At 44.4% G+C, this 461,373-nt stretch carries 413 protein-coding genes, 8 tRNA genes, 1 other RNA gene, 2 riboswitches and 1 other annotated feature (2 of these 425 cut by a window edge); of the genes, 243 read left to right on the forward strand and 179 right to left on the reverse strand.

Features of this window, described 5'->3' with window-relative positions:
- Both gltX and H9L11_RS10885 read left to right on the forward strand, forming a co-directional pair.
- Window positions 1-649: the 3' end of a glutamate--tRNA ligase gene (gltX, locus tag H9L11_RS10880; RefSeq protein ID WP_005384075.1), read on the forward strand. Its footprint begins 779 nt before the window's first position; 649 of the gene's 1,428 nt are visible here — the last part of the coding sequence; its start codon lies off the left edge, out of view; the stop codon is at window positions 647-649.
- Window positions 650-1,290: 641 nt separating this feature from the next.
- Window positions 1,291-2,253: an OmpA family protein gene (locus H9L11_RS10885; RefSeq protein WP_005382010.1), complete on the forward strand. Its 963-nt coding sequence runs from the start codon at window positions 1,291-1,293 to the stop codon at window positions 2,251-2,253.
- 115 nt (window positions 2,254-2,368) lie between these two features.
- Here H9L11_RS10885 and H9L11_RS10890 read toward each other — a convergent pair whose 3' ends face one another.
- The gene (locus H9L11_RS10890; protein WP_005382011.1) at window positions 2,369-2,875 is read right to left on the reverse strand and encodes a hypothetical protein; all 507 of its coding nucleotides are present in this window, start codon (window positions 2,873-2,875) and stop codon (window positions 2,369-2,371) included.
- A gap of 531 nt (window positions 2,876-3,406) precedes the next feature.
- Window positions 3,407-4,540: a flagellar assembly protein FlgT gene (locus tag H9L11_RS10895; protein ID WP_005382012.1), complete on the reverse strand. Its 1,134-nt coding sequence runs from the start codon at window positions 4,538-4,540 to the stop codon at window positions 3,407-3,409.
- A 169-nt stretch (window positions 4,541-4,709) separates the two neighbouring features.
- On the opposite strand from H9L11_RS10895, the gene H9L11_RS10900 reads away from it, so the two are divergent.
- Both H9L11_RS10900 and flgP read left to right on the forward strand, forming a co-directional pair.
- Window positions 4,710-5,348: a FlgO family outer membrane protein gene (locus tag H9L11_RS10900; RefSeq protein ID WP_005382013.1), complete on the forward strand. Its 639-nt coding sequence runs from the start codon at window positions 4,710-4,712 to the stop codon at window positions 5,346-5,348.
- A 9-nt stretch (window positions 5,349-5,357) separates the two neighbouring features.
- Window positions 5,358-5,789, forward strand: a complete 432-nt coding sequence (gene flgP / locus H9L11_RS10905) for a flagellar assembly lipoprotein FlgP (RefSeq protein ID WP_005382014.1) — start codon at window positions 5,358-5,360, stop codon at window positions 5,787-5,789.
- Between the two features lie 103 nt (window positions 5,790-5,892).
- Here the strand turns inward: flgP and flgN are convergent, their stop codons facing one another.
- From flgN to flgA, 3 genes are all read right to left on the reverse strand, one after another.
- Window positions 5,893-6,318 (reverse strand): flagellar export chaperone FlgN, encoded by a 426-nt coding sequence (gene flgN, locus H9L11_RS10910; protein ID WP_005382015.1) that lies wholly within the window; start codon window positions 6,316-6,318, stop codon window positions 5,893-5,895.
- A gap of 27 nt (window positions 6,319-6,345) precedes the next feature.
- On the reverse strand, window positions 6,346-6,660 hold the full coding sequence (gene flgM / locus H9L11_RS10915; protein WP_017819976.1) for a flagellar biosynthesis anti-sigma factor FlgM: 315 nt from the start codon (window positions 6,658-6,660) through the stop codon (window positions 6,346-6,348).
- 116 nt (window positions 6,661-6,776) lie between these two features.
- Entirely contained in the window at window positions 6,777-7,523 is a 747-nt protein-coding gene (flgA, locus tag H9L11_RS10920) for a flagellar basal body P-ring formation chaperone FlgA (RefSeq protein WP_205390750.1), read from the reverse strand.
- 76 nt (window positions 7,524-7,599) lie between these two features.
- On the opposite strand from flgA, the gene H9L11_RS10925 reads away from it, so the two are divergent.
- From H9L11_RS10925 to H9L11_RS11000, 16 genes are all read left to right on the forward strand, one after another.
- Window positions 7,600-8,526: a chemotaxis protein CheV gene (locus H9L11_RS10925; RefSeq protein WP_005382022.1), complete on the forward strand. Its 927-nt coding sequence runs from the start codon at window positions 7,600-7,602 to the stop codon at window positions 8,524-8,526.
- 11 nt (window positions 8,527-8,537) lie between these two features.
- Entirely contained in the window at window positions 8,538-9,365 is an 828-nt protein-coding gene (locus H9L11_RS10930; protein WP_005382024.1) for a protein-glutamate O-methyltransferase, read from the forward strand.
- Window positions 9,366-9,668: 303 nt separating this feature from the next.
- The gene (gene flgB, locus H9L11_RS10935; RefSeq protein WP_005382026.1) at window positions 9,669-10,064 is read left to right on the forward strand and encodes a flagellar basal body rod protein FlgB; all 396 of its coding nucleotides are present in this window, start codon (window positions 9,669-9,671) and stop codon (window positions 10,062-10,064) included.
- Between the two features lie 5 nt (window positions 10,065-10,069).
- Window positions 10,070-10,483 (forward strand): flagellar basal body rod protein FlgC, encoded by a 414-nt coding sequence (gene flgC, locus H9L11_RS10940; protein WP_005393132.1) that lies wholly within the window; start codon window positions 10,070-10,072, stop codon window positions 10,481-10,483.
- A gap of 17 nt (window positions 10,484-10,500) precedes the next feature.
- Window positions 10,501-11,211, forward strand: coding sequence for a flagellar hook assembly protein FlgD (gene flgD / locus H9L11_RS10945; RefSeq protein ID WP_005382029.1), 711 nt, complete (start codon window positions 10,501-10,503; stop codon window positions 11,209-11,211).
- Between the two features lie 30 nt (window positions 11,212-11,241).
- Window positions 11,242-12,555 (forward strand): flagellar hook protein FlgE, encoded by a 1,314-nt coding sequence (gene flgE, locus H9L11_RS10950; protein ID WP_005382030.1) that lies wholly within the window; start codon window positions 11,242-11,244, stop codon window positions 12,553-12,555.
- Between the two features lie 330 nt (window positions 12,556-12,885).
- Entirely contained in the window at window positions 12,886-13,635 is a 750-nt protein-coding gene (flgF, locus tag H9L11_RS10955; RefSeq protein WP_005382031.1) for a flagellar basal-body rod protein FlgF, read from the forward strand.
- A gap of 18 nt (window positions 13,636-13,653) precedes the next feature.
- Window positions 13,654-14,442 carry a flagellar basal-body rod protein FlgG gene (gene flgG, locus H9L11_RS10960; RefSeq protein WP_005382032.1) on the forward strand — a complete coding sequence of 263 codons (789 nt, stop codon included), beginning with the start codon at window positions 13,654-13,656 and terminating at the stop codon, window positions 14,440-14,442.
- A gap of 30 nt (window positions 14,443-14,472) precedes the next feature.
- Window positions 14,473-15,252, forward strand: a complete 780-nt coding sequence (flgH, locus tag H9L11_RS10965) for a flagellar basal body L-ring protein FlgH (protein WP_005382033.1) — start codon at window positions 14,473-14,475, stop codon at window positions 15,250-15,252.
- A 43-nt stretch (window positions 15,253-15,295) separates the two neighbouring features.
- Window positions 15,296-16,387 (forward strand): flagellar basal body P-ring protein FlgI, encoded by a 1,092-nt coding sequence (locus H9L11_RS10970; protein WP_005393118.1) that lies wholly within the window; start codon window positions 15,296-15,298, stop codon window positions 16,385-16,387.
- Window positions 16,388-16,403: 16 nt separating this feature from the next.
- Complete coding sequence (gene flgJ / locus H9L11_RS10975; RefSeq protein WP_031779079.1) at window positions 16,404-17,330, forward strand: flagellar assembly peptidoglycan hydrolase FlgJ; 927 nt, start codon at window positions 16,404-16,406, stop codon at window positions 17,328-17,330.
- A 160-nt stretch (window positions 17,331-17,490) separates the two neighbouring features.
- Entirely contained in the window at window positions 17,491-19,431 is a 1,941-nt protein-coding gene (gene flgK, locus H9L11_RS10980; RefSeq protein ID WP_205390751.1) for a flagellar hook-associated protein FlgK, read from the forward strand.
- Between the two features lie 13 nt (window positions 19,432-19,444).
- Complete coding sequence (gene flgL / locus H9L11_RS10985; RefSeq protein ID WP_017634832.1) at window positions 19,445-20,638, forward strand: flagellar hook-associated protein FlgL; 1,194 nt, start codon at window positions 19,445-19,447, stop codon at window positions 20,636-20,638.
- 427 nt (window positions 20,639-21,065) lie between these two features.
- The gene (locus tag H9L11_RS10990) at window positions 21,066-22,220 is read left to right on the forward strand and encodes a flagellin (RefSeq protein ID WP_005382038.1); all 1,155 of its coding nucleotides are present in this window, start codon (window positions 21,066-21,068) and stop codon (window positions 22,218-22,220) included.
- A gap of 506 nt (window positions 22,221-22,726) precedes the next feature.
- Entirely contained in the window at window positions 22,727-23,860 is a 1,134-nt protein-coding gene (locus H9L11_RS10995; protein WP_005380447.1) for a flagellin, read from the forward strand.
- A gap of 116 nt (window positions 23,861-23,976) precedes the next feature.
- Window positions 23,977-25,101, forward strand: coding sequence for a flagellin (locus tag H9L11_RS11000; RefSeq protein ID WP_033906927.1), 1,125 nt, complete (start codon window positions 23,977-23,979; stop codon window positions 25,099-25,101).
- 96 nt (window positions 25,102-25,197) lie between these two features.
- On the opposite strand, the gene crr is transcribed toward H9L11_RS11000, so the two are convergent.
- From crr to cysZ, 5 genes are all read right to left on the reverse strand, one after another.
- The gene (gene crr, locus H9L11_RS11005; RefSeq protein ID WP_005382041.1) at window positions 25,198-25,707 is read right to left on the reverse strand and encodes a PTS glucose transporter subunit IIA; all 510 of its coding nucleotides are present in this window, start codon (window positions 25,705-25,707) and stop codon (window positions 25,198-25,200) included.
- 121 nt (window positions 25,708-25,828) lie between these two features.
- A complete protein-coding gene (ptsI, locus tag H9L11_RS11010) occupies window positions 25,829-27,553 on the reverse strand; it encodes a phosphoenolpyruvate-protein phosphotransferase PtsI (RefSeq protein WP_005389298.1) in 1,725 nt (574 codons plus the stop codon).
- Window positions 27,554-27,693: 140 nt separating this feature from the next.
- Complete coding sequence (locus H9L11_RS11015) at window positions 27,694-27,951, reverse strand: HPr family phosphocarrier protein (protein ID WP_005382043.1); 258 nt, start codon at window positions 27,949-27,951, stop codon at window positions 27,694-27,696.
- 300 nt (window positions 27,952-28,251) lie between these two features.
- Window positions 28,252-29,220 carry a cysteine synthase A gene (gene cysK / locus H9L11_RS11020; protein ID WP_005382045.1) on the reverse strand — a complete coding sequence of 323 codons (969 nt, stop codon included), beginning with the start codon at window positions 29,218-29,220 and terminating at the stop codon, window positions 28,252-28,254.
- A gap of 164 nt (window positions 29,221-29,384) precedes the next feature.
- A complete protein-coding gene (gene cysZ / locus H9L11_RS11025) occupies window positions 29,385-30,128 on the reverse strand; it encodes a sulfate transporter CysZ (RefSeq protein ID WP_025767003.1) in 744 nt (247 codons plus the stop codon).
- Between the two features lie 251 nt (window positions 30,129-30,379).
- Here cysZ and zipA point away from each other — a divergent pair, with 251 nt between their 5' ends.
- The 3 genes from zipA (at window position 30,380) to H9L11_RS11040 (ending at window position 35,359) form a co-directional block, all read left to right on the forward strand.
- Window positions 30,380-31,336 carry a cell division protein ZipA gene (gene zipA, locus H9L11_RS11030; RefSeq protein WP_205390752.1) on the forward strand — a complete coding sequence of 319 codons (957 nt, stop codon included), beginning with the start codon at window positions 30,380-30,382 and terminating at the stop codon, window positions 31,334-31,336.
- Window positions 31,337-31,426: 90 nt separating this feature from the next.
- Window positions 31,427-33,439 (forward strand): NAD-dependent DNA ligase LigA, encoded by a 2,013-nt coding sequence (gene ligA, locus H9L11_RS11035; protein ID WP_205390753.1) that lies wholly within the window; start codon window positions 31,427-31,429, stop codon window positions 33,437-33,439.
- Between the two features lie 510 nt (window positions 33,440-33,949).
- A complete protein-coding gene (locus H9L11_RS11040; RefSeq protein WP_005382055.1) occupies window positions 33,950-35,359 on the forward strand; it encodes a hypothetical protein in 1,410 nt (469 codons plus the stop codon).
- Window positions 35,360-35,399: 40 nt separating this feature from the next.
- On the opposite strand, the gene H9L11_RS11045 is transcribed toward H9L11_RS11040, so the two are convergent.
- The 6 genes from H9L11_RS11045 to H9L11_RS11070 all read right to left on the reverse strand — a co-directional run bounded on the left by H9L11_RS11045 (window position 35,400) and on the right by H9L11_RS11070 (window position 40,855).
- Complete coding sequence (locus H9L11_RS11045) at window positions 35,400-35,582, reverse strand: hypothetical protein (protein WP_021707681.1); 183 nt, start codon at window positions 35,580-35,582, stop codon at window positions 35,400-35,402.
- Window positions 35,583-36,199: 617 nt separating this feature from the next.
- Window positions 36,200-36,661 carry an NfeD family protein gene (locus tag H9L11_RS11050; protein WP_047102904.1) on the reverse strand — a complete coding sequence of 154 codons (462 nt, stop codon included), beginning with the start codon at window positions 36,659-36,661 and terminating at the stop codon, window positions 36,200-36,202.
- Window positions 36,662-36,664: 3 nt separating this feature from the next.
- Window positions 36,665-37,582 (reverse strand): SPFH domain-containing protein, encoded by a 918-nt coding sequence (locus H9L11_RS11055; RefSeq protein ID WP_047102903.1) that lies wholly within the window; start codon window positions 37,580-37,582, stop codon window positions 36,665-36,667.
- A 159-nt stretch (window positions 37,583-37,741) separates the two neighbouring features.
- The gene (locus H9L11_RS11060) at window positions 37,742-38,596 is read right to left on the reverse strand and encodes a co-chaperone YbbN (RefSeq protein WP_054578026.1); all 855 of its coding nucleotides are present in this window, start codon (window positions 38,594-38,596) and stop codon (window positions 37,742-37,744) included.
- 472 nt (window positions 38,597-39,068) lie between these two features.
- Window positions 39,069-39,896: an SDR family oxidoreductase gene (locus H9L11_RS11065; RefSeq protein ID WP_025766996.1), complete on the reverse strand. Its 828-nt coding sequence runs from the start codon at window positions 39,894-39,896 to the stop codon at window positions 39,069-39,071.
- 44 nt (window positions 39,897-39,940) lie between these two features.
- Window positions 39,941-40,855 carry a TIGR01777 family oxidoreductase gene (locus H9L11_RS11070; RefSeq protein WP_205390754.1) on the reverse strand — a complete coding sequence of 305 codons (915 nt, stop codon included), beginning with the start codon at window positions 40,853-40,855 and terminating at the stop codon, window positions 39,941-39,943.
- A 255-nt stretch (window positions 40,856-41,110) separates the two neighbouring features.
- Here H9L11_RS11070 and H9L11_RS11075 point away from each other — a divergent pair, with 255 nt between their 5' ends.
- The 6 genes from H9L11_RS11075 (at window position 41,111) to yfcE (ending at window position 44,357) form a co-directional block, all read left to right on the forward strand.
- Window positions 41,111-41,845: a DUF1538 domain-containing protein gene (locus H9L11_RS11075; RefSeq protein ID WP_005382077.1), complete on the forward strand. Its 735-nt coding sequence runs from the start codon at window positions 41,111-41,113 to the stop codon at window positions 41,843-41,845.
- Window positions 41,842-42,633 carry a DUF1538 domain-containing protein gene (locus tag H9L11_RS11080; RefSeq protein WP_205390755.1) on the forward strand — a complete coding sequence of 264 codons (792 nt, stop codon included), beginning with the start codon at window positions 41,842-41,844 and terminating at the stop codon, window positions 42,631-42,633. The genes H9L11_RS11075 and H9L11_RS11080 overlap by 4 nt, the downstream gene beginning before the upstream one ends.
- Window positions 42,623-42,973, forward strand: a complete 351-nt coding sequence (locus H9L11_RS11085) for a P-II family nitrogen regulator (RefSeq protein WP_005382084.1) — start codon at window positions 42,623-42,625, stop codon at window positions 42,971-42,973. The genes H9L11_RS11080 and H9L11_RS11085 overlap by 11 nt, the downstream gene beginning before the upstream one ends.
- Window positions 42,970-43,377 carry a CBS domain-containing protein gene (locus tag H9L11_RS11090; protein ID WP_031781352.1) on the forward strand — a complete coding sequence of 136 codons (408 nt, stop codon included), beginning with the start codon at window positions 42,970-42,972 and terminating at the stop codon, window positions 43,375-43,377. Before H9L11_RS11085 ends, H9L11_RS11090 begins: the two co-directional genes overlap by 4 nt.
- Window positions 43,378-43,526: 149 nt before the next feature.
- Window positions 43,527-43,736: a hypothetical protein gene (locus tag H9L11_RS11095; RefSeq protein ID WP_005382086.1), complete on the forward strand. Its 210-nt coding sequence runs from the start codon at window positions 43,527-43,529 to the stop codon at window positions 43,734-43,736.
- A 75-nt stretch (window positions 43,737-43,811) separates the two neighbouring features.
- Window positions 43,812-44,357 (forward strand): phosphodiesterase, encoded by a 546-nt coding sequence (gene yfcE, locus H9L11_RS11100; RefSeq protein WP_005389637.1) that lies wholly within the window; start codon window positions 43,812-43,814, stop codon window positions 44,355-44,357.
- Window positions 44,358-44,396: 39 nt separating this feature from the next.
- Here the strand turns inward: yfcE and H9L11_RS11105 are convergent, their stop codons facing one another.
- Genes H9L11_RS11105 through H9L11_RS11120 form a run of 4 tightly spaced genes read right to left on the reverse strand, consistent with a single transcriptional unit; the run spans window position 44,397 to window position 46,904 of the window.
- Window positions 44,397-44,675 (reverse strand): SelT/SelW/SelH family protein, encoded by a 279-nt coding sequence (locus H9L11_RS11105; protein ID WP_005382088.1) that lies wholly within the window; start codon window positions 44,673-44,675, stop codon window positions 44,397-44,399.
- 21 nt (window positions 44,676-44,696) lie between these two features.
- Window positions 44,697-45,452 (reverse strand): sulfite exporter TauE/SafE family protein, encoded by a 756-nt coding sequence (locus H9L11_RS11110; protein ID WP_017819959.1) that lies wholly within the window; start codon window positions 45,450-45,452, stop codon window positions 44,697-44,699.
- A gap of 46 nt (window positions 45,453-45,498) precedes the next feature.
- Window positions 45,499-46,014, reverse strand: coding sequence for a transmembrane regulator ToxS (toxS, locus tag H9L11_RS11115; RefSeq protein WP_005382091.1), 516 nt, complete (start codon window positions 46,012-46,014; stop codon window positions 45,499-45,501).
- A gap of 11 nt (window positions 46,015-46,025) precedes the next feature.
- Window positions 46,026-46,904 carry a transcriptional regulator gene (locus H9L11_RS11120; RefSeq protein ID WP_205390756.1) on the reverse strand — a complete coding sequence of 293 codons (879 nt, stop codon included), beginning with the start codon at window positions 46,902-46,904 and terminating at the stop codon, window positions 46,026-46,028.
- Window positions 46,905-47,175: 271 nt separating this feature from the next.
- Between H9L11_RS11120 and htpG the strand changes: the two genes are divergently transcribed.
- The 3 genes from htpG (at window position 47,176) to hemH (ending at window position 51,175) form a co-directional block, all read left to right on the forward strand.
- On the forward strand, window positions 47,176-49,080 hold the full coding sequence (gene htpG, locus H9L11_RS11125; protein WP_017819957.1) for a molecular chaperone HtpG: 1,905 nt from the start codon (window positions 47,176-47,178) through the stop codon (window positions 49,078-49,080).
- Window positions 49,081-49,400: 320 nt separating this feature from the next.
- Entirely contained in the window at window positions 49,401-50,045 is a 645-nt protein-coding gene (gene adk, locus H9L11_RS11130) for an adenylate kinase (RefSeq protein WP_005382094.1), read from the forward strand.
- 167 nt (window positions 50,046-50,212) lie between these two features.
- Window positions 50,213-51,175, forward strand: a complete 963-nt coding sequence (hemH, locus tag H9L11_RS11135) for a ferrochelatase (protein WP_053307522.1) — start codon at window positions 50,213-50,215, stop codon at window positions 51,173-51,175.
- Between the two features lie 49 nt (window positions 51,176-51,224).
- Here the strand turns inward: hemH and H9L11_RS11140 are convergent, their stop codons facing one another.
- Entirely contained in the window at window positions 51,225-52,613 is a 1,389-nt protein-coding gene (locus H9L11_RS11140) for a peptide MFS transporter (RefSeq protein ID WP_005382097.1), read from the reverse strand.
- 333 nt (window positions 52,614-52,946) lie between these two features.
- Between H9L11_RS11140 and rfaH the strand changes: the two genes are divergently transcribed.
- On the forward strand, window positions 52,947-53,447 hold the full coding sequence (gene rfaH, locus H9L11_RS11145; protein WP_005382098.1) for a transcription/translation regulatory transformer protein RfaH: 501 nt from the start codon (window positions 52,947-52,949) through the stop codon (window positions 53,445-53,447).
- A gap of 115 nt (window positions 53,448-53,562) precedes the next feature.
- Here rfaH and asnB read toward each other — a convergent pair whose 3' ends face one another.
- The 4 genes from asnB to nagA form a co-directional block, all read right to left on the reverse strand.
- A complete protein-coding gene (gene asnB / locus H9L11_RS11150) occupies window positions 53,563-55,227 on the reverse strand; it encodes an asparagine synthase B (protein ID WP_005382100.1) in 1,665 nt (554 codons plus the stop codon).
- A 230-nt stretch (window positions 55,228-55,457) separates the two neighbouring features.
- Window positions 55,458-57,047: a cation:proton antiporter family protein gene (locus tag H9L11_RS11155; RefSeq protein ID WP_053307521.1), complete on the reverse strand. Its 1,590-nt coding sequence runs from the start codon at window positions 57,045-57,047 to the stop codon at window positions 55,458-55,460.
- Between the two features lie 81 nt (window positions 57,048-57,128).
- Complete coding sequence (locus H9L11_RS11160; protein WP_053307520.1) at window positions 57,129-58,343, reverse strand: ROK family protein; 1,215 nt, start codon at window positions 58,341-58,343, stop codon at window positions 57,129-57,131.
- Window positions 58,344-58,345: 2 nt separating this feature from the next.
- Window positions 58,346-59,482, reverse strand: a complete 1,137-nt coding sequence (nagA, locus tag H9L11_RS11165) for an N-acetylglucosamine-6-phosphate deacetylase (RefSeq protein ID WP_005384983.1) — start codon at window positions 59,480-59,482, stop codon at window positions 58,346-58,348.
- 489 nt (window positions 59,483-59,971) lie between these two features.
- On the opposite strand from nagA, the gene nagE reads away from it, so the two are divergent.
- Entirely contained in the window at window positions 59,972-61,465 is a 1,494-nt protein-coding gene (nagE, locus tag H9L11_RS11170; protein ID WP_005384985.1) for an N-acetylglucosamine-specific PTS transporter subunit IIBC, read from the forward strand.
- 276 nt (window positions 61,466-61,741) lie between these two features.
- Window positions 61,742-63,412: a glutamine--tRNA ligase gene (gene glnS / locus H9L11_RS11175; RefSeq protein WP_005382124.1), complete on the forward strand. Its 1,671-nt coding sequence runs from the start codon at window positions 61,742-61,744 to the stop codon at window positions 63,410-63,412.
- Window positions 63,413-63,633: 221 nt separating this feature from the next.
- On the opposite strand, the gene fcrX is transcribed toward glnS, so the two are convergent.
- Complete coding sequence (fcrX, locus tag H9L11_RS11180; protein ID WP_005382141.1) at window positions 63,634-64,083, reverse strand: ferric iron uptake transcriptional regulator FcrX; 450 nt, start codon at window positions 64,081-64,083, stop codon at window positions 63,634-63,636.
- Between the two features lie 200 nt (window positions 64,084-64,283).
- Here fcrX and H9L11_RS11185 point away from each other — a divergent pair, with 200 nt between their 5' ends.
- Window positions 64,284-64,787 carry a DUF4442 domain-containing protein gene (locus H9L11_RS11185; RefSeq protein ID WP_205390757.1) on the forward strand — a complete coding sequence of 168 codons (504 nt, stop codon included), beginning with the start codon at window positions 64,284-64,286 and terminating at the stop codon, window positions 64,785-64,787.
- Between the two features lie 52 nt (window positions 64,788-64,839).
- On the opposite strand, the gene fldA is transcribed toward H9L11_RS11185, so the two are convergent.
- The 3 genes from fldA to H9L11_RS11200 all read right to left on the reverse strand — a co-directional run bounded on the left by fldA (window position 64,840) and on the right by H9L11_RS11200 (window position 66,523).
- On the reverse strand, window positions 64,840-65,373 hold the full coding sequence (fldA, locus tag H9L11_RS11190; RefSeq protein ID WP_005382146.1) for a flavodoxin FldA: 534 nt from the start codon (window positions 65,371-65,373) through the stop codon (window positions 64,840-64,842).
- Window positions 65,374-65,421: 48 nt separating this feature from the next.
- Window positions 65,422-65,643 (reverse strand): DUF2788 domain-containing protein, encoded by a 222-nt coding sequence (locus H9L11_RS11195; RefSeq protein ID WP_005393038.1) that lies wholly within the window; start codon window positions 65,641-65,643, stop codon window positions 65,422-65,424.
- A 112-nt stretch (window positions 65,644-65,755) separates the two neighbouring features.
- The gene (locus H9L11_RS11200; protein ID WP_017819953.1) at window positions 65,756-66,523 is read right to left on the reverse strand and encodes an alpha/beta fold hydrolase; all 768 of its coding nucleotides are present in this window, start codon (window positions 66,521-66,523) and stop codon (window positions 65,756-65,758) included.
- A 92-nt stretch (window positions 66,524-66,615) separates the two neighbouring features.
- On the opposite strand from H9L11_RS11200, the gene seqA reads away from it, so the two are divergent.
- Window positions 66,616-67,158 carry a replication initiation negative regulator SeqA gene (seqA, locus tag H9L11_RS11205; RefSeq protein ID WP_005382149.1) on the forward strand — a complete coding sequence of 181 codons (543 nt, stop codon included), beginning with the start codon at window positions 66,616-66,618 and terminating at the stop codon, window positions 67,156-67,158.
- 92 nt (window positions 67,159-67,250) lie between these two features.
- Window positions 67,251-68,897 (forward strand): phosphoglucomutase (alpha-D-glucose-1,6-bisphosphate-dependent), encoded by a 1,647-nt coding sequence (gene pgm / locus H9L11_RS11210; protein WP_033906916.1) that lies wholly within the window; start codon window positions 67,251-67,253, stop codon window positions 68,895-68,897.
- 61 nt (window positions 68,898-68,958) lie between these two features.
- Here pgm and H9L11_RS11215 read toward each other — a convergent pair whose 3' ends face one another.
- Window positions 68,959-69,732, reverse strand: a complete 774-nt coding sequence (locus H9L11_RS11215) for a DUF1853 family protein (protein ID WP_033906915.1) — start codon at window positions 69,730-69,732, stop codon at window positions 68,959-68,961.
- Window positions 69,733-69,963: 231 nt separating this feature from the next.
- Between H9L11_RS11215 and H9L11_RS11220 the strand changes: the two genes are divergently transcribed.
- Window positions 69,964-70,722 carry a Nif3-like dinuclear metal center hexameric protein gene (locus tag H9L11_RS11220; RefSeq protein WP_033906914.1) on the forward strand — a complete coding sequence of 253 codons (759 nt, stop codon included), beginning with the start codon at window positions 69,964-69,966 and terminating at the stop codon, window positions 70,720-70,722.
- 92 nt (window positions 70,723-70,814) lie between these two features.
- Here the strand turns inward: H9L11_RS11220 and H9L11_RS11225 are convergent, their stop codons facing one another.
- On the reverse strand, window positions 70,815-72,104 hold the full coding sequence (locus H9L11_RS11225) for a citrate synthase (protein ID WP_005382163.1): 1,290 nt from the start codon (window positions 72,102-72,104) through the stop codon (window positions 70,815-70,817).
- 396 nt (window positions 72,105-72,500) lie between these two features.
- On the opposite strand from H9L11_RS11225, the gene sdhC reads away from it, so the two are divergent.
- The 8 genes from sdhC to sucD all read left to right on the forward strand — a co-directional run bounded on the left by sdhC (window position 72,501) and on the right by sucD (window position 82,210).
- Window positions 72,501-72,893 (forward strand): succinate dehydrogenase cytochrome b556 subunit, encoded by a 393-nt coding sequence (gene sdhC / locus H9L11_RS11230; protein ID WP_017634811.1) that lies wholly within the window; start codon window positions 72,501-72,503, stop codon window positions 72,891-72,893.
- A complete protein-coding gene (gene sdhD / locus H9L11_RS11235) occupies window positions 72,887-73,231 on the forward strand; it encodes a succinate dehydrogenase, hydrophobic membrane anchor protein (RefSeq protein ID WP_005382169.1) in 345 nt (114 codons plus the stop codon). The genes sdhC and sdhD overlap by 7 nt, the downstream gene beginning before the upstream one ends.
- The gene (sdhA, locus tag H9L11_RS11240; RefSeq protein WP_005382172.1) at window positions 73,232-74,998 is read left to right on the forward strand and encodes a succinate dehydrogenase flavoprotein subunit; all 1,767 of its coding nucleotides are present in this window, start codon (window positions 73,232-73,234) and stop codon (window positions 74,996-74,998) included.
- 15 nt (window positions 74,999-75,013) lie between these two features.
- Window positions 75,014-75,724: a succinate dehydrogenase iron-sulfur subunit gene (locus tag H9L11_RS11245; RefSeq protein ID WP_005382174.1), complete on the forward strand. Its 711-nt coding sequence runs from the start codon at window positions 75,014-75,016 to the stop codon at window positions 75,722-75,724.
- A 171-nt stretch (window positions 75,725-75,895) separates the two neighbouring features.
- Window positions 75,896-78,721, forward strand: coding sequence for a 2-oxoglutarate dehydrogenase E1 component (gene sucA / locus H9L11_RS11250; protein ID WP_005382176.1), 2,826 nt, complete (start codon window positions 75,896-75,898; stop codon window positions 78,719-78,721).
- A gap of 28 nt (window positions 78,722-78,749) precedes the next feature.
- Entirely contained in the window at window positions 78,750-79,958 is a 1,209-nt protein-coding gene (gene odhB / locus H9L11_RS11255; RefSeq protein WP_005382177.1) for a 2-oxoglutarate dehydrogenase complex dihydrolipoyllysine-residue succinyltransferase, read from the forward strand.
- 213 nt (window positions 79,959-80,171) lie between these two features.
- Complete coding sequence (gene sucC, locus H9L11_RS11260) at window positions 80,172-81,338, forward strand: ADP-forming succinate--CoA ligase subunit beta (RefSeq protein WP_005382179.1); 1,167 nt, start codon at window positions 80,172-80,174, stop codon at window positions 81,336-81,338.
- The gene (gene sucD / locus H9L11_RS11265; protein ID WP_005382181.1) at window positions 81,338-82,210 is read left to right on the forward strand and encodes a succinate--CoA ligase subunit alpha; all 873 of its coding nucleotides are present in this window, start codon (window positions 81,338-81,340) and stop codon (window positions 82,208-82,210) included. Before sucC ends, sucD begins: the two co-directional genes overlap by 1 nt.
- A gap of 119 nt (window positions 82,211-82,329) precedes the next feature.
- On the opposite strand, the gene znuB is transcribed toward sucD, so the two are convergent.
- A complete protein-coding gene (gene znuB / locus H9L11_RS11270) occupies window positions 82,330-83,115 on the reverse strand; it encodes a zinc ABC transporter permease subunit ZnuB (RefSeq protein WP_005382183.1) in 786 nt (261 codons plus the stop codon).
- Complete coding sequence (znuC, locus tag H9L11_RS11275) at window positions 83,108-83,896, reverse strand: zinc ABC transporter ATP-binding protein ZnuC (RefSeq protein WP_017634809.1); 789 nt, start codon at window positions 83,894-83,896, stop codon at window positions 83,108-83,110. Before znuC ends, znuB begins: the two co-directional genes overlap by 8 nt.
- A 78-nt stretch (window positions 83,897-83,974) precedes the next feature.
- Between znuC and znuA the strand changes: the two genes are divergently transcribed.
- From znuA to H9L11_RS11300, 5 genes are all read left to right on the forward strand, one after another.
- Window positions 83,975-84,862: a zinc ABC transporter substrate-binding protein ZnuA gene (gene znuA / locus H9L11_RS11280; RefSeq protein WP_176310841.1), complete on the forward strand. Its 888-nt coding sequence runs from the start codon at window positions 83,975-83,977 to the stop codon at window positions 84,860-84,862.
- 202 nt (window positions 84,863-85,064) lie between these two features.
- Window positions 85,065-88,442, forward strand: a complete 3,378-nt coding sequence (locus H9L11_RS11285; protein WP_205390758.1) for an AraC family transcriptional regulator — start codon at window positions 85,065-85,067, stop codon at window positions 88,440-88,442.
- Between the two features lie 832 nt (window positions 88,443-89,274).
- Entirely contained in the window at window positions 89,275-89,502 is a 228-nt protein-coding gene (locus H9L11_RS11290; RefSeq protein ID WP_005382190.1) for a FeoA family protein, read from the forward strand.
- Window positions 89,502-91,778, forward strand: a complete 2,277-nt coding sequence (gene feoB / locus H9L11_RS11295) for a Fe(2+) transporter permease subunit FeoB (protein WP_205390759.1) — start codon at window positions 89,502-89,504, stop codon at window positions 91,776-91,778. Before H9L11_RS11290 ends, feoB begins: the two co-directional genes overlap by 1 nt.
- The gene (locus H9L11_RS11300; RefSeq protein ID WP_005382192.1) at window positions 91,775-92,005 is read left to right on the forward strand and encodes a FeoC-like transcriptional regulator; all 231 of its coding nucleotides are present in this window, start codon (window positions 91,775-91,777) and stop codon (window positions 92,003-92,005) included. The genes feoB and H9L11_RS11300 overlap by 4 nt, the downstream gene beginning before the upstream one ends.
- 108 nt (window positions 92,006-92,113) lie before the next feature.
- Here the strand turns inward: H9L11_RS11300 and H9L11_RS11305 are convergent, their stop codons facing one another.
- From H9L11_RS11305 to argS, 3 genes are all read right to left on the reverse strand, one after another.
- A complete protein-coding gene (locus tag H9L11_RS11305; protein ID WP_005382193.1) occupies window positions 92,114-92,635 on the reverse strand; it encodes a YqhA family protein in 522 nt (173 codons plus the stop codon).
- Window positions 92,636-92,785: 150 nt separating this feature from the next.
- Window positions 92,786-93,214, reverse strand: coding sequence for an HIT domain-containing protein (locus H9L11_RS11310; RefSeq protein WP_005382194.1), 429 nt, complete (start codon window positions 93,212-93,214; stop codon window positions 92,786-92,788).
- A 124-nt stretch (window positions 93,215-93,338) separates the two neighbouring features.
- Window positions 93,339-95,072, reverse strand: a complete 1,734-nt coding sequence (gene argS / locus H9L11_RS11315; RefSeq protein WP_025517318.1) for an arginine--tRNA ligase — start codon at window positions 95,070-95,072, stop codon at window positions 93,339-93,341.
- A gap of 220 nt (window positions 95,073-95,292) precedes the next feature.
- Between argS and H9L11_RS11320 the strand changes: the two genes are divergently transcribed.
- Window positions 95,293-95,892, forward strand: coding sequence for a VOC family protein (locus H9L11_RS11320; protein ID WP_017634806.1), 600 nt, complete (start codon window positions 95,293-95,295; stop codon window positions 95,890-95,892).
- A 74-nt stretch (window positions 95,893-95,966) separates the two neighbouring features.
- Here H9L11_RS11320 and purU read toward each other — a convergent pair whose 3' ends face one another.
- Entirely contained in the window at window positions 95,967-96,800 is an 834-nt protein-coding gene (gene purU, locus H9L11_RS11325; RefSeq protein WP_005382206.1) for a formyltetrahydrofolate deformylase, read from the reverse strand.
- Between the two features lie 218 nt (window positions 96,801-97,018).
- Between purU and H9L11_RS11330 the strand changes: the two genes are divergently transcribed.
- The 7 genes from H9L11_RS11330 (at window position 97,019) to rnd (ending at window position 104,512) form a co-directional block, all read left to right on the forward strand.
- Window positions 97,019-98,959: an ATP-dependent DNA helicase gene (locus H9L11_RS11330; protein ID WP_025766979.1), complete on the forward strand. Its 1,941-nt coding sequence runs from the start codon at window positions 97,019-97,021 to the stop codon at window positions 98,957-98,959.
- Between the two features lie 29 nt (window positions 98,960-98,988).
- A complete protein-coding gene (tsaB, locus tag H9L11_RS11335; protein ID WP_017819943.1) occupies window positions 98,989-99,690 on the forward strand; it encodes a tRNA (adenosine(37)-N6)-threonylcarbamoyltransferase complex dimerization subunit type 1 TsaB in 702 nt (233 codons plus the stop codon).
- Between the two features lie 60 nt (window positions 99,691-99,750).
- Entirely contained in the window at window positions 99,751-100,056 is a 306-nt protein-coding gene (locus H9L11_RS11340) for a hypothetical protein (RefSeq protein ID WP_017819942.1), read from the forward strand.
- Window positions 100,057-100,097: 41 nt separating this feature from the next.
- Window positions 100,098-100,655, forward strand: a complete 558-nt coding sequence (locus H9L11_RS11345; protein ID WP_054578017.1) for a Slp family lipoprotein — start codon at window positions 100,098-100,100, stop codon at window positions 100,653-100,655.
- A 6-nt stretch (window positions 100,656-100,661) separates the two neighbouring features.
- The gene (locus H9L11_RS11350; protein ID WP_005382215.1) at window positions 100,662-101,516 is read left to right on the forward strand and encodes an alpha/beta hydrolase; all 855 of its coding nucleotides are present in this window, start codon (window positions 100,662-100,664) and stop codon (window positions 101,514-101,516) included.
- Window positions 101,517-101,622: 106 nt separating this feature from the next.
- Entirely contained in the window at window positions 101,623-103,314 is a 1,692-nt protein-coding gene (gene fadD, locus H9L11_RS11355; RefSeq protein WP_005382216.1) for a long-chain-fatty-acid--CoA ligase FadD, read from the forward strand.
- Between the two features lie 79 nt (window positions 103,315-103,393).
- Window positions 103,394-104,512, forward strand: coding sequence for a ribonuclease D (gene rnd, locus H9L11_RS11360; protein WP_031777213.1), 1,119 nt, complete (start codon window positions 103,394-103,396; stop codon window positions 104,510-104,512).
- 77 nt (window positions 104,513-104,589) lie between these two features.
- On the opposite strand, the gene minE is transcribed toward rnd, so the two are convergent.
- Genes minE through minC form a run of 3 tightly spaced genes read right to left on the reverse strand, consistent with a single transcriptional unit; the run spans window position 104,590 to window position 106,348 of the window.
- Window positions 104,590-104,853, reverse strand: coding sequence for a cell division topological specificity factor MinE (gene minE, locus H9L11_RS11365; RefSeq protein WP_005388332.1), 264 nt, complete (start codon window positions 104,851-104,853; stop codon window positions 104,590-104,592).
- A 2-nt stretch (window positions 104,854-104,855) separates the two neighbouring features.
- Window positions 104,856-105,668: a septum site-determining protein MinD gene (gene minD, locus H9L11_RS11370; RefSeq protein ID WP_005388331.1), complete on the reverse strand. Its 813-nt coding sequence runs from the start codon at window positions 105,666-105,668 to the stop codon at window positions 104,856-104,858.
- Between the two features lie 17 nt (window positions 105,669-105,685).
- Window positions 105,686-106,348, reverse strand: a complete 663-nt coding sequence (minC, locus tag H9L11_RS11375; protein WP_005382304.1) for a septum site-determining protein MinC — start codon at window positions 106,346-106,348, stop codon at window positions 105,686-105,688.
- A gap of 197 nt (window positions 106,349-106,545) precedes the next feature.
- Between minC and H9L11_RS11380 the strand changes: the two genes are divergently transcribed.
- The 4 genes from H9L11_RS11380 to H9L11_RS11395 all read left to right on the forward strand — a co-directional run bounded on the left by H9L11_RS11380 (window position 106,546) and on the right by H9L11_RS11395 (window position 110,337).
- On the forward strand, window positions 106,546-106,827 hold the full coding sequence (locus tag H9L11_RS11380; RefSeq protein ID WP_005382303.1) for a YcgL domain-containing protein: 282 nt from the start codon (window positions 106,546-106,548) through the stop codon (window positions 106,825-106,827).
- A 48-nt stretch (window positions 106,828-106,875) separates the two neighbouring features.
- Complete coding sequence (locus tag H9L11_RS11385; protein ID WP_042523173.1) at window positions 106,876-107,847, forward strand: lytic murein transglycosylase; 972 nt, start codon at window positions 106,876-106,878, stop codon at window positions 107,845-107,847.
- 88 nt (window positions 107,848-107,935) lie between these two features.
- Window positions 107,936-108,880, forward strand: coding sequence for a LysR family transcriptional regulator (locus H9L11_RS11390; RefSeq protein ID WP_017634801.1), 945 nt, complete (start codon window positions 107,936-107,938; stop codon window positions 108,878-108,880).
- Between the two features lie 257 nt (window positions 108,881-109,137).
- Window positions 109,138-110,337, forward strand: coding sequence for a NupC/NupG family nucleoside CNT transporter (locus H9L11_RS11395; RefSeq protein ID WP_005382298.1), 1,200 nt, complete (start codon window positions 109,138-109,140; stop codon window positions 110,335-110,337).
- 68 nt (window positions 110,338-110,405) lie between these two features.
- On the opposite strand, the gene folD is transcribed toward H9L11_RS11395, so the two are convergent.
- Window positions 110,406-111,266 carry a bifunctional methylenetetrahydrofolate dehydrogenase/methenyltetrahydrofolate cyclohydrolase FolD gene (folD, locus tag H9L11_RS11400; RefSeq protein WP_005382297.1) on the reverse strand — a complete coding sequence of 287 codons (861 nt, stop codon included), beginning with the start codon at window positions 111,264-111,266 and terminating at the stop codon, window positions 110,406-110,408.
- Between the two features lie 203 nt (window positions 111,267-111,469).
- Between folD and H9L11_RS11405 the strand changes: the two genes are divergently transcribed.
- Window positions 111,470-111,546: transfer RNA gene (locus tag H9L11_RS11405), tRNA-Arg, on the forward strand.
- Between the two features lie 163 nt (window positions 111,547-111,709).
- A complete protein-coding gene (locus tag H9L11_RS11410) occupies window positions 111,710-113,401 on the forward strand; it encodes a class I SAM-dependent methyltransferase (RefSeq protein WP_005382296.1) in 1,692 nt (563 codons plus the stop codon).
- A gap of 94 nt (window positions 113,402-113,495) precedes the next feature.
- Here the strand turns inward: H9L11_RS11410 and H9L11_RS11415 are convergent, their stop codons facing one another.
- From H9L11_RS11415 to H9L11_RS11495, 17 genes are read right to left on the reverse strand one after another with little or no spacing between them, the layout of a single operon-like run.
- Entirely contained in the window at window positions 113,496-114,719 is a 1,224-nt protein-coding gene (locus tag H9L11_RS11415; protein ID WP_042523982.1) for a beta-ketoacyl-ACP synthase, read from the reverse strand.
- On the reverse strand, window positions 114,716-115,441 hold the full coding sequence (gene fabG / locus H9L11_RS11420; RefSeq protein ID WP_205390760.1) for a 3-oxoacyl-ACP reductase FabG: 726 nt from the start codon (window positions 115,439-115,441) through the stop codon (window positions 114,716-114,718). The genes H9L11_RS11415 and fabG overlap by 4 nt, the downstream gene beginning before the upstream one ends.
- A complete protein-coding gene (locus tag H9L11_RS11425) occupies window positions 115,438-115,902 on the reverse strand; it encodes a hotdog family protein (RefSeq protein ID WP_017634799.1) in 465 nt (154 codons plus the stop codon). The genes fabG and H9L11_RS11425 overlap by 4 nt, the downstream gene beginning before the upstream one ends.
- Entirely contained in the window at window positions 115,895-117,082 is a 1,188-nt protein-coding gene (locus H9L11_RS11430; RefSeq protein ID WP_042523984.1) for a beta-ketoacyl-[acyl-carrier-protein] synthase family protein, read from the reverse strand. The genes H9L11_RS11425 and H9L11_RS11430 overlap by 8 nt, the downstream gene beginning before the upstream one ends.
- Window positions 117,083-117,102: 20 nt before the next feature.
- Window positions 117,103-117,714: a DUF3261 domain-containing protein gene (locus H9L11_RS11435; protein ID WP_042523986.1), complete on the reverse strand. Its 612-nt coding sequence runs from the start codon at window positions 117,712-117,714 to the stop codon at window positions 117,103-117,105.
- Window positions 117,711-120,053, reverse strand: a complete 2,343-nt coding sequence (locus tag H9L11_RS11440; protein WP_205390761.1) for an MMPL family transporter — start codon at window positions 120,051-120,053, stop codon at window positions 117,711-117,713. The genes H9L11_RS11435 and H9L11_RS11440 overlap by 4 nt, the downstream gene beginning before the upstream one ends.
- Window positions 120,025-120,645: an outer membrane lipoprotein carrier protein LolA gene (locus H9L11_RS11445; protein ID WP_042523990.1), complete on the reverse strand. Its 621-nt coding sequence runs from the start codon at window positions 120,643-120,645 to the stop codon at window positions 120,025-120,027. Before H9L11_RS11445 ends, H9L11_RS11440 begins: the two co-directional genes overlap by 29 nt.
- Window positions 120,645-121,091 carry an acyl-CoA thioesterase gene (locus H9L11_RS11450; protein WP_042523992.1) on the reverse strand — a complete coding sequence of 149 codons (447 nt, stop codon included), beginning with the start codon at window positions 121,089-121,091 and terminating at the stop codon, window positions 120,645-120,647. Before H9L11_RS11450 ends, H9L11_RS11445 begins: the two co-directional genes overlap by 1 nt.
- Window positions 121,091-122,644, reverse strand: a complete 1,554-nt coding sequence (locus H9L11_RS11455; protein ID WP_017448720.1) for an aromatic amino acid ammonia-lyase — start codon at window positions 122,642-122,644, stop codon at window positions 121,091-121,093. Before H9L11_RS11455 ends, H9L11_RS11450 begins: the two co-directional genes overlap by 1 nt.
- The gene (locus H9L11_RS11460; RefSeq protein WP_205390762.1) at window positions 122,628-124,334 is read right to left on the reverse strand and encodes a glycosyltransferase family 2 protein; all 1,707 of its coding nucleotides are present in this window, start codon (window positions 124,332-124,334) and stop codon (window positions 122,628-122,630) included. Before H9L11_RS11460 ends, H9L11_RS11455 begins: the two co-directional genes overlap by 17 nt.
- Window positions 124,327-124,695, reverse strand: coding sequence for a hypothetical protein (locus H9L11_RS11465; protein WP_021449611.1), 369 nt, complete (start codon window positions 124,693-124,695; stop codon window positions 124,327-124,329). Before H9L11_RS11465 ends, H9L11_RS11460 begins: the two co-directional genes overlap by 8 nt.
- A 10-nt stretch (window positions 124,696-124,705) precedes the next feature.
- Entirely contained in the window at window positions 124,706-126,106 is a 1,401-nt protein-coding gene (locus H9L11_RS11470) for an AMP-binding protein (protein ID WP_205390763.1), read from the reverse strand.
- A 4-nt stretch (window positions 126,107-126,110) separates the two neighbouring features.
- Window positions 126,111-126,671 (reverse strand): hypothetical protein, encoded by a 561-nt coding sequence (locus H9L11_RS11475; RefSeq protein ID WP_132936505.1) that lies wholly within the window; start codon window positions 126,669-126,671, stop codon window positions 126,111-126,113.
- Window positions 126,671-126,928 carry an acyl carrier protein gene (locus H9L11_RS11480; protein WP_025766966.1) on the reverse strand — a complete coding sequence of 86 codons (258 nt, stop codon included), beginning with the start codon at window positions 126,926-126,928 and terminating at the stop codon, window positions 126,671-126,673. The genes H9L11_RS11475 and H9L11_RS11480 overlap by 1 nt, the downstream gene beginning before the upstream one ends.
- 15 nt (window positions 126,929-126,943) lie before the next feature.
- The gene (locus H9L11_RS11485) at window positions 126,944-127,204 is read right to left on the reverse strand and encodes a phosphopantetheine-binding protein (protein ID WP_005382278.1); all 261 of its coding nucleotides are present in this window, start codon (window positions 127,202-127,204) and stop codon (window positions 126,944-126,946) included.
- A gap of 13 nt (window positions 127,205-127,217) precedes the next feature.
- On the reverse strand, window positions 127,218-127,985 hold the full coding sequence (locus tag H9L11_RS11490; RefSeq protein ID WP_005388305.1) for a lysophospholipid acyltransferase family protein: 768 nt from the start codon (window positions 127,983-127,985) through the stop codon (window positions 127,218-127,220).
- On the reverse strand, window positions 127,982-128,710 hold the full coding sequence (locus tag H9L11_RS11495) for a beta-ketoacyl synthase chain length factor (protein WP_017819930.1): 729 nt from the start codon (window positions 128,708-128,710) through the stop codon (window positions 127,982-127,984). Before H9L11_RS11495 ends, H9L11_RS11490 begins: the two co-directional genes overlap by 4 nt.
- 76 nt (window positions 128,711-128,786) lie before the next feature.
- On the opposite strand from H9L11_RS11495, the gene H9L11_RS11500 reads away from it, so the two are divergent.
- The 13 genes from H9L11_RS11500 to H9L11_RS11560 all read left to right on the forward strand — a co-directional run bounded on the left by H9L11_RS11500 (window position 128,787) and on the right by H9L11_RS11560 (window position 145,364).
- A complete protein-coding gene (locus H9L11_RS11500) occupies window positions 128,787-129,185 on the forward strand; it encodes a hypothetical protein (RefSeq protein WP_205390764.1) in 399 nt (132 codons plus the stop codon).
- A gap of 27 nt (window positions 129,186-129,212) precedes the next feature.
- Complete coding sequence (locus H9L11_RS11505) at window positions 129,213-130,280, forward strand: class I SAM-dependent methyltransferase (protein WP_053307501.1); 1,068 nt, start codon at window positions 129,213-129,215, stop codon at window positions 130,278-130,280.
- Window positions 130,281-130,287: 7 nt separating this feature from the next.
- Window positions 130,288-131,532: an NAD(P)/FAD-dependent oxidoreductase gene (locus H9L11_RS11510; protein ID WP_205390765.1), complete on the forward strand. Its 1,245-nt coding sequence runs from the start codon at window positions 130,288-130,290 to the stop codon at window positions 131,530-131,532.
- Between the two features lie 210 nt (window positions 131,533-131,742).
- On the forward strand, window positions 131,743-132,483 hold the full coding sequence (locus tag H9L11_RS11515) for a transglycosylase SLT domain-containing protein (RefSeq protein ID WP_080276914.1): 741 nt from the start codon (window positions 131,743-131,745) through the stop codon (window positions 132,481-132,483).
- A 99-nt stretch (window positions 132,484-132,582) separates the two neighbouring features.
- Window positions 132,583-133,791, forward strand: a complete 1,209-nt coding sequence (locus H9L11_RS11520; protein ID WP_005382264.1) for a DEAD/DEAH box helicase — start codon at window positions 132,583-132,585, stop codon at window positions 133,789-133,791.
- Between the two features lie 250 nt (window positions 133,792-134,041).
- The gene (locus H9L11_RS11525; RefSeq protein ID WP_005388291.1) at window positions 134,042-134,704 is read left to right on the forward strand and encodes a TrkA family potassium uptake protein; all 663 of its coding nucleotides are present in this window, start codon (window positions 134,042-134,044) and stop codon (window positions 134,702-134,704) included.
- Window positions 134,701-136,068, forward strand: coding sequence for a TrkH family potassium uptake protein (locus H9L11_RS11530; RefSeq protein ID WP_149191952.1), 1,368 nt, complete (start codon window positions 134,701-134,703; stop codon window positions 136,066-136,068). Before H9L11_RS11525 ends, H9L11_RS11530 begins: the two co-directional genes overlap by 4 nt.
- Before the next feature lie 360 nt (window positions 136,069-136,428).
- Window positions 136,429-139,413 carry a M6 family metalloprotease domain-containing protein gene (locus tag H9L11_RS11535; protein ID WP_205390766.1) on the forward strand — a complete coding sequence of 995 codons (2,985 nt, stop codon included), beginning with the start codon at window positions 136,429-136,431 and terminating at the stop codon, window positions 139,411-139,413.
- A 171-nt stretch (window positions 139,414-139,584) separates the two neighbouring features.
- Complete coding sequence (locus H9L11_RS11540) at window positions 139,585-140,397, forward strand: hypothetical protein (RefSeq protein ID WP_033906890.1); 813 nt, start codon at window positions 139,585-139,587, stop codon at window positions 140,395-140,397.
- Between the two features lie 176 nt (window positions 140,398-140,573).
- On the forward strand, window positions 140,574-142,043 hold the full coding sequence (locus H9L11_RS11545; protein ID WP_205390767.1) for a protein adenylyltransferase SelO: 1,470 nt from the start codon (window positions 140,574-140,576) through the stop codon (window positions 142,041-142,043).
- Between the two features lie 212 nt (window positions 142,044-142,255).
- On the forward strand, window positions 142,256-143,254 hold the full coding sequence (locus H9L11_RS11550) for a TRAP transporter substrate-binding protein (protein ID WP_017634784.1): 999 nt from the start codon (window positions 142,256-142,258) through the stop codon (window positions 143,252-143,254).
- 70 nt (window positions 143,255-143,324) lie between these two features.
- Entirely contained in the window at window positions 143,325-143,999 is a 675-nt protein-coding gene (locus H9L11_RS11555) for a TRAP transporter small permease (protein WP_005384308.1), read from the forward strand.
- Window positions 144,000-144,002: 3 nt separating this feature from the next.
- A complete protein-coding gene (locus H9L11_RS11560) occupies window positions 144,003-145,364 on the forward strand; it encodes a TRAP transporter large permease (RefSeq protein WP_005382255.1) in 1,362 nt (453 codons plus the stop codon).
- A 33-nt stretch (window positions 145,365-145,397) separates the two neighbouring features.
- Here the strand turns inward: H9L11_RS11560 and H9L11_RS23535 are convergent, their stop codons facing one another.
- The 3 genes from H9L11_RS23535 to H9L11_RS11570 all read right to left on the reverse strand — a co-directional run bounded on the left by H9L11_RS23535 (window position 145,398) and on the right by H9L11_RS11570 (window position 148,806).
- A complete protein-coding gene (locus H9L11_RS23535) occupies window positions 145,398-145,580 on the reverse strand; it encodes a hypothetical protein (RefSeq protein WP_021034161.1) in 183 nt (60 codons plus the stop codon).
- A gap of 78 nt (window positions 145,581-145,658) precedes the next feature.
- Window positions 145,659-146,996 (reverse strand): sigma-54 dependent transcriptional regulator, encoded by a 1,338-nt coding sequence (locus H9L11_RS11565; protein ID WP_017819922.1) that lies wholly within the window; start codon window positions 146,994-146,996, stop codon window positions 145,659-145,661.
- A gap of 4 nt (window positions 146,997-147,000) precedes the next feature.
- Window positions 147,001-148,806, reverse strand: coding sequence for an ATP-binding protein (locus H9L11_RS11570; protein WP_017819921.1), 1,806 nt, complete (start codon window positions 148,804-148,806; stop codon window positions 147,001-147,003).
- Window positions 148,807-149,332: 526 nt separating this feature from the next.
- Between H9L11_RS11570 and tig the strand changes: the two genes are divergently transcribed.
- The 7 genes from tig (at window position 149,333) to H9L11_RS11605 (ending at window position 158,270) form a co-directional block, all read left to right on the forward strand.
- Complete coding sequence (gene tig / locus H9L11_RS11575) at window positions 149,333-150,640, forward strand: trigger factor (RefSeq protein WP_005382251.1); 1,308 nt, start codon at window positions 149,333-149,335, stop codon at window positions 150,638-150,640.
- Between the two features lie 105 nt (window positions 150,641-150,745).
- Window positions 150,746-151,372, forward strand: a complete 627-nt coding sequence (clpP, locus tag H9L11_RS11580; RefSeq protein WP_005382347.1) for an ATP-dependent Clp endopeptidase proteolytic subunit ClpP — start codon at window positions 150,746-150,748, stop codon at window positions 151,370-151,372.
- 70 nt (window positions 151,373-151,442) lie between these two features.
- Window positions 151,443-152,723, forward strand: coding sequence for an ATP-dependent protease ATP-binding subunit ClpX (gene clpX / locus H9L11_RS11585; protein ID WP_005382345.1), 1,281 nt, complete (start codon window positions 151,443-151,445; stop codon window positions 152,721-152,723).
- Window positions 152,724-152,853: 130 nt separating this feature from the next.
- The gene (gene lon, locus H9L11_RS11590) at window positions 152,854-155,205 is read left to right on the forward strand and encodes an endopeptidase La (RefSeq protein WP_005382343.1); all 2,352 of its coding nucleotides are present in this window, start codon (window positions 152,854-152,856) and stop codon (window positions 155,203-155,205) included.
- Between the two features lie 191 nt (window positions 155,206-155,396).
- Window positions 155,397-155,669: an HU family DNA-binding protein gene (locus H9L11_RS11595; protein WP_005382341.1), complete on the forward strand. Its 273-nt coding sequence runs from the start codon at window positions 155,397-155,399 to the stop codon at window positions 155,667-155,669.
- A gap of 201 nt (window positions 155,670-155,870) precedes the next feature.
- Entirely contained in the window at window positions 155,871-157,730 is a 1,860-nt protein-coding gene (gene ppiD / locus H9L11_RS11600) for a peptidylprolyl isomerase (RefSeq protein ID WP_005382334.1), read from the forward strand.
- A gap of 255 nt (window positions 157,731-157,985) precedes the next feature.
- Window positions 157,986-158,270, forward strand: coding sequence for a helix-hairpin-helix domain-containing protein (locus tag H9L11_RS11605; protein WP_031777211.1), 285 nt, complete (start codon window positions 157,986-157,988; stop codon window positions 158,268-158,270).
- 98 nt (window positions 158,271-158,368) lie between these two features.
- Here H9L11_RS11605 and rrtA read toward each other — a convergent pair whose 3' ends face one another.
- Window positions 158,369-158,920: a rhombosortase gene (rrtA, locus tag H9L11_RS11610; protein ID WP_005382331.1), complete on the reverse strand. Its 552-nt coding sequence runs from the start codon at window positions 158,918-158,920 to the stop codon at window positions 158,369-158,371.
- Window positions 158,921-158,923: 3 nt separating this feature from the next.
- On the opposite strand from rrtA, the gene H9L11_RS11615 reads away from it, so the two are divergent.
- A complete protein-coding gene (locus H9L11_RS11615; RefSeq protein ID WP_033906883.1) occupies window positions 158,924-159,538 on the forward strand; it encodes a DTW domain-containing protein in 615 nt (204 codons plus the stop codon).
- Window positions 159,539-159,544: 6 nt separating this feature from the next.
- Here H9L11_RS11615 and H9L11_RS11620 read toward each other — a convergent pair whose 3' ends face one another.
- The 3 genes from H9L11_RS11620 to H9L11_RS11630 form a co-directional block, all read right to left on the reverse strand.
- On the reverse strand, window positions 159,545-160,867 hold the full coding sequence (locus H9L11_RS11620; protein ID WP_033906882.1) for an anti-phage deoxyguanosine triphosphatase: 1,323 nt from the start codon (window positions 160,865-160,867) through the stop codon (window positions 159,545-159,547).
- A gap of 15 nt (window positions 160,868-160,882) precedes the next feature.
- Window positions 160,883-161,467, reverse strand: coding sequence for a 5'-deoxynucleotidase (gene yfbR / locus H9L11_RS11625; protein ID WP_017634778.1), 585 nt, complete (start codon window positions 161,465-161,467; stop codon window positions 160,883-160,885).
- Window positions 161,468-161,557: 90 nt separating this feature from the next.
- On the reverse strand, window positions 161,558-162,772 hold the full coding sequence (locus H9L11_RS11630) for a pyridoxal phosphate-dependent aminotransferase (protein WP_005382322.1): 1,215 nt from the start codon (window positions 162,770-162,772) through the stop codon (window positions 161,558-161,560).
- A gap of 217 nt (window positions 162,773-162,989) precedes the next feature.
- On the opposite strand from H9L11_RS11630, the gene H9L11_RS11635 reads away from it, so the two are divergent.
- The 7 genes from H9L11_RS11635 (at window position 162,990) to H9L11_RS11665 (ending at window position 170,501) form a co-directional block, all read left to right on the forward strand.
- Window positions 162,990-164,297 (forward strand): isochorismate synthase, encoded by a 1,308-nt coding sequence (locus H9L11_RS11635; RefSeq protein WP_005382321.1) that lies wholly within the window; start codon window positions 162,990-162,992, stop codon window positions 164,295-164,297.
- The gene (gene menD / locus H9L11_RS11640) at window positions 164,294-166,012 is read left to right on the forward strand and encodes a 2-succinyl-5-enolpyruvyl-6-hydroxy-3-cyclohexene-1-carboxylic-acid synthase (RefSeq protein WP_064376285.1); all 1,719 of its coding nucleotides are present in this window, start codon (window positions 164,294-164,296) and stop codon (window positions 166,010-166,012) included. Before H9L11_RS11635 ends, menD begins: the two co-directional genes overlap by 4 nt.
- The gene (menH, locus tag H9L11_RS11645; RefSeq protein WP_005382319.1) at window positions 165,999-166,826 is read left to right on the forward strand and encodes a 2-succinyl-6-hydroxy-2,4-cyclohexadiene-1-carboxylate synthase; all 828 of its coding nucleotides are present in this window, start codon (window positions 165,999-166,001) and stop codon (window positions 166,824-166,826) included. Before menD ends, menH begins: the two co-directional genes overlap by 14 nt.
- Window positions 166,819-167,685 carry a 1,4-dihydroxy-2-naphthoyl-CoA synthase gene (menB, locus tag H9L11_RS11650; protein ID WP_005382318.1) on the forward strand — a complete coding sequence of 289 codons (867 nt, stop codon included), beginning with the start codon at window positions 166,819-166,821 and terminating at the stop codon, window positions 167,683-167,685. The genes menH and menB overlap by 8 nt, the downstream gene beginning before the upstream one ends.
- 125 nt (window positions 167,686-167,810) lie before the next feature.
- The gene (menC, locus tag H9L11_RS11655) at window positions 167,811-168,800 is read left to right on the forward strand and encodes an o-succinylbenzoate synthase (protein WP_033906878.1); all 990 of its coding nucleotides are present in this window, start codon (window positions 167,811-167,813) and stop codon (window positions 168,798-168,800) included.
- The gene (menE, locus tag H9L11_RS11660; RefSeq protein ID WP_033906877.1) at window positions 168,785-170,212 is read left to right on the forward strand and encodes an o-succinylbenzoate--CoA ligase; all 1,428 of its coding nucleotides are present in this window, start codon (window positions 168,785-168,787) and stop codon (window positions 170,210-170,212) included. Before menC ends, menE begins: the two co-directional genes overlap by 16 nt.
- Window positions 170,213-170,312: 100 nt before the next feature.
- The gene (locus H9L11_RS11665) at window positions 170,313-170,501 is read left to right on the forward strand and encodes a hypothetical protein (protein ID WP_005382314.1); all 189 of its coding nucleotides are present in this window, start codon (window positions 170,313-170,315) and stop codon (window positions 170,499-170,501) included.
- Here the strand turns inward: H9L11_RS11665 and H9L11_RS11670 are convergent.
- The 3 genes from H9L11_RS11670 to H9L11_RS11680 form a co-directional block, all read right to left on the reverse strand.
- Window positions 170,498-171,427: a putative sulfate exporter family transporter gene (locus H9L11_RS11670; RefSeq protein ID WP_114139466.1), complete on the reverse strand. Its 930-nt coding sequence runs from the start codon at window positions 171,425-171,427 to the stop codon at window positions 170,498-170,500. The genes H9L11_RS11665 and H9L11_RS11670 overlap by 4 nt on opposite strands.
- Before the next feature lie 114 nt (window positions 171,428-171,541).
- Entirely contained in the window at window positions 171,542-173,416 is a 1,875-nt protein-coding gene (locus H9L11_RS11675; RefSeq protein WP_033906874.1) for an MFS transporter, read from the reverse strand.
- 13 nt (window positions 173,417-173,429) lie between these two features.
- Window positions 173,430-174,020, reverse strand: coding sequence for a TetR-like C-terminal domain-containing protein (locus H9L11_RS11680; protein WP_005382308.1), 591 nt, complete (start codon window positions 174,018-174,020; stop codon window positions 173,430-173,432).
- A 392-nt stretch (window positions 174,021-174,412) separates the two neighbouring features.
- Between H9L11_RS11680 and H9L11_RS11685 the strand changes: the two genes are divergently transcribed.
- Window positions 174,413-175,285, forward strand: coding sequence for a Tim44 domain-containing protein (locus tag H9L11_RS11685; protein WP_005384268.1), 873 nt, complete (start codon window positions 174,413-174,415; stop codon window positions 175,283-175,285).
- 589 nt (window positions 175,286-175,874) lie between these two features.
- Here the strand turns inward: H9L11_RS11685 and H9L11_RS11690 are convergent.
- The 6 genes from H9L11_RS11690 to H9L11_RS11715 all read right to left on the reverse strand — a co-directional run bounded on the left by H9L11_RS11690 (window position 175,875) and on the right by H9L11_RS11715 (window position 176,808).
- Window positions 175,875-175,959 (reverse strand) — tRNA-Tyr (locus tag H9L11_RS11690).
- Window positions 175,960-176,043: 84 nt separating this feature from the next.
- Window positions 176,044-176,128: transfer RNA gene (locus H9L11_RS11695), tRNA-Tyr, on the reverse strand.
- 84 nt (window positions 176,129-176,212) lie between these two features.
- Window positions 176,213-176,297 (reverse strand) — tRNA-Tyr (locus tag H9L11_RS11700).
- A gap of 85 nt (window positions 176,298-176,382) precedes the next feature.
- Window positions 176,383-176,467: transfer RNA gene (locus H9L11_RS11705), tRNA-Tyr, on the reverse strand.
- A gap of 85 nt (window positions 176,468-176,552) precedes the next feature.
- Window positions 176,553-176,637: transfer RNA gene (locus tag H9L11_RS11710), tRNA-Tyr, on the reverse strand.
- Between the two features lie 86 nt (window positions 176,638-176,723).
- Window positions 176,724-176,808 (reverse strand) — tRNA-Tyr (locus H9L11_RS11715).
- Window positions 176,809-177,092: 284 nt separating this feature from the next.
- Here H9L11_RS11715 and H9L11_RS11720 point away from each other — a divergent pair.
- The gene (locus H9L11_RS11720; protein WP_054576346.1) at window positions 177,093-178,187 is read left to right on the forward strand and encodes an efflux RND transporter periplasmic adaptor subunit; all 1,095 of its coding nucleotides are present in this window, start codon (window positions 177,093-177,095) and stop codon (window positions 178,185-178,187) included.
- Window positions 178,187-181,300 (forward strand): multidrug efflux RND transporter permease subunit VmeF, encoded by a 3,114-nt coding sequence (gene vmeF / locus H9L11_RS11725; protein WP_205390768.1) that lies wholly within the window; start codon window positions 178,187-178,189, stop codon window positions 181,298-181,300. The genes H9L11_RS11720 and vmeF overlap by 1 nt, the downstream gene beginning before the upstream one ends.
- Before the next feature lie 80 nt (window positions 181,301-181,380).
- Here vmeF and H9L11_RS11730 read toward each other — a convergent pair whose 3' ends face one another.
- A complete protein-coding gene (locus tag H9L11_RS11730) occupies window positions 181,381-181,956 on the reverse strand; it encodes a porin family protein (RefSeq protein ID WP_137281816.1) in 576 nt (191 codons plus the stop codon).
- A gap of 214 nt (window positions 181,957-182,170) precedes the next feature.
- On the opposite strand from H9L11_RS11730, the gene H9L11_RS11735 reads away from it, so the two are divergent.
- Window positions 182,171-182,488, forward strand: a complete 318-nt coding sequence (locus H9L11_RS11735) for a DUF1244 domain-containing protein (RefSeq protein WP_005378586.1) — start codon at window positions 182,171-182,173, stop codon at window positions 182,486-182,488.
- Window positions 182,489-182,549: 61 nt separating this feature from the next.
- Here H9L11_RS11735 and H9L11_RS11740 read toward each other — a convergent pair whose 3' ends face one another.
- A complete protein-coding gene (locus tag H9L11_RS11740) occupies window positions 182,550-183,644 on the reverse strand; it encodes a PLP-dependent cysteine synthase family protein (RefSeq protein ID WP_005389952.1) in 1,095 nt (364 codons plus the stop codon).
- 140 nt (window positions 183,645-183,784) lie between these two features.
- On the opposite strand from H9L11_RS11740, the gene H9L11_RS11745 reads away from it, so the two are divergent.
- Together H9L11_RS11745 and H9L11_RS11750 are read left to right on the forward strand one after the other, a co-directional pair.
- On the forward strand, window positions 183,785-184,249 hold the full coding sequence (locus H9L11_RS11745; protein WP_025998626.1) for an Lrp/AsnC family transcriptional regulator: 465 nt from the start codon (window positions 183,785-183,787) through the stop codon (window positions 184,247-184,249).
- Between the two features lie 456 nt (window positions 184,250-184,705).
- Complete coding sequence (locus H9L11_RS11750; RefSeq protein ID WP_171345286.1) at window positions 184,706-187,747, forward strand: cadherin repeat domain-containing protein; 3,042 nt, start codon at window positions 184,706-184,708, stop codon at window positions 187,745-187,747.
- A 68-nt stretch (window positions 187,748-187,815) separates the two neighbouring features.
- Here the strand turns inward: H9L11_RS11750 and tesB are convergent, their stop codons facing one another.
- A complete protein-coding gene (gene tesB / locus H9L11_RS11755; protein WP_033905035.1) occupies window positions 187,816-188,676 on the reverse strand; it encodes an acyl-CoA thioesterase II in 861 nt (286 codons plus the stop codon).
- A gap of 240 nt (window positions 188,677-188,916) precedes the next feature.
- Between tesB and H9L11_RS11760 the strand changes: the two genes are divergently transcribed.
- Window positions 188,917-189,351: a YbaY family lipoprotein gene (locus tag H9L11_RS11760; protein ID WP_005378572.1), complete on the forward strand. Its 435-nt coding sequence runs from the start codon at window positions 188,917-188,919 to the stop codon at window positions 189,349-189,351.
- A gap of 30 nt (window positions 189,352-189,381) precedes the next feature.
- Here H9L11_RS11760 and H9L11_RS11765 read toward each other — a convergent pair whose 3' ends face one another.
- Window positions 189,382-189,684 carry a DNA base-flipping protein gene (locus H9L11_RS11765; protein ID WP_033905036.1) on the reverse strand — a complete coding sequence of 101 codons (303 nt, stop codon included), beginning with the start codon at window positions 189,682-189,684 and terminating at the stop codon, window positions 189,382-189,384.
- Window positions 189,685-189,941: 257 nt separating this feature from the next.
- On the opposite strand from H9L11_RS11765, the gene H9L11_RS11770 reads away from it, so the two are divergent.
- The 7 genes from H9L11_RS11770 to udp all read left to right on the forward strand — a co-directional run bounded on the left by H9L11_RS11770 (window position 189,942) and on the right by udp (window position 198,241).
- On the forward strand, window positions 189,942-190,685 hold the full coding sequence (locus H9L11_RS11770; RefSeq protein WP_205390769.1) for a hypothetical protein: 744 nt from the start codon (window positions 189,942-189,944) through the stop codon (window positions 190,683-190,685).
- 152 nt (window positions 190,686-190,837) lie between these two features.
- The gene (locus H9L11_RS11775) at window positions 190,838-192,841 is read left to right on the forward strand and encodes a GGDEF domain-containing protein (protein ID WP_017634751.1); all 2,004 of its coding nucleotides are present in this window, start codon (window positions 190,838-190,840) and stop codon (window positions 192,839-192,841) included.
- A 137-nt stretch (window positions 192,842-192,978) separates the two neighbouring features.
- Window positions 192,979-193,075, forward strand: an RNA gene (gene ffs, locus H9L11_RS11780) — signal recognition particle sRNA small type.
- Window positions 193,076-193,287: 212 nt separating this feature from the next.
- Complete coding sequence (locus tag H9L11_RS11785; protein ID WP_005378485.1) at window positions 193,288-194,022, forward strand: RNA methyltransferase; 735 nt, start codon at window positions 193,288-193,290, stop codon at window positions 194,020-194,022.
- Between the two features lie 247 nt (window positions 194,023-194,269).
- Window positions 194,270-194,689 carry a CBS domain-containing protein gene (locus tag H9L11_RS11790; RefSeq protein WP_005378483.1) on the forward strand — a complete coding sequence of 140 codons (420 nt, stop codon included), beginning with the start codon at window positions 194,270-194,272 and terminating at the stop codon, window positions 194,687-194,689.
- Between the two features lie 172 nt (window positions 194,690-194,861).
- Entirely contained in the window at window positions 194,862-197,168 is a 2,307-nt protein-coding gene (locus tag H9L11_RS11795) for a zinc/cadmium/mercury/lead-transporting ATPase (protein WP_186584403.1), read from the forward strand.
- 314 nt (window positions 197,169-197,482) lie between these two features.
- A complete protein-coding gene (udp, locus tag H9L11_RS11800; RefSeq protein WP_017820007.1) occupies window positions 197,483-198,241 on the forward strand; it encodes a uridine phosphorylase in 759 nt (252 codons plus the stop codon).
- A 157-nt stretch (window positions 198,242-198,398) separates the two neighbouring features.
- Here the strand turns inward: udp and H9L11_RS11805 are convergent, their stop codons facing one another.
- The gene (locus tag H9L11_RS11805; RefSeq protein ID WP_005378476.1) at window positions 198,399-199,559 is read right to left on the reverse strand and encodes a DUF1887 family protein; all 1,161 of its coding nucleotides are present in this window, start codon (window positions 199,557-199,559) and stop codon (window positions 198,399-198,401) included.
- 163 nt (window positions 199,560-199,722) lie between these two features.
- On the reverse strand, window positions 199,723-201,714 hold the full coding sequence (locus H9L11_RS11810; RefSeq protein ID WP_205390770.1) for a methyl-accepting chemotaxis protein: 1,992 nt from the start codon (window positions 201,712-201,714) through the stop codon (window positions 199,723-199,725).
- 269 nt (window positions 201,715-201,983) lie between these two features.
- Between H9L11_RS11810 and hinT the strand changes: the two genes are divergently transcribed.
- The 7 genes from hinT to H9L11_RS11845 all read left to right on the forward strand — a co-directional run bounded on the left by hinT (window position 201,984) and on the right by H9L11_RS11845 (window position 208,197).
- Entirely contained in the window at window positions 201,984-202,334 is a 351-nt protein-coding gene (gene hinT, locus H9L11_RS11815) for a purine nucleoside phosphoramidase (RefSeq protein WP_005378473.1), read from the forward strand.
- Between the two features lie 69 nt (window positions 202,335-202,403).
- On the forward strand, window positions 202,404-203,801 hold the full coding sequence (locus tag H9L11_RS11820; protein WP_025766940.1) for a hypothetical protein: 1,398 nt from the start codon (window positions 202,404-202,406) through the stop codon (window positions 203,799-203,801).
- The gene (locus H9L11_RS11825; protein ID WP_064353738.1) at window positions 203,801-204,193 is read left to right on the forward strand and encodes a YcfL family protein; all 393 of its coding nucleotides are present in this window, start codon (window positions 203,801-203,803) and stop codon (window positions 204,191-204,193) included. The genes H9L11_RS11820 and H9L11_RS11825 overlap by 1 nt, the downstream gene beginning before the upstream one ends.
- A gap of 66 nt (window positions 204,194-204,259) precedes the next feature.
- Entirely contained in the window at window positions 204,260-204,850 is a 591-nt protein-coding gene (gene lpoB / locus H9L11_RS11830) for a penicillin-binding protein activator LpoB (RefSeq protein ID WP_005378467.1), read from the forward strand.
- Window positions 204,851-204,874: 24 nt separating this feature from the next.
- On the forward strand, window positions 204,875-205,756 hold the full coding sequence (gene thiK / locus H9L11_RS11835; RefSeq protein WP_017634746.1) for a thiamine kinase: 882 nt from the start codon (window positions 204,875-204,877) through the stop codon (window positions 205,754-205,756).
- Window positions 205,757-205,831: 75 nt separating this feature from the next.
- Window positions 205,832-206,374, forward strand: a complete 543-nt coding sequence (ycfP, locus tag H9L11_RS11840; protein ID WP_005378464.1) for an alpha/beta hydrolase YcfP — start codon at window positions 205,832-205,834, stop codon at window positions 206,372-206,374.
- A gap of 533 nt (window positions 206,375-206,907) precedes the next feature.
- Window positions 206,908-208,197: an NAD(P)/FAD-dependent oxidoreductase gene (locus H9L11_RS11845; protein WP_025766937.1), complete on the forward strand. Its 1,290-nt coding sequence runs from the start codon at window positions 206,908-206,910 to the stop codon at window positions 208,195-208,197.
- 76 nt (window positions 208,198-208,273) lie between these two features.
- Here the strand turns inward: H9L11_RS11845 and H9L11_RS11850 are convergent, their stop codons facing one another.
- The 4 genes from H9L11_RS11850 to H9L11_RS11865 all read right to left on the reverse strand — a co-directional run bounded on the left by H9L11_RS11850 (window position 208,274) and on the right by H9L11_RS11865 (window position 213,794).
- Window positions 208,274-208,822: a GNAT family protein gene (locus tag H9L11_RS11850; protein ID WP_025766936.1), complete on the reverse strand. Its 549-nt coding sequence runs from the start codon at window positions 208,820-208,822 to the stop codon at window positions 208,274-208,276.
- A gap of 160 nt (window positions 208,823-208,982) precedes the next feature.
- Window positions 208,983-209,750, reverse strand: a complete 768-nt coding sequence (locus H9L11_RS11855; RefSeq protein ID WP_021707672.1) for a peptidoglycan binding protein CsiV — start codon at window positions 209,748-209,750, stop codon at window positions 208,983-208,985.
- 7 nt (window positions 209,751-209,757) lie between these two features.
- Window positions 209,758-213,219: a transcription-repair coupling factor gene (gene mfd, locus H9L11_RS11860; RefSeq protein ID WP_205390771.1), complete on the reverse strand. Its 3,462-nt coding sequence runs from the start codon at window positions 213,217-213,219 to the stop codon at window positions 209,758-209,760.
- A 5-nt stretch (window positions 213,220-213,224) separates the two neighbouring features.
- Window positions 213,225-213,794 carry a hypothetical protein gene (locus tag H9L11_RS11865; protein ID WP_017634743.1) on the reverse strand — a complete coding sequence of 190 codons (570 nt, stop codon included), beginning with the start codon at window positions 213,792-213,794 and terminating at the stop codon, window positions 213,225-213,227.
- A 249-nt stretch (window positions 213,795-214,043) separates the two neighbouring features.
- Here H9L11_RS11865 and lolC point away from each other — a divergent pair, with 249 nt between their 5' ends.
- The 3 genes from lolC to lolE are packed head-to-tail and all read left to right on the forward strand — an operon-like array spanning window position 214,044 to window position 217,199.
- Window positions 214,044-215,252, forward strand: a complete 1,209-nt coding sequence (gene lolC, locus H9L11_RS11870) for a lipoprotein-releasing ABC transporter permease subunit LolC (protein WP_031778997.1) — start codon at window positions 214,044-214,046, stop codon at window positions 215,250-215,252.
- On the forward strand, window positions 215,245-215,952 hold the full coding sequence (lolD, locus tag H9L11_RS11875) for a lipoprotein-releasing ABC transporter ATP-binding protein LolD (protein ID WP_005378457.1): 708 nt from the start codon (window positions 215,245-215,247) through the stop codon (window positions 215,950-215,952). The genes lolC and lolD overlap by 8 nt, the downstream gene beginning before the upstream one ends.
- A 2-nt stretch (window positions 215,953-215,954) precedes the next feature.
- Window positions 215,955-217,199 carry a lipoprotein-releasing ABC transporter permease subunit LolE gene (gene lolE / locus H9L11_RS11880; RefSeq protein WP_025766930.1) on the forward strand — a complete coding sequence of 415 codons (1,245 nt, stop codon included), beginning with the start codon at window positions 215,955-215,957 and terminating at the stop codon, window positions 217,197-217,199.
- Between the two features lie 147 nt (window positions 217,200-217,346).
- Here lolE and H9L11_RS11885 read toward each other — a convergent pair whose 3' ends face one another.
- Window positions 217,347-217,856, reverse strand: a complete 510-nt coding sequence (locus H9L11_RS11885; RefSeq protein WP_005387834.1) for a DUF2062 domain-containing protein — start codon at window positions 217,854-217,856, stop codon at window positions 217,347-217,349.
- A gap of 8 nt (window positions 217,857-217,864) precedes the next feature.
- Here H9L11_RS11885 and H9L11_RS11890 point away from each other — a divergent pair, with 8 nt between their 5' ends.
- The gene (locus tag H9L11_RS11890; protein WP_205390772.1) at window positions 217,865-220,150 is read left to right on the forward strand and encodes a DNA internalization-related competence protein ComEC/Rec2; all 2,286 of its coding nucleotides are present in this window, start codon (window positions 217,865-217,867) and stop codon (window positions 220,148-220,150) included.
- A 3-nt stretch (window positions 220,151-220,153) separates the two neighbouring features.
- Here the strand turns inward: H9L11_RS11890 and H9L11_RS11895 are convergent, their stop codons facing one another.
- Window positions 220,154-220,978 (reverse strand): glycosyltransferase, encoded by an 825-nt coding sequence (locus H9L11_RS11895; protein WP_205391101.1) that lies wholly within the window; start codon window positions 220,976-220,978, stop codon window positions 220,154-220,156.
- A 511-nt stretch (window positions 220,979-221,489) separates the two neighbouring features.
- On the opposite strand from H9L11_RS11895, the gene msbA reads away from it, so the two are divergent.
- From msbA to kdsB, 4 genes are read left to right on the forward strand one after another with little or no spacing between them, the layout of a single operon-like run.
- Window positions 221,490-223,238, forward strand: a complete 1,749-nt coding sequence (msbA, locus tag H9L11_RS11905; protein WP_033905044.1) for a lipid A ABC transporter ATP-binding protein/permease MsbA — start codon at window positions 221,490-221,492, stop codon at window positions 223,236-223,238.
- Between the two features lie 5 nt (window positions 223,239-223,243).
- A complete protein-coding gene (gene lpxK, locus H9L11_RS11910) occupies window positions 223,244-224,251 on the forward strand; it encodes a tetraacyldisaccharide 4'-kinase (RefSeq protein WP_017634739.1) in 1,008 nt (335 codons plus the stop codon).
- Entirely contained in the window at window positions 224,232-224,411 is a 180-nt protein-coding gene (locus tag H9L11_RS11915) for a Trm112 family protein (RefSeq protein WP_009707122.1), read from the forward strand. Before lpxK ends, H9L11_RS11915 begins: the two co-directional genes overlap by 20 nt.
- Entirely contained in the window at window positions 224,411-225,166 is a 756-nt protein-coding gene (kdsB, locus tag H9L11_RS11920; RefSeq protein ID WP_017634738.1) for a 3-deoxy-manno-octulosonate cytidylyltransferase, read from the forward strand. The genes H9L11_RS11915 and kdsB overlap by 1 nt, the downstream gene beginning before the upstream one ends.
- Before the next feature lie 80 nt (window positions 225,167-225,246).
- On the opposite strand, the gene H9L11_RS11925 is transcribed toward kdsB, so the two are convergent.
- The 9 genes from H9L11_RS11925 to H9L11_RS11965 form a co-directional block, all read right to left on the reverse strand.
- On the reverse strand, window positions 225,247-226,806 hold the full coding sequence (locus H9L11_RS11925) for a SpoVR family protein (protein WP_005378449.1): 1,560 nt from the start codon (window positions 226,804-226,806) through the stop codon (window positions 225,247-225,249).
- An 11-nt stretch (window positions 226,807-226,817) separates the two neighbouring features.
- Entirely contained in the window at window positions 226,818-228,089 is a 1,272-nt protein-coding gene (locus H9L11_RS11930; RefSeq protein WP_005378448.1) for a YeaH/YhbH family protein, read from the reverse strand.
- A gap of 47 nt (window positions 228,090-228,136) precedes the next feature.
- Window positions 228,137-230,071, reverse strand: a complete 1,935-nt coding sequence (locus H9L11_RS11935) for a PrkA family serine protein kinase (protein WP_005378447.1) — start codon at window positions 230,069-230,071, stop codon at window positions 228,137-228,139.
- 493 nt (window positions 230,072-230,564) lie between these two features.
- Window positions 230,565-231,065, reverse strand: coding sequence for a YfbU family protein (locus H9L11_RS11940; protein WP_005378446.1), 501 nt, complete (start codon window positions 231,063-231,065; stop codon window positions 230,565-230,567).
- Window positions 231,066-231,201: 136 nt separating this feature from the next.
- Window positions 231,202-231,867: an energy-coupling factor ABC transporter permease gene (locus tag H9L11_RS11945; RefSeq protein ID WP_005378445.1), complete on the reverse strand. Its 666-nt coding sequence runs from the start codon at window positions 231,865-231,867 to the stop codon at window positions 231,202-231,204.
- A gap of 154 nt (window positions 231,868-232,021) precedes the next feature.
- Window positions 232,022-232,762: a pyruvate formate lyase 1-activating protein gene (pflA, locus tag H9L11_RS11950; RefSeq protein ID WP_005378444.1), complete on the reverse strand. Its 741-nt coding sequence runs from the start codon at window positions 232,760-232,762 to the stop codon at window positions 232,022-232,024.
- Window positions 232,763-232,973: 211 nt separating this feature from the next.
- Window positions 232,974-233,951, reverse strand: a complete 978-nt coding sequence (locus H9L11_RS11955) for a lipid A deacylase LpxR family protein (protein ID WP_205390775.1) — start codon at window positions 233,949-233,951, stop codon at window positions 232,974-232,976.
- Window positions 233,952-234,104: 153 nt separating this feature from the next.
- On the reverse strand, window positions 234,105-236,381 hold the full coding sequence (gene pflB / locus H9L11_RS11960; RefSeq protein WP_005378442.1) for a formate C-acetyltransferase: 2,277 nt from the start codon (window positions 236,379-236,381) through the stop codon (window positions 234,105-234,107).
- A gap of 303 nt (window positions 236,382-236,684) precedes the next feature.
- Complete coding sequence (locus H9L11_RS11965; RefSeq protein ID WP_005378441.1) at window positions 236,685-238,232, reverse strand: DUF3360 family protein; 1,548 nt, start codon at window positions 238,230-238,232, stop codon at window positions 236,685-236,687.
- A gap of 453 nt (window positions 238,233-238,685) precedes the next feature.
- On the opposite strand from H9L11_RS11965, the gene H9L11_RS11970 reads away from it, so the two are divergent.
- From H9L11_RS11970 to H9L11_RS11995, 6 genes are all read left to right on the forward strand, one after another.
- The gene (locus H9L11_RS11970) at window positions 238,686-240,161 is read left to right on the forward strand and encodes a 54K polar flagellar sheath protein A (RefSeq protein ID WP_205390776.1); all 1,476 of its coding nucleotides are present in this window, start codon (window positions 238,686-238,688) and stop codon (window positions 240,159-240,161) included.
- Between the two features lie 264 nt (window positions 240,162-240,425).
- Entirely contained in the window at window positions 240,426-241,196 is a 771-nt protein-coding gene (locus tag H9L11_RS11975) for an ABC transporter ATP-binding protein (RefSeq protein WP_054729268.1), read from the forward strand.
- Window positions 241,197-241,279: 83 nt separating this feature from the next.
- A complete protein-coding gene (locus tag H9L11_RS11980; protein WP_005378437.1) occupies window positions 241,280-242,050 on the forward strand; it encodes an ABC transporter substrate-binding protein in 771 nt (256 codons plus the stop codon).
- Between the two features lie 81 nt (window positions 242,051-242,131).
- A complete protein-coding gene (locus tag H9L11_RS11985; protein WP_005378436.1) occupies window positions 242,132-242,872 on the forward strand; it encodes an ABC transporter permease in 741 nt (246 codons plus the stop codon).
- 3 nt (window positions 242,873-242,875) lie between these two features.
- Window positions 242,876-243,553, forward strand: coding sequence for an ABC transporter permease (locus H9L11_RS11990; RefSeq protein WP_053349436.1), 678 nt, complete (start codon window positions 242,876-242,878; stop codon window positions 243,551-243,553).
- A 154-nt stretch (window positions 243,554-243,707) separates the two neighbouring features.
- Window positions 243,708-246,431 (forward strand): ImpA family metalloprotease, encoded by a 2,724-nt coding sequence (locus H9L11_RS11995; protein WP_205390778.1) that lies wholly within the window; start codon window positions 243,708-243,710, stop codon window positions 246,429-246,431.
- Window positions 246,432-246,523: 92 nt separating this feature from the next.
- Here the strand turns inward: H9L11_RS11995 and xthA are convergent, their stop codons facing one another.
- The 5 genes from xthA to dinG form a co-directional block, all read right to left on the reverse strand.
- Window positions 246,524-247,330, reverse strand: coding sequence for an exodeoxyribonuclease III (gene xthA, locus H9L11_RS12000; RefSeq protein ID WP_005378433.1), 807 nt, complete (start codon window positions 247,328-247,330; stop codon window positions 246,524-246,526).
- A 95-nt stretch (window positions 247,331-247,425) separates the two neighbouring features.
- A complete protein-coding gene (gene rsmS / locus H9L11_RS12005) occupies window positions 247,426-247,590 on the reverse strand; it encodes a pleiotropic regulatory protein RsmS (RefSeq protein WP_005378432.1) in 165 nt (54 codons plus the stop codon).
- Window positions 247,590-248,135: a primosomal replication protein gene (locus tag H9L11_RS12010; RefSeq protein ID WP_033905048.1), complete on the reverse strand. Its 546-nt coding sequence runs from the start codon at window positions 248,133-248,135 to the stop codon at window positions 247,590-247,592. The genes rsmS and H9L11_RS12010 overlap by 1 nt, the downstream gene beginning before the upstream one ends.
- On the reverse strand, window positions 248,132-248,917 hold the full coding sequence (locus H9L11_RS12015; protein WP_005387866.1) for a TSUP family transporter: 786 nt from the start codon (window positions 248,915-248,917) through the stop codon (window positions 248,132-248,134). Before H9L11_RS12015 ends, H9L11_RS12010 begins: the two co-directional genes overlap by 4 nt.
- 14 nt (window positions 248,918-248,931) lie before the next feature.
- Window positions 248,932-251,007 (reverse strand): ATP-dependent DNA helicase DinG, encoded by a 2,076-nt coding sequence (gene dinG, locus H9L11_RS12020; protein ID WP_136976023.1) that lies wholly within the window; start codon window positions 251,005-251,007, stop codon window positions 248,932-248,934.
- 515 nt (window positions 251,008-251,522) lie between these two features.
- Between dinG and H9L11_RS12025 the strand changes: the two genes are divergently transcribed.
- Together H9L11_RS12025 and H9L11_RS12030 are read left to right on the forward strand one after the other, a co-directional pair.
- Window positions 251,523-252,602 (forward strand): porin, encoded by a 1,080-nt coding sequence (locus H9L11_RS12025; protein WP_005378424.1) that lies wholly within the window; start codon window positions 251,523-251,525, stop codon window positions 252,600-252,602.
- A 76-nt stretch (window positions 252,603-252,678) separates the two neighbouring features.
- A complete protein-coding gene (locus H9L11_RS12030; RefSeq protein WP_017634732.1) occupies window positions 252,679-253,356 on the forward strand; it encodes a DUF2057 family protein in 678 nt (225 codons plus the stop codon).
- 85 nt (window positions 253,357-253,441) lie between these two features.
- Here H9L11_RS12030 and H9L11_RS12035 read toward each other — a convergent pair whose 3' ends face one another.
- Window positions 253,442-254,143, reverse strand: coding sequence for a pseudouridine synthase (locus H9L11_RS12035; RefSeq protein WP_005387874.1), 702 nt, complete (start codon window positions 254,141-254,143; stop codon window positions 253,442-253,444).
- A 311-nt stretch (window positions 254,144-254,454) separates the two neighbouring features.
- Here H9L11_RS12035 and H9L11_RS12040 point away from each other — a divergent pair, with 311 nt between their 5' ends.
- Window positions 254,455-256,680, forward strand: coding sequence for an NADP-dependent isocitrate dehydrogenase (locus H9L11_RS12040; RefSeq protein WP_205390779.1), 2,226 nt, complete (start codon window positions 254,455-254,457; stop codon window positions 256,678-256,680).
- Between the two features lie 183 nt (window positions 256,681-256,863).
- On the opposite strand, the gene cspD is transcribed toward H9L11_RS12040, so the two are convergent.
- Window positions 256,864-257,082 carry a cold shock domain-containing protein CspD gene (gene cspD, locus H9L11_RS12045; RefSeq protein ID WP_005378407.1) on the reverse strand — a complete coding sequence of 73 codons (219 nt, stop codon included), beginning with the start codon at window positions 257,080-257,082 and terminating at the stop codon, window positions 256,864-256,866.
- A gap of 704 nt (window positions 257,083-257,786) precedes the next feature.
- On the opposite strand from cspD, the gene clpS reads away from it, so the two are divergent.
- On the forward strand, window positions 257,787-258,107 hold the full coding sequence (clpS, locus tag H9L11_RS12050) for an ATP-dependent Clp protease adapter ClpS (RefSeq protein WP_005378419.1): 321 nt from the start codon (window positions 257,787-257,789) through the stop codon (window positions 258,105-258,107).
- Between the two features lie 50 nt (window positions 258,108-258,157).
- On the forward strand, window positions 258,158-260,425 hold the full coding sequence (gene clpA, locus H9L11_RS12055; protein ID WP_005387879.1) for an ATP-dependent Clp protease ATP-binding subunit ClpA: 2,268 nt from the start codon (window positions 258,158-258,160) through the stop codon (window positions 260,423-260,425).
- Between the two features lie 133 nt (window positions 260,426-260,558).
- Here clpA and infA read toward each other — a convergent pair whose 3' ends face one another.
- From infA to aat, 3 genes are all read right to left on the reverse strand, one after another.
- Window positions 260,559-260,777, reverse strand: coding sequence for a translation initiation factor IF-1 (infA, locus tag H9L11_RS12060; protein ID WP_001040192.1), 219 nt, complete (start codon window positions 260,775-260,777; stop codon window positions 260,559-260,561).
- Between the two features lie 81 nt (window positions 260,778-260,858).
- The gene (locus H9L11_RS12065) at window positions 260,859-261,560 is read right to left on the reverse strand and encodes an arginyltransferase (protein WP_005378346.1); all 702 of its coding nucleotides are present in this window, start codon (window positions 261,558-261,560) and stop codon (window positions 260,859-260,861) included.
- Complete coding sequence (gene aat, locus H9L11_RS12070; protein WP_005387881.1) at window positions 261,557-262,264, reverse strand: leucyl/phenylalanyl-tRNA--protein transferase; 708 nt, start codon at window positions 262,262-262,264, stop codon at window positions 261,557-261,559. Before aat ends, H9L11_RS12065 begins: the two co-directional genes overlap by 4 nt.
- Window positions 262,265-262,303: 39 nt before the next feature.
- Between aat and H9L11_RS12075 the strand changes: the two genes are divergently transcribed.
- A complete protein-coding gene (locus H9L11_RS12075) occupies window positions 262,304-262,780 on the forward strand; it encodes a glycine zipper 2TM domain-containing protein (protein WP_005378348.1) in 477 nt (158 codons plus the stop codon).
- A gap of 289 nt (window positions 262,781-263,069) precedes the next feature.
- Window positions 263,070-264,350, forward strand: coding sequence for a 3-phosphoshikimate 1-carboxyvinyltransferase (aroA, locus tag H9L11_RS12080; protein ID WP_005387883.1), 1,281 nt, complete (start codon window positions 263,070-263,072; stop codon window positions 264,348-264,350).
- 63 nt (window positions 264,351-264,413) lie between these two features.
- On the opposite strand, the gene H9L11_RS12085 is transcribed toward aroA, so the two are convergent.
- Entirely contained in the window at window positions 264,414-264,662 is a 249-nt protein-coding gene (locus tag H9L11_RS12085; RefSeq protein ID WP_005387884.1) for a YciN family protein, read from the reverse strand.
- A gap of 434 nt (window positions 264,663-265,096) precedes the next feature.
- Between H9L11_RS12085 and topA the strand changes: the two genes are divergently transcribed.
- The 4 genes from topA to H9L11_RS12105 all read left to right on the forward strand — a co-directional run bounded on the left by topA (window position 265,097) and on the right by H9L11_RS12105 (window position 271,913).
- The gene (topA, locus tag H9L11_RS12090; RefSeq protein ID WP_005378351.1) at window positions 265,097-267,727 is read left to right on the forward strand and encodes a type I DNA topoisomerase; all 2,631 of its coding nucleotides are present in this window, start codon (window positions 265,097-265,099) and stop codon (window positions 267,725-267,727) included.
- Between the two features lie 608 nt (window positions 267,728-268,335).
- Entirely contained in the window at window positions 268,336-269,553 is a 1,218-nt protein-coding gene (gene glgC, locus H9L11_RS12095) for a glucose-1-phosphate adenylyltransferase (RefSeq protein WP_017634726.1), read from the forward strand.
- A complete protein-coding gene (gene glgA, locus H9L11_RS12100) occupies window positions 269,543-271,000 on the forward strand; it encodes a glycogen synthase GlgA (protein WP_017820031.1) in 1,458 nt (485 codons plus the stop codon). Before glgC ends, glgA begins: the two co-directional genes overlap by 11 nt.
- A gap of 109 nt (window positions 271,001-271,109) precedes the next feature.
- On the forward strand, window positions 271,110-271,913 hold the full coding sequence (locus tag H9L11_RS12105) for an alpha/beta hydrolase (RefSeq protein ID WP_017820032.1): 804 nt from the start codon (window positions 271,110-271,112) through the stop codon (window positions 271,911-271,913).
- A 31-nt stretch (window positions 271,914-271,944) separates the two neighbouring features.
- Here H9L11_RS12105 and H9L11_RS12110 read toward each other — a convergent pair whose 3' ends face one another.
- The 5 genes from H9L11_RS12110 to torD form a co-directional block, all read right to left on the reverse strand.
- Window positions 271,945-272,265 carry a DUF2007 domain-containing protein gene (locus H9L11_RS12110; RefSeq protein ID WP_017820033.1) on the reverse strand — a complete coding sequence of 107 codons (321 nt, stop codon included), beginning with the start codon at window positions 272,263-272,265 and terminating at the stop codon, window positions 271,945-271,947.
- A 20-nt stretch (window positions 272,266-272,285) separates the two neighbouring features.
- The gene (locus H9L11_RS12115) at window positions 272,286-272,972 is read right to left on the reverse strand and encodes a TVP38/TMEM64 family protein (RefSeq protein ID WP_005378366.1); all 687 of its coding nucleotides are present in this window, start codon (window positions 272,970-272,972) and stop codon (window positions 272,286-272,288) included.
- Window positions 272,973-273,086: 114 nt separating this feature from the next.
- Window positions 273,087-273,677, reverse strand: coding sequence for a TfoX/Sxy family DNA transformation protein (locus tag H9L11_RS12120; protein WP_005378367.1), 591 nt, complete (start codon window positions 273,675-273,677; stop codon window positions 273,087-273,089).
- A 116-nt stretch (window positions 273,678-273,793) separates the two neighbouring features.
- A riboswitch (cyclic di-GMP riboswitch) is annotated at window positions 273,794-273,883 on the reverse strand.
- Between the two features lie 287 nt (window positions 273,884-274,170).
- A complete protein-coding gene (gene purR, locus H9L11_RS12125) occupies window positions 274,171-275,175 on the reverse strand; it encodes an HTH-type transcriptional repressor PurR (RefSeq protein WP_205390781.1) in 1,005 nt (334 codons plus the stop codon).
- Window positions 275,176-275,643: 468 nt separating this feature from the next.
- Window positions 275,644-276,291, reverse strand: a complete 648-nt coding sequence (gene torD / locus H9L11_RS12130) for a molecular chaperone TorD (RefSeq protein ID WP_005378369.1) — start codon at window positions 276,289-276,291, stop codon at window positions 275,644-275,646.
- Between the two features lie 266 nt (window positions 276,292-276,557).
- Here torD and torR point away from each other — a divergent pair, with 266 nt between their 5' ends.
- A complete protein-coding gene (torR, locus tag H9L11_RS12135) occupies window positions 276,558-277,268 on the forward strand; it encodes a two-component system response regulator TorR (RefSeq protein WP_005378370.1) in 711 nt (236 codons plus the stop codon).
- Between the two features lie 72 nt (window positions 277,269-277,340).
- Here torR and elyC read toward each other — a convergent pair whose 3' ends face one another.
- Window positions 277,341-278,126 (reverse strand): envelope biogenesis factor ElyC, encoded by a 786-nt coding sequence (gene elyC, locus H9L11_RS12140; RefSeq protein ID WP_005387893.1) that lies wholly within the window; start codon window positions 278,124-278,126, stop codon window positions 277,341-277,343.
- Window positions 278,127-278,240: 114 nt separating this feature from the next.
- On the opposite strand from elyC, the gene cmoM reads away from it, so the two are divergent.
- The 4 genes from cmoM to mukB are packed head-to-tail and all read left to right on the forward strand — an operon-like array spanning window position 278,241 to window position 285,544.
- Window positions 278,241-279,032, forward strand: coding sequence for a tRNA uridine 5-oxyacetic acid(34) methyltransferase CmoM (cmoM, locus tag H9L11_RS12145; protein ID WP_033905340.1), 792 nt, complete (start codon window positions 278,241-278,243; stop codon window positions 279,030-279,032).
- 2 nt (window positions 279,033-279,034) lie between these two features.
- Complete coding sequence (gene mukF, locus H9L11_RS12150; protein WP_009707095.1) at window positions 279,035-280,372, forward strand: chromosome partition protein MukF; 1,338 nt, start codon at window positions 279,035-279,037, stop codon at window positions 280,370-280,372.
- Window positions 280,353-281,078, forward strand: coding sequence for a chromosome partition protein MukE (gene mukE / locus H9L11_RS12155; RefSeq protein WP_005378379.1), 726 nt, complete (start codon window positions 280,353-280,355; stop codon window positions 281,076-281,078). Before mukF ends, mukE begins: the two co-directional genes overlap by 20 nt.
- A 2-nt stretch (window positions 281,079-281,080) precedes the next feature.
- Window positions 281,081-285,544 (forward strand): chromosome partition protein MukB, encoded by a 4,464-nt coding sequence (mukB, locus tag H9L11_RS12160; RefSeq protein WP_205391102.1) that lies wholly within the window; start codon window positions 281,081-281,083, stop codon window positions 285,542-285,544.
- A 143-nt stretch (window positions 285,545-285,687) separates the two neighbouring features.
- On the opposite strand, the gene H9L11_RS12165 is transcribed toward mukB, so the two are convergent.
- From H9L11_RS12165 to H9L11_RS12195, 7 genes are all read right to left on the reverse strand, one after another.
- Window positions 285,688-285,840 carry a hypothetical protein gene (locus H9L11_RS12165; RefSeq protein WP_005378381.1) on the reverse strand — a complete coding sequence of 51 codons (153 nt, stop codon included), beginning with the start codon at window positions 285,838-285,840 and terminating at the stop codon, window positions 285,688-285,690.
- Between the two features lie 227 nt (window positions 285,841-286,067).
- A complete protein-coding gene (locus H9L11_RS12170) occupies window positions 286,068-287,036 on the reverse strand; it encodes an alpha-L-glutamate ligase-like protein (RefSeq protein ID WP_005378387.1) in 969 nt (322 codons plus the stop codon).
- A 3-nt stretch (window positions 287,037-287,039) separates the two neighbouring features.
- Window positions 287,040-288,545: an inactive transglutaminase family protein gene (locus H9L11_RS12175; protein WP_005378389.1), complete on the reverse strand. Its 1,506-nt coding sequence runs from the start codon at window positions 288,543-288,545 to the stop codon at window positions 287,040-287,042.
- 11 nt (window positions 288,546-288,556) lie between these two features.
- Window positions 288,557-289,303: an ATP-dependent zinc protease gene (locus H9L11_RS12180; RefSeq protein WP_005378391.1), complete on the reverse strand. Its 747-nt coding sequence runs from the start codon at window positions 289,301-289,303 to the stop codon at window positions 288,557-288,559.
- Between the two features lie 276 nt (window positions 289,304-289,579).
- On the reverse strand, window positions 289,580-290,551 hold the full coding sequence (gene cmoB, locus H9L11_RS12185) for a tRNA 5-methoxyuridine(34)/uridine 5-oxyacetic acid(34) synthase CmoB (RefSeq protein ID WP_017820038.1): 972 nt from the start codon (window positions 290,549-290,551) through the stop codon (window positions 289,580-289,582).
- An 81-nt stretch (window positions 290,552-290,632) separates the two neighbouring features.
- Window positions 290,633-291,370 (reverse strand): carboxy-S-adenosyl-L-methionine synthase CmoA, encoded by a 738-nt coding sequence (gene cmoA, locus H9L11_RS12190; RefSeq protein WP_017635063.1) that lies wholly within the window; start codon window positions 291,368-291,370, stop codon window positions 290,633-290,635.
- A gap of 93 nt (window positions 291,371-291,463) precedes the next feature.
- Window positions 291,464-292,297, reverse strand: a complete 834-nt coding sequence (locus H9L11_RS12195; protein ID WP_225455363.1) for a DUF72 domain-containing protein — start codon at window positions 292,295-292,297, stop codon at window positions 291,464-291,466.
- 306 nt (window positions 292,298-292,603) lie between these two features.
- Here H9L11_RS12195 and aspS point away from each other — a divergent pair, with 306 nt between their 5' ends.
- The 21 genes from aspS to H9L11_RS12300 all read left to right on the forward strand — a co-directional run bounded on the left by aspS (window position 292,604) and on the right by H9L11_RS12300 (window position 311,613).
- Window positions 292,604-294,382, forward strand: coding sequence for an aspartate--tRNA ligase (aspS, locus tag H9L11_RS12200; RefSeq protein WP_064353747.1), 1,779 nt, complete (start codon window positions 292,604-292,606; stop codon window positions 294,380-294,382).
- A gap of 143 nt (window positions 294,383-294,525) precedes the next feature.
- A complete protein-coding gene (locus H9L11_RS12205) occupies window positions 294,526-295,272 on the forward strand; it encodes a YebC/PmpR family DNA-binding transcriptional regulator (RefSeq protein ID WP_017635061.1) in 747 nt (248 codons plus the stop codon).
- Window positions 295,273-295,364: 92 nt separating this feature from the next.
- Entirely contained in the window at window positions 295,365-295,886 is a 522-nt protein-coding gene (ruvC, locus tag H9L11_RS12210; protein WP_005387909.1) for a crossover junction endodeoxyribonuclease RuvC, read from the forward strand.
- Between the two features lie 67 nt (window positions 295,887-295,953).
- On the forward strand, window positions 295,954-296,565 hold the full coding sequence (ruvA, locus tag H9L11_RS12215; RefSeq protein ID WP_017820041.1) for a Holliday junction branch migration protein RuvA: 612 nt from the start codon (window positions 295,954-295,956) through the stop codon (window positions 296,563-296,565).
- Window positions 296,566-296,851: 286 nt separating this feature from the next.
- Window positions 296,852-297,856 carry a Holliday junction branch migration DNA helicase RuvB gene (ruvB, locus tag H9L11_RS12220; RefSeq protein WP_005378312.1) on the forward strand — a complete coding sequence of 335 codons (1,005 nt, stop codon included), beginning with the start codon at window positions 296,852-296,854 and terminating at the stop codon, window positions 297,854-297,856.
- 461 nt (window positions 297,857-298,317) lie between these two features.
- Entirely contained in the window at window positions 298,318-299,904 is a 1,587-nt protein-coding gene (gene cydA / locus H9L11_RS12225) for a cytochrome ubiquinol oxidase subunit I (protein WP_005378311.1), read from the forward strand.
- A gap of 17 nt (window positions 299,905-299,921) precedes the next feature.
- Window positions 299,922-301,058: a cytochrome d ubiquinol oxidase subunit II gene (gene cydB, locus H9L11_RS12230; protein ID WP_005387923.1), complete on the forward strand. Its 1,137-nt coding sequence runs from the start codon at window positions 299,922-299,924 to the stop codon at window positions 301,056-301,058.
- 12 nt (window positions 301,059-301,070) lie between these two features.
- A complete protein-coding gene (gene cydX, locus H9L11_RS12235) occupies window positions 301,071-301,178 on the forward strand; it encodes a cytochrome bd-I oxidase subunit CydX (protein WP_000270284.1) in 108 nt (35 codons plus the stop codon).
- The gene (ybgE, locus tag H9L11_RS12240) at window positions 301,171-301,473 is read left to right on the forward strand and encodes a cyd operon protein YbgE (RefSeq protein WP_005378304.1); all 303 of its coding nucleotides are present in this window, start codon (window positions 301,171-301,173) and stop codon (window positions 301,471-301,473) included. The genes cydX and ybgE overlap by 8 nt, the downstream gene beginning before the upstream one ends.
- A 172-nt stretch (window positions 301,474-301,645) precedes the next feature.
- Window positions 301,646-302,065: a tol-pal system-associated acyl-CoA thioesterase gene (gene ybgC, locus H9L11_RS12245; RefSeq protein ID WP_017820044.1), complete on the forward strand. Its 420-nt coding sequence runs from the start codon at window positions 301,646-301,648 to the stop codon at window positions 302,063-302,065.
- Entirely contained in the window at window positions 302,055-302,753 is a 699-nt protein-coding gene (tolQ, locus tag H9L11_RS12250) for a protein TolQ (RefSeq protein ID WP_005378301.1), read from the forward strand. The genes ybgC and tolQ overlap by 11 nt, the downstream gene beginning before the upstream one ends.
- Before the next feature lie 3 nt (window positions 302,754-302,756).
- A complete protein-coding gene (locus H9L11_RS12255; protein ID WP_005378298.1) occupies window positions 302,757-303,200 on the forward strand; it encodes an ExbD/TolR family protein in 444 nt (147 codons plus the stop codon).
- A 13-nt stretch (window positions 303,201-303,213) separates the two neighbouring features.
- Entirely contained in the window at window positions 303,214-304,281 is a 1,068-nt protein-coding gene (tolA, locus tag H9L11_RS12260) for a cell envelope integrity protein TolA (protein WP_205390784.1), read from the forward strand.
- 12 nt (window positions 304,282-304,293) lie between these two features.
- Window positions 304,294-305,646, forward strand: coding sequence for a Tol-Pal system beta propeller repeat protein TolB (gene tolB, locus H9L11_RS12265; protein WP_005387925.1), 1,353 nt, complete (start codon window positions 304,294-304,296; stop codon window positions 305,644-305,646).
- Window positions 305,647-305,676: 30 nt separating this feature from the next.
- A complete protein-coding gene (pal, locus tag H9L11_RS12270) occupies window positions 305,677-306,201 on the forward strand; it encodes a peptidoglycan-associated lipoprotein Pal (RefSeq protein WP_005378293.1) in 525 nt (174 codons plus the stop codon).
- Window positions 306,202-306,216: 15 nt separating this feature from the next.
- Window positions 306,217-306,969, forward strand: coding sequence for a tol-pal system protein YbgF (gene ybgF, locus H9L11_RS12275; RefSeq protein ID WP_005378285.1), 753 nt, complete (start codon window positions 306,217-306,219; stop codon window positions 306,967-306,969).
- A 251-nt stretch (window positions 306,970-307,220) separates the two neighbouring features.
- Entirely contained in the window at window positions 307,221-308,282 is a 1,062-nt protein-coding gene (gene nadA, locus H9L11_RS12280) for a quinolinate synthase NadA (protein ID WP_017635054.1), read from the forward strand.
- Between the two features lie 118 nt (window positions 308,283-308,400).
- Complete coding sequence (locus tag H9L11_RS12285; RefSeq protein WP_017635053.1) at window positions 308,401-309,444, forward strand: potassium channel family protein; 1,044 nt, start codon at window positions 308,401-308,403, stop codon at window positions 309,442-309,444.
- Window positions 309,444-309,860, forward strand: coding sequence for a DUF350 domain-containing protein (locus tag H9L11_RS12290; RefSeq protein ID WP_005378281.1), 417 nt, complete (start codon window positions 309,444-309,446; stop codon window positions 309,858-309,860). The genes H9L11_RS12285 and H9L11_RS12290 overlap by 1 nt, the downstream gene beginning before the upstream one ends.
- 8 nt (window positions 309,861-309,868) lie before the next feature.
- The gene (locus tag H9L11_RS12295) at window positions 309,869-310,438 is read left to right on the forward strand and encodes a DUF1190 domain-containing protein (RefSeq protein WP_017635052.1); all 570 of its coding nucleotides are present in this window, start codon (window positions 309,869-309,871) and stop codon (window positions 310,436-310,438) included.
- 8 nt (window positions 310,439-310,446) lie between these two features.
- Window positions 310,447-311,613: a glutathionylspermidine synthase family protein gene (locus tag H9L11_RS12300; RefSeq protein WP_053303229.1), complete on the forward strand. Its 1,167-nt coding sequence runs from the start codon at window positions 310,447-310,449 to the stop codon at window positions 311,611-311,613.
- A gap of 73 nt (window positions 311,614-311,686) precedes the next feature.
- Here H9L11_RS12300 and H9L11_RS12305 read toward each other — a convergent pair whose 3' ends face one another.
- The gene (locus tag H9L11_RS12305; protein WP_005378278.1) at window positions 311,687-312,298 is read right to left on the reverse strand and encodes a YecA family protein; all 612 of its coding nucleotides are present in this window, start codon (window positions 312,296-312,298) and stop codon (window positions 311,687-311,689) included.
- 51 nt (window positions 312,299-312,349) lie between these two features.
- Between H9L11_RS12305 and H9L11_RS12310 the strand changes: the two genes are divergently transcribed.
- The 4 genes from H9L11_RS12310 (at window position 312,350) to H9L11_RS12325 (ending at window position 317,751) form a co-directional block, all read left to right on the forward strand.
- Window positions 312,350-314,770, forward strand: a complete 2,421-nt coding sequence (locus H9L11_RS12310) for a hybrid sensor histidine kinase/response regulator (protein WP_205391103.1) — start codon at window positions 312,350-312,352, stop codon at window positions 314,768-314,770.
- Between the two features lie 502 nt (window positions 314,771-315,272).
- Window positions 315,273-315,722: an L-alanine exporter AlaE gene (locus H9L11_RS12315; protein ID WP_005378276.1), complete on the forward strand. Its 450-nt coding sequence runs from the start codon at window positions 315,273-315,275 to the stop codon at window positions 315,720-315,722.
- 144 nt (window positions 315,723-315,866) lie between these two features.
- Window positions 315,867-315,954 (forward strand) — tRNA-Ser (locus tag H9L11_RS12320).
- Between the two features lie 93 nt (window positions 315,955-316,047).
- Window positions 316,048-317,751, forward strand: a complete 1,704-nt coding sequence (locus tag H9L11_RS12325; RefSeq protein ID WP_069513720.1) for a site-specific integrase — start codon at window positions 316,048-316,050, stop codon at window positions 317,749-317,751.
- A 147-nt stretch (window positions 317,752-317,898) separates the two neighbouring features.
- On the opposite strand, the gene H9L11_RS12330 is transcribed toward H9L11_RS12325, so the two are convergent.
- The 5 genes from H9L11_RS12330 to H9L11_RS12350 form a co-directional block, all read right to left on the reverse strand.
- On the reverse strand, window positions 317,899-318,414 hold the full coding sequence (locus H9L11_RS12330) for a hypothetical protein (protein ID WP_240199928.1): 516 nt from the start codon (window positions 318,412-318,414) through the stop codon (window positions 317,899-317,901).
- Between the two features lie 88 nt (window positions 318,415-318,502).
- Entirely contained in the window at window positions 318,503-319,297 is a 795-nt protein-coding gene (gene istB / locus H9L11_RS12335; protein ID WP_205390738.1) for an IS21-like element helper ATPase IstB, read from the reverse strand.
- Complete coding sequence (istA, locus tag H9L11_RS12340) at window positions 319,294-320,313, reverse strand: IS21 family transposase (RefSeq protein WP_205390739.1); 1,020 nt, start codon at window positions 320,311-320,313, stop codon at window positions 319,294-319,296. The genes istB and istA overlap by 4 nt, the downstream gene beginning before the upstream one ends.
- 65 nt (window positions 320,314-320,378) lie before the next feature.
- Window positions 320,379-320,786, reverse strand: a complete 408-nt coding sequence (locus H9L11_RS12345) for a ParB N-terminal domain-containing protein (RefSeq protein WP_240199929.1) — start codon at window positions 320,784-320,786, stop codon at window positions 320,379-320,381.
- Between the two features lie 190 nt (window positions 320,787-320,976).
- Window positions 320,977-321,531 (reverse strand): recombinase family protein, encoded by a 555-nt coding sequence (locus H9L11_RS12350; protein WP_205390785.1) that lies wholly within the window; start codon window positions 321,529-321,531, stop codon window positions 320,977-320,979.
- Window positions 321,532-321,733: 202 nt separating this feature from the next.
- Between H9L11_RS12350 and H9L11_RS12355 the strand changes: the two genes are divergently transcribed.
- Entirely contained in the window at window positions 321,734-322,762 is a 1,029-nt protein-coding gene (locus H9L11_RS12355; protein WP_176310873.1) for an AAA family ATPase, read from the forward strand.
- 423 nt (window positions 322,763-323,185) lie between these two features.
- Here H9L11_RS12355 and H9L11_RS23645 read toward each other — a convergent pair whose 3' ends face one another.
- The 3 genes from H9L11_RS23645 to H9L11_RS12365 all read right to left on the reverse strand — a co-directional run bounded on the left by H9L11_RS23645 (window position 323,186) and on the right by H9L11_RS12365 (window position 325,990).
- Entirely contained in the window at window positions 323,186-323,314 is a 129-nt protein-coding gene (locus H9L11_RS23645) for a hypothetical protein (RefSeq protein WP_005378275.1), read from the reverse strand.
- 349 nt (window positions 323,315-323,663) lie between these two features.
- On the reverse strand, window positions 323,664-324,656 hold the full coding sequence (locus tag H9L11_RS12360) for a cytochrome d ubiquinol oxidase subunit II (RefSeq protein WP_205390786.1): 993 nt from the start codon (window positions 324,654-324,656) through the stop codon (window positions 323,664-323,666).
- A 2-nt stretch (window positions 324,657-324,658) separates the two neighbouring features.
- Window positions 324,659-325,990, reverse strand: a complete 1,332-nt coding sequence (locus H9L11_RS12365; RefSeq protein WP_005388402.1) for a cytochrome ubiquinol oxidase subunit I — start codon at window positions 325,988-325,990, stop codon at window positions 324,659-324,661.
- An 816-nt stretch (window positions 325,991-326,806) separates the two neighbouring features.
- Here H9L11_RS12365 and H9L11_RS12370 point away from each other — a divergent pair.
- Window positions 326,807-327,055 carry a hypothetical protein gene (locus H9L11_RS12370; protein ID WP_005378271.1) on the forward strand — a complete coding sequence of 83 codons (249 nt, stop codon included), beginning with the start codon at window positions 326,807-326,809 and terminating at the stop codon, window positions 327,053-327,055.
- Window positions 327,056-327,060: 5 nt separating this feature from the next.
- On the opposite strand, the gene H9L11_RS12375 is transcribed toward H9L11_RS12370, so the two are convergent.
- On the reverse strand, window positions 327,061-328,050 hold the full coding sequence (locus H9L11_RS12375) for a Solitary outer membrane autotransporter beta-barrel domain (RefSeq protein WP_017820055.1): 990 nt from the start codon (window positions 328,048-328,050) through the stop codon (window positions 327,061-327,063).
- A 774-nt stretch (window positions 328,051-328,824) separates the two neighbouring features.
- Here H9L11_RS12375 and H9L11_RS12380 point away from each other — a divergent pair.
- The 4 genes from H9L11_RS12380 (at window position 328,825) to H9L11_RS12395 (ending at window position 335,866) form a co-directional block, all read left to right on the forward strand.
- A complete protein-coding gene (locus H9L11_RS12380) occupies window positions 328,825-330,453 on the forward strand; it encodes a methyl-accepting chemotaxis protein (RefSeq protein WP_205390787.1) in 1,629 nt (542 codons plus the stop codon).
- A 466-nt stretch (window positions 330,454-330,919) separates the two neighbouring features.
- On the forward strand, window positions 330,920-332,059 hold the full coding sequence (locus H9L11_RS12385) for an efflux RND transporter periplasmic adaptor subunit (protein ID WP_064368016.1): 1,140 nt from the start codon (window positions 330,920-330,922) through the stop codon (window positions 332,057-332,059).
- A gap of 2 nt (window positions 332,060-332,061) precedes the next feature.
- On the forward strand, window positions 332,062-335,223 hold the full coding sequence (locus tag H9L11_RS12390) for an efflux RND transporter permease subunit (protein ID WP_005378264.1): 3,162 nt from the start codon (window positions 332,062-332,064) through the stop codon (window positions 335,221-335,223).
- A gap of 187 nt (window positions 335,224-335,410) precedes the next feature.
- The gene (locus tag H9L11_RS12395) at window positions 335,411-335,866 is read left to right on the forward strand and encodes a MarR family transcriptional regulator (protein ID WP_017635039.1); all 456 of its coding nucleotides are present in this window, start codon (window positions 335,411-335,413) and stop codon (window positions 335,864-335,866) included.
- A gap of 44 nt (window positions 335,867-335,910) precedes the next feature.
- Here H9L11_RS12395 and H9L11_RS12400 read toward each other — a convergent pair whose 3' ends face one another.
- Complete coding sequence (locus H9L11_RS12400; protein ID WP_025766898.1) at window positions 335,911-336,867, reverse strand: AEC family transporter; 957 nt, start codon at window positions 336,865-336,867, stop codon at window positions 335,911-335,913.
- A 601-nt stretch (window positions 336,868-337,468) separates the two neighbouring features.
- On the opposite strand from H9L11_RS12400, the gene trpS reads away from it, so the two are divergent.
- A complete protein-coding gene (trpS, locus tag H9L11_RS12405; RefSeq protein WP_205390788.1) occupies window positions 337,469-338,491 on the forward strand; it encodes a tryptophan--tRNA ligase in 1,023 nt (340 codons plus the stop codon).
- A gap of 84 nt (window positions 338,492-338,575) precedes the next feature.
- On the opposite strand, the gene H9L11_RS12410 is transcribed toward trpS, so the two are convergent.
- Window positions 338,576-339,532 carry a hypothetical protein gene (locus H9L11_RS12410; RefSeq protein WP_064368018.1) on the reverse strand — a complete coding sequence of 319 codons (957 nt, stop codon included), beginning with the start codon at window positions 339,530-339,532 and terminating at the stop codon, window positions 338,576-338,578.
- On the reverse strand, window positions 339,529-340,857 hold the full coding sequence (locus tag H9L11_RS12415) for a sphingomyelin phosphodiesterase (RefSeq protein ID WP_033905069.1): 1,329 nt from the start codon (window positions 340,855-340,857) through the stop codon (window positions 339,529-339,531). Before H9L11_RS12415 ends, H9L11_RS12410 begins: the two co-directional genes overlap by 4 nt.
- Before the next feature lie 291 nt (window positions 340,858-341,148).
- On the opposite strand from H9L11_RS12415, the gene H9L11_RS12420 reads away from it, so the two are divergent.
- Together H9L11_RS12420 and H9L11_RS12425 are read left to right on the forward strand one after the other, a co-directional pair.
- The gene (locus H9L11_RS12420; protein ID WP_033905070.1) at window positions 341,149-341,415 is read left to right on the forward strand and encodes a hypothetical protein; all 267 of its coding nucleotides are present in this window, start codon (window positions 341,149-341,151) and stop codon (window positions 341,413-341,415) included.
- Window positions 341,416-341,570: 155 nt separating this feature from the next.
- Window positions 341,571-343,199 carry a methyl-accepting chemotaxis protein gene (locus H9L11_RS12425; RefSeq protein WP_033905071.1) on the forward strand — a complete coding sequence of 543 codons (1,629 nt, stop codon included), beginning with the start codon at window positions 341,571-341,573 and terminating at the stop codon, window positions 343,197-343,199.
- A gap of 125 nt (window positions 343,200-343,324) precedes the next feature.
- On the opposite strand, the gene H9L11_RS12430 is transcribed toward H9L11_RS12425, so the two are convergent.
- Together H9L11_RS12430 and H9L11_RS12435 are read right to left on the reverse strand one after the other, a co-directional pair.
- A complete protein-coding gene (locus tag H9L11_RS12430; protein ID WP_033905072.1) occupies window positions 343,325-344,095 on the reverse strand; it encodes a tRNA isopentenyl-2-thiomethyl-A-37 hydroxylase MiaE in 771 nt (256 codons plus the stop codon).
- Between the two features lie 97 nt (window positions 344,096-344,192).
- Window positions 344,193-344,957, reverse strand: a complete 765-nt coding sequence (locus tag H9L11_RS12435) for a DNA repair protein (protein ID WP_205390789.1) — start codon at window positions 344,955-344,957, stop codon at window positions 344,193-344,195.
- A gap of 313 nt (window positions 344,958-345,270) precedes the next feature.
- Here H9L11_RS12435 and cysB point away from each other — a divergent pair, with 313 nt between their 5' ends.
- Window positions 345,271-346,245 carry an HTH-type transcriptional regulator CysB gene (gene cysB, locus H9L11_RS12440; protein WP_005388967.1) on the forward strand — a complete coding sequence of 325 codons (975 nt, stop codon included), beginning with the start codon at window positions 345,271-345,273 and terminating at the stop codon, window positions 346,243-346,245.
- A gap of 53 nt (window positions 346,246-346,298) precedes the next feature.
- Window positions 346,299-347,495, forward strand: a complete 1,197-nt coding sequence (locus H9L11_RS12445) for a methyltransferase (RefSeq protein ID WP_025766893.1) — start codon at window positions 346,299-346,301, stop codon at window positions 347,493-347,495.
- Between the two features lie 93 nt (window positions 347,496-347,588).
- On the opposite strand, the gene ald is transcribed toward H9L11_RS12445, so the two are convergent.
- Entirely contained in the window at window positions 347,589-348,713 is a 1,125-nt protein-coding gene (gene ald, locus H9L11_RS12450) for an alanine dehydrogenase (RefSeq protein WP_005378241.1), read from the reverse strand.
- A 156-nt stretch (window positions 348,714-348,869) separates the two neighbouring features.
- On the opposite strand from ald, the gene lrp reads away from it, so the two are divergent.
- From lrp to H9L11_RS12490, 8 genes are all read left to right on the forward strand, one after another.
- A complete protein-coding gene (gene lrp / locus H9L11_RS12455) occupies window positions 348,870-349,364 on the forward strand; it encodes a leucine-responsive transcriptional regulator Lrp (protein WP_005378234.1) in 495 nt (164 codons plus the stop codon).
- A gap of 152 nt (window positions 349,365-349,516) precedes the next feature.
- Window positions 349,517-352,564, forward strand: a complete 3,048-nt coding sequence (locus tag H9L11_RS12460; RefSeq protein WP_033905074.1) for a DNA translocase FtsK 4TM domain-containing protein — start codon at window positions 349,517-349,519, stop codon at window positions 352,562-352,564.
- A gap of 61 nt (window positions 352,565-352,625) precedes the next feature.
- Window positions 352,626-353,252 (forward strand): outer membrane lipoprotein chaperone LolA, encoded by a 627-nt coding sequence (gene lolA, locus H9L11_RS12465; RefSeq protein WP_033905075.1) that lies wholly within the window; start codon window positions 352,626-352,628, stop codon window positions 353,250-353,252.
- Window positions 353,253-354,608: a replication-associated recombination protein A gene (locus H9L11_RS12470; protein WP_020196990.1), complete on the forward strand. Its 1,356-nt coding sequence runs from the start codon at window positions 353,253-353,255 to the stop codon at window positions 354,606-354,608.
- 91 nt (window positions 354,609-354,699) lie between these two features.
- Window positions 354,700-356,007, forward strand: coding sequence for a serine--tRNA ligase (gene serS, locus H9L11_RS12475; protein WP_005378225.1), 1,308 nt, complete (start codon window positions 354,700-354,702; stop codon window positions 356,005-356,007).
- A 365-nt stretch (window positions 356,008-356,372) separates the two neighbouring features.
- Complete coding sequence (locus H9L11_RS12480; RefSeq protein WP_225455367.1) at window positions 356,373-356,945, forward strand: ATPase; 573 nt, start codon at window positions 356,373-356,375, stop codon at window positions 356,943-356,945.
- Complete coding sequence (locus tag H9L11_RS12485; protein ID WP_033905077.1) at window positions 356,939-357,379, forward strand: hypothetical protein; 441 nt, start codon at window positions 356,939-356,941, stop codon at window positions 357,377-357,379. The genes H9L11_RS12480 and H9L11_RS12485 overlap by 7 nt, the downstream gene beginning before the upstream one ends.
- Window positions 357,380-357,516: 137 nt before the next feature.
- Window positions 357,517-357,783: a DksA/TraR family C4-type zinc finger protein gene (locus tag H9L11_RS12490; protein WP_033905078.1), complete on the forward strand. Its 267-nt coding sequence runs from the start codon at window positions 357,517-357,519 to the stop codon at window positions 357,781-357,783.
- A 69-nt stretch (window positions 357,784-357,852) separates the two neighbouring features.
- Here H9L11_RS12490 and bioA read toward each other — a convergent pair whose 3' ends face one another.
- Window positions 357,853-359,133, reverse strand: coding sequence for an adenosylmethionine--8-amino-7-oxononanoate transaminase (gene bioA / locus H9L11_RS12495; RefSeq protein WP_033905079.1), 1,281 nt, complete (start codon window positions 359,131-359,133; stop codon window positions 357,853-357,855).
- Between the two features lie 130 nt (window positions 359,134-359,263).
- Here bioA and bioB point away from each other — a divergent pair, with 130 nt between their 5' ends.
- From bioB to bioD, 4 genes are read left to right on the forward strand one after another with little or no spacing between them, the layout of a single operon-like run.
- A complete protein-coding gene (gene bioB, locus H9L11_RS12500) occupies window positions 359,264-360,316 on the forward strand; it encodes a biotin synthase BioB (protein WP_005378222.1) in 1,053 nt (350 codons plus the stop codon).
- Window positions 360,303-361,454 (forward strand): 8-amino-7-oxononanoate synthase, encoded by a 1,152-nt coding sequence (gene bioF, locus H9L11_RS12505; RefSeq protein ID WP_205390790.1) that lies wholly within the window; start codon window positions 360,303-360,305, stop codon window positions 361,452-361,454. The genes bioB and bioF overlap by 14 nt, the downstream gene beginning before the upstream one ends.
- On the forward strand, window positions 361,454-362,275 hold the full coding sequence (gene bioC / locus H9L11_RS12510) for a malonyl-ACP O-methyltransferase BioC (protein WP_005388087.1): 822 nt from the start codon (window positions 361,454-361,456) through the stop codon (window positions 362,273-362,275). The genes bioF and bioC overlap by 1 nt, the downstream gene beginning before the upstream one ends.
- A complete protein-coding gene (bioD, locus tag H9L11_RS12515; protein ID WP_054577962.1) occupies window positions 362,272-362,958 on the forward strand; it encodes a dethiobiotin synthase in 687 nt (228 codons plus the stop codon). The genes bioC and bioD overlap by 4 nt, the downstream gene beginning before the upstream one ends.
- A gap of 81 nt (window positions 362,959-363,039) precedes the next feature.
- On the opposite strand, the gene H9L11_RS12520 is transcribed toward bioD, so the two are convergent.
- A complete protein-coding gene (locus tag H9L11_RS12520; RefSeq protein ID WP_005378215.1) occupies window positions 363,040-363,207 on the reverse strand; it encodes a hypothetical protein in 168 nt (55 codons plus the stop codon).
- Between the two features lie 509 nt (window positions 363,208-363,716).
- Here H9L11_RS12520 and htpX point away from each other — a divergent pair.
- The 9 genes from htpX (at window position 363,717) to H9L11_RS12565 (ending at window position 370,935) form a co-directional block, all read left to right on the forward strand.
- Entirely contained in the window at window positions 363,717-364,586 is an 870-nt protein-coding gene (gene htpX / locus H9L11_RS12525; protein WP_005388085.1) for a protease HtpX, read from the forward strand.
- A gap of 209 nt (window positions 364,587-364,795) precedes the next feature.
- On the forward strand, window positions 364,796-365,215 hold the full coding sequence (locus tag H9L11_RS12530) for a nuclear transport factor 2 family protein (protein WP_005378211.1): 420 nt from the start codon (window positions 364,796-364,798) through the stop codon (window positions 365,213-365,215).
- Window positions 365,212-365,937, forward strand: a complete 726-nt coding sequence (locus H9L11_RS12535) for an SDR family oxidoreductase (protein ID WP_054577961.1) — start codon at window positions 365,212-365,214, stop codon at window positions 365,935-365,937. Before H9L11_RS12530 ends, H9L11_RS12535 begins: the two co-directional genes overlap by 4 nt.
- 12 nt (window positions 365,938-365,949) lie before the next feature.
- On the forward strand, window positions 365,950-367,260 hold the full coding sequence (locus H9L11_RS12540) for an NAD(P)/FAD-dependent oxidoreductase (RefSeq protein ID WP_205390791.1): 1,311 nt from the start codon (window positions 365,950-365,952) through the stop codon (window positions 367,258-367,260).
- A 1-nt stretch (window position 367,261) separates the two neighbouring features.
- Window positions 367,262-368,080: a DUF1365 family protein gene (locus H9L11_RS12545; RefSeq protein WP_005378205.1), complete on the forward strand. Its 819-nt coding sequence runs from the start codon at window positions 367,262-367,264 to the stop codon at window positions 368,078-368,080.
- The gene (locus tag H9L11_RS12550) at window positions 368,074-369,330 is read left to right on the forward strand and encodes a cyclopropane-fatty-acyl-phospholipid synthase family protein (protein ID WP_205390792.1); all 1,257 of its coding nucleotides are present in this window, start codon (window positions 368,074-368,076) and stop codon (window positions 369,328-369,330) included. Before H9L11_RS12545 ends, H9L11_RS12550 begins: the two co-directional genes overlap by 7 nt.
- 6 nt (window positions 369,331-369,336) lie before the next feature.
- Window positions 369,337-369,849 carry a DUF2878 domain-containing protein gene (locus tag H9L11_RS12555; protein ID WP_042522066.1) on the forward strand — a complete coding sequence of 171 codons (513 nt, stop codon included), beginning with the start codon at window positions 369,337-369,339 and terminating at the stop codon, window positions 369,847-369,849.
- Complete coding sequence (locus H9L11_RS12560) at window positions 369,809-370,402, forward strand: chalcone isomerase family protein (RefSeq protein ID WP_017821712.1); 594 nt, start codon at window positions 369,809-369,811, stop codon at window positions 370,400-370,402. The genes H9L11_RS12555 and H9L11_RS12560 overlap by 41 nt, the downstream gene beginning before the upstream one ends.
- The gene (locus H9L11_RS12565) at window positions 370,402-370,935 is read left to right on the forward strand and encodes a DUF3833 domain-containing protein (protein WP_205390793.1); all 534 of its coding nucleotides are present in this window, start codon (window positions 370,402-370,404) and stop codon (window positions 370,933-370,935) included. The genes H9L11_RS12560 and H9L11_RS12565 overlap by 1 nt, the downstream gene beginning before the upstream one ends.
- Before the next feature lie 133 nt (window positions 370,936-371,068).
- Here the strand turns inward: H9L11_RS12565 and purB are convergent, their stop codons facing one another.
- The 3 genes from purB to mnmA all read right to left on the reverse strand — a co-directional run bounded on the left by purB (window position 371,069) and on the right by mnmA (window position 374,345).
- Complete coding sequence (purB, locus tag H9L11_RS12570) at window positions 371,069-372,439, reverse strand: adenylosuccinate lyase (protein ID WP_005378198.1); 1,371 nt, start codon at window positions 372,437-372,439, stop codon at window positions 371,069-371,071.
- Window positions 372,440-372,592: 153 nt separating this feature from the next.
- The gene (gene hflD / locus H9L11_RS12575) at window positions 372,593-373,210 is read right to left on the reverse strand and encodes a high frequency lysogenization protein HflD (RefSeq protein WP_005378194.1); all 618 of its coding nucleotides are present in this window, start codon (window positions 373,208-373,210) and stop codon (window positions 372,593-372,595) included.
- A gap of 10 nt (window positions 373,211-373,220) precedes the next feature.
- Window positions 373,221-374,345, reverse strand: a complete 1,125-nt coding sequence (gene mnmA, locus H9L11_RS12580; RefSeq protein WP_005378192.1) for a tRNA 2-thiouridine(34) synthase MnmA — start codon at window positions 374,343-374,345, stop codon at window positions 373,221-373,223.
- Between the two features lie 190 nt (window positions 374,346-374,535).
- Between mnmA and H9L11_RS12585 the strand changes: the two genes are divergently transcribed.
- Both H9L11_RS12585 and H9L11_RS12590 read left to right on the forward strand, forming a co-directional pair.
- Window positions 374,536-374,805: a hypothetical protein gene (locus H9L11_RS12585; protein ID WP_005437209.1), complete on the forward strand. Its 270-nt coding sequence runs from the start codon at window positions 374,536-374,538 to the stop codon at window positions 374,803-374,805.
- Between the two features lie 116 nt (window positions 374,806-374,921).
- The gene (locus tag H9L11_RS12590) at window positions 374,922-376,226 is read left to right on the forward strand and encodes an inosine/guanosine kinase (RefSeq protein WP_205390794.1); all 1,305 of its coding nucleotides are present in this window, start codon (window positions 374,922-374,924) and stop codon (window positions 376,224-376,226) included.
- Between the two features lie 127 nt (window positions 376,227-376,353).
- On the opposite strand, the gene H9L11_RS12595 is transcribed toward H9L11_RS12590, so the two are convergent.
- Window positions 376,354-376,761, reverse strand: coding sequence for an H-NS family nucleoid-associated regulatory protein (locus tag H9L11_RS12595; RefSeq protein ID WP_005378185.1), 408 nt, complete (start codon window positions 376,759-376,761; stop codon window positions 376,354-376,356).
- A 582-nt stretch (window positions 376,762-377,343) separates the two neighbouring features.
- Window positions 377,344-377,526: riboswitch (Lysine riboswitch) on the forward strand.
- Between the two features lie 109 nt (window positions 377,527-377,635).
- Here H9L11_RS12595 and tet(35) point away from each other — a divergent pair.
- The 9 genes from tet(35) to hisIE all read left to right on the forward strand — a co-directional run bounded on the left by tet(35) (window position 377,636) and on the right by hisIE (window position 386,783).
- Window positions 377,636-379,237, forward strand: a complete 1,602-nt coding sequence (gene tet(35) / locus H9L11_RS12600) for a tetracycline efflux Na+/H+ antiporter family transporter Tet(35) (RefSeq protein ID WP_205390795.1) — start codon at window positions 377,636-377,638, stop codon at window positions 379,235-379,237.
- 180 nt (window positions 379,238-379,417) lie between these two features.
- Window positions 379,418-379,555: a sequence feature (His leader region), on the forward strand.
- A 53-nt stretch (window positions 379,556-379,608) separates the two neighbouring features.
- Window positions 379,609-380,505: an ATP phosphoribosyltransferase gene (gene hisG, locus H9L11_RS12605; RefSeq protein ID WP_005378180.1), complete on the forward strand. Its 897-nt coding sequence runs from the start codon at window positions 379,609-379,611 to the stop codon at window positions 380,503-380,505.
- A gap of 5 nt (window positions 380,506-380,510) precedes the next feature.
- Window positions 380,511-381,809 (forward strand): histidinol dehydrogenase, encoded by a 1,299-nt coding sequence (gene hisD, locus H9L11_RS12610; protein WP_171342733.1) that lies wholly within the window; start codon window positions 380,511-380,513, stop codon window positions 381,807-381,809.
- A 12-nt stretch (window positions 381,810-381,821) separates the two neighbouring features.
- Window positions 381,822-382,862, forward strand: coding sequence for a histidinol-phosphate transaminase (gene hisC, locus H9L11_RS12615; protein WP_054575133.1), 1,041 nt, complete (start codon window positions 381,822-381,824; stop codon window positions 382,860-382,862).
- Between the two features lie 69 nt (window positions 382,863-382,931).
- Window positions 382,932-384,005, forward strand: coding sequence for a bifunctional histidinol-phosphatase/imidazoleglycerol-phosphate dehydratase HisB (gene hisB, locus H9L11_RS12620; protein WP_033905090.1), 1,074 nt, complete (start codon window positions 382,932-382,934; stop codon window positions 384,003-384,005).
- 26 nt (window positions 384,006-384,031) lie between these two features.
- A complete protein-coding gene (gene hisH / locus H9L11_RS12625) occupies window positions 384,032-384,646 on the forward strand; it encodes an imidazole glycerol phosphate synthase subunit HisH (RefSeq protein ID WP_033905091.1) in 615 nt (204 codons plus the stop codon).
- Between the two features lie 12 nt (window positions 384,647-384,658).
- Window positions 384,659-385,396 carry a 1-(5-phosphoribosyl)-5-[(5-phosphoribosylamino)methylideneamino]imidazole-4-carboxamide isomerase gene (gene hisA / locus H9L11_RS12630; protein WP_033905092.1) on the forward strand — a complete coding sequence of 246 codons (738 nt, stop codon included), beginning with the start codon at window positions 384,659-384,661 and terminating at the stop codon, window positions 385,394-385,396.
- Window positions 385,378-386,151 carry an imidazole glycerol phosphate synthase subunit HisF gene (gene hisF / locus H9L11_RS12635; RefSeq protein ID WP_004749837.1) on the forward strand — a complete coding sequence of 258 codons (774 nt, stop codon included), beginning with the start codon at window positions 385,378-385,380 and terminating at the stop codon, window positions 386,149-386,151. The genes hisA and hisF overlap by 19 nt, the downstream gene beginning before the upstream one ends.
- A complete protein-coding gene (gene hisIE / locus H9L11_RS12640; RefSeq protein ID WP_033905093.1) occupies window positions 386,148-386,783 on the forward strand; it encodes a bifunctional phosphoribosyl-AMP cyclohydrolase/phosphoribosyl-ATP diphosphatase HisIE in 636 nt (211 codons plus the stop codon). Before hisF ends, hisIE begins: the two co-directional genes overlap by 4 nt.
- Before the next feature lie 275 nt (window positions 386,784-387,058).
- Here hisIE and H9L11_RS12645 read toward each other — a convergent pair whose 3' ends face one another.
- From H9L11_RS12645 to H9L11_RS12660, 4 genes are all read right to left on the reverse strand, one after another.
- Window positions 387,059-387,574 (reverse strand): YchJ family protein, encoded by a 516-nt coding sequence (locus H9L11_RS12645; protein ID WP_005378159.1) that lies wholly within the window; start codon window positions 387,572-387,574, stop codon window positions 387,059-387,061.
- 87 nt (window positions 387,575-387,661) lie between these two features.
- Window positions 387,662-388,876, reverse strand: a complete 1,215-nt coding sequence (locus H9L11_RS12650) for an EAL domain-containing protein (RefSeq protein WP_205390796.1) — start codon at window positions 388,874-388,876, stop codon at window positions 387,662-387,664.
- Window positions 388,877-388,974: 98 nt separating this feature from the next.
- Window positions 388,975-389,712, reverse strand: coding sequence for a UDP-2,3-diacylglucosamine diphosphatase (gene lpxH, locus H9L11_RS12655; protein WP_005389817.1), 738 nt, complete (start codon window positions 389,710-389,712; stop codon window positions 388,975-388,977).
- A gap of 60 nt (window positions 389,713-389,772) precedes the next feature.
- Window positions 389,773-390,267, reverse strand: a complete 495-nt coding sequence (locus tag H9L11_RS12660) for a peptidylprolyl isomerase (protein WP_205390797.1) — start codon at window positions 390,265-390,267, stop codon at window positions 389,773-389,775.
- Between the two features lie 202 nt (window positions 390,268-390,469).
- Between H9L11_RS12660 and cysS the strand changes: the two genes are divergently transcribed.
- Window positions 390,470-391,852, forward strand: a complete 1,383-nt coding sequence (cysS, locus tag H9L11_RS12665; protein WP_205390798.1) for a cysteine--tRNA ligase — start codon at window positions 390,470-390,472, stop codon at window positions 391,850-391,852.
- Between the two features lie 87 nt (window positions 391,853-391,939).
- The gene (locus H9L11_RS12670) at window positions 391,940-392,518 is read left to right on the forward strand and encodes a thymidine kinase (protein WP_205390799.1); all 579 of its coding nucleotides are present in this window, start codon (window positions 391,940-391,942) and stop codon (window positions 392,516-392,518) included.
- A 60-nt stretch (window positions 392,519-392,578) separates the two neighbouring features.
- On the opposite strand, the gene H9L11_RS12675 is transcribed toward H9L11_RS12670, so the two are convergent.
- Genes H9L11_RS12675 through H9L11_RS12685 form a run of 3 tightly spaced genes read right to left on the reverse strand, consistent with a single transcriptional unit; the run spans window position 392,579 to window position 394,938 of the window.
- Window positions 392,579-393,217: a YdcF family protein gene (locus H9L11_RS12675; protein WP_205390800.1), complete on the reverse strand. Its 639-nt coding sequence runs from the start codon at window positions 393,215-393,217 to the stop codon at window positions 392,579-392,581.
- Window positions 393,214-394,041, reverse strand: coding sequence for an NAD-dependent epimerase/dehydratase family protein (locus tag H9L11_RS12680; protein WP_205390801.1), 828 nt, complete (start codon window positions 394,039-394,041; stop codon window positions 393,214-393,216). Before H9L11_RS12680 ends, H9L11_RS12675 begins: the two co-directional genes overlap by 4 nt.
- A gap of 18 nt (window positions 394,042-394,059) precedes the next feature.
- On the reverse strand, window positions 394,060-394,938 hold the full coding sequence (locus tag H9L11_RS12685; RefSeq protein WP_025766872.1) for a LysR family transcriptional regulator: 879 nt from the start codon (window positions 394,936-394,938) through the stop codon (window positions 394,060-394,062).
- Window positions 394,939-395,027: 89 nt separating this feature from the next.
- On the opposite strand from H9L11_RS12685, the gene H9L11_RS12690 reads away from it, so the two are divergent.
- On the forward strand, window positions 395,028-395,474 hold the full coding sequence (locus H9L11_RS12690) for a PACE efflux transporter (protein ID WP_005378150.1): 447 nt from the start codon (window positions 395,028-395,030) through the stop codon (window positions 395,472-395,474).
- A 43-nt stretch (window positions 395,475-395,517) separates the two neighbouring features.
- Here H9L11_RS12690 and H9L11_RS12695 read toward each other — a convergent pair whose 3' ends face one another.
- Window positions 395,518-395,751, reverse strand: coding sequence for a TIGR02647 family protein (locus H9L11_RS12695; protein WP_005378148.1), 234 nt, complete (start codon window positions 395,749-395,751; stop codon window positions 395,518-395,520).
- Between the two features lie 299 nt (window positions 395,752-396,050).
- Here H9L11_RS12695 and focA point away from each other — a divergent pair, with 299 nt between their 5' ends.
- On the forward strand, window positions 396,051-396,911 hold the full coding sequence (gene focA, locus H9L11_RS12700; RefSeq protein WP_205390802.1) for a formate transporter FocA: 861 nt from the start codon (window positions 396,051-396,053) through the stop codon (window positions 396,909-396,911).
- Window positions 396,912-396,996: 85 nt separating this feature from the next.
- Here the strand turns inward: focA and H9L11_RS12705 are convergent, their stop codons facing one another.
- Together H9L11_RS12705 and H9L11_RS12710 are read right to left on the reverse strand one after the other, a co-directional pair.
- Window positions 396,997-397,134 (reverse strand): hypothetical protein, encoded by a 138-nt coding sequence (locus tag H9L11_RS12705; protein WP_005378145.1) that lies wholly within the window; start codon window positions 397,132-397,134, stop codon window positions 396,997-396,999.
- Between the two features lie 354 nt (window positions 397,135-397,488).
- A complete protein-coding gene (locus H9L11_RS12710; RefSeq protein WP_033905097.1) occupies window positions 397,489-398,301 on the reverse strand; it encodes an ABC transporter permease in 813 nt (270 codons plus the stop codon).
- Between the two features lie 462 nt (window positions 398,302-398,763).
- Between H9L11_RS12710 and torE the strand changes: the two genes are divergently transcribed.
- The 4 genes from torE (at window position 398,764) to H9L11_RS12730 (ending at window position 404,605) form a co-directional block, all read left to right on the forward strand.
- Window positions 398,764-398,943 (forward strand): trimethylamine N-oxide reductase system protein TorE, encoded by a 180-nt coding sequence (torE, locus tag H9L11_RS12715; protein WP_005378141.1) that lies wholly within the window; start codon window positions 398,764-398,766, stop codon window positions 398,941-398,943.
- A 50-nt stretch (window positions 398,944-398,993) separates the two neighbouring features.
- Window positions 398,994-400,178: a pentaheme c-type cytochrome TorC gene (gene torC, locus H9L11_RS12720; RefSeq protein WP_005378139.1), complete on the forward strand. Its 1,185-nt coding sequence runs from the start codon at window positions 398,994-398,996 to the stop codon at window positions 400,176-400,178.
- A gap of 26 nt (window positions 400,179-400,204) precedes the next feature.
- Window positions 400,205-402,667 (forward strand): trimethylamine-N-oxide reductase TorA, encoded by a 2,463-nt coding sequence (gene torA, locus H9L11_RS12725; protein WP_205390803.1) that lies wholly within the window; start codon window positions 400,205-400,207, stop codon window positions 402,665-402,667.
- 198 nt (window positions 402,668-402,865) lie between these two features.
- Window positions 402,866-404,605, forward strand: a complete 1,740-nt coding sequence (locus H9L11_RS12730; protein ID WP_205390804.1) for an alpha-galactosidase — start codon at window positions 402,866-402,868, stop codon at window positions 404,603-404,605.
- A 76-nt stretch (window positions 404,606-404,681) separates the two neighbouring features.
- Here H9L11_RS12730 and H9L11_RS12735 read toward each other — a convergent pair whose 3' ends face one another.
- On the reverse strand, window positions 404,682-405,896 hold the full coding sequence (locus H9L11_RS12735; protein WP_017820871.1) for a putative manganese transporter: 1,215 nt from the start codon (window positions 405,894-405,896) through the stop codon (window positions 404,682-404,684).
- Window positions 405,897-406,082: 186 nt separating this feature from the next.
- Here H9L11_RS12735 and H9L11_RS12740 point away from each other — a divergent pair, with 186 nt between their 5' ends.
- Together H9L11_RS12740 and H9L11_RS12745 are read left to right on the forward strand one after the other, a co-directional pair.
- Window positions 406,083-406,988 carry a manganese-dependent inorganic pyrophosphatase gene (locus H9L11_RS12740; protein WP_017634678.1) on the forward strand — a complete coding sequence of 302 codons (906 nt, stop codon included), beginning with the start codon at window positions 406,083-406,085 and terminating at the stop codon, window positions 406,986-406,988.
- Window positions 406,989-407,056: 68 nt separating this feature from the next.
- A complete protein-coding gene (locus H9L11_RS12745; RefSeq protein ID WP_005378129.1) occupies window positions 407,057-407,446 on the forward strand; it encodes a DUF2750 domain-containing protein in 390 nt (129 codons plus the stop codon).
- An 82-nt stretch (window positions 407,447-407,528) separates the two neighbouring features.
- On the opposite strand, the gene H9L11_RS12750 is transcribed toward H9L11_RS12745, so the two are convergent.
- The 6 genes from H9L11_RS12750 to pspF form a co-directional block, all read right to left on the reverse strand.
- Window positions 407,529-408,320: an ATP-binding cassette domain-containing protein gene (locus H9L11_RS12750; RefSeq protein ID WP_205390805.1), complete on the reverse strand. Its 792-nt coding sequence runs from the start codon at window positions 408,318-408,320 to the stop codon at window positions 407,529-407,531.
- Window positions 408,317-409,312 (reverse strand): oligopeptide/dipeptide ABC transporter ATP-binding protein, encoded by a 996-nt coding sequence (locus tag H9L11_RS12755; protein WP_005378126.1) that lies wholly within the window; start codon window positions 409,310-409,312, stop codon window positions 408,317-408,319. Before H9L11_RS12755 ends, H9L11_RS12750 begins: the two co-directional genes overlap by 4 nt.
- Window positions 409,312-410,199, reverse strand: a complete 888-nt coding sequence (locus tag H9L11_RS12760; protein WP_005378123.1) for an ABC transporter permease subunit — start codon at window positions 410,197-410,199, stop codon at window positions 409,312-409,314. The genes H9L11_RS12755 and H9L11_RS12760 overlap by 1 nt, the downstream gene beginning before the upstream one ends.
- Window positions 410,186-411,148, reverse strand: a complete 963-nt coding sequence (locus H9L11_RS12765; RefSeq protein ID WP_005378122.1) for an ABC transporter permease subunit — start codon at window positions 411,146-411,148, stop codon at window positions 410,186-410,188. The genes H9L11_RS12760 and H9L11_RS12765 overlap by 14 nt, the downstream gene beginning before the upstream one ends.
- Entirely contained in the window at window positions 411,148-412,767 is a 1,620-nt protein-coding gene (sapA, locus tag H9L11_RS12770; protein WP_205390806.1) for an ABC transporter substrate-binding protein SapA, read from the reverse strand. Before sapA ends, H9L11_RS12765 begins: the two co-directional genes overlap by 1 nt.
- A gap of 205 nt (window positions 412,768-412,972) precedes the next feature.
- Window positions 412,973-413,980: a phage shock protein operon transcriptional activator gene (gene pspF / locus H9L11_RS12775; RefSeq protein ID WP_017820869.1), complete on the reverse strand. Its 1,008-nt coding sequence runs from the start codon at window positions 413,978-413,980 to the stop codon at window positions 412,973-412,975.
- A 232-nt stretch (window positions 413,981-414,212) separates the two neighbouring features.
- Between pspF and pspA the strand changes: the two genes are divergently transcribed.
- The 7 genes from pspA (at window position 414,213) to H9L11_RS12810 (ending at window position 421,552) form a co-directional block, all read left to right on the forward strand.
- The gene (gene pspA, locus H9L11_RS12780) at window positions 414,213-414,884 is read left to right on the forward strand and encodes a phage shock protein PspA (RefSeq protein ID WP_005378119.1); all 672 of its coding nucleotides are present in this window, start codon (window positions 414,213-414,215) and stop codon (window positions 414,882-414,884) included.
- A gap of 14 nt (window positions 414,885-414,898) precedes the next feature.
- Window positions 414,899-415,132 (forward strand): envelope stress response membrane protein PspB, encoded by a 234-nt coding sequence (pspB, locus tag H9L11_RS12785; RefSeq protein WP_005378117.1) that lies wholly within the window; start codon window positions 414,899-414,901, stop codon window positions 415,130-415,132.
- Entirely contained in the window at window positions 415,125-415,514 is a 390-nt protein-coding gene (pspC, locus tag H9L11_RS12790; protein ID WP_017634673.1) for an envelope stress response membrane protein PspC, read from the forward strand. Before pspB ends, pspC begins: the two co-directional genes overlap by 8 nt.
- Window positions 415,515-415,675: 161 nt before the next feature.
- Entirely contained in the window at window positions 415,676-416,707 is a 1,032-nt protein-coding gene (locus tag H9L11_RS12795) for an efflux RND transporter periplasmic adaptor subunit (RefSeq protein WP_005378114.1), read from the forward strand.
- Between the two features lies 1 nt (window position 416,708).
- Window positions 416,709-417,806 (forward strand): efflux RND transporter periplasmic adaptor subunit, encoded by a 1,098-nt coding sequence (locus H9L11_RS12800; RefSeq protein WP_005378112.1) that lies wholly within the window; start codon window positions 416,709-416,711, stop codon window positions 417,804-417,806.
- The gene (vmeI, locus tag H9L11_RS12805) at window positions 417,803-420,913 is read left to right on the forward strand and encodes an efflux RND transporter permease subunit VmeI (RefSeq protein WP_064376948.1); all 3,111 of its coding nucleotides are present in this window, start codon (window positions 417,803-417,805) and stop codon (window positions 420,911-420,913) included. The genes H9L11_RS12800 and vmeI overlap by 4 nt, the downstream gene beginning before the upstream one ends.
- A 72-nt stretch (window positions 420,914-420,985) precedes the next feature.
- Complete coding sequence (locus H9L11_RS12810) at window positions 420,986-421,552, forward strand: DNA-3-methyladenine glycosylase I (protein WP_005378109.1); 567 nt, start codon at window positions 420,986-420,988, stop codon at window positions 421,550-421,552.
- 24 nt (window positions 421,553-421,576) lie between these two features.
- Here H9L11_RS12810 and H9L11_RS12815 read toward each other — a convergent pair whose 3' ends face one another.
- The 4 genes from H9L11_RS12815 to cls form a co-directional block, all read right to left on the reverse strand.
- Window positions 421,577-422,437, reverse strand: a complete 861-nt coding sequence (locus H9L11_RS12815) for a lipase secretion chaperone (RefSeq protein WP_064376947.1) — start codon at window positions 422,435-422,437, stop codon at window positions 421,577-421,579.
- 12 nt (window positions 422,438-422,449) lie between these two features.
- Window positions 422,450-423,379, reverse strand: coding sequence for a triacylglycerol lipase (locus tag H9L11_RS12820; RefSeq protein WP_021033826.1), 930 nt, complete (start codon window positions 423,377-423,379; stop codon window positions 422,450-422,452).
- A 224-nt stretch (window positions 423,380-423,603) separates the two neighbouring features.
- Window positions 423,604-424,809, reverse strand: a complete 1,206-nt coding sequence (locus H9L11_RS12825) for a cystathionine beta-lyase (protein WP_205390807.1) — start codon at window positions 424,807-424,809, stop codon at window positions 423,604-423,606.
- A gap of 211 nt (window positions 424,810-425,020) precedes the next feature.
- Window positions 425,021-426,475, reverse strand: a complete 1,455-nt coding sequence (gene cls, locus H9L11_RS12830) for a cardiolipin synthase (RefSeq protein ID WP_005378105.1) — start codon at window positions 426,473-426,475, stop codon at window positions 425,021-425,023.
- 430 nt (window positions 426,476-426,905) lie between these two features.
- On the opposite strand from cls, the gene H9L11_RS12835 reads away from it, so the two are divergent.
- The 3 genes from H9L11_RS12835 to H9L11_RS12845 all read left to right on the forward strand — a co-directional run bounded on the left by H9L11_RS12835 (window position 426,906) and on the right by H9L11_RS12845 (window position 430,015).
- Window positions 426,906-428,276 (forward strand): sodium-dependent transporter, encoded by a 1,371-nt coding sequence (locus H9L11_RS12835; protein ID WP_042522154.1) that lies wholly within the window; start codon window positions 426,906-426,908, stop codon window positions 428,274-428,276.
- A gap of 82 nt (window positions 428,277-428,358) precedes the next feature.
- Entirely contained in the window at window positions 428,359-429,051 is a 693-nt protein-coding gene (locus H9L11_RS12840) for a TIGR01621 family pseudouridine synthase (RefSeq protein ID WP_104978990.1), read from the forward strand.
- Between the two features lie 31 nt (window positions 429,052-429,082).
- Complete coding sequence (locus H9L11_RS12845; RefSeq protein ID WP_005462366.1) at window positions 429,083-430,015, forward strand: class I SAM-dependent methyltransferase; 933 nt, start codon at window positions 429,083-429,085, stop codon at window positions 430,013-430,015.
- A gap of 90 nt (window positions 430,016-430,105) precedes the next feature.
- On the opposite strand, the gene H9L11_RS12850 is transcribed toward H9L11_RS12845, so the two are convergent.
- From H9L11_RS12850 to H9L11_RS12890, 9 genes are all read right to left on the reverse strand, one after another.
- Window positions 430,106-431,161 carry a hybrid-cluster NAD(P)-dependent oxidoreductase gene (locus H9L11_RS12850; RefSeq protein ID WP_005495659.1) on the reverse strand — a complete coding sequence of 352 codons (1,056 nt, stop codon included), beginning with the start codon at window positions 431,159-431,161 and terminating at the stop codon, window positions 430,106-430,108.
- Between the two features lie 81 nt (window positions 431,162-431,242).
- Window positions 431,243-432,904, reverse strand: a complete 1,662-nt coding sequence (hcp, locus tag H9L11_RS12855; RefSeq protein ID WP_054577937.1) for a hydroxylamine reductase — start codon at window positions 432,902-432,904, stop codon at window positions 431,243-431,245.
- 174 nt (window positions 432,905-433,078) lie between these two features.
- A complete protein-coding gene (gene norR / locus H9L11_RS12860) occupies window positions 433,079-434,608 on the reverse strand; it encodes a nitric oxide reductase transcriptional regulator NorR (RefSeq protein WP_205390809.1) in 1,530 nt (509 codons plus the stop codon).
- A 202-nt stretch (window positions 434,609-434,810) separates the two neighbouring features.
- Entirely contained in the window at window positions 434,811-435,290 is a 480-nt protein-coding gene (locus H9L11_RS12865; protein ID WP_005386695.1) for a glycine zipper 2TM domain-containing protein, read from the reverse strand.
- Between the two features lie 123 nt (window positions 435,291-435,413).
- Window positions 435,414-436,025 (reverse strand): CDP-alcohol phosphatidyltransferase family protein, encoded by a 612-nt coding sequence (locus H9L11_RS12870; protein ID WP_205390810.1) that lies wholly within the window; start codon window positions 436,023-436,025, stop codon window positions 435,414-435,416.
- Window positions 436,018-436,665: an ATP-binding cassette domain-containing protein gene (locus H9L11_RS12875; protein WP_042522013.1), complete on the reverse strand. Its 648-nt coding sequence runs from the start codon at window positions 436,663-436,665 to the stop codon at window positions 436,018-436,020. Before H9L11_RS12875 ends, H9L11_RS12870 begins: the two co-directional genes overlap by 8 nt.
- The gene (locus H9L11_RS12880) at window positions 436,631-438,340 is read right to left on the reverse strand and encodes a thiamine ABC transporter permease (protein WP_205390811.1); all 1,710 of its coding nucleotides are present in this window, start codon (window positions 438,338-438,340) and stop codon (window positions 436,631-436,633) included. Before H9L11_RS12880 ends, H9L11_RS12875 begins: the two co-directional genes overlap by 35 nt.
- A gap of 9 nt (window positions 438,341-438,349) precedes the next feature.
- Window positions 438,350-439,510: an ABC transporter substrate-binding protein gene (locus H9L11_RS12885; protein ID WP_205390812.1), complete on the reverse strand. Its 1,161-nt coding sequence runs from the start codon at window positions 439,508-439,510 to the stop codon at window positions 438,350-438,352.
- A gap of 435 nt (window positions 439,511-439,945) precedes the next feature.
- Window positions 439,946-440,392, reverse strand: a complete 447-nt coding sequence (locus tag H9L11_RS12890) for an META domain-containing protein (RefSeq protein ID WP_042522007.1) — start codon at window positions 440,390-440,392, stop codon at window positions 439,946-439,948.
- A gap of 184 nt (window positions 440,393-440,576) precedes the next feature.
- On the opposite strand from H9L11_RS12890, the gene H9L11_RS12895 reads away from it, so the two are divergent.
- Window positions 440,577-440,825 carry a DUF1289 domain-containing protein gene (locus H9L11_RS12895; protein WP_005378062.1) on the forward strand — a complete coding sequence of 83 codons (249 nt, stop codon included), beginning with the start codon at window positions 440,577-440,579 and terminating at the stop codon, window positions 440,823-440,825.
- A gap of 135 nt (window positions 440,826-440,960) precedes the next feature.
- On the opposite strand, the gene H9L11_RS12900 is transcribed toward H9L11_RS12895, so the two are convergent.
- Together H9L11_RS12900 and ushA are read right to left on the reverse strand one after the other, a co-directional pair.
- Window positions 440,961-441,182 (reverse strand): hypothetical protein, encoded by a 222-nt coding sequence (locus tag H9L11_RS12900; protein WP_005386686.1) that lies wholly within the window; start codon window positions 441,180-441,182, stop codon window positions 440,961-440,963.
- 415 nt (window positions 441,183-441,597) lie between these two features.
- Window positions 441,598-443,286, reverse strand: coding sequence for a bifunctional UDP-sugar hydrolase/5'-nucleotidase UshA (gene ushA, locus H9L11_RS12905; RefSeq protein ID WP_149191904.1), 1,689 nt, complete (start codon window positions 443,284-443,286; stop codon window positions 441,598-441,600).
- Window positions 443,287-444,038: 752 nt separating this feature from the next.
- Between ushA and H9L11_RS12910 the strand changes: the two genes are divergently transcribed.
- Complete coding sequence (locus H9L11_RS12910) at window positions 444,039-444,554, forward strand: GNAT family N-acetyltransferase (RefSeq protein ID WP_205390813.1); 516 nt, start codon at window positions 444,039-444,041, stop codon at window positions 444,552-444,554.
- A gap of 147 nt (window positions 444,555-444,701) precedes the next feature.
- Here the strand turns inward: H9L11_RS12910 and rplY are convergent, their stop codons facing one another.
- From rplY to H9L11_RS12935, 5 genes are all read right to left on the reverse strand, one after another.
- On the reverse strand, window positions 444,702-444,980 hold the full coding sequence (rplY, locus tag H9L11_RS12915; RefSeq protein ID WP_005378066.1) for a 50S ribosomal protein L25: 279 nt from the start codon (window positions 444,978-444,980) through the stop codon (window positions 444,702-444,704).
- A gap of 284 nt (window positions 444,981-445,264) precedes the next feature.
- Window positions 445,265-446,614 carry an ATP-binding protein gene (locus H9L11_RS12920; protein WP_005378071.1) on the reverse strand — a complete coding sequence of 450 codons (1,350 nt, stop codon included), beginning with the start codon at window positions 446,612-446,614 and terminating at the stop codon, window positions 445,265-445,267.
- Window positions 446,604-447,263 carry a response regulator transcription factor gene (locus H9L11_RS12925; RefSeq protein WP_005378073.1) on the reverse strand — a complete coding sequence of 220 codons (660 nt, stop codon included), beginning with the start codon at window positions 447,261-447,263 and terminating at the stop codon, window positions 446,604-446,606. Before H9L11_RS12925 ends, H9L11_RS12920 begins: the two co-directional genes overlap by 11 nt.
- A 76-nt stretch (window positions 447,264-447,339) precedes the next feature.
- Window positions 447,340-447,765, reverse strand: coding sequence for a PepSY domain-containing protein (locus H9L11_RS12930; RefSeq protein ID WP_005378075.1), 426 nt, complete (start codon window positions 447,763-447,765; stop codon window positions 447,340-447,342).
- A gap of 95 nt (window positions 447,766-447,860) precedes the next feature.
- On the reverse strand, window positions 447,861-449,612 hold the full coding sequence (locus H9L11_RS12935) for a DEAD/DEAH box helicase (RefSeq protein ID WP_054729964.1): 1,752 nt from the start codon (window positions 449,610-449,612) through the stop codon (window positions 447,861-447,863).
- A 121-nt stretch (window positions 449,613-449,733) separates the two neighbouring features.
- On the opposite strand from H9L11_RS12935, the gene rsuA reads away from it, so the two are divergent.
- The 3 genes from rsuA to H9L11_RS12950 all read left to right on the forward strand — a co-directional run bounded on the left by rsuA (window position 449,734) and on the right by H9L11_RS12950 (window position 452,736).
- Window positions 449,734-450,435, forward strand: a complete 702-nt coding sequence (gene rsuA, locus H9L11_RS12940) for a 16S rRNA pseudouridine(516) synthase RsuA (protein ID WP_064368069.1) — start codon at window positions 449,734-449,736, stop codon at window positions 450,433-450,435.
- Window positions 450,436-450,871: 436 nt separating this feature from the next.
- Window positions 450,872-452,074: a Bcr/CflA family multidrug efflux MFS transporter gene (locus tag H9L11_RS12945; protein WP_017820848.1), complete on the forward strand. Its 1,203-nt coding sequence runs from the start codon at window positions 450,872-450,874 to the stop codon at window positions 452,072-452,074.
- A complete protein-coding gene (locus H9L11_RS12950; RefSeq protein WP_064368072.1) occupies window positions 452,074-452,736 on the forward strand; it encodes a DUF2913 family protein in 663 nt (220 codons plus the stop codon). The genes H9L11_RS12945 and H9L11_RS12950 overlap by 1 nt, the downstream gene beginning before the upstream one ends.
- A 30-nt stretch (window positions 452,737-452,766) precedes the next feature.
- Here H9L11_RS12950 and H9L11_RS12955 read toward each other — a convergent pair whose 3' ends face one another.
- On the reverse strand, window positions 452,767-454,218 hold the full coding sequence (locus H9L11_RS12955) for a DUF2867 domain-containing protein (protein ID WP_064368073.1): 1,452 nt from the start codon (window positions 454,216-454,218) through the stop codon (window positions 452,767-452,769).
- Window positions 454,219-454,312: 94 nt separating this feature from the next.
- On the opposite strand from H9L11_RS12955, the gene H9L11_RS12960 reads away from it, so the two are divergent.
- The 5 genes from H9L11_RS12960 to nhaA form a co-directional block, all read left to right on the forward strand.
- A complete protein-coding gene (locus H9L11_RS12960; RefSeq protein ID WP_005378048.1) occupies window positions 454,313-455,689 on the forward strand; it encodes an MATE family efflux transporter in 1,377 nt (458 codons plus the stop codon).
- Window positions 455,690-455,876: 187 nt separating this feature from the next.
- On the forward strand, window positions 455,877-456,548 hold the full coding sequence (locus tag H9L11_RS12965) for an ABC transporter ATP-binding protein (RefSeq protein ID WP_005378040.1): 672 nt from the start codon (window positions 455,877-455,879) through the stop codon (window positions 456,546-456,548).
- Window positions 456,529-458,982 carry an ABC transporter permease gene (locus H9L11_RS12970; protein WP_205390814.1) on the forward strand — a complete coding sequence of 818 codons (2,454 nt, stop codon included), beginning with the start codon at window positions 456,529-456,531 and terminating at the stop codon, window positions 458,980-458,982. Before H9L11_RS12965 ends, H9L11_RS12970 begins: the two co-directional genes overlap by 20 nt.
- Window positions 458,982-460,106: a lipocalin-like domain-containing protein gene (locus H9L11_RS12975; RefSeq protein WP_205390815.1), complete on the forward strand. Its 1,125-nt coding sequence runs from the start codon at window positions 458,982-458,984 to the stop codon at window positions 460,104-460,106. The genes H9L11_RS12970 and H9L11_RS12975 overlap by 1 nt, the downstream gene beginning before the upstream one ends.
- Window positions 460,107-460,436: 330 nt before the next feature.
- Window positions 460,437-461,373: the 5' portion of a Na+/H+ antiporter NhaA gene (nhaA, locus tag H9L11_RS12980; RefSeq protein WP_005378034.1), read on the forward strand. 215 nt of this gene lie beyond the right edge of the window; the window shows 937 of its 1,152 coding nt (coding positions 1-937); it begins with the start codon at window positions 460,437-460,439; its stop codon lies off the right edge, out of view.

Here is a 461,373-nt window from a genome sequence, read left to right on the forward strand (position 1 = left end):
TGCGGCACTAAACAACTACCTAGTGCGCCTTGGTTGGTCTCATGGTGACCAAGAAATCTTCTCTCAAGAAGAGATGATCAATCTATTTAGCCTAAACGCAGTATCTAAGTCAGCGTCTGCTTTTAACACTGATAAACTGCAATGGTTGAACAACCACTACATCAAGAACTCAGACCCTGCGTACGTTGCTGAGCATCTACAATGGCATCTAGATCAACAAAAACTAGACGTAACGAATGGTCCTGCTATCACTGACGTGATCAAGCTAGTGGGTGAGCGTTGCAACACGCTAGTTGAGCTAGCTGAGCAAATCCGTTACTTCTATGAAGATTTCTCTGAGTTTGAAGCGGGCGCAGCGAAGAAACATCTACGTGGCGTGGCTAAAGAGCCTCTAGAACTTGCATTAGCGAAAGTGGAAGCACTAACTGAGTGGACGACAGCTAACATCAAAGATGGCGTTATCGCAGCAGTATGTGAAGAGTTGGAAATCGGCATGGGCAAAATCGGTATGCCATTACGTGTTGCTGTAACAGGAGGCGGTCAGTCTCCTTCTGTCGATGCAGTCATGGAGCTGGTTGGAAAAGAGCGTTGTATTGCTCGCATTAAGATGGCGCTTGAGTTCATTGCTGAGCGTGAAGCAAACGCATAATTGCTTTGAACTGAACGTTCTTTTGAATAAATAGTCACAAAGCCGCGGTGAGCAACCGCGGCTTTTTTGTATCTTCAATTTAGATAACGAGAAACTTTCTCTCATATTGGTGAATGAAGAGATGGTTTCACCTGTAATTTACCTCAATATGGATAAGATTTTTTAATCCAAATATCGTTGGCATGAATAAAAAACGAGCGATTATATATCAAATATCTGATTGATTTTTATCCATGTTCCTTAAAGTTCCATTTTGTTTGTCTCATTTTTAAGAAAAAACCTTTGCTTTAGCTATGTTGTTTCAAAAAATAAAGCAAACGTTTGCGTTGTGATTGCGTGGGGATTTTTTTGCTTAAGATCACATGTTGTCGAGATTTTTGATGACAATAAATTGACAGAATTGGGATTTTTCTCGCGATTTCTTAGCGTTATAGTTCATCCCGTCAGCGATACCGAGATGGCGATATGTATCACTGAACAGGAAATGTACGTAAGTTGCTTCCATAAAAAAAATGCATGTGCATAAAAAGAAGCTGACTAAGTATCTCACTCAAGGAATGAATAAAAAGAATTGAAATACAACGTCAGTCAGACGGCGCATTTCGGCATCTAACAAAAGAACTTCTTTAGAGGAATCAATAATGAAAAAATTAGCAGCGGTAATTTCAGCGTCTCTACTTATGGCTTCAGCAGCACAAGCAGAAGTATACGTTGGTGGTAAGATGGGTAAGTCATGGATGGAAGACGCGTGTGTAGCGGGCCAGGCTTGTGACAAAGACGATTCTACTCTTGGCGCTTTTGTTGGTTACGAAATGAATAAATACTTCGCAGTAGAAGCGGGTTTCGACAACATCGGTGATTTTAACCAAACTTCTTTCGGTGGCCACGTAGAAGCAATCACTCTTGCTCCTAAATTTAGCCTACCAATCACTGAAGACATCGCACTTTACGGTAAAGTGGGTGGCGCTTACGTAATGTTTGATGGCAAAGATGATTACTCTTACCTAGGCGCAGCTGGTCTTGAATTCAACCTAAGCCAAAACGTAACAGCTCGTGCGGAATACCAAACACTGACTGACATCAGCAACGATGTAACTCGTGCGACAGGTAACACTGCAACACTAGGTGTTTCTTTCAAATTCGGCGGCAACGATGAGCCAGTAATCGTAGAAGAGCCAGTTGTTGTTGAAGAAGTGGTTGTAGAAGAAGTGGTAGAAGAGCCAGTTGTAGTTACGAAAACATTCGAAACTCAAACAATTGGCACAGGTAGCTTCGATCTAAACAGCACAACTCTAAAACCAGAGAGCGCTGCAAAACTTGATAACCTAGTTGCTTTCCTAAACGAGCACCCACAAGCGAACGTTGAAGTTGTAGGTTACACAGATACGTCTGGTCCAGCAGCTTACAACCTAAAAGTTTCTGAAAAACGTGCTGAGTCTGTTGCTAACGCACTCGTTGAAAAAGGTATTGATTCATCACGTATCCAAGCTCGTGGCGAAGGTGAAAACAACCCAATCGCTTCAAACGACACTCGTGAAGGTCGTCAACAAAACCGTCGCGTAGAAGTCGTTGTTCCAGAATTTGAATACCAAGTTCAGCAATAAGCTCCTATTCGACCGTAGTATAGAAGACTGAAGCTGAAAGCCCCAAAGAGTTCGCTCTTTGGGGCTTTTTATTTCTCTTCAAAAAACTGACTGAAATGTTCAAAGTGGCCAGGTATTACTTAAGATCAATGCTGTTTAAACGCCCCATAAATGTCAGGATCTCCAAGTTATCTTTATGTGCTTCTAACAACGCTTTTTTGGTTTGCATGTAGGCGGCAAGTTTGCCGTACTTACTAATAGAGCGAACCACCGTTTTATATTTATACTCACCGTCATCATTGAACTCTCGCCACTTGGCGATGTAACACGTATCTCGGTTGTCAGGGTTTTCAAGAGTAGGGTTAGGCTTGTGAACGATTTTAGGCTCAACGCTATGTGGAAGCCTAGTCATTAGGTAAGGGTCTTTCAAAAGACGTCGCCAGAATTTGCCCCACATTTGCCGGCCTAACTCGTTTCTCAGCTTAATGGCTTTTTGTAAGCCTTTCTTTTCTCCAATACGAACAAATCCTACCGAGCGGTGTAGTACCGTATCCTCGGGGGTATGGATATGTATCTTAAAGGCTGTCTTGCCTTTAGAAATAAAGCGGTGTCCAGTGTTAGTTATTAAATTGCTCTTAGACATAGTGCTAACTAATAATTTTATTAATAGCTAAAAGGGTAAGCAAAACTCATAGATAATTAAAGTAATAAAATACAAAACTGTAAATAGGGCTTGTTGAAATGATTTCAAGGGGAAGAAGTCAGATCAGTAGAAGGGTTTATCCCGTAACCGAAACACCCGATCCGATCATATTGATTACTGGGAAGATTATCTAACACGGTGTACTAGGGGGAGCAGTGCGAGGCTTGAAATTGAAGATACAAAAAAGCCTTAGCTCAAGTGGGAGCTAAGGCTATGATATGGCTCCCCCAGTAGGATTCGAACCTACGACCTGTCCCTTAGGAGGGGACTGCGCTATCCAGCTGTGCCATGGGGGCGTAATACCAATAGTTGCAGTTCATTGCACTGTTTTACTGAGTTCAAATCTAGCAATCTACCAGATCTGTATCAGCATCACGTTGAACGATTCGCTACGGTCATTGGTATAATCAAATAAGATGCGCTGCCTATGATATTCAAAAGTGAGCATATCTCAAGACTTAATGTTTGCTTTTATAGGATCTTGTTCATTACGTCGCCAATTTGAACGCTAGATGCTAAATTTGGCTGATCAATCGTCAGTTCCGCTTCGTGTTCGTATATGCGTGATACCGTTAATGTAATTTCGCTTTGCGAGACTTTGTTTCTTGGCAATCCATTTTGGTCGATAAACGACGCGGTGTGCCAAAGCTGCAATTTGTCTCCCTCTTTTACGCCGTGCATACGGCCGAGATCCATCGTTACGGTATTACCGAAGACTGCCACAACCTCTGGCAGTGTAATTTTGCAAGATAGCTCCGACTCCAGATCCAACATAATATTGCGACTAACGCGAAGCATCATCTCGCCATAGGTCGATGCCCAAAAACGTGCACTACGAGTGTCCACTTGACTCGTCTTAGCAAATGGCCAACGCGCGACCTCACGGTAGGCTTTGTTGAAGATTTCATGGCCAGTTTTACCATCAAATACTTTCATTTCTAACGCAAACTGACGATTGATGATGTCATCTTGCAATAGTTGAGATTCGACCGTTGCAGTGAGATCGGTAATGACCCCTCCAATGATGTATTGTGCGCCATTGTCTTGCGCGATCATTTGAGTGCGAGCAGGATAGTTGCTGCTTATTGAGTAGTCCGTTGTACCAACAGACACAAAGCTGCGTGAGGTTTGATCAAGTTGACGGTTCACTACGTGGCTAAAATCGTCACCAACTTGATAAATTTGTCCCATCACTGCTTGTTGTGGTGATGCGACCTCAATATTGCCGACCAGCATTGTCTTTTTGTATTGATCGGTGTGGCAACCCGTTGCCGATGGATAAATATCAACGCGGATTTTTACCTCGACTTTACCGCGACGTTTGCGTTCAGACTCGACCAAAATGTAACGGACTTCATGATTGGTAAACTGGTATTCGTTGCGGCTTTCTTCTAACAGCGGCATCAAGTTGCTAATACTGCCAATATCTGCGCCCGAAAAATTGACGGCTTTGAACAGCGCGTCTTCCAACGCATGGAGCCTTGCCGTCTCTTCTGAAGAAACGATGGTGGCAACGCCTGTGACTTCATACCAAGATGCCATTACCTTAAAAGGCACAAGCATCACTAAAGTGATTGAAAACAGACTGTTTAATATTTTTTTCATTGGTTACAACCGTTCGGGTATAAATATTGCTTTAACAAATTCAGTGAAGTTTGGTGGGTTTTTCTTCGTTAGGCAAACAAAGAAAAGCAAAGACTGTTCCAATATTCACTTTCTTGGAAAGGAATTAATAAAGAACGGTATCACCTAAGATTATCTGGAGAATCAAACCATGAAAAAGTGGCTTGTCGCCGCATCGATGATGACGCTTCTGACATCGTGCGCGTACTCACCGATTTACAATGGTAAAGAACCGTACTCGGGAAGCCAGTTCATGCTGATGGATAGTCCGCGTCATACGATGGACTTTTTCATTGAGAGCATGACAGAAGACCTGATGGTTTCTAATGTGGCAGTATCAGCGCGGACACCGATTGCGATTACCTCGTTTGTTGATCTACAAAATATGGATGCAACAAACTGGTTAGGTAACTCGGTCTCTGAAGGTTTTATCCATCAGTTTCAGCGCCGAGGGTTTAAAGTGGTTGATTTCAAAACTACGGGCTCTATTCAAGTGACGCAGCAGGGCGATTTTGCTTTAAGTCGTGATTGGCAAGATTTAGCTCAAGAGCAGCAAATTCAGTATGTACTGACCGGAACAATGCTGCGCCAAGAGGGCGGAGTGCTTGTCAATGCACGCGTGGTTGGCATGCAAAGCCGTGTAGTTGTAGCGACAGCGCAAGGTTTCCTTCCGGCTGACCGTATTGGGCGTGACTTAGATACGTTAAATAGCATCCGCACACAAGATGGTGTGTTGATTCGTTCTGACCCTACTATTCGTCAGCCGTACACTGTGATTCTCCGTCCATAGGATAGAAGCATGAAGAAGTTATTATTTATTGTTGCCACACTGATATTGGTTGGGTGTCAGCCATTACAACAGATGCGTCAAGATGAAATCTTAGTGGCGGTGGGCTACGCCAGCGTCAGTGAGCAAACAGGCCGCACAGTAGAAGAAAAGCGTGTACGAGCAATGCGCGCATCAAAAATTGATGCTTATCGTGAGCTAGCAGAGCAAGTTTATGGCATGCGTGTTAGTGGACGTGCAGAGCTGCAAGACCAGCGTTTGGGTATTGAAAGCACCACTGGTGCCGTCGATGGTGTAATTCGTGGTGCAGAAGTTGTGCGTAGTTATCTTGTTGAAGACAGTTATGTGACTGAGCTGCGTCTGGATATCCGTAAGATGGATAAGCTACGTGATTATGGAGAAGTTCAGCAAGTGCCTGAGAAGCGTCAGCAAACTTTGTTTTAAACCATTTCACTAGACAGATAATCTTTTTGAGCGGCTGATTGGTAACAATGAGTCGCTTTTTTTATATCTACGTGAGCGCGGGAATTGAGGGTAGGAGTGACGTTTAAGCTTTTATATTGGTGCCAAGCGTCGAGATGGTGTGGGTTTTTCCGCCCGCATTGTAGGTCATGCCAACTTTGCCATGAGTTCGCTGAAGCATGTTGTTGAGTTTATTGAAGCTCAGCTGTGCGCGACTAAGCGATTCGCCATTTACTTGGTTAACTTGTTGACAGTCGAGGACGATCGATTGGATTTGAGCAACAACCTGACTTAGGTGCTCATCTTCAGTAAGTTGATTGACGTGCGGGTGAGAGGCGATTCGCTGATCAGTTGTTCTGAGCTGATCAATGAGCGTCATCTTCTGTTTGGCAATGTTCTCAATCTCGGTAGAGACACGCGCCGTTATTGCTTGTGTTTCTTGGCGTAAAACAGCGGAAAGTGCCTTAGCATTTTCTAGCTGGAAATTAACGAGATCGACTAATGCTGCCATAAAATACTTACCTTCGGCCTAAGCCAGTTAGCTTTTGCCTTGCAATTCGTTTTCAAACTTAATCATGTTGTCAGCCAATTTTTCAGGATCGACTTTGTATGAACCGTTTGTGATAGCTTCTTTGATTGCTGCAACTTTGGCGCTGTCATATGCCGGAGAAGCTGCCATATCCTTCTGGAGTTTACTGACGGCTTTACTTTGCTGGCTGAGTGATACTGCGTCTTGTTGCGCTGGCGCCTTTTTTGATTCTGTCGTGCTGGTAGCATTGGAATCGTTACGTGTAGGAGCACGACTTGTTGTCGTCATCATTTGCCCTGAACGTATATTATCTATACCTGCCATGTTTAACCTTTGCCTTGTATCGTAATACTGGTATCCAGACTATCGACCAGCGCAAAAATAACTTTAGTCATTTTTTGCATTTTTATTGATCAGTTTAAACACGCTACCAGTGGGTATTAAAAATTAACAGTGATTTCCGCAATGTCAGTCACTATGCCTTCTATTATACGTTGTGACTTATCATTTTTCACTCTTACTTGATCGCCAGCTGAACCATCCTGCAATGCTGTGCCTTGCGTTGTGATCGTCATGCCAGAATTCACCGCTTTGATAATGACCTTTTCATTTCGGCATACCACACAAACATCATTTCTCTCTACGACATCGCCTAAGCGAACATTACGCTTTAGCTTTGCCCCAACCACTTGATCGTAGCTAGAAAATCCATCTTTACGAAAGCGCTGTAGCTCGATCATGGAAGTGGTAACATCCGATGCGCTGACGGTTTCTCCTCTCCCTAGTGTTCGTGTCGCGACGATCATTGGTACTGATACCGAGATCCTCACAGGGACATAGACTTTCCAGTCATCCGGTTGGCATTCCACTAACACATTGATGTTACTTCTCGTGCTGCTGGTGGAAGAGGCAGATGTATCTAACGGAACAGGGCAATCCGTTGCTTTTATTCTCGAGTCGATCTCTGCCGCATTAACAGATAGCTCGCCACCATCAGGCTGATCAACCGTAGCAAGAATATGTTGTTCTGCTGCTGTTTTTATTTGCTCGATCTGATTATCTGAAGCTGAATGAACAAAAAAGCTAAACATACTGAGCAAAATGCCGATAGACTTAGCGTACTTTGTAATTAGCGCTCTACATATTGTCATAGTCAATGGTGTCGAAGTGAAAGTGAAATACGCCATACTGTCTCCCTGGTATCGTGCTTGCCAGTGGTAGAGTATCATTTAAAAACAAAAAGTTTGAGATGGAGATGAGCATATGACGGGGATTCTTGACTCGGTGAATCAGCGTACGCAACTCGTCGGTCAGAACCGATTGGAATTATTGACCTTTCGACTGATGGGCCGACAGCGCTACGGCATTAACGTATTCAAAGTGAAAGAAGTACTACAGTGCCCTAAGCTGACTTCAATGCCAAATCTACACCCTCTGGTTAAAGGTATCGCTCATATCCGCGGCCATACCGTGTCCGTTATTGATTTGAGCCTGGCAATTGGTGGCCGCCCAACCACTGATTTAGATAAATGTTTTGTTGTTATTGCAGAATTTAACCGTACGATCCAAGCATTTTTGGTATCATCGGTTGAGCGTATTATCAATATGCATTGGGAAGCGATTTTGCCACCGCCAGACGGCGCAGGTAAAGCGCACTATTTGACTGCCGTGACAAACATTGACAATGAGCTGGTTGAAATCCTTGACGTTGAAAAAATCCTGGCAGAAATTGCGCCAGTTGATGAAACGATGGATTCCGCTATTGGCGAAGAAATCGCACAAGCAGAGCAAGAAAAGCCTATTGTACGCCGCATACTGATTGCTGATGACTCGACGGTCGCGCGTAAACAGGTAGAGCGTGCGATTACATCCATCGGTTTTGAGGTCGTATCTGTCAAAGACGGCAAAGAAGCGTACAATAAGTTGATTGAAATGGCTCAAGAAGGCAATATCTACGATCAAATTTCGTTGGTTATTTCCGATATTGAAATGCCAGAAATGGACGGCTATACCTTAACGGCTGAAATTCGCAGACATGCCGATTTGAAAGACCTTTATGTTATCCTCCATTCTTCATTAAGTGGTGTATTCAACCAAGCTATGGTTGAGCGTGTAGGTGCCAACACCTTCATTGCGAAATTTAACCCAGATGAGTTGGGTAACGCGGTTAAATCTGCATTAACACAATAAAAGAGACATTAATGACTGCTATTACAATCAGTGATCAAGAGTATCGTGACTTTAGCCGTTTTCTAGAATCGCAATGTGGCATCGTGTTAGGTGATAGCAAGCAATACCTCGTGCGTAGCCGACTGAGTCCTTTAGTGACGAAGTTTAAGCTCGCATCGTTATCAGATTTGCTACGTGATGTTGTTACAGGGCGTAATCGAGAATTACGAGTCGCCGCTGTGGATGCGATGACGACTAACGAAACCTTGTGGTTTCGAGATACTTATCCGTTCACGGTTTTAGCTGACAAATTATTGCCAGAAGTAGCGGCAAGTAAGCGCCCAATTAAGATCTGGTCTGCTGCCAGTTCATCGGGCCAAGAACCGTATTCTATTGCAATGACGATCCTGGAAACGCAACAGCGCAAGCCGGGCTTGTTACCAAACGTGTCCATTACAGCCACAGATATTTCGGCAAGTATGCTCGAGATGTGTCGTGCAGGGGTGTACGACAACTTGGCTTTGGGTCGCGGGCTTTCACCAGAACGTCGTCGCACCTTCTTTGAAAATGCGGACGGTGGTCGCATGAAAGTCAAAGATAACGTCAAGCGTTTGGTGAACTTTCGTCCACAAAACCTGATGGACAGTTACGCACTGATGGGTAAGTTCGACATCATTTTCTGTCGTAACGTATTGATTTACTTTTCTCCAGAAATGAAATCTAAAGTGCTTAACCAAATGGCGAGCAGTTTAAACCCTGGTGGTTACTTGCTGTTAGGGGCATCAGAGTCGCTAACTGGTCTGACTGATAAATTTGAAATGGTGCGCTGTAATCCGGGCATCATTTACAAGCTTAAATAGCGGTATCTCTTCATTGATAGAAAAGCCTGACTTCGTGTCAGGCTTTTTTGTTTGTTACCTTTCTGCGCCGAGCGCTTCATGTATCACTCAATTAGTTGAAGCGCGTTTTTGCCTTGTGCCCTCAACACGGTGTATCTTTATTAAGTGAGCAAAGTGATACGACATGACATTCCAGTTACTTTGGCTCACTTATTGCTATTTCAATTCACGGTAACCACTAGGTTGGTGTAATGCTTTAGGTTTTGGCATGCTAATTGCTTTTTGGTTATCAATCACGGTCAGTTCTTAATTGTAGAGGCAAACATGGCTATATCTTTTGACAATGCACTAGGCATCCACCAGCACACGGTGGGCGTACGTGAGCGCAATGCAGAGGTGATTTCCACCAACATCGCACAAGCAAACACGCCTGGTTACAAAGCAAGAGGTTTAGACTTTGCGAAGGAATTGCAAGCGGCAACATCTGGGGCAAGCATTGGTCTTAGTCGCACAGATGGTCGGCATATTCCTGCCACTACAACGTTGGTTGGGGACAAGTTATATCGTCTTCCTACGCAACCAGATACGGGAGATGGCAACACGGTAGACTTGGATTTAGAGCGTAACTTGTTTATGCAAAACCAAATCAGACACCAAGCATCACTCGACTTTCTAGGCAGCAAATTCAAGAACTTAACCAAAGCAATCAAAGGGGAATAATTTAGATGAGCTTATTTAACGTTTTCAATGTGACAGGTTCCGCAATGAGCGCTGAATCCGTTCGTCTGAATACTACCTCAAGCAACTTGGCGAACGCCGACAGTGTCAGCAGCTCTGCGAAAGACACTTACAAAGCGCGTCATGCCGTGTTTGGTGCAGAGTTAAGTAACGCCATGCGTGGCGGTGATACGGTGCCAGTGAAAGTGATGGGTATTGTAGAAAGTGATAAACCGCTGAGTGCGGAGTACAACCCAGACCATCCCCTTGCAAACGAAGAAGGCTACATTTACAAGCCTAACGTCAATGTAATGGAAGAAATGGCAAACATGATTTCAGCTTCTCGTGCATACCAAACTAATGTACAGGTCGCTGATTCTAGTAAACAAATGCTGCTGCGTACGCTGCAGATGGGTCAATAAGGATAAGGGGGTAGCGTATGGCCGGAATTAACAACGTTGGTCAAAGCGGCTTGTCCTATATCGACCAGCTTAAAAGTCTACAAGAGAGTAACAAGAAAGCGGAAGAGAGCACGGGTAAGCAGGACCTAAAACAGGAAGACTTCTTATCATTGCTCACGAAGCAACTGTCTCAGCAAGACCCTTTTAAGCCGGTAAGTAATGACCAGATGATTGCGCAAATGGCTTCATTTGCGACCGTTGATGGCATTGGCAAGATGAACACTCAGTTTGAGAGTTTGAATTCGTCAATGACATCAAATCAAGCGTTACAAGCTTCCTCTTTGGTAGGGCGTGACGTATTGGTCCCAGGAGCAGCAGGGGTGAAGCAGGACGACGCACCAATGGCGGCAATGGTTAAGCTTTCACAATCTATCGATAATCTGTTTGTTCGTGTAGAGGATGAAGCTGGCCAACTGGTTCGTACCTTTGAGGTAGGGGCGAAACCAGCCGGCGACACGCGTGTGCTTTGGGACGGTAAAGATGAAAGCGGAAATCCACTGCCAGCTGGCAAATACAAAGTGAAAGCGTCTGGCTTAGTTGAGGGGGAGTCGCAAGAGTTCCCAGTATCGACGTATGCCAACGTAAACAGCGTATTGCTTGGCAAAGGTGACGGAAACGTATTACTCAATCTGGCTGGTTTTGAATCGCCAGTTCGACTTGCAGAAGTATTGGAAGTCGGCAAAGCGTAGTCATAGCTCGCTAGATTAGGAGATTTTGGAATGTCATATGTATCTTTAAGCGGTTTGTCCGCCGCCCAACTGGATTTGAACACCACCAGTAACAACATTGCGAACGCCAACACTTACGGCTTTAAAGAGTCCCGTGCTGAGTTTGCTGATGTCTACTCTAACTCTTTATTTACTAACGCAAAAACCACACCGGGTGGTGGTGCACAAGCAAGCCAAGTGGCACAGCAGTTCCATGAAGGCTCTAGCATTTACACCAACAACCCAATGGATTTGCGTGTTTCGGGGACAGGTTTTTTCGCTGTAGCGAAAGAGCGTCTAACTCCACAACAGAATGAACTGACACGTAATGGTGCATTTCACTTAAATAAAGAAAACTACATGGTGACCGCGAACGACGAGTTCTTATTAGGTTACCAAGTGGACCCAAGCTCTGGTGAGGTTTCTTCATACGAGCCACAACCCATCAATATTCCTGCTGAATTTGGTAAGCCAAAACAAACAGCAAACATTGAAGTGGGTGTGAACTTGCCAGCGAACGGCGATTTGAAAGATCCAACGCAGTTTGATTTTTCAGACCCAGATACATACAACCGTTCAACCTCTTCGACAATTTATGACTCGATGGGTCAGTCTTACAAGCTAACGACGTATTACTTGAAAGATCAGACTCAGCCAAATACATGGAACACTTACTACACCGTGACAGATAAAGAAGGTGAAAAGCCTTTAAATGTTGCGGCTGGTGATGCGCAAACGCCAACAGGTCATGTGGGGCATACCATGAAGTTCAACAACGATGGTACGTTGGCGAGCTTGAACAATGGTCAGCCAATCACTTCTGTGGCTCTGGGCGATCCGGCGACGAACACGACACCAGTCGATATGAATGGTGCCGATCCTGCGCAGACGCTTAACTTCGGCTTAGGCTCAGCAACACAGTTTGCGGCTCCGTTCGAACTGACTAAGTTTGACGAAGACGGTGCAACGACGGGCTTCCTAACCAAAGTTGACTTCGATGAAAACGGCAGCGTATTGGGAACTTACTCAAACGGTGAAAACGTTACATTGGGTCGTGTTGCTCTCGTACGTGTTCCAAACGAGCAAGGTCTGGATAAGAAAGGCGGCACTCAATGGGATTCAACGCAGTTCTCTGGTGACAAGATCTGGGGTGAATCAAATAAAGGCTCTTTCGGCACCATCAATAACGGTATGCTGGAACAGTCAAACATTGATATGACGCAGGAGTTGGTGGACCTGATCTCTGCTCAGCGTAACTTCCAAGCAAACTCACGTTCGCTCGAAGTACACAACCAACTACAACAGAATATCTTACAGATCCGCTAGAGCACTAGCTGGGTCATTCGATACTCTGCTTGAGTAAGCAATGGCGTGTGATTGCTTCTTAGTAATTACCGCTTTGTTCATTTTCATCATGACATTCATCTGATGCTTAGCCTTAATACACCTCACTCAGGCTAAGCATGCTTTGATCTACGATTTGCCGCTGTTGCCGCCGTATGGATCAAAACCTTGCCTCTCGTTACAGTTTTCTGCCCCTATTGACCTCTTTTAATTGTTGATTGTTAATTCAAAGTATTGATTGATAAGCCTATTTTTGTTTTGGCATAACTATTGCTTTTACTCCGTGTACAGAGAGATTTTTTGGAGTAATTTATGGATCGCGCACTGTTTCTCGCAATGAGTGGCGCCAAGCAAAATATGCAGGCACTACAATTGCGCGCTAATAACTTGGCTAACGTAAGCACGACCGGATTTCGGGCTGATTTAGCACAGGCTCGCTCAATGCAGGCTTATGGTGAAGGCCATCCTTCACGTGTGTTCAGCATGACAGAGCGTCCAGGGCATAACTTTGCTCAAGGTAGCGTGATTACAACAGGGCGTGATCTGGATGTGACGATTGAAGGCAGCGGTTGGATATCGGTACTCGATCACACAGGGAAAGAAGGGTTGACCCGTAACGGCAACCTAAAAGTCGATCAAAATGGCATGCTTACGAACGCAAGTGGTCATTTGGTGCTGGGTGAAAACGACGCGCCAATTACTTTGCCTATTCCTCTCTCCAAAATTGAAATCGGTCGGGATGGCACCATCTCTGTGCTTCCTCAAGGTGCCCCGGCAGAAGAATTCCAAGCGGTCGATCGCATTAAGCTTGTTAAGCCTAATGATCAAAGCTTGTTTAAAGACACCAATGGCTTATTTCGCCATAAAACTCCAAACCAACCTTACGAAGCAGACGCGACTGTTAGTCTCCAGACGGGAGCGATAGAAGGCAGTAACGTGAATGCCGTAGGTGAAATGACCGCATTGATTGACTTACAACGTCAGTTTGAAATGCAAGTCAAGATGATGAGCACAGCTGAAGAAATGGATAAATCTTCAGATTCACTGCTTCGTATGAGTTAACAGAGTTAGAGGTTCACTATGCATCCAGCACTATGGGTAAGTAAAACAGGTCTAGACGCCCAACAAACCAACATTGCCACGATTTCGAACAACTTGGCGAACGCCTCTACTGTCGGCTACAAAAAGAGCCGTGCAGTATTCGAAGATTTGTTCTATCAGAACATCAACCAGCCTGGCGGCCAGTCATCTCAGAACACGGAACTGCCAAGTGGCTTGATGCTAGGTGCGGGTTCTAAAGTGGTTGCGACGCAAAAAGTGCACACGCACGGTAATGCACAGACAACGACCAACGCACTGGACATGATGGTGGAAGGCGACGGTTTTTTCCAAGTGACATTGCCGGACGGCAACATCGGTTATACCCGTAACGGTCAGTTCACGCTCAATGGTGAAGGCACGTTAGTCACGTCGGGTTCTGGCTACCCTGTAGAGCCTGAAATTGTGATTCCAGAAGATGCGATTTCTATTACTGTCGGTACGGATGGTGAAGTGTCGGTTCGCGTCCGAGGTCAGCAAGACAACCAAGTCGTTGGTCAGCTAACCATTACAGACTTTGTTAACCCGGGTGGCCTAGAGCCAATTGGTCAGAACCTTTACTTACCAACGGGTGCCAGTGGCGATCCACAAGAGGGTGTTCCTGGTTTGGACGGTTTGGGTGAAATTCGTCAATCCATGCTGGAAGCGTCCAACGTGAATGTAACGGAAGAGTTGGTCAACATGATCGAAGCCCAGCGCGTTTACGAAATGAACTCAAAAGTGATCTCGTCAGTCGATAAGATGATGAGCTTCGTTAACCAGCAATTGTAACGATTAAGAGCAAGATTTGAGGAGCTCACGATGAAACGTATTTGCCTACTCGCTTTGATTGCTACGATGTCGGGCTGTGCCATGTTGGAACCGATTGAAACGGATGAAGTGACACAAGCAACCACTGTGGTCGACGCAGTAGAAGGCGATAAATCGAAAGAAGAGAGCAGCGGTATTGTAGATACTTTACGTGGTAGAAGTGATCCGGTGGCTGGCGACCCTGCTTGGGCTCCAATTCATCCGAAAAACAAACCTGAGCATTACGCTGCTGCAACAGGTTCGTTGTTTAGCGCCGAGCATATTACCGATCTCTACGACGATTCTAAACCACGTGGTATTGGCGATATTATTACCGTAACACTGGATGAGACAACCAGTGCGACGAAAAGCGCAAATGCCGATTTATCGAAAACCAATGAAGCGCAAATGGACCCGCTTCAAGTGGGCGGAGAAGAGCTGCAAATTGGCGGAAAATATAATTTCTCTTATGACTTAAACAACTCCAACTCATTTGCAGGTGACTCTTCTGCAAAGCAGAGCAACAGCATCAGTGGTTACATCACTGTTGAGGTGATTGAAGTACTGGCAAACGGCAACCTCGTGATCCGCGGTGAGAAGTGGATGACGCTAAATACAGGTGATGAGTACATACGTTTAAGTGGCACTATTCGTCCGGATGATATTAATTTCGACAACACCATTGCATCAAATCGAGTTTCTAACGCAAGAATTCAGTACTCTGGCACTGGTTTGCAACAAGATATGCAAGAGCCAGGCTTCTTGGCACGATTCTTTAATGTAGCGCTATAACACGCCCTGCTGACGGCAATTTGACTGCAAGAGATAAGTAAGCATGAAAAAACTCCTTTTAGTACTGATGAGCGTTGCTCTGTTTTCTACCGTAGCCCAAGCCGCACGTATCAAAGACGTCGCGCAAGTGGCAGGTGTACGAAGCAACCAACTCGTGGGTTATGGTTTGGTTTCAGGCTTACCTGGTACGGGTGAAGCGAACCCGTTTACAGAGCAAAGTTTCGCCGCCATGCTGCAAAACTTCGGCATTCAGATGCCGCCGGGCACAAAGCCAAAAATTAAAAACGTTGCCGCAGTCATGGTTACGGCAGAATTGCCGCCTTTCTCTAAACCGGGTCAGCAAGTGGACGTGACTGTCTCTTCCATCGGAAGTGCTAAAAGTTTGCGTGGTGGTACGCTACTACAAACGTTCCTCAAAGGTCTCGACGGTCAAGTTTACGCGGTTGCTCAAGGTAACTTAGTAGTGAGCGGCTTCAGTGCTGAAGGCGCTGACGGTTCTAAAATCGTAGGTAACAATCCAACCGTTGGTCTTATCTCTAGTGGTGCGACAGTAGAGCGAGAAATTCCAAACCCATTTGGTCGTGGTGATTACATCACGTTCAACTTGCTTGAGTCAGACTTCACAACGGCTCAACGTATGGCGGATGCTGTAAACAACTTCCTTGGCCCACAAATGGCGAGCGCTGTTGACGCGACATCAGTGCGCGTGCGTGCTCCTCGTGACGTCAGCCAGCGTGTTGCGTTCTTATCGGCAATCGAAAACCTAGAGTTCGACCCAGCAGATGGTGCAGCCAAAATCATCGTTAACTCACGAACGGGCACCATCGTAGTTGGTAAGCATGTACGTCTTAAACCTGCAGCAGTAACGCATGGCGGCATGACGGTTGCGATCAAAGAAAACCTGAATGTTAGCCAACCTAACGGCTTTTCTGGTGGGCAAACCGTTGTCGTACCAGACTCGGATATCGAAGTCAGCGAAGAACAAGGCAAAATGTTTAAGTTCGAACCAGGCTTAACGTTGGATGATTTGGTCCGTGCCGTGAACCAAGTCGGAGCTGCGCCTTCGGACTTGATGGCAATTCTACAAGCATTGAAACAAGCTGGTGCCATTGAAGGCCAGTTGATCATCATTTAATGGTTAGGAGGTAGGTATAATGAACAATCCTAACGACATTGGTTTTATCCATGACATCAGTTCTCTGGATACTCTGCGTCAAAAAGCAGTGAAAGAGGGAAAAGATGGCGAGCAAGAAGCATTGCATGCGGCTGCTCGTCAGTTCGAATCGATCTTCACCTCGATGATGTTGAAATCCATGCGTGAAGCCAATGAGGGCTTTGAGTCCAACATGATGAACAGCCAAAACGAGAAGTTCTACCGACAAATGTTGGATGAACAGATGGCGAGTGAATTGAGTTCGTCTGGTTCAATGGGACTGGCCGATATGATTGTTAAGCAATTAACGGCTGGGCAAGGGAACGACAAAAAAGAAACGGCTATGCGTGATGCGGCAAACAATGCTGCGGAATATCGTCGTGTTGACCCGAAAAAAGCGCGCGAGATTGAACAGCGCTTGATTGAATCTGGTCAGCTATCTCGACCAAGCAATGAACCCACTCGATTCGATTCACCAGAATCCTTTGTTAACTCGATGAAGCCATACGCGGAGAAAGCTGCGAAAGCCTTAGGTGTCGAGCCATCTCTGCTACTTGCGCAAGCCGCTTTGGAAACGGGGTGGGGACAAAAGGTCGTGAAGAACGCGCGTGGCAGCAGCAACAACTTATTTAATATCAAAGCAGATCGAAGCTGGCAGGGTGACAAAGTGACGACTCAAACTTTAGAGTTCCACGATAACACGCCAGTGAAAGAGACGGCAGCGTTTCGCTCCTACTCAAGTTACGAAGACAGCTTTAATGACTTTGTACGATTTTTGAATGACAACCCACGTTACGAGACAGCATTACAGCAACGCGGGAATTCAGAGTCGTTTATTCGCGGTATCCACAGTGCGGGTTACGCGACCGATCCGAATTACGCAGATAAAGTCCTGCAGGTGAAGGATAAAATCGAAAGTATGTAATGTTTCTGCGACAATTTATGACGTTCTCGAAGGCTTGCCATAGTGCAAGCCTTCACTTTATCTGAACATCTACGCCTTTCTATCACTTGGCACATCTTTTGCTTTTAATGTGTCTAGGTGATCGGTTTTGCCGATTTATATTTCGTTTTCGGGGGCATGTATGGCGTCAGATCTTCTGAATGTAGGTACTCAAAGTGTGCTTACTGCTCAGAGACAATTAAACACCACTGGTCATAACATTTCTAATGTTAATACAGAGGGTTATAGCCGTCAGTCTGTTATCCAAGGCACGAATGATCCGCGCATGTTTGGTGGTTCTACCTACGGCATGGGTGTGCATGTGGAAAATGTTCGCCGCTCGTGGGATCAGTTTGCCGTGAATGAACTGAACCTGTCGTCGACCAACAATGCCAACAAAACGGATACCCAAGATAATCTTGATATGCTTTCTAGCATGTTGAGCTCTGTGGCATCGAAGAAAATTCCCGAGAACCTGAATGAGTGGTTCGATGCGGTAAAAACCATGGCAGATACCCCGAACGATTTAGGGGCACGAAAAGTGGTATTGGAAAAGGCAAAAATCTTCTCTGATACATTAAATGATTTCCACGAAACCGTGCGACTGCAATCTGATGTCACCAATAAAAAATTGGATATGGGCATTGAGCGCGTTAATCAACTTGCTTTGGAAATTCGCGATATTCATCGACTGATGATGCGTACTCCCGGTCCACATAATGACCTGATGGATCAGCATGAAAAGCTGGTTACTGAGCTGTCAGAATACACCAAAGTTACCGTAACCCCACGCAAAAATGCGGAAGGGTTTAATGTTCATATCGGCAATGGACACACTCTTGTTTCTGGCACGGAAGCAAGCCAGCTCAAAATGATCGATGGCTATCCGGATGTTCATCAAAGACGATTAGCAATGGTGGAAGGGAATGGCATTAAAGCGATCAAGTCTGATGATATGGATGGCAAAATCGGCGCTTTACTTGAAATGCGCGACAAACACATCCCACAACTGCAAGATGAAATGGGCCGTTTAGCGACGGGTTTCTCCTACAAAATTAATCAGCTGCAATCTCAAGGTCTGGATCTCAACGGTAAGATAGGTAAAGACGTATTTACCGACGTAAACTCTGAGCTGGTGGCAAAATCTCGAGTTTTTTCTGCGCCTGACTCACAAGCTGATGTTGCGGTTTACATCGAGGACATTTCCGCGATCAAAGGTGGTGAATATTCGCTGCGTTTTGATGGCGACCAATATAGCGTGACAACACCGAAAGGTGAGCAAATGTCGTTGAACATCGACCGTTCGGATTCGTCGTTTGTTCTGGATGGTATGAAAGTGCAAATTGGTGAAGGCCTTGCCGCCGGTGAGCGCGTATTGCTACGCCCAACGAGAAGTGGTGCAGCCATCATAAAGATGGAAACCAATGACGCAAAAGCTATTGCCGCACAAAGTTATGAAGCCTCAACCACTTTTGCCCAAGGTAACGCCAAGTTCAAAATTCGTGAGGCGGGGGATGTTAAAGAGTTTGAGGTTACCGTACAACCAGCCGACGAGAAGCATGATAAGCCGTGGTTAAAGATCACGGATAAAAAGGGTAATTTACTATCGGACAAATACTCATACCCGTTAGATAAAGATAACTCGATGATTGAAATCTCAGTGCCGAAAAGCCATCCGCTGTATAAAAACGGCGATGCAACCGTGTTTGAGTTGAGCGAAGGCGCGCTGATGAATGATAAATTCACCGCAAACTTGGTGCCTTCTGAAGGTGGTAACGGCAACTTGAGAAAAATGCAGAAGATCCAAACAGACAAGATGATGGATGGAAAATCCAGTACCTTGATCGATGTTTATCATAACCTCAATACCGAAGTTGGACTGAAGTCTTCTACAGCAAACCGTTTAGCCTCCGTCGCTCGTTTAGAGCATGAAGCGGCGCAAGAGCGCGTTGCTTCTATTTCTGGTGTTAACCTCGATGAAGAAGCGGCCAACATGATGAAGTTTCAACAAGCGTATATGGCTTCATCACGTGTGATGCAAGCGGCGAATGATACCTTCAATACCATTTTACAACTGAGGTAAGGAGAAGAGATAAGTGCTAACCCGAATTTCTAGTTTCCATAACTATCAGTCCGTACAAAATGATCTGCGTCGTCAAGAGAATAAGGTTCACCACAACCAAGAGCAGCTTGCTTCAGGGAAAAAGTTACTGAAACCTAGTGACGACCCCCTCGCTGCGCATTACATCCAAAACATTAGTCAGCAACAAGAACAGCTACAACAATATCTTAGCTCGATAGTGTTGGTGCGTAATCGTCTAGAAAACCACGAAGTTAATATCGCCAATGCGGAGAATTTTGCCGACGAGTCGAAGCGCTTAACGATGGAGATGATTAACGGTGCGTTTTCTGCGGAAGACCGACAAGCAAAGAAGCGTGAGCTAGAAGAGATTGCGAACAACTTCCTTAACTTGGTGAACTCGCAAGATGAATCTGGTAACTACGTGTTTGCTGGCACTAAGCCAAAAAGCCAACCATTTTATCGCGATAAAGACGGTAGCGTGCAATACGCTGGGGACGATTATCAGCGCAAAATGAAAGTCTCCAGCATGCTTGAGATGCCAATGAACGATCCTGGCAGCAAGCTGTTTATGGAGATACCAAACCCATTTGGCGACTATCAGCCGAATTACGATCTACAAAACGGCTCTGAGCTGTTGCTAAACAAAGCCACTAACGTTGATACGAAGGATGATGCGGCGTATCGCGTGACATTTGTCGATATGAATAACGGCAAATTTGGTTACCAATTAGAGCGTAACGGCAAAGTAGTGGATGCCGATGAGTTTTCTCCAGAGAAAGGGATTGAATACAAAGGCCTGAAAGTGCACGTAAAAGGCCAAATTACGCCTGGTGACAGCATTGAGATCGAAAAGCGGGCAGAGTTCAGCATTTTCGATACCTTCAAGGATGCAATGGCATGGTCAGACAAATCGGTTTCGGATACGTCGGCGACTGCTAAATTGCACCAAATGACAGAAGAATTCCACGCTGCTTTTATCCACTTGAATAAAGCGCGTACAGATGCCGGTGCTCGATTGAGTACGCTGGATATCCAAGAGCAAAATCATGAAGACTTTAATTTGTCTCTGGCAAAAGCGAAGAGCAACTTTGAGGACTTGGATTACTCTAAAGCCGTGATCGAGTTCAGTGAAAACTCGCGAGCGTTACAGGCATCGCAACAAGCATTCGGTAAGACCAAAGATCTAACGTTGTTTAACTACATCTAGTATGACACTCATACACATTGTCTGATTTTGATGCCTTATGTGCAAAGCCTTAAGCGCGATAAGTCGGCGTAACCTGAGAGTCTGAGATGTCATGCGGCACGATTTTACCCAAAGCGGCAATGATGCGGGAGGCAAGTCGGGCGGCAACAGGGCAGCGTTCAATACCCTTGGGCTAAGATGAGTCTGACAAACCTGAAATAGCTTAATGATAAAGCTAACTTATTGTTTATCTGATTCTTTTAAAATTAGTTAAATAATTTACGCAAGTTGGCACACAAATTGTATTGAAAATATCAGAACAGATTTAGAGATTCTAAACCCTGCGTTTAAGGCAGATTTAGCAAGTAACTTTTACGGTCAGTGCTTATCCAAATGAGAGTAAAGCTGGCCGCTTCGCAAAAGCTTGCGAACTCAACAGGAGAGCAAAATGGCTGTAACAGTTAGTACTAACGTCTCCGCGATGACCGCGCAGCGTTACCTAAACAAAGCGACTGATGAATTAAACACGTCGATGGAGCGCTTATCTTCAGGACATAAGATTAACAGTGCAAAAGATGATGCGGCAGGTCTACAGATCTCTAACCGCTTAACTGCACAGTCTCGTGGCCTAGATGTCGCAATGCGTAACGCGAACGATGGTATCTCGATTGCACAAACCGCTGAAGGTGCGATGAATGAGGCAACCTCTGTCATGCAACGAATGCGTGACCTTGCGATTCAATCATCGAACGGTACTAACTCTCCGGCTGAGCGTCAGGCGATCAACGAAGAGTCAATGGCATTGATTGACGAGCTAAACCGTATTGCAGAAACCACTTCATTTGGTGGTCGTCGTCTATTGAACGGCTCATTCGGTGAAGCAGCATTCCAGATTGGTGCGAGCTCAGGTGAAGCCATGATCATGGGACTTACCAGCATTCGTGCGGACGATACGCGCATGGGCGGTGTGACCTTCTTATCTGAGAACGGTAAAGATAAAAACTGGAGCGTTGACCCAGCTAAATCTGACTTGAAGATTACGCTACCAGGTATGGGTGAAGACGAAGACGGCAATGTTGATGATCTAGAAATCAACATTAATGCCAAAGCGGGCGACGACATCGAAGAGCTTGCCACTTACATTAATGGTCAGTCTGATATGATTAATGCGTCTGTAAGTGAAGATGGCAAGTTGCAAGTTTTTGTCGCGCATCCAAACGTTCAGGGTGAGATTTCTATTTCTGGTGGATTAGCATCTGAGCTTGGCCTGAGTGACGAACCTATCAGAACGTCAGTACAAGATATTGATATGACCACGGTACAAGGTTCTCAAAACGCGATTTCTGTGCTGGATTCGGCACTGAAATACGTAGACTCGCAACGTGCAGACTTAGGTGCGAAGCAAAACCGTTTGAGTCACAGCATCAACAACTTGGCGAATATCCAAGAAAACGTTGACGCATCGAACAGCCGAATTAAAGATACAGATTTTGCGAAAGAAACCACGCAAATGACCAAAGCACAAATTTTGCAACAAGCAGGTACATCGATTCTTGCTCAAGCGAAACAGTTGCCAAACTCTGCAATGTCACTATTGCAGTAGTTTACTTAGCCTGTACTCAATACATTCAGACGTGGATGGGAATGCAGGCTTTTGGCAAGCAACTTTACAATAGAATGAGCGGCTCTCTCATCTCTCACCTGCCAATCATTTTCAATGTAAAGTTGCACTCGGTATGCCGGAAATGTGTTCATTTCTCTTGATCTCCACATAGGCTCTGGCGACCAACCTAGCCCCAGTTCTCTCAAAGGAAAAGGGGCTTTTTCTTTTCTAATTCTTACGTCTATCGTCTGCGAACTTATCTTCAATTGTTTCCTTTTGCTGGTTTTCTATACAATCTGGCCCTCTCGGCTCGATTTGTGGAAACTTGAGCACTTTTTCTTACTTTTCTTCAATTTTATTAGCTAAATCTCGCAATGTTATTTTTTTAAACTTTTTTCTAAAGCTTCTGAATTTGGTGTCGTTAATAGAGGTAACTTTGAGAGAACTACTTGGTTTTCCGAGACGTCGGAAACCGCTACACCGGAAAATCAATTGGAGAAATCACCATGGCAGTGAATGTAAACACTAACGTATCAGCGATGACCGCTCAGCGTTACCTAAACAACGCAAACTCAGCTCAACAAACTTCTATGGAGCGTTTGTCTTCAGGTTTCAAAATCAACAGCGCAAAAGATGACGCTGCGGGTCTACAAATCTCGAACCGTTTGAACGTACAAAGCCGTGGTTTGGATGTAGCGGTTCGCAACGCGAACGACGGTATCTCGATTGCACAAACTGCTGAAGGTGCAATGAATGAGACCACTAACATTCTTCAACGTATGCGTGATTTGTCTCTACAATCAGCAAACGGTTCAAACTCGAAAGCAGAACGTGTGGCGATTCAAGAAGAAGTGACCGCGCTAAACGACGAACTAAACCGTATCGCAGAAACCACTTCTTTCGGTGGTAACAAGCTGCTAAACGGTACCCACGGTGCGAAATCGTTCCAAATCGGTGCAGATAACGGTGAAGCAGTGATGCTTGAGCTAAAAGACATGCGTTCAGACAACAAAATGATGGGCGGTGTGAGCTACCAAGCTGAAAGTGGTAAAGGTAAAGACTGGAACGTTGCTGAAGGTAAGAACGACCTAAAAATCAACCTAACGGACAGCTACGGCCAAGAGCAAGAAATCAACATCAGCGCAAAAGCGGGTGACGATATCGAAGAGCTTGCGACTTACATTAACGGTCAAACTGACCTAGTGAAAGCGTCAGTAGACCAAGACGGTAAACTGCAAATCTTCGCTGGCAACAACAAAGTTGAGGGCGAGGTCGAGTTTTCAGGTGGTCTATCTGGTGAACTAGGTTTGGGCGAAGGCAAAAAGGTAACGGTAGATACTATCGACGTAACCTCAGTTGGTGGCGCACAAGAATCTGTTGCTATCATCGATGCGGCACTGAAATACGTAGACAGCCACCGCGCAGAGCTGGGTGCATTCCAGAACCGTTTCAACCACGCAATCAGCAACTTGGACAACATTAACGAGAACGTGAATGCGTCGAAGAGCCGTATCAAAGATACTGACTTCGCGAAAGAAACAACGGCAATGACCAAATCACAAATTCTATCGCAAGCGTCAAGCTCAATCCTTGCGCAAGCGAAACAAGCGCCTAACTCAGCGCTAAGTCTGCTAGGTTAATCTATTTAACAAAGCAAGAAACCAAAGCCAGGCTCATCCCTGGCTTTTTGCTTATTGGCTATAACGATTCAGATGTGTCCTGACATTATGTTCGATAAGGCATTCATATCGATTAGATGATCTCTTTAAATTCCAATGTTTCTGCGATGGTGGCGCAGAGACACCTGAGTCAAGCAGCTGCGCAAAATGTTGAGTCACAACGCAACCTAACTTCGGGGTTTCGAATCAACTCGGCGAGCGATGATGCGGCAGGTTTACAGATATCGAATACTCTCCATGTACAAACGAGAGGGCTTGATGTCGCCTTAAGAAATGCACACGACGCTTTTTCTGTTGCTCAAACAGCGGAGGGAGCATTGCACGAAAGCAGTGACATATTGCAACGCTTACGCTCTCTGGGGCTTCAAGCAGCAAACGGCAGTTATGACTCAAGTGATCGGCAAAGTATTCAATATGAGGTCGTAGCGCTGCAAGATGAGCTTGATCGTGTCGCGATCACGACAACATTTGCGGATAAAAACCTGTTTGATGGATCTTACGGTTCACAAAGTTTCCATATTGGCGCGAACGCTAATTCAATCTCTTTGACGTTACGTAACATGCGTAGCCATATCCCAGAGATGGGAGGGCAGCATTATGTTGGTGATGCGATCGATAAAGATTGGCGAGTCACTAAAGATAACCAAACCCTAAAAGTCGAATACCAAGACAGTAAAGGGCAAACCCAAACGGAATCCATTGGACTCAAATTGGGTGACCGTATAGAACAGGTCGCCACTTACATCAATGCTCAACAATCGATAGTGAATGCTTCAGTAACGGAAAACAACGAACTGCAATTCTTCGCTTCTACGATGAAGGCGCCAGAGGGTGTGGTTCTCGATGGGAGTTTAGCGGATGAGCTTGATGTGAGCGCTGGTCAATTAGTCACAATGGATGACATTGATATGTCGACGGCAGGTAAGGCTCAGCTTTCAGTCGGGGTGATTGATGCAGCAATTAAGTACGTTGATTCGCACCGAAGTGAAATTGGCAGCTTTCAGAACCGTGTAAACGGCTCGATGGATAACTTAAATACTGTGAATCGGAGTGTTACAGAATCCAAGAGTCGAATAAGAGATACAGACTTCGCAAGAGAATCTACGGAAATGGTGCGTTCTCAAGTGCTCCAAGATGCGACAACAGCGTTATTGGCTCAGGCAAAGCAAAGGCCGAGTTCGGCACTTGGATTACTTAGCTGAGCGGATTTCATTGATGTAAGTCGATTAGAAACAAAATTTCAGGTAATAAAAAACGCTGCCAATGGCAGCGTTTTTTCGTGTTCGATTAAGTAAAAATTACTTAGTTACACGTAGAACTGGAGTTTCACCAACAGTTACAGAACCAGAAAGCTTGTTTAGCTCTTTGATTTCGTCCATGTTAGAGATAACAACTGGAGTTAGCGTTGACTTCGCTTTCTCTTCTAGAAGAGCTAGATCGAATTCAATTACAGTGTCGCCAGCTTTAACAGTTTGACCTTCTTCAGCGATACGCGTGAAGCCTTCGCCTTTTAGTTCAACTGTGTCGATACCGAAGTGAACGAAAAGCTCAACACCGTCGTCAGACTCGATAGAGAACGCGTGATTAGTTTCGAAGATCTTACCGATAGTACCGTTTACAGGAGCTACCATTTTGTTGCCTGCTGGCTTGATAGCAATACCGTCACCAACGATTTTCTCAGCGAAAACAACATCTGGCACGTCTTCGATGTTTACAATCTCACCAGAAAGTGGCGCGATGATTTCGATAGCACCAGCGTCAGCGCTGTCATCAGATACAAGCTTCTTAAGTTTGTCAAACAGACCCATTGTGTCATGCTCCTAAGGTTTGGTTTTATTCTGTCGAATTATAGTATACCAATATAGCTCATTAGACGACTTTTTTCGCCGTCTAATGGCCATTAAGTATTGAATTACTTGGTACTACCGATTACTGAGCTTTCTCAGCAATAAACTTTTCTACCACGGCTTCGATTTCTTCTGCTGTCGGTAGAGAAAGGGCTTCTTCAGCCATTGCTTTCACTTCTGCGAAGTTAGAGTTACGAACAACTTTCTTCACTTTAGGGATTGAAATGCCGCTCATTGAGAACTCGTCCAGACCCATACCTAGAAGTAGAAGTGTTGCACGCTCGTCACCTGCAAGTTCACCACACATACCAGTCCATTTACCTTCTGCGTGAGAAGCGTCGATAACTTGCTTGATCACTGTAAGTACAGCTGGTGATAGTGGGTTGTATAGGTGAGAAATCATCTCGTTACCACGGTCAACCGCTAGCGTGTACTGAGTTAGGTCGTTTGTACCGATAGAGAAGAAAGACACTTCCTTCGCTAAGTGGTGTGCGATCGCAGCAGCAGCAGGAGTTTCAACCATAACACCGATTTCGATGTTTTCGTCGAACGCGTGGCCTTCAGCGCGTAGCTCTTCTTTGTACTCTTCGATCGCTTTCTTAAGCTCACGGATTTCTTCGACAGAGATGATCATTGGGAACATGATACGCAGTTTGCCGTGTGCAGAAGCACGTAGGATGCCACGTAGCTGATCACGAAGGATTTCACGACGATCTAGACTGATACGTACAGCACGCCAACCTAGGAATGGGTTCATCTCTTTTGGAAGATCCATGTATGGGAGATCTTTATCGCCGCCGATATCCATAGTACGGATGATCACAGCTTGACCGTTCATTGCTTCCGCAACTTCTTTGTACGCTTGGTACTGTTCTTCTTCAGTTGGTAGCGCAGTACGGTCCATAAATAGGAATTCAGTACGGTACAGACCAACACCTTCACCGCCGTTACGAAGGATACCGTCACAGTCTTTCACTGTACCGATGTTACCGCAAACTTCTACACGGTGACCGTCAGTCGTTTCTGCGTGTAGGTCTTTCAGTTTCGCTAGCTCTTCTTTTTCAGCTAGGAATGCTGCTTTAACCGCTTTCGCTTCTTCTAGCTCAGCTTCTGATGGGTTAACAACAATCTTGTTGTTCATTGCGTCAAGAATCAGCATGTCGCCATTCTTAACTTTCTTCGTGATGTCGTTAGTACCAACGATAGCTGGAAGCTCAAGTGAGCGAGCCATGATTGAAGTGTGAGATGTACGACCGCCGATATCACAAGCAAAACCAAGCACGTAGTCTAGGTTGATTTGTGCAGTTTCAGATGGCGTTAGGTCGTAAGCAACAAGAATTACTTCTTCGTTGATATCGCTAAGCGAAACAATGTTGATGCCTAGTGCGTTCTTAACAAAACGAGAACCGATATCGCGGATGTCAGTTGCACGCTCTTTTAAGTATTCGTCGTCTAGAGACTCAAGAGCACATGCTTGCTCTTCGATCACTGAGTGGATAGCGTGATCAGCAGTCATCTTGTCGTTTTTGATAAGTGCTAGGATTTCCTCTTCTAGCTCTTCGTCTTCAAGAAGCATGATGTGACCTTCAAAGATCGCTTCTTTTTCTTCGCCAAACGTTTCAAGCGCTTTTTGCTTGATAGTTTCTAGCTGAGCTGCAGATTTGTTACGAGCGTCAAAGAAACGCTGAACTTCAGCTTCTACTTGATCGTCAGAAATAGTGTTTGTGTTTAGGACAATTTCATCTTCTTGAAGTAGTAGTGCTTTACCGATTGCAATACCAGGAGATGCTAGGATGCCTGAAATCATAGCCTTACCTTAAGTTTGGTCAACTTTATAAAACGGGAGAATAATGGGTGCGCTAACGAATAGTTTTAGCTTAGTTTTGAGCCTATTTCCAACGAAGCCATTTTGCTTTCACAAAATGGCTTCTGGAGTAGGAGACCGGATTAGTGTAGTTGGTCCATTAGAGCAACTAGGTGGTCAACTGCTTGCTGAGCTTGTGGGCCTTCAGCAGAAATAGTAACTTGAGTACCTTTTACTAGGCCTAGTGTTTGTAGTTTGAACAGGCTCTTAGCGCTAGCGCTTTTACCGTTAGAAGTCACAGTGATGTCTGCGTCGAATGCTTTTGCTTCTTTAACAAACTGTGCAGCTGGACGAGTGTGAAGGCCGTTTTCTGCTGTGATTTCTACTTGCTTCTCGTACATGTGATATACCCCAATAAATGTATTTTTTTGTTAGTTTGTGACCAGATTTTAGCTTAACTGCTTTACATCTTGTGCGCTAGCACGGGAAGAGTTCAAAGCGCGTCAGTTCTGATACTAGTCAAAAGTTTGGTAACTACGCAACTGTTTGCGTGCGTAATCACTTTGAAACCTTTTTGTGTTCTGCTTCTTTATTTTGAAGCTAGAAATAAAACACCCTGATATTACCAAAGGTAGGGCAGGGATCAACAAAAAAGCCCCTAAACGGGGCTTTTTTAAACTAAAAATTGATTTGAACACATATTATTGTTGGTTCTCTTTTTCGGTAAAGATACCTGCAAAGAGTGCTGTACTTAGGTAACGCTCACCGGAACTTGGCAAGACAGTTACAATTGTTTTTCCTTCAAATTCAGGTAGTTCTGCAAGTCGGTTCGCTGCAACAACCGCTGCGCCAGATGAGATACCAGCTAGGATACCTTCCTCTTCCATTAGGCGACGAGCCATCTCAATCGCTTCTTCTGAGGTAACTTGCTCAACACGGTCAATAATGTCTAAATCGAGGTTACCAGGGATGAAACCAGCACCGATACCTTGAATTTTGTGTGGGGCAGGTTGGATTTCTTCGCCAGCAAGTGCTTGTGCAATAACCGGAGACTCTGCTGGCTCAACTGCAACAGAAGTGATGGCTTTGCCTTTTTCACCTTTGATGTAACGGCTAGTACCTGTGATAGTACCGCCCGTACCAACACCAGCAACGAATACGTCGATTTCACCGTCTGTCGCTTCCCAAATCTCAGGGCCCGTAGTCTTTTCGTGGATTTCTGGGTTCGCTGGGTTGTCAAATTGTTGAAGAAGTAGGTACTTCTCAGGGTTGCTTGCTACGATTTCTTCTGCTTTAGCAATCGCCCCTTTCATGCCTTTCGCCGCTTCAGTCAGCTCAAGGTTCGCGCCTAGTGCTTTTAGTAGCTTACGGCGTTCTAGGCTCATTGATTCAGGCATGGTCAATGTTAGCTTGTAACCGCGAGCAGCCGCTACGAATGCTAGAGCAACACCAGTGTTACCACTGGTAGGTTCTACAAGCTCTACACCTGGCTTAAGAAGGCCCGCTTTCTCTGCTTCCCAAATCATGTTTGCACCGATACGGCACTTAACACTGAAGCTAGGGTTACGCGCTTCAATTTTTGCGAGAACTTTGCCTTTACTTACTTTGTTTAGACGAACGAGAGGTGTATTACCAATAGTAAGAGAGTTATCTTCGTAGATTTTGCTCATAGTGATGTTCCTTCATTACACGTTGTGTGAATATGGATAGAAGAATATGCGGTATGAAAAAAAGGGAAAAGGATTAAAAAGTTATATCTTATTAGGTTGGCCCAGAACTTGATAAAAGAAAAGGGAAAAGCTGGCGCTGATCCCTTTCCTTAATCTCTAATCGACTATCGTTGGTGCTTAAACTCCGCGACCCACATAGCGGTTGCACCACATATTGCTACAGGCATGACAATGAGGTTCAAAATTGGGATCGTCGTAAACACAGACACCAATACCCCAAAGCCATAGGCCTTACCTTGCTTTTGTTTCAATTTGTAACGCATGTCGTTAAATGGGATTTTATGGTTATCAAACGGGTAGTCACAATATTGAATCGCGAGCATCCAGGCGGTAAAGATAAACCATAAAAATGGGCCTACTGTTTGTCCAAGGGCAGGGATGAGCAATAATAGGAATAGGCCTATTGCTTTAGGTAAAATGTAAAGGAGCTTTCTCCACTCACGAGCTAAAACGCGAGGAACATCTTTCAGGACGGCAGTGAAACCATCATCATTTACTTTTTGTCCCGTTAAGTACTCTTCCACTTTTTCAGCCAAGAGGCCATTGAATGGCGCGGCGATAAAGTTCGCGAGCGTGCTGAAAAAATAGGAGAAGGTAGCGAGTATCGTCAGAGCGAGTAAAGGCCAAAGAATGTAAGTTAACCAGGATAAAAACTCAGGCAGCTGCCCAATCCAGCCTTCTATCCATATATTAAGGTTTGAAAATAGATAGAAGATGGCACCACCTACAAGCAAGATATTTGCAAGTAGAGGTAAGATGACAAAGCGCCTGATTTTAGGGGCTAGTGCCAATTGTATCCCGTATAGAAAATAACCGAACCCGGTTCTCTGCTGATTGTTTTTCTTCATGTCTATTTTGGCTTCGTGTAAATGAAAACTCATTGTACCTGTGAGGACTTTTCTTTCAAAGCCCTGACAAATGACGTCTTGTTAAGTGGAATCGTGGCAAGAATCACAACAAAAAACGGAACTTCTTGCATTAAGTTGTTCTAAATCTACATATAGTTTTGGTAAAGTAAACGTATCATTCAGATTTATTGCACTTGGGTTGCTGCTCAAGGAACTGCGAGTAGTAAAAACAAGTATATTGAGAGTAAATAATGCAGGAATTGCGATTCGTACTCATTGTTGTTGGCGCATTAGCCATCGCGGCATTACTGTTTCATGGTTTATGGAGCAGTAAAAAAGAAGGCAAAGCAAAGTTTGGTAACAAGCCACTTGGTAAGCTGGATGTTGACCAAGAAGACAAAAATGATCTTGTTGAGAAAGAACGAGACTTCGCTCCCGCTCCTGAAGATGACTTTGAGATCATTCGCAAAGATCGCAAAGAACCAGATTTTGGGATGGCGAGCTCTTTCGACAACAAGTTTGAATCTGACCCGTTATTCGGTGGTCCATCTGAAGTCAAACAGACGCAGCAGGAGCCGGATGACATCCCTTCATTTGTTGCAGAAAAAAATAAAGAAGAGGACGTTGAGCCTGTTGTTCAAGCAACAGTAGCTGAAGAGCCATTCCAGCCTGCTGTGGAAGAAGACGTTATTCCCGCCGCGTTTGATATTACGGAGAAAGAACAGCAAGTCGAAACGGTTAGTGAGCCTGTCGTTGCAGAGCCTAAGGAAGAGCCAAAGCCAGAACCTGAAATGCAAGTGATTGTATTGAATGTGCACTGTGCTGGTGAAGAGCCATTTGTTGGTACTGCTTTATTTGAAAGTATGCAACAAAACGGTCTAATTTATGGCGAGATGGATATTTTCCATCGTCATGTTGACTTGTCCGGTAACGGCAAAGTGCTGTTTAGCGTCGCTAATATGATGCACCCTGGTACGTTTGAGCATGCTGATCCTGCTGAGTTTACAACGAAGGGTATTTCATTCTTCATGACATTGCCTTGTTATGGCGAGGCTGAACAGAACTTCAACTTAATGCTCCGAACTGCGCAGCAAATTGCTGATGACTTAGGTGGTAACGTACTTGATGACCAGCGCAACTTAATGACGCCAGATCGTTTAGCATCTTATCGACGTCAAATAGTTGAGTTTAATGCCGCTAACGCATAATCTTAACAGCAAATAATAATAGGGCTCCGGATGGAGCCCTTTTTCTTGGATTTCCCAACCTCACCGATTGAAAATACACGGGGCTTTACTATGTCTGAATCAGTACTTCAGCGACTAGAAGAACTAAAAGAGTCGTTGCATTACCACGCTGTGCGTTACTACGTGGAAGATAACCCAGAGATCCCTGATGCCGAGTACGACCGTTTAATGCGAGAGTTACTGGATATTGAAGCTGAGAACCCTGACTTAATAACCGTAGACTCGCCAAGCCAACGTGTCGGTGGGCAACCTCTCTCTGCGTTTAGCCAAGTGACACATGAAGTACCGATGCTTTCGCTTGATAACGCGTTTGATGATAGTGAACTCGATAGTTTCCACAAGCGCGCACAAGAGCGCGTGGGCAGCCAGAGTGTGAAAGAATACTGTTGTGAGCCTAAATTGGATGGACTCGCCGTAAGTTTGTTATATGAGAATGGCGTTTTAGTTCAGGCGGCCACTCGAGGCGATGGTACTACGGGTGAAAACATCACAGAGAATGTGCGTACGATTAAAGCTATTCCTTTAAAACTCAGAGGTAATGACTGGCCAAATCGTCTTGAAGTTCGTGGTGAAGTCTTTATGCCGAAAGCTGGGTTTGAAAAGCTCAATGAATTAGCAAGGAAGAAAGGCGAGAAAATCTTTGTTAATCCACGTAACGCTGCGGCAGGTAGCTTACGACAATTGGATTCACGTATTACGGCTTCTCGTCCGCTTAGCTTCTATGCATACAGTGTAGGCGTGGTGCAAGGTGCAGAATTGGCAGCAAGTCATTACGAACGCTTTTTGCAAATCAAATCTTGGGGACTGCCAATGTGTCCGGAAACTAAGCGAGTTGAAAGCTTGGCGGATGTAAAAGCTTACTACCAAGATATATTGCAGCGTCGTGATGCCCTCCCTTATGAGATCGATGGTGTCGTTATTAAAATTGACGATATTGCCGTGCAAGAGCGTCTGGGTTTTGTTGCTCGCGCTCCACGTTGGGCGATTGCCTACAAATTTCCAGCTCAGGAAGAAATGACGACACTGAATGAAGTGGAGTTCCAAGTCGGTCGCACTGGTGCGATTACACCTGTTGCTAAACTAGAGCCTGTATTTGTTGGTGGGGTAACGGTAAGTAATGCGACGCTTCATAACGCAGATGAGATAGAACGTCTGCAAGTCAAGATTGGTGATCACGTTGTGATCCGCCGTGCTGGCGATGTTATTCCGCAAGTCGTTTCTGTCATCAAAGAGCGCCGACCAGAAACAGCTCGAGATATTGTTTTCCCAACTCAGTGTCCTGTTTGTGGTTCGCATGTTGAGCGGATCGAAGGAGAAGCGGTAACACGTTGTATGGGGGGCTTAGTTTGCCAAGCCCAACGCAAACAAGCGCTAAAACACTTTGTTTCTCGTAAAGCGTTAGACGTTGACGGTTTAGGCGATAAAGTGATCGAGCAGCTTGTTGATCGTGAGATGGTGAAAACTCCTGCTGACTTATTTAAGTTATCAGCGGGGATTTTAACCGTACTAGATCGCATGGGGCCAAAGTCTGCGCAGAATATTGTGAATGCGTTAGAAAAATCCAAAGAAACAACTTTACCTCGGTTTTTGTATTCACTGGGGATCCGTGAAGTTGGCGAGGCAACCGCAGCAAACTTAGCAATGCACTTTAAAACGTTGGGAGCGATCCAAAATGCTACCGAAGAGCAGTTGATTGAAGTGCAAGACATCGGTGCTGTGGTTGCTCAACATATTACGACTTTCTTTAGTGAAGAACAGAACCAAGCGGTGGTTAAAGATTTGCTTGAACAAGGAATTCATTGGCCAGAGATTAATACTACTGAGCAGGTGGGGGAATTACCATTAGAAGGTAAAACAGTAGTATTAACGGGAACACTTTCTCAACTGGGGCGTACAGAAGCCAAAGAAGCCCTCCAAGCACTGGGGGCTAAAGTGACGGGTAGTGTTTCTAAGAAAACCGATATTTTGTTTGCTGGTGAAAATGTAGGTTCGAAGCTCGCAAAGGCACAAGAACTGGGTATCGAAATTAAAACAGAACAAGACTTACTCGAATTGATGAATTAAGTCTTCTCAAAAAAGCTAAAAAATAACTAAAAGCCCCGTATGGTAAGCATGCGGGGCTTTTTCTTGTTCATAATTAAGTGTTTTTTTATTGAGTAATTGATGCCTTTGTTCTTTTCAGTGATCAAGATCGAACCTTGGGTTATTGGTTTTTTTGGCTTTTTTAGTCTGCGAGTGACTTCAAGTTGATACTTTCAGGCTAAATTTAAATGTTTGATTTTAAATGATATTTTGTTGAGTTGTGTTGGTGTTGTTAAAAATAAGATCTGGATCAATAAGTTATATGGAACTTTGGAGTGGCTCATATTTTTTTAGAAAAAAAATAAGTTCCATTTGGATGTTTTTAGCTGCGAAGTTAGTCTTAATCACGTGGATACACGGTGTGTATGCAGGAACTAAAAAAAGCCAAATTAGAAATAATGAGGTTTGATCAGGAATTTACTTCTCTCCTTCGGCGGCCAACTAAAGGTGAGATAGAAAAATACAGCTATATCCATTTTTAGGAGTTTTTCCATGGACAAATTTTTTAAGGTTTCAGCGTTAACCGCAGCAATGTTTGGTGTTGTTGCTGTCGCTCCAGCTACAGCGTCTACTGAAAGTGCAGCAGGTGGCGAGTACGTAGAGAAAGTGAACGAATTTATGCAAGACTCAAGTCTGAATGCATTATTCATAGTTGATACTCGTTCACGAACTCGTACAACAGGTAAGCCCGGCGGTGAAAATGGTGACCGTTGGAGTCGTCTAAACTACTCTTCTTACAACGCAATTTTAGACTTCACTTCTGGCTACCACGATGGTTGGGTGGGCGCAGATGTTGCGGCTTACTACTCTGGCGATCTTTACAACGATAGTCTTTACAATTCAAACGAAGGCTACCTATGTAACGAAATCTCAACTTGTAACAACCTAGACTGGGGTGCAGGTGATGGTCAGCAGCTTAAAGTTTACAAAGCAGCGCTGAAATTCAAAGCAAACGAAAACTTTAATGCTCGTTTCGGTATGTTACAGGCTGGTGGTAACGGTACAATCGGTAACGTTTGGAGCTTTGTACCTGGTACTTACCGTGGTTTCGAACTAAACGCTAAACTTGGTGATTTCAACCTAAGCTACTTTGGCGCAGACCAATTTACAGCACCTTGGCTGCTTCACGAAGATGATTACGCACCAGCGCTTTGGTCTGACACTTCATGGAGCTACCTACACTCTCTAGGCCTAAACGGTAACCTAACTGACAGCTTGTTTATGCAACTTGGTTTGGGTCAAGCTACTGGCGTTCAATATGCAAATGGTGTTGACTGGGGTGCAGGTCAAGTAACTAGCTACCACAACGAAACTGACAACACTTCTTACAAGGCTTACTTGAAGTACACTGTTAGTGACCGTACAACTCTAGCATTTGATTTCTACGGTGTTGACGATGATGTGAAATACGATGGTCTAGGTTTCCACACTGGTCTATCTTTGAATCAATCTTTCGGCAAGCTAGCTTGGATGTCTGAGTTGCGCTACACAGACACAGATAACCGTGCGGACTTCGTTCCTCGTACTATTCATACATATGGTATGAACAATGGTACTTGGTCTCAGTGGTGGGACGCGCTGTCTGACTGGAACAAAGCGGGTGAGCTAGCATGGTACAACCGTCTATCTTACAACCAAGGTAACGGCTGGAACTACTACCTAGGCTTTGGTTACGGTACTGGCGCTGACTCTGCAGCAAGCGGAGCATCAGGTGACTGGGATTACGAAAGCGAATACGCAGTTAACGCAACAGTATCTTACTCACTACAAAGTGGCGCGCTTAAAGGTTCTACCATTCGTTTACACGGTACAATCCTAGAACGTGATGAGTACGCAGGTGCTGGCGATGCGGATGAAACAGACTTACGTCTACAAGTTCTTATCCCTTACAGCTTCCACTAATACTTAATTAGATAATAAAAGGAGCCGCTAGGCTCCTTTTCTATTTCACTTCTCGGCCGTCGTATATTTTGCAATATAACGGTGGCAACATATGTACATTACCGTTTGGCAACTCACACTTTATCTCTGGGCCTAACGTACGACCACCGGATGCACCATTAGCATGAGTGGTTAACGGAATTATGGCAAAAGATATTACTAATAGACCAGATAAAAATCTCATAATAATCACCTTAATATAAACTTTAAATATCTACGTGCTTGTATAAACCGTGACTACGCAGAAAGGCAAGGTTGAATAGGGCTCTTATATCAAACTAAGCTCTTACTTCTTTACTATTCCCATTCCCCACCTCTAAATCGACACATTTCACTTGGAATATTCGTAACGTCGCCACTTGGCATCTTACATTCGACTATAGGTCCCAAATTAGTTGTACCGCCGTTTCCGTTGTTGTAGGCAAAGGAAGAAAAAGAAAAAATACCGCACAACATTAAAAAGAGAAGCTTATTCATAGTACATCCTCTTACTTACCAAATAAAAAGCACTCAACTTAAATGCTTATGCGTTAAGTATGTATCCGAGGATAAAAAGATCAAAAAATAATTCAATAAAGTTTTATTTTTTAAAATAAATTTAGATCGATAATTTACCTAAATATATTTCTATCTTATTGATTGTCGTGTGTTGAATAATTAAATAATAGGAAATGGTAGGTAGGGTATTAATAATATTACTAATACTTATTTTTTTCTCGATTTTAATTAAGGTAATGAAATGAAAGCAGTTGTTTAGATTAAAGTAATGGAGCATGATTTGCCCCATTACTTTGGCATAAATTAATTAGAATCAGGCTCAATGATTAAAATAATACCTTCAACATCGGTGATTCTTACGCGGGTACCGGCTGGAAGTGCTTGATCCGATTGTGCGGACCATGTGGTATCGGCTACCTTGATGCGATTGAGCCCGACGGAAAAGTCTTCTTCAAGGATAAGAGTACGCCCAATTAACTGCTTGTACTTTTGGTTCAGATCTCTTTCTTGGTCTTCTTGCTTGTCTTTAGACCATTGTCGTCGCCACCAAAGCCAGGTGGTGATTAAGCTGAAGCTTGCAAAGCAAAGCCATTGTAATTGCCAGCTCATTGGCAAAACGGTCATGATTGCTCCAACGATAAGTGCAGACACCCCGAGCCAGAGAAAATACCCTGCGGTACCAAGTAGCTCAACTGCTAAAAGAGCAAAGCCAAACGCTAGCCAATGCCAGAAAGAGATACCTTCCAGCAAACTAAAAAAGTCCATAAATTATTCTTTACCTTGCTGTTTAAACATTTCTGCTATCCCTGCAACCGAGCCCATTAGTCCGGTTGCTTCTAATGGAAGCATAATGATTTTACCATTTTCGGCTTGACCAATGCTCTTGATCGCTTCGGTATAACCCTGTGCAATGAAGTAATTGACGGCTTGCATGTCACCTTTTGCAATGGCTTCGGAAACCATGTAAGTCGCTTTTGCTTCTGCTTGCGCGGCACGCTCACGTGCTTCTGCATGGAGAATAGCAGACTGCTTTTCGCCTTCAGCTTTTAATATCTCTGATTGTTTATGACCTTCGGCCTTTAATATCTCAGCTTGGCGAACTCCTTCTGCTTCAAGAATTTCCGCACGCTTATTACGCTCGGCTTTCATTTGCGCATTCATTGCAGCGGTCAGATCGGCTGGTGGCTGGACATCTTTAATCTCAATTCGTGTGACTTTTACGCCCCAAGGGTTTGTTGCTTGGTCAACAATCGCCAACAGCTTAGAGTTGATCATGTCGCGTTGGCTCAGCATTTCGTCCAGTTCCATTGAACCTAAAACGGTACGAATGTTGGTAAGGGTCAAGTTTCTAATAGCGTGTTCTAAGTCGTTGACTTCATAAGCCGCTTTGGCAGCATCGATCACTTGAACAAATCCGACAGCGTCAATAACCACGTTAGCGTTATCTTTTGAAATGACCTCTTGCGCAGGAATATCGAGAACGCGCTCCATCATATTTACTTTTTGACCAACTTTATCAACGAATGGAATGATCAAGTTTAAACCCGGCTTTAATGTGTGGGTGTAGCGTCCGAAGCGTTCAACTGTCCAGTTGTTTCCTTGCGGAACCGTTTTAATGGCTGAAGATAAGATAACGACAGCAAGAACGACGAAAATACCGATGGTGATCAGTGAATCAATTGGCATGAGTTATTCCCTTAAGTGCATAATATTCGATCCATTTTTACCTATTTATAGACAATAGACAATTGAAGTTCTGAGACCTTTGAGAGGTTATTGGTTTTTTATATGACAAAGGCCGGAAATCCCGGCCTTTGTTGTCTTCTTCCTAGAAGAATGCGACGCTTAGTACAAAATTGAGTAAAGCTGGCGACGATATTTGCTTGCTAATGCGTTACCTTGACCTAGCGCACTGAGAATATCCATAAAAGTCTTCTTCACTTCACCGTCTTGGGCGCCCAAGTCTTTTTTAAGAATATTCCACAGCAGTTCCAACGCTTCTTCATCCCGACCAACTTGGTTGTATTGTACCGCCAATTCACAAGCGAGTTCGAAGTTTGCCATGTCTGCTGCGTATGCTTGTTCTAGTCGCTGTAACTCAGGGCTATCTGCAGCCTGCAAATGCAGCTCGAGCTTGGCTATTAGGCTCTTGTAGTAGTTATCTTGATACTCGAGAGGGATAGCGTTCAGTAGTTCTTGGGCAATATCAAATTGTTTGGTTTCTAGCAAACAATCAGCCATCGCGAGTTTCACATCACCACGCTCTTGCAGCTCTGGCGGCAAAGTGTGGATGATGCTCAAAGCCTGAGCATGCTCACCTTGCTGAAGAAGTTCACTGACTTGTTTTAATAGTTGTTCATCTGGGCTTGGCAAATGCTTTTGTAGCATGGTAGCAATGGCATCAATTGGCTGGGGGCCTCCCAGACCATCGACGGCTTGACCATTTATAAACAGCGCGATAGTTGGCAATACTTGCACGCCAAATTGAGACGCTAAAGCGGGCTGATCTTCACAATTTAGTAGAGCAAGCGTAAATGCACCGTTGTACTGTTGAGCAAGAGATTGCAACTCAGGGAGTATCTGTGCGCTTTCTGGCTGAGCGTTGGCCCAAAAGTGGATCAAAACGGGCGTGTTCATTGATCCTTCAAGCGTTTCGCGAAAGTTCTGTTCTGTTATCTCAACGATAAATGGGGATTGCATCAGAGTATCCTTGCCTTGTGTCTTGTCGTTGATATTAGATATGGAGTTGATTTAGGTGAAATTCAAGCGACATTCACCATCAATAATGAATCATTCTATTTTGAGAAAACGTGAGGTAATAGAGTGAGGTTATTGCTGCTCAGGTGTTAGATAAAAAGAAAACGCTGCCGAAGCAGCGCAATTCTAATGCTATTTGTTAGTGCGGTATCAAAATAGGATGAACATGGTCAACACTACACCCACACTAAGCCAGTTAAGCTGATTTAATGTCATTGTTGCCTCGCAGTAGTATAAACATTGCTACAAAACGTAATGGGTGGCGATACCAAATCTAAGCAACTCAATCACTTTGGGCGAAAGAATCCCCGCTGAATTGCGTAGAAATTGATTCGTTTAGTTGAGGTTTTTTTAACCTACATGTTCATAATGACATCACATTGTTACGGTGAAATTACATTTCGACAAAACTTTTTTATGCAGCCTGTCGCAAAATTTTATCAAGTACACGGGTTGGTAATAGTCTTTTCAAGACTGCGAATAATTTAGTCGGTGTAGTAATTCGATAACGAATTTTCGGTGAAACGCTAGTTAATGCATGAAGAACTGGTGCGATGCACGACTCTGCAGGCAAAACAAATCGATTATTAGACTTGTCGTTGTTGAGTCGCTCTCTTTGTCCTTCATAAGCATGACGATGGGGGCTAGATTCAATATCAACCCACTTCTCAAAGGCTCGTAATGCATTGTTTCTAAATTGAGTTTCGATCGGTCCTGGTTCTATCAATGCCACTTTGATATTCGTATCCGCAAGCTCTAGCCTGAGCGTATCTGTCCAGCCTTCTAAGGCAAATTTTGATGCATTATAGGCACCACGGTATTTCATTGCGGCAAAACCAAGAACAGAGCTGTTTTGTATGATGCGTCCTTCGCCTTGCTGGCGCATATGAGGAAGCACCTCTCTGACCAACTGGTGCCAACCAAAAAAGTTGGTCTGAAATTGATCTTGAAGAGCCTCGGTGGGTAAGTCTTCCAGTGCTCCGGGCTGACCATAGGCACCATTATTGAACACTGCGTAAAGCTTACCTTCTGCTAACTCTAGCGCTTGCTTCACGCCCGAAGAAATGCTTTCTGGGCTATTTAGGTCTAGATTGATGCAGGTTAGCCCTTCATTAATTAGGCGCTGGACATCTTGTTCTTTCCTACAAGATGCAATGACATTAAATCCCTTGTTTTGTAGGGCGTGAGCGCACACGTAACCGATGCCGGTTGAACAACCCGTAATAAGAATCGACTTTTTCATAATTTAATTTAAGACTCAGAAACATTGATTGGAGCCATCATTCATCAGCTCCGGTCATGAAGCAAGTGCTTGAGTGCTGGCTCTATTCTGGAGTAGCTAAATTTAAAGCCCAGTTCGGTGAGTTTTTTGGGTTTGGCTCTCATGCTATCAAACAACAAGCAGGAAGATTCTCCCATTAGGAGTTCCATCGCCCATTTAGGCGTGAACAAGATATGCGGACGTTTTAGCGTTTTAGCTAGTGTGCCGCTGAATATACGATTAGTCACAGGATGGGGGGCGCACATATTGAATGCACCGTGGGCATGTGGTGTTTCAAGCAAGTACATGATAGCGCGGATCATATCTAGGATGTGAATCCAAGGCATGTACTGATTACCGTTCCCAAGTGGGCCGCCTACGCCAAGCTTGTAAGGTAATAGCATCTTTGCTAACGCACCACCATTAAGGCCGAGTACCACGCCAGTTCTCATTAGACAAACCCGAGTTTGCTCCGACTCTGCGCGCTTGGCTATTTGCTCCCACTTTGCACAAACCTCGTGAGGAAAGTCGTCGCGATTAACATGTAAGCACTCATCAAACGGATGGTCTTGTTGATCACCATAGTAGCCAACTGCCGAGCCACTAATAAAAACAGAGGGAGGTTCGGTGCTTGCGTGGATCAGCTCAACAATTTGCTCGGTAATTTTCCAACGACTTTTGCAGATTTTTTCTTTTTGCTCGCTGGTCCACCTTTTATCCGCAATAGGCTCACCTGCAAGATTAATGACGGCATCAACGTGATTGAGATCGGCGAACGACTCGAGCGAGTCAAGGTATTCGATATTACCCAGATCAGCATGCTGTAGGCGTTGTTTTGCTCGCTCTGGAGAGCGTGTAAGTAGCATAACCTGGTGAGTTGATAGCAGCTTGAGCAACTCCGAGCCAATAAACCCAGTGCCACCTGTGAGTAATATCTTCATGTTATCTCTTTGAATGTACACGTATTAGAACATTATAGTCGCTTTGTGCTTAGCTTGATCATCTCAACACCATTATTTCTGGGATAGTGACAAGCTGGCAGAGATACTATTAACTTCACATATTAGAAAATATGTAACTAAATGTTATAGATGGCGCTAGTGCATTCACGGTAGAAGAGTGAAATCTATGCCAGACTAGAAGTTATCGCTCATTGGAACGAGCGTAATCAGTTTGCACAATCAAGGAGGATAGGCATGGAAGCATTTGTTGCGCTTTTTCGAGCGCTCCTCAATAGTGCTCGTGACTTATTACCCATCATCATTGTTATCACTTTTTTCCAATTAGTCGTTTTGCAAGAGCCGCTGCCCAACCTGGTCTCCATTCTTTTTGGCTTGTTGCTTGTCGTTTTAGGATTAACCTTTTTTATCTTTGGCCTAGAACTTGGTCTTTTTCCTATCGGAGAGAGTATGGCTCAAGCCTTTGCAAAAAAAGGCAGTGTGTTTTGGTTATTAGTCTTTGCGTTTTGTTTGGGGTTTGGCACCACGATAGCTGAACCTGCATTGACCGCGGTAGCGGAAGAAGCCTCAGAAGTTGCGGCAGAGGGCGGAATGATCGCTAACTCAGAGCAGTCCATGCAGGATTACGGAGAAGGACTTCGAGTAACAGTAGCTCTCTCTGTGGGGATAGCCATCGTTATCGGCGTTTTGCGTATCTTAAAAGGGTGGCCGATTCATTACATGATCATTGGTGGCTATGTAGGCGTTGTAATACTGACGTGGTTTGCACCTGAAGCCATTATTGGCGTCGCTTACGATTCCGGAGGTGTAACCACGTCCACCATAACAGTACCTTTGGTCACTGCACTGGGCGTCGGTTTAGCGTCTTCTATTAAAGGGCGCAACCCTATGGTGGATGGCTTTGGTTTAATCGCTTTTGCCTCGCTGTTACCGATGATGTTTGTGATGGTTTACGGAATGGTCGTAACATGATTTCAATTGATCATTTCCTAGACACTTTATTATCGACCGTTCGAGACGTCGTTCCCATCGCCAGCATTATTTTTGGTTTTCAGTTAGCGGTGTTAAGGCGTCCTGTTAGCAACCTTAAGAAAGTTTTGCTTGGGTTCGTTTATGTGATTCTCGGGCTAGCTCTTTTTTTACTTGGATTAGAAATGGCATTGTTTCCACTTGGGGAGACGATGGCTGTGCAATTAACGGCGCCGGAGTTTTTACAAGAGTTCAAAGTATCGGTAGGGAAAGCCTTAATGTGGGTCGACTATTATTGGGTTTACACCTTCGCCTTTTTTATAGGCTTTAGTACCACGATTGCAGAGCCTTCTTTAATCGCTGTAGCGATAAAAGCAAACCAAGTCTCTGGAGGCAGTATCAGTATTAACGGCTTGCGCGTAGCCGTTGCGTTTGGGGTGGCAATTGGTATTGCATTAGGTAGTTACCGGATTGTCGTGGGCGATCCCATTCATTATTACATCATCGCGGGTTACATCGTCGTTGTGATTCAAACGTTTTACGCTCCTAAGCTTATTGTTCCACTCGCCTACGATTCTGGAGGCGTAACAACTTCTACCGTCACTGTCCCACTTGTAACTGCATTAGGGTTAGGGCTTGCTTCGACCGTCCCTGGAAGAAACCCAATGATTGATGGCTTTGGCTTGATCGCGTTTGCCAGTCTATTTCCTATGATCTCTGTGATGGGCTATGCGCAAATAACCCAGTGGCTGAATAAAAACGTCTCGGAGGAAGAAGAAAATGCGCTTTAAATTGATACTTGCGTTTGTTGAAGACAGCAAAACAGACAAGGTGTTGGACGCTGCACGCGATGCTGGTGCGACCGGTGCTACAGTGATTAACAATGCTCGCGGGCAAGGTTTAAATCAAAAGCGAACGTTTTTTGGTTTAACGCTAGAAGTGCAAAAAGATGTGCTGCTGTTTGTAGTCGAGGAACATCTTTCTCGACACATATTAGAGACCATTAATGAGGTTGGTGAATTCGACAGAGAGTCGGGGCAGGGCATTGCTATTCAGATCGATATTGAAGATGCAGTCGGTGTCGCGCATCAAGTAGAAACGTTGACCAAAGTGGTTGAGGATGAGTTATGAGCAGTCAAACGATAATTAGAGTTCGAGATGTAATGGCGGCTACTTATGTCATGGTTGATGGGCTAATGACAGTTTATGAAGGCATAACGCTAGCGAAAAAATACCAAGTCAAAGCACTGGTGGTGAAAAAGCGAGATGATAATGATGAATATGGCATCGTGTTGATGAATGATATCGCCAAAAAGGTGCTGGCGAATAATCGTTCTCCTCAGCGCACAAATATTTATGAAATCATGACCAAGCCCGCTTTGTGTGTCGAACCAGATATGAACGTAAAATATTGTGCACGTTTGTTTGAGCGATTTGGCATAAGCAGAGCGCCGGTCATTGAAAGTGGCGAGGTCATTGGGATGGTGAGTTATAACAATATTGTTATCAACGGTATGGTGCGAGAAGAAGTGTAATAGGTTGATATAAATGAAAAATCAACGAATTTTTTCTCAAGTCAGCGACTGTTACAAAGAACTAAAATATTTAATATATGTTAGGTTGCATATGTGTTAATTCACCATTATTCTTTGCGCCCTAAGCCTAATGTCGAGGAATCTGTATCATGCCTTTAGTCTCTTGCCCCGTGTGTGAGAAACAAATCTCAAAACGCGCTCATGCATGTCCAGGATGCGGAGAGCCCGATCCGCTGCACCATCTAGCCAAATCAAAATTTATGTCGATGGTGTTTTGGATACTGGTGTTGGTTGGAACAGCGTATGCAGCATGGTTCTATGTTTTGCCTATGGTCATTGAATCATTGCGCTATCAGTAGTATTCAAACCGTCGTAGGTTGAGCTGCTAAAAAAATGCCGTAGAATGACCTCATACTTTTTGAGGAGACGATGTCGTGAAACTATTTTTTGCCTCAGACCTGCATGGCTCTTTGCCAGCAACTAAAGAAACCATTGATCTATTTTTGGCCTCTGGTGCGCACCACCTGATTTTGCTAGGAGATACGCTAAACCATGGGCCGCGAAACCCTATTCCAGAAGGCTACAACCCTCCACAGGTAGCAGACTTATTGAACCAATACAGTGATCAAATTATTTCTGTACGTGGCAACTGTGATAGTGAAGTGGACCAAATGCTATTAAAGTTTCCAATGATGATGGATTACTCATGGGTGCTACTTGAATCTGGCAAGAGAATCTTTTTGACTCATGGTCACTTGTACAACTCTGAAAAACGGCCGCCACTGCGTGAAGGTGATATTATCGCCCACGGTCATACACATGTTCCCGTCGCAGAGATGCAAGACGGAGCCATTATATTCAACCCAGGCTCGATGACATTCCCACGTAATGGCTTACCGAGAAGCTTTGGTACTCTAGAAGACAATAAGCTAACGGTAAAAACGCCAGAAGGCGAAGTATTAGCACAAACCATGATTTAACGGTTTTACTAAGTAAAAAAATAGGGAGCGAATTGCTCCCTATTTTGTGTCTGAATGTCCTAAATCGCGTTCTGGGTCGATAATGTCTCTAACGCGCTGTTTTAGCACCTTGGCTTCAGGAAAGCCGCTGTCTTTTTTCCGTTCCCAAATTTGCTGGCCATTACAGAAAATTTCGAAGCGACCACCTGTGTCTGGGTGTAAGCTGATTGTTTCTATTTCTTCACTAAAAGTATGCAGTAATTCTTGCGATAGCCAAGTTGAACGCAACATCCAGTTGCACTGGCGGCAGTAATAAATATCAATGATTGCTTTATCCATGAAACTTTCCTTTTAATCTTTTTAAACCAGCAACTTGATGCCCACCGCAAACGTGAGAATTTCGAATGCAACTTTAATCACTCTGTTACTGTATCGAGTCGCGGCCCATGCGCCTAAACTGCCGCCTAGAAAAGAGCTTAACAATAAAACAGGTAACCAAGCCCAGTGAATAGGCGCCCCTGCCTGTACGACGGCAATGCCTCCAATGCCATTCCAAAACAGGCCGACACAAATCATGGTGTAAGCAACGGCTTGTTTGTAGTCGTAACCAAACCAGCGCACCAAAAATAGTGTCACGAGCAAACCAGAACCTGCGGTAAGAGATCCGTTAATGATGCCGATAAACAGTAAGCCAATTCCACCAATAACCCAACCAATAGGATGACGGTTGCGTATTACTTCAGCTTGGCCTAGCGATGTCTTAAGTCGCGAGTAGATACCCAGCGCTAGGATCATCGTGCCGAGCATCTTTTCCGCGATACCATCAGGGATCTGTACAATTAAGTTAGCCCCTAAAATCACGCCAATACTGCCGGACAAGATAAGGTAGAGCGCGACTTTCCATTTAATAGTGCCTGATCTTAAATGCGTGCTTGCTGCGCCTAAGCCTAAAGCGACCGAAGCCACCTTATGTGTGCCTAGCGCAACGGAGAACGGTAAGCCGAGAAAGATGAGTAAAGGGAATTGAAGCAAGCCTGCTCCGCCACCGGAAAGTGAAGCCAGCGTGTTGGCGATTAGTGAACCGAAAAAGAGAGTAGTGGTATCTAGCCAATCCATAAGCAAAACAAAGGGGGCGTCTTGCCCCCTTATCATCCAATCAAAATTAGTTTTTAAACAGTACCGAAGAACCGTGGTTCAAGCTAGTGAGCAATAGTGTTTTTTCGTTCACGACGTCAATACGACGACTTTGCTCTGCATCTAGCTTAAAAATTTGAGTAATTAAACGTAGCTGTGCTTCGGAAAAGTCTTTTGATTGAGAAGATGAAATATCTTTAAACTCCGAAGGCGAGACCAACAAATAGTTGTCACTTACTTCCCAGCGGCCTTTTTCCGAGATATTTATCGTTGATTCTGCGGTTGAACCTTGAGCGAATAGTTTTATATTTGCTACGCGAATATAGTCACCATTAGGGAGATATTTCACGTTTGATTCAACATTAACTCGGCGTAGTGGGCCGACAGTATCGTCAGGCAAGCTGTCTGTAATGACTGTCACCATGGTCGACTGCCATTCGTTTGCTGTGAGGAGCTGCTCCACTTTTAGGTCACTTCCCCAATACAACCAACTACTGAAAAGAACGGATACGGCCAAAACCGCAGATGCTAATTTAATCTTCATATTGGCCTCCTTTATTTGCAGATGTCTGTTGGATCGTTTTGACCTGCGAAAATACGCAGTGTTACGTTCTCGTAAGAGTGGTTACTGTCATGAATGTAGTTCAGAATCAGCTGGTTATTTTGTCCACCAGTGGCAATCACTTCTACTGGCAACGAGTCTTCTGCATGGTGCTTCACGTAGCGCTCAATGCATTGCTCTATTGAAGGCAACCAGTTGTTGATTTGAGGGTGATTTACAGGTGTCATCACTGGTACATTTTGATACTCACCAATTTGACGGAATTGGGATTCCGCAGGGTTCGTGAATAACAATACGCAAACAGGAAGCAGCAGAGACAAAAAGATAATGACACGCGGTAGCCAGTTAATCGTGTTAGATGCTGGCTTCGGCTGAGTTTTAGTCGGCTCTACTTGAGGCTCAATATCAGCAGTAGTATCGGTCACTACCTCTGTCGGTGGCATATCGCTCGCTTCTAACTCCACTGCTGGCGCTTCTTGTTCAGAAGCGGTTTCTTCAGCGTCAGTGTTAGAGTCAGTAGAAAATGGGCTCAAGCGTTCCACTGAACAAATGAGTTGGTAGCCACGTTTAGGTACCGTTTTAACAAACTCTGGAGATTTTGTTGAATCCTTCAACATCTTACGCAGAGTAGAAATCGCTTGAGTCAGGCTTGAGTCATCCACCTCAAAACCTTGCTCACGCCAAACAAACTCGTGAAGCTCGTTACGGGTTAAAACTTCGTTTGGTCTCTCTGCCAACATCAGAAGTATACGGCTTTCGTTGCTTCCTAATCGTACAACGTCGTTGCCGTTTTGTTGGTCAGCGAGCGAATTACTATTTGGATCAAAGGTGAACCTTTGAGCAAGTAGAAATTTGGTGCCAATGTTAGTCATTTAGTTCTTCTTAGATGGATGATGTTGTAATTATGGTGATTTATGTCACAAAATTACCGGGGCGCTTGGAGTGCGCACGACATTTTAGATGCTTTTAGACGGGTAGGATAATTAAAATTTTCTAAAAAAACACCGTTTTTAGCAATATTGACCTTGAATTTACATTTGTCAGCCACATGTTAAATGACATCTCGGTAAGGTGATTTCAAGGGGAAAGTCACAAACTTGTCCCTATGAAAAAGCCAATTAGTTTAGATGTTATGGAGCACACATGAGCGAAACCGTATCTCAAAATAAAGAAACTCGTGGTTTTCAATCAGAAGTAAAACAACTACTGCACTTAATGATCCATTCTCTTTATTCAAATAAAGAGATCTTTTTGCGCGAGCTGATCTCTAACGCATCAGATGCATCAGACAAACTGCGCTTTCAGGCGTTATCTAACCCAGATCTATACGAAGGTAATGCAGACCTTTGCGTGAAACTGTCGTTTGATGAAAGCGCAAATACCTTAACCATTTCTGATAACGGTATCGGTATGAGCCGTGATGATGTGATTGAGCACTTAGGAACAATCGCAAAATCTGGTACAGCTGAGTTTTTCTCAAAGCTATCTGAAGAGCAGAGCAAAGACTCTCAGCTTATTGGTCAGTTTGGTGTTGGTTTCTACTCGGCATTTATCGTAGCTGACGCCGTTACCGTGCGCACTCGCGCTGCGGGTCTAGCCGCTGATGAAGCGGTACAATGGCACTCAGCGGGTGAAGGTGAGTACACCATCGAAAACATTACCAAAGAGTCACGTGGTACCGACATCATTCTTCATATGCGTGAAGAGGGTAAAGAGTTTTTGAATGAGTGGCGTCTACGTGACGTTATCAGTAAGTACTCTGATCACATCGGCATTCCTGTTTCAATCCAAACTGTCGTTCGTGATGACGAAGGCAAGGAAACAGATGAGAAGAAGTGGGAGCAAATCAACAAAGCCCAAGCACTGTGGACGCGTAACAAATCTGATATTTCAGAAGAAGAGTATCAAGAGTTCTACAAACACGTATCACATGACTTTGCCGATCCCTTGGTCTGGAGTCATAACCGTGTAGAAGGTAAAAACGACTACACGAGCTTACTATACATCCCATCGAAAGCACCTTGGGATATGATGAACCGCGACCACAAATCAGGCTTGAAACTGTACGTACAGCGCGTATTCATTATGGACGATGCAGAGCAATTTATGCCGTCATACTTACGCTTCGTACGTGGTTTAATAGACTCAAACGATTTACCGCTAAACGTATCGCGTGAGATTTTACAAGACAATAAAGTGACTCAGTCTCTACGTAATGCTTGTACTAAGCGCGTGCTAACGATGCTCGAGCGTATGGCCAAGAATGACGAAGAGAAATACCAATCATTCTGGAAAGAGTTTGGTCTTGTGATGAAAGAGGGCCCTGCGGAGGACTTTGCAAACAAAGAGAAAGTTGCAGGTTTATTGCGCTTTGCTTCAACTGAAGTGGATTCTTCTGAGCAAACTGTGGGCTTGGCGTCTTACGTTGAGCGCATGAAAGAAGGTCAAGATAAGATCTACTACTTGACGGCAGACAGCTATGCAGCTGCGAAAAACAGCCCTCACTTAGAACAGTTCAAAGCGAAAGGCATTGAAGTTATCTTGATGTACGACCGCATTGATGAGTGGCTGATGAACTACTTAACTGAGTTTGATGGTAAACAGTTCCAGTCAATCACTAAGGCTGGGCTTGATCTAAGTCAGTTTGAAGATGAAGCAGAAAAAGAGAAGCAAAAAGAAACCGAAGAAGAGTTTAAGTCGGTTGTAGAGCGCACGAAGTCTTACCTAGGCGATCGTGTGAAAGAAGTTCGTACGACCTTCAAACTCGCATCCACGCCTGCTGTTGTGGTAACGGACGATTACGAAATGGGCACTCAAATGGCGAAGCTTCTTGCGGCAGCTGGTCAAGCTGTGCCGGAAGTGAAATACATCTTTGAGCTAAACCCTGAGCACGAATTGGTTAAGCGTATGGCTGACGAAGCCGATGAAGAAGCGTTTGGTCGCTGGGTTGAAGTTCTGCTTGGTCAGGCAATGCTAGCGGAGCGAGGCTCTATTGAGGATCCAACAGAGTTCTTAGGAGCCGTTAATCAACTTTTGACTAAGGTGTAATAACCTCTGCAAATCAAAAAGCTCGCATTTCGCGAGCTTTTTGTTTGTTGTCGCAAAATTTTGCATCTCAAGTGCTGAGTTAATAATCAATAGGGCGTGAAAGAGGGTACTGTTAACATTCTTTAGTCTTAATACACTCTTTGCTCAGAGAACCTGTGATAGAATCTGCGACTTGAATGTGAGTAATAAGGCGTGTATTTTTGCTCGCCTATATACGTTATACCGAAACTTATCGTTGCAGGTGCTTCTCAGGTTTGATGTCTAAGAGGTCAGCTATTGTGAGCTTCGGTATAAATCTTAAATATTAAAGAGGATAAATCATGCGCATCATTCTTCTAGGTGCTCCAGGTGCAGGTAAAGGCACACAAGCAAACTTCATCATGGAAAAATACGGTATTCCACAAATCTCTACTGGTGATATGCTTCGTGCTGCTATCAAAGCAGGTACAGAGCTTGGTAAACAAGCTAAAGCTGTTATTGACGCTGGTCAGCTAGTTTCTGATGAAATCATCCTTGGTCTTATCAAAGAGCGCATCGCTCAAGAAGACTGTGCAAACGGTTTCCTACTAGATGGTTTCCCACGTACTATCCCTCAAGCTGACGGCCTAAAAGAAATGGGCGTAGACGTAGACTACGTTATCGAATTTGACGTTGCAGACGATGTGATTGTTGAGCGTATGGCTGGTCGTCGTGCTCACCTTCCTTCTGGTCGTACTTACCACGTGGTTTACAACCCGCCTAAAGTGGAAGGTAAAGATGATGTAACTGGTGAAGATCTTGTTGTTCGTGATGACGACAAAGAAGAAACAGTACGTGCTCGTCTAGGTGTTTACCACGAGCAAACTGCACCGCTAATCAACTACTACGGCAAAGAAGCTGAAGCAGGAAAGACTAAGTACCTTAAGTTTGATGGTACTAAGCAAGTAGCTGAAGTTAGTGCGGATATCGAGAAAGCACTATCTTAATTTGCTGAAGTCAAAAATTTAATATTTTGATATATTGAAAGCGGCCCAAGTGGTCGCTTTTTTTAGTTTACTCGTAAACATATATCTAATTAACTTCAGCTCGGCTATTCGTTACTTCGAGGTTACTTAAATATATGAACCAAGCCGTTTACCATGAATAGGATGTTATGAAAGAGAATAATAAACAGGGTGTACTCCTAGTTAACCTGGGAACTCCTGACGCACCAACCGCTCCTGCCGTAAAGCGCTTTTTAAGTCAGTTTCTTCATGATCACCGAGTGGTAGACATGACTCGATGGCTTTGGTGTCCACTATTGCACGGCGTTATCCTTCCTATCCGAGCTCCTAAAGTTGCCAAACTCTATCAATCAGTATGGATGGAAGAGGGCTCGCCGTTGATGGTGTACTCTAAACGCCAAACGGAAAAGTTGGCACAAAAGCTTGATATACCTGTAGAGCTTGGTATGACGTATGGTAACCCAAGTTTGCAATCAGGCTTTGAAGCCCTATTGGCGCAAGGCGTTGATGAAGTCATTGTTTTACCTTTGTATCCGCAATACTCGGGCACAACAACGGCAGCGGTTTCTGACGGAATCACTAAAGCATTTAAGAACCTGCCTGTGATGCCAGGCTTTATCTTTATTCGTGATTATTACAATCACCCAAAATATATTGAAGCGTTAGCGCACTCAGTTCGTGAACATTGGCAAAAGAATGGTCAAGGAGATTACCTGCTGTGTTCTTATCATGGTATTCCAAAACGCTATGCTGACAATGGTGATGTTTACCCACAGCATTGTGAAGAGACGACTCGCTTGCTTGGGGAAGCGTTAGGTTTAAGCGAACAACAAATTGGCATGACGTATCAGTCCCGATTTGGGAGAGAAGAGTGGCTTCAACCTTATACCGATAAGACCCTAGAGGCACTTCCTGCAAAGGGTGTGAAAAATATTAATGTTGTGACCCCTGCATTTTCGTCAGATTGTTTAGAGACGTTGGAAGAGATCTCGGAAGAGTGTAAAGAGATTTTCCTTGAAGCAGGTGGTGAAAACTTTACCTACATCCCTTGTTTGAACGACAGTGCACTTCATATCGAGATGATGGTTGAGTTAGTTCAATCTAAACTTTAGATACAAAAAAGGGTCGCAATAGCGACCCTTTCTACGTTTAGTTGAGCGATCAAGCAACTTGTACTTGCTGCTCTTCTACTTGCTCTGCCGTGCTGTGCGTATTTTCAGCGCCATGCATCCAGCGAACGAGTGTATTAGAGAATAGGAGCAAAATTACGCCACTTACGGTTGCACTGACCGCAATACCACTAAAGATAGCCATAGCGCCTAACTCGCCTACGTGAGAGCCCACATAGCCCGCAACATAGTTAGCAATCGCATTACAGCCAAACCATGCACCCATCATAAGTGAAGCTAAGCGAAGCGGTGCTAATTTAGTCACCAATGAAAGACCAATTGGTGATAAACACAGCTCGCCTAATGTGTGGAAGAAGAAAGCGCCGACCAACCATAACATCGATGTTTTTACTGTTGTATCTCCACCTTGTTCTAGCACTGCGCCAACCATACAAAGGAAACCAATCGCCAAGAAAAATAGTGCCATCGCAAACTTCACTGGCGAAGTAGGTTCACGTTTACCCAATTTTACCCAAAGGACAGCCAGAACTGGCGCTAGAGTAATAATGAAAAATGGGTTTAGTGATTGGAACCACGCAGCAGGAACTTCGAAACCACCAATCATGCGATCAGTATATTGTTGAGTGTAGATGTTCATCAGACCACCAGCTTGTTCAAAGCCTGCCCAGAAGACAATAGTGAATAAGCTCATGACCAGAATTACTTTTAGTCGATTCACTTCTTCTTTGGTGAGTGGCTGCTTCGTGGTGGCGTTTTTGTTGTTTAGATCTCGTTTCGCCGCTGGTTCGCGACCAATATCACCAAGCCATGATTGAGCCAGTACCATTTGCATCACTAGGCTAACCAGCATACCCACACCAGCGGCAACAAAGCCTGCTTTCCAACCGTAAGAGGTTGTCACAGAGCCAGAAACGACGCCGGCAAGTAATGCACCTAAGTTGATACCCATATAAAAGATAGTGAATGCGCCGTCACGACGGTTGTCACCTTCTTGATAAAGGTCGCCAACCATGGTTGAGATATTTGGCTTAAAGAGACCGTTACCAGTGATAAGTAGGCCAAGACCTAAATAGAAACTGTGTAGCGAACCAATACCTAAAGCATCAGCAGGAAGTGCAAGAGTAAACTGGCCGATTGCCATTAACGCGCCACCAAGCAAAATTGAGCGACGTTGACCTAAATAGTTATCTGCTAGGTAACCACCAATAAGAGGCGTGATATACACAAGCCCTGTGTATATGCCGTATAGGTCTAATGCGTCTTTGGTTGACCAGCCAAGGCCGCCGTTCATTGTTGTATCGGTGAGGTAAAGCACGAGAATGGCACGCATTGCGTAGTAAGAAAAGCGTTCCCACAGTTCAGTACCGAACAATAAGAACAGGCCACGTGGATGACCAAAATATTGATGTTGGTTTGACATAAGCTCTTCTAATAATAGTTATTACATTTTTTAACGACTTCTACGTATACAATGCAATTCAACGAGTGACAAATAATAAAATTTTGCCATTCAACTATTTTTGTTTGTTAAGTGGCTGTTTTTGATTGGATTTGCAGATTATATGATGGTGTATTGGTTGTGTTACAAACTTAATTTCCATTTTTGCCTATGGACTTCTTTATCGTAAGTTGCTGAAAAATGTCGTTAATGCGAGCGATGTATAATCATACTTTTATAGATAAACTGAATATCAATGACTCAACTTTGGCTTAATGCTAGGATAAAAACAAAATAGAATTGGCTAGTAAAAAGATGAAACGTTGGTATCTACTTTATTGTAAACGTGGGGAGCAGGTTAGGGCGAAACAACACCTTGAAAATCAAGGTGTAGAGTGCTTTTATCCAACTGTAGAAGTTGAGAAGATTTTGCGCGGGAAAAGACAAAAAGTCGAGGAACCGCTGTTTCCTTGTTACGTATTCGCTTACTTTGATTATGAGCAAGGGCCAAACTTCACCTCAGTCCGCTCTACTCGAGGTGTTGTTGACTTTGTGCGTTTTGGTGCTCAACCGAAAGAAGTTCAAGGTGACTTGGTCTTCGAATTGATGCAGCTAGAAAAGTGTTGTAATGACAATACCGTTTCTGAATGCATGCCAAAACCAGGCGATCAAATTAGAGTTAAAAGCGGTCAATTTGCGGGCATAGATGCCATCTTCCAAGAACAAGATGGTGAGAAACGCTCAATTATGCTAGTTCAGATGATCACCAAGCGTGTGCCTGTCAGCATAGACAATAGTGATTTAGATTTAAAATAGCCTAATTCCATCAAACATAAAAAGAGGTGCAAAAGCACCTCTTTTTGATCGTATCTAATTTTTTGTCTGTTTTAAAAGGGTTGGACGAACCAACCCTTATCTTTATCGTAGAGAATTAGTATGAATCGTTGTGAACGGTCTGTACTGCACGACCTGATGGGTCAACACAGTTTTGGAACGATTCATCCCATTCAATCGCCTTCGCTGAAGAACACGCTACTGAAGGGCCTCCTGGTACACACTCTGCTGCTGATGGAAGTGGGAATAACTCTTCAAAGATTTCACGGTACACGTAGCCTTCTTTTGTCGTTGGCGTGTTGTATGGGAATCGATATTGAGCTGTTTCCATCTGCTGGTCTGTCACTTTCTGTTCCGCTACTTCTTTCAGCGTATCGATCCAGCTGTAGCCAACGCCATCAGAGAATTGCTCTTTTTGACGCCATGCGATCGATTCTGGCAGGTAGTGCTCGAAGCACTCACGAAGGATGTGTTTCTCCATTTTACCGTTGCCACACATCTTGTCTGCTGGGTTCAAGCGCATTGCTACATCTATGAACTCTTTATCTAGGAAAGGTACGCGTCCTTCAACTCCCCATGCTGCCAGCGACTTGTTAGCACGAGCACAGTCGAACATGTTCAGAGCAAGCAGTTTACGCACTGTCTCCTCGTGGAACTCTTTCGCGTTTGGCGCCTTGTGGAAGTAAAGGTAGCCACCAAAGATTTCGTCAGCGCCCTCACCAGACAATACCATCTTGATACCCATCGCTTTGATCTTACGACCCATTAAGAACATAGGTGTTGATGCGCGGATAGTCGTCACGTCATACGTTTCAATGTGGTAAATCACGTCACGAATCGCGTCCAAACCTTCTTGAATCGTGTACGTCATTTCGTGGTGAACGGTACCAATTTGGTCGGCAACTTCGCGAGCGGCTTTCAGGTCAGGCGCGCCTTCTAGGCCAACCGCAAAAGAGTGCAGTTGAGGCCACCAAGCTTCAGACTTTTCATCATCTTCAATACGCATCGCTGCAAAGCGTTTTGCTACCGCAGATGTAATAGAAGAATCTAGACCACCTGAAAGAAGCACACCGTAAGGCACGTCAGTCATTAGTTGGCGTTTAACAGCCGCTTCTAGCGCTTCCGTCAATTCTTCTTTGCTAGTGCTGTTACCTTGTACTGCTGCGTACTCGTTCCAGTCACGAACATAGTAACGTGTTGGCTGAGTATCTTTAGAGCTGTAGTAGCTACCAGGAGGGAATTCACTTACTGTTTTACATACTGGAACAAGAGCCTTCATCTCTGATGCCACATAGTAGTTACCATGCTCATCGTGACCTTGATAAAGAGGGATAATACCAATATGGTCACGGCCGACTAAATACTCATCTTTTTCTTCGTCGTAGAGCACAAAAGCGAAAATACCGTTTAGTTCTTCAAGGAGATCTGCACCCATATCTTGGTAAAGTGCAAGAATGACTTCACAGTCTGAATCGGTTTGAAATTCGTACTTTCCTTCGTAACGAGCACGAATTTCTTTATGGTTGTAGATTTCACCATTGACGGCAAGGATGAGCTTCTTATCAGGGCTGTATAGCGGCTGTGCACCACTATTTAGACCAACAATCGCCAAGCGCTCGTGCGCTAAAATAGCACGCTCTGAAGAGTAAATCCCAGACCAGTCTGGGCCACGGTGACGAAGTTTTTTCGACATCTCTAATGCGATAGGGCGCAATGCGGCTGCATCGCTTTTAATGTCTAAAATGCCAAATACTGAACACATACTACATCCTTACTAAACTAAACAATTTCTAATCGGTATGGTTTAAATTTGCCATTACTAATAAAAAAAGCAACGTTTTGTGATTAAAAAAATGATAAAAGGCCTTGTTGTATGGAAAATATTTAACTCAATCGTTGTTTTGGTGAATGAGATCAAGGTTTGGTATAAAAACTATACAAAAAAGGCTTTCTATCAATAGAAAGCCTTTCAAAAAATATCAGTGCTGTTGCTTATTTAATTGGTGTGAATTTAGGCTGAAGTTGTTTACAGACGTGTCGAGCAAAACCGCTACCAGCTTCACTATATATATTGAATGCTGCGTCAACGCCATTTTCAAGTAAGCCTTCCAATTGATCTGGGTATTCGGCGATAGCGGCAATTTGCCCCTTATATTTTCTGCGTTTAAGCTGCTCAAGTGCTGTTTGGTTACCTTGATGATGTGGCATTGCAAGCAGAACCAGTTTTACATGACCTGTATCTAAAATTCGCTCCCAGAAATCCGGGTCGGTGGCATCACCAGAAATCACATTTCTTCCTTCTGAACGATGATGATGTGCAGCGTCTTCACGAATTTCTATACCCAATGAAATTTTGCCATAGCGTGAGCGTAGCTCATCATAAGCGCCCGTTCCAATACGCCCCATACCTAAGATCAATACTTGGGCATGACCTGGGTTGATGAGTTGGTCGCGTTGATTGAGCTTTTCTACCGCTGTCTCTTGCAGCCACTTACCTGAATGTTGATAAATTTTATGGCTAAGGCGGTTAAGTGGCGCGGAAATTACAAAGGATACCGACACCGCAACCGCAATCGCAGCAAGCATATCACTTGGCATCCAGCCCATTTTATAGGCCAACCCTGCAACAATAAGACCAAACTCACTGTAGTTAAATAGTGATAAAGAGGCGAGCAAAGAGGTACGTACTCGAAACTTAAAATGATTAATAGTGACGAAGTACAAGAGTCCTTTGATTGGTAGCAGTAAGATAAATAGCAGGGCGAGAACGACGCCATTCACGCTCAATGAGGCGGATAAACCAATGTTTAAAAAGAAGCAGACTAAAAAGAGCTCCTTCATATTGAATAATGACTTGGATAGTTCTGAGGCTTTTGGGTGACCTGCGAGTAGCATGCCTAAAATTAGCGCGCCCAAGTCTGGTTTCATCCCGACCAACTCGAATAGCCCAGCACCGACAACAAGCGCGAAGAAAATACCGAATAGCACCAGCATTTCGCCGTGGCCAACTTTATCGAGCAGCTTATAAAATAGGGGACGAAGGAAAGGCAGTGCGAACAAACCGATGGCATACCATTCTGGGACTTTTCCGGTTGAAGCAGTCAGGAATACTACGGCAAAAATATCTTGCATAACCAAAATACCTATCGCGAGTGTGCCGTAGGTCGCGTTCATTTCGCCTTTTTCTTGCAATGCTTTTACGGCAAAAACGGTACTAGAGAACGATAGTGCAAAAGCTAAAAGCAGGATTTGGCTGCCGTCCATACTGGCTAGCGAAGTCAAGCCCAGTAGTTTTAAGCCGGATAACGCTAGGGTAAAAAAAGCGGTAGAGAGTATGTTGTGGGCGGTTGCCCCTCCCCATATTTCTTTGGACAGCAGGGTTTTTACATCGAGTTTGAGTCCAATAGTAAACAGAAGAAGAGTAACACCAAGATCTGCGAGAGTGACGATAACGTCATTGCTTTGGTAACCAAATGCATGCAAGCCAAATCCAGCTAGTAGAAAACCAACGAGGGGAGGGAGGCTGCATTTAAGCGCAATAAAACCAGCTAAAAAAGCGGCTGTAATTAGAATAATTTCCATACTGTTAAGCTGTATTCCTGATATACAAAAACGGGCTGTGAAAACACAGCCCGAGATTGTAACTCAATTGGTTGTATAAACTTAGTCTTCCAGTAACTTTTGTAACAAAACTCCGTTCAGCATAGCGCGTTTAATCATCGCAAATGCGCCCATCGTTGGCTGCTTATCAATGTGAGAAGCCACGATAGGGAGGTCGTTATGGAAAGTTTTAAGAGATTGATTCTCTACGTTGCGTTGAATTGCAGGGAAAAGAATATCTTGTGCTGCAGTAATATCGCCAGCAATTACAATTTTCTGTGGATTAAATAAGTTAACCGTAATCGCAATCGCTTTACCTAGCTGGTTGCCCACTCGCACTAAACTCTGTTTCGCAAGTTCATCACCATTCATTGCGTGCTGACATACCGCTTCAATTGTGATGTTTTCAAGGTCGGTTAAGCTTGATTCGTATCCTTGAGTAATCAGTTGCTTCACTCGTTGAATAATCGCTGGGTTTGCAGCTACGGTTTCTAAACAGCCAAAGTTTCCACATTGGCATTGCTCACCAAGCGGGTCAATTTGGATATGACCAATTTCACCGACGTTGCGGTTAAAACCAAGAAAAACCTGGCCGTTAACGATAATACCTGCGCCAGTACCGCGGTGGACGCTAACCAAAATAGAATCCTGGCAGTCTTGGCTTGCTCCAAAGTAGTGCTCAGCCAACGCCATGCCACGTACGTCGTTGCCAACAAAGCATGCTGTATTAAACTTCTCTCCAACAATTTCACCGAGAGCAAGATTATCGATATCGGTATTAGGCATGTATTCGACCACGCCAGTTGTTGGGTTAACAAGGCCCGGTAAAGTGATGCCGATAGCGATGAGTTGATCAATTTTGTCTTCGCAACGGCTTACGAAATCTTTTAATAAATCGATAAGCCCTGCGATTAAGTCTGCTTGGTTAGTGTAGTGCAATTCATGCTGATCTTCTGCCAGCGCGGTACCACCTAAATCGTATAAACTGAACTGTACGTAATCTCGACCTAAGCGAACGGCAATCGAATGAAAAGGTTTGACTTCAGTAGTCAAAGAGATCGCACGACGACCACCAGTTGAAGCTTGTTGGGCGACCTCCTTAATAAGGCCGCGCTCTAAAAGTTGGCGGGTTATTTTGGTAACACTAGCAGGCGCGAGCTGACTCACGTCCGCGACTTGAATACGGGAGATAGGACCTTGCTGATCAATCAGCCTATATACCGCAGCGCTGTTAAGCTGTTTTACTAAATCTACATTACCAATCTGTCCGCCATTCATGCTTAATTTTGCTCGTATTGTCCGTTAACAACCGTCGCTTTTACTTTAAAGTCACGATCGAAAATAGTCAGGTTTGCAACCATCCCTTTTCGAACTCGGCCAAGGCGATCCTCAACACCAATTGCTGTTGCTGGGTATAACGTGGCCATTCGTAGAGCTTCGTCTAAAGCGATCCCCGCGTGCTCAACTGAATTCTGAACTGCTTCAATCATTGTCAAAGCTGAGCCGCCTAGCGTGCCATTTTCATCAACACACTTACCATCTCGGTAATATACTTTCTTACCGACAAAAATAAAGTGATCAATGTTAGCACCTGCTGGAGCTGTGGCATCCGTCACCAAAACAAGCTTTTCACCTTTGATTTTATGAGCAATTCGGATGTTTGCGTAGTCGACGTGAAAACCATCAGCAATAATGCCAGCGTATACGTCAGGAGTATCGTAAATTGCACCAACAACTCCTGGTTCACGACCAACCATTGGTGTCATTGCATTAAAGAGGTGTGTGGCAAAAGTAATGCCTGCTTCAAAGCTTTTACGTGCTTCGGCGTAGGTTGCATTTGTGTGGCCAATTGAAACCACGATGCCAGCAGCCTTTAATCGCGCAATATGCTCTGGGTCGTTATGCTCAGGTGCTAGCGTTACTTTCGCTACGATATCGGCGTTTGCGCAGATAAGGTCGATCATGCTTTCGTCTGATGGGCGAATAAAATCGACGTTATGGATGCCTTTTTTCGCGACGTTAAGGTAAGGACCTTCGAGGTGTAAACCAAGCGATTGATTTTGATACTTGTTGTGGTACTCACGAGCTGCGGCAATTGCAGTTCGCATATCTTCATCAGATGACGTAATGAGTGTTGGCAGGAAGCTAGTACAGCCAGATTTGAGGTTTGCCTGGTGCATGATTTGCATGGTTTCAGGGGTAATTGCATCGTTTAGCATTACACCGCCACAACCGTTCAACTGCAGATCGATAAAGCCTGGACTTAGATTAGCGCCTGCAAGGTCTTTTACTTCGATGCTTTGAGGTAGCTCAGAAACCGGCACAATAGATTGAATAAGATCGTTTTCGATGATGACCGCATGATCGGTAAGAACATCACTACCGGTATAAATTTTACAGTTACTTAGCGCGTACATAGTCAGCTAGTCCTTATAGATGAGAATTCAATTTCTATATCGTTATCTAAGTAGAGACTGCTTCAGTCATATGGGTACTTAGTTTGTATCACTGAATTAGATAACGAGTCACATACAGCAAGTCGCGTTTTATCGATGTTATTGTCATAGTAACTAACTGAAAAGTAATAATTGTATGGTTTTTTATGATTCTTTTTCAGAGCAAAGTTACAGTGATTTACCCGCCTAGATACCAAAATAACACTGATTCTGCCTTGCATAAAGTGCGAGAATATTATCTTTAAAACGCCATTTTTTCGTATAATAAAATAAGTTTTATGATCTCGCTAGCAAAAACCTTCCGAAAGGGCAAATTGTGGTGATTATGATCACAAACGGTGAGCTTTTAATTTGCGGAGCAAAATTAATATCATAAACTTAGGATGACTAAATTGGACGGCTGAAATAAGTCATTCAACATAACATCTAATCCTATAGGGGGAACTTAAGGTGAACATTCTCGGATACTTCCAGAAGGTGGGTAAGGCGCTTATGGTGCCGGTTGCCACACTTCCTGCAGCAGCAATACTCATGGGTATTGGCTACTGGATCGACCCAAATGGCTGGGGCGCAAACAGTGCACTTGCTGCATTTCTTATTAAAGCTGGTGCAGCGATCATTGACAATATGTCAGTATTGTTCGCTGTTGGTGTTGCTTACGGAATGTCTAAAGACAAAGATGGCGCCGCTGCACTTTCAGGTTTCGTGGGCTTCTTAGTTGTCACAACGCTTTTGGCCCCTGGTGCAGTATCACAAATTCAAGGCATTGACCCAAGTGAAGTACCTGCTGCATTTGGTAAAATCAATAACCAGTTCGTCGGTATCTTGGTTGGTATTGTTTCTGCTGAGTTGTACAACCGTTTTTCTCACGTAGAGCTGCACAAAGCACTGGCGTTTTTCTCTGGCAAGCGTCTTGTACCGATCCTAACGTCTTTTGCTGGTATCGTTATTGCGTTCATCCTGATGTACGTTTGGCCATCAGTTTACGGCGGTCTGGTAAGTTTTGGTGAAAGCATTCAAGGTATGGGTGAAGCAGGTGCAGGTGTTTACGCATTCTTCAACCGTCTTCTAATTCCTGTTGGTCTGCACCATGCACTAAACTCAGTGTTCTGGTTTGATGTTGCTGGTATTAATGACATTCCAAACTTCCTTGGCGGTGCGAAATCATTAGCTGAAGGCACGGCAACGGTAGGTGTTACGGGGATGTACCAAGCGGGCTTCTTCCCAATCATGATGTTTGGTTTACCAGGCGCTGCTCTAGCGATGTACCATACTGCGAAATCAAAGAATAAAGAGAAAGTGGCATCTATCATGATTGCAGCTGCGTTTGCTTCATTCTTTACAGGTGTAACAGAACCACTTGAATTTGCATTCATGTTCCTTGCTCCAGGACTGTACGTTCTTCACGCAGCGCTGACTGGTCTATCAGTTTATATCGCGGCATCAATGCAGTGGATTGCAGGTTTCGGTTTCTCTGCTGGTTTAGTCGACTTAGTATTGTCGACTCGTAACCCGCTAGCGGTAAACTGGTACATGCTCATTGTACAAGGTCTTGGTTTCTTTGCGGTTTACTACTTCGTGTTCCGTACCGTGATTGTTAAGTTTGGCCTTAAAACACCGGGACGTGAAGATGATGAAGAAGCTTCATCTAACGTGGCTGGATCAAGCAATTCTTCAGAGCTTGCTCGTCAGTACTTGAAAGCACTTGGCGGTCATGACAACCTAAGTTCTATCGATGCCTGTATTACTCGTTTGCGCCTTTCTGTGAAAGATATGAGCGTTATCAATGAGAAAACTCTGAAAGATCTTGGAGCTATGGGAGTTGTGAAGCTAGGTACAAACAACCTACAAGTTATCCTTGGTCCACTAGCAGAGATTGTTGCTGGTGAGATGAAGAATGTATCTAAAGATGAAGACTTAAGTGGTGTTCAGCTACCAGCTTAACTGTTTAATAGTGGTGTGATTGTTTGTTATTGGTATTGCAAACAATTGATACTACAACATCGCAAAAGGCCTCCGCAGGAGGCCTTTTTTCGTTTAGGCCCTTTGAATCTGCTTTGCTTTCACGCTAACTCGATAAATATTGTCGTTTTAGAGCGAGTTCTTGTTGTCTAATTGCTTAGAATTGTGGATCATTAGGAACAATGTACTCTGTGAAACCATACTTGGATACAGGGTTCCGTTTTCTCTGACAATACTAATATTTTTGAGGTGCTATAGATGAGTGAAGCTGATGCTCGTCCATCAAACTTTATTCGCCAGATCATTGATAAAGATCTAGCGGATGGTAAACACACTAGCGTGCATACTCGATTCCCGCCGGAGCCAAATGGCTACCTGCATATCGGTCATGCTAAGTCTATCTGTTTGAACTTCGGTATTGCTCAGGACTACCAGGGTCAATGTAATCTGCGTTTCGACGATACAAACCCTGAAAAAGAAGACATCGAATACGTTGAGTCTATCAAGAAAGATGTAAACTGGTTGGGCTTTGAGTGGAGTGGTGAAGTATGTTACTCATCAAACTACTTCGATAAGCTTTACGAATATGCAATTGAATTGATTAACAAAGGCTTAGCGTACGTAGATGAGCTAAGTCCAGAGCAAATTCGTGAATACCGCGGCACACTAAAGGCGCCAGGTAAACCAAGTCCATACCGTGACCGTTCTGTTGAAGAGAACTTGGCGTTGTTTGAAAAAATGCGCGCTGGTGAATTTGAAGAAGGTAAAGCGTGTCTTCGTGCTAAAATCGACATGGGTTCTTCATTCATGGTCATGCGCGATCCAGTTTTATACCGTGTGCGTTTTGCTACGCACCACCAAACTGGTGATAAGTGGTGCATTTACCCAATGTACGACTTTACGCACTGTATTTCTGATGCATTAGAAGGCATTACGCACTCTATTTGTACGCTTGAATTCATGGATAACCGTCGTCTGTACGATTGGGTTCTAGACAACATCACGATCGAAAGCCGTCCACATCAATACGAGTTCAGTCGTTTAAACCTTGAATACACAGTGATGTCTAAGCGTAAGCTTAACCAGCTAGTTACTGAAAAACTGGTTAATGGTTGGGATGATCCACGTATGCCGACTGTCTCAGGTCTGCGTCGTCGTGGCTTCACACCTGCATCTATTCGTGAGTTTTGTAAGCGTATTGGTGTAACGAAGCAAGAAAATATGATCGAGTTTAGTTCATTAGAATCTTGTATTCGTGATGACCTAAACGAGAACGCTCCGCGTGCAATGGCTGTACTGGATCCTGTTAAAGTTGTTATCGAAAACTTTGAAGCAGGCGCAGTAGAAAACTTGACAGTTGCCAACCACCCAAATAAACCTGAAATGGGCGTGCGTGAAGTGCCATTCACGCGTGAATTGTGGATTGAGCGTGAAGACTTCCGTGAAGAAGCGAACAAAAAGTACAAGCGTTTAGTGCTAGGTAAAGAAGTTCGTTTACGTGGTGCTTACGTGATCAAAGCTGAGCGCGTTGAAAAAGATGCCGAAGGCAACATCACAACGATCTTCTGTTCTTACGATGCAGATACGCTAGGTAAAAACCCAGCAGATGGTCGTAAAGTGAAAGGCGTTATTCATTGGGTGTCAGCTGATAAAGCTCTTCCAGCGGAAATTCGTCTGTACGATCGTTTATTTACGGTGCCAAACCCAGGCGCAGCGGAAGATTTTGCTTCTACTATCAACCCTGAATCATTAGTTGTGATCAATGGCTTTGTCGAGCCTAGCCTAGCTTCTGCAGAAGCAGAAAAAGGTTACCAATTTGAACGTATGGGTTACTTCTGTGCAGACTCGAAAGACTCTTCAGCAGATAATCTAGTATTCAACCGCACGGTCGGTCTACGTGATACCTGGGCAAAAATTGAGAATCAATAATCTCGATTAATGCTGAGAATGATGAAAAAATGCCAGCAAACGCTGGCATTTTTTATACCTACTCCCACAGAGCGCTATATAGATGTGCAAGACTGTGGAGAAAAAGATGGGCGTTTAGTAGCTTTTGTTCTGTAACCAAAGTGCTGACGTCTAAGGTACTTACTTCTAGAAACAAAAAACGCCAGCATGTGCTGGCGTTTACTTTTTAAATTAACAAACCCTTATTTTTTCGGTTTGTGTGCATCTGGATTGTCTTTACAACCACCATCGCTACACTTGCCGTACAAGTATAAGCTGTGGTTTGTTAGTGTGACATTGTACTTAGCTGCAATCTCTTTTTGACGTTCTTCAATAAGATCGTCAGAAAATTCAATTACCTCACCACAGTCTAGGCACACTAGGTGGTCGTGGTGATGTTGAGTCGATAATTCGAAGACTGACTTTCCACCTTCAAAGTGGTGACGAGTTACAATACCAGCATCGTCGAACTGGTTTAGAACTCGGTAAACAGTTGCTAGGCCAATTTCTTCACCTAGATCAATCAACTTTTTGTACAAATCTTCAGCACTGATGTGCTGGCAGTCTGGCTGCTGAAGTACTTCTAGAATTTTTAGCCTCGGAAGGGTTACTTTTAAACCCGCATCCTTCAGCGCCTGATTATTATCTGACATATACTTTCCCGTTGGATCATCTGCAGCGATTTAACAGAATTCAATCTTCCTACCATTATAGGATAAGCGTTCGGAACATTAAACCACGAACTTCAAAGGGTTAATAGAATCTTTTTGTAAATTAGAAACAGGTCCATTATATTACAGCTCTGACCAGTTACAATTGTGTAACATTAAGCTTGGAGAGGGCAGGGATAGCGATGAATAGGCGACTAGCGAAGATATACAAACCAGGAATTGTAAAGTTCGCACTCAATATTTGGCCTCCTTTTTGGGGGGCGGGTATTAAAATCTTACATATTTCTCAAGACTTCCGTACTGTAAAGGTACGTTTAAAGCTTCGCTGGTGGAATAAAAATGCCAATCGCACCCAATATGGCGGCAGTATTTTCTCTTTAACTGATCCTATTTACTCGTTGATGCTGATGGGGATTCTACGAGAGGAATATTATGTGTGGGATAAAGAGGCAAACATTAACTTTATTAAGCCGGGGCAAAGTGATTTGTTTGCAGAATTTGAGGTCACTGAAGGGATGCTGGAAAACATTTATCAAATGACACGGAATGGAGAAAAGTGTTTTCCTGAGTTTATTACTCATGTAAAAGATAAACAGGGGAATGTGGTTTCAGAGGTTCAACGCAAGCTTTATGTAAGAAAGAAACCTCAGTATCGCGAAGAGGAAGTACTTACCGATGCTGTGTGACAATACATACAAAAAGACCTCCAAGTGGAGGTCTTTGCATCATTCAATTTGATTAGCCTTCTAGCTCAGCTAAACACATCTCTTCATAGATCTGTTTAACCCAGCTTTCAACACGCTCGTCAGTCAATTCTGGTTGGCGGTCTTCATCAATACATAGACCTACGAATTGGCTTTCGTCACCTTCAACAAGTGCTTTAGACGCTTCAAATTCGTAGCCTTCTGTCGAGGTATGGCCAAGAATTGTGCCGCCTTTAGATTCAACGATATCACGGACTGTGCCCATCGCGTCACAGAAGTATTCTGCGTAGTCTTCTTGGTCGCCACAGCCAAAGATAGCCACTAGCTTAGTAGAGAAGTCGATTTGCTCAAGCTCAGGGAAGAAGTCATCCCAATCACATTGTGCTTCGCCGTAGTACCAAGTTGGGATACCTAGAAGAAGAAGATCGAAGTTATCAATGTCTTCTTTGCTGCTTTTCGCGATGTCTTGAACGTGAACTAGATGTTTACCTAGTTGCTTTTGAATCATCTTTGCAACGGCTTCAGTATTACCTGTGTCGCTACCGAAGAAGATACCTACACTTGCCATAGAGTCTATACCTTTACATTGTTTGTTATTGGCGATGCTACTAAGGGTTTAACCTAACCCTGAGCCTTCCCAAGTTAGCTGAATTACACCTTTTGCAATAAAGCCAGCACAGCCTAGGAAAAGGACTAACCACACAATACGACGACCAAAAACAGGTACATTGCCTTGCTTTAGCACATCTTTTATCGCCATCCCGATGAAAAAAAAGATAGCAGCAAAAAGAAGATCGAGTCCAATAGACTCGAGCATATCCATATAGTCGTAAAGCATTTTAGCCCTTCATGCCGAAAAATCTTGGGCGCACTATACCACTGTTAAACGGTAAAGTTAATGCACTACAAGAAGGGTTATTTCAATAATCTAGTGTTGCTTTTCGAATTTGTTAACTCGAAATGTATTTTCGAATGACTCTCATTACTTCTGTCGGTTTCTCGGCGTGTAACCAGTGACCAGTGCCAGCGATAATGTGTGCTTTAGCATGGTTAAATTGTCGCTTCACTGCCGGCTGATGTTCTGGCATTAAGTAGTCAGAGTCGCCGCCTTTGATAAACAAAGTTGGGATATCTGTTGGTGTGATTTCTTGCCAGCCAATAATTTGGTCATAATTCTCAAAAAGGCTCGGTACGTTAAACCGCCAATCCATCTTATCGCCATTTTTGTACAGTGATTTAGAGAGAAATTGTCTTACACCATCGAGTTCAATATGTTGAGCTAGGATATCCATGGCTTGCTGTCGATTTGCTGGTTTTTCATTAATAACAGCATGTAAGCCGTTAAAAACATTATCGTGACGGTTCGTAGTGTAGGCAACAGGCGCCATGTCGAGAACGACTAACTGCTTGACTACATTTGGCGCAATGTCCACAAGAGCCATCGCGACTTTTCCGCCCATGGAGTGACCAATAACAATAGATGGCTCAACGTTTAAGTGCTGAAGGAGCTGAGCCACATCTTTTGCCATATCGGTATAGTTATGGACTTCGGAGTGGAAAGAGAGGCCGTGATTTCTCAGATCAATACTGATCACCGTGTGATCTTTAATAAGATCGCGGGCGAGTAGACCCAGATTACTTAAACTACCAAACAATCCGTGAATCAAAACAACTGTTTGGCCTTGGCCTTCCTGCTTATAGTTGAGTAATGCTGACATTTTATCTTATTCGTGATGGGTTTAACGTGGAGTATCCGCGTGGATCTCGTTATAATCCCCCAGAGTTTAAACATTGAGAATGTGAAAAGCGAATGAAAACAATTGAGGTTGATGAGGATCTATACCGTTATATAGCTAGTCAAACTAAGCATATCGGTGAAAGCGCCTCGGATATTTTGCGACGCCTTTTAAACCTTGATGGTCAGTTGCAGGAAGCTAAAGCCGCGCCTGTAGTAGAGAAGCCACAAGGGATTGTAGTAAGTAAAGATGCGGGTAAAACGGAATCTGTTGATGTAGTGAAAGAAATGCGTTCGCTGCTTATTTCTGATGAGTTTGCCGGTCTAAAAAAAGCGATTGATCGCTTTATGTTGGTATTATCGACCTTACATAAATTGAATCCAGAAGGTTTCGCCCAGGCTACGAATGTAAAAGGACGCAAACGCGTGTACTTTGCAGATAATGAAGAAACCTTGCTAGCAAACGGTAATACGACCAAGCCAAAAGCCATTCCTGGCACACCGTTTTGGGTTATCACGAATAACAATACAAGTCGTAAAAGACAGATGGTTGAACAAGTGATGGCACACATGGGGTTCCAACCTGACTTAATAGAAAAAGTAACAGGTTCAATCTAAGAAACCTGATAGAAGCCTCATAATGCGTCGCAGTGAGCGGATATTATGAGGCTTTTTTAATTTTATTTGTATTGAAAGAAAGGATGTCAAACATGGCTATGCACCCTCGTGCTGGGCAAAAAGCGCAGCAGGAAGATCTTCACAATATCCCAGCACTCGTTGCTAACTACTTCTTACTTCAACCAGACGCGGCAAACGCAGAACACAAAGTTCAATTTGGTACTTCTGGCCACCGCGGTACTGCAGACAAGCACACTTTTAACGAAAATCACATTTTAGCGATCGCTCAAGCGGTAGCAGAAGTTCGTTCTGAGCAAGGCACAATTGGCCCGTTGTTTGTGGGTAAAGACACGCATGCGCTATCTGAGCCTGCTTTCTCAAGTGTGATTGAAGTACTGATTGCAAATGGTGTGAAAGTGATTGTCCAACAAGACAACGGTTACACGCCAACACCGGGTATTTCACACGCGATTCTGACTTACAACATCAAACACGATGAAAAAGCAGACGGTATCGTTATTACTCCATCACATAACCCACCACAAGACGGCGGTATCAAATACAATCCGACACATGGTGGTCCTGCAGAAGCTGAGTTGACTCAAGCTATCGAAGATCGTGCGAACGAACTGATTGCTGAAGGTTTACAAGGTGTGAAACGCCTACCACTAGCAGAAGCAAAAGCATCGGATCTGTTTGTAGAGATGGACTTGGTGAAGCCATACATCGATGACCTGGTGAACGTTATCGATATGGAAGCAATCCAAAAGGCGAACCTGAAGATTGGTGTAGATCCATTGGGTGGCAGCGGTATCGATTACTGGCGTCAAATTGGTCAGGCATACAACCTAGACCTAACGCTAGTAAGTGAATCGATCGATCCTTCTTTCCAATTCATGTCGCTAGATAAAGACGGCGTTGTGCGTATGGACTGTTCTTCTCCTTACGCAATGGCGGGTCTATTGGCACTGAAAGACGAATACGATTTAGCATTTGGTAACGATCCTGACTACGACCGTCACGGTATCGTTACGCCAAAAGGTTTGATGAACCCGAACCACTTCTTAGCCGTTTGTATTGACTACTTGTACCGTCATCGTGACGCGTGGGGTAAAGACGTCGCTGTTGGTAAAACACTAGTTTCAAGTGCGCTGATTGACCGTGTTGTTGCGGATCTAGGTCGTGAGCTATGTGAAGTGCCTGTTGGTTTCAAATGGTTTGTAGACGGTCTGTACACTGGTAAGTTTGGTTTCGGCGGCGAAGAAAGTGCTGGTGCGTCTTTCCTTCGTAAAGATGGCACACCTTGGTCAACAGACAAAGATGGCATCTTGCTATGCCTTCTAGCAGCAGAGATCACTGCGGTAACGGGTAAGAACCCTCAAGATTACTATGAAGAGCTAGCGGCGAAGCACGGTGAGTCGAAGTACAACCGTATTCAAGCTGTAGCAAATGGCCCACAAAAAGACGTATTGAAGAAGTTGTCACCAGAAATGGTTGCGGCTGAAACTCTAGCAGGTGATGCGATCACTGCTCGTCTAACGCATGCACCAGGCAATGGTGCTGCGATTGGTGGCCTTAAAGTAACGACGGCTAACGGTTGGTTCGCTGCTCGTCCATCAGGCACAGAGGACATCTACAAGATTTACTGTGAAAGCTTCAAAGGTGAAGAACATCTGAAACAAATCGAAGCTGAAGCACAAGAGATCGTTAATCAAGTGTTTGCAGCCGCTGGTTTGTAAAACATCCAATGGTCAATGTATCTAGCAAAGGGTTGATGTGAAAACATCAACCCTTTCATGTTTAAGTGCCCCGAACCGCTTTATCTCCGGGCCATGAATCTGGTACCACAAACCAGAATTGACCGTCTTCCGTTTGTGCGTGTATGAATCGATCTAAAGGCTTTTCAATAGGTTGAGAGAAATCGTCTGTACCGGTCGCCCAGCATGGTTTATGTAAATGATAAAGGGGTTTACCAATTAAATCCCATTGACGTTGATAGCACCAGTAACCACTAATCTGACTTGGATTTAATTCATAACCCAAGCACTCCTTAGGAGTTGGCTCTGGAGTAAACGGATTAATATAGAGTCGTCCTTGCATCATTAGGCGCTCTTCTGGAGAGTCGTTTAAAGGAATTATTTTTTGAAATTCCGGGCGATCGCTCATTTTCAGCTGATGCGTGAGCATTCTATCCAATTTTACATGTAACTGGTCGTGAGCATTCGGGCCATACCAAATGCCGTTGTAAAGAAGATAAAACTTAATCGCCACTTCCCAATGTTCTATCTGATTTGATTCTGTATTCCTCAACACTAAATCGACAGCACCAATGGTCTTACCTTCCGCGTCGTTTAACTGAATTTCTTCGGCAATAATCTGATATCGTTCTGAATTAGAAAGAGCCGCAGTGCATAGGTGCTGATATAAAAAACCCAGTCTCGGATTACCATTGTATTGTTCTGAGCTATTCAAAGGTTTGACCGAGATATCTTCTAAGGTTGCAAACGGAGGGGTTAACTTGAAAAGCGGAGGTGAAGTGGCGATCCATTGGTAAAAGCGTTGCAGTTGGTTCATCCGTATCCCTAAATTTATGGTGAGGCGACAAGCTTTGTTATTGTAACTAAATTTGCTTTTGAGGGTAGGGTGGCTAGCATCGATATTAGGGTTCGAGATACACTTTAAAGACCTAAATGATATCAAGGTGCCAGATGTCAAAACGTTGTTGTATCAACTAGGTTGCATTCTTTCGTCTGATTCCATCAAGAGGTTATTTAGGTTTACATGCGCTAGAAATTGGAAGTAATAATGAATAACTTAAAGCTAGAACAGATTCTTAATGACAAACTGTCACCGCAGTTAATTAAAGATTACGCACCAAATGGGTTACAGGTAGAAGGGAAATCAGCGGTAAAGCGTGTTATCACTGGCGTAACCGCCTCTCAAGCCTTAATCGATAAAGCGATTGAGCTTAATGCAGACGCATTGCTTGTTCATCATGGCTATTTTTGGAAAGGTGAGCCTGAGCCAATTCGTGGCATGAAAGGTAAACGAATTCGTAGTCTGATCAAAAACGATATCAACTTATATGGTTATCACCTTCCTCTAGATATTCATCCAGAGCTAGGCAACAACGCTGAATTAGCTCGCTTACTTGAAATCGAAGTAGAAGGTGGGCTTGAAGGGCACCCTCAGTCAGTTGTTATGTTTGGGCGCTTGAAAAAGCCGATGTCTGGTGTTGAATTTGCGAGTAAGATCAACCAAGTTCTTGATAGAGAGCCTCTGCATATCGCTCCAGAGAATACCGATAAGATGATTGAGACAGTCGGCTGGTGCACTGGTGGAGGGCAGGATTTCATTGAACTTGCTGTACAGCACGGGCTGGATGCATTTATCTCTGGAGAAATTTCAGAGCGCACCACTTATACCGCTCGTGAAATGGACATTCATTACTTTGCTGCAGGTCATCATGCTACTGAGCGTTATGGTGTTCAGGCCTTAGGCAAATGGCTAGCGGATGAATATGGCCTACATGTGGAGTTTATCGATATTGATAATCCGGTTTAGCGTTCTCCATTAATAACGTTAAACGCAAAAAAGAAAAAAGGGTTGAGACGAAAATCTCAACCCTTTTGTTTGTCTATCTTCGTACTAAAAGATCATTCACGTTCGTGAAGTGGAGAAAACTCACGTTGTGTTTCGCCAGTGTATAGCTGACGAGGACGACCGATGCGGTTCAGTGGATCGCTGTGCATTTCGTTCCAGTGAGCAATCCAGCCGATGGTACGAGAAATCGCGAAGATAACCGTAAACATAGAAACTGGAATACCAATCGCTTTAAGAATGATACCTGAGTAGAAGTCTACGTTCGGGTACAGCTTCTTAGACACGAAGTACTCATCAGAAAGCGCAATGCGCTCAAGTTCCATTGCAACGTCTAGCAGAGGGTCTTGAATGTTTAGCTCTTTGAGAACTTCATGACACGTTTCGCGCATTACTGTCGCACGTGGGTCGTAGTTCTTGTAAACGCGGTGACCAAAGCCCATTAAGCGGAATGGGTCATCTTTGTCTTTCGCGCGGTCTACATATTCAGGGATGTTATCGACGCTGCCAATCTCTTCTAGCATTCTCAAGCAGGCTTCGTTTGCACCACCGTGAGCAGGTCCCCAAAGGGATGCAATACCAGCGGCAATACATGCAAATGGGTTCGCACCAGAAGAGCCAGCTAGGCGTACAGTTGATGTCGACGCATTCTGTTCGTGATCCGCGTGTAGAGTGAAAATCTTATCCATCGCACGGGCAACCACAGGATTTACTTCATACTCTTCGCAAGGGTTTGCGAACATCATATGCAAGAAGTTCTCAGCGTAGCTAAGGTCGTTACGAGGGTAAATAAATGGCTGACCGATAGAGTATTTGTAACACATCGCCGCCAGTGTTGGCATTTTTGACAGCAGACGGTACGCTGCAATTTCGCGGTGTTCGTCGTTGTTAATGTCAAGAGAGTCGTGATAGAAGGCTGCAAGTGCTCCAACTACACCACACATTACCGCCATTGGGTGAGCATCGCGTCTGAAGCCATGGAAAAAGCTTGCGATTTGCTCGTGTACCATTGTGTGACGAGTAACGGTCGTTTTGAATTGCTCGTATTGTTCTCGGGTAGGGGCTTCACCATAAAGAAGGATGTAACATACTTCTAAGTAATCTGCGTTATTGGCTAATTGATCAATCGGGAAACCGCGGTGCAAAAGAATACCTTTGCCGCCATCGATGTACGTGATTGATGATTCACAAGATGCAGTGGCAAGAAAACCTGGGTCAAAAGTAAAGTAACCATTGGCTCCCAGCTTACGAACGTCAATTACAGGTGTACCTAGCGTACCGTCCATAATTGGCAGTTCGATTGGCGCTTGACCTTCAACATGAAGGGTCGCTTTCTTATCCGCCATAACAATCTCCTTTGTTTATTATTTAATCCGTCCAGGATGTTTATGTGCCATTTTTGTACTGTTGTTAAAGCTTAAAGTCAATTTTTCTCCATCTTTGTGTGCACTTGTTATGATTTTTCTCATGAAAATCGTTAAAAATCTGTTCTATGTAGCATAATTTGTTACACCAATTGTATTAGAATGTTGCTCGCCGTATATTGGCAAAGAAAATTTTAGTTAAATCCTTATAAATTCGGGGCTAGAAACAAAGAGTGAGGTTTGTTGCTGGATTCCGTTTGTTAACAACTTGTTTACAATTATCTGAGTGGTTACTCGCGATATTTGTTAAATAGGTGTTAACTTTTGTACGTTTGGAAGCTGAAATTGGTTATAACAATAAATGCTCAATGGAGCTGAGTGAGCAAGCCCGTGAAAGAAAGAAAGTCAAGACCTGTTAATTTAGATTTACAGACCATCCACTTTCCTATCACAGCAATCGCATCCATCCTACACCGTGTGTCTGGGGTAATTACGTTTGTTGCGGTGGGTATATTACTGTGGTTACTATCCATTTCTCTGTCATCCCCAATGGGTTTTATGGAAGCCGCTGACATCGTCGATAGCTTCTTCGTAAAATTCATCCTGTGGGGAATTCTTACTGCACTTGCCTACCACATCGCAGGTGGTATCCGTCACTTATTGATGGATCTAGGTCACTTTGAAGAACTAGATTCAGGCACGATGAGCGCTAAAGTCGCGTTTGGTGCAACAGCAGTATTATCATTATTGGCGGGGATCTTGGTATGGTAAAACACGTATCTTCATTTGGTCGTAATGGTGTACACGATTTCCTACTAATTCGTGCAACTGCAATCATTATGACGCTATACACGATTTATCTGATTAGCTTCTGTGCATTTTCAGATATCTCTTACGCATCTTGGACCCAATTCTTTGGTGGTACCTTCACTAAAGTATTCACCATGTTGGCACTTGTCTCGATCCTGATTCACGCATGGGTTGGTTTGTGGCAGGTATTAACTGATTACATTAAGTGCGCGAAACTACGTGGCGCACTACAACTTGGTGTTATTGCCGTGCTATTCGGCTATGTCTTCTCTGGTCTATTTATTCTGTGGGGTGCGTAAGTGTCTATTCCAGTTCGTGAGTTTGATGCCGTAGTAATCGGCGCTGGTGGTGCAGGTATGCGCGCTGCACTACAAATTTCAGAACAAGGCCTATCATGTGCTTTGTTGTCAAAAGTATTTCCAACACGTTCTCATACTGTGTCTGCACAGGGTGGCATTACTGTTGCTCTGGGTAACTCGCACAAAGACGATTGGCAATGGCACATGTACGATACCGTTAAAGGTTCCGACTACATCGGTGACCAGAACGCGATTGAATACATGTGTAAAAATGGTCCTGAGTCAGTTATCGAGCTTGAAAAAATGGGTCTGCCATTCTCTCGTTTTGATAATGGTACCATCTACCAACGTCCATTCGGTGGTCAATCTAAAGAGTTTGGTGGTGAGCAGGCTGCTCGTACAGCCGCTGCAGCAGACCGTACTGGTCACGCACTTCTTCACACGCTTTACCAGCAAAACGTAAAACACAAAACAACCATCTTCTCGGAGTGGTACGCTTTGGATCTTGTGAAAAACCAAGACGGCGCAATCATGGGTTGTACTGCGATTTGTATGGAAACGGGTGAAATCTGTTACTTCAAATCAAAAGCAACCATTCTAGCTACAGGTGGTGCAGGTCGTATTTACGCATCGACCACTAACGCGCACATCAACACGGGTGATGGCGTTGGTATGGCACTTCGCGCAGGCGTTCCAATGCAAGACATGGAAATGTGGCAGTTCCACCCAACAGGTATTGCTGGCGCGGGTGTTCTAGTGACGGAAGGTTGTCGTGGTGAAGGTGGTTACCTTCTAAATAAAGATGGTGAACGCTTCATGGAGCGCTACGCACCAAACGCGAAAGACCTTGCTGGTCGTGACGTGGTTGCTCGTTCAATGATGATTGAAATCCGTGAAGGCCGCGGCTGTGATGGTCCTTGGGGTCCACATATCAAGTTGAAACTTGATCACCTTGGTAAAGAAGTACTTGAATCACGTCTACCAGGTATCTGTGAACTGTCTCGTACATTTGCACACGTTGACCCTGTGAAAGAGCCAATTCCAGTAATTCCAACTTGTCACTACATGATGGGTGGTGTACCTACTCAAGTCTCTGGCCAAGCAATTAAGCAGAAGGCCGACGGTAGCGAGATGGAAGTACAAGGCCTTTACGCATGTGGTGAGATTGCTTCTGTATCGGTACACGGTGCTAACCGTCTGGGCGGCAACTCATTACTAGACTTGGTCGTATTTGGTCGTGCTACTGGCTTGCACCTTGGCGAAACGCTAGCAGCGCAAGCAGAAGCTCGTCCTGCAACAGAATCTGATATTGAAGCGTCTCTAGCGCGTACTATGCGTTGGGAAAACAGCACTGGTGGTGAAGATCCAGTTCAGATTCGTAAAGACCTACAAGCATGCATGCAAAACAGCTTCTCGGTATTCCGTGAAGGCGATGCGATGGCAACCGGTCTAGAAGAGTTGAAAGTGATTCGCGAACGTTTGAAAGATGCGCATCTAGCGGACAAGTCTTCAGAGTTCAACACGCAGCGTATCGAGTGTCTAGAACTTGATAACCTGATGGAAACCGCGTTTTCAACTGCCGTTGCAGCGAACTACCGTACAGAGAGTCGTGGCGCACATGCTCGTTTCGATTTCCCTGAGCGTGATGATGAGAACTGGCTATGCCACTCTATCTACAATCCGGAAACAGAAGCGATGACTAAGCGTGATGTGAACATGACGCCAACGCATCGTGAAGCTTTCCCGCCGAAAGTACGTACATACTAAAGGGAGGATACGACTATGAAATTAAACTTCTCTTTATACCGTTACAATCCGGATGTGGATACCAAGCCTTACATGAAAGAGTATACCCTTGAGGTAGACGAAGGCTCAGACATGATGGTGCTTGATGCATTGATTCTGCTAAAAGAGCAAGATCCAAGCATCGCGTTCCGTCGCTCATGCCGTGAAGGGGTATGTGGTTCTGATGGTTTGAATATGAATGGTAAAAACGGCCTAGCGTGTATCACACCGTTATCTGCTCTACAAGGCGATAAGATAGTTATTCGTCCACTACCAGGGTTACCTGTCGTGCGCGATCTTATCGTTGACATGACGCAGTTCTATGATAACTATGCGAAAGTTAAACCATTCTTGATTGATGATGGTGCATTACCACCATCACGTGAGAACCTACAATCGCCTGATGATCGTGCGCATTTAGATGGATTGTACGAATGTATCATGTGTGCATGTTGTACAACGTCTTGCCCATCATTCTGGTGGAACCCTGATAAATTCATCGGCCCAGCTGGTCTTCTCGCAGCGTACCGTTGGCTAATTGATAGCCGCGATACGGCAACAGATGAACGTTTGTCTGATCTTGATGATGCATTTAGCGTTTTTCGTTGCCATGGCATCATGAATTGTGTAAGTGTTTGTCCTAAGGGATTAAATCCGACGAAAGCCATCGGTCACATTAAGTCGATGTTGGTTAATCGTTCGGTTTAATTTACTCGCTCTTAGGAATGTCGCAGTGTTGCGGATCACCCGATATGACCGCTTCACTGCTTCAGTAATATTCGAGTAAAGAATACAAAAATTGCCGACCGTATTTTTAGTCGGCTCTTATAGCTCGGCAAAGACCGAAGCAAACGTGAAAACTACTGGTTAAGGGAAAATATGCACAACGGCGTGATGAAGGCATGGCTCGAGTCTTCACACTTGGCTGGCGCCAATGCAACGTATGTAGAGGACCTCTACGAACTGTATCTAAGTGATCCCGATCTGGTAAGTGAGGAGTGGAAACGTGTTTTTGAAGGCTTGCCTAAGCCATCAGAAGAAGTGGCAGAACAACCACATTCACGTGTCCGTGACTACTTCCGACGACTCGCTAGAGAAACAAAGCATTACAATGTCCAAGTTAGTGACCCAGATGTCGATGCAAAACAAGTAAAAGTTCTACAGCTAATCAACGCATACCGTTTCCGCGGGCATGAAGCTGCAGAATTAGACCCACTAGGTCTATGGCAACGCCCAACAGTGGCGGAGTTAGACCCTGCTTTTCATAATCTTACCGAAGATGACTTCGAAGAAACTTTCAACGTAGGTTCTTTTGCTGTTGGGCAAGAAACCATGAAGTTGAAAGATATCTATGAAGCCCTCAACAAAACTTATTGCGGTTCCATCGGTGCTGAATACATGCACATGACTGACACAGAGCAAAAGCGTTGGATTCAGCAACGCCTTGAGTCTGTCGTAGGCCAGCCATCATTCAACAAAGATGAGAAGCGCACATTCCTAGAAGAGCTAACAGCCGCTGAAGGTTTGGAGCGTTACCTCGGGGCGAAATTCCCAGGTGCAAAACGTTTCTCTTTAGAAGGTGGTGATGCGCTGATTCCGATGACGAAAGAGTTGATCCGTCATGCGGGTACAAGTGGAATGCGTGAAGTGGTTATCGGTATGGCTCACCGCGGTCGTTTGAACATGCTGGTGAACGTACTTGGTAAGAAACCTCAAGACCTGTTTGATGAGTTCGCAGGTAAACACGACGAAACTTGGGGTACGGGTGATGTGAAATATCACCAAGGTTTCTCTGCTGATTTTGCGACTCCAGGCGGTGATGTTCACTTAGCACTTGCATTTAACCCATCGCACCTAGAAATCGTAAACCCGGTAGTCATGGGCTCAGTTCGAGCACGTCAAGACCGCTTGGGTGATAATCAAGGTAGCAAAGTGCTTCCTATCACCATCCACGGTGATTCAGCAATCGCTGGTCAGGGTGTGGTTGCCGAAACTTTCAACATGTCTCTTGCTCGTGGGTTCCAAGTTGGTGGTACGGTACGTATCGTCATCAACAACCAAGTAGGCTTTACGACGTCTAATCCTCGTGACACGCGTTCTACGATGTACTGTACCGACATCGCGAAGATGGTGCAGGCGCCAATTTTCCATGTAAATGCAGATGACCCTGAAGCAGTTGCTTTTGTTACTCGCATTGCATTGGATTACCGTAACGAGTTCAAGCGCGATGTCGTGATCGATCTTGTATGTTACCGTCGCCACGGTCACAATGAGGCGGATGAGCCAAATGCGACTCAGCCTTTGATGTACCAGAAAATCAAAAAGCATCCTACACCACGCAAATTGTATGCAGATGTTCTGATCGACAAAAATGAGTCAGATATCGAGACAGCGACTCAGTTAGTCAATGAGTATCGCGATGCATTGGATCGCGGTGAAGTGGTTGTTAAAGAATGGCGTCCAATGGCGTTGCACTCTGTAGACTGGTCCCCTTACTTAGGGCACGAATGGGATATGGAGTGGGATTCAAAATACGACAAGACACGCCTTATTGAGCTAGGCAATCGTCTGTGTCAGTACCCAGAAAGCCATAAACTGCAAAGCCGTGTTAATAAGCTATACAACGATCGTCTAGCAATGATGACCGGTGAAAAAGCTATTGACTGGGGTATGGCTGAAACATTGGCGTATGCTACATTGGTTGACGATGGCAAGCGTATTCGTCTTTCTGGTCAGGACTCGGGTCGTGGTACTTTCTTCCACCGTCACTCGGTTCTTCATAACCAAACCGATGCAAGCACTTACATTCCATTAGCGAATATTCATGACAACCAAGGGCCATTCCAAGTCTTTGACTCAGTATTGTCAGAAGAAGCTGTGTTGGCGTTTGAATACGGTTACGCAACAGCCGAACCAGGTGGTTTAACTATCTGGGAAGCACAGTTTGGTGATTTTGCCAACGGTGCACAAGTTGTTATCGACCAGTTTATCTCGTCAGGCGAGCAAAAGTGGGCGCGTTTGTGCGGTCTTACTATGCTTCTACCTCATGGTTATGAAGGTCAAGGTCCTGAGCACTCATCTGCACGTTTAGAGCGTTACCTTCAGCTTTGTGCTGAGCAAAATATGCAGGTTGTGGTTCCTTCAACACCGGCTCAGGTGTACCACATGATTCGTCGTCAGGTTGTACGCCCAATGCGTCGACCTCTCATTGTTATGTCGCCGAAATCTTTGCTGCGCCACCCTCTATGTACTTCAACGATTGAAGACTTGGCGGATGGTACATTCCAATCTGCAATTCCAGAAGTAGATGATTTAGAACCAAGCAAAGTGAAACGTGTCGTGTTCTGTGCTGGTAAGGTTTACTTTGACCTACTAGAGCAGCGCCGTAACAACGAGCAAGACGATGTTGCTATCGTGCGTATTGAACAGCTTTACCCATTCCCAATGGAAGAAGTACAAGCAGCAATTGCTCAATACACTAACGTTGAAGACTTCGTGTGGTGTCAGGAAGAACCTCAGAACCAAGGTGCTTGGTACTGTAGCCAACATAACTTCCGTGCCGCTATTCCTGCAGGTGCAAATCTTAAATACGCAGGTCGCCCAGCTTCTGCTTCGCCAGCAGTTGGCTACATGTCGGTGCACTTGAAACAACAAAAAGCGTTGGTTGAAGACGCTCTGAACGTGAACTCAAAAACTTCGAATTAAGAATTAGAAGTTAAAGGAAGAAACAGATATGACAATTGAAATTCTGGTTCCAGATTTACCTGAATCAGTTGCTGATGCAACCGTAGCGACATGGCACAAACAACCAGGCGACGCAGTAGAGCGTGACGAGGTTTTGGTTGACATCGAAACAGACAAAGTTGTGCTAGAAGTTCCTGCTCCGGAAGCTGGCGTTTTAGAAGCTATTGTTGAAGCAGAAGGTGCGACAGTACTTTCTAAACAAATCATTGCTAAATTGAAGCCAGGCGCAGTTGCAGGTGAACCAACTGCAGACAAAACAGAAGGTACTGAAGCATCTCCTGATAAGCGTCACAAAGCTGCGCTTAGCGAAGAAAGTAATGACGCACTAAGCCCAGCAGTGCGCCGTTTATTGGCTGAACATGGCTTAGAAGCAAGCCAAGTGAAAGGCACTGGTGTTGGTGGTCGTATTACGCGCGAAGATATTGAAGCGCATCTTGCGAACGCTAAATCTGCGTCAAAAGAAGACTCGCCAGCAGTGGTTGACGTGCCGGCAGCGGCTCGCAGTCAGAAACGTGTTCCAATGACTCGCCTTCGTAAGACAGTTGCTAACCGTCTGCTAGAAGCGAAGAACAACACGGCAATGCTAACGACGTTTAACGAAGTGAACATGAAACCAATCATGGACCTTCGTAAGCAGTACAAAGATCAGTTCGAAGAGCGTCACGGTATTCGTTTAGGCTTCATGTCTTTCTACGTGAAAGCAGTAACAGAAGCGCTTAAGCGTTACCCAGAAGTAAATGCTTCGATTGATGGCGATGACATTGTTTACCACAACTACTTCGACATTAGCATGGCGGTATCAACGCCACGTGGTCTAGTTACACCTGTCCTAAAAGACTGTGACAAGCTTGGTTTCGCTGATGTTGAAAAAGGCATCAAAGAGCTGGCTATCAAAGGTCGTGATGGCAAGCTAACGGTAGACGAGCTAATGGGCGGTAACTTCACTATCACAAACGGTGGTGTGTTTGGTTCACTTATGTCTACACCAATCATCAACCCACCTCAATCAGCGATTCTTGGTATGCATAAGATCCAAGAGCGTCCGATGGCAGTGGATGGCAAAGTTGAAATCTTGCCGATGATGTACCTAGCGTTATCTTACGATCACCGCCTAATTGACGGTCGTGAATCAGTTGGTTTCCTAGTAACGATTAAAGAGTTACTAGAGGACCCAGCACGTCTCCTATTAGACGTTTAATATCGCTAAAACGTCTAGTTATCGTAGGTAGCTAGACGTTAAAAATTTCAATGGCTAGACTAGCTCAACGTTTGGCCTTCATTTGAATCCTTCAGTATGAGAACTCATGATGAAGGATTTATTTGAGAAGACCCTACAGACGTACAAGCAGCCAAGACTGCAGCGTTATGGAAATAATAAATCCCTTAAGGGAAAAACAAACGGAATATCGAAATGAATTTGCATGAATACCAAGCCAAACAGCTGTTTGCAGAATTCGGTTTGCCTGTGCCAGAAGGCTACGCGTGTGATACACCACAAGAAGCTTTTGAAGCCGCAGGCCGTATTAGTACAGCCAAGAAAGTAGTTAAATGTCAGGTTCACGCTGGTGGCCGTGGTAAAGCGGGTGGCGTAGAGCTACACGATACAAAAGAAGGCGTTAAAGAGTTTGCACAGAAGTGGTTAGGTAAAAACCTAGTGACTTACCAAACTGACGCTAACGGTCAGCCAGTAACAAAAATCCTTGTTGAAGAAGCTTCAAATATTGCGAACGAACTATACCTAGGTGCGGTAGTTGACCGTGCTAGCCGTAAGATTGTTTTCATGGCTTCTACCGAAGGTGGTGTGGAAATTGAAAAAGTTGCGGAAGAAACGCCGGAACTCATCCACAAAGCAGCAATTGACCCACTAGTAGGTCCACAAGCTTACCAAGGTCGTGAGCTAGCGTTCAAACTTGGTCTTGAAGGCGACCAAATCAAACAATTCGTTAAGATCTTTATGGGTCTTGGCACTATGTTTTCTCAGTACGATCTTGCTCTGCTAGAGATCAACCCACTTGTGATTACTGGTGAAGGCAACTTGCTATGTCTTGACGGTAAGATCAACATCGACTCAAACGCACTATATCGTCAGCCTAAGCTTCGTGAAATGCACGATCCTTCACAAGAAGATGAGCGTGAAGCACACGCAGCTCAGTGGGAGCTGAACTACGTAGCACTAGACGGTAACGTTGGCTGTATGGTTAACGGTGCAGGCCTAGCAATGGGTACGATGGATATCGTAAACCTACACGGCGGCAAACCAGCTAACTTCTTAGATGTAGGTGGCGGCGCGACGAAAGAGCGTGTTGCTGAAGCATTCAAGATCATCCTATCTGATGACAATGTGAAAGCGGTACTTGTTAACATCTTCGGTGGTATTGTACGTTGTGACATGATCGCAGAAGGTATTATCGGTGCGGTTAAAGAGGTAGGCGTAAGCGTACCTGTTGTTGTTCGTCTTGAAGGCACTAACGCTGACCTAGGTCGCGAAGTTCTTGCTAATTCTGATGTTGATATCATTGCTGCTGAGTCGCTAACTGATGCTGCTCAGAAAGTTGTTGCTGCTGCGGAGGCTAAATAATGTCTGTATTAATTAACAAAGACACTAAAGTAATCTGTCAGGGGTTCACTGGTGGTCAAGGTACTTTCCACTCAGAGCAAGCTATCGCATACGGTACGCAAATGGTTGGCGGTGTGTCTCCAGGTAAAGGTGGCCAAACTCACCTAGGTCTTCCTGTATTCAACACAGTTCGTGAAGCAGTAGAAGCGACTGGCGCAACAGCGACAGTCATCTACGTACCAGCACCTTTCTGTAAAGATGCAATCCTAGAAGCGATTGACGCGGGTATCGAGCTAATCGTAACGATTACTGAAGGTATCCCTACTACAGATATGATCGACGTAAAAGTGAAGCTAGAAGAAACTGGCGTTCGCATGATTGGTCCTAACTGTCCGGGCGTTATCACTCCTGATGAGTGTAAGATCGGTATCATGCCTGGTCACATCCACAAGAAAGGCAAAGTAGGTATTGTATCTCGTAGCGGTACTCTAACTTACGAAGCAGTTAAACAAACCACTGACGAAGGTTTCGGCCAGTCTACTTGTGTTGGTATCGGTGGTGACCCAATCCCGGGTTCAAACTTCATTGATATCCTAAAACTGTTCCAAGAAGACCCTGAGACAGAAGCGATCGTTATGATCGGTGAGATCGGTGGTACTGCAGAAGAAGAAGCAGCAGCATACATTAAAGAAAATGTAACGAAGCCAGTGGTTTCTTACATTGCTGGTGTAACTGCACCTCCTGGTAAGCGTATGGGCCATGCTGGTGCGATTATCTCTGGTGGTAAAGGTACTGCTGAAGACAAATTTGCTGCACTAGAAGCGGCTGGCGTTAAAACTGTGAAATCTCTAGCAGAGATTGGCCAAGGTCTACGTGAAGTGACGGGTTGGTAATCGACCACACTACTTAATAAGTATTAAAAAGCCTGCGATTTCGCAGGCTTTTCTTTTTCCGTTTCCGTGGATTTATGTTTGTTGTTAGCAAGGTCTTTCGCGTTTAATACTCAATGCGATTATGCTTTGCTTTTAATCAGCTGGCTCAGCATAAATAAGGATGTTGCGCTGATCACTACGGAAGGGCCGGCCGGTGTATCGAAGTGCCATGATAGGCTAAGCCCCATCAGTACTGCCACTGAGCCAATAATAGATGCGAACAATGCCATTTGCTCTGGTGATGAAGAGACTTTACGTGCTGTTGCGGCTGGGATAATTAGGAGCGAAGTCATGATCAACGCGCCAACGAACTTCATACCTACTGCGATTACTACACCCACCATTAGCATTAACACCAATCTAACTAAGTCTGTATTCACGCCCTCAACAGCGGCAAGTTCTTCACTGACAGTGCTAGAAAGCAGTGGGCGCCAGAAGACGTACAAACACGCGCTTACCGCAACAACACCTGCGTAAATAAACATCAGATCTTGTGGAGAGACGGCAAGTAAGTCCCCAAATAGGTAGCTCATTAAATCGACGCGCACGTTTTCCAAAAAGCTAACCGATACTAAACCGATAGAGAGTGCACTGTGTGCCAAGATACCTAACAACGTGTCTGTAGCCACAAGTTGTTGCTTTTGCAGAGTGACAAGCAAAACGGCCAGAGCTAAACAGCAGACGAGTAGCGCAAGGTAGAGATTTACGTTGAGCAAGAAGCCCAGCGCTAGGCCCATTAACGATGCATGAGCTAGGGTATCTCCGAAGTAAGCCATTTTACGCCAAACGACAAATGACCCAAGTGGACCGGCAATGATCGCGATACCAATACCAGCAAGAATAGAAGGTAGGAGAAACTCAATCATGATGGTGATGTCCGTGTTTATGGTGGGAGCATGATATCGCATCACCGCTTACTGGCGTTCCGGATAAATCGTGATGATGGTGCTCATGGTCGTGATGATAAAACGCGAGAGACTCTCTCGCTGCATTGCCAAATAGTGCGATGTAAGAAGGGTGCTGAGTAATAGTGGCAGGTGAACCTGAGCAGCAAACATGGTGATGCAGACAAATAACATCGTCCGTTTTCGCCATCACTAAATGTAAGTCATGCGATACCATAAATACGCCACAATCAAAGCGGTGACGAATGCTCTCAATTAAGTCATAGAGATCGATTTGACCTTGGATATCCACCCCCTGAGCTGGTTCGTCTAATACCAACAGCTGAGGACGTTGAAGCAGAGCGCGAGCCAGTAACACTCGTTGGTTTTCACCACCGGATAAGCGATGCATATTACTATTAAGTAAATGTTCAGCGCCAACAAGCCGTAATGCATCAATGCACTCCTGCTTACTGTATTTTCCTGCTAAATTTAGAAAGCGGGTTACATTCAATGGAAGGGAGTCATTGAGCTTCAACTTTTGAGGAACGTAACCAATTTTCAGTTTTCTTTGTCGGTTCAACTTGCCGCTAGTTGGCTTTTGAAGACCTAAGATAACTTTGACTAACGTTGATTTTCCCGCTCCATTGGGACCAATTAGGGTAGTTATTTTGCCCTTTTCTAATTCCATACTAATGTTATCGAGAACTCTGCGGCCATCGAACTCGACGCATAACTGCTCAAGATGGACTAAGGAAGACATGAATGAAACTCATTTGCAAATCAATAATGTTATAATGTAACATTATCTCACTTTCCACGCCATATCCCAAGTAAAACTATGAAAAGAGCATTAATTCTTGCTGCCTCAGCAATGTTAACACTGCCAGCACAGGCGGTAACGGTACTGACGAGTATCAAACCTATTCAGTTGTTAGTAACAGAGCTTACTCAAGGAGTAACTTCACCAGACGTGCTATTGCAGTCTAACACATCACCCCATGACTATGCTTTGCGTCCATCGGATGTTAAAAAGGTCGCTTCGGCTGATTTGGTTATCTGGTACGGACATGATCTTGAACCGTTTCTAGAGAAAGTTGTTTCGGATAGATCGAATACTTTGACTATTAGTCAAATTCCAAATCTAGAATTGCGTGAATTTGATAGTGAGCACAACCATGACCATGATGGGCACGATCATGGCTCACATGATCCGCACTTTTGGCTAGGTGTAAGCCAAGCACAACAAGTGGCCAAGGCTGTTGTGAATCAACTTGTATCACTTGATCCGGAAAATGCAGCTCAATATCAAGCGAACCTCAAAAAGTTTGAACTCGAGCTAAAAGACACTGACCAACAGATAAAGCAGAAGCTGGCACCAGTAAAAAGCAAAGGTTACTTTGTATTCCATGATGCTTACGGTTATTTCGAAGATCGTTATGAACTAAATCAAATGGGGCATTTTACTGTGAGCCCAGAACGCAAGCCAGGAGCGAAGACCTTAATTCAAATTCGTCAAAAGCTAAGTGGTGGAGATGTGGCTTGTGTATTTTCTGAACCTCAGTTTACCCCGGCTGTCGTTCAGAGCGTAATGAGAGGCAGTGATGTCGCTAAAGGCGAGCTTGACCCGTTAGGGAGTACAATTGAAGCAAAACCTGGCAGTTACTTTACTTTTCTCAACAATATGGCGAATAGTTTTGAGCAATGCTTGAACAAAAAGTCAGATTAAGTGCTGTCGTAATGTAGGAGTAGTCTTTTTAACGTGATCCAGTAGTAAGAATTACAACCTTTGGTAAGGCGAGCCTTTTCTCAGAAAGTAATTGAGATATCATTACCAATAATTATCAGCTCAAAATAACCGTATAAATCCATGTTTTACAAACGATGAACGGTCACTTTCAGAGCACAAATTGATACAAAAGGTTTTCGTCTTGCTACGCCAATTAGCCCTTGCTCTGTTGGGCTTTATCTTATCCTACCAAGCATTTGCGCTTCATAATGCAAATGCAATCTTTTACCCTTTGCCAACTCAGGCAAAGGGTACTTTTATCGCGGCTAAAAAGTTGTTCTTGGGTGAAAAGGGCGGTTTGTGGATTCATGACGTACACGGGAGAGTCCTGTTTTACGATGGTCAAACTATATTGCCTAAATCAGGTAGCTTCCTACAAACGTCGGCCAAGCAGTTGGCTTATCATAAAGGTGCTTTTTGGACCTTTATTGAAAATGAGGTCTATCGAACTTATCCAAATCAGGAGCGACGTTTAGTCTTTAGTTTAAATCCAGGCTCACAAATAAGAAAAATAGGGTCTTCAAAGAACTATATTTGGGTGAGTGATGGCGCGCATTTCTATACCTACAATATCGACACTAGCGAGTTAAACTCTTTCTCTCTATTGCAGCTCTATCAACATAGTAATAATAGCTACGTTTACATTAATGATGCGGTGCTAGTTGAAACGAAGTGGGCACTAGCAACGACTTCCGGCTTCTATCTTTCTGAAGGTGATAAGTTTGACCATGTCGCTGCCTCAGGTCAAAACTACATTGAGAAAGTCTATTATTCACACACGCGAAGAGAAATTTTGATAGGTACATTGCGTGGCGCTTTAATTTTCAACATTTACCAGCCTGATAAAGAAGTGATTAGAATTGGCGGCTCACATGTTTTGACATTCGCAGAGACAAATCAAGAGTATTGGGTGGGGACAGAGCATGGCCTTTATTTGTACTCATTTTTTTCAGGTGAGGTCACCGAAGTCGCGCCTGCAAGCTTTCTTGAGTTAGAGTTAGATAACACGAAGATTTATTCGTTGTTGAGCGACAATATGGGAGGGATGTGGATTGCGACTAACCAAGGTATTCGTTATTACTCGCTATTTAGTAAAAAATTTGAACGAGTGACCTTTAGTAGTTATGACTCACACACCCTATCAGGACGAATTCGGCAAACTATCGAAGGTCCTGATGGTGCGCTTTGGTTTGCTGATGACCGAAAGATTTATCGTTCAGGAAAGAGTGGGATTAACCAAGTCTTAGAGTTGGAGTCGCAGATCAATGAATTTGCGTTTCAAAACGGCATGCTTTGGCTTGCAACCTCAAAAGGGCTGGAAATATTTGAGCTAAATGGTCTCAACAAGATTACATTTCCTTATTTACAGGTTATGGCTGGACATGCCGTAGAGCATGTGACCGTTGATGGTGATGACCGTCTTTGGGTATCAAGCGGATACCATCTTTACAATGTTGATACTGCTGCACAAAGCGTACGAAACTTTGGAAGTGAGTGGCTAGTAAGTCAGTATTTGCCTGCTAAGGTTACGCGCCTATATGATACTGAAGACGCCCTATTAATAGGCACCGATCATGGCGTATACCAATACAGTAATGACAACATCCAGTTTATCCGTTTTTCAGAAAAGTTTGGTGAATCATTAGACATGACCACGGCGGTTGATGGCAGCCAGTGGTTTGCTTCATCTTATGGTGTGTTTAAAACTGATACACGAAGCGATGAAAAACGTGTTGTTGAAATGAGTGAGCCCAACGCCAGACCTGCTTGCTTGATCAGAGACAGGCAAGGTGTATGGTTAGCTTCCTCTGTCGGTTTAAGCTATTACCACCTTTCGGGTGAGTTAGTGAAACATTACTCATCGTCATCAGGCTTAATGAACAATGAGTTCCTCCCTGGTATTTGTAGCGTTATACAGCAGACAGAAATTGGTGAGCGAGAGCTTGTTCTGGGGTCGAAGTACGGACTCGTAAAAGCAGAAGCATCCAAGCTGCTTGTATCTAATCCCCCAGAGTCTAAGTTTATTGTTAGCCAAGTAGTGCTTGAAAATGAAGTTCTGCAAGTTGGTAGTGCCGATCTGAATGGGCTCACACTGCCATATGGATCTTCGCTGAGTTTTTTATTCGGTGTGATGCCAAAACCAGACAGTCAAAATTTGTACTATCGATTGAACAACAATGACCCATGGCAAACGTTAGAGGGGGGCCAACTGACACTCGAGCACCTTAGTTCCGGTGAATATCACTTGCAGGTCAGTAATGAGTCTCAAGTTGCCACTGGAGTCGTTGGTTTAGAATCTCACTTTATCGTCCTTCATCCTTGGTATCTATCGCGATTTGCTATTTTAGGCTTTGTCGTAGCTAGTATTGCGGTCGTCGCATTACTTGTTTTCTGGCGCTCTCGCTACGTTGTACAGGCTAACCGTGATCTAGCAGCTCAAGTGACTCTCAAAACGAATCAGTTAAGACATCAAAGTAGAGTGTTGCTTACGAGCAACCAGCAATTACGTAAACAGATTCAAGTTAGAAACCTACTCGTAGACCATGTAGCTCTATCCATAAAATCAAGCGTCGACTTTATTGTGGCGAAACTACCTATGCCTCTGGATACTGCGACAGAGGATCATTTGGCTAAAACGAATTGGCAGTTAAATGAACTCAAAAGTGTTCCAAGTGATGTAAGTGGTGGGAGTCAGAACTACAACTTGAGTCAGATAACTCAGTCAGTGGTTGATGTATGGCAAGATGACTTTGCAAAAGCGGGTATTTTGGTAGAGCTAGAAGATGAGAGCAAGCAGAGCCGGGTTGCTCTGGAAAGTTTTAATCTTGATGTTATTTTCAATAGCATTTTTGCCAATATCATCAAGCGCTCTTTCCGAGGTCAAACGGTTAGAATTATGCTAGAAGAGGGACATGATATTGTGTCATTGAGCTTTCTTGATTACGGGACGCAATTACCTAATAAAGTCGCGACTGGGCTTCCATCTAACTTAAATCACTCTGAGTTGAGTATTGACCACCTTGCCCAACTAGTGACAACGAGTGGTGGTTATTTGGCTGTCTTCTCTTCTGATGCTCAAAACAAAGTCGAGATTACATGGCCATCTGCGAAGGAAAGGAGTTATCTGGATGAACCGCAGCAAGAACTCAATCCTGTAACTATTGCAGAAGATCAAGTCACACCAGAGAAAGAGTGGTTGCAAAAAGTCTATCAATTAGTGGCAGAGCATTACCATGATCCTGAATTTGGCACTGCGTCAGCCGCTAAAATGCTGTATATGTCTGAACGCTCTTTACAGAGACGTTTTAAATCTGCCTCGTCAAGAACGTTAAAAGACTATGTCACAGAGGTTCGTTTGGAAACGGCGTGTGAAAAGTTATTGGCGGGTGAGAAAATCAGTGAAGTCGCCTTTAACTGTGGCTTTAATGATCCATCTTACTTTAGCCAAAAGTTTAAGCTGCATTTTGGTTTGCCCCCTTCCAAGTTTGCTCTGACTCAAGAAAGCCAAGAAATTAACTAGAAAACCTTCATTATACGCTCCCTAATTAATAGTTAAGATGCTGGGGAGCTGCATACAGTGCTCTATTATTGCTGCAGTTGCTAACGCAGTAAGTTTCATTGTTTCTTCATCACATCTAGCCTACAAATCCATTCTCAACACGTAAGCACGATCACGTTCTATCTGTTAGTCGCGATGTTCATAGCAATAAGCATAAATGGCTTCAAGAGAATGATTTACTGATAGTTGCAACAAATAAATGACAGTTGTATTGCTGTATCAAAAGAGCGTTGTTCATTTGGGGGAGTGATGGCATGCGACATTCGTGAAAACGAAAACTGTGTTGAAAAGATGGATAAGGTAAAGAAGTTTTGAAAGAGGTGAAAAAAATATCGTGGTATAGCCGGGGGGACTATACCACGGGTGTCAAGGACACCTTCGCTTGCTGCCGGAGTGACATGTTGCCATGCCACCTCTGGAATTTATTAGAGAGGTTGCCCTCTCGATGGAGTAACTATACGAGAGGTTACTTATTTTTCTTATAAAAATAACGCCATGTTTATATGAGAAAAGCGACAACGTTTTGTTTTTTAATTAACCCACTGTTTTAATTTGCATTTTTTGTTTTCTATCTTGGTTTGTGACATTTTTGTTTCGTTAGGTGTCATTTTTAATTGTTAATTTTGACGTAAATAACGAGAGGAAATTTACGAAGTTAACGTTTGAAAGCGTGAAAACATTTACGGAATCTTTGATTTCACACAAGGATTGAAGGGGTATAGGGGAGTAATATTGGCAACCTAAACTTATTAAATAATAATATTTCTCATTAGCAATACTCTTAAGGGCCACTATGAAGTTATCAGAGATTAATCCTGGCGATACGGTGACGATTCGGTTGTTAGATGGTCTTTCATCAGATATCAGAAAGAAACTCATGGTAATGGGGCTGCTTCCCAATACAGAAGTCAAAGTGATTCGACGTGCGCCAATGGGCGATCCTTTACAAGTCGAAGTCCGTGGTGTGTCTGTCGCATTGCGAGAAACAATTGCTCAGAAAATTGAAGTGGAGCGAGTGTAATGCAATATCAAGTGCTAACCGTAGGTAACCCTAATAGTGGTAAAACGACGCTATTTAATGGTTTAACTGGCGCAAAACAGCAAGTTGGTAACTGGGCAGGCGTCACGGTTGAAAAGAAAACGGGACAATTCAAGCATGCTGGGGATGAGTTTTTGCTCACTGACCTTCCGGGTATTTACTCATTAGACAGTGGTAATGATAGTAATAGTATTGATGAATCCATCGCATCGCGTGCGGTTCTAACTCATCCTGCTGATCTCATTATTAACGTGGTGGATGCTACAAGTTTAGAGCGCAGCTTATACATGACGCTGCAACTTCGCGAACTTGGTCGCCCTATGATTGTTGTCCTCAACAAGATGGATGCGCTAAAGCGTGAACGTCAGATGATTAACGTTGCAGAGCTTGAGAAAACGTTAGGTTGTCCGGTTGTCAGTTTATCTGCAACCAATAAAACTCAAGTGGCAGAGTTTAAAGAAAAGCTCCATAAATCCATCGTTCAAGGAGTGCCACTTAAAGAATTGTCTTTGCATTATGGTGAGAAGATGGAGTCGGCAATTCAAACGGTTTCCGCACTTTTTAACGACCAAACCGTCGCTCATCGTGCACTAGCGATTCGTGCGCTTGAAAAAGACACAATGGTGCTCAATAGTCTTTCTGATATTGATAGAAGCAAAGTCTTGGAAGTCATTACGACGTTAGATTTGGATATCGATTTGCATGTCGCGGATACTAAGTACACGCATCTGCATGAACAGTGTAAAAAAGTTCGCCGAAGCGAAGGCAAGTTAAGTCGTAGTGTGACTGAAAGACTCGACCAGTTTATTTTGAACAAGTGGATTGGAACTCCTTTCTTCTTTGTTGTTATGTACCTGATGTTTATGTTCTCGATTAACATCGGTAGTGCATTTATCGACTTTTTTGACATTGGTGTGGGCGCATTGTTGGTTGATGGTGGGCATCACTTGTTAGACGGTCATTTGCCTGTGTGGTTAGTGACGGTTCTTGCTGATGGTATCGGTGGTGGTATCCAGACGGTTGCAACCTTCATTCCGGTTATCGCGTGTTTGTACCTGTTCCTAGCGGTACTTGAGAGCTCAGGTTACATGGCTCGTGCAGCATTCGTACTAGATAAAGTGATGCAGAAGATCGGCCTACCGGGCAAAGCATTTGTACCGTTGGTTCTTGGTTTTGGCTGTAACGTTCCGTCAATCATGGCAACTCGTACTCTAGACCAAGAACGTGAGCGTAAACTGGCTGCATCTATGGCGCCATTTATGTCATGTGGTGCTCGTCTGCCTGTATACGCGCTATTCGCTGCGGCATTCTTCCCAGGTTCTGGCCAGAACATTGTATTCGCACTTTACCTACTTGGTATTGTGGCAGCGATCTTCACAGGTCTTTTCCTTAAGCACACGCTTTACCCAGGTAGCAGCGATAGCCTAGTGATGGAAATGCCAGATTACGAGCTTCCGACGCTACAAAACGTGGTGATCAAAACTTGGCAAAAGCTAAAGCGCTTTGTACTTGGTGCAGGTAAAACCATCGTTATCGTTGTTGCTATTCTGAGTTTCTTCAACTCATTGGGTACTGATGGCAGTTTTGGTAATGAAGACAGCGAAAACTCGGTGCTTTCTAAAGCTGCGCAAGTTGTAACTCCAGTATTCGCGCCAATCGGTGTTCAAGAAGATAACTGGCCAGCGACGGTAGGTATCATTACTGGTATCTTCGCAAAAGAGGCGGTAGTTGGTACGCTTAACAGTCTATACACGACGCCAAGTGACGGTGAAGACGCAGAATTTGATCTAATGGGCAGCCTAGAAGAGGCAGTAATGAGTATCCCTGAAAACTTAGCCGGTTTGAGCTACTCAGATCCACTAGGTATTGAAGTGGGTGACTTAACTGACTCAAATGCCGTTGCCGAAGAACAAGAAGTCGATGCTTCTATCTTCGGTAACATTAAATCGCAGTTTGCTTCTGGCAATGCCGCATTTGCTTACCTAATCTTTATCCTACTGTACACTCCTTGTGTGGCGGCGATGGGTGCTTACGTACGTGAGTTTGGTCATAAGTTCGCACGCTTTATCGCGGTTTGGACAATGGGCTTGGCTTACCTATGTGCGACGTTCTACAACCAATTGACGCATTTCGCAGATAGCCCAGTAACAAGTGGTATTTGGATGGCTGTGATCGTAGCTATCTTCTTTGGCACATACCGTGTGTTCAAACAAGTTGGTAAGAAACAAAACGGTGCATTAGAGGCGCAAGTAGCATGATTTTAAAAGAGCTTTATCAATACATTGCAGACAAAGGAACCGTCTCCCAGTCAGATCTGGCTAAACAGTTTGGGATGAGTGAAGATGGCGCCGACGCGATGTTAAACGTGTGGATTAAGAAGGGCAAAATTAGCCGCCTAGTCGACACTAATAAAGCTCATGACGTGACTCGTGTTCGCTACTCAGTGACTAAACAAGATGGTTTGTCTCTGACAGTCACCATGTAGCGACTATCAAAATTAGTCACCTAAAAATTATCACGTAAAAACGACAAAGCCGCATCAGCAATGATGCGGCTTTTATTTTGCTGGTTATTGTTTGTGAATACAGCGAAATTAATGTTCTTCAGAGTGTTTAGTCGCGCCTAACTCTAGGAACTTTAAACCAAGACTTAAAACTAAAATCGAAATAGGTAATGTTAAGATCGTCCAATCTAAGCTGTCGAAGTTAATCAGCACGAGCTCTAAGAACTTCACAAACAAGATCACGATGATGACTTCAGCCAAAATGTTTTTTAGATGGCCGATGTTTGGGGTTCTGATCCAATGCAAAACCGACTGCTCTTGTGTTTTCGCTTTAGCTTTGTTGGAAATAAATAGTGTGTAGATGCCGTGAGCAAAGATGAACAAAACTAGTGCGACAAGAAACGTATCCAGTGACTTGATCAAATAAGCGATCGCGATGTCTGCTTTATCTAAATGTGCGAGTGCTTCTGGAGGTGTTTGATTGAGAATGAAGACCGCAAATGCCGAATAGGTTTTTGCTGCACCCATAAGAAAAAGCAAGAATGAAGCAGCCATAGAACAGATAATGGCGATCCAGCTGACGTATCGGAATGTGTTGAAGACTTGTTTCATGATGACCCTCTCTAACTGAGCTGGTAGTCTAAACAAGTTTTATTTTAGTGATAATCCCAGAAAAATGAGAAAGATTGTTACAAATACGTATTAATCTTTCTCTGTCTATTTCAGCCGTATTCAAAGGCGAGTTATTTTCGCTAGCAGTGCTTATGCTTTTTGGAAAATAGAACTCAGTGACAGCACATTTTTAATGCGACCAAGCAATTCGTTTTGCTCTTCTTCTGTACGGAATTCACCTTTGGTGTTACCCCAAACCGGTCCCGGCCATGCTACGTCATCTTTGAAGCGAGCAATATGGTGAATGTGCAGCTGTGGCACCATATTACCTAGCGCACCAAGGTTTAGCTTGTCTGGACGGAATGTTGCTTCCAGTGCTTGGCTTACCGCTTGAGACTCTAGCAAAAACTGTTGCTGTTCTTGCATTGGCAAGTGGTGAAGCTCTTTTAGGTTTGCACGTTTAGGGACCAAGATAACCCATGGCACGGCGTTATCTTTATGCAGAAGCGCCACACACAGTGGGAAGTGGCCGATAACGGTGGTGTCTTTTGCCAGTTGAGGGTGCAGTTCAAAACTCATTATGTTGTCCGATTTGAATTGAATGACATCAGTATACGCCAGATAAAACAAAAGGTTGACGCTTTCACGTCAACCTTTGTCATCATTTAGCTTGTGCTACTTAAGCTACCTACGTAAAAGCGGATTACATACGCTCTAGAGTATCAATACCTAGTAGAGACAGACCTTGCTTGATGGTCTTCGCTGTTAGCGCAGCTAGTTTCAGACGGCTTTGTTTCACAGCTTCGTCTTCAGCAACTAGGATAGGGCACGCTTCGTAGAAACTAGAGAACTGACCTGCTAGTTCGAATAGGTAGCTACACATGATGTGCGGTTGGCCTTCGCGAGCGACAGATTGAACCGCTTCTTCGAACTGCATAAGTTTAGCAATAAGTGCTTTCTCTTTCTCATCAGTGATTTTGATGTCGCCTTGGAGAGCGTCCATAGCAACACCAGCTTTAGCGAAAATAGAAGCTACGCGAGTGTATGCATATTGCATGTATGGTGCTGTGTTACCTTCAAACGCTAACATGTTGTCCCAATCGAACACGTAGTCAGTCGTACGGTGTTTAGATAAGTCAGAGTATTTAACCGCTGCCATTGCAACTGTTTTAGAGATCTTCTCTTTTTCTTCCGCATCTAGCTCAGGGTTTTTAGATTCGATCAGTTGTGCTGCACGAACTTCTGCTTCATCTAGAAGGTCGGCAAGGCGAACGGTACCACCCGCACGAGTCTTGAATGGCTTACCATCTTTACCAAGCATCATGCCGAACGCGTGGTGCTCAAGAGATACTGACTCAGGTACGTAGCCTGCTTTACGAACAATTGTCCAAGCTTGCATTAGGTGCTGGTGTTGACGTGAGTCGATGAAGTAAAGCACACGGTCTGCGCTTAGCTCTTCATAACGATATTTTGCACATGCGATGTCTGTTGTTGTGTATAGGAAACCGCCATCGCGTTTTTGAACGATAACGCCCATTGGTTCGCCATCTTTGTTCTTGTATTCATCTAGGAATACAACTTGCGCGCCATCATCTTCAACGGCAAGACCTTGTTCTTTTAGGTCTGCAACGATCTTAGGAAGCATGTCGTTGTACATGCTCTCGCCCATCACGTCGTCACGAGTCAGTGACACGTTTAGACGGTCGTAGTTGCGCTGGTTTTGGATCATGGTTACATCAACGAGTTTTTTCCACATTTCTGCACAGTACTCGTCACCGCTTTGCAGTTTTACCACGTAGTTTCGCGCCTTTACTGCGAACTCTTCATCTTCATCGTACAGCTTTTTCGATTCGCGGTAGAAGCCTTCAAGGTCCGCAAGTTCCATAGAAACTTCGCCAGACTCTTGTTGTACACGCTCAAGGTTTGCGATAAGCATACCGAACTGAGTACCCCAGTCGCCGATGTGGTTCGCACGGATCACTTTGTGACCTAGGAACTCAAGAGTACGTACTACCGCATCACCGATGATGGTTGAACGTAGGTGACCAACGTGCATTTCTTTAGCAACGTTTGGTGCAGAGTAGTCGGCAACGATAGTTTGAGCTTCGTCTGCTGCAACGCCAAGACGTGAGTCAGCCAGTGCTGCTTCCGCTTGTTTTGCTAGGAACTCTTCGCTTAGGAAAATGTTGATGAAACCAGGACCAGCGATTTCTGTCTTGCTTGCAATACCATCTAGGTCTAGAACATCCAGTACTTTCTGTGCAAATTCTCGTGGGTTAGTACCCAGTTTTTTAGCAACGCCCATTACGCCGTTTGCTTGGTAGTCACCAAATTGTGGCTTTGCTGATTGGCGTACTGCCGCAGGACTGCCTGCAGGTGCGCCAGCGGCTTCTAGAGCCTGAGATACTTTGTCATTAATAAGTGCTTGGATATTCACACGCGTTTCCTTCAATTCAAGGACGAAGAACTCGGCGAAGTAAGTGCCGAGTTCTGTTGGAGTTCACAAAAATGGGGCTAATGATAACAACTTTATTGCTTTTCATACAGAGAGGAATTGGGGAAATTTATACTTTTTCGATTGAATGGAAATGTGGTTTGGTTTGAGTTTACTATTGCGCTCAGAGTAATGAGATAAATCGCCCCAAAAGAGAGCCACAATGACGACTCAACTAGTTGAAAAACGCCTAGCGCCTAAATTGATGATCCAAGATCTGGATGCATTTATGGCGAAGATTGAAGAGCTTGCATCCCTGTTAAAACTGGATCTGAGCTTTGCTCAAGCTGACCATATTGCGCTGCGAATTAATGATACTGAAACAGCAAAAGCCGCGCATGAAGCATGGAATCAATACGGTAAGGTGATTTCACAAGCGAAAATCAACGGTCGCCCAATCATCGTTATCGAATTCGATAAAGCGTTGGAAAGTCGTGGCTGGAAGATTGAGTGTCTGGAACTGCCATACCCTGCGGAAGGCAAAATCTACTCAACTGAAAGCTGGGAACATGTGGAGTTTGTTATTCCGTCTCATGCCGAAACTGCAGACGAGTTTCTTGCTGATTTGAAACACACTTACCCAGCGTTTGGGGCGCGTTTTAATGAGTTGGAAGAGCTGGGTGTGAAGATCAAACTGTCGAGCCCGAAAGGGGATGGCGAACGCTTGAACAACCCAACGGTGGCGTTTAAGTACCAAGACATTTGTATCAAACTGCACCCGCATTCACTTAAGCGTATTGTGGAGTCTGAGCAGGCTGAATAAGCAAGTTTTGAACGACTAGAAAGAAGAAAGGTTTGCAAATGAGCAACCCTTTCTTTCATTCAAAAGCGATGAACTTAAAGGATCACTGTCTTATTCCCATAAACAAAGACGTGGTCATTGATCACTTTATTCAAAGCCTTACTCAATACGTTCTTCTCTACATCGCGTCCCGCTTGCGCCATATCTTGGGCATTGAATGTATGGTCGACAGGAATTACGTCTTGCTTGATGATCGGCCCTTCATCTAAATCATTAGTCACGAAGTGTGCTGTTGCACCGATGATTTTCACACCGCGATCGTAAGCTTGTTGATATGGCTTCGCGCCAATAAAAGCAGGTAAGAAGCTGTGATGAATATTAATGATTTTGTGGTGATATTTCTCAACAAACGTCGGCGTTAATACGCGCATGTATTTAGCTAGCACCAAAAAGTCAGCATCGTATTGATCGATCACTTCTAGCATCTTCTGCTCGTGTTCTTCACGGCTAAGGTTTTCATGGGTCACATGGTGGTAAGGAATGTCGAAGCGTTCAGTGAGAGTTTGCAGTTTGTCGTAATTCCCCACCACAGCGGCGATCTCAACATCTAGGCTTCCATCGTAGGTTTTCATCAGAATATCGCCTAAACAATGCGCTTCTTTTGTGACGAGAATGACGATGCGCTTACGGCGAGAGCCAACCAATTTACGCTTAGCACCTTGCGGGAGAGCTTGGTCCAAGTCGGCAAGAAACGTTTGATCGTTGAAGTACCCCTCCAACTCCGTTCTCATGAAAAAGTGGCCACTGGTATTATCAACAAATTCGTTATTGTGAACGATGTTGAGTTGGTGCTTGTAACAGATATTAGTAATTTTCGAGATGAGACCCGGGGCGTCAGAACAGTGGGTCAACAGTGTTTTCTTTTCCATAAATCAGGTACTTCCATGCATTAATATTTTAGCGTACGAATTTGTTATTATTCCCTGGCGGGTGTAACTGTACTGCCATGTTTCACCATAAATAATCTATTCTTACGTTGGTTTCAACAAAATATCCGCGTGTCGCCGCAAGCTGGTCAGATTGTGGGCTGATGTCACTCCTATTCCTCTGATATACTCTCGATAATTTTTCAAACTCAATACCAAGCATGATCGCAAAAACTTTTTCCTCTGATGGCGCGTTAGGTAAGGCCATTCCTGGCTTTCAAGCTCGTCAGCCACAAATCGATATGGCGGAAGCCGTCAGCAGTGCGATCAAAGATCAAACCCAGTTGGTGGTGGAGGCAGGAACCGGAACCGGTAAGACCTTCGCATACCTAGTCCCTGCGCTGTTGAGCGGTAAAAAAGTGATCATCAGTACAGGCTCGAAAAACTTGCAAGAGCAGTTGTACCATCGTGACTTACCGCTCATGGTCAATGCGCTTGGTTTTTATGGCCAAGTGGCGTTATTAAAAGGGCGTTCTAATTATCTGTGTTTGGATCGTTTGAGCCGCCAAATGGTCGAAAGCCACACTAATGAATCTGACCCGACGTTATTAACTCAACTGGTTAAAGTGCGTACTTGGTCATCAGAAACCAAAACAGGTGACCTTGGTGATTGCGATGATCTGCCAGAAGACAGCATGATCATTCCGACTATCACCTCAACCAATGATAACTGTTTAGGTAAAGAGTGTCCGAGCTACACCGATTGCTTTGTATTGAAAGCGCGTAAGCGAGCCATGGATTCCGACATTGTTGTGGTGAACCATCACTTATTTCTTGCTGATTTAGCGATCAAAGAGACAGGATTTGGTGAACTGATTCCAGAAGCCGATGTGTTTATTTTTGATGAAGCTCATCAGTTGCCAGATATTGCGAGCGAATATTTCGGCCAGTCAGTTTCAAGCCGCCAAATTCACGATCTTGCCAAAGACATTGAAATAGCCTATCGCACCGAAGCCAAAGATATGCGTCAATTGCAAAAAGTGGGCGACAAACTCATGCAAAGCGCAATGGACATGCGGATTGTATTGGGTGAGCCAGGCTTTCGTGGCAACTGGCGTGAGGCGTTGCAATCAGGTTCTATTAAGCGAGAATTATTGCGCTTAACTGACAGCCTCGAATTGGCGATTGATGTACTCAAAATAGCCTTAGGGCGCAGTCAATTACTGGATACCGCCTTTGAACGAGCAAATTTGATCAAAGGCCGTATCGACCGGGTATGTGATGTCGATATTACCGGTTACTCATACTGGTACGATACCTCGCCTCGTCATTTCGCTCTGCACATTACGCCTCTTTCTGTCGCGGACAAGTTCCATGAGCAAATAGAGATTAAACAAGGCGCTTGGATTTTCACGTCAGCAACCCTAGCCGTATCGGGCGATTTCAAGCACTTTACTGAGCGCCTTGGCCTCAAGCCTACAAAGCAATTTTCTCTGCCGTCCCCCTTTGATTATCAAAAGCAAGCGCGCCTTTGTGTGCCAAGGTATTTGCCAGAGCCAAACAGTAACGGCTTAGCGGATAAGTTAGTCCGAATGCTTGCTCCGGTGATTGAAGAAAATGATGGTCGCTGCTTCTTTTTATGTACCTCGCACAGCATGATGCGTGAACTAGGTGAGAAGTTCCGAGAAGTACTTGAGCTGCCTGTGTTAATGCAAGGGGAGATGAGTAAGCAGAAAACCTTGGCGGAGTTTATGGAACTGGGTAACGCTTTACTCGTGGCGACGGGCGCTTTCTGGGAAGGGATTGATGTTAGAGGTGATGCGCTGAGCTGTGTTATTATCGACAAATTACCGTTTACCGCCCCTGACGATCCGTTACTCAAAGCCCGTATCGAGGATTGTCGATTACGTGGCGGTGAACCATTTGCTGAAGTACAAATCCCGGATGCAGTGATTACGTTAAAGCAGGGAGTCGGGCGATTAATTCGAGATCAGAAGGATCACGGTGCGTTGATCATTTGTGATAATCGCCTCGTCACGCGAGACTATGGTGGTATTTTCCTCGGAAGTCTACCACCTATCCCAAGGACGCGAGACTTAGATGGAATCAAAGCATTCCTGAAAGCAGAACAATCTGTCACAGACGCAAGTGCTGAGGCATAACCCAATAAATGAGAGTTGTAGAGAGTTAAATGAGCGCAAAAATTCTTGCTATCGATACAGCGACTGAAAACTGTTCAGTTGCGTTGTTGGCTAATGATCAAGTGATTTCACGTAGCGCGGTTGCACCACGCGATCACACCAAAAAAGTACTGCCAATGGTTGATGAAGTACTCAAAGAAGCTGGCCTGACTCTACAAGAGCTGGATGCGTTAGCGTTTGGACGTGGTCCAGGTAGCTTTACTGGCGTTCGTATCGGTATTGGTATCGCACAAGGTTTGGCGTTCGGTGCTGACTTACCTATGATCGGCGTTTCAACGCTGGCTGCAATGGCTCAAGGTAGCTATCGCTTACATGGTGTGACCGATGTCGCTGTGGCTATTGACGCACGTATGGGTGAAGTTTACTGGGCACGTTACACTCGCCAAGCAAACGGTGAGTGGGCAGAGATGGATGCAGAGTGCGTAATTCCACCAGCACGTCTCGTTGAAGAAGCACAAGCAGACGACAAAACGTGGACGACAGCAGGTACTGGTTGGGATGCTTACCAAGAAGTATTAGCAGACCTACCGTTTAATTTGACGCATAGTGACGTTCTGTACCCTGATTCACAAGACATCGTGATTCTTGCTGAACAAGAATTTAAAAAGGGTAATACCGTGCCGGTCGAAGATTCGAGCCCTGTTTATTTACGTGATAATGTGACATGGAAAAAACTTCCTGGTCGCGAATAGTCCGTTTTTCATTAACCTGACAAAAAGCAGGGCGTTTGCCCTGTATTTTTATGGAGTGCTATGGCGTCGATTAATGGCTTGCCTCCTTCTTTGATTCCCGGTGCAAATCGCACTCATAAAGCCAGTCAAAAGAAGCAGGTAAATAAATCACAAACAAAGCAGCCTGTAGGTCAGCCTTCAAAGGTTGCTAACGCCGTGGCGCACTCCATAAAACACGTGGATGAGTCCCAAATTCACCGAGCTCAAGTGCAATATGACCTTCCTGAAGGGGGCGCACGTAAAGCAATGGAGCAGTACATGGATGTCATGAATCGAGCTAAAAAAGAGGAACTGGCTCAATTACTTGGTGTCGATATTTACGTGTGAGATCTCCCCAGCTTGGGGTTACTAATATTGAAAGGTGGTTTATGAAGGTTTTTGGACGGTTTTTTCTCGCATTATTTGCTACGGTTGGTTTGTCTGCGTGTAGCTCTTTGCCAGAGGAGCTAAATGCAAGCACAGCATTGGTCGTTACAGACTATAAAGCGTTTGCTGAGTCTCAGGGGCAAGTGAGTGAAGATGTTCGCCTTGGTGGAATCATCGCTAAAGTGGATAACTTTAAAGATAAAACGCGTCTAGAGATTGTAAACCTTCCTATCAGTGAGTCTGGTAAACCTGATATTGATGAAGAGCCTACGGGGCGTTTTGTCGCCTATTTTGATGGCTATTTAGAGCCTGTCGCCTTTAGTGAAGGCCGTTTGGTGACGGTTGTAGGCAAAGGAGCAGGGGAAGAAGAAGGAAAGATCGGTGAGCACGGTTACATCTTCCCGGTAATTAAGGGGGAAGGGTACCGTTTATGGAAAATTGAAGAACGTGTACGCATGTATGACTCGCCAACCTACTTTTACCCATGTTACTCGATTAACTGCCGCATGTGGCGTAATGATTTCCCGCAAGACGGTAAAGTGATAAAACAGGTCAAATAATCTGCGATGCATGAGCGTCAATTCGAGCTTCCTGCCGGCAAAATGGCAGCCCTTGAGATAGGGAACGAGAAAACGGCTGACTTGTCAGTCGTTTTTCTTCATGGGTGGTTAGATAATGCGGGCAGCTTTAAAGCGCTCATGGAGCAGTTGAATCAACTTAATCCTCACTTACACCTCCTCGCCATCGATCATTTTGGTCACGGTTTATCGAGTCATAAATCTCACGATAATTATTACCCCTTTCACGACTATATTGCCGATTTGTATCAGTTTTTGGACGAATTATCACCAAACAGACTGATATTAGTAGGGCATTCACTTGGTGCTTTAATCGCAAGTTGCTATAGTGCAGCGTTTCCAGAGCAGGTCGAAGCTCTTGTGCAAATTGAGGGAGCAGGACCTCTTCATGAGGATCCTACTAACAGTTTGCCTCGTCTTCGCGATGGCGTTTTAAGTCGAATAAGACAGCAAAACAAGCCAGAGCGAGCCATTGCCTCCTTCGATCTGGCGTTAAAATTACGCATGCAAGCCAACCAATTAACCGCTGAGCAACTTCTACCGATAGTCGAGCGTGGAACAGAGCAGCGAGGAGATAAATGGTATTGGCGGCATGACGCCAAGTTAAAATGTGCGTCGCTTTACCGAATGGCGCAAGCGCATGCTAACTCGATTACCAGCCAAATACGTTGTCCTCATTTGATTGTATTAGGCGATCAAGGATTTCAGAATTTACCATCTAACCAAGCTGATTGGGGAGAGAATCCACCGCAAGTGGTTTCTGTCAAGGGTGGTCATCACTGTCATTTAGAGCAAATACTCGAGGTCGCAACGCGAATTCTTGGTGTAGTTAACAAAATTTAAACAAGTGTTTGAGAGTTGCGTGCTCAAGCACGTTCGCTGTGCTGTAATAGCTTTCAAAATAAAAAGGACGCTATTTTTTAGCCAGTTATAAACGAGGAGTAACATCGTGGATAAACCATGGCTTTCACGTTATCCAAGTGACGTACCTGAAACCATTAATCCAGAGCAATATGAGTCTTTGGTAGAAATGTTTGAACAGTCTGTACAAAAATATGCAGACCAACCAGCATTCATGAACATGGGCTCGGTTATGACCTTCCGTAAATTGGAAGAGCGTAGTCGCGCATTCGCAGCGTATCTGCAAAACGAGTTAAAACTGCAAAAGGGTGACCGCGTTGCTCTGATGATGCCAAACTTACTGCAATACCCAGTAGCATTATTTGGTATTTTGCGTGCAGGTTGTATCGCCGTAAACGTTAACCCACTTTACACTCCTCGTGAACTTGAACACCAATTGAATGACTCAGGTGCGACGACGATTGTGATTGTGTCTAACTTTGCGAATACGCTAGAACAAATCGTCGATAAAACACCAGTCAAACACGTGGTGTTAACCAGTCTTGGTCAAATGCTGCCACGAGCGAAAGGTACGATTGTCGATTTTGTCGTGAAGTACGTTAAGGGCATGGTGCCTAAGTACGATTTACCTGGTGCTATCTCAATGCGTCAGGCTCTACGTAAAGGTCGTCGTCTACAATACGTTAAACCGTTTATGTCTGGGGATGACATTGCATTCCTGCAATATACGGGGGGGACGACAGGTGTCGCGAAAGGTGCGATTCTGACTCATCGCAACATGATTGCGAACGTTCTACAGGCAAAAGGCGCGTACGGACCGGTTTTATCTCCGGGGCGTGAATTAGTCGTAACAGCGTTACCGCTGTATCACGTATTTGCTCTTACCGTAAACTGTCTGCTGTTTGTCGAAATGGGTGGTCGTAACTTACTTATTACCAACCCTAGAGATATTCCAGGGTTCGTGAAAGAGCTACAAAAGCATCCGTTTACTGCGATTACGGGCGTGAATACCTTATTTAATGCATTGGTCAACAATGAAGATTTCCACGAGTTGGATTTCAGTAATCTACGTTTAGCCGTTGGCGGCGGCATGGCAGTGCAGCGCTCAGTGGCAGAAAGATGGCAAAAGACCACGGGTTGCTATTTGCTCGAAGGTTACGGTCTAACAGAGTGTTCTCCGTTGGTGGCGGCATATCCGCATGATCTTGTTGAATACAATGGCTCTATTGGTCTGCCGGTACCATCAACAGAAGTTCGTATCGTGGACGAAGAAGGCAACGCTCTTGCGAATACTGAAACTGGTGAACTTCAAGTTCGTGGTCCTCAGGTTATGCAAGGTTACTGGCAACGACCTGAAGCAACGAAAGATACGATTAACGAAGACGGCTGGCTATCAACTGGCGACATCGTTAAGTTCGATGACGAAGGCTTCCTGCATATCGTTGACCGTAAGAAAGACATGATCTTAGTATCAGGCTTTAATGTTTACCCGAACGAAATTGAAGACGTTGTAGCACTACACGGCAAAGTACTTGAAGTTGCTGCTATTGGTCAGCCGCATGAAGTGTCTGGTGAATTAGTGAAGATTTATGTCGTGAAACGCGATCCGAGCTTGACCAAAGACGAAGTGATCGCGCATTGTCGAGAACACTTAACTGGCTACAAAGTTCCGAAGTTGGTTGAGTTCCGCGAAGACTTACCTAAAACCAATGTCGGTAAGATCTTGCGTCGTGTTTTACGCGAAGAGAATGACGCTGAACTTGCGAAGAAAAGCGCATAAGCCGATTTCGTCGAGTCGAGAGATTTAAAAAATGATAGAATGCCAGCGTTTTGCTGGCATTTTTTATAGCGAGAAGTATGTGAACTATCAAATTATTACTAAAAACAAAGACCTAGAAGAGGTTTGCACTCATGCCCGAGAGGCAGACGTAGTGATGCTGGATACTGAATTCGTTCGTATTCGCACTTTCTACCCGCAGTTAGGTCTGATTCAGCTTTTCGATGGTAATCGCCTCTCGCTGATTGATCCGACTGAATTAACGGATATGACGCCGTTTGTAGCGCTATTAAAAGATACTTCTGTGCTAAAAGTGCTGCACGCATGTGGTGAAGATTTAGAAGTTTTCCAAAACGCTTTTGGTTGTACACCATTCCCTATGGTAGATACGCAGCTGATGGCGGCTTTCCTCGGTCACGGTCTATCGACAGGCTTCGCATCGCTGGTGGAAGAATATTTAGGCGTAGAGCTCGACAAAAGTGAATCACGTACCGACTGGATGGCTCGTCCACTGACACAAAAGCAATTAGATTATGCTGCCGCAGATGTTCATTACTTGTTACCGTTATACGAAAAGCTGTTCGATAAGGTGACGCAAGCAGGTTGGTGGGAAGCTGTACAGCAAGAAAGTGATTTACTCGTTTCGAAACGTATTCGCGTAACCAATGAAGAGAATGCCTACCTTGATATTAAGGGCGCTTGGCAATTAAAACCTTCTGAGCTGGCGATTTTAAAGCCATTGGCGACGTGGCGTTATCGTGAAGCAATCAAACGAGATTTAGCGCTGAACTTTATCTTCAAAGAAGGTGATCTATTAACGGTCGCTCGTCTTGGTTTAACGAACTTTAAGAAGATGGAAGCAGAAGATATTGATATCCGAGCGATTAACCGCCATGGCGCGAAGATTGCCGCGATTGTTAAACAAGCGAAGCAAACACCTTCTGAAGAGTATCCTGCGAAAATTGAGCGTTTAATGGACTATCCGGGTTACAAGCAGGTCTTCAAAAATATGAAAGACTTGGTGAAATCGGCTTCGCAGAAGTCAGGTTTAGCCACGGAGTTCCTTGCCTCTAAAAAGCAGATCAATCAGTTGATCAGTTGGGTTTGGAAAAAAGATCGTGACCCAGAAGTATTGCCTGATTTGATGCAAGGGTGGCGTTTGGATTTACTCGGCGACAAGATGAACAAAGCATTAAAGTAATGAAAGATGAAAAAGGTTGGCCTCGATGCCAACCTTTTTCGTTCTAATTAGAGCATTCGTCTTGCGAGAGAAACTGATTACTTTTCTTCGTCTGGTAGCTTCACATTCAGCTCAAGAACTGAGATATCGTCGTCTTTGTGCTCAAATGTTAAGTCAACCATATTTGGATCAATTGCCACGTACTTGCTGATCACCTTCAAGATGTCTTCTTTTAATTGAGGCAAGTAAGACGGCGCAGGATCATTTTGGCTGCGGCGCTCTGCGACAATGATTTGCAAACGCTCTTTAGCTAGATTCGCAGAAGTTTTCTTCTGTGGACGGAAAAATTCTAATAATGACATGTCTAGCCTCCAAAGAGTCGTTTAAAGAGTCCTTTCTTCTCCTCAGTAAGGAAACGAAATTCAACCTGATTGCCTAATAAGCGATCAACGGTGTCAGAATAAGCCATACCCGCATCGGTGTTATCGTCAAAAGTGACTGGCACACCTTTGTTTGACGCGTTAAGCACGGCTTGGCTTTCTGGAATCACGCCCAGTAGTGGAATATGTAAGATCTCCTCTACGTCTTCAACGCTTAGCATTTCGCCTTGAGTGACGCGAGATGGGTTGTAGCGAGTCAGTAGAAGGTGCTGTTTTACTGGCTCTAGCCCTTGTTCTGCACGCAGTGACTTGGAATCTAAAATACCGAGAATGCGGTCAGAGTCACGCACAGAAGAGACTTCTGGGTTCGTTGTGACAATGGCTTCATCGGCATAGTACAAGGCCATTAACGCGCCTTGCTCGATACCTGCTGGTGAATCACAAATAATGAAATCAAAGCCCATTTCATCAAGTTCGCCGAATACGCGCTGAACACCATCTTTTGTCAGTGCGTCTTTATCACGAGTTTGAGAAGCAGGAAGAATAAATAGGTTGTCCGTGCGCTTATCTTTGATCAGAGCTTGGTTTAATGTCGCTTCGCCGTTAATGACGTTCACAAAGTCATACACGACGCGGCGCTCACAGCCCATGATTAGATCGAGGTTACGCAAACCGATGTCAAAATCGATCACCGCGGTCTTTTTTCCCTTAAGAGCTAGACCAGAGGCGATGGCTGCGCTTGAAGTGGTTTTACCAACGCCACCTTTACCAGACGTTACTACAATAATGCGTGCCATTTTTTTTCCTTTTTAGATTAAATCGCGAGAACTTCTAAATGTAATGATTCATCGGCTTTACTGATCATTACTTTCTTTTGCCAGTACTCGCTTTCAATTTGATCGCTTAACCAGTAGTCACCCGCAATGGATACCAGTTCTGCTTGTAAATCGTGGCAAATAATACGCGCTTCCTGCTGACCACTTGCTCCTGCAATCGCACGACCTCGAAGTGTGCCATGGATATGAATAGAGCCGTCAGCAATGACTTCAGCACCTGCACTTACGTGCGCTAGCACCACCAAATCACCATCTTTTGCGTAGATCTGTTGTCCTGAGCGGACAGGCGTACGAACTACTTTCGTTGGTGCCATTTTGGCAGGTGCTTGGCTTGGCGATTTGCTCGCCGACATAATGGCGAAGCCAGCTTCGGAAGCAAGGTTTTGTACACGCTTGTCTTTACAGCCCGTTACACCGACCGGAATAAAACCGGCATCTGAGATGCCTTGTTTAAGCTTAGGGAAATCAATGTCGCCTTGTACTTTTGCTATATTGATTACCAAAGGCGCGGATGCAAAAAAAGAAGGTGCTTGAGAAACTTTTTCTTGCAAAAATTCGACAGTCTTTGCGATCTCATTGTCAGAAAGGTGTAAAACTGACAATGTAAAACTGCTACCTTTAAGGTCTGGTGAATGGGTCATCGTGGACTTCTTGCCTTTATTGAAAGAGCGTTGCCTTAAACTAGGTATGTCATGTTATATTTCATCCTTTGACGCAGCAAGTTCTCTCGTGGGCAAATAGGTGAATTAATCTCAAATTTGCTATTAAGTTTGCGAGAATTTGACGTTTTCAACCTAATCCGCACTCAACGCGGCTAAATCAGCATAAAAGGCGTGTCATGCTTTGTTCTATTTATAAAAGCTCGAAAAAAGAAGGTACTTATCTCTATATTCCGAAAAAGGATGATTTTTCACAGGTTCCTGACACCTTAATGCAGATGTTCGGTAAGCCTATCGCTGTCATGACGATTAAACTTGATGGCCGTAAATTGGCACAAGTTGATATCGAAAAAGTGAAGGCTTCATTACAAAATGATGGCTTCTTTCTTCAGGTTCCACCGCCGCCGGAGAACCTATTAGAAAAGTACAAAGAACAAAAAGCCCAGCAGAAAGGCGAATAACGTCATCGTTTTTCATCTGGGATTTCTGCCTTGCTCAAGGAGGGCAATATGAAAAAGATACTGGCTACCATGCTTAGCGTTGGTATGTGTACCTCGGCTTTTGCAAGTAGCGAGGGTTTTGATGAATACTTGAATAAGCTGCGTGCTGAAGCTCGTGATAAAGGTATCTCAGAGCAGGTCATTAGTGCTGCTTTTGCTAATGTTGAGTACAAGCCCCGAGCAGTAAAAGCGGACCGAAACCAACCAGAAAAGAAACTGACATTGGATGAGTACATTCCTCGCGCGGTGCCTGAATGGAAGGTGAAGCAAGCCAGACAACTCTACACAGAGCATTACACTGAGCTAAAGCGTATAGGCGATGAGTACGGTGTCCACCCGCGCTTTATTGTGGCACTTTGGGGAGTTGAAAGTAACTTTGGTAAGTTTACCGGCAACTTTAAAGTGATTGATGCACTATCCACAATGGCATTTGAAGGCCGTCGTGAAGAGTTTTTCCGGAAAGAGACCATGTCGGCACTTCAGATCCTCGATCAAGGCCATATTGAGCTAGAGAACTTTAAAGGCTCATGGGCTGGTGCGATGGGTCAATGCCAGTTTATGCCAAGCTCTTTCCTTCGTTTTGCTGCTGACGGCAACGGTGATGGTAAAAAAGACATATGGCAATCTGAAGCGGACGTGTTTGCATCAACCGCTAACTATTTGAGCAAGTCTGGTTGGGATGATAAATATACTTGGGGTCGCCAAGTTAAGGTTCCTAAAAATATTGATCGCAGCCTAGAAGGGCGCACGGCTGAAAAAGGCAAATACCTTCAAGAGTGGAGCCAATTAGGTATCACAAAATATGACGGTAGCCCGTTGCCAAAACTGGATGAAGACATCAAAGCATGGTTGATCATGCCGGACGACGAGAATGGTCGTACTTATCTGGTTTACAATAACTACAACGTATTGATGAAGTGGAACCGCTCTTACTACTTCGCACTTGCTGTGAGTCACTTGGCTGACCGCATTAAATACTGATCTGCCATCAAACAATTTGGCATCCAGTCTTCAATACAAGGGCTCTTCGGAGCCCTTTGTTTTTTCTATAACCAAATCGAGGTAAAGCGTGTTATCTGAACGTGCCGCACAAATGGTGATTTTCTCCGCTCTTCTTAAACACAAAAGCTTCACAGCTGCTGCAAAGAGCTTAGGCGTGTCGGTGTCTCATGTGAGTAAACAGTTGAGTCAGTTAGAAGCGTCTCTTGGTATCAAGCTTGTTCAACGCACTACGCGAAGCTTTACGCCGACTGAGGCAGGGAAAACCTTTTTTCATCACTGTGAGCAAGTGGTACAAGCGGTGAGCAGCGCCACATTAGAGATGGAAACCCAGCGGGATGAAGTGGCAGGTTTGGTACGTCTTGGGTTGTCGCAATCATTTGGTACCTTACACATCATCCCAGCGATTCAAGAGTTACGCGAACTGTATCCTCAACTTCAAGTGGAAGTACATCTGTTTGACTATAAGGTCGATATGTTAGCCGAAGGGCTCGATTTATGGGTAACCAACAATGAGCATTTGCCTGAAGGTTACATTGCGCAGCGTTTGACGGATTGCCAGTTTGTTGTTGCGGCATCGCCAGATTACTTATTGAAACATGACACGCCAACAGAACCTGATGACCTATCTGCTCACAACTGCCTCATATACAGAAGCTGGGAGCGTGACTATACGGGGTGGGCGTTTACCAAAGATCAGCAAGAATTGAATGTAAAAGTTTCGGGTAACTATTCAGTGGATCTGGCAGAAGCCGTCCGGGATGCTGCTATTGCAGGTTGGGGTATTGCCTACCTTGCCACTTACTTGCTGGGTGATGAGTTCAGAACGGGTAAGTTAATACAGCTGTTACCTGACTGGAAAGCCAGCCAGTCGATGCCGTTTTATGCGGTATACCCAAGCCGCCAACATATGCCAAAAAAAATATCCGCAGTGATTAACTTTATCAAACAGAAGATCGGCAACCCTTGTCATTGGGACCAACGTTTGGCGCCTTACATCTCTATTCCTAAATAACAGGATCAATGACGTTGTAGAACGACATATAAGGTGATTCACTTCACAAAAATTTTTCCTGAATCAGAAACATATTTTCCATATGGAAATAATTAAAATAAGCAAACGTTTATCTTCAATAAATTCAATTGGTTATTTTATTGGTCAGTTATTGGTCTCTTAAACTTTTCACACTGTTAACATCCTCAACTTGCAGCATTTTGAGTCCGCTATACAATCCGGTGCCTTCCATATCCCCCTTCTGTCGGATTCATTTTATGAACTCAATTATTGGTATCGTAGCCATACTATTCCTAGCATGGCTACTTTCTACAAATAGAAAAAATATAAAGCTGAGAACGGTGTCGTTTGCGTTTGCTTTGCAGGTACTGTTTGCGTTGTTGGTTTTATATGTACCAGCAGGAAGAGATGCGCTGAATTCAGTGAGCAGTGTTGTGTCGAATTTGATCAACTATGGTCAAGAGGGCATTGCGTTTTTATTCGGTAATTTGGCGACAGGGGGCTTCACCTTTGCGATCAATGTTCTGGGTATCATCGTTTTCTTCTCCTCTCTTATCTCAGGTCTTTATCACATTGGTGTGATGCCAAAAATCATTAACTTTATCGGTGGTGGTATTCAAAAGCTGCTGGGTATCGGTCGTGCGGAGTCTTTGTCTGCAACAGCAAACATTTTTGTCGGTACCATTGAAGCACCATTGATGGTAAAGCCTTACCTAAAACACATGACTGACTCGCAGTTCTTTGCAGTTATGACAGGTGGTTTAGCGTCAGTTGCTGGCGGAACGTTGGTCGGTTACGCATCACTGGGTGTCGACCTCAACTATCTTATTGCAGCTGCATTTATGTCGGCACCTGCCGGCTTGTTGATGGCAAAAATTTTAATGCCAGAAGATACGGATAAAGCAGCAGATATCGACATTAGCCAAGTTGAAATTCCACGTGCAACCAACGTAGTAGAAGCATTAGCCGATGGTGCCATGGCGGGTGTACGCATTGCTGTATCGGTCGGTGGTACGTTACTGGCGTTTATTAGTGTCATTGCAATGCTAAACGGTATGTTAGGTTGGATAGGTGATCTGATTGGGACACCATTAAGTTTTGAGCTCATCCTAGGTTTTGTGTTTGCGCCGGTCGCTTGGTTGTTGGGTATACCATGGCAAGAAGCAACCACAGCAGGCTCGTTGATTGGTAACAAGATTGTTGTGAATGAGTTCGTCGCTTTCATCCAGCTTGCAGAAGTGAAGTCTCAACTTAGTGAACACTCACAAGCAATCGTGACGTTTGCTTTGTGTGGCTTTGCAAACATCTCAAGCATGGCGATGCTGATTGGTGGGTTGGGCTCTTTGGTACCAGAAAAGCGTGCATTTGTTTCTAAGCATGGTTTCCGTGCGATTATCGCTGGTGTCATGGCGAACTTAATGAGCGCTTCGATTGCGGGCGTGATTTTAAGTCTGTAATTGAAATAGATATCAACAATTAGCAAAAAGGCTCCTTGCGGAGCCTTTTTCGTATCTGAAGTTTTACGTTATTTGTCTGTGTGGAACTGTTCGCAAGCGAGCATCGTGTTCTCAATTAAACTTGCGACGGTCATTGGGCCAACGCCACCAGGAACAGGAGTAATAAAGCTCGCACTTTCACGTGCTTTGTCGTACTCCACGTCGCCAACTAGTTTGCCTGAGTCAAGACGGTTAATACCGACATCGACCACCACTGCGCCTTTTTTAATCCACTCACCAGGGATGAAGTTAGGCTTACCAACCGCAACCACGACAACGTCAGCTTGACGCACATGACTCTCTAGGTCTTTGGTAAAACGGTGACATGTTGTTGTTGTGCAGCCCGCAAGCAGCAGCTCAAGTGTCATTGGACGACCAACAATGTTTGATGCACCAACCACAACCGCATGTTTACCACGTAGCTCAATGTTGTAACGGTCGAGTAGGGTAATTATGCCCTTTGGCGTGCAAGAGCGAAGCTTTGGAATACGCTGCGCAAGACGACCAACGTTGTAAGGATGGAAGCCATCCACGTCCTTCTCTGGGTGAATGCGCTCTAAAACATGTGTTGTGTCTATGCCCGCAGGAAGGGGTAATTGCACTAGAATGCCGTCAATTTCATCATCGTTGTTTAATTCATCAATCAGAGCTAGTAACTCTTCTTCTGAGCTAGACGCAGGAAGGTCAAAAGACTTAGAAACAAACCCAACTTCTTCACATGCGCGGCGTTTGCTACCGACATAAACCTGAGAAGCAGGATCTTCACCAACTAGAACCACTGCTAAACCAGGAGCACGTAGCCCAGCTTCAACACGTGCTTTAACACGTGCAGCCACTTCGGATCGAACAGTTTGGGAAATGAGAGTTCCGTCTATATTTTGAGCAGTCATGACTTTCCTTATAAATTAAGAAGGCAGATTATCTGCGGCGCATTGTCGCAGAATTTCTTATTAACATCCATACGCAAACGTTTGCTTTGTGGTGTTTTTGAACATTAAGCGTTTTAATGGACTTTTTTTAGGCATTCAGATCAGAATGTTATGAAAACCCGTTGATTTACCCGTTTGAACTCGTATAATCCTGTCCCTGTAGCGCGCCCTTAGCTCAGCTGGATAGAGCACGTCCCTTCTAAGGATGTGGTCATTGGTTCGAATCCAATAGGGCGTGCCATTTATTCAAAAGCCTCGATAACTCTTTGAGTTGTCGGGGCTTTGTCGTTTTTAGGTTTTTGGCTGTAATTGCCACTCTATCTACAACTTTTGAATGGCATTCTAGCCATTGCAATTTCTAGCAATTAATATGGACGCATATTAATTACCTTTCGTTAACCTTTATGCCTGCCACTTCTAACTTTTATGACCGACACGCCGACTCTTTCGCGAAGCAATACACATCGATCCAGTTTGAGGATGTCCACGCGAGTTGGAGAGTCTTCTGGCCCCAGGCTGGAGATCGTGTGTTAGATGTTGGCGCGGGCTCTGGTCGAGACGCGAAATGGATGGCTGAGCATGGGTGTGAAGTTGTTGCGATCGAGCCTGCTCAAGCACTTCTAAGGCTTGGTAAGTCTTACTGTGGCGATTCCGTTACTTGGCTTGAAGATGCATTACCTAAGCTTGAGAAAACCATTAATCTTGGCTTTCGCTTCGATTTAATTCTTGTCAGTGCGGTATGGATGCATCTTGCGCCTACGCACCGTGAACGTGCATTTCGCAAACTTGCAAATTTGTTAGCGCCTAATGGTCGATTGGTGATTAGCCTTCGTCACGGTGACTTTTCTGACGGTCGTAAAGCTTATCCCGTATCGGTTGAAGAGCTCGAAAAGTTTGCAAAGAATAGCGCTTTAATGGTGAGAAACGTATCTCTCGATGACGATCAGTTAAAGCGAACGGGTGTATCTTGGCAAACTGTAGTGATGTCTTTGCCTGATGATGGTTCCGGTGATCTGAATAAGGTTCGCCACATTATCGTCAATGATTCCAAATCGGCTACCTATAAGCTCGCACTACTACGTACTTTACTACGTATTGCAGACGCTCATTCTGGTGCAGTGGTTGATCGCAGCGAAGGTAAAGTTGCAATCCCATTAGGATTAGTTGGCTTATATTGGATTCGTCAATTTAAGCGTTTAATCGATAAAGAGAACATCCAGCAAAGCTCGAACTCGTCTAAAGGGCTAGGTTTTATAAAGCCCGATGGCTGGGGCAGACTTTCCCATTTAAGTCCTGATGATCTTGCTATAGGCACGACATTTTTTGGTGAAGATGCAGTGGCGCTTGATAAAGCGATAAAAGACAGCTTAAAAACCATAAAAGATGGTCCCGTCACTTTTACCTATCAAGGTGATAAATCAAACCCTTACTTTGAAATGATTCGTTCAGCTAAGAAGCCAAAACGTTCAATTGTTGTGGATAGCGAGTTCCTCGAAGGTTATGGGCTGTTTGTGTTGGATGAAAGCCTTTGGGATTGTTTTCGATTGTATAACTCTTGGATTGAGCCGCTGGTGGTCAACCAATGGATTATGGAAATGCAACGATTTCGGTCTAATCAAGAGCGGGGTATTCCACTGCAAACGTATCATGATTGTTTGGTCTGGATTGATAAAGACCATGATACGCGAGTCGTGCGAAAGAGAATTGAACAGTTGAAGCTCAGCCATTGCGACATTGTCAGTGTATGGAGTGGAAGCAAATTACGAAATGAGTATCACGTTGATCACTGTTTGCCATTTGCTTATTGGCCCAACAATGATAAGTGGAACTTACTACCAACATCTAAGGTTGAAAACCTAAACAAGCGTGATCGTATTCCTGCTAGCTATCGATTAAACGCATCCAAGCCGCGAATTTTGGATTGGTGGCAGTTAGCTTGGGGAGAGACGGATAATTTGAGTCGGACGTTTTTTACCGAGGCTTCATTGTCGCTACCTAATGTGCCTGCATCTTGTCAAGATTTTGAGCATGTCTTTGAAGCGATGGGATTACAAATTCGTGGTGTTAAAAGTCGCCTTTGTATCGCGGAATGGTAATGTCTTGTTTGCCGTTACAGCGTGATATATGAACCTGATAGGCAACCAACAAAAAAGCGCTGGTTAACCAGCGCTTTTGCATTTACTAAGGGCATTACATCTTTTTAAAGATGATGGAGGTGTTGATGCCGCCAAAGGCGAAGTTGTTACTCATCAAATATTTCACGTCCAGCTCTCGGCCTTGTCCGGCGATGTAGTCTAAATCACCACATTGCTCGTCGAGGTTTTTTAGGTTGAGCGTTGGGTTGAACCAGCCTGTGTGCATCATTTCTAAACCTAGCCACGCTTCAATCGCGCCACAGGCGCCTAGTGTGTGGCCAAAGTAGCTCTTGAGTGAACTGATTGGCACTTTGCCCAGAGCATTCGCTGTTGCGTTGCTTTCCGCAATATCGCCGCGGTCGGTGGCAGTGCCGTGAGCAGATACATAGTCGATCTTCTCAGCAGGAATGCCCGCGTTTTGCAAAGCCATTTCCATACAGATTTGCATGGTTTCCATCTGTGGTTGAGTGACGTGTGCGGCATCACAGTTGCTGGCAAAACCGATGATTTCTGCATAGATTTTCGCGCCACGAGCGACGGCGTGTTCGTACTCTTCCAGAACTAGCGTTCCCGCACCTTCACCAATCACCAAACCATCGCGATCGGAGTCATAAGGTCTTGGTGTGCTTTTCGGGTCTTCATTCTTCAGACTGGTGGCAAAAAGGGTATCGAAGACAGCGGATTCCGTTGGGCACAATTCTTCAGCGCCACCAGCAACCATTACCGTTTGGTAGCCATGTTTGATCGCTTCGTAGGCGTAGCCGATTGCTTGGCTGCCAGAGGTACATGCACTGCTGGTTGGGATCACTCGGCCTTTCAAACCGAAAAATAGACCAACGTTCACTGCTGTGGTATGCGGCATCATCTGCACGTAAGTCGTTGCGGTGATCGCTTTGGTGGTTTTCTCATTCAGCATGACACCAAATGCACCGATTGCATCAGTACTGCCTGTTGATGAGCCGTATGCGATACCCGTTTGACCATTGGTGAGTACGTCGTTACCAATCAAACCTGCTTGGCTCAGTGCGTTTTCTGTTGCGACGGTCGCCAATTTGGAAACACGCCCCATGCCGCGTACTTGCTTGCGCTTGTAGTGCTTTGGCAGTTCAAAATCTAAAATTGGTGCCGCGAGCTTGGTGTTCAAACCATCATACTGTTCGTAAGAAGGCATGTATTGCGTCGCGTTCTGGCAGTCACGCAGTTTTGGTTCGACAGATTGCCAATCGTTACCAAACGCAGTCACGCCCGACATTCCGGTTACAACAACTCGATGGCTCATACTAGGCCTCCGTTTACCGAAATGACTTGGCGAGTTACATAGCCTGCGATGTCAGACATAAGGTAACTGACTAAACCAGCAACTTCTTCTGGCTCTCCCATGCGGCGCAAAGGAATTTGCGGCATCGCATGTTCTTTCACGTGTTCGTCTACCATGCCTGTGTCGATAAGCCCTGGAGCAACGCAGTTGACGGTGATTTTGCGTTTTGCCAGTTCAAGCGCGAGTGATTTTGTTGCACCAATTACGCCCGCTTTCGCTGCGCTGTAGTTAGTTTGACCACGATTCCCCATTAGGCCAGAGACTGATGCAAGCGTAACAATTCGGCCGCCTTTGCGCTTTTGCACCATTGGCATAACACAAGGGTGAAGAACGTTGTAGAAGCTGTCTAAGTTGGTATGAATCACACCATCCCATTCTTCTTCGGTCATCGCAGGGAAAGCGGTATCTTTTGTGATGCCAGCGTTGTTTACTACGCCATAGTAAGCGCCGTGTTCGGCGATATCGGCTTCTAGCTTCTCACGACAATCTGCACGGTCACTGATGTCGAATTGGATAAGACGACCGCAACCACCATGCTGTTCGATGGTGTTTAGGGTGTCTTGCGCGCCTTGTTGATCGCCCATGTAATGGACAATGACTTGGAAACCATCTTTGGCTAATTGAACGGCAATGGCTTTACCGATGCCTTTGCTGGCACCTGTAACGAGGACTTGTCGGGTCATTGTTGACTCCTGATTTTCATTTCTTGTAATTTTTCTTCTGATGGAACGTAAACGTTCAATTGGCAAGTCGCTACAACAGTTCCTTGTAGCTCAATACGGGCTGAAAAAACCGCCATACCGTTATCTTCCATAACTTTTTCAGCATACACATCGAGCACCTGTCCGCGAGAAAACGTATCGCATTCAGACGTGTATCGACGGCTACCAAGCAAAAAGCCAATCGGTGGCGCTTGTTCTTTCATTAATGCGTGGTAACCAGACCACGCCGCGACAGATTGCGCCATAAACTCAATGCCAACGTAAGCTGGCACAGTTTGAGAGGCCGAGTCGAAGAACGGGTTGTGTTCTGCGATATCAACCTGGCAGTGAATCGTATCTTGTTGAACATCCAAAGCACGATCGACCAAGATCATTGGTTTGTCGTGTGGCAAAAGTTGTTCGATGGGAGGAAGTTTAGTCATGAGCGTAACCAAAAATAAGACTAATATTGTTGCCACCAAAAGCAAAAGAGTTGCTGAGAATCGCTTTGTTACCCAGTTTGGTTGGCGTCTCAACTAACGATATATGGATATCGTCTGCCTTGGTTTCGCAGTGTTGTATTGGCAAATCAAGGTTGTACTTGAGAATATGCCAAGCGATCGCGGCTTCCGTTGCACTTGCTGCGCCTAATGTGTGTCCGGTAAGTGGCTTTGTCGAGCTTACGGGAACGGAGTCACCAAAGCAGCGATGAATGGCTTTGCTTTCCATCGCATCGTTTAACGGCGTTGCTGTGCCATGCGCGTTGATGTAACCAATGTCTTGCGCTGTAAGTCCTGCATTGGCCAACGCTTTTTTCATCGCTTCTTCTGCGCCTAACCCTTCTGGATGTGGTGCGGAAATATGGTGTGCGTCTGAGCTGTCGCCAGCTCCGAGAAGAGCAACGGGCGCAGGTGTTTTGCTTAGCAACATTAATGCTGCGGCTTCACCGATATTGATGCCGTTGCGATGTTGGTCAAACGGCTTACAAAGGGTATCGGATAGAGCTTCTAAACCGTTAAAGCCGTTTAGTGTGAGGCGACAAATGGTATCCACACCACCCACAATAACCGCATCAACAATGCCAGAGCGAATCAGGCGTTGCGCGGTTAAAAAGACACGGCCACTAGAAGAACAGGCGGTTGAAACTGAGTAATGTGGGCCGCTCAAATCAAAGTAGGCGGCAATAAAATCGCTGCAGTTGCCAAGCTCTTGTTTGGTGTAATGGTAGTCGGCAGGAAAATTACCCTTTGCCAGCTTTTCACCAAATGCGATTTCGCCATCTGAAATGCCAGATGTGCTGGTGCCGATCACGACTGCGATACGGTCACGACCATATTTAGCAATGGCGTCACGCACGTCGCCTTCGATTTGCTGCAAAGCCGAAAGTGCGAGGCGGTTGTTTCTCGTATCAAACTGGCTGAGTGCGGTCGGTAATTGCGGTAACGCCTGTGCGATTCGACCGATTACTGTTTGGCGGCCTGAATTTAAAATATCTTGGTCAACCACCATGTTGGATGGCTTCGCTCCCGATAAACACTGGTGGATGAGCGCATCATCTTGTCCCATGGCAGAGTGAAAGCCACAGGCCTGAATATACAAAGGTTGAGAAGAGCGAATAGGCATATTGTTATTCTAAATTGTTCTTAATTAATCTGATGTTGCAGTGTTTGAATAGAAATTGAAAACTGATGCTTGAGGTGGTGAAAATCAATCTTACCCTCTAACTTGTTAGAAGAGCTGTATTGAATCTCAATGATCTTTTCACCGTCGCTATCAAAGATGGCGCGAGAATTATTTTTATCAATAATTCGCCACCTTACCTCATTTAACGATCCTTCCCAAGCGGAACTCGGCCAGAGCGTGATCATCAGGTTAAATAATACCTGTTCTGGCTGCGGTAGCGAACCTTGTAAACCGTTGAGCACTTCGGTTTGAATTTGTTCTCCATCGTAAGACAGTGAGAGTACTCTCGTCCCCCAGGATGAGAAGCCTGCCAGCACCACTTCGTTGTTGATCACTTGCAGTTGTACCGGAAGTTGCTCAGATTTGGTTTTACCATCTATTGCCCAAGAAGCCGTAATTAACTGACTGGCAGACAACTGATAGCCCAAGCTTGCGGGAGTGGGCAAGCTAACTTGGGTGTGCTCGGCAATGTCGACCTGAGGCGTCGATTGGTGAGGTACCAAGCTGCATGCACTTAATAACAGACTCAGTGTGATGAACGTCGCGTAGCGAAAGGCGTGATTGAAAATCATGACGTCGTTTCCTCTGTTTTAATTGCAATCGGAGAGAGCAGCCAAGCGACCAAAATACCACTTAATACCGTAATGCCGAAACTGTGAATCGCGTGAGTTTGGCTGAGTGACAGCAACCCAAATGACAACACAGTGGTCATTGCCGAAAGGGTGATCGCCAATAGTGTACTCACACTGCGGGCTTTCTCGGCAAAGAACAGAGTGTAATCGATCCCGATACCAAGAATGAGCACCAAGCCAAGCAAGTTGAACAGGTTTAATGTTGTTCCCATCGCGACAGCAGTTGCCAGACCGCAGGCGCAAGCAATCAATGATGGCAGTAAAACTCGCCAACTGTGTTGCAGACCGTACCGCTTGATTAATACCAGAAAGATCAAAGCACCGGCGGCTGCCAATAGCTCCATGATTTTGATTCGGTATTCACCAAATAGGGCGGATATTTCTTCAGCTTTGTTTAGGTAGACAACATCAGACTGTGATTTGGCAAATGCCTTAACAACAGCGGAGTCTTGCAATTGGTTTAACACCACAACCGTTGCTGATTTTTCTTTAATTTTACCCAAATGAAGAAAACGTACAGGCGCTGATACCGGGTTTTGCAAGTACTGTTCAACCGTAACAGGGATAAAGTCGGCGTCCATTTTGGGCTTTTTACTTAAGCCCAGCCCGGAAGCAATTGGGCTGGATTGTGTCGCGTAAAGATCGCGAATCAATTGATAGTCTTGTTGCTGACGTTCCACTGAGCTCAAGTAGCGGCTCAGACTCTGGTAGCTTTCGATGGTGCTGTCCGCTTTCCACGCTTCTAAAGTTGGCGTCAAAGACTCCAGCTTTTTCATTAGGTTTTCGTCATCGTCGGCGGTAACGACCAACATTTGCTGTGAAGATTGCATGCCACTGAGCGTCGTAATCAAGGTTTCTTGTTGCTTGAGATCCTTCGGCATCGTTTGCAGCAGACGAATGTCGTCATCGTAGTTCAATTGCAGCAAGAAAAAGCCACTCGCAACCACACATAACATCGGTAATCCGACTTTAATTCGAGGTTGATTCCAAAGCGTTAACCATTTCGCCAACAGTGATTGTCCCGGTAAATTCGAAATGGAGCGCGATGGGTTACGAGCCAGTATCGGATACCAAGCCACCACGGTGATGTAAGCGGCAATCAGACCAATGGATGAAAACAGCGCAAGCTGCTGCAAACCAGGAAACGGTGCCACTAACATGCCCAAATAGCCGATCAAACTGGTGATTAAGCCAAGTGTGATCGCTATGAAAATATGCTTTAACCCTTGCTCGCTATCCCATTCATTTCCCGCCGCAAGGCGTTCGGTTAGGTAGTGGAATGCGTAGTCGATAGACACGCCGATTAAACTTGCGCCAAACACTAAGCTGAACAGATGGACTTTTCCAAAAATCCACGTCGTAACGGACAACGCAACGAGCAAACCAATGGTGATGGAAAGCAGTGCCAGAGACAGTGGCATCACACTACGAAAGACCAACACGAACAATGCAATGATACCGAGCAGAGAGAACATACCGATGGTACTGATCTCCGATTTGGCACTTTGCGTACCAAAGTCGGCGTAAAATAGAACGCCAGTATGTGCGACTTCAGCGCCATATTTCTGAGCGACGCTTTGTTCTAGCGCTTGAATATCAGGGACTGCAAGCTGCCCAGTTAGGCTATAAGGCGAGTCTTTTAGCTCAGCAGTAATAAGCAAGTATTGAGCACCGTCTTTTTCGACGGATAGATAGCCGTTATCCAACCGGAAAGAGGAAGATTGCTGGGTAACTTGGCTTAAATAATCACGAAATAACAAGAAAGGGTCATTTTGTAACTCTTGCCCGGTCACTCCAGAAAACGGGTTGTACAGAGACTGAATTACATGCTGCACTTGCTGCTCTGGATTTTTGCTTAAACGCTCTCGTTGTTCAGGCGTCAGCAATTGGAAACGGTGCTTAAAGTAGTAACTCGCCCAAGCTTGCTGCTCTTGAGGTGAGATTTTTCCCACCACATCGCGAAAATGATTACTTTGTCGTAACCCCTTATCAAATTCAGTGGCCGCTGCAAAAAGGGCATTTTTGTCCGGCGCTGTGATCACGAAAATGACTTTGTCGCTCATACTTGCCGAGACCGACTCAAAGGCTTGCTCAGCCACTGGGTTTTGTTGGTTCTTCGGCAACAGTTTTAAAATGTTGGTCTCAATCGGAGATTCTGCACTCCAAACCCATTGTTTGAGTAGCAACGCGCCCGCTAAAACAACGAGATTGAGCCAAACCAGAGCAAAGGTATGAGTGCCAAGACTGAGTTTAGAAACGGAATTGAGCGTCTTCGGCATCCGTGAGTTCCTGAGGTAGAGAGGTCTGGTTTGTAAACGTGATTTCGGTCTTATCGCCGCGCAGCTCTTGCAGGGTTAGGCGATCAATATGCGTTTTACCGGAAAGGGTGATGGCTTTAAACACCGCATTTAATGGCGAATGTTTGGGCACTAAAACGAGCTGCCACTGATTGTTCTCAACTGAAAAATCGAGTGTGAATTGTTCTTGCAGTGCAGAAGTATCCCCGTGGAACACGGATAAAAACACATGGCTAAAGTAGAACGCCATTGGGTTTTCTTCAGCAGAGATCGTTTTCGGATCTTGGTTGGCAAAAGTCTGACGAAGTTTGTTTTCCGTCAATACCAAATTGACTGCGAAAGGTTCTGTTTGTTGCCACAACAAGCCATGTGTTTTGCTCAGTGTGAACTGACCTTTAGAGGTTAGAGGTTGACTGAACATTTCCAGATGACGCTGCTGCGTAAAATCTCCGCGCACGATTTCATGCTGAGACAACTGCTGCTGAAGCGATGCCAAATCTGTTACGTTTGCTGTCGGTGTGGCCAGTGCTGGAACAGAAAATATCAACAAAAAAGAGAGTAACCACTTTTGCATTAGTCCAGACTCCCATGGTTGTGCCATTGCTCTACTTTATCTAAAAAGATTGCTGGAGAAACAAAGCACATCTCTTGCTTTTCAATGGATACGGCGACTTGCGTTGTATGCGCTTTGCACATACGTTGATTCGTTTCGGCGTCGTAAATCACGTAATCCACACGTAAGCGGTTTTCCCACTCAGTGAGTTGCGCGGTAATGCGAATGGTGTGATTAAACGGAATCGCCTTCACGTATTTAACGCGCGTGTCGATGATCGGCCACATGTACCCAGAGTCTTGCATATCGCGATAGCTGTATTGGATCTTTTCCATCAGCACACGACGCGCTTCTTCAAAATATCGAAAGAAGTTGCCGTGATAAATCACGCCCATCGGGTCAGCATCTTGGAATGAGGTGACCATAGTCACCTCCGCTTCTAATGGGTAGAGAACCTGCTCTTGCATTATACCTCCGCGTAGAGTGGCCAATGACGTTGCTGAATGCGTTCAATGAAATGGCGCAAATCTTGTTCCAATGGGCGATCTTCAATCACAAATTCAAACTCGCTCAGTACTGCGTCACGAATTACTCGCAAACTCTGACTCATGTGGTGTTCGTCCAATTCGTTATGACGACGACGAATCTCAACCGCTTGAACGCTTGCTAGGAGTGAAGCCGCAGCAACTTGCTCTGTTAACTCAAGTACGCGTAAGCAATCACGAGCCGCGATGGTGCCCATGCTCACTTTGTCTTGGTTGTGACATTCGGTTGAGCGAGAAAAAACGCTTGCTGGCATGGTGTTTTTCAACGCTTCTGCCGTCCAAGCTGAGATACCAATCTGAACCGCTTTAAAGCCGTGGTTGATCGGTTTACGCTCGCCTTCTGCACCGGTTAAGTTAAACGGCAGGCCGTTATTGAACTTGTAATCCATCAATTGCGCCATCTGACGATCCAGCAAATCAGCTAAGTTGGCAATGTTCACTTTCAACGTATCCATCGCCATTGCGATATGACCACCGTAGAAGTGACCGCCGTGCAGAACGCGCTCATTGTCGCCATCGATGATTGGATTGTCGTTGGCACTATTTAGTTCATTCTCAATCAATTGACGTAGCCAAGGCAGTGAGTCTTGCACCATGCCAATGACGTGTGGCGCACAACGCAGCGAGTAACGATCTTGCAGTCGGTCGCTATTGCGTGGCGGACGCTCAGCATTGAGATCATCACGCAGCCAAGCCGCAACTTGCTGTTGACCAGGATGAGGTTTTACCGCAAACAACGCTTCATCAAAGTGGAAGTCATTACCTTGCATACCCACAGAGACCATCGCGGTAATCTTGGTGCAAAGCTGCGCTAGGTATTCTGCACGTTTGTAGGCAAGACAGGCGAGGGCCGTCATCACAGATGTACCGTTCATTAACGCCAAACCTTCTTTTGGTTTTAGGCGAATTGGCTCAATGCCCAGCTCTGCAAACACTTCTTGTGTTGGTCGCACATCACCTTTGTAAAGCACTTCACGTTCGCCAATTAAGGTCGCCGCTAGGTAAGACAGAGGCGTTAAATCGCCACTTGCGCCCACCGAGCCCTCTTGTGGAATACGTGGCGCAATGTCGTGGTTGATAAGCGTAACGATTTGGTTCAACAGATCGTGAGACACGCCAGATACGCCTTGCGACAATGAACATAAACGTGTTGCCAGCACCGCACGAGCTTGCTCATGAGAAAGGATTTGACCTAAGCCACAGCCATGGAAGCGCGTAAGGTGCAACGGAAGTTCATCCACAAGAGCGGGTGGAATCGCCACAGTACATGAATCGCCGTAACCCGTAGTCACGCCGTAAATAACGCCTTCTTCTTTCAGTAATCGTTCCAGAAACGCCACGCCACGATCAATTTTCGCGGTAAATTCTGGCGAGGTGTTCATGTTTGCCTTTGCACCTTGAGCAATGGCAACGACATCTTCGATGGTTAAAGATTGGGCACCAAAAGTGATGTTGTGATTATTGTTGTTTGTCATGTGGCTGATTACTTAAAGTCCAGAAGTTAAAAAAGTTGTACCACTGTAACGGCGCTTGCAGTGTGTGGTGTTCTAATCTTTTTGCGTACTGTTGAACAACGTGTTCTAGTGCCTGCTGACGCTCCTTGCGCGGTAGCGTGATTTGGTCACTAAAGTGTTCAAAGTACACATTAAAATGCGGAGTGTTTGCTTCATCGTCGCGTAGGCCGAAGAGTAGATAAACCGGCGCTTTTAATACCGAGGCCAGCATGAATGGGCCTTGCGGGAATGGTGCAGGTTTACCAAGAAAATCTGCCCAAACGACACGATTTTCTTTGCTGGTGGAAGTGCGATCGCCAACGATCACCACCCATTCGCCTTGCTCGATTTTTTGTTGAAGCAGAATCGCGGTGTCTGGTCCCATTGAGCTGACTTGAATCAGATTCAGTTCCGAATTTGGGTTTACCGCCTTCATTACAGCATTAAATTGTTCAGCGTGTTGGGTAAATACCAAGGCATTGATTTTGACATGAGAGTGTCGACGACCAAGCGCGCGGCAGAGTTCGATATTGCCAAGGTGCGAGCCTAAAATGAGCACGCCTTGTTTTTTCTGCGCCATCTCTTCGAAATGATGCTGGCCGTGAATGGTTAGGTTATCGACGTTAAAGTCACCTTGCCAGGCAGCCAGTTTGTCGAGCATGGTTCGCCCAAAAGAAAGCAGATGATGATAGCTGTCCAACTGTTTTGGTAGTGCGATGCTCTGCTGCGTTGCGTAGTACTGCAAGTTTTGCAGGTAAACCTCAGACGCTTCACGGGCAGATTTACCCGTGAAGTGGTAGTAGCGCATGACTAATTTTAAAATCAGGTCAAACGCTTTTCTGCCGAACAAGCGGTAAACCGAGAGTAAGGTTTTGATGCCTAAAATCGTGCCTTGTTCTTTTCGTTTCGACCAGTGGGCATTATTGTCATCTGTGTTTTGGCGCTTTCTGGCGAGTAGCGAAGGAATGCGCGGCAACATGCCAAAAAATAGGCGAGTGTGCATCCAGCTTATCTTGACGTTGTCCCACAATGCGTCGAAGTGGGAAATGCCACCTTCAGGGTAGATCACGCGCGTTGGAACAAAATCAATGTCGACGCCTTCCCAATACATTCGCACCAGAATTTCGATATCAAAATCCATGCGTTTGCCGATGTTGTACTTGTTCAACACGGCGACCGTTTTCGCCACTGGGTAGGCGCGGAAACCGCACATGCTATCTTTGATAGACAGTGACAAGGTTTCTATCCACACCCAAACGTGCGTAGCGTAGCGACCATACAAACGGGATTTAGGTACGCTCTCGTCGTATATTGGTTGGCCCGAAATCAGGTTATCTGGTTTTGTTTCGCTGGCGCTGAGCAATTTCGGCAATGCTTCTAGGTCGTGCTGACCATCTGCGTCGATTTGAATGGCGTGCGTAAAACCAAGTTGGTGAGCTTGATGTAGGCCAGCCATCACTGCGCCACCTTTACCTTGGTTTTCGCTCAAACTAATCAGTTTTATCAGCCCTTGCTCACTCAACGCTGAAAGCGCTTGTTTGGTGTCTTCATTGCTGCCGTCGTCCACGACAAGCACTGGCAAATCGAAAGAGGATAACGACGCAACCACGTCTGCAATTGTGCTGCCGTGGTTGTAGCAAGGAATTAAAAAGCAGGGACGGTAATCACTCACGTGACTCACCCAGTTTCATTTTGCCTGAAGAGTGAGTCACCAAGGTTTCACCGTTTTTCGATGTGTACTTAAAGGTCAATTTCTCGCGCTCATTGTCCCAAGAGAGTGAGAGACAAACGTCGGCGTTTGGCAGAATCGGCTCTTGAAATTTGATGACTTCCATTCCTTTAAATACCTTGGGAGTGTTCAAATATTGAACGGCGTAGAACAACGCCCAGTCAATTTGAGTGACGCCGGGTAAAAGAGGAAAGTGACTGAAATGACCTTGGAAATCTAAGATGTCAGCATCCACACGCAGCGAAAGCTCCGCGGTGTGGTCACTCACTTCAATATTCTGAATGGTTGGTTTTCTTTTATCCATGTTACTAGCTTTATTGGAATAGTTTTTCAATTTCAGCAACTTGGCGTTTGCCTTGGCTGTTCAATGGAATTTCGTCGACCACTCGGAATTTTCTCGGGATAGCGATCGGTTCTAACCAATTGCGCAGTGCCTTGCGAAGTTCAAGCCAAAACTTGCCTTTACCAAGTTCATCAAGCACATCACCGCCTTTATCGTTAAGTACGATGATTGAGACTAACGTGAGGCGACCAGATTCTTCCATTGGGATCACCACGCTTTCTTGAACCCACGGCAATTGCTCTAAACGTTTTTCCACTTCGACAAGGGAAATACGCTTTTCTTCGACTTTGACGATTCGGTCAGTGCGTCCACGCAATTCAAAAGAAATACTATCATGGAAATAGCATTCATCCGCAGTTTGGTACCAAGTGTTTTCATCAATGTGTGGCGAGCGGAGCTTTAAACAATTTTCATGGTTAAGCTCGGCTTCAACACCAGGGAATAACGTCCAGGGAGTACTGGCTTCGTGCTGCTGACGGTAAGCAATGCCGCCGGTTTCTGTGCTGCCAAAAACTTCAATAGGAAGTGACCCAAACAACTGCTGGCTGTGCTGCGCCGCTTGGTTTGGCAAGGGGCCACCAGAAGAAAATACACACCGAATCGCAACCGGATCGTGCTCTTCACTGAGTCGTTTAAGTAACGCAGGGCTACTTACTAGCGTGGTGTCAGCATCGGCGTGATGGACAATTTGCTCTGGGAACTCTAGGTTGTGTGCTGAAAATGGACGTGCAGAGCACAAAGGCCACAATACGCGGAACAGCAAGCCGTAAATGTGTTGATGAGAAACGGTGCTTTCAACGCGTGTGTTGGCAACTGTGTCGCCCCATAGGTTATCTAGAATAGAAACTTCGATATCGAGCTGTTTAAGCGTTTTTGCAATGGCTTTTGGTGTGCCGCTTGAACCCGAAGTGAATAGCGTTACCGGTATTTCCGCTAGGTTTAATTCTCGCCAAAAATAAGGTTGTTTGGCCTCTGGCTCGTTAATCACGGTGGTTTCTAGCAATGATTGAGCTTCGATCAAAAGCGAGCTCACCAGTTCTGGAACCGAGACATCGGCATCATGCAGCAACAAATCGTAGTGCTCACTGAGCTCTTTGAGTGCTTCTGGTTGGTAATTACCAGGTAATACAATGGATTTTCCTGCATAACAACAAGCAAAAAAGCCAACGGCAAACAGGTAGCTGTTGCCAAAACACAACGCAATGTTTTGCGTTGGTTGGGTTTCTAACTGCTGAGCAAGTGTTGCGACGTGCTGCTGGAAATCACCCCACGTGATAACCGTGTCGCGCTCGTAAGAGACTGGGGATTGCTCAGACCTCTCTGCGATGAACAAGGTCGCTAGGGAGGTAAAGCTCGAATACGTTGTATTCATACGATTAGTGTTCCTTTCGAACAAATTGACGCACGATCCATTCTCCAGCGAACAAGCCACCAGCAAGTAAGTAGCTGATGAGGCCGTTATAAAGCGTCCATATTTTTACTGGTAGGAAACAGGTATAGAGTGCAACAGCAGCGTTGAGCGTAAAAAAGGCGCACCAAACCATCGTCACTTTGCGAGTGTAAGTCACGCCACTAGCCGGAAGGTCGGGTTCTTGCAAGCGAGCAAGCCTCTCTATGATCGATTGCGGCTGTTTTAAGCTCAGTCCAAATACACACAGCATACATACATTGACAACGACAGGGTAAAACTGAAGCCACCCATGTTGTTTAAACACCATGCCAAGCGTAATTAGGACAATGCCAACAGCGCCCGTAACGAGCGCCAAGAACTTAAACTCTTTTAGTGGGGTCTTATTTGCGACGAAAACACGCAAAAGTAACGCAGCAATTAACAAGCCCCCAACTAAGTTCAAGCCAAATTTATCTATACCGAAATAGACGGCGAAGGGGTAGGCAAACAGTACAATTGCAGACAGACCAGTCAGCAATTGGCGCATTAACTTTCCTTCAATAACTCAGTAACAGCGTTAACCACATCGTCGACGGTTCTTACTGTACTAAACTCTGCCGGCTTGATTTTTTTGCCAGTGACATTCTGTAGGTGTACGACCAAATCAACGGCGTCAATGCTATCAAGATCGAGATCTTGGTATAAGTGCGCATCTGATTGAATGTCGGCTGCATCAATTTCGAACAGCTCAACAAGCGCATCTTTAACTTGTTCAAATACTTGATCTTTATTTACATCAGTCATGAATATACCTACAACTTATTCATTAGTTTGAGAAGAAACGTATTTCGCTAGATTTGCTACAGACGCAAAGTGTTCGCGCGTATTTGAGTCGTCGGCATCAATAACGATGTTGTATTGTTTTTTTATTGCGAGTCCAAGCTCAAGCGCGTCGATAGAATCTAAGCCAAGTCCATCACCAAAAAGTGGTGCATCCGTTTCAATATCATCTACGGTTAAATCTTCAAGGTTTAAAGCATCAATAATAAGTTGCTTAATGTCGTTGTGTAACTGTTCCACTGGGACCTGCTTATTAATAAAAGTTTTCTGGAAAAATGTTTTCAGCTAGGTGCTGTTGTAAGCGTCGCGCCGCTATTGTCGGCGACGTAGTTTGCTTTATAAAGGGGGTAATCTCAACTTTATCCTTAACTTCAACCCTGAAAAAGGGCTTTGTTGCCGGTACTTGATACCATTTTTTCTCTTTTGTGAGGAAACTTGGCGTTACCGTAATATGGACAACTCTTAAATCTCGTTCTGTTCTTACCGCAATTTGTGCTGCACCGCGTTGTAATTTCGGCTCTACACCTGGTGTTGTTCTTGTTCCTTCAGGAAATATAAGCAACACGTTGCCTTTGTTAAATCGCTCATCACAAAGTGCTAATAAATCATCCGGTGCTTCATTGGGAATATATCCGGCTGCTTTTACGATGTGCTTCATAAAAGGATTCGACCATATTGCCGATTTTACTAAACAGTCGCAGCGATTTAATTGTGAAGCAATGAGAACGTAATCGATTAAACTAGGGTGGTTGGCAACAATTAAACAATTACGATCTTGTTGAAGAATATCGGCACCAATAATTTGATAATCGATTGCGCCACTTAGCTTCATCAATTTACAAAATGTGTTGAATGAATATCGAATCGCACCCTGAACTTTATATTCGCGTTCCGTTTGGTCTGAAACAAAAATACGAATGGTCGGAATAACAATGAAACTCAGTACTAAACCACCTAACCCAAATACTGAAAAACAAAAGCCTGTTGCTAGCACACGCCAATACTGATTTAAGCGAGTCATTTTTTGTGCCATTCCCAAGCTTGTTGCGGAGCGAAAATAGTCCACTGGCTTTTATCTAACAAGTATTGTTGCAAAAATACTAAACCTTGAGGAAGAGGATGACCGGAACGTTCTGCGTTTATGGAGCTTTGTATCGCGAACTTGTCTCCATGAGAAAGTATTAAGCCAAGTCCAAACCCTTGGTATTGTTGGTTTTCATATTCTAAATAAGAGTCAGGCATAGGCTCATCAAAATCAACAAGCAGTACTTTTTTGTCAGGATTGTCGGACAAAAACAGCCATGCTTCTAATATTGCGCTTTGGAATGTGTTTTCTGCCGCAGCGATAGAAGTTAGGGGAATGGGTTGTTTAGTTGCGATAGTGGCAAGCCCTGCGGCGGTATTGTGCACCGATTGAGAAAAAGCCATCGGAGACGCCTCTTCTCCATTAATTATATCTTCAACTAGTGCGACGCTGCGATGCAGTTCACCATGACGGCTTGAAAATACAAGGTAATCAACTTGATGTTGATTAAGCATTTCGATTGCAGTTTGTACCGCCAGTTTACTGAGTGGGCTCATTCTTCTGCGCATCATCGCAGGAATATTTGCAACATTGATTTTGCCATCTTCTGGCCATTTTATCTCTGTTGCCCATTGTTTCCATTCATTGGATTCGGATAAACCGAATGAATTCGCTGTCCACGCATCAATATTGAACGAAATGTTGATCTTCGAGTTTGGCATATTGGGTTAAATTGTTTATTTTACAGCTCGATACAAATTGGGGTTGACCCAAATTCACAATAAAAAGGAAATTATCATGTCGCGTTTTAAGCTGTATGTCTCGTTATTATTAACTTTGCTTCTTGTTGGTTGTGGACGAGTACAACCTGTAATGAATGTGGAGGATACTCCAGTTGCTTATGATCTTCAAAATAAACAAGTAAAAATGGCCATAGTGCAATCAGCAACTAACCGAGGCTGGACGATCGAAGAAGTAAGCCCTGGTGTTCTTATTGCAAAAATCCACGTTCGTAACCACTCTGCAGAAGTAAAAATCCCATACAATAATAAATATTACTCAATTATTTATCTCAACTCAGTAAATCTCAAAGCAAGTGATGGCAAAATCCACCGCAATTACAATCGTTGGGTAAACAACTTGAATGTTGATATTCAGCGAGCTATTGCATTGTTGGGCAATCAATCTCAACAATAAAACTATTAATTGCAGTTAGGTTTTTCCGTGTTAAATCAAAATAATGACCCTTTTAATGCTTTTGAAGCGAAGACAGAAGCTCAGAAGTTATCTTTTGCACCAATCGTGTTCCAGACCGCCAAAACGCTTCGAGATTTAGGTATTTTAGCCGCTTTAGACAGCGCTGGCGCTCAAGGCATGAGTGCCACAGATATTGCCGAGAAAACGGGAGTATCAGAATATGGTGTTAAAGTACTGTTGGATATGGCGATTAGTGCGCATATTGTTTTATGGGAACGACCTAACTATTCGCTTGCAAACCTTGGTTTTTACCTTCTTCATGATGGTATGACGAATGCAAACATGGATTTTACGGCAGATGTTTGTTACGCCGCGATGATGCATTTGACGGAAGCAATTCAAGAAGGTAAACCGTCAGGTTTGAAAGAGTTGGGCAATTGGGAGACCATTTATCAAGGTCTATCGACGTTACCAGAACAAGCCAAACAGAGCTGGTTTAAGTTCGATCATTTCTATTCGGATCGCTCGTTCCCACTTCTGCTTAAAGAAGTATTTGCAAGCAAGCCAAAGCATCTTGTGGATATTGGCGGAAATACGGGAAAATGGGCGATTCAGTGTTGTAAACATGACCCTGACGTTCAAGTGACGATTGTTGATTTACCACAGCAATTAGAAGTAGCGATGAAGAATGTTTCAGAAAACCAGTTCGTCGAGCGTGTACGTCCATACCCTGCAAACATGCTTGATAAAGCACAAACATTGCCGGAGCATGCTGACGTTTGGTGGATGAGCCAGTTCTTGGATTGCTTTTCCCCAATTGAGATCCTCAATATCCTTAAAAAAGTTAAAGCCCAGTTAACGAAGGGAGATACTATTTACGTATTGGAGCTGTTTTGGGATGCTCAAAAATACGCGGGAGCTTCCTATAGCCTTAATGCCACTTCTCTTTATTTTACCTGTTTAGCTAACGGTAATAGTCGCTTTTATCGCAGTGATGATTTCTTAGAAATTGTCGAAGCGGCAGGTTTATCTGTCGTTGAAAGAACCGACAATATTGGCCTTGGTCATACCTTATTAAAACTACAAGCAAACTAAATTCAGAATGAAAACAGAGCTCAAGCAAGTTGTTGTCGTAGGAGCGGGGCCATCAGGTTCAACCGTTTCTGCGTTATTAAAATCGCGTGGCATAGATGTTGTTGTCCTAGAAAAAGCGACTTTTCCACGTTTTTCCATAGGAGAAAGCCTACTCCCTGCATGTATGGAAGTTGTTGAACAAGCAGGAATGACTCATGCAATAAAGCAGTTTGGTTTCCAGTATAAAGATGGTGCTGCATTTCGTCGTAATGGCGTATACACCCAGTTCGACTTTACAAACAAATACACACCAGGACCGGGCACGACGTTTCAGGTTCAACGTGCCAACTTTGATAAAGTATTGGCAGATAGCGCTGAAGAGCAAGGCGTAGAGATTCGTTATCAGCATGAGCTGCTCAACCTAGTGTTTGAAGGGAAAAAGTCTCGATTAGAAGTGCTCGACTCAAATAAGAAGGCTTATCAAATCGAAGCAGATTTTGTGCTGGATGCAAGTGGCTTTGGGCGTGTTTTGCCACGCTTGTTGGAGCTAGAAGAACCTTCTTGTCTTCCGCCTAGAAAAGCGATCTTTACCCATATCGAAGATCATATCTCTCCCCAAGAGCCGGAATACGATCGCAACAAAATTTTAATTTCAGTTCATCCTGAAAATCACGACGTATGGTACTGGCTAATCCCATTCTCTAATGGTACTTGTTCGTTTGGTGTGGTGGGTGAGCCAGAATTTTTCGAACAATACCCAGAAGATAAGATTGCAGCGTTGCAGCAGTTAGCCAATGAAGAGCCGGGTTTGGCTGCTTTATTGCGAAACGCGAATTACCCGAATCCAGCAGGCGAGTTGGGTGGCTATTCTGCTAACGTCAAACGTTTAGCGACAGAGCACTACGCGTTGCTTGGTAATGCAGGTGAGTTTCTTGATCCTGTATTTTCATCGGGTGTCACTATCGCCATGAAATCGGCAGAGTTTGCAGCGGACTGCGTGGTTCGTCAGCTGAATGGTGAAAAGGTTGATTGGCAAGAAGAGTACTCGCAACGCTTAATGGTGGGAGTGAACACATTCCGCACTTATGTGGAAGGCTGGTACAACGGCACGTTGCAAGATGTGATTTTCTATCAAAACCCGAACCCACGTATTAAACAGATGATTAGTGCGATTTTGGCTGGATATGCTTGGGATACGAATAATCCTTACGTAAAACAAAGTGAGCAGCGTTTGTCGACGCTTGCAGAACTGGTTCGGGAAGCTGAACTGTAAGGATATACATTCGCTTATCCGAGAATCAGTAAGCCCAGGTCTTACCAAAAAATTGGTAAGACCTTTTTAATGCCTCTTTACTTTTACTTCTAGCGTGTTGGAGACACATTGACCACTTACATCGGTGTGTATCGAATTTGAGAATTTTTATGGTGACATTGATCACATCTAGAATTCCTGTTACTGATATTTATATTAAATTTGTAGGAAATGGATTACATTCTGGGAGTGTTCCCTACATCCGGCTTCGTTGTGAAAACGGTTTATAAGCAACTGTATAAGTTAGTAAAGTTCCAAAAACTACATCAAAAAAAAGACAAGTTTCTTACCAAATCAATTCGCTTGGTGAGTTCGAGCCATCGACTACGCCAAACGCTTCCTCTACTTTCTAAAATTGTCGAAGAACATGACGCATCAACGGTCTCTTCGATTGCAGATCCCGAGAACGCGGTCGCGTGGGGAGGTAAAGTTTCTCCAGAGTTCAAATCTAAAGTCATTCGTATTAGTAAAGAGCTAAAGATCAATCCTAATCATCTTATGGCGTGCATGGCATTTGAAACTGCTGAAACTTTCAGTCCAAGCATCAAAAATGGTTCCGGAAGCGGGGCTACAGGGTTAATTCAATTTATGCCCTCTACCGCAGAGTCATTAGGAGTGAACACAAAGACTCTTGCGAGAATGAGCGCGCTTGAACAACTTGACTATGTGAAAGCGTACTATTGGCCCTATCGAAATAAAATTAATAGCTTAGAAGATGCTTACATGGCCATTCTCTACCCTGCTGCGATTGGTAAACCGCCGTCTTTCGTTTTGTTCAGACAAGGCTCAATTGCCTATCGACAGAATGCAGGTATCGACCGCCACAAAACGGGGAAAATCACGCTTAATGATGTTTCCTACAAAGTGAGGCAAAAATTAGAAAAAGGTTTGCAGCCCAATTTCATGGGCTAAGATTGTGTCATGTTCCTAGTTTTTCGCGCATGAATCCTTCTGTTACTTCACGGGGATTCTGATACACTACGCGCCCATTTCCTCTGTTGAGACCTTTCTATGCCATTTTCTAAGCTTGGTTTAAGCGCATCGATTGCTGATGCAGTAAAAGCGCTAGGTTATGAAAAACCCACTTCTATCCAACAAAAAGCCATTCCAATCGTATTGCGTGGCCGCAATTTAATTGCAGCAGCGCAAACGGGCACAGGTAAAACGGCCAGTTTTGTTCTGCCAATCTTAGAAAAGCTTAGTCGAGGCGAAACGCAACGTAAAAAACGCGCTCGTGCGATTATCCTAACGCCAACACGCGAACTTGCGCTTCAGGTTCATCAAAGTATTGAAGCTTATGGTAAAAACTTACCATTACGCTCAATGGCGATGTTTGGTGGTGTGGATTATGCACCACAAAAACAAGCCTTGATCGAGGGTGTCGATATTGTGGTAAGCACGCCTGGGCGCTTGATTGATCTGTACGGTCAACGCGCGATTCACTTTGATGAAGTGGAAATGCTAGTGCTTGATGAAGCCGACAAAATGTTGGATATGGGATTCATCGATGCGATCGACAAAATCGTCGACTGTATGCCAGAACATGTGCAAAGTTTGTTGTTCTCAGCGACGTTATCTAACCCTGTTCGTGACTTGGCCAAAAATGCGATTATTGATCCTGAAGAGATCACGATTGCAAAGCACAGTGCCTCAAAATCAAATATTAAACAGTGGATCACGACCGTCGATAAAGACATGAAGTCGTCGCTGTTAAGTCACTTGCTTAAAGAAAATGACTGGTCGCAAGTACTGGTATTTATTGAAACTAAACACGGCGCAGCCAAACTGGTAAGCCAACTTGAGAAACGTGGCATTGTGGCAGAAGCATTCCACAGTGGCCGTAATCAGCGTGTTCGCCAGGAATTAATAGAAAAGTTTAAAGCGGGTGAAATCCAGTACTTAGTCGCAACCGGCGTTGCTGCTCGCGGTATTGATATTGATAATCTGCCAGTTGTCATCAACTACGATTTACCTTACCCAGCGGATGAGTATGTACATCGTATTGGTCGTACAGGTCGTGCTGGCGCGAAAGGTGAGGCGATATCACTGGTTTCAAAAGACGACTTTAAGAACCTCTGCATGATTGAAAGTCGTTTAGGGCACTTGCTAGAGCGAGTGGAAATTGAAGGTTTTGCGCCAAGAAAGCCAGTACCAATTTCAATTTTAAATTACGTGCCTAAGAATAAACGTAAACCGCACGATAAGCGCGAATCAAAATAGCCAGTTTATCCCATGATCTAAAAGCCGCATTCTTGCGGCTTTTTGCGTTTTAAGGCATCCAATTATGTAGCCATCGCGACGGTTTCTATTCGGTAATGAGGAAAAAAGTTAATCAGTGTCATACGCTTAACACGTAAAGTGAATCAAGGTGCGTTAAGCTTTTGTCAATTATCTGTCCGCAGGTTTGCACAAGGTAAGGAATGGGCGCAAACTTTTTTGCTTGCTAATGAATGCATAAGATGGGGCACAAATGAAAACAGGTGATAAGCAATTCGCCGTTATTGGTCTTGGCCGATTTGGTTTGGCAGTGTGTAAAGAGTTACAAGATTCAGGCGCTCAAGTTTTAGCCGTTGACATCAACGAAGACAGAGTTAAAGAAGCCGCCAGTTTTGTTAGTCAGGCGGTTGTGGCTAACTGTACTCACGAAGAGACGGTTGCTGAGCTCAAACTTGATGATTACGACATGGTGATGATTGCCATCGGAGCAGATGTCAATGCCAGTATTCTTGCGACATTGATTGCTAAAGAGGCGGGAGTAAAGTCAGTATGGGTTAAAGCCAACGACCGCTTCCAAGCTCGTGTTCTGCAAAAAATTGGCGCAGACCACATTATCATGCCTGAGCGTGACATGGGGATACGTGTCGCGCGTAAAATGCTCGATAAACGGGTTCTTGAGTTCCACCCATTAGGCAGTGGCTTAGCTATGACGGAGTTTGTGATTGGCTCTCGTTGGATGGGTAAGACACTAAGTGATTTGGCTCTGTGCAAAGTCGATGGCGTGCAAGTGCTAGGGTTTAAACGGGGCCCAGAAATTACCAAGGCACCTGACCTTAATACCACACTAGAAATTGGTGACCTAATTATTGTGGTCGGCCCTCAAGATGCGCTCGCAAATAAATTAAAATCGCTATGACGTATTTTCATCAGAAAGGTGTTTTTTACGCACCAGATGGTAAACAAGAGAAAGCGAAAGGCAACGAACCGCGAATTATATTGCTCAGTTTTCTCGGTGTTTTACTGCCTTCTGCGGTATTGCTAACCTTGCCAGTTTTTTCTGTTACGGGCCTGTCGATAACGGATGCTTTGTTTACTGCAACGTCCGCTATTAGTGTGACAGGGCTTGGTGTTGTCGATACTGGGCAACACTTTACGCTTGCGGGTAAAATCTTGCTGATGTTTTTAATGCAAATCGGTGGGTTGGGGCAGATGACGTTGTCGGCAGTCTTACTCTATATGTTCGGCGTGCGTTTGAGTTTGCGTCAACAAGCGCTGGCGAAAGAAGCATTAGGGCAAGATCGGCAAGTCAATCTACACCGACTAGTAAAGCGGATTGTTGTTTTCGCGCTTGTTGCAGAAACGGTCGGGTTTATTTTTCTCTCTATCCGCTGGGTCCCTGAAATGGGCTGGCAGACTGGTATGTTTTACGCCTTGTTTCATGCAATTTCTGCATTTAACAACGCTGGGTTCGCGCTGTTTTCTGACAGTATGATGAGCTTTGTGAATGATCCGTTGGTTATCTTTACACTGGCGGGGCTATTCATTTTTGGCGGGCTTGGTTTTACTGTTGTGGGTGACATCTGGCTAAACTGGCGCAAAGGTTTCCACTTTTTGCATCTTCACACCAAAATCATGCTGATTGCGACACCGATATTGCTCTTAGTCGGAACGATGATGTTTTGGTTACTTGAGCGAAGCAACCCAAACACAATGGCGTCTTTACCTGCAACAGGGCAATGGTTGGCGGCATTCTTTCAATCTGCGAGTGCTCGAACGGCAGGGTTTAATAGTGTTGACTTGGCGTTGTTTACCCAGCCAGCCTTACTGGTCATGATTGTTCTGATGTTAATTGGAGCGGGTTCCACCTCAACGGGGGGCGGTATTAAAGTTTCCACATTTGCTGTTGCGTTTATGGCTACGTGGACCTTTTTACGCCAAAAGAAACATGTGGTTATGTTTAAGCGAACCATAAATTGGCAAACTGTGACTAAGTCATTGGCAATTATCGTTGTGAGCGGAGCCATCCTGACAAGTGCAATGTTTTTATTGATGCTTACCGAGAAGGCCAGCTTTGATAAAGTTATGTTTGAAACCATTTCCGCATTTGCCACAGTGGGGCTCACCGCAGGTTTGACTGCGGAACTTTCTGAACCTGGTAAATACATTATGATCGTGGTGATGATCATTGGTCGTATTGGGCCGCTCACGCTTGCCTACATGTTGGCACGTCCTGAACCTACCTTGGTCAAATACCCAGAAGACGCCGTTCTTACAGGTTAATATAGCGTTAAACAATGGCCGCGCGACCATTACGAGCATTGATTAATAGCAGTGCTCGTACATTTATAGAATATGTGGAATGTTGCCCAATTTTACCTACAAATTCGTAGAAGTTCATTTCTTCTTCCTTTCGTTTCGATACTATTCATTCACTCAATTTATATTCTCAGAAGCTACGCTCATAACAGCGTTTTGGAATCCGACGCTTTTGTAGTGTGACACCAAACTACGTCGTGTTATCTGAGCGAATTGATACCAGCCTTCGTCAATAGTCACTCAGTCTTACTCTATGCCCATAGGGTTACTTTGTGTTTGTTGTGCTTGGTATGAATGAACGAATCGAAAAGATGGAGTCGTACTTTGAAATTCAACACACTCGCCATGGCTATGTTAACTGCGCTTCTTGCAGGGAAGAGCATGGCAACTACTCCGCCATCACCGGTTTGGCATACTATTGCGTTGAGCGATGGTAGCTCCAGTGAGGCAATTCTACGTGGAACGGCAGATTTCCACTGGTTTGAAGATAAGCAGGGCAATGCCTTACTTCAGGAAGACGGCGTTTGGTTTTTCGCGCAGATTCAGCGCGAGTCAGACACGCCAATATTGATCTCGACAGGTGTGGTGAAAACGCAGTCGAGTGAGCCACCTGAGTCGGCGAGGTTTCGACCGGATTTACAAGTTAAACCGCAATTATCTTCTCTAAAAACCATTGAACCGATGGCACGAAAAAACCTACTGCGCTCGGCGCAAGGTTACCAGGCGATGAGCAGTTCAACGGTGAAGCAGCAGCCCCTATTGGTTGTGCAAGTTTCGTTTGATGACCAAGCAATGGTGCATGATTTTGAGCAACGCGTATTTAATACCAATGGTCAAAGCGTTGTGGATTACTTTGATAAAAACTCTCAAGGTAAATTCAAAGTTGTTCCTGCACTTGAGAGTTACGGCACCGCCAATGACGGTGTGATAGATGTGACTGTGGCACAAAGCCACCCTAACTGTCACTCTAGTTCGACTGATAAGACATGCACCGCCAAGTTGAATGCGGTTTTCACCGAGGCTTATCAAAAACTGGATCCATACTTTAATCTTTCGGCCTACGACAGCAATCAAAATGGTACCGTAGAACCGTCAGAACTCTCTGTCATGTTTATTTTTGCGGGGGGAGATCGTTCAACAGGGGTTCTCAACCGTCCTGCGATTTGGCCGCACAAATTCTCTCACGATGATGTCACACTAGATGGTAAAAAGATCACAGACTATTGTGTGTTCGCTGACTATCAAGTTGATCATCAAGCGACGTTGGGCGTGATCGTACACGAGCTTGGCCACTTAATGCTTGGCTTACCGGATTTGTACGCAAGGAACAGTGATGCCTCGATCGGCTCTTGGGGCGTGATGGGTGGCGGTTCATGGGCGCAGAAACCGGGAGATTCATACGCTGGTGACACTCCGGTGAACATGAGTGCATGGAGCAAACACGCTGCTGGTTTTGTTGTACCAACGGTAACTCATGAAAGTCCAGCGCCTATTTCTGTGAACAACGACGATGTCAAGCTGGTGTATCTCGACCCGTACTTGAAAGAGTTTGGTCCACGTGTTTACTTGGAAAATCGCACCTTTAGCGGTTACGACCGAGCATTGGCGGCTGAAGGTATCCTGGCGACGTCGGTCAATGTCCAGAACCGCTTTAATGATGTTGGCGCGATGCAGGTTCAAATCATGCAGGCTGATGGTCTGAATGAGTTAGAAAATGATGGTAGGAGTGACGCTGACGATTTGTACCCTAATGGTGGCGATGTCATTTCAGATACATCGACCCCGGGTCTGAGAGCGATCACAGGGTTTGATACTGGGGTTCGTATTTCCAACATTGCCAGCAACACCAACGGCGGTAGCTTTTCTCTTGAGCATACAAACGAACCAAATAAATCAGCATGGCTGAACTCTCTTCATCAAGGTTATGTGTACGCGAGTGGGAGTAACACTCTGGCGGTGTCACTGGACTTGAATAGTGATACAGAGCTTGATGGCCTTCAACTTTATGCGCAAAGAGATAGCGCTCAAAGTGACATGACTTATCGAGTTTGGCGATTCCCATTTTCTGGAAACATTGGCTATCGATTAATATTGAATCAAAACAACGCTGAGCTTTTACAACAAGGTAACTTCCAAAAGTCATCTCGAATTTTATTCCCCCAATCAAGCCAATTGAGTGCGGGTCAGCACTTATTGGTCGTTGAATTGGAAGGCGGTCAATTTGATGCAAACTTTGACTTCGGCCGCTTGCTAAAAACTGAAAAAGCCTCCCTACCTGTAATGTGGACTGGTGATTACAGTGAGATTGGCACGTTTGGTCTAGAAAAAGCCGGGTTCTCTTATATTCCGTTTGCAGCATTATTAAATGTGGATGCGAGCAACTTGGTTGAAGCGAAATCTGATTCGTTACAAACCAATAAAAATACGCCAATCAAACTGAACCTGATGGACAATGATTTCATGGCGGTAGGGTATCAGTTCAATGTGGACATTGTGCAGAAGCCTGAGCACGGCACCATCTCTGGCAACCAGTACCAACCTGAAGCTAACTTCGTTGGTCTGGACACTTTCCAATATCGTTTGTTGTCGGTTGATGGTGCGTACTCATCTTCAATCGTGAATGTGCAGGTGGAAGTGCTTGGCAGCAACGAAGCGCCAGTGGCCGTGATTGATGTTGATAATAAAGACATGACGGTTGGGCAGCGAGTCACGTTGTCTGCGTTAAATAGTACGGATGCTGATGGTGATGTGTTGAGTTATAAATGGGAGCAGTTGGCTGGCACTTCAGTTTCTCTTGGCAATGCAACCAGTGTTAGCACAAGCTTTACGGTGCCTCAAGGTGCAAAAGCGGGTGAGGTTCTGACATTCCGTTTAACCGTGACTGATCCTAGTAATGAAACGTCCAGTGCTACCGTCGATTTAACCATGAAAAACGCAGCGCCACTTACGCTTGCAGATACGGCGACCGTTGCCGTTGGTGAAAGTATTCTGATTGATGCAGCGAGCAACGATTCGGATGTGAACGGCGATAAACTGGTTGTAGAAAGCGTACAGAACGTAACGGGTGTGGGAAGTGCGAGTGTAGAGAATGGCAAAATCCGTTTTCAAGCACCGGATAGCCCTACTGACGGCATCAAGCTGCAATATACGGTTTCAGATGGTCATGGTGCCACTGCTACGGGGGAAGTTATCGTGACGGTTGTTGCTTCTTTGAAGACAACGACATTCAAGAACTCTGAAGGTAGCGGCAGTGTTTCTTATTGGGCTTTGATGTTGCTTGCAACATTAGGCTGGCGACGTCGCGTCTAAAACGGTATTAATTGCGGTATAAGCCACTCACATTGAGTGGCTTATTTTTTACCTGATCTATTTTGGTTTCGTTCTCATTGTCTTATGAGATGTGTTTCTCATTATTTTTAAAGCGATTTTTCTACTCTGCGGTTACCCTAGGGGCCGATTTTTATGAACTAAGGATGTTATATGTCTACCGAGGGCTTTTCTGTTTCGGAAATATGCCGAGAAGCGGCAGTGATGGTGAGAAGGAATCTACTCGCAATTGTTATTGCTTGTATTCCGTTGATTATCGTGCACTCAATTTTTGCTTTTATGTATCCTGAAATGACGGGGCAAGATCAAGCGAACGTTCAAGAAGGCAATGTCGCAGGATTTTATTTCGTCACAATTATTTTGTACCCACTTGTTGCCGCTATGGCGGCTGTGCGTGTGCATCGAATTTATTTAGCCGGCGATTACATGCACTCTGCGTTGGATGTATTTCGTTTGTCAGCGCGAGAATTCCGTTTCATAGGCTGGTGGATACTGTTTGGACTGATGATGATGCTCGTTATTGGTATCCCGATCTTTGTGTTGTCGTTTATCTACATTGCAGAAAGTGGTGAAGCCGACTTTGTTGCTATGGCTATTATCACAACGATTGCAAGCATTCCCGGCTATTGGGTAATGGCGCGATGGTCATTTGTGTTGCCAGCGACTGCAATGGATCATCAGCCGCGCAGTTTGCGTCGTTCGTGGAATCAGAGCAGACCATACAACAAACAAGTATTCATTTTGATGGGACTAATTCCATTGGGGGCGGGCTTGCTCAGTCAGCTGATCTTTAGCCACTTTACGAATCTCTTTATGTTGAGCCTCGTCGGTGTGGCCTATGGTATTTTTGGCGCGTACCAGCTGGCATTGTTATCGTTGAGCTATAAAACGGTAGTGGATATCGAACGCGCTCGTTTTGATACGCCATCACAGCCACCAAAAACGGGTGAAGAATTTTCCGCTTAACCCTTTGATCGTTTTTACATGCTACCTCCGTTTAGGAGACGGTCTGCGGCAGGTTGATACCTTCCTGCCGCCTTCACGTTATTCACGCAAAATACCCATGCCCATTTCATGGCTGAATGACAGGGACATTCACACGTATACTCACAACAGTACTTCTTTTTGTTAAGGAACCCTACATGTCCATTTGGCAACGGGTCAATTTCACCCATCGCTTTAGTCAATTACCGTCAGCGTTCTATACGTTGGTCGAGCCACAACCCTTGGACAACACTCGCTGGGTCGCTTGGAATGGTGAGTTTGCACAGCAGTTTGGTTTACCAGCAGAGCAAAACGATGAGTTATTGGCGGTTTTTTCTGGGCTAAGTGAATTCGAACAATTTCGTCCTCTTGCGATGAAATATGCAGGCCATCAGTTTGGCGTTTACAACCCAGATTTGGGCGATGGACGTGGATTACTGTTGGCAGAAATTGAGCATCAGAATGGTACTTGGTTTGATCTTCACCTCAAAGGTGCAGGGCTAACGCCTTACTCGCGAATGGGAGATGGGCGAGCGGTATTACGCTCAACTATCCGTGAGTACCTGTGCAGTGAAGCCATGGCGGGCCTTGGGGTTCCGACGACACGTGCTCTCGGTATGATGGTCAGTGATACACCTGTTTATCGAGAAAAAACGGAATCGGGCGCTTTGTTACTTCGAATGGCTGAAACCCATGTTCGATTTGGTCACTTTGAGCATTTCTTTTACACCAACCAGTTAGCAGAGCAGAAGCTGTTGGCGGATAAGGTGATTGAGTGGCACTTTGCTGATTGTGCATCGGCGGAGAAACCATATGCCGCGATGTTTGACGCCATCGTGACTAAAACAGCCGAGATGATCGCATATTGGCAAGCTTTTGGTTTTGCGCATGGTGTGATGAATACCGATAACATGTCAATTCTTGGGCAAACTTTTGATTATGGTCCGTTTGGCTTTCTTGATGATTATGAGCCGGGATACATTTGTAATCATTCAGACTACCAGGGTCGTTACGCATTTGATCAACAGCCTAGAATTGCGCTTTGGAACTTGTCAGCATTGGCGCATGCGCTATCGCCACTCGTTGAACGAGAAGATTTAGAATCGTCGTTGAGTCAATTTGAAGTTCATTTAAGCCAGCAGTTCAGCCGCCTCATGCGTGAGAAGTTGGGCTTAAAAACTAAGATAGCGGAAGACGGGCGTTTGTTTGAAGCTATGTTTGAGCTTCTTCACCAGAACAAAACGGACTACACTCGCTTCTTCAGAACACTTTCAAACCTTGATAATGCGCCTTCCCAAGCCGTAATCGATTTATTTCTCGACCGAGAAGCTGCGCGAGCTTGGCTTGATCTGTACTTAGCTCGGTGTGAGCTAGAGGTTGATAAACTAGGGGGCCAGATTTCAACCGAACAGCGTTGCAAACAGATGCGTCAAGCCAATCCCAAATACATCTTGCGTAACTACTTGGCTCAGTTGGCGATTGATAAAGCGGAAGAAGGGGACTTTAGCGAATTACACCGATTGGCCGGACTGTTAAAACGCCCATTTGATGAGCAACCCGAGTTTGATGATTATGCGAAATTGCCGCCGGAATGGGGGAAGAAAATGGAGATAAGCTGTTCTTCATAAATGGGTCATTTCCCACCCATTTATATCTTTTTCTTGGGTGGAATTCACTCGTTACACTTCGGATTCATGTTAATGGTCTTTTTTAATTTATTGAAATACATATAAATTTTAACATGGTCCATTAATTGCTCTTTGTTGAACATCCGTACCCATCGCCTAACACCTAGTTACTCATGGACGGGATGGGATGTGATTCAACAAGGAGAATAATAATGTTTAAGCCTCTAACTCTACTATCTGTCTCTGCACTTGCTGTTACCAGTTTTAATGCTGCCGCAAATTGTGACCCAGGTGAAACGGTCATCAAGTTTAGCCATGTAACGAATGCGGACAAACACCCTAAAGGCATCGCGGCTTCGTTACTTGAAAAGCGCGTCAACGAAGAGATGAACGGTAAAGTCTGTATGCAGGTGTTTCCTAACTCAACACTTTATGATGATGACAAAGTGTTGGAAGCGCTACTGAATGGTGATGTTCAACTCGCTGCTCCTTCTCTTTCTAAGTTTGAGAAATTCACCAAGAAGTACCGCCTTTTCGATCTTCCTTTCTTGTTCGATGATGTCGACGCGGTTGACCGTTTCCAAAACTCGGAAGCGGGTGAAAAGCTGAAAAATTCAATGAAACGTCGTGGCCTACAAGGCATTGCGTTTTGGCATAACGGCATGAAGCAAATGTCAGCCAACAAGCCGCTCATTTCTCCAACTGATGCTGAAGGACTTAAGTTCCGTGTTCAAGCCTCTGATGTACTCGTTGCTCAGTTTGAGCAGCTAGGTGCTAACCCACAAAAAATGTCGTTCAAAGAAGTTTACGGCGGCTTGCAAACTAAGGTTATTGATGGTCAAGAAAATACTTGGTCAAACATTTACGGCAAAAAATTCTTCGAAGTTCAAGATGGCATTACGGAAACGAACCACGGAATTCTGGATTACTTAGTTGTGACGTCAAACGACTTCTGGAAAAACCTACCAGATGATCAGCGCGAGCAGTTAAATACCATTATTCAAGAGGTAACTGCGCAGCGTAATGCTGAGTCAACCAAAGTAAACCTTGCGAATAAGAACAATATCATCGAAGCCGGTGGTGTGGTTCGTACTCTAACGCCAGAACAGCGCCAAGAGTGGGTCACTGCACTTCAACCAGTATGGAAGAAGTTCGAAAAAGACATTGGTTCTGACCTAATCGAAGCCGCTTTGGCGTCTAACCAAAAATAATAACAGCTAGCACATTTAGCCCTCTCAAACTGAGGGGGCTCTTTCCCCCTACAGACGACGTGATGTAATTATGGAACAGACTTTTTTTGCCAAGGCTGGACGAATCACCGATGCCATTGAAGAGACTTTGATTGCTTTCTTCTTGGGTGCCATGACCTTGCTGACCTTTGCCAATGTCATCTTTCGTTATGTCTTTAACGACAATATTCTTTGGGCGCTTGAGCTCACCGTTTTCATGTTCGCATGGATGGTGTTGGTTGGCGCATCTTATGGTGTGAAAAAACACTTTCATATTGGTGTCGATGTCATTATTAACATCGTTCCGGAAGGTAAACGAAAAGCCCTGGCGCTTTTTGCAGCAATGTGTTGCTTAGCCTTCTCTATTTTGCTGTTAATTGGCGCTTGGAACTACTGGTATCCGTTCGCTACCGACCGAGCGTGGTATGAAACGGACGATATTCCGATGCCTGAAATACTCCAGTTCATGGCCGACTGGTTAAATGAGGGAGAGCGTTATGAAAAGCTGCCACGTTTTATTCCTTACTTCGCTTTGCCACTTGGAATGGCGCTACTAACGTTTAGATTTGTTCAAGTCACGTGGCAAATCGCTACTGGTAAGCTCGATCGCTTGATTGCAGGACATGAAGCGGAGGAAGAGCTCGAATCTCTTAAAGCTGAGATGAGTGACGCTGAAGACGTAATGGCTCCAAAGGCCTCGCAAGACGCTAAAAACAAGGAGCAATAAGCCATGGATATCTTATTTCTATTTTTGATGGTAATTGGCTTTATGCTGGTTGGCGTGCCAATTGCTATTTCGCTGGGCCTTTCCAGTGTTCTTTTCCTTTTAATGCATTCGGATGCCTCTTTAGCGTCAGTTGCTCAAACGCTGTTTAATGCATTCGCGGGCCACTACACGCTATTGGCTATTCCATTCTTTATATTGGCTTCAAGCTTTATGTCGACGGGTGGCGTAGCAAAGCGGATCATTCGTTTCGCCATTGCCATTGTAGGCTGGTTCCGCGGCGGTTTGGCGATGGCTTCGGTTGTAGCGTGTATGATGTTTGCCGCGTTGTCAGGTTCCTCACCTGCAACGGTTGTTGCCATAGGTAGTATTGTTATCGCAGGTATGATCAAAAACGGTTACTCAAAAGAGTTTGCCTCTGGGGTAATTTGTAACGCAGGTACGCTAGGGATTTTGATCCCACCTTCGATTGTGATGGTGGTGTATGCAGCCGCAACGGATGTGTCAGTTGGACGTATGTTCCTTGGTGGTGTGATTCCCGGTTTGCTGGCGGGTGTCATGTTGATGATCGCGATTTACATTGCCGCGAGAATCAAGAACCTTCCAAAGCAACCTTTTGTCGGTTGGAAAGAAACTTTTGATGCCGCCAAGGATGCAAGCTGGGGCTTGTTGTTGGTCGTCATCATTCTTGGTGGTATCTATGGCGGTATCTTTACGCCGACAGAAGCCGCTGCGGTTGCTGCTGTGTACTCATTCTTTATTGCTAACTTTGTATACAAAGACATGGGGCCATTTGCAGACAAGAAAAACACTAAACCTGCGCTCGTTAAAATCTTCCAAACCTTTGTTCATAAAGACACCAAACACACCCTGTATGAAGCGGGCAAACTCACCATCATGCTGCTGTTCATCATTGCTAATGCCTTAATTTTGAAGCATGTTTTAACGGAAGAACGCATCCCGCAAATGATCACCGAGTCGATGCTCTCGGCTGGTCTCGGACCCATCACTTTCTTGATTGTGGTGAACGTCTTGTTGTTGATTGGTGGTCAGTTCATGGAGCCATCAGGCTTGTTGATCATTGTTGCGCCGCTCGTGTTCCCAATTGCGATTGCATTAGGCATAGACCCAATTCATTTGGGCATAATGATGGTGGTGAATATGGAGATAGGAATGATAACGCCGCCCGTGGGTCTTAACTTATTTGTGACCGCTGGTGTTGCCAAAATGTCGATGATGAACGTAGTGAAGGCAGCATTACCCTGGGTTGGAGTGATGTTCTTATTCCTAATTATCGTCACATATGTACCATGGGTATCGACTTGGTTGCCTACTACCTTGATGGGGCCGGAGATCATTACCAAGTAATGGAAGCCAGAAAGTAGAAAGAGGTGTGAGAATTCACACCTCTTCGTCTATTGACTTGTAACAAGTTTTGCGCGGGTCTGAATTAATTCGACGTTCATAGTGTCGCCACCTCTTTTTATTTTTACGACGCTCTTCACCGAATCTTCTCTCTTCTTGATAGCAACCGTCTACGAGCACGGTATCTGTAACAATCGGTATTCTCACTTTTTCGTTCATATCTATAACAACCATGATAAACCCGTTGTTAAAAATTATGATTCAAGTTGAATATAATGCCAGCTATTTGAACGTGTTTTATTTGTAAAGGTCTTTATTTATTTGGTAGCGCTGCATCTTGTCGTAAAGGGTTTTTCTTGGCACATTCAATTGGCACATTGTCTGTTTAATACTACCGTTGTTTTCTAATAAAGCGCCTTCAATGGCTGCTCTCTCAAACTCCGCCACTTGCTCTGCAAGGCTTGAGGAAGACTTAGCGACTGGGTTCGATTCTCCCAACTGAATTAACTTACCCAATAGCACAAAACGCTCTGCAGCATTTCTGAGTTCTCGAACATTGCCAGGCCAGTCATGGCTCATCAGTTGCGCTAGATCTTGGGGTGACAAGCTAGGTGAGCTTTTGCCATAACGTGAAGCTGCTACCAACAGAAAGTGGTGAAAGAGGGCGGGAATGTCTTCTTTTCGTTCGCGTAGTGGCGGGAGATCCAGGGTCACGACATTGAGCCGATAATAGAGATCCTGACGGAAAGTACCTTCTTCAGCTGCGTGTTTTAAATCGACCTTTGTTGCGGCAATCACTCGAATATCTAAAGGCAATAATTCATTGGAACCGACACGCTCAATCACGCGCTCTTGTAATACCCTCAATAAACGAATTTGGGCTTGGATAGGCATCGACTCGATCTCATCCAAGAAAAGTGTGCCGCCTTGTGCAAACTCAAATTTACCGATACGACGGCTTTCGGCGCCAGTGAATGCGCCTTTTTCATGGCCGTAGAGTTCACTCTCAATTAAGTTCTCTGGAACCGCTCCACAATTTACGGCGACAAAGTTTTGGTTCCGGCGAGAGCTTTGCTCATGTAAAGAACGAGCGATTAACTCTTTCCCTGTACCGGTTTCACCAAACAATAAAATATCGGCGTCGGTATCGGCGATTTGGGTGATGGTCTCTCGTAATATTTGGATGCTAGAGGTTTCACCAATAACTCGTGGACCAAGGGTTTTACTGGCTTTAAGTGACAGGCGCAGTTTTTCATTTTCATTGGTTAGTTTGCGCTTCTCAATCGCCCGCTTAACCGTTTCAACCAAATGCTCTGGCGCAAAAGGTTTCTCAATAAAGTCGTAAGCGCCTTGATGAAGGGCTTGCACTGCCATGGAAATATCACCGTGTCCAGTGATCATGATGACGGGTAAGTTTGCATCGCGTTGAGTCAAAGTTGTTAGCATATCCATACCAGAAATGCCCGGTAAACAGATATCAGTGACCACGACGCCAGCTTCTTCTCCTTGCTGCATCGCTATTAAAGCCGATTCTGCATCCACAAAAAACTTGGCGTCGATATCCGCAAGTTCAAAGGTCTGTTCTATAGCGAGTCTGAGATCGGCCTCATCATCAATAAAAAACACCTGACACATGATCTTATCCTTTTGATGGTTCAGTGTTGTAAGAAGTGATAGGTAAACACAATGAGAATCGAGCGCCGCCTTGTTCTCGATTATGGGCACATAATTTTCCATTCATACTGGCTAAGATTTGTTGCGAGATAGAGAGACCCAAACCTAAACCGTTCAGTTTAGTGGTTAGAAACGGCTCACATAAATCAGAAAGTGAGAAAGAGCCAAGTCCTGGGCCATTATCATCAACATGAATCCAAACTAAATCAGTGTGCTCATCGTGTTCTACAGATAATTCTACCTGTTTGTCTTGTTGTTCTTTGAGTGCTTCTATCGCATTAGTCAGTAAATTGACCAACACTTGCTCCAGTTGAATAATATTGATCTGCACTTCAACATCATGCTCTGGCAAATTTGTTTCTAACGTGACGCGCCCTGATTTAAATGCGGGCTTCATCAGTTCTTTTACAGAGGCTATCACAGGGAACAATCGAGATTGAGCCAACTCGTCACCACTGGTTTTTTTGGCGAAAGAGCGAAGTTGCTGACTGATATTTGCCATACGGTCAGTGAGAGCAGAAATGCGAGTGAGATTATCTTCCACTCGCTCATATTTTTCTTTTTTTAGAAACAGCTTGCCGTTCTCCGCAAAGCTACGAATTGCTGCAAGTGGATTATTCAGTTCATGGCTGATACTGGCCGACATTTGTCCTAACACCGCGAGTTTCGCTGCTTGCACCAATTCATCTTGAGTAACGCGTAAAGTTTGCTCGGTATCGATACGCTGTGCGATCTCCGCTTGCAACTCGGCAGTCCGTGCCATGACTTGATATTCCAACTTTTGATTTGCTTCTTGTTGAATTCGTTCAAGTTGCAAGTGACGCTGTTGACGGTGATAGATAAGCTGACCAATTAAAAACAAAACCATGAATGCTAGAGTGAGTACAAAGATGTAACCCATGGTGAACCAAACGATCGACTGTTTAGGAGACAGCACACGAATTGTCAGTTTGAGTTCGGGAAGGGGCAGCGAAGAGACCACCAAGGTTCCTTTATTGTATGGGTAACCCTGTTTAAGCTCAGAATGCACCTCGTCCAAACTACCCACTAATCCAAGCGTTTCAATTGGCGCATCAAGATATTGTTGGCTTGCCCAAACTTGCTTTTTCTCTTTTTTTGTCAGTGGTTGTAAGCTTTTGAGCAGCCATTCACTTCGGCTACTCATGAAAACAATTCCGTATGGGTCGCTGGCGACAAAAACACTGTTTGGTTGCTGCCAGTTGTCCTCTATCTTACTTAGGTCCATCTTCACCACGACGACACCAAGTACACCGCCAGCGTATATGATGGGATAAGAATAGTAGTAGCCACGTTTACCAGATGTTGAGCCCAGTGCGTAGTATTGGCTTCTTTTGCCTACAATGGCTTGTTTGAAATAAGGGCGAAATGCAAAATTTCGCCCGATAAAGGAGCGCTGTTTACGCCAGTTGCTGGCCGCGATCGTTGTACCCCATTGATCGATTAAGTACGTATCCGCTGCTTCAATCACGCCATTAACGGATTCTAAATACCGATTAGTGATTTCCAGTTGCGCACTGTTGTTGGGGTGCAGAAGCGCTTGATAAAGAGGATCATCTTTAGCGAGAAGATTTGGGATATGGGCGTACTTATCGAGTTTATTTTTTATATGGCCAGAAAATTGCTCAAGCTGTGATTGGTGTTTATCAAGTAGAGATTGATAACTGGTCTGCCAAACCCAATGGCCACCGATAATTGCGCACAGGAAATAGAAAGCAAAAAATGTCAGCAGAATCCGTTTTTTTTGCGACATCCTTACACTCCTTACAACTTCCTTTGGTCACGTAAGAAAATGTTAATAGTTTGTAGGAAGGATTAGGGATTTAGTTTTCAACTCTGTGGAGTAAAACAAGAGCAAGATCTCTTTTTAGGCTTTTCGATAAAAAAACCGGTCGATTCTCTTGAAAAAGTCGCTATTGTCCCCATTCTAGATATGCTGGCGATGCTTAGACGGTGTCTGAATCGCATTTTTGAAGAAAAAATGGGTCAGCATTCGAGAATTTAGCGCAGACAATGTCCACATAGTGGCTATTGGCTCGACAGGGTTGCGACAGATCGCTAGAATGTCGCGTCTAAAAATTCTGTCCTGAGGCTAATAGGAGATACCTTTGGTTATTTTATCGAAGATATCACTGATTAGTCCGGTACTGACAACCAGTATCGATACTCGATTTTAAATTAGGTGTTCGGACAGAACACTACACAAGGATGAAGCGTAAGCTCCTCTGAGTTTCGCTCATACGCTCGGAAAACCGAGCCACTTTAGAGGTTTATATATAATGCAAGTTACTGTTGAAACGCTAGAGGGCCTAGAGCGCCGTCTAAACATTACTGTTCCAGCTGCAAACATCGAAGACGCTGTAACAGCTGAACTACGCAACATCGCTAAAAACCGTCGTTTCGATGGTTTCCGTAAGGGTAAAGTGCCTCTAAAAATGGTTGCTAAGATGTACGGCAAAGCAGTACGTCAAGACGTTCTTGGTGAAGTAATGCAACGCCACTTCATCGAAGCTATCGTTAAAGAGAAAATCAACCCAGCTGGCGCTCCAACTTTCGCTCCTGTAGAGAACAAAGAAGGTTCAGACCTAGTTTTCACTGCAACTTTTGAAGTTTACCCAGAAGTTGAGCTTAAAGGCCTAGAGAGCATCACTGTTGAAAAACCACTAACAGAAGTTAAAGATGCAGACGTAGAAGAGATGATCGATACTCTACGTAAGCAACAAGCAACTTGGGTTGAAGTTGAAGAAGCAGCAGAAGATGGCAAACGCGTAAGCATCGACTTCGTTGGTTCTATCGACGGTGAAGAGTTCGAAGGCGGTAAAGCTGAGAACTTCCCTCTAGAAATGGGTGCTGGTCGCATGATCCCTGGTTTCGAAGACGGTATCGCAGGTAAAACTGCTGGTATGGAATTCGACATCGACGTGACTTTCCCAGAAGATTACCACGCTGAAAACCTAAAAGGTAAAGCAGCTAAGTTCGCAATCAAAGTGAACAAAGTTGAAGCTCGTGAACTTCCAGAACTAAACGACGAGTTCGTTGCTAAGTTCGGTGTTGTTGAAGGTGGTGTTGAAGCACTTAAAGCTGAAGTTCGTAAGAACATGGAACGCGAACTTAAGCAAGCTGTTAAGAACCGCATCAAAGAGCAAGCGATTGACGGTCTAGTTGAGCAAAACGACATCAACGTACCATCAGCGCTTATCGAGCAAGAAATCCAAGTTCTACGTCAACAAGCTGCACAACGCTTCGGTGGTAACCCAGAAGCTGCTGCTCAGCTTCCACGTGAACTGTTCGAAGAACAAGCTAAACGTCGCGTAGTTGTTGGTCTTCTACTAGGTGAAGTAATCAAATCTGAAGAGCTAAAAGCGGACGACGAGAAAGTTAAAGCTCTAATCGAAGAAATGGCTACTGCATACGAAGATCCATCAGAAGTTATTGCTTACTACGAGCAAAACGAAGAAATGATGAACAACATGCGCAACGTAGCTCTAGAAGAGCAAGCAATCGACGCGATCATCGCTAAAGCACAGGTTTCTGAGAAAGAAGTAGGCTTCAACGAGCTACTTAACCAACAACAACCTGCTGCTTAATAAGCAATATCTTGCGTAGAAGGTTGACTTAACGTTAACTATTCTGCTAACAATGGTCCGTATGATAGTCATCATCCGGGCCATTTATTTTAGGGACATAAGAATATGAGCTACCAAGAAAAAAATGCAATGTCGCCAATTATGGACGCGCTAGTACCAATGGTGGTTGAACAAACTTCCCGAGGCGAACGCTCTTACGACATCTACTCACGTCTGCTGAAAGAGCGCGTGATTTTTTTAACGGGTCAAGTGGAAGACCACATGGCAAACCTTGTCGTGGCTCAGCTACTTTTCCTAGAATCTGAAAATCCAGATAAAGATATTTTCCTATACATCAACTCGCCAGGCGGCAGCGTAACAGCTGGTATGTCTATTTACGATACCATGCAGTTCATTAAGCCAAATGTCAGCACTGTGTGTATGGGTCAAGCATGTTCAATGGGTGCCTTCCTGCTTGCAGGTGGTGCGCCAGGTAAGCGTTACGTACTGCCTAACTCTCGTGTAATGATCCACCAACCATTGGGTGGTTTCCAGGGTCAAGCTTCTGATATCCAAATCCATGCTCAGGAAATCCTGACGATTAAACAGAAGCTAAACAAGTTGTTAGCAGAACATACAGGCCAACCTCTTGAAGTCATTGAGCGCGATACTGATCGTGATAACTTCATGTCATCAGAGCAGGCTGTGGAATACGGTATCGTGGATGCAGTGTTAAGCCACCGTGGCGAGTAATTAGCCAGCGCATTTTGGCAAAAATTGATATACACTCATTCATGAAGAGTAAAGGCTAAGAGGTTAGCGAATGACAGATAAAAGCAAAGAAAGTGGCAGCGGTAAATTGCTGTACTGTTCTTTCTGCGGCAAAAGTCAGCACGAAGTTCGCAAGCTAATCGCAGGTCCGTCAGTGTACATTTGCGACGAGTGTGTCGACTTATGTAACGATATTATTCGCGAAGAAATCAAGGATGTTCTCCCTAAGAAAGAATCTGAAGCGTTACCAACGCCAAAACAGATCCGTGAACACCTTGATGACTATGTGATCGGGCAAGATTACGCGAAAAAAGTGCTCGCAGTTGCGGTATATAACCACTACAAGCGTTTACGCAATGGTGATACAACGAGCGAAGGTGTGGAGCTTGGTAAGAGTAACATCCTTCTAATTGGTCCTACAGGTAGTGGTAAAACACTACTTGCGGAGACATTAGCTCGATTCTTGGATGTGCCATTTACAATGGCAGACGCGACGACACTAACCGAAGCCGGTTACGTAGGTGAAGACGTTGAAAACATCATCCAAAAGCTTCTGCAAAAATGTGATTACGATGTAGCTAAAGCGGAACGCGGCATCGTTTACATTGATGAAATTGATAAGATTTCACGCAAAGCTGAAAACCCATCTATTACGCGTGACGTATCTGGTGAAGGTGTTCAGCAGGCGCTACTAAAACTTATCGAAGGTACGGTTGCATCGGTTCCACCTCAAGGTGGTCGTAAGCATCCTCAGCAAGAATTCCTACAAGTGGACACATCTAAGATCCTGTTCATTTGTGGTGGTGCTTTTGCTGGCTTAGACAAGGTGATTGAGCAGCGTGTTGCAACAGGTACAGGTATTGGCTTTGGTGCTGAAGTTCGTTCGAAGAATGAATCGAAGACGGTAGGTGAGCTATTTACTCAAGTTGAACCTGAAGACTTAGTGAAGTACGGCCTCATTCCAGAATTCATTGGTCGTCTACCTGTAACAACAACACTGACTGAGCTTGATGAAGAAGCGTTGATTCAGATCCTATGTGAACCGAAGAACGCACTGACCAAGCAATATGCAGCATTGTTTGAGCTAGAAAACGCCGAACTTGAATTCCGTGAAGATGCGCTGCGCGCTATCGCGAAAAAAGCAATGGAGCGTAAAACAGGTGCTCGTGGCTTACGCTCGATTCTTGAAGGCGTGCTACTTGAAACCATGTACGAATTACCATCTGCAACAGACGTTAGTAAAGTCGTGATTGATGAGTCCGTCATTAATGGCGAGTCAGAGCCACTGCTTATTTACAGTAACGCAGACAATCAGGCAGCTGGAGCAGAGTAAATTCAGCCATAATGAAAAAGGAGGTAAGTAATTACCTCCTTTTTTTATTTCTCTTATTGAATCCAAACAATTAGCCCCCATATACTGCCTTAAGTAATACGTTAAACGTGAAAGCGGAAGAGAGAATTATATGAACTTGGAACGTTCCGAGCGTATCGAGATCCCGGTACTACCTCTACGTGACGTAGTGGTCTACCCACACATGGTTATTCCATTGTTTGTTGGTCGTGAGAAATCGATTAGCTGTCTAGAAACGGCGATGGAAACCAACAAACAAGTTCTTCTTGTGGCACAAAAGCAAGCGGATACTGACGAGCCTACGGTTGACGACCTATTTGACGTAGGTACGGTAGCCACCATTCTCCAGCTCTTGAAGCTTCCGGATGGCACAGTAAAAGTATTGGTCGAAGGCCAGCAGCGAGCAAAAATCAATCACTTTAAAGAGAGTGACTTCTTCCTAGCGGAAGCTGAATTTGTTGTTACGCCAGAATTGGATGAGCGTGAGCAAGAAGTGATTGTGCGCAGCGCGATTAATCAGTTTGAAGGGTTCATTAAGCTAAACAAGAAGATTCCACCAGAAGTGCTAACGTCACTTAATGGTATCGACGAAGCCGCACGCTTAGCGGATACCATTGCGGCTCATATGCCGTTAAAGTTGGTGGATAAGCAGCAAGTGCTTGAAATTGTTGACGTCACTGAGCGTCTGGAATTCCTGATGGGCCAGATGGAATCAGAGATCGACTTGCTGCAAGTTGAAAAACGAATTCGTGGTCGCGTTAAAAAGCAAATGGAAAAATCTCAGCGTGAGTATTATCTGAATGAGCAAATGAAAGCGATTCAGAAAGAACTTGGTGAGATGGAAGACGCACCAGACGAGTTCGAAACGCTACAGAAGAAGATTGACGAATCAAAAATGCCTCAAGAGGCACGTGAAAAGACAGAGCAAGAGCTGCAAAAGCTTAAGATGATGTCTCCAATGTCTGCTGAAGCAACAGTGGTTCGTAGCTACATCGATTGGATGGTCAGCGTTCCTTGGGCTAAGCGCTCAAAAGTTAAGAAAAACTTAGCGAAAGCAGAAGAGGTTCTTAATGAAGATCACTACGGTCTAGAACGCGTCAAAGAACGTATCCTTGAATACCTGGCTGTTCAAAACCGTATCAACAAGCTAAAAGGTCCTATCCTTTGTCTTGTTGGTCCTCCTGGTGTAGGTAAAACGTCTCTTGGTCGTTCAATTGCTTCAGCTACAGGCCGTAAGTATGTTCGTATGGCGTTGGGTGGTGTGCGTGATGAAGCGGAAATTCGTGGTCACCGTCGTACTTATATCGGCTCATTACCAGGCAAATTGATCCAGAAGATGTCGAAGGTTGGTGTGAAGAACCCGCTGTTCTTATTGGACGAAATCGACAAAATGTCTTCCGATATGCGTGGTGATCCGGCATCGGCTCTACTAGAAGTACTTGATCCTGAACAGAATAACTCGTTCAACGATCACTACCTAGAAGTGGATTACGATCTCTCTGACGTTATGTTTGTTGCGACATCGAACTCGATGAACATCCCGGGTCCATTGTTAGACCGTATGGAAGTTATTCGTTTATCTGGTTACACCGAAGACGAGAAGCTGAACATTGCAAAACGTCACCTTGTTGATAAACAAGTGAAGCGTAATGGCTTGAAAGCGGATGAGATCGTCATTGAAGATTCTGCGATTATTGGCATCATTCGTTACTACACGCGTGAAGCGGGTGTCCGTAACTTAGAGCGTGAGATTTCTAAGATCTGCCGTAAAGCGGTGAAGAACATCTTGCTGGATAAGGACATCAAGTCAGTAACGGTAACGATGGACAACCTAAAAGAGTACTTAGGTGTTCAACGTTTCGATTACGGTAAAGCGGATGAAAGTAACCGAATTGGTCAAGTAACTGGCCTAGCTTGGACCGAAGTGGGTGGCGATCTATTAACGATTGAAACTCAATCAATGCCAGGTAAAGGTAAGCTGACACAAACGGGTTCTCTTGGTGATGTGATGCAAGAGTCTATCCAAGCAGCAATGACAGTGGTTCGCTCTCGTGCAGAAAAGCTAGGTATCAATACTGACTTCTACGAGAAGAAAGATATTCACGTACACGTCCCGGAAGGCGCGACACCAAAAGATGGCCCAAGTGCGGGTACAGCAATGTGTACAGCATTGGTTTCTTCTCTAACAGGCAACCCTGTGAAAGCAGAAGTAGCGATGACGGGTGAAATCACACTGCGTGGTGAGGTTCTACCTATCGGCGGCCTAAAAGAGAAGTTACTTGCGGCACACCGTGGTGGCATTAAGACAGTGCTAATTCCAAAAGATAACGAGCGTGATTTGGAAGAGATTCCTGATAATGTTATCGCGGATCTGGAAGTTATCCCTGTACAGTGGATTGATGAAGTACTGAAAGTCGCACTAGAGCGAGACCCGACGGGCGTTGAGTTTGAGTCTCAAAAATAGTGATGTGTAGCAAAAATAAGTAAAAGTTTACGCTGATAAGCCCAAAAAGGCTTGTCAGCGTTTTTTTTGGGCGCTAAGTTAGTTTCGATAGCTGCTAGCCCTTGATGAATAAGGGGTGGAGCATATTTTCTTAACAATGGAACGAAAGTCATCACAAAAATAATCACAGATGACACAAAGGGGAAATTACAGTGAATAAAACTCAGTTAGTAGAACAAATCGCAGAAAATGCAGATATTTCTAAAGCGTCAGCGGGTCGTGCTCTAGATGCATTCATCGAAGCAGTAAGCGGAACTCTTCAATCTGGTGATCAAGTCGCTCTAGTTGGCTTTGGTACATTCAGCGTTCGTACTCGTGCTGCACGTACTGGTCGTAACCCAAAAACTGGTGAAGAAATCCAAATCGCAGAAGCAAAAGTACCAGCTTTCAAAGCTGGTAAAGCACTGAAAGACGCTTGTAACTAATCACGGCGTTATTTCTGTAACCGGCCATTTGCTTAACTTTTGCTCAAACAATAAGTTTCGAACAAAAATTTACAAACTTCGAGCCGAACTTTCTTAAATTATGCGCATCATACTGATGCGCATTTCTTTTTCTGATATTATTGCGCCATTATTTCTATTAGATAGAAGCAGTAGGCTTCAATTGTGGAGAGCAGTTAAATTATGATGGATCGACTACGCGAAGGCGTGAATAGCATCGCGGTCAAAATTATCCTTGGACTTATCATCCTGTCTTTCGTATTTGCAGGTGTAGGTAGCTACATCGTTGGTGGTAGCAACAACTCTGCAGCGAAAGTCGGTAACACTGAGATTCCTCGTGGTGAGTTCGAGATGGCATACCAAAATGAGCGTAACCGTATGCAAGCTCAGTTGGGTGACTACTTCTCTCAAATGCTGGCTGACCCTGCATATGTTGAATCTTTCCGCAAATCCGTTTTAGATCGAATGATCAATGACGTGTTGCTTGACCAACAAGCTGAAGCTTTGGGTCTGCGAATCAGCGACACTCAAGTGCGTAGCATGATTCTAGACATGCCTCAGTTCCAATCTAATGGTCAGTTTGATCAAGAGATCTATCAAGCTTCTTTGCGTCGTGCAGGCTTTTCGCCAGACTCTTTTGCTGAGTACATGCGTCGTGAATTGGTTCGTGAGCAACTGCTGAATGCGCTACAAAACAGTGAATTTATTCTGCCGGGTGAAGTACAAGCAGAAGGCAAGCTGTTCACTCAAACTCGTGATATTCGCACGATTCAGATCGACTTAGCGGAGTTTGCGAAAAATATTGAATTGACCGACGAAGAAATTCAAGAGTACTACAAAGCAAACCCAGACAACTTTACACGCCCAGAGCAGGTTAAAGTCTCTTACATCGAACTGTCAGCTGAAGCGCTAAAGGAACAAGTTAATGTTTCTGATGCTGAGGTGAAAAAGTACTACGACGAGCACTTAAACAAATACTCTTCAGAAGAGCAACGACGTGTCGCTCACATTCTTGTAGAAGGGGACGATGAAGCAAAAGCGCAAGCTATCCTAGATGAGCTAAACGCGGGTGCAGATTTTGCGACGCTTGCTCAAGAGAAATCTGACGATTTTGGCAGCGCTGAAAACGGTGGTGACCTAGGTTGGATTGAGCGTGATGTGATGGACCCTGCTTTTGAAGAAGCGGCATTCGCACTGAAGAATCCTGGCGATACGTCGGGTCTAGTAAAGTCGGACTTTGGCTATCACATTATCAAGCTTGAAGAGCTAAAAGATTCTGTGGCGAAGCCATTTGAAGAAGTCGCTGCTGAAATCAAACAAGAGATGGTCGACCAACAAGCGATCGATCAATTCTACGAGTTGCAAAATGAGCTTGAGCGCGTAGCGTTTGAATACCCAGACTCATTGTATGATGCTTCTCAAGCGGTTAACCAAGAAGTGAAGACAACGGACTTTATTTCTCAGGTTGATGCACCTGAAGTGCTTCGTAGCCCTGCGGTAATGCAAGCTATCCTAAGCCCTGAAGTTAAAGAAGATGGCCTAAACTCTGAAGCTATCGAAGTTGCGCCTGAGCATATTATCGTTGTTCGTGTTGAAGATGCGCGTGACGAGACAGTTCTTCCACTAGAAGAAGTGAAAGATCAGGTTGTTGCAGAGCTATCTCGTGTTAAAGGTGAGCAAGAAGCGATGGAGCTTGGAACACAAGTCGTTGCGGCATTGAAAGAAGGTAAGACGAACGTGCTTGCTGAAAACAATCTTGCCTTTGGTGAACAAGAGACAGTAGATCGTCGTTCTCCGTTGGCAACAACGGTATTCGCGATGGCAAAACCAGTCGATGGTAAACCAGTATACGGTCAGTCTAAAGATCTTGAAGGTAACATCATTATCATCGAGCTTGATGCTGTAAACGCAGAGCTAGATAGTGAGTTAGAAGATCAAGTTGCGATGCAAATGCAGCGTGCATCTTCTCAGCAAGACTTATCATCTGTACTAGCCGTACTGCGTGCAAATACTGACATTGAGTACTTTGTTGTGAGCAACTAAGCACAATTAGTGTAATTTGTATGTTGAATAAAACGGACCGCATAAGCGGTCCGTTTTATTTTTGTCTTTATGAACTTCAATCATCAATAGGCATTACTTAAATTAGTGCGCGTTTAAGTGATAGCGGCCGTTGTGAATTCCGGGTCATCTCAGTTTGTTAAATGCATAACCATATTGCTTTCCATTGCAAACTTGATAGTGACTCGCTCTCGACGACTGTTTTTAGCCTACTATTTTGGAGATTGTATGTTCAATATGAAATGGATTTTGACATTGTGCTTATTTGTTTTTGCACCTTTTAGCATGGCTGCGGATTCAGCCACTGACAAATATGAAGGAATTGAAATTACTGTAAATATCAACACGGCCACTGCTGAAGAAATTGCGACCATGTTGAAAGGTATAGGTGAGAAGAAAGCGCAGAGTATAGTGGACTACCGCGAGGAGCATGGCCCTTTTAAAACGGCAGCAGATTTGAAGAGCGTAAAAGGCATTGGTGAAGCGACAGTTAAGAAAAACGAAGACCGCATTTTACTGTAGCTTGATGTATCGCAGATATTGAGTCTGAATTCAGAACAATATCTGTTTCCCTATTACTGCTTTCCCGAACCAGCCCCTCTTTCGTGGTTCGGGATTTTTTATCCGAATAAACGACGGCGAAGGCCTTTTTCCAGTAAAGCCATCACTAACCCACCGAGTGCGCCAAACATATGAGCATCAATAGCAACGTTTGCACCGATAAGCTCAGCAGTACTGCTGGATGGGCCATAGACCTGCTCCCATGCTACTTTGGCGATTAGTCCTCCAACTAACAACACACTGCTTCTTCTGCTTTCAAAGACTTCTCTGAGCGCCCAAAATCCAAACAATCCGTGTAATACGCCGGATAAACCCACGTATACCGACATGTTGGTAAACAAATTCAGCGCACCAACACATGCACATAAGATTGAAAAAACGATAAGGAAGTTACGAGTGCTTGGGCGAAAAATAAAAGTAATGATCCACAATCCGGCGAGGTTCATTCCTAAGTGCGCAAAGTTGGTATGTGTGAGATTTCCTGTTACGATTCGCCACCATTCACCATGGCGTATATTGTAGCTGTGCCACTCGGTTAGGCTTGCCATTGGTTCAAATTGAAGTATCAAACAGATCACGCTGATAATACTCAGCAAGGTATAAAGGTTCACTCTATGTCTCGTTATTGTTCTCGTTGTGGAAAATCGCAAAAAGCGTGTATTTGCCAATGGATTGTACCGCTGGCAAGCGAGGTAGAACTTATCATTCTTCAGCACACGAGTGAAGAACATCGTCCGCTTGGTACGGCACGGATTCTCAATTTGAGTTTAGATAACTGTATTTGTTTGATAGGAGAGGACTTTTCTTGTGATGATGCCTTAAATCACTTATTAGCGGATGAGTCATATCAACATTTTGTTCTTTACCCATCAGAAGAGTCACGATGCATTTCTGAAATGACTCAAGCGAGTCATAGTGTATCTAAGAAAATACGTTTGATTTTGCTCGATGGTACGTGGAAAAAAGCGTACAAAATGTGGCAACTCTCAAGCAACTTACATCCACTCCCAACCGTGCAGTTGCCTAAGCAACTACAAGGGCACTACACCATTCGTAAGGCGCCCTCTGAGAATAGCTTATCGACAGTCGAGGCTGGTTATCATTCGCTTCGCTTGCTTGAACCCGAGGGAGACTTTACACCGCTGATGCGTGCGTTTGAAAAGATGATCGAATTCCAAATCGCCCAGATGCCTCCGGGCGTTTTTGAAAAGAATTACTTGAAAGGTTGAGTGTTACTAAAGAACGATGGAAGAGAAAAGTTGGCGGTGTAGCTTTTGCGCGTGACCATCGGTCATTGCAGAAATATAATCGGCGATGACCCTCATTTTATTGCTCTCGCTCTTCGCCTGACACCACAGATCTCTTGTATGAACGGGTAGTAATCGCTCTGGGTCTGCTGTTAACGCTTCAAAAATATCCATAATAATTTGCTGACCCTTATACTCAACGATCTGGACCTGCGGGACTTGGATAACGAAGGTGCTGACAAAGTGCTTGAGTACGTCAAGTGCACGTGCCATCTGTGGTTCTAAACACGCATTCCAAGACAGTAACGGGTTATTAAACGGCTCATCCACCGTTTTGATTGAAATGCTGGTCAGTAGCGCGTTAACCATACCACCGATAGCATCTTTCCGCTCATGGTGCTTACCGCTAAATAGCATCTGTCCGATGGAATCGATATGAGCTTCAAACCACGAGTCGCCACAGTCCGCTAATTGACTTGCTGCGCCTTCTTGCCATTGCTGACGTGTCACCATACCAAGTACGATTGCATCTTCTAAATCATGAACACCGTAGGCGATATCATCTGCTAGCTCCATGATTGAGCAATCGAGTGATTTAAAACGCGTTTTACTGTGCTCAAACTCCGATTCTGGCGTTGAACGCATCAGACTAAGCAATGCCTTGTCGTTGTCAGAAAGCGGTGCAATTACCCAATCAAATAAGTCTTTATCACAATCATAAATGCCTTTAGCTGGGCTCCAATCTTTTGCTTTTAGTTTACGTTGATGCTCGGCTGGTTGAGGCAACTTGACGGAGCGTGTTTGACTAATGAGGGCAGGGTACTTAATCAAACCAAGCAGTGTGCGGCGTGATAAATTCATTCCGAAATGCTCAGTATAAGGCTCTAACTTAGTGACGATACGAAAGGTTTGGGCGTTCCCCTCGAAGCCGCCATGTTCGCGCATTACGTAGTTTAGAGCGACTTCTCCCCCATGACCGTATGGAGGATGCCCGATGTCGTGAGCCAAACATAATGAATCAATTAAGCTGTCTGATGGTAATAGATCGCGGAACTCTGGCTGTTTTTTCTTTAACTGGGCGACGATACCGGTCCCTAGTTGCGACGCTTCTAAGGAGTGTGTTAACCGACTGCGGTGAAAGTCTTCCAAGCTATTGCCGTGTACTTGGGTTTTTGCTTGTAGGCGTCGAAATGCAGCCGAGTGAAGAATACGCGCTCGGTCTCGTTGGTACGGGCTCCGATGGTCGTCTCGACGGATTTTATGCTCATCATCATGGCGCTCTTGCCATTGCGGGTGTAATTCAAACGACACGATTATCTCCGTAAGCTAACTGATTTCATCTAACGATAATTCGAAACTTGGGGCAAAGGTATTGAGAAAGTAATCCATTTCAGGCGTTCTGCGTTCTTGCAAAGTGACGTCTAAGCGTTTTTTTGCCAGAGCGAACTCATGGTTGCCGGCGCTCAGTTCTTCAAGACATTTTAAATAGGCACAGATGGAATCGGCTTGCTTAACGATTTTTGCGTCCTCTTCGTGTGCAGAGTGAGAAAGAAGATAGGGGGCAAAATCATCGTGGAACTCTTCCGGTAACATTGAGAGTAATTTTTGTTCCGCTGCCGATTCTATCTTCTTATATTCTTTGGCAATTTCAGGGTTGTAATACTTCACTGGAGTTGGAAGATCACCCGTTAATACTTCACTGGAATCATGGTACATGGCAAGAATAGCGATGCGTTCTGGATTAAGGTTGCCGCCGAACTTTTTGTTTTTAATTAGGGCAAGGGCATGAGCGACAAAAGCAACTTGTAAGCTATGCTCTGAAACGTTTTCTGGTGAGACGGACCGCATTAAAGGCCAGCGTTGGATCAGCTTCATTCGAGCCAGGTGGGCGAAAAAATGGCTTTCTTTCATGGCTTTCTCCGTTTCTGGTGTAAAAAAGGAACTCACTAGGAGTTCCTCTAAGCATATGAGAGATCAGCACTAATTACTACCAGTGATTCATTACTGGCTGTAGGTTGATAGGAATCTTTCAAAACGTCCAATGGCGATTTCTAGATCTTCAACGTGCGGTAGTGTCACGATGCGGAAGTGGTCTGGTTTTGGCCAGTTAAAACCGGAACCTTGCACCAGTAAGACCTTCTCTTGTTTTAAGAAATCTAAAACCATCTGCTGATCGTTCTTGATGTTGTACATTTTAGTGTCGATTTTCGGGAAGAGGTACATCGCACCCTTAGGTTTGACACAAGAAACACCAGGAATCTGATTGATCAGTTCATACGCTCGGTTGCGCTGCTCTAATAAGCGTCCGCCTGGTAAAATCAGTTCATTGATACTCTGGTATCCACCTAACGCGGTTTGAATGGCATGTTGCATTGGTACGTTTGCACATAAACGCATCGATGAAAGCAGCTCCAAGCCATTCACGTACCCTTGAGCCAGATGTTTAGGCCCCGTTAGGAACATCCAGCCACCACGGAAACCACAAACACGGTAGGCTTTTGAAAGGCCATTGAATGTCATGACTAGCACGTCTTCAGTGAGTGTGGCGACTGAGGTATGTGTTGCACCGTCGTACAACACTTTGTCGTAGATCTCATCTGCGAAAATGATCAGTTTGTGCTGGCGTGCTATCTCAATCACTTCAAGTAGGAAGTCACGGCTGTATACCGCACCTGTCGGGTTGTTCGGGTTGATCAGAACAATGCCACGTGTCTTTGGTGTGATTTTCTTTTTGATGTCTTCAAGGTCTGGGTACCAGTCAGTTTCTTCATCACATAGATAATGAACCGGCTTACCACCAGATAGTGCAACTGAAGCTGTCCATAACGGATAGTCTGGTGCTGGGATCAGCATTTCGTCGCCATTGTTTAATAGCGCTTGCATAGCCATTACGATCAACTCAGACACGCCGTTACCTACATACACATCTTCGACATCTAGCGAGCGTATACCTTTACGCTGATAGTGTTGGACCACAGCTTTACGAGCAGAGTAAATGCCTTTGGAATCACAATAGCCTTGAGAAGTCGGCAGATTACGAATCACGTCGACTAAAATCTCATCAGGGGCGTCAAAACCAAATGGGGCAGGGTTACCAATGTTTAGCTTTAGGATTTTATGCCCTTCTTCCTCCATGCGCTTAGCATGTTTGAGTACAGGACCCCTAATGTCGTAGCAGACATTGTCGAGTTTTGACGACATCCCGATATTTTGCATTGTTTAATTCCTAAAAATTCGTTAATTTCTTTATTAAAATACAATAATTTGTTTTTTATTAGAATATATATCTGTAAATAATCTGTCTGCTGGTTAAGTTTTGCTCGCTTGCTATCACAGGATTTTGCAAAAGATCGCATACGACCTTGATTTGCTTTGGGTCTAAACTTAGAGTAGCCGTCAGTTACCATTTATCCTCACATACAACGAGGTTGATTTGTCACAGTTCCATCAAGCCGTAAAGAGAATTATCGAGCGAGTTCAGCAATCGGAAGGCAATCAAACACGTCTGGTCGAGCCCCTTAGCGAGAAACCTAATTTCTCATTTATTGATTGGCTTGATGCGCAACCACTTTTCCCTAAGTTTTATTGGCAGTCCCGCGATACACGTGAAGAGGTCGTTGCACTAGGGCAATTGCACGCTTTTGTTGAGCCAGGTCCTGCTTATACCATTCTAGGTGAAGGGCAAAGAGTCTGGGGCGGGCGCTCTTTTGATGGACAGCATGAGAAGAATCGTCGCTGTATGCCCTCTTTTTTCTTTTTGCCTCAAATTGAGTTAATTCGTTTTGACCAACAGTGGTCTCTCGCAGTTAATATTTCAGAAGACAAAGCGCGAACTCTAGCTGGGTTGAATAAACTGGTTTGTGAGGTCGCGACCTTAGCTCCAATTTCGTCTCACATCCGCTCTATTGTTCACACGCCAAGTCAGCCTCAATGGAATGAGTTAGTTCATAAGGTTCTGACTGGTATAGAGAATGATGATTTTAAGAAAGTGGTTTTAGCGCGTCGCTCTACCGTGCAGCTTGATAACACATTAAGTGCTGCACAGCTACTTAAAGCAAGTTACTTAAATAACCATCATAGCTTCCATTTCATGCTGAGCTTAGACAGTAAGCACAGTTTTATGGGGTCTACGCCAGAACGTTTGTATTCTCGCGTAGGGCATGAGCTACATACCGAAGCGTTAGCAGGTACGATTGGTCGGGGAGACAATGCCACTCAAGATATGGAGTTGGCGAATTGGTTATCCCAAGACCAAAAGAACCTCAACGAAAACCAGTATGTGGTGGACGACATCATTGACCGTCTATCACCACATTCTGAAGTGGTTGAAGTGGAAGCTGAACCGAGTTTGGTCAGACTACGAAAAGTGCAGCACCTTAAGCGAAATATTCACGCTAGTCTAAGAGCGGGGATAAATGGTGTTCAGTTGTTATCGGCGCTTCAACCAACAGCGGCGGTTGCTGGCTTACCCCGACAAGAGTCGATGCAATTTATATTGGATAATGAGCCGTTTGCACGCGGCTGGTACGCGGGGTCAATGGGTTACATAAGCCATGAACGAGCAGAGTTTTGTGTCGCAATCAGAAGTGCGCTTGTGCTCGGTGAGCAAGTACAACTGTTTGCGGGCGCAGGGATTGTTCCAGGCTCCATTGCAGAACATGAGTGGGCAGAACTTGATAAGAAAATGTCGACGTTACTTACGCTGATTTCTGATCATCCGCCATTGGGAGTCGCATCATGAGTCATGACCAAGCGGTGCTCAATCGAGTTTGGTCAGAAACCATATTGATTGAGCTTCAGCGATTTGGCGTTAAGCATGTTTGTATCGCTCCCGGATCTCGTTCTACGCCTTTAACTTTAGAAGCGGCAGAACAGTCCGACTTTTCCATTCATACTCATTTTGATGAGCGTGGATTGGGCTTTATGGCTCTTGGTTTAGCGAAAGCTACTCAGGAACCCGTGGCAATTATCGTTACCTCTGGTACGGCAGTGGCGAACTTATTACCGTCGGTTGCCGAAGCCAAACTTACTGGTGAAAAACTGGTGCTGCTGACAGCAGATCGTCCAGTAGAACTTGTCGGCTGTGGTGCAAACCAAGCGATAAATCAATTGGGTATTTTTTCACATCATGTTTCGGCCAGTTTGAATTTACCAAGCCCAAATTTAGCAACGTCGCTTAACTGGTTGCTGACCTCTGTTGACGAAGTGATGTTTACTCAGCAATTGCAGGGTAGTGCCGTTCATATTAATTGTGCATTTCCAGAGCCTTTGTATTCCAACGGCGCAAAATCGGATTATCAAACCTACTTAGATTCGGTCGCCGGATGGCGAAAAGGAAGCGGCACTTATACTCAGCGTTTTAGCCATTTGTCACAGGCAAACATCCCGCCTTTTTCGGACAAAAAAGGCTTGGTTGTGATTGGCAGCTTACCGCTTGAACAAGCGAAGTCGGCGCAGGCATTTGCACAAAAGATGGGATGGCCAGTACTTGCAGACCCGCAAAGTGGTCTCAGTTCGGATTGGGCGTATTACGATGTATGGCTTCAACTTCCCGAGTTCGCAAACGAGCTTGAATCTTGTGAACTTATTATCCAATTTGGTAGCCGAATCATCTCCAAACGTTTGAACCAATGGATTGATAAACAAGTATCGAAAAATCAACAAAGTAAAGACGTTCAGTATTGGTATGTCTCACCTTGTATGGACCGGAATAACCAAAATCATCTGGCGCAAATGCACTGGGTTGAGCCTCCTAAAACGTGGGTTTCTCGCATTAGTTTTGAGAAGTCAATATTTGCTGGGTGGGCTGATAGGTTAGCGAATGACGTTAAGCGAGTTCATCAACGTATCGCAGAAGCCTTCCTATCTGATTCAGCGTCTGCCATTGACGAAATTGCGTTGGCAGCAGACATCAACGAGCGCACAAAAAACGTAGATGTTTTCTTGGGTAATAGCTTGTTTGTTCGGCTTGTTGATATGTACGGAAAATTGGATGGTGTAGAGGTTTTCACTAATCGAGGCGCGTCAGGGATTGACGGTTTGTTTGCTGCGGCATCAGGCGTGCAACGGGCAAGAGGTAATCCGTTACTAATGTATATCGGTGACACAGCAGCACTTTATGATCTCAATTCTCTGGCGCTATTTTCTCACAATAAACTGCCGGCGATACTTGTTGTTACTAATAATGACGGCGGTGCGATTTTTGATATGTTGCCAGTACCACCAGAGCGCAGAACGACATATTATCAAATGCCTCATGGTTATCAGTTTGAACACGCGGCAAAGCAGTTTGGTTTGGCGTATTTGCATGTTTCTACACTGGAGCAATTCCAATCATCTGTAAAAGAGCATTTATGTCACGGCCAAGGAACGTTGCTGGTCGAGGTTCAAACCCCATCTAACCAAGCTGCTGAGACACTCAAGGCATTTAATAAGAGTCTGAATGCTTTACTTTGAACGTTTCCCTGTATTAGAAAAACACCAAAGTAGAACGTTGCCCACTTTGGTGTTTTTGCATGGCTTACTCGGTAGCGGTGCCGATTGGCTCGCGTGTTTAAATGCATTACCCGAATATGAACGTGTTACGGTTGACCTCCCTGGTCATGGGCATAGCCAATCTATTTCTTGCAGCGATCTGAATGATTGCTGCAAACTTCTTGGTTCCACACTATCTTTATTATTTCCCTCACAACAACCACTTATTTTGATTGGTTACTCTATGGGCGGCCGCATTGCGATGCATGGTATTGCCCATCAATGCTTTCCAGATCTCAATATTGCAGGCGCGATTATTGAAGGGGGAAACTTCGGGCTTCAAACTGAGTCAGAGAAACAGGTGAGATTAGAGAATGATGCTCGCTGGGCAATGCGTTTCAAAACTGAACCACTTGAACGTGTTTTGAACGATTGGTACCAACAAGCGGTGTTTTCTTCACTAAACCATGAGCAAAGACAAACATTCATTGCGAAGCGAAGTGATAATCTTGGCTCAGCGGTGGCGAATATGTTGATGACGACATCGTTAGCCAAACAGGCATATTTGTTGCCCTCACTGCAAAAGCAGAACATACCAGTGTATTACTTGTGTGGTGAGAAAGACCAAAAATTTAGCCAACTGGCACAACGTAGCGGGTTGGCGTATCGACAAGTTGAAGGCGCTGGTCATAACGTCCATCAAGAGCAGCCCAAACAGTTTGCGATACATACCAAGCAAATAATTCAGTCTCACTTTGGTGAGAGTAACGAGAACAATGGGAATCACCATGGCTAAAACAGTAGGCATTTCTGAAGAAGAACTTTACGCTCCGGTTCAATGGAAAGATTGCGGCGAGAAATACGAGGACATTCATTACCATAAGTCTGAAGATGGTATCGCGAAAATCACCATTGCGCGTCCTCAAGTGCGTAATGCGTTTCGTCCTCAAACGGTAAAAGAGATGATTGATGCGTTGGCAGATGCGCGTTACGACTCTGGTGTTGGCGTGATCATTCTGACAGGTCTAGGTGAAGACGCATTCTGTTCTGGCGGTGACCAGAAGATCCGTGGCGACTACGGCGGCTACAAAGATGACCAAGGTACGCACCACCTAAACGTATTGGACTTCCAACGTGATATTCGTACTTGTCCAAAACCAGTGATCGCATCGGTAGCTGGTTGGGCTGTTGGCGGTGGTCATGTACTGCATATGATGTGTGATCTAACAATTGCAGCTGACAACGCTCAATTTGGTCAAACAGGCCCTAAAGTGGGTTCATTTGACGGCGGTTGGGGCGCATCTTATATGGCTCGTATCGTAGGCCAAAAGAAAGCTCGCGAAATTTGGTTCCTATGTCGTTTCTACAATGCTCAAGAAGCGGTAGACATGGGCCTAGTAAACACAGTTGTACCACTAGCGGATCTAGAGAAAGAAACCGTTCGTTGGTGTCGTGAAGTACTACAGCACAGCCCAATGGCATTGCGCTGCCTGAAAGCTGCATTAAACGCAGATTGTGATGGTCAAGCGGGTCTGCAAGAGCTAGCGGGTAACGCAACGATGATGTTCTACATGACTGATGAAGGCCAAGAAGGTCGTAATGCCTTTAACGAGAAGCGTCGCCCAGACTTCGATAAATTCCCTCGCAACCCATAATCCGTCTAAATGAGGAGCGTGTTAGCTCCTCTGTTCCTTTTTTCCTGAGCGCCTCGCCCTCTGGGAGGCTGGTGGGATTGCTCGTCAGAACGCTCAAATATACGGCATTACATAGGACTTGAATTATGCGTGAAGCGAAAATTTATCGTTATAGCTTGCCCATGGATAGTGGTGTCATCCTACGTGACAACAAGCTAACCGAACGTGTTGGTTATGTTGTTGCGCTTTCCGAAGATGGTAAAACAGGGCTTGGAGAAGTCGCTCCTCTTCCTGGTTTTAGCTTAGAGAGCACCGAAGATGCGGGTGTTCAGCTACAAGAACAGGCGGAGCGTTGGGTAGCAGAGTTGGATGTGGATTATGCCAAGATGTACCCGTCGGTTGCGTTTGGTTTATCGATGGCACAGCTTGAATTAGCTGGTGGCTTACCACAACAAGGTAAATACCAAACAGCGCCACTATGCACTGGCGACCCAGATGAGCTCATTCCAAAGCTGAACGAAATGGAAGGTAAGAAAGTCGCTAAGGTGAAAGTTGGACTTTATGAGCCAATTCGCGATGGCATGCTTGTGAACCTTTTTCTTGAATCAATCCCTCAATTAACGCTTCGACTCGATGCCAATCGCGCTTGGACACCAGAAAAAGCGCAGCAGTTCGCTAAGTACATTGCTCCGTCTCTGCGTCAACGAATCACGTTTCTAGAAGAGCCGTGCCGCTCTCCTGGCGATAGTCTCTCTTTTGCGATTAATACTGGTATTGCTATCGCTTGGGATGAAACATTGCAAGATGCGGTTCGTCGTGAAGATTTCCGTCTTGAAGATCTAACTGGTGTGAAAACGATCATCATCAAACCCACACTCATTGGTTCAGTGGATTTTTGTATTACACTGATAGAGAAAGCGAAGTCACTGGGGATGAAAGCAGTGATTAGCTCGAGCATTGAATCCAGTCTCGGTTTAACTCAATTAGCGCGCTTTGCCCAATGGCAGCTGCCTGATGAAGTTCCAGGTTTGGATACGATTGGCTTACTCAAAGCTCAGCTAGAGCAGGGCTGGCCTAAGTGTGAACTTCCCGTTCTTCCTCTAAAAGACCAGGAGATTGTGTGGCATTCTGCGTAGACAATATTGCGAAGGCACCATGGAAATATTGGGCTCAAACGAGCCCTTTTTCTATTGCACTCAAGACATCAACAGAAGTATTAAACTGGCAACAACTCTCGAAGCGTATTGACCAATACACTCACTATTTGAATGACTTGGGTGTAACTCGGGGGGATGTGCTGACTTTGGTTGGCAAGAACCAAGTAGAAACACTGTTGTTTTATCTTGCCTCCAAACAGTTAGGTGCGCTCGCTGCGCTGACCATGGAACAACCACTAGATAAGTTGCAGGGTAAGCTTGCTACACTTTACAGGCCTGATCAAACTCGGTTTATCTGGTTTTCTCAGGAGTGCGCTTCGACCTTTTCTGAACATGATATACAAAAACTCAAGGCAACATTGCTTTCATCGCCTGTAGTATCACAGCAAGAGAGTGATTCGTTGACTGAAGATAGCTATCATCATGACCGGCTCGCTTCAGTAGTATTTACTTCTGGCTCTACAGGGGAGCCTAAAGCTGTGGTTCATACACATCGACAGCATCTTGCGTCTGCAGAGGGCTTGTTGCAGGAGTTCATTTTCACTCAGCAAGATGCTTGGCTATTATCGCTTCCGCTGTATCACGTCTCTGGATTGGCGATTGTCTATCGTTGGCTATATGTCGGAGCAACACTAAAAGTCGGTTCAGGGAAACTTGTTGATGATGTTCAGGGCGTATCACACGCTTCTTTGGTTGCGACTCAGCTCAAACGGTTATTGGATGATGATGCACATTTGTCATTGACACATGTGCTACTGGGCGGCAGCCACGTTGATCACGAGTTGGCACTACGAGCAACAGGGCAAGGCATTGAGACATGGTTAGGTTATGGGATGACGGAGGCGGCCTCTACCGTTACCGCAAAGAGAATTGACAGTACCAGTAATGCTGGGCATGTATTGGAGCACCGTAAGATAAAATTAGTTGACCAACGCATTTTTGTTGGCGGTAAGACATTAGCGGCAGGGTATTTCCATCAAGGACATGTTACCCCATTTCTGGATGAGAAAGGCTGGTTTGACAGCAAGGATCTTGGCGAGTGGCAAGGTGATGAATTAAAGATAATCGGCCGTGCCGACAATCAGTTTATCTCTGGTGGTGAGAATATCCATTGTGAAGAGATTGAAGCCGCTTTGAACCAAATTGATGGTGTAGTGCAGAGTATAGTGGTTCCAGTCGAAGACGCGGAGTTTGGTCATAGACCAGTAGCTGTGATTCAGACCAATGGATTGCGCAGCAAGTCGGAGTATGACCAGCACTTGCAATCAAAGTTAGAGAAGTTTAAATGGCCAGTGGGATACCATGTAATGCCAGAAACTCTACTAGAAGGTGGGATCAAAATTTCACGTAAGGCCGTGAAAGAGTGGCTGTTGTCATCACTTCAGCATTAGTCAATTTTGCTATGTATTAGTCATAAAGAGAATTTCGTATCCTTATAACTCTGAATCATAATTATGCTTCTTCGTGGAGAGAAAATGCATAAGGTTCAGGATGGCAAAGCTAGTTTTAATTGCGGCAGTAGCACTACAAATTGGTATCGCGATAAGTAGTGAAGGGCTAGCCCGCTCTCTTGCAGAGCTAACGGCATTTTTGATCGCTATTGCGTTGGTCGTTATATACAAAAATAGCAAACGGGAAATGCCGTCCCCTCAACGCGATAAGCAGACCACCAATATCTAAAACAGTAACCAACTTAGAGAAGTGGTCGAAATTAACACCCACAGAGTCACACCAAACAACAGTGGCTTAGCTCCAGCAGACTTTAGTTTTGAAATTGAAATGCTACAACCTATCAAGAACAGACATACAACCAACGCTTGCTTTGCTCCAATGAAAATGCCGTGATAGACCATTTCAAATTGAGGAAATAAGTCGCTAAACGCGATAGCTGCACAGTACCAAAAAATGAAATAAGGGATAGCTAGTTTTTTCTTTCCATTCTCTTTTTGGCCTCTTGAAAAGATGACGGCACTGATCAAAGCAACAGGAATGATCCATAAAGCGCGCGCGAGTTTCAATGTTGTTGCCGTCGTTAGTGCTTCTTCCCCATAGGCCGAGGCAGCCCCGACAACAGAAGATGTGTCATGAATGGAAATCGCAGCCCATGTGCCAAACGTGTGTTGATCTAGCCCTAAAGCATGTCCAATCACAGGAAACACAAAGAGTGCAATGGAGTTCAGGACAAATACCGTTGCCAGTGCTAATCCAATCTGCTCGTCTTTCGCTTTAATGGCCGGTGCCACAGCAGCAATTGCGCTACCACCACAAATTGCAGTACCTGATGAGATTAAGTAAGCGGTTACTCGCTCCAATTTAATTACCCTGGCAATGAGAGTGCCCATGATCAGTGTGCCTGTAATAGTGGCGATGATCAGGCCGATACCATCCGATGTGACTGCAAGTGCTTGCTCAAAGTTGATGCCAAAGCCTAAGCCAATAATCGAGTAAGACAGCAGCTTTTTAGTAAAAGAAGCGATGGGCAGCTCGGAAGGCACAAAACCAAAACTTGCGAGTAGAAAACCGATAACTAGAGCAATGGGAGAGGAGGCAAGAGGGGTTAGACAAAAAAGTAACGCCAATCCAAACAGGAGGTAGTTTCTATTCAAGGTTTTTATTCGCTGTTGTGAATGAAAGGGAGAGTATATCGCACTGGGTGTGGTCAGTTTGTCTTAATGATTTGAACACATGTTCAGTTATCCTAAACATGTGTTCAAGTGTATTTATCGCCAGTCGCCTCTAAGTTGATGCACTTTATCGAACATTGTTTTTGCCGTTGCTTCATTTGGTGGCACCGGTTGTCCTGCCTCAATTTCTAGCTTTGACCAAAATCGAGTCGGTAAGCCACAGCATGCGCGACCTTTTGCGCGGCTGAAATAGCTTCCCCATAAGCCTTTAAGTGCAACAGGTATGACGGGTACTGGGCTACGACGTAGAATGATATCAATACCGCGCATGAATTCATTCATTTCACCATCTGAAGTTAATCTTCCTTCAGGGAAAATACAGACGATATGACCTTCGCTTAGCGCAGCTTCCACATCGTTAAATGCACGTCTGATAGAGCTTCTGTTACTCGCTGAAATTGGAATTACCCCAGTTCGACGTAAAAAGCGCCTTAATGGAGGTAGGTTGGCGTAATCTTCCTCCATGACAAAACGAATCAACCTTGGGCATACGGCACTAAGTAGCAATGCATCCATGTAGCTTACATGATTACATACAATCAATGCCCCACCATGCTCGGGTAGGTTGTGTAGATTCTTATGCTTAACTCGATAGATGGTGTGCGTAAGCATCCACATGACAAAGCGAACTACAAAAATAGGAATTTGCAAAAAGATGTAAGCGGCGACTAAGAAATTTAAAACGGCTAACAATGCAAACAGCTGAGGAATTGTCATCTTGATTACACTGAGGCACACAATACCTAAGACAGCGCTGCCGACCATAAACAGAGAGTTAAAAATGTTGAGCCCTGCGATGACTTGAGCACGTTCGGTTTCCTTTGCTCGATGCTGCATTAATGCGTAAAGAGGCACGATAAACAAACCGCCCGAAGCGCCAATCATCAATAGGTAGAAAAATAATGGCCAAAAAGGCTCATATCTAAAGAAGTCTACAAAGTTATGGAAAGTAGGTAGATCATTGGGAATGGAAGTGGCCATTAGGTACCCAAATACCGTAATGCCAAAGGCACCAATTGGCACAATACCGACTTCGATACGATGGTTTGAGATCCAATTGCAAAGTAGCGACCCTAGCGCGATACCAATGGAAAATAGAGCGAGCAAGAAAGACACCGCACTCTCGGTGCCATTTAGGTAAATCTTAGTGAAATTCGGGAATTGTGTTAGATATGCGGCGCCTAAAAACCAAAACCAGCTTATTGCCATTATGCATTGAAAAACAACTCGATCGGATTTGGCGATAGAGAGCGTGTGTTTGGTTTGCTTGTATGGTTGCCAACGAAAAGAGAGATTGGGCGCGCTGGCTGCAGCAAAGGGGATTGAGCGGCTCGACAAGTAGCCTAACAATGCGAAGATCACGACACAAAATGCGGCGAGGTATTTTGCGTTGTCTGCAGAGGCTATAATCCCAGCGCCTAAGGTGCCAATAAGGATGGCGATAAAGGTACCAGCTTCAACAAGAGCGTTGCCGGGCACTAACTCTTTAGCATTTAACTTTTGAGGCAAAAGGGCATATTTAACTGGGCCAAAAAATGCTGACTGTGTGCCCATTAAAAACAGTAGCAATAAAAGCACACCATAACTTTCGGTTATGAATCCGATGGCACCTAACAGCATGATGGCTATTTCAAATAGTTTGACCTTACGAATAAACCATGACTTTTCATATTTGTCGGCTAATACGCCAGCGGAAGCAGAGAACAGAAAGAACGGTAGAATGAACAAGCCTGCCGCAAGGTTGATGAACAAATTGCTCGAAATAGGCAGTGCACTGGAGCCAGCGAATGCGACAAACAACAGCAAAACGTTTTTAAAAATATTGTCGTTGAAAGCGCCAAAAAATTGAGTAATGAAATAGGGCAGGAATTTTCTCTGCGTAAGTAAGGACGGCTGTCTGTCGGATGACATGGATAATCCTTTGTTACCAGTTCGTGAGGTAGTTAGAAAGAAGATTACTGATCAATTCTTTGCCATCAATCGGTTCACTAGAGAAAAACTTATCATCAACACTGAGTAAAGTAATGCCATGTACGCCAGACCAAAGGACTCGACTCGCTTGAATCACTTCGGATTCAGTACGATGTGGTGCGATTTGAGCCAATAGTGACTCTAGCATTCCCGTCATACCATCGATACGTTTGGCATGCCATTCCGGAAGTTCTGCTCCATTCATGTTGTGTTCGAACACTAACTGCCAACGGTATGGGTGTTTTTGAGCAAAATCGTGGTAGCAATAAGCGAGTTCAAAAAGCGCTTGATGGGAGTCTTTGCTGTCATTAGTCGCTTTGCGTGCTTCTTGAGATAACTCATCTAAAGTTTGAGCGACAACATGAAGCAACAACAAATTATAATTACCAAAAACATTTACCAATGTGCTTGGCACGTAACCAATCATGTTAGCGATTTTACGAAGACTGAGTTCGTGGTAAGAATTCTCATCTAAAAAGTTTTTGACCGTTGTTAACGTCAAATTCACTAACTCTTCTCGGGTGTGATCGTTTCTGCGCGCCATACTCTCAAACTACTTTATTGAACATCGTTCAATATGATAGTCAGCTACCTATTAACCGTCAACAAGGCAATGTGTCCAAGTGCCCTCAAGGTGTAGGATTCTGAGCTGTGTCACTGATTCTAATTCAAGTAAAACAATCTGGAGTATTAGTGAACTTATTCCATACTTTTTTTACATTGATCAAGCGCCTTCAGCTGAATTGCAAGCAGTGTGAGCAGTCTGCATTTTTGGCAATATTCTGATACATGTCAGCTTCTATAAGCTATTTTCATCAATCGGTATACAGAGTATGATGACTTAAAAATCATCTTTGGCGTGCTACTGTTTGAAACAACGATTGTTTCGTCTTGAAAATGGGGCACTATCTTAGATAGCTAACTTTAAGGATAACGATGAAACGTTTATTTTCTATTGTTGCTTTATTGATGTTTACTGTTGCTGTAACGCCTATCGCGGAAGCGAAGAAGTTTGGTGGCAGTAAGTCTTTCGGTAAGAGCTACAAAACTGCACCAGCACCGAAACAACAGCAACAAAACACCAATACGGTCGGCAAAGATCAGACGACAAAGTCTTCAAGTAAGAAAGGCCTTATGGGTGGTCTGCTAGGCGGACTTCTTGCTGGTGGTCTACTTGCTGCATTCTTTGGCGGTGCTTTTGAAGGTATCCAGTTTATGGATATCCTAATTATTGGTTTGATTGCCTTTGTCATCTTTAAACTAATGCGCGGTATGCTAGGTGCGAAGCAGGGCAGTATGAACCAGCATCGTCAACAGCCTGCATTTGGTGGCAACGCATCTAAGTTTGAGCAACCAAACATGCAAAACTTTGAGCAACAACCAAACACAAATAATGGTGGCTTTGGTGGTTTTGGCGCTCAAACAGACGTACCACATAACTACCCACCGGGTTTTGACCAAGCAGCGTTCATTAATGGTTCTCGTGAACACTATCGAATCCTGCAAGGTGCGTGGAATCACAACCAGCTAGAAACTATTGAAGAATATGTTTCTCCAAGCTTGTTTGAAGACCTAAAAGCAGAGCGCGCGAAGCTCGACGGTGAGCAGCATACTGACGTAATGTACGTTGATGCGGAGATCGTCCGTGCTGATTACGATGCAAATAAAGCACAGCTTAGTCTGCAGTTTAGCGGTCGTTACCGTGACACAGTAGAAGGTGTTGAAGAAGAAATCGAAGATATCTGGCACCTAGAGCGTGACTTGACTGCGCCTAATGCGCCATGGTTAATCGTTGGTATTCAAGGCTAGTCACCTTTAAACCAATTTAGTCACTAGTAAAAATCCCGCATCCCCTGCGGGATTTTTTGTATCTATCATTTATATTTCTTGTACGTGTTTTTATACAAACATCACTAATTGAGTCCGTTTGGTAATTTTGCGAGCCCACTTTTTCTAGTAAGTCCTCAAGTGTTTTCCTATTTATATTGAACATTCATATTAAGGTCATACGAACTAACAAAATCAAAATAGCTAGTACATTGTTTGTAGGGTAAAGATCTGCTCCTCAGCCTTTTGTTTGTGGAGTTTCACATGGGGTTGGTTGCTTTAGTGAGATTGAGTATAGGTTATACCAATCGTAGTAAATAACTGGTCATTCTAGCTTGTTAAAATACTCGATAACTGCGTTGCAATTTTTGATTGTAGAATAACTACTTATCAAAAAATTGCGCCTTGTTCTCAAGCATTTTCCCTACGCTATTTCTGATCACTTATTTACCGTGATAGGTATTCAATCGAGAAGAGTTTCGGTTAGGAGTGAAAGGTTCGTTGTAGTAGGACTATGCTATCAAGATCCTGAAACGAAAAAAGCCAGCTCAATGAGCTGGCTTCTTCAATATGGTGGAGGGGGACGGATTCGAACCATCGAAGGCAGTGCCGGCAGATTTACAGTCTGCTCCCTTTGGCCACTCGGGAACCCCTCCAGGGTGTTTTATACTTAAAAGTTAGTTTCCCAACCTAGCGTTCAAGTTCTTCTCATGTTTAAAGGAAAAACATAAGAAAGAATATGGTGGAGGGGGACGGATTCGAACCATCGAAGGCAGTGCCGGCAGATTTACAGTCTGCTCCCTTTGGCCACTCGGGAACCCCTCCAGGGTGTTTTATACTTAAAAGTTAGTTTCCCAACCTAGCTTTCAAGTTCTTCTCATGTTTAAAGGAAAAACATAAGAAAGAATATGGTGGAGGGGGACGGATTCGAACCATCGAAGGCAGTGCCGGCAGATTTACAGTCTGCTCCCTTTGGCCACTCGGGAACCCCTCCAGGGTATTTTTATACTTAAAAGTTAGTTTCCCAACCTAGCTTCCAAGTTGTTCTCATGTTTAAAGGAAAAACATAAGAAAGAATATGGTGGAGGGGGACGGATTCGAACCATCGAAGGCAGTGCCGGCAGATTTACAGTCTGCTCCCTTTGGCCACTCGGGAACCCCTCCAGGGTATTTTTATACTTAAAAGTTAGTTTCCCAACCTAGCTTCCAAGTTGTTCTCACGTTTAAAGGAAAAACATAAGAAAGAATATGGTGGAGGGGGACGGATTCGAACCATCGAAGGCAGTGCCGGCAGATTTACAGTCTGCTCCCTTTGGCCACTCGGGAACCCCTCCAGGGTATTTTTATACTTAAAAGTTAGTTTCCCAACCTAGCTTCCAAGTTGTTCTCACGTTTTAAGGAAAAAACATAAGAAAGAATATGGTGGAGGGGGACGGATTCGAACCATCGAAGGCAGTGCCGGCAGATTTACAGTCTGCTCCCTTTGGCCACTCGGGAACCCCTCCAGAGGATTTTTATACTTAGTAAGATGTTTTCCCAACTCATCTCCCAAGTGCGGAGCGAATCATAGCAAACTCGCTCAGGCTGTAAAGCGTTTTTCTTACGTTTTTACGTTGAATGCTGTCTTTTTGGGCAAAGATGGTAGAAAGTCAGCGTTTTGTTTGTCCTTTGAACAGAAGAGAAGCGCACTTTTTACTTGAATTTACACTACTTGACGTTAAACACCGTATCTACTGATAAACTGTAAGCAGTTTAATGACATAAGTTTATTCGTTTAGAAGTCAATATCATGAGCATGAAAGCCACGTTATCGTTATCTGTTTTAACGCTTTCTATATTACTGAGTTCTCCATCGGTTTGCGCTGCGATGCGAGGAGGCTCAGCGGTTACTGTTGTGACTGAACAAGTAGAAACGCACGAGATCAATCAATCCTTAACTCTTATCGGCAAATTAAAGGCAGCGGAGTCTGTGGTTGTCGCATCGGAAGTCGCCGGCAAAGTGAATCAAATCGCTGTTAAAGCGAATCAAAATGTCCAGCAAGACCAGTTATTAATTAAGTTAGATGACGATAAGGCTCAAGCCGCTTTGATTGAGGCAAAGGCGTATCTAAAAGATGAACAGCGTAAGTTAAAAGAGTTCCAACGTTTGGTTAAGCGGAATGCGATTACTCAAACTGAAATCGATGCACAAAAAGCCAGTGTTGAAATAGCACAAGCGAGGCTAGATGCTGCTCAAGCCAATTTAGCTGATCTCCATATTACTGCTCCATTTTCTGGCACTGTTGGTTTTATCGATTTTAGCCGCGGCAAAATGGTCAGTGCGGGTACTGAACTTTTGACGTTGGATGATCTTTCCGTCATGGAACTGGATTTACAAGTACCGGAGCGCTATTTATCGATGCTTTCTATTAGTATGGAAGTCATCGCTAAAACCAGTGCATGGGGTAGCCAGATCTTTACTGGTCAAGTCACAGGTATTGATACGCGTATCAGCGCCGAAACACTGAATCTTCGCGTGCGTATTGAGTTTGATAACCCAGAAAATCAATTGAAGCCGGGCATGTTGATGAACGCTTCACTAGCATTTCCTGCTATTAAGGCGCCAATCATTCCTGTTCAAGCACTTGAATACTCCGGAACTAAACGTTTTGTATATGTAATTGATGAAAATAACAAAGCTACTCGTCAAGAAGTGTCGCTAGGTGCTCGTGTTGGCAACGAGGTGGTGATCGAATCTGGTGTTGAGATTGGTGACAAGATTGTGGTTCAAGGCATTGTTAACATGCGTGATGGTGTCGAAGTGAAAGAAATTGTCGCGCCACTAAAAGCGAACACCACGGATGTGACACGCAATGACAGTGAATCGGATGAGGAAGAAAACTAATGTTACTGTCCGACGTTTCAGTTAAACGCCCTGTCGCGGCGTTAGTTCTGAGCATGCTGTTGTGTGTGTTTGGCTTTGTGTCATTCACCAAATTAGCCGTTCGTGAAATGCCTGATATAGAAAGCCCAGTCGTTTCTATCAGTACGCGTTATGAGGGTGCATCTGCGACTATTATTGAAAGCCAAATTACCTCCGTTTTGGAAGACCAGCTTTCTGGGATCAGTGGAGTTGATGAAATTAGCTCCACTACTCGTAACAGCATGTCGCGTATCACGATCACGTTTGAGTTAGGTTACGATCTCAACACAGGTGTGAGCGACGTGCGTGATGCCGTAGCTCGTGCTCAGCGCTCGCTACCTGATGAAGCGGATGACCCTATTGTTTATAAGAACAATGGCTCGGGAGAGGCGTCGCTCTACATCAATCTCAGTTCTGCAGAGATGGACCGTACTCAATTAACCGATTATGCCGAACGTGTATTGATGGACCGCTTTAGCCTGATCTCTGGGGTTAGCTCCATTGATCTCTCCGGTGGTTTGTACAAGGTCATGTACGTGAAGCTTAAGCCAGAACTAATGGCTGGACGTTCAGTTACAGCTTCGGACATTACATCAGCTTTACGAAGTGAGAACCTAGAAAGCCCAGGTGGTGAAGTTCGCAACGACTCAACAGTAATGTCCGTGCGTACGGCTCGTACTTATAACACGCCTGAAGATTTTCAATATCTTGTCATTAAACGCGCAAGCGACAATACACCTATCTATTTAAAAGATGTAGCAGATGTCTTCATTGGTGCAGAAAACGAAAACTCAACCTTCAAAAGTGATGGTGTAGTAAACATCAGTCTTGGTGTGGTACCACAGTCAGACGCAAACCCGTTAGAAGTAGCGAAGCTGGTTAGGTCTGAAGTCGATAACATCCAGAAGTTCTTACCAGAAGGTACACGTCTTGCGATAGATTACGACGCGACAGTGTTTATCGAGCGTTCAATCGAAGAGGTGTACAGCACGCTATTTATCACGGGCGGCTTGGTGATTTTGGTATTGTACATTTTCATCGGCCAAGTTCGTGCAACCTTAATTCCTGCGGTTACTGTACCTGTTTCTCTGATTTCGTCGTTCATTGCCGCGTACTACTTTGGGTTTTCTATCAACTTGATCACCTTGATGGCGTTGATATTATCGATTGGTTTGGTGGTTGATGACGCAATTGTGGTTGTAGAGAATATCTTCCACCATATTGAACGCGGTGAATCGCCATTACTCGCCGCATATAAAGGCACAAGAGAGGTTGGTTTTGCTGTTATAGCAACAACATTAGTGCTGGTGATGGTGTTCTTACCGATCTCCTTTATGGATGGCATGGTAGGTCTACTATTTACAGAGTTTTCTGTATTGCTGGCTATGTCGGTCATATTCTCCTCTTTGATTGCCCTGACGCTGACTCCTGTATTAGGTAGTCAGATTTTGAAAGCGAATGTAAAACCAAATCGATTCAATGAAGCGGTTGATCGCTTGTTTAGCAAGCTTGAGAGTGGCTATCGCGCATTATTGAAAGGCACATTGAAAGTACGTTGGGCTGCTCCGCTGGTGATTCTAGCTTGTTTGGGCGGTAGCTATTTCTTGATGAATCAGGTACCGGCCCAGCTGACCCCACAAGAAGATCGCGGTGTGATATTCGCGTTTGTGCGCGGTGCAGATGCTACGTCATACAATCGTATGTCAGCCAATATGGATATTGTCGAAGACCGATTGATGCCATTACTAGGGCAAGGTTATCTGAAGTCATTCAGTATCCAAACGCCAGCGTTTGGTGGCCAGGCAGGAGACCAGACAGGCTTTGTGATCATGATTCTAGAAGATTGGAACGAACGTGATATCACGGCTCAGCAAGCCCTTAACAAAGTACGGAAAGAATTGGCAGGTATCCCAGATGTTCGAGTGTTCCCATTTATGCCAGGTTTCCAAGGTGGTTCGAGTGAGCCAGTTCAGTTCGTATTAGGCGGCTCTGATTACGATGAGCTCGTTGTTTGGGCTGAAATGCTAAAGAACAAAGCAGAAGAATCACCAATGATGGAAGGAGCAGAGATAGATTACTCGGAAAAAACGCCTGAGTTATTGGTTACAGTTGACCGACAGCGTGCCGCAGAGCTAGGAGTCAGTGTTAAAGACATTTCTGACACCCTAGAAATCATGCTCGGTGGTAAAAGCGAAACGACTTATGTTGAGCGTGGCGAAGAGTACGATGTGTATCTTCGCGGTGATGAAAATAGCTTTAATAATGCTGCAGATTTAAGTCAGATTTATCTGCGCACGAATAGCGGTCAGCTAGTGACGTTAGATGCGGTCACAAAAATTGAAGAAGTGGCGGCCTCTATTCGTCTTTCTCACTACAACAAACAGAAGTCCATCACTATTACTGCCAACCTGTCGGAAGGTTATACATTAGGAGATGCGCTGAATTACCTAGACCAGGAAGCCATCGACAACTTACCGGGTGACATTTCGGTGAGTTATTCGGGGGAGTCGAAAGACTTTAAAGAGAACCAAGCGAGTGTTGCTGTTGTGTTTGCATTGGCACTACTAGTGGCGTATCTCGTGTTGGCGGCTCAGTTTGAAAGCTTCGTAAACCCGTTAGTGGTCATGTTTACGGTGCCGATGGGTGTATTTGGTGGCTTCCTTGGTTTGGTTATTATGGGCCAAGGTATGAATATTTATAGCCAGATCGGCATGATCATGTTGATTGGTATGGTGACGAAAAACGGTATTTTGATCGTAGAATTTGCCAATCAGCTACGTGATCGTGGCGTTGGGTTTGAAAAAGCGATCATTGATGCAGCTGCGCGACGTCTACGTCCAATCTTGATGACTGCGTTTACCACACTTGCTGGCGCAATTCCGTTGATAGTATCGACAGGGGCGGGTTATGAGAGCCGTATTGCCGTGGGTACGGTAATCTTTTTCGGGATGGGGTTTGCGACATTGGTGACCTTGTTTGTTATCCCGGCAATGTACCGATTGATTTCGGCGAAAACACAAGCACCAGGTCATGTAGAAGCAGAGTTAAAAAAAGCAATTAGCCATGATACGAAGGGCCGTATAGCGCACCCTTAAATCAAACGTTAAAACATAAAAGCCGAGGTAATAACCTCGGCTTCTCTTTATCGGTTTAAAGTTAGCTCGGAAGCGTTCGATTAGAAGCGTTTCCCTAGGCTGATTTGTACACCTTCGTAGCTGTCGTAAAAATCTTCAAAACCCATATCCGCGACATTATAAATGTACTCTGCGCGTAGCCAGATATCTGTACTCATATCCCAATGGACACCAGCACCGATGTTGAATAGTGCGCCTGAGTCATCTGTGACTTTTTGTTCGTTTGGTACGTACATTTCGGCTTGAGTGCCAAGCGCAGTTACGCGACCAAACAGTGACAGCGGCGTATCGCCTAAGTTATCACTTGTTACAACAGCAGACATACCTGCTTGGTAATAGTGAAGATCTAAGTCAGTTTTTAGAGCATCGTTCTTAAGTTCATTTTGTGAATAGCGCAGAACCCCTTCAAACGCGAGGTATTGGTTTACATGGTAACCCCAGCCAACTGTGATATGTGGTGTTGACCACTCATTGTCTCTATCCGAGCCGAAGTACGGTGTATCAAAACCAACGTTACCAGTACCCAGATAAAAATAAGATTGATGAGCTTGTTCTTGAGCAGCTAAAGTTGGCACGCTAATGGTCAAGGCAGACAATAATAGAATGGCGTTTTTCATAACTAGACGATAACCTTGGTAAAAGACCGTTGTAATGATTTGTTTAAATGTTAATTTAATCAATAGGATGGATGGTAATTATCATATCAGCTTTTATCAAAGGTAGTGATTTTAGAATGGGAATTGTTGCGCTAAAGCATACTTCTTACTCATGACTACCGACTAACTAGATATGGTGATGAAAGCTAGTTAAATAAGAGAGAAGGAAAGGAAAGTGGCTGAATTCAAATACAAAAACTTGACTCAAGAAGAACAAGATAAGTTAGACGCGGCGACATTTCGCCGTTTATTGGCGCATTTAGATGCCAACAAAGACGTACAAAACATCGACCTGATGATCCTTGCGGGCTTCTGTCGCAACTGCTTTAGCAAATGGTATAAATCTGAGGCTGAAAATCTCGGTTTGGATTTAGATATTGATGACGCTCGCGAACGTGTTTACGGCATGACTTACGATGAATGGAAACAAAATCATCAACCAGCGGCAACGCCAGAACAATTGGCTGCGTTTGAAGCGCGCCAGAAAAAGTAAAACCCAACGATAAAAACAGCCCGCATGAAGTTGGGCTGTTTTTTAAAGTCCAGTTTGCACGTTAAGCGTTAGTTGAGCCGCAACAAGCTGGCTCAACGCAACCTTTTGCTTGAATGACTTCGAGTTGAGCTAAGTAAGGTTGAATATCGCCGATGTTCTCTTTTACCCATGTTAAGTCATAATACGTATCTAGGTAACGCTCTCCAGAATCACATAGAAGCGTCACGATAGAACCCTTCTCACCGCGTTGTTTCATCTCACAAGCCAATTGCAGCACACCGTAAAGATTGGTGCCTGTTGATGCGCCGACTTTACGCCCAATCAGCTGAGATACCCAATGGGCGGTTGCCACACTGGCTGCGTCTGGAATTTTGCGCATTTCATCAATGACACCAGCAATAAAACTTGGTTCGACACGTGGTCGCCCGATACCTTCAATTTTGCTGCCAGTATCGCCTTTCAATGAGTGATTTCCTGACTGGAAAGCATCGTAAAACACTGAGTTTTCAGGGTCTACCACGCAAAGCTTAGTGTCGTATTTTTGGTAACGAATAAAACGGCCAATGGTTGCTGATGTGCCGCCTGTTCCAGGACTCATCACTACCCAGCTAGGAATCGGGTGATCTTCTAACTCCATTTGGCTAAAGATAGAGTTCGCGATGTTGTTGTTACCGCGCCAGTCAGTAGCACGTTCAGCATAAGTAAACTGGTCCATGTAGTGACCATTTAGCTCTTGAGCCAAGCGTCGAGACTCGTCATAAATCTGATCTGATCGTTCAACAAGGTGCGCTTTACCACCGTAAAATTCAATTTGTTCGATCTTTTTACGTGCAGTGGTTTTCGGCATAACAGCAATGAACGGTAAGCCAAGTAAACGCGCAAAATACGCTTCCGAAACGGCAGTGCTGCCTGAGGACGCCTCGATTACAGTGGTTTCAGGACCAATCCATCCATTACAAATAGCATAAAGAAACAATGAGCGCGCCAATCGATGCTTAAGAGAGCCTGTAGGGTGCGTACTCTCATCTTTTAGATAGATATCGATACCATCAAGAGAAGGTAGTTCGAGTTTAAATAAGTGAGTATCAGCAGAACGTTGGAAGTCTGCTTCAATTTTACGCACTGCATTGTTGATCCAATTGTGGTCAGTACACATGGCGTCTCTCCTTGGGAAATCGATAGATAAGTATTAGATAGGGATAATTTATCTATAATTTCCGAGAAAAACTTTGCTATTGTTACTCTTAATAAAGATACCTGTAGAAAAATTTTCTACATTTTATGGGTTTTATAGAAATGAGCTTAGATCGAATAGATAAGCAGCTGCTTGCTTTACTACAAACCGACAGCACCTTGTCATTAAATGACGTGGCTGAGCGAGTCAATCTTACTACAACACCATGCTGGAAGCGCTTGAAAAGGTTGGAAGAAGAGGGCTACATCGAAAAACGCGTGGCGTTGTTAAGTGCAGAAAAGCTCGAGCTATCTTTCATTGCATTTGTTCAGTTAAAAACGATTGATCATTCCGAAGGTTGGTATCACCATTTTGTTACAACTGTGAGTGACTTTCCTGAGGTAATGGAGTTTTATCGTATGGCTGGCGAGTATGACTACATGATGAAAGTACTAGTCAAAGATATGAAGTGTTTTGACGAATTCTATAAGCGGTTAGTTAATAGTGTAAAAGGGCTATCTAATGTGACTTCAACATTTGCTATGGAGTCCATTAAATACACAACAGAGTTACCAATCCTAAAATAACTCGCCCTATAAGAATTCTATCTAATGTTAATTCTACCTTTTAGTATTTTAAATGTTAAAAGGTAGTTTGATTATGCTTTTAAAACTATTTCCTGCCAGATTTTTACAAATATAAACGATATTTATTCTCTCTTCTATTTTTCATTAACTATTTGTTTTTACAGTCCATTAATCCTATACATCATAATGAAAGAAAAAATAACGCAATTTTTTCTCTTTCTTTTTCATGTTTTATTTTATTGAATATTAATTTTTACTAAATTAATGGAAGAGTTTGATTTAAACGTTTGCTTTTTGTGTTTTCATGTAATTTGGTCGCTATTTTTGAGTATTTGTTTTTAGGATTAATACAGTAGCAATTACTTAAGTAATAAAGTACTCAAAAATGGGGATAGTGATTAATAAAACATCGTATTATTATCGCCCCATCTTGTATGTAACAAAGTATTACTAAAAATGAACAGAAATTACTATTTGCTTTTTCTCGCAGCTTTACTCGCTGGCTGTGGCGGTGGGGGAGACTCTAAGCCGAACAATACGAAGACACCAACTACGGTAACAAAGCAGAACCGTCCGCAATTAAAAGTGGAAGACACGGTGTTGAAGTTTGAAGGAGTGGGAACGGTTACTGAAGCAAAACTGAGCAATGTACATGGGTCGGTATCTTACCAAGTCATTGACTCTAATCCGCCAAATGTCGTGAAAATTAATGACTCAGGAATACTACAAATTCTGCGCCCAGGAACGGCGACGATTCTTGCTACAGATAGTAGCTCTGCTTATGAATCTTCTGAAGCAAGATTTTCTGTCACTGTAGAGCGAGGCATCAATACTGAACTTTCAGTGAGTGATCTGAATTTCAATGCGATTGAGTCAGAAGGAAAAGCGTTGATCGTCCGTGGCCAAAAAGGCGAACTGAGTTATGAGGTAGAAAGTGGTCATAACTTGATTCGTGTTGATGAGAACGGTTCGGTATATTCATTAGGTTCAGTTGGTCAGGCATCGGTGCTGATTACCGATTCAGGTAACGACTTTTACTTGCCGAAACAAGTTCGCGCTACGGTTAAACTGCATGCAGTAGCTCCGGGGCAATTACAGTTCGCTTTGCTTGAAGACGAGTATCGAGAAGGGTTGACGTTAGAACCAGTGCGTTTAGATAAAGCTCAAACGCAACGTATTTCTTACAAAATCATAAATAGCGTACCAGACAGCAAGGTGGCCGAGTTGCTAGACCCTGAAACGGGTTTGCTTCTTGTTCATAATGTTGGGCAATTAACGGTTGAAGCGACAGCAACTTACAGCGACGCGTTTCTGGATAAACAGCAAACAGCGCAATTTTTTGTGGATGTAAAACAAGGCAAGCGTCAAGAAATCAGCGCAGCGGATATCGTCACAACTTATGAGGAAGGTGGACGAATTTTCCCTAAGGTGACGAACGCCTACGGTGACTATGAGCTGAGAATCATTCGTGGTGAAGACGTTGTCGCTAAAACTGAAAATGGTGAAGCATTACTGATCAAAGGTGTTGGTGCTGCTGAAGTGGAAATTTACGAGCATGACATGCGTAATTATCCTGCAAGCAAAACTCGTTTTGATCTTGAAGTTAATCGCGCGCCTCATCCCGTTATAAAAGACATTGAAATGCCGCTTACCTATCAACCAAATCTTTCAATCCCTCTGGCGTTTAAAGGGCAAAAAGGTAACGTAAATCTAGTTAGCAGCTTACCTAATGGCTTACGAATGACTGACGGCAAGTTGGAGGTAGTGACTGCGGGTGAGTACGACCTTAAGTTTGAAGACGATGGTGGGGAGTTCTACCAACCTATTCAATTTAATGTCGTCATTAAAGTTGCAAAGGCTGAAGGCCAACCCATGGCAACGCACGATTATGACGTTGTATACAGCAACAAATACAGTTTTGATCTTCATCGTGATTTTGGTTTGAGTGCTGACGAGCAAATTGAGATTGTAGATAACACCGCACCAGATGTTGTCGGTGGTTTTAGTGAAGGACGTCTCCATGTGTATAAAGCGGGTAAAGCGACGCTAACTGTGCGCAGAAAAGAGAGCGCGAATTATACTGTTGGTCCTGATCAAAAAGTCTACGTGACAATTTTGAGTGCGCCGAGCCGAATTGAAGTTCAATCCGATGTGGAAGAGATTTGGAAGGTTGGCCAAACATTTGTTGCGCCGAAAATCTCTGGTACGGTTGGGGAAGTTACGTACCGATTTGCAGACAACGCAGCAACAGATGTAGTTTCCTTAAACAGCCAAACGGGTGCCATGCAAATTCTTAACGCGGGTAGCACAAAAATTATTGTTTCGGATGCGGGGGACGACAAAGTGGATCCGGGTGAAAGTAGCTTCTCGGTCACGATTAAACAAGGCACAAACCCTGTATCGGTTACTTACCCAACGGTAGAATTCTCCGCTGGTAGTGTTATCTCACCAGTGATGAGTGGTGGGACTGCGAAGGCAAGTTACCGTCTTATTAACCAAAAAGATCCTGTGGTCGAGCTAGTTTCCCCTGATACGGGGCGTTTGAAGATTTTGCACGCAGGCGAGTACCAAGTAGAGGTTACTCTTACTGGACGCAACTACAAAGCTAAAACAATCGTCGTAAATGGCACTATTAACAAAGCGAATCACCCTGGTTTAAGTGCTTCTACAATGAAGGTGGAATTTGAACCATTTAAAAAGGTTAAGCTAGACTTTGGTACACCAATAGGAAACCGAAGCTATCAAATATCCAGCTCAACAATTAAAGGAGTCGCTTCATTAGATGTTGATAAGGAAGAGCTGACGTTACTTGACCTCCCGCCAGTAAAAAGACGTTGGATTTCTCTCGACGTTTCTGAAGGAGAATCTCGAGATTACAAAGCGTTGGAAAGTAAGAAAGTCCAGCTGTATCTAAGCTTTGCAGATGAAGGTGTTGCGGATCAATATACATTGCTTGAAACTGAACAAACAGTATTGTTTAGCACGCTAAATGCACGTGAGTTTTCTAACTTAGAAGAAAGTGAGTTTGGTTTGATGAACGTTCGTTCAGTGCGTGAGCCAACGGACGAAGAATTGAAACTATACGGCAAAGGTAAGATTGCACTACTTGCATTCAAACCGGTGGGTAACGATGACCAAACTCTAATAAAAGGAGCGTGGGTACACTTAGCTCGATTTGATGGATGTACATCAGAGCTGTTCGAAGATGATCTCAAGCCTTTTGAAGCAATTGACTATGATGACCCAGGGTACTGCACCAACGGCAGCACGATTCGTATGACTCGGTTCTTAGTAATTGATGACTCGAAGATGGAAAAGGTAGAGTATGAGTTAGTAGCACCTGTGATTACTTACCGTCGTGGGGTTCGTGAATTTTTAGCAACGAATAAAGGTGGATTCTATGCCGACCCAAATGTCATTTACGGGAAAGGCGAATATGGTTACCCGAAATCACTTTACGAATGGTCGGTTGTTAACATGAAGTATCAACCAAATTAATCATCGTTTGATACCCATTAAAAAAGGAGTGCGGAACAGCACTCCTTTTTTCGTGTAACGAACACGAGCTATTTCGTGTAGCGCATCACCCCTTCTTGCACGGCGGTCGCCACTAAGTGACCTTGCTGGTTGTATATTTCGCCTCGGACCAACCCACGAGTATTGCTCGCCGTTGGGCTCTCTATCGCATATAGAAGCCATTCATCCATCTTAAACGTACGATGGAACCAGATAGAGTGGTCAATGGTGGCCACTTGAAAGTTAGGCGTCATTAATGAGACTTCATGTGGATGCATTGCTGTCACAAGGAATCCCCAATCGGATGCGTAGGCCAGAAGGTACTGGTGAATTAGCTGATTCTCTGGCATTTCACCATTAGCACGAATCCAAAGGTACTGTTTGGGTTCTGCTTTTTTGGGCTTCAAAGGGTTGATAACCGTAACGGGGCGAGTTTCGATTGGCTTTTCCCCGCAAAATGTTTTGCGTAAGCGTTTGGGTAGAAATTCTGCAATATGGCTTGCGAGCTCACTCTCTGAGGCAAAGTTTTCTGGACCAGGGATATCTGGCATTTCTTTTTGATGATCAAACCCAGGTTGATCGCCATGGTAGGATGCGGTTAGGTAAAAAATAGGGCGTCCATTTTGAATTGCTTTTACGCGTCTAGTGCTAAAGCTACGGCCATCTCTCAGATTTTCTACGTCATAAATAATAGGTTTTTCTGGATCGCCAGGGTACAAAAAATAGCTATGGAAGGAGTGTACCGTGCGTGTTTCTTCAACGGTGTAGCGCGCAGCAGAAAGTGCTTGCCCAATTACTTGACCGCCATAAACTTGAGGCAAACCTAGGTTTTCACTTTGGCCACGAAACAAGCCTTCTTCTAATTTTTCGAGTTGTAGTAGGCTGAGCAATTCTCGTAGTGGTTTACTCATTGTGTCTCCTCACCGTTGTCTTTCATTCCAAGTTACCTCAACAGCCTCACTCTTGTGAAGTGGCATAGTTAAGAACTATTGAGTAACTTAGAAATAGTATTGTTCCAATTATGAAACAAAATCAATTGTTTGATAAATTCTAACTCAGTCAAACTATTGTCAAATAAAATGACAGGAAGCAGACAGTTTTATATTCCACACCTATAATTGCTTCGGTTTAATGCTCTTTTCGAGGAATATATGAAAAAAACACTACTACTTGTTACTTCTCTACTCTTTGGGGCTGCGTTAGTGGGTTGCCAAACTTCTCAAAATACAGAAATGGAATCTACAGAGGCGTCAATGAAGACGATTACAGGTACAGTGGCTTATCGCGAGCGGATTGCCTTGCCACCAAACGCAGTGGTTACTATTGCGTTAGAAGATGTGTCCTTGGCGGATGCGCCAGCAAAAGTGTTGGCGAAACAGACATTCGAAACAGAAGGTAAGCAAGTTCCTCTTTCTTTTGAGTTGAGTTACGACAGCAATGAAATCAAACCAAACCATCGTTACAGCGTTCGTGCTCGCATTGAGGTAGATGGAAAGCTGCGTTTTATCAGCGACACACATAACGGTGTTATTACAGATGAAGCACAAACTCACCAATTAGATATTCGTCTAGTTGGAACACGTTAATACGACGTACTGAGAACAAAAAATGGCAGCTTAAGGCTGCCATTTGTATTTTTTAAGTGAAGTTTTGCCAACTTCCGAGACTTCAATCCCTTCTGCTTCTAATTTCTTTTTTTGTCGCTCTAAGTCTCTGCCTTTTAAAGATATTTTTCCTTGGCTATTTACCACTCTAAACCAGGGGAGTTTGCTGTCTTCTGGTAGGTTACCCAGTGCTTTACCAACATGTCTCGCATAGCCCGGATAACCGGCCATTTTTGCAATTTCCCCATAGGTGGAGACTTTTCCTTTTGGAATTTGGTGAATTACAGCAAAGATTTGCGCTAAAAATTGGTCCATACTCAAAAGTGTCTATTTTGGATTACTAAGGAATGGTAAACCATTGGACTTGTATATTGCTAACGGTTCTTAACCCTTGTGTTGTCAGCGACTCACTTTGAAGAATTACATTTTCTGTTCTTTAGTGTCGTTGGTTGATGAGCCTTAAACAGCATGAAGCAAACGCAAGCTAAGCTTGAATCTAGACCCTCTCAACGACTTTCAATCCCAGTTTTTGCCGTTGAGTTACCAAGTAGGTGGGGAAGCCAGGAGGCGCTATGATTTTATCGACACTTCAATTTTTCGTTACGACCTTACTCGCTGTTGTCTGCGTTCGGGCGATGAGTTTGAGCGAGGGTGACATTCCCGTTCTTGCACTTATGATCCCCGCGCTGTGGGTTCTGCCACAAGGTGGGTTCGCTGGCTTAGTATTGCTGGGAGCGATGATGGCTTTTGGTGCGACACTCTCAATGCAGCCAATTGCTTTGTCGGTTGGTGTTTTGATCCTTTTCCCACTTTTAATGGTGGTGTTTTCTCGTAGAAGCTCTTTAGGCGTGTTGCTCACCGCTGGTCTTATTGTACTTACACTGCAAGTTGGTCTTATGGTCACACAGCAAGGCGGTAAGCTGGATGGGTCTGCTTGGGTTACAGTGGTTCAAACCATTGCGGTTATGGCGATGTGGTGGTCGGCTGCGCATTGGACGCCATCCAATAAACACAGCTGGTGGCCGTTGTTTTTGTTGCTCCCTTTGTGGATTGCAGGCCTACCGTACGCCGTTCTTATGGCGTTAAGTTTGACGGGAATGTTAGCGTCAATGGAAGCACTTGCGAAGCTTCAATATACCATTCGTTGGAGCAAATTATTATGTTGGACATTGCCGACTGTGGGTTTTGCCGCCTTAGTCGTCAGCCCGACCACGGATGTGCCAAACCCTGTTTTCGTGGTTTGGATCTGTTTGTTAGGGACGGCTTGGATGACTGACTATATTTTACGTAGTAGCGATGAACAGGCTGAATTATGAGTTTTTAGTCAGGTAAAAAGTGACATGTGCGGCAGAGTATCGAATTGGTTGTGGAACAAAATGGAGATTAGTATATGTTCTTCATTTCATATTTACTACACTTCCAATAATAATAACCACAATATAAGTGGTTGATTTAAGATAAGTTTGTCATGACAACTTTTGCTCGAACACTGTTGCTTTTTGCATGTTGCCTCTTGAGTTTGAATGTAAAAGCCGAAGCCCCTTTAATTGCTCATTATAAAGTCGCGACTGAAGCGGATGATGTCGTCACTCGTGTTCTTTTCAATGCTGCTTCAAAGGAGTTTGGCTTTACCGTTCAATACGTGAACTACTCCAGCTTTGATGCCATTCTAAATTCAGTAGCGAATGGGGAAGCGGACTTTGCTGCGAATATCACTTACACACAAGAACGTGCTCAACGTTTTAGTTATTCCCGCCCAACAAATATCGAATATACCTACCTCTTTGGTTTAAAAGATTCGACGTTGAGTGACATTTCGCGTGTTGGCGTCCCCAAAGATACAGTTTATGCCCAATTACTTAAACAACACTACCCTGAGCTAGAACAGATCTCTTATCAAGGTCACGAACAAGCAGTAACACTGCTACGTTCAGGTGCTGTGGATGGCGTTGTCGATGCCATTAACCAGCTCAAGCCGATGCTGATGGAGGGGTTTGACGCCAAGATGCTCAATGATCAGATTTCGATAAAGCCCGTATCCATCATCAGTAAAAAAGATCATCATCTTGAAGAGTTGGACACGTTCGCTACGTTTATTCACGGGGAAGCGGTGCAAAAGCAGCTTCGCGAAGAAATTTCCCAGTATCAATTTGAATTAAGGCGAGCAGCGTTGCGTGATTCTATTCGTTTATTACCCCTTGATTTTAATGAACCAATACGGATTAAGCTCGAATCTATCTTTCCATATGTTGTATACAACGCAGATGGTAGTGTCGAAGGGATGACGGCTGATGTAGTCCTGAGAAGCTGTGAGATCTTGGCTTTAAACTGCTTGATCATTAGTGAGCCTGGTGAAAGCTGGGGTTCTATGTACCATGAGTTTATCCAAGGTAATTTCGAAATTTTGGCGCCGTTAACGGTCAGCCGTGAGCGGCGCGCATTTAGCTACTTTCCAAAGCCCCATTACGCGCCAGCATCGGTGATGGTCAAGCGTTTAGGTTACAAACCGAGCACATACTCTCATGTTTCACAGTTGATATCTGAGCGGATTGGCGTAGTTAAGGATGACTTTTTCGATCAAATGATGACGCAACTGTTACCGCTAAAAGAACTCAAACGTTATCGTACCCAACAAGAGCTCATTCAGGGGCTACTAAATGAAGAAGTCGATTACATTCCGATGGATACGGCGATGCTCAATCATTTTTTACGTCTCAGTGAATTGGTTCCGATAGAGCAGGATACCGCTATTGGCGAGTTTTATGAGTCACAACTCTCTGTTGGATTGGTCGCGAATGAAAAAGGAGCCATGCTTGCGCCTTTCTTCAGTCGAGCGATAGCGATGTTAGAAGTTGATAAGATCATTGCTCAGTACGATGTACGCCCAGATTGGCGTACCGCACTTGAATATGAGATTCGATTAGCGACGCAAACACAAGCTGTGTTTATCTTTGTGTTATTGTTTGCTATTTGTGTTTCGCTTTATCTTTACCGTCAATCGAACACTGACAACTTAACAGGGTTAAGGAACCGTCGTGCGTTGCAAGTAAAGTATCGAAAAGGAGTAAACAAAGATCTATCCATACTTTACTTAGACATTAATCATTTCAAACGAATCAATGACACTTATGGGCATCGCGCTGGGGACGAAGTTTTACAACTACTGGCACTAAAAATTCATTATGTCTGGTCGGGAAGATGTTATCGAATTGGAGGGGATGAGTTCATATTGCTGGGTTATCCAACGCAAGCCGAGTTAACTAGAGCAATGAGAGAGCTCAGTAGAATCGACGTGAAAGGCAAATTATGTAGTGATTTGGAGTCTATAAGTATCTCTATTGGTTTCTCTGCAAAAAGGGAACGGCACATGAGCTTAGAGCAAGCGATGCATTTGGCTGATGAAGACATGTACATGAGTAAGCAGTCCTCACGGCACGACTCCTCTTATCGTGACTGTACGGTTTCATCATAAAGGAATGAATTGATCGAGTTTTGTTCAAACGGTAATGAAATGATGAAATTCAAGGTTTTTGCTCTTGCATTATGAGAGCTGATACTGAATAATCGCCCCATCGATTGAGGCAAGACCTCTCGAAAAGAATTATGGGGCTCTGGTCCTCTCGCAACAATAGCTCGTGAACTCGGTCAGGTCCGGAAGGAAGCAGCCGCAGCGTGTGACTTGTGTGCCGGGATGTGGCTGGGGTCCCACCCTTTGAAAGCCCTGCGTTATCGCAGGGCTTTTTTCGTTTTTGAGCCTTCTTTTATTTTGGCTACGCTTGGTGTTCAACGTCTTCTGATGATCAAGCTTCTTGAGGTTATTTAGGTATAATTTATAATCTCATCCGCTCGATACCGAACTTTCGTGAAGATTGTTTAGGGTACGCTCGTCGAATAACCATTTTCACCTGGGATACTTTAATGATTTCAAAAAACCAATTAAAACTGCTTCGTGCTTTAGGTCAAAAGAAACAGCGTAAAGCGCATGGCTTATTCCTAGTTCAGGGTGAAAAGAACGTACTAGAGCTAGCAAGTAGTTCATTGAAGGTGAAGCAGGTTTTTGCAACAGCGGCATTTCTCGAACAAAATGCTGGTACGCTAAATCGTTTTGATTGTGTTGAAGCATCGCTTGATGAATTGACCAAAGCGAGCACGCTTGTGAGCAATAATGCGGCCATTGCTGTGGTTGAAATTCCGAGTGTAAAAGAGCCTCAAGCGAAAGGCTTGATGATTGCGCTAGATGGTGTATCCGACCCTGGTAATCTAGGTACGATTATTCGTGTTGCAGACTGGTATGGCATCAAGCACATTATTGCGAGTACAGATTGTGCTGATCCTTATAATCCTAAAACGATCAGTGCGACCATGGGCAGCTTTGGCCGCGTACAAGTGAGTTTGGTGGATTTGCCAAGTTATTTGGAACACGCCAAATTGCCAGTATATGGCGCGTTTTTGGAGGGAGAGAGCGTTCATAAAACGGATTTCGCTGCTGAAGGTATTTTGTTGATGGGCAGCGAATCTCATGGTGTGCGCGAAGCCGCAGCAAAATTCGTGACAGATAAGATCACGATTCCGGCGTTTGGCGGTGCCGAATCACTGAATGTCGCGATGGCGACTGGCATTATTTTAGACAACATGCGCCGCCAACATAGCTAACGCAACAATTACTTAATAACAAAGCCAGTCAATTTGACTGGCTTTGTTGTATTTATTGCCTAGAAAAATCAGCCTGGCTGAATCTTGCGTTTAACGAAATACAGTGAATGTTGTTCGGTGAGTTAATTTTGTTTTAGTTCAATAGGCTGTGCCTATAAATAAAATTACTCCTTTCCATTTAGTAAAATCAGGAAATTAGGCGACACTTATCTAAAGGCCGCAATAAAATGCCCTTAAGGAGATAAGAATGCATTCATTAAAAGTAAAAGATTACATGACGTTGCAAGCGGTGACTTTCACGAAAGATATGTCACTTTCGGCAGCTTTAAACAAAGTAATGCAAAGTGTCACACTAGGTGGCCCTGTCATTGATGAAAATGAAAAAGTGGTTGGGTTTTTATCGGAGCAAGACTTATTAGATAAGTTGGTGAAAGCAAGTTATCACTGCCAAGATACACATACGGTACAAGAGTGTATGCATGATGATGTCTTATCTGTTTCTCCAGAAATGTCAGTAATTGAACTGGCTGACATGATGAAAGTTGGAAAGCCGAAAATGTATCCAGTGGTGGATGGCAAAGGTAAGTTGGTTGGTGTTATCACAAGAAGAGACGTGCTGCGTGCCATCGGAATGACATTAAATGAGTGTTTTAAGCATCCCGTTTAACCTCTCTGTTTAAATTTTACGGAATATTGCTTTTAAACTGGTTTGGAAAGACGCTTCGGCGTCTTTTTTATTTTCTATCGCCGAACTGTACAAATTTATCTTGACCTTGGAGCTTACTCTAAGGTTTATCCTTAGCAATAGGTAAATCACCGATACCAATAAGGAAAAAATTATGTGTACAAAACATCAAGGTTGCCAATCTAGCAAAATCAAAACTGCGGTGCCGCTTGGTGCAAGCGAGTCATGCTGTGCGCCAGTAAAATCTTCCCTCAATATCTCTCAGGCCAGTGTTGATGTTTCTGAAAGCTCTTGCTGTAGTGGAGGAGGCTGCAGCGTTGACACAGGCGAGGAAGACGATCCCACAAGGGAGAGTAATTCCTCCGTTCGGAACGCTTGGCTTGTGTCAGGTATGGATTGCCCATCTTGTGCGCAAAAGCTTGAGAAAGCCATTACGTCTTTACAAGGCGTCAGCCAAGCCAAGGTTTTGTTTGCAACAGAAAAACTGGTCGTCGATTTTGATGGTCTAGAGCTGATAGCTACGATAGAGCAGACAGCCCAAAAAACGGGTTTCCCGCTCTCTTCACTTGATGCTCCAAAACCAAGCACTACAAAGAAAGGCTGGCTTGGCGTCATAAGAGACAACATCCAAATTCTCTCGATTGCTGGTGCAATGGCTACTGCGGCAGTAATTTCTAAGATCGACCCTCAAATAAGCGCTTGGTTATTCACTTTGACGTGTTTACTTGGTTTATACCCAATCGCGCTCAAAGCATTTAAGTTGGCGCGTAGCGGTACGCCTTTTGCGATTGAAACGTTAATGAGTGTAGCGGCGCTCGGCGCTTTATATTTAGGTGAAACCGCCGAAGCCGCAATGGTGTTATTGCTTTTCCTTATTGGTGAAAAGTTAGAAGCATATGCATCATCTCGCGCGCGAAGCGGTGTCCAGGCGTTAATGGACTTAGTCCCAGAAAATTCAATTTTAATTATTGATGGTGAACGCAAAGAAGTACCAGCTGCGCAGCTTAAACCAGGGGATATCATAGAAGTCGCACCCGGAGGTCGTTTGCCTGCCGACGGTGTTTTGCAAGATGCGCTTGCGAGTTTTGACGAAAGTGCGTTAACGGGAGAATCTGTTCCCGTTGAGCATCAAACCGGTGGCAAAGTGATGGCCGGGGCTGTGGTTGTCGATAAAGTGGTTCGTTTACAGGTGACTTCCCGTCAGGGCGAGAATGCGATAGATCGAATTCTTCATTTGATTGAAGAAGCAGAATCCCGTAAGGCACCATTAGAACGCTTTCTTGATAAATTTAGCCGTTGGTATACGCCACTAATGATGTTGGTGTCTCTGATGGTTATCGTTACGCCGCCATTACTATTTGCCCAACCGTGGGAAACGTGGATCTATCGAGGACTCGCCCTGCTGTTGATTGCTTGTCCATGTGCATTAGTCATTTCAACGCCTGCGGCGATCACTTCTGGCTTGGCGGCAGCGGCTAAGCGGGGCGCATTGATCAAAGGTGGAGCGGCGCTTGAGTTGCTTGGCAAGGTTGAGTCTGTCGCATTTGATAAAACTGGGACACTGACGCAAGGTAAACCAGAAGTGACCGACGTCTTTGCTTTTGATATGGATGAAGACAAGTTACTTAGCCTAACTGCGTCAATCGAGGTTGGTTCAAGTCATCCTCTAGCGGTTTCTTTAGTTACCAAAGTGCAAGAGCAGGGGCTTACTATTCCTGAAGCGTTGGATAAAACCGCGCAAGTAGGCTCTGGTGTCACTGGTTACGTCGATGGAAAAATGGTCCAAGTGGTCACGCCTTCAAAGGCAGACTTTCCACTTTCTCAAGAAGCCAAAGAGCAAGTGGTTACGTTGGAACAACAAGGTAAAACGGTTGTCATTGTGCGTTTCGATGACGAGGTCATTGGCGTGATCGCATGGCAAGATACATTGCGCTCAGATGCCCAGCAAGCCATCGCAATGTTGAAGGAACTTGGGGTCACGTCGGTGATGCTAACGGGTGACAACCCGAGAAGTGCAGAAGCAATGGCAAATAGAATAGGCTTGGATTATAAAGCGAGTTTGTTACCTGCAGACAAGGTGCATTACGTCGAGAAGCTATCACAACAACATACCGTTGCGATGGTGGGAGACGGTATCAATGATGCTCCAGCCATGAAAGCTTCGAGTATCGGCATTGCGATGGGAGGCGGTACGGATGTTGCGCTCGAGACAGCTGATGCGGCGTTAACACACAACCGTTTGATTGAGCTACCTGCCATGATAGAACTGTCGCGTGCGACGCTAAGTAACATTCGTCAGAATGTCGCGTTAGCGCTAGGTTTGAAAGGTGTATTCTTAGTGACAAGTTTACTTGGTGTTACTGGGTTGTGGGTTGCTGTATTAGCCGACAGTGGTGCAACAGCACTGGTGACATTGAATGCGTTGAGATTACTTCGTTTTGAGTCCAAGCAGATTAAATAACTGACCTAACCATTGATCCCACTCATTAATAGCCCGAGGCATTCGTGTATCGGGCTTTTTTTAACCGTATTCACCTGATGCGATCAGACGTTTTTCTCGTCCTTGAAATCACGCATTGCTATGCAACAAAATGATCTAATGCCCCTTAAAGTGTGATCAATACCAGTTTTGTTTGAAATTTCATTTTCATTACATTTTGTCATTGTGATTGTGATCACTCTATGTTGGTGAAAGGTTCGCTACAGTGCATCTGTACCCAATAACTGATTAATGAGCTTATTGTTCATAAAATAAGCCACAATAAGGAGCGACTTATGTCTCAAGCTGTATTCCATTTAGGTATTACTGAAGCTGATCTTAATGGTGCGACTCTAGCGATCATTCCTGGTGACCCAGCGCGTGTTCAAAAAATCGCAGAACAAATGGAAAATCCAGTATTTCTAGCAAGCCATCGTGAATACACGCTATACCGTGCAGAGCTAGACGGTAAACCTGTTGTGGTTTGTTCTACAGGTATTGGTGGTCCTTCTACCTCTATCGCAGTTGAGGAATTGGCACAGCTTGGTGTTCGCACTTTCCTACGTGTTGGTACAACGGGTGCAATTCAACCACATGTAAACGTGGGTGACATGATCGTAACGACGGGGTCAGTTCGTCTTGACGGTGCGAGCCTACACTTTGCTCCTATGGAATTCCCAGCAGTTGCTGACTTTGAAGTAGCAACCGCAATGAAAGCAGCAGTAGAAGAGTCTGGCGCTACAGTTCACATGGGTGTGACTGCATCAAGCGACACGTTCTACCCTGGTCAAGAACGTTACGATACGTTCTCTGGTCGTGTTGTTAAGCGTTTCCAAGGCTCTATGCAAGAATGGCAAGACATGGGCGTACTTAACTTCGAGATGGAGTCTGCAACACTGCTAACAATGTGTGCGAGCTCTGGTTTAAAAGCGGGTTGTGTGGCTGGTGTTATCATCAACCGTACACAAAAAGAGATTCCAGATCATTCAACTCTGAAAGAAACGGAAGCGCGTTCAATTAAAGTGGTTGTAGAAGCAGCGCGTAAAATGCTTTAAGCCGCTATAGTTGGCATTTAAACAAACAGAAAAAACCAGAGGCTAACCTCTGGTTTTTTTCTACTTATAGAAATGCGTACAGCTAAAATTTAGGTATAAAAAAAGCAGCATTAATGCTGCTTTTTATCGTTGTGAATTTTAGCTTTTCTTAATGGCACTATATCTCGTCTGAACCGCCCGCGTCTTTAAACCAAGCAGTTAAGTGCGTTCTTAAATCTTTAAGCTCATCAGGGCCAATCAGGGCTAGCCCTAAGTCTTCAGCACGAGTAATGTCATTGTGACGAAGAGGACGGAAGCTCACCAACATTGCGCGCGCTTGTAAGCCACCTAATAGATCGCGAAGCGATTCTAACTTATATAAAGTATCGTCGCCGTCATCTCTCATGCCTTTGGTTTTGCACTCGATGATGTGCAGCTTGTTGTTTACAACTGTTGCGACATCTAACTCATTGCGTACTTCACTTTCACCAAGTTTGCGATAAACCTGAACATTTAACGATCGATCTTGGATCGTCGGCATGGTGTCTTGGATTTGCTTCACGGTGCTGTGAACCAAAGTTTCTAACCACTCACCGTTTGAAAAGCGTCGAGCATCTTCATCTGCAAACGTTAAAACGCCATTCTCATAGGTGGCGATTTCTGCTTCTACTAAATCTGAAAGCAACATGTTGAGCTCACGGTAGCCCTGCTGTTTTTCGGAGAGCTCGACATCAAGCTTTTGTTCTTTGCGGCATGTGGTTGCAAGGTAGTTAAGTGTTGCTAGACCTGGCCCAAGCTCAAGCGCATTTGAGGCCCATCGTTCACCAAGTTCATACAATTTTTTATCAAGAAGAGGTGGTAAATCAACGTGGTGAAACTCGCCGCGTGCACCAAAGATAGTGAGGTAATCTGCAATCGTAATGTGATCTTCGACTTGGGTATCTTCTTTGCCATCAGGGTATAACCAACAAAGCTTATCGCTACTAGGCTCTACCACAAAAATTGGCCAGCGATAGGTACGGAAAACTTCGTACACCGACAACAAGCGATGACGAAGACCACAGCTCGCGTTCAATTTTACATCTTCGCCGCGTTCATGGAGGTCTTTTGCCAGTTTTTGAATTGCTTGTTTGATCAGAGATGTATTAACAGCGGATGGAATTTCAAAAAATTCAGAAGTAATTTCTCGTTGATCTAAAACGGCACTCAGTCGGTCAAATATATCTAACTGGCTCTTGTCTCCGATGAAGACGATATGTGTGCTTAGCGTACGATTATCTAATAGAGGAGTGACCAATCTCACTGGGTCTTGGTCGATAATACCAACATGAACAGCCATAGATTTTCCTTTTTATGAGGCCGCTCGAAAAGAGTTGTGCAAGGGGATGAGCTGGCCTTATTAATCATATGTAGACATGGCCGACAAAAAACAAGGGCGACTTAACAAAAAGTCGCCCTTATACAGTTGATTGCACTAATTAATGCTCTTAGTTATAAAGTATTTATAACTTAAAGCGGTGGACCAATTCATTTTGCTGATGAGCCAAGTGGGTCAGTGATTCACTGGTTTGTGCGATACTCGACATGGCTTGGAAACTTTCATCGGCGATACTGTTGATATCTTCAATGCTGCGAGCAATGTCTGTTGATGTTTCACTTTGCTCTGCTGCTGCTTGTGAAATGTGCGTACTCATTTGGCTGATTTCGATGATTAGCGCCTGGATCTCTTCCATTGAGCTGTTCGCTTTTGATGCTTGCTCAACCGACATCTCCATATCGCTCATACAGCTTTGTATGACTTGGTTCGCCGATTGCGAGCTAGCTTGCAGATTACTGATCATGGATTCAATTTCAGTGGTTGATTGAGTCGTTCTTGATGCGAGTACTCGTACTTCATCTGCCACTACCGCGAAGCCGCGACCTTGTTCACCAGCGCGAGCCGCTTCAATTGCCGCGTTCAATGCCAGTAGGTTGGTTTGCTCCGCAATGTTGCGGATCACATCAAGGATAGACCCAATTTGACCACTCATCTTTTGTAGCTCAGAAACTGCGGAGACCGATTCGTTCAAACGTGTTTCTAGTTGATTAATGGTTGAGATGTTACTGCTCATAACATTTCTGCCTTCTTCAGAGGCAGATTCGACGCGTTGCACCATTTCTAGCGAGCCTTGCGCACTTTGCGCGACTTCCTGCACTGAATGAGACATTTCTGTCATCGCGGTAGCGACGTTTGCCGTTTGTTCGCGTTGAGAGCTCAATTTAATTTGTGCTTGCGAAGAGGTGCGTTCGTTGGTTGTCGCGGTTGACGATAGGTTTTCTGACGCTTCGTTGAGTTTCACCAAGATCTCGTGAAGGTTGTCGGCGAGTGAGTTAATGTGTCCACTCACACGGCTGAATTCGTTGTTATAGCGAATGTCGATACGCTGTGTCATATCACCTTCAGTCAGGCTTTCTAACACTTTTAGAATACGAGTCAACGGTTCGCGAACGCTTTGAGCGATGTGGTAGCCAATCGCTGTCGCGAGTAAAACGACAATAACGCCAATGATGATGGCTTTCGTTACACCCGCCGAATATATGTCACCTGCGTCTGCCAATGATTCATTGAGCTTATCTGTTGCGGTTGTCGTGAATTGCTCAAGAATCGCCATGGTTGAATCCACTTTATTTGCTAGGTTGGCGATATTGTTATACAAAGCGGCGCGAGCATTGAGGTAATTATTATGTTGGTCTAGCACACCGCCACGCATACCAACGTCACGAGTAAATTGCTCTACAGATTCGCCAAAAGCTTTTTCTAGCTCAGGAAGCTGAGTCACCAACCCGCGGAATGCGTAATTCAAGTGCGTTACTGCTTTGCGGTTTTTAGCTACGGCTTGCGTAACAAACTCAGGGTTGGAACTGGCGAGGGCATCAGAGGTAATTACTTCGGCATCTTTTAACTTGATAAAGTAGCTCTTTGCCATGACTTTGACAGAAATGCTGGTTTGATCTGCCACATATTCTTTAAGACCAACCGAAAGTTCGGTATTCAGTTTTTGGAAGCGGCGTGAGGATTTTTGCACTTCTTCTTGAGCCGCGAACATTGCTTCGTAGTTGTCCATGGCCTCTAGAGCTTCTGTAAAATAGCTCTGCTCTAACGTTTTTAACTGTGAAAACGGTTCGGCAAGAGAAGGGTAGATTTGGCTTGCGGTTTTCAGTTGAGCCAATGTGGATTCGAAGCGCTGTTGAGATCTAGCAAATTCCTGACGCATTTCATCCATGCGTTGTTTATTCTCTGTTGTCAGGAAGTCTTTAAATGATTTGTCGGCAGAAAGCAGCTCAACACTGGTTTGATTAGATAACGATACCAACGGTAGGGATGATTTAGATACCGTGCCAAATTTTCCGTGAATATCACTCATTCCTCCCATCATAATGGCAATTGTGACGGCAAATAGGATGATGATCAGTGCAAAGCCGGCATACATCCTTTTAATAACTGAACCTCGCATAAGTGAGTTTCCTCTCCCAAAAATAGACAAGCTACCCAAGCATTTTTGAGTTTACTTGGGTATAAAAATAATAATTGTCTTAAAAAAGTAACAAAATTCATTGGATTGTATTCAGTTTGTGACGCGCATTTTATGACGCACACGACAAAAAAAGCCTCGTTAATTAGCATTTGATTAATAATGTTAAGTGAACACTGTTTTTATTGAGCTCCGCTTTTGGTTGGCGCATACTAATTGGGGTCTAATTACGTTTATAAAATGGAGTCCTCATGGCGGAAGAAACGATCTTTAGTAAAATTATTCGCAAGGAAATCCCTGCCGATATCCTTTATCAAGATGATTTGGTGACTGCGTTTCGCGACATTAACCCTCGCACACCAAGCCATATTCTCATTATTCCGAATAAACTGATCCCAACAACGAATGATGTAGAAGCTGAAGATGAAGCAATGATGGGGCGTTTGTTCACTGTTGCTAGAAAGTTAGCGAAAGAAGAAGGTATTGCTGAAGACGGCTATCGCCTAATCGTTAATTGTAATCCACATGGTGGCCAAGAGGTTTACCATATTCACATGCACCTACTAGGCGGCCGCCCTCTAGGTCCAATGGTATTGAGCTAAGCTTTTAAAAGTGGGTGGCGATTCACCCACTTCTTTTTCCTGTCGAATGACACATTTGTGGAGATAAATGTGAAACTAGGTGTAAAGCTGTTAGGGCTGATGAGCTGGGCTTTAATGGCCTCTGGCTGCGCGAATTTATCTGCGGGCAATCTGTTTAGCCATTACAGCAACCAGAATCAAGAAGTTTATCAAGCCGTTGTTGCAGGGGAATATGCCAAAGCAAAACAACTTCAATCAAGTGAAGTGGGTGGCGAGATACTTGGCAATTTTGAAAAAGGTCGTATCTCTTTTCTTGCTGAAGATTACCCAACAAGTTTAAATGCGCTAGAAAGCAGCGATCGTGCTGTACGTGTTCAACAAGATCGTGCAACGATATCTGTGTCAGACACGGCAACGAGCGTCGGCTCTCTCGCAGTGAACGACAATCTCCAAGACTATCATCCCGCCGATTACGAACTTGGCTTTTTGCACCTGTATCTAGGACTAAATTACTTACAGAAAAACGATTTAGAAGGGGCACTAGTTGAAGTGCGTCGAGCTAATCAAGTTCAGGAAGCAGCAAGAAAGGCGCGTGAAAAAGAGCTAAAAGCAGCAGAGAAAGACCTTAACAAGCAAGGCATGTCTGCCAATTTAGGCAGTGTGTTAGCGAACTACCCTGATGCTGGTAAAAAACTAAGCGCGGTACAAAATGGTTATCTGTTCTATCTTTCTGGCTTGTTATATGAAGCGTCGCGAGACTTAAACAGTGCTTATGTTGATTACCGACGAGCACTCGCTGTAATGCCAGACAACAAGCAAGTTGTGGAAAGTACCTTATACGCTGCTAAGAAGCTGGGCATGCGTGAAGACTTGCGCATGCTAGAGAAGCGGTATGGCAAAGCACCTTCTGGATTAACTCAGTCACAAGGGCGAGTCATCGTTATTGATGAGCAGGGTGTTGTTGAGGCGATGAAAGGGTGGCGTATTGATTTACCGATTTACGACAGTCGCGATAATGGCGCGATTTATTCGTTGGCGCTTCCTTATTATCAGAACCGAGGTGCTCAACGTTTTAGCGATGTTGTTTTAAATGGTCAGGTATTGCCTTCCAGTACGCTGACTGATGTTAATGCGATGGCGCAAAACGATCTTAATGAACGTCTTACTACAATAGTGATCCGTCAAGCTCTTCGTGTTTGGGCAAAAGATCGAATCCGAAAAGAGGCGGCGAAAAAAGGCGATGATGTGGGCAACATACTTTTCAATGTATGGAACACATTGACCGAACAGCCAGATACAAGAAGTTGGCAAACATTGCCAGCGCAAGTGAAAACGGCTTCAAAAATCGTGAAACCGGGAACACAAAGTTTAAACTTGGGTGATCAAACCTATCAGTTTGAAGTGCCTGCACAGCAGACTACATTGGTATGGGTATCTCGTCAGGGAGCACACTCAACCGTGTGGCATAAACAGCTAGGGAGACTGTAATGAAAGCATGGCTTGTTTGTTTAGCAATGGCTATTGGTTTAGTTGGATGCGCCGAAAACACGGCTGGTATTCGAATTGATGGCCAAACGCAAAAAGTATTTTTTAATGATAACGTTTTAGGTAGTCGCTTATTAGTTGACAACATCACCACCACTTACGTTGATGATCGCCCACGAGGAGTCGTGCTGCTGAGTAGCAATTACAAAGGTGATCAGCACATTCTTTACCGATTTTATTGGTATGACAACAATGGTTTAGAAGTGAATACCAAACCTGGTCCGTGGCGAAAAATGATTGTGCGAGGATTTGAGCAAGTCACGTTATCTGAAGTTACTGTGAATCCAAATGGCACAAAATTCCGTGTGCAAATTAGAGAAGCACAAGACGATTAATCTTAACGGCTCTGCCGAAGCTGCCGCGCTAACGATGCGCTGGTATTGAAAAACTAAGGAACTCTCATGAAAAAAAGTATTATTGCTCTTTTAGGTCTTGCCGTCATTTTAGGTGGCTGTTCTAACAAAGTCTCTTACGGCGATGCGCAAGCAACAGAAACCACGACTATCGATTTTGGCTCAACAGATTTACAAAAAATCGCGGCTGAAATGGTGGATAGCATGATGATGTCGGGCTCTGTAGCAGCAATTACTCGTGACCAACGTCCTATCGTTTTTGTTGAGCGAATTAAGAACAAAACCAGTGAACATATTGACACTGAATCCATTACTGACACGATCTCTACTAAGATGTTGAACTCAGGTAAGTTCCGTTTTGTTGATATGGATCGTGTTGAGTCTGTGCGTGAACAACTTAACTTCCAAAACACGGATGAGCTTGTTAACCAAAGCACAGCTATCCAATTTGGTAAAATGGTTGGTGCTCAATACATGCTTTACGGCAACCTATCTAGCATTGTGAAAAATGCAGGTAGCGATAAAGATGTATACTACAAGATGACCATGCGCCTAATGGACCTAGAAACAGGTTTGATTGAGTGGGCGGATGAAACTGAAATTCGTAAAGCGCAATCTAAGAGCCTATTCGGTCTTTAATCGAACAGGATGGAGAAGTCATCAATGGCATGGTTTTCTTGGCAACAAGCAAAACAGTTAGATCCGAGTCTTAACGCTCTCGATGGCTTCTTTACGGAGCCTCCGGTAAAAGTACAAACTGTTACCGGGGGGCTCACCAACCGTTGTTGGCGGTTGGAATCTTCTCAAGGCCTTGCATACATCTGGCGACCGACCAGTCATGTCTGCAAGGCTTTTTCAATTTCTCGTCACAGTGAATATCAAGTGCTGAATGCAGTCTCTTCATTGGAAATTGGCCCCAAGCCAGTTTTTATTCATGAGCAAGGGTTGCTGGTGGAATGGATAGAAGGAGAGGCACTGACGGAGTCAGGCTTAGCACTAAGCGATTTATTATCCATTGCGGCGAAGATTCATCAATATCCGATAAGCGCAATTCCTTTGGTTCCATTTTCATATATTTCTCGCATCGATCATTATTGGCTTGAGCTTGATGGTCAGTATGTGGGTACGGAGTTTGAGGCTTTGTACATGAAGTGGCGCACGGAACCGAACGTTGCACCTGTTCCGCTTGCCCTATGTCACTTCGATTTGGGGTGTTACAACCTAGTGCGAGGGGAGAGTGGGGTGAAAGTCATTGATTGGGAGTATGCCGGGATTGCTGACCCTAGGCTTGATTTGACCTTAACTATTCAGGTCGCGAATGCGCCTGTGGAAGAAGCGGTAAAGCAGTATTGCCAAATTCGAGGTATCGAAGATGTGTCTCTTTGGCTGAGAGGTGTACACGCTTGGCAACCAAGAACCTTGGTGATGGCGATGCTCTGGTATCTACTTGCCTATAAATTGTGGGGAACTGAACAATACTTAAACAGTGCGTATGAGTTGAAAGGCTCATTGTGTATGGAAGATCACTGTTTTGAGAACTCGTGATATTTTCCCCTTTAACAGTAAGGAAATAGTGGTAGTTTTAATAAAAGTACCAGATACACACAGGGAGAGGTACACATGATTATTTACTTACACGGCTTTGACAGTACAAGCCCGGGTAACCACGAAAAAGTTCTTCAACTGCAATTTATCGACGACGACGTTCGTTTTATCAATTACAGCACCCTTCACCCAAAGCACGACATGCAACACTTGTTAAAAGAAGTGTCTAAAGTTATCGATCAATCTGATGACCCAAACCCGTTAATCTGTGGGGTTGGTTTAGGTGGTTACTGGTCTGAGCGAATTGGTTTTCTATGCGGTATCAAGCAAGTGATGTTCAACCCGAACTTGCACCCAGAAAAAACGATGGCTGGTCGAATCGATCGCCCAGAAGAGTACGAAGATATCGCAACAAAATGTGTTGATCAGTTCCGAGCGAAAAATCAAGCTCACTGCTTAGTGATTCTCTCTAAAGATGATGAAGTGCATGACAATTCGAAAACGGCAGCTGAGCTAGAAAAACACTATCAAATCATTTGGGATGAAACTCAGTCTCATAAGTTCAAAAAAATCTCTCATCATTTACAAGCGATAAAGGCATTTAAAAATACTTATTAATGTTGAGTGTAGACAGTAAAGCGGCGTTTTTATCGGCTGCTTTGCTGCGATTCCTTCTCTTGAGTATGCCGAGCCACTGTCTCTTTGAAAGGTACATTTTCTTGGTTTAACGCTTTGAATATTGTGTTCTCCTTACCGTTTTCTTACTTCCCTCCTATGTAGCACGAACACCTTGTTGTAGAGTAGTCGAAAAGTAGTCAATCCGTACTCGTTACACGGATTTTGGTTGCCTTCAAAGTTGGTCTCTATATAATGAACCGGACTAAAATAATTTGATAAATATCAAAAAAAATTGAGAGCGAGTAATAAACTTGCCCAAAAACTTCTGGCGTCGTATGCGTACCAGATAAACATGCCAAACCCTGACAAGTCATTGATAGATAAAGAATCAAAGTGGGTGGTAGTTTTTTAATCCAAGTAATTGAGACACCTCTAAGAACCAAGAATTCATCGGTTGGATGGATGCCACAAATGTTTGTGAGTCATGCATCGAGCTGAACCCCATATATTCATTTTTGTAGAGGAAAATCATTGTGACACGCATTATCGTTGTAGGCGGCGGTGCAGGTGGTCTTGAGTTGGCAACTAAGCTTGGTCGAACTCTAGGTCGCAAAAACCGTGCGCGAATTACGCTAGTCGATCGAAAAGCGAGCCACTTGTGGAAGCCATTATTGCATGAGGTTGCTACAGGTTCTTTGGACGAAGGAGTAGATGCACTGAGCTATCGAGCTCATGCAAAAAACCACAGCTTCGACTTCCAAATGGGTAGTCTTCAAGACATCGACCGTGAACGTAAAGTGATCATCTTAAGTGAGCTTAAAGACGAACACGGTGAACTTCTTATGCCAAGCCGTGAGCTAGAATACGACATTCTAGTGATGGCGATTGGCTCGACATCAAACGACTTCAACACGCCTGGCGTTCGTGAAAACTGTATTTTCCTAGACAGCCCTGAGCAAGCACACCGTTTCCGTACAGAAATGAACAACGAGTTCCTAAAGCTGCACGCGAAAAACGGTAACGGTACGGTCGATATTGCGATTGTTGGTGCTGGTGCAACTGGCGTTGAACTATCAGCTGAGTTACATAATGCTGTTAAAGAGCTGCGCACTTATGGCTTCGGTGATCTTGATTCTAGCAAGTTGAACGTCAATCTGATTGAAGCAGGTGAGCGTATTTTACCAGCGTTACCTCCACGTATTTCTTCTGCTGCTCATCAAGAGTTGGTGAAGTTGGGCGTAAACGTGCGCACCGCCACTATGGTGACTAAAGCTGAAAAAGATGGCCTTACTACAAAAGATGGTGAGAAGATCCCAGCTCAAATCATGGTTTGGGCTGCGGGTATCAAAGCTCCAGACTTTATTAAAGATATCGCTGGCTTAGAAACGAACCGTATCAATCAGCTTGTAGTGAAAAACACACTACAGACAACACGAGATGATGACATCTTTGTTATTGGTGACTTAGCACAATGCACCCAGTCTGACGGTTCGTTCGTGCCGCCACGCGCTCAAGCTGCACACCAAATGGCAAGCCAGGCATTTAGTAACATCGTCGCGAAGATCAACGGGCGCGAGTTGAAAGACTATGTATATAAAGATCACGGTTCATTAGTGTCTCTAAGTCGCTTCTCAACCGTTGGTAGTCTGATGGGGAACCTAACTAAAGGGTCGATGATGGTAGAAGGCCGTATTGCTCGTGTCGTTTACATCTCATTGTATCGCATGCACCTAATGGCGTTGCACGGTGTATTCAAAACCGGTCTGATGATGCTCGTCGGCCGCATTAATCGCGTGCTGCGTCCAAACCTTAAGCTGCACTAAGGTTTTAAATCCACTCTGTGTGGATGTGTTGTATCTTAAAAAATGCAGAAGCCACCGCAAGTCGGTGGCTTTTTGTTTATGTTAGATCTGTCGGTAAAAGTGAGTACACAACGCCATCTTTAGGCTTACCATGAAAAATAAACCGGTTTCTGGCGATGGCTTCTTTTTGTGCACCGACGGACTCAATTAAGGCTTGGCTAGCTTCGTTGTCGGGGTCACAAACAATCTCTAGTCGAGTTAAACTTAGCTTTGCGAAGCAGAATTCTGCTAAGGCTTTAACGGCTTCTTGGGCATAGCCTTGCCGTTGATAGCGGTCGGCAACCCAGTAACCAATACTCGCCATATTAAACGTATGATATAACTCATTAACCGCTGCCATTCCAACCAAAGTGTTACTTTGCCGCTCATAGATACCGAAACCAAAAGCCTCAGTTTTGACCCAGTTAAGACGGGTTGCCAACAGAAAGTCCTGCGCGGTTTTCAATGTGACGTTTTTATCACACCAGTCAAGCCATTGGTGCAGCGAAGGGGATTCTGCAAGTAATCGTTGTAGTGAATGTGCTTCTTCAGCAGGGATGAGCTTGAGCGCTAAGCGGGGCGCAATGATTTCAAAGTCTGGACTCATGAACTAATACGACTTCCATGTTGAGTGTAAGTAAATTGAAAGCTGTCTATTTATACTTGAACGCAGCTATTTTCCTTGCTCTGCGTTGGTTAGGAATAACTGAGGTATAGCAGATAAAAACAAAGCGCAGCTTTGCTGCGCTTTGTCGAACCGCTCGTGCTTATCGAACCCGACGAACTTGAATGATCATACCCATCAACGGGTTATCTAGGTAATGAGTCTCGCTGCTACGCATACGACGTTTTTGATCCATTCGATAACTCTTCAGGAATTTCTCTTCGGTTACTGTCGGCGATATTTCTGCCAAGTTACCTACTTGGACGTTACCATCTACTTCACCTAAGTCATCCGCCAATTGCTCAGTTGAGGTTGGTTCAAAACGCACCTCTCTAACACTTGGTTCGCGCAGATCTAGTGTTGTTTCGGCGAAGAGGTAATGCTGTACGTATATTTGGAATCGACCATCTAGTTCATATAAAGGACCATTGACCGTCTCTTCACTGTAACCGTCGCTGGAAAATGTTTGATTGCCATTGATTGGGCGGCCATCTGCTTGATAAGAATCAGAGAAATCTCGCCCGCCAACGATGCGGAAAATTGGGGCGCTAGATTTACCTCGGTCACCTTGACGCCAGGCTACGTGTTTAAGCACTTTAAAGCCGGCATGATTATTTAGTGCCGCTTCTTGCGCGTTGAGACGGAAAGAAGAACTTGGCAAAAGTGTCACGCCTTTAGAGCGGCGGTAGGATTCACTCTCTAGGCTACCGACATTTTCCATATCGATTTTTGGCAGTTGATTCGGCCAAGATTCTGTTGTGCTTTCAGCGTCGACTGCTCGCTTGAAAATGATCACTTCAATATCAAATTGGCGCTGTGCCCAAGAGGGCATTGAGACACATAGAAGCAATAACGGGATCAGTATTCTCATTCGACTATTAGCTCGTTGGTAATAAATTCTGTTTAAAATCATTCAGTAAGTCTTGAACAAACTGAATGCGTTTACGTCGGTCCACCAATGGTACGCTAAACTTGAACTTAGTTGGACCTTCCATTGCAAATTTTTGCGGCTGTGATTGCAGCAGTTTAACTAAATACGCTGGATTTATGTCAGCATCAGGGTAAAACTCGATAAATCCACCTTTATCATGGGCTTCTATCTTTTTCGCTTTTAAACTACCAGCCGAAATTTTCAATTCTGAGACGGCAAGTAAGTTCTTTGTTGCGTCTGGAAGCAAACCAAAGCGATCAATCAGTTCCACTTTTAGCTCTGATAGTTCATCACTGCTTGTGACACTCGCAATGCGTTTGTACATCGACAGTCGTGTGTTTACATCCGGAATGTAATCATCTGGTAAGAGCGCTGGGATTCGCATTTCCACTTCAGTTTGCTCACGAAGCAGCTCATCCAAAGATGGCTCCTTGCCTTCTTTTAATGCTTGCACTGCTTGTTCCAGCATTTCCATATAAAGTGTAAAACCAACGGATTGAATTTGCCCACTTTGCTCATCACCAAGCAGCTCACCAGCACCACGGATTTCTAAATCGTGGGTTGCTAACGTAAAGCCAGCACCTAAGTCTTCCAGTGAAGCAATCGCATCAAGACGCTTGATGGCATCTTTGGTCATGGCTTTTGGATGTGGCGTTAATAAGTAAGCATAGGCCTGATGGTGTGAACGTCCAACACGGCCACGTAATTGATGCAACTGCGCCAAGCCAAGATTGTCCGCACGATCCATGATTATGGTATTCGCCGTTGGTACGTCGATACCGGTTTCGATGATGGTTGTACACACCAACACATTAAAGCGCTGATGGTAGAAGTCATTCATGATTCGCTCAAGTTCGCGCTCGCGCATTTGACCATGAGCCACGGTAATGCGTGCCTCTGGGATGAGTTTCTGTAAGTCTTCTGCCGTTTTTTCAATGCTTTCAACCTGATTGTGCAGGAAGTAAACCTGACCACCACGCATAATTTCACGCAGTACCGCTTCACGGACCACTGGCTCTTCTTTTTGTCGAACAAAGGTTTTAATGGCTAAACGGCGTGCAGGAGGTGTCGCGATGATCGACAGGTCTCGCATGCCACTCATTGCCATATTCAGTGTGCGTGGAATTGGTGTTGCGGTGAGGGTAAGAATGTCCACATCCGCACGCATTGCTTTGACTTTTTCTTTTTGACGAACCCCAAAGCGGTGTTCCTCATCAACGATCAACAAACCTAAATCTTTGAATTTAATGTCGCTCGAAAGCAGCTTATGCGTACCAACGACAATATCGACTTTACCATCGGCAACGTCTTGCAGAATGACTTTTTGTTCTTTGGCAGATTTAAAACGAGACAGTACTTCAACTCGGATTGGTAAGTTGGCAAAACGGTCACGGAAGTTTTCGAAATGCTGCTGAGCAAGTAAGGTTGTTGGTACGAGTACGGCGACCTGTTTACTATTATCCGTTGCGACAAATGCTGCGCGCATAGCGACTTCCGTTTTACCAAAGCCCACGTCACCACATACTAAGCGATCCATTGCTTTTGCCTGGCACATGTCTGACAATACGGCATTGATGGCCATCGCTTGGTCATCTGTTTCTTCAAACGGGAATGTTGCTTTAAATGTTGCGTATTGCCCACGATCTAGCTCAAATTTGAAGCCCGGTTTTAATTCTCGTTTTGCATACACATCCAGCAATTCTGCCGCGACATCACGCACTTTTTCTGCCGCTTTACGACGTGCTTTTGCCCACGCTTCACCACCTAATTTATGCAGTGGCGCACTCTCTTCAGCGCCGCCAGAATAACGGCTGATAAGATTCAGTGATGAAACTGGCACGTAGAGCTTGGCATCGTTTTGATACTCAAGGGTGACGTATTCCGTTTTCATACCACCGGCTTCAAGTGTTTGTAAACCGATGTAGCGGCCAATACCGTGATCAATATGAACCACAGGTTGGCCGGGTTTTAGTTCGGCAAGGTGGCGAATAACGGTGTCACTGTTGACGGCTTTTTTATCTTTGCGGCGTCGCTGGATAACACGGTCACCGAGTAGATCACTTTCACAGATCAGAGCGAAGTTCAGCTCTTCGTGAATGAAACCATGCTCTGCTGCGCCTAAGACCAAGCTGAATCGATCACCCGAGTCTAGAGCTTGGTAAAGTGAGCCATGTACGACTGGCCGAACTTTGATGCCTTGCAACAGCTCCGTTAGTGCTTCACGACGACCTTCTGACTCTACCGAGAAAACGATTTTGCCGCTGAATTGCTCACTAAACTGACGAAGGCGCGAGAGCGGCTCTTTATTTTGTTGTTGAACGCCAAGCTCGGCTAACGATTGTACTGGTAGGTTTTGACGACCGGCACGCTTAACCACTTTATCTAGGCTCAATTGAGCGATAGGGAGCTGTTTTAGTTGACTGAAAAGTTCGTCTTTTTTCAACCAAAGCTGTTCAGGAGTCAAAAGAGGACGCAGCGGATCAACTTTTTTCTGGTCGTATCGATATTCGACATCGGTTAAGAAAGTATCGACCGCAGATTCGATATCACCATATGTGATGACTTGAGAGTCTTCTGGCAAATATTCAAATAAAGTCTCGGTATGGTCAAAAAACAGCGGCTGCCAATACTCAATACCAGCGGGCCACGTGCCTTTGGTCACTTGCATGTAGATTGATTCAGGCTCGCGGCGTGCGTCGAACTGGGTGCGCCAACGTGTACGGAAATCTTCAATCGCTTCTTTAGTGGTTGGGAACTCATGTGCAGGCAGCAATTGGATTTGCTGAATATCGTCGATAGAGCGTTGGTTCTCTGGATCAAACGTGCGAATGGTATCTATTTCATCATCAAAGAAGTCGATGCGGTACGGGTCATTGCTGCCCATAGGAAAGAGATCCAGAATAGACCCACGACTTGCATATTCACCTGGTCCAAATACTTGATCTACATGGCGGTAGCCAGAATTTTCAAGTTGTACACGTAACTTCTCTAGCGAGAGCCGATCACCAGTTTTCACCATTAAAGTGTGTTGCAACAGAAAATCACGTGGCGATTGGCGTTGCAATACTGTACTGACCGGGACGATGGTTATGCCATCACGTTGACTTGGCAGTTGGTATAGGCGAGCGATACGTTCAGAGATGATTTCTTGATGCGGAGAAAAGTTATCGTAAGGCAGCGTTTCCCAGTCGGGGAACAGGCTTACCGTTTGGTCGGTGAATTGCTCAATCTCTGCCTGAAGCTTTAAAGCGATTTGCGGGTCAGGCACAACGAGTAGCGAGTGACTCGAATGCTGCTTGGCTAGCTCTGCAATGGCTAGAGGTAGAGCTGCGCCCGGCAAATTACCTAGCTGTTTTTTGTCGCCACGCTCTGAAGGGTTGGTGACGGAAAGAATCGTTGCTTTTGTCATAGGAATTATTTTTTATCTCGCTCCATCGAGCGCTGACGTAAAAGTTTTTGTTGTTGATACAGTGCCGCCTTTATCAGTAAATCTTGATCAGATTCTCGGAGCATCTTGTATCTAAGCGTGATAATGAAATCTTGCTCTGAAGCATCACATTCTTCTACTTGAGCGTAACAGTAAATCGCCGCAGCAGGGTGATCGAGGAACAGTTTAACACGAACGAGTTGTTGAGTAGTTAACGCTGTATCTGAGCGGAAACTGAGTTGACTAGCACCAAACTGCGTCGTTTGATATCGAATGGAGGCGTCATCTTGTTGTGAAAGCATAAAGCTCAACAAGAGGTTAAGTTTCGCGTTTTGCGTATCAAGCAAGTTGATCACATGCTTTAACTCTTTGTTTTTCAGCTCTAGACGCGCGTTGTCTGCCAACATATCTAAGTGACTAAATTCACTGGCGACAATAAATGGTGCTGGAATTTCGGAGGCAAATGTTTCTTCATCTGGCAAAGCAAAGTCCGCACTCAACGTTTCGACGTTGATGGTGAGGTTATGATGGACGGTAAAGTATTCTTGCTCTGTCATATAGTCGATCCTTTTGCCAGTGAGCGCTCCCTGTTCACTCAACAAACAAAGAGAAATAGGGCACTGATTATCGCTAACTGAATGAAGTTATCAAGTTTAGCTGATTTGTCCTTGAACTTTTTGCCCTAAATACAGACTTATTGCATGTCGTTGACAAATTTAGCGATTCTCTTGTCTTCTTAATGAGAAGAGTAAGGTAAGATAATCCGCTAAAGCTTTATATCAAAACAACCAGTTGGTTTGTCTTATATGTATCATCCTATCTCATTGTTTATTGGCTTAAGGTATCTTCGGGGACGCTCTGGAGATAGGTTCAGCCGATTTGTTTCTTATATGTCGACGGCGGGTATTACGATCGGTGTAATGGCGTTGGTGACGGTTCTTTCTGTGATGAACGGGTTTGAATCGCAGTTAAAAGAACGCATTTTAGGTGTGCTACCTCATGCCGTTGTTTCGCAACACGATGGAAAAACGCCTATGACCGAGTCTGCCCCTCCATTTGTTCAAGCGATGTCGAGTGAATCTCAGCCGGAGCCTATCGTTAGAGGAGAGGCTGTTATTCAGAGTTCTGCACAGCTGACGGCTGGTTACCTCATCGGTATTGAACCTAAGAAAGGCGATCCGATTAGCAACCATTTGATTGCCGGACGATTATCGTCACTTCAAGCAGGTGACTACAATGTATTTTTGGGTCACAGTTTGGCGCGTTCACTAAAGGTCTCAATCGGGGATAAAGTGCGCTTGATGGTGACCAACGCAACGCAGTTTACCCCACTTGGCCGTATTCCTAGCCAGCGAAACTTTACTGTCTCAGGCATTTTCAATACGGGATCGGACGTTGATGGTCAATTAATGATTGTGAACATGACGGATGCATCTAAGCTGATGCGTTTCCCTAAAGACACGGTTTCTGGTTGGCGTGTCTTTTTCTCTGACCCATTTATGGTAACGGATTTTGCTGACCAACCCATGCCTGATGGATGGGAATGGAGTGATTGGCGCGAACAGCGTGGTGAGCTTTTCCAAGCGGTGAAAATGGAAAAGAACATGATGGGACTTATGCTAGGTCTAATTGTGGGTGTCGCTGCATTCAATATTATCTCCGCTTTAATCATGGTGGTAATGGAGAAGCAATCAGAAGTTGCAATATTGAAAACTCAAGGCATGACTCAATCTCAAGTGATGACCATTTTCATGGTGCAAGGTGCAAGCAGTGGTGTAATTGGCGCGATTGTTGGTGGCGCTGCGGGCGTGATCTTGTCACTTAATCTAAATGCGATTCTTGAATCTGCTGGTGTGGCGCTATTCAGCTTTGGTGGTCATCTACCCATCTTGATTGATTCACTGCAAATTCTTTTAGTGGTGGTATTGGCGATTGCTCTTAGCCTTGCTGCTACGCTTTATCCTTCTTATCGAGCATCTTCTGTTAAACCTGCTGAGGCACTTCGCTATGAATAAGCTATTAGAATGTCGTGATATTCGTAAAGTCTACCGAGAGGGTTCGTTAGATACGGAAGTGTTGAAAGGCGTAAGTTTCGATATCGACAAAGGGGAGTTGGTTTCTATTGTTGGCTCTTCTGGTTCGGGAAAAAGTACCTTATTGCATATTTTAGGTGCGTTAGATGACGCAACTCATGGTGAAGTTGATTTTCTAGGGCAAAACCTATCAGCTTTGAGCTCGAACAAACAGGCGGCATTACGCAACAAGCACCTTGGTTTTGTATACCAGTTTCATCACTTGTTGGCTGACTTTACTGCGCTTGAAAATGTGGCGATGCCACTGATGATTGGCGGTGCTAAAGTAGCGGATGCAAAACAGGCGGCTAAAGCGCTGTTAGATAAAGTTGGTTTGAGTCATCGGATGCAACATAGACCCTCCGAGTTATCGGGCGGTGAGCGTCAGCGTGTTGCGATTGCGCGTGCATTGGTGAATAAACCTGATCTGGTCTTGGCTGATGAACCTACGGGGAACTTAGATCACAATACGGCACTGTCTATCTATGATTTGATGCGCGAGCTCAATAAAGAGTCAAACATTGCATTTTTGGTTGTCACGCATGACAAAGAGCTGGCAGCAAAAATGGATCGTCAAATGCACATGCAAGATGGTTTGCTCGTAGATCGTTTTGTGACTGATACAGCATCTGCGGAGGGCTAGTTTTGTTTACCTCTTTAGCTTTGATGATTGGTGGTCGCTTCAGTCGAGCGAAAAAGCGCAACAAGATGGTGTCTTTCATATCGCTTTCTTCGACCATTGGTATTGCGGTTGGCGTTGCTGTGATCATTATCGGTTTGTCTGCAATGAATGGCTTTGAGCGCGAGCTGCAATCGCGTGTGTTGTCTGTGATCCCACACGGCGAGTTAGAAGGTGTTAATGGACCACTTCATGACTACACCAAAACGATGAATCAAGCTCTAAAACATGAACATGTTGTTGCGGCAGCACCGTACGTTCGTTTTACGGGCTTGGCAGAAAAAGGCAGTAAGCTAAAAGCGATAGAAGTTCGTGGTGTAGAGCCTACTTTCGAGCAAGCGGTGTCGAGCTTATCGAATTTTATTGACCAAGAAGCTTGGCAAAACTTTTATGCCGGTCAGCAGCAAGTGATCTTAGGCCGAGGTGTAGCAAACGAGCTAAATGTCGCCGTGGGGGATTACGTTACGTTAATGATTCCGCAAACAGGCGGCGCAAATAAAGTGCAGGCTCCTAAGCGTGTGCGCGTGAAGGTGTCAGGGTTCTTAACGTTGAATGGCCAAATCGACCACTCTCTAGCGTTAGTACCATTAGCTGATGCGCAGCAATACGCGAGGTTAGGGGAAGGGGTCACAGGCATTTCACTAAAAACTGACGATGTTCTCAATGCGCCTTCTATTGTTCGCGAGGTTGGTAGCATGGTTGATGTTTATGTGTATTTGAAAAGCTGGCAGCAAAAGTTTGGTTTTTTGTATCGCGATATTCAGCTCGTGCGCACCATTATGTACTTGGTGATGGTACTGGTGATTGGCGTGGCATGTTTTAATATTGTGTCTACGTTGATGATGGCAGTGAAAGACCGAGCGGCGGAAATCGCAATTTTGCGAACAATGGGAGCAAAAGATAGCCTAATCAAACGGATCTTTGTTTGGCAAGGTGTATTCTCTGGTGTATTTGGTAGTCTCGTCGGCAGTGTTATCGGTGTCTTAGTGGCGTTAAACCTGACTCCGTTAATTAAAGGGTTAGAGAGCTTAATTGGTCATCAGTTTTTATCGGGTGATATTTACTTCGTCGACTTCTTACCATCACAACTACACTGGCCAGATGTGGCATTGGTGTCAGTGACGGCGATAGTGCTTAGTTTACTTGCGACGTGGTATCCTGCTTCGCGTGCCGCAAGGTTGAATCCGGCGGCTGTACTGAGTTCTAAATAGCGGATTGTTTTACAATATGCGAAAACAAAAAGGACCGAATTCGGTCCTTTTTTGTATTTATCCGACTTGAATAACATCGCGTTTCATTCTAACTGTTAGATGCCCCTCAACTGATAGCTCAAATGCTGATTTTTACGCAGTAAGGTCTTATCTTATTTTGCGTTTTTGCCAGCTCCGTACCACTGAGTAGCGCCAAAGCCCTCGAATTCCGAAGTAGCCAATAATCGCGGATACAACCCCACAAATTGCGCAGCCCAATAGAAATGGAGGTCCAATGGTGCTCATTTGCTGCATGATGAATTCCCACGATAGTTCAAAGTGAAAAGGTTGCGGGGGAAGACGCATCACTAGAGCACCTAGCTTGTACGCAAAGTAAAATAGCACAGGCATAGTGATAGGGTTGCTGATCCATACCAAAGCGACGGAGAGGGGCAGATTGACACCCAACATAATGGCCAAGCCAGCGGCCATGATCATTTGGCTCGGCAGCGGAACAAAAGCCATAAATAACCCGACAGCAAAAGCCCCTGATGCCGAGCGGCGGTTTAAGCACCACAAGTTCGGGTTGTACAACACATTGCCGAAGACCTTCAATGCTTTTTGGCGTTTGATCAATTCATGATCTGGCATGAAGCGTTTTATCAGCTTTCTAGGCATAGGACAGCATGACTCTCTCAGAAAAAAGTTGGACCTTGGCGTTATTTGTAGCGAGCGTAATCTCGTCGGCTTGGTGGCCGACAATACCAGATTGGCGTTGGTTGCTGCTGGGAATAATAACCACTGGCTCAATAATCAAATTACGTCGTGGCTTAATTAGCATAGGCGCAATTGCGGGCTTTACGGTTGTCATCGTCCACGGCAATGTATTGGAGTCTCAGAGACAAGCCCTTTTTCAAGCAGGGGAGAATATTACCATAATTGGTAAAGTTGACAGCCCTTTTACGCAAATAAGTCACGGTTATGAAGGTATTGTCGCTATAGAAGCGGTAAATTCTCAAACTCTGTTACCTTTTCTTAAACCTAAAATCCGTCTTATTACGCCTTTTCCACTCGATGTTAACAGTGAGTTTACGACATCCATCTTGTTAAAGCCGATTACAGGTCTACGCAACGAAGCTGGCTTTGATGCTGAAAAGCACGCGATGGGTAAAAATATTATCGCCCGAGCGGTTGTTAACAAAGATGCTAAGTGGATTGTTCGTTCTAATGTATCTCTGCGTCAATCCATTATTGCCGATGTCGCTGATGATGTGTCTTCCCTTCATCATTTCTCGTTAATAAGTGCGTTAGTTTTTGCTGACCGTTCTTGGTTGTCTAAGGAAGATTGGCAAGCGCTCAGGGACAGTGGTTTACTGCATTTGGTCTCCATTTCTGGTTTACATATTGGTATGGCGTTTACTTTTGGGCTAGTCGTGGGCGGTACCGTTCGTTATCTATTACCCCAATACCAGTTGTTACCTAGCTTATATGGGCTGATCTTCGCTGTTGCCTACGCTTGGTTAGCGGATTTCTCTCTGCCTACTACGCGAGCAGTGTCGGTATGCGTTGTTTACGTTCTCCTGAAGTATACTCTGGTGCACTGGACTTCTTGGCGAGTTCTTTTGCTTGCAGTATCTCTACAACTGCTTGTCCAACCTTTTGCATCCTACAGCATGAGCTTTTGGTTATCATACCTCTCCGTTTGTGCGGTATTGTTCGCAATTAATTTGATTCGACATCAAAGGGGAGGTTGGAAAGCGCGATTAAAAGCGTTATTGCTTACTCAATTGATGTTGAGCGCTTTAATCGTACCTGTTAGTGGCCATTTCTTCTCCGGTTTTAGTTTGTCCTCAATAGCCTACAACTTGGTATTTATTCCTTGGTTCGGATTTATCGTTGTACCTTTGATGTTTCTAGCCCTGTTCTCATCTTTGTTTCTTGAAATGATAGCGAAGCCTCTGTGGCATTTGGTGGACTGGTCATTACAGCCATTGAGCACGTCAATACAGTACGCAATAGGTTCTTGGCAACCTATTAGCATGGAAATGACAATGCTGGTTATGGCGATAGTGGTTTGCTTAATATTTCAACGGTTCATGTCTCAGTACGCGTGGTATTTGTTACTCGGCATCGTTATTAGTATCAAGCTTGCATCGGAGTATGAACCGCATTGGCGTATCGATGTATTAGATGTAGGTCATGGCCTTGCAGTGGTTGTAGAAAAAGACGACAAGGTGTTGCTGTATGACACTGGTAAAGCATGGCAAAGCGGCAGTATCGCAGAGCAGGTCGTCACTCCGGTTTTGCATCAACGAGGTTATGAAAGCATAGATACACTGATTCTAAGCCATTCCGATAATGATCACGCAGGCGGCCGCTTTTTCATTGAAGATGCCTTTTCTCCACAACGTAAACTTAGTAGTCAATTCTTTATCGAATATGAGCCTTGCACTAGAGGCGACCAATGGAAATGGCAAGGATTAAACATGGAAGTGCTCTGGCCTCCTGCACTTGTTCAACGTGCGTATAATCCGCACTCCTGTGTATTACGACTTACTGACCCTATTTCTAACTTTAGTATGCTTTTTACTGGTGATATTGAGGCCGTTAGCGAGTGGATTTTGCTTAGAGAACCCGGAAAGTTACAAAGCGATGTGATGCTAGTCCCTCACCACGGGAGTAAAAGTTCATCGAATCCTCGATTTATCGAGGCGGTGAGCCCGAGTGTGGCGGTTGCTTCTTTAGCAAAAAACAATCGATGGGGAATGCCAGCGGAAAGTGTCGTTGCTTCATACCGAAAGCTTGGCATTACTTGGCTTGATACTGGTGAGGGTGGTCAGGTAAGCTTCTTTATTCACCGTGATAATTGGCGCTCAGAAACCAAACGTAGCGATACATTTGAGCCTTGGTATAGGCAGATGCTGCGTAGCGGAACTAATATAAAAAGACCTAATGTCGAATTAGGTCTGTAAGTTTTAGCTTTTTATTTTTAATATATCCAACCTGAATTTTTTATTCTTTTTTAATGGTAGTGTAAAACTAAATAGTTTCTTTTCACCATTTGGTCTGGCTAGTTGCTCTAAGCTAGAAAAGTAGTCTTCGAAAAACTCGGTCTTAAGTATACATTCTAACCACAAGTTAGCTTTTATAGAATCTAATTTGTTCCATGGTTTTACTCTTGATGCGTAATGGAGTTGAATCGGATTATCATATGCATCCAATAATTCTTCTTTAGTATAGTTAACCTCATCCACAAACTCTTTTCTGTCATACATACTATACACATAGTTACAAACCATGTTTCTTAAGGGTAATTTTCCAACTCTAGGGTGACAACAGAAGTTTAGAACGTCTTGTTCTGGCTGTATTAATCTGTGAGAGTTTTTTTCGAGGTAGTCTTTAAACCTTTTCTCTAAATTATCTTTTCTAATGAGATCGGCATTCATAAAAAAGTATCCAGCACCTATTTTCAGTTGGCTAATCTCTTCATTAGAAAAACTCTTTTTATAAACATCATTATAGCTTAGGATCTTATCTACGGAGAATACCCCTGATATATAATTATTATCATCGTTGTTATTATATTCTATAAAATCTTTTGAAATGTCATTTAAGTAAATAACATCGACATCAGATACGATCATTTTTTTATGTTCTTTAATTAAACTTGAAATACTAAGTTTGTAAAACATAGCTTTAGAGTAATGACCTTTTGTCTTTATGTTTTTCCAATCATTTTCAAAGTCGACATTTTCATTGAAATTAATGAAAATAAGTTCTGAGTTTTTGAATTTTTGTATGGTTTTTTTTTAATTTTTCTTGATTTAGCAGCGTAATATCTTCATGTAAGACATATATCTGGTATTTGTAGTTTTTATCTGATTTCTCAAGCAAAGAATAGAATGCTACTGCAGCTGGAATAACATAGTTGTTATCAAAGCAATGAACAATGGGAATGACTTGCATATTTTTTATTGTAAATAAGAATGAACATATCAAGAGTATAGAGCGAAATATAAAAGACTAAAAGACTTTCTCTAAGTGGACATAACACATTTATTAATGTTTATCAGTAGATGAACAGGTACGATGGTCAAGTTTGCTTCACGATGAGGCTTGATCCCCCAATTTTCATATTTAAGATTGAATATCAGTTGAGTCAGAGTAGGTTAGCCAATGACACATTGGAGATCTACTGGGTAAAAGTGGCAGTCTTATACGTTAGCAAACTTAGTGTACGTTCTAGGGATAGGCATATGAGCGCTAACAGAGTAGAATGAATGCCTTAATGTAAGAAAACAAAGCACTTCTATGTCAACAAATACTGATGAAACGACTTGGCAGACGTTTAAGCGTCTCTGGCAATTTATACGCCTTTATAAATCTGGCCTAATCGTTGCTGTTTTAGCATTAGTTATTAATGCAATATCAGATACTTATATGATTTCCTTGCTAAAACCGCTACTCGATGAAGGTTTTGGGAACGCTGAGTCTGATTTTTTACGCACGCTTCCATTGATTATTTTTGCTATGATGTTCATTCGTGGCATAAGTGGATTTGTCTCCACCTACTGTTTGAGTTGGGTATCTGGCAACGTAGTTATGCAAGTCCGTCGCATGGTGTTCAATCACTTTATGCATATGCCGGTGTCTTACTTTGATAAGGAAAAGACGGGCAATTTATTGTCGCGTATAACCTACGACTCAGAGCAAGTGTCAGCGGCAACTAGCCAAGCGTTGGTGAGCATTGTCCGTGAAGGCGCAAGTATCATTGGTCTGTTAGTCTTGATGTTTTACAACAGCTGGCAATTGTCGCTAGTGCTGTTTGCTGTTGCTCCCGTTGTGGCATGGGGTATTGGTGTTGTTTCTAAACGTTTTAGAAAAATATCCAAAAATATGCAGACCATGATGGGTAACGTAACTGCATCAGCAGAGCAGATGCTGAAAGGCCATAAAGTTGTGTTGAGCTATGGCGGCCAAGACATCGAACGTCAACGATTTGAAAAAGTCAGCAACCAAATGCGTCAACAAAGCATGAAGTTGGTGACGGCTCAAGCGGCGGCTAACCCTATCATCCAAATGATTGCATCACTTGCAATTGTTGCCGTTCTTTATTTAGCAAGTATTGATTCGATTAAAGAGCAACTGACTCCAGGTACATTTACTGTTGTGTTCTCTGCAATGTTTGGTCTGATGCGCCCACTTAAAGCGCTGACTAACGTTACTTCTCAGTTCCAACGTGGTATGGCCGCGAGCCAAACGCTCTTCGCGTTAATTGACCTCGAGCCTGAGAAAAACGAAGGTAAGTTGACAGTTGAACGCGCAAATGGCGATGTTTCGGTTAAAAACGTAAGCTTTACTTACACTGGCGCAGAAAAACCAGCATTGGAAAATGTCAGCTTCGATATTCCAAGAGGAAAAACGGTGGCGCTAGTTGGCCGTTCTGGCTCAGGTAAAAGTACCATCGCGAACTTGTTCAACCGCTTCTATGATGTTGGCAGTGGATCTATCACATTAGATGGGCATGATATTCGTGATTACGAGCTAAAGAATTTACGTCAGCAATTTGCACTAGTATCGCAAAATGTTCATTTGTTTAATGACACGATAGCAAACAATATTGCGTACGCAACGGATGGCCAATACGAGCGCAGTGATATCGAGAAAGCGGCAACACTCGCGCATGCGATGGAGTTCATCAGTAAGATGGATGGCGGACTAGATGCGATGATTGGTGAAAATGGTGCTAGCTTGTCTGGTGGTCAACGCCAACGTGTTGCGATTGCGCGAGCTCTATTGCGTGATGCTCCAGTGCTAATTCTTGATGAGGCAACTTCAGCTTTGGATACTGAATCCGAGCGAGCTATTCAAGCTGCACTTGATGAGCTGCAAAAAGACAAAACGGTACTTGTAATAGCGCACCGCTTATCCACAATCGAGAAAGCCGATGAAATTCTTGTGGTTGATGATGGTGCCATCATTGAACGTGGCAACCACGCTGAGCTTATTGAGAAAAATGGTGCGTATGCACAATTGCACCGTATTCAGTTTGGTGAATAAGCGCGGTGATTGAAAAAATCTGGTTTGAAAGCCATCCAATAAAATATCTCTTGTGGCCGCTTTTGTGGCCACTGAGTTTATTATTTGGAGCGATAAGCAAGTCAAAGCGAAAGCAATACCAAACTGGCCGCAAGCAAGCTTATAATGCGCCTATACCTGTTGTTGTGGTTGGCAATATCACTGCTGGTGGCAATGGTAAAACACCAGTTGTTGTGTGGCTTGTTGAGCAACTACAGCAAATGGGCTTTAAGCCGGGGGTTGTTTCTCGTGGTTATGGGGCAAAGGCTCCTGCCTATCCGTTAGTGCTAAAAGAAGATACGCCAGCGAAGCATTGTGGCGATGAACCTAAGTTGATTCATCGCCGTACAGGAGCACCTGTTGCGGTAGATCCTGTGCGTTCAAATGCAGTGAAAGCACTGCTAGATTTGGATGTGGATATCATAATTACGGATGATGGATTACAACATTATGCGTTAGGCCGTGATATTGAGTTAGTGATTGTGGATGGGAATCGCCGGTTTGGGAATGAAAGCCTGATTCCATTAGGTCCTTTACGTGAAGGTATTGAGCGACTTAAAGAAGTCGACTTTATCATCACCAATGGCGGTCAAGCGCATACGGGCGAAATCGCAATGGCTTTAGCACCCTCTAAAGCTATTAATCTTAAGACTAAGCAACATGTGGATGTCTCGGAGTTGAAAGATCTCGTCGCATTTGCGGGCATTGGGCATCCTCCGCGTTTTTTTCATACACTAAACTCGATGAACGCAAATGTTAAAGTCACAAAAGGTTTTGCTGACCATCAAGACTTTGATCAACAAGAATTAGAAGCATTGGCTCAACAAGGGACCAATGTGATTATGACCGAGAAAGATGCCGTCAAGTGCAGCCATTATGCGCAAGATAATTGGTGGTATCTGCCTGTATCTGCCCAGTTTGAGTCAAACGATGCAGAGCAAATTTTAAATAGAATAAAAGAGGTTAAAGCGGCTTATGGATCACCGTCTACTTGAGATTGTAGCTTGCCCTGTTTGCAAAGGTAAGCTGACGTACGATAAAGATAATCAAGAGTTGATCTGCAAATTGGATCGCCTTGCTTACCCGATCAAAGAGGGTATTCCAGTTCTGCTAGAGCCTGAAGCTCGCGCTATGAGCATGGATGAGGGACGCTAATGTCTTTTACGGTTGTCATCCCTTCGCGCTACGCATCGAGCCGTTTGCCTGGTAAACCGCTAGCGGATATTGGTGGTAAGCCTATGGTTCAGTGGGTTTATGAACAAGCGCTACAAGCGGGTGCGGAAGATGTCATCGTTGCAACTGATGACGAGCGTGTTGCGAAAGCGGTTTCGTCATTTGGTGGTAAAGTTTGTATGACCTCTCCCCAGCACGAATCAGGTACGGAGCGTCTTGCAGAAGTTGTTGAAAAGATGGCTATTCCGTCAGACCACATTATTGTTAATGTGCAAGGGGATGAGCCTTTGATTCCGCCGTCCATCATTCGTCAGGTTGCTGATAACTTATCAGGGTGTGAAGCCCCGATGGCGACGTTAGCTGTAGAAATAGACTCGGAAGAGGAAGTGTTCAACCCGAACGCTGTTAAAGTTGTCGCAGATGAGCAAGGCTATGCGTTGTACTTTAGTCGAGCAACCATCCCTTGGGATCGCGATAACTTTGCTAAACAAGACAAAACCATTGCCAACCCATTAATGCGTCATATTGGTATTTATGCTTATCGAGCTGGTTTCATTAATACGTATGTCAACTGGGCACCAAGTGCATTAGAGCAGATTGAGTGTCTTGAGCAACTGCGAGTGCTTTGGTACGGTGAAAAAATTCATGTGGCGGTAGCGAAAGAAGCACCAGCGGCAGGGGTTGATACGCCCGAAGACCTAGAAGCCGTGCGCGCGATTGTTGCAAAGCAAGCGTAACAAATGCTCATATAGATTTAAGAATAAACAAGGCTCCTGAATTAGGAGCCTTTTTTGTTTTACTCGTATCGCGGTATTAGTTAAATGTTAGTGTCGTATTGGTTCCGTTTAGGGCAGGTCGCTAACACCTCTCGGTGACCGGTGTCTTTCACTTCTTGGAGAATGACATCAAAGCCCCATAATCGGTACACGTGCTTTAGAACTTCTTCGTAACTATCATCAAGTGGGATGCGGTTGTGAGGAACGTACTGCAACGTAAGCGATCGATCACCACGGACATCGACATTAAACACCTGAATGTTTGGCTCAAGATTAGATAAGTTATACTGAGCGGCTAAGGTTTCTCTAATGCGTTTATAACCCATCTCATCGTGTATAGCAGCGACTTCAATAAAGTTCTTATGGTCATCATCGTTGATCGCAAACAGCTTGAAATCACGCATTAATTTCGGAGAAAGGTATTGGCTAATAAAGCTTTCATCTTTGAAATTATGCATCGCGAAATGCACTGCATCTAACCAGTCGGTTCCTGCTAAATCTGGAAACCACTCCTTGTCCTCATCAGTTGGTTCTTCGCAGATACGCTTAATATCTCGGAACATGGCAAAGCCTAACGCGTAGGGGTTAATGCCATTAAAGTAAGGACTGTTATAAGGCGGCTGAGCCACGACACTGGTGTGGCTATGTAAGAACTCTAGAATGAACTTTTCAGACACCAAGCCCTCATCATAAAGATGGTTGAGTATGGTGTAGTGCCAGAACGTTGCCCAGCCTTCATTCATGACTTGCGTTTGTTTTTGCGGATAAAAATACTGACTGATCTTACGGACGATCCGAACAACTTCACGTTGCCATGGCTCTAGCAACGGCGCATGTTTTTCGAAGAAGTAGAGCAAGTTTTCCTGAGGCTCGCTTGGGAATCGCTCTTTAATGTCTTCCTCTTTCGTCTTGGCTGTTGGTACCGTGCGCCAAAGCTCATTAACTTGAGATTGTAGGTATGCTTCGCGTTCTTCTTGTCTTGCTTTTTCCTCTGTAATTGAGATTTTCTCTGGACGCTTGTAGCGGTCTACACCAAAGTTCATTAACGCGTGACAAGAGTCGAGCAGCTTTTCCACTTCTTTTACGCCATATCGTTCTTCACATTCGGCTAAGTACTTTTTGGCGAACAGCAGATAGTCGATAATAGAACTGGCGTCAGTCCACGTTTGGAATAGGTAATTACCTTTGAAAAAAGAGTTATGGCCGTAACACGCGTGTGCTATCACGAGTGCTTGCATTGTTACCGTATTTTCTTCCATCAAATAAGCAATACAAGGGTCGGAGTTAATCACAATCTCGTAGGCTAGCCCCATTTGACCATGTTTATAGTTCTGCTCTGTTTGAATGAATTTTTTACCAAATGACCAGTGGTTGTAATTGATTGGCATGCCGATGCTTGAATAGGCATCCATCATCTGTTCTGAAGTAATCACTTCTATTTGGTTAGGGTAAGTGTCTAGGCGATAATGCTCCGCGACACGCTTAATTTCTTTGTGGTATCGCTCTAACAGCTCAAATGTCCAATCTGGTCCATCTGGCAACACTTTACTGTTACGCTTCTTAGGCGCCTCTCCTGAGAGGTTTCTCGTTGCGGTATTCATCGCTAGCCTCCTTACGCCGTTTCTTTTTGGAATAGTTCACGAAAGACTGGGAAAATATCCTCCACAGAGCGAATGTTTTTCATTGCGAAATTAGGAAACTCTTCAGTGAGTTTTTCGTACTCATGCCATAGAGTTTGGTGCGAGCGCCGCGTGATCTCTATGTAAGAGTAGTACTGACAGTTTGGAAGTAATTTGTTCACTAACAGATCCCGGCATCTTGGCGAATCATCTGCCCAGTTGTCACCGTCGGATGCTTGAGCTGCATATATGTTCCACTGACCAATCGGGTATCGCTCTTTTACTATTTCATCCATTAACTTGAGCGCGCTAGATACAATGGTACCCCCGGTTTCTTGTGAATAGAAAAATTCGTGCTCGTCCACTTCCTTCGCTTGGGTATGGTGGCGGATAAAGACGACTTCGACATTCTCGTAGGTACGAGTTAAGAACAAGTACAAAAGAACATAGAAGCGTTTTGCGATGTCTTTCGTTGCCTGGTCCATCGAACCGGATACGTCCATTAGACAGAACATGACCGCTTGGCTTGATGGTACCGGGCGTTTCTCATAGTTCTTGAAGCGTAAGTCGAAGGTATCGATGAACGGCACGCTTTCGATTTTCTTGCGCAGTTCTTCAATTTCAGCCTTCAAGCGGTTCTCTTCAAACTGCTGAGCAGGTTCAATATTTTTGATGCGAGCAAGTTCGTCTTCTAACTCTTTAAGAAGTCGTTTCTTACCAGCAGTCATTGCAGTACGGCGCGCAAGAGATTGTTGCAGAGAACGTACTACGGCGATATTGGAAGGGATACCGGCAGTTTGAAAGCCTGCACGGTGCGTTTTCCATTCTGTGATTTTGGCAATTTGGTTTTTTTCTAGATTAGGCAGCTCGAGATCTTCGAACAAAATATCGAGGTACTCATCTTTTGATATTTGGAATACAAATTCGTCTTGGCCTTCTCCATCTGGACTGGCGTTCCCTTCTCCAGAGCCGCTACCTTGACCGCCACCTTTGGGACGCTCAATCTTATCACCAGTAATGAATTGGTCGTTACCGGGATGAACTCGTTCGCGAACACCACCTTTGCCTTGATGAAATATAGGCTCATTGATGTCTTTGTGAGGGATAGAGACGTCTTCGCCCGTTTCCGTATTCGTAATCGAGCGTCGATTCACTGCGTCTGCTACCGACTCTTTTATTTGCTCTTTGTGGCGCTTCAAGAAGCGCTGTCGATTAACAGCGCTCTTGTTCTTGCCATTGAGCCTTCGGTCTATAAATTGCGCCATGAAATAGCCCTCTTCATGTTTCACAAGCGACCTAACTCAATACTGGGTTAGGATGACTTACGTACTCGTAGGTACCACTCAGAAAGTAGGCGAACCTGTTTCTCGGTATAGCCTTTTTCCATCATGCGAGCGACAAAGTCGTCGTGCTTCTTCTGATCTTCAGAAGAGGTTTTCGCATTAAATGAGATAACCGGAAGTAGCTCTTCGGTATTGGAGAACATTTTCTTCTCGATTACTGTGCGCAGTTTTTCGTAGCTGGTCCAAACCGGGTTTTGACCATTGTTATTCGCTTTCGCACGAAGCACAAAGTTAACGATTTCGTTTCGGAAATCTTTCGGGTTAGAAATACCAGCTGTTTTTTCGATCTTCTCTAGCTCAGCATTCAGTGAAGAGCGATCAAATAGCTGACCAGTTTCTGGATCTCGGTACTCTTGGTCTTGAATCCAGAAGTCTGCATAGGTGACATATCGATCGAAGATGTTTTGGCCGTATTCAGAGTAAGACTCAAGATAAGCGGTCTGAATCTCTTTACCGATAAATTCAACGTATCGAGGCACTAGGTAGCCTTTCAAGAACTCGAGATATTTCTCTGCTGTTTCAGCAGGGAACTGTTCGCGCTCAACCTGTTGTTCAATCACATAGAATAGATGTACAGGGTTGGCTGCCACTTCGGTTTGGTCGAAGTTAAATACGCGTGACAAAATCTTAAAGGCAAAACGTGTTGAGAGACCGTTCATACCTTCATCGACACCAGCATAATCACGATACTCTTGATAGCTTTTTGCCTTTGGATCCGTATCTTTCAGCGTTTCACCGTCGTATACGCGCATCTTAGAGAAGATGGACGAGTTCTCGGGCTCTTTAAGCCGAGAAAGAATACTGAATTGTGCCAGAGTCTCGAGCGTGCTTGGTGAACAAGGGGCTTGAGACAACTCACTGTTTTCAAGAAGTTTTTGGTAGATTTTGACTTCTTCTGAAACACGTAGACAGTAAGGTACCTTCACAATATAAACACGGTCCAAGAACGCTTCATTGTTCTTGTTGTTACGGAAGGTCTGCCACTCAGATTCGTTTGAGTGAGCCAGAATCATACCGTCGAATGGAATCGCAGAAAGGCCTTCTGTACCGTTGAAGTTGCCTTCTTGCGTTGCTGTTAACAGCGGGTGAAGCACTTTGATTGGTGCTTTGAACATCTCAACGAATTCCATTAAACCTTGGTTTGCTTTACACAGCGCACCGGAGTAGCTGTAAGCGTCTGGATCGTCTTGCGAATAGTGTTCAAGCTTACGAATATCGACTTTACCAACCAATGATGAGATATCTTGGTTGTTTTCATCGCCTGGTTCAGTTTTGGCAATACCGATTTGGTCAAGGATAGAAGGGCGTACTTTCACTACTTTAAATTTGGTGATATCACCACCAAACTCGTGAAGACGTTTAGCGGCCCAAGGAGACATTATCGAGCGAAGATAACGGTGCTCGATGCCGTATTCTTTTTTCAAAATATCGCCATCTTCTGTGGCTTTGAATAGGCAGAATGGATGGTCATTCACTGGGCTGCGTTCGCCGTTAGCAGTAAGAACATAAATAGGCATCTGTTCCATCAGAGCCTTAAGCTTTTCTGCAAGCGAAGACTTACCGCCACCTACAGGGCCGAGTAGGTAAAGAATCTGCTTACGCTCTTCTAGGCCTTGCGCCGCATGTTTTAGGTAAGACACAATTTGTTCTATGGCATCTTCCATGCCATAAAAGTCTTTAAAGGTTTCATAACGAGAGATAACACGATTCGAGAAGATTCGGCTTAGTCTCGGATCCTTTGCCGTATCGATTATCTCTGGTTCACCAATCGCCATCAGTAGGCGTTCTGCTGCATTAGCATAAGCGCTTTTGTCATCTTTACACAGGGCTAAAAACTCCTGTAACGACATCTCTTCATCTTTTGCAGCTTCATATCTTGATTGATAGTGGTCGAAAATACTCATGTCGCTTTCCCCTTTAATAGTCAGTCTACCGACGAACGTTGATTCAGGCTTTCCACCAACAGTTATGCTCGTTGTTGTTTGAATATACGTCCTGTTATCACATTTGGTTCGTACAGAATGTAAGATTGGCGACACCAAAGACTTTGCTTTATGGACGGTTTTTTCGTTACAACGGTGAGCGGTGGATATGAATTTTTCAATCACAGCCTTTCTCTACTTAAGCCTAGTCGGGGATTTGCAATTTTGCTTAACAATTATGAATTTATTGTAAAAGTGACATTTGAATCACTCTTTTATTAAGGACGAATTTATGTCGTGAATAGGTGCAATAGAAATCAAATATTTGGCAAAGACAGAAGAGTCTCAGTGATTCGTTGTTCTACATTGAGCAAGGTAAGTGAAAGAGGTAGGAAGAGAGCAAAGTCTTAGATAAGTTTGTGACAGGGTAAATAACAAGGAGAGCGGGCGCTCTCCTCATTCTTAGACGACCATTTTATGCGCTGAAGATTTGCGCTAGTTCGTTTTCACATAAATGATACTGACGAGGGCAGTTACGCCAAGTTTGCAGCATACGGCGGTATTTATCTAGCATCGGCATTTGGCTGTTAAAGTGATGATCTGCCTTGTCAAACTGAGGGTACAAACCTTCAGAATCGATGAGAAAACGTACGTAATGTACTTGTTGCGCTTCTGAAGCGATATCAAATCCCAAGAACTTCAAGCGACGTTGATCCACGTTGCTACGATCTTCATCGTCTAGCATGTTGTAAGACTCTTGCATCGCATGATACATCTCCATAACGTCGATGATCTCACGACACTCTGCTTCTGAGAGGCAGCCGAAATCTTTGTTCAACTCTCGCATTTGTAGTTCATAACCACGTTCAACGATCGTTTGTAAGCGTTTGTATTTGGCCGCATTACTTGGATCAAGTTGAGACATAAGGTTGTATTGGTTTGATAGAATCAAACGTTGAGCGTTTGACATTTCCATGGTGACCTCACTAGATATCTAATACATTTTTAATGTGCTTAGGTTAACGCTTAAGACATGAGTGAAACATGATCTCAACACATATTTAATACTAAAAAATGGCAAGAACTGTCACTTTTGACCAGTTTGAAAACACTTATTTATGGTAATGATTGTATATGTAGTCTCGGTCTGAAAATACTCTCAGCCACTCTGGCTTGAATACGGTTAAAACCGCCAGTGCCATACCATTTAATAGACCTTCTGGAAAGGCGAGCAACGGCACAAAAACAAAGTAGTTATGTTGAATGGTTTCCCAATCGTAGTGACCAACTGATAGGTGATAAAAAGAGTTAATGATGAGGTGCAGACTTCCTGTTATCGCGCCATTGAAAAATCCAGCAACGAAGATGAAAACAAAAATGTTTCGTGGCAAGTAGTGGTAACTCAGAAGAAACACTAAGTAACTAATGAAAATCGGAATTAGGGCTGATAGAACTAACGACGTGGGTAAGAGTAGCAAGGACACATCATGTAGTAGGTGGTTGACCAACATAGCGGGAATGCTGAGTAGAAATGCCATGCGCCAACCATACATCATCGTCAGCGTTGTTAGTGCAAGAAAATGAATCTGTAATCCTTCTTTTACACCTGCTTGAGCTGTCCATAAAATACTGAAAAAGAAGAGCGTTGCAAAAACGAGGTGCTGAAATCCTTTTTCTTTTTCCAGTTTGGGCCAAACGACTTTTTTCCAATCTGGTAGGCAGTAGACTACTACTATCCAAATTGAGACAACAAGAGAGCCTAAGTTAAACAAATCCATGTTACTTCCTTCCTATGCGAACATGACGCAATCATTTCTATCGTTCTTTTTATACCTAAATGACCGCAGAGAAACTCACTGATAAGGCTTAGATATAATCAAAAAAATACCAGCAATAAGCTGGTATTTTAAAGAGGTTAGTCTTGCGGTTCACTTAGTATTTTACGTTATCGTTGTATTGAGCAAGAATGGATTGAATTTCATCCATGGTTTCTTTCGGTGGCGGGTTTACGCCTTCGAGTGGGTATTCTAAGCCTAACGCTTCCCACTTATGAGCCCCTAATTTGTGGTAAGGAAGTAACTCGACCTTTTCGATGTTATCCATGTCTTTAATAAATTCACCAAGCATGTGTGCTGCTTCTGGGTCATCTGTGTAACCAGGCACGACGACATAGCGAATCCATGTTTTCTTTCCGATTTTTTGCAAGTAACGAGCAAAGTCCAATGTGCGTCGGTTGGATACACCGATGAGATCTTGGTGCACTTCGTCTTTCATGTGTTTGATGTCAAGCATGACTAAGTCTGTTGCATCCAGTACTTCATCGATAACATCAGTGTGCTTACGAACATAACCGTTAGTATCTAGACATGTATGAATGCCTTCGGCTTTAGCTGCGCGGAAAAAATCACGTACGAATTCCGGTTGAAGCATCGCTTCGCCGCCAGAACAAGTAACGCCACCACCTGATGCATTCATGAAGTGGCGGTAACTTTTCGCTTCGGAAATGATTTCTTCAACCGTGACTTCTTTGCCATCATGCGTGTCCCAAGTATCGCGGTTATGGCAATACTTACAGCGCATTAAACAACCTTGCAAGAAGACGATAAATCGAATACCAGGTCCGTCTACGGTACCACATGACTCAAATGAGTGAATACGACCAGCTGTTGACATCTTTTGCTCTCATTACTAGTAAATTCTAGCTGTTATTTTATTACAAAAAGCAGGGTTAAAACAGCTTTGTCGGTACTAAAGGCAAGGTTATTTGAAGAAAGAAAATAGATGGAGCCAATCTACATAAACGCTTGAACACGAGGTGGTTAATACCTACCCCGAGAACTTGCCGTGTATCTAGATTGACTTCGATGCTGGGATAATCCAGTTTTTAGAAAAAGGCGAACACGGAGAACGAGCCTGTCCCATAAACATCGGTTTGGGCTTCTTCATAATCCGGTGTTTTAATTGTAAAGGTGATGCTTGCACCATAATTTTGGTTGTACCAAGATACCCCCGCGACGGCACTTGCTTGCCAATTTTGCAGTGTGACGTCGTATGGCGCTGACGGTTCAGGAATGCAAGGACGATCTCCTTCGATAGTCATGTCATTAAAGCGGTAACGACCTTCAAACCCGGTGAACAAGAACCAACTCGACGTGTTCTGAGCGATCATACTTGCTGAGAAAGGGCTTTCGACACTGATATTGGCGGCTCCGATGCTATTCGCTAGGTTTGTACCCCAACGAAACATGACGCCTTGAGAGACATCACTACGGAAGTTACCCGCATTGATGTCGTTAATGTTGGTGATCTCCCATTGTGTTTTTTGTTCTTCGCTGCGCATCAATTTGTTAAATACGCGGTAACCAAGGCTGAACGCCACTTTATCTTCAATCTGGTAATCCCAACCTTGAGGGTCCGTCGATCCTGTTATGCCGTGAACGATTTCTTGCGCCTTTTCTGATAGCGAACTTTCACCCGTAGTTCCTATGGTGAAATTGTACCGTACAGCTTTGTCACTCGTTAGGGAAAGGTAGTTGATTTCGGTGTGTAGGTAACCGGCATATGGGCGATCATTGATTAGTGGATAATCGGCTTCAATGTCGCTTGGAGTCCACATCTTGTGGCCAAGAACCAACTCTATTTTATCGATATTGGCGTGCTCTGAGTTAGCTAGACTCAGCCATTTCCATTGGCTTTCTTGTGTCAGTTGGTCTGTCGCGTAAGAAAGGAAAACACCATTCGTATAGTCTTGATCGACGCCAAAAATACCATCGTTGTCGATGGTAAAAGAAACCGTAGACTTAGTGGATGCTATTGCAACTGGAGAAAGAAGGGTAAGAATAATTAATTTACTAAATCTCATAGACTTTATTTGCTAACTTTTTTCGCATCATACGTAAGAATGCGGGCAAAAGTCTTTCGCGATATCACAACTTTCATTCAAGAAATAAAAAAAGGCTGATGCTACTTAGCATCAGCCTTTGTTGTATTACTAGAACGTTATTTCGCTATAGTCTTATAGAGACTCAGTGAATGTACGCGCGATTACGTCAGCTTGTTGCTCTGCAGTTAGAGAGTTGAAGCGAACAGCGTAACCAGATACACGGATTGTTAGCTGAGGGTATTTCTCTGGGTGCTTAACTGCGTCTTCTAGAGTTTCACGGTTAAGAACGTTCACGTTTAGGTGTTGACCACCTTCGATACCCGCTTCGTGGTGGAAGTAACCATCCATAAGACCAGCAAGGTTAGCGCGTTGTGAACCCTCATCTTTACCTAGTGCGTTAGGTACGATAGAGAATGTGTAAGAGATACCATCTTGTGCGTCAGCAAACGGCAGTTTAGCAACTGAAGTTAGTGATGCTACAGCACCTTTCTCGTCACGACCGTGCATTGGGTTTGCACCTGGAGCAAATGGAGCACCAGCACGACGACCGTCAGGCGTGTTACCAGTTTTCTTACCGTAAACCACGTTTGAAGTGATAGTAAGAATTGACTGAGTAGGGATTGCATCACGGTAAGTCTTAAGCTTACGGATTTTGCCCATAAATACAGAAACAAGTTCACATGCAATGTCATCAACGCGTGGGTCGTTGTTACCGAATTTAGGGTAATCGCCTTCGATTTCGAAGTCGATTGCTAGACCGTCTTCGTCACGAATTGGCTTAACTTTTGCGTATTTAATTGCAGATAGTGAGTCAGCTGCAACAGATAGACCAGCAATACCACAAGCCATAGTACGCTTAACGTCACGGTCGTGTAGAGCCATTAGCGCCGCTTCGTAGCTGTACTTATCGTGCATGAAGTGGATAGCGTTTAGTGCAGTCACATATTGTTTCGCTAGCCAATCCATGAAGTGGTCCATTTTCTCCCACAGTTCATCGTAGTTAAGAACATCGCCTTCGATCTTAGGCATTTGCGGGCCAACTTGGATTTTTAGCTTCTCATCCACACCACCGTTGATGGTGTAAAGCATTGTTTTCGCAAGGTTCGCACGAGCACCGAAGAACTGCATTTGCTTACCAACAACCATTGGAGATACACAACATGCGATCGCGTAGTCGTCGGAGTTCATGTCTGGACGCATTAAGTCGTCATTTTCGTACTGAATAGAAGAAGTATCGATAGATACTTTCGCACAGAACTTCTTGAAGCCTTCAGGTAGTTGCTCAGACCAAAGAACAGTGATGTTTGGCTCTGGAGAAGGACCCATAGTGTATAGTGAGTTTAGGAAACGGAAGTTTGTACGAGTAACTAGCGTACGACCGTCAAGACCCATACCACCCATAGACTCAGTTGCCCAGATAGGGTCGCCAGAGAATAGATCATCGTACTCAGGAGTACGTAGGAAACGAACCATACGTAGTTTCATTACGAAGTGGTCGATCATTTCCTGAGCTTGTTCTTCAGTTAGCTTACCAGCCGCGATATCACGTTCGATGAAGATGTCTAGGAATGTAGAAGTACGACCTAGAGACATAGCCGCACCGTTTTGAGATTTAACAGCAGCTAGGTAACCGAAGTAAGTCCACTGAATAGCTTCTTGCGCAGTTTCAGCAGGACGAGAAATATCACAACCGTATTTTGCAGCCATTTCTTTGATTTGACCTAGAGCACGGTGTTGCTCTGCGATCTCTTCACGAAGCTGCATTGTCATTTGTAGGTCTTCGCCGTTCTCAAAACGCTCTTGTAGAGAAGAGAACTGCGCGAATTTATCCTTCATTAGGAAGTCAATACCGTATAGAGCAACACGACGGTAGTCACCGATGATACGACCACGACCGTATGCATCTGGAAGACCAGTCAGTACGCCAGATTTACGACACGCCATGATTTGAGGAGTGTAGATATCGAAAACGCCTTGGTTGTGAGTTTTACGGTATTCTGTATAGATTTTTTTAACTTGTGGGTCTAGCTCGCGGTCGTAGGCTTTGCATGAACCTTCAACCATGCGGATACCACCGTTAGGGATGATCGCACGTTTTAGAGGAGCGTCAGTTTGAAGACCTACGATAGTTTCTAGGTCTTTTTCGATGTAGCCTGCATCGTGAGCAGTGATGGTAGAGATAACTGAAGTATCAAAATCAACAGGAGCGTGAGTCGCGTTCTCTTGTTTGATGCCTTCCATTACCTTAGCCCAAAGCTTGTTAGTCGCTTCAGTACCTTCAGAAACTAGGAAAGATTCGTCGCCTTCGTACGGAGTGTAGTTCTTCTGAATGAAATCACGAACGTTTACTTCGTTTTGCCAGTCGCCTGCAGCAAAACCTTCCCAAGCTTTAGCAAATTGCTCTGCCATGACATACCTACCTTTTTAGTAGAAAAAAATACGTACTGCTTCGCCGTTGAGCCAGCTATCCCCAGATAAAAGAGGGGAACAGTACACTCTTATGAATAACAATATTTATAGTCTTAAATTTACGTATTCGATTTACAAAACTATAAATATTGTCACTAGTTTTAACGTTTCTCTTTTTAAGCAACAGTTAGAGGTTAAACTAAAATTTTTTTGCAAACCTTAAACTAAATCAATAAATCCTCAAAAATCTCGATAAAAATGGGGTAGCGACGAGCGCTACCCACAAATTTCTGGACTGCTAGCTTATAGCCAAGCTTGGATGCCATACTGGCCTTCAAGCATACCAACTGCAAGCATAGCAACTAAACAGATAACGAGTACGCTTACTGGGATCACAATCTTGTCTACAAATGATAGGCGAGACGCGCGCTCTTTATCTCCAATTAAACCGTTGTTATCTAAAAGCATAGTTAGTGCCCAAGCTAGAACTGGGTTAACAACGGCAGAACCAAAGATACAGATACCTGCTGCTTGTGAGTCTTTTGAGTCCTTCACCATCTGCATGCCAGCTTCAAGCAGTGGTAGAGATACACCAACGAGAAGAGCAACGCGCATAACTGGAGGCCATACTGCAACGTCCATAGGAAAACCAAGGATTGCAACAATAATACATAGAGAGCCTAGTAAGATGGCACCAGCAGGAATAGGGCGTTTCGCGATTGCAGCAGGGATCATGTAAGTCCCCCAAGATGATGTGATGTTACCACCACCCACTGCAGTACCGACCATTTGGCGAACGGAACACATTGTCATTGTGTCATCAACGTCCATCAGCACTTTCTCACTCTTACGTGGGTAGTTCATCTCTTGGAAGATACGGTGACCCAAGAAGTCAGGTGACCACATTGCTACCGCAAGAATGGCGAATGGTAGTGAAGCGATGAAGTGTTCCATATTAGGAAGACCAAGCATCCAACCTTCTTCTGTTGAACCCCACCAGTAGATTGGATTTAGGTTTGGAAGGCCTGTCTCGGTTACGAATTTAATATCGAAGCCTGCGCCAAGAGCAAGTGCGATTGCAAGCCCAGTGAAGGCACAAACAGGGATCGCTAGCCAGCGTTTGTTCACTTTAGCAAGGAACGCGTATAAGCCAATGGTAACCGCAAGAACAATTAGACCGATGTAACCCATGCTACCAGCGGCAACCGTATCGGATTGCAAACCAACAGCCCAAGCTTGAATAGAGTTAATTTGGCTCATGGTTCCGGTTAAACCTAAGAAAATAAGAAGGCCACCAGCCGTACCTTCAGAGGTGAGGTTAACCAGTTTTGACCCACCTTTTAAGAGGCTCAAAATCAAACCAAACACACCAATGAGAATTGCTAATGCAAGAGGGTGAGCACCAGCAAGAGCGATGGTACCAATAAGAGGGATCATTGGGCCGTGGTTGCCTGCTAGGTTGGCTTTAGGGTTAATAAAACCAGAGGCAAGCACACAGAAAAGAAGTGCAGGGATGAGCATTTCTACACGCGCAACTTCGATAGCAAAGTCCTTGCCTAAGTTTACGTGGTCCCATGCTGCAGTAAGACCTTCAGCCCAAGACATCATTACCGCAGAGTACATTGCGATAATACCGATAGTACCAGCAAGCGCTGGAACAAGGTCTTCAAGCTCAAAGCGGAAGTCACGACCTGGCAAGTTCAAGCCAAAACGACGTGGCTTCATGATTTGTAGTTCGTGGTCTAGGTAGTCTGAACGGCTTGCGAACTCAGATGCTGGACGATGAAGCTCACGGTAGCTCTTGGTCTCGATATCTGAATCAGAGTGCGTTTTGTTAACTGCGTCTGACATAGATTCCTCATATATTTAAAAGTTATGAATTCTTCATTCAATTGTGTTGGTCCGCATCCTGCGGCACGCTTATGCTAGCTATTGTTAGATTTGTTACACGTCGACACTGTGCCTAAGCATAGCTAATAACTTATTGTGTTGAGGCACAAAAAAAGCCTCATCTTTTGGCAGGAGTCTAGCAAGATAGCCATTTAGGGTGATTGATTTAGATCACTTTAAGAATGGTTGTGAAATAAAACTACAGAAAGTTTCTGGCATGCGAATGAGATGCGGAGATCTTGTGTAATTTCATTACACAAGTTGCATAAAATTAGAACTTTTTGTCCTTTTGCACGAGATGCAGATTAAATGTCAATATTCACGATGATTATATAAAGCTGGCTTTATTCTTGCTTTGGACAGAGCAAAGACAATTTTTTGGCTAATCATTGCCGCTCAGTTTAGGAAAAAGACATGAAACAGCTTAAAGTACTGCCACTAGTGGCAATTATCTCAGGGTTAATGGTCGGTTGCGGCGGCGGTGGCGGCGGTGGCGGTGGTGCAGCGCCGAAAACTGCGTTTACTTTTGATTTTGCTATACCAGCAACAATGACTGAAAGTGAAGCAACTACGAAAGGTTGTACTGTATATGACCACAAAACTGAGCTGAACGGCGATAAAACGGTTTTAACCTATAGTGCAGCGTCAAAAGAGCAAGTGACCAACTATGTTATCGGTTACTACTCTGATGCCGATGGCAAAAGATCCGGAGACATTATCAAACCTACCACTGATAACTTTAAGTTTTATCTTGAAGATATCCCTGACGACGGCTTTGTAACGTTTCAAGCAATAGAATTTAACGGCAAAGAAGCTCGCGTAAACACGTTTTCAAAAGAGTTCTTGCAAGATAAGAAACTACGTAATGCTACTTTTGCACTAAACCGAGACTCTTTGAACAAATGCTTTACTGGCGGTAACTTAGCAAGCAATAAGTTTACTAACTTAGATTACCGAAACGCTGAATCAGGTGGCGGAGATTACAACTTTGTCTCGCAAACCGATATTTTCACGTCTCCGAACCCTGATATGTTGCCTACTGATGAACTGATGGGGCTTAAAGGTGAACCAACGGCATTGTTTCAGTATGAATCAGGTTCAAGCGACAAAGCGCTTTACCAGTATGGTATTGGTTCGTGGGGAACTGGTGAGATAGCCTTAGTTAGAGCGGATAATACGTCAAACATTTATTCGTCTTCTGACTATACTTACGACTCGCTCAACATTGGCTTTGTTACTAACGGCTTTGCATATGACGCGTTGAAGCTGGATAAAACGGCCGTTGAATATAATCGCCCTAGTGCAACGAATAAAGAAACTTGGGTATACATGGCGTTCTCAGAGAATCAAGTTAATGGTTGGGAGTCTCTACTTAACGAAACGATCTCTGACGGATGGGATATTGACGTTGATCCGAGTGCTTACTTAAATATTGATAACCTGCCGAACACAAAACCAAGTGTATCAACGCAAGGAAGTGCAGAGTCCGTGATTGATCTGGACATGGGCTTAACATCGTCTACTGAAGGCTTTACTCGTGTCGCTTACTTTGCAACTTCAGGCGACTACAGAGTCACACATCGCATTTTCACAACAAGTGACAGTGATTCTGTTGTTGTTCCAGAATTGCATTACTACAACTTCCCAACATCGGCCGTTAACGGTTTGAAAGTTTCAGCTTCGGACGATTTTAATCGCACTGCTTTGGTAGTGAATGAAGATAGTAATATTGATTCTAAAGTTTTCATGAGCTTCTTCTCCAATGGTGAAGCGTCAGAGCCTGAACTAGATGAAGACCTAGATGGCATCATTACTTCTGAAAAAGAAGGCTTAGAAAATGAAGTGACATTACGTACTTCAAACTCGTTGGTAGTCAGTCGTTTTAATTAATTCATTGCGACCTCGAATAGGTTTCAATTAACACTTTTGTAAATTTATTAAGCCCCTTTGAAAGGGGCTTTTTTATATTTAATATTCAACTTTTGAAGAATATGTTGCTATATATTGCATATTAATTTGTCTATCGTATCTTTCTATTCGAATTATTTAGGTTAATAATTTGTTGCAAGTTTCAAAGGGCGGTGCTAATTTGTTCCGAATTAGAGAGGGCGGAGTCCCTTAATTGCAGTGACAAAAACACAGGGAGTAGGGCGCATGAATGATGTACCAGCGCTAGATATAAAAGACCTGCACAAAACATTTGGACAAAATGAAGTTTTAAAAGGCATTTCACTTGCCGCGCACAAAGGAGATGTTATCTCCATTATTGGCTCTTCCGGCTCAGGTAAGAGTACCTTTCTCAGATGTATCAACTTGCTAGAAACGCCTACCGCGGGCGAAATTTGGGTAAATGGTGAATTAATCCAAATGAAGAACAGCAGAGCAGGTGAATCCGTTCCTGCTAATGAAAAGCAAGTCCAACGTATTCGCTCACGCCTGGCAATGGTTTTCCAAGGTTTCAACCTCTGGTCTCACCTAACCGTACTAGAAAACGTGATTGAGGCGCCTGTTCATGTCTTAGGCGTGCCAAAAGCTCAAGCGATTGAAAATGCAGAAGTATTGCTTAAGAAAGTAGGCTTGTATGAGCGTAAAGATTATTACCCTGGGCACTTATCTGGCGGCCAGCAGCAACGTGCAGCTATTGCCCGTGCGCTAGCAGTTGACCCAGAGGTGATGTTGTTTGACGAGCCAACTTCTGCGCTTGACCCAGAACTTGTAGGAGAAGTTCTGGGGGTAATGAGAGATTTGGCAGATGAAGGGCGAACTATGCTGGTGGTCACGCACGAAATGGCGTTTGCGCGTGACGTATCAAACCATGTGATGTTTTTACATCAAGGCTTAGTGGAAGAACAGGGAAATCCAGCTAAGCTATTTACAAACCCGGATTCAGAACGATTACAGCAGTTTATCTCATCCATTTACTAATATTTGTTAGGCGGCAGACTATTGCCTCCTAAGCCAACACAACAAACAAAACGAAATAAAATAGCAATCACAGGAGTATGGAAATGAAAAAGTGGTTATTAGCAGCAACGATTGCTGCAACGGCAGTATCAGGTGTTGCCCAAGCGAAAGAATGGAAAACAGTTCGCTTTGGTATCGAAGGCGCTTACCCTCCGTTTAGCTGGACAGAAACTGATGGCTCAATAAAAGGCTTTGACGTAGACATGGCAAATGCACTCTGTGAAGAGATGCAAGTGAAGTGCAAAATCGTCGCTCAAGATTGGGATGGTATTATTCCTTCTCTGCTTGCACGTAAGTACGATGCCATCATCGCAGCAATGTCTATCACTGAAGAGCGCAAGAAAAAAGTCGATTTCACTGGCAAGTACGCACAAATCCCAAATAAATTTATCGCTAAGAAAGGTGCGGGTCTAGATTTTGATAATCTTAAAGATGTCAAAATTGGCGTGCAACGTGCGACGACACATGACAAGTACTTAACTGACAACTACGGCGATGATGTTGAAATTGTGCGTTATGGCTCTTTTGATGAAGCGTATCTTGATCTAGAAAATGGTCGAATTGCTGCCGTTTTAGGTGATGCGTCTGCTCTAGAAGAGGGTGTGATCAACAAAGCAGGTGGCGAAGCTTATGAGTTTGTTGGACCATCGTTAACCGATCCAAAATGGTTTGGCGAAGGTATGGGTATCGCTGTTCGTAAACAAGACAAAGATCTGACGAAGAAACTCGACGCAGCAATTATTTCACTACGTGAGAAAGGTGTTTACCAAGAAATTGCTGGTAAATACTTTAACTACGATGTGTACGGTGAATAAACCGTAATTAAGCGACCGTTGGCTTGTTCCTAGAAGTAGTCAACGGTCGATTTTTTGAGTTTAGGGATTAGGAACTCACCTATGCTAGATTTACAAGGATACGAAGCTTCGATTTTGAAAGGAGCTTTAGTAACAATAGAAGTTGCAGTGCTTTCACTCATTCTCGCCATGGTCTTAGGAATGCTTGGCGCATTAGCTAAGTTAGCACCTTACAAATGGGCAAGGGCGATTGCCACTCTTTACACTACCGTCATTCGCGGCATTCCAGATTTGGTTCTGATGATGCTAATTTTCTTTGGTGGACAAATACTTTTAAATAACAGCCTTTACTCCATCAACGAAACGCTCAACGAGTGGTTTGCCTCGAGTGATCCAAACCATGAATGGACGTCTTACTTACCTGATTATATTGATGTCAGCCCATTTATTGCTGGTGTACTCACGATTGGTTTTATCTTTGGTGCCTACATGGCGGAGACTTTTCGTGGAGCGATCATGGCGGTGGACAAAGGTGAGCTAGAAGCGGCGAAAGCTTATGGGATGAGTTCTGCTTTATCGTTTAGAAGAATCTTACTGCCTCAGATGATTCGTCATGCATTACCTGGATTTGGTAATAACTGGTTAGTGTTACTTAAGACCACAGCGTTAGTTTCCATTATTGGTCTGGATGACATGGTGAGAATGAGCTCATTGGCAGCAGGTACGACCAAAATGCCGTTCACCTTTTACATGGCTGTCGCGCTCATCTTTCTATTTTTTACCAGCGTTTCGACCGGGCTACTCAAGCTTGTTGAGCGTAAGTTCAGTATTCATGCGAGGTAAGTTATGGACTTTTCTTTGATTATTGAAAGCTTTCCAACTTATCTTCAGGGACTTTGGACAACAGTTTGGTTAGTGGGATTAGCGTTGGTTATTGGCTTGTTTGTCTCTATCCCATTAGCCGTGGCACGCAATAGTACCAATTACGCTCTAAGCTTACCTTCTTGGGGATTCATTTACTTTTTCCGTGGAACGCCGCTATTGGTTCAGCTGTATTTGATTTACTACGGCATGGATCAGTTTTTCCCTGTGAAAGATACCTTGTGGGAGAACGCTTGGTTCTGTGCTTTGGTCGCTTTTATTCTGAATACATCGGCTTACACCGCAGAAATTATTCGTGGTGCGATTAATGGTTTGCCGAAAGGTGAGGTGGAAGCTGCGAAAGCCTATGGCATGAGTAAGTTTATGACATACAGACGTATTATCTTGCCGAGTGCATTGCGTCGAGCATTACCAGCTTATTCCAACGAGGTCATATTTATGCTGCACGGAAGTGCAGTCGCGGGCATCGTTACCATCATGGATTTAACTGGTGCTGCGCGTCTAGTTAACTCGCGCTACTATGCACCATTTGAGTCTTTCCTGACGGCGGGGCTGTTCTACATGGCACTGACGTTTATGATCTTGTGGTGTTTCAAAGTGGCAGAGAAGCGTTTCTTAGCTTATCTGCGTCCTTTAAGCTAATTATCAATAGAGGCAATAGCATCGGAGTGGGTGCTATTGCTTTTGATAATTTTGTTATCTTCATTCCTATTTTTTCAGTCGATGTAAAAGACTCTTTCTTATTATTCATCAACTTACATTAACATTCGGTAAACTCATTGTTTAGTAAGTAAAAATGAAAAAAACAATTCTATCGTTGGGCATTGCCGCCTTAGCCACAGGATGTGGTGGGGGAGAGGGAGAATCACAACCTAATGCTCAAGTAAAACCAACGCCAGCTCCAGTTCAACAAGCTCTTGAAACTGGTAATGCACTGCTCGTTTCTGACCCGAGCGAATTCATTCGTAAAAGTCGTCAGGTTGTAGAAGCTCACAAGATGCAGTCGAATACGATCAAATCTGCAATTGCGAAAAACCTTTCAGGTCTTTATTGGGATCCAACCCATGATGCCGCGATCTTGGCACCTCAGTATGGCTTCAACGACACCATCTTGATGACCAATAAGGCCATGGCAAGCGGTTACAAAGATCAAGCTCTGTCAATTGGCGTTGCCGGGGAAAAGTCTAATGGTCAACGTTACGCACTATTAGGTAGTAACCCATTTAGAACGGCACAACGTTTTCCCGACTCTTCCAACGCAGCGATGACGAAATGGTTAAGTAATCTGGTCACTTGGTTGTCGGGCGGAGTTACTTCAAACGTCGTCATCGCGCAAATGGACCAGTCTTATTACTTTCCGGATGAGCAAGCGACTCGGAATTGGCTGAAAGACAATGTTTCACAAGAGTTGGCGTTTAACGAGGCCAACCTATGCGATGGTTCGAAGCTACTTAGCTGCTTGCAAACCAATACTCCAAACTTATTGATCTTGTCACAGCATCTGCAATCTGGCGACACCAACCAACAAGTACTCGATGCTCTGGCATACGCTGAGCAAGCCCAAATTCCTGTTCTATACCTGCATTGGGATGGAGGACTAACTGAACTTGGCCGAGACATTTTGGAAAAATTCCATGTTGATTATGTGGGAGATAACTATTGGCGTAAGTTAGGCTTGGTTGATTGGGCGCCTTCATCACTCATGAACTTCGTGCCAGACTCTGTTGCTACGCAACAAGCGCTGTTGTCTCGTTTTGAATCTCAAAACTTCAATGTTGACTTGTCACAGTGTGAGGACAAATCTTGTCCTGACACTGCGAATATGGAAAGTCAATTTTATGCAGGGGCAAACAGTATTCGCCATCGGTTGAAAAAGCTTGATGAACAAAAAGTAGATTTGTTTAATCAAGACGGCTACCAATACGAAAAACTCATGGTATTGCTGGCTGATCATTATCGTCAAACGGTTGTCTTCCCAATGGACAAACAGTCAACCCAAACGACCGAATTCCTAAAGTCGTACTTTGCCGATTACGTGCAATACAACAGCCGAAGCGTAAACCCAAAACAACCAAATATGGGGAACTTCAGCCGTAGTGAGTTTAGCCCTGAAGTAAAGAGAATCAGCGCAACTATTAATATGGAATCAAAGCGTAATTTCCGCTCTGCTGGTGTGTATGCGCTTCCTGGGGAGACCTTTACGGTCACGCGCAATGACAGTAATGAAGTGACGACTAAAATTGTCATCAACAGTTTAAGAAGTGGCGCAACTCATGAGTTCAGCAAAGATGGATACACGCGACCAAAAATGCTGACTTCTTTCGCCTATGAGGTGAAGCCGGGTGAAACCATCACGCTGACTTCACCTTATGGCGGGCCTATCCAGGTTCACTTTAACAATAATGATGTGCCAGTAGCTCTAACATTTAGCCATGTAGCGCAACACCCTGTATGGAGAAGTGAAAAGGATAACGATGCGTTTATTCAGGAGCTTGAAGCGAATTTGTTCGATTGGGCTGAGCTGATCACTCCTGGGTTTGAAGTACACTCAAAGCGCGACAAAATGTTGGAGTCGGTCAACGATGAGATGTGGTCGACACCAGCTGAAATGGCGCTAGCGACAGAAGAGTATGTTCATAACTACCCACATGTCTTGGCTGGTTTCCAAGGGCCGGGGATCGATGAGGTTCCGGAAATTATCCAGTATGCCAAAAATCAAGGTTGGGAAATCGCCAATATTGATATGGTGAAGCATATGAACGCTGACCAAGCGACGTGTGGTTACGGCTGTTCTGGTAACCCATACGATGCTTACTGGTCATTCAGCCCACTCGGTCACGGTGATTTACATGAGCTTGGTCATGGCTTGGAAAAAGGTCGATTCCGATTTGCAGGCTGGGAAGGGCATTCAACGACCAATTACTACTCGTATTACAGTAAGTCTCGTTTCTTCCAGAATACGGGGAAAGTTTCAACTTGCCAAAGCTTGGATTTCAAAGGCCAGTTTGAATTATTGCAAGTTAGCCGAACTCAAGCGGATCCAAACGCATACATGGCTGCGCAAAATCAAACCAGTTGGAGTTGGGGCGCTCGTGTTTACATTCAAATGATGATGGCGGCGCAGCATGAAGGTGTGCTTAAAAATGGTTGGCATTTATTGGCGCGCTTGCACCTGATTGAACGTGAGTTTAACCGCTTAAAATCGGACGATGCGCTTTGGGATGAGAGACGATTGAGCATTGGTTTCGCCAACTACTCTCGGGAAGAAGCAAATAGCATCTCAAACAACGACTGGTTGCTTATTGCTCTGAGCTACATCTCTCAGCGAGACATGACGAGCTATTTAGATATGTGGGGCTTCTCGTTCACAGAAAAAGCGAAACAGCAGGTTGTGGCGCTGAATCTACCGCCGATGCCGCTCACTTACTTTGCAAGTAGTAATACAGGCTACTGTCTGAACGAATTTGCTCAAACACCGATAACTATTGATGGTCAAACGGTTTGGCCGCTGAATCAGTGATTAACTGGTAATTTGTATGAAAAGGGAGACAGAGTCTCCCTTTTTATTGGACTAAGCTTAGCGTTGAGTCTCGCTTATAGCTTTGCAATATATTACTTAAATGTTGACCAGATTGGTGCGTGATCTGAAGGCTTCTCGATACCACGAAGCTCATAGTCGATACCAGATTCAATACACTTTTCCGCTAGAGAAGGGGTTGCCAAAATGACATCAATTCGTAGGCCACGGTTATCATCAAAACCGCGAGAACGGTAGTCAAACCACGAAAATTGATCGTTCACCTCTGGGTATAGCTTACGGAAGGTGTCCACAAAGCCCCAGTCTAGTAAGGTTTTCAACCATTCGCGCTCTTCAGGTTGGAATGAACATTTACCTGTTTTTAGCCAACGTTTACGGTTTGGTTCGCCGATACCGATATCTGCATCAATAGGGCTGATGTTGATGTCACCCATAACAATCAATTGCTCGTCGTTATTGTGATGATCGTTTAGGTAGGTCATCAGATCTTTATAGAATTGGCGCTTGTATGGGAATTTGGTTTCGTGGCTGATGTTATCCCCTTGAGGGAAATAGCCGTTTAGCACAGTGACCTTTTCGCCGTTTTCATTTAAAAACGTTGCCATGATCATGCGCTTTTGATGTTCCTCGTTATCCGTCGGGAACCCTTTTTGTACGTGTAGAGGCTCTTGCTTACAAAGCATTGCTACGCCGTAATGTGCTTTTTGACCATGGAAATACACTTTGTAGCCCATGGCTTCGACAGCTTCAATCGGGAATGCTTCATCGTGAACTTTAATTTCCTGAAGACCAATCACATCAGGTTGGTGTTTGTCGATTAGCGCTTGGAGTTGGTGCAGTCGCGCACGTAGTCCATTGATGTTAAAGCTGATTACTTTCATTATTTATCCTTTTGGGGGCGTACTTTTTTATGAATAGTATCATTGTGTAAGAGCACTGAAAATGAGTCTCGGTGAAAGGATTGAAACGCTCTGAGCTACTTTGCTTTTAATTTGTTTTCTAAGTCGTTTTGCACGATCTTTAAAGCGTTAAGCGCAACTTCTGGATCTATCTCATTGCTCTCAAGCAAATAGATTAAATCGACAGCCAGTTTGATCTCTTCAGGTGCGTCATCTAAAGGCGAGGTTGGTTGATCAGCCATTATTGATGTTTTTCCCTATGTGTAATTTGGTTCTCTAGCTTAAGAAGTGCTGCTTCACAACGCGCTAAACGTTGCTCGGTTGCTAGTAATACTTTTTGAGCGTCGGCACGCATAAAACTCGGAGCGCTTTCGACAGCACGTTCTTTTTCTAACACCATCTCGCGCAAGCGTCTTGCCCACTCTTGGTGTTGAGCGAGTTCCTGATAAAGCACGTTGATAGGCTTGCGGAAATAGCTGCTATGTTTGATTTCATTCTTACGAATTTTAGTGGTAGAAATCTCGCGTTGAATTGCACCGATTTGCGCCACTAACCGTTCAGTGAGGTACTCAGCACGCAAAGCGGTGAGCTTACCTTCATTTTGCTCACGCACAATCGCATCCAGCGTGGCTTTTGCTTCTTTTACGCAAGGAGTAAGTAAGCGAGAGCGGCAACCAAATAAACGCTCATCAAAAAGCGGAACATGATGTTCGCCTCTTTGACGGTCAAGAACAGCGGCTTGCTTCGCCATTTGTTCTAGATTTTCCTGGAGTTGAGAAATGTTCATGACAAACCTACAAACCATGCGTCATAAGCCAATTTAATGGCTAGTATGCTGACGACAGTAACAAATACAGGACGAATGAATTTAGAACCAAATCTAATAGCGGAGTGCGCGCCAACAAAAGCACCAGCCATTAAACATACTCCCATTGTTAAGCCTAGCACCCAGTTGATGTGTCCGAGGAATGCAAAAGTGATCAAAGAGGTAAAGTTACTGGTAAAGTTCATTGCTTTTGCTAAGCCAGAGGCGAGCAAGATATTCAGTCGGTACAGCGCCATTGAACTTACTGTCCAAAAAGCCCCAGTTCCAGGCCCTGCGAGTCCGTCGTAGAATCCTATGGATAAGCCTTGCATGTACTGTTTTTTATGAAGTTTTGGGCAAGGCTCGGGTATTGGACTTTGATGAGCAGAGTGGGGTGTTTTATGAAAAACGGTATACAACGCTGCCGCCAAAATAACAAGCGGCAATCCTTTTTCCAGCCAATCCGTACTAATCGCATCTACAAATAGCGTACCTAATGTCGCTCCGACGAGTGTTGCCACGAATGCACGCCTCCAGCATTGAGGTTTGAATAGACGTTTTTTGTAGTACGTAAATGCTGCAGTAGAAGAAGCAAAGGTAGCGGCAAGTTTATTGGTGCCTAGTGCAATATGAGGCGGCAAGCCTAGCGAAAGTAGAGCAGGTACGGTAAGCATGCCACCACCACCAGCAACTGCATCAATAAATCCTGCGACAAAAGCGACAAGCGCCAACACCAACAGCATGGTTGGCTCAATCATTTCCATAAATGGTGATTCTTCTAATATTCTATTTTACGTTTAAATGGAGGTAGTGAGTCGATTAAGGCTTGTCCGTATCGCTTAGTGACTAGGCGTCGATCAAGAATCGTTACTCTACCAGAATCTCTCTCTTTACGCAGTAAGCGACCTACGCTCTGGATCAGCTTTTTGCTTGCGTCTGGTACAGTTATTTGCATAAACGGGTTTCCTCCTTTTTTCTCAATGTATTCGGAATGAGCCTGCTCAACAGGGGAGGTTGGAACGCCAAATGGAATTTTTGTAATCACCAAGTTTTCAAGTAATTCGCCAGGTAAGTCTAGCCCCTCAGAGAAACTGCCAGTACCAAATAAGACGCTGGTTTTATTTGATTCTATTAACTTTTTATGTTTTTTTAGAATTTCTTGACGTGAGCTTTCACCTTGAACTTGCAACGCCCAGCCTTTTTTTATGAACTCCGAAGAGAGTGCCTTCGCGACTTGGTTCATCTGCCAATAGGATGAGAATAATACTAAGTTGGCTTTCTTGTCTTCCAAGTACTTAGGCAATATCTCGATAAGATATTCAGTAAATTGAGGCGCTGGTGGTTCATATTTCATCGCAGGGATAAGCAATTCTGCCTGGTTTTGGTAATCGAATGGTGACGCAAGCGCTAAAAACTGAGTGCCTGATTCTGGTTTTCCATCAATACCAACCTGATGGCAAAAGTAATGGAAAGAGTTTAATGCACGCATCGTTGCGGAAACCAAAATGGCGCCAATACATCTGCTCCAAATCTGTTGGTCGAGTTGCCATCCAATTTCAAGTGGCGAAACACTCACAATGAAATCACCCTCGCGATCGGGGTGGGTTTCTAACCAGCGAGCTAAAGGCGCACCTTTTTCACGAGTTGGTTCAGCCATTAAATGCCATACTTGCGCTAGGTTTTCTAACCTTTGAATGTAGAAACCGAGCTCTGCAAGCGCTGGTTCAGCCAACCTTGTCGCAAGCTCCCCGTCTTTTACTCTTTCCGCAATAAGGTCGGCAATTTTTGCCACACTCTGATTTGCTTTTTTACTGAACTGTTTTAGTTCTTTGGATTGGCTCTCTAGCCACTCAGGTAGTTCACCGTGTTCGAAGCGGTAGATACCCTCTTCAAATTGAGCTGGGTCGAACTGTTTGGGCAATTGAGTCAGTGCCGGTATCAAGTTCTGAACCGCGTCTTGAAGGTCGTTGCGAAATCGAGCTACGCGTTTCTCGTCTGCGAGTGATGAAAACTTACTAATCGACTGATTCAACTTCTCAAGCCATGCTGCCGCGCCTTTTAAACTCGCAGATGCTGAAGCATGGTCACGAGCGACGTGAGGTAAGTGATGTGCCTCGTCGAAGACGTATATTGTATTTTCTGGCTCAGGTAAAATCACGCCGCCACCTAAATCTGCGTCTGCCATGACGAGAGAGTGGTTAGCAATGATGACATCGTTTTTATCCAACTCTGAGCGCGCTTTTTGGAATGGACAGCCGCGGTGGCCTGGTAAACTGTTATTGCAACTGTGTTTATCACTGACAATCAGTTGCCAAAGCTTATCATCGATGGTTTTAGGCCAAGAATCACGGTCACCGTCCCATTTCCCTTGCGCAAGAGAGCGATGCATTGTTTCCAACAGCTCTATATCTTTTTGCTTAGGTTTGGTTTCAAACATGGCTAACTGGCCACCATCAGCACCGCTAGCAGTGGCGAGCTTTTCAGCGCAACAATAGCGTTGACGGCCTTTTGCCAAAATAAAAGAAAACTCGCGGTCAGTAATCCGACGAAAAAGAGGGAGGTCTTTATTTATGAGCTGCTCTTGCAGAGCGACGGTCGCCGTTGAGATAACCACTTTTCTATTATTATGTACAGCCACGGGAATGGTCGCCATTAGATAGGAGAGCGATTTACCAATTCCAGTCCCTGCTTCTGCAACGAGTATTCGGTTAGATTTGTGATACTGACCGCACAGCGTTTTTGCAATCTCTGCAACAAGGTAGTTTTGTGCTCTTCTAGGCACAAAGTTATCAAGTTGATCTTGAAGGTTTTGATAGCTATTACGAATCGATTTTTGAATGTTACTGGTCAGCATACGGGCCTCAAATGCGTTGGAGGCGAATAGTAGCACACATCACTAGTTGTACAGTAGTTCACAAAACGGAATGCTTTTATAAGGAATATAGATCTCCTTCACAAAAAAATATTGAACCTTATCTTAATGAAATTAATTTCATTATATGAAAAATATAAAACTCCAACTTGGTCTGATTTGTGGGTTTTTATTCTTTTTTTTGTTTTTTTAAATTTACTTATTGGATTAAAAAACCATTTGTTAATAATTTTGTAAATTACAAATAATAATGGAGATTGGTTAGATGTTCGTCGAATAAATAAAGGTAAACTTATCAAGTTATTGTTTTATAATGGTATTTTGTTTTTTTTACATTGGTATTTAGAAAATTTGACAGCCAGAATAATCTTTTGCACTCTTAGCTCCAGATTTTGAGGAGGTGCTGTATAACGTTTTGTTAACGCTCTACCTCAAACATATAAAAAAAGGGAACCGGACAAGGATATCCCGAACTAAGAAAAGGCAGTGGATTAATTATGAAAAAAACTCTATTAGCACTAGCTGTAGTTGCGTCTGCAACTTCAGTGAACGCAGCTGAAGTATTCAAATCTGAAGAAGGTTCTGTAGATTTCTACGGTCAGCTACGTCCAACTCTTCTATTCACAGAAAAAACTGATCACACAGCAGAGCTAAACACTAGCTCTTCTCGTACTGGTGTGAACGCGGTTTACGTTGTTGACGAAAGCCTAAAAGTTCTGGGTGAAGTTGAAATCGGTGTTGCTCTAGGTGACAACTACGACGCAGGTGCTGATTCAAGCGAGCGTACAGATGACTCTGTATACGTACGTCGCCACATCATCGGTTTTGATATGGGTGATATGGGTACTCTTCGCTTCGGTAAAGAAGGTACTTGGGCTGATGACGTATACTTCGCAGATTACTCTTACTTCTTCGGTGGTAACGCAGCGGAAACTGCATACGGTCACGCTTGGAACAACGATTCTCAAATCAAATACGCTTACGAAAATGACGCGTTCTGGCTAAAAGCTGGTTACGCGCTAGGCGAAAAAGATTCTAACGAAGAAGTACTAGAAGTATTCGTTGGTAAATCTTTCAACGACCTATCTCTACACGCTGGTGTACTTACTGCGAACAACGACATCAACGTAACTAAAGAGAAAAAACTAGTTCTTAATGGTGTAGAGCAAACAGTTTCTCACACAGAGCGTACTGATAACGAAAACCTATCTTTTGAAGTAACTGCTGAGTACGCACTAAACGAGCACACTCTAGGTGCTACGTACTACTACAACGAAAACGAAGATAAGCTAGGTAAATCAACAGTTGATTCACACTACATCGTTGTAGCTGGTATGTTCGCTGTTGCTCCTAAAACAACTCTATACTCTGGTTACGAGTACCTAGCTCAGTCTACTGACGAAGCAGGTAAAGTAGACGCAGACTCTTCTTGGTTCTACGCTGGTGTTGAATACAAGTTCTCTAAATGGGCACGTGTATTCGCAGAAGCGGGTTACACTTTCGAAGGTACTGACTTCGACAACAAAGACACAGACGACGCAACTAACTTCGGTGTTGGTGCTCGTTTCTACTGGTAATCAATACCCAGTTTGATATTGTAAGACCCAGCTATATGCTGGGTCTTTTACTATGAAGATAAGGATGAAAAATTCTATGCAGTTATCATTAAAAGTGGCAATGGCACTGTCTATTTTTGCCAGTACAAACCTCTACGCTGCAACGACTTTAGTGGTTCCAGAAGACGTGAAGTTATTGGCCGTCAACATGGAGAAGCCAGATCTAGAAGGTGGTCTTTTTTCTAGTGAGAAGACAATCGAACTACCTGACGGAACGAATCAAATTGTCTTCAAATATCAACCTACATTCGAAATTAACGAAAACCTTAAGACGGTTTACAGTGATGTAATCGTTGCTAAATTTGATGCTGAAAACGAAAAGCTAACGTTTGAACTGCCAGAGTTTAAAACTCTTCGCCAAGCGCAAAACAACATCTCGCCTCTAGATTGGCAATTACTGGATACCAAAGGCCAACCTATTGCTTTGGTCGAAGATGTATTAGAGTCAGATGGTGTTCAAATTGGTCGTAATTACCCTCAAGAATCTCGCAACTACAATATTGCTGGCGGTATCGCGAGTGTTGCCGTTAGTTATGTAACTGTGAATCAGCATCAACAATCAGTAAGTGATATCGAGCCTCGAGTTGAGACTAGTGATACCCGTTCAACAGCCGCATCGAACGACAGCCCAATGGTTGATGTATTAAAGACGATGTACCAGAAAGCGTCTCCGGCGGAAAAAGAGGCCTTTAAAAACTGGCTTGCTGAGCAGTAATCCCTTAGTTCATTAGATAGGGCTTAACTGAAAAAGTATGAATCTAAAAAGCAGGCTTTAAGCCTGCTTTTATCTTTTCTGCTTGTTAGAGAGAGATTTCTCTCCATTCACCAGGCATTAGGTCGTTAAGGACGATATCACCCATCGAATGACGAATGAGGCGCAAAGTAGGGAAGCCAATGTGCGCAGTCATGCGACGCACCTGACGATTTCTTCCTTCAATAATGGTAATGGCTAACCAAGTGGTAGGGATATTTGCGCGAAAACGGACCGGAGGCGTTCTGTCCCAGACTTGTGGTTCTGGAATAACTTCAACTTCGGCTGGTAGAGTCATACCATCTTTTAGCTCTACTCCCTTTCTCAATTTTTCAAGATCTTGCTCCTGAGGAGCGCCATCAACTTGAACCCAATAAGTCTTCGGCGATTTTGACTTTGGCTGCGTTAGCTTCGCCTGCAAGATGCCATCGTTAGTGAGTACCATCAAACCTTCGCTGTCTCGGTCCAATCGGCCAGCCGCATAGACATTTTTGATTGGGATATAGTCCGCTAACGTTTTGCGACCATCGCCATCGGTAAATTGACTGAGCGTATCGTAAGGCTTATTGAAAATAATGACTTTACGATCTTTAGGGGCCACTTTTGGCTTTTGGCTTTTTGTTGGGCGATTAGGGCGGCGGTCTTGCTGAGTACGAGTCTTCGAGCCATTGCGAGCTCCTGAGTGTTTAAAATGGCCCGTTTTAGACTGGTTACGACTGCGACCTTTTTCCTGACCTGTACGAGATGACATGTTAACTACCCTGCAAAAATGTAAATGAACTGTGTTTGAAAGTTTTAAGTTTTCTCATGATCGGATATGATTTGCGCGCCTAAAACTAACAAACGCGCACAGAATGATAGACTAATTCGTGTTATTTGTTTAATTATATCAGTGCACTCATGGATTCAGAGCTTAGAGCTTCAAACTACAACAAAGAGTGCGAACCGCATGTGGCGTTAGTGAGGAGACATGTACTGCTAACGTGCAGCAATGCGTCAATTAAACCAACTCAGACGCTGAGTTGATCAGCCAACAAGTTGATTAAAAAATAGGGAAATTTCATGCCTACAGAAAAACCTACAATTATCTACACCATCACTGATGAAGCGCCGGCGCTAGCAACTTATTCATTACTACCAATCATTCAATCATTCACAGCATCGTCTGGCATCAATGTAGATACTCGTGATATTTCACTAGCAGGTCGAATTATCGCTAACTTCCCAGAGCATCTAAAAGAAGAACAGCGCATTGGCGATGCGTTGACTGAGCTTGGTGAACTAGCTCAAACTCCAGAAGCAAATATCATCAAGCTACCTAACATTTCAGCTTCAGTTCCTCAGCTTAAAGCGGCGATTAAAGAGCTTCAGGCGAAAGGTTACGATTTACCAAACTACCCAGAAGAGCCGAGCACGTACGAAGAGAAAGCGATTAAAGCGGCTTACGACAAAATCAAAGGTAGTGCGGTTAACCCAGTACTTCGTGAAGGTAACTCAGACCGTCGTGCTCCGACTTCGGTTAAGAACTACGCGAAGAAAAACCCACACTCAATGGGTGCATGGTCAGCAGAATCTAAGTCTCATGTTGCGAGCATGTCAGACAATGACTTCTTTGGTAGCGAAAAGTCTACAACTATCTCTGGTGCAACAGATGTCAAAATCGAGTTTGTCGGTAATGATGGTACAGTTAAAGAGCTTAAGTCTGCGTTCCCATTACTAGATAAAGAAGTCATTGATACTTCAGTAATGAAGAAGAAGGCGTTGGTTGAATTTTTCGAGAAAGAGATTGCTGAAGCGAAAGCACAAGACGTGCTGCTGTCTCTTCATATGAAAGCGACGATGATGAAAGTTTCTGACCCTGTCATTTTCGGCCATGCCGTAAAAGTTTACTACAAAGACGTTTTCGATAAGTACGGTAAGCTGTTTGAAGAGCTAGGCGTTGATGTAAACAATGGCATCGGTGATGTTTACTCAAAAATTGAGTCTCTACCTGAAGCGCAAAAAGCAGAAATTGAAGCGGCCATTCAAGCGGTTTACCAAACTCAACCAGAACTTGCGATGGTTGACTCTGATCGTGGTATCACAAACTTACATGTACCAAGTGACATTATTGTAGATGCTTCTATGCCAGCAATGCTTCGCTCTTCGGGTCAAATGTGGGGACCAGATGGTAAACAAAAAGACACCAAAGCGATGATTCCAGATCGTAGCTACGCAGGTATTTACCAAGCGGTTATTGATTTCTGTAAAGAGCACGGCGCATTTGATCCAACCACTATGGGTAGCGTACCTAACGTTGGTCTAATGGCTCAGAAAGCTGAAGAGTATGGTTCTCACGACAAGACATTCATTCTAGACGCTGCGGGTACTGTTCGCGTTGTTGATGCTTCAGGTAACGTACTGTTAGAGCAAGCGGTTGAAGAAGGTGATATCTTCCGTATGTGTCAGGTTAAAGACGCACCAATCCAAGATTGGGTTAAACTAGCAGTGACTCGCGCACGTGCAACAGGTGTTCCAGCTGTATTCTGGCTAGATGAAAACCGCGCGCACGATGCTGAGCTCATCAAGAAAGTAAACGCCTACCTACCAGATCACGATACTGACGGTCTAGAGATTAAGATCCTATCTCCTGTTGAAGCTTGTAAGTACTCACTAGAGCGTATGAAATCGGGCCTAGATACTATCTCTGTTACAGGTAATGTTCTTCGTGACTACCTAACAGACTTGTTCCCAATTCTAGAGTTAGGTACGTCTGCTAAGATGCTATCTATTGTTCCATTGATGAATGGTGGTGGTCTATTTGAAACAGGCGCTGGTGGTTCTGCTCCTAAGCACGTTCAACAAGTAGAAAAAGAGAATCACCTTCGTTGGGATTCTTTGGGCGAGTTCCTAGCGCTTGCAGCTTCGTTAGAGCATTTAAGTGTAGCGACAAACAATCCTAAGGCTCAGGTTCTAGCAGATACACTAGATAAAGCGACCGGTGAGTTTTTAGACACCAACAAATCTCCGTCACGCAAAGTGGGTGAGCTAGATAACCGTGGAAGCCACTTCTATCTTGCACTTTACTGGGCGAAAGCGCTTTCAGAGCAAACGGATGATGCGGATCTTGCTGCTGAATTTGCACCAATTGCAAAAGCGCTGTCAGAGCAGGAAGAAACGATCGTTGCTGAGCTAAATAATGCGCAAGGCGTGAAAGGTGAGCTAGGAGGTTACTACTTACTAGACGATGCATTGGTTTCTAAATTGATGCGTCCAAGCGAAACCTTTAACGCAATCATTAACAAGTAAGTTAGTGTAAAAACACGTCGTTTTCGGCGTGTTTCCTATCCTGTAAGTGCGTTGTAAGTGTTCCTTTTGTAACACGTGCTCTAAATAGTAAGAAACCCGCTATCTTGGCGGGTTTATTTTTCTCTTCAAAACATCAACGTGGCGTTTCGAGAGCAATATTTTTATATTTCGACAGCGCTCTAATTATTTGGCTTGGCCTTCAAGAGGCACGACGCTACTCGCGTGACAGCCTTTGGGACCTTTTTCAATCTCGTAAGAGACTTGTTGGCCTGCTTTCAGTGTACGATAACCGTCCATCTGGATAGTTGAGTAGTGGGCAAAGATATCTCCCTCTTCTTCATCTGAACAAATAAACCCAAATCCTTTGGCATTGTTAAACCACTTTACTGTACCTGTAGCCATGCTTTACATCCCTCATGCATTTTTTACTGATGTTGTTACTGCAACCAAGTTATACCTTTAACTTGGTACTACCATTGTCAGCGAATGCCAACAAACGTCAAATCAATGATAAGTCACATTCATCAAACCACTTAAAGAAGAGAAGTTTCAAAATGATGATTTATGCATCGACACTTTCCACTGTAGTCAATGAATTTCGACAGTCAATAGCAGTGAGCAACAAACAGAAACATAATTGAAAACAAATCACTTTTGAGATTAACAAATTTGCAAACAGTTTTTCGTATATACGCAGAAGTTTAGTCAATTTGCCTATGAAGTGGCTCATACTGAAAAAGCCATACTGTCCGTGTTGCTTATGGGAGAAGAATCCTCTGACTGAATAAAAAATGAAGTTTTCGTGATAATTACCGTATTCTCAATGAGGAAGTGTGATCCAGATAGAAGATGATGGGGTGGTTTGCAATAGTCCGAAAGCAATAAATAGAAAGTTCTTTTATAAGAAAAAATGTGTAACTTATCGACAAGCATCTTTTATTTGCGCCGTATCAAGACGTGCATTAGTCTCTATATTAGGTAGCAACTTTTATCGATCAAAGATCGAATTCGGTGCCATAACTCACTACACCGCGCTGCACGCTTGTGGTAGATTGTTTTTATAGGTCGAAAACATCAACCCTTTGATACGATATCTTTAGATTGCCATGAGTAAAAATTTTGAATGGGTCACTCCGGACTCTGATCTTCTGGAGCGAGAAAGTACGAAAGTCCAGCCACCTAAGCTGTACAATGTCGTACTCAATAATGATGACTATACACCTATGGATTTCGTCATAGAGGTGCTTGAGCGATTTTTCTCACATGATATTGATAAAGCAACTCAAATCATGCTTCAGGTCCACTATGAAGGAAAGGCAATTTGCGGCACATACAGCGCAGAAATTGCCGAAACAAAAGTAGCGCAAGTTACGATGTACGCAAGGGAAAATGAACATCCGCTACTTTGCACTATGGAGCAAGCGTAAACAAAGAAGACTTGCTCGAACAACCCCAGTTGTTTTTTCGGGAGGTACTTATGCTAAATAAAGAACTAGAGTCAAGCCTTAACGGTGCATTTGCTCGGGCGCGAGATAAACGCCACGAGTTTATGACTGTCGAACACCTCCTACTTGCATTGTTGGAAAATGATGCAGCTAAGGAAGCCCTTCTAGCTTGTAAGGCGGATCTTGACGCTTTACGCAACGAACTCGATATTTTCATCGATCAAACTACGCCTCTTATCCCAGATAGTGATGAGACGCGTGAAACGCAGCCGACTTTGAGTTTTCAACGTGTACTACAACGCGCCGTCTTTCATGTACAGTCGTCTGGTCGTAATGAAGTAACAGGCGCCAACGTGCTTGTTGCTATCTTCAGTGAACAAGAGTCGCATGCCGCTTACTTACTGAAGAAAAATGACATCTCCCGATTAGATATTGTTAATTTCATCTCCCACGGTATTACTAAAGCATCAGGTGCAGGTGAGGATTCATCATCAGACTCGTTTAGCTCAGAAAGTGTTGAAGAGCCTAATTCTGAAGAACGCCTAGAAAGCTTTGCGACGAATCTTAATCAAGTCGCTAAAGATGGAAACATCGACCCACTCATTGGACGTGATAAAGAGTTAGAGCGCACTATTCAGGTACTTTGTCGACGCCGCAAGAATAATCCACTACTAGTGGGTGAGGCAGGAGTTGGTAAAACAGCCATTGCGGAAGGTCTTGCATGGCGAATTGTCGAAGGGCAGGTCCCTGAGGTCATTCAAAACAGCGTGATTTATTCACTAGATATTGGCTCTTTGCTCGCTGGTACCAAATATCGCGGTGATTTTGAAAAGCGCTTCAAGGCGATTTTGAAACAACTTGAAAAAGAAGAAGATGCCATTTTGTTCATCGATGAAATACATACCATCATCGGTGCAGGCGCGGCATCTGGTGGTCAAGTCGATGCAGCAAATCTTATTAAGCCTCTTTTAAGTAGCGGTAAGTTGCGTTGTATTGGTTCGACGACATACCAAGAATACAGCAACATTTTCGAGAAAGAGCGTGCGTTGTCTCGCCGTTTCCAAAAGATAGACGTTGTAGAGCCTTCATTGGATGATACAACTAAAATCTTGATGGGTTTGAAGCCGAAGTACGAAGCTCACCATGAAGTACGTTATACCAATAAAGCACTGCGTGCCGCGGTAGAACTGTCGGCTAAATACATTAATGAACGCCATCTACCAGATAAGGCCATTGATGTCATTGATGAAGCTGGTGCGCGTAGTCGTCTTGCTCCTGCAAGCCGTCGTAAAAAAACGGTCGGAGTGGCTGATATCGAATCAATGGTTGCCAAAATGGCGCGAATTCCAGAGAAGTCGGTTTCTTCTTCAGATAAAGACATTTTGAAAAACTTAGATAGCAAAATGAAGATGTTGGTATTCGGTCAAGATAATGCGATTGATGCATTGTCCGAGGCGATCAAGCTGACACGTGCAGGTTTAGGTGTAGACAACAAACCTGTTGGTTCATTCTTGTTTGCAGGCCCAACAGGGGTTGGTAAAACAGAGGTGACGGTGCAGTTATCTAAGCTTCTAGGTATCGAGCTACTTCGTTTTGATATGTCTGAGTATGGTGAGCGTCACTCCGTAAGTCGCTTAATTGGTGCGCCTCCTGGTTATGTCGGTTATGACCAAGGTGGTTTGCTAACCGATGCTGTTATTAAGCACCCACACTCAGTCGTATTACTTGATGAGATTGAAAAAGCGCACCCTGATATCTTTAACCTGTTGTTGCAAGTCATGGATAACGGTACGCTAACGGACAACAATGGTCGCAAAGCAGACTTCCGTAATGTCATTCTTGTTATGACAACTAACGCAGGTGTGGCGGAAACCGAGAAGAAATCAATTGGTTTGATTCAACAAGACAACAGTCACGATGCAATGGCGGAAATTAAGAAGGTGTTTACTCCTGAGTTCCGTAACCGTCTTGATAACATCATCTGGTTTAACAGCCTTGATGAAAGCGTTATCCATCAAGTGGTTGATAAGTTCATTGTTGAACTGCAAGTGCAACTTGATGCGAGAGGCGTTTCAATGGAAGTATCGCAAGACGCTCGCCATTGGTTAGCACATAAAGGTTATGACAAAGCTATGGGGGCTCGCCCAATGGGGCGTGTTATCCAAGAACAGCTTAAGAAGCCTTTGGCTAACGAACTGTTGTTTGGATCTTTAGTTGACGGCGGTACAGTGAAAGTAACGCTGGTCAACGATACGCTTGAGTTTGAATACTTAAGTGAGAAAGAGACAGCGATGCATTAATCGTTAGTCGGTAACAAACGCAAAAGCGCACGAGAAGATCGTGCGCTTTTTTATCTGAACTAAATCGGAAAAAATTATGCAATAAAAAACGGAGCAGCTTGCTCCGTTTTTTATTGCATCCGAAAATCAGAGATTAACGAGCGCGGAAGACGATGCGGCCTTTTGACAGGTCGTATGGAGTCATCTCTACAGTTACTTTGTCACCCGTTAGGATACGGATGTAGTTCTTACGCATCTTGCCAGAGATGTGAGCAGTCACAACGTGACCGTTTTCAAGTTCAACACGGAACATAGTGTTTGGTAGAGTGTCAAGGACTGTGCCTTGCATCTCGATTACGTCTTCTTTAGCCATTTAATCCTCTTTAGAAATTAGGCAATATTAGCGGGCTATATTCTGCCGCTAAATAGTAATTATGTAAAGTTGAGGCGTATTCTACCCTCGCCAACGCTGATTTACTAGCCTTTGGTGGCGTTGAAAGCGTGTTTTGTAGCTCATTGCTGGGCACTCATCAATCTGATATCCCAAATATAGCCACTGTTGTTTGTTTTCTTGGCAGTATTTAATTTGATAAAGCACCGCTAATGTCCCAAGAGATAACTCGTAGTCAGGGTCAAAGAAAGTATAAAAAGCACTCGAGCATTGTGGCATCAAATCTGTCACTGCAATGGCAAGCAATTGATCTGATTCATCGTAAATGTGTAAAAACGACGTTGTCAGCCAGCTGGTTTGAGCAAATCGAGCAAACTCATCACGCTTTGGTGGGTACATTGTGCCGTTTTTATGCCGTTTGCAGATGTACCGACTGTAAAGCTCAAACCATTCCTCATCCATTTCAGGTTTCATTTCCCAGCGTAAAGACTGTGCTTTATTAAGCAGCCTCTTCTGACTTTTTGATAGTCTAACGTCTGGAATCGAGACTCGAATTGGCTGGCAAGCGGTGCAATGCTCGCAATGCGGTTTATATATGGTATCTCCGCTACGACGAAAACCGTTAGCCATGAGCAACTGGTAATTTTCTTCAGTATGCAGCCTTTCATCAAGCGCCACCGCAACCCGCTCTTGCCGTTCAGGCAAATAACTACAAGGGTGATTATTCGTCAACCCTATTCGAATATGTTGTATATCCGTACTCATACTGAATCCTGCAAAACTTGGGGCTGATAGGCATCAAATAGTGTTTGCTTTTCTCTTAAAGATAGTAGTTTTTGCATAAATTCGTCACGCTCAAGTTCAAATGCGCCAAGTGATGCCAAGTGAGAATTCATAACTTGGCAATCGATTAATTGACCTTGCTTTGACGCCAAATGGTTGCATAAGTACCACAATGCAATTTTGGATGCGTTATCTTTTAGACTAAACATCGACTCTCCGCAAAAAAGTTGGCCCACGCAAATGCCATATAGTCCGCCAATCAGGTTGTTGTCATGCCATACTTCTACAGAGTGACAGTGACCAAGTTTGGCTAACTCAATGTAGGAAGCTTGCATTTCCTCGTTGAGCCATGTTTCCTCTGCAGGGCGTGTTGAAGAACATAGTCTAATCACTTCTTCTGTCGCGAAATTGAGTGTTACTTTATAGTTATGTTTACGCTGAAATTTTTTGAGACTTTTAGATGGCTTAAACTGTAATGGGTCAAACACGGCGCGCGGAGAAGGGCTCCACCATAAAATAGGTTCACCAGGACCATACCAAGGGAAAATGCCTTGATAGTAACCATTGAGGATTCTCATGGGGTTTAAGTCACCACCAAAAGCCAGCAAACCATTGGGGTCGCTGAGTGCTTTATAGGGTGAGGGAAAGTTGAACGTTTCATCGAGTTCAGTTAAATAAATAGCCATAAGAAGTCGTTACCAACATTGGAGTCAGAGGAGTTTATGATGACCTGGTTAAGAAATATCGTAAAAGTATGGCTTGGGATCATACTGTTTTTACCACTTGTCGCCAACGCAGCCTATGAAAGAAATGTTGCCAAGCCAGTTAATGAAGTAGTTTACGGGAAGATTGACTCTGTCCGTTATATTACTCAACAAGAGGTTGTTCAATCGAAAAGTAACGGTTGGAAGACACTACTTGGTGCCACTATCGGTGGTTTAGTCGGTAATCAATTTGGTGGCGGTACGGGAAGAGAAGTCGCGACGGCAGTGGGCGCGCTTGCTGGTGCCGCAGTTGCTCAAAACCAAAGTAATTACCAATACACGGTTGAATATAAGTTAGTTGAGCTACTCATCAAAGTGAAGGGTGATAAGCTAATTAATGTCATCCAAGATGTTGATAAAAATATGTTATTTAGTCGAGGGGATGAAGTTCGTATTTTATATTTTGATGATGGAGTCAGGGTTGATATCACTTATTAACCCTAGGTTGTTTTAGTCTAACGAAGCCTAATCAGGCATGTACAGTCGGGCTGGCTTATAGTCAAATAAAGTCGAAATAGTTTGCTGTTTCGCCGTGCTTCTTTCGCTCTGATTTACATCGCTGGCAATGCCTTTAATTCTGTATCTTTAGGCTGCTTGAGGATATTCATAAATTAGCGCCGATTTACTCTGGTTTTGTCGTGTTTTTTTGGGTAGTCTGAATTCACGAAGAATTGTTTAGCCCTCATAAAAATCGTATGTTGAGGGCACAAAGGATTATCAACTTTTAATGGAAAGCCTAACGTTACAACCTATCAATAAAATTCAAGGGGAAGTGAACCTTCCTGGCTCTAAAAGCGTTTCTAATCGAGCTCTTTTACTTGCTGCTCTTGCTAAAGGCAGAACTCGCCTTACTAATCTCCTCGACAGTGATGATATTCGTCATATGCTGAATGCGCTGACTAAACTAGGCGTTCAATACCAACTTTCCGAAGATAAAACAGAATGTCTCGTTGAAGGCCTTGGGCGTCCGTTTTCTGTCTCAGAGCCGGTAGAGTTATTTCTCGGCAATGCTGGCACTGCGATGCGACCATTAGCTGCGGCTCTTTGTCTTGGAGAAGGGGAGTATGTACTGACGGGCGAACCTCGTATGAAAGAGCGTCCAATTGGTCACCTTGTCACGGCACTGAAAGATGCTGGTGCGAACGTTGAGTACATGGAAAACGAGAACTTTCCGCCTCTCAAAATAATTGGTACTGGCCTAAAAGCAGGTACAGTTTCTATCGATGGGTCCATTTCAAGTCAGTTCTTGACCGCTTTCTTAATGTCTGCGCCATTGGCTGAAGGTGAAATTCGCATCAACATCGAAGGCGATTTGGTTTCTAAGCCTTATATCGATATCACCCTGCATATCATGAAGCAGTTTGGAGTCGATGTGATCAACAATGACTATCAAGAGTTTGTGATCCCAGCCGGTCAGCAATACATCGCTCCAGGTGATTTCTTGGTTGAAGGTGACGCGTCTTCTGCTTCTTACTTCTTGGCGGCGGCAGCCATCAAAGGCGGAGAAGTTAAAGTCACGGGTATCGGTAAAAACAGCATTCAAGGTGATATTCAATTTGCTGATGCGCTTGAAAAAATGGGTGCAGAAATTGAATGGGGTGATGACTACGTAATTTCACGTGTTGGTCAATTGAAAGGCATCGATATGGATTACAACCATATCCCTGATGCTGCAATGACCATCGCGACAACAGCGCTATTTGCCGAAGGCACTACCGCTATTCGTAACGTTTATAACTGGCGTGTAAAAGAAACAGACCGTTTGTCAGCTATGGCGACTGAGTTACGTAAAGTCGGTGCGGAAGTGGAAGAAGGGGAAGACTACATCATCGTCAAACCTGTCTCTCAGTTAAAGCATGCTGCGATTGATACTTACGATGATCATCGAATGGCGATGTGTTTTTCGCTGGTGGCACTTAGTGATACGCCTGTGACGATTAACGATCCAAAGTGTACGTCGAAAACGTTCCCTGACTACTTCGACAAACTTAAGGCTTTGAGCTGCTAAATATTCTGACCTGAAACAGGAAAGCCAGAGTGAATAACACTCTGGCTTTTTTGTTTCCCAATACTATTTAACCAGCGTAAATTCCTTAGAAAGGTGATGCGCTAAGTATTTGAACATATTGAATACTGCAGTCGTATTTGAAGTTGGTAAACCTTTGTCATCAAGGAAGTATTCACCTTTAAAAACTAAAACACCTTCTTTTTCTTCTACACTTGTTGCTCGCATTCCCTCGATGTAATCATCGTGCTCTTGGATGATTTGGTTAGCGATCAAAAGAAGGTCGAACTCTTCGATAAACGTTCTATCAGACATATTCTTTCTACCATCCTATTCAGTTAAGAACGCTGAGTATACCTACAACTAAAATGGGTTTGCATGATTAATTCAGTCAATCGTTCAGTAAGACTAAACAGATCAATTTTTAGAGTATAAGCATGATGCGGAGGAAGATGGCAGAGCATTGAACCAAACTATTTTGTGATGGGTAACAAAATTTATTGCATTGGATTAGCGGATGCTAAGTTTGCCTGTTTAGATATGCCGCTCAATACCTTTCAGAACCCTGTCTCTTTGAAGTATAAAGACGATGAATTGTCAACCAATCGGATCTGAATTTCAAAAAAGCAGTTGATCTTCTTTTCATCTCGCACAATAGTAAAAAAAGAAGCAATGAAATAGAACATTATGCGGGTGGCCTTTAAACAAGGCTTCTACCCGCATTATTATGAAGGACGTTAGAGTCAGTTATGGGTAAATCACTCGTTATAGTGGAGTCACCAGCCAAGGCAAAGACGATAAATAAGTACCTTGGTAAAGACTTTATTGTTAAGTCTAGTGTTGGTCATGTGCGTGATCTGCCTACGGCCGGTCAAAGCACTGGTGAGAAAAAAGCCGCAGCCATCTCAACTAAAGGGATGAGTCCGGAAGAGAAAGCGCGCGTTAAAAAAGAGAAAGACCGCAAAGCGTTGATCAAAAAGATGGGGATTAACCCATATCATGACTGGGAAGCGAATTACCAAATCCTTCCAGGCAAAGAAAAAGTTGTCAACGAACTACAAAAACTCGCCAAAGACGCAGATTGCGTTTATCTCGCAACCGATTTGGACCGCGAAGGGGAAGCAATCGCATGGCACCTTCGTGAGATCATCGGTGGCGATGAAGAGCGATACAAACGTGTAGTTTTTAACGAAATTACGAAAAACGCGATCCAACAAGCTTTCCAGACACCTGGCGAGCTGAACATGGATGGTGTAAATGCCCAACAAGCACGTCGCTTCATGGACCGTGTCGTTGGTTTTATGGTTTCACCTTTACTTTGGAAAAAAGTAGCTCGTGGCTTATCTGCTGGTCGAGTGCAGTCTGTTGCGGTGAAATTGTTAGTTGAGCGTGAGCGTGAGATTAACGCGTTTGTACCAGAAGAATTCTGGGACATTCATGCGAATACGAAAACGAAAGACAAAGCGGACTTTAAACTGCTTGTTGCGCAGAAAGACGGTTCTGCGTTTAAGCCAGTTAATGAGGCAGAAACCAAAGCAGCGATGTCTGTACTTGAGAATGCAAGTTACGAAGTATGTAAGCGTGAAGACCGTCCTACAAAGAGCAAGCCTTCAGCACCTTACATCACCTCTACGCTTCAACAGGCAGCGAGTACACGTCTGGGCTACGGCGTGAAAAAGACCATGATGCTAGCTCAGCGCCTCTATGAGGCCGGTTACATCACTTACATGCGTACTGACTCGACTAACCTAAGTGCCGAGGCTGTGGACGCTGTACGTGACTTTATTGGTTCTGAGTTTGGTGATAAGTACCTGCCAGCGAAACCATTGACGTACGGTAGCAAAGAAGGGGCACAGGAAGCGCACGAAGCGATCCGTCCTTCAAATGTGGGTGTTAAGGCGGAAGACCTGCAAGGTGTCGATGCTGATGCGCACAAACTTTACGCTTTGATTTGGAATCAGTTTGTAGCGTGTCAAATGACGCCAGCAGAATACGATTCAACAACCATCAGTGTAAAAGCGGCAGAATACACGCTTAAAGCGAAAGGCCGTATCCTTAAATTTGACGGCTGGACTCGTGTACAGCGTCCAATGGGCAAAAACGAGGATACAATCCTTCCTGCGGTACAACTTGGCGATAAGCTAAGCTTAGAGTCACTTGACCCTAAACAGCACTTTACAAAGCCACCTGCGCGCTACACTGAAGCAGCACTGGTTAAAGAGCTGGAGAAACGAGGTATTGGTCGTCCGTCGACTTACGCATCGATCATTTCTACGATTCAAGATCGTGGCTACGTGAAAGTTGATCAGCGCCGTTTCTACGCTGAAAAAATGGGTGAAATTGTTACTGACCGCCTTGATGACAGCTTTAACGATTTGATGAACTACGACTTTACTGCGCGTATGGAACAGAAATTGGACCAAATCGCTGAAGGTGAAGTGAACTGGAAAGCTGTGTTAGACAACTTCTTTGCTGATTTTACTGGCGATCTTGAAAAAGCGGAGCTGGATGAGTCAGAAGGCGGTATGAAGTTAAACCACATCGTCATGACGGATATCGAGTGTCCGACGTGTAGCCGTCCAATGGGCATCCGTACTGCTTCGACAGGTGTGTTCTTAGGCTGTTCAGGTTACGCGTTACCACCAAAAGAGCGTTGTAAGACAACCATCAACTTGGGTGACGAAGAAGGTATTATTAACGTTCTAGAAGAAGACGTTGAAACCGCAGCTCTTCGTGCTAAAAAGCGTTGTCCGATCTGTGAAACAGCGATGGACGCATACCTGATTGATGACAAGCGTAAGATGCATGTTTGTGGTAATAACCCGAATTGTGAAGGCTACCTTGTTGAATACGGCGAGTTCAAAGTAAAAGGCTACGATGGTCCAGTTGTTGAGTGTGACAAATGTGGCTCTGATATGGTGCTTAAGAACGGTCGCTTTGGTAAATACATGGATTGTACGAGCGAAACGTGTAAGAACACTCGTAAGATTCTTAAGAATGGCGAAGTCGCGCCACCGAAAGAAGATCCTGTTCATTTCCCCGAGTTGCCATGTGAAAACTCAGATGCGTATTTCGTACTTCGTGATGGTGCTTCAGGTCTATTTATGGCGGCAAGCAACTTCCCGAAATCGCGCGAGACACGTGCTCCTTTGGTTGCTGAACTGGCACGTTTTGAAGAGCGTTTACCTGAGAAGTTCAAATACCTAGCGACCGCACCGCAAGAAGATCCTGATGGTCGTCCTGCAGTCGTACGCTTTAGTCGCAAAACAAAAGAGAACTACGTTCGTTCGGAAGAGAATGGCAAACCATCTGGTTGGACAGCGCTCTTTGTTGACGGTAAGTGGGAAGTCACTGATAAGCGTAAAAAAGCGAAAGCATAATAACGTACGATCTAAGTAATGTAAAAAGGCAGCGATATCGCTGCCTTTTTTGCGTTTTGTTTTTGCGTAAAGGCCACTGTGTTGTTCGTATAGATCTTTGCTGCTTTGACTGAGTTTTGCTGACGCGAGAAGATCCCAGCATCAATATTTCGTAGTCGCTGATGTATTTTTTATGTAAAAAATATTCGTTGTAACTTTCATTTTGCATTCACATATTTGTTATACATTGGGCTAAAAAATCGGTGGTGTAGTGAATCCGTTCGTAAATTGTTTTCACAATGTAATCGTTTGCTTTTCCATGTGTGATCTAGATATCGTCTTGAGTACGCAAGAGCTGTATGGTACACAGAATGGCGTATTAAAAATTGTAATTTAGAACCCGCTTAGATAATTTATTACAAAAATTAGTGCAACTGTGTGCATTGTTTGCGTCAAAAAATAAGGAAAGAGTGGACGTTGCATACTGGAAGTGCCGTAGCTTTTTTATCCGTGTTGTAAGAGTTCACAGAAACTCAGAGACGGTTGCTAAATGTATTCGCTTGACTCCCCGAGTATGACTCATTCAAGCGAGTACCAAATCCAAGCTATAACGATATGGAGAACAACAAATGGCTGGTGTTTTGGGAATGATTCTTGCTGGTGGTGAAGGCTCTCGTTTGAGACCTTTAACGGAATCTCGCAGTAAACCTTCGGTACCGTTTGGTGGTAGTTATCGATTGATCGATTTTGCTCTAAACAATTTTGTTAATGCGGATCTGATGCGCATTTACGTCCTAACCCAATTTAAATCTCAATCTTTATTCCATCACTTAAAAAAGGGGTGGAACATCAACGGCATTACAGACCGCTTTATCGATCCTATTCCCGCTCAAATGCGTACTGGTAAACGTTGGTACGAAGGGACGGCGGACGCGATCTATCAAAACCTGCGTTTTATGGAATTAGAGGAACCAGAGCAAGTTTGTATTTTTGGCTCTGACCATATCTATAAGATGGATATCAAACAAATGCTGAACTTCCACTCAGAAAAGCAGGCTTCTCTGACGGTATCTGCATTGCGCATGCCACTAAAAGAGGCGTCGCAATTTGGGGTTATCGAAGTGGATAGTGAAGGTCGTATGATTGGCTTTGAAGAAAAACCAGCAAATCCAAAGTCGATTCCTGGTGACCCTGATTACGCTTTAGTTTCAATGGGTAACTATGTTTTTGAAGCTCAGGTACTGTTCTCAGAGTTGGTCGAAGATGCGGATAATGAAGCTTCATCACATGATTTTGGAAAGGACATCATTCCAAAGATGTTCCCTAGAGGTGATGTGTTCGTGTATGACTTCAGTACCAACAAAATCAGTGGCGAAAAAGAAGAGGTGTACTGGCGTGATGTCGGAACTATTGATGCGTACTGGCAAGCGCATATGGATCTGCTAGAAAAAGATGCTCCATTTTCGCTGTACAACCGTAAATGGCCATTGCACACCTACTACCCACCATTGCCACCTGCGACATTTACCGACTCTGATAATGGTCGTGTGCAGATAATCGATAGTTTAGTGTGTAATGGCAGCTATGTTAGAGGCTCAAGAATCGAAAAGTCGGTGCTTGGTTTTCGCAGTAATATTGCTTCTGCTTGCGATATCAGCGAATGTATACTTCTTGGTGACGTAAAAATTGGCGAAGGCTGTGTTTTACGTCGTGTGATTGTCGACAAGGATGCCGATATTGCTCCTGGTACTCAGATTGGTGTGAATCTTCAAGAAGATAAAAAACACTTCCACGTGTCTGAGGAGGGCATTGTTGTTATTCCGAAAGGAGCTCGAGTTGGCTACTAACAACTTATCTATTCTGTTTGTAGCTTCTGAGGTTGAAGGCCTCATTAAAAGTGGTGGCTTGGCAGATGTTGCCAAGGCACTACCGGAAGCCCTTCAAAACCTACAGCAAGACGTAAGAATTACCATCCCTGCGTACAGCAGTATTGATAAACTCGCAGACGCAGAAGTTGTATTAGAAACAGAATTAACATCATGGCCGCATACGGAGTATCGAGTTTTGCGGCTCATGTTAGGTCAAAATCCTGTTTACCTGATTGATTGTCCGCCGTATTTCAATCGACCATCAATGTATGCGGAGAACAACCAAGCGTATACTGATAACGGCGAGCGCTTTGCGTTTTTTAGTGCAGCATGTCTCGACATGTTACCCAAGCTCGCCTTTCAACCTAATATCATACACGCGAACGATTGGCACACAGGTCTTGTTCCATTTTTGCTCAAGCACAGGTATGGCAATGATCCGTTTTTTGCTCATACTAAAAGCGTCATTTCAATTCACAATGCGGTCTTTAAAGGCGTATTTAGTTATGAAGACGTGCAGTGTTTGCCAGAGTTTCATTGTAGAAACGTTCCCGATGCTGCGGTGAGTGCAACGCATATTACGATGCTCAAAGCTGGTGTAATGAATGCAGATAAGATAAACGCGGTCAGCCCTACGTACGCAGAGGAACTCAAAACAGAGCTTGGCAGTCATGGAATGGCTTGGGAGTTTCAGCAACGCGCGCAGGACTTAGTTGGTATTTTGAACGGTTGTGATTACAGTGCTTGGAACCCGGAAACGGATACTTACTTGCCAGTTAATTACTGCGCCGACCAGCAAAGTATGTCGCAAGGGAAGAAAGCTTGTAAAAAAGCATTACAACAACGACTAAATTTGCCTGAAAAAAATGTAGCTATGTTCGGTATGGTTTGTCGGTTGACCCAGCAGAAAGGCGTTCATTACTTGTTGCCTGCTTTGGCCGATTTTTTGAAGCACGATGTTCAGCTAGTTGTCGTTGGGACCGGAGACCCTGTTCTTGCCGCTCAGCTACGAGAGGTTGCCGCGCAGTTTTCTAGCAAATTTGCCTTTGTAGAAGCGTATGACAATGAACTTGCGCATATCGTTGAAGCTGGTTCTGATTTCTTCTTGATGCCTTCTGAGTTTGAACCATGTGGTTTAAACCAAATCTATAGTATGGCTTACGGTACATTGCCGATAGTACGCGGTGTTGGTGGCTTAAAGGACAGCGTTAGCGATTATGATGTAAACCCATCTGAAGCAACGGGGTTTGTTTTTTTCGAACCGACACCGCAGGCATTGTTGTTAACGATGCTAAGGGCACTGTTGCTCTACGCTCAAAACGAGCCTGAAGTGAATAAAGTACAGTTGCACGCGATGCAACAAGACTTTTGCTGGCAAAAGGCCGCAGAATCTTATTTGCAGCTTTACCACTCAGCGTTAGTTTGACTTAAAATTGTAACGAAAGGCGCCGAATGAGGTGCCTTTATTATCTTGAGTAAGGGGAGTGTGGTAGGATGGCTTTTTACTCAATAGCACGATCTTTTTGATACTGAATATGACCCAGCCGCTACTTTTTCATAAAACTTATTTGCACCCTACTAGTAATGAGTGGGTTGTATTTGTGCACGGTGCTGGTGGTAGCTCTTCTATCTGGTTCAAGCAAATTAAAGCTTACAAGCAACACTTTAACTTATTGCTGATCGATTTAAGAGGTCATGGAAAGTCAAATCAGTTACTTAAAGAGCTCATTGCTAGCCGTTATACCTTTACGGAGGTTACCCAAGATATTTTGAAAGTATTGGACCATTTAAAGATCCAATCCGCTCATTTTGTCGGTATGTCGCTTGGTACTATTATTGTTCGAAACCTTGCTGAATTGTCATCAGAGCGCGTACGTTCGATGGTGCTCGGCGGTGCTGTCACAAGGCTTAACACTCGTTCTCAGATATTGGTGAAATTAGGTAATTTTTGTAAGCATATCCTGCCGTACATGTGGCTCTACAAACTGTTCGCTTATATTGTTATGCCTCAAAGAAGCCAACGAGAATCTCGCCACCTTTTTATTCGCGAAGCCAAGAAGCTTTGCCAAAAAGAATTTAAACGTTGGTTTATTCTTGCCGCTGATGTAAATCCGTTAATGAAATATTTTAAAGATCGAGAGTTACCCATTCCGACTCTTTACTTAATGGGCGACAGGGATTACATGTTTATTAAACCTGTCAAAGAAATGGTTGCAGCACATAAGCTCAGCATTCTACGAGAAATCCCGAATTGTGGTCATGTATGCAATGTAGAGCGTCCAGAAGACTTCAATCAACACTCCATCGAGTTTATTAAACAGCAAGCTGTATGTGCTTAAAACTGAGTGCATCCACTGAATAGGAGAGCCGCTATAGCTCTCCTAGTTGATATCCACATTGCCAACATGCACCAAATTGCCCTTCGTTTATTTCATGACATTTTGGGCATTGCCAATCTTGATACTCATGCCTATCGGATTGTTTTCGATATGCTTTTACTATTTCTTCAGCTTTCATCTTTTGTGCCGTGTCAAAAAGCCACACATAAGGATCGGTATCATCACCAAACGGCAGTTCTCCTTTTAAGCCGAAAATACCTTCTCCGCGAACTTCACAGTAAATTTGTTCCACTTTAAGCAGCTCACATACAATGTGTGCTTCTGCTGGGTTTTTAGCGATAAATATTTTCATCAAAATACCCACTTCACCAATTACGAGTTTTGCTGACTTGGTGTCGGCCTTACTTTATTCATAACCCATTTAGTGATGATTGGAAATAGTCCCAATAGCGCAAAAGACGCTAATACTGCGGGTGAAACAATGCCCGATAGGCTTTCAATTGTTGCTAATTGAGTACCTGCATTCAGATATACGGCTGTGCCTGGCAGCATACCTATTTGGCTAGTGAGATAAAATCGACCTACAGACATCGGTGTTAAGCCCATCAGTAAGTTGATTAGAAAGAAAGGGAATACAGGGATTAGACGCAAGGAAAATAGATAAAAAGCTCCGTCTTTTTCGACACCTTGATTAATTGCGTTGAGTTTATTTCCGAATTTGTTTTGTACCCAGTCACGCAATAAGTATCGGCTGCTCAAGAAGGCCAGTGTTGCCCCCATAGTGCTAGCGAAAGAAACCAGTAGCAAGCTTGTCCAAAAACCAAATAAGGCTGCACCAAGTAAGGTGACTACTGCCGCTCCTGGGATAGAAAAAGCGGTAATTGCAATGTAGGTAAAAAAGTAAATCGCAGCCGAGAATACAAAATTCTGATCGATGTATGTAGTTAGTGCTTCTTGTTGGGCTTTTGCATTCTCTAAGGTTAAATACTGGCCAAAGTTAATACCTAAAAAGACGATAGCCGCTAGTAGGATGAGACCTAATATCAGTTTCTTATTCATAATTTTGATTCCAATTTGGGATATATGTAATAAGACAGTAGGAAAACCGAAAAAATTTCACAAAAAAACCGCAGATTAGACTGCGGTTTTACAAGATAGTTTTTAGGCCGACTTTTATTGGAGGCCGTTCATCAACTCATCTCGGCGAGCTTGAGGTACCACACTCCAATGAGTGCCGTTGATAGCACCTTCTAGTGCCCATAGCAACTCAATGTTGACGGTTGCAGAGTGCGTATCTCTTATCGCTTTATAGGCGTTAAGCGCACCTTCCTCTTCAAGCTTCTCTACGGATTCGATGCCGGCTTTTTTTAGCATGCGCTCGGTAGCCAGTCGTAAGTTAGGCAAATCTTTCAAACGGTTAGGCTTTGTACTTGCTTGCTGTTCTTTCTCAAGCTTTGCCTTTTTCAATGATTGATTCGCTACTTCGATTAAGCGTTCGCTTGATTCCCATAAATCGCTGGAAATAGCGTAGTACTTTGTAACGACTGGAAAGCCACGTTTTTTATAAACGTAAGGCTTTAGCCCTTGTTTCTCGAAGTCAGATGAAGTTTTTTGGTCTGCTCTGATATGAAGCTGATTGTTTACCACTAGTGCAAACATTGTTTCATCAGCGAATAGTCCGAAGCCACCAAACATTGAGCGCGACTTGATATTACCAAGTGCCTCAAATAGCTTCATAGAGTCTTTGAGTATCGGTTTATCCATGTTTTGTTATCTCGGTGTAATTAATATTACGCCACCAAAAGTCAGGTCCGAGAGAGTAGCAAACATGCGTAAAAACAATGTCATTACAGAGTAAAGTCATTGCTTACACACTTGCCATCGGTAACCCCGCTACCTTCCATATCGCAATATGGTTCAGGCCGGAGGCTTTGCGTCCCACTCTTTCGAATGGTTTGCCCTGTGCGTGACACAATGAGCATACTTCTTATATTGAATTAACATCACGGTTTAGCGTTAAAAGTGTGATTTCGGTTCAATAAAAATGATAGATTGAATGCTCTATTTTGCATATGGAAAGGTGCAAATTGGCCTTTGAAAAGGAGTTCTTAATATATATTACATTTATATAAAACAGGGAGTTAACGTTAGTCAATTGTTATTAGAGTGGTGTGAAGTATTAGAGAATGCTTAATTTTTCCAAAAAAATAAGCGCCCCTGTAGAGCGCTTATTTAACACGGTTAAATACAGTGAAATTTAGTTCATTTTCTTCACAGTATTTCGAATTACAAGCTCAGGTTGCATCTCGAAAATTCGTTTTTCGTGTTCTTTATCTTTGATACGCTCAAGTAGAATTTCGAATGCATTTTTACCAACACGACGTTTAGGTTGGTGGATAGTCGTTAGCGGTGGAGAGAAGTATTCCGCAAGCTCGATGTTGTCGTAGCCGATCACTGAAATATCTTCAGGAATTTTGATCCCGTTTTGTTGCAAGCGGCTCATTAGGCCTAGAGCCATTGTGTCGTTAAAACAGAATACCGCCGTCGGGCGCTTGTCCATTGCGGTAATTTTATCTGCAACTAATACGGCCGTATCACATTCAAAGTTACCTTCAAGGATCCAGTCTTCATTTACAGTTAGGTTCGCTTCGCTCATTGCGCGACGGAAACCTGCAATGCGCTCTTGGCAAGCAAGCTTTTCAAAATGACCGCTTAGACAAGCGATATCCGTATGACCATTGTCAATCAGATGTTTGGTTGCAATGTAGCCACCTTCTTCTGAGTTATCCATGATCTTGTCTGCTTGTGAGCTCTCTGGGCCCCAATCCATGACCACTTTAGGAATGTCCGCATGACGGTCAAGCATCTCTTTTAGTTCTTCGGTTAAGTCAGAACACATCACTAGGATGCCATCAACGCGCTTTTCAGCCAGCATACGAATGTAATCGCGTTGTTTTTCGTAAATCCCGCCTGTGTTACATAAAATCAGAGTATAGCCTTGGCGGTAACAGTAGCTCTCAACGCCATCAATCACTTCTGAGAAAAATAGGTTAGTTGATTGAGTTACTAACATGCCAATCGTACGAGTTGAGTTGCATTTTAGGCTGCGTGCAACGGCACTTGGCGCGTAATTCAGCTCGTCAACGGCTTTCATTACTTTTTCTTGCGTTGCTTCTGCAACGAAACGCGTTTTATTGATAACGTGCGAAACTGTCGTAGTGGAAACGCCGGCTAAGCGAGCAACGTCTTTTATCGTGGCCATAAATGGTGTCCTGTATCGAGCTACTGAAATATGTCGTATTGGATGTACCTGATGCTCTAATGGTTTCACACCTAGCAATCTAAAATTGGCGCTAAGTGTCTCGGCAGCGGTTGATCCAAGTGCGACAAAAGGGTGCGTAGCAGCATCGGTCGATGAATTTTATCTTTTTTCTATCTGATGAGAAATTGCCATCAACCTGTTAAGAAAACACAAAAACCGCTATATTTCAGCGGTTTACATATAAATCATATTTAATCGTTTGCGCTCACATTTTAGCCCTATGTGGACTGACTAGCAATGTTTTCAGCAAGAGATTTGTGTATTTGAAGTCACATTTTGACTGCTAAATAACCAAGCGTCTTTGCGCTAAGTTAAGGCAAACGAATATTATACCCAAGTTACTTACAATTGGTCACTTTCAGGCATACAGGAAGCCCGATAGGCAGGCTCCCTAAAAATAGGCGGCAATTATTCCCCAAGAAGGTAGGCGCTGTCTAGTTTACAAAATGCAACTAATAGTTTCGCGACACTCGAGTAAAATCCAAATTCGTCGAATTTTTTACATTTGTCTGAAAACTGAGGTAACCAAGACATCAATTGTTGCTGGATAAAGTCGTTTTGTTTAACGAAGGCTTCTTCCATGTGTTTTTCTTGTTCAAGCTCGTTTGAGCGGATAATCATGTTCCCGAGAAAGTCGAGCTCAACGGCTAAGTGATCCGCAGGTTCCTTTAGGTTTTCGTCTACTTGAACGCCAAATTCAGCCATCAACTTTTCCATTTCCTCAGCTGGCTTGTCATTCAGTAAACCTGATTCACCAATGTACATGGATGCGTAAGGAAGAGCGCCGTATTTTTCTGTCTTCAAAAACAGTTCACAAAAGTCAGCTGCAAGCTCTAGTTGTGCATCTTCACGATCTTGTAACCGATTCAATGCATCAACTAGGCTATCAACAGCTGGTTTCAGCGACTCATTTTCACCTAAACCTGCGAGAAAACTGCGAATTTCAACACTGTGATAGGCTTCCAATTCTTTCTCTGTTAGTTCTTTTGCGAACAAGCTCGAAAACCACCAGTAAATTTCAGCGCGTTTTTCATTAAAAGCTTTCACTTCTTGCATTTTGGGCTCCTGAATGATGCTTCAAGTCATGCATCACAAAGTCAATTAGGGATATCCCCTAAGTGTAATCAATTAAAATGAATAGCAGTAACTATAATTGTTATGTTTTATGGTCAAAAATGACCGTTTATTAATAGCAATGGGCAAGCTTGTTTTGAATCAATAAAAACGCTAAATCTTGCGTTTTAATGTATCTATGACTAGAAATGTTACTAGTTATGAATAGAATACGTCTTGGATAATAAGAAGACAGAAAAGTGGTGTAAATGAGCTATCACGTATTAGTCGTAGAAGATGATGTTGTAACTCGTAGTAAGCTTGCGGGATATTTCCAAAATGAGGGCTACCAAGTCAGCGAAGCAGAGAGTGGCGCAGAAATGCGTGAAGTTTTGCAAGCGGGCGATGTAGACCTGATCATGCTGGATATTAACCTGCCTGGTGAAGACGGCCTGATGCTTACTCGTGAGTTACGTAGCCAATCGGATATTGGTATCATATTAGTAACAGGACGCACGGATAGCATTGATAAAATCGTAGGCCTAGAAATGGGTGCTGACGATTATGTGACAAAACCTTTTGAACTGAGAGAGCTGTTAGTTCGCGTTAAAAACTTGCTGTGGCGTATTTCAGCAGCGCGCAGTGGCAGCTCGAAAGCGAATGAAACCAGTGAAGAGCACATTGTGCGCTTTGGGGAGTGGACATTCGACATTCAACGTCGCGCACTTAGCCGCAACGGTGAGCCAGTAAAACTAACTAAAGCAGAGTATGAACTTTTGGTGGCATTATCGTCTTACCCTAACCAGGTGTTAAGTCGTGAGCGTATTTTGAACATGATCAGCCATCGAGTGGATGCGCCGAATGACCGCACCATTGATGTTCTTATTCGACGTATGCGCGCAAAAATGGAGTTCGATCCTAAGAACCCACAGATTTTTGTAACGGTACACGGCGAAGGCTATATGTTTGCTGGTGACTAGTTGGAACATAACTCAATCGTAAAAAGAAAAAGGAGAGCTTCGGCTCTCCTTTTTTGTGGCTTCAAGATAATACTAGTTTGCTTCAACCATTGGTGTTTGGCCGACAGTATCACGCAACCTTTGCCAAATACTGCCCAAGTACTCATGCCAATAAAGCTCTGTTTGTTCTAAGTAACGCGCTTTAGGTGAGTATTTATCCCAAGGTTGACTGATTTCGCTAATAGCTAAGAAGTTGGTCGGGGCTGGGATTGGTTTAATGCCTGCTGCGTTGAACTCATACAATGCACGGCTCATGTGACTCGCAGAAGTGACTAACACAATCTCCTTTTGTTGAACGAATGCAGCCGCTTGACGCGCCTCTTCCCACGTATCTTTCGCATCTTCTAATAAAATGATATCGGATTTCGCGACTCCCAACGCAAGGGCAACGTTCGCCATCATTCGCGCGTGGCTAATTTCAGATCCGCCAGCATAGCCGGATAAGATTAATTTCGCGCCTGGATACATTCTTAAAATACGAATGCCCTCAGTTAAGCGCATTAATGCTGCACGGCTTAACTGCGAGGTGGGTGGAATTTCGTCATCGATAACATGACCATTCCCTAAAACCATCACGTAGTCGATGGTGCCAGAAACTGGCAAAAAGGCTTTATGCTCTCGCTCTAACGGCATAAGAAGCTTGGTTGAAACAGGTTGGAAGGCAACAAGAAAAATGCCAACAAAAGAGAATAGAACAACGAAGCAGCCAGTTTTACGTTTTGTAGTAAAACTAATGAGAGCAAGACCCAACAAGCCTATCAGCAGCAATGCCGGAAGGGGCATAAGCATGGCTGACACTACTTTTTTCAGCTCAAACATACATAAATAGTCCGAAAAAACATCAATTGATAATAAAAATGAGGGTATCCCTCTTTATTCCTGCTTTCCTTGTGCCAGAATAGCGGCACAATCCGTTATGATAACTCAGCAGAAGTGACAGAAGACCGCAATTTCGACGATATCGCCCACAAATTTGCAAAAAATATTTACGGCTCCGATAAAGGGGAGATCCGCCAAATCATTGTGTGGGAAGATTTTCTACAGATTCTAAGTGAATTAGATGCTGACCAGCAACCCCTAGAAGTGTTGGACGCTGGTGGTGGTTTGGCACAAATGTCGCAAAAGCTTGCTAAGCTCGGACATCGAATCGCTTTATGTGATCTATCTTCGGAAATGCTGCAGTTGGCTAAGCAGGATATTGAAAAAAACGGTTTGCTTGAGCAGTATCGCCTGATTCATTCGCCTGTCCAATCCATCGGTGAACATATGGATGTACAGGTCGATCTGGTTATGTTCCACGCTGTGATGGAGTGGCTGGTTGATCCTAAGGCCGCACTTGAAACAGTTCTAGAGCAAGTAAAACCGGGAGGCATCGCATCAGTCATGTTCTACAACCACCACGGTTTAGTCTATAAAAATGTGGTTTGTGGCAACATTCCTCATATTTTAGACGGCATGCCTCACCGGAAAAGATTTAAACTACAGCCACAGAAAGGCCTAAAACCCGAAGAGGTCTATCAATGGATAGAAGATTCTGGTTTTAGTATTTGTGGCAAATCTGGTATTCGTTCCTTCAGTGATTACATAGGCAATATGCAATACATGGGCGATTACGAGTTTGAAGATGTGTTGGCGCTAGAAAAACAACTTTGTCGACAAGAGCCATACCTCTCATTAGGCCGCTACATACACGTGTGGGCTAAGAAGAACGATAAACAGGAATAACGATGAGTGAGATGACTCTCAATGCTGCAGAGCAACCAATCGATGAGTTGGTTGGCTGGGTTAAGCAGCACGATTTCTCGTTGAACCTGACCACTGAGCGATTGGCATTTTTGATTGCCATCGCTGTACTAAGTAATGAAAGGTTCGATGAAGAATTGGGTGAAGGTGAATTGCACGACGCATTTGCCATCGTCACTCGACTTTTTGATGAGACCGGCGAAGCTTCGGCTTTCCGTGCGAACAATGCCATCAACGAGATGGTTAAGCAGCGTCTTATGAGCCGTTTTGTCAGTGAGATTACTGACGGAGCGAGCATTTACCGCTTGTCGCCATTAGCGATAGGAATTACCGACTACTACGTGCGTCATCGCGAGTTCTCGAAACTGCGTCTTTCTATCCAGCTATCGATGGTAGCGGATGAAATGGCAAAAGCGATTGAAGCTGCACAAAAGGGTGGCACTCCGGGCCACTGGAAGAAAAACGTTTACGGAATTTTGAAATATTCTGTAGGCGAGATCTTCGATCAAATCGACCTTAACCAACGTGTGATGGATGAGCAGCAACAGTCTGTTAAACAACAGATTGCTGATCTGCTTAACAAAGACTGGCGTGAAGCGATCAACAACTGTGAAGCGCTACTGTCAGAAACGTCGAGCACGTTGCGTGAACTTCAAGATACGCTGCAAGCTGCCAGTGATGAACTGCAAACTCAGATCCTAGATATTCAAGAAATTGTTTACGGTGACCCTGAGCTGGAGTTCATCGAAGAAGCCTTGTTTGGTCTGCAAATGAAGCTGGACCGAATCACAAGCTGGGGCCAGCAAGCGATCGATCTCTGGATTGGTTATGACAGACACGTACACAAGTTTATCCGTACTGCTATTGATATGGATAAGAACCGTGCGTTTAGCTCGCGTCTGCGTCAATCCGTCAAAGATTACTTCGATGCGCCTTGGTATCTGACTTATGCAGATGCGGAAAGGCTTTCTGACCTTCGTGATGAAGCCCTAGTACTGCGTGATGACGAGGTAACGGGTCAAGTTCCGATGGAAGTAGAATACGAAGAGTTTCAACAAGTCAATGATGAGTTGGCAGAGCGAATTGGTGACATGCTAAAAGCGCATAAAGATCAAGGCACACCAATCGACTTGAGCGTGGTACTGCGAGATTACCTTGCACAACACCCATACACTCATCACTTTGATTTAGCTCGCATTGTCGTTGATCAGGCGGTACGTCTGGGTTACTCAGAATCCGACTACCAAGCTGTTCAGCCAGACTGGAAAGCAATCAACGAATTTGGTGCAAAGGTACAAGCGAATGTCATCGACCGATACTAATGAATACATGTCAGAGAATCTGGCAAAAGCAATTTCTAACCCTCTGTTCCCAGCGCTAGACAGCATGCTTCGAGCAGGGCGTCATATCTCAAGTGAAGATCTAGACAACCACGCGTTGTTGTCGGATTTCGAACTTGAGCTTTCTTCTTTCTACCAACGCTACAACACCGAATTGGTGAAAGCGCCAGAAGGTTTCTTCTACCTTCGTCCACGTTCAACGTCTCTGATTGGCCGTAGTGTTCTTTCTGAACTGGATATGCTGGTGGGTAAGGTATTGTGTTTCCTTTACCTAAGCCCGGAGCGTCTTGCGCACGAAGGCATCTTCACTAACCAAGAGCTGTACGACGAACTGCTTGCTCTAGCAGATGAAAACAAGCTGATGAAGCTAGTGACGAACCGTGCGACTGGTTCCGACCTTGATAAAGAAAAGCTGTTTGAAAAAGTACGTACGTCACTTCGTCGTCTACGCCGTCTAGGCATGATCATCAACATCGGTGAAACCGGTAAATTCAGCATCAGTGAAGCGGTATTCCGCTTTGGTGCCGATGTACGTATTGGCGATGACATGCGTGAAGCGCAGCTGCGTCTGATCCGTGATGGTGAAGCAGTAGTGCACACCAAAGAGCCAAGCCAAGGCAGCTTATTGTCTGAAGAAGATCAAGACGACCAAGCCCAAGAAGAAACAACAGAAGAGGGTGAAGCATGAGCATGATTGAACGCGGTAAATACCAATCGCTGACCATGGTCAACTGGAACGGCTTCTTTGCCCGTACGTTTGACATCGATGGTCTGGTCACCACGCTATCAGGTGGTAACGGTGCAGGTAAATCAACCACAATGGCGGCGTTCATCACCGCATTGATTCCTGACCAAACGCTGCTGCACTTCCGTAACACGACAGAAGCAGGCAGCAGCCAATCGTCTCGCGACAAAGGTCTGTACGGTAAGCTACAGCCGGGCGCGTGTTATGCGGCGCTTGACGTGGTTAACTCACGTAACCAACGCCTATTGTTCGCAGTAAAACTGCAGCAAGTTGCAGGTCGTGATAAGAAAGTAGATATCAAACCGTTTGTTATCCAAGGTCTTCCAAGCCATGTGAAACCAACAGATATCTTGGTTGAAAGCGTATCTGCGACTCAAGCTCGTGTACGTCAAATCAATGAAGTAAAAGAATCAATCGCAGAATTTGAAGGCGTTCAATTTAAAGCCTTCTCTTCTATCGTGGATTACCACGCACAAATGTTTGAATTCGGTGTGATTCCGAAGAAACTGCGTAACTCTGGTGACCGTTCTAAATTCTACCGCCTGATCGAAGCATCGCTTTACGGTGGTATCTCAAGTGCGATTACCCGTTCGCTACGTGACTACCTTCTGCCACAAAACGGCGGCGTGAAGAAAGCGTTCCAAGATATGGAATCGGCGCTGCGTGAAAACCGCATGACGCTAGAAGCGATCAAAACTACGCAAGCAGACCGTGACTTGTTCAAACACTTGATCACAGAGTCGACTAACTACGTGGCAGCGGACTATATGCGCCATGCTAACGAGCGTCGTAAAAAACTAGAACAGACATTGTCTTTGCGTTCAGAGTTATTTGGTTCTCGCGAGACCTTGATTGAGCAAAACAATCTGCTTAATCGCGTTCAAGAAGAGCTGGAACTGCTGATCGAATCAGAATCTTCTTTAGAGCAAGACTACCAAGCGGCTTCTGATCACTTGCAACTGGTGCAAAACGCGCTGCGTCAGCAAGAGAAGATCGAACGCTACCAAGAAGATCTTGAAGAGCTGAGCGAGCGTCTTGAAGAACAAATGATGGTAGTGGAAGAAGCGCAAGAACGCGTGATGATGGCTGAAGAGCAAGCTACCGTTGCAGAAGAAGAGGTGGATAGCCTTAAGACGCAACTTGCTGATTACCAGCAAGCTCTTGACGTTCAGCAAACTCGCGCCCTTCAATATCAACAAGCAGTTCAAGCGCTGGAGAAAGCGAAGCAGCTACTTGGCGATGACAGCCTAACGGCGGAATCGGCTCAAGCGCTTGTCTCTGAGCTTAAGAGCAAAGAATCAGAACACACCAATGCGTTGCTATCGGTTAAGCACAAACTGGACATGTCTTCTGCAGCGGCAGAGCAGTTTGAAACCGCGCTTAAACTGGTACAAAGCATCGTTGGTCAAGTTGAGCGCAAAGACGCGTCTGAACATGCGAAAACTGCAATTGCGAAAGCGCGTGAGTCACAACAAATTGCACAAAACGAACAACAATGGCGAGCACAACACCGTGATCTCGAACGCAGCCTTAACCAGCAGCGTCAAGCACGTGAACTGGTTGCTGAATACAAAAAGCAATATCACGTTGAACTAACCGATGAGGTTACGTTTGAACAAGAACGTGAACGTCATGCGACGCAAATCGAATCACTAGAGATAGCTCAAGAAGAAGTTCGTGATCAGCGTGGTGAACAGCGCCGTCTAGAGCAAAACGCGGTGGCAGAAATCAGTAAGCTTGAAGCAATAGCACCAGCTTGGATTGCGGCGAACGATGCGCTAGAGAAACTGAGAGAGCAGAGCGGTGAACAGCTTGAGGATCGCCATGCGGTAATGAACCACATGCAAGTTGTCCTTGAACAAGAAAGGGAGCTGTCTTTAGCTAAAGATAAGCTTGCTGAGCGCCGTAGCCAGCTAGACTCTGAGATTGAGCGTCTTGCTTCTCCTGGTGGTTCAAATGACCCTCGCCTGAAAGGTTTGGCAGATACGCTGGGCGGTGTATTGCTGTCTGAGATCTACGATGACATCACGATTGATGACGCGCCTTACTTCAGTGCGATGTACGGTCCGGCTCGTCACGCTATCGTCGTTTCTGACTTGTCAGGCATCGAAGAGAAACTGGTAGAGCTAGACGACTGTCCAGAAGACTTGTACATCATTGAAGGTGACATCGATGCCTTTGATGACAGCTCGTTCGATGCAGAAGAGTTAGAGGGCGCGGTTTGCGTTCGTATGAACGATCGCCAAATGCGTTACTCTCGCTTGCCTGAGATCCCATTGTTTGGCCGCGCGGCACGTGAGCAGCGTCTAGAGTTGCTGCGTAACGAACGAGAAGAAGTGGTAGAGAAACACGCAAAAGCGGCGTTTGATTCTCAGAAAATGCAGCGCTTGTACCAAGCGTTTAACCTATTTGTGTCTAACCACATTCAGGTTGCTTTTGACGCCGATCCAGAACAAGCACTGGCAACTATTCGTGATAAGCGTAACCAAATTGCTCGCGTGTTGGCGGATCTGGATGCGAAAGAGCAACAACAACGTTCTCAGCTTCAAACCAGCAAGCAAGCGTTGTCTTCTCTGGACAAGCTAGCGTCACACATGGTGCTTGTTGAAGATGAGTCATTGCAAGCGCGTTTTGATGAGCTAGAAGAGAAAATCGCTCAGCTTGCAGAGGCAAAAAACTTCTTAAACAACCATGCAAAAGCCGTCACGCAATTAGAGAATATTGCGTCTGCGCTTGATGCTGACCCAGAGCAATTCGATGCACTAGAAGCAGAATACAAAGCGGCAGACGAGCGGCTACAAGATCTTAAGAAGCAAATCTTTGCACTCTCGGATCTCGTTGAACGTCGTCACTACTTCGCTTACTCAGATTCAGTAGACCTACTGAACAAGAGTAGCGAACTGAGTGAGCAGCTAAAAGCTAAACTGGTTCAAGCTGAACAAATGCGTACTCGCTCTCGTGAAGAGTTGAAGCAATCGCAGGGTCAAATGAACCAATACAACCAAGTATTGGCATCATTGAAGAGTTCACACCAAGCGAAACTGGAAACGGTTCAAGAGTTCAAACAAGAACTTCAAGAGTTTGGTGTTAATGCGGACGAAGGTGCGGAAGAACGTGCAATGCGTCGTCGTGACGAACTGCACGAGCGTCTACACACGTCTCGCAGTCGTAAGAGCGAATACGAGCGCACGATCACCTCTACTGAACTAGAGATGAAAGGCTTGGCGAAACGTCTGAAGAAAGTTCAGAAAGAATACGTTGAGCTACGTACGTTCGTGGTTGCAGCGAAAGCTGGCTGGTGTTCAGTACTTCGTCTGGCGCGTGAGAACGATGTTGAGCGTCGTCTACACAAGCGTGAACTGGCTTATATGTCAGCGGATGAACTGCGTTCAATGTCGGATAAATCATTGGGTGCGCTGCGTCTCGCGGTTGCGAACAATGACGACCTGCGTGATGCGCTGCGTCTATCAGAAGACAATGCACGTCCAGAGCGTAAAGTTCTGTTCTACATCGCGGTTTACCAACATCTTCGCGAGCGCATTCGTCAGGATATCATCCGTACTGATGATCCAGTTGAAGCGATCGAAGAGATGGAAGTTGAGCTAGCGCGTCTAACGGAAGAGCTAACCCAACGTGAAAACCGCTTAGCGATCAGCTCTGAGTCAGTAGCGAGCATCATTAAGAAGACGATTCAGCGTGAGCAAAACCGTATTCGTATGCTGAACCAAGGCCTGTCGAACATCTCGTTTGGTCAGGTGAAGGGCGTACGTCTAAACGTGAAGATCCGCGAAAGTCACGAAGTGCTACTGAACGGTCTAGCGACACAGCAAGAGCAGCACAAAGACCTGTTTGAATCGACTCGCTTTACTTTCTCCGAAGCAATGGCGAAGCTGTTCCAACGTGTGAACCCACATATCGATATGGGTCAACGTTCTCCTCAGGTTCTGGGTGAAGAGCTACTGGATTACCGTAACTACCTAGAGCTAAGTGTAGAAGTGAACCGTGGTACAGATGGTTGGCTACAGGCTGAGTCTGGCGCACTATCAACAGGCGAAGCGATCGGTACCGGTCAGTCAATCCTTCTGATGGTCGTGCAAAGCTGGGAAGAAGAGTCTCGTCGTCTACGCAGCAAAGACATTGTGCCTTGTCGTTTGCTTTTCTTGGATGAAGCAGCGCGTCTGGATGCGAAATCGATCGCGACATTGTTCGAATTATGTGACCGTCTGGATATGCAGCTTCTTATCGCGGCGCCTGAAAACATCAGCCCAGAGAAAGGTACGACCTACAAACTGGTGCGTAAGGTGTTTAAAGATCACGAACACGTACACGTGGTTGGTCTGCGTGGTTTTGGTCAAACGGATAAGCCTAAGACTGAAGCACAAGAGATGATTGAAGAGTTTGAATCGTAAACTTCGAATCTAACAAAACGCCCGCAATGAACGCGGGCGTTTTTGTATCTGTTTGCGAGGCAGGCTTCGAACTACATAAGATAAGCCGAGACTGTAGGACGGCAGTCTCGGCTTATTAGCGGAACTTAATGAGGAAGCGACGTTTATTCCTCTGGAATATCGTCCCTGACTTCGATCATTTCAGCAAGCTCTTCAAGTGCTTGGACAGAAAGCTCAGACAAGCGTTGTAGGTGTTGGTCTAAGCTCTCTTGTTCTTCAAGCTCTGGTTCATCATTATTTGTTTCTTTTATTAGCATTTCCCAACCTCTCAAGTTGAGTAAGGGGAGCTCTCATCATACTCAAAAGGCAAAGTAGAAAAGAAACGATCTATGTTGATTTTGTTAGCTCGATCATTGATTCAACTTATATATGAGAAGGATGTGTTTAATAAGGAGAGCAAGTGCAAGGTTTTTGGATGCGGGAACAAAAACGCCAGTAATCATGACAATTACTGGCGAGTAATAACGAACATTATGTCGGAGGGTTAGAACAACGGCTTCACACCGAACTGCTCTGCCGCGTAAGCGACGCGTTCAATCGGTTTTGGATACTCAGCAGGTGTACCAAGGCTCTCTATGTGTTTCAAACGAGGAAGCAAGCCTGCACCATTAGCGATTTGGATTGCCAGACCAGGGCGAGCGTTAAGCTCTAAAACCATAGGTCCTTCATCTTTATCCAGCACCATATCCGTACCCATGTATCCCAAACCTGTCATTTCCCAGGCACTTGACGCAAGCTCCAGCAAGCGCTCCCAATGCGGTACTTGAAGGGTCGAAAGGTCTTTACCTGTATCAGGGTGATGAGTAACTGGATGATCGAACTGCACCGCTCTGACGGCTTTACCTGTCGCGATGTCAATGCCTACTCCTACGGCACCTTGGTGAAGGTTTGCTTTGCCGTCGGAAGCCGCTGTAGAACAGCGCATCATCGCCATAACTGGATAACCTTTAAATACGATGATCCGAACATCTGGTACGCCTTCATAACTGAAGCCATCAAAACAGTCATCAAACTTGATTAAGTTTTCAACCACAGCAACGTCATTTTTACCACCAAGAGAGAAAAGGCCAGCAAGCGCATTACTAATGTGACGCTCGACCTCATCCCTACCAATTGTAGAGCCGGAGGGTTTGGTATATACCCCGTTTTTGTGAGACGTAACAACCAGAATGCCTTTACCGCCACTACCTTGTGCAGGTTTGATTACAAAACCAGGCCAGTTCTCAACCATTTTGTGGATAGTCTTAACTTCAGCTTGGTTATGAATGACACCGATCAGGGCAGGAACTGTTGCTCCTGCTGCCTGTGCAATAATTTTGGTCTTTAGCTTGTCATCGACAAGTGGGTATTTAGAACGATCATTGTAACGGCCAATATAGCTGTGGTTACGCTTGTTCATCCCCATAATGCCTTTATGGCGAAGCTTAGACGGCGAAGTAAAACTTTCGAACATCGTTTAGTCCTCCGCTAGTGGTTTGAAGCGTCGTAGCTCAGTGAGGCGGTAACCTGTGTAAGTACCTAGTAATAGAATACCGGCCAGAACAATCAACTGTAGACCAATGAAGTTAAAGGTTAAGTGTTGAATGTATGAGTTCGTCATTGCAAGGTAAACTAATACCGCTGTCAGCAATGAACCACCACCTTGCAGAGCAACTTCCTTCGCACCTTCTTCTTCCCATAGGATTGACATACGTTCAATCGTCCAAGACAAGATGATCATAGGGAAGAAGGTAATTGTTAGGCCTTCTGTTAAGCCCATTTTAAACGCAACAACGGTGAACACCGAGATGATCATAATAACGGTAATAATGACCGCAGATATCCTTGCTACCAGCAATAAGTTCAACCTAGACAAATAGCTTCGAATAATCAGGCCTGTACCTACAATTAGCAAGAAACCGACAATACCCGTTAATAGTTGAGTTTGAACAAAAGCAACGGCAATCAACACAGGCATGAAGGTACCGGATGTTTTCAGGCCGATAATCACACGCAAGAACACAACGATCAGAGCACCGATAGGGATGAGCATGATGGTTTTGAACATCGCTTGCTCTTCCAAAGGTAAGCTATGAATTGAAATATTCAGTAATCCATCTGCTTCTATTTTGTTGTTTGTAGCTTGTTGTGGTGTCATTTCTTGCTTAATCATCGAGAAATGCACTTGGCTATTTTTACCACCAACAAGGTCAAGTAAGGATACGTTTGATTCATCCCACACTAACAAGTTGGGTTTCACTGCTTTTTGTTCGGATTTTGGTGAAAACAGTACCCAATCTTTACCTGACCAAACCTGAACCATTGGTTGAATTGTTTGGCGTCGACGACCATCTTCTAGTTCGATAACACCGACGGTTTTGCTTTGTATACCTGCGGTAAGCAAAATATTATGCAGTGCATCAGTACGGCTGAAATCGTTCAGTAGTAGCGACGAGTTTTGGCTATCTGGGTCATTAAGCGCTTTGATAAGCTCACGAGTAAACGTCACATTATCGGCAGAGCGACTCATCGCACGTTCGATAAGGGCATTTGCCGCTGCTGCTTGTGGTGCTGATAGCGTTGGTGGCGTAATGTCTTCCGTTGGCGGTAAAGGAGTGACTTTAGCCTGAGGGTCTACTAAGAACTGGGCTTTGTAGTATATGGTTTGTGGCCCTTGAGCTTGGCGAATTGACCATTCTGCACGACGGCCTGAATCGTCATTGATGTAGGAAACGCCATAACCTGATGAGGAAGCAGATTCACCGATAAGTGTGTAACCACTTTGTGTATGAGGTGCTGCAAGTGACGCTTTTACTTCGTTGCCGTTAGCATTGAACTCAATACGAGCTTCTACATCCCATACCTGACGAGTTTCGCCTGGCGTCCAAGGCACGCCGTAGTTTTCATGCCTGAAAACACTCAGAGCAATGCCCGCAATCACCAATAAGATGATAGAAAGGTAAAACGGTATTTTTGACGTCATAATCTACCTTATTATTTTTTATCTTCGTCCGTTTGGATATAGGTACGACTTACATCGACAAGTGCTATGTCGCGCATAAATTCTCTACCCAGTAAAATAGGATGGTTCATATGTGAGCGATCTGCCAACGTAAATTGCGCTTTTTCATGAATTTTTCCAACGCGCACCCAAAGTTCTACCACAGCGCGGCGTTCTAACTCTTCACTGGTAACCTGGCGGATTTTGACGTAGCGAATGACAGGAGCTTCGATCCAAGTACTTTTCTCTTCTTCGGATTTACTGGTGTCTGCTAAGTGGAATCGGACCCATTTTTTACCATTTCTTTCGAACTCTTCAATATCAACGGCATTTAAAGACGACGTCGCGGCACCAGTGTCGATACGTGCATCAAAAGTTTGCTTAATCGACTCTACAGTGACCTTTTCGATAGAGCCAAGGACAATATCGTGAGTTGGGGTTGGTTCCACAGGAGCGGGAGATTGGACAATAATCGGCTCTTTCGGTTTTTTTACTTCTGCCATTGCTTCATCGCGAAATGTAAGAAGTTCAACCTGTAGTTTATCGACTTGTTCTTCAAGGCTGTCGATATAGTCCGATTGGTTGCTGAGCTGTAGCTCTAGGTTGGTAATGCGATTATTGACATTCGCTTCTGAATTTTGAATCGCCGCTAACGTTTCTTGGTGGTACTGTTCGCCTTTGGTTAGTGAGCATCCAGATAGTAAGGCGATGGCAACAATCGGGGTCAATCGTAATAACATTGAAAACCTTGGGATTGGATTAAGTTGTTTATTTTTTAGGAGTTTAGCTTATATCGATAAAGCCTCACAAGTAAGAATGTTTCTCTATTACTTATTGTTTGAGGAATAGTGATGAAAAGCCAAAAATCAAGGGCATAAAAGCGCATCCTTATTTAGAGCGTGCTTATATTTTGACGTGAAAAATGGATTCAAAAAACAAACTCGCTCATTACGAGGAAAGAGGGTAATGTCTTAACTCGTAAAATGAGTTAAGACAATGTCAGGAATCTCAGCGAATTATGATTTGCGAGCGACAAGAACCGCGCGGCGAGGGGCAGGATAGCCTTCTACAGTTTTGCTTGGGTCGTTCGGATCTAAGTAGTCAGGTAGAGAGTTATGCGTCATCCAATCTGTGGTACGTTGTTCATCTACGGATGTGATGTTTTCATCAACGATACGAACATCTTCAAAACCGACCAATTCTAGCCACACTTTTAGGGCTTTTGCTGAAGGGAAGAAATAGACATTACGCATTTGCGCGTAACGAGAAGTCGGGACCAGTACTGCATTCTCATCACCTTCAATCACGAGTGTTTCCAATACGAGTTCACCTCCAGATACCAATTGATCTTTTAGTTGCACTAAATGATCGAGAGGCGAGCGGCGATGGTAAAGCACGCCCATGCTGAATACCGTATCGAACGCTTCTAACTTAGGTAGTTGTTCAATGCCCAATGGCAGTAGGTGTGCACGTTGGTCATCGCCCATTAGTTTACGAATTGCTTCGAACTGAATCAGGAACAGGTGAGATGGATCGATACCGACAGTTAAGCGTGCACCTTCGCCTAGCATGCGCCACATGTGGTAGCCGTTACCACAACCTACATCGAGTACGCTGCGATTCTTTAATGGTGAAATATGCGGAAGCACGCGGTCCCATTTCCAATCACTGCGCCACTCAGTATCAATATGGATGCCGTGTACGTTGTATGGGCCTTTGCGCCAAGGATGGAATGTACGAAGTAAGCTTTCTAGCTTTTTAAGTTCCCCTTGAGGCATGGGCTCATTGTTTGAAATCGTGACAGAATCAACAATGTCGATGTTGTCCGGTCTACCCGCTGGGATTTTGTTCAGGGCTTTCAACCAGCGACCAAAGTCACCGTGCTCTGCATTTTGCCAATCCGTTAGCTGTTGTGGAAGCACATTAAGCCAAGGTTGAAGACGGGTGTCTTGGGCAATCAATTGGTAGAAATTTGCAAAGTTAAACATAGTTAGTTAATCGCTGAGTTGATGGGTATAAATTATTAACAAAAGCCGAAATCGGTATGGTTCAGGCTTGGTATGCATGGTCTATTTAATCGCGAACATGGAGCCGAAGTTAAAGCATTGGAACCAAACGTCATAGCTAGAAAAGCCAATTTTAGCGAAACGCTCTTTATGTTCTTTCTTTGAATCTGGGCGCATTACGTTTTCTATCGCGCTGCGCTTTTGGCTGATTTCTAGTTCGCTATAACCATTCGCACGTTTAAAGTCGTGGTGAAGGTCAATTAACAGCTCGTTCGACACTTCATCTTCGAAGACGAATTTCTCAGATAGAATCAAAATGCCGCCCGGACGAAGGCCAGCGTAAATTTTTTCGAGCAAGGAGTAACGATCTTCTGGAGAGAGGAATTGCAAAGTGAAGTTCAACACCACCACTGACGCGTTTTCAATTTCGATATTGCGAATGTCTGCTTCTACTACATCCACAGGAGTGTCACTGCGGTAAGCGTTGACGTGAAGTTTACAACGCTCAACCATTGCAGGAGAGTTGTCCACTGCGATGATTTGGCAACCTTCTTGTTTGATATGGCGACGCATAGACAATGTTGCAGCACCCAAAGAACAGCCAAGGTCATAGATGTTTGAGTGAGGTTTTACAAAACGCTCTGCCAGCATACCGATTGCAGAAATGATATTGCTGTAACCCGGTACCGATCGTTGAATCATGTCAGGAAATACTTCCGCTACGCGTTCATCGAACGTGAAATCCCCAATTTTATCGATTGGAGCCGAAAAAATAGTATCTGGATTGCTCTTAGGGTTCATAACTAAGTCTCTGCATACAAGCCGCCTGAAAATGTCAGGCACCAAAAAAGGCGCGTATTTTATGGGAATTTCGCGCCTCTGTCATGTGTTGCGTTAGAACATCTGTAACTGCGAGTTGCCATCGTCAGCTGGGAAAGGTGATAACTCAGGGAGTGTGATACGCTTTTGTATGTCTTTATATAGGTTTGCGGCCAACTCTGGCGCAATTATATTGTCTGCGGTATGGATCATGACATATGGCTGTTTACCTTCGGCAATCCATTGTGGCAACTTGTTGAGCCATGGTTTAAAAAACTCGTAATTTTGTTGTTCTTCTGGATGACCAATAAAGCGAATCAAAGGATGTGAAGCGGTAGCAATGGCGTGAACAGGGACTCGTGGTTTTTTCATTTGTGCATCAATAATCGCCTCATTGTCGGGCTTAGCGGCAAAGACTGGGCGGCTATCCATAATAATGCGGTCAATATTATTCTCTACTAACCATTGGTTAAGTGCTCGCTCTTCTTCGCCTTTGGAGAAAAATGCCATATGGCGAACCTCAACACCGAGAGGGAAGTTAGGTGGAAAGCTCGCGCAGAACTTTTTCAGTCGATCAAGGTGCTCAGGACCAAATGCGGCTGGTAATTGAATTGTCCATTGGCCTACACGGTCATGCAAAGGCTCCATGACTTTCATGAAGTCTCTCAGTTGTTCGCTGCAACCTCTTAGCATTTGCTCATGAGTAATGGCTTTAGGAAGTTTGAAAGTAAAGCGAAAATCATCGTGGGTTGCGGCTCTCCAGTTTTGCACTGTATTGAGCGTCGGTGTGGCATAAAATGTCGTGTTGCCTTCCACGGTATGAAACACTTGCGCATACCTTTCTAAACGTTCAGCGGGCTTTGTCCCGCTGCCGTAAAAACTTTGTTGCCATTGATTGTGCGACCACATTGTCAATCCAAGTCGAAGAGGTAAGTTATCCATTATTCTTTACTGCTTGCTACTCGTGTGAATACTTTACGAGAGTTTTGCTGAAATAGGTAATTTCACGCTATAATCCTCCCCAATTTTTTCGCTTTGGTGAGCTTTTGAACATTTGTTGTACTAAAAAGCACCAGTGAATGATAAAACACACGTAATTGTATGTTGAGTAGTCGATTTTCGTGGACATTCAGCGTATAACTGAATCTTTACTCTGCTTAGCAATGAGGCTGACAGAGCGTAGTTAACAACATTTGAGAGATTGGGAATTTCATTATGCGTACCCATTACTGTGGTCACCTGAACAAGTCCCTTGCAGGACAAACTGTAGAACTTTGCGGCTGGGTTAACCGTCGTCGTGATTTAGGCGGTCTTATTTTTATCGATATGCGAGATCGCGAAGGTATCGTTCAGGTAGTTGTTGATCCAGATATGGCAGATGCGTATGAAGTGGCTAACACACTTCGTAATGAATTCTGTATCAAGCTAACTGGTGAAGTTCGCGTTCGTCCAGAAAGCCAAGTAAACAAAGACATGGCAACAGGTGAAGTTGAGATCCTTGCGAAAGGTCTTGAAATCATCAACCGTTCTGATGTTCTGCCTCTAGACTTCAACCAAAAGAACTCTGAAGAGCAACGTCTGAAGTACCGTTACCTAGATCTACGTCGTCCAGAAATGAGCGACCGTATCAAGCTACGTGCTAAAGCGTCTAGCTTTGTTCGTCGTTTCCTAGATGACAACGGCTTCCTAGACATTGAAACACCAGTACTAACAAAAGCGACACCAGAAGGCGCTCGTGACTACCTAGTACCTAGCCGTGTTCACAAAGGCAGCTTCTACGCGCTTCCTCAGTCTCCACAGCTATTCAAACAGCTTCTAATGATGTCTGGTTTTGACCGTTACTACCAAATCGTTAAGTGTTTCCGTGATGAAGACTTGCGTGCTGACCGTCAACCAGAATTCACTCAGATCGATATCGAAACGTCATTCATGACGGCTGACCAAGTTCGTGCAACGACTGAGAAAATGGTTCGTGAAATGTGGCAAGAGCTACTAAATGTTGACCTAGGTGAATTCCCAGTAATGCCGTTCAGCGAAGCGATTCGTCGTTTCGGTTCGGACAAGCCAGACCTACGTAACCCACTGGAACTAGTAGACGTTGCTGACCTAGTGAAAGATGTTGAGTTCAAAGTATTCTCAGGTCCAGCAAACGACGAAAAAGGCCGCGTTGCCGTTATTCGCGTTCCAGGTGGTGCATCTTTGACTCGTAAGCAAATTGATGGCTACGGTGAATTCGTTGGCATCTACGGTGCGAAAGGTCTAGCTTGGATGAAGGTTAATGACCGTGCAGCGGGCATGGAAGGTATCCAATCTCCAGTCGCTAAGTTCCTAAATGAAGACGTGATCAACGGCATTCTAGATCGTACTCAAGCGGAATCTGGTGACATTATCCTATTTGGCGCTGATAAAGCGGGTATCGTTGCAGAAGCAATGGGTGCGCTACGTTTGAAACTAGGTAAAGACCTAGAGCTAACGGATGAATCTGCTTGGGCTCCATTATGGGTGGTTGACTTCCCGATGTTCGAAGAAGATGACGAAGGCAACCTACACGCGATGCACCACCCATTCACATCGCCTCTAGGTGTGACTGCGGAAGAGCTAAAAGCAAACCCTGCTGCGGCAAATTCTAACGCTTACGATATGGTTCTAAATGGCTACGAAGTGGGCGGCGGCTCTGTTCGTATCCACAACGCAGATATGCAAGAAGCCGTATTTGATATTCTAGGTATCACACCTGAAGAGCAACAGCTTAAGTTCGGCTTCCTGCTTGATGCGCTGAAATTCGGTACGCCTCCACATGCTGGTCTTGCATTTGGTCTAGACCGTCTAGTAATGCTGCTATGTGGCACAGAGAACATCCGTGATGTTATCGCGTTCCCTAAAACAACAGCAGCGGCGTGTCTACTAACAGACGCACCAAGTATTGCGAACCCAGCAGCGCTAGAAGAGCTAGCAATCGCAGTAACTGCAGCGAAAGAAAAAGACGCAGAATAAGCGCACAACATTTGAAGAAAACTCCCGCAACTGCGGGAGTTTTTGTTTAAATAAACCCAAGAAACTTCCAAAGCAATTTCCCAAGCAACGCTTTTTAGAACATGTTTTGTTATTAAGCGTCAAAATACATTAAAAGGTGAATTATGGCTGGTCATAGTAAATGGGCGAATATTCGTCACCGTAAAGCAGCGCAAGATGCGAAGCGCGGCAAAATCTTTACTAAATTAATTCGTGAAATCGTTGTTGCGGCAAAAGAGGGGGGCGGTGAGCCAGAAAATAACCCACGTTTGCGAGCAGCAATTGATAAAGCACTGTCTAACAACATGACACGTGACACTGTCAACCGCGCTGTCAGCCGAGGTGCTGGTGGTGAAGGCGACGACAACATGGAAACCGTGATCTATGAAGGTTATGGTCCAGGTGGTACGGCGGTCATGGTCGAATGTATGACGGATAACCGAAATCGTACGGTATCTGGCGTACGTCATGCATTCTCAAAGTCAGGCGGTAATCTGGGGACGGATGGTAGCGTCAACTATCTTTTCGACAAGAAAGGCGTGATTTCATATGGCCCAGGTTTAGATGAAGATGGGGTAATGGAAGTAGCATTAGAAAGTGGTGCTGATGACATTGAAACGGCAGAAGATGGCTCGATTGATGTCTACACGGCCCCAGGCGATTTTGGACTCGTAAAAGATGCTCTTGATGCCGCAGGGTTTGAGGCAGAGAACGCTGAGGTGTCGCTGATCCCATCTACGAAAGCAGATTTGGACGCGGATACTGCGCCAAAACTACTTCGTTTGATTGACGCTTTGGAAGATCTGGACGACGTTCAAGAGGTTTATCACAATGGTGATATCTCTGACGACGTTGCGGCTACGCTAGATTAAACTCAAGGTGTCGGGAGCGGTATTTGCTCCGAAGTTAGCAAGTAATAATAAAAAGACTGAGGCCGAATTAGGCCTCATTTTTAGGAACATTCATGTCAATTATTTTGGGCATTGACCCAGGTTCGCGCATTACCGGCTATGGGGTCATTCGTCAAAATGGACGCCACTTGCAATACCTTGGTAGTGGCTGCATTCGTACTTCAGAAAAAGAACTTCCGGGTCGGCTTAAACAGATTTATGCAGGCGTCACGGAAATCATTACCCAGTTTCAACCGGACGTTTTCGCGATCGAGCAAGTGTTTATGGCCAAAAACGCGGATTCAGCGCTAAAACTTGGCCAAGCTCGTGGCAGTGCAATTGTTGCTGCGGTGAATGCGGAGTTGCCGGTATTTGAATACGCGGCTCGTCTTATTAAGCAAGCTGTCGTCGGCACTGGTGGCGCGGACAAAGCGCAAGTTCAGCATATGGTTCAGCAGATGCTTAAATTGCCCGCCAAGCCTCAAGCGGATGCAGCCGATGCTTTAGGTGTGGCGATTTGTCATGCCAATACTAACAAGACTCTCGTTGCGTTAGCGGGCAAAGCAACCAGTGCCAGAAAAGGGCGCTACCGTTAAAATTAACTGGATGTCTATCCAGTTCTTTATTATCCTGTCGCAAATTCATTTCCAAAGAGTATTTATAGTGATTGGACGTCTTCGTGGCATACTGATTGAAAAACAACCACCTGAAGTATTAATTGAAGTTAATGGCATTGGCTATGAAGTCCAGATGCCAATGAGCTGTTTTTACGAACTGCCAAATGTTGGCGAAGAAGCCATTATTTATACTCACTTTGTTGTCCGTGAAGATGCGCAATTGCTATACGGTTTCAACACAGTAAAAGAACGAGCACTTTTCCGTGAAGTGATCAAAGCCAATGGCGTTGGTCCTAAACTCGGTCTTGGTATTCTCTCTGGTATGACAGCAACGCAATTTGTTACTTGTGTGGAACATGAAGACGTTTCTACGCTGGTTAAGCTTCCAGGCGTTGGCAAGAAAACCGCAGAGCGATTGGTTGTTGAAATGAAAGACCGCTTGAAAGGGTGGGGCGCAGGCGATCTATTTACACCATTTACGGATGCTGCTCCTGCGGATTCTAGTGCGACATCCAACAACGCGGAAGAAGAGGCAATCAGTGCGCTTCTAGCTCTAGGTTACAAGCCGACTCAAGCGTCGAAAGTGGTATCTCAGATCGCTAAACCGGACATGAGCAGTGAGCAAATGATCCGTGAAGCTCTAAAATCAATGGTGTAACGCTGGTTGCACAGTGAACATTTGTTCAAGATAACTCATTCTCTAAGGTTAATGCCAATCGCTTAACGATGTTTTTTGTGTCATTCCAGCGAGCCTGGCGAGACTGGGAATCTAATAGCAGCACGCTGAGCGGTTAATGAAACAATTTGACCATAAATCGCTCGGATAGAAGATCCTGTATCACGCTCCTTCGTCGCTGTACAGGATGACGAGATATAGAAATATGCCACTTGCTGTTAAACGAGCGGCATTATTCTCTCAGGTAACCATTTTTCAAGGTAAAAAGATGATTGAAGCCGATCGTTTAATCGCGCCAGAAAACCCTGCCTTTCGTGATGAAGATGTCATTGATCGTGCTATTCGGCCAAAAAAATTAGCGGATTACCAAGGTCAGGACCATGTTCGTGACCAAATGGAGATCTTCATTAAAGCTGCTCAGTTACGTAGCGAAGCACTTGATCACCTTTTGATTTTTGGTCCCCCAGGTTTGGGTAAAACCACACTTGCGAATATCGTTGCCAATGAAATGGAAGTGAACATTCGCACTACTTCAGGCCCTGTACTTGAGAAAGCAGGCGATTTGGCCGCGCTGTTAACCAACCTTGAAGAAAACGATGTGTTGTTCATCGATGAGATTCACCGCTTGAGTCCGATGGTTGAAGAGGTGCTATATCCGGCGATGGAAGATTATCAACTGGATATTATGATCGGTGAAGGTCCGGCCGCTCGTTCTATTAAGATCGATTTACCACCGTTTACGTTAATTGGTGCGACGACCCGAGCGGGCTCTTTAACGTCACCATTGCGCGACCGCTTTGGTATTACTCAGCGCCTTGAGTTTTATAAGATAAAAGACCTCCAAGATATCGTGCAGCGAAGCGCGGATTGTTTAGGTTTATCAATGGAACCTGAAGGTGCATTGGAAGTGGCAAGACGTGCGCGTGGCACGCCACGTATTGCTAACCGTTTGCTACGCCGTGTTCGTGATTATGCGGAAGTAAAAGGCAATGGTCACATTTGCGCCGATGTTGCCGATAAGGCGTTGAATATGCTTGATGTGGACGCCGAAGGCTTCGATTACATGGACCGTAAGCTACTACTCGCGATTATGGAAAAATTTGGTGGTGGTCCGGTCGGGCTCGACAACATGGCAGCGGCGATAGGTGAAGAAAAGGACACTATTGAAGACGTTCTTGAACCTTATCTTATTCAGCAAGGTTATTTACAACGCACTCCGCGTGGAAGAATCGCGACAGATCGTGCGTATTTGCATTTCGGAATTGAAAAATAAGATTCCCTCGCTGGGCCTTTGTTGCCCAGCGCTTCATTAAAGTTGACCAAACTCACATTTTTTGAATTTTTTCTCATACTGGTTTAGTAAGTAAAAAGCATTGATTGTTAACTCGATGTTTGCTTGCAACTGGTTAATTTCTCTCCTGATTACTCTCTCTTAACATCCGTATCCAATACTGGTTGATCTAGATCAATGTGATGGATTTTTGTGCAAATTCCGCGCATAAACATTGATGTATATCAAAGCGCGTTACGGCTATAAACCTTTTGAAACAATCTGTTTTTACAAGTAATATTAGCCCCAGCTATATTAGCTGATGCTTAACAATTAACTAACCAATGAAGCACATTTTTGCAACAATGAGTTGTGATAATTCAACATTTTTCAAGTGTAAATAACACCTGAATATGGATTGCAATATGTAGAGAGTGTCATTCAGCCGACACATAGGAGTTACCATGATTGACGTAGTTGATCTATCGCGGTTGCAGTTTGCACTGACAGCGATGTATCACTTCCTATTCGTACCATTGACCCTTGGTATGGCCTTCCTTCTGGCCATTATGGAATCGATGTACGTAATGACGAACAAGCAAATCTATAAGGACATGACCAAGTTCTGGGGTAAGCTATTCGGTATTAACTTTGCACTTGGTGTGGCGACAGGCCTTACCATGGAGTTCCAGTTTGGTACGAACTGGTCTTACTACTCCCACTATGTAGGTGATATCTTCGGTGCACCGCTAGCGATCGAAGCACTTGTCGCATTCTTCCTGGAGTCAACTTTTGTTGGTCTATTCTTCTTCGGGTGGGATCGTCTATCTAAACGCCAACACTTAGCGGTTACCTGGCTTGTGGCACTAGGCTCTAACTTCTCTGCTCTTTGGATTCTTATCGCAAACGGCTGGATGCAAAACCCAGTAGGCGCAGATTTCAACTTCGAAACCATGCGAATGGAAATGGTGAGCTTCTCTGAGGTTGTACTAAACCCAGTTGCTCAGGTTAAGTTCGTGCATACGGTTGCTTCTGGTTACACTTGTGGCGCAATGTTTATTCTAGGCATCAGTTCATACTACCTATTAAAAGGTCGTGACATTGCGTTTGCTCGTCGTTCGTTTGCTATTGCTGCTTCTTTCGGTATTGCAGCTATCTTATCTACCATCGTTCTTGGTGACGAATCTGGCTACGAGCTTGGTGAAGTTCAAAAAGTGAAACTCGCTGCAATTGAAGCAGAGTGGCACACTGAACCTGCACCTGCCGCATTTACGTTATTTGGTGTTCCTAACCAGGAAACGATGCATACCGATTACGCAATTAAGATCCCTTACGTAATGGGTATTATCGCGACACGCTCTTTTGATGAGCAAGTAACAGGTCTTCGTGATTTACGTGATGAACACGTCGATCGTATTCGTGACGGCATGTACGCTTATGAACTTCTAGAGAAGCTTCGTGCGGGCGACAAGTCAGAAGAAAACATGACTGCGTTTGATGAAGTGAAAGGTGACCTAGGTTACGGTCTACTTCTAAAACGCTACACAGACAATGTTGTTGATGCAACAGAAGAGCAAATCCAAGCTGCTGCGGACGACTCAATCCCAACAGTATGGCCGCTATTCTGGTCATTCCGTATCATGGTTGCTTGTGGCTTCATCATGTTGTTTGTCTTTGGTGCGGCGTTTATCCAAACGTGTCGTCAGAAGATTGAACAGAAACAATGGATTCTAAAAGCTGCACTATTTAGCATTCCACTACCTTGGATTGCAATTGAAGCGGGTTGGTTCGTCGCTGAGTACGGCCGTCAGCCTTGGGCTGTAGGTGAAATTCTACCAGTGCATGTTGCAGCTTCTGCACTAACTGCAGGTGAAATCTGGACTTCACTCTTCGCAATTCTGGCGCTATACACGGTATTCCTGATTGCAGAAGTTTACCTAATGTTGAAATTCGCTCGTAAAGGCCCAAGTAGCCTGAAAACGGGTCGCTACCACTTCGAGCAAAATGCTGACTCTGTTGAAGACAAAGTTAGTCGCCAAGTAGAAGCGTAAGGTAAGGAGATAACAAGATGTTTGATTACGAAATCTTGCGACTCATCTGGTGGGTACTAATCGGTGTTCTACTAGTTGGTTTTGCAGTAACAGACGGCTTCGATATGGGTGTAGGCGCGCTTGTACCTATCATCGGTAAAAACGACACGCAACGCCGTGTCATGATTAACTCAATTGCTCCTCACTGGGATGGTAACCAAGTTTGGCTTATCACTGCTGGTGGTGCACTGTTCGCAGCTTGGCCTTTGGTTTACGCAACGTCATTTTCAGGCTTCTACTTAGCGATGATTTTGACACTAGCAGCGCTATGGCTTCGTCCTCTTGGCCTAGACTACCGCTCTAAAATCGAAGATCCAAAATGGCGCAATAGCTGGGATATCTGTATCTCAATCAGTGGTTTTGTTCCGCCAATCATCTTTGGTGTAGCGTTTGGCAACCTTCTACAAGGTGTACCATTCCAATTGAGTGAGTTCTTGATGCCAACATACCATGGCTCATTCTTTGGTCTACTAAACCCATTTGCACTGTTGTGTGGTCTAGTAAGCTTGTTCATGATTTTGATGCAAGGTTCTACTTGGCTACAAATGAAAACAACAGGCGAAGTGCATGTGCGTGCGCGCAACGTTGCTCAGTTGGCTGGTTTACTGACGGTTGCTGCGTTTGTAGCGGCTGGTTTCTGGATCCAAAATATCGATGGCTACGTCATTGTTGGCGGTATCGACACTAACGCAGCTTCTAACCCTCTAAACAAAGAGGTTATCCGTGAAGCTGGTGCGTGGATGAAGAATTTTGAAAACTACCCATTACTATGGGCTGCTCCTGTACTAGGTGTTGCAATGCCGCTTCTCGCTGTATTGGCATCTCGTCTTGAAAAATGTGCGATTTCGTTCATTACTTCAAGCTTGGGTGTTGCTGGTGTTATCTTTACTGCAGGTTTTGCGATGTTCCCATTCATCATGCCTTCAGACTTAATGCCAAGCCACAGCTTAACAATGTGGGATGCAACGTCATCTGAGCTGACTCTGAACCTAATGACAGGCGTTGCGTTTGTTATGGTGCCAATCATCCTTGGCTACACATCTTGGACTTACTACAAGATGTTTGGTCGCCTTGATGACCAGTACATTGAAGACAACAAAAACTCACTTTACTAAGGAGCATTTACTATGTGGTATTTCGCATGGATTCTAGGTGTACTACTTGCTTGTGCATTCGGTATCATCAACGCTCTTTGGCTAGAGCACTCAGAAATGATGGATAAAGACAGTGAGTAACCTCGCTGATAAGGTAGCGAAACTTCACGCACCAATGGATAAGACTCTGCTACGAGTCTTATCTCTCATCCTTGGCTTTATGCACGTAGGATTGGTGATGTGGGACCCTGAAGCTTACCATCAAGCAATTGGTGGTTTTAACTCAATCATCGCACCAGCACTGATTTGGTCTGTATGTTCAAGCATGGTGTATGGGGTGGGCTTCAAGCCAAGAAACTGGTACTGGCAAGTTTTGTTTAGTCCTTATTTCTCGTTAGCTATCTTAATTTATCTAACGGCACTTTATTTCATTTAGGCTGAAATATGCTGTAATAAAGTCGGTTACTAAATCATCGAATAAAAGCTAGGTATCTCGCCTAGCTTTTATTTTTTCTACAAATTTCAAAAATATTTCCTTAGCTCGGTACCAATTGCTGTCGCTTCAGTTATAGTAATTACTTTAAAGAATTGAATATATTGGTACTCCCTTGCAAGGCACATCAAATCTCTTTCACTGGCCGATCACCGTGTACTATGAAGACACTGATGCGGGCGGTGTTGTATATCATTCTAATTATCTAAAATTCTTTGAGCGCGCACGGACAGAGATGTTACGTGCTAAAGGCATTTCTCAACATGTGTTACTGGAACAAAATATCGGCTTTGTTGTCCGACACATGGATATCGATTTCAACCAAGGGGCTAGGCTGGACGAGCATCTGACAGTCGTAACCCGAGTGTCAGAAATAAAACGTGCTTCTCTGCAATTCTGTCAAGAGTTGGTCAATGATCAAGGCAAGATATTGTGCAAGGCCTCGGTTAAGGTAGCATGTATCGATAATAAGAAAATGAAACCAATAGCTATTCCAACCTTTATAAATTCGGAGCTAACAAATAGTGACTGCTGATATTTCCATTTTAGATCTCTTTCTTCAGGCCAGTCTGTTGGTAAAGCTTGTGATGCTGACGTTGCTTGGCATGTCAATTGTGTCATGGGCAATGATCATCAAGCGCAGCAAAGTGCTTTCTCAAGCATCAAAAAATGCAGAGCAGTTTGAAGACAAATTTTGGTCGGGTACTGATCTTTCTCAGCTTTACCAAAAAGTAAAAGCGCGTAAAGACGAAATTGAAGGCACAGAAGAAATCTTCTACGCAGGTTTTACAGAGTTTGCTCGCCTACGTAAGAGCAACGCAAATTCACCAGCTTACATCATGGAAGGCACTGGCCGCGCAATGCGCGTTGCTGTTTCTCGTGAAGTAGATGAGCTAGAAACAAGCTTACCGTTTTTGGCAACAGTCGGCTCTATAAGCCCTTATATCGGCCTATTTGGTACCGTTTGGGGCATCATGCACGCCTTTATTGCGCTGGGTGAAGTAAAGCAAGCTACGCTGTCTATGGTTGCACCGGGTATCGCCGAGGCACTTATCGCGACAGCGATGGGTCTATTTGCGGCTATTCCGGCAGTAATGGCGTACAACCGCCTAAGCAATAAAGTGAGTAAACTAGAGCACACTTACGCAACATTTTCTGAAGAATTCCACAGCATCCTTCATCGTCAAGCGATGGCTGGCCGAGACAGCGCGGATAAGGAATAAAGCATGGCGGGTTATCAACCTAAAAAGCGAAAAATGACAGCGGAGATCAACGTTGTTCCGTATATCGACGTAATGCTCGTACTGTTGATCATTTTTATGGCGACCGCTCCATTTGTGACTCAAGGTGTCGACGTTGATCTTCCGAAAACATCGACCGCAGAATCTATGCAAGACCTTGCTGGCGAGACTGACAGTAGCTTTATTATCATCGAAATTGATAGCGAGGGTAATTTAGGCCTAAGCGTAAATGATGAAGAAGTTCAGCGAGGTTTGTCGTTGCAAGATGTTATTGTGCGAGTGAAAGCGGAGCGAGAGGTTAAGCCAGATTCACCAGTTGCGGTAGGTGGCGACGCGGCAACACCATATGCCGATGTTGTTCTATTGCTGGATGAACTAAGTCGAGCTGGTATCCCTAAGGTAGGTCTAATGACCGATATCAGGGAATAGACATCAATTATCTATGAAAGATCACAAGAAGAAACCCAACCAATACACCAAACCGATAGCAATATCGGTTGGTTTGCATGCAATTCTAGTTGCAGCCCTGCTTTGGGGGACGGACTTCAATATGTCTAAACCAGAGCCTACAGGGCAAATGGTTCAAGCTGTTGTCATCGATCCAAAACTTGTGCAGCAACAAGCGAAAGAAATTCGCCAGCAACGCGAAAAGGCAGCGAAAAAAGAACAAGAGCGTCTTGATAAACTGAGACGCGAAGCAGAGCAGCTAAAAAAAAACCGCAAAGCTGAAGAAGAGCAAATTCGCAAGTTGAAAGAGCAGCAAGCGAAAGATGCTCAAGCAACACGAGAAGCAGAAGCTGCGCGTAAGAAAAAAGAGCAAGAGCGCAAGCAGGAAGAAGAACGTGTTCGCAAAGAAAAAGAGCGAGCTGCTAAGCTAGAAAAAGAGCGCAAGGAAAAAGAAGAAGCCGTGCGTAAAGCTGAGCAGGAGCGTTTAGCAAAAGAAGCGGCTATAGCAAAAGCTGAGCAAGAACGTTTAGCTCGTGAAAAAGCAGCAAAAGAAGCGGAAGAAAAAGCACGTCGTGAGCGTGAAGCTGCTGAAAAAGCTGAACAAGAGCGCATTGCAAAAGAGAAAGCGGCAAAAGAGGCAGCGGAGCGAGAGCGTAAAGCGAGAGAAGCAGCTGAGCGTGCCGAGCGTGAGCGTAAAGCTCAAGAAGCCGCGTTAGATGATATTTTTGCGGGTCTCGAGGATGAGGTCAGTAAAAACAGTGCTGCGCGCAATCAATTTATTGACGACGAACTTTCTCGTATGTCATCCATCTATACTCAAAATATTCAGCAAAAGCTGATTAAGGATGACTACTTGCTGGGAAAGGAGTGTAGGGTAAACATCAAATTGATTCCGACAGGAACTGATATGATGGTCTCTGGTGTTACCGTTTTGAGTGGCGATACTCGAGTATGTGCTGCGGCGAAGCGAGCAATAGCTCAGGTAGGGACGTTCCCTAAATCTTCAGAATCAGCGGTCAATGAAAGACTAAAAGACATCAACATAACTGTTGCTTTGGACTAAAAGGAATAAGACGTGATTAGACGCCTTTTACTAGGAATGTTTGTACTGTTTAGCAGTATGACAAATGTGGCGAATGCCGCATTAGAGTTGGTCATTACCGATGGTATTGATTCAGCACGACCAATTGCTGTTGTTCCGTTTAAGTGGGAGGGCACACAAGCGCTTCCAACGGATGTTTCTGCTGTTATCGCCTCGGATTTACAACGTAGTGGTAAATTCAGCCCAGTTCCAACGAGCAAAATGCCACAAACACCGTTCAGTGAATCAGAAGTTAATTTTGATGCTTGGACCAATTTAGGTGTGGATGCGCTATTGACTGGTTCAATCAAGCAAAACGACCAAGGTGACTACGTTATCAACTATCAACTTGTTGATATTGTGCGTGGTCAGTTAACAGGTGGGAAGAGTAAGGCGCTTGGTAGTGACGGTGAATTAGTCCTGTCAAAAGATCATGTGCTGTTCAATAAAGTAGCCACTGTTCAAGGGCCTCGTATGCGTGAGTACGCTCACCGTATCTCTGATTTGGTGTATGAGCAGTTAACTGGCGACCGTGGCGCTTTCATGACTCGTATCGCATATGTGGTAGTGAACGATAAAGACCGTTTCCCTTACCAACTTCGAGTCGCTGATTACGATGGCTACAATGAGCGTCTGGTTTTACGCTCTAAACAACCATTAATGTCACCAGCGTGGTCCCCCGATGGTAAAAAGCTTGCATATGTTAGCTTCCAAAATGGCCAAGCAGAAATCTTCATCATGAACATCTACACCGGTGAACGTGAGAAAATTACTTCATACCCACGTCACAATGGTGCGCCAAGATTTTCGCCAGATGGCAATAAGTTAGCGATTGTTCTTTCTAAAACAGGCTCGCTTCATGTTTATACGTTTGACCTTAACACTCGTAAACTGACGCAAATTACGCGTGGCAGATCAAATAATACGGAACCGTTCTGGCATCCGGATGGAAAATCGTTGATTTTCACATCGGATAGGGGTGGTAAACCACAGATTTATCAAGTAAATTTGGGCAGCGGTTCTATTGACCGTTTGACTTGGCAAGGCAGCCAAAATTTGGGTGGTCAGATTACTCCTGATGGGCGATTCCTAGTTATGGTGAACCGCAGCAACGCAGGATTTAATTTGGCGAAACAAGATTTGGAAACTGGTGCTCTTCAAGTCTTAACTAAGACCTTGCTTGATGAGTCTCCTAGTATTGCCCCAAACGGTGGCATGGTTGTGTATAGCTCGATTTACAACAAGAAAAACGTACTATCGATGGTGTCAATTGATGGTCGATTCAAAGCTAGATTACCGGCAACAAATGGGCGTGTTCGAGCGCCTGCATGGTCACCGTTTTTGTAGTAATAAGTTTGATTAATAAAGGAAAATAAGATGCAACTGAACAAGGTTCTAAAAGGGCTACTAATCGCGCTTCCTGTAATGGCTGTTACAGCGTGTAGTTCAAGCGACGACGCTGCTTCTAACACTGGTGCAGCAACAAACAACAATGGCGCAGTGGAAACAACAGTAGCTACGCCAATTGATCAAAGCGGTCAGTTGACAGAGCAAGAGCTAAAAGAGCAAGCGCTACGTGAAACTCAAACAATCTACTTTGCTTTTGACAACTCAACAATTGCAGCAGATTACGAAGAGATGCTAGCGGCTCACGCTTCTTACCTAAGCAAGAACCCAGCACTTAACGTAACTATCGAAGGTCACGCTGATGAGCGCGGTACACCTGAGTACAACATTGCTCTAGGTGAGCGTCGTGCACAAGCAGTAGCGAACTACCTACAAGCACTAGGTGTTCAAGCTGACCAAATCTCAATCGTTAGCTACGGTGAAGAGAAGCCACTTCTTCTAGGTCAATCAGATGAAGTTTACGCTAAGAACCGTCGCGCGGTTCTAGTATACTAATTCGAGGTAATCCTCATGTTCAGTAACACTAAGCGCGCTGTTGCGCTTACGTTACTGGCAAGTGCAGCGAACTTTGCGTTCGCTGCACCAGCTCCAGTATCTGATCTCAACAGCACATCATCCGTCTCTAAGAGCCGTTCATCTGAAACGGAAGTAGAGCGTCTAGAACGTTTGCTCCAAAACCGCAATCGCGTTCAGCTCCAAATGCAACAGCAAATTGACCAAATGTCGCAAGAGATCAGTGAATTGCGTGGTCAATTAGAGCGAAATAGCTACGAAATGAAACAAATGTTGCAACGTCAACGTGAGTTGTTTGTCGAGCTGGATCGTGTTCGTGGAGAGATAAAATCCACACCTGCACAAGAAGCACAACCTGTGAAAACAGGTGGCCAGTACACTCCAAATGTTGATGAGCAAACGGCATATCAGAATGCAGTTGACCTGATTCTCAAAAAGCGTGATTACACTGGTGCAATTGCAGCGTTCCAGCAGTTCCAGAAAGATTATCCTGATTCTACATATTCAGCGAATTCTCACTACTGGTTAGGTCAGTTGTACTTCGCTAAAAAGCAGGATGAGGATGCAGTGAAAAGTTTTGCCGCTGTGGTGTCTTATAAAGACTCCAATAAGCGAGCCGATGCGTTGCTTAAGTTAGGCGAAATCGCTGAGCGTAATAACAATGCAGCTCAAGCGAAAAAGTACTACCAACAAGTGGTTGATGAATACCCAGGTAGTGCATCTGCAAAACTTGCCAGCTCTAAGCTGTAAGACGTTATGTTTTAAAAAGGAAGCTTCGGCTTCCTTTTTCTTTTCCATTTTCTGTTGGTGCAGAGCGGCTAAGTCGATAGCAATGATGCAGAGCCTCTGACCTTATGTTGCACCGAATTTCGCTACTCGGAAATGCTACCTGTAACAAAGATATACGGCTAGACCGCTAGAAATCCCCGCGACAAGTTGGTTTTTGAAAATTAACGAGGTTACAATACTCGGATTAAAGGAAGTTGCGTAGAGCAAGAGCAATGAGCCATATATTAGATAAAATCGACACTGTTTACCCATTCCCACCGAAACCAGTTCCATTAAGCGAAGAAGAAAAAGCATCTTACATTGAGCGTATTAAAAAGTTACTCAAAGAAAAAGATGCGGTACTTATCGCGCACTACTATACCGACCCTGAGATTCAAGCCCTAGCTGAAGACACTGGCGGGTTTGTTGGTGACTCGTTGGAAATGGCGAAGTTTGGTAATCGTCACCCTGCAAGTACATTGATTATTGGTGGTGTTCGCTTTATGGGCGAGTCGGCCAAAATTCTGACACCAGAAAAGCGCATTCTAATGCCAACGTTGGAAGCGGAATGTTCGCTCGACCTTGGCTGTCCTGCGGATAAGTTCAGCGAGTTTTGTGATGCTCACCCTGATCATACGGTTGTAGTTTACGCAAACACCTCAGCAGCGGTTAAAGCCCGTGCCGACTGGGTCGTTACATCGAGTATTGCGCTTGAAATCGTGGAACACTTAGACGCTGAAGATAAGCCAATTATTTGGGGACCAGACCGTCACCTAGGATCGTACATCGCTAACAAAACTGGCGCAGATATGCTGCTTTGGCAGGGTGAGTGTGTGGTTCATGATGAGTTCTCTGCTGATGCGTTACGAAAAATGAAGAGCGTGTATCCAGATGCGGCTATTTTGGTTCACCCTGAGTCACCAGCAAGCGTCGTAGAACTTGCCGATGCCGTTGGATCAACGAGTCAGCTGATCAAAGCAGCGAAAGAGCTTCCTCACAAACAAATGATCGTTGCGACAGACAAAGGTATTTTCTTTAAAATGCAGCAACTAGTGCCAGAAAAAGAACTTATCGAAGCACCAACCGCAGGTGCAGGCGCAACATGCCGCAGCTGTGCACACTGTCCTTGGATGGCAATGAACGGTTTGAAAGCAATTGAGAAAGCGCTTAGTGAAGGTGGTAAAGAGCACGAGATTTTTGTTGACGAAGAACTGCGTGTTAAATCCCTTATACCACTTAACCGCATGCTAGATTTTGCTGAGCAGCTAAATATGCAAGTGAAAGGTAATGCTTAAAAAGTAGGCGTAACTGAAAGTAAATCTCAAAAACCAGTCGAATATGGCTGGTTTTTTTGTGTCTTACTATCAATGAGTTACTATTGATGCAATCAATGAATATCGAGGTCATAAATTTATGGCGGTGTGGTTAGTAGTTAAAAAGTGGCTTAGTTCACACCTTTTTAAATTGAGCAACCGAAGCCTTCTCATCTTTAGTGGCTTATATGTGAGCCTTTCATGGTGGCTGCTGGTTCTCGCTGGTGAAACAGCATTAACAGACAGTTTCGCTAACTTTATCTATTACCTCATGGTTACGGCGAGTACGGTGGGTTATGGCGACCATTCTCCAGTAACAGATTTGGGTAAATGGGTTGTCGTACTATTTGTAATCCCCGGCGGTTTGAGCTTATTCGCCGCATTATTGGGGCGTGTCGCTGGAGCTGCGATGGACTATTGGCGAGCGGGTATTTTAGGAAAACGGAGAGTAAGAGTGGAAAACCATATTGTATTGTTGGGCTGGAATGGATCGAGGACGATGCACCTTATTCGCATGTTACAACATGAAGAAGAGGGAAAGCGTCCGATTGTTTTATGCAGCCGTTCAGAAATAGAGAACCCGTTACCTGGCGAAATCAGTTTTATCAAAGTGACCAGTTATACCGATTCGCAAGAAATGAAAAACGCCAATATTGCCGAAGCCGCTTGCATTATTGTGGATAATCTCTCGGACGACATTACCTTGTCAGCCGCTCTATACTGCGCATCTGTAAACCCTTCCGCTCATTTGGTCGCTTACTTTAAAGATGAAGCGCTAGGCCGACTTCTAAGTCAGCATTGCCCGAAAGCGGAATGCATACCTGCTGTTGGCGCAGAAATGTTGGCAAAAGCGGCGGTTGACCCGGGCTCAAGTGCGCTTCATCAGGAGCTTTTGGCTTCAACACGAGGTATGACGCAATACTCAGTTATTTATCCCGAGGGTCAGTCTGCCACCACTATTGAGAATCTCTTCGTTTTTCTCAAAAGACGCCATCATGCCACGCTGATTGCTTTTGATATTGGCGATGGTATTCAACTCAACCCAGATTTAGATGCTGAAGTACCCGCGAGTACCAAGCTGTTTTACATTGCAGATGAACGTATTGAAGATTTTGCCTGGAAAGAAATGAACAAGGAACAATAATGCACATGATTGCCGGCCTGTTAGCAGGCTTCCCAAACTTTTTACTCTATTTCTCTGTTTCTATTATTTTTGTATTGGCGTTTAAGTTCATCTACGTCAAGTTGACGCCATACGATGAGTGGCATCTGATCAAAGAAAAACAAAATACAGCAGCAGCGATTGCGCTAAGTGGGGCCTTCCTTGGTTATTGTCTCGCGATTTCGGGGGCGGCAAAAAACTCGGTCAATATCGTCGATTTTATGGTGTGGGGCGTTGTTGCAATGCTTGCTCAAATTATCGCATTTGCAATTGTACGCTTTATTTTACTTCCGAAAGTGGCAGAGCGTATCGAAAAAGATGAACTGCCAGCCGGTATTGTATTAGCCGCAGTTTCTGTTTCGGTCGGCGTATTGAATGCCGCTTGCATGACTTACTAGGAGGAACGATGAAGCGGAGTTCTAACGTTAAACGTTCTTCCATGGACAAAAGCTTAAAGCTTGGGAAAATTCTTCCCTTTGCTGCCTTTGGTGGTATTTTCTTCTTTGCTACGTACGAGTCAAAAACAGAAGGGTACATTTTTTCTGATGCTGATGAGTGTAAATCTAACTCGCCTGAGTTTAGTGAACAGTGTGACATTGCATACCAAGAAGCTTTAGCTCGTGCCGAACAAAATGCCCCTCGCTACCGCAGCGAGTTCGAATGCGAGAATGATTTCTACGAGGATGATTGTTACTACAGTTCCAGTTCCCGAGCTTATGTACCTAACTTTGGCGGTTTTTTTTACAGTCGCTCATTAAGCGGGTTGAAAGGTTATAACAAGAGCTATTACTCAGAGCCGATGTACCGTTATAAATCCAAATTCTATAATGGAGCAGGACAATTCTTTGGCTCCTACCGAAATCAGCCGACCAAAGTTGCGACGAATAGCCTTAATAAACGTGGTGGCGGCACCATTGGCAGGGTGATGTCTCGAGGCGGGTTTGGTAAAGCGGTGTCGGTCAGTCGAGGCGGTTAAAAAGCACTATGTTTCGACGAGAAATACAAGAGCGCGAAAACTGGCGTGAATTAGCACGCCAGTTTGGTTTTGGTTTCCATACCATGTATGACCAACCGTATTGGGATGAGAGTGCTTACTATCAATTCACGCTGGAGCAAATTGAGCGCGATATAGAAGCGCCCACTGAAGAGCTGCATCAGATGTGCCTGGCTATTGTGGATGAAGTCGTTCGGAGTGAGCGGTTGCTGACGCAATGTGCGATCCCTGAATCTATGTGGGAGCAGGTCGCTTCTTCATGGAGACGAAGCGAACCTTCGCTTTATTCGCGGCTGGATTTCGCGTACAACGGGACCTCGCCAGCAAAATTACTGGAAAACAATGCGGATACGCCAACCAGCTTGTTTGAAACTGGCTTTTGGCAGTGGGTGTGGCTAGAAGATGTTGTAAATAAAGGTCGAGTTCACCGTAGCGCGGATCAATTCAATATTCTTCAAGACTTTTTGATCGAGCGCTTTGCCGAAATAGCAAAATACCAACCAGGACAAACACTTCACTTTAGCTGCTGCAAGTACACTGAAGAAGATAAAGGGACTGTCCAGTATTTAGAGGATTGCGCGCGAGAGGCAGGATTAGCAACGGCATTCGTGCATGTCGAAGATATTGGAGTGACGGAAGATGGTCTGTTTGTGGATGCTGACGACAGAGCGATTCGTTGGATGTTTAAGCTTTACCCTTGGGAGTTTATGTTTGAAGAGGAATATGCGAAGTACTTAGCGACTGCAAACGTAAACTGGTTAGAACCGATGTGGAAGTCGATACTATCCAATAAAGCACTTTTACCGTTATTGTGGGAGCGCTTTCCTAATCACCCGAACCTTTTGCCCGCTTATTTTGCTAACGATTCAAAAGCGAACACTATGAGAGATTATGTCATCAAGCCACTATTTTCTCGAGAGGGCGCGAACATCGAGATCGTCATCGATGGAAAACGTTTTGTTAAAACGTCAGGGCCTTATGAATCTAAATTCAATATCGTCCAGCAATACCATCCACTACCTAAGTTTGGGCAAAACCATACGTTAATTGGCAGTTGGTTGGTCAATGATAGAGCTGCCGGTATTTCGATTAGGGAAGACAGTAGCTTAGTGACTCAAGATATGGCGCGGTATATTCCACATGTAATTTTAACATGATCAAAAAAGCTCTCCATTTGGAGAGCTTTTTGTCTATTCAGCCGTTCAATCTTGATGGTCGACAGCGTTGCGCCTATTGTTCTTCAGCTAATGCAACACCGCGCTGGGTAAGACCACATAACATCACTGGCATTGCATTGAAGATCTCTTCAAACTGCTCTAAGCCTTCCATACCTTGTTCGGCCAATGTTTCAATGGTTGTTTCTGGGTCGTAAAGCATAGTAAGAGAAAGTAAAACACCACCGAGTAGGGCATTATCTTCGCTATCCTCAGGCATCAACGTTTCCCAGTCATCACGCGCAAGTTGCCAGCCTTGTAATACACCTTCACAGAAATCGCGAGCCTGACTTGTTACAATGTCTTGCTCATCTAGCGCGCACCCTGCAGGCCACTGCCAAGTGCCTTCTAGGAGAGCGGGACGAGTTTGGTTCCACATTTGTACAATCTCGTCAATGTACTGCTCTAGTTGTTCACCGTCAGTAAATGGCGCTGTTTCTTCTCCACCCCATAAGAATGGCAACCACTCTTGAGGCATTAATACGTTTGGCGCTGCAGCCATCGCTGTTACAAAGCCTTGAGTTTTTGCTAGGTTTAGTAGTTTACCGTCAAGTTCTGGGAGAGAAAGGATGTCTTGTAGTTTCAAAATAGAATACCATTTGTTAATGGGCTGGTTGATTGCGCTCATCTTACCAATCAATTAGTGATAAATCGATATTAGGGAATGATTCACACATCTATGGAAATTCGCTCATCACTTAGAAAAAAAAGCATTCTCGCCCTAACACTTTACCTGTGCTTCTTTATCGCCACTATCGGTTCTGTCGCCTATTTGGTTGTTGAGCCACCAGTTAGACAAAAGCTAGAGCAAAACCTAGAGTTACGTACCCAACTCCTGGCTCTTGAGATAAAAGAGCCCCTCCTCAGTTCTACAGGTGTATTGAGCAGCTTAGTAGGGCTAGCCCAAGGGACTGAAAATATTCAATCTCTCAACACAATAATTCCACATATTCTTCAATTGAGTGACAAGATGCTTGTTAGTGGTGGTGTATGGCCTAAACCCGAACTCAAAGCAGAACAATGGAGATATAAAAGTCTATTCTTCAATAAAAACAGTGATAGTGGTATTGACCAAATTCACTCCTACAATAACCCCGAATCTGGCGGTTATGATAATGAACCCTGGTATGTCGCTGCCGCCGATGCTCCGGTAGGTTCTGTTAGTTGGTCTACGGTTTACATCGATACCTTTACTCAGGTCCAGATGATTACCGCGTCTTCTCCGTACTACCAAAACGGTCGATTCGCTGGAGTTGTAACGGTAGACCTATCACTTGATGCACTTTTTCAGTTTATTCGAGAGCACACGAACCAGCATTCTTTGGGGGTAGTGGTTCGCGATGCTGACTCAAACGTGATTATTGAACACAACTTTCAACTGACGGACGAAATTTATGTCAGCGAGCTTGATTTCGGAGAGTTCGATTGGCGCATGGAAGTTGTCAACGCAAAAGCTAAAGTCGCTGATCAAGTGTTTGAACAAGTGATGAGCGTTGAGGGGAGGATCATTCCATTTTTGCTCTTGTGTGTCTTGGTCGGTTACTACTTACTGAATCGCTATATTGTTGAACCAATTGTTCGCATTGCCGCTAAGATTGATGACTCGAAAACTGGTGGGATCATAGATATTGACTACGATAGCGATGACGAAATCGGACAGCTTATCGAGAAGTTCAATGAAAAGACGATCTATTTAGAGCAGGAGAGAATAAAAGCTCAGGCTTCGACAAACGCTAAAACGGCATTCTTAGCCACATTGTCCCACGAGATTCGCACACCAATGAACGGTGTACTAGGAACTGCCCAGATACTGTTAAAAACACCACTTACCGATGAGCAGCGTAAGCACCTGAGAACACTTTATGATTCAGGTGATCACATGATGACATTACTCAATGAGATTTTAGATTACTCAAAAATTGAACAAGGGCATGTTGAGTTTGAAAATAAGCCTTTCCCAATTGAGTCGATTATCGGCAGTATCAAGAGTGTTTATCAAACGCTATGTGCAGAAAAAGGTCTTCGCTTTAGAGTAGTCTCGCATTTACCAACGGGTCGTTGGTACAACAATGACAAAGCCCGTTTGCGTCAAGTATTGTTCAATCTACTCAATAACGCTGTTAAGTTCACCGATCGTGGCATCGTAGAGGTAGAGCTAGCCGAGAAATCGAGTAAGGCAGGCACCAAGCTGATACTAAAGGTAAAAGATACAGGAATTGGTATTTCAAAAGAGGCACAAAAACGCATTTTTCGTCCTTTTGAGCAAGCGGAGTCATCAACGACTAGACGGTTTGGTGGTACAGGGCTTGGTTTAGCAATAGTCAAAGAAATCGCGGAACATATGGGTGGGCAAGTGGTTGTAGAGAGTCAGGAGGACGCTGGAACGACTTTTACTGTCGAAATTGCCCTTACACCTTGCAAGCCGGGTAAAGTAGAGTCAATCAATACACATAAATTGAACTGTAAAGGGTTGAAAGCACTCATTGTTGAAGACAACCGAACAAATGCGATCATTATGGAAACTTTCCTCCGAGCCAAGGGCTTTGAGTGCACAAGTGTCGAAAATGGTCAGCTTGCAGTCGATGAGGTTGCGATCAAACCATTTGATTTGATACTGATGGATAATCATATGCCTGTTCTAGATGGCGTTGGGGCCATATCAGCCATTCGAGCAATGAGTTCACCTGCTAAGTCGGTACTGATTTTTGGCTGTACAGCGGATGTGTTCAAAGAAACACAAGAGCGTATGATTAATGTAGGAGCAGATCAGATAATAGCGAAACCAATAGTGGAGTCTGAATTAAATGATGCACTGTATCTTCATGCGACACAGTTATATCAGTACCAATCGGACTTTGATGGAAATGCAGCAGATAGCTTTAATGCTGAAAAGTGGTTACTCAACTTCTATGTCGCTCTAGATAATGGACATCTTAATGAAGCACTTGAGGCTATTTCAGCGATCATTGCGGAGGCTCCCCTTGAACTCAGTGGCGACGTTTCTTCAGTCGCCGAACGGATAAGAAGTAACTTAAAGCGTCAGCAATCCCCAGACCAAGATGATATCGATACATTAACGATTTTGCTGGCCTCACCATAATTTAATCAATATGGCGCAACTGTGAATTGTTCTTACTATTCATACGTCATCCAGCTTCGTGACAAACTCTTCTAACCCGCAATGAACAGGCTTGCAGTTTTACTTTTACGAGTAAAACAGCAAGACCTTCTACTGTGATTATATCGGTAATACTCTGAATTTTCGCAACTTGGTAGCATAAGCTATAGGAGTGACTGTTTTCGGTCCGAGTTTTGTTCTAACTTTACGTCGAAATAATTATCGTAACCCCTTTTTATGTAAGTGAAATCCGTGTTTTTGTACCATTTTTACGTGATTTTAGGCGTTTTCACTCGCCATTGGTGAAAAAAACTACTTTTACTTTAAAAGTTGGTTATAAATTTACAACTTAATTTTAAATGCAGAACCATAAGCTAGTTTTTGTGTGCTCTAATTGCATCATTAACTGGCTTGGTGTCTTTTTAGTGGTTAATAGTTTTATTGTTTTTATTAATTGCAGTGTTTGATTTTAAGGGTTTTGTAAATGAAGTCTCGTGGACCATTTTGTATTCGTCACGCCGCAGCGGATACCTTTGCTATGGTTGTTTTTTGCTTTATCACAGGGATGATTGTCGAGATTTTGATTTCAGGGATGACATTTGAGCAATCTCTAGCATCGCGTACGCTATCGATTCCAGTGAATATCGCCATTGCTTGGCCGTATGGGGTTTTTCGTGATTGGGTGCTGCATCAAGGTAGTAAGGTGTCGCCGTCTTCCTTTATGAAGAACATCTCTGATCTGGTCGCTTATGTACTATTTCAATCTCCAGTTTATGCGGGTATTTTATTCGCAGTTGGCGCGTCTACAGATCAAATTGTGACCGCAGTGGCAAGTAACGCTGTTATTTCTTGTGGCATGGGTGTGTTGTATGGGTACTTCTTGGACATGTGCCGCCGTTGGTTCCGTGTTCCCGGTTATTCTCAAAGCATGTAAATGCCCCAGTTTTGCTCAATTTAGTTACTTAGTGAGCAATCGATTCGAAAAGGGCGCTTTTTTTTATGTTTAGCCTTGACCATCAGGCACATAATCATTAAATTAGCGCCTCGTTAGCCAATGATGCTAACCAAAATTTGATTCGGTGAGTTGTCCGAGTGGCTGAAGGAGCACGCCTGGAAAGTGTGTATACGGCAACGTATCGAGAGTTCGAATCTCTCACTCACCGCCACATTCTATAAGCCCTTGTCGTGTAAGAACTTCTTATAATACAGGGGTTTGGTGTTTTAATGTAAGCTGCCTACTGGTACAAAGAGTAGGTACAATGTCGAACATCATGGCAAGTCCTTATAAGCATCCTCAAACTGGTGTTTACTACTTTAGAATGGCTGTCCCCAAAAAGCTGGTTCCTATAATCGGTAAGACAGTCTTCAAGAAATCTCTTCAAACGAAAAACCTTTCTGAAGCAAAGCAGCGATTTCCTCAGCATCTTGATGATGCGCTCAAGCAAATCGACTTCGCTAATTTAAAGCTATCTAATTCATCTGATATTGAGCTTAATGTCCGTGATTGCGCGATCATTGCCGAGCGTTGGTATCTGCGTGTCAAAGATGAGGTTGATGGTAATGGTAACTATGATTGCTATCTTCGATATGAATGGTATGGCGTTGAGGGCGATAAGCGTCTCCACGTATTCGGCTTATCTGACACATTTGAGTTTAGTGGTCTAGATGCGTCAAAAGCTACTGAAGAGGAATACCAAGAGCTTTTGGAAGGCTTGAAAGATTTCATTGAAGAACAGCTAAAGATAGAAGGTTTAGTTGTATGTGAGACAAGCGCTTCATATAGACGTTTGGTTTACGCTTTTTACGATTACGCCCGTCGAGTTGAGTCTCTCTGTTTGGCTCGTCACAAGCGAGACTTTGGGTATGAGCCAGTGACCACTCCAATCGCTAGTGAGTCCCTTTCAGTGTCTAAGCCTGATAAGATACCGTCTAGGGCTTTGAAACCATCTCAGAACTCCATTTCGAGCCTATTGAAGCGTTACCTTGAGTCTGCATCTATTAATGGCAAAGCTTCTCAATCCTTGGCAGAGGTTGAGTCTCAGATAGAGCGTCTTATAGAGATAATAGGGGATCTAGATGTTGCTGATGTAACGAGAGGTCATATCTCAAAATACAAAGATACCCTGTTACAATTGCCTAAGTCTAAAGCTAAAGAGATTAGAAACAAATCAGTACCTGAGCAGCTTGAGCTTGTTAAAACAAAAGGGCTTGAGACAATCTCTCCTTCAACCGTTAAGACTATTCTCAGAAAGACTTCTCCTGTATTTGGCTATGCTGTTGAGCTTGGTCTGATAGACGTCAACCCGTACAAAGGCGTAACACTTCCTAAAGTACAGAATAAGTCTGCGGTAGCGGAAGCTAAAGGTTTTACTCCTAGTGAGATCAATCAGTTATTTAAGCTAGATATATTCACTGATGTCACTGCTAGTAAGCCTTATGGCATGGCTTGTTATTGGGTGCCTCTTCTATGCAGGTATACGGGTTCTCGGATTGAAGAAATGGTTCAACTTAGAAGTTCAGATATACAACGATCAGACGAAGATATTCACTTTATTTATGTTCGTGAGGGTGAAGAGCAGAACGTAAAAAACGTTAAGTCTGTTCGACAAGTACCGATTCATGAGCACCTCATTGATTTAGGCTTTTTGGATTATGTGGCGTCCTGTGGAGAGTTTCTATTCCCTGAGCACAAGCCAAACAAACACGGTAAAAGGTCTGGTGCTATTGGTAAATGGTGGAGTAAACAGGTCAAGACGGTAGGCATAACCAAGCAGCCATCACACTCGTTTAGGCACTCTTTGAGAACAGTTTTGCGTGGCCTAGGAGTGGTTGATTCTGTTAGTGATGCTATCACTGGTCACGCTCCGGCTAATATCGGTGCAGCATACGGTACGGTTGATATGAAGGCTAAGAAGAAAGCAATAGACTGTTTGCCTAGGTTGGCTGTCCCACGTCTTTGGTAGCTTTTCGTTAATGTATTTACACTGTTGTGTACACCTAAAGTCTCCCCACTGTTCACACGTGTACACTTTGGTCTTAAATAGCCCGTAGGCCTTGTGGTATAAGGCTTACGAGCTCGCAATGTCATTTCTAAAAGTCGTAGTTTTCGGTTACGTTAGGAGCTTTATTTCCACTATTTTTATCTTGAATACTCCCTTCGATAGTCCCAGCTTGTTCCAGCCACTTACTCCGTTGAGATATCGAGATACCCTAGTGACCTTTCTTAAACCTTCCCTGAAGATATCCTCTCCAAAGAACTCAATGAGGCGGCTGATGCTATTTGAGACGTCTTTAATTTGCTTTTGCTCCCACTGCTCATCATCTTTGTCAGATATATTATCTTTGCCCTTAAAAGCATCTGAGAGGCGTCTAATCTTCGGAAACCCCTTAGAGTCCCAGCAGCTTTGGGGTAGGTAATAACGTGACTCCAAGCCAAACTGGAGGCCTTCAACAAAGCTCTCTAAGTCGTTCATCTCGATGTCAGTCCCTAATGCTTCTTTACAAGCTTTTAAGCCGTTAGCAATGTGTGCAGCCTGACCACGACTACATCCAACAAGCTCACATACTTGAGAGACGCTCAGGTCAAACTCTCGGTTAACAATTAGCTTGCGAAACTGAGCTTGCATTACTTCATCCTTAGTAATGTCAACGCCAGTTTAAATTTGACCCACTTATCGACGTTATCGCCGAAGTAAAACTGACCCACCCATGTAATTAACTTCTACTTTCAGATAGGTTTTCCAGAACCGTTGGTATGGTTCCAGCCGCCTTCTTTCCTTTTAATCGATAGCTTTCACCGCTGATTTGTACGATGTGCGAGTGATGAAGAAGCCTATCGAGTAAAGCTGCCGTCAAGGTCGTATCGTCGGCGAACGCATTTGACCATTGGGAGAACGGCAGATTACTAGTCACGATAATGCTGCCTTGCTCATAACGCTTGGCGATGACATTGAAGAACAAGTTCGCTTCCTCTCTGCCGAACGGTAGATACCCGATTTCATCGACGATAAGGAGCTTTGGAGCGAGAACACTGCGTCTCAAGTAGCTTTCAAGTTTACCTTGAGCTTTCGCAGTGGAGAGTTGAAGCATCAAGTCTGCTGCCGTGATGAACCTTGTCTTTAAACCCTTTTGAACCGCTATGTGACCCAAGCTTACCGCAAGGTGACTTTTGCCAACGCCACTTGGCCCAAGTAGCACCACGTTTTCCTTTCGCTCGATGAAGGCCAACCCTGTTAGCTCTTTGAGCTGCTTTCTCGGAGCGCCTGTTGCGAACTTGAAGTCGTAGTCATCGAACGTTTTTTTCATTGGAAAGCTGGCGAACTTAGTCAGTGTGGCTCTTGTGCGTTCCGCTCGTGCTTCCAACTCTGCGTTCAGAAGTGACTCTAAGTAATCGGCTAGACTTAGTTCACGATGGTTGGCGGCTTCTGCTAATCTCGGCCATTCCTGACCGATAGCTTGTAGCTTCAGCGCTGCACAGGCAGCTTCAATGCGATTCATTTGAAGGTTCATGGTCGCACCTCCAACAGTGCATCATACGTTGATAGTGGGTGCTGGAAGCTCTCCAGCGGCACCACATTATCACTCATTGTTAGGGTTGTGACTGGGCGCGTTGGCGATGGGAGTAGCTGAAGTATAAAGCGCTCTTCATCTAAGAGAACTTGAGGCTTTGCACCTGTCGTTCTATGAGTTCGTTGATGAGCGACGGTTTCTAGCCATGCGCCGATATGCCCATTAAGAACATCGACGGTGATTTTAAGACCGTGCTGCTTGAGTGTCGCCGCAAGCGGAGTGACGAAGCTATTCTTCAAGTAAGAGTTAAAGCGCTCCACTTTCCCTTTGGTCTTTGCGCGATATGGACGACAGGCTCTTGGTTTAAAACTGTATTTCTTGGCGGCGGTGAGCAGTGCTGGATTCCAGCGGTGTTCACCTTCACCATAAGCATCACGCTCTATCATGATGGCTTTCGCATTATCGAACAGAACTTCTTTAGGGACGCCGCCGAAGTATTCAAACGCTTCTTCAAGACCTTGTATCCAGTCTTCTTGGCGCTCTCGTTCACTAAAGCGAACGAAGGTCGCTCTGCTATAACCAAGCGTTGCCACGAAGGCTTTAACACGTACACCGTAATGGGTGATGGTCGTAAAGTCGACTTGCATCTGCTCACCTGGCAATGTCTCGAATCGAACGACAGGGTCGATTGGCGTACTCGGTTTGTACTGCCTGATGTGCTCTTTGAGCATCGTTATACCGCCTTCGTAACCGAGAGATTTCAGCTCACGTAGTAAGACAGTTGCGGGTATCCAATAAGGCTTTGCGGCTTCAATGCGGGTGCGCAAGTAGTCATGGTAAGGCTGCAGTTTGGTTGGTCGAGATTGCCGCTCGGGATACACAGGCGCTTTGCTTTTATCTCGAAGATAAGTGCGAACTGTATTCCTTGAGATACCCAGATCCTTTGCGATGCGGCGGATGCTTCGCCCTTGCTGATGTAAAACGTGTATTTCCACTAGTTGCTCCTGATTGATCATAATCCGCCGTTTTGTCCATTTACGAACGGATAGTTTGCCTCAGGTGGGCCAATTTTAAATCGGCGTTAGTGGGTCATTTTTACATCGGCGCTGACAGTAACTCCAACCCCATGCGCTTGATTGACATCTTGGGCTGCTGAGAATGCCTCAGCGTAAGTACGGTTTTCTATGATCAACGAGTTAATCATCAATTCAGCATCAGGGTTTTCTTCAAGGTACTTCAAACAAGCTCCAGTGCGGTGGAAACCATCCACTACGTAATACTTATCATCAACCACAAAAACAGTGATAGGCTGCCTTATAGGCTGTCCATTACGAAGGTCTTCAAGAATCTCCTTGCTTTGACTCTCTTGCTTAATCTCTTGCGCTGAACGTACTCGTTTGTCTTTAATGAGTTCAACGTCACGGGCTTGCATCGCGGGATCGAGTATGAGAGTTCGAGGGTCTAAATACGCAAATCTGCTATCTGCCATGAATTGATTCATAGTGTGTTATGTACCTGTAGGTCTATGACTGATTATTAATGTTTCTCTTTTTGGTTTGATTGGAACCCTAGGAGGGGGGAGGGTTCGGGGTAATACATATCGAATATGATTGCGGCTAGTAGTAATCTTTACACCAAATGAGCGGATCGTTTTTTCATTTTTTTGTGATTACGGTATTTTAAGCTTTTACCAAGGCTCTTTGGACTGTGGATAAGGAGACTCCCACTTCGGAGACGATCTTTCTTAAAGACATTCCTTGTGAACGTAGCTCAGCGATACGCTGGTGGTTAGTTGTGTTAGTTGGTCTACCTTTATACTTCCCTGCTGCTTTAGCTTTCTCAATGCCTTCCTGACGTCTTTCCTGAATCATTGCTAACTCGAATTGAGCTACAGCTCCTAGCATGTTCAGCATGAGCTCAGACATATGATCGCTTCCACCAGCATTAAAGCTTAGGTTTTCCTTGTGGAATCTCACGCTAACACCTTGGTTAGTCCAGTCGTTTATTAGCTGCTTTAAATCAACCAAATTACGCGCTAGGCGGTCGATGCTATGAACGTGGATTGTATCTCCTTCTCGAACGTAGTCTTTAAGAGCTTCTAACGCTGGCCGTTTAGTTGAGCCACCACTGCATTTATCTGTAAAGCTCTTATCAAAGGTGATACCAGAATCTGTAAGTTGACGGTCTGTATTTTGGTCTGTGGTCGAAACTCGCAGATAAGCTATGTGTGCCATTAGGTGTACCCGTTTAACTCTTAGATGTTAGAAATTTTATTGTGGTCACAATGCAAATTCAACCCTATTGGGTACTGTTTGATCAAGGTTTGACCGTAGTCGTTTGGGTATACCTAATAGGCACACTCTCTACAGGTTCACATACTTAAGGTTTTTACCATGCTATGTTTAAATCTGTTTCATATAAACTGAGGGAATATTAGTGAAGATCATTTCTTTATTTAACCACAAGGGTGGTGTCAGTAAGACTACCACTACTTTTAACCTTGGCTGGATGCTAGCTGAGTTAGGCTTCAAGACAATGATAGTTGATGCAGATCCTCAATGTAACTTAACTGCTTTGGTTATGAACTACGATAATATTGAGGATGCTGAAGAGTTTTACAGCAATAACCCAAACGGTACTTTGGCTGAAGGTCTCGAGCCAGTTATGAATGGTAGGTTAGATGGTTTAAAGCTTGGTGAACCAATTGAAACAATTAACCCAAATTTGTACATGTATTGTGGAAGCCTAGAACTATCTGAGTATGAAACGCAAATGAGCGTTGCGTTAACTACGAGTGCTGCTATTCCTGCTATCAAAAATATTCCGGGAAGTGCTAACGAGTTACTGAGACGTATGGGGAAAGAACACGGCTTTGATTACATACTAATTGATATGAGTCCTAGCGTTGGTGCTCTCAATCTTTGTCTATTAATGTCAAGTGACTATTTCATCGTTCCTACTTCACCTGACTTCTTCTGCTCTCAAGCCATTGACTCTCTCTCCAGAGTATTACCTGAATGGAACAACAAAGCTCAAACCTTTAGAGACCCTAGTTTAGACATGCGTTTCCCAGAGGAACCACCAAAGTTTATTGGCTTTATCTCCCAAAGATACAGACCTCGTGATGGTGCTCCTGCCAAATCTTTTCAACAATGGATTGATACAATAAAAGAGGGCGTTAGAACTAAATTGATACCGTCCCTTGAACGTTGTGATATGGCAATAAGTTCTGAAGTGTTCAGTACAGTAGTGTCCCAAGATGAACCATATAATTTAGCTAATATTGCAGATTTCAATTCATTAATTGCTCAGTCACAAAAACACAATGTACCTGTATTTGCATTAAATGACTCTCAAATAGAGCAAACGGGTACGATTCTACATAAGATGAAGGAAAATAGAGAGAAGTTCAGAGAAGTGTTTACAGATCTAGCTAAAAGTGTAGTGGACTTAACTTCTAGCTAAGGGCTAAAAGTGAGCACAACAATAGCGGTGTTTGAGTTGTACAAATTACTGGTACAAAGCAATTAGTTGGAATATACTTAAGTGTCTGTATTTTAATGATTAATTTCTGGTAGCTAGCAATCGAGAGTTCGAATCTCTCACTCACCGCCACATTCTAAAAGGTCTGATTTGTCAGGCCTTTTTTCGTATCTACACTAAAGTAATGCGTCATTGAAAGTACACAAGAGTGCTCAAGGTGCAAGCGCCATTCTATCTACAAGCCAACTATTCACATCTCACCTCTATACAACGCCAAAATTGAAGATGCTATACAGAGGCAGCCATAATCTGATTGGTGCGGGTTAGCACATCCGCTTTAATCTAGAATTTAGCACCCATATCACATGAGGTATGAATACGGCCACAAGAATGAACGTAGTGCTACTAGATGCTAAGCAAAACAGCCATGAACACGAATACAACAGCAATCATACCAAAGAGATCTGTGTTTAGATTGAGGTCATCAGGGTTAAATTTTTCAATGCTTTGCGTCGTTTTGCATCTTATCTTCATGTTCTTGTCCTTATTTCATGTACGATTTCAACAGCAACATAACATGCAATTGAGTGTTCACAAGTCATAAAAAGCATAAGTATACTTGCACCACATTGAGCGCAAAAAATACTCAAAGCGTTTTAAAGTGGCGGTCTACCTTTTGTAACATCAAATATTCTTTCTGTTTTTGTGCCTGTATCGCTATAGTTGAGAAACGGTTATCTCGTTCTAGTTAGGAACAAACTACTGGCTGCCGCTACATTCTCTCAGCGTTCCCACTCAGTCGCCTTGGGTAGATACTTTAGTCGTTGAGTACTGCAAAAAAACGCCGCATGAGCAGCGGCGCTTTGTTGAGGAATTCCCTTTCCTACTTGTAGCTAAGTTCTGTCGCTTTGCCTTTGAAGATCCGGTATACCACAAAGGTGTAAAGCAATATCACCGGCATAACAATCATCACACCGTAGCCCACGATTATTAACGTCGCAGGCGAGGAGGCAGCTTGTTGTGCGGTCATCAATCCCGGCACAACTTCTGGGAAGAAGCTATACGCAAGCCCGAGAAAGCTCAACGCGAAAATGACAGTGACACCAAAGAAAGGCCAGCGCACACCCAGATCATTCACCATTGGAACCTGACGCAAATAGCGATCAACTAGGAAGATGGTTGCCAATACAATTAACGGAACTGGGGCAAGCAACAAGATTTCTGGGAAGCTGAACCAACGCAAGGCAACTTGTTGATTTACAATTGGGTTTACAACGCTAACCACCAAGATTCCTAAGGCTGCTAACCAACCAGCACGGCGAGACCAACGGGCCGAGCGTATTTGCAAATCACCTTCCGTTTTTAGTACTAACCATGCGCCACCGATGTAAACGTACGCCGCCGCTACACAAAGTGCGCTTAACCAAGCAAAGCCAAATGCTTCGGTTGATTGTTCAAATCCCATGATGTAACGACCCACCATGTAGCCTTGGGTTAGCGCGGTGACTAACGAGCCAATTCTGAAGCACCAATCCCAGTGAGGTTTATGATCCGAGTTCGCTTTGGCTCGGAAGTCGAACGCCACGCCACGCATGATCAGTGCGATAAGCATAATCGCGGTCGGCATATAAAGTTCCGTCAAAATCAAGCTATGAGCAGTAGGAAAGGCAATCAGCAGAATACCGACGGCTAACACCAACCACGTTTCATTCGCATCCCAGAAAGGGCCGATAGACGCTATCATTCGGTCACGTTGCGCTTCATTATCACTCGGTAAAAGGGTACCGACGCCAAGATCGTAGCCGTCGAGCACGGCATACATAAAGACCGAGAAGCCAAGCAGCAGAAGATAAATTTCTGGTAGATAGTCGAGCATGATTAGGCCTCTTGTTGTGTCAGTGGGACTTCATGGGCTGCAACGTCTTTGCGCGCCAAATAGAATAGGGTATGGATGTACGCAACCAGCAATGCAGCATAAATGGCTAAGTACATAATGAGCGAAGTCATCACGCTACTGCTCGCAACCGTGGTGACGGCTTCGGATGTTCGCAATACACCGCTGACCAACCAAGGTTGTCGACCAATCTCAGTAACATACCAACCCGCCAGTGTGGCTATCCAACCAGAGAACGTCATGGCTAATACCGTGTACAGGTAAGGTTTAGGTAGCGCTTTTTTACGTGCTAGCTTCACCGCGCCATACCAGCTAACAAGCAACATAAGGACACCAACACCAACCATCACGCGGAAACCAAAGAACAAGGGCTTCACTGGCGGGTGGTCAGGTGCAAACTCGTTAAGTCCTTGGATTTCCCCATCTAAGTCATGCGTAAGAATCAAACTCGCCAGCTTTGGGATGCCCACTTCAAAATCATTGCTGCGAGTTTCTTCATTTGGCATCGCAAACAGAAGAAGAGGCGCGCCTTGCTCGGTCTCCCACACGCCTTCCATCGCTGCGATTTTTGCAGGTTGATGTTCAAGCGTGTTTAACCCGTGAAGGTCACCGACAAAGATTTGAATTGGGATGAATCCAGCCGCCGCGAACAGCGCGACTTTTAGGCCAAGTTTGGCTGAGCGGTGATCTGGCTTTTTCATTATTTGATAAGCTGAGATACCCGCAATCAAGAAGCTGGCAGTCAGCGCCGATGCTAATAGCGTGTGCAGAAGACGGTAAGGTAAAGAAGGATTGAAAATAACTTCCTTCCAACTGGTTACATGTACAATTCCGTCAATCACTTCATAGCCACTTGGTGTGTGCATCCAGCTGTTAAGCACTAGAATCCAAAACGCGGACATACTTGTCCCAACAGCAACCAGAACGGTGGCGAGAGTATGAACCCATTCCGGCACTCGTCCTCGTCCAAAAAGCATCACGCCAAGGAAGGTGGCTTCCATAAAGAAGGCGGTCATCACTTCGTATCCGAGCAATGGTCCTGCTACGTTACCGACTCGTTCCATAAAGCCTGGCCAGTTGGTACCAAACTGGAAACTCATCGTAATGCCGGATACTACACCTAAGGCGAAAGTAAGAGCGAATATCTTGACCCAGAAGTAATAAACATCGAGCCATACGGGGGCTTGGGTGCGGTTATATCGCCACTTGAAAAACACCAACATCCATGCCAACGCGATGGTGATGGTCGGGAAGAGAATGTGAAAGCTGATATTGGCCGCGAACTGGATCCGCGACAGCATGAGGGTATCTAACATCTTGGTTCCTCAAAAACGTGCCATACTAAAAATCGTGTCTATCTGTAATTTAGTTACGAAAAGTCGGGCAGTTTGGATTCATGTATCGAGAAATACAGGTGATTCTGTTTTCTTCTAACCATGATTTATATCAACTAAGGGAAAGAAAGGAGTGTAGGAAATTGTCTCAAAATGCCACTAATAGTCGCGAGAAGTGAGTAAAAGAAAGCAAATGTAACTGAAGGAGCATGGATTAAGATTAGTTCGAATTATCCTTATGATGGTTTCGATAATCCTGAAATAAAATTACAAAAACAATATTTTTAGTAAGGAAAATTGCCTTGCCTTCACTTTGAACCTCTATACTATTTATACACTAGTCATGTCGAGATCATCTCAAACACAGCAAACTTACTGGCAGTTAAGGTGGGAAACTTTAGCTAATTGATAAACTTAAAATTGCACTGCTAATGACATATGCATCATAAGTTCGTTAGCACTCGACCAGAAGTGCGATAGGCTACATTTTTATACTAGCGAACGATTTGGCGCTAGGTAATTCGGCTTTCACTAGATCAACAAGTCGACTGCGGACCATTTTCGATTTCTGATGAGTTTCAATCCAAACTGACACTTACTTTTCAGCAAGTGTGCTAGTGTCTTTCTTATTATTTATTAAATAATTAATAGATGCCGATATGGTAAAGAGAGTTGTGGACAGCTATCTCGAGCAGTAGACTGGCGCTAGCCAGAGAGTCTGACTTTGAGGGGGGCATTCTACATGAATTTTGGATTCTGCCACCGCAAAGCTGATATTGAATTTGATGGAGATGGATAATGAATGACAGTTGGGCTAATTTCTTTCCTTACTTTGCTGGAGCTTTTAAGCTTATTGTATTAGGGATAGGAGCCTACTTAGCCATTAAATGGCATTTTGACGAAGAGCGAAGAGTAAGAGAAGCGGAAGGTGTGGTGTTTGATAACCCAAGTCTCATGAAAAAGTTTGCGAAGACGCTAACTCTGCCATTCCTTTTGTGTCTTCTCGTTCTTCTTGTTATATATGCTACCAACTGGTTCCTGTATTGACGGCTTTATTGTTTGTTGTAGTAAAGCTGAATGCTGCCGCCTCTGAGAGTCGAGCCGTAGTTGAAGTTAACGCCTATGCCGAAATTGTCCAACCAATCAAAGGGCTTTGGTGCATAAAATAGCCATCCTATAGAAGCTTCGTAGTAATGCGGACTTCCCAGTTCATCGCTTAAATCATGCGAAAGGTCGACTCTTTTAATCCCGGTAAATAAAGCCTGCTCACCGTGATAAATATTGTAGTAACCGGTGATTTCATTAGATAGGTACCAACCTTTAGGGTTGCCTATATTGCCGTTATTTGCGCTTCCCCAGCTGTGCCCAATGAATGAATTCAATGTCGAACTGGCATGCCATTTCCCCCAAATTGTGGGAGACGTGTATTTGGCTTTAATGGATGGTTGAACTATTGCCGCCCATGCTGAAACGTTAACGGCACGGCCGTCTAGGATTCTTCCAATGATGGATGAAAGTTTATTATCGGTAGAGAATGAGTTTTTATAACGCATAAGGTGAGTCGTCGTTCTGGTGCTAAGGGTGACGTTTTCACTTGCTTTGTATAGATACCCATAACCAATCGATGCACCGTATGTCCTTTCCTTGAGAAGATCCTTACTTGTGCCGAATAGTTTGAGATCATTCTCTGTTTGTATCGTAAATGCCTTAAACGACAGCTCATGTAAGTCCTCGCTGCCCTCTATGTCAAAGTTAGTCGTGTAAGGGAGAACATATACGGATTTGCTTCGACGTTCATTGATTGACTCGTCAGTCCCGAACTCTGGGTTGGCGGTATCAAATAATGCATTCGGATCAAAGTCGCCAATACCAAACGCAATTGCGTCAGTGTCGGACAGCAAAACCGCGATAGAAAAACGTTGTTGGAGAAGGTTGCTAATTTCCTTATCTAGTGGATCCGCTTGAGCTGTGTTAGGAAGAGAGAGTAGGAGAGCGAGCGAAACGACTCGCCACTCCACTGAGGCGAAGTTGGGTTGGAACATTTTGGCTCTTTCAAATGGTTCATGCATGGAGTTTTTGGACGTACCGGTACGCTAACATTAGTTTAATCGTTGAATGGTCGGTGTAACTTTGAGAAATCTATGTTTTCTCATATTGATATGAAAAAGTTCCTTAAACGAGTTTAGCTTCAATGTGTATGCTGCACCAGATTTGTTTAGCAACATCATTCTTTTCTGAAGATGTAGCAAGACTTTGTGACTAGGTTGCATTATTTTCTTTAATGCGTCTCTTGAGAGGAAAATAGCAAACTTTTTTATTGCCTTGGCGCTCAAGAAAATCTGAATCGTTCACTGTGCTACTGGTTAACTTCGAAAACTTGTAAGCATCCTGTCTGCCAACATCACGACTAACATCATCAAGGAGTACCCTTAAATACGTCAGATAAACAATGGTTTTTTTGAGCTTTAGAAGAAATGTTCGGACCTTTGCATATTCCGCGGTGGTGCTCAATCCAAGAACTGTGTTTTGTATGTGTTCTCAGTAAATCATTGAGTCGATCTATTCTTCAAAATGTGGTCCCTTTTAATTCACTTTCTGTTACATATTTTTCGTTTTGAAAGAGCATTTTAATTTGCATCTTTTGAAAAGATCTCTTTGTTAAATTTTGTATAAAATCAACTAATTGTTGAAATTAGAACCCTTGTCAAAAAGTCATTAGATTTCATGTTGAATAGCCTCTTTTACCTAATAGTATACTCTATTTGTTTGATATAATTTCCGGCAGTTTGTATACCATAAATAAAGAGAGTCTATTCATGTTCCAGAACTTAACGATCAAGCAGAAGATAGTGATTCCGCTGTCATTGATTATTGGATTGTTTATTGTGAGCTCTGTATTAAACGTTATGACAAGTTGGAAGCAATCTGAATTGAGTGAGACACTCAACGAACAGATCGTGCCGAACTTATTAACGATTGAGGATGCTTACCGCGATCTTTACCAAGCTACATCTGCAATCCAAGGTGTTGCTCTTTCTGATACTCAAACCGATATTGATCACCACATCGGTGAATACAAAGACAACGCATACAAAGCGCTGCCGCGTATGGAACAAATGATTGAGCTATCGCAAGCCGGTGTGACGCCTTCTACACATGGTAATGAAGTTCGAACGCTTGTCTCTTTGGGTGAAAAATGGTTAGCAAGTTATGAGGCGATGCTACGTTTACCTCAATCTCAATGGCGTGGTTACTACAATGAGCACAAACATACCTTTGAAGACCAATTTATCGAGGTTAGAGCGCAGCTTAACGTTGTAAAAGATGCAATAGAAGAAAAGCAAAGCCAATTGAAGGACGAAATATCAGCGGCTGCAACAAGAGCAGAACTCATTCTTGAAGCGGGCATTGTGATTGTTATTCTGGCCGCTATTGCGATGGCGTTTTTGTTGTTGCAAACGGTTGTGAAGCCTATCAATGATATTAAAAATGCGATGACAGAAATTGCGTCCGGTGAAGGTGATCTAAGTCAGCGAATCGATGTAAAAACACAAGACGAAATTGGCAATTTAGCAGACGCATTTAACCAGTTTGTGTCCAAAATTCAAGTGACAGTCGCTCAGGTAATTGAAAGCTCAAATACCTTACGTAACGAAATGGCAAATCTTAGCTCGTTGACCACGACCATCGCGAACTCGACCGTTTCTCAGCAAAAAGATAGCGAGGCGGTAGTGCATGAAATGCAAGTCACCAGCAGAAATGTAAGCGATAGCGCTAACGAAGCTGCGGTTGCGAGCCAAACAGCGAATGATGAACTTACCAATACCAATGTTATTTTGGATCAAACGGTTAGCTCAATTCGTAGCCTCGCAAGTGAAATCGAAAGCGCAAGCCACGTCATTAACACATTGGATCATGATGTGAGTAACATTGCGTCCGTACTGGATGTAATTCGTGGTATTGCCGAGCAAACAAACTTATTAGCGCTTAACGCAGCCATTGAAGCGGCTCGCGCTGGAGAGCAAGGGCGAGGCTTTGCTGTCGTAGCGGACGAGGTTCGTTCTTTAGCCAGTCGTACGCAACAGAGTACGGGAGAAATCCAAACCATGATTGAAAAGCTACAATCTGGTGCAGGACAAGCTGTAGAAGTGATGCGCGGTAGCCAAAATAGCAGTGATGAAACGATCAAGTCCGCTGGCCGAGCGAGTGAATCCCTTTCTGAAATCTTGAACGCGATTTCACGTATGAACGAGATGAATACACACATTGCAACGGCTGCGAGCCAGCAAAGTACAGTAAGTGACGAAGTAAATAGCAACGTACAAGGCATTGCAGACAGTAGCACTTCAATTGTGGAAATCGTAAACCAAGCGCAAGCTTCTTTAGCCATGTTGTCAGAGCAAACTCAACGTTTAGATCATCAGGTCAGTCAGTTCAAAGTATAAGCTTGAGAACAGCAATCTCACTGACGAAATAACCCGCTTCTTAGCGGGTTATTTTTTAGATAAGTGGCGAACCTGACCTGTGAAATTTCGACTATATTTACGTTCCTTTCTCACTTTAGTTCGTATACCAGAGTGGGCAAATAACCCTGGACAGCGGTCACAAACTCTGTACAGCGTGATGATGCTTTTATCATCACTTTTGCTGCTTTTTAACCATTGCAATTGCACACAGGAAAATGTGATTTCCAACCCAAAATCTTCAAATTTGAGAACTTCATAACACCTTTACCATAAACGTTTTTCGTAAGCGTATAGAACTGTAAATTTTGTTGTATGTACAACACTGGGTATTTATCATCCTAATTAATTTGTTCTGGATATACATCCTTTAGTCATTATTAAGTCATTCTAGAAGCTTTTAATAAGGAATCTTGAAGGCTTGTCGGTAGATAAGAGAGAAAAATTCATGAGACGTAAAACCACGCTATCTCTGCTGATTGCGTCGAGCCTTTTTGTGGTTGGATGTCAACCTAGCGAAGAAGGATCGAGCCAAGGTGGTGGTCCTGCGCCCGCAACCGAAGTAGAAGTTTTAACAGTGCAGCCAACGCGCCAAGCATTGACAGTAGAGCTGCCGGGTCGTAGCAGAGCATTCAAAGAAGCAGAAGTTCGTCCGCAAGTCACTGGCATTATTTCGGAGCGAAATTTTGTTGAAGGTGGCCTTGTTGAACAAGGACAGTCGCTATATCAAATTGATGATTCATCATTTCAGGCGGATTTGCTGAGCGCTGAAGCGGAATTAATCCGTGCGCAAGCTGCGGCAGAGTCGACCTATGCCACGGTGAAGCGTTACAGAACCTTGATCACCAAAAAATCCATCAGCCAACAAGACTTGGATGAAGCAGAAGCGGCATACAAAGAAGCGAAAGCGCAGGTCCTAGTTGCAAAAGCCAAGATCAACACAGCAAAAATCAACTTAGATTACACGCAAGTCAAAGCTCCGATTAGCGGGGTGATCGGTAAATCGAGTGTGACAGCGGGTGCGTTGGTTACGGCTAACCAAGCTGCCAAATTAGCGACCATTCAGCAGCTTGACCCTATCAATGTTGATATTGTGCAATCATCCGCGCAACTGCTGCGTTTGAAAGCATCACTCTCCCAAGGCCATATGCAAGAAGATGACTCTGCGCAAGTTACATTGATGCTTGAAGATGGCAGCACTTACGAACACAGAGGCACAATGAAATTTACTGAGGTCAATGTGAACGAAAGTACGGGCAGCGTGACGCTTCGTGCCGAATTCCCAAACCCTGACGGTTTGTTGCTACCTGGAATGTTTGTTCGTGCGACGGTCATTACTGGTGTCGACCCTGATGCGATTCTAATACCACAAAATACGGTATCTCGTGATGCGACAGGTAAAGCGACAGTGATGACGGTTAATGGCGAGAACAAAGTGGAAGCGAAACCAGTGAAGACTGCCGAAGCGATCAATAGCCAATGGCGCATTATTGATGGTTTGAACGCGGGTGATAAAGTCATTACCGCCGGTTTACAAAAGGTAGGGCCAGGCAGTTCGGTAACTATCCAAAACGGTGAACAGGAGTAATCATGGCACGATTTTTTATCGATCGTCCGGTATTTGCTTGGGTTCTCGCGATTCTAACGATGTTGGCGGGGGTAATGTCATTATTCAATTTACCCGTCTCGCAATACCCAACGATTTCACCGACGACGATCACCATCAGTGCTCGCTATCCAGGTGCATCAGCAAAAACCGTTGAAGACTCGGTAACGCAGGTTATCGAGCAAAACATGACAGGATTAGATTACCTTCGCTACCTATCATCGAGCAGTGATGCATTTGGTAATGCGACAATTACCCTGACGTTTGATAGCGAAGCTGATCCTGATATCGCGCAAGTACAGGTGCAGAACAAACTGCAATTGGCATTGACTTCATTGCCGATGGAGGTACAAAACCAAGGTATTGTCGTCAATAAATCCAATACGGCATTTCTCATGGTTGTCGCAGTTTATTCTGAAGATCCTGACTTTACAGAAAACGATATCGGCGACTTTGTTGTAACGAATATTCAAGACCCGATAAGTCGTGTAACTGGCGTAGGACAAGTGCAGGCGTTTGGTGCGCAGTATGCAATGCGAGTTTGGCTGGACCCTTTTAAGCTTACGCAGTTCAACTTGACCGCAATCGATGTAGCGAACGCGATCAGTGAACAGAACGCGCAAGTTTCTTCAGGTCAACTGGGTGCGGCACCTGCGCAGGAAGGTCAGTTGTTGAATGCTACGATTTCTTCTGCAAGTCGTTTGAGCAGTGTAGAAGAGTTCCAAGACATCATTCTTAAGTCCGACGCCAGTGGTTCGAATGTTTATTTGAAAGATGTAGCTCGCGTTGAGCGTGGTGCAGAAAGTTATGATATTCGAGGCCAATATAATGGCTTCCCAGCATCGGGGTTAGGTATTTCATTAGGTACTGGCGCAAACGCGCTTGAGACCGCCAATGCGGTAAAAGAGCGCTTAGAGCAACTGAGTGCAACGTTCCCAGAAGGGTTGCAGATTGCTTACCCATTTGAAACAACGCCATTCGTCAAAGCCTCGATTCAAGAAGTGGTTAAAACGCTATTAGAAGCCATTCTTCTTGTGTTCTTAATCATGTACCTGTTCTTGCAGAACTTCCGTGCGACGATCATTCCAACGATCGCAGTGCCTGTCGTATTGCTCGGAACCTTCGCTATTTTGTACGCGACTGGATTTAGCGTAAACACGTTAACCATGTTCGCGATGGTTCTGGCTATCGGTTTGCTGGTGGATGATGCCATCGTTGTGGTAGAAAACGTCGAGCGTGTGATGCATGAAGATGGTTTAGAGCCCAAAGAAGCGACCAAAAAATCGATGGGACAGATTACTGGTGCCCTGATTGGTGTCGGTTTGACGCTTTCAGCGGTATTCGTCCCTATGGCGTTTATGTCTGGTTCTACCGGGGTTATTTACCGTCAGTTTTCAATAACTATTGTGGCGGCTATGACGCTTTCCGTTTTGGTTGCGATAATTCTGACTCCAGCATTGTGTGCTACGTTGCTGAAAAAAGGCGATGCTGAGCTTCTAGAGAAGAAAGGCTTCTTTGGCTGGTTTAACCGCAAGTTTGATGCGATGACAGCAGGCTATGAAACCGGCGTTGCCAAACTTCTAAAACGCACAGGTCGCATGTTGGTTGTATTTTTGGCAATGAGTGCAGGTGCTGGCTGGTTATTTATGAACCTTCCAACGTCATTTTTGCCAGATGAAGACCAAGGCACAGTATTCTCAATGGCTATTTTGCCGCCTAACTCAACACAAGAACAGACGGAAAAAACACTTGAGAAAATGCGTGACTTTTACCTAGTAGACGAAAAAGACAATGTAAAATCTGTCTTCTCCGTTGCTGGATTTAGTTTCGCAGGTCAAGGCCAAAACATGGGGATGGCATTTATCGGCCTGAAAGATTGGTCTGAGCGTGAAGCGCCTGGCGCTGATGCGGCTTCCATTACGGGCCGAGCGATGGGGTACTTCTCTACCATTAAAGAAGCTTTGGTGTTTGCGTTCGCCCCTCCAGCGATTCAAGAGCTAGGTAACTCGACAGGTTTCGATTTCTATCTCCAAGACTCGTTGAATAAAGGGCACGATGCATTAGTTGCGGCTCAAGGGCAACTTCTGGGCATGGCAGCACAAAACCCGAAACTTGTCGGTGTTCGTCCAAACGGTCAGGCAGATGCGCCAATGTACAAAGTGAACATTGACCACGTCAAACTTCGTGCTTTGGATGTCAGTATCAATGACGTAAACCAAATCCTGTCAGCTGCATGGGGCGGGGCTTACATTAACGATTATATTGACCGCGGTCGTGTGAAGAAAGTGATGGTGCAAAGTGATGCGGAATACCGCATGCAGCCAAAAGACTTCGATTCATGGTACGTACGCAACGCTAAGGGAGAGATGGTGCCTTTCTCTGCTTTTGCGAGTGGCGAGTGGACCTATGGTTCTCCTCTTTTGCAGCGCTTTGATGGTTTGCCAGCAATGAATATTCAAGGCGGTGCAGCTCCTGGTGTAAGTACTGGTGAAGCCATGGAAGAAATTGAAGCAATGGTAGAAAAGCTACCAGAAGGTTTCACGGTGAACTGGAATGGTATTTCGTATGAAGAGCGCCTTTCCGGAAACCAAGCGCCAATGCTATATGCGCTATCTATCCTCGTCGTATTCTTAGTTCTTGCCGCTTTGTATGAAAGTTGGTCAGTACCTTTCGCCGTGGTGTTAGTTGTTCCTCTTGGTGTGCTTGGTGCTGTGCTTGCGGTAATGACGCGCAGTATGGATAACGATGTGTTCTTCCAGGTGAGCTTATTAACTACGGTCGGCTTGGCAACCAAAAACGCCATTCTGATTGTTGAGTTTGCAAAGGACTACTACGAGAAAGGCGCTGGGCTTATCGAAGCAACCTTACATGCTGTTCGCGTTCGTCTGCGCCCAATTATCATGACATCGCTTGCTTTTGGTTTGGGTGTGGTACCACTAGCTATTAGTTCAGGTGTGGGATCGGCAGGTCAAAACGCAGTGGGTACCGGCGTACTTGGTGGCATGATCAGTGCCACGATATTGGGTATATTCTTCGTCCCAATCTTCTTTGTAGTGGTTGAGCGATTGTTTGATCGACGTGCGAGAAAAGAGTCGGAGGCAGAGTTGTCTGAGACCAGCACTAAACCCACTCAGCAAAGCGAGTAGGACTTGCTTGTTTTAACTGAGTTATACTAGTGATAATAAACACGATTAAAGGGCGCTTCGGCGCTCTTTATTTTATGTTTTCACTTGGTGGTTACCGTCTATGACGCGAGCCTGAAAGACGGCGTGTTGTGTGCAGTATCAGCACAGCCTTTTCGGCCGAATGAAAGCCTAAAGAAGAAAAACGACGATGAAAGATCAGAAAATTTCCCCAATTTCCGTTTTGGATCAAAGCCCTATGTTTGTCTGCGGTGTGATGCAGCGCATGTACCGCAATCGTGCCCAAGCCGAGCTGTCTCGGCAAAATTTGATGACACTAGAAATGGCAAGTGCACTGGCCGCTTTAGAAGAATTTCAACCTATGAGCCAGCAAGCGTTGGCTGATGCGGTTCGAACTGAGCGAAGTGTAGCAAAGCGGATGGTGGACAATCTGGAAAAGAGAGGGTTTGTTCAAGTTTCTAAAAGTAAATCGAATCAGCGCCTTAAAATGCTAAGCATGACAAAAGAGGGAGCAAATGCTTTAAAGCAAGTTCATCAAATCATGACGAATTTACAGAAAGAGTTTTTTTCTTGTTTGTCGGAATCTGAAGCGAGTGAATTTTTTCGTCTGGTAAGAAAGCTCACTTTTGCGAATCACGACCAGTAACTTACATCAATGCCGTTTAGCGTCTTTATTTTATCGCGGACCAATTATATTAAGCTGTAGAACTTAAGAAATAGGATGCCCAACGTACAGGTCACGGTAGAAAGCACCGTAGTGAGTGCGATGATATTTGCAGCTAACGTGGCATTGCCTCCCATGGAACGCGCCATGACATAGCTGGCAGCAGCGACTGGAGAGGCGTTCATAAAGAAAAGAATACCTAGCTCAATTCCTCGAAATCCTACTAAGTAAGCTCCCATGGTGATGATGACTGGCGCTACGATGAGCTTGTAACTGCTCGCAAACCAAGATGGACCTTTCTCTTTTCTCATCAAGCTAAAGTCAAGTGAGCCACCCGTACACAACAGCGCCAAAGGCAATGTCATTTTGGACAAGTAGTCTCCTGCGTCAATAACCACATTCGGTACTGGAATAGCGAGTAAATAAAAAGCCATTCCTAGAACAATGGAGATTATGAGCGGATTCCTAGTCAGTGTTCGGCCCATCATCTTTGCTGCTTGCGAGGCAGACGTTGCCCCCTTGGGCGATAAGCAAATTACCGCTTGGACGTTATAAATAAATGTGGTGACCGCGACATAGAGCGCTGCTAGCGCCACACCTTGAGAACCATACGCATTGGCAACGTAAGCGATACCAATAATACCTGTATTTGCTCGGAACCCACCTTGGATGAGAACGCCTTGGTCAGGCGATGCTTTGAACAGAAGTTTGACGGAAAGGTAGGTGAAAATGAAAAACGAAATACTAGCGATGACGCCGAAATTGACGAATCCACTTGCCGCGGAAAAGTCGTGTTCTGAAGCCACAATGCTGACAAATAACATTGCAGGCAAGGTAACTTGAAACACCAGTTTAGAGCCTACTTCGATAAAATTATCGTTGATTAGACCAAAGCGCTTAAAAAGAACGCCAAGTACCAACATCAAACAGATAGGTCCGGTTATCGACAAAGAGAATTGCAACTGATGTAAAACAGCTTCCATGTAAGTATCCGCAGCAAAAGAAAAAAGTGTTCCTGCTGCCTATTAAGCCACAAACCCGGAGGGTAGGACAGTAACGTGATGAAATTTTCTTCTGTTGTAGGTTCCGGAGTCATTTACACTCCAAGTTATGGACGAGGTCCCAATTTAACAAAGCGGTACTGGTCCTACGTGCGATATGTTGGTTAACTCGTTGTCGTGATGCATCCACATGCGTATTAGATGTGAGGGCTGGTCATCGTAGTTATGGATAGGAGTTCATCAATGAAAAGGAAACACAACAAAACTGTACTGTGTGCGTTTGTCTCTGGTTCGGTATTTGGTGCGGTTTTGGTCATTGCGATGTCTTTACCAATGTAATCCTCTTAATTGGCTGTTGGAACACTCACACTAATTCAGTACAAAACAGATTGAGTTCTGCGGTGTGTGCTGTTAGTTTAAAAAACATGAAAATACACGTTCGCCCTTCATTAACAACCTTCTCTTGGTGGCGCTCTAAATAGAGCGGCGCGGAATACTTACATTCTTAAGCTGCTGGATGGTAGCTAAGAGTGTTTGATCTTTTTATCTCCAGTAGCGATCTATTAATTACTTGGAGACAAATATGAATACCCATAAAAATACATCTCAGCGTGAAATTATACTTACCGGAGATCGAGCAACAGGTCCATTACACCTAGGGCACGATATTGGTTCATTGCAACAACGAGTCAAATTGCAAACGGAGCACGAGCAAACGATCTTGGTCGCGGACATGCAAGGGTTGACGGATAACGCGCATAATCCATCAAAGGTATCCTCTAATATTCTCAACGTCGTTGCAGATTATTTGGCTGTTGGTATCAACCCCGCTCAAACTACGATCACGTTGCAGTCTCAAATTCCAGCGTTAGCCGAGTTGACAATGTATTACAGTAATCTTGTTTCTATCGCACGATTAGAGCGAAACCCTACGGTTAAAAATGAGATTCAGAGTAAAGGTTTTGAACGCTCTATTCCCGCAGGCTTTTTAACGTATCCAATTTCTCAAGCTGCTGATATTACGGGGTTTCATGCGACGCTAGTACCAGTGGGTGATGACCAACTGCCGATGTTAGAGCAAACTAATGAAATCGTGAGAAAAATAAACCATCTGGGTGGAAAAGAGGTTCTTAGAGAATGCCGTCCATTACTTAGCGATGCACCTCGTTTGCCGAGTACTGACGGTAAAAATAAGATGTCTAAAAGCATGGGGAACGCAATCAACTTAGGCGCCTCCGAAAAGGAGATTTCCGCGGCAGTGAAATCTATGTATACCGATCCCAATCATCTGAAAATTGAGGACCCTGGCCAAGTCGAAGGGAATATTGTATTCATCTACCTCGATGCTTTTCATCCTGATAAAAATTATGTCGAACAGCTAAAAGACCATTATCGACGAGGTGGATTAGGTGATGGTTTGACCAAGAAAGTGTTAGAAGAATGCTTACAAGAAATGCTTCGCCCTATTCGAGAAAAGCGCGCTATGTATTTGAATGATAAAGCGCAGCTGATTGATATTTTAAAACAAGGTAGTGAGCGTTCTCGCGAGAAAACCGAAAAAGTGCTATTTGATGTGAAAGATGTATTTGGTTTAAATTTGTTCTGAATTAAAAGTAGAGAGTTGAACATAAGGCACGACGGCTGGTTAGCAACGTGCCTTTTTAAGTTCCCAGTCAGTCAAAGCGCATTATTAAGAAGAAAAAAATTCACGACGAAAATCCGCGACTTCTTGTTGGTAATAGCTTTGCCATTCCGGTTCTGACAAATTTGAATGGCTTGTGGCTCTCTCTTTTCTGAGCCTGGACTCAAGTTGTTGCAATGCTTGTTGGTAACCTCTGACTTGCTCTTTTTGCTCAGCAATTTGTTGCTCACGAGCGTGAATGTTTTTAGTTTCTTCTTTCGTTAAGTAAGTTCGTTCTAGCTCTGCGATGATCGCCAAGCGATCTGGTAGGCTCATACTATTAGGAATCAGGGTGACCGCACGCTCATATTTTTCCTGGTCGCTTGTTAGCCCGATAGCACCTGCATGTTCTTGCCAGTCAATGGTGAGTTGCTCGAAAGCTCGCAAAAAGTTATCTGGGCTTTGAGTGTCCAGCTTTTGGGCTTCTAAGTTGAAATCGTACAGCGCGAACTCATCCGCAAAAACAACATCAGCCAATTCCCCCCAGATGCTTCTTGCTTCGTTCTTCAGCTGTGCAACACGCGACGCCAGTGATTGTTGCTCATCAAATAACAAATTTCCTACACTCTCTTGCCATTGGCTGCTGAGCTGAGGGTAGTTCGCCAAAAGCTGGAATCGAGCTGAAGATAAATGCGCCTCAAACAAGGCGACCTGCTCTTCACAACTACGGTTCAACATACACTCTTGCCAAAACGTCTCAAGTTCGGCGACAAGTTTCCTGCCTTTGAGTTGAGTTAATCGCTCAGTCGTTATTTGAACTGTGGAAGGGAGCTTAGCGGTTTGTGGTGAAGTATCTGTATCGGGCACGATGCTGCTTGTTTGTGGTGATGTACTGGAGACATTCTGATTTTTTGTCTTAGGGGAAGGAGAGGAAGCGAGCTCTTCTTTTTGAACATCGTGACTGAAAGTTAAAAATATCATGCCCGCCATAATGGCGGACATGATTATCAAAGCGATTTTCTTCATGGCTTGATTGTTGAGCTTACTGGGAAATGGTCAGAAAGGTTGTAGTGTTTCCATAAACTCTCTGCGGTTGTGCGCGGTACGTCTACACGGTTGTCATTGAATGATTTCACCCCGTATTCACTACTCACCATAACATAGTCAAGGTATTCCACGTTTTCGCCACCTGATAACGCTTCACCTGCGAAGTTATTGATACGGGGATCAAAGGTTGACTCCGTGTAACCAGAGTAGTGAGGCTCTATGGCACTTAAGTTAGCGATCATTTGTTGGTAGTCACCAGGAAACTTTCTTTTGTTTACGTTAAAGTCGCCGCTGTATACCACAGTTTCGCTTGAAGGAATGTTAAGAGATTGGGCGAGTGTGCGGATTTGTTTGAACTGGCGCTGACGATACTCACGGGCGGTGTCTGTATCGAAAGATGCGGTATGGGTAGCAAACACATGATAAGCCTGACCACCTTTAATTATTTCCGCATAATTTACGCCTTTATCGGCAAAGCAGTCTGTACCAGAGCAATCGGGAAAGACATATTGCGCTTCATTCACGATAGGGTAGCGACTAACTATGATTACGCCACCATCATGAATATTAACGCCTTCTTTATCTAACATCTTTGTTTGGTAAGGATATTCCTTGGCTAACTCACGTAAGAATGCTTCACGGCCGCTGGCAAACACCTCTTGCAGTGCCAAAACATCGTAACCTTTTACATGTTGAGGAATCAGTTCGTAACGATCTCCAATGTGCGATGCAATAGCCGTCAACGCCCAGATGTTATAAGTCATCAACTTAAGGTTTTGTTCTTCGTTGTCGACAGATTCCGCTACCTTGCTTGGCGTGATGGTGTAGTAAAGATCATCATATCGAGCGGTACTGTCTGACTTAAATGCCAGTTCGGTTTCTCTCGCACCAAAAGCGTTAGTGTTGGCACGATGAATGTTACGATCATCTTTGAGAGATAACTCGACATCGGCTGCGGACAAGCCGTATTCAATGGTCGAATTGTACCAATGGCCTTCCATTATTTGATTGAGTGTTATGCTTTCACCTTCGGGGCTAGAAACCACAGTTTCAAAACGGTAAGTTTGATTTGATTTCACGCCCTCCCAGCGGTTGAAGCTTAATACAGATTTAGTTTCCCACGGACCAAGTACCTGCATATGTTGTTGCCACTCTTCTCCGTATTGAAGCAAATCACTGCCTTCATGTTTTACTTGAATAGTTAACGGTTGATCAGAGTTATTCGTTAGGTAAACGTCGGTATCTGCAATGCTGGGTAACGCTATCAAGCTACTTACTAAAAGGCTCCACTGCGAAAATTTCATCTTATTTTTCCATCATTTGAACTAGAGCAATCATTCTTGTTTATAAATGTTACTTGCACGTTAAATATGGATGACATCTAAGTCAGTGCTGAAAATTGTTATCAGAATGTGATCTTTATTCAATGGTGAGGGTGGAGGTATTGAGTGTGTTGCCGTTGAAGCGGTGGAAAATAATACCAACAGTCAACGAATTGCATTCACTGCAATCAAGCTGTCATCTTTGCTCTATAAGTTGTGCGGCGTCATTCATCTAGCCATATGGCTAGAACTCAAATTGATAGATGGAGCACCATGGCTAGAGCAGTAAATCCAACCGATGAAACCATCATTAAATTGTTACAAGAGCAAGGTCTGATTAGAAGTGAAGCAGAAGCGCGTTTAAAGAAAGAGGTGTACCGCTTGCAGCCTAATGAGATAGCAAAAGTAAAAAATTATGCCCAGCATTTTGGGATAAACGCGAAAGAAAAGCTCATCGATGAGATCTTGGATCTGCGCCGAGAAGCGCTCATGAAAAGATGTAGACACAATACGGAGCATACGACCCTATCTTTAAAATAGCATGTGATAAAACTATCAATTACTGGTCAAGATTTGATCTCTCAAGCCGATGTATATAAGAGCGTTCAATGATATCGAGCGCAAAAAACAGTGCGTTTTAGAGGTTAAGCTTTCACTTAAGTGAGAGGTTTGGAAAGGCTGCGGGGAGAAAGTGCATGCGTATTAAAGACTTAAGTGTCGTAAAGAAAATATCGGTTAGTTATTTAACCGTTTTTGCCGTGTTTGGTTTAGTGTCAGTAATGTTGGTGCAAGGTTTGTTAACACTGAATAAAGACATCTCAGTGCTAACAGATAAAAGTTTACCTTCTGTTGCGATTTTGAAAGGTATCCAAGTTGATATTACTAAAGTGCGTAAAGATGAGTTCTCTTTATTGCCAAACGCAAATCACCCCAAAATTGGTGAGTGGTTAAAAGGCCTCGACCAATGGCGTTCTGATGTGCAGGCTGGTATTGCAGAATACGAAAAGCTCGACCTTAATAAGCGTGAAACGCAGTCCTTTAGCGTTTTTAAAGAAACTTGGAATCAATACATCAAAGAAACGAAGACTTACAACGTATTGCTAAGCCAAGGCGATGCTGAAAGTGCAAATGATGTAATTTTATCAAGTTTCGATACCTACTCAAAAGCGTTGAGCAGCTTGGATGATACCCTCGCGTTGAACGATGAGTTGGTAAATTTGATTGGCGAAGAAGTACAAAGTGAAGCGGCATTTACACAATACAGCGCTGCTGTTGGTGCGCTTGTCGTCGCATTGGTCATGGTAATGTCTGCCATGTTGCTTTCTCGAGTCATCTGCGGGCCTGTTGATCGAGCACTGGAATTCGCTTCCAAAATCGCCAAGGGTCAATTGAATAATCAAATCGACGAAAGCGAATTGAGCAAAGACGAGTTAGGAACGCTGCTCAAAGAGCTTGTCGGTATGCAAACAAACTTACATTCGTTGGTTTCTGAGATTAATGACTCAACGATTCAGCTAACGGCAGCAGTAGAGGAAGTGAGTGCTATTTCTTCTCAGACCGCCTCTGGTATGCAAAATCAACAAATTGAACTTAGCTCGGTGGCTTCTGCGATGACAGAGATGCAAGCTGCTGTAAGTGAAGTGGCACAAAATACCGAAGTTGGCGCAACCTCTGCTTATTCGGCTGCGGAAGTGGCAAAGCAAGGAACGGCGACGTTACAACAAACTATCGCAGTAATTGAGCGTGTATCACATACGATCCAAGAATCAGATGAACTGGCACGTGAGCTTGAATCGAGCTCAAACAATATCAATGTGGTCGTCGATGTGATCCGCGGGATTGCCGAGCAAACAAACTTGTTAGCACTGAACGCCGCAATTGAAGCCGCTCGGGCTGGTGAACAAGGTCGTGGGTTTGCTGTTGTGGCAGATGAGGTTCGTTCTCTGGCGCAACGCACTCAAGACTCCACTTCACAAATTGTGGAAATTGTTAATCAGCTACAAGAGAGCAGCAGTAAAATAGGGCATTCAAGCCGTGATTGTCAGGAGGGTATTTCTCAGTGTGTTGAGCAAGTTAATGACGCTGATAGCCAGATAAAAGAAATTGAACATTCTGTCGATAACATAGCGCAAATGAGCACACAAATCGCAACGGCGTGCAGTGAGCAGAATTCTGTATCCGAAGAGCTGAATCGCAGTGTGGAGCATATTAATAGTGCTTCAACAGAGATGGCTGAGGGAGCTTCACAAACGGCTGTGGCTTGTCAGCAGATTAGTAGCCTAGCGCACAACTTGAAAACTCGAATGGGTTCATTCCAGCTCTAGTTGTTGTGTTTCAGCTTTATTCCTAACCTCATTGCTACAATAAATAAGCCGGACGAAATTTCCGGCTTATTTATTCTCTGTCTATATAAGTTCAGAGTATGCTCAACCTTGGGAGAATATGCTCGCTAGGCTGGAATACCACTGTGAAACTTAAAATCTGTATCTGGCGTAGAAATTAAATCTGCCTCTATACGTCCAAAGTAGGCGATGCGCTCGCTGATATCTTTGCCTGCGATTTGCTCCGCTAATACAAGATAATCCTGGTAATGGCGTGCTTCTGAACGTAATAAAGAAATGTAGAACTTTGCGATATCGTCATCCATATGTGGTGCTAGTTTGGCAAAACGCTCACAAGATCGGGCTTCGATGTACGCACCAATGATGAGTTTATCGATCAGCGTTTCCGGCTCATAAGTCTTCATATGCGAAATCAGTCCTTTAGCATAGCGACTTGCTGGAATATTTTTATACTCAATTCCACGACTTTCCATGATCTCTAAAACTTGATAAAAGTGGTGTAACTCCTCTTTTATCAAAAGCACCATCTTATCGATCAAATCTTGGCTGTATGGTGAGTCGGACTTAGCCATGATTGACTTAGAAATATTGCTCTTGCCTTTTAAAGTTTCCAATGAGCCTACGTTACGGTAAGCAAAATCTTCGTAGGGCTTAAACCAGTCAAGTAGAGCATGTGAACTGGATTGGTCAACGGCATACTTACGAATTAAAAACATGGCAGATTGGCCAGCTTTTAGTTCGCACAGTAGGTGGTCTAACAAAATGGTTTGAAGGTTCTCTGGTTTCTTTGCTTCCTCTACCCATTCATCAGGTGTACTGCATTGCAGAAATTGGTTAATGGGAGCAAGAAGATCTTGATAGGCGTCTAGATTCATCATTTTAGTTTTAGTACTTCACATTTTTATTGGGCATATCCGTTGTCTTGCGGATAGAAAAAAGGCTGCAATTGCAGCCTTTCTTGACCTGAAGTGAATGTTACCACTTTTTCTTCTCGCCGAAGAGTGCTTCCATGTCATTGTCACGCTCTTTGTCAGCAATCTGCTGCATTTCGGCATCGCTTTTATCTTGGCGCTTTTTATCTAAGTCACCTAACATCTCTTCAAGCTTTTGTTTCGCTTGAATAGAATAAGGATCGCTCTTAGTGCTCAAAGCATCGATACCTTTACGCAGCAGTTGAAGCGCGGTGCCTGGTTGGCCACGAGAGATAGAGTCGTTTGCTCTTTTGATGACATTTTCAATGTTGATGCGAATTTGCATCGTTTCCAAGCGCGCATTTTCGGTGACGTAGGTCTGGGTATCCAATCGGCCTTTGTTGTGCTCGTTACGGATAGTGTCGCGAAGTCGTTTAACCAGCTTAAGCATGACGATAGCTTGTTTATCACTACTCGGCATCTTGAAAGTGGTACTCTCGCCTGTAGGGCCATTCTCTTTTAGCTGCGTAATCTGCTGCTTCATATTTTCGATACGTTGAGCAAGTTGCTTGTTCTTCGGATCCAGCTCATGCATGCTCTCTAGCGCGTCAAGAATACGATTGTTTAGACACAGCAACAGCTCTTTACTAAAAGGGATATGGTGCGCATGACCAATCAACTCTTCAGTACCATCTATCAAGGCTACATATCGTGCTGTTTCCTGCCTTTTTGCGGTTTCAACTTTAACCTTATATTGCAACATAATGTTATAGCCTAGGATTAACACCAGTAGGATGGCTACCAAAGCGATTATTAAACCAATATTCATATCTTTGCGTCTGCTTTACTTTTCTGCGGCTAGCGTTAAAGAATACATGAATCTTATCTTACTCGGCACCTTATTTGTTTGATTATTTTGTCTCTCCCACGTTTTAGTTACTGATAGAAGTCACATCATAGAACTTCGGTCATTTATTGGCTCAACTTTGTGCATATTGTTTCTTGCTTGAAGATTATTAGTATGTGATTGAGGTATAAGTTAGAAATTGCTGTTCATTTCGATTTGAACGCGTTATAACTAATTATTATATCGCTCGCTTGAGTGGCCAATAAACTCTCTCATGAATAAGTAAGGGATTACGATGAAACTGCAGCAGCTGAAGTATATTGTTGAGGTTGTAAACCATAATCTGAATGTATCTGCAACGGCGGAAAGCTTATATACCTCTCAGCCAGGTATCAGTAAACAGGTTCGGTTGCTGGAAGACGAGTTAGGCATTCAGATTTTTGAACGTAGCGGTAAGCACTTAACGCAAGTGACGCCAGCTGGAGAAGAAATTGTACGTATCTCTCAAGAAATTCTCGCTCGTGTAGAAAGTATCAAAGCGGTGGCTGGAGAGCACACCCATCCAGAAATGGGGACGCTGAATATCACCACGACACATACGCAGGCTCGTTATGCACTGCCAGATGTCATCAAAGGTTTTACTTCTCGTTATCCAAAAGTGTCGTTACACATGCACCAAGGTACACCGTCACAAATGTCTGAGGCGATAGCTAAAGGCACAGCGAATTTTGCGATTGCGACAGAAGCGCTTCACTTATATCAAGATGCCATCATGCTGCCTTGTTATCACTGGAATCGTTCAATAGTTGTGCCTAAAGACCACCCACTAGCGAAGAAAGACAAAGTAACGATCAGTGATCTTGCCGCTTACCCATTAGTCACTTACGTGTTCGGTTTTACTGGCCGTTCAGAGCTGGATACAGCATTCAACCGCGAAGGTTTAACCCCGCGAGTGGTGTTCACTGCAACTGATGCAGACGTCATTAAAACTTACGTTCGTATGGGTATTGGTGTGGGTGTGATTGCAAGCATGGCTGTGGATGAAGAGCAGGACGGTGACTTGGTTGCAATAGATGCGAGCCATTTGTTTGGTGCGAGCACCACGAGCATCGGCTTCCGCCGTGGTACATTCTTACGCTCTTACATGTTCGATTTTATGGAGCGTTTTGCACCGCACTTAACGCGTCCAGTGGTTGAGCAGGCGATTTCGTTGAAGTCTAATGCAGAAATCGAAGAGATGTTTAAAGACATCGAGCTTCCGGTGAGATAACACTTCATTGATGTTTCGATTCCCTCTACAATGCGCTCGTTGTAGGGGGAGCTATGAAAACGCAATTTCAATTTATTAATGACTGCTTAATCGAAAACCAATCTTTGTGGCGATTCGAGCCTTTTAAAAGCAGCATTCACACATCATTACCTTGGCAGGAGCAACATCCTCGACTGTGCCAATGGCTAGCGTCTCTTACTCCCTCTCAAATCGAAGAATACAAAGCAGCACCAGAACTCGCGTTAAAAGCACTTAGTCCGTTTTTGCCTGAGCTTGAACAACTCGCAAAACTGACTCATTTAGAGCTTTTGTCGTTAAACGGCTTGGAACTCGCTCGTGGTTTAGATAACGGTATTCCGGGACGTAAGTTGGAGCAAATTAGCTCGATGGGTGAAGCTGCAATTCAACAACACTGTGGCGAAGAATGGCTAGAATGGTGCTCAGGTAAAGGTTACTTGGGGCGAATCCTGACCACGCAAACCGATCAGCCTGTAACCAGCTTTGAATACCAACAAGCACTGTGCGATTCGGGACAACAAGCAGCCAATGAACATCATTGGAAGATGACGTTTATTCAAGGCGACGCGTTTGATAGCAAAGCGAAAGCCGTGTTTAAGCCAACGCAACACGCAGTAGCACTGCATGCATGCGGTGACCTTCACGTTCGTCTAATGCAGTACGGCAGTGAAAATGGGATTGCTGCGATGACCATATCACCTTGTTGTTACCACTTGATTCAGTCGGAACAATACCAGCCGATGTCGGAATCGGGCAGGGCTTCTTCTCTCTCATTGTCTAAGCAAGAACTGCGTATCCCATTACAACAAACGGTGACGGGAGGAGAGCGCGTGCGTCGTCATCGTCAGCAGGAAATGATGTTTCGTCTTGGGTTTGATTTGATCACGCGACAAGCTTTGGGAATGGCAGAGTATCAGCCTGTGCCGAGTATCCGTAAGTCGCAATTAAGTGATGGTTTTGAATCGTTCTGTCGCTGGGCAGCGGAGCAAAAAGGCATTGTTCTTCCTCAAGAAATCGATTTCTCTCATTTTGAAAAGTTAAGCGAACAACGCTTCTGGCAAATGGAGAGAATGAGCTTAGTGCAACTTGTTTTTCAACGTCCGTTGGAGATCTGGCTCGCATTAGATAAAGTGCTTTATCTTGAAGAACGTGGTTACCGTGTTAGATTGTCAGAGTTTTGCCCTAAATCGGTCACACCTAGAAATATTTTAATTTGTGCATATAAGATTTAGTTATTCTTTATAGCCAAACGCTCTATATGAAAAAGCCCACTTATGAGTGGGCTTTTGTAAACAAAACGTGACAAGTTATGTTTTATTTTGTCATTAATTAAACATAGCGATAGCTTGAGTTGGTTCAACGTATTCCAAGTCAAAGCTTTCTGCTACTTCTTTACACGTTACTTTTCCGTGAATAACGTTTAGACCTTCAAGGAAGCCTTTATCTTCTAGAAGTGCTTCGCGGTAGCCTTTATTTGCTAACTTCACGATGTATGGAAGTGTAGCGTTGTTGAGTGCAAATGTTGAAGTGCGAGCAACTGCGCCAGGCATATTTGCTACACAGTAGTGAACCACTTCATCAACGATGTAAGTTGGATCTGCGTGAGTTGTCGCGTGCGAAGTTTCGAAACAACCGCCTTGGTCAATTGCCACGTCAACCACTGCCGCACCAGGCTTCATCTTAGCAATGTGCTCTTTAGTGACCAGTTTAGGTGCTGCTGCGCCAGGAATTAGAACGGCACCGATAACAAGGTCCGCTTCTAGAACATGCTTCTCGATAGCGTCTTCAGTAGAATAAACCACTTTTGCGCGACCTTGGAATTCTTCGTCAAGCTTACGAAGTGTGTCTACGTTACGGTCTAGAATGGTGACGTCAGCGCGAAGGCCAACCGCCATACGAGCAGCGTTTGCACCAACAACGCCACCACCAACGATAACGACTTTTGCAGGTTCAACACCAGGTACGCCGCCTAGGAGCAGACCACGACCGCCGTGCGATTTTTCCAACGTTTGCGCACCAGCTTGGATAGACATCCGACCTGCCACTTCTGACATTGGTGCTAACAGTGGCAAACGACCCATATTATCTGTTACAGTCTCATAGGCTATACAGACAGCTTTGCTCTTGATTAGCTCATCAGTTTGTGGAAAATCTGGTGCTAGGTGTAAATAAGTAAATAAAATTTGCCCTTCGCGGAGCATTGCTCTCTCTACTGCTTGGGGTTCTTTTACTTTTACAATCATGTCTGCTTGCGCAAATACGTCAGCAGCATGAGGGAGAATGGATGCGCCGACAGCGATGTAATCATCGTCTGAAAAACCAATGCCGGCACCTGCATTGGTCTCAACTAAAACTTGGTGACCATGTGAGATGAGTTCTCTCACGCTAGCTGGGATCATACCAACACGATATTCGTGATTCTTGATTTCCTTAGGTACGCCAATGATCATCCTGTATCCTCTTTCTATAATGGTTGTATTAACTGTTAGTAGGGTGTTATTGTCGAATTAATAACTAGTATAGTTATAGATTTGTAAAATTTGGCACCAAATATTAAAAAGTTGTAGTATATTTTTTTGCAAGGAAGTAATAAGGTGGAATAAAAAATGGCAGACAACTATAAAAAGCCGTCCAAGGAACTAGACCGTATCGACCGCAACATTCTTAATGAGCTGCAGAAAGACGGTCGTATTTCAAACGTTGAGCTTTCAAAACGTGTGGGACTTTCTCCAACGCCATGTTTGGAGCGTGTACGTCGCTTAGAGCGTCAGGGGTATATCACAGGGTATACTGCATTATTGAATCCGCAGTTCCTGGATGCATCACTATTAGTATTCGTTGAGATTACGCTAAACCGTGGTGCGCCGGATGTGTTTGAGCAGTTTAACTCAGCTGTTCAAAAGCTAGACGACATACAAGAGTGTCATCTTGTTTCAGGTGACTTTGACTATCTTCTTAAAACCCGTGTATCAGATATGGGTGCTTACCGCCGACTATTGGGCGATACGTTACTACGTCTACCTGGCGTAAATGACACTCGCACATACGTTGTTATGGAAGAAGTGAAACAATCTAACCAGCTTGTGATCAAAACTCGTTAATTTCTTGCAAAGAAAGCGGTATATGCTTCCGCTTTCGCCAGAGAGTAATTGGGTTTTTCTCCTTGATATGGTTAAATCAATTTACCGAGCGGCTTGATGCCGCTCGGAATGTTTTGCAATTTCCTATTTCATTTCCATATTCAAGTTGATTTATGTTCAAAGAGAACGCAAAGAAAGTCGAAACCATTATCAAAACCAGTGAAGAGCCCCAGTCTTCACGCTTAAATGGCTTCCAACGCTTAAAAGAGTGCTGCTTTATCGTTGGCGTTCTTAGCTCGGTATTGCTTGCGGTTGCACTATTTACCTTCAGTCCGGCCGATCCTTCTTGGTCCCAAACCGCATGGGGAGGGGATATCGATAATGCTGGTGGCCTTTTCGGCGCTTGGCTAGCCGATACTCTATTCTTCACATTTGGCTCTCTCGCTTACCCAATCCCTTTCTTGCTAGCGGCGGCTGCATGGGTGATTTGCCGTAAACGAGGAGAAGATGAGCCCATTGATTTCATGCTATGGGGTACAAGGCTGCTCGGTCTGGTCGTCCTTATTATGACCAGTTGCGGTCTTGCCGATATTAATTTTGATGACATTTGGTATTTTTCATCCGGAGGTGTGGTCGGGGATGTGTTGTCTAGCCTCGCTTTACCTACATTGAATGTACTCGGTACCACATTGGTATTGCTGTTCTTGTGGGGAGCGGGCTTTACGCTCTTCACTGGCATCTCATGGCTTAACATCGTGGAATGGCTTGGTGATCGTGCGTTAGCACTAATTGCCGCGCTTGCAAATAAGGCAAGAGGTTCAGAGCAGGAAGTTTTAGAACCTCAGCTTGATGAGTTTGTAGAAGACAAAGTCTCTACGCCTAAACATAATGTAGATTATGAAATTGATGATGAGCCGCTTCCTCATTTAACGGCATACGACGTCGATGAACCGAAAGAATCGGCGCCAGCGCATGAGTATCCTATTTATATGCCGCAAGCGAAACCTGATAAGCCTGCGGAACAGGCGATGGTAGAACCGACGCCACCACAACGCAAGGCTACGGTTAATGCTGCGCCAGTTTATGCTGAACCTGAGCCTCAAACACAACCTATCCATACGGTTAACACTGATAACGTTGATCCGCTCTTGGAACGCACCAAGCAACTGAATGTTACGATAGAAGAGCTTGAAGCAGCGGCGCAACAAGCAGATGACTGGGGAACTGAAGAACAGGCAGCCCCATCATTTGCAGACACTTACTCTTCCTATGTAGAGCCACATACAGCTACAGAAGAACCGATCAGTGTTGAACCAGATTATGCGGAGTACGAACAATTTGAAGCAGAGCAAGTACAGCAGCCAAGTATTGAGCATCCTGTACATGAAGAGCCTGCAATTGATTCTGCTGTATTAGATAGCATCACGGCGCAAACAGAATCGAGCCAACATATTGAGCCTACGATCTCTGACTTTGATGTGTTAGATGATGAAGACGAAGTGGAATCTCAGCCTGCACAGCAAGCACAGCCAACAACGCCTCATCAGCAAGTTGCAACACCTTCAACAACATTTGAACCTGCACCTCAAAAAGTGGAGGTGGAAGAGGTCCAAGACAACGACCAAGATGTTACCGCATTCCAAGATATGGTTTCCAATGCGCAAGCCAAAGTCGCTGCAACACAGAACCCATTTTTGGTACAGAAAGAAGAAAACTTGCCAGTTCCGGAAGAGCCACTCCCAACGCTCGAGTTGCTTTATCATCCAGAAAAACGTGAAAACTTTATCGACCGTGATGCGCTAGAGCAGGTCGCTCGATTGGTAGAGAGCAAACTCGCTGACTACAAAATCAAAGCCGATGTGGTTGGTATTTATCCTGGTCCAGTGATCACTCGTTTTGAGCTTGATTTGGCGCCAGGGGTGAAAGTAAGTCGTATTTCTGGTCTTTCAACTGACTTAGCGCGTGCATTGTCTGCGATGGCGGTACGTGTTGTGGAAGTAATCCCTGGCAAGCCTTACATCGGTTTGGAACTGCCAAACATGAGTCGTCAGACGGTCTATTTATCTGATGTCATCAGTAGCCCTCAGTTTGAGCAAGCAACGTCACCAACAACGGTTGTGCTAGGTCAAGACATTGCGGGCGAAGCTGTGGTGGCAGATCTTGCGAAGATGCCTCACGTGTTAGTAGCAGGTACAACAGGTTCTGGTAAGTCGGTGGGTGTGAACGTGATGATTTTGAGCATGCTGTATAAAGCAGGTCCAGAAGATGTACGCTTCATCATGATTGACCCGAAAATGCTAGAGCTTTCTATTTATGAAGGTATCCCTCATCTTCTTTCTGAAGTTGTGACTGATATGAAAGACGCATCAAATGCTCTGCGTTGGTGTGTGGGCGAGATGGAACGTCGTTACAAATTGATGTCGGCATTAGGTGTACGTAATGTGAAGGGCTTCAACGAAAAATTGAAGATGGCAGCAGAAGCGGGCCACCCAATCCATGACCCGTTCTGGCAAGAAGGCGACAGCATGGATACTGAACCGCCATTGCTAGAAAAGCTGCCTTACATCGTCGTTGTTGTTGACGAATTTGCTGACCTAATGATGGTGGTAGGTAAGAAAGTTGAAGAACTGATTGCTCGCTTGGCGCAAAAAGCGCGTGCGGCAGGTATTCACTTAATTCTTGCGACTCAGCGTCCATCGGTTGATGTTATTACCGGTCTAATTAAAGCTAACATTCCAACTCGTGTTGCGTTTACGGTATCGACTAAAACGGACTCTCGTACAATCCTAGATCAAGGCGGCGCAGAATCACTACTTGGTATGGGTGATATGTTGTATCTACCGCCGGGATCAAGTCATACAACTCGTGTTCACGGTGCATTTGCATCAGATGATGATGTTCATGCTGTTGTAAACAACTGGAAAGCGCGTGGTAAACCGAACTACATTGAAGAGATCATCAGTGGAGATCAAACTCCAGAAAGTCTATTGCCAGGTGAGCAAATGGAAGCGGATGAAGATGTAGACCCGCTCTTCGATCAAGTTGTTGAGCACGTGGTTCAATCACGTCGAGGTTCGGTTTCCGGAGTTCAGCGCCGATTTAAGATAGGTTACAACCGTGCCGCCCGTATTGTAGAGCAGCTTGAAGCTCAGGGCATCGTAAGTGCTCCGGGTCATAACGGTAACCGTGAAGTACTGGCACCTGCGCCACCAAAAGATTAATGAACTTGTGTTACTCACCTCAGTCCAACTGAGGTGAGTGGTTCTAATAATAGGTATCTGAATGAAAAAACTATTTTCAGCGAAACTTTTCTCTGCGCTTGTTTTAAGCTTTTCCCTCTTCTCTACTGCGCACGCAGCGTCTCCTAAAGATGAATTAAACAAACGCCTTTCTATGAATGATGGCTTTAGTGCGGATTTCTCTCAGCAGGTTATCAGCCCTGAAGGCGAAACGGTGATGGAAGGAGAAGGTACGGTTGAAATTGCCCGCCCAAGCCTGTTCCGTTGGAGTACAACATTCCCTGATGAGAACCTATTGGTCTCTGACGGTAAGACATTGTGGTACTACAGCCCATTCATCGAGCAAGTGAGCATCTACTGGCAAGAGCAAGCAACAGAGCAAACGCCATTTGTTTTGCTAACGCGTAACCGAGCAAGTGATTGGAATAACTACAAAATATCTCAAAAAGGTGACCAGTTTACTCTCGTTCCTACCGCAGTAGACTCCACACAAGGTCAATTCCAGATTAATATTGATGCCAAAGGTGTCGTGAAAGGCTTCAACGTGGTTGAGCAAGACGGTCAAAAAGGTTTGTTCACCTTTAACAACGTGAAGCTGGGTAAACCAAAAGCAGACAGATTCACATTCACAATTCCAAAAGGTGTGGAAGTGGATGACCAAAGGAATTAATTGGTAGTGAGTAATTACACATTAGATTTCTCGGGGGACGAAGATTTTCGTCCCCTTGCTGCTCGTATGAGACCGGAAACAATCGAGCAATACATTGGACAACAGCACATTTTAGGCCCTGGTAAGCCACTGCGCCGTGCGCTAGAGGCGGGTCACATTCACTCTATGATCCTTTGGGGACCACCAGGCACAGGCAAAACGACATTAGCGGAAGTGGCTGCAAACTATGCCAATGCTGAAGTTGAGCGCGTGTCTGCCGTAACATCTGGTGTGAAAGAAATCCGTGCAGCAATCGAGAAAGCACGTGAGAATAAAATGGCGGGTCGCCGCACCATCTTGTTTGTGGATGAGGTGCATCGCTTCAACAAATCTCAGCAAGACGCATTTTTGCCGCATATTGAAGATGGCACGGTTACCTTTATTGGAGCGACGACAGAAAACCCATCGTTTGAGCTAAACAACGCATTGCTGTCACGTGCGCGTGTGTACAAGCTAACGTCTCTCGACAAAGATGAAATCTCGTTGGCGTTGAACCAAGCCATAAGCGACAAAGAACGTGGGCTGGGTAATACACCTGCACACTTCGCTGATAACGTATTAGACCGTCTAGCAGAACTGGTAAACGGTGATGCTCGTATGTCTCTCAATTATCTTGAGCTCCTCTACGATATGGCAGAAGACAATGCGCAGGGTGAAAAAGAGATCACGCTTAAGTTGCTTGCGGAAGTAGCAGGGGAGAAGGTCTCTCGCTTCGATAACAAAGGTGACATCTGGTACGACTTAATCTCTGCGGTTCACAAATCAATTCGTGGCTCAAACCCAGATGCTGCGCTGTATTGGTCTGCGCGTATGATTGCAGCGGGATGTGATCCTCTTTATATTGCCCGTCGATTACTTGCGATAGCATCGGAAGATGTAGGTAATGCTGACCCTCGCGCAATGCAAGTGGCACTGTCTGCTTGGGATTGCTTTACCCGAGTTGGTCCAGCAGAAGGTGAACGTGCGATTGCACAGGCGATCGTGTACTTAGCGTGTGCGCCAAAAAGTAATGCGGTATACGTGGCGTGGAAACAAGCGCTCACAGACGCTCATAACTTACCTGAATATGAAGTGCCGCATCACCTTCGAAATGCGCCAACCAGTTTGATGAAAGACATGGGTTATGGGGCTGAGTATCGTTATGCTCACGATGAGCCTGGTGCTTACGCAGCAGGTGAGCAATATTTGCCGCCTGAAATGGGCGATCGTAGGTACTATCAGCCGACAAATCGTGGTCTGGAGACCAAAATCGGCGAAAAGTTAGATTACTTGGCTACTTTAGACGCAAATAGCCCACAAAAGCGCTATGAAAAGTAGGCGTTTTTGGATACATTTGTTTAGTAAATTTTTTTAACGCGTACGCTTGGAAAGTGCGCGTGATTTCACAACAAAAAGCATAGGATTAACAATGCTGGATTCTAAATTACTTCGTACAGAGCTGGATGAAACAGCTGCTAAACTGGCGCGTCGTGGCTTTAAGCTAGACGTAGATACTATTCGTAAACTTGAAGAACAACGTAAGTCCATTCAAGTAGAAGTAGAAAATTTACAATCCACGCGTAACTCCATCTCCAAGCAAATCGGCCAAAAAATGGCGGCTGGCGACAAAGAAGGCGCAGAAGAGATCAAGAAACAAATCGGTACGCTAGGTAGCGATCTTGATGCGAAGAAAGTTGAACTTGAGCAAGTAATGGCTCAACTAGACGAATTCACGCTTTCTGTACCAAACATCCCAGCAGATGAAGTGCCAGATGGCAAAGATGAAAACGACAACGTTGAAATCTCTCGTTGGGGTGAGCCAAAGTCTTACGACTTCGAACTGAAAGATCACGTTGACCTAGGCGAAATGGGCGACGGTCTAGACTTCGCAAGTGCAGTTAAGATCACTGGCGCACGTTTCATCGTGATGAAAGGCCAATTCGCTCGTCTACACCGTGCAATCGCTCAGTTTATGCTAGATCTTCACACTGAAGAGCACGGCTACACAGAAATGTACGTACCTTACCTAGTAAACTCTGACAGCCTATTCGGTACTGGTCAGCTTCCTAAGTTCGGTAAAGACCTTTTCCACACAGAGCCTCTAGCGGAAAAAGTAAACGACGAAGAGCCACGTAAACTGTCTCTAATCCCTACTGCAGAAGTACCTGTAACGAACCTAGTTCGTGACACGATTTCTGACGAAGCGGATCTACCAATTAAGATGACAGCGCACACGCCATGTTTCCGCTCAGAAGCAGGTTCTTACGGTCGTGATACTCGTGGTCTTATTCGTATGCACCAGTTCGACAAAGTTGAGCTAGTACAAATCACTAAGCCAGAAGATTCAATGAACGCACTAGAAGAGCTAACAGGTCACGCTGAGAAAGTTCTACAACTTCTTGAGCTTCCTTACCGTAAAGTGGTTCTATGTACAGGTGACATGGGCTTTGGCGCTCGTAAGACTTACGACCTAGAAGTTTGGGTTCCTGCTCAAGAAACTTACCGTGAGATCTCTTCATGTTCTAACATGTGGGATTTCCAAGCTCGTCGTATGCAAGCGCGTTTCCGTCGTAAAGGCGAGAAGAAACCTGAGCTTGTACACACGCTAAACGGTTCTGGTCTTGCTGTAGGTCGTACAATGGTTGCTATCCTAGAAAACAACCAAGAAGCAGACGGCCGCATTGCAATCCCTACAGTACTTCAGAAGTACATGGCGGGCGCAACGCACATCGGTTAATTCATTAACCACTAGAACACCAAAACCCAGCCTTTGCGCTGGGTTTTTTGTTATCTGCGTCGAGTGAAAATACGTTGTTATGTAATTAGCACACGCATTAGTGACGAGCTCGCCCAGAATCTGGCAGTAGGAGATAAATGATATTTTTCTAAGCGGTTTTTCACGTGACAAGCTAACGTCCTCATTTGTCTTTGTTGTTAAACGTTATGCCAGTAAATCATTTTTTATTACGTGTTATTTTTGCGCTTACCTTGCTTGTTTTCGGGAGGGTTATCGCAAGTGAACTTATTCAACCTCAATACTTAGATAGTGAGCGAACCGAACGCTTTTTTGCGCGCGAATTAGCACAACCATCCGAAGAAAGTATGCAGCTGCGTAATTCACTCGACTGGGGATATGGGCTTGAGTTGGCAAATGCGTCTGGCGATACGAAATCGGTGTCTAATTGCAAAGACTTAGCTACTGCAAACTCTGCGGGTTTTACTGCGGCTAAAGCTTATGAATACGGCGTGTTTAAAGCGTATTTAACTCAGTGTCAAACATGGAGTGAGATGGCAAAGTTAACCGCCTCCAAGCGCTCATTTATATCGAAATTTAAGTTAGACGATAACTTTCCTAATTTAACCCCAAGTGCGCTTGCTTTTGTTATTTCTAACGAAAGTGCTGAGAAAGCAAAGACACTATCAACGTGGGATGAAGCAGACCATATCCAAAGAACTCATGTCTCCAGTGAAGTGAGAGCAGAGTACTTCGACGCGACCGATGGCTTTCAAGTCATTACGATTGTAGCAAAAGGTGATTACAACGCTGACGGCATCGAGGATATCGTTATTGAGAAAGAGAATAGTGTACTCAGTGGCTCGTATTCATCTTCACATGGATATGTATTAACCCGTATGTCTGAACAGTCGCTATTTAAGGTGTTGGCTGAATGGTAATGAAACGATTGGCGGTCACTTGGGGGGTAAGTATTGCCATTATGAGCACATTTGCTGTTGCTAGCACCTCGCCTAGAAAAGTCTTTGAATGTTCAGTAAACCAAACTATGAACTTTAGTATTTCGATAGATCAAGCCAAAGGCGGGCTTATCCTTTATAAGTCTATTGCGAATAAAAGCCCAGTTTTACAGCGGATAAAACCTCAAGATTATCGTGTCGAACATTACCATCGAGCATTGGTAGATGAGAAGTCACTGGAATTTAGTATTGGTGAGCGGGTCATATTAGTCAGTGAGTACTTTAGCGAGGAGTTTGGTGAGGTAGAGAAGATACTCAGTGTTACTTTGAGAGAGCCTGAACAAATCCAGTACTTTGAATGTGAGGAAGGAAGTATGAGTAACCTTGCATTGCTTTTCCATGAGAGTGCCGAATAATCGATTACAGAGTGATTATTACCAAAACGTAATAGTGTTTTCGAGTTTACCCTAATTATCTTGTTATTTGTAATCGATATAATCATCCACCTTACCACGGTAAGTAGATTTTCTCATTCAAGTAACGAGGAGGGCTTATGGCCGTAGGGTGGGCAAACGACGATAGCGTCAGCCAACAAATTCAAAACACAATAGACGACGAGATTTCCCGTGTTCGTGGCAGTATCACAAAGGGTGAGAGCACCCATTACTGCGATGAGTGTGGTGATGAGATCCCAGAAGCGCGTCGTCTTGCAATGAAAGGCGTTCGTTTGTGTATCGAATGTCAGTCAACAATCGAATTGGTATCTCAACGCCAAGCATTGTTCAATCGACGAGCGAGTAAAGACAGTCAACTTCGATAGCTTTACTGCTCTAATAAATAACGAGACGGTTTGAGTCTCATACTCAAACCGTTTTCGTATTGAATGGAACTATGAAGCGAAGCAGTCTTTACGTTGCAACGCTGCATCAATCGCGTTAACTAGCTTCTCAATATCTTCTGGCTTGCTGATGAACGGCGGCATCATATAAATCAGTTTGCCAAATGGACGAATCCACACTCCGTGTTCAACAAACAAGGCTTGGATGGTTTCCATATTCACAGGGCGAAGCGTCTCCACTACGCCAATAGCACCCAACCAACGGGTGTTTTTCACCAAGTCGTATTCTTCAAGTTTTGGTAGTAACTCAGAAAACAGCGTTTCAATTTGTTGGGTTTGTTGCTTCCAATCACCTTGCTCGATCAATTCCAAACTTGCAGTAGCTACGGCACAAGCGAGTGGATTCCCCATAAAGGTTGGACCGTGCATAAAACAACCAGCATCACCACCACAAACAGTGTCTGCTACGTGTTTGCTCGCGAGGGTCGCAGAGAGGGTCATGTAGCCGCCAGTAAGTGCTTTCCCGACACACAGAATGTCTGGTTGAATATCCGCATGTTCGCAGGCAAACAATTTACCTGTGCGTCCAAAACCGGTAGCGATCTCATCTGCAATCAATAACAGACCGTATTTGTCGCAAAGTCTACGCACGCCTTTGAGAAATTCTGGATGGTAGATGCGCATGCCGCCTGCGCCTTGAACAATAGGTTCTAGGATCACCGCAGCAAGTTCTTGATGGTGCGTCTCAATCTTGTGCTCGAAGTCGGTAAGGTCTTCTGGCTTCCATTCATCCCAATAACCACAAGTTGGTGACTCCGCAAAGATATGCTCAGGCAAAAAGCCTTTGTAGAGAGAGTGCATTGAGTTGTCAGGATCGGTGACCGACATCGCCGCAAACGTATCGCCGTGATAACCGTGTCGCAAAGTAAGAAACTTCGGTCGGCGTTCGCCTTTTGCATGCCAATATTGAAGTGCCATTTTTAAGCTGACTTCTACGGCAACAGAGCCTGAATCGGCAAGGAATACATGTTCAAGATTACTTGGTGCTAGGGATAGCAACTTCTTACACAAACTGATTGCTGGCTGGTGGGTAATCCCGCCAAACATCACGTGAGAGACCTTATCGATTTGCTGGTGAGCGGCTTGATTTAAGTGCGGATGGTTATAGCCGTGGATCGTCGACCACCAAGAAGACATGCCATCGACCAGCTCAGTACCATCTTCCAATTTAATGTGCACACCATTTGCCGATGCCACTGGGTAGCAGGTCAGAGGTGTCAATGTAGAAGTGTAAGGATGCCAGATATGCTGGCGGTCGAAGGCGAGATCCATGTGCGATTCCAATAATAATTTAGATTAAAAAACAGACAGATGTAAACTTTGTTCTTTTGCGTCGTGTTGACAGTTTATCGAGACTCAGTAGACTGTCAACACAACAACAAAAGTGACTAAAGGAATACACGTGGAAGTTCGTCATAACTGGACGCATGCTGAAGTGCGCGATCTCATGGAAAAACCATTCATGGATCTCCTATTCGAAGCGCAGCTTGTACATCGTCAATATCAACAAACCAACCATGTTCAAGTAAGCACGCTTCTGTCGATTAAGACAGGTGCTTGTCCAGAAGATTGTAAGTACTGTCCTCAGAGTGCTCGTTACACCACAGACATCGAAAAAGAGCGTCTGATGGAAGTAGAACGCGTACTCGATGCTGCGCAAAAAGCCAAAAATGCTGGTTCTACTCGATTCTGTATGGGCGCAGCATGGAAAAACCCGAAAGAGCGTGACATGCCACATTTGACCGACATGATCAAAGGCGTGAAGGGCATGGGTTTAGAAACGTGTATGACATTAGGCATGCTGACGCCAGATCAAGCAAAGCAATTGGCAACCGCAGGTCTGGATTACTACAACCACAACCTAGATACCTCACCTGAATTTTACGGCAACATCATTACCACACGTACTTACCAAGACCGTTTAGATACTTTGTCTCACGTTCGTGATGCTGGCATGAAGATTTGTTCCGGTGGCATCATCGGCATGGGTGAAAGTGCTAACGACCGAGCTGGTTTGTTGGTTGAATTGGCTAACTTACCGGTACACCCTGAAAGCGTTCCAATCAACATGCTCGTGAAGGTAAAGGGGACACCACTGGAAGAAGTGGATGATGTTGAGCCTTTCGATTTCATTCGCCTGATTGCGATTGCACGAATCATGATGCCTCAATCAGCCGTTCGTTTATCCGCTGGCCGTGAAAACATGAACGAACAAATGCAAGCGCTGTGTTTTATGGCGGGTGCAAACTCCGTTTTCTATGGCTGCAAGCTTCTGACCACGCCAAACCCTTCTGAAGACAAAGACATGATGCTGTTCAACAAGCTCGGTATTAACAGCCAAGAGGTGTCTCAAAAGCCTGATGAAATCGAAGAAAACGAGTTACTCGATCGCGTCGTAGAGCGCGTTGCTGCCCGTCCGACAAAAGACGACCTTTTCTACGATGCCAGCGTTTAAATCTCGTATCGAGTCCGCCCTTGCTGAGCGTAAAACGCAAGGGTTGAATCGTTCTATGAATGTGGTGTTTGCCGGTAACCAGTCCGTTTTGGAACACGAAGGTAGACGCTACATTAATTTCTCAAGTAATGATTATTTGGGATTGGCTAATGACCAAGCGCTTGTTCGGGCTTGGCAGCAAGGTTTAAGCGTATATGGTAGTGGCAGTGGAGCATCACCGATGGTGACTGGCTTTAGTGCCGCGCACAGCAATTTAGAAGCCGCACTGACCGAATGGTTGGGTTACGACAGAGCAATTCTGTTTGGTTCTGGATTCAGTGCTAATCAAGCCTTGTTGTTCACCTTGTTGGAAAAATCAGACGTATTGATCCAAGACCGTTTGAATCATGCTTCATTGATAGAAGCGGGGGCGTTGTCACCAGCTAAGATGAAGCGCTTCAAACACAATGACATCGAGCACCTAAAGTCGCAGATTAATAGCGAAGACAACCATCTAGTTGTGACGGAAGGGGTATTCAGCATGGACGGTGACTGTGCACCACTCGCTGATATCGCTGCTGTCGTTGATAGCCACAATGCATGGTTTGCTGTCGATGACGCTCATGGAATTGGTGTTCTCGGTCAATCCGGTGGTGGTTCTTGCGAGCTTGCCGCGGTTAAGCCTGAGTTATTGGTCGTTACCTTCGGTAAAGCGTTTGGTATGTCTGGCGCGGCTATTTTATGTAACCACGCAACGGGGGACTTTTTAACTCAGTTTGCTCGTCACCATGTGTATTCCACGGCGATACCACCAGCACAAGCGTATGCGTTGACTCATGCAGTCTCGATGGTTCAAGAGCAGTCTTGGCGACGTGAAAAGCTCTCTGAGCTTAGTGAAGTGTATCGAGATAGTCTTAGCGACCTTGAGGGGTTTGTTGAGACTCAAACTTCGATTAAGCCCTTTTTGATTGGTGAATCTGAATTGGCTTTGCGAGTAGCAGGTGCTTGTCGCCAAAACGGTATTTGGGTTACCGCTATTCGACCACCGACGGTGCCTAAAGGGACGTCTCGTCTTCGAATCACACTCACTGCCAATCACACCAACGAACAAGTTAAAACGCTTTCAATGGCATTGAAGCAAGCATTAGGAGCGCTGTAATGGATAATGCAACTACCGCATTAGCGCAAACGCTCGCGTTAGAGAGTTTCCATCAAGATAAAGACGCGATTGCCTCTTCGTTTGGTAAAGCAGCAGAAACATACGATAAACATGCGGCTTTTCAACGTGATGTCGGGCATCAGCTGCTTGATAAACTTCCTGAAAACTTGACGGGAAAACGTGTATTGGATTTAGGTTGTGGCACGGGTTATTTCTCCCAACTACTTCAACAACGCGGTGCGGAAGTAGTCTGCGGCGATATCTCTCAAGCCATGTTAGATAAAGCAGAGCAGCGTTGTGGTGCAGTACGAATGCACTACCAAGTTGCTGATGCTGAAAACTTACCATTTGACGATGATAGCTTCGATTACGTGTTTTCAAGTTTAGCGCTGCAATGGTGTACAGATTTAAGTTACCCACTAAAAGAAGTGCGCCGCGTGCTAAAAAATGGTGGGAAAGCGTGGTTCTCTACACTGGTTGATGGATCACTGTATGAGCTGCGTGCATCATGGGAAAAAATTGATGCATATCAACACGTCAATAACTTTCTAACGCTCAATCAGGTAAAAATTGCGTTAGCGCAATCTCGATGTGACAGCCATCAACTAGACTTGACCACCATCACAGTTTGGTACGACTCTGCATTTTCAGTTATGCGTGACCTCAAAGGTATAGGTGCAAATCACGTAAGCGGGCGCTCACACGGTTTAACTAGTCGCGAGACTTTGTTAAAAGTTGAGCATGCGTACCAAGCGTTTAAAAACGATCAAGGTCTTCTACCTGCAAGTTATCAGGTTTGTTTTGGAGTAATACATCTATGATTGATGCTTTTTTTATTGCTGGTACGGATACTGATGTTGGAAAGACGGTAGCGTCTAAAGCCATTTTGCAAGCGATCGCCGCAAAAGGACTAAACACTATTGGTTATAAGCCAGTGGCAGCAGGGAGTGACAAGACTGAAGCCGGATGGCGTAACTCTGATGCTTTACACTTACAAGACGCCGCAACACTCGATGTGGCCTATGATGATGTGAACCCATACGCTTTAGAGTTGCCTGCTTCTCCCCACATTGCAGCGAAGCATGAACATGTCGAAATAAGTTACGATGTTCTGAGTCAAAAACTGGCTCAACATAAGCAGCAAGCCGATGTTGTTCTCGTTGAAGGTGCTGGAGGCTGGCGTGTGCCAGTATCCGATACGGACTGTTTATCTACATGGGTAAAAGAAGAGCAGTTACCTGTTGTACTGGTGGTTGGCATTAAATTAGGCTGTTTGAGCCACGCTTTACTCACAGCGGAGAGTATTAAAACGGATGGTTTGAATCTTGTTGGCTGGGTGGCAAACCGCGTCAACCCAGGCACAGAGCACTACGCTGACATTATCGAGATGCTAGAAGCACGTATCGATGCACCTAAGCTTGGGGAAATTCCATATATTCCAAGTGCTAAACGTAAAGAGCTAGGCAAGTACATTAATGTAGAGCCGTTGCTAAACACTGACTAATGGTGTTTAGGGTAAAAGACTAAAAAACCAAAGGGCTGCGCAATGCAGCCCTTTCTTGTTGGTGTAACCTAAAAAGTCAGATTACTTATCTTGGCTGAGCCCCATCAATGCTTGTTGTGTTTCTGCAACACGCTGAGACATATGATGATCGGTTGAAATACCAAGTTGTTGCTTTGCCTCGTCCTCTGAGATGCCTAGGTGACAACGCAGTAAATCAATAGCCATCTGATAGTCGTTAGTTTCTACCATGGTTTTTCCCTCAATACATGGAGTTTTTGAGCTCACCCAATGCACTTTTTGCAATGTACTTAGAGTGGCTCTGTTTTGTTCATCTCATTCGAATTTAGCATGTCCATGTAGCCGCACAATAAGACCAAAGTCTATAGCAGAGCTAACGTACTGTTTTTGGTCTATTAAAAAATTTCTAGCTAAGTTGCTAAGAGGTGATAGATTTAACACCAAGATCATCTATCAATAGATGATGGGTAGCTCAGAGCTTATTTTATCATTTTGATAAATGTATATGAACGGAGGTTCCGGCTCCTACCAAAGCATGTTTTGAAATCGCTTGAATCAAATATTTCAGTCCCGAAAACAAATGTTGCAATTTATTGCTTAACCTTGTTTTTATCGCGGATAGACTATATCTATAACGCACGGAACATGAAAATCAACGGAATTGGCTTTTATAGCGATTACCATTTGTTCCTTATAACAATCCGTTTTAAAAAAACGATAAGCTTCCTCGGAGAAAAGTAATGAAGCGAATTATGTTATTCCTAGCAACTAACCTAGCTGTCGTGCTAGTGCTTAGTGTTGTTCTGAATATTGTTTACGCTGTAACTGGAATGCAACCAGGCAGTCTGTCAGGTTTACTTGTAATGGCTGCTGTATTTGGTTTTGGTGGCGCATTTATTTCGTTGATGATGTCAAAGGGTATGGCGCTACGCTCGGTTGGTGGTATGGTCATTGAAAGCCCGCGCAACGAAACGGAGCATTGGTTAGTCGAAACTGTGGGTCGTCAAGCTCAACAAGTGGGTATTGGTATGCCAACGGTGGCTATTTATGATTCACCAGATATCAATGCATTTGCGACAGGTGCAAAACGAGATGACTCTCTTGTCGCAGTTTCTACTGGTCTTTTACACAATATGACTCGTGATGAGGCAGAGGCAGTACTTGCACACGAAGTGAGCCATATTGCAAATGGTGATATGGTCACGATGACGTTGATGCAAGGTGTCGTGAACACGTTTGTTATCTTCCTATCACGCTTTATTGCCAATATCGTGGCATCGAACGATGATGAAGAAGGCCAAGGTACAAATATGATGGTTTACTTTGGCGTATCCATGGTGCTTGAACTGGTATTTGGTTTCCTAGCTAGCTTCTTGACTATGTGGTACAGCCGTCATCGCGAATTCCACGCGGACGCAGGTGCTGCGCGCCTCGTTGGCAAAGAAAAAATGATTGCGGCTCTAGAGCGTTTGAAGGTGAGTCATGAATCTCAACTGGATGGCACCATGATGGCGTTTGGTATCAATGGCAAGCAGTCGCTGACTGAGCTACTAATGAGCCACCCTCCGCTAGATAAACGTATTGCAGCGTTGCGAGGCCAGCAATACTAATTGTTCCTACTTAAATAATTGTTAATCTGCTGAAAAGGCTTGGTTTTGACCAAGCCTTTTTTTTCGCCGATTGATCGCGTGCGAACTTCATCACGTACTACTTACAGAAATAAAGTTATACAAAATTATTTTTGTACAACTTTGGAGGAATGAACTATCTTGTACATATAATAATTTTGTACAACTTAATGGGCGTGTAGGAGTAAAAAATGGACATACAGTCTGTTGGCAATATCTATCAAAAGCTCAACAAAGCGAACTTACATCTGCTTAAGGATATATATCACCAAGATGTAGTATTTGAGGACGCAGCGCATCGTTTAGAAGGATGGCCAGCACTTTCGGATTATTTCACCTCATTATATGCCAACGTCATCAGTTGTGATTTTGTAATCCATGAGCATCAACAAGTCGGAGATACAGGCTTCCTAACTTGGACAATGGACCTTCAGCATCCCAAACTTCAGAAGGGTGCGCCTATTCTCGTCAATGGTGTTTCGCACCTCAAATTTAGCGAAGGTCAGGTCATTTATCACCGAGACTATTTTGATCTCGGAGAGATGCTCTATGAGCATTTACCATTACTTGGTTCAGTCGTTAAAACCATCAAGCAGAGGTTAGGACAATGAACAACACCATTTTAATCACAGGCGCCACCTCCGGAATAGGAAGACAGCTTGCCCTAGATTACGCGACCTCAGAATGGAATGTGATTGCTTGTGGTCGGAATCAAGATGTTCTTGCAGAACTGGAGGCAGTTTCTTCCAAAATTCATACATTGCAGTTTGATGTGACAAATTATGAGGAAACTCAGCAGGCGCTCTCTAATTTGCCCTTTACGCCAAACACATGGGTTTTTAACGCAGGCGATTGTGAGTACATGGATGAGGGAGTGGTCGACGCGAAACTCATGGCGCGTGTGATGAACGTAAATGTTGTCGGTGTTGCCAACTGCGTTGAAGGCTGCCAAGTACATTTAGAGAGAGGGCACCGCATTGTTATTGTTGGCTCTATCGCATCAGAAGTGGCACTGCCTCGTGCAGAAGCTTACGGCGCATCCAAAGCGGCAGTCAGTTATTTTGCACGCACGCTCGCCGTCGACTTGAAAAAGAAAGGGATCAAAGTGGTAACGGTGTTTCCTGGTTTTGTTGAAACGCCGTTGACTGACAAAAACGACTTCGAAATGCCAATGATCATTTCTACTCAGCAAGCGTCGGACTCTATCAGGAAGCAGTTAGCCGCCAACAAGACCTATATCTATTTCCCAGCGAGATTTACCAGTATTTTACGTTTTATCTCGTTACTTCCATACAGTTGGCAAGCTCGCCTAACTGCTAAACTCGTATCATAAGAAGGAATAAAAATGAAAACAGCAGGAAGAAAGAAGATAGCGATTGTGGGAACGGGAATCTCTGGCCTTACTTGTGGTTATTACTTGCATAAAGAACATGAGGTAACGCTTTTTGAAGCGAACGATTACATCGGTGGCCATACTGCAACCGTTGATGTGAGCCTTGATGGTAGAGAATACGCGATAGACACTGGGTTCATCGTCTATAACGACCGTACGTACCCTAATTTCATTAAAATGATGAGCGAGATTGGCGTTGAAGGTCTGCCGACTCAAATGAGCTTCAGTGTCAGAAACGATGGGAACGGACTAGAGTACAACGGCCACACAGTGTCGACATTGTTTGCTCAAAAACGTAACTGGGCAAACCCTAAATTTTATCGATTTATCTTCGAGATACTTCGTTTCAATAAACTTGCCAAGCGCTTCGCTAGCGAGCAATCTTCGCACTCTCAGACGTTAGGTGAGTTCCTTGACGAACACAAATTCAGTGCTTTTTTTACCGATAACTACATATTACCGATGGGTGCTGCGATTTGGTCGTCGACTTTAGCTGACATGCGCGCATTCCCTCTTATGTTCTTCTTACGTTTCTTCCTCAACCACGGTCTGCTAGATGTGACTAACCGACCACAATGGTATGTGATTAAAGGTGGTTCACGTTCATACATTCCACCATTGACCAAAGGCTTTGCCGAGAATATTCGTCTTAATAGTCCTGTCGAAAAAGTGGTTCGCAACGAAAAAGGGGTTGGCGTTCAAGTTCGCGGAGAAACGCATTGGTTTGATGACGTTATCTTTGCTTGTCACAGTGATCAAGCAATGAGAATGCTAGAGGATATCAGCCCAATTGAGCAGGAAATCTTGGGGGATATGACATACCAAGCAAATGAAGTTGTTCTTCATACCGACTCTGCCGTACTACCAAAACGTAAGGCAGCATGGGCATCATGGAACTACCTATTGGAAGGCAGTGAAGAGGAACAGCAACGCCTCCCTTCGCTCACTTATAACATGGACATTCTTCAGCATATTCAATCAGAACATACGTTTTGTGTAACGTTGAACAGTACTGAGCAAATTAACTCAAATAAAGTCTTGCGTTCGTTCACTTATCATCATCCAGTATTCACCACTGAGTCTATTGCAGCGCAGCAGCGCAAAGATGAGATACAGGGCAAACAAAGTACCTGGTTCTGCGGCGCTTATTGGTACAACGGTTTTCATGAAGATGGCGTGCGTAGCGCGCTTGATGTTGTGAAAGAACTAGAAGAAAAGTACCGCGAACAAAATGTGGTTCCTTTCGAAAAAGGCGCAGCGTGATATGGATAGCCAAATGAACAGCCGATTGTTTATAGGCAACGTTCGTCACCGTCGATTCACGCCTGTGAATCATGAGTTGAACTACTCTTTATTTATGCCCGCCATCGATGTAGACGAGCTCGATGCTTTAGAGAAAAAAGTATGGGGTTTTGGTTCGCGTTGGTGGCATTGGGCTCGCTTCAAGCGCAGTGATTACATTGGTGAAGGCAGCGTCAAGTCGGCAGTGCACAGCAAAATTGAAGAACTGACAGGTGTTCGCTGTACCGGCAAGGTAATCGCAGTCTGTCACTTGCGTTATCTAGGGCTTTATTTCAGTCCCGTTAATTTCTACTACGTTTATAACACGGAAGGAGAATGGAAGTATCTCCTCGCAGAGGTGAGTAACACTCCTTGGAATGAACGACATTACTACGTGGTGTCAGCAGATAAAGAAGAAGAAAAGTTTGGTTGGGAACAAGTTAAAGCATTCCATGTTTCACCATTCAACCCGATTGACCAACTCTACCGCTGGAGAATTAAACCTTTGACAGACAAGTTGAATATTCATCTTGAATGTCACAAAGGAGAGAAACACTTTGATGCCACCATGGTTATGAAAGCCAAGCCACTTTCAAGCAAAACCTTATTGAGGTGTTTGATCGTTACACCAATACAAACGGTAAAAGTAATGGTTGGTATTTATTGGCACGCATTAAAACTTTGGGTGAAAGGCGCACCTTTTTATTCTCATCCTAAATATTCAACGCATGAAGAAATAGAAGCCGATACTGAAAAAACAGACAAAAAAAATAAAAAGCACAAGGAGAATTCTGCATGTTAAATACTAGTTCTATGACATTGCCGCGTAAATTGACGACAACGCAAAAAGCGGCTCGCGGAGTTATTTTTCAATGTCTGCAAAAAATGGAAATCGGCTGCTTAACAGTTATTGAAAGTTTTAAGACGGAAACGACAGAGCGAAGCGAGCGTTTTAGTGCGCCAAAAAGGGAGGACAGTGGTCAACCTGTTGTCGCTACTATAGAGGTAAAACATCCAGGCTTTTATTCACGGATCTTGCAGGGCGGCAGTATTGCTGCTGGTGAGGCTTATATGGATGGGTGGTGGGATAGCCCCGATTTAACCTCATTAATGAAACTGATGGCCCTTAACATGCGTGCTCTAGATAAACTCGAAGAGCAAGGCAGTTGGTTGACTAAAATACTGTACAAGTTCAGTCATTGGTCAAACAGAAACTCTGAAGAGAACTCACGTAAAAATATCCATGCGCATTACGACTTGGGTAACAACCTATACGAAGCGTTCCTTGACACCAATATGCTGTACTCGTCGGCGCTTTACAATCATGCGGACGACTCTCTAGAGCAGGCTCAAATCAACAAAATGGATCGTCTATGTCAGCAACTTGAGCTGAAGCCCACTGATCATGTTGTTGAAATTGGCACTGGGTGGGGCGCTATGGCGATTTACATGGCCGAACAATACGGCTGTCAGGTCACCACAACAACGATATCTGAAGAGCAACACGCGTACGCGGAGCAAAAAATCAAAGAGCGTGGCTTAGAAGATAAAATCACACTACTCAAAGAAGATTACCGTAACTTAACCGGCACTTATGACAAGCTCGTTTCTATTGAAATGATTGAAGCTGTGGGCAAACAATTCCTGCCTTCGTACATTAAGGTCTGTGAGTCTTTATTGAAGACTGGTGGCTTGATGGCGATTCAAGCGATTACGATTGCCGATCAGCGTTACGATTACTACAGTAACAACGTCGACTTTATCCAAAAGTACATTTTCCCGGGTGGTTTTTTACCGTCGGTAACCTCACTAACCCAAGCAACAACAAAGTACAGTGACTTAGTGACGCGAGACTTGTTCGATATTGGTTTGGACTACGCCAAGACGCTGAACGAATGGCACTTACGTTTTAATCGAGCAGAGAATGAAGTGCGCTCGTTTGGCTACGACGACCGCTTTGTGCGTATGTGGCGCTACTATTTGAGCTACTGTGAAGGTGGCTTTTTGGCTCGCACGATCAGTGCCGTTCACATGACGTTTCAACGCCCGTAGTTCGTTATGAAGGTGTTTCTTGCTTCGACATGGTTCCAACTCTGCTGGTTTGCAGCGGTGCTTGGAACCTATCAATGGCAATGGGTGACGTTATTCCTTACTTTGGCAACCCTACTATATTGTTTGAAAACTGACGCATCTTCGCTCAAAAGTATTGGTGTTATCGCCACGATTGGTCTCGTGCTTGATACATTAAATCAGCAATTTTCAATTTTCATGTTTGCCACTCAATGGTTACCCCTTTGGCTTTTGTGCCTTTGGATTCTGTTCGCCTGGTATGCCTATCAACTCAAGTCAATTTTGTACCGTTTCCCAAAAACCTACGTATCAATAGTAGGCGGACTCGGAGGAACAGCGAGCTACTTTGCTGGCTATAAGCTCCAAGCCGTTGAATTTGGATTTAGCACTGGCGCTACACTGGCAATGTTGTTTGTCGAATGGTGCGTCATGATGCTCTTGATACTCAAGGTGTACGGAAATGAAAAGCTTGAAGAGAGACTTAACTCAGAGACTGACTAGGCTGCTTGCGTTGGTAATAGTAACTGGCTCTTTTGCTCTGCAAGCTCAACCTGTTGGAAACAGCGAAGCTGCTAGCAACATTGCGAATTGGAAGGGATGGAAAACTGTTGGAGAAGCCCAACTTACTTGGTTCATCTTCGATATTTATCACTCAAGATTAAAAGCGCCTGATGGAAAGTTCATCGTAAGCGATGACGTATCGCCACATCCCCTTGCGTTGGAAATTAATTACAAGAGAGACATCAGTAAGCAACAGCTGCTTGATGTGACGGATGAGCAGTGGGCGAAATTGGGTTTTACGGACTCATATCGAAAAGCTTGGATCAGCGAGCTCGATCGTATGTTTCCTGATATTCAAAAAGGTGACGAGCTTACTTATCTAACAGATGGAAAATCTGGTCAGCTTTTTTATAAGCAGGTTGGGGACGTGCAAGTAAAGAACGTTGGCATCATTGAAGACGAACGAATGAACGATGCATTTTTGGCTATATGGTTATCACCCAACACAGAATTTCCGAAACTCCGAAAACAATTGATAGGGCAGGTTAGATAGTGTTTAAACGAATTTTTAAATCAGCGACTTTAGTGGCAGCTGTTTTTCTTTCGGCATGTTCCGCAGACATTGATAATTACCGCTCTTCTAAACCGACTTTTGACGTATTCGGTTATTTCGAAGGCGACATAAAGGCGTGGGGGATGGTGCAAGATTATACCGGACAGCAAACGCGTCGCTTTGAAGTCGATATAGTGGGTACTGTAGCGGGTGATACGCTGACGCTGGTGGAAGACTTCGTGTTTGATGACGGAGAGGTGGACCAGCGAATTTGGGTTATCACTAGATTAGAAGACGGTCGTTATGAAGGTAAGGCAGACGATATTATAGGTGTGGCAACAGGGGAAGAGCAGGGCAATGCGCTACAGTGGCAATATGACTTTAAGCTACAAATGGAGGATTCATCAGTGACGGTTGCTTTTGATGATTGGCTTTATCGTCAGGATGACAGACACGTTTTCAATCTAACGAAAATAAAAAAGTTTGGTGTGGAAGTAGGAACAATAACCTTGTTCTTCCAAAAGCTGCCATAACAAATGGGGCTGATCTTCAATTAATAATCCATTCCATATAACTAAAATTATTTTCTCCCGACCTAACTCTCCTAACTAAAAAAGGTTGACGCTTTCGCGTCAACCTTTTAAGTATCTGGTCGTTACAGGAGTATTACAGCTTATCTGTCAGCTCGATTGCTTGACCGATATAGTTCGCTGGTGTCATCTCTTTCAGACGTGCTTTCTCGTGCTCAGGAAGCTCAAGACCGTCGATGAAGTTACGCATTGCTTCGCCGTCTACACGCTTACCACGAGTTAGCTCTTTCAGCTTCTCGTATGGCTTCTCGATGCCGTAACGACGCATAACGGTTTGTACTGGCTCAGCTAGTACTTCCCAGTTCTTGTCTAGTTCAGCAAGAAGCGCTTCACGGTTTACTTCTAGCTTGCTGATGCCTTTAAGTGTCGAAGTGTAAGCGATGATAGCGTAGCCAACACCAACACCAAGGTTACGTAGAACCGTTGAGTCAGTTAGGTCACGTTGCCAACGAGAGATAGGCAGTTTCTGTGCTAGGTGGCCGAATACAGCGTTCGCAAGACCTAGGTTACCTTCTGAGTTTTCAAAGTCGATTGGGTTAACTTTGTGAGGCATTGTTGAAGAACCGATCTCACCAGCAATAGTTTTTTGCTTGAAGTGGCCTAGTGCAATGTAACCCCAAACGTCACGGTCGAAGTCAATCAGGATAGTGTTGAAACGAGCGATAGCGTCGAACAGCTCAGCGATGTAATCGTGCGGTTCGATTTGAGTTGTGTAAGGGTTCCAAGTTACGCCTAGAGACTCTGTGATGAACTCTTCAGAGAACTTGTGCCAATCTAGCTCTGGGTAAGCAGAAAGGTGTGCATTGTAGTTACCTACTGCACCGTTGATTTTCGCTAGGATCTCAACGTTTTCGATTTGCTTGAATTGACGCTCCATACGGTACGCCACGTTTGCCATTTCTTTACCCATAGTAGATGGAGAAGCAGGCTGACCGTGTGTACGAGATAGAAGAGGAATGTCGCGGTATTCCACTGCTAGTGCTTTGATAGCGTCGATTAGGTTACGGATTTCTGGAAGAATCACGTTCTCACGCGCTTCTTTAAGCATTAGAGCGTGTGATGTGTTGTTGATGTCTTCAGAAGTACATGCGAAGTGGAAGAACTCGTTTACTGCGTGCAGTTCAGGAACGTCTGCTACTTTCTCTTTTAGGAAGTACTCAACCGCTTTTACGTCGTGGTTAGTTGTACGCTCGATCTCTTTGATACGGCGTGCATCTTCTTCAGAGAAGTTTGCAGCAAGGTCGTCTAGGAATTGGTTTGCTTCTGCGCTAAACGCTGGCACTTCTGCAATTTCAGCAGTAGCAGCAAGCTTTTGTAGCCAGCGGATTTCAACGATAGTACGGTACTTTAGTAGACCGTATTCACTGAAAATTTCGCGTAACGCAATTGTCTTGCTTCCGTAACGGCCGTCTACTGGTGAAACAGCAGTCAATGCTGACAGTTCCATGATGTTCTCCTGAATTGGGTTTCTAAATTTCGTGAGCTTTATACCAATAACTGTGGCAATTGTCACGAATATTGCGCAAACGTTTGCGCGAGATTTGTTTTAGTCGAAAAAAATGAGCTCGCGATAAACGCGAGCTGCTTATTTGATATTTTACTACAGACGAGCAAGAAGGATTTGTGCTTGCTCTACCATCTTCTTGCGCCCGAAGATTAGGTGGCGACGCTTACCACCAACTTGACGCCAAAGAACTGCACTACGAATGCCAGATAACAACAGCGCACGAACTTTGTGTTGGCTTGCCGTCTGCTGCAGTACAGATGGCGTGCCCGTTACTTGAATGCGTGGGCCAATAGGGCTAACGACATCCAGATAGATGCTCGCTAAATTGCTGATCATTTGATCGTCTAGTAGCTCAAAGTGCTCTGACTGACGCTTGGCCATTTGAATACGATCACCAAGCTGAGACATAGCATCGTTTCGAGAGCTTAACTTACGTTCTAACGCCATTAAACTAATAATGTAACGAGTAATTTCACTGCCTGATGGTGTGCTATCAATCCCTTTAACCAAGCATTCTAGGCCGAGCTTTAGATCGGCTTCGCGACCGAATACGCCAACTGTGTTAGCAGGGTTAGTGCTCAAAATAGCGTTGATTGATGTTTCAAAAGCATCTTGATCACAATGTCCGTTTCTCGCTACCTGTTGAACTAAAGCAACAGCTTGGCAAATCCCAGCGAAAGCGATAGTACGGTCATAAAGTGTATTCGCCACGTAACGACTCCTAAGCTTGAGAATATTTAATGCGTTGCTCGATGATGCCGCCACCTAGGCACACGTCACCTTTGTAGAACACTGCTGATTGACCTGGAGTTACAGCAATTTGTGGCTCGTCAAAGATAACTTTAATGTTTTCATCATCGATAGGGATGATTGTACAAGGAATATCTTCCTGACGGTAACGAGTTTTCACTGTGCACTTCATAACATCGCGAATTGGCTCACGATCTACCCAGTGAAGTTGTGATGCAAGTAGACCTTCTGATTTCAACATTGGATGGTCTTTACCTTGAACGGCAATCAAAACGTTACGCTCTAGGTCTTTCTCACCAACGAACCATGGGTCTTCGTTACCACCGCCACCTTTACGGCCACCGATGTGCAGACCTTTACGCTGACCAAGAGTGTGGTACATCAGGCCTTGATGTTGACCAATCACTTCGCCCTCAGGTGTTTCGATGTTACCTGGTTGAGCTGGAAGGTAGCGACCTAGGAATTCTGTAAACTTGCGTTCACCGATGAAACAAATACCCGTAGAGTCTTTCTTCTTCGCTGTGATTAGATCTTGCTCTTCCGCAATGCGGCGTACTTCTGGCTTTTCTAGATCACCAACAGGGAATAGGCTACGTGCGATTTGCTCGTTGCTTAATGTGTACAGGAAGTAGCTTTGATCTTTGTTGCCATCTAGACCACGTAGCATTTGTGGTTTTTCACCGTTTTCAGGGAAAGAACGACGCACGTAGTGACCCATTGCAATGTAATCCGCATCAAGCACTTCATCAGCGAACTCTAGGAATGCTTTGAACTTGATTTCTTTGTTACAAAGAATGTCTGGGTTTGGTGTACGACCTGCTTTGTATTCTGCAAGGAAGTACTCAAATACGTTATCCCAGTATTCAGCAGCAAAGTTGATGGTGTGTAGGTGAATGCCCAGCTTGTCACATACTGCCTGAGCATCAGCAAGATCTTCTGCTGCTGTACAATACTCTTCGTTGTCATCTTCTTCCCAGTTCTTCATGAACAGGCCTTCTACTTGGTAGCCTTGTTGCTTTAGAAGATACGCAGAAACAGATGAATCAACGCCGCCGGACATACCGACGATGACTTTCTTTTGGCTGTTATCAGACATTACTAAACACCACTAAAATTAACGGGACGCAGATTCTACCAGAATCCACTGACCGGTGACAGATCCGAGATCGAAATCACACTTCGATTTTGGCTTAAATTTATCCAAATGCGAAGGTGAGGGTTAAATTCGATAAGTATAGAAGGGTTATATATGGCATAGTTGGCAAAAATCCAAGAGGAAAAAGCAAATGACTGAAGAAAACCAATTTATGCAAGAAAGTGAGTTGATTGAAATTGTTGAAAATCAGCTAGAAGATGGCAATCCGCTCAAAGTAAAAGAAACCTTGATGCGTTTAATGATGACAGGTACACCACGTGAAGATGCGGTTGCGATGATGGCATGCGCAATGTCGATTGAGATTTTCGACGTGATGAAAAACGAAGGTGAATTCAATCTGAAACGCTACAGCGAGCACCTTGATCAATTACCAGATTTGGGTTTCATGGAAGGCGAATAGGCCGATTGAAAGAAAAAAGCAGACTGCAAACGTTTGCTATAATTGCCTTTATTGCTGCTTTAATAACGGCGGTATAGAATCCGTTCTCCTTTTCATCCCTTACTCAGACTAACAATATGAAATTTCCTGGACAACGCAAATCCAAGCACTATTTTCCTGTTCATGCTCGTGACCCATTGGTGAGCCAAGCACAAGAAAGTAAAAAGATGACGCGCACACACATCATCGGCATTGATCAAACGCTGGTTGATATTGAAGCGAAAGTGACAACGGATGTGATTGAAAAGTACGGTTTGAGTAAAGGACACTCGTTGGTTATTGATGATGCAACAGCAGAAGCTTTGTACCAACAGCTAAAAGCAGAATGCCTGATTACCAATGAGTATGCAGGTGGTACGATCGGTAATACGCTGCACAACTATTCAGTGTTGGCCGATGACCGTTCAACACTTCTGGGCGTAATGAGCCAAGATATCAAAATCGGCAGCTACGGTTACCGCTACCTATGTAACACATCTAGCCGTATGGACCTGAACTACCTACAAGGTGTTGACGGTGCAATCGGTCGTTGTTTTGCTCTGATTACCGAAGATGGTGAACGTACTTTCGCAATCAGCGAAGGTCAAATGAACCAACTTCACCCAGACAATATCCCTGAGAAGATCTTCAAGAGCGCATCTGCTCTAGTTCTTACTGCATACCTTGTTCGTTGTAAAGAAGGCGACCCAATGCCGGAAGCAACGATGCGTGCTATTGAATACGCGAAAAAGCACGATGTACCAGTGGTATTAACGCTAGGTACTAAATTTGTTATTCAAGATGATCCAACATTCTGGCAAGAATTCATTCGCGACAATGTTTCTGTCGTTGCGATGAACGAAGACGAAGCAGAAGCACTGACGGGGGAATCTGATCCACTTGCTGCGTCTGATAAAACATTGGAGTGGGCTGATCTAGTATTGTGCACGGCGGGTCCTGTAGGTCTATTTATGGCTGGGTATACGGAAGATAGCGCGAAGCGCGAAACTTCTTTGCCATTACTTCCAGGGTCAATTGCTGAATTTAATCGTTATGAATTCAGTCGTCCGGCGAAAAAAGACTCATGCGAGACGCCAATAAAAGTGTACTCGCATATCTCGCCATATATGGGTGGCCCAGAAAAAATTAAGAATACAAATGGCGCAGGTGATGCTGCGTTATCTGCTGTTCTTCATGATATGGCAGCAAATAAATACCATAAAGAAAATGTGCCTAATTCAAGCAAGCACAGTAACGAGTATTTAACTTACTCTTCTTTTTCTCAAGTCTGCAAATACGCAAACCGTGCTAGCTACGAAGTTCTCGTGCAACATTCACCACGATTGTCGCGCGGACTTCCTGAGCGGGAAGATAGCCTAGAAGAAGCATACTGGGAACGTTAATACGAAGCGGTTTAATTAACTATTCTGTAACTAAAGTAAAAGGCACATTAAGAAATGTGCCTTTTTTATTTGTAATGGTTTAAATAAAAAAGGCTCCCTATGGGAGCCTTTTAAAAATAGCACGGATCTAGATTAGGAACTCATCCAGAGATTTACCTGCATCAAGTTGCTCTTGAATCGCCGAAGGTGTACGACCTTGGCCAGTCCAAGTTTTCTCATTACCGTTTGAATCTGTGTATTTGTATTTAGCAGGGCGAGGTGCGCGCTTCGCTTTGCCTTTCGTCTTAGTTTCGCCAGATAGCGCAGTAATAAGTGCTTCTACGTCAATACCGTCTTGAGCGATTTTCTCAGCAATCTCTGCAAGCTTAGCTTCTTGCTCTGCTTGTGCTGCGCGTTCTGCTTCTTCTGCTTCACGACGCTCATCTACGACAGTAGTGAGTTTATCTAGAGCTTCTTCCAATTGTTCTAGAGTCAGCTCACGAGAAAATGCACGAAGGCTACGGATATTTAGAAGGGTTTTAGTCAGCTCTGACATAACGATTCCTATTAAAAGGTTAATGTGTTGGGCACTTTTTATCGTTACGATTAAATAATGCCAATCTATAAATAAACAAAGAGTCCTTATATTTAACTTTATCTTTTCCTTATGTGCAAATGCTAAATCAAGATTTTGTTTAAATTTGACTATTTTTTAAAGCAATTAATATTATTACACTCGAAATAAATCATTATTAGATGAGAACTAAAATCAACAATCATTATTGTATAGAGAGAGTGACAGCTTGGTTTTTTATAAAAAAATTTGAGTTATTACTTAAAAATATGAAGCATCCATCTTTAATGCTGTGTCATATATCCTTAATTTATTGATATAAGATAAACCATGATATTTCTAAGGTAGTAATAATGTTTCATAAATAACATGATTGATGTGATTTCAGTTGCACAAAACTTATGGAAGTAGGCAAGGTTTATAAATTATCTCAGTCATTATTTATTTGTTTAATTTAGTTTGATGTGTTGCATTGACTCTCATCATAAGTACAATGGCTGCCACCTGATGCAATATTGCAGACAATTTGTTGTTAATTTGTACAGTTAGTGGTTAATTGTTTGTTGTTGCCGTAGAGGCGCGGTCTCGAAGAGTAGCTATTATTGGGGTGATGCCAATGAATAATAGTGGAAGGCGAAGATTGCCGAAGTAAGTAACTCATCAAAGTTACTTGCTGGGGTTGTATCTGAAAGGAACAACACTGCCATAGTATATATTCACATTAAACTATGGAGCGCTACTGTAGGGTTGGGTGGAGTGTTCGCTTCCCTGTCGCTAAGTTCAACATGAGCACGTATCGTATGCTACGTGACTTGTCTGCAGTAGATCTCTAGCCAAACTTTGGTTTTTGAAGATCATGAATTTAATAGATTTTTCTAGTTCTCCTGTTTCATTATTGCCACCTATTGTCGCTTTGACTTTGGCGATTTTGACTCGACGTGTATTAGTTTCCTTGGGTGTAGGTATCGTGCTAGGTGCGGTGCTACTTAATAGCTGGTCTATCAGCGACACCGCAGGTTACGTCAGTTCTCAAGTTTCTTCTGTCTTTATTGAAGATGGCGGAATTAACACTTGGAACATGAGCATTGTTGGTTTCCTAATCTTATTAGGTATGACAACAGCTTTATTAACGCTATCTGGCGGTACTCGTGCTTTTGCTGAATGGGCACAATCTCGAGTGAAGAGTAAACGCGGCTCCAAACTTCTTGCCGCCTTTTTAGGCGTATTCATTTTTGTCGATGATTACTTTAATAGCCTTGCTGTTGGTGCGATCTCTCGCCCAGTAACCGATCGCTTTTATGTGTCTCGCGCTAAGCTTGCGTACATTCTAGACTCAACCGCTGCTCCAATGTGTGTAATTATGCCTGCTTCTAGCTGGGGTGCTTACATTATTACTATTATTGGCGGGATCTTAGTCTCACATGGGATCACAGAGTATTCGGCTCTTGGCGCATATGTTCGTCTTATTCCAATGAACTTCTACGCCGTTTTTGCGCTGCTAATGGTGTTCGCTGTTGCGTGGTTTGGTCTTGATATTGGTAAAATGCGTGAGCATGAGATCTCTGCATCGCAAGGTCGTGGCTTTGATAAAGACAAAGAAAATGACTCGCAAGAAGCGCATGACCTAAACGAAGAGCTAGATATCCGTGAAAGTGAAAAGGGTAAAGTGTCAGATTTGATACTTCCTATCGTGACGCTGATTATCGCGACTATCGCTTCAATGCTTTACACGGGTGGCCAAGCATTGGCTGCTGATGGTAAGGAGTTTGCGCTTCTTGGTGCTTTTGAAAATACAGATGTAGGTACATCACTAATCTACGGTAGCTTGCTTGGCTTAGCAGTTGCAGTGTTTACTGTTGTGAAGCAAGGTCTACCAATGGCTGAGATCGCACGTACACTTTGGATTGGTGCTAAGTCTATGTTTGGTGCGATTCTAATCTTAGTATTTGCCTGGACCATTGGTTCTGTTATCGGTGATATGAAGACTGGTACTTACCTTTCGACAATGGCGCAGGGCAATATCAACCCTCATTGGCTCCCAGTTATCCTATTCTTGTTGTCTGGCCTGATGGCGTTCTCAACAGGTACTTCATGGGGTACGTTCGGCATTATGCTACCAATCGCGGGTGACATGGCTGGCGCAACAGACGTAGCGCTAATGCTACCGATGCTGAGTGCGGTTTTAGCTGGTGCGGTATTCGGTGACCATTGTTCACCAATCTCAGATACGACTATCTTGTCATCGACGGGTGCACGTTGTAACCACATTGATCACGTATCAACACAGCTACCTTATGCATTATCAGTCGCGCTTGTTTCATGCGTGGGCTTTATTGCCCTTGGTATGACTGCTTCAATTGCGTTTTCGTTTATTGCAGCGTCGATAACATTCGTTATCGTTTGCGCTATTTTGTCATGGCTTTCAAAGTCTAAAATAGCGTCTTGCCAGAGTGCGTAATTCACTGATTTAAAAAGTAAATTTTTAGGAGGCTTCGGCCTCCTTTTTTATTTGTATTATACAATTCGAATTTTTTTAAAATTAAGGGTTGAAAAAAGTAATCAGCTTGGTTAGTGTGGTTGGTAACAAAGCAAATGAGAAGAGCCTTGAAATAAGTATGCGTAATTTTGTAATGAACATTCATCACCATCATCACCCAATCTAGTCTTTCGGGCGATGTACGCATACCCGGGAGGCAGGAAACTCCCGGAGGTAAAATCAAAGTAAAAGCAGATTTTAAACCCTCGGGAGACTTCAATCTCCCGAGGGTTTTTTAGTTTTATTAGTTTGAAAAATACTTAGATATCAAAATCTTGCATAGGGACAAAGCAATGCAAACACAACGTTTAAGAATCGCAATTCAGAAAAAAGGTCGTCTTAGCAAAGAGAGTCAAGCTCTACTAAAACAGTGCGGCGTAAAGTTCAACGTAATGGGCGAGCGTTTAGTTGTCCATTCTGAAAATATGCCAATTGATTTACTCTTGGTTCGTGACGACGACATCCCAGGTTTAATTATGGATGGCGTGGTTGACCTTGGCTTTATTGGCGAAAATGAACTAGAAGAAGTTCGCCTTGACCGCAAAGCATTAGGTGAACCCTGCGAGTTTGTTCAGCTTCGTCGACTTGATTTTGGTGGCTGTCGTTTATCTATCGCAATCGACAAGGACGAAGAGTACAACGGTCCACAAGACTTAGCTGGCAAGCGTATTGCTACAACGTATCCTCAACTTCTAAAAGCGTACATGGATGAAGCCGGCGTTCCATTCTCTACATGTATGCTGACAGGCTCTGTAGAAGTTGCCCCTCGCGCGGGTCTCGCTGATGCTATCGCTGATTTGGTTTCTACAGGTGCAACACTGGAAGCGAACGGCCTTAAAGAAGCTGAAATTATCTTTAAATCAAAAGCGACATTGATTCAACGCACAGGTGAGTTCGACGCAGACAAAGTGGCGCTAATCGAAAAGCTGTTAACTCGTATGCAAGGCGTGCAGCAAGCGAAAGAATCTAAGTACATTATGCTTCACGCCCCAGCAGAGAAGTTAGATCAAATTAAAGCACTACTGCCAGGTGCTGAAGACCCAACTGTTCTTCCTCTTTCTGCAGATAAGCAGAAAATGGCTGTTCACTTAGTGAGTTCTGAAAACCTATTCTGGGAAACAATGGAACAGCTGAAAGAGTTGGGCGCAAGTTCAATTCTCGTTCTACCAATTGAAAAAATGATGGAGTAAGCATCATGAGAACAGTCGTTTGGCAATCATTAAGTGAGAATCAGCAAGACTCTATTTTGGAGCGCCCTGCTATTGCAGAAGGTGCCAATATCACCACTGCTGTGGCCGAAGTTATTGCTAAAGTTCGAGAAGAAGGTGACTCTGCTCTTATTGAGCTGACAGAAAAGTTTGACCGTGTTAAGCCTGAATCCATTCGTGTTTCTTCTCAGGAAATTAAGGCAGCGTCAGAGCGTTTGTCAGAGTCAATGAAGAGCGCACTAGAGCAAGCTTACGCCAATATTTCTAAGTTCCACAAAGCGCAAAAGCCGCAACCGCTCAAGGTGGAAACGCAGCCAGGTGTTCTTTGTGAACAAGTAACACGTCCAATTCAAAAAGTGGGTTTGTACATTCCTGGTGGCAGTGCGCCTTTGCCATCGACTGTTTTGATGCTCGGCGTTCCTGCAAAAATTGCAGGTTGTCGTAAAGTCGTTCTTTGTTCTCCACCGCCAATCGCTGATGAGATCCTTTATGTCGCGAAGCTGTGTGGCATTGATGAAGTGTACAACGTCGGTGGTGGCCAAGCAGTTGCTGCAATGGCTTATGGCACCGAGACTGTATCGAAAGTAGATAAGATCTTTGGTCCGGGCAACGCTTACGTGACCGAAGCAAAACGACAGGTTAGCAATGATTTCCGCGGTGCTGCGATTGATATGCCAGCAGGGCCATCAGAAGTTCTTGTGATTGCCGATGAAACCGCAGATGCAGACTTTATCGCTGCGGATCTTTTGAGCCAAGCAGAACACGGTCCTGATTCTCAAGTGGTATTGGTGACTCCTTCTCCTGTGATTGCTGATAAAGTGACGGATGCGGTTCAACGTCAGCTTAAGGAGCTATCTCGTGCGGACATCGCAGAGCAAGCATTGGCTTCAAGCTTGATCATCATTGCCGAGTCTCTTACTCAATCGGTTTCCATTTCGAATTACTACGGTCCTGAGCACTTAATTGTTCAGACTAAGAACCCACGCGAGCTTTTACCTCTATTAGATAACGCAGGTTCTATCTTCCTAGGTGATTGGTCGCCTGAATCAGCAGGTGATTACGCATCGGGCACCAACCACGTTCTTCCTACTTACGGTTACACACGCACGTATTCAAGCTTAGGTTTGGCCGATTTCTCCAAGCGTATGACGGTTCAAGAACTGTCTGCTGATGGCCTAAAGAACCTTGCACCAACTGTGGTCACCATGGCGGAAGCAGAAGGTCTGGATGCGCACAAACGTGCAGTGACCATTCGCGTAGAAAAATTAGCAAGTAAGAAAGAATAAGAGAGTAATGAGATGGAAAAGCTAGCGCGTAAACAAGTCCAACAGCTTACCCCTTATATGTCGGCTCGCCGAATCGGTGGTACGGGTGACGTATGGCTAAACGCCAACGAATCGCCATTCAATAATGAATATAAAACAGACTTTGCTCGTCTTAATCGTTACAGCGAATGCCAACCGAAAGAACTGATTTCCGCTTATGCAGCGTATGCGGGTGTGAAACCAGAACAAACGCTGACTTCTCGCGGTGCTGATGAAGGTATTGAGTTATTAATTCGTGCATTCTGTGAGCCGGGTGAAGATGCGATTCTTTACTGCCCACCAACTTACGGCATGTACGCCATCAGTGCAGAAACCATAGGTGTAGAGCGTAAAACCGTGCCGCTAACGTCAGATTGGCAACTAGACCTTGCAGGCATCGAAGCTAATCTGGATAACGTGAAACTGGTTTTTGTATGTTCGCCAAACAACCCAACAGGTAACTTGGTTAAGCGAGAGGACATTGTGTCTCTGCTTGAGATGACAAAAGACCGTGCAATCGTGGTGATGGATGAAGCGTACATCGATTTTTGTCCAGAAGCGTCAACGGTGGACCTACTGGCGCAATACTCGAATCTTGCGATTCTGCGTACTCTGTCGAAAGCTTTTGCGCTTGCAGGTCTGCGTTGTGGATTTACGCTTGCGAACGAAGAGCTTATTAATGTACTTCTTAAAGTTATCGCACCTTACCCAGTCCCAGTTCCAGTGGCAGAAATTGCGACTCAGGCGCTTTCGGAAGCTGGTTTAGCACGAGCGAAGTTTCAAGTTCTCGATTTGAATGCAAACCGTGCTTACTTGCAAGTTGGCCTTTCAATGATTCCGGGCTTGGAAGTGTTTGAAGGGTGGGGGAACTACCTATTGGTGAAATTCCCAGATGGCGATGACCTTTTCAAAGCGGCTTGGGATACGGGCATTATTTTGCGTAACTCGCCAATTGAAAATTGTGTGCGTATCAGTGTGGGTAACCGTGACGAGTGCGAAAAAACGCTTGGATTTATCAGAAACTACTACGCATAAATAGAGACAGAATTTATCGCTCTCGCTCAATAGCGGGAGCGCCAAAAGAATAGCAATAAGGAAGTTCGAGTGAGCAAACAACAAAAAATCCTTTTTATTGATCGTGATGGCACCTTAATTGTCGAGCCGCCGATTGATTTTCAAGTAGACCGTTTAGACAAACTAAAGCTAGAGCCATTTGTTATCCCAAGCCTGTTGTCGTTGCAGGATGCAGGATACCGTCTAGTGATGGTCACGAACCAAGATGGTTTGGGTACCGACAGCTACCCACAAGAAGATTTTGATGCACCACACAACATGATGATGGAGATCTTTGAATCTCAAGGTGTGAAGTTTGATGATGTGCTGATTTGTCCTCACTTTGATGAAGATAACTGCTCTTGCCGTAAGCCTAAATTGGGCTTGGTAAAAGAGTACCTTCAAGGTGGCAAAGTGGATTTCCAAAATTCTGTTGTGATTGGCGATCGTCAAACTGATCTTCAACTTGCAGAAAACATGGCAATTCGTGGCATTCAATACAACCCAGAAACCATGGGTTGGAAACAGATCCTGAAAGATCTCACGGTGAAGGCACGCGTTGCTGAAGTGGTTCGCACCACAAAAGAAACGGACATCAAAGTATTCGTTAATCTTGACGAACAAGGCGGCAATGACATCTCTACTGGTCTTGGCTTCTTCGACCACATGCTGGATCAAATCGCGACACACGGCGGGTTCCAGATGGTGTGCAAAGTAGAAGGTGACCTGCACATTGATGATCACCACACAGTAGAAGATACCGCTCTTGCGTTGGGTCAAGCGTTGAAAGAAGCACTGGGTGACAAGCGTGGTATTGGTCGCTTTGGCTTTAGTTTGCCAATGGATGAGTGTTTGGCGCAATGCGCACTAGACCTATCAGGTCGTCCTTACCTTAAGTTCGACGCGCAATTCAGCCGTGAGCAAGTGGGTGATCTTTCAACAGAGATGGTGGTTCACTTCTTCCGTTCTCTGACTGACACATTAGCGTGTACGCTGCACCTGTCTTCTGCGGGCAACAATGATCACCACATCATTGAAAGCTTGTTTAAAGCGTTTGGTCGTACTTTGCGCCAAGCAATCAAAGTAGAAGGCACTGAGCTACCAAGTAGTAAAGGCGTGCTTTAAGGCTAACTTTAGCAAGGAGAAAAACAGTGACAGAACAGAAAGTTGTCATTATCGATACTGGCTGTGCCAACGTCTCTTCGGTGAAGTTTGCTATTAAACGCCTAGGCTATGACGTAACTATTTCAAAAGATCCGCAAGTTGTATTGTCGGCAGATAAGCTATTCCTACCAGGCGTGGGAACCGCCAGCGAAGCGATGAAGAATCTAGAAGAGCGCGATCTTATCAGCTTGGTAAAACAGGTAGAAAAGCCATTGCTAGGTATCTGTTTAGGCATGCAACTGTTGGGCAAAGTGTCTCAAGAGAAAGGGCAGAAAGCCGACGAGTTGGTTGAGTGTCTTGGACTTTGTGATGGCGAAGTGAAGTTGCTACAAACCGGCGATTTACCGCTGCCGCACATGGGTTGGAATACAGTGTCTGCAAAAGCAGGTAATCCACTTTTCAAAGGTATTGAAGAAGGTGAGTACTTCTACTTCGTGCACAGCTTTGCAATGCCTGTTGGGGATTACACGATTGCGGAATGCGAGTACGGCAACCCGTTCACAGCAGCAGTACAAAGCGGTAACTACTACGGCGTGCAATTCCACCCTGAGCGTTCTTCAAAAGCGGGCGCGAAGCTTATTCAAAACTTCTTAGAATTATAAAAGGGATTTAGTGTGATTATTCCAGCTCTTGATTTAATTGAAGGACAGGTGGTTCGCCTTTATCAAGGTGATTACGGCCAAGTAACCGAGTACAAAGTCGACCCAGCAGAGCAGTTCAACTTGTACCACCAAGCGGGTGCTAACTGGCTGCACTTGGTGGATTTAACTGGCGCGAAAGACACGACAGCACGCCAGCTTGATTTGATTGCAAAGCTACTAGCAAGCACGCCAGCGAACATCCAAATCGGTGGCGGCGTACGTACAGAGCAAGACGTGATTGACCTGCTAGAAGCTGGTGCTCAGCGTGTTGTTGTTGGTTCTACAGCAGTAAAACAGCCAGAGCTTGTGAAATGTTGGATGGAAAAATACGGCGCAGAGAAAATCGTTCTCGCGCTAGACATCAACATCGATCAAGACGGCACGCGTAAAGTGGCGATCTCTGGTTGGCAAGAAGACTCAGGCGTGACTATCGAAGCTCTGATCAACGATTACCTAACGGTAGGTTTGCAGCACGTGCTTTGTACGGACATTTCTCGTGACGGTACGCTAGAAGGCTCAAACGTAGAGCTTTACGTTGACCTATGCAAACAGTACCCACAAGTGCAGTTTCAATCTTCAGGTGGCATTGGCTCATTAGCAGATATCGAAGCGCTAAAAGGCAGCGGTGTGGCTGGTGTGATTGTTGGTCGTGCACTGTTAGATGGTAAGTTCACAGCAGAGGAGGCGTTTGCATGTTGGCAAAGCGAATAATTCCATGTCTTGATGTTCGTGATGGACAAGTGGTAAAGGGCGTTCAGTTCCGTAACCATGAAATTATTGGCGATATCGTTCCTCTGGCACAGCGTTATGCAGAAGAAGGCGCAGACGAGCTTGTGTTCTACGATATTACCGCTTCAAGTGATGGTCGTGTCGTCGATAAAAGTTGGGTCGCTCGCGTTGCAGAAGTGATTGATATTCCTTTCTGTGTGGCTGGTGGTATTAAATCAGCGGAAGATGCAGCGCGCATTCTTGAGTTTGGTGCAGACAAAGTGTCCATCAACTCACCTGCATTGGCGAACCCGCAACTGATTACTGACCTTGCTGATAAGTTTGGTGTGCAATGTATCGTCGTTGGTATCGATTCATACTACGACAAAGAGACAGGTAAGTATCAGGTTTACCAGTTTACCGGTGATGAAGAACGCACCAAAGCAACTCAATGGGAAACGCGTGATTGGGTGCAAGAAGTACAAAAACGCGGCGCTGGTGAAATCGTACTGAACATGATGAACCAAGACGGCGTGCGTAACGGCTACGATATTGAACAACTTAATATGGTGCGTGAAGTGTGTAACGTGCCATTGATTGCATCGGGTGGTGCTGGTGCCATGGAGCACTTCGCAGAAGCCTACCAAAAAGCAAATGTGGATGGCGCGCTTGCCGCATCGGTATTCCACAAGCAAGTCATCAATATTGGTGAACTAAAGCAGTATTTGAAACAACAAGGCATTGAGGTACGACTATGAGTGTGAAAGCCGCCGAAGTAAGTTCGCTAGCTGAGCGAATCAACTGGGAAAAGGTGGATGGTCTGGTACCTGCCATCGTACAAGATTTCCAATCAAGCCAAGTGCTGATGATGGGTTACATGAACCAAGATGCGTTGGCAAAAACGGGTGAAACAGGTCAAGTGACGTTCTTCTCTCGCACCAAGCAACGTCTTTGGACGAAAGGTGAGACTTCTGGCAACGTATTGCAATTGGTGAACATGCAGCTCGATTGCGACAACGATACGCTACTGGTGAAAGTTAATCCCATTGGCCCTACGTGTCACCTGGGTAACACAACTTGCTGGGATGTGGACCCTCAAGAGGAGTCACAAATGGTGTGGCTTCATCAACTTGAGCAGTTACTGGCTGCCCGCAAGAGTGCCGACCCAGATTCCTCTTATACTGCCAGTCTTTATGCCCGTGGCACCAAGCGTATTTCGCAAAAAGTGGGCGAAGAAGGCGTTGAAGTCGCGCTTGCGGCGACGTCGGGCGATAAGTCGGAGTTAGTGTGTGAATCAGCAGATTTGATTTACCACTTAATGGTATTGCTTCAAGACCAAGGCTTATCGATGAATGACGTAGTGAATAAACTGAAAGAGCGTCATAAGTAAGCTTGCGATAAGTGAAAGCCCCTATGCTCTCGAGCCTAGGGGCTTTTTACTTTAGTGTTCTTGATTCGGGGCAAAAACCGGCAACAGTGCTGGTGGCGATTAGATTCTGAATCACGCTCGTCCCTCGCTGTTCAGAATGACGGTATATTTTCTAATGGTACTTGCAGTAGAGTTATTTACTTCAAATAGGTACATATATTAACGTCACTCCAACGAACCTAGGCGAAGTCAAGAATCCAATTAAATCGAGCTCAATAAGCTAGGAGTGGATGATCTTACCCACAACACTTCTTAAATTTCTTACCGCTTCCACAGATACACGGGTCGTTACGACCTACTTTTAGGCTACTCACTGGTTGGTTTAGGCGAGGATCTTGTTCTGGTTCTTCTTCTAGCTCTTCTTCTGGAAACGTGCCGTCAATGTAGTACCAAAGCCCATTTTCTTTTACAAAGCGAGAACGCTCTGTCATGCAGTAGCGTTTGCCGTCTTCGTCAAAGTAAGCGTTGAATTCAACAAAACCTTCATTCTCGTTACAACCCGCTTCAGCTTTCACTACCTCAAGCTTGCACCAATCGCTGTCGATAGATTGGGCAATGCCTTCACGTTGCTCTTCTGCATTACAGCTTGGGTGGTATGTGTTCACCACGTAATCCACTAGACCTAACACATGCGCGCTGTAACGAGAGCGCATTAGCTGCTCCGGAGTGGTGACGTCAGCGTGGTTATTGTGGGCAATTTCACAACACTGTTGGTAGGTGCGGTTAGAGCCGCAAGGACAAGAAGAAGCCATAAAATGAAATCTCGATTAATTAAGCGGTAAAAACAAACAACCCCACATAAGTGAGGTCGCAGGTATTCTTTGGGGCATTATAGCCGTTTAGGGCGTTTGAGACAGCAGTTCTTGAGCCCATTCCGTCGATTGATTAAAAGCGTCTGCTAATTGAGGTTCGGTTAATTTAAGAACGGTGCAATATCGCTCGGCTAACTCCCAGTCCGCTTGTTCGTAGGCGATCGTCATCGAAAGTAAGTGACCAAGTACGCCTTTTCGACTGGTTAATGCGAGTTTTATATCTTCGTCAACGGGGATATCTTCAATGACATCCGAGAGAGGTTGATCGAGCAAAGATCCGAGTAAAGAAAACATGCCTGTTAAAAAAGCCTGCCCAGGGTCATACCTAGTGTTCATTTGACTAAGTAACAGTTCACACATTCGTGCACGCTGAATCGCTAAAGAGTAAAGAGAGTCAGGTTTATCTTCTTGAACGGACGCAATTGCAACTAAGGAAATAAAGCGTCGTAGTCGCTCTTCACCCAGATAAATAAGCGCCTGTCTGAACGATTTTATCTTAGTCGTTAATGTATATCCTGAATTTACGTAAGTAAGCAACTTGTATGACAGCGTCACATCAATCGAAAACAGACGTTCAACCTCATTGAAGTCGATGGGCTTATCTGCAATCTCTTTACAAAGTTGGATGACGGTAAGAAACGCGGGGTTCAACCGTTTTTTCTGGATCATCTCAGGTTTGCTAAAAAAATACCCTTGAAAATAGTTAAAACCGGCTTCTAGAGCTTGCTCAAACTCTTCATAGGTCTCTACCTTTTCCGCAAGAAAGTCGATTTTAAATGGGCTCAACGCCTGAATAAAAATGGCAGCTTTCTTGATCGGCACAAGTCTAATATCAAACTTGATCATGGAAACGTATGGAAGAAAACGCTTCCAAGCTTTCGTCGGAACAAAATCATCCAGAGCAATTTTGTACCCGCACTCATGAAGGTGCTTGATGGCTTCTAACAGTTCTTTTGTCGGTTCGCAGTCTTCAAGGACTTCAATGACGAGAGATTCTTTAGGAAACAAAGTTGGGACCAAGTTCACCAAGCTTTGATGCGGAAAGTTAACAAAGCCAAGTTTGTTTCCTAATGTGTTGTAATGCGTCGATAAAAAATGATCGGATAGCAGTCGACTAGTAGCCAGCTCTGGTTCTACTTCAGGGAAGGTATTTTTAGGGCCGTCTCGAAAGAGGAGTTCGTAACCTATGGTTCGTTTTTCTCTATCCAGAATCGGTTGGCGAGCTACGTAAGAATACTTCAATTAGGTACTTCGTTCTGTTTAACTTAGTATTATGATAATAGCGATTTTTTACAAAATATCTACGACTTGAGCGTGAATCTTCTACAAGCTCTACATGCTTAACGCAAATTCTGTATGAACGGTCTCGTTTGTAGGTCAAAACTATCAGAATTTACTTTTAAAACTGAGCCTTGCGTATACCAATCCCCTAAAACAATTCGGGTCTTTTTAACGCCATCGACGTCAAAAAAATGTGTGTTCGGGCGATGCGTGTGACCATGAATCATTAAGTTGACGCAGTTCTGAGACATCACTTTCTCGACCTCATTTTGGTTAACGTCCATGATATCTAATGACTTGCTCATTTTATCATCACGAATATCGGATTGAACTTTTGAGACAATTTTCTTCTTAATGAACCAAGGAATACGGTTAAACAACCATTGTAGCCATGGCTTGTGAACGGTTTTTCTAAACTCTTGGTATTTCACATCGTCAATGCAGAGCGTATCGCCATGTAGGATTACGGCTTTTTGACCATAAAGATCAATCGTGCAGACATCGTCGAGTAATGTCATACCGGTTTCTTTGCAAAAGCGTTTGCCGAGTAAAAAATCTCGATTGCCTTGGATGAAAAAAGTTGGCACACCCGCATCCGTCAGTGCTTTAAATTCTGCGCGGATTTGGTCTGCAAAAGGGGTGTTGTCATCGTCACCAATCCAGAACTCAAACAGATCGCCGAGTACATAAAGTGCATCAGCTTTTGTTGCTTCTGTTCGCATGAACGTCACAAAACATTCCGTGATATCAGGACGTGATGGGGTAAGGTGAAGATCGGAAATAAATAATGTCGTCATAGAAATAAGGGGAAGCTATGCCTCCCCATTAACTTATCTTTTAAAAATAATTCCTAAGAATTACTCTTCAATTGTTGTACCAGTGATTACTACGTCTTCTAGAGGTACGTCTTGGTGCATGCCGTAAGAACCAGTGCTAACGCCTTTGATCTTATTTACGATGTCCATGCCTTCGATTACTTCACCGAACACACAGTAACCCCAACCGTCTAGGCTTTCGCTACGGAAGTCTAGGAATGTGTTGTTGTTTACGTTGATGAAGAACTGAGAGCTTGCTGAATGCGGCTCCATAGTACGTGCCATAGCAAGTGTACCCACTCTGTTGCTTAGGCCGTTGTTTGCTTCGTTCTTGATAGGTGCACGAGTCGCTTTTTCACGTAGACCAGACTCCATACCACCACCTTGGATCATGAAGCCGTCAATAACACGGTGGAAAAGCGTGTTGTCGTAGAAACCGTCGCGGCAGTACTGAAGGAAGTTTGCGCTTGTCTCTGGCGCTTTCTCTTCGTTTAGTTGAATCTTGATGTCACCAAAATTAGTGTGAAGGGTGATCATGCTACTTTCCTTTACTGTGTTGTGTTGAGCCCGAGATTCTAGCCTAAGTTCTAGTGCTTTAAAAACTCAGGAAGAGGAAATTCTTCGTTTTGTGCTTGAAGTTTAGCCGATTATCGTTTTATCGGTTAATTGCTATTACCTAACTAGGTTGGAGTTGATATACTCATCTTCTTTTATTCATTCACAATCATAGATAGAGATCATGTTAAAGATATATAACACACTCACAAGACAGAAAGAGGAATTCAAACCAATTACAGCTGGCAAAGTCGGTATGTATGTCTGTGGAGTTACCATCTACGATCTCTGTCACATTGGTCACGGTCGTACTTTCGTCTCTTTTGACGTTGTATCACGTTACCTTCGCTACTTGGGCTATGATCTGACGTTTGTACGTAACATCACAGATATCGACGATAAGATCATCAAACGTGCCGCAGAAAATGGTGAGTCTTGCGATTCATTGACTGAGCGTTTGATTGGTGAAATGCACGCTGATTTTGATGCTCTGAACATGAAACGTCCGGACGTTGAACCTCGTGCGACACAGTTTATTGCTGAAATCATCGAATTGGTTGAGAAGCTAATCGAGCGCGGTTTTGCATACGTTGCAGATAACGGTGACGTAATGTTTGAAGTGGGTAAGTTCAACGAATACGGTAAGCTTTCTAAGCAAGACCTTGATCAGCTTCAAGCTGGCGCGCGCGTTGATATCGAAACAGCAAAACGCAGCCCTCTAGACTTTGTACTTTGGAAGATGTCTAAGCCGGGTGAACCAACGTGGGAGTCACCATGGGGTCCAGGTCGTCCAGGTTGGCACATAGAGTGTTCAGCAATGAACTCTTCAATCCTAGGTAACCACTTCGACATTCACGGCGGTGGTTCTGACCTTCAGTTCCCACACCATGAAAATGAAATCGCACAATCATGCTGTGCACACGATACACAATACGTGAACACATGGATGCACAGCGGCATGGTAATGGTAGACCGTGAGAAGATGTCTAAATCTCTAGGTAACTTCTTTACTATCCGTGACGTTCTTGGTCACTACGATGCTGAAACAGTGCGTTACTTCCTAATGTCTGGTCACTACCGTAGCCAGTTAAACTACAGCGAAGATAACCTAAACCAAGCACGTGCTTCGCTTGAGCGCCTGTACACATCTCTACGTGGTTTAGACCTAAACGCTGCGCCTGCTGGTGGTGAAGAATACGTATCTCGCTTCACTGCAGCGATGAACGATGACTTCAACACACCAGAAGCTTACTCAGTACTGTTCGACATGGCGCGAGAAGTTAACCGTCTGAAGACAGAAAACCTAGAGAAAGCGAGCGAACTCGGTGCGCTAATGCGTGAACTAGCTGACGTGATCGGTATTCTTCACCAAGATCCTGAAGCCTTCCTAAAAGGTGATGCGGGTAACGATGATGAAGTGGCTGAAATTGAAACTCTGATCAAGCTGCGTAATGACTCTCGCGCTGCGAAAGATTGGGCGAATGCAGATATGGCTCGTGACAAGCTGACCGAAATGGGCATTGTTCTGGAAGATGGTCCAGAAGGCACAACGTGGCGTCGTAAGTAATTGAATTTTCATTTTTAAAGGGCTGATAATTCAGCCCTTTTATTTTCCATTTCCATAAATTAAAACTTTAACTTTAGGTAATGCTCTGTGGCTCAGATGTATTTCTATTACTCAGCAATGAATGCGGGTAAATCAACAACGCTTCTTCAATCCTCTTTCAACTATCAAGAACGCGGCATGACGCCAGTTATTTTTACGGCTGCGCTAGATGATCGTTTTGGTGTCGGTAAAGTGAGCTCTCGTATTGGTCTTCAATCTGACGCACATTTATTTCGTCAGGATACCAATTTGTATCTAGAGATCGCAGATCTGAATGAGGTTGAAAAACGTCACTGTATTCTTGTTGATGAGTGTCAGTTCTTGTCGAAAGAACAAGTTTATCAACTTACTGAAGTCGTTGATAAGTTGCATATTCCAGTATTGTGTTACGGCCTTCGCACCGATTTTCTAGGCGAACTTTTTGAAGGCAGTAAGTATCTATTATCTTGGGCAGACAAGCTGGTTGAGCTCAAAACAATCTGCCATTGCGGCCGCAAAGCGAATATGGTTATTCGTACCGATGAACACGGCGTGGCAATTAAAGAAGGCGATCAAGTTGCGATCGGCGGTAACGATAAGTATGTCTCCGTATGCCGCCAACATTACAAAGAAGCGCTCGGTAAATAAGCCGTATTGATACATAAAAGCCACCGAACTTGGTGGCTTTTTGTTGTCGGTTAGAAAAAGTTAGACTAAGTTAAAACCAAACCGCTCGAGTAAAACCTGGTAAGAAGATTCGACTTGCTGAGGGATGTTCTGCTCGGTTTGAAATCCTTTCTCTGGATAGCTTTTTACGCGAGAGAAATCTTCCATTAGTGCTTCTAGCACCATCATTAATGGCATGTCTTCATTAATGTATTCAAAAAATGGAAGAGCCGCAGAGCTTACTTGGAGCTGAGTGTAGGGTGACTGCCACTGTTTTTCAAATGTCGCGATTGCTCTACGCTCCATAAACGGTTTTTGTACCAGAATAAACGAGGAACATTGTTTTCCTTCCTCTTTTAATCGTTGCTCAGTAAAGCGAACGTTTTCTCCACTGTTTGTGGATTTAGTCTCGAGCAAAATTGTTTCACTTGGAACGCCCGACAACTTTGCAATCTCGGCAAAGGTTTCTGCCTCGCTTTTTTCAAACAGTCCATCTGTGAAGCGACCTTCACCCCCTGAAAATACAATCAAAGGTGCCAACTTTTGGTGGTAGAGCTTGGCAGCGTGCTCCGCTACACGCACATCATTACTGCACATCACAAACAAACAGTCCGCAGGTTTCAGTTCATGTTTGAGTTGCATGTAATCCCAAAGCGTTTCTATATGTCTATAGAGCCTCATAGCGCATCCAAAGTTGAATTGAAGTGAAATCGATAACCAAGTGAGAGTAGTTTGTCAGCAAGAATACGCTTGTCAGCTTGCTCTGTGACGGGTGGAAGAGGTATCTCACTTCCGATTTTGTTTATGGCAGCTTGGTAGAACTCAGCCTTGCTGACAGTATGAGGTGTCGTAACGTTAATGACTTGGTTGCTTAAATTGCCTAAGGCAAATTTCGCAGCCGAGACAGCATCATCTTGATGAAGCATATTAGCTGGTGCTTTACGACTAACTTGTTGAAGCCTTGCTGCAAAGCGAGATGGGTGTCTATCTGGCCCGATTAATCCGCTACAACGTAGAATAACAAAGTTAATATTCGAGTCGATAACATGCTGCTCTGCTTGAAGCATAATACGTGCATTGTCAGAGAAATAAGGGCTTTCGGCTGCTAAAGAGATTGACGCGTCAGCTTCTTCCATATCGGAAGCAAGGTTAGGGTAAACCGTGGTAGAGCTGATCATGAGAAGTTTTTCAACGTTGTTTTGCTTAGCTGCGTTGGCAAGTATTTGCCATTGCTGTGCATATTCTTGACCGCGTCCTTTACGAAATCCTGGAGGAAAAGCACCGATAACGTGCGTAATTTGATGCTGTTTGAGCAGCTCATCTAGCCGTGCTGTGGCGTTCAATTGATTGAAATCGAACAATGCGGAGTGAGTTAATGAGGTGGGTAACTCTTTTAATCGAGTTTGGCTACGACGAGTGACGACAACATAGTGTCCATCTTTCATCAATGTTTCTGCTAGCGGAGTTCCGAGCCAGCCTGCACCTACGATCAATGTATTTGCCATTTGGGTCTTCCTACTTACTTATGTCTGCCCGAATAGGTTGAGCAGTTCTGCTTTGGCTTGTTGATGGAGGGGATCTGAATGCCATTTCTGGTGCTGAATAAGGTCAACATTGACTTGCCAAGCCAGTTTTGTGAAATCATCCCCAACTTTTTTTAATGTATTAGGTGAATACGCGACTAAATGCTGTGGTAGAAAGCACCAACCAAACCCTTTATTCGCCAATTCCAACAAAATATAGTAGTTATCAGCGTACCAGATATCTGGGCTAAATGCTTGATTGAGACCACATGGCTCTGCACTTTTGGATCGTATGACCAATTGACGATGTTGTTTTAGTTGATCAATGTGAGTGATTTGCTGCTTTGCTAAAGGATGCGTTGAAGAGACATAGACATCAAATGCAATATTGCCAAGATTGGTGAAATCGATGTGCCTTGGCATTTGTAAATCACTCAAAATAATCCCAGTCGTGGCGCGTTCCGACTTAACCAATTCAATGATATCAGGGCTTGATGCCGTTAAGCATTCAACTTGTAAGTGTGGAAAGCGTTGCTCTAACTTCTTTAGCACATCCGGCAAGCGAGTCAGAGGAATCCCTTCATCAATAGCTAAGGCTAATTTGTTCGTTGGCGTGGAAAAGAGCTGCGATGCCCTATTGTTTAGGCGGTCGAGTTGGCTGATTGTTGCTTGTGCATAGGGTACGAGAGCGAGGCCATTCTCAGTTAATTTAGGGTACCTGCCTGATCGATCAAAAAGCTCAACGCCACAGTCGATCTCCATATTCATGATGTGCTGGCTCACTACAGATTGAGCTCGCCCCAGTTTTCTAGCTGCTCCTGAAAATGATCCTGCTTCTGATGTAGCAATAAAAGCTTGCAGTTGTTCGATGGTAAACATATCGCTTAAACCGATGGTATCTAACTTTTGGTTATCTAAATAATAGATAAAATTCTAAGCATTGAGTAGAACTATTTGGACAGAGAAATATGACTCGTAACGAACGAATTTTTCATGCAGTACTTTTTGAGTTAATCGCACTCGCGATTATTGTACCAGCGGCTTCATTGATCACTGGAAAGGGCTCTAGTGATCTTGCGTTGGTTGGGGTCGGGTTGAGCATGTATACCGTGATATGGAACTACATCTACAACTTGTACTTTGATAAGTGGTTTGGTGGCAATCGAGCTGAGCGAAGTTTAGCGATGCGGCTTGGACACACTGTTGGTTTCGAGGGAGGATTGATCTTTATCTCTCTACCTGTGATTGCCTGGTTCTTAGAAATTACGCTTCTTCAAGCTCTGATGCTGGAAGCCGGCTTCCTCGTTTTCTTCCTATTTTATGCTACTGGTTTTAACTGGTTGTATGACAAGGTTCAACCATTTAGCAAAATGAAAAAGCGATTATTGCCGCAGGCATCGACAGGAAAAATATAGGACTAAAAAACGCCACCGAGTTCGGTGGCGTTTTTTGTTCAAATTACACAGACAAAACTCTTAAAATCTTATCTGCATGTTCTGCAACTTCAATGCCTTCGTCTGTTAGATAACCACCGTCAGGCTGTGTACAAAGTTGCTTCTCATATAGACGAGCAACGGCTGCCTGCATTTCTTCTGACGCGTCTGTATGAACTTTAATACCAGTTGCAGCACTACTTAGGTCGAACTGAAGAAGTAGATTCAATTCGGCGATATGTTCAGCTGAATATTTCATAAATGATTCCTTTGCGCTTTTTTTACCAAGCTAGTCTGAAAAGTAGCGTTGGGCAACATTCAACGACAAGAAGTGTTAAGTATGGCGCTATCAGGCTGATATAACGCAGGATCTTTGTTCGAAAGGTCGAATACTTGTTAAGTATCAATGATACTTACGGTAGCGAATGATAGGCGCTATTTATTGCTTGATCTCCCAATAACAACGATTTTAGTAAACACGCCAAATAGCACTTGAAAAAATAGGGAAATAGAGCGATTATCCGCGCCTCTTTAAATGTTTCTAAATGTTACACCAGAATGAACTTTAATCAGTTTGACTCACTATTACCGCCACAAGCTGCGGAACGCGCAGCTGAAGTGGGGGTAGGCAAAGCAACGAAAGCTCCAATCAAATCTTTTCTGCTCGCCATTTCTGCGGGGCTTCATATTGGTATTGCTTTCATCTTCTATACCACAGTAACGACAGGCGCAGGCGAGCTGCCTTGGGGCATTACACGACTCATTGGTGGTCTGGCATTTAGCCTTGGTTTGATTTTGGTGGTGGTTACTGGCGGCGAGCTTTTCACTAGCTCTGTACTGACACTAGTTGCGCGTGCGAGTGGAAAAATCTCTTGGCAAGCACTTATCAAAAACTGGTTGGTGGTTTACTTTGGCAATATGGTTGGGGCCATTTTGCTCGTGGCCTGTATGCTAGTTACCAAGCAATATATGTTTGATCATGGCCAAGTTGGTCTTAACGCGATGGCGATCTCCCAACACAAATTACATCATGGTTTCTTTGCTGCTGTTGCGCTTGGCATCATGTGTAACGTATTAGTTTGTATTGCAGTTTGGATGACGTTTAGTGGGCGAACATTGACAGATAAAATAGCGGTCATGATTTTGCCTGTGGCTATGTTCGTGTCGGCAGGTTTTGAGCACTGTATTGCGAACATGTTCCAAGTACCTATGGCGATTGGTATTAAGTACTTTGCGCCAGAAGCGTTTTGGCAAATGACAGGGGCAGATATTGCAAACTACGCGGACTTAAACATGATGGGGTTCATCGTAAACAACCTAATTCCTGTTACGATAGGAAACATTATTGGTGGTGGCGTATTTGTTGGCATGTGGTATTGGATGATTTATCTACGCGATGGAAATAACCATTTGCGATAAGTTTAGAAGATCACAAGAAAGGCGAACCAGATGGTTCGCCTTTCTTTTTATTTGTCTCTGCAAATGTCAAATAAGTCGAGTCATGCTAAATCAACTCTTCGTTGATGCCAAAATCGGTTGGGAGCCAATGAGAAGTTACTTCCTTTGGTTCTTGAACGAGCCAATCCAGAGGTGCATCGGACAGGAGTTCATCGTAATTTTCTTTGATCATTAAGACATCCATGTACGTCTCTCCAAGTTTGTGGTCACTGCCTTTACTTTAAAATTAGAACATGTCAGTCACGTGATCAATGCATGACGATTCGATTGATCACTTATGTTGCTATGTTTCTGGTTGCGTATGGGTTTTGGGGGCTTATCCACATTTTCTGTGGATAACCTGTATCAAAGGTCGTGCGTATCTAAACTTGCAAAGAAAATTTCATAAAATTAGAGGCTTATATCAAAAAGAATTCTGCCTGACTTTTCATCTGAAAGCGTCTTGATGAGTGCTCGAAGAATAGTTGAGTTATTCAGTTATAAGTACGTTCGACTTGGCAACATAAGTTGTTTAACGGGCTTTACCCACAAGCGCCAACTAACCGTGAGTTTTGGTCGATTCGGGTTGCTCGATTTTTATCTTGATTCGGCCTTCTTTGGTTTGTACCCAGCGCAATGTCATTTCTAACGTTATGGTTACGGAGGCACTCAACATAACGAAAATAGCCAGCATAATTACTAACTGGTATTTAATCGCAACCATCGGGCTCGCGCCACCTAGAATTTGACCGGTCATCATACCCGGTAAGGTAACCAGCCCTGTAGTGGCCATAGAAGCTAAAGTCGGGGCAAGGGACTTTCTAAGAGCCTCCTGAATGAAGGGGAAGGAGGCGTAGCGAGGAGAGGCTCCAAGTGAGATTGCAGCCTCATATTCTGCTTGTCTCTGCTCAAAAGCCGTAAACAAATTCTGAAGAGCGATGATATTACTACTCAAGCTGTTACCCAATAACATACCAGCAAGTGGGATCATGTACTGCGCATTGTAAATAGGGGATGGTTGCACTAGGCCTGCTGTAATTGCAATCAGAAGTGGTATTAGACCACAGGTAAGGCCCGTTAGTAGCGGAAGCATAAGTGGCTTTTTAGGTAACTGAGCTTTTCCCGCAATTGAGCTGGCACCAATCAGTAGCATGATGGCAAGCCAAAGTATATTGACAAGTAAACTGTTTAATTGAAAAAGATATTCTAAATACACGCCAATCAATATGAGCTGAAATGTCATTCGGATAACACTGATTATCGTGTCTTTTGCTATCCCTAATTTGTAGCGGGCATTGATAAAGAAGGGGACCAATAAAATCAAACCAAACAGTGCCAGTTTGACCCAGCTTATATCCACCACGTTATCCATAATCGCTCCTTGAAAATACGCGAATAATTGTATCTAAGCCTCCCCTTTATATGAACCACTATGTGCACTTTTTGCTGTTCTTAAAGTAAACCTTGAGTGCTATTTTAGACATTAATACGCAGCATTCTGTTTACAAGTGGTTATCTTTTTCGGAGTTTTTAAGTCGATTTATGGCATGGTAATTACGATTTAAATGTGATCGATGTTTCTTAAATGTTGTTTATTTAACAACTCCTTAAAAGACTTATTTTGTCACATCTGTTCATGTTTTTTAATAAATAACATCAATCCATCATATCTCTGGATGAGCTCAAAAAAGTGTTGAATTACAAGGTCTGAGGTCGCTTATTTGATTGAACCCTACTATTAGTATGGTCTAACATTTTCCGTTAGAGATTGTAAAAAACTTAAGCTTGGTTACGCGGGCTTTTCAATAACACTAGATACAAAATAGGCAAATGTATGAGTGATGTTAATAAAATTGAGAGTGGTGAAAAACGCTCCCTGGAGTGGAAGTCGTTCCTCTTCATTGCAGTTGTTCTCTTCCCAATTCTGAGTGTGGCCTTTGTTGGCGGCTACGGGTTCATCGTTTGGATGTTGCAAGTCTTCTTCTTTGGACCTCCAGGCGCGCACGGCATGTAAGCCAGTGAGCTCATAACCACACTTTTGAAAAGATTTTAAGAGAGCAAATAATGAAATCATTAATCATTAAACTGTGGCGTACCATGACGCGCCCAGCTGTACATATCAGCCTAGGTGTGCTGACTATGGGCGGCTTTATTGCTGGTGTTATCTTTTGGGGTGGCTTTAACACCGCTCTAGAAGCAACCAACACAGAAGAATTCTGTATTAGTTGTCACACAATGCGTGACAACGTGTACGTTGAGCTACAAGAAACGGTGCACTGGAAAAACCACTCTGGTGTTCGTGCTACCTGTCCTGATTGTCACGTTCCACATAACTGGACAGATAAGATCGCTCGTAAGATGCAAGCTTCTAAAGAAGTATTTGCACAAGTATTTGGCAACTACGACGAACCGGGTGTGTTCGAAGAGCGTCGTATCGAACTTGCTAAACACGAATGGGATCGTTTCTCGGCAAACAAATCTCTGGAGTGTAAAAACTGTCACAACTACGAATCGATGGATTTCGAGCAAATGTCTCCTACGGCTCGTATCCAAATGAAGCAAGCCGCTGAGAAAGATCAAAGCTGTGTTGACTGTCACAAGGGTATTGCGCACAACCTACCAGCAGGCATGGACAGCATTGGCGGTATCGTGGGTGATCTAGAGGGTATGACTTCTAACACGGATTACGGCGTTGGTCAGCAACTCGTGAGCGTTCGTCACCTACCAATTTACTTTGATGCGCAAGGCAGTAAAGAAGCTGGTCTTCTTAATCCTGCATCGACCGTTAAAGTTCTTGAAGACAAAGGCGAGTTTGTTGAGATCGAAATTGACGGTTGGCGCAAAGCAAAAGGTTTTGGTCGTGTAATTCAAGAAGACTTCGGTAAGAACATTGCGACTGCGTCTCTGATGAAAGAAGCAGCAACAGACAGCAACATTGTGACGACTGGTGAGAAAAAAGTGGATGAGCTAACAGGCCTTCCTTGGGAAAAAGTAGCGGCGAAAGTATGGATTAAGAAAGAGTCTATGCTGAACGACATCAATCCTGTTTGGGAAAAATCTCGTGAAGCCTACAAGACCAATTGTTCTGTATGTCACACTCAACCTGCGGAAGCGCACTTCGACGCGAACACCTGGCCAGGTATGTTCGACGGTATGTTGGCGTTCGTTAACCTAGATACAGACAGTGAAGCACTGATCTTGAAGTATCTACAGAAACACTCTTCAGATTATGCTGAAGGTCACCACTAATAAGCGTCGGATTGGAGTAATTTTAAATGGCTATTACACGAAGAAGTTTTCTTAAAGGTGTAGCAACCACAAGTGCAGCGTCAGTAATTGGTCCTAGCTTATTGGCGTCCGCCTCTGCAAATGCCGTTGAGACGACAGGTACTTGGAAAGTAACCGGTTCTCACTGGGGCGCGTTCCGCGCCCACATCTACGCGGGTAAAGTTCAAGAGATCAAGCCGCTAGAGCTAGACAAAAACCCAACAGAAATGTTGAACGGCATTAAGGGTATTATCTACAGCCCTTCACGTGTTCGTTACCCAATGGTTCGTCTAGATTGGTTGAAGAAACACAAATACAGCGCGGATACTCGCGGTAACAACCGTTTCATCCGAGTAACTTGGGATGAAGCGCTAGACTTGTTCTACCGTGAACTAGAACGTATTCAAAAAGACTACGGCCCATGGGCGCTGCATGCAGGTCAAACAGGTTGGAACCAAACGGGTTCATTTAACAACTGTACTGCGCACATGCAACGTGCAGTAGGTATGCATGGCAACTTCATCACTAAAGTAGGTGACTACTCGACGGGTGCAGGTCAAACCATTATGCCGTACGTGCTAGGCTCAACCGAAGTTTATGCACAAGGTACGTCTTGGTCTGAGATCCTAGAAAACTCTGACAACATCGTTCTTTGGGCTAACGACCCAGTGAAAAACCTTCAAGTAGGTTGGAACTGTGAAACGCATGAGTCGTTTAAGTACCTTGCACAACTAAAAGAAAAAGTGGCGAAAGGTGAGATCAACGTTCTATCTGTAGACCCAGTGAAGAACAAAACTCAGCGCTACTTAGAGAACGATCACTTGTACATCAACCCGCTGACAGACGTAGCGTTCATGCTCGCTGTGGCACACGTGTTGTACAACGAAAACCTGTACGATAAGAAATTCATTGATACTTACTGTCTAGGCTTTGAAGAGTTCATTCAATACGTTCAAGGTAAGACAAAAGACAAAGTAGAGAAGACGCCTGAATGGGCAGCAGCGATTTGTGGCGTGAAAGCGGACAAGATCCGTGAATTCGCACGCATGCTAGTCAGCGGTCGTACACAGATCCTGATGGGTTGGTGTATCCAGCGTCAAGAGCACGGTGAGCAGCCATACTGGGCAGCGGCTGTGGTTGCTGCAATGGTTGGTCAAATCGGTCTACCTGGCGGTGGTATCTCTTACGGTCACCATTACTCAAGTATCGGTGTGCCTTCTACTGGTTTCGCGGGCCCTGGTGGTTTCCCTCGTAACCTTGACCAAGGTATGAAACCGAAGTGGGACAACAACGACTTTAACGGTTACAGTCGTACTATCCCTGTTGCACGTTGGATCGACTGTCTGCTAGAGCCTGGCAAAGAGATCAACTACAACGGCGGTAAAGTGAAACTGCCAGACTTCAAGATGATGGTTATCTCGGGTTGTAACCCATGGCACCACCATCAAGATCGTAACCGCATGAAGAAAGCGTTCCGCAAGCTTCAAACGGTTGTAACGATCGAGTTTGCTTGGACTGCGACATGTCGTTTCTCAGATATCGTTCTACCGGCGTGTACGCAATGGGAACGTAACGACATCGACGTATACGGTTCATACTCGAACAAAGGTCTGATTGCGATGCATCGCCTAGTTGATCCATTGTTCCAATCTAAGCCTGACTTCCAAATCATGAGTGAACTAACTCAGCGTTTTGGTCGCCGCGAAGAATACACTCGTGGTATGAGCGAGATGGAATGGATCGAAAGCCTTTACAACGAATGTAAAAAAGCGAACGAAGGTAAGTTTGAAATGCCAGAATTCAACGAGTTCTGGGAGAAGAGCGTACTAGACTTCGGTGAAGGTAAACCTTGGGTTCGTCATGCGGACTTCCGTAAAGACCCTGAGCTGAATCCACTAGGTACGCCGTCTGGCTTCATCGAGATCACGTCTCGTAAGATCGGCCGTTACGGTTACGAACACTGTCAAGAGCACCCAATGTGGTTCGAAAAATCAGAGCGTTCACACGGTGGTCCTGGTTCAGATAAATACCCATTCTGGTTGCAGTCTTGCCACCCTGATAAGCGTCTTCACTCTCAAATGTGTGAGTCTGAAGAGTTCCGCGCGACTTACGCGGTACAAGGTCGTGAGCCGGTTTACATCAACCCAGCGGATGCCAAAGCAAAAGGCATCAAAGATGGTGATTTGGTACGTGTATTCAACGGTCGTGGTCAGCTATTAGCTGGTGCTGTTTTGACTGACAGCTACCCACGTGGCGTTATTCGTATCGAAGAAGGTGCGTGGTACGGTCCTCTAAACGAGAAAGAAGGCGCAATCTGTACCTACGGTGATCCTAACACGCTAACGCAAGACATCGGTTCTTCTGAGCTTGCACAGGCGACTTCTGCGAACACATGTATCGTAGACTTCGAGAAGTTCACAGGTAAAGTGCCGCCAGTCACTTCATTTGGTGGTCCGATCGAAGTTGCTTAATTAGTGCAGTTTGCATAAATCCAAATACCAGCCTCAGGGCTGGTATTTTTTTATCAAAATTTCAGTGAGCGTTGTCTCAATAGTAACTTCATAACGTTAAACGAGACTGGTATTCGTGATGATGGTAACGAATTGGGTGAGACAAGCAGGAGATAATGCGCCAAGCTAAACAATAATAATTAAGTGAGTAGACTCTTTATGGCTCAGAGCATTCAATTAGCAAATCACACTGAGATCACTGTGAATAACAATGACTTCCAAGTTGAAGTCGAGGGTAATCAATTACATTTTTCTTTTGCTGGTCTTCACAATAAAACCTTTACGGACCGTGAAGTGTTATTCGAAATGCCGTTTTTGTACGAGCACGAGGCCAACGTAATTGGGGATGGTTTTCAAATGTTGGCGCAAACGGCGGGAACGATCAATCACCCCGTTGATATTGGTCGCTGCCCAGACAATAATCCTTCTTATCGAATCTACCCTAAAGATGCCCCTAAGCGTTATTACAACTATTTAGTGGTGGAAGGTTCAGCGGGCTACACATTATTTGGCTTCACATCATGTCATCGCTTTGCAGGCTATTTTGATGTTGTGCTGCGTGATGGGCATTGGGTTTTATCAGCCGCAATTGATGGTGAGTTGACTCAAGTGGCGGATTGGGAAAGTAATCAACTTGAATCCGTGGCGGTACTCTGTGGTCAATCGCTGTCCGAGCTTTATCAAACCTATGGCGAGATGATTGCAAAGCATCATCCTGTTCGCCAAGGTGTGACACAAGATGCGCCTGTTGGTTGGTGTTCGTGGTACGCGTACTACGCGGACGTGACAGAGCAAAACATCATGCAGAACGTGGATTGCATGCAAGATAAGCTCGAAGACCTAGAGTGGCTACTTCTGGATGATGGCTATCAAGCCTTTATGGGCGATTGGTTAACCCCATCAGATAAGTTTTCTGGTGGCGTAAAAGAGCTCATTCATAATATCCGTGCAAAAGGAAAAAAGCCGGCAATTTGGATGGCGCCTTTCATTGCACAGCCTGAGTCGGAGATCTTCAAACAGCATCCAGATTGGTTTGTTCTCCACAAGGATGGTGGCTTACTTAAAGCAGAAGATGTCACATACGGTGGTTGGCGATGCACGCCCTGGTACATACTCGATACCTCAAACCCAGAAGTGCAAGACCATCTGACGCATGTGGTCTCTGTTATGCGTCAAGAGTGGGGCGTTGAGCTATTCAAATTAGACGCAAACTACTGGGGCACCTTAAAAGGTGTTCGTAAACAATCTGGTATTACAGGCGTTGAGGCGTATCGCTTAGGAATGGAAGCGATTGCCAAAGGCGCTGGTGATGCGTGGCTTTTAGGTTGCAACGCGCCAATGTGGCCATCTCTGGGGCTTGTGGATGCAATGCGTGTTTCTGACGATGTAGAGCGTCATAGTCGTCGATTCGAACAGATAGCCAAAGAAACCTTTTACCGTAGTTGGCAGCACCGAAAATTGTGGCAAATTGACCCGGATTGCGCCACGTTCACTTCATTAGCTAATCAATCTGCATCCAGAGAAGAGTATGAATTTCATCGCACGGTGTTATTAGCGAGTGGTGGTTTGCTGCTGTCTGGTGACCCGCTCCCTGAGATTACGCCGTTTGCTAAGAAGACACTGTCTAAGCTCATGTTACGTCAACAACGTAACCAGCAATCTGCAAAGTTTACCGCTTTGAGTTTAAATCACGCGTTTTTAAAACTAACGACGAAGAATGACCTCCATTGTTTGTTTAATTATGCGAGTTACGGAGCGATGGAATTTACGCTGACGTCTGATCAACCGGTGGACTGGTATGATTACTGGACAGGGGAAAAGCTAAACCAAGAACCTTGCCAGTTGTTAATGGTGAGCGTGGATAAAGGGCTCAATGCGAAAGCGATCGTTACAGCATAACGTGAAGTAAATCGCCTAATACCAAGATCAAGAAAGGAGCCTATTGCGGCTCCTTTCTCGTTTGATGCTCTGAGCGTTAGAACTCGAATAAAAAGTAATACCCGTATCCAACAATAAACGCAGGAATGGACGAGTAAATAGTCGCGACCAAAGCAGCTTTCGGTGCCATTGCAATAGCGGGGAATAGGGCGTCACCATCGTTAGAAATCGCATTGGCCAGTTGCGCAGAAAGTGGCGCTGCACCAGAAATGTATAGGCTAGTGACTAAAATTTGCGGTCCACAACCAGGCAACATACCAATGGCTAGGCCAGCTAATGGCATCCAAATTCCCCAATGAGAAAAGGTTTCTACAAGGTCGAGTCCAGAAAAATAGGTCGTCAGTTCAAACGCCAGAAAAGCGACGATCACCCAAGCACTGACGAAATTCGTATCTTGTGCTGCTTTTTGAATCGGGTGTGAGTCCACGATTTTTTCATCTTCAGAGACCGTTGACTGATAATCGCCGAGCTCTTTTGTCATAGCCCACAACGACATTGTGATCACCGCGAAGATAGCGCCCAGCCATTCAATGGTATTGGCCTGCAAAGACAACAGCTGATTAATATCGATTTGGAAAGACATTAACACAGCAACGACACTAGCAGGCACAATAAGCCATTTCCAAAATGCGCCTTGTAGATTGATTGCACGTTGTTCAAGGGGTGTGTGTCGGTCTGTCTGGTGTTGGCAACAAGCATGTGTCTGAGGTGCTTCTTTTGGTTCTGGTCGCAGAAAGTTATCAGCATGAAAAGCATTAACGACTAACCCTGAAAGAGTACCCACGATAATGCCTAATCCAACCACGCCTAATCCAACACTTGGTTTGGCGGCCAGAAGTAAAAAGGCAGCGTCACCCATTGTTGAAGTAAGTACCGCGACAATCGCACCAAATCCTACTCGGCCACTAATAAATTGCGTTGTCACAACAATAGCGCCACCACAGCCAGGCAAAGCACCCAACAAAGAAGCAAAGAAAACCTGATGATTACGCGAGCGATGATATAGCTCGGTAATTCGATTGGTTTTCGACATAAAGTTTGAAAGATAATGATAAATAGCCAATGTGGCAGCAACATAGCATGACACCGCCCAGAATGAGTCGGATAGCGTCTGTACGGCTACGTCACGTGTATTTTCATTGCCTAGCAAAATGAGCATGACGATAGGGATCAGCAATCGCTTATAAGCTAAACGAAACTGAGTAGGCTGAAACAACTGTTGTGCAGAGTGTAATAATTGGGTCGCGTTCATCGTTTACTCAAATGCAAATAGGAATAATTATCATTATATGTAAATGAGATTTATTCGCAATAGCATTGTGAACTTTTCTTCGTGTCAAACTCTCTGAAATCAGGTAAAGTATCGGCCTTTGTGAGCAAACACGCCCTAATTAACTGTATTAGGCGGCGTATAAAATTGACTTGAATAGGAAGAAACATGATTCTAGTTGTAGGTCATAAGAACCCAGACAGTGACAGTATTTGTAGTGCACTCGTTGCAACTGAACTTCTAAAAGCGCGTGGCGTTGAAGCTATGCCAATTCGCCAAGGCGAAATCAACCGTGAAACTCAGCACATCCTAGAAGTTGCTGGCGCTGAAGTTCCTGAGCTTCGCACATCAGTTGCGGGTGAGACCGTTTGGCTAGTAGATTACTCAGATCTAGCACAAGCACCAGACGATATCGCAGAAGCTGAAATTGCGGGTATTGTTGACCACCACCGTCTAGGTGACGTGATGACAGTAAACCCAATGGAAGCATGGATCTGGCCTGTTGGTTGTACCAACACTGTTCTATTCAACATGTTCAAGATTGAAGGTCACGCGATTACTCCACAAATTGCTAAGCTAATGATGTCAGCAATTCTATCTGACACAGTAGGTTTTGCTTCTCCAACTTGTACACAAAAAGACAAAGATGCCGTTGCTGAATTAGCGGCAATCGCAGACGTACAAGATGTTGACGCGTTCACTAAAGATCTTCTAATTGCTAAAACAAACATCGAAGGTCTATCAGCGGCTGAGCTTGTTGAGAAAGACCTTAAAGGTTACCCATTCAACGGTCGTGACGTAGTGGTTGGTCAGGTTGAACTTGCAACTCTTGAGCAAGTTGACGGTATGATCGAAGCACTAGAAGCAGACCTAGAATCTCGTTGTGAGAAAGATAACCTAGCGTTCGCTGCTGTAATGCTAACAGACATCACGACTGCTCAAACTCGTCTTCTATACAAAGGTGAGTGGGCTGAGAAGCTTGTTAAGCACGAAAAAGACGGCATGCTAATGATGGAAAACACGCTAAGCCGTAAGAAGCAAGGTTGGCCTTGGCTTCAAACTGAGCTAGCTTAATTTTCTAGCATATACTTTAAATGCCCGCCTAGCTGCGGGCATTTTTCTATGGGAAATAGGAGACGAATATGTCTGAGCAACTGACCCAAGAGCAGATGGATACCATTAATCGCTACAACGAAGAGCAACGTTTAAAGTACTGCGTAAAAGAGATTGTGGCGAATCGTAAGGTTTGGATTCTGAAAGACGAACATGGCTGTGTCATGTTAAATACAGAAGATGATGATTGTGTACCAGTATGGCCAAACGAAGAGTTCGCTTTGCAATGGGCGAATGGTGATTGGGAAGATTGCGAGCCTGAGGCGATCTCTTTAAACAAGTGGCACAGCCGTTGGACCTCTGGTCTAGAGGATGACGAGCTATCGATTGTTGTATTCCCAAATCAAAATGAAGAAGGGGTCGTATTGTTTCCTGACGAGTTTGATTTTGAACTGCGCAAACAAGCGAGCCGCCGTTAGTTCTTTGATTAGTACCCATGCAATAAAGAAGCCTGCGTTAAAGCAGGCTTCTTTACATTTGAACGATTACATCTTTGATAAGCTATTTTGTTTGATGGCTTGGCGCTTTATAAAAGTGGCTTTCGACTAGTCGTTCAGTAATAGGATGCTCGGGATGAGTCAGTACTTGGTTGGTCTCGCCAAACTCGACCACTTCACCTTCATGCATCACCATCACTTTATCAGTAATATGCTTAACAATGCCAATATGCTGAGACACGTACACAAATGACAATCCCATCTCTTCTTGCAACTCGAGGAATAAGTTAATGATCTGCGAGCGCATTGCCATATCCAAACCGTTTAACGCCTCATCAGCGACAATGATGGAAGGTTGAAGAATAAGTGCACGAGCCAAACACACGCGCTGTTTTTGACCGGCAGCTAGCATTTGTGGATAAAAATAGGCGTGCTCAGGCAGCAATCCTACGCGGAGCAGGGTGTTCTTTACACGCTGCATGCGCGCATCTGGCGGCATGTTGGTATTTCGCTTTAGCGGACCTTCTAAAATACGACCAATCTGGATTCGTGGGTTTAACGATGTGTTTGGATCTTGGAAAATCATGCGGATGAGCTTGCAGCGTGTCGCGTAATCTTTGTGCTCCAATCGTTCGCCATTCACACGGATCTCTCCGGAGCTTGGTTCAACAACGCCAGCAAGCATACGAGCTAGTGTGGATTTTCCTGACCCGTTTTGACCAATAAAACCAATAGTTTGCCCTGGCTCTAAAGTAAAGCTTACCGGTTTTACTGCCTCATTAACCTGGCGTTTGAACAGACGGGAGCGCGTAACAAATTGCTTCGATAAATTATCGACTTCAAGTAACGCACTCATGACTTTTTCTCCGTGTTCAATGGAAAGTGGCAGTTAAATTTATGATTCTTAATTCGTCTGGTGTGTGGAATTTCTACACATTGTTTCTGCGCATATGGGCAACGTGGTCCGAGGCGACAACCGATAGGTAGATGCTGCAATGGCGGAATCGAGCCCGGTAGGGATTGGAGTTTTTGCTTGTGTGGTACCCAATCATTAAAGTCAGGCATCGCTTTAAGCAAGGCATCGGTGTACGGGTGCTTGGGTGCCGCAATGATTTTACTGGTATCGGCAGACTCCACCGACTGACCACAATACATTACCGTAATACGTCCTGCCCACTGTGTTATGGTCGCTAAGTCGTGGCCGATAAGCAGAATGGTTGTGTTATTAAGTTGGTTCATGCGGCTCAACAGACGCAAAATTTGCGATTGGGTAATCGGGTCTAAGTCGTTGGTTGGCTCATCTGCGATCAGCAACTTTGGTTTGGTCGCTATCGCCATGGCAATCATGACTTTTTGACACTCACCATCAGTCAGTTCATAAGGATAGCTACCCATTAAACGCTTGTGATCTTTAATACCCACTTTATGCAAAAGCGCGATGGCCTGTTTTTTACGCCATTTAAATCGCTCCCACCATTTCCCTTCAAATGCGCGAGATGGAATGGATTCAATCAATTGACGCCCGACTTCCTCTGAAGGGTCAAGACAAGTTGAAGGTTCTTGGAAAATCATCGCAATATCACGAGCAATGACGCGCCGACGCTCTTTTGGTGTAAGCTGAAGCAAGTCAATATTGCCAAGGCGCATACGGTCTGCGGTGATGCGCCAGTTATCTTTACTTACCCCGACAATCGCTTTTGCAACTAAGCTTTTCCCTGAACCAGACTCACCTACAAGACCACGAATTTCGCCTTCGTTCAAAGTTAGGCTCATTCGGTCAACGGCTTTGACCAACCCTTGAGGTGTTTCGATCTCAATGGTCAAATGTCGAATATCTAACAACGGCATTATTCGATCCCCGCATTAAGCGCTTGACGTACACCTTCACCTACTAAGTTTAGGGTAATAACAGTAAACATGATGGTCAGGCCGGGTAGGGTCACTGTCCAAGGTGCAATATAAATAAGCTCGACAGAGTCACCTAATATTGCTCCCCACTCGGTGCTTGGGGCCTGTGCGCCTAGGCCAAGAAAACCCAGTGCCGTAATATCTAAAATCGCAGCAGACAGCGCGAGTGTGATTTCAGCGGCAATGACCGTCAGAATGTTAGGAAGAATTGAACTCCACAGTAAGTAGAAATCATTAGCTCCATCAAGGCGTGCTGCCATTATGTAGTCTTTTTCAACTTCGGTGTGGACTGCGATATAAACAGAGCGAATAAAACGCGGAATCAAAGCTAAGCAGATTGCGAGTAAAATATTGAACCCACCAAAGCCGAGAAATGCCACAAAAATGATTGCTAATAAGAGCGACGGGATCGACATGACGGTATCGAGCAAGTGGTTGAGAGTACTCGACAGTAAGCCTTTCGTCATACCTGCCAATACGCCAATTAAACAGCCTACAACGGCAGCAATTGCGGTGATGGCGACAGCAGCGCCAAATGTTAGCTGAGAGCCCATAATCAGGCGCGAAAGAATATCTCTACCTAAGTCATCGGTCCCCAAAAAGTAATCAACCGTTCCTGCTGGGGCCCATGATGGCGGCACAAGCAACTCACCTGACTGTGCTTGGGCGTCAAATGGTGCAAGTAGGGGCGCAAAAATGGTAATAAGGACGATAAACACCAAGCACCACAAGCCAAACATGGCTAGTCCGTTGGCGCGGTAGCTTCGCCAAAAACGCTCAAACTGTGTTGGAATGCGCTCTTCCTGATAAACGTTATTTGTTAGCATACCATTCCTTTCGAACTAAAGGGTTAATCATCGCGCCAATCAAATCCGAGAGAATGTTAGCGGTAAGAACCAAAGTCGCAAGTACCATCACGCCAGCTTGGATAGATGCATAGTCTTGGCTTGCTAGCGCATCTAAAAGCCAACGACCAATACCTGGCCAGTTAAAAATAGACTCCGTGATGATAGCTAAGGTAATCATACTCGAAAGTTGAACACCAACTTTGGGAATGATAGGCGGTATCGCATTCCGCAATACATGTTGAGTTACGATTTCGCGGTTAGAAAGACCTTTGATTCTCGCTGCACGGATGTAGTTTTGGCTCATCACTTCCGCTACCGAGGAACGCATTAGTCCGACAACCTGGGTGGTTGGAGCCAAAGCGAGCACCAAACATGGCAGCACCATATGCTCAATGACGCTTTGCAGTGCATGAGCGCGGTATTCGCCTTTCGCCATGAATGCGTCGATAATGGCAAACCCGGTTACATGATCAATTTCGTAAAGTAAATCATACCGTCCCGCAACGGGAAAGAGTTGGTATTCCAATGAAAAGACCATGATAAGTAACAGAGCAACCCAAAAGATTGGGGCGGAATAACCAGACATTGACATGAATGAAATGCTGGTATCGAGCCATTTACCTTGCTTCATCCCAGCCACGGTTCCAAGTGGAATGCCGATCAAAAGGGACACCAAAAAGGCAAAGAAACACAATTCCAAAGTGGCTGGGAATACAACGGCGAGCTCGTCGTAAATCGCATTGCCGTTTTTACTTATGCCAAAATCGAGTTGAGAAAGGTTGATCAAGTAAGTTTGCCAGCCAGACCAAAAATCAACGTTTGCCCAGTGCGAGAGAGGGTCAAGGCGCAGCAGAGAAAAACCCACTAATGTAAGGATCATCAAAGTGATGATAAATAGGTTAAAGCGTCGAACGGTATACCAAAACATCAGTGAATTCTCTCAACTCTATCAAACGGTTGGGCATTGAAAGGGCTTGATTTGAAGCCTGTCAGCGATTTGTCGTGCACACGGAACTGCACGCCATGCGCCAGAGGAATAACCGGGAACTCTTGATTCAAAATGTTCTGTGCTTGGCGATATAGGTTCAAACGGTAACGCGGTTCTTGAGTTTCTAAAGCCAAATCGAGCAAGAAATCGAAGTCATCGTTACACCACATGGACACGTTAAGGCCAACGCGGTCAGACTCGCAAGATAATAAAGGGCGGAAAAAGTTGTCAGGATCCCCGGTATCACCAATCCAACCAGTTAAAAGTAAATCGATATCGTTGATGTTCTCCAAATCCACACGTTCAAACCTATCATCGGTAAGTAGCGTTAATTTAACCCCAATATCGGCAAAATTCGCTTGGATTAGCTCTGCGGTCTTGCGAGGGCTTGGGTTAAAAGCACGTGGTTCAAGTGGTACCCACATGGTCAATTCTAGGCCGTCTTCGTAGCCTGCATCTCGAAGTAGTGCCAATGCATAATTCCGGTCATAACGAATTTTTACGCTGTCTTTTTGATAAGCCCATGAATTAGGTGGTAGCAAGGTATAAGCTTGGGAGCCAGTTCCGTAGTAAACCGAATCTAAAATATTTTGACGGTTGATCGCTAAGTTAAGAGCTTGGCGAACTCGAGCATCACTCAGCGCGGTGGTTTCTGTGTTTATCGCAATAAAGGAAACGTTGTTAGCTGGTGTAGCCGTCAGCTCAAGGTTGTCATTTTCTTGAATGACAGGTATTTGGCTCGAAATAGGTGAAGAGAGTACGTCACACTCGTTTCTTAAAAGTTTAGCTAATGTACCCGTCCCTCTGTGAGAGATATCGAACACCACTTGTTCCATTTTTGCTGGTGACTTCCAGTAATTTGAATGACGCTCTAATCGAATCAAGTCGTTCACTTGGTACTCTTTTAATTGATAAGGGCCGGTACCGATAGGAAGTTGGTCGATTTCTTCTTTATGATCTTTTGCTGCCAATTGCTGTCCATACTCCGCAGACAAGATAACCGCATGGCTGGTGGCAATATTGGCCAAGAAAGAAAAGTTTGGCTGAGATAACGTAAACCTTACCGTATACTCATCTATTGCAACCACGTCTTGGAGTAGGTTTTGAAAATCTAACCCTGCAAACCATGGATAAAAACCACCACCTACTTGGTGAAAAGGATGGTCTACATCGATGATTCGCTTGAAGCTAAATACCACATCTTTTGCATTCAATGAGCGAGTGGGTGTGAACCAAGGTGTGGTTTGGAATTTAAGACCACGTTTAAGCTTAAACGTGTATTCCGTCCCTGATTCATTTACTGACCAACTCTCGGCGATGCTTGCCACGGGCTGATGTGATTTAGGATCGAGCGTGAGCAGCGTATCGTACAGCTGCGGGCTCAGAGCCTCTGCGGTAATACCGCTATCAATAAGCTGAGGGTTAAACGTGGTCGGCTTACCTTGTCCGCAAAACACAAAGCCAGCTTTGCGAATATCATTGTGGTCAATTTCATCGCCACAAGCGGTCAGTAGGCTAATCCCAATAAGGCTCAGCGATAATCTTATAAAAGCATTCATAATATGAAATGTTCATTGGATCTTGCTCGTTTCGTTTGATCTTACTCTTTCAAAGCTAACAAGCGAAAATGATCTCGCTAATTTATCACCTTTGTGAACTCGCTCCAAACATAAAATCCATACACTGTAAGGTGTTATGCCATAAATGCATGCGAATTAGAGCGCAGTCACGAGCTCGTGTATTGATTGAGTACTCTCGGTCAAGTTAGCTTTGTCCGACCAAACCATATTTTCTAACCATCCCTCGTAATTGGTGATAGCTCAAGCCAAGTAGCTCGGCTGCTTGACGTTGATTAAACTTGGCTTCTTCCAATGCACGATTGAGTAAATGGATATCTTGTTCCTCTTGCCATTGTTTATAGTCTAGAGGGAATTGGATGGTGTTGCTTGATGCTTCCTCTTCTTGTTGTTCTGCTTGTTTTGCACTATGGCCAAGCGCGCTGTGCCAAACCGTTTCAAAAGGATTGAAAACCAGTTCATCAATTGGGTGAGCATTCAGACCATGTTGGTAAATCGCACGTTCAATCACGTTTTTTAGTTCGCGGACGTTACCGGGCCATTCATATTCAATAAGCGACTGCTGCGCTTTTGGGGTAAAACCGACAAAGTATTCCAGTTGCAGTTCACGACACATTTTCATCGCGTAGTGCTCTGCTAAAGAGAGAATGTCTTCTTTGCGCTCGCGAAGAGGCGGTAACATAATGACATCGAAGGCTAGCCTGTCGAGCAGATCTGCACGAAAATCACCTTGCTCTGCCAATTTTGGTAGGTCGGCATTGGTTGCACAAACAAGTCGAACATCCGCATTGAGAGCGGTATGACCGCCAACTCGCTCATATTCACCATATTCGATGACGCGTAATAGCTTTTCTTGAACTAAAAGTGGTGCGGTCGCCAGCTCGTCAAGAAACAAAGTACCGCCCTCGGCACGCTCGAAACGCCCTTTATGCTTACCTTTAGAGCCTGTGAAGGAGCCGGATTCATGTCCAAACAATTCGGAATCTATTAGCCCTTCGCTTAATGTCGCACAGTTGAGTGATAGTAGTGGTTTATCCCAACGTCTTGATAAATAATGCAAACGCTGAGCGATGAGTTCTTTACCCGTACCTCGTTCACCAATGATGAGGACAGGGCGCTCAATGGGTGCAAGTTGTGATACTTTATCTAGTACAGCGAGAAAAGCAGGTGATTCACCAATCAGGTTTTGCTTCATAAAGTCCTTCTTATTTAACAGCCGAGCCATGATTTAGAGATAGAGTTGGTAAATTTCACCAACAGTTGGTGAAAAACATCATAGCACAATAGTGTGTAACGACAACAAAATGAATAACACTCTGATTTAAAAGAAAATTATAAGTTGGCACGTTACTTGTTATATATTCAGGGAGACACAAGGTTAATCACCACCTTGTCGAGTTTTAATAGGAAAAAAGAGGAGTTCCGTTATGGGTATTTTTTCTCGATTTGCAGATATCGTTAACTCAAACATCAGTGCATTACTGGACAAGGCGGAAGATCCTGAAAAAATGATCCGTCTTATCATTCAAGAAATGGAAGACACACTTGTTGAAGTGCGTACTAACTCGGCTAAAGCGATTGCAGACAAGAAAGAGTTGGCTCGTAAGGTTGAAACGTTAGAAGAGCAAATTGGCGAATGGGGCCAAAAAGCGAGCTTAGCATTAGTTAAAGAGCGTGAAGATCTAGCTCGTGCAGCGTTAATTGAAAAGCAAAAGCTAGAGCAAGTGATTAAAGGCCTCCACACTGAGCAAACCTTAGTGGAAGAAACGATCGATAAGCTTACTGGCGAGATTGGTAAGTTGGAAAGCAAAATTGCTGAAACGCGCGCAAAACAGCAAGCACTAGCAATTCGTAACCAAACTGCATCTAACCGTCGTGATGTGCAAAAACACCTGCACACTAGCCGTACTAATGAAGCGATGGCGAAATTCGAGCAATACTCACGTAAAGTGGATGAAATGGAAGCGGAAGCAGACCTGTATGCTCAAACCGGTAATGCTAAATCGCTAGAACAAGAGTTTGCAGAGTTGCAGGCACAAGACGAAATTGAAAAAGAGTTGGCAAAACTGAAAGAACAGATGTCATCGAAAGATAAATAAGAAAGGAGCCATTTATGTCGGCATTTTTTATAGCAGGACCAGTGATTGTCTTTTTAATCTTTGTCGCTCCACTATGGCTCTTCTTACACTATCGCAGCAAACGCAAAACAGATAGTGCACTGTCGAGCCAGGATTTAGAGCGCCTTCAGGTACTATCTGAAAAAGCAGAAGCGATGCAGTCCCGAGTTGATACATTGGAGCGCATCTTGGATGCTGAGTCACCAACATGGAGACGCAAGTATGAATAATCGAGAACTGTATCGTGATCCAGTAAATGGCAAAATCTCCGGTGTTTGCGCCGGTATTGCCAACTACTTTGGTGCAGAAGTTTGGTTGATTCGTATTGTAGTGATTTCTGCAGCGCTGTTAGGTGGTACGTTTTTGGTATTGTTAGCGTACGTCGCGATGGCGTTTATGTTAGAAAAGCAACCAGTAACGTATTCTGAAAATATCAGAGCGCAGCAAGAGCATACGCTCAAAAGTAAGCCTTGGCAGAAAGGGCAAAGCCCTGATCAACTGCTCAGTGTGTTGGAAAGGGATTTTGACCGTCTTGATGGCAAAATTCGTAACATGGAAGCTTATGTTACGTCTGATACATATAGGGTGAACAGAGAATTCAGTAAGCTTTAGGCATTTTGTATCCAAAGAAGATTTAACTGAAGCAGGCATAAAGCCTGCTTTTTTATCACAAATTACTAATTTTAAAGCACTATTAATCTTTTCTGCTCTGGAAGTTCGTTCAAAATTCATCTACTTTAAAAATAATCCCCCAATTTTTATGGATGAATGTAATGAGAAAATTGCTCATTCCTATTGCCATCTCGGCTGTCTTGTCGGGGTGCGGTAAAGAACTTCCTCCTGTTCCTGAACCTGAATCGCGCCCTGCGAAGCTATTTACAGTATCTGTTGGCAATGCCCAGTTTGAGCGACATTTTCCTGCCACGACGGAAGCTGGCGATAGAGCAGTACTGACATTTCGAGTTCCTGGGCTTCTTCAAACGATAGAAGTGAATGAAGGTCAAGTCGTCAGTAAAGGTGATGTTTTGGCGTCATTAAACCCAGATGAATATTCTCTGCTCGAACAGCAAGCTCGGGCAAATTTTTTGCTCGCAGATGTGCAATACAAGCGATACCAAAAGCTACGTAAAGACCAAGTAGTATCTGAGCAAGATTTTGATGAGGCAAAAGCGAACCACAACTCGGCAAAAGCTCAATGGAATCAAGCAAAGGCAAACTTAAGGTATACCAAACTTGTCGCGCCATATGATGGAACTATTTCGTACATTCCAGCAGAAAACCATGAATATGTTGCCGCGAAAGAAGGGGTGATGAATATTCAGTCCAACCAACTCCTCAAAGTGATATTCCAAATCCCAGACTATCTTCTAAATCGTTACACGCAGGGGAGCGATGTCTCTGCCAGAATGATATTTGATGCGTTCCCCGAGCGAGCCTTTGACTTAACCTTTCAGGAAATCGATACAGAAGCCGACCCTAAAACGGGCAGTTACAAAGTCACGATGGTCATGGAGCGGCCAGCAGAAATTGGCCTTTTGCCGGGAATGTCTGGCAATGCTTACCTCCTGTCCAAAAGTGCAGGAGCGACAAAGATTCCTAACTCCGCGTTGCTAGAAGAAAACGGCAAAACATACGTTTGGCGTGTCGATGAGCAAGGCATTGTATCCAAAGCCGCAATTGAGATGAATGACAAAAATCAAGTGTTAGCCGGGCTTAACGATGGCGACCAAATCATTATCTCGGGTGTCAGTGTAATTGAACCCGGAATTAAGGTAAGAGCGTGGATTAAGGAAAGAGGGTTGTAATATGAAAGGAATCATCTCTCTAGCGACTTTACTTTCAACGCTTTTTCTCGTTGGCTGTGGGGATAAGGCGCCAGAAAAAGAGCTCGAAACGCCACGAGTTAGAGTTACGTCATTAGCGGGAAACAAGGTGGATGACAACTTGTACTTCCCTGCGGTTGCGAATGCAGCGGATCGCTCTCATTTGAGCTTCAGAGTGGCAGGAGAAGTCAGCCGCATCATGGTAAAAGAGGGCGACAAAGTCACGAAGGGTGATGTTATTGCAACGCTAGATCCCACTGACTATGAGTTGGATGTAGATAATGCGAGTGCGCGTTTTTCTGTTGTCGACAGTCAGTATCGCCGCTCACGCCCTTTGGTTGATAAAGGCCTATTAGCTAAGTCTCAGTTTGATGAAATTGCAGCACAACGACAAATCGCCTTAGCTGAGCTTCAGTTAGCCAAACTTCGTCTATCATTTACTGCCTTAAAAGCGCCCGTGGATGGGATTATTTCGCGAGTTAATATCGACCAATTCGAAAATGTTCAAGTCGGACAGCATATCGTTAATATTCACAGCTTGGAGCGAGTCGAAGTGTTGATTCAGCTTCCTGACCGCCTCTATGTGAACCAACCGCCAACGGAAGAAAGGCTTACCGCGATCAAAGCATTAGTGCGCGTGCCCAGTGGTAATGAATATAACGCGACGGTAAAAGAATTTACGACTGAGCCCGATCCAACAACAGGTACGTTTACTGTCACACTGTCGCTTCCTATGCCGGAAGAAGAGTACATCCTAGATGGTATGGCTGTTGAGGTAACTTCTAAAGACGAGAATGTTGGGCTTGATCTCAACCTAGGAATTAATGTCCCTATCGAAGCCATTTTCAATGCGGACGGTGACGAGCTGGGGCGCGAAAACAAATTTGTTTGGGTACTGAATGACGACAATACGGTATCGCGCAAACAGGTGCGAGCAGGTAAGGCATCTAAAACGTCCATTCAAATCCTTGATGGTCTCATGCTCAAAGACAAAGTTGTGATTGCCGGTGTTTCTCGATTAAGGGATGGCATGAAAGTGGAAGTGATACAGGAAATGGCTACGCAGGAGGCCGGTCTATGAGCGATCTTAATAAATCAGTGCCTCAAAGTGATGATGATGTGACCGGTATTGCTGCGTACTTCATCCGAAATCGCGTCATCAGTTGGATGGTTGCACTGATATTTTTGATTGGTGGTATCGCCGCATTCTTTGGTTTAGGGCGTCTTGAGGACCCTGCTTTTACTATTAAAGATGCGATGGTAGTGACCTCTTACCCTGGTGCGACACCGCAACAAGTCGAAGAAGAAGTGACGTATCCAATCGAAAAAGCGATTCAGCAGCTTACTTATGTTGATGAAGTGAATTCGATTTCTAGCCGAGGATTATCGCAAATCACGGTCACGATGAAGAACAATTATGGCCCTGATGATCTACCACAAATTTGGGATGAGTTGCGCCGTAAAGTGAACGACCTTAAAGGGACGTTGCCTCCAGGTGTGAATGAACCTCAAGTGATCGATGATTTTGGTGATGTTTACGGGATTTTGTTAGCGGTGACTGGCGACGGTTATAGCTATAAAGAGCTACTGGATTACGTCGATTACTTACGCCGAGAGCTCGAACTGGTTGATGGCGTGAGTAAAGTTTCGGTATCTGGGCAACAGCAAGAGCAAGTGTTCATCGAAGTATCGATGAAAAAATTGAGCAGTATAGGTCTTGCTCCGGATACCGTGTTTAATCTTCTTTCGACGCAAAACGTAGTTTCTGACGCAGGAGCGATCAGAATTGGTGATGAGTACATCAGAATTCAGCCGACTGGCGAGTTCCAGAGTGTGGATGAGCTAGGCGATTTGTTGATTACTGAGTCGGGTGCTCAGGGGCTCATCTTCTTGAAAGATGTGGCGGAAATAAAACGTGGTTACGTAGAAGTCCCGAATAATATTATTAATTTTAACGGCAGCCTCGCACTAAACGTGGGTGTTTCTTTTGCTGAAGGCGTCAACGTCGTTGAAGTCGGAAAAGCGTTTGATCATCGCCTTGGAGAGCTAAAGTACCAACAACCTGTTGGTATCGAAATCTCGGAAATTTACAGTCAGCCTAAAGAGGTGGATAAATCGGTTAGCGGTTTTGTTGTCAGCTTGGCTCAAGCTGTCGGTATCGTCATTATCGTACTTCTGTTCTTTATGGGGCTACGTTCAGGTCTGCTTATCGGTTTAATTTTACTGCTGACGGTGTTGGGTACGTTCATTTTCATGAAGTATCTCGCGATAGATTTGCAGCGGATTTCATTAGGTGCCTTGGTTATCGCGTTAGGTATGTTGGTGGACAATGCAATCGTCGTGGTTGAGGGGATTTTGATTGGTACGCAAAAAGGGCGAACTCGACTCCAAGCGGCGACTGACATCGTTACCCAAACCAAGTGGCCATTACTTGGGGCAACTGTGATTGCTGTAACTGCATTTGCGCCCATTGGACTGTCTGAAGACTCGACGGGTGAATACTGTGGCACTTTGTTTACGGTTCTGCTGATCTCATTGATGTTGAGTTGGTTTACCGCTATCTCGTTGACACCGTTCTTTGCTGACATCTTCTTTAAAGGCCAGAAGATTAAACAAGGTGAAGGGGAAGAAAATGATCCATATAACGGGGTTATTTTCGTTATTTATAAAAAGTTTCTTCAGTTTTGTATGCGTCGTGCTTGGTTTACCGTTGTGGTGCTGATTGCGGGATTAGCGGCAAGTGTTTACGGGTTCACCTTTGTGAAGCAAGCGTTTTTCCCATCTTCGACAACGCCGATTTTTCAGTTAGATGTATGGATGCCAGAAGGAACTGATATTCGAGCAACCAACACAACGCTTAAAGAGTTAGAAAGTTGGTTAGCTAAGCAAGAGCATGTTGACCATATCACGACGACCGCGGGTAAAGGCTTACAGCGCTTCATGTTAACGTACGCGCCAGAGAAAAGTTATGCGGCTTATGGTGAGATAACCACTCGTATGGAAAACTACGAAGCGTTAAAACCATTAATGGCGAAGTTTCGAGAGTATTTAAAAGCCAACTACCCAGAAATCAATTACAAGCTCAAACAGATTGAGTTAGGCCCTGGTGGTGGTGCAAAAATTGAAGCGCGCATTATTGGTTCAGATCCAACCGTCCTTCGTACGATAGCCGCTCAGGTCAAGGACATCATGTACGCCGATCCTCAGGCAACAAATATCAGGCATGATTGGCGTGAACGAACCCAAGTTCTTGAACCTCAGTTTAACGAGAGTCAGGCACGTCGCTATGGCATTACAAAATCAGATGTCGATGACTTCTTGTCCATGTCATTCTCTGGAATGACGATAGGTCTTTACCGAGACGGCACTACGCTCATGCCTATCGTGGCTCGCTTACCTGAAGATGAACGCATTGATATTCGTAACATCGAAGGCATGAAAATATGGAGTCCAGCACAGAGTGAGTTTATCCCACTTCAACAAGTCACAATGGGTTACGACATGCGTTGGGAGGATCCTATTATTGTGCGTAAGAACCGTAAGCGTATGCTCACTGTGATGGCAGACCCAGATATTCTAGGTGAAGAAACCGCATCGACGTTGCAAAAACGCTTACAGCCCCAAATCGAAGCGATTCAATTACCACCAGGTTATTCCTTAGAGTGGGGTGGTGAATACGAATCTTCAGGTGATGCTCAAGAGTCACTGTTTACTACTATGCCAATGGGGTACTTGTTCATGTTCTTGATCACTGTATTCCTATTTAACTCTATCAAAGAGCCACTCATTGTTTGGCTTACCGTGCCGCTGGCGTTAATTGGTGTCACCACTGGTTTGTTGGCACTCAACACGCCGTTTGGTTTTATGGCATTGCTCGGCTTCTTAAGCTTATCGGGAATGGTGCTCAAAAATGGCATCGTATTACTGGACCAAATTGAAATTGAAATGAAGTCCGGTAAAGAGGCTTATGACGCGGTCGTTGATGCTGCGGTAAGTCGCGTCCGTCCCGTTTGTATGGCTGCTATCACGACGATCCTTGGTATGATCCCACTGTTGCCAGATATTTTCTTCAAACCAATGGCGGTTACGATTATGTTTGGTTTGGGTTTTGCGACAGTCCTGACACTGATTGTCGTGCCAGTGTTGTATCGTTTGTTCCATAAAGTGGCAGTACCGAAACAGGCTTAGTGCTACTGATATAACGATGAAAAATATCGCGCCTCTAGCTCATCAGTTAGAGGCGCTTTTTAAGGAAGAATAATGACAGAACAAAAAACGTGTGCGTGGGCGATGAATCACCCATTAGAACGCGAATATCATGATTCCGAATGGGGCGTGCCAGTATATGACGACCAAGTCCTGTTTGAATTTATTACTTTGGAAGGTGCGCAAGCTGGGCTTAGCTGGATCACCATCCTTAAAAAACGCGAAGGTTACAGAGAAGCGTTCGAGAACTACGACCTAGATGCGTTGGAACAAAGAAATGAAGAACGCGCTGAATACATCGTGGAAAACTTCGATGTTGTGAGACATCGCGGAAAGATTAACTCGGTATTTAGTAATGCCAAAGCGGCCAAAGCGTTAATTGCTGAATACGGGAGTTTATCAGACGCGTTGTGGCAGTTCGTGGACGGTGAACCAATCGTCAATCAATGGCAACATATGAGTGACGTACCAGCTTCGACAGAGCAATCCAAAGCCATGAGTAAATTCCTAAAAAAGAAAGGCTTCAAGTTTGTCGGTGAAACCATCTGTTATGCTTTCATGCAAGCCGTCGGCATGGTGGATGACCATATCGTTGGATGTCCTAAAAAGCAGAATAAGTGACGTTTGGCTATTAAGCTAATGTTGTTAGTTCTGGCTATCATGAATACGTTCCAAAGCTTCGATTCGACGCCATTGAGTGGCATCGAAGCTTTGTTTTCTTAAAGCAATGATTTCTGCCTGTTTTTCGTCTTGCCCTAGAAAATCCCTATTCAGAATATTTTGACGCTGCTTTAAGTAAGTGGCGAGTTGAGTCTTAAATGATGCTCTTTGCTCATCAAGCTTTTGCAGCCTCTGCGCTCCGGCATCTCCTACCAGAGCAACACGGGCGATGTACATGTCTTGTGAATCAAGCTGAGAAGCTTGCTCGAGCTGCTCTGCTAATGCGTTATTGCGTTCACTTTCTCGTATGTAATCCGGTTGTTCTGATAACGCTTGATTGAGAAGGTGGGTCTGACTCTCGATATCCGATGCCTGTGTTTTAATCGTCAGTTTTTCCAATGCAAGTTGGCGAAGTCGGTTTTCTTCGTCAAACAATTGGGTTATCTGCACCTCGTTAAAGTATTGAAGCTGTAAGTTCAGTATTGCTTCATTCAGCATGGTTAACTGTTCAAGCGTTAGGTGGTTGTGCTCAAAAGGCTCTAATGCAGAGAGTGCTTGCTTGTAGGAAAGGTAGGTTTGAAAAAGTTTGGCATCAATATTCAGAGTTTGCTTTGCTAAAGTGTCATCATTGACTTCCGCTTTGATCGTATCGAGATCTTCTTCGCCCAGCCGGCTAAGAGAATATTCGAAGAAATCTTTTGGGGAAGAGACATCGGCGGCTATATCTTGCTGAGATGGCGAATGGTTAGAGGTTATCTCTTGTTGTTTGTCGCTTTGCAACAGAGAAAGCGCTCCCACGCCAAATATCGAGAGCAGGATAAAAGTGGTGAGAGCGACTTTCTTCATTGTGATGACCTCTTATAAACCTTGAAGTTTGAGACGATTTGCATGTTGGCGATAAAGCGTGACTGGATCGGTTTCAAAAAGATGATGAATACCGAGTAGGCCGTTAATTTCATCCAAATGGTTCATTTGATAATCATCACGTATGACTTTGCCCAAATGTGTGCTGCACGCACCAACTAAGCCATCATTTGGCCCATCAAAGGCTAAGCCAAGTACCATCATGGCAGCGTCAGTCGGATCGAAAACGTTTGTAAAAGTGGATGATCCGGTCCATGAGTAGTAATAAACGCCATTTGAAGCCAGCAAGTCACCATTACCACATTCACTGGTAGGGACTCCCTCAGGGTAGTGTTGGTTAAACGCTAATGATCCTTCCGTGGTTAATGCTGCTAATGAGGCCAAAGGGTCTTGGTCGAGATCAGAACCACCTGATAGAAGATTAATAAGAGTGGTTAAACCTTGCGCCAGTTTTACCGCGAGCTGCTCACTACCCGAACCCTCAGATACGGTGCCACGAACTAAATCGGCTACTTTAGACCCTTTATTAACGCCTCCTATACTCGTAACTGATGCGACTAGGTCAGGACGGACAGAGGCAACATAGCGCGTTGTTGGACCACCATGACTGTGACCAATGAGATTGACTTTCTCTGCGCCTGTTGCTGCAAGTAAGGTTTCTACTTGAGCAAGCAGTTGCTCCCCTCGAACTTCGCTGCTATTGGTCGCGGATACCTGTGCAACATAAACCGTAGCGCCATCTTTTGTTAAGGAATGTGGTATTCCGAAAAAGTAATCAACGCCTGCCAGGGTATCAAAACCAAACAAACCGTGAACCAGAACAATCGGATACTTGGTTTGGGTATAACCTGTTGCAGCGTATACGGAGGTTATTGGGACGGTAACTAAGGTAAAAAGCATTAGCGCTATAAATTTGAGTTTCAAAACTATCTCCTTGTGGTATGACCTCTTATGAGTGATAAAAAGTAGGAGAGAAACTCTAAATTTGGAAAGCCTATTTGTGGCACATTATTTCATTCTGTGACTGCTCAATTGAAAAACAACACAAATGATTAACATTAATTAATGGCTCGGGTGAATGTTAGTTAATTCTAATTAAGTCAGGGGTTTATAAAAACGCCCCGCAATGCAGGGCGATTCAATCATTGTTATAGGGAGGCTTCTTTTTCAAGCATTAAGGCGTAATAACGCGCAAAACCAGCCTCTAAATCAGCGATCAAGTCATTCACGTCTTCTAAGCCAATATGAATACGAACCAAAGTACCTTCAAAGTGTGGGTGAGCTATGGTTCTCAGGCTGTTAAAGCTCTTAGGTTCGTTAGCTAGAATGAGGCTTTCATAACCGCCCCAAGAGTAACCCATACTGAAGTGTTTCATGCCATCAAGCAGAGCCGTCGTCGCTTTTGGATAAGACGTTTTGAGAACAAATGAAAACAAGCCGTTTCCACCTGTGAAGTCTCGTTTGAAAAACTCATGGCCAGGATTTGTTTCTAAAGCTGGATGGCGGACATGATCAACTTCTGGGCGAGAAGCGAGCCACTGAGCGACTTTTAAACTGCTTTCTGCGTGCTGTCTTAGGCGAACATCCAACGTGCGAATACCTCGAAGACCTAGGTATGCGTCGTCAGGAGAAACGCACTGACCCATCAGGTAGCTTTGTTCACGAAGCTGATCCCAATACTTTTCAGAAGCCACAGCAGTACCTAGCATGACATCTGAATGTCCAACGATATACTTAGTTGCCGCTTGAATGGAAATGTCTACGCCATGCTCGAAAGGAGAGAAGTTCACGCCAGCTCCCCATGTGTTGTCTAGCATCACGATGATATCTTGCTCGTGGGCAATGCGCGCTAATGTAGGCACATCTTGGACTTCCATGGTTATTGAACCAGGAGACTCCAAGAAAAGGACTTTGGTATTCGGCTGAATCAAGTCTCGGATACCTTCACCGATCATTGGGTCATAATAGGTGGTTTCGATGCCCATTTTCTTCATGATGGTGTTACAAAAGTCACGAGTTGGTTCGTAACAAGTGTCCACCATTAGAATGTGATCGCCAGTTTCAACGAAAGAGAGGATGGTGTTTGAAATTGCTGCCGTTCCACAAGGGTAAAGCGCGCAACCAGCTCCACCTTCAATCTCAACCATTGCGTCTTGGAAAGCAAAGTGCGTGTTGGTGCCTCGGCGACCATAAAACAACGTTTTGTTTGCACGATTAATGGTGGCTTGGTTCTTTTCTGCAACGGTATTGAATACCACAGTTGAAGCGCGTTGAACGGGTGGGTTTACAACACCATTTGTCCACTTTTTATCGCGGCCAGCGGTAATGAGTTTGGTTTTTTTTCCCTCTGACATAAAAGTTCCCTGTCTTAAATATTGCGGTTTTGAATATTTAAAACATGGACGACGTAGGTTATGCAAGGGAAAAGTCAACTATCAGCCAATAACAGCCAAGATGAACAGGTAATGATGTCGAGAGGTATCGTGTACATAGGGAGCTAAAAGAACAAACCTCCAGCAGGATGCATGTAGCGCTGGAGGTTTTTTAGTCGGTGTATTTGAGGTATTAGAGGAGTGGGTTGAAGAGATAGAACACTCGCTCTAAGAACCGAGAAAATAGGCTCCTTTTCTCCCATTCTTCCAATACAACAGTGTGAGATTGCTTAATATAGCTATCTTGTAACCAAGACATTTGCTTGGTGAACTCTTCGTCATCAACGGCGAGGGTCACTTCGAAGTTCAGCCACAAGCTGCGCATATCCATGTTTACGGTGCCAACTAAACAGAATTGGTCGTCAATTACGACAGATTTTGTATGCAGCAAACCACCATAAAACTCATAAATCTTGACCCCTGCACTCAAGAGCTCACTATAAAAAGCGCGTGACGCCCATTGCACCATCATAGAGTCATTTTTATGGGGAATAATGAGTTCAACGTCAATGCCTCGTTGTGCTGTCATCTTTAACGTTTCGAGTAAATCAGCATTGGGCACGAAATATGGTGTTGTGATTCGTACCGAGCGATTGGCTTGGTTTATTGCCAATGTTAATACTTGATAGATCAGATATTCCGGCATACCTGGGCCAGAAGGCACAACCTGAATAGGGTGTTGGAATTCACTCTCATCGATTTTACATTCAGGTAGTCTCGGTAAATGGCGTTCGCCAGTTTCGACTTCCCAATCCCAACAGTGGATGGCACTCAATACGTTTACCGTTGGTCCCGTAATGCGAACCATGATGTCCACCCAATGCCCAACGCCACTATTTTGCTTGAAGTAAGCCGGGTCAACCAAGTTCATTGAACCTGTATAAGCAATTTCATCATCAATTACGATGATCTTGCGATGCTGGCGAAGATCAAGACGACGTAAGAAAATACGCCACATCTTCACTTCTAACGCTTGAATAACTTCAATTCCAGCATCCTGCATCATTCGATACCAAGGACTTCTGAAAAAACGCGGGCTACCTGCTGAATCGAGCAATAGTTTGACATCTACGCCGCGTTTAGCCGCTTGGATAAGTGCAGAAGCGACAGAGTCAGCCAAACCACCCGGATGCCAAATGTAGAATACCATTCGAATACTGCTCTGCGCGTTTTCGATGTCTTCAATAATGGAATGCAAAATCTCATTAGGTGACTGTTGCAGCGACAATGTATTACCGCTCAATGCGGGAAGACCAAGGCGGTTGTTACAAAGTTCATCAATTCGGTAGATGTGCCTTCCCATCGTTTCTGGGTTGTGCGCGTTACAGTCGTTAAGCTGACTGAACCATTTCTCGAATGGTGTAAACATCTCTTTCGCACGTTCGGCTCGTTTTCTGCCTAAGTTCAGTTCACCGAAGAGGAAATAACATGCGACACCCAGAACGGGAAGGATATAAATGATCATTAGCCAAGCTAAAGACACGCTCACTGCACGGCGCTTTAAAACGACACGAATGGTCACACCTGCGACCAGTAACCAATATAGCCCGATGCCAGCTAAAGTAAGAAAGTGATAAAACTTGTCCATATACGCTCAGAGTAATATGCCCTTCTAGGATATTAAGCATAAAAGTGGGTTGGGGGAATAGATTTCCCATTTAGACGTGGGATTGACCTTATATGAGGAACGAATTTCATAACAGCTGATTCTGTTATTTTAATGTGAAAAATAAGGCCATTCTTTAACTTTTGAACAAAAAAGCAGCATTTAACCTGCGTAACTCGACACTTGTGCGATAAATGTACTTTTTTGGGGTTCCAATTTTAAAGGGGAGCTGCTTTACTTTCTAGACATAGTGCGTCGAACGCTTATTTTATAAGTGTACAATAATTTTTACAAAAACTTTTTAGACGCCTATCTCTATGCATACACAACAAACTAATTTTGGAGAAAAAGCGTGGCTACAACTAATACAGCAGCATCACGTGATACGTGGGGGTCTAAACTAGGCTTCGTAATGGCAGCAGCGGGTTCCGCTGTCGGTTTAGGCAATATATGGAAATTCCCTTACACAGCAGGTGAGAGTGGCGGCGGTGCATTCGTTGCTATCTATCTTATCTTTGTAATTTTTATCGGCTTTAGCGTGATGCTGACAGAGTTCGCTATTGGTCGTAAGACAGGTCTTTCTGCCGTAGGTGCATTCAAAACAACTGACCGACGCTGGACGTTCACTGGCGTTATGGGAGTCTTCAGTGGTCTTTTGATCATGGGCTTCTACCCAGTGGTTGGTGGTTGGGCATTGGCCTACATCTTTAAAGTGGGCGGTGGTCTACTCAGCGCGCCAGAAGCAATTGGCGACAGCTTTGGCGGTTTCATCTCAGATCCGATTCAACCTTTAATGTGGATGGGTGTTTACCTGTTCCTTAACGTCATGATCGTGATGAAAGGGATTTCGGGTGGTATTGAGAAAGCCGGTAAGGTTCTGATGCCGCTTCTGTTCTTAATCCTAATCGTTGTTTCTGTTAAAGGCTTGATGCTGCCAGGTGCAATGGCTGGCCTTGAGTTCTTATTCATGCCGGACTTTTCTAAAGTCGACAGCAACGTAGTTCTTGCTGCACTAGGGCAGGCGTTCTTCTCACTTAGCTTAGGTATGGGTTGTATGATGACGTACGGTTCTTACCTGAAGAAGAAAGAGAACCTAGTTCAAACAACCGGTATGGTTACTGCGATGGATACAGGTGTCGCGATTCTTGCTGGTGTTGCTATGTTCCCAGCAATGTTTGCCTTTGGCATGGAGCCTGCAGCAGGCCCTGGTCTTGTATTCGTTGTCGTTCCTCAGCTATTTGCTGAAATGGGCGGTGTGATTGGGTTGCTATTCGCGTTGCTATTTTTCATCGGTTTGACGGTGGCGGCATTAACTTCTTCAGTATCACTATTGGAAGTTGTCGTGTCTTACCTAATTGACGAGAAAGGCATGAAGCGCTCTAACGCAGTTCTGTCTGCAAGCGCAGTTATGGCGGCATTATGTATTTTTGCGTCACTATCGTTAGGTGGAATGGGACCAACGCTGTTTGGTACCGGTGCCTTTGATATCTTCGACTTGCTAACGGACAAAATCTTCCTAGCGGTTGGTGGTATGTTGGTTTGTATCTTTGCTGGATGGCGCCTAAGCCGTGCTGAGCTAGAAAAAGAGATCACTAATGACGGCGAAGTATCCTTCCCGCTATTTGGATTGTGGTACAACCTAGTTAAATACCTGATTCCTGTTGCGATTGCTATTGTTGCCTTCATGGGGATTAAGTCTGGCTTTGATAGTGGCAAAGGTGAAATCATGCTGCTGGGTATCGCAATCATTGGTCTTGCTGGCATTTTCTCGAAGAAGCTTTAGCAAATACCTTGGGGGCAAGCCTCGATAGCTTTGTCCGATAACTTATGTATACTGCTGGCTCCAAACGTGGAGCCAGTTTTTTATGTTCGATATTCTACATACCCATCCCGATTTTCTGATCATCAATAAGCATCCCAACGTCTCTGTTCATAAAGACGATGGCGACACAATGCTGCTGCAAGAAGTGGCTAAGCAGAGTGGTGATCAGCAGCTCTATCTTATCCATCGCTTGGATAAAATGACATCGGGTATTCTGCTCCTCGGACGCAACGCCAAAGCGGCCAGTGCGTTATCGCAAGCCTTCGCTGACCGCCAAGTAGAAAAGTTCTACCTAGCGATTGGCTCTAAAAAGCCGAAAAAGAAACAAGGTTTGGTCGTTGGTGATATGGAGCGTTCGCGCCGTTCATCATGGAAGCTGGTCAACAGCAAAAATAACCCAGCCGTCACCCAGTTTTTCTCTCTTGCGGCAGAGCCCGGAGAGCGCCTATTTTTATGTAAGCCACACACTGGTAAAACGCATCAAATCCGCGTGGCATTAAAATCGGTTGGCTCAGGCATTGTTGGCGACCCGATTTACAATGCAGGCAATGAGGCTGATCGCGGTTATCTGCATGCATTTTCACTTTGCTTCCAATACCGAGATGAGCAATGTCGCTTTGTTTGCGATCCACGAGAATACAAAGTGCTTGGTAACAAATGGCACAGTGAAATCGTCTCTCAGGGTTTGGATACTTGGCTTTCCCCTTGGGAACTGAACTGGCCTACGATCAAATAACCGTCACAAAGAAAACTAATAAGAGAACTCGATGCAAGCATCACAACTTCCGCTGTTTTTTCAGCATCTAGAAACCGAGCTCGCGCAAGCTCCGAATGAAATTCGTCGACTGTTTCACGGTCGTGGCCGTCGTTTTGAAGGTCTAGAGCAAATCACCTGTGACTGGTTACAAGGTCAGTTGATCATCAACTTGTTTAAAGAAGTCGACGACGCGTTTCTCGCTGAGCTGAAAAGCGGCCTGAATGCGTTGGCACAATCACAACTGTGGGCAGACAAGCAAGGTCGCACCATGGTTCTTCAGCACCGTTATGCCGATGGTGCGCCTTCAGAAGTGCTTGTCGGTGAATTAGACGCTCGCCCTGTCGTTGAAGAAAGCGGCTTGAAATACCAATTGGATATTGGCCGCAACCAAAACTTCGGTCTGTTTTTGGACATGCGCTACGGTCGTGATTGGGTTCGCGAAAATGCGAAGCATAAAAACGTGCTCAACTTGTTTGCTTACACGTGTGGCTTTTCTGTCGCTGCCATTGCGGGTGGCGCAGATAAAGTGGTTAACGTCGATATGGCAAAAGCGTCGCTGTCTAAAGGTCGTGAGAACCACAAGCTAAATGGTCATAACATCAACCAGGTAAGCTTTATGGGGCACGATATCTTTAAATCGTGGGGTAAGATTAAAAAATCTGGTCAGTATGACTTGATTATCATCGATCCGCCTTCATTCCAGAAAGGCAGCTTTGCGCTGACGAAAGATTACAAAAAGATTCTACGTCGATTGCCGGATTTGTTGGCAGAAGGCGGTCAAGTGATGGCATGTGTGAACTCGCCATCTGTGACAAGCGACTTCTTGATTGAAAGCATGAAAGAAGAAGCGCCAGAGTTGACATTCCGTGAGCGTCTGGATAACCCACCAGAGTTTATGGACGTAGACAGCGAAGCTGCATTGAAAGTGTTGTTATTTAGCTAAAAGACTTTTGTTGCAACAGAAGTAACATCAAAAAAAGCGCCGCGAAACAACTAGACAGACGTATCGCGGCGCTTTTTTGTATTTGGAAAATTAACCAATCTGCAGTTCAAGATCCGCTTCGATGGTTGATGAGCAGGCGAGCACATAGCCTTGTTCAATTTCTTCTGGCGTTAATGTTTCTAGGCTGGTGGAAGAGACGCTGCCTTGACGAACCTTGCATTTGCACGAGCCACAAATGCCGCTACGACAAGCGACGATTAATGGTAAACCTGCGCCTTCAAGCACATCGGCCAGTACCTGACCTTTTTGCGCATCGATGGTTTGAGCAAAGTCAGGAACAGAAACACGAACAACTTCATCGGAGACCGATGTTTCTGCGCCAGTCGCTGGCGTAAAACTCTCTTGGTAGAAGTTCGTCATGTCAAAACCAAGGTCATTCAAATAGCCGTGAACATCTTGCATAAACTGGCTTGGACCACACAGGTAAACGGTGCGCTGTTTGAAATCAGGAACAAGCTCTTTAAGCCAGTCGGCATTCAAACGACCTTGTGGGTGTGACGTTCCTTCGCGGTTTTTCAGCAACAGCTTTAAATGGAAGTTGGGATACACAGCGTCGAACGTTTCTAGCTGATCGTAGTAAATCGTCTCTTCTGGGCTGCGTGCAATATGAAGAAATGCGATGTCCACATCGTTGTCGTTTTCATCTTGATTACTCAGCCAGTGCTTTGCCATCGAAAATACGGGCGTGACGCCGCAACCTGCACTGATAAGCAAGGCTTTTGTTTCGCCATCACGTAACACGGGTGGATGGTCGATGCAGTTAAATTCGCCTGCTGGTGGTAATGCTTGAACAGTATCACCGAGCAGCAGCGAGTCAACGATGTAGTTCGATACTTTACCGCCAGATACTCGTTTGATGGTGAGTTGAAGGTGATCGTCTTCATTGATCGAGCTGATTGAATAGGCACGAAACTCCATTTTTCCATCAATTTCGACGCCCAAGTTAATAAACTGGCCAGGCTTAAACTGAAACAGAAGTGATTCGGTTAGTTCGGCCAATTTTATGCTGACGGTGTCGTGTGTTTCGAAGTATTTGTCGATGCAACGGAGTGTGACGGGTTGGTTACCTTGCCATTCAAAAAACATAACAATCTCTTTGGTTGTGGCTATTTTTGGTTCGAAATAGATAGCGCCTCCGCGTAAGGAGGCGCGTAACAAGCAAGTTTATTAAGCTGCTAGGATGGCTTTTAGATCATCCTGAACATTGCCAATACTGCGCATATCGAACTTCTCTTGGATGATGGCGATTAGGTTTGGCGTTAGGAATGCCGGTGCAGTAGGGCCTGTGTAAATGCCTTTCACGCCCAATGCAAATAGCGTTAGCAAGATAACGATCGCTTTTTGCTCGAACCAAGAAAGCACAAGCGTGAGTGGCAGTTCATTGATGTCACAGTCAAACTCTTTCGCCAGTGCAAGTGCAAGCTGGATTGCAGAGTAAGCATCGTTACATTGGCCCACATCCAATAGGCGAGGAATGCCGTTGATATCGCCAAACGTATTCTTGTTGAAGCGGAACTTACCACACGCCAAGGTCAGGATTAGCGTGTCTTCTGGTGCTTCAGCCGTAAAATCGGTGTAGTAGCTACGTTCCGCTTTATCGCCGTCACAACCGCCGACTAGGAAGAAGTGCTTGATGTTGCCTTGCTTCACTTGGTCGATAACCGCAGGGGCGGCGTTCATCAGTGCATTTCGACCAAAACCAACCGTGATGTGGTGTTCGATTTCATCGTGTTGGAAACCATCTTGCGCTAGAGCACATTCAATCACTTGGCTAAAATCATCGCCTTCGATGTGAGCCACACCAGGCCAGCCAACAATACTACGAGTGAATAAACGGTCTGCGTATTGACCCACATTTGGATTCAACAAGCAGTTTGACGTCATTACGATTGCGCCAGGGAAGTTTGCGAATTCTTTCTGTTGGTTTTGCCATGCGCTGCCGTAGTTGCCGACAAGATGAGGATATTTCTTCAGCTCAGGGTAGCCGTGTGCAGGCAGCATTTCACCGTTGGTATAAACGTTAATGCCTTTGCCTTCAGTCTGTTGCAGGATTTTTTCTAGGTCATGCAAATCATGGCCAGAAACAAGAATACATTTGCCTTTTACTGGCTTGACGTTCACCGTGGTTGGTTCTGGATGGCCGAAGGTCATTGTTTCACCTTGGTCGAGCATTTCCATCACTTTGTAGTTCATCAGGCCGATGCGCATTGAGCAATCAAGTAGTTCGCCGAGATCTTCAGGGTCTGTGCCCAACCACGCCATGATTTCATGGTATTCGGCATAGATATCGTTGTTGGTTTGCTCAAGAACACGTGCGTGCTCCATGTACGCGGCTGCACCCTTAAGGCCGTATAGGCAAAGTAGGCGTAGGCCAATCACATCTTCATGTACTTGGTCCTTACCACGGTTAACCGCGACTTGAGGAGCAAAAGCTAAGATTGCTTCTGCGCTATTTGGTAGCTCAAAGTGAGCAACAACAGGGATGTCAGCAACTTCGGTATCGGCGAGTGTTGCAGCAGACATTACTTGCTCTTTTAGCAATGCTTTGTACGTTGCCGCTTGAGAAGTTAGCTCTAGGACACGTTCAGGGTCAAAGTTTACGTTCGTCAATGTAGAGAAAAATGCCTTTGGTGCCCATTGGTTGATTTCATCGTTAATGATGTTGAATTCAAGTGCTTTTGATGCCCAAAAAGAAACCCCTTGCAGTGTGTAAACCAACACGTCTTGAAGGTCAGATACTTCAGAAGTTTTACCACACATACCTTGTGCAAAAGAACAACCTTTAACAGCAGGGGTTTGAATTGTCTGTTCACATTGAATACAGAACATATTGGGTTCTCCAGTGATTGTTTTAATAGTCGTGATGTTGACCACTAGAGAGCAGAATGCGTGCCAATTATTATCTTGTTGATTTGTATTGAATTTTATCAGATTTAGGAGAGTGGTTGATGTGATTAAGACAACGCAGCTGATGTCTTAATCACATCGGCTTCTTGTGGTCGGTTATTTATTGATCCCGAGCTTTTTACCCATCCGATATAAGTTCCCTCGATCTATTTGTAAAAACTCCGCTGCTTTTGCCCAAACGCCACCAGTTTGGCTCAAAGCATGTTCAATTAAATCACGTTGATAGCTTTCTATTAGCTCTCGCATTGGTTGGCTTTCTTTAGGCAGATAATGCGATGTGTTTTTTACATCATCGAGAGCCAATGAGGTGTCGAAATGGTTAAGCATGATCGTGCTTGCGCCTTGTTGAATGGCGTGTAAAGCCGCGCGAGTTAAAGTGTGTTCGAGCTCGCGCACGTTTCCGTACCAAGGTAAAGATTCCAATTGAGTCAACACTTTAGGGTGAACGTGCAGATTGGGTGCATTGAATTGTTGGCGTACTTTTTCCAACAAATATCCTGCTAAAACGGGAATATCCCCGTCACGGGCACGCAGTGGGGGGACTTGGATTGGGAACACGTTCAAACGGTGGAAAAGGTCTGCTCGAAACGTGCCAGCTTCGACCTCTTTTTCTAGTTGTCGATTGGTCGCTGCGATGATGCGCACATTGACCATCAAATGCTGATCGCTACCTACACGTTGCAGCTCGCCTTGCTGAATTACGCGCAGCAATTTTGCTTGCAAAATCAAAGGCAGTTCGCCCACTTCATCAAGGAAAATCGTTCCACCGTCTGCCAGTTCAAACTTACCGGCACGGTGGCTATTAGCACCTGTAAATGCGCCTTTGACATGGCCAAATAGTTCACTTTCAGCCAGACCTTCAGGCAGGGCCGCACAGTTTACGTAAATCATCGGCTTATCGCTACGATGAGATTGCGCGTGCACCGAGTGCGCGACCAGTTCTTTACCAGTACCGGTCTCTCCTGTGATAAGTACCGCGTAATCTGATTGAGAAACGGTCGCAATGTTGTTTCGTAACTGGTTGATCTGCGGACTCAAACCCACCATTTCGCCATGTTGAGAACGGGCTTGCTGGATAAGGGTTTGAGTGACGCTTTTTTGCTTCTGGTTTTGTGCTTTGAGTGCTTTTAATTGCGCAATGTTACGCAATGTCGCAGCGGTCAAAGCCGCAAAGGTTTCAATAGCGACAGGGTCAATGTCATCAAACGCGTCCACCGTTAGAGCATCCATAGTTAGTGCGCCAACAAGTTGTCCTTCCACATACAAGCTAAAGCCCATGCAATCATGAACATCAATGCACTGGTCTTCGGTTAATAGTGTGCCGTCAAAAGGATCCGGAAGCGCACAATCGGCATCGAAACGTACAGGTTCTCGGCTATGAATAATGGCATCTAAGCGAGGGTGCGCTTTGGGGAAATAGCGACGACCTAAGACCGAGCTGGATAAGCCTTTTACCGCGACAGGAGTTAGAAACCCATCCTCATCGAAGATAAACAGGCAGCTCGCATCACATGGGAATACTTGCGCGACCCCATCAATGAGGTTTTGATATTGCTGCTCATGAGAGCGATTAGAGCTGAGGTTTAGCGCGATATTAAGGAGTACGTGGTCAACAGTCGGTGTCATAACAAGCCCAAAGTTATCTGGAATGGGCTCATGCTAGCAACTTGATGTCATTTGAACATCGAAAGGTGTGGGAGATTGATGTTCCATTGACGACGATCAAGTTTGATACGAAAAGAAACGCGCAAGTTAACAAGCCAGTGATGTAAGCTTGCGCGGGTTAGGTGTTTGAATTAAAGCAGGCCAAAGGTTTGGTTCGTCCGAATTAACGAGGAACGACTCTAGCGTCATTACCAGAAACATTGATTTGGACCGCTTGGCCTGGTTGGAAAATCATGTTTGGATTTGCTTCTTGAACAATAGAGATAATCTTTCCGTCCTCTAAACGAATGGTCAGATTCACGCCATTTCTTTTCGCGGTTGCTTCAGCCGCTTTGCTGCCTGCATAGCCACCCAATAGACCACCACCAATGGCAGCGATATCCGAGCCAGAACCGCCCCCAACTTTTGAGCCTAAGATCCCGCCCACGGCAGCACCAGCGATGGTGCCAATGGCATTGGATTGGGTAGAGGCATCAATGGTTACGGGTTCTACTTTTTCTACTGTGCCGTAGTAAACCTGCTGAACTTTGCGAGTGTCGGATGAGCCGTATGCATCTCCGTACGGGTTAGGTGAGCTACAGCCGCCAAGCACGAGCGCACAAGTAATGGTGAGCAACATGCCTAAATTGATCTGTTTTTTCATATAGCCTCCGAATGGTTTCTTCATTCAAAGAGTATATACCCCAATTTAACCTGCGTTTTGGTGCTTTATAAAACAGTGGCTTAGCGGCCTGTCCCTTAAGGAAACGCGATTGTCTAAGCAGTATTAATGATCGTTAAGCGTATGAAACCCTGAATAAATACGTGTAAAAGTAGTAAACCAGCATGCCGCGCCAAAGATATACGCGATGACGGCAAAGTGTTGCGGTAGCAAACAAAATAAAATCAAGCAGCCAATGGTTTCTGTACCTTCGGTTAAGCCGCTCATGTAGTAAAGCGATTTGTTTTTATATACCGGATTATCGATGCCTTGTTTTCCTGCCATGATGGCAAAAGCCAAAAAGCTACTACCAGTGCCGATGAAGGAAAAAATCAAAAATGCGCCTGCAACGGCATTGTGTTCTGGGTTGGCAAGCACAAAGCCAAAAGGAATCAACGAATAGAACAAAAAATCTAAGCTGATATCAAGAAAGCAACCCGCATCGGTAATGCCTTGAATCCTTGCCAGTGCACCGTCTAACCCATCACAGATTCTGTTCAGCAAAATAAACAGCAACGCCAACAAGTACTGTTCGGCGATCAAAGCAGGCAGGGCAAAACAGCCAAGCACAAAACCAAATACTGTCGTCTGATTTGCGGTGATGCCACATTTATCGATATATGTCGCACTGAGTGCCAGCGGTTTGCGGATGAGCTTTATACTCAGGCTATCAAGCATGATTTGTCTCCCACGGCCAGTTTAGGCAGCGGCTGCCATCAGGAATATCATCTTCATCGTGCGTTACCATCAAAGTAGGGATGTTCGCTTGCTGCAATTGTTCGACCACCCAATTGCGAAATTGTACACGCAGGTCTTTATCCAACTTGCTATAGGGCTCATCAAGTAGCGCAACTTTCGGCTTTGCTAGCAGCATACGAGTCAATGAGATACGGGCGCGTTGCCCTCCCGAAATTTGGTCAGGAAAGGACTCTGCTAGTTTGGTCAATGAAATGTTCTTCAGTGCTTGCATGGCGTGAGCTTTACGCTCTTCACCTTTGATTGAGTTTGGTAGCGCGAAGGCAAGGTTCTCCCACACCGTTAAATGAGGGAAGAGCAAATCTTCTTGGAACAGAATACCGACCTGACGCTTATGGGCAGGGAGGGCATCCAACTTTTCGTTATCAAGCGTAATGGATCCAGAGTAGTTGAACTCGGCGGATAGGTGCCCGGCAATGGCATCCAACAAAGTGGATTTACCACAACCGCTAGGCCCCATCAGGGTAACGATTTCACCTTTTTCTACGGTCATATTGAACGCCGAGAAAAGCGCGTCGCCATTGGTTTTACGGATGGCGAGGTTTTCGAGACAAAGACTCATTCAGTAGTAAACCTTTTATAGACAAGCGGCGATACTTCCTGTGCAAGTGGCTAAGCAGTATCGCAAAAGAGAAGAACATGAATGGCAGCAGAGCTTGCCAAATGGCGTAAATAGCGGTGACACGTCGGTCAAAACCACTGGATAGTGCAACGGCTTCGGTTGTGATGGTGCTAATGCGCCCAGCCCCTAGAACTAATGTAGGTAGGTATTGCGCTAGGCTGACACTAATACCGACAGCCCACGCGAATGCAATCGCAGGCAGGAGGATTGGCAGTTTCACTTTTAACCAAGCTTGCATCGGTGTTTTACCCAAGCTGAGTGCGACGCGAGTTAAGCTGTTATCGAAGCTGCGCCACGGCCCGTCTAGCGAGAGGTAAATAAATGGGAATGCGAAGAATATATGCGCCCAACATACCCAAAAGAAATACGCATTACTGTTTAAGTACAGCGTCACTACTTGCATACCGAATAGCACGGATAGCTGAGGAATCAGCATTGGGATGGCGATGATGTAACCGGGCACCTGCCAGCGATAACGGAGACGATACTCATGTGCTATTAAAGCAAGAACTAGCGCGACAGTCGCGCTGATTAGGGCGATTGACATACTTTGTTCTAGAGTCCCTAGAATACTGTGCCATTCGTATTCCCAAAAACGCAGGCTGTAACGGCTTGGGAGCAAATCTGGAAAGCGCCAACGTTGGGCAAAGCTCCACAGCACCATGAGTGGAATCATTAGAAGTGCAAGTAGCGCTACCAGTGAAAATAGGGTTTTACCGGGTAAACGAAACCCGTTTCGACCAGAGTACTGCCAGCGTTTGAAGCCTTTGGTAATACACCATTCCATTAAGCGTGCAAATCCAATCAAAAGGCTTGCGATCGCAAACAGTATTACTGCGCCAGCGGCCGCTCTTGGTAGGAGCGATAAATCTGGATCGTTAAACCATTGCCATACCAAAACCGCAAACGTCGGCGGGTTGGTGGGGCCAATAATCAGGGCGACATCGACAACGGACAAACTGTAAGCCAATACCGCCAGCATTGGAAAGCGCAGTTTTGCTATCCACTGTGGGAACACGCATTTCCACCACGCTTGCGCCGAACTGTAGCCCATCGAATGACTGACTTTTTCAATCTTATCGACTTTCAATTGCTGAAGAATTGGAATACTCATCAACAATAAAAACGGCACTTCTTTAATCGCAAGCATGATGATCAAACCGAGTGCGTGCGGATCTTTAATCAGCAATGCTAAGTCATTCACCGTTTGTGCATTCGGGTCGTAACCAAACAGTTGGTTGAGAACCCTAACGCCCATACCAGTTGGGGCAAACAAGAACGCAAAGCCAATCGCAAACGCTACGTGCGGCATGGCAAGAAGTGGCGAGAGGCTTACTTCAATTTTTCGCCAAAACTTGCTACCCCAAGAGGCTTGCAAAATCGCAAATGTGATCAAGCAAGCCAAGTAGCTACTGAAAATGGCAGAGTAGAAAGTAAGCCCGATGGATGTCCAAACACCCTCCCAATCAAAAACAGCGTTAAAGCCATCTAAAGAAAAGTGGTGCAAGCCGATAGGAGGCACATAACCGAGCGCAGAGACAACCACTCCAAGTAGTCCCGGAATGGTAGGCAAAATACAAACTGCGATAATGACTAAATACAGCGCTCTTAACATGGATTCTTACTAATTCCCGTAGCGTTTCAACCATTCTTTTTCTAACGTCGCTTGCCAACTTGGATGTGGCTCAGCGATAGATTTGAATTGTTGAGTGTTTTTGGCCGAACCAGTTAGGTATTGGTTGCTTAGTACCGAAGGGTCGCCCCAGATGTTTAGGTTACCTTTGCGAGACTGTGCTTCAGGGCTCAATAAAAAGTTTATCGCAACTTGTGCACCAGCACTGGCATTTGCGTTCCAAGGAATCGCTAAAAAGTGGATATTTGAGAGTGCTCCTGCGTCCATTGCGTACGCTTTGGTGCTCTCTGCAAGATTACCGCTCGACTGCGCAGAGAAAACCGCGTTCGGGTTAAAGGTAATCGCCAGGTCAGTCTGACCATCATCTAGTAGCTGAAGGGTTTCTGCTGTACCGCCTGGAAACTGCTTACCACCGCGCCAAGCGACTTTATGGAACTCATCTAGATAAGACCACAGCGGTTGAGTGACTTGCTCAAACGTGTCATCGGTAACTGGTTGTTGCAGCTCAGGGGCGTTGTTAGACAGTTCAATGAGTAATGCTTTGATAAAGCTTGTGCCATGAAACTCTGGTGGTCGAGGGTAAGTCAGGCGATTCGGGAACGCTTTTGCATAGCTCAGCATTTCTGCGAATGATTTTGGAGGGTTATGGAGGGTTTGCTCGTCATGGATAAACACTAATTGTCCTACTCCCCAAGGTGCTTCTAGACCTTCTGTTGGCTCGGAGAAGTCCACATCAATTGGTAGAGATTTATCCACATATTGCCAGCTTGGCAAACCTTCGACAAAAGGACCAAATAGCAATTGGTTATCCTTCATTGATTTGAAGTTTTCGCCATTGATCCAAACCATATCAACACTGCCACCGCTGTTTTTGCCTGCCGCTTTTTCTGCGATAAGTCGAGTAGTGGTCTCAGAAATATCAGTTACTTTAACGTGGTTTAGCGTCACGTTATAACGTGATTTTAGCTCTCTACTCGCCCACTGTATGTAGCGATTAATTTCTTGGCTTCCGCCCCAAGCATGAAAGTAGACGGATTGCCCGTCGGCTTGTTGTTCGATTTTTTGCCATTCGCTATTCACTGATGAATCGGCAAAAGAAGGTGTCGCAAAAGTCGTGGCTAAAATGCCAATGCTGCTGAGTAGCTTTTTCATATCTATTCCGTGTTATGTCTTTTGGTGCTTGCTTTCGTTTCTATTGACGTTTTCGCAAGTCGTTCCGCTCTGTTACAAGGATAGTAATTCATCTCTCTCTATTATCAATGCCAATCCCAAACGGAATCACTCATTGATTCAAAGAATTACTCTCAATGTGAAGCAAAACGAAGAAAGGACAAATTTGGTGTCATTTTAGGAGCGGACCGTTTGTTTGAGGATATTCTTTCAAGTAATTGAAAATTATTGTCCCCAGAGATATGAATAGGTTGTTTTACAGAGCAAAATTGATGTTTAAAGCATGGAATTGAGGGCGAAAAGAGAAAGAAAGTTGGCCATTTAAATGACTTTGGCATGCATGACTAACGATTCATCGATATAAAAAAAGCAGCCGTTTGGCTGCTTTAAGATACTATCTGGTTTACTTAGTTGGGATTAGTTTACCCAGTCACGTAGTGTAAACGTCAATTCGTGATCGGCACTTTTCAGAACAAGACCATCTGTAGTTAGCGTGATATCGCTCCAGTTAGATAGTGTTTGTGTCATTGCGTTTTCGATCTTCATTTGATCTTCCATACACATCTTCATGGTCATGCCCATTTTTTCGATGCGTAGTTGGTTGTTTTTCAGCTCGGCTTGACCGAAGAAGTTGTTACAACCTGCGTTGCCGTTTGCGGTTAGATTTTCACCGATTTCTAGGCGAGCCGCTTTTTGGTGTTCGTCTAGAACGATATTTTTGCCATCAACTTGAACAAGTTCCCAGTTGTGGTGCTGCAAATCTTGAGCCGTTATTTCTTTCACATCATCACCGTTGCTAGCACAAGCAGTCATAAGAACAGGGAGAGAGATTGCTGTAACTAACGTTTTTAGGCTAAGCTTCATTTTATAGACTCCGTTTTTATAAACGCGGTAAGTATAAGTAATAAAACACTGTTTTTGTCAGCATAAGGTTATGGTTTCGTATGTTTTTGACATAACGAAGTATATAGCAAGTTTTGTTGCTGACTAATCTTCTCATTATTTAAACTAGGCCAATACGCCCTAATATGGAAAGAGCGGTTTTAGTATGGAGCAACTGGAGTTTTTTACTGTCCCAAGCCCTTGTGTTGGAGTATGTACCTCCGATGAAAAAGGGTATTGCAAGGGGTGTATGAGAAAGAGAGAGGAAAGGTTTAATTGGCTTAACTTAACCCCCGCTCAGCAGTTGCACGTTATTAAGTTGTGTCGTCAAAGGTACAGAAGAAAGATGTTGGCCGGGAAGACGAAGCCAGAACAGCTTCAAGATGAGTCATCGCCTCAACAAGACTTATTCTAGAATTCTTGTTCAGTCTGTGGGGTTACGCCTTCGCTTTCGGTTCTGATTAGGCTTTTACATATTCCCGGTCCGGCAAGGTGTCCTTTAAGAACCGGGAATCTCCTATCCATTTTCCCTATAGAGCGGTAATTGGCGTTATTTCATCGACCAACGGTCGCTAACCCAGCCTCCCGCTTGTTCGTCGAAGTGATTTCCTGAAAATCTATGATTGAATTCAACATCTAATTTACTTGTTGGGCGTTCATCCATCAGTTGATGAATATATCTCGCCATAGGATCCGTACAAGCTTCACGCTCTCTACGGGTAACTACTTCTTTGATCATTTGGAGTCTGTAGCTATTGCTGGCTCGTTTCATTTTTGACCTCCAGAACTCGATGGCAGCAGTTTGAACACATTGACGTCCAGATCGCTGCTCATTAGTGTGCGCGTGGAGGCACATCACCATCGTTTGAAGTCCAAAGACAAATTGTTTGAGAGCAGTGTTTGTAACGCCATTCACATCTTTCTCAGAATCATTGACTATGCTATTAAAAATGTTTCGCGAAATTTAGCCGATGAACCTGCATATTTAAAAGACCTTATCAAACATAGAAGCCCAACACAGGGGCGTCAATAACACAAATGAACAATTTTTGAACATATTGTGAAGGTGGAGAGTTTTCAGTAATTTATCGAAAATAAAAAACCGAAGCACAAAGCTTCGGTTTTAAGGAAAGCCCTGACGAAATTGCTTGTAAAAGCTCTTAGCGCCAGGGGTAAGGTGTTGAGTATTAGCTACCAGTTGCAGGACAACCTTTTACTGGTTGGCCATTACTGAAGTACTTGATGTTCTCTAAGTTCTTGTTGTAGTTATCCGCAGAGATTTGTGGGTTGTTTACGAAGAACTCGCGCAAAACGTATGCATCGGTTAGCTGTGTAGATTGAACATCGATGATTGGATAGTTATCGCCACCAGCAGCACTGAAGCTGATTACAGAGAATGTGTACGTTGCGTCTAGATCGAAGCCTTTATTGTTAATATCGGTAATGGTTACTGAGCCAGCATCACAATTTACATCTAAAGTGATGTTATCTAGTTGAGCGTAAGCACCAGAACCTGCAGATTTCGTCGCAACCACGTCTAGGTATTCTTTAACTTCTTTACCTGTCATAGTTGCTTTAGTCACGAAGTTACCAAATGGCTGAACCGTTAGTACGTCACGGTAAGTGATATCACCATCTTGGATTGAATCACGCACGCCGCCAGAGTTCATCACACCAAAGTCAGCATTTACCGTTTTGTAAGTACGGTATGCCTCGCCGAGTAGGTGACCTAGGTTAGTTTGTTGAGAGCGAACTACGTTACGATCACCTTCTAACTTACCCGTCGTATTAGAAATCTTCTCATCTAATAACTCTTGACCTTGTTGTTGGTATGGCAGTAGTAACGCTTTTACTGTTGCATCTTGTTGAATTCGTTCACCGATAACTTCATCGTTTTCGTCTAGAAGGTTTACAGGAATCAGTGCGTAGTTCGCTAAGTGAAGCTTGCCGTCGTAGTATTCGAAGTCAGCACGACCCACATATTTACCCCACTCATGCGCTTGCATAATCCAAGTGCCTTTTTGTTGGTCTGGGGCACAATCATCCCCAGGTTTGAAATCAGCATACTCATTGGTACCTGGTTCCATACATACAGGGTTTTGCGAGTGACCACCGATGATCGCGTTTAGCTGTCCTTCTTCAAGAGAGCGAGCGAGTTTCACGTCACCTGGTGCTTCACTACCGTTTTTACCATCTTCGTAGTGACCCATGTGCGTCGTTGCAAATACTAGGTCTACCTTTTCGTTCTCTTCGATTTCCTTCAGTACCTTTTTGATTTCTACTTGAGGGTCTTCGAAGTGGATGTTTGATACGTTGTCTGGATTGACTAGCTTCGCAGTGTCTTGCGTTGTTAGACCAATAACAGCGATCTTAAGGCCGTTGATAGTAAATACTTTGTAAGGGGCGAAGTAACGCTCGTTTGTATCTTTTTTATAGATATTCGCAGCCAGCATAGGGAAGTCAGCTAGCTCGGCTTGCATATCGAGAATATCTAGTGAGTTATCAAATTCGTGGTTACCGACAGCCATTGCATCGTAACCAAGTAGGTTCATCCCTACGAAGTCTGGAACCGCATCTTGCATGTCTGATTCTGGTACACCGGTATTAATATCACCGCCAGATAGCAGAATGGTTTCACCGCCTTTTGCTTCGACTTCTGCGCGGATAGATTCGATTAAAGTGTGACGCGCAGCCATGCCGTATTCGCCGTCGCTGTTATGCCAAAAGCGACCATGGTTATCGTTAGTGTGGAGAACGGTGAACTTAGTACAAGAATCTGCAGTCTCGCAGGTTACTGGAGAATTGTCGCTGTCTGAGCCGCATCCTGCTAGCGCAGCGCCCACTGCCACTACCAAAAGAGATTTGGAAAACTTCATAAGGGATCCTTTCTTTGTGATTTTGTTATTGTTACGGCGTGAAATATACGGAATTAATGTGAAACTTTAGTGATCTATCTCTTATTTATACTTCTATCGGAGAAATGAATTAATAAGCCTGCAAACTACGTCTATAAATAAACAGAATTGGTATTTAGTATTTATTTTATATCGCTAGCTCTATTTTTTGTGAGGTAGTTAATTGAATGTGTGTTGTTTGTGTGAATCAATGCGCATTTTTACGAAGTATTACGCTGATTTTGGTGATTATTTTGCCAAGTTTATGTTTTTCCTAATAGGTATGACACAAATCGTTATAAATTTTCGCTCTGATGATGAGGGGTGGCGGTTTGTATGCATAATGAACAGCACAGAGCTTAAACTCATTTGATCATGGCTTTATTCTGCCAAACTCTATCAAAAATTGTATTTATCTCTTTACTATAATTGCGATCGTTTAGAAACCTTATGCTTTAAGCATCGTTTATTTATCCTCATCCGATACCTTATCGTGCTTATTCCGCATTTGACACTCGAGTGTTTAAACAAATAGATTCAACCTAATGAGTCAAAATGAAAAGTAAATAATGGATCGTTCTTCTTCGAATATTATGATGTGAACTATCATTTAATTAATGAAAATGAAATGGATTAATGTAAAGCGTTGCGACTGTAGCCGTTATCTTTGAGCTTTGGTTTAAAGGGTAGGGTTAAAAGAATTTGTAAGTGGTGAACGCTAATAAAGGATGCTTATGAGATACACAGTAAGGGACGCACTCAAAAAGGAAGCAGCCCAAATCGCCAAGATACACGTTGACTCTTGGCAGGTGGCGTATAAAGGATTAATGCCAAAGAGCTACATAGAGCAGTTTACGATTGAGCGTCGAGAAAGGATGTGGGCACGAGTGATGACGGAGCAACTGGCCCAATTGATCGTAGTTGAGAGGCAAAGAGAAATTGTTGGCTTTTTAAGTTACGAGTTACCTAACCACACCAGCGAAGATAAAACGGCATTAGTGACATGTTGCTACGTTACGCCGCTACATTATGGGCAAGGAGCAGGAAGTGCACTGTTAGATGAGTTAGAGACACGTTTGCTCTCTACGTCAGTTATGCAGATCAGTTTGAAAGCACTGGATACTAATCAACAGGGGCTTAACTTTTACAAGAAGTGTGGTTTTGTGCGTACTGGAGAGGAAGAGTCGGAAGTGATTGAGAGTATGACGCTGACCGATCTCACTTTAGTGAAGTATATTGCCCGTTCATAAATCAAATGCTATATGCCAAATATAGTAAAACCCCGGAGGTGGTAAGACTCCGGGGTTTTGAAATTTTGTAGATGTCTCGGTTGGTAAGTCCGATTATCTTTTATGCAAAAGGTTTGGATTTAATCCGATTAATTCCTTGGTAGGGAATTAGATACGGATGAAGTCCATGTGTTCAACTTTTGGCTTGAACGCGTGACGTTGAACGTCTTGTGGCTTAACTTTAACTTCTTTGCCATCGATAACTAGAACGATGCCTTCGTAGAATTCAGGCTTGTCCATTTGGTTTACGATGTCGTCGTGGTTAAGAACGATAGCTACTGCTGCTTCTTCACCGCCGTATACAACTGCAGGGAATTTGCCAGCGTGACGTAGGCGGCGGCTCGCACCTTTACCTAGTTCAGTACGTACTACTGCTTCGAATTTCATAGTATTTACTCTCAAATTAGTAAAAATCAAATGTTCACAATCAACAATGCGACCTTGTTGTTCGTGGTAAAGCTTGAAACAGGAACTGTTCAAGCGAGCGCGGATACTATCATTCCACTTATAAATGGGCAACCCAAATCGTATCCAAATCAACAAAAAGGTATGATTTAGCGGGGTGGAAGGCTATCCCTTTTAACGCTTTGCTTGGATTTTGTTCACATCGACTTCATTTTCATCGGTTTACTGATCATGGTCCGAAAAACAAAGTTTATGTGTTATATGCTTTATGTTCGGCTGAGATGTAAGACTAAAGATGCTTTTAATCCACCTAAAGCGCTTGTATCCAATGTTAATTGACCTCGGTAACTGTGTGCCATTTCACTGACTATGTTTAGACCAAGACCTGAGCCAGGGGTTGTTTCATCCAATCTAACTCCTCTCTTGATTACTTGACTCAGTTTCTCTTTAGGGATGCCTGGCCCATCATCTTCAATAATGATGTGTATATTTTCCTTATCCTGAGAGGAGTGCACACGAATCATGCTGTTGGCCCACTTATAGCCATTTTCTAGCAAGTTACCTAGCATTTCATCGAGATCGGTCTGCTCTACTGCTACATTCAGCTCTGAATCAAGTTCATTAATTAAGGTAATGCTTCGGCTCGCATACACTTTATCAAACGCCATTGAGATAGCATCCACACGATCTGCTGGGTTCGACTTCACTGATAATATGTTCATCGATCCGGCCATACGGGCACGACCCAAATGGTAATCGATATGGTCTTGTATTTGATTGATTGGAGCTCGGAGACGGGATTGTGCCTCAGGTTCTAACGTCTGAACTTCATTTTTTAGAACAGAAAGTGGCGTTTTAAGTGCATGAGATAGGTTACCTGCATGATTGCGAGCTCTCTCTAGTAATTCTTGGTAATGGAACAGCAGAGCGTTGAGGTCGAAGATTAGAGGAGAAATCTCTTTTGGGTAGGTTTCTTCTAGACTCTTTTTGTTACCAGACTTCAGCTCGGCTAATTCTTTTTGTAGCTTTGTAAGCGGACTCAATGACCAAGCAATTTGCAGTAAAATGACGGTAAGCACGCCCGCGAATAATAAACCCAAAATAAGCCAAAGTTGGCCGATTAACGTCTGAAGGGTATTTTTAATGGGCTCTTCGTCAATACCAATAATAATGTGAATAGGACCATCGTAATCAGGAAGATACAGTGCTTTTTCTAGCGTAATTAGTTTTTCGCCTCTTGCTCCATACGCATCTTTATCCAAACCTTTGTATTCGATTTTTTTGTCCCACAACGAACGAGAACGTTCGAGGCTTGCCTCTGTAGAGGCACTCCAATACAAACCACTGTAAGGTCGGTTAAATCGAGGGTCTGATAGCTGAGCTGCGAGTGAAAGATGCCCGGTGTTATCGACTTCTAACTGTGCTGCGACTTCATCCATAAAAATGCTGAGCTGTGAGCGAGTGTCATCAACCATATAGTTGTAGACCTGCGTCGGTATCGTCACACCAGCGGCGAGGATCATTGCCGTTAACCAAACGATCGCCGCTAAAACGAGGCGACTTTTGATACTCAGTCGTTTTATTGCGTTCAACGGTAGCCTGTTTCTATTCGGCATTTAATTGGTATCCCAACCCTCGGACAGTTTTGATGATCTTTGGTGCGATTTTTTTGCGAATTCGGCCGATAAAAACTTCGATTGTGTTGGAGTCACGATCAAAGTCTTGTTTGTAAATGTGCTCGACGAGTTCGGTTCGAGAAATCACTTTTTCCGGGTTATGCATAAAGTAAGCGACCACTTTATACTCTAGCGCCGTCAAGCTTACCGCTTGCCCTTGCCACATGACTTTAGAAGTGCGTGTATCCAAGCTCAAGTCGCCAATTTGCATCACAGGAGAGGCATTACCAGAGGCTCTTCGCAGCTGTGCACGAATACGAGCGATAAGCTCAACCATTTCAAATGGTTTAGTTAGGTAATCGTCTGCACCTGCGTTTAAGCCTTCAACTCGCTGCGTTAGGGTGTCGCGAGCGCTTAGAATCACGACAGGAGTATTAATGTTTTCATCTCGGATGCCTTTTAGGACGGTAAGACCATCCAGTTTTGGCAAGCCGAGGTCAAGAACAATGGCGTCCCATTCTTCCGAAGTCGCGCGATACAGAGCGTCTATGCCATCTTGGGACAGTTCTGGTACCCAGCCGGTACTTTCTAATGTTTCGATGATTTGCTCGCCTAAACGAGGATCATCTTCAACAACAAGTATTTTCATATTGATGATTCTTATTATGTTTGGATTTTTATCGAAGTAAGCTTCGCATCGCGTCTGGATTACGTATTAGACAAGTTTAGTTGTTTTGCGGCTTTAACGCTTTGTTAAAGCTGCGACCTTTGATCTCAAGCATTTCCAGCGTGGCGGCGTCGTACTCAACTTTTAGGACGCTATTGTTGTACAGAATTTTCAATTCATACACCCAAGCATCATCATCTTCTTCAAGCTCGACCTTGATGATGCGGCCGTATAGGTCGTTTTCTACTGCGGCGTAAAGTTCCGAAAATGGTCGTATATATCCTTGTTGAACCGCGCGATAGACCTCATCTTGATCTTCATCGAATTCGATACGTGTTCCTGGCTTTTCGACATCTTGCACGATGGCGTGGCCATTTTGTGATGTGTACTCGTTGCCATGCTTGGCAAAACTTGGTGCACACATGAATGTCGTGATAAGGCCGAAAAGTAACGCAGAATGTAGAGAAGTCGTTGCTTTATACATAGTCAAACCTTTTCTGGAGCGTTAGCCGCAGTATATCGGAGATAGATGAACAGAGAGTGAATCAGCTAATTAAGTTTTGCCATGTGTTGTCGATGTTATTTCAACTCATCTTCAAAAATTTTATCTCGCAGCTTCCAAAAGCGACCAGATTTTCTAGCAATAACAAACTGAGGCAAACGGAAACGATGTTGATTAGCGACAACGCGTGTCGGTGAAGCCTCTTCAAAAGGGCGATGCTTGTCTGCTAAGTGGGGGCGTACGAACTGATCTTTAAACGTTTGTTTTTGTTTTTTGGTACTCAATGTCCAAAACTCATGAACTAACGCATTGCCTTCGCCTTGGTATGGTTCACCAGAATACGTCACCTTTAGCTGAGATTTACCATCACTGGACTTAAATACAGATAGGTCCATTTCTGTGCATTCAAAGATTAATGCATCTTTGAGATTAAGGGCTTCTTTTAGCTTTTTATCTGGGTCTACGAGCGTCGCATCACACTCATGACAAATTCGTGCAGCGATATCGTTGTCCGCACCACATTCACCGCAGTATTTGGCACGAAAACGGTAGCCACAGTGTTCACGTTCGCCTGTGTCTTCATCTTCAAAGTAACCTTGGCAACGTCTGCCAAAATGTTCAACCAAGAAACCGTTACTATCCAACTTACCCCAGAAGTTGTTATTGAATCCGCAAGCCGGGCAAGGAATCGTGATAATTTCACTGTCAGAGTCTGGTTTGGGATCACCGACTTCAGGTTGGTATAAATCGTAGCTGTTGCCTGCGTAATCAAGCACTAAACATTCTGATTTTCCGTCTGATAAGCGTAATCCTCGTCCTACTATCTGTTGGTACAGACTGACTGACTCTGTTGGTCGCAAAATCGCGATTAAATCGACATGCGGCGCATCAAACCCGGTTGTCAGTACCGAAACATTGACTAAGTATTTTATTTGACGATTCTTGAACGCTTGGATGATCGCATCGCGCTCCGGCGTAGGTGTATCACCAATGACGATTTCAGTTTCGCCTTCTGGCAATAAACTGTGTATCTCCTGTGCGTGTCGAACAGTTGCAGCGAAGATCATGACACCTTGACGCTCTTTCGCATATTGCATGATTTGCTCAACAATTTGTGGAGTCGCACGTTTGGCTTTATCGATCACCATGTCCATTTCTGCTTCTTTGTAGCGTCCGGTGTTAGCGGGCTTCAGCTGAGAGAAGTCGTAAGACAAAACGGGCGCATCCATCATGCGGGCTGGAGTGAGGAAGTTTTCGTCGAGCAAGTAACGGATCGGCAGTTCGAAAATACAATCGCGGAAGAATCGAGGCTCTTCGGTTCGCACTTGACCTCGGGTGTGATACTGATAAATCCAGCCCATTCCTAAACGATAGGGCGTTGCAGTTAGTCCCAGCACCTTAATGCCAGGGTTCAGTTCTCGTAAGTGAGTAATAACTTTTTGGTAGCTGCTGTTTTTGTCATCTGGCACACGATGGCACTCATCAATAACGAGCAGAGAAAACTGGTTTTTGAACGAATCTAAGTTACGTACGACCGATTGAACCGAAGCAAACACGACTTGCTGGTCAGTTTCTTTTCGTCCCAATCCTGCTGAGAAGATGGAACCTTTTAAACCATAACCTTCATACTTTGCGTGGTTTTGCTCGACCAGTTCTTTTACGTGGGCGAGGACTAACACTCGTCCTTTCGCAAGGCGAGCAAGTTCTGCGATCACCAAGCTTTTCCCGGCACCGGTTGGCAGCACGATCACTGCTGGTGTCGAGTGTTTACGAAAGTAATGAATAACGGCTTTAACCGAGTCGGCTTGATAAGGACGAAGTGTGTACATGAAAATATGTGAAATTGCTCAACTATTCGAACGAGGAACGCTATAATACCTGACTTTTATACCCAAGTGACCGTTAAACCAAGATTTAGAGATCACTTGGGTATAATTCAATGAGGTATTCATGCGTTTAGATAAATATTTGTGTGACGCTCTGGGTGCAACACGCAAACAGGCAACAAAGATCATCAAAAGTGGAGACATCACCGTAGACGGTGAGGTTCAAAAAAGTGGTGCACTTAAAGTACCTGAAGGTGCGGAAGTGATGTGGGAAGACCGTGTTATTGGTGCTCCTGGTCCTCGTTACATTATGTTGTATAAGCCTGCTGACTTTGTTTGTTCACATGAAGATGGCTACAACCAAACTGCATTCGCATTGCTTGATGAGCCTAAAATTGAAAACCTTCACTTTGCGGGCCGATTAGATGTCGACACAACTGGTTTAGTGTTGATTACGGATGATGGTAAGTGGTCTCACCGTATTACCTCACCTAAGCATAAGTGTGAGAAAACGTACCGTGTTTGGCTCGTCGATGCTATTCAGCCTGATTATGCGGAAAAGCTCGAACAAGGCATCATTTTGCGCAATGAATCAGAAGCAACATTGCCTGCTCGTTTGGAAATCGTGAACGAGGCCGAGAATGAAGTATTGTTAACTATCGTGGAAGGTAAGTATCACCAAGTGAAACGTATGTTCGCGGCGTTAGGAAATAAAGTTGAGTACTTACATCGTGAGCGTATTGGTTCTATCGAACTTGATGAGGCACTAGAACCAGGTGATTATCGCTACCTCACGCAAGAAGAAATTGATTCTATTTGGAATTAATTGTCGTCATGGGAAATTCTTTAGTTCCTAATAGGAACTAGTCTTTTGGTAGGAATTGGCTCAAAATAAATTTCCCTACCAAAATTAGTGCCTAGACAATTCCGGTGTGCTTACTTATCTCAGTGATATGCCTTTGCATTTAGCTGAGGCATGCATACTCTTATTGCAAAGCCTTCGGCTACGGTGAATGGAATGATGGTGTCAACGCCATCATTTTTACTGCATTGTGTTTGTTTCCCATAAACACATTTCGCTTTCACATGCTTTTCTATGTCGAGTTCGTCAAGGTCACACCTTGGTACATATTTGCCCTTATGATTCTCGAACGTTGGATAGAACAGGTTTTTGGCTTCTACATTCAGCGATATGAGAACTTCCGTTATTTTCACTTTGTTCTGCAAGTATTGACGGTAGGGCTCCAACAAGAGGTAAAAGAATGACAGAAAAAGCTCAAAGTGCTCCGCAATCCCAAATCAGTTTTCTATTGTTTCTGGTACTAGGAGCGATTGGTGCTTTGACGCCTTTGGCGATCGATATGTATTTGCCTGCGATGCCGACAATAGCGAAAGATTTGGGGGTCGCGCCTGGCGCGGTTCAGATTACGTTGACGGCTTATACCGCGGGTTTTGCGATCGGCCAGTTAATTCACGGGCCGCTTGCCGATAGCTTTGGTCGCAGACCTGTGTTGATTTTAGGCGTACTTTTCTTCGGTTTGGCTGCTGTTGTGAGTGCGACAACAAATGGCATTGATGCGCTGACCTATGTACGTACGGCACAAGGTTTTGCTGGCGCGGCAGCGGCGGTCATTATCCAAGCCGTCGTGCGTGACATGTTTGACCGTGAAGACTTTGCACGCGCAATGTCCTTCGTTACTCTGGTCATTACTATTGCGCCGTTGGTGGCACCGATGATCGGTGGCCATCTCGCGATTTGGTTTGGTTGGCGTTCCATTTTTTGGGTACTAGCTATTTTCGCTGTAGTCGTGATTTTTCTCGTACTTTGGAAAATCCCTGAAACGTTACAGCCTGAAAATCGTCAGCCTCTTCGTTTCCGCACGACGCTGAGAAACTACGCCAGATTATGCTCCAATCCTGAAGCGATCGGTTTGATGCTCTCAGGTGCGTTTTCATTTTCCGGAATGTTTGCATTTTTGACGGCGGGTTCGTTTGTTTATATTGATTTATATGGTGTTCGACCAGACCACTTTGGTTACCTATTTGGTTTGAACATTGTGGCGATGATCATCATGACCAGTATTAATGGTCGCTTGGTGAAGAAAGTTGGTTCCCATGCCATGCTTCGTTTTGGGTTGTTCGTGCAACTTTTGGCGGGGATTGGTTTATTCGTAAGTTGGTTAATGGACTTCGGATTATGGGGCATTGTACCTTTTGTTGTGCTGTTTATCGGTACATTGTCGACGATAGGTAGTAACGCGATGGCGCTGCTTTTAAGTGGTTACCCATCAATGGCGGGTACGGCGTCGTCTCTAGCGGGGACATTAAGATTCGGTATCGGTTCATTGGTTGGTGCGCTGGTGGCATCACTGCCCGGGAATGTTGCTTGGCCGATGATCATCGTGATGTTTGCTTGTTCTGTGCTTTCAGCACTGTTTTATTGGACTTTAGGAAGAAAGGCGTAATGTCGAATTACACCAAAGAAATTCAAAACTTGGTTAACTCAGCACTTGAAGAGTTAGATCAAGAGCATCGCTCAGGTAAGTTAGCCAATGCCCCTGTTGCGAATAACCATTATTTAGTGCGTTGGGTAACAAAGGCGCTAAAATCACAACGTTTCGGACGTACAGTGGGCGATGACTTAACGCGTTGGCAAAAAGCAGGTCGCTCAAAGGGGAACGATGCTGGTTTGTTGTTTATCTTCAAGCGTATTTCTGCTTTTTATGCGCAATTCTTCCCTGAAGGTGAAGACTCCAAAGTGTTCAAAGATTCAGATATTGAGTCTTTTCTTGATTTGATGGAGCAAGCAGGCTGGGAAGTCTCAACGTCTGAGCAACTGATTGGGTGCGGCAAAGTACAAATCTTCACTGAAGGTCAAAACTCTTTAGCGTTATGTGCAGACCAATGCGAAAGCTGTTTTGATGGCGAGTTGCTCGTAAAGCCAATGAGTTGGTTTGTGCGTGGCAATCATGCTGAGTTTGTTGAGAAAGCAGTGCAAGCGGGCTTTATGGTTCATAAGGTAACAGACTACAAATCGATGGTGAAATACCATGGCGAGTACCTTATTTTTCCAGCAAACGAAGGCAACCAGTTAGCCGAAATTCCACTCTCGTTCAAAGCTGACTAAAGTGACATTTTGAGTGTTTAGAAGCCCCTGTTATTGGGGCTTTTTGTTTTCTAAACGGTTTGCTTCTTTCGCGATGGCTTTGACCATGCCTTTAAATATGAAAAGATGGGCTGGCATCATTGCAAACCAATAAAGCAGTCCAAGAAACCCTTGCGGGTGCCACCAGGCGGTAATATCCAGCTCTCGTTCGTCACCGAGATCTTTGATGGTAATTTCTAAACGCCCAAGGCCTGGGCCTTTCATACCAAAAAACAGTGAAAGAAACTGATTATTATCGCAGCGAATCACTTTCCAAGAGTCAATAAAATCACCGACTTTAAGCTCTGGTCCAGGAGGAGAAACGCGAATCGGTTTTCCGCCACCAAAAAAGATATCGAGCCATTCACGTGTACGCCACAAAATGTTGGCAAAGTAATAGCCTTTTTCGCGACTCCCGATCTTTTGCGCCACTTTCCATAATGCCGCAGCGGAGGCATTAGTTTTAATGCTCGCTCCAGCTTGTTTTGGGTAATAGCCATATCCTGGTTGCCATCGACGAAGCGCTGCGGGTTCAAACCCCCAGACATTACTGCGTACAAATGTGCCTTCATCTTGAATGGTATCAGTTACCGCTTGCTCGTAGCTGATCAGCGTTTGAGGAAATCGTTCTTCAATCGCTTTGGAGTTTGCAATGTAGTCGTGCTCTAAGCCCGCAAGTAATGCTTTACCGATACTAGTTGGCACTGAGGTAACTAAACCTAGCCAGTACGATGCCATTTTCGGAGTAAGTAGCGGGGTCGACCACAGTCGATACGGCTTGTTCGTGATTCGGCAAATGACTTTGAACTGTTCGCGGTAGCTAAGTGTATCTGGCCCACCAACTTCATAAATTTGACTTTCTTCTGGAGAGGGGGCTTCTGCTAACTTCAACAAATAGTGGTTGAGATTGGGCAAGGCAATAGGGTTCGCTTTTGAGTCGACCCATTTAGGCGCGATCAAAATAGGTAAGTTGTAGACAAAGTCACGCATGATTTCGAAAGCAGCAGAGCCGGGGCCGATGATAACGCCTGCACGCAATTCAGTTACTGGAATACCAGACTGTCGAATTATTTTTCCCGTGGCTTTACGAGCGGCTAAATGGCGAGAGTTTCCGGTTTGAGGTTGAATGGCACTCAAATAGATAACATGCTCGACGGAGCTTTGTTCCAACGCATATTTGAAGTTCAAAGCAAGGTTTAGTTCGTACTCAACAAAGTCATCACCTTGAGCCATCCCGTGCACGAGAAAAAAGACTAAATCAAAATCGTTCACTACAGCCTTCGTGGTCTCTGCGTCAGCCAAGTCGAGATACCTTAACGTTAAATTAGGGTGAGGCTGAGTTCTTGACTCTAAATAATCAATATGTCGCGCCGCCGCTGTGACGGCGTAACCTTTATCTAAAAGTAACGGAAGAAGTTGAGAGCCAATGTAACCCGAGGCGCCTAGCACCAACACCTTTTTCATTATCTGTCCTTTTATCGTTGGTGGAATAAACACCACGGAGTATAATCATGAGACACTTTCCCCATTCTATCAATAAGTTGTCGTTGGAGCGCTTGTGACTTTTCTTTCTCAACTCTCAATACACGCAGATAAAGCATTCTTACGTCGTTTATTTGCAATCGCGTTACCAATTACACTGCAAAGCATGATGTTTTCAAGCCGAAGCCTCGTCGATGTTCTTATGCTTGGTCAACTTGGTGAAGCAGAAATTGCCGCAGTTGGAGTTGCTGCGCGCGCGACTTTCGTCACCACCATTATGTTAGTTGGGGTGACAACGGGTGGTGCATTGTTAACCGCTCAATATTGGGGGGCTGGCGATAAAGTTGGGGTGCGTCGCAGTACCGCTTTAACATGGATGATCGCAATGATGTTTGCTGCGATTGCTGTTGCTTTGTTTGTTGTTTTTCCACAGCCCATCATGAGTTTGACTACCGATTCACAAGAAGTGATTGAGCTAGGGGCCAGCTATCTCATTATTTCGTCGGTTAGCATGTTTGCTGTTGCATGTGTGGCCAGTATGTCGGTGGGCCTAAGGGCGATGCACCAACCAGGCCTAAGCACTTTTTTTAGTGGTATAGGCATTTTATCTAATGTTTTTCTTAACTGGGTTTTAATTTTTGGTCAATTAGGCTTTCCTGCTCTGGGTATTACGGGAGCAGCGATCGCAACGGTAATCAGTGGCGCGATCGAAGTAGGTTGCTTGTTTGGTTATCTATGGTTGAAAAAACACATAATCGCATTTGGTTGGGATGATATACGCGCAGGATTGGTCTTAGATAAAATTACGCGTTTCTTGAGCCTCTCTTTGCCAACCACATTTAACTTCTTGGCGTGGGCTGGTGGGCTGTTTGCTTATCACGCCATCATGGGGCAAGCAGGTGTACAAGGTTTGGCGGCACTTTCCGTAATGACACCTGTTGAGTCGATCGCATTGGCGATGATGATTGGTTTATCGAATGCGGCTGCAGTTCTAGTCGGGAACCAGCTCGGCGCTCGTAATTTTGAACCTGTTTATTATCAAGCATGGGCGACGGTCATTTTGAATGTGCTTATCGCATTTGTGGTCGCCGTCTTGTTGATAGTGTCAAATCAATGGATCCTTAATGCGTTTAGTGCACTGACAACAGACACTCGCGAGCTAGCTGAACAGTTTATGGTGATTCTTGCGTTGGGTGTCGTGTTACGCTCGGTACCGATGATGGCGATTGTTGGTGTATTACGTGCGGGCGGTGATGTTAAGTTTTGTTTGTATCAAGACATCTTGGCGCAGTGGGTGATCGGGATTCCACTCGCAGCATTTGCAGCGATTTATCTCAATTGGGACCCACAATGGGTTTACTTACTCTTTTTGACGGAAGAAGTTGTGAAGTGGGCGATTTGCTTGCCAAGAATGGTTAGCCGAAAATGGATGAAAAACCTGATTGGCCAGTAAGGAGGAACAGAGTTTATTTTGGCTGCAAAAATCTGCTCAAAACGTCAACAAAATTAGCAACAGAAAGTGAATCGAGTTGCATTTGTACTTCCATAGTGTGATCAAGCATTCAAAATACTTTCTACTAACAGGATTTTAGTGTAGATTCTGATCCCAATTTTTAAACACCATCCGAGCGGCATAATCAATGTTAAAACTGTCAGACCTATGTAAAGGCTATGTAGACGGGGGAGAGTTTCACCCTGTATTACAAGGGGCAGAATTAACATTGCAGCAAGGCGACCAAGTTGCTCTGATGGGAGAAAGTGGTTCGGGTAAAAGTACTCTGCTGAATTTAATCGCCGGATTAGATACTGCTGACTCTGGTGAAGTGCAGTTTCCAAATTTTGCTATGCATGAAGCACCGGAGCATTTAAGAACCCTTTATCGCCGCAACAATATTGGTAATATCTTCCAACAATTCAACCTGCTTCCTACACTTAATATTGCCGACAATATTCGTTTTTGTCGTCAGTTAAAAGGTCTGCCGGAAGATAAAGAGTTGTGGCGTCAAATTCTTTCTGCTTTGGACTTAATGCCATTGCTAGGACGTTATCCGGAAGAGGCGTCTGGTGGGCAGCAACAACGTGCGGCGATTGCTCGCGCCCTTTATATGGAACCCAAAATCCTGCTTGCTGATGAGCCAACTGGTAGCCTAGACGAGCGAAACGCAGAAGCAGTAATGCGCTTATTAACGAGTCTCGCTCGCCAATTGGAGTGTACTTTGCTGTTAGTGACGCACAGTGAAAAAGTGGCCGCCCATATGGAAGGAAAGATTCGACTTCAAGGAGGGCAGCTACATGTTATGGCCCGTAGTTAAGGCACTACTCGGTCATTACCGTCGTTACCCTCTACAAATTATTCTTGTCTGGCTGGGATTAACTTTAGGCGTGTCCCTCCTTGTTGGTGTTACTTCTATCAACCAGCATGCAAAACAAAGTTATGCCACTGGGGAAAAACTTTTCTCTAATCCTTTGCCATACCGAATCCGAACGAAGCACTCTGCCAATAAAATTCCTCAAGGTTTCTATATTCAGTTACGTCGAGCTGGGTTTAACCAATGTGCACCGTTTGACGTGCTTCATCTAGATGCCAAGACCGATATGAGCCTGATGTTGGTGGGGATAGATCCTGTCGCGATGATCCCACTACAACAAGGAAAATCGCTAGGTGAGATGCCGGTTTTATCACTAATGAAGCCTCCTTATCCTATTCTCGTTAGTCAAGATTTGGCCGCTTACATGGGTTGGCAAGATGGGGACTTCATTGAGATGAATGACGGAAGCCGTCTTGGGCCTATTCAAGTAGATAAGGACAAGATGCTTTCGGGTACTCGGCTGGTTACTGATATATCGTTGTTGCGTATGCTCAAGCGGAGCTCAGGTTTGTCTGCGATTTCTTGTGGTGAAATGCCAGAGGAAAAGCTGATAGCACTGAAAAACATGCTGCCAAACGGAATGACGCTCGTTAGGAATACGCGTACTGAGCTTGAGTCGCTAACTAACGCATTCCATATGAATCTCACCGCGATGGGAATGCTGTCGTTTTTGGTCGGGTTGTTTATTTTTTATCAAGCGATGTCTCTGTCTTTCATCCAGCGACAACGTTTGGTCGGTATTTTGAGACAGACTGGTGTTAACGGAACACAGTTAGCGCAAGCCTTATTGCTAGAGTTGTCTTTGCTCGTCTTTATTGCGTGGGCGTGTGGTAACTTTTTTGGCTTGATCTTAGCGAATGAACTTATCCCAGCAGTGTCTTCGAGCCTGAGTGATTTGTATGATGCCAACGTAGGTTTAACCATAGGATGGTCATGGCAATCTAGCTTATATAGCCTAATCATGGCAGCGATGGGTGCGTTGATATCGTGTCTGTGGCCATTAATCCGTTTGTTGAAGTCACAACCAATCCGCCTTTCTTCTCGACTGTCGCTAATGCGATTTGCTGGAAGAGAGTTCTCTTGGCAGGCGCTTGCGGCATGTGCGTTTTGTGTCGCTGCAATAGCGGTATATCAGGCGCCGAAAACACAAGAAACCGGCTTTGCTATTATTGCGCTGATGTTGGTTAGTGTGGCGTTGTTTATGCCATTTATTATGTGGCATATGTTCCAAAGTTTTTCTTATACCATGCGATGGGTTCGTGTCCGTTGGTTTTTTGCTGATGCAGCAGCCAGCATGAGCTATCGCGGTGTGGCTACGATGGCGTTTATGTTAGCGCTGGCGGCAAACATTGGTGTAGAAACAATGGTCGGAAGCTTTCGAGATACAACCGATAAGTGGCTAAATCAGCGATTAGCGGCTGATGTGTACATCTATCCGACCAACAATTCAGCCGCTAGGATGAGCGCATGGCTCCAGAATCAGCCAGAGGTGAACTCGGTTTGGTGGCGCTGGGAAAAAGATATGCCGACCGAGCATGGTGCTCTGCAAGTTGTGAGTACGGGCTCTTCTGAAGGTGAGTTAGACTCACTTACCGTCAAGTTAGGTGTCCCAAATTACTGGTATCAACTGCACGCTACCAAGAGCTTAATGGTCAGTGAGTCGATGGCCTTGAGGCTGGATATCCGCCCTGGCGATTTCATTAACTTGCAAGAACCGCTTGGTGGTGATTGGCAAGTCGTAGGCGTTTACTACGATTATGGAAACCCATATAACCAGGTGATGATGTCGCACCGGAATTGGCTGTATGCATTTGCAGGTACGGGTAATGTTGGTCTTGGCGTAGTATTAAAAGATAACGTCAATGGAGAAGGGCTGAAAAATCGCTTAGAGAATGTATTCCGTCTCCCGCAAGATCGTGTGTTTGATAACGGTAATATTTATAGCCAAGCAATGAGAGTGTTTGATCATACCTTTGCGATAGCAGGAACCTTGGGCAATATCACGCTGATTATTGCCGTGTTTGGTTTATTCTTTGCAACGTTGGCAGGAGAACTTTCACGGCAGCGGCATTTTTCCTTATTAAGGTGCATGGGTGTGTCCGGAAAAGAACTTGTCGTATTAGGTGGTTTGCAGCTATTCGTCTTCGGAGCCATTTCTGCGATTATTGCAGTGCCGCTCGGCTTGGCGCTCGCACATTTGATCGTTGATATTATCATTAAGCAATCATTTGGCTGGTCTCTAGAGCTTCAAACGATTCCATGGGAGTATGCTCAAACCATTGCTTGGGCGATGCTTGCCATTATGGTTGCTGGCGCATTGCCAGTTATTAGAATGATCAAAAGTACACCGATGAAGTCATTAAGGGACGCGTTGTAATGAAAAAAATGGGCTCTAAAAAACGCTTGTTGGTTTCAACGCTCATTGTTGTTACGTTCGCGTTTCTGACTGGGGCTGCTTTTTACTCAACTTTTTGGTTAGAGGCGACAGCAACACGAGAAAGCGAACTTGATTCTATCTTAACGCGTGAAAATCAAACGATTTTCGAGCCTGTACTACCTAATGAGCATGTCTCTTTACCCTCAGACTTTCGCTTTCATCCCGAGTATCAGCATGAATGGTGGCACTACTTTGCGAAATTAAAAGATGAGCAAGGCAAGATCTACAATGTTCAATGGAGCTATTTCAGGGTTGCGACGGACGAGCGAGAAACCAGCGGTTGGCAGAACCCTCAATTGTACATTTCACATGTTGTCGTCAGTCATGGTTCGCATGTATGGAAAGAGCAACGGGTAGCTAGAGGCGGGATAGGCCAAGCTGGTATGATCAATCGTCCTTTCAGGTTATGGATTGATAATTGGACTTGGCGATCACTCGGTGCGACGCCTTTCCCGGGCAACTTGAATGTGAATACTGATACGTTTGGACTTGAGCTCAATACCATGACAAGCGGCCCCTTTGTGGTGAATGGAGACAAAGGCTTCCAAGTTAAACATGCGTTGCAATCTGTTGCTTCTTTCAGCTTCAGTGCTCCATTTTTAAAAGTAAAAGGCAGCTTAAGCTTAAATGGTAAGCGATTCTTAGTGACGGGTTCTGCTTGGGCGCAAAAAGAGTGGGGCAGCGGCTTAATTGGTGAGGGGCAACAAGGCTGGGATTGGTTTGTTTTCAATTTAGATGATGGTCGAGCATTAACTGTTAGCCGTTATCGTCACCATGGGCAAACACCGCACGTGTTTGGCACGTTGTCGACACGCTCAGGTAAAGTCATCAACCTCTCAGACGATGATATCAGTATCAAGCCAATGCAAGTGACCAGTTTATCCAATGGAAGAAGGTTACCTTTGCAGTGGATTATCAATATTCCGAAGCATCAAATTAATTTGACTACCCGCATTATCAAGTCAGATATGTGGCTACCCTTTGTAATACCTTACTGGGAAGGGCCTACTTTAGCCTCCGGCTCCAATGAGGCTTGGGGCTTTATGCAGCTGACAGGCTATTGAGTTGTGAAGAAAACCACCCCCTACGGGTGGTTTTTTAGTGCGCGAAGCTTCCTAGCTTTTTCTCAAAAGTACGGGGTTATCATGATGGTACAAGCCGTGTTATGCTGATTTTCTCATCATCTTGATAAATATTTGGTGCGACAAAAACAAATACGATCTCCGATCAAAATTGAGTGTCATGTTGGAAAATACGATGTATAGTAAACTTAACATCGAAAAAACCGAAGTTTATACTCTGAAGAAGCGATTATTCTAAAGTTTTCGACAGCTATACACTCTTATCACTCTTTGTTAATCGTTTATTAAGATAATAAATATAAGGACGAAACCATGAACGATGTCATTCGTGACTTTTTCAAAATGGAATCAGCAGGTGGTATTCTTCTCGTAATTGCAGCGGCAATTGCGATGACCATTGCTAACTCACCGCTGGGCGAAACTTATCAATCTGTACTGCATACTTATGTATTCGGTATGTCAGTTTCTCACTGGATTAATGATGGCCTAATGGCTGTTTTTTTCTTACTTATTGGCCTTGAAGTGAAGCGAGAGCTACTTGAAGGAGCGCTAAAATCAAAAGAAACCGCAATTTTCCCTGCGATTGCAGCGGTTGGTGGTATGTTAGCCCCTGCTCTTATTTACGTTGCGTTTAATGCTAACGACCCAGAGGCGGTTTCTGGCTGGGCCATCCCAGCTGCGACGGATATTGCATTTGCTCTAGGTATCATGGCGCTACTAGGTAAGCGCGTACCAGTAAGCCTTAAAGTGTTTTTGTTAGCTCTCGCTATCATCGACGATTTAGGCGTGGTTGTTATTATTGCACTGTTTTACACAGGTGATCTTTCTAGCATGGCGCTGCTTGTTGGCTTCATCATGACTGGTGTCCTGTTCATGTTGAATGCGAAGGAAGTAACGAAACTGACGCCATACATGATAGTCGGCGCGATCTTATGGTTTGCGGTACTTAAATCTGGTGTTCACGCAACACTTGCAGGCGTAGTGATCGGCTTTGCTATTCCTCTTAAGGGTAAACAGGGCGAACATTCTCCACTTAAGCACATGGAGCACGCACTTCATCCATACGTGGCATTTGGTATCTTACCTCTATTCGCATTTGCAAATGCGGGGATTTCGCTAGAAGGCGTATCGATGTCAGGCCTAACTTCAATGCTGCCATTAGGTATTGCTTTGGGGCTACTGGTTGGTAAGCCTCTAGGTATCTTCACCTTTAGTTGGGCAGCTGTGAAAATGGGTGTAGCTAAGTTAC

The organism is Vibrio sp. sp1 (genome assembly GCF_016920955.1).
Taxonomy (GTDB): domain Bacteria; phylum Pseudomonadota; class Gammaproteobacteria; order Enterobacterales; family Vibrionaceae; genus Vibrio; species Vibrio alginolyticus.

Bases quoted from the DNA above. Each gene is read 5' to 3' on its own strand.
- H9L11_RS10885 (WP_005382010.1), top strand. From the start codon at position 1,291: ATGAAAAAATTAGCAGCGGTAATTTCAGCGTCTCTACTTATGGCTTCA.
- H9L11_RS10890 (WP_005382011.1), bottom strand. From the start codon at position 2,875: ATGTCTAAGAGCAATTTAATAACTAACACTGGACACCGCTTTATTTCT.
- H9L11_RS10895 (WP_005382012.1), bottom strand. From the start codon at position 4,540: ATGAAAAAAATATTAAACAGTCTGTTTTCAATCACTTTAGTGATGCTT.
- H9L11_RS10900 (WP_005382013.1), top strand. From the start codon at position 4,710: ATGAAAAAGTGGCTTGTCGCCGCATCGATGATGACGCTTCTGACATCG.
- flgP (WP_005382014.1), top strand. From the start codon at position 5,358: ATGAAGAAGTTATTATTTATTGTTGCCACACTGATATTGGTTGGGTGT.
- flgN (WP_005382015.1), bottom strand. From the start codon at position 6,318: ATGGCAGCATTAGTCGATCTCGTTAATTTCCAGCTAGAAAATGCTAAG.
- flgM (WP_017819976.1), bottom strand. From the start codon at position 6,660: ATGGCAGGTATAGATAATATACGTTCAGGGCAAATGATGACGACAACA.
- flgA (WP_205390750.1), bottom strand. From the start codon at position 7,523: ATGGCGTATTTCACTTTCACTTCGACACCATTGACTATGACAATATGT.
- H9L11_RS10925 (WP_005382022.1), top strand. From the start codon at position 7,600: ATGACGGGGATTCTTGACTCGGTGAATCAGCGTACGCAACTCGTCGGT.
- H9L11_RS10930 (WP_005382024.1), top strand. From the start codon at position 8,538: ATGACTGCTATTACAATCAGTGATCAAGAGTATCGTGACTTTAGCCGT.
- flgB (WP_005382026.1), top strand. From the start codon at position 9,669: ATGGCTATATCTTTTGACAATGCACTAGGCATCCACCAGCACACGGTG.
- flgC (WP_005393132.1), top strand. From the start codon at position 10,070: ATGAGCTTATTTAACGTTTTCAATGTGACAGGTTCCGCAATGAGCGCT.
- flgD (WP_005382029.1), top strand. From the start codon at position 10,501: ATGGCCGGAATTAACAACGTTGGTCAAAGCGGCTTGTCCTATATCGAC.
- flgE (WP_005382030.1), top strand. From the start codon at position 11,242: ATGTCATATGTATCTTTAAGCGGTTTGTCCGCCGCCCAACTGGATTTG.
- flgF (WP_005382031.1), top strand. From the start codon at position 12,886: ATGGATCGCGCACTGTTTCTCGCAATGAGTGGCGCCAAGCAAAATATG.
- flgG (WP_005382032.1), top strand. From the start codon at position 13,654: ATGCATCCAGCACTATGGGTAAGTAAAACAGGTCTAGACGCCCAACAA.
- flgH (WP_005382033.1), top strand. From the start codon at position 14,473: ATGAAACGTATTTGCCTACTCGCTTTGATTGCTACGATGTCGGGCTGT.
- H9L11_RS10970 (WP_005393118.1), top strand. From the start codon at position 15,296: ATGAAAAAACTCCTTTTAGTACTGATGAGCGTTGCTCTGTTTTCTACC.
- flgK (WP_205390751.1), top strand. From the start codon at position 17,491: ATGGCGTCAGATCTTCTGAATGTAGGTACTCAAAGTGTGCTTACTGCT.
- H9L11_RS10990 (WP_005382038.1), top strand. From the start codon at position 21,066: ATGGCTGTAACAGTTAGTACTAACGTCTCCGCGATGACCGCGCAGCGT.
- H9L11_RS10995 (WP_005380447.1), top strand. From the start codon at position 22,727: ATGGCAGTGAATGTAAACACTAACGTATCAGCGATGACCGCTCAGCGT.
- H9L11_RS11000 (WP_033906927.1), top strand. From the start codon at position 23,977: ATGATCTCTTTAAATTCCAATGTTTCTGCGATGGTGGCGCAGAGACAC.
- crr (WP_005382041.1), bottom strand. From the start codon at position 25,707: ATGGGTCTGTTTGACAAACTTAAGAAGCTTGTATCTGATGACAGCGCT.
- ptsI (WP_005389298.1), bottom strand. From the start codon at position 27,553: ATGATTTCAGGCATCCTAGCATCTCCTGGTATTGCAATCGGTAAAGCA.
- H9L11_RS11015 (WP_005382043.1), bottom strand. From the start codon at position 27,951: ATGTACGAGAAGCAAGTAGAAATCACAGCAGAAAACGGCCTTCACACT.
- cysK (WP_005382045.1), bottom strand. From the start codon at position 29,220: ATGAGCAAAATCTACGAAGATAACTCTCTTACTATTGGTAATACACCT.
- cysZ (WP_025767003.1), bottom strand. From the start codon at position 30,128: ATGAAGAAAAACAATCAGCAGAGAACCGGGTTCGGTTATTTTCTATAC.
- zipA (WP_205390752.1), top strand. From the start codon at position 30,380: ATGCAGGAATTGCGATTCGTACTCATTGTTGTTGGCGCATTAGCCATC.
- ligA (WP_205390753.1), top strand. From the start codon at position 31,427: ATGTCTGAATCAGTACTTCAGCGACTAGAAGAACTAAAAGAGTCGTTG.
- H9L11_RS11040 (WP_005382055.1), top strand. From the start codon at position 33,950: ATGGACAAATTTTTTAAGGTTTCAGCGTTAACCGCAGCAATGTTTGGT.
- H9L11_RS11045 (WP_021707681.1), bottom strand. From the start codon at position 35,582: ATGAGATTTTTATCTGGTCTATTAGTAATATCTTTTGCCATAATTCCG.
- H9L11_RS11050 (WP_047102904.1), bottom strand. From the start codon at position 36,661: ATGGACTTTTTTAGTTTGCTGGAAGGTATCTCTTTCTGGCATTGGCTA.
- H9L11_RS11055 (WP_047102903.1), bottom strand. From the start codon at position 37,582: ATGCCAATTGATTCACTGATCACCATCGGTATTTTCGTCGTTCTTGCT.
- H9L11_RS11060 (WP_054578026.1), bottom strand. From the start codon at position 38,596: ATGCAATCCCCATTTATCGTTGAGATAACAGAACAGAACTTTCGCGAA.
- H9L11_RS11065 (WP_025766996.1), bottom strand. From the start codon at position 39,896: ATGAAAAAGTCGATTCTTATTACGGGTTGTTCAACCGGCATCGGTTAC.
- H9L11_RS11070 (WP_205390754.1), bottom strand. From the start codon at position 40,855: ATGAAGATATTACTCACAGGTGGCACTGGGTTTATTGGCTCGGAGTTG.
- H9L11_RS11075 (WP_005382077.1), top strand. From the start codon at position 41,111: ATGGAAGCATTTGTTGCGCTTTTTCGAGCGCTCCTCAATAGTGCTCGT.
- H9L11_RS11080 (WP_205390755.1), top strand. From the start codon at position 41,842: ATGATTTCAATTGATCATTTCCTAGACACTTTATTATCGACCGTTCGA.
- H9L11_RS11085 (WP_005382084.1), top strand. From the start codon at position 42,623: ATGCGCTTTAAATTGATACTTGCGTTTGTTGAAGACAGCAAAACAGAC.
- H9L11_RS11090 (WP_031781352.1), top strand. From the start codon at position 42,970: ATGAGCAGTCAAACGATAATTAGAGTTCGAGATGTAATGGCGGCTACT.
- H9L11_RS11095 (WP_005382086.1), top strand. From the start codon at position 43,527: ATGCCTTTAGTCTCTTGCCCCGTGTGTGAGAAACAAATCTCAAAACGC.
- H9L11_RS11105 (WP_005382088.1), bottom strand. From the start codon at position 44,675: ATGGATAAAGCAATCATTGATATTTATTACTGCCGCCAGTGCAACTGG.
- H9L11_RS11110 (WP_017819959.1), bottom strand. From the start codon at position 45,452: ATGGATTGGCTAGATACCACTACTCTCTTTTTCGGTTCACTAATCGCC.
- toxS (WP_005382091.1), bottom strand. From the start codon at position 46,014: ATGAAGATTAAATTAGCATCTGCGGTTTTGGCCGTATCCGTTCTTTTC.
- H9L11_RS11120 (WP_205390756.1), bottom strand. From the start codon at position 46,904: ATGACTAACATTGGCACCAAATTTCTACTTGCTCAAAGGTTCACCTTT.
- htpG (WP_017819957.1), top strand. From the start codon at position 47,176: ATGAGCGAAACCGTATCTCAAAATAAAGAAACTCGTGGTTTTCAATCA.
- adk (WP_005382094.1), top strand. From the start codon at position 49,401: ATGCGCATCATTCTTCTAGGTGCTCCAGGTGCAGGTAAAGGCACACAA.
- hemH (WP_053307522.1), top strand. From the start codon at position 50,213: ATGAAAGAGAATAATAAACAGGGTGTACTCCTAGTTAACCTGGGAACT.
- H9L11_RS11140 (WP_005382097.1), bottom strand. From the start codon at position 52,613: ATGTCAAACCAACATCAATATTTTGGTCATCCACGTGGCCTGTTCTTA.
- rfaH (WP_005382098.1), top strand. From the start codon at position 52,947: ATGAAACGTTGGTATCTACTTTATTGTAAACGTGGGGAGCAGGTTAGG.
- asnB (WP_005382100.1), bottom strand. From the start codon at position 55,227: ATGTGTTCAGTATTTGGCATTTTAGACATTAAAAGCGATGCAGCCGCA.
- H9L11_RS11155 (WP_053307521.1), bottom strand. From the start codon at position 57,047: ATGGAAATTATTCTAATTACAGCCGCTTTTTTAGCTGGTTTTATTGCG.
- H9L11_RS11160 (WP_053307520.1), bottom strand. From the start codon at position 58,343: ATGAATGGCGGACAGATTGGTAATGTAGATTTAGTAAAACAGCTTAAC.
- nagA (WP_005384983.1), bottom strand. From the start codon at position 59,482: ATGTACGCGCTAAGTAACTGTAAAATTTATACCGGTAGTGATGTTCTT.
- glnS (WP_005382124.1), top strand. From the start codon at position 61,742: ATGAGTGAAGCTGATGCTCGTCCATCAAACTTTATTCGCCAGATCATT.
- fcrX (WP_005382141.1), bottom strand. From the start codon at position 64,083: ATGTCAGATAATAATCAGGCGCTGAAGGATGCGGGTTTAAAAGTAACC.
- H9L11_RS11185 (WP_205390757.1), top strand. From the start codon at position 64,284: ATGAATAGGCGACTAGCGAAGATATACAAACCAGGAATTGTAAAGTTC.
- fldA (WP_005382146.1), bottom strand. From the start codon at position 65,373: ATGGCAAGTGTAGGTATCTTCTTCGGTAGCGACACAGGTAATACTGAA.
- H9L11_RS11195 (WP_005393038.1), bottom strand. From the start codon at position 65,643: ATGCTTTACGACTATATGGATATGCTCGAGTCTATTGGACTCGATCTT.
- H9L11_RS11200 (WP_017819953.1), bottom strand. From the start codon at position 66,523: ATGTCAGCATTACTCAACTATAAGCAGGAAGGCCAAGGCCAAACAGTT.
- seqA (WP_005382149.1), top strand. From the start codon at position 66,616: ATGAAAACAATTGAGGTTGATGAGGATCTATACCGTTATATAGCTAGT.
- pgm (WP_033906916.1), top strand. From the start codon at position 67,251: ATGGCTATGCACCCTCGTGCTGGGCAAAAAGCGCAGCAGGAAGATCTT.
- H9L11_RS11215 (WP_033906915.1), bottom strand. From the start codon at position 69,732: ATGAACCAACTGCAACGCTTTTACCAATGGATCGCCACTTCACCTCCG.
- H9L11_RS11220 (WP_033906914.1), top strand. From the start codon at position 69,964: ATGAATAACTTAAAGCTAGAACAGATTCTTAATGACAAACTGTCACCG.
- H9L11_RS11225 (WP_005382163.1), bottom strand. From the start codon at position 72,104: ATGGCGGATAAGAAAGCGACCCTTCATGTTGAAGGTCAAGCGCCAATC.
- sdhD (WP_005382169.1), top strand. From the start codon at position 72,887: ATGGTAAAACACGTATCTTCATTTGGTCGTAATGGTGTACACGATTTC.
- H9L11_RS11245 (WP_005382174.1), top strand. From the start codon at position 75,014: ATGAAATTAAACTTCTCTTTATACCGTTACAATCCGGATGTGGATACC.
- sucA (WP_005382176.1), top strand. From the start codon at position 75,896: ATGCACAACGGCGTGATGAAGGCATGGCTCGAGTCTTCACACTTGGCT.
- odhB (WP_005382177.1), top strand. From the start codon at position 78,750: ATGACAATTGAAATTCTGGTTCCAGATTTACCTGAATCAGTTGCTGAT.
- sucC (WP_005382179.1), top strand. From the start codon at position 80,172: ATGAATTTGCATGAATACCAAGCCAAACAGCTGTTTGCAGAATTCGGT.
- sucD (WP_005382181.1), top strand. From the start codon at position 81,338: ATGTCTGTATTAATTAACAAAGACACTAAAGTAATCTGTCAGGGGTTC.
- znuB (WP_005382183.1), bottom strand. From the start codon at position 83,115: ATGATTGAGTTTCTCCTACCTTCTATTCTTGCTGGTATTGGTATCGCG.
- znuC (WP_017634809.1), bottom strand. From the start codon at position 83,896: ATGTCTTCCTTAGTCCATCTTGAGCAGTTATGCGTCGAGTTCGATGGC.
- znuA (WP_176310841.1), top strand. From the start codon at position 83,975: ATGAAAAGAGCATTAATTCTTGCTGCCTCAGCAATGTTAACACTGCCA.
- H9L11_RS11290 (WP_005382190.1), top strand. From the start codon at position 89,275: ATGAAGTTATCAGAGATTAATCCTGGCGATACGGTGACGATTCGGTTG.
- feoB (WP_205390759.1), top strand. From the start codon at position 89,502: ATGCAATATCAAGTGCTAACCGTAGGTAACCCTAATAGTGGTAAAACG.
- H9L11_RS11300 (WP_005382192.1), top strand. From the start codon at position 91,775: ATGATTTTAAAAGAGCTTTATCAATACATTGCAGACAAAGGAACCGTC.
- H9L11_RS11305 (WP_005382193.1), bottom strand. From the start codon at position 92,635: ATGAAACAAGTCTTCAACACATTCCGATACGTCAGCTGGATCGCCATT.
- H9L11_RS11310 (WP_005382194.1), bottom strand. From the start codon at position 93,214: ATGAGTTTTGAACTGCACCCTCAACTGGCAAAAGACACCACCGTTATC.
- H9L11_RS11320 (WP_017634806.1), top strand. From the start codon at position 95,293: ATGACGACTCAACTAGTTGAAAAACGCCTAGCGCCTAAATTGATGATC.
- purU (WP_005382206.1), bottom strand. From the start codon at position 96,800: ATGGAAAAGAAAACACTGTTGACCCACTGTTCTGACGCCCCGGGTCTC.
- H9L11_RS11330 (WP_025766979.1), top strand. From the start codon at position 97,019: ATGATCGCAAAAACTTTTTCCTCTGATGGCGCGTTAGGTAAGGCCATT.
- tsaB (WP_017819943.1), top strand. From the start codon at position 98,989: ATGAGCGCAAAAATTCTTGCTATCGATACAGCGACTGAAAACTGTTCA.
- H9L11_RS11340 (WP_017819942.1), top strand. From the start codon at position 99,751: ATGGCGTCGATTAATGGCTTGCCTCCTTCTTTGATTCCCGGTGCAAAT.
- H9L11_RS11345 (WP_054578017.1), top strand. From the start codon at position 100,098: ATGAAGGTTTTTGGACGGTTTTTTCTCGCATTATTTGCTACGGTTGGT.
- H9L11_RS11350 (WP_005382215.1), top strand. From the start codon at position 100,662: ATGCATGAGCGTCAATTCGAGCTTCCTGCCGGCAAAATGGCAGCCCTT.
- minE (WP_005388332.1), bottom strand. From the start codon at position 104,853: ATGTCATTATTAGAATTTTTCCGTCCACAGAAGAAAACTTCTGCGAAT.
- minD (WP_005388331.1), bottom strand. From the start codon at position 105,668: ATGGCACGCATTATTGTAGTAACGTCTGGTAAAGGTGGCGTTGGTAAA.
- minC (WP_005382304.1), bottom strand. From the start codon at position 106,348: ATGACCCATTCACCAGACCTTAAAGGTAGCAGTTTTACATTGTCAGTT.
- H9L11_RS11380 (WP_005382303.1), top strand. From the start codon at position 106,546: ATGCTTTGTTCTATTTATAAAAGCTCGAAAAAAGAAGGTACTTATCTC.
- H9L11_RS11385 (WP_042523173.1), top strand. From the start codon at position 106,876: ATGAAAAAGATACTGGCTACCATGCTTAGCGTTGGTATGTGTACCTCG.
- H9L11_RS11395 (WP_005382298.1), top strand. From the start codon at position 109,138: ATGAACTCAATTATTGGTATCGTAGCCATACTATTCCTAGCATGGCTA.
- folD (WP_005382297.1), bottom strand. From the start codon at position 111,266: ATGACTGCTCAAAATATAGACGGAACTCTCATTTCCCAAACTGTTCGA.
- H9L11_RS11410 (WP_005382296.1), top strand. From the start codon at position 111,710: ATGCCTGCCACTTCTAACTTTTATGACCGACACGCCGACTCTTTCGCG.
- H9L11_RS11415 (WP_042523982.1), bottom strand. From the start codon at position 114,719: ATGAGCCATCGAGTTGTTGTAACCGGAATGTCGGGCGTGACTGCGTTT.
- fabG (WP_205390760.1), bottom strand. From the start codon at position 115,441: ATGACCCGACAAGTCCTCGTTACAGGTGCCAGCAAAGGCATCGGTAAA.
- H9L11_RS11425 (WP_017634799.1), bottom strand. From the start codon at position 115,902: ATGACTAAACTTCCTCCCATCGAACAACTTTTGCCACACGACAAACCA.
- H9L11_RS11430 (WP_042523984.1), bottom strand. From the start codon at position 117,082: ATGCCTATTCGCTCTTCTCAACCTTTGTATATTCAGGCCTGTGGCTTT.
- H9L11_RS11435 (WP_042523986.1), bottom strand. From the start codon at position 117,714: ATGATTTTCAATCACGCCTTTCGCTACGCGACGTTCATCACACTGAGT.
- H9L11_RS11440 (WP_205390761.1), bottom strand. From the start codon at position 120,053: ATGCCGAAGACGCTCAATTCCGTTTCTAAACTCAGTCTTGGCACTCAT.
- H9L11_RS11445 (WP_042523990.1), bottom strand. From the start codon at position 120,645: ATGCAAAAGTGGTTACTCTCTTTTTTGTTGATATTTTCTGTTCCAGCA.
- H9L11_RS11450 (WP_042523992.1), bottom strand. From the start codon at position 121,091: ATGCAAGAGCAGGTTCTCTACCCATTAGAAGCGGAGGTGACTATGGTC.
- H9L11_RS11455 (WP_017448720.1), bottom strand. From the start codon at position 122,644: ATGACAAACAACAATAATCACAACATCACTTTTGGTGCCCAATCTTTA.
- H9L11_RS11465 (WP_021449611.1), bottom strand. From the start codon at position 124,695: ATGGATAAAAGAAAACCAACCATTCAGAATATTGAAGTGAGTGACCAC.
- H9L11_RS11470 (WP_205390763.1), bottom strand. From the start codon at position 126,106: ATGAATACAACGTATTCGAGCTTTACCTCCCTAGCGACCTTGTTCATC.
- H9L11_RS11475 (WP_132936505.1), bottom strand. From the start codon at position 126,671: ATGCGCCAATTGCTGACTGGTCTGTCTGCAATTGTACTGTTTGCCTAC.
- H9L11_RS11480 (WP_025766966.1), bottom strand. From the start codon at position 126,928: ATGACTGATGTAAATAAAGATCAAGTATTTGAACAAGTTAAAGATGCG.
- H9L11_RS11490 (WP_005388305.1), bottom strand. From the start codon at position 127,985: ATGACTCGCTTAAATCAGTATTGGCGTGTGCTAGCAACAGGCTTTTGT.
- H9L11_RS11495 (WP_017819930.1), bottom strand. From the start codon at position 128,710: ATGCCAAACTCGAAGATCAACATTTCGTTCAATATTGATGCGTGGACA.
- H9L11_RS11500 (WP_205390764.1), top strand. From the start codon at position 128,787: ATGTCGCGTTTTAAGCTGTATGTCTCGTTATTATTAACTTTGCTTCTT.
- H9L11_RS11510 (WP_205390765.1), top strand. From the start codon at position 130,288: ATGAAAACAGAGCTCAAGCAAGTTGTTGTCGTAGGAGCGGGGCCATCA.
- H9L11_RS11515 (WP_080276914.1), top strand. From the start codon at position 131,743: ATGGATTACATTCTGGGAGTGTTCCCTACATCCGGCTTCGTTGTGAAA.
- H9L11_RS11520 (WP_005382264.1), top strand. From the start codon at position 132,583: ATGCCATTTTCTAAGCTTGGTTTAAGCGCATCGATTGCTGATGCAGTA.
- H9L11_RS11525 (WP_005388291.1), top strand. From the start codon at position 134,042: ATGAAAACAGGTGATAAGCAATTCGCCGTTATTGGTCTTGGCCGATTT.
- H9L11_RS11530 (WP_149191952.1), top strand. From the start codon at position 134,701: ATGACGTATTTTCATCAGAAAGGTGTTTTTTACGCACCAGATGGTAAA.
- H9L11_RS11540 (WP_033906890.1), top strand. From the start codon at position 139,585: ATGTCTACCGAGGGCTTTTCTGTTTCGGAAATATGCCGAGAAGCGGCA.
- H9L11_RS11545 (WP_205390767.1), top strand. From the start codon at position 140,574: ATGTCCATTTGGCAACGGGTCAATTTCACCCATCGCTTTAGTCAATTA.
- H9L11_RS11550 (WP_017634784.1), top strand. From the start codon at position 142,256: ATGTTTAAGCCTCTAACTCTACTATCTGTCTCTGCACTTGCTGTTACC.
- H9L11_RS11555 (WP_005384308.1), top strand. From the start codon at position 143,325: ATGGAACAGACTTTTTTTGCCAAGGCTGGACGAATCACCGATGCCATT.
- H9L11_RS11560 (WP_005382255.1), top strand. From the start codon at position 144,003: ATGGATATCTTATTTCTATTTTTGATGGTAATTGGCTTTATGCTGGTT.
- H9L11_RS23535 (WP_021034161.1), bottom strand. From the start codon at position 145,580: ATGAACGAAAAAGTGAGAATACCGATTGTTACAGATACCGTGCTCGTA.
- H9L11_RS11565 (WP_017819922.1), bottom strand. From the start codon at position 146,996: ATGTGTCAGGTGTTTTTTATTGATGATGAGGCCGATCTCAGACTCGCT.
- H9L11_RS11570 (WP_017819921.1), bottom strand. From the start codon at position 148,806: ATGTCGCAAAAAAAACGGATTCTGCTGACATTTTTTGCTTTCTATTTC.
- tig (WP_005382251.1), top strand. From the start codon at position 149,333: ATGCAAGTTACTGTTGAAACGCTAGAGGGCCTAGAGCGCCGTCTAAAC.
- clpP (WP_005382347.1), top strand. From the start codon at position 150,746: ATGAGCTACCAAGAAAAAAATGCAATGTCGCCAATTATGGACGCGCTA.
- clpX (WP_005382345.1), top strand. From the start codon at position 151,443: ATGACAGATAAAAGCAAAGAAAGTGGCAGCGGTAAATTGCTGTACTGT.
- lon (WP_005382343.1), top strand. From the start codon at position 152,854: ATGAACTTGGAACGTTCCGAGCGTATCGAGATCCCGGTACTACCTCTA.
- ppiD (WP_005382334.1), top strand. From the start codon at position 155,871: ATGATGGATCGACTACGCGAAGGCGTGAATAGCATCGCGGTCAAAATT.
- H9L11_RS11605 (WP_031777211.1), top strand. From the start codon at position 157,986: ATGAAATGGATTTTGACATTGTGCTTATTTGTTTTTGCACCTTTTAGC.
- H9L11_RS11615 (WP_033906883.1), top strand. From the start codon at position 158,924: ATGTCTCGTTATTGTTCTCGTTGTGGAAAATCGCAAAAAGCGTGTATT.
- yfbR (WP_017634778.1), bottom strand. From the start codon at position 161,467: ATGAAAGAAAGCCATTTTTTCGCCCACCTGGCTCGAATGAAGCTGATC.
- H9L11_RS11630 (WP_005382322.1), bottom strand. From the start codon at position 162,772: ATGCAAAATATCGGGATGTCGTCAAAACTCGACAATGTCTGCTACGAC.
- menD (WP_064376285.1), top strand. From the start codon at position 164,294: ATGAGTCATGACCAAGCGGTGCTCAATCGAGTTTGGTCAGAAACCATA.
- menH (WP_005382319.1), top strand. From the start codon at position 165,999: ATGCTTTACTTTGAACGTTTCCCTGTATTAGAAAAACACCAAAGTAGA.
- menB (WP_005382318.1), top strand. From the start codon at position 166,819: ATGGCTAAAACAGTAGGCATTTCTGAAGAAGAACTTTACGCTCCGGTT.
- menC (WP_033906878.1), top strand. From the start codon at position 167,811: ATGCGTGAAGCGAAAATTTATCGTTATAGCTTGCCCATGGATAGTGGT.
- H9L11_RS11665 (WP_005382314.1), top strand. From the start codon at position 170,313: ATGGCAAAGCTAGTTTTAATTGCGGCAGTAGCACTACAAATTGGTATC.
- H9L11_RS11675 (WP_033906874.1), bottom strand. From the start codon at position 173,416: ATGTCATCCGACAGACAGCCGTCCTTACTTACGCAGAGAAAATTCCTG.
- H9L11_RS11680 (WP_005382308.1), bottom strand. From the start codon at position 174,020: ATGGCGCGCAGAAACGATCACACCCGAGAAGAGTTAGTGAATTTGACG.
- H9L11_RS11685 (WP_005384268.1), top strand. From the start codon at position 174,413: ATGAAACGTTTATTTTCTATTGTTGCTTTATTGATGTTTACTGTTGCT.
- H9L11_RS11720 (WP_054576346.1), top strand. From the start codon at position 177,093: ATGAGCATGAAAGCCACGTTATCGTTATCTGTTTTAACGCTTTCTATA.
- vmeF (WP_205390768.1), top strand. From the start codon at position 178,187: ATGTTACTGTCCGACGTTTCAGTTAAACGCCCTGTCGCGGCGTTAGTT.
- H9L11_RS11730 (WP_137281816.1), bottom strand. From the start codon at position 181,956: ATGAAAAACGCCATTCTATTATTGTCTGCCTTGACCATTAGCGTGCCA.
- H9L11_RS11740 (WP_005389952.1), bottom strand. From the start codon at position 183,644: ATGTGTACTGACCACAATTGGATCAACAATGCAGTGCGTAAAATTGAA.
- H9L11_RS11745 (WP_025998626.1), top strand. From the start codon at position 183,785: ATGAGCTTAGATCGAATAGATAAGCAGCTGCTTGCTTTACTACAAACC.
- H9L11_RS11750 (WP_171345286.1), top strand. From the start codon at position 184,706: ATGAACAGAAATTACTATTTGCTTTTTCTCGCAGCTTTACTCGCTGGC.
- tesB (WP_033905035.1), bottom strand. From the start codon at position 188,676: ATGAGTAAACCACTACGAGAATTGCTCAGCCTACTACAACTCGAAAAA.
- H9L11_RS11760 (WP_005378572.1), top strand. From the start codon at position 188,917: ATGAAAAAAACACTACTACTTGTTACTTCTCTACTCTTTGGGGCTGCG.
- H9L11_RS11765 (WP_033905036.1), bottom strand. From the start codon at position 189,684: ATGGACCAATTTTTAGCGCAAATCTTTGCTGTAATTCACCAAATTCCA.
- H9L11_RS11770 (WP_205390769.1), top strand. From the start codon at position 189,942: ATGATTTTATCGACACTTCAATTTTTCGTTACGACCTTACTCGCTGTT.
- H9L11_RS11775 (WP_017634751.1), top strand. From the start codon at position 190,838: ATGACAACTTTTGCTCGAACACTGTTGCTTTTTGCATGTTGCCTCTTG.
- H9L11_RS11785 (WP_005378485.1), top strand. From the start codon at position 193,288: ATGATTTCAAAAAACCAATTAAAACTGCTTCGTGCTTTAGGTCAAAAG.
- H9L11_RS11790 (WP_005378483.1), top strand. From the start codon at position 194,270: ATGCATTCATTAAAAGTAAAAGATTACATGACGTTGCAAGCGGTGACT.
- H9L11_RS11795 (WP_186584403.1), top strand. From the start codon at position 194,862: ATGTGTACAAAACATCAAGGTTGCCAATCTAGCAAAATCAAAACTGCG.
- udp (WP_017820007.1), top strand. From the start codon at position 197,483: ATGTCTCAAGCTGTATTCCATTTAGGTATTACTGAAGCTGATCTTAAT.
- H9L11_RS11805 (WP_005378476.1), bottom strand. From the start codon at position 199,559: ATGGCTGTTCATGTTGGTATTATCGACCAAGACCCAGTGAGATTGGTC.
- H9L11_RS11810 (WP_205390770.1), bottom strand. From the start codon at position 201,714: ATGCGAGGTTCAGTTATTAAAAGGATGTATGCCGGCTTTGCACTGATC.
- hinT (WP_005378473.1), top strand. From the start codon at position 201,984: ATGGCGGAAGAAACGATCTTTAGTAAAATTATTCGCAAGGAAATCCCT.
- H9L11_RS11825 (WP_064353738.1), top strand. From the start codon at position 203,801: ATGAAAGCATGGCTTGTTTGTTTAGCAATGGCTATTGGTTTAGTTGGA.
- lpoB (WP_005378467.1), top strand. From the start codon at position 204,260: ATGAAAAAAAGTATTATTGCTCTTTTAGGTCTTGCCGTCATTTTAGGT.
- thiK (WP_017634746.1), top strand. From the start codon at position 204,875: ATGGCATGGTTTTCTTGGCAACAAGCAAAACAGTTAGATCCGAGTCTT.
- ycfP (WP_005378464.1), top strand. From the start codon at position 205,832: ATGATTATTTACTTACACGGCTTTGACAGTACAAGCCCGGGTAACCAC.
- H9L11_RS11850 (WP_025766936.1), bottom strand. From the start codon at position 208,822: ATGAGTCCAGACTTTGAAATCATTGCGCCCCGCTTAGCGCTCAAGCTC.
- H9L11_RS11855 (WP_021707672.1), bottom strand. From the start codon at position 209,750: ATGAGAATACTGATCCCGTTATTGCTTCTATGTGTCTCAATGCCCTCT.
- mfd (WP_205390771.1), bottom strand. From the start codon at position 213,219: ATGACAAAAGCAACGATTCTTTCCGTCACCAACCCTTCAGAGCGTGGC.
- H9L11_RS11865 (WP_017634743.1), bottom strand. From the start codon at position 213,794: ATGACAGAGCAAGAATACTTTACCGTCCATCATAACCTCACCATCAAC.
- lolC (WP_031778997.1), top strand. From the start codon at position 214,044: ATGTATCATCCTATCTCATTGTTTATTGGCTTAAGGTATCTTCGGGGA.
- lolD (WP_005378457.1), top strand. From the start codon at position 215,245: ATGAATAAGCTATTAGAATGTCGTGATATTCGTAAAGTCTACCGAGAG.
- H9L11_RS11885 (WP_005387834.1), bottom strand. From the start codon at position 217,856: ATGCCTAGAAAGCTGATAAAACGCTTCATGCCAGATCATGAATTGATC.
- H9L11_RS11890 (WP_205390772.1), top strand. From the start codon at position 217,865: ATGACTCTCTCAGAAAAAAGTTGGACCTTGGCGTTATTTGTAGCGAGC.
- msbA (WP_033905044.1), top strand. From the start codon at position 221,490: ATGTCAACAAATACTGATGAAACGACTTGGCAGACGTTTAAGCGTCTC.
- H9L11_RS11915 (WP_009707122.1), top strand. From the start codon at position 224,232: ATGGATCACCGTCTACTTGAGATTGTAGCTTGCCCTGTTTGCAAAGGT.
- kdsB (WP_017634738.1), top strand. From the start codon at position 224,411: ATGTCTTTTACGGTTGTCATCCCTTCGCGCTACGCATCGAGCCGTTTG.
- H9L11_RS11925 (WP_005378449.1), bottom strand. From the start codon at position 226,806: ATGAATACCGCAACGAGAAACCTCTCAGGAGAGGCGCCTAAGAAGCGT.
- H9L11_RS11930 (WP_005378448.1), bottom strand. From the start codon at position 228,089: ATGGCGCAATTTATAGACCGAAGGCTCAATGGCAAGAACAAGAGCGCT.
- H9L11_RS11935 (WP_005378447.1), bottom strand. From the start codon at position 230,071: ATGAGTATTTTCGACCACTATCAATCAAGATATGAAGCTGCAAAAGAT.
- H9L11_RS11940 (WP_005378446.1), bottom strand. From the start codon at position 231,065: ATGGAAATGTCAAACGCTCAACGTTTGATTCTATCAAACCAATACAAC.
- H9L11_RS11945 (WP_005378445.1), bottom strand. From the start codon at position 231,867: ATGGATTTGTTTAACTTAGGCTCTCTTGTTGTCTCAATTTGGATAGTA.
- pflA (WP_005378444.1), bottom strand. From the start codon at position 232,762: ATGTCAACAGCTGGTCGTATTCACTCATTTGAGTCATGTGGTACCGTA.
- H9L11_RS11955 (WP_205390775.1), bottom strand. From the start codon at position 233,951: ATGAGATTTAGTAAATTAATTATTCTTACCCTTCTTTCTCCAGTTGCA.
- pflB (WP_005378442.1), bottom strand. From the start codon at position 236,381: ATGGCAGAGCAATTTGCTAAAGCTTGGGAAGGTTTTGCTGCAGGCGAC.
- H9L11_RS11965 (WP_005378441.1), bottom strand. From the start codon at position 238,232: ATGTCAGACGCAGTTAACAAAACGCACTCTGATTCAGATATCGAGACC.
- H9L11_RS11970 (WP_205390776.1), top strand. From the start codon at position 238,686: ATGAAACAGCTTAAAGTACTGCCACTAGTGGCAATTATCTCAGGGTTA.
- H9L11_RS11975 (WP_054729268.1), top strand. From the start codon at position 240,426: ATGAATGATGTACCAGCGCTAGATATAAAAGACCTGCACAAAACATTT.
- H9L11_RS11980 (WP_005378437.1), top strand. From the start codon at position 241,280: ATGAAAAAGTGGTTATTAGCAGCAACGATTGCTGCAACGGCAGTATCA.
- H9L11_RS11985 (WP_005378436.1), top strand. From the start codon at position 242,132: ATGCTAGATTTACAAGGATACGAAGCTTCGATTTTGAAAGGAGCTTTA.
- H9L11_RS11990 (WP_053349436.1), top strand. From the start codon at position 242,876: ATGGACTTTTCTTTGATTATTGAAAGCTTTCCAACTTATCTTCAGGGA.
- H9L11_RS11995 (WP_205390778.1), top strand. From the start codon at position 243,708: ATGAAAAAAACAATTCTATCGTTGGGCATTGCCGCCTTAGCCACAGGA.
- xthA (WP_005378433.1), bottom strand. From the start codon at position 247,330: ATGAAAGTAATCAGCTTTAACATCAATGGACTACGTGCGCGACTGCAC.
- rsmS (WP_005378432.1), bottom strand. From the start codon at position 247,590: ATGGCTGATCAACCAACCTCGCCTTTAGATGACGCACCTGAAGAGATC.
- H9L11_RS12010 (WP_033905048.1), bottom strand. From the start codon at position 248,135: ATGAACATTTCTCAACTCCAGGAAAATCTAGAACAAATGGCGAAGCAA.
- H9L11_RS12015 (WP_005387866.1), bottom strand. From the start codon at position 248,917: ATGGAAATGATTGAGCCAACCATGCTGTTGGTGTTGGCGCTTGTCGCT.
- dinG (WP_136976023.1), bottom strand. From the start codon at position 251,007: ATGCTGACCAGTAACATTCAAAAATCGATTCGTAATAGCTATCAAAAC.
- H9L11_RS12025 (WP_005378424.1), top strand. From the start codon at position 251,523: ATGAAAAAAACTCTATTAGCACTAGCTGTAGTTGCGTCTGCAACTTCA.
- H9L11_RS12030 (WP_017634732.1), top strand. From the start codon at position 252,679: ATGCAGTTATCATTAAAAGTGGCAATGGCACTGTCTATTTTTGCCAGT.
- H9L11_RS12035 (WP_005387874.1), bottom strand. From the start codon at position 254,143: ATGTCATCTCGTACAGGTCAGGAAAAAGGTCGCAGTCGTAACCAGTCT.
- H9L11_RS12040 (WP_205390779.1), top strand. From the start codon at position 254,455: ATGCCTACAGAAAAACCTACAATTATCTACACCATCACTGATGAAGCG.
- cspD (WP_005378407.1), bottom strand. From the start codon at position 257,082: ATGGCTACAGGTACAGTAAAGTGGTTTAACAATGCCAAAGGATTTGGG.
- clpS (WP_005378419.1), top strand. From the start codon at position 257,787: ATGAGTAAAAATTTTGAATGGGTCACTCCGGACTCTGATCTTCTGGAG.
- clpA (WP_005387879.1), top strand. From the start codon at position 258,158: ATGCTAAATAAAGAACTAGAGTCAAGCCTTAACGGTGCATTTGCTCGG.
- infA (WP_001040192.1), bottom strand. From the start codon at position 260,777: ATGGCTAAAGAAGACGTAATCGAGATGCAAGGCACAGTCCTTGACACT.
- H9L11_RS12065 (WP_005378346.1), bottom strand. From the start codon at position 261,560: ATGAGTACGGATATACAACATATTCGAATAGGGTTGACGAATAATCAC.
- aat (WP_005387881.1), bottom strand. From the start codon at position 262,264: ATGGCTATTTATTTAACTGAACTCGATGAAACGTTCAACTTTCCCTCA.
- H9L11_RS12075 (WP_005378348.1), top strand. From the start codon at position 262,304: ATGACCTGGTTAAGAAATATCGTAAAAGTATGGCTTGGGATCATACTG.
- aroA (WP_005387883.1), top strand. From the start codon at position 263,070: ATGGAAAGCCTAACGTTACAACCTATCAATAAAATTCAAGGGGAAGTG.
- H9L11_RS12085 (WP_005387884.1), bottom strand. From the start codon at position 264,662: ATGTCTGATAGAACGTTTATCGAAGAGTTCGACCTTCTTTTGATCGCT.
- topA (WP_005378351.1), top strand. From the start codon at position 265,097: ATGGGTAAATCACTCGTTATAGTGGAGTCACCAGCCAAGGCAAAGACG.
- glgC (WP_017634726.1), top strand. From the start codon at position 268,336: ATGGCTGGTGTTTTGGGAATGATTCTTGCTGGTGGTGAAGGCTCTCGT.
- H9L11_RS12105 (WP_017820032.1), top strand. From the start codon at position 271,110: ATGACCCAGCCGCTACTTTTTCATAAAACTTATTTGCACCCTACTAGT.
- H9L11_RS12110 (WP_017820033.1), bottom strand. From the start codon at position 272,265: ATGAAAATATTTATCGCTAAAAACCCAGCAGAAGCACACATTGTATGT.
- H9L11_RS12115 (WP_005378366.1), bottom strand. From the start codon at position 272,972: ATGAATAAGAAACTGATATTAGGTCTCATCCTACTAGCGGCTATCGTC.
- H9L11_RS12120 (WP_005378367.1), bottom strand. From the start codon at position 273,677: ATGGATAAACCGATACTCAAAGACTCTATGAAGCTATTTGAGGCACTT.
- purR (WP_205390781.1), bottom strand. From the start codon at position 275,175: ATGGCCACGATAAAAGACGTTGCTCGCTTAGCCGGCGTTTCCACTACG.
- torD (WP_005378369.1), bottom strand. From the start codon at position 276,291: ATGCAAGAAGTGAAAGCTTTTAATGAAAAACGCGCTGAAATTTACTGG.
- torR (WP_005378370.1), top strand. From the start codon at position 276,558: ATGAGCTATCACGTATTAGTCGTAGAAGATGATGTTGTAACTCGTAGT.
- elyC (WP_005387893.1), bottom strand. From the start codon at position 278,126: ATGTTTGAGCTGAAAAAAGTAGTGTCAGCCATGCTTATGCCCCTTCCG.
- mukF (WP_009707095.1), top strand. From the start codon at position 279,035: ATGAGTGAGATGACTCTCAATGCTGCAGAGCAACCAATCGATGAGTTG.
- mukE (WP_005378379.1), top strand. From the start codon at position 280,353: ATGTCATCGACCGATACTAATGAATACATGTCAGAGAATCTGGCAAAA.
- mukB (WP_205391102.1), top strand. From the start codon at position 281,081: ATGATTGAACGCGGTAAATACCAATCGCTGACCATGGTCAACTGGAAC.
- H9L11_RS12165 (WP_005378381.1), bottom strand. From the start codon at position 285,840: ATGCTAATAAAAGAAACAAATAATGATGAACCAGAGCTTGAAGAACAA.
- H9L11_RS12170 (WP_005378387.1), bottom strand. From the start codon at position 287,036: ATGTTCGAAAGTTTTACTTCGCCGTCTAAGCTTCGCCATAAAGGCATT.
- H9L11_RS12175 (WP_005378389.1), bottom strand. From the start codon at position 288,545: ATGACGTCAAAAATACCGTTTTACCTTTCTATCATCTTATTGGTGATT.
- H9L11_RS12180 (WP_005378391.1), bottom strand. From the start codon at position 289,303: ATGTTATTACGATTGACCCCGATTGTTGCCATCGCCTTACTATCTGGA.
- cmoB (WP_017820038.1), bottom strand. From the start codon at position 290,551: ATGTTTAACTTTGCAAATTTCTACCAATTGATTGCCCAAGACACCCGT.
- cmoA (WP_017635063.1), bottom strand. From the start codon at position 291,370: ATGAACCCTAAGAGCAATCCAGATACTATTTTTTCGGCTCCAATCGAT.
- H9L11_RS12195 (WP_225455363.1), bottom strand. From the start codon at position 292,297: ATGTGGTCGCACAATCAATGGCAACAAAGTTTTTACGGCAGCGGGACA.
- aspS (WP_064353747.1), top strand. From the start codon at position 292,604: ATGCGTACCCATTACTGTGGTCACCTGAACAAGTCCCTTGCAGGACAA.
- H9L11_RS12205 (WP_017635061.1), top strand. From the start codon at position 294,526: ATGGCTGGTCATAGTAAATGGGCGAATATTCGTCACCGTAAAGCAGCG.
- ruvC (WP_005387909.1), top strand. From the start codon at position 295,365: ATGTCAATTATTTTGGGCATTGACCCAGGTTCGCGCATTACCGGCTAT.
- ruvB (WP_005378312.1), top strand. From the start codon at position 296,852: ATGATTGAAGCCGATCGTTTAATCGCGCCAGAAAACCCTGCCTTTCGT.
- cydA (WP_005378311.1), top strand. From the start codon at position 298,318: ATGATTGACGTAGTTGATCTATCGCGGTTGCAGTTTGCACTGACAGCG.
- cydB (WP_005387923.1), top strand. From the start codon at position 299,922: ATGTTTGATTACGAAATCTTGCGACTCATCTGGTGGGTACTAATCGGT.
- cydX (WP_000270284.1), top strand. From the start codon at position 301,071: ATGTGGTATTTCGCATGGATTCTAGGTGTACTACTTGCTTGTGCATTC.
- H9L11_RS12255 (WP_005378298.1), top strand. From the start codon at position 302,757: ATGGCGGGTTATCAACCTAAAAAGCGAAAAATGACAGCGGAGATCAAC.
- tolA (WP_205390784.1), top strand. From the start codon at position 303,214: ATGAAAGATCACAAGAAGAAACCCAACCAATACACCAAACCGATAGCA.
- pal (WP_005378293.1), top strand. From the start codon at position 305,677: ATGCAACTGAACAAGGTTCTAAAAGGGCTACTAATCGCGCTTCCTGTA.
- ybgF (WP_005378285.1), top strand. From the start codon at position 306,217: ATGTTCAGTAACACTAAGCGCGCTGTTGCGCTTACGTTACTGGCAAGT.
- nadA (WP_017635054.1), top strand. From the start codon at position 307,221: ATGAGCCATATATTAGATAAAATCGACACTGTTTACCCATTCCCACCG.
- H9L11_RS12285 (WP_017635053.1), top strand. From the start codon at position 308,401: ATGGCGGTGTGGTTAGTAGTTAAAAAGTGGCTTAGTTCACACCTTTTT.
- H9L11_RS12290 (WP_005378281.1), top strand. From the start codon at position 309,444: ATGCACATGATTGCCGGCCTGTTAGCAGGCTTCCCAAACTTTTTACTC.
- H9L11_RS12295 (WP_017635052.1), top strand. From the start codon at position 309,869: ATGAAGCGGAGTTCTAACGTTAAACGTTCTTCCATGGACAAAAGCTTA.
- H9L11_RS12300 (WP_053303229.1), top strand. From the start codon at position 310,447: ATGTTTCGACGAGAAATACAAGAGCGCGAAAACTGGCGTGAATTAGCA.
- H9L11_RS12305 (WP_005378278.1), bottom strand. From the start codon at position 312,298: ATGAGCGCAATCAACCAGCCCATTAACAAATGGTATTCTATTTTGAAA.
- H9L11_RS12310 (WP_205391103.1), top strand. From the start codon at position 312,350: ATGGAAATTCGCTCATCACTTAGAAAAAAAAGCATTCTCGCCCTAACA.
- H9L11_RS12315 (WP_005378276.1), top strand. From the start codon at position 315,273: ATGAAGTCTCGTGGACCATTTTGTATTCGTCACGCCGCAGCGGATACC.
- H9L11_RS12325 (WP_069513720.1), top strand. From the start codon at position 316,048: ATGTCGAACATCATGGCAAGTCCTTATAAGCATCCTCAAACTGGTGTT.
- H9L11_RS12330 (WP_240199928.1), bottom strand. From the start codon at position 318,414: ATGCAAGCTCAGTTTCGCAAGCTAATTGTTAACCGAGAGTTTGACCTG.
- istB (WP_205390738.1), bottom strand. From the start codon at position 319,297: ATGAACCTTCAAATGAATCGCATTGAAGCTGCCTGTGCAGCGCTGAAG.
- istA (WP_205390739.1), bottom strand. From the start codon at position 320,313: ATGATCAATCAGGAGCAACTAGTGGAAATACACGTTTTACATCAGCAA.
- H9L11_RS12345 (WP_240199929.1), bottom strand. From the start codon at position 320,786: ATGGCAGATAGCAGATTTGCGTATTTAGACCCTCGAACTCTCATACTC.
- H9L11_RS12350 (WP_205390785.1), bottom strand. From the start codon at position 321,531: ATGGCACACATAGCTTATCTGCGAGTTTCGACCACAGACCAAAATACA.
- H9L11_RS23645 (WP_005378275.1), bottom strand. From the start codon at position 323,314: ATGAAGATAAGATGCAAAACGACGCAAAGCATTGAAAAATTTAACCCT.
- H9L11_RS12360 (WP_205390786.1), bottom strand. From the start codon at position 324,656: ATGCTCGACTATCTACCAGAAATTTATCTTCTGCTGCTTGGCTTCTCG.
- H9L11_RS12365 (WP_005388402.1), bottom strand. From the start codon at position 325,990: ATGTTAGATACCCTCATGCTGTCGCGGATCCAGTTCGCGGCCAATATC.
- H9L11_RS12370 (WP_005378271.1), top strand. From the start codon at position 326,807: ATGAATGACAGTTGGGCTAATTTCTTTCCTTACTTTGCTGGAGCTTTT.
- H9L11_RS12375 (WP_017820055.1), bottom strand. From the start codon at position 328,050: ATGTTCCAACCCAACTTCGCCTCAGTGGAGTGGCGAGTCGTTTCGCTC.
- H9L11_RS12380 (WP_205390787.1), top strand. From the start codon at position 328,825: ATGTTCCAGAACTTAACGATCAAGCAGAAGATAGTGATTCCGCTGTCA.
- H9L11_RS12385 (WP_064368016.1), top strand. From the start codon at position 330,920: ATGAGACGTAAAACCACGCTATCTCTGCTGATTGCGTCGAGCCTTTTT.
- H9L11_RS12390 (WP_005378264.1), top strand. From the start codon at position 332,062: ATGGCACGATTTTTTATCGATCGTCCGGTATTTGCTTGGGTTCTCGCG.
- H9L11_RS12395 (WP_017635039.1), top strand. From the start codon at position 335,411: ATGAAAGATCAGAAAATTTCCCCAATTTCCGTTTTGGATCAAAGCCCT.
- H9L11_RS12400 (WP_025766898.1), bottom strand. From the start codon at position 336,867: ATGGAAGCTGTTTTACATCAGTTGCAATTCTCTTTGTCGATAACCGGA.
- trpS (WP_205390788.1), top strand. From the start codon at position 337,469: ATGAATACCCATAAAAATACATCTCAGCGTGAAATTATACTTACCGGA.
- H9L11_RS12410 (WP_064368018.1), bottom strand. From the start codon at position 339,532: ATGAAGAAAATCGCTTTGATAATCATGTCCGCCATTATGGCGGGCATG.
- H9L11_RS12415 (WP_033905069.1), bottom strand. From the start codon at position 340,857: ATGAAATTTTCGCAGTGGAGCCTTTTAGTAAGTAGCTTGATAGCGTTA.
- H9L11_RS12420 (WP_033905070.1), top strand. From the start codon at position 341,149: ATGGCTAGAGCAGTAAATCCAACCGATGAAACCATCATTAAATTGTTA.
- H9L11_RS12425 (WP_033905071.1), top strand. From the start codon at position 341,571: ATGCGTATTAAAGACTTAAGTGTCGTAAAGAAAATATCGGTTAGTTAT.
- H9L11_RS12430 (WP_033905072.1), bottom strand. From the start codon at position 344,095: ATGATGAATCTAGACGCCTATCAAGATCTTCTTGCTCCCATTAACCAA.
- H9L11_RS12435 (WP_205390789.1), bottom strand. From the start codon at position 344,957: ATGAATATTGGTTTAATAATCGCTTTGGTAGCCATCCTACTGGTGTTA.
- cysB (WP_005388967.1), top strand. From the start codon at position 345,271: ATGAAACTGCAGCAGCTGAAGTATATTGTTGAGGTTGTAAACCATAAT.
- H9L11_RS12445 (WP_025766893.1), top strand. From the start codon at position 346,299: ATGAAAACGCAATTTCAATTTATTAATGACTGCTTAATCGAAAACCAA.
- ald (WP_005378241.1), bottom strand. From the start codon at position 348,713: ATGATCATTGGCGTACCTAAGGAAATCAAGAATCACGAATATCGTGTT.
- lrp (WP_005378234.1), top strand. From the start codon at position 348,870: ATGGCAGACAACTATAAAAAGCCGTCCAAGGAACTAGACCGTATCGAC.
- H9L11_RS12460 (WP_033905074.1), top strand. From the start codon at position 349,517: ATGTTCAAAGAGAACGCAAAGAAAGTCGAAACCATTATCAAAACCAGT.
- lolA (WP_033905075.1), top strand. From the start codon at position 352,626: ATGAAAAAACTATTTTCAGCGAAACTTTTCTCTGCGCTTGTTTTAAGC.
- serS (WP_005378225.1), top strand. From the start codon at position 354,700: ATGCTGGATTCTAAATTACTTCGTACAGAGCTGGATGAAACAGCTGCT.
- H9L11_RS12480 (WP_225455367.1), top strand. From the start codon at position 356,373: ATGCAGCTGCGTAATTCACTCGACTGGGGATATGGGCTTGAGTTGGCA.
- H9L11_RS12485 (WP_033905077.1), top strand. From the start codon at position 356,939: ATGGTAATGAAACGATTGGCGGTCACTTGGGGGGTAAGTATTGCCATT.
- H9L11_RS12490 (WP_033905078.1), top strand. From the start codon at position 357,517: ATGGCCGTAGGGTGGGCAAACGACGATAGCGTCAGCCAACAAATTCAA.
- bioA (WP_033905079.1), bottom strand. From the start codon at position 359,133: ATGGATCTCGCCTTCGACCGCCAGCATATCTGGCATCCTTACACTTCT.
- bioF (WP_205390790.1), top strand. From the start codon at position 360,303: ATGCCAGCGTTTAAATCTCGTATCGAGTCCGCCCTTGCTGAGCGTAAA.
- bioC (WP_005388087.1), top strand. From the start codon at position 361,454: ATGGATAATGCAACTACCGCATTAGCGCAAACGCTCGCGTTAGAGAGT.
- bioD (WP_054577962.1), top strand. From the start codon at position 362,272: ATGATTGATGCTTTTTTTATTGCTGGTACGGATACTGATGTTGGAAAG.
- H9L11_RS12520 (WP_005378215.1), bottom strand. From the start codon at position 363,207: ATGGTAGAAACTAACGACTATCAGATGGCTATTGATTTACTGCGTTGT.
- htpX (WP_005388085.1), top strand. From the start codon at position 363,717: ATGAAGCGAATTATGTTATTCCTAGCAACTAACCTAGCTGTCGTGCTA.
- H9L11_RS12530 (WP_005378211.1), top strand. From the start codon at position 364,796: ATGGACATACAGTCTGTTGGCAATATCTATCAAAAGCTCAACAAAGCG.
- H9L11_RS12535 (WP_054577961.1), top strand. From the start codon at position 365,212: ATGAACAACACCATTTTAATCACAGGCGCCACCTCCGGAATAGGAAGA.
- H9L11_RS12540 (WP_205390791.1), top strand. From the start codon at position 365,950: ATGAAAACAGCAGGAAGAAAGAAGATAGCGATTGTGGGAACGGGAATC.
- H9L11_RS12545 (WP_005378205.1), top strand. From the start codon at position 367,262: ATGGATAGCCAAATGAACAGCCGATTGTTTATAGGCAACGTTCGTCAC.
- H9L11_RS12550 (WP_205390792.1), top strand. From the start codon at position 368,074: ATGTTAAATACTAGTTCTATGACATTGCCGCGTAAATTGACGACAACG.
- H9L11_RS12555 (WP_042522066.1), top strand. From the start codon at position 369,337: ATGAAGGTGTTTCTTGCTTCGACATGGTTCCAACTCTGCTGGTTTGCA.
- H9L11_RS12560 (WP_017821712.1), top strand. From the start codon at position 369,809: ATGAAAAGCTTGAAGAGAGACTTAACTCAGAGACTGACTAGGCTGCTT.
- purB (WP_005378198.1), bottom strand. From the start codon at position 372,439: ATGGAACTGTCAGCATTGACTGCTGTTTCACCAGTAGACGGCCGTTAC.
- mnmA (WP_005378192.1), bottom strand. From the start codon at position 374,345: ATGTCTGATAACAGCCAAAAGAAAGTCATCGTCGGTATGTCCGGCGGC.
- H9L11_RS12585 (WP_005437209.1), top strand. From the start codon at position 374,536: ATGACTGAAGAAAACCAATTTATGCAAGAAAGTGAGTTGATTGAAATT.
- H9L11_RS12590 (WP_205390794.1), top strand. From the start codon at position 374,922: ATGAAATTTCCTGGACAACGCAAATCCAAGCACTATTTTCCTGTTCAT.
- H9L11_RS12595 (WP_005378185.1), bottom strand. From the start codon at position 376,761: ATGTCAGAGCTGACTAAAACCCTTCTAAATATCCGTAGCCTTCGTGCA.
- hisG (WP_005378180.1), top strand. From the start codon at position 379,609: ATGCAAACACAACGTTTAAGAATCGCAATTCAGAAAAAAGGTCGTCTT.
- hisD (WP_171342733.1), top strand. From the start codon at position 380,511: ATGAGAACAGTCGTTTGGCAATCATTAAGTGAGAATCAGCAAGACTCT.
- hisC (WP_054575133.1), top strand. From the start codon at position 381,822: ATGGAAAAGCTAGCGCGTAAACAAGTCCAACAGCTTACCCCTTATATG.
- hisF (WP_004749837.1), top strand. From the start codon at position 385,378: ATGTTGGCAAAGCGAATAATTCCATGTCTTGATGTTCGTGATGGACAA.
- hisIE (WP_033905093.1), top strand. From the start codon at position 386,148: ATGAGTGTGAAAGCCGCCGAAGTAAGTTCGCTAGCTGAGCGAATCAAC.
- H9L11_RS12645 (WP_005378159.1), bottom strand. From the start codon at position 387,574: ATGGCTTCTTCTTGTCCTTGCGGCTCTAACCGCACCTACCAACAGTGT.
- lpxH (WP_005389817.1), bottom strand. From the start codon at position 389,712: ATGACGACATTATTTATTTCCGATCTTCACCTTACCCCATCACGTCCT.
- H9L11_RS12660 (WP_205390797.1), bottom strand. From the start codon at position 390,267: ATGATCACCCTTCACACTAATTTTGGTGACATCAAGATTCAACTAAAC.
- cysS (WP_205390798.1), top strand. From the start codon at position 390,470: ATGTTAAAGATATATAACACACTCACAAGACAGAAAGAGGAATTCAAA.
- H9L11_RS12675 (WP_205390800.1), bottom strand. From the start codon at position 393,217: ATGAGGCTCTATAGACATATAGAAACGCTTTGGGATTACATGCAACTC.
- H9L11_RS12680 (WP_205390801.1), bottom strand. From the start codon at position 394,041: ATGGCAAATACATTGATCGTAGGTGCAGGCTGGCTCGGAACTCCGCTA.
- H9L11_RS12685 (WP_025766872.1), bottom strand. From the start codon at position 394,938: ATGTTTACCATCGAACAACTGCAAGCTTTTATTGCTACATCAGAAGCA.
- H9L11_RS12690 (WP_005378150.1), top strand. From the start codon at position 395,028: ATGACTCGTAACGAACGAATTTTTCATGCAGTACTTTTTGAGTTAATC.
- H9L11_RS12695 (WP_005378148.1), bottom strand. From the start codon at position 395,751: ATGAAATATTCAGCTGAACATATCGCCGAATTGAATCTACTTCTTCAG.
- focA (WP_205390802.1), top strand. From the start codon at position 396,051: ATGAACTTTAATCAGTTTGACTCACTATTACCGCCACAAGCTGCGGAA.
- H9L11_RS12705 (WP_005378145.1), bottom strand. From the start codon at position 397,134: ATGGATGTCTTAATGATCAAAGAAAATTACGATGAACTCCTGTCCGAT.
- H9L11_RS12710 (WP_033905097.1), bottom strand. From the start codon at position 398,301: ATGGATAACGTGGTGGATATAAGCTGGGTCAAACTGGCACTGTTTGGT.
- torE (WP_005378141.1), top strand. From the start codon at position 398,764: ATGAGTGATGTTAATAAAATTGAGAGTGGTGAAAAACGCTCCCTGGAG.
- torC (WP_005378139.1), top strand. From the start codon at position 398,994: ATGAAATCATTAATCATTAAACTGTGGCGTACCATGACGCGCCCAGCT.
- torA (WP_205390803.1), top strand. From the start codon at position 400,205: ATGGCTATTACACGAAGAAGTTTTCTTAAAGGTGTAGCAACCACAAGT.
- H9L11_RS12730 (WP_205390804.1), top strand. From the start codon at position 402,866: ATGGCTCAGAGCATTCAATTAGCAAATCACACTGAGATCACTGTGAAT.
- H9L11_RS12735 (WP_017820871.1), bottom strand. From the start codon at position 405,896: ATGAACGCGACCCAATTATTACACTCTGCACAACAGTTGTTTCAGCCT.
- H9L11_RS12740 (WP_017634678.1), top strand. From the start codon at position 406,083: ATGATTCTAGTTGTAGGTCATAAGAACCCAGACAGTGACAGTATTTGT.
- H9L11_RS12745 (WP_005378129.1), top strand. From the start codon at position 407,057: ATGTCTGAGCAACTGACCCAAGAGCAGATGGATACCATTAATCGCTAC.
- H9L11_RS12750 (WP_205390805.1), bottom strand. From the start codon at position 408,320: ATGAGTGCGTTACTTGAAGTCGATAATTTATCGAAGCAATTTGTTACG.
- H9L11_RS12755 (WP_005378126.1), bottom strand. From the start codon at position 409,312: ATGCCGTTGTTAGATATTCGACATTTGACCATTGAGATCGAAACACCT.
- H9L11_RS12760 (WP_005378123.1), bottom strand. From the start codon at position 410,199: ATGCTAACAAATAACGTTTATCAGGAAGAGCGCATTCCAACACAGTTT.
- H9L11_RS12765 (WP_005378122.1), bottom strand. From the start codon at position 411,148: ATGTTTTGGTATACCGTTCGACGCTTTAACCTATTTATCATCACTTTG.
- sapA (WP_205390806.1), bottom strand. From the start codon at position 412,767: ATGAATGCTTTTATAAGATTATCGCTGAGCCTTATTGGGATTAGCCTA.
- pspF (WP_017820869.1), bottom strand. From the start codon at position 413,980: ATGAAGCAAAACCTGATTGGTGAATCACCTGCTTTTCTCGCTGTACTA.
- pspA (WP_005378119.1), top strand. From the start codon at position 414,213: ATGGGTATTTTTTCTCGATTTGCAGATATCGTTAACTCAAACATCAGT.
- pspB (WP_005378117.1), top strand. From the start codon at position 414,899: ATGTCGGCATTTTTTATAGCAGGACCAGTGATTGTCTTTTTAATCTTT.
- pspC (WP_017634673.1), top strand. From the start codon at position 415,125: ATGAATAATCGAGAACTGTATCGTGATCCAGTAAATGGCAAAATCTCC.
- H9L11_RS12795 (WP_005378114.1), top strand. From the start codon at position 415,676: ATGAGAAAATTGCTCATTCCTATTGCCATCTCGGCTGTCTTGTCGGGG.
- H9L11_RS12800 (WP_005378112.1), top strand. From the start codon at position 416,709: ATGAAAGGAATCATCTCTCTAGCGACTTTACTTTCAACGCTTTTTCTC.
- vmeI (WP_064376948.1), top strand. From the start codon at position 417,803: ATGAGCGATCTTAATAAATCAGTGCCTCAAAGTGATGATGATGTGACC.
- H9L11_RS12810 (WP_005378109.1), top strand. From the start codon at position 420,986: ATGACAGAACAAAAAACGTGTGCGTGGGCGATGAATCACCCATTAGAA.
- H9L11_RS12815 (WP_064376947.1), bottom strand. From the start codon at position 422,437: ATGAAGAAAGTCGCTCTCACCACTTTTATCCTGCTCTCGATATTTGGC.
- H9L11_RS12825 (WP_205390807.1), bottom strand. From the start codon at position 424,809: ATGTCAGAGGGAAAAAAAACCAAACTCATTACCGCTGGCCGCGATAAA.
- cls (WP_005378105.1), bottom strand. From the start codon at position 426,475: ATGGACAAGTTTTATCACTTTCTTACTTTAGCTGGCATCGGGCTATAT.
- H9L11_RS12835 (WP_042522154.1), top strand. From the start codon at position 426,906: ATGGCAGCAGCGGGTTCCGCTGTCGGTTTAGGCAATATATGGAAATTC.
- H9L11_RS12840 (WP_104978990.1), top strand. From the start codon at position 428,359: ATGTTCGATATTCTACATACCCATCCCGATTTTCTGATCATCAATAAG.
- H9L11_RS12845 (WP_005462366.1), top strand. From the start codon at position 429,083: ATGCAAGCATCACAACTTCCGCTGTTTTTTCAGCATCTAGAAACCGAG.
- H9L11_RS12850 (WP_005495659.1), bottom strand. From the start codon at position 431,161: ATGTTTTTTGAATGGCAAGGTAACCAACCCGTCACACTCCGTTGCATC.
- hcp (WP_054577937.1), bottom strand. From the start codon at position 432,904: ATGTTCTGTATTCAATGTGAACAGACAATTCAAACCCCTGCTGTTAAA.
- norR (WP_205390809.1), bottom strand. From the start codon at position 434,608: ATGACACCGACTGTTGACCACGTACTCCTTAATATCGCGCTAAACCTC.
- H9L11_RS12865 (WP_005386695.1), bottom strand. From the start codon at position 435,290: ATGAAAAAACAGATCAATTTAGGCATGTTGCTCACCATTACTTGTGCG.
- H9L11_RS12870 (WP_205390810.1), bottom strand. From the start codon at position 436,025: ATGCTTGATAGCCTGAGTATAAAGCTCATCCGCAAACCGCTGGCACTC.
- H9L11_RS12875 (WP_042522013.1), bottom strand. From the start codon at position 436,665: ATGAGTCTTTGTCTCGAAAACCTCGCCATCCGTAAAACCAATGGCGAC.
- H9L11_RS12880 (WP_205390811.1), bottom strand. From the start codon at position 438,340: ATGTTAAGAGCGCTGTATTTAGTCATTATCGCAGTTTGTATTTTGCCT.
- H9L11_RS12885 (WP_205390812.1), bottom strand. From the start codon at position 439,510: ATGAAAAAGCTACTCAGCAGCATTGGCATTTTAGCCACGACTTTTGCG.
- H9L11_RS12890 (WP_042522007.1), bottom strand. From the start codon at position 440,392: ATGAAGCTTAGCCTAAAAACGTTAGTTACAGCAATCTCTCTCCCTGTT.
- H9L11_RS12895 (WP_005378062.1), top strand. From the start codon at position 440,577: ATGGAGCAACTGGAGTTTTTTACTGTCCCAAGCCCTTGTGTTGGAGTA.
- H9L11_RS12900 (WP_005386686.1), bottom strand. From the start codon at position 441,182: ATGAAACGAGCCAGCAATAGCTACAGACTCCAAATGATCAAAGAAGTA.
- ushA (WP_149191904.1), bottom strand. From the start codon at position 443,286: ATGAAGTTTTCCAAATCTCTTTTGGTAGTGGCAGTGGGCGCTGCGCTA.
- H9L11_RS12910 (WP_205390813.1), top strand. From the start codon at position 444,039: ATGAGATACACAGTAAGGGACGCACTCAAAAAGGAAGCAGCCCAAATC.
- rplY (WP_005378066.1), bottom strand. From the start codon at position 444,980: ATGAAATTCGAAGCAGTAGTACGTACTGAACTAGGTAAAGGTGCGAGC.
- H9L11_RS12920 (WP_005378071.1), bottom strand. From the start codon at position 446,614: ATGCCGAATAGAAACAGGCTACCGTTGAACGCAATAAAACGACTGAGT.
- H9L11_RS12925 (WP_005378073.1), bottom strand. From the start codon at position 447,263: ATGAAAATACTTGTTGTTGAAGATGATCCTCGTTTAGGCGAGCAAATC.
- H9L11_RS12930 (WP_005378075.1), bottom strand. From the start codon at position 447,765: ATGTATAAAGCAACGACTTCTCTACATTCTGCGTTACTTTTCGGCCTT.
- H9L11_RS12935 (WP_054729964.1), bottom strand. From the start codon at position 449,612: ATGTACACACTTCGTCCTTATCAAGCCGACTCGGTTAAAGCCGTTATT.
- rsuA (WP_064368069.1), top strand. From the start codon at position 449,734: ATGCGTTTAGATAAATATTTGTGTGACGCTCTGGGTGCAACACGCAAA.
- H9L11_RS12945 (WP_017820848.1), top strand. From the start codon at position 450,872: ATGACAGAAAAAGCTCAAAGTGCTCCGCAATCCCAAATCAGTTTTCTA.
- H9L11_RS12950 (WP_064368072.1), top strand. From the start codon at position 452,074: ATGTCGAATTACACCAAAGAAATTCAAAACTTGGTTAACTCAGCACTT.
- H9L11_RS12955 (WP_064368073.1), bottom strand. From the start codon at position 454,218: ATGAAAAAGGTGTTGGTGCTAGGCGCCTCGGGTTACATTGGCTCTCAA.
- H9L11_RS12965 (WP_005378040.1), top strand. From the start codon at position 455,877: ATGTTAAAACTGTCAGACCTATGTAAAGGCTATGTAGACGGGGGAGAG.
- H9L11_RS12970 (WP_205390814.1), top strand. From the start codon at position 456,529: ATGTTATGGCCCGTAGTTAAGGCACTACTCGGTCATTACCGTCGTTAC.
- H9L11_RS12975 (WP_205390815.1), top strand. From the start codon at position 458,982: ATGAAAAAAATGGGCTCTAAAAAACGCTTGTTGGTTTCAACGCTCATT.